Raw genomic sequence first — 461373 nt, forward strand, 5'->3', positions numbered from 1 at the left:
ATGGAAAATATTTTGGATCTGTGGAATAAAGCACTTCAAAAAATAGAGACAAAATTGAGCAAACCTAGTTTTGAAACATGGATGAAGTCCACTAAAGCCCATTCTCTTCAAGGAGATACGCTGACTATTACTGCACCTAATGAATTTGCGAGGGACTGGCTCGAGTCAAGATACCTTCACTTAATTGCAGATACCATCTATGAACTGACAGGCGAAGAGCTCAGCATCAAATTTATCATTCCTCAAAATCAGGACGAAGAGGTAGCCATGCCAAAATCTCCAATCAAAAAAATGTCGAAAGAAGAACCCGTTGAAATTCCACAAAATATGCTGAATCCAAAATATACATTTGATACTTTTGTTATTGGTTCAGGCAACCGTTTTGCTCATGCAGCTTCACTTGCAGTCGCAGAAGCACCAGCAAAAGCATATAACCCGCTTTTTATTTATGGGGGCGTTGGTTTAGGAAAGACTCACTTAATGCATGCGATCGGTCATTACGTCATCGACCATAATCCATCAGCCAAAGTGGTCTATCTATCATCTGAAAAATTTACAAATGAATTTATCAACTCAATCCGGGACAACAAAGCAGTCGATTTCCGTAATCGCTATCGGAATGTAGATGTGCTTTTGATAGATGATATTCAATTTTTAGCAGGAAAAGAACAAACACAAGAAGAGTTTTTCCATACATTCAACACACTTCACGAAGAAAGTAAGCAAATCGTCATTTCTAGTGACCGGCCGCCAAAGGAAATTCCGACACTTGAAGACAGATTACGCTCTCGATTCGAATGGGGCTTAATTACAGACATTACCCCACCAGATCTAGAAACGCGTATTGCGATCTTACGTAAAAAAGCAAAAGCAGAAGGTTTAGACATTCCGAATGAAGTCATGCTTTATATTGCCAATCAAATTGACAGCAACATTCGGGAACTGGAAGGTGCTTTGATTCGTGTTGTTGCTTACTCTTCTTTAATCAATAAAGACATCAATGCAGATCTAGCAGCTGAGGCGCTAAAGGACATCATTCCATCGTCGAAGCCAAGGGTCATTACAATTAAAGATATTCAAAGAATTGTAGGGCAGCAATTTAATATTCGTTTAGAGGATTTCAAAGCGAAGAAACGTACGAAGTCAGTTGCTTATCCAAGACAAATTGCCATGTATCTCTCTAGAGAAATGACCGACTCCTCTCTGCCTAAAATAGGAGAAGAATTTGGAGGTCGTGATCATACGACTGTCATTCATGCTCATGAGAAGATTTCGAAATTAATGGTTGAGGATGAACAGCTTCAGCAGCATGTCAAAGAAATAAAAGAACAATTAAAATAACCTAGCTGATATAATAAGTACGGGAAAATGTGAATAACTAGAGCATAGTCATACACAGTCTGTCCACATGTGGATAGGCTGTCTTTCCTTTCTTTCTACTGACTTATCCACATATTCACAAGCCCTACTAGTACTTCTACGATTTTTATTAAATAAATATATATACATGTCATTAAGAAAAATTAGGAGGACCACTATGAAATTCACGATTCAAAAAGATCGTCTTGTTGAAAGTGTCCAAGATGTATTAAAGGCCGTATCCTCTAGAACAACGATTCCTATTTTGACAGGGATTAAAATTGTTGCATCTGATGAAGGGGTTTCTCTCACAGGGAGCGATTCTGATATCTCAATCGAATCTTTTATTCCTCAAAGAGATGGAGACTTAGAAGTCATTACAATTGATCGACCAGGAAGTATTGTGCTGCAAGCCCGCTTCTTTAGCGAAATCGTTAAGAAACTGCCTATGTCTACAGTCGAAATTGAGGTAGAACAAAATCATCTGACCATCATCCGCTCTGGTTCAGCAGAATTTAATTTAAACGGCTTAGATGCTGAAGAATATCCGCATCTGCCACAAATTGAAGAGCATCATGCTTTTCAAATTCCAACAGATTTGCTTAAAAACCTTATCCGTCAAACGGTTTTCGCAGTGTCCACCTCAGAAACACGACCTATCTTGACAGGTGTAAACTGGAAGGTTGAAAAAGGTGAATTAATATGCACAGCAACGGATAGCCATCGTCTTGCTTTAAGAAAAGCGAAGTTGGATATTAACGAGGAAAGCTCGTACAATGTGGTCATTCCAGGAAAGAGTTTAACAGAGCTAAGTAAAATTCTTGATGATGGACAAGATCTTGTGAGCATCGTCATTACGGAGACACAGGTTCTCTTTAAAGCACAGAACGTGCTATTCTTCTCAAGGTTGCTGGATGGTAATTACCCAGATACAGCTCGCCTCATTCCGCAAGAAAGTAAAACAGATGTAGTGGTGAATACGAAAGAATTCCTTCAAGCGATTGATCGCGCATCACTTTTAGCAAGAGAAGGGCGTAACAACGTGGTGAAGCTTTCTGCTGATCCTGCGCAAAGCCTTGAAATCTCTTCTAACTCGCCTGAAATCGGTAAAGTAGTTGAAACGGTGCAAGCAGATGACATTAAAGGGGAGGATCTCAAAATCTCTTTCAGTCCGAAATATATGCTTGATGCTTTAAAAGTATTAGAGGGAACAGAGATTCATGTCAGTTTCACTGGCGCAATGAGACCATTCCTATTACGCACGCCAAATGATGATTCCATTTTGCAATTGATTCTTCCAGTTAGAACGTATTAATTTGGTCTAAAATGGCTGCTGTGTGAGCGCACAGCAGCTTTTTTCCTCGTTTCCTCAGCTTTCTTTCATCCCAGTTCGCTTTCCCCCTTTCCTTCTTGTCTTGTTTTTTAGTACAATTAGATATTAGTGATATTGAAAGAGGTCGATACAATGCCTAATCTGATAACGATTGAAACAGAAATGATTACATTAGGGCAGTTTTTGAAATTAGCGGAAGTCATTCAATCTGGTGGAATGGCGAAGTGGTTTTTAAGTGAACATGAGGTGTTCATCAATCAAGAGCCAGATAATAGACGGGGACGCAAATTATACCCAGGTGATGTTGTCGAGATAGAAGGTCACGGCACATTTCAAGTTGTGAATTAGAAACGGGTGACAATACATGTACATTCAAAGTCTGGCGTTAACTTCATACCGAAACTATGAACACACCGAGCTTCAATTCGACAATAAGGTGAATGTGATGATTGGTGAGAACGCCCAAGGTAAAACGAACCTGATGGAAGCGATCTATGTATTGTCGATGGCAAAGTCTCATCGTACGTCAAATGATAAAGAACTTATCCGATGGGACGAAGACTATGCTAAAATAGAAGGTAGAGTCATCAAAAAAAATGGTCCACTCCCCATGCAGCTCGTGATCTCAAAAAAAGGAAAAAAGGGCAAGGTCAATCACATTGAACAACAGAAACTCAGTCATTATGTTGGTGCCTTGAACACCATCATGTTTGCACCAGAGGATCTCAGCCTTGTGAAAGGTAGCCCGCAAATCCGCAGAAGATTCCTCGACATGGAGATTGGACAAGTGTCTGCTGTCTACTTGCATGATTTATCGCTCTATCAAAAAATCCTCACTCAGCGAAATCATTACTTGAAACAATTGCAAACAAGAAAGCAAACGGATCAAGCGATGCTAGAGATTTTAACAGAGCAGTTGATTGATGCGGCAGCGAAGGTTGTCAAAAGACGACTGACTTTTACGAAACAGCTCGAAAAATGGGCGCAGCCGCTGCATTTTGGGATTTCAAGAGAGCTGGAAACGCTCACGCTCCAATACCAGACGGCCATAGAGGTATCAGAAGCGTCAGACTTGTCGAAAATAAAAAATAGCTATGAAGAATCGTTTCAGAAACTAAGAGACAGAGAAATAGACCGAGGGGTGACGCTATGGGGGCCTCACAGAGATGATCTTCTTTTCTTTGTGAATGGTCGGGATGTTCAGACATATGGCTCTCAAGGGCAGCAAAGAACAACAGCTCTTTCACTAAAGCTGGCAGAAATTGATCTGATTCATGAAGAAATCGGTGAATACCCAATTCTTCTGCTCGATGATGTTTTATCTGAACTTGATGATTACAGACAGTCTCATTTGCTCCATACCATTCAGGGACGTGTACAGACCTTTGTCACCACTACGAGTGTTGAAGGCATCGACCACGCCACCCTGAAAGAAGCGGAAATTTTCAGAGTAGCCAGTGGAAAAGTAATTGACTGATAAATGAGGTGTGAGTCTTGTATATTCATTTAGGTGATGATTGTGTTGTTTCTACACGAGAGATTGTCGCAATTGTTGATTACAAAATGAGGTCATCTTCTGTTGTAGAGGAATTTCTTCAAAAACAAGAAGAACAAATCATTTCGTTGTCACAAGGGACACCCAAATCCATCGTCGTCACAACTGAATCCGTGTATTACTCTCCTCTTTCCTCAAGCACGCTCAAAAAACGTGCTTCATTTGTGATTGAAATTGAAGTCTAAAAGCTCAATTCATATAAATATATCGTTTAAGAAAAGTGTAGGTGAATGTACGTGGCAATGGAACAGCAACATAATAGTTATGATGAAAATCAGATACAGGTGCTCGAAGGACTAGAAGCGGTTAGAAAACGTCCAGGAATGTACATTGGGTCAACTAGTGCAAAAGGACTTCACCATCTTGTATGGGAAATTGTCGACAACAGTATTGATGAGGCTTTAGCTGGTTATTGTACAGACATTACAGTGCAAATTGAAAAAGATAATAGCATCACAGTGAAAGATAACGGCCGCGGAATTCCTGTTGGGATTCACGAAAAAATGGGACGTCCTGCTGTAGAAGTGATTATGACGGTTCTTCACGCTGGTGGTAAATTTGACGGCAGCGGTTATAAAGTATCTGGCGGTCTGCACGGTGTAGGGGCATCTGTTGTTAATGCGTTATCTACGACCTTAGACGTGACTGTATACCGTGATGGAAAAATTCATTATCAACAATTCAAACGCGGTGTTCCAGTTGGAGATTTAGAGATCATTGGTGAAACAGATGTAACAGGGACAACCACTCATTTTGTGCCAGATCCAGAAATTTTCACTGAAACCATTGAATTTGATTACGACACACTTGCTAACCGTGTACGTGAGTTAGCTTTCTTAACAAAAGGCGTCAACATCATCATTGAAGACTTACGTGATGGCAAAGAGCGAAGAAACGAATACTGCTATGAAGGCGGTATTAAGAGCTATGTAGAACATTTGAATCGCTCGAAGGAAGTCGTTCATGAAGAACCAGTTTACATCGAGGGTGAAAAAGACGGAATCACAGTTGAAGTTGCACTGCAATACAACGATTCCTATACAAGCAATATTTATTCTTTCGCCAACAACATCAACACATATGAAGGCGGATCACACGAAGCTGGCTTTAAAACCGGTCTGACGCGTGTCATCAATGATTATGCTCGTAAAAATGGCGTATTCAAAGATGGAGACTCGAATTTGAGCGGAGAAGATGTACGAGAAGGCTTGACAGCCATTATCTCTATCAAACATCCAGACCCTCAATTCGAAGGGCAAACGAAGACAAAGCTCGGTAACTCAGAAGCAAGAACCATTACCGACTCCCTCTTCTCCGAAGCACTTGAGAAATTCCTCTTAGAGAACCCTGATGCTGCAAAGAAAATTGTGGAGAAAGGTGTGATGGCAGCTCGTGCAAGAATGGCTGCCAAAAAGGCACGTGAGCTGACAAGACGTAAAAGTGCACTGGAAGTCTCTAGCTTGCCTGGGAAACTGGCAGACTGTTCTTCTAAAGATCCATCCATCTCTGAGCTTTATATCGTAGAGGGAGATTCTGCGGGCGGATCTGCTAAGCAAGGTCGTGATCGACATTTCCAAGCGATCTTACCGTTAAGAGGGAAGATCCTAAACGTTGAAAAAGCACGACTAGATAAAATTTTATCTAACAACGAGGTTCGTTCAATGATTACAGCGCTAGGGACCGGAATCGGAGAAGACTTCACTTTAGAGAAAGCACGTTATCACAAAATTGTGATCATGACTGATGCTGATGTTGATGGAGCGCATATTCGGACGCTACTCCTAACATTCTTCTATCGCTACATGCGTGAAATCATTGAAAACGGTTATGTGTATATTGCACAGCCGCCTTTATATAAAGTGCAGCAAGGAAAGCGTGTTGAATACGTGTATAACGATAAACAGCTAGATGAACTGTTAAAAACACTGCCTCAAACACCGAAACCTGGACTTCAGCGTTATAAAGGTCTTGGAGAGATGAATGCTACTCAGCTTTGGGAAACAACAATGGATCCTGATGCGAGAACACTTCTTCAAGTTACACTTGAGGATGCAATCGATGCTGATGAGACTTTTGAAATGCTAATGGGAGATAAAGTAGAGCCGAGACGTAACTTTATCGAAGAAAATGCACAATACGTAAAAAATCTTGATATTTAGATAGGTATCCCCCCTTGAGAGCAACCTTATTTCTTGTTTGGAATAAGGTTGTTTTTCAAGAAACAGGGGCGTGAAACGAATGTCCTGGTTTTCTGCGTTTCGTTGATTTTCTAGTAAATAAATGTGTATAAAGGCAAGATTATTGATATAATGGAGAATAGTCTTGTGAAGATAAATACATATTTACTCCCACATAATTTATTTCATGTGATACGTAAAGGGAGGTTCTTATAGTGAGTGAACAACATACACCAAATGTACGCGAAGTGAATATTAGCCATGAAATGCGTACGTCCTTTTTAGATTATGCAATGAGTGTTATTGTTTCGCGTGCATTACCAGATGTGCGAGACGGATTGAAGCCCGTGCATCGAAGAATTTTGTATGCGATGAATGACCTAGGTATGACAAGTGATAAACCATTTAAGAAATCTGCACGTATCGTTGGGGAAGTTATCGGTAAGTACCACCCTCACGGTGATAGCGCTGTATATGAAGCGATGGTTCGGATGGCGCAAGATTTCAACTATCGTAATATGCTGGTTGAAGGGCACGGGAACTTTGGTTCTGTCGATGGAGACGGTGCAGCAGCCATGCGTTATACCGAGGCACGTCTTTCTAAAATTTCGATGGAGATCCTGCGTGATATCACAAAGGACACCATTGATTATCAAGATAACTACGATGGCAGTGAAAGAGAGCCAGTCGTTATGCCTGCTAGGTTCCCAAACTTATTAGTGAACGGGGCAACTGGAATTGCTGTAGGGATGGCAACGAATATCCCGCCTCACCAACTAGGTGAAGTGATTGATGGGGTATTGGCAATTAGTCAAAATCCTGAAATGACGACACAGGAACTAATGGACATCATTCCAGGTCCAGACTTCCCAACTGCTGGACAAATCATTGGCCGAAGCGGTATTCGTAAAGCGTATGAAACAGGACGCGGCTCTATTACATTACGTGCAAAGTCAAATATCGAAGAAACATCTAGTGGTAAGCAGCGCATTATCATCAATGAGATTCCTTACCAGGTTAACAAAGCTCGTTTGATCGAAAAAATCGCTGATCTTGTCCGTGATAAAAAGATTGATGGCATTACAGATCTTCGTGATGAATCTGACCGTAATGGAATGAGAATTGTCATTGAACTACGAAGAGACGCAAACGTCCATGTTCTATTAAACAATCTTTATAAACAAACGACACTTCAAACGTCCTTCGGTATTAACTTGCTTGCACTTGTTGATGGACAGCCGAAAGTGTTGTCTCTCAAACAATGTCTTGAATATTACCTTGAGCATCAGAAAGTGATCATTCGTCGAAGAACGGCGTATGAATTGCGTAAAGCGGAAGCAAGAGCTCATATTTTAGAAGGCTTAAGAATTGCGCTTGATCACTTAGATGAGGTCATTGCCTTAATTAGAGGCTCTCAAACTGCTGAAATTGCAAGAAATGGTTTGATGGAAAACTATAGCTTGTCTGAAAAACAAGCACAGGCCATTCTCGATATGCGACTCCAGCGTTTGACTGGTTTAGAAAGAGAGAAAATAGAAGATGAATACAAAGGGCTTGTTGAATTGATTGCTGAATTGAAAGCCATTCTAGCAGACAATGAGAAAGTTCTAGAAATCATTAGAGAAGAATTAACAGAAATCAAAGAACGCTTCAATGATACGCGTCGCACAGAAATTGTGACAGCGGGTATAGAAACAATCGAAGACGAAGATTTGATTCCTGTTGAAAATATTGTGATCACACTGACTCATAATGGTTATATTAAGCGCCTGCCTGCATCAACATACCGCAGTCAAAAAAGAGGCGGTAAAGGTGTACAAGGAATGGGAACCAACGAAGATGATTTCGTTGAACAGCTGATCTCAACATCTACGCACGATACGATTCTCTTCTTCTCTAATAAAGGGAAGGTCTATCGAGCGAAGGGCTATGAGATCCCTGAATTCGGACGAACAGCGAAAGGGATTCCGATTATTAACCTTCTTGAAGTAGAAAAGGGAGAGTGGATAAACGCCATTATTCCAGTCAGCGAATTTGATGAAGATTCGTATCTCTTCTTTACAACAAGACACGGTGTATCAAAACGAACGTCATTGTCTCAATTTGCAAACATCCGTAACAACGGTTTGATTGCACTCAGCCTGCGTGATGAAGATGAATTGATGGCTGTTCGTTTAACCAATGGTGAAAAACAAATCATCATCGGAACGAAAAAAGGAATGCTCATTCGTTTCGACGAGACAGATGTTCGTGAAATGGGACGTACAGCAGCTGGAGTTAAAGGGATCACACTTTCTGAGGATGACATCGTCGTTGGAATGGAAATCCTTGAGCCAGATGCAAATGTATTGATCGTAACTGAAAAAGGTTATGGTAAATTAACGCCTGAAAAAGAATATCGTGTCCAAAGCCGTGGTGGTAAAGGTCTGAAAACGTGCAAGATCACTGACAACAACGGTCCGCTTGTTGCAGTGAAGGCGACTAACGCTGAAGCTGAAGAAGACTTGATGATTATCACAGGCAGTGGTGTCATCATTCGTATGGCCGTTTCAGATATCTCCACAACAGGCCGAGTCACTCAAGGTGTCCGTCTGATCCGTCTAGGTGATGATGAACATGTCGCTACAGTGGCATTAGTAGAACAATCACCAGAAGACGATGAAGAGAATAGTGAAGAAAACGTAGAAAATGTAGAGTCAGATCAAGAGCAATCTGAGTAAAAATAAAGCCGGTTTTTCACCGGCTTTATTTTTTTTTGAAAAAACATGATTTTTTTTGAAGTTTATAATGCTTTTTTCATAGATATGTGTTAATCTTTCAAAGGAGCAAAAAGAGGCTCTATTTTTTATCTCTTTCATAACAAAAACTTCTTAAAAAAATAAAATGTTTTTCAAGAAAAATGTTGACTATTGATAGAGATATATGATATATTTAAGTGGTCGCTTTGAGAGAGTGACAAACAAGTTCTTTGAAAACTAAACAAGACAAAACGTACCTGTTAATTCGAGTTTTTATAAAAAAATCCTATGATACATCATAGGTAGTCAGTCAAACTGGCGAAAAGCAAAACTTCGGTTTTGTACTTTTTCGGAGAGTTTGATCCTGGCTCAGGACGAACGCTGGCGGCGTGCCTAATACATGCAAGTCGAGCGGACAGAAGGGAGCTTGCTCCCGGATGTTAGCGGCGGACGGGTGAGTAACACGTGGGTAACCTGCCTGTAAGACTGGGATAACTCCGGGAAACCGGAGCTAATACCGGATAGTTCCTTGAACCGCATGGTTCAAGGATGAAAGACGGTTTCGGCTGTCACTTACAGATGGACCCGCGGCGCATTAGCTAGTTGGTGAGGTAACGGCTCACCAAGGCGACGATGCGTAGCCGACCTGAGAGGGTGATCGGCCACACTGGGACTGAGACACGGCCCAGACTCCTACGGGAGGCAGCAGTAGGGAATCTTCCGCAATGGACGAAAGTCTGACGGAGCAACGCCGCGTGAGTGATGAAGGTTTTCGGATCGTAAAGCTCTGTTGTTAGGGAAGAACAAGTGCAAGAGTAACTGCTTGCACCTTGACGGTACCTAACCAGAAAGCCACGGCTAACTACGTGCCAGCAGCCGCGGTAATACGTAGGTGGCAAGCGTTGTCCGGAATTATTGGGCGTAAAGGGCTCGCAGGCGGTTTCTTAAGTCTGATGTGAAAGCCCCCGGCTCAACCGGGGAGGGTCATTGGAAACTGGGAAACTTGAGTGCAGAAGAGGAGAGTGGAATTCCACGTGTAGCGGTGAAATGCGTAGAGATGTGGAGGAACACCAGTGGCGAAGGCGACTCTCTGGTCTGTAACTGACGCTGAGGAGCGAAAGCGTGGGGAGCGAACAGGATTAGATACCCTGGTAGTCCACGCCGTAAACGATGAGTGCTAAGTGTTAGGGGGTTTCCGCCCCTTAGTGCTGCAGCTAACGCATTAAGCACTCCGCCTGGGGAGTACGGTCGCAAGACTGAAACTCAAAGGAATTGACGGGGGCCCGCACAAGCGGTGGAGCATGTGGTTTAATTCGAAGCAACGCGAAGAACCTTACCAGGTCTTGACATCCTCTGACAACCCTAGAGATAGGGCTTTCCCTTCGGGGACAGAGTGACAGGTGGTGCATGGTTGTCGTCAGCTCGTGTCGTGAGATGTTGGGTTAAGTCCCGCAACGAGCGCAACCCTTGATCTTAGTTGCCAGCATTCAGTTGGGCACTCTAAGGTGACTGCCGGTGACAAACCGGAGGAAGGTGGGGATGACGTCAAATCATCATGCCCCTTATGACCTGGGCTACACACGTGCTACAATGGACAGAACAAAGGGCTGCGAGACCGCAAGGTTTAGCCAATCCCACAAATCTGTTCTCAGTTCGGATCGCAGTCTGCAACTCGACTGCGTGAAGCTGGAATCGCTAGTAATCGCGGATCAGCATGCCGCGGTGAATACGTTCCCGGGCCTTGTACACACCGCCCGTCACACCACGAGAGTTTGCAACACCCGAAGTCGGTGAGGTAACCTTTATGGAGCCAGCCGCCGAAGGTGGGGCAGATGATTGGGGTGAAGTCGTAACAAGGTAGCCGTATCGGAAGGTGCGGCTGGATCACCTCCTTTCTAAGGATATATGGAGCAGCGTACGTTTTTCGTCTTGTTTAGTTTTGAAGGAACTTGCAAAAGATCCTACAACATCATATCTTCGATATGAAAGATGGGCCTGTAGCTCAGCTGGTTAGAGCGCACGCCTGATAAGCGTGAGGTCGGTGGTTCGAGTCCACTCAGGCCCACCATCTTCTATTAAATCGGGGCCTTAGCTCAGCTGGGAGAGCGCCTGCCTTGCACGCAGGAGGTCAGCGGTTCGATCCCGCTAGGCTCCACCAACGTGTTCTTTGAAAACTAGATAACAATAAGTAATACATTCACATTGAATGCAATGCAAAGTTCATCACACATAGTGATTCTTTCTAAAGTAAGAAATGGTTAAGTTAGAAAGGGCGCACGGTGGATGCCTTGGCACTAGGAGCCGATGAAGGACGGGACGAACACCGATATGCTTCGGGGAGCTGTAAGCAAGCTTTGATCCGGAGATTTCCGAATGGGGAAACCCACTGCTCGTAATGGAGTAGTATCCATACTTGAATACATAGAGTATGAGAAGGCATACCCGGGGAACTGAAACATCTAAGTACCCGGAGGAAGAGAAAGCAAATGCGATTCCCTGAGTAGCGGCGAGCGAAACGGGAACAGCCCAAACCAAGAGGCTTGCCTCTTGGGGTTGTAGGACACTCTATACGGAGTTACAAAGGAACGATATAAGCGAAGAGGTCTGGAAAGGCCCGCCAAAGAAGGTAACAGCCCTGTAACTGAAATGTTGTTCTCTCCAGAGTGGATCCTGAGTACGGCGGAACACGTGAAATTCCGTCGGAATCCGGGAGGACCATCTCCCAAGGCTAAATACTCCCTAGTGACCGATAGTGAACCAGTACCGTGAGGGAAAGGTGAAAAGCACCCCGGAAGGGGAGTGAAATAGATCCTGAAACCGTGTGCCTACAAGTAGTCAGAGCCCGTTAACGGGTGATGGCGTGCCTTTTGTAGAATGAACCGGCGAGTTACGATCCCGTGCAAGGTTAAGCAGAAGATGCGGAGCCGCAGCGAAAGCGAGTCTGAATAGGGCGCATGAGTACGTGGTCGTAGACCCGAAACCAGGTGATCTACCCATGTCCAGGGTGAAGTTCAGGTAACACTGAATGGAGGCCCGAACCCACGCACGTTGAAAAGTGCGGGGATGAGGTGTGGGTAGGGGTGAAATGCCAATCGAACCTGGAGATAGCTGGTTCTCTCCGAAATAGCTTTAGGGCTAGCCTCAAGGTAAGAGTCTCGGAGGTAGAGCACTGATTGGACTAGGGGCCCCTACCGGGTTACCGAATTCAGTCAAACTCCGAATGCCGATGACTTATCCTTGGGAGTCAGACTGCGAGTGATAAGATCCGTAGTCGAAAGGGAAACAGCCCAGACCGCCAGCTAAGGTCCCAAAGTATACGTTAAGTGGAAAAGGATGTGGAGTTGCTTAGACAACCAGGATGTTGGCTTAGAAGCAGCCACCATTTAAAGAGTGCGTAATAGCTCACTGGTCGAGTGACTCTGCGCCGAAAATGTACCGGGGCTAAACGTATCACCGAAGCTGCGGACTGTTCTTACGAACAGTGGTAGGAGAGCGTTCTAAGTGCAGTGAAGTCAGACCGGAAGGACTGGTGGAGCGCTTAGAAGTGAGAATGCCGGTATGAGTAGCGAAAGACGGGTGAGAATCCCGTCCACCGAATGCCTAAGGTTTCCTGAGGAAGGCTCGTCCGCTCAGGGTTAGTCGGGACCTAAGCCGAGGCCGAAAGGCGTAGGCGATGGACAACAGGTTGATATTCCTGTACCACCTCCTCACCATTTGAGCAATGGGGGGACGCAGGAGGATAGGGTAAGCGCGGTATTGGATATCCGCGTCCAAGCAGTTAGGCTGGGAAATAGGCAAATCCGTTTCCCGTGAAGGCTGAGCTGTGATGGCGAGCGAAATTTAGTAGCGAAGTTCCTGATTCCACACTGCCAAGAAAAGCCTCTAGCGAGGTGAGAGGTGCCCGTACCGCAAACCGACACAGGTAGGCGAGGAGAGAATCCTAAGGTGATCGAGAGAACTCTCGTTAAGGAACTCGGCAAAATGACCCCGTAACTTCGGGAGAAGGGGTGCTTCTTAGGGTGTTAAAGCCCCGAGAAGCCGCAGTGAATAGGCCCAGGCGACTGTTTAGCAAAAACACAGGTCTCTGCGAAGCCGTAAGGCGAAGTATAGGGGCTGACGCCTGCCCGGTGCTGGAAGGTTAAGAGGAGCGCTTAGCGTAAGCGAAGGTGCGAATTGAAGCCCCAGTAAACGGCGGCCGTAACTATAACGGTCCTAAGGTAGCGAAATTCCTTGTCGGGTAAGTTCCGACCCGCACGAAAGGCGCAACGATCTGGGCACTGTCTCAACGAGAGACTCGGTGAAATTATAGTACCTGTGAAGATGCAGGTTACCCGCGACAGGACGGAAAGACCCCGTGGAGCTTTACTGCAGCCTGATATTGAATGTTGGTACAGCTTGTACAGGATAGGTAGGAGCCTTGGAAACCGGAGCGCTAGCTTCGGTGGAGGCATCGGTGGGATACTACCCTGGCTGTATTGACCTTCTAACCCGCTGCCCTTATCGGGCAGGGAGACAGTGTCAGGTGGGCAGTTTGACTGGGGCGGTCGCCTCCTAAAATGTAACGGAGGCGCCCAAAGGTTCCCTCAGAATGGTTGGAAATCATTCGCAGAGTGTAAAGGCACAAGGGAGCTTGACTGCGAGACCTACAAGTCGAGCAGGGACGAAAGTCGGGCTTAGTGATCCGGTGGTTCCGCATGGAAGGGCCATCGCTCAACGGATAAAAGCTACCCCGGGGATAACAGGCTTATCTCCCCCAAGAGTCCACATCGACGGGGAGGTTTGGCACCTCGATGTCGGCTCATCGCATCCTGGGGCTGTAGTCGGTCCCAAGGGTTGGGCTGTTCGCCCATTAAAGCGGTACGCGAGCTGGGTTCAGAACGTCGTGAGACAGTTCGGTCCCTATCCGTCGCGGGCGCAGGAAATTTGAGAGGAGCTGTCCTTAGTACGAGAGGACCGGGATGGACGCACCGCTGGTGTACCAGTTGTTCTGCCAAGGGCATCGCTGGGTAGCTATGTGCGGACGGGATAAGTGCTGAAAGCATCTAAGCATGAAGCCCCCCTCAAGATGAGATTTCCCATTCCGCAAGGAAGTAAGATCCCTGAAAGATGATCAGGTTGATAGGTCTGAGGTGGAAGCGTGGTGACACGTGGAGCTGACAGATACTAATAGATCGAGGACTTAACCTATATTCTAATGTGAAAAATGAACATTGTTATCTAGTTTTGAGAGAACATTCTCTCCATCAGGTTTGGTGGCGATAGCGAAGAGGTCACACCCGTTCCCATACCGAACACGGAAGTTAAGCTCTTCAGCGCCGATGGTAGTTGGGGGTTTCCCCCTGTGAGAGTAGGACGCCGCCAAGCTTTTCAAAGGATCAGTTCCAATCGGAACTGGTCTTTTTTGTGTTTTCTTCTAGCAGCATCATGATATAAGCCGGAAACTTGTCCTCGGCAATCTCCATATAACGTTCAATCATGACATAATCATCACTAATGTATTGAGATAAAAGCTCGTACCACCATTCTGTTTCGTAGCGGGCAATCATACTGAGATTATACATTAACAAGTAATGGCTGATGATCTCAGGAATCCCTAAAAAGGCATCTCGCGTTGATGGAATGAACCATTGATTCATTTCTAAATCATAATGAAGATGAGTAGCAAGAGCAGGGTTTTCTTCTGAAAATACATCAAATGTTAGTTTTTTAGCTTCTCGTTGCTTAAGCTTCCAAGTTGTATGGAACTCAAAATATTCAATAAAACGTTCGGCAGACATATTATAGAGCAAGGGAATATGATCTTGAATCAATATGCCATTTGCTTGCTCTACTTTCACTAAAGTCGCGGGCTGTTTTTGAAACTCCAGAATATGACCCATTTCAGGTATTTTTGAAAGGAGATTGATCATCGTAAATCGTTCATCTTCAAGACCATTTAAATGAAATAAGTGCTTTAATACATGCATACATAATCCGTTTCGCTGAATCTTGACTTCATCCTCACTAAAACGATAATGCTGCTTCTTTCTTTTTCTTGAGGTGACACCATGAGCTAAGACAGAGGTTTGAGAAGGATAGTCGGGATCCACTGTCAGCAAACATGCCTTTAACAGCTGTGCCATTCCATAAAACAATAAAATCGGTTTTAGTTCAAGTGGAGCTGATGCGGCTTGGTCATAAAATGTATGACCGTGCTTTAAAAAGTAAATAAATCGTTCACAGTTTTTATAGGCTTGTTGGTTTGCATCCTGAATATTCCGTTTCTCGTACTGTTGAAATAGAAACTTTTGGGAAGTTTCAAGTGAGTAAAAACGTTTTAAATCCTTCCATCCTGAACTTTTCATCTTCTTCCTCAACTCTCTTTATATTTTCTAAAAATTGCAACTGTTTGTTGCTTCCTTGACATGCTGTTTCCTAGTTGATAATCTACATATAATATTTTGCCGAAAAGAGGGGGATTTACTAATGTGGGAAAGTAAATTTTCAAAAGAAGGTTTGACGTTTGACGATGTGTTGCTTGTTCCAGCAAAGTCTGAGGTGCTTCCGCGTGATGTCAATTTATCAGTTGAGTTAACAAGCACTTTAAAGCTGAACATTCCAATTATTAGTGCAGGAATGGATACTGTGACGGAATCACAAATGGCGATTGCAATGGCACGTCAAGGTGGTCTTGGAATTATCCATAAGAACATGTCTATTGAGCAGCAAGCTGAACAAGTGGACAAAGTAAAACGTTCAGAGCGTGGTGTTATTACAAATCCATTTTTCTTAACACCGGATCATCAAGTATTCGATGCAGAACATTTAATGGGTAAATATCGTATTTCTGGTGTACCGATTGTTAATAACGAACAAGATCAAAAGCTTGTTGGGATTATTACGAACCGTGACCTTCGTTTTATTTCGGATTATTCAATGAAGATTAGCGACGTGATGACAAAAGAGGAACTTGTGACAGCTTCTGTTGGAACAACATTAGAAGAAGCTGAAAAAATCCTTCAGCAATATAAAATTGAAAAATTACCTCTTTTAGATGACGAAGGAACATTAAAAGGTCTCATCACCATCAAAGATATTGAAAAAGTGATTGAATTCCCTAACTCCTCTAAAGATGCACATGGCCGTTTAATTGTTGGTGCCGCTGTAGGTGTCACTGGCGATACAATGACTCGTGTGAAAAAATTAGTAGAAGCCAATGTTGATGTGATCGTCATTGATACAGCACACGGTCATTCTCAAGGTGTTCTAGACACTGTATCGAAAATCCGTGAAACGTATCCTTCTCTTAACATCATTGCTGGTAACGTTGCAACAGCTGAAGCAACAAAAGCATTGTTTGAAGCTGGAGCAGATATTGTAAAAGTGGGTATTGGACCAGGATCGATTTGTACAACACGTGTTGTTGCAGGGGTCGGTGTACCACAAATCACAGCGATTTATGACTGTGCAACAGAAGCAAGAAAGCATGGTAAATCTATTATTGCAGATGGTGGAATTAAATATTCAGGTGATATCGTGAAAGCATTAGCTTCTGGTGGACATGCTGTTATGCTAGGAAGCCTTCTTGCTGGTACATCTGAAAGCCCAGGAGAAACAGAAATTTTCCAAGGCAGACGTTTCAAAGTATATCGTGGTATGGGTTCTGTTGCTGCAATGGAAAAAGGAAGTAAAGATCGTTACTTCCAAGAAGATAATAAAAAATTCGTTCCAGAAGGTATCGAAGGACGTACACCGTATAAAGGACCAGTTGTTGACACTGTTTACCAACTTGTTGGCGGTATTCGCTCTGGTATGGGCTACTGTGGAACACAGGACTTACGTACTCTTAGAGAAGAAGCACAATTCATTCGCATGACAGGTGCAGGTCTTCGTGAGAGCCATCCACATGATGTACAAATTACAAAAGAATCACCAAACTACACAATTTCTTGATAAATTGTGACAATCAAATTACATTTGACAGGGTCTATGACTCTGTCTATTTTTTTTGTCTTTATTGTGATAAAATTTATACTGTTGTGTCGAAATAAGCCCTTGTGGATTAAATATATATGAAAAACGTCGAAAAAAGATGAATACGGAGGTATGACGATTGAACAGCAAGATGTTGAAACAGCTTATGGTCTCTATCCTTGCATTGGCATTGATTGTTACTGCATTTACCCCAATGTCCAAAGTAAAAGCGGCTGAAGATCCATTCAATGTGAATGCGAAAGCAGCCATCCTTATTGAAGCTTCTACAGGTAAAATTCTTTATAGTAAAAACGCAGAACAAAGACTGCCTATTGCAAGTATGGCAAAGATGATGACAGAGTATCTATTACTAGAGGCAATTGCTGAAGGCAAAGTGAAATGGGATCAAACATATACGCCAGATGATTACGTGTACGAAATTTCTCAGGACCGCAGTTTATCCAATGTTCCATTGAGAAAAGATGGTTCGTATACTGTCAAAGAACTTTATCAAGCAACGGCTATTTATTCAGCAAATGCAGCAGCAATTGGTCTAGCAGAGGTAATCGCTGGATCAGAATCAAAGTTTGTTGAAAAAATGAATGCAAAAGCAAAAGAACTTGGTTTAACCAATTACAAATTCGTGAATGCAACTGGATTAGAAAATAAAGACTTACATGGCAAACAGCCAAAAGGTACGGGACCTGATGAAGAAAGCGAAGTTTCCGCAAAGGATATGGCTTTGCTTGCACAGCATCTCATCAAAGATCATCCAGAAATTCTTGAAACAGCAAGCATCGCGAAAACAAAGTTCAGAGAAGGCACAGATGACGAAATGGACATGCCAAACTGGAACTTTATGCTTAAAGGACTTGTGAAAGAATATGAAGGCGTAGACGGTCTGAAAACGGGCTCTACTGATTCAGCTGGTTCTAGCTTCACAGGTACAGCAAAACGTGGTGACATGCGTGTGATCGCAGTTATCCTGAATGCTAAAGGGAATCTTCATACAGCTCGTTTTGATGTGGCGAAAAAATTGTTCGATTATGCCTTTAAAAACTTCACGATGAAAGAAATGTACAAAAAAGGCCAACAAATCAAGGGACATGAAAACATCGAAGTCGATAAAGGGAAAGATAAAGAAGTACCCGTCGTGACGAAAGAAGCTTTCTCTGTACCGGTTAAAAATGGTGACGAGAAGAGCTATAAAGCGAAAGTAAATATTGATAAAAAGAACCTAGAAGCTCCTATTAAAAAAGGAACAAAGGTTGGCATGCTGACGACTTCTTATTCTGGTGATGAGAAGGACTACGGCTATTTGAGTAAAGACCAATCAGGTGTTGAGCTTGTGACGAAAACAGGTGATGAAAAAGCAAACTGGTTCATCCTTGCAATGCGTGGTGTAGGTGGATTCTTCGCTGGCATTTGGGGCGGAATCGTCGACACAGTAAAAGGTTGGTTCTAATAAAAAAACTGCTCTCTATATATGAGAGCAGTTTTTTTATCGTTAAAAGAAAAGAGATTGTTTGTGGTTTTGAGGTGTAGACAAGGCCTGCTGAAAAATACCACATAACTTTTCCATACCTTCCGTCAGTGCCTTTTCATTCACATAAGAAAAACTGAGACGTATATAATTCTGCTTCGGCTCCCCAGGATAGCAGACAGAGCCAGGCAGGAAGGTGATTTGCTGCTTCCGTGCCTCATGTAATAGGGCACGTGTATCGACCCAGGAAGGAAAGCTAAGCCACAAATTGAGCCCGCCCTGTGGGATTTGCCACGTGACGTCCTTTGGCGCATGCTTTGTCAACACATCCATCATCAAATCGCGTCTCACCTTCAAGGCAGTTCTTAATTTTTTCGTATGATCGATCATTTTCTTGGAAGTGAGAAACGGTAAGATCGCCTTTTGGGTGAGAAGCGGGCTCCCTAAATCATTATTGGCTTTTGCAGCTAATAAACGGTTAAATATAGAGCCTGACGCTGTAATAATTCCAATTCTGCATCCTGGAGCCAGTGTCTTGCTTAATCCTCGTAAATAAATGACGTGTCCATCGTGATCTAGGCTTTTAATGGGTGCCGGCGGTTTCTTTTCAAAATAAAGCTCACGATAAGGATCATCCTCTACAATGAGACAATCAATGCTTTGTGCCAGTAAAAGCAGCTGTTTTCTTCGTTTCATCGACATACTGGCGCCTGTAGGACTGTGAAAAGTAGGAATGGTATAGATGAGCTTTGGTTTATATTTATCACAAATGCTTTGAAGCTGTTTCATGTTCATTCCTTCATGATCGACAGGAACCGTAATAATTCGTGCCCCTCTCCCCATAAAGACATCAATTGCGCCTGGATAAGTGGGCGCCTCCATGACAACTACATCATCCGGCCCGATAAATGTACGTGCCACTAAATCAAGTCCTTGCTGAGAACCGCTAGTGACAAGGATATTTTCAGGAGTAGAAGGAACATCTAATTTTTCTAGAAATGATTGAATGACCTGACGAAGCTGAAGGTCACCTTGTATTTCACCGTATTTTGACATGATTTGAGGATGCCGGGCTAGGACATGCTGCATTTCTTTTTCTAAATACCGGTTAGGTAAAAGACCAGGATCAATCATAGAGGAAGAAAGATTAATGGCTTCTTCGACATAGTGATACTGAGCGAATTGAGACCTTGGTAAATAATCTGGGATCGATAACTGCCAATCGAAAGAAGTAGATGATTGAACCGGGATGTCGGTTTGCTCATGCTGCTCATTCACAAACGTACCTTTCCCTTGTACAGTCGTTAAAAATCCGTCGTCTTTAAGCCGTGTATATGCTTTTGCTGCTGTGACAAGACTCACATTCAGCTGTTTCGCTAGATCACGTACAGTCGGCAGTTTATCGCCTTGCTGAAGCAGACCTGATTGAATGTGATCAACGATGGAAAAGTAAATCTGATTTGAAAGAGATGTATCTGAATGTCGATGGATATCAATATGCATGAAAATCCTCCAATGGGTGTGGAATTGTTATAGATGGTTTCGAATTGTTATAGATACATTATAACATGTTAATAACACTTAAAAGAGGAAATGATGCCTTTTTAACTATGAAACCTTGATATATAAGGGTTTCTTCTTTTTTATGAGCTAATTGAATTGTTATACTATTCTCTTTATTGTTATACTCTGTCGCTTGTATGATAAAGGTGTTGAATCAATCGAATAGACAAATGGGAGGAAACAATTGTGAGCAATAAGGGAACTGAACGAGTAAAACGTGGAATGGCAGAAATGCAAAAAGGTGGCGTCATTATGGATGTCGTCAATGCTGAGCAGGCAAAAATCGCAGAAGAAGCAGGCGCAGTGGCAGTAATGGCACTAGAACGGGTACCAGCTGATATCCGTGCAGCAGGCGGTGTTGCCCGTATGGCAGACCCAAGAATCGTGGAAGAAGTACAAAATGCAGTAACGATTCCAGTCATGGCAAAAGCACGTATCGGCCACATCGTGGAAGCTCGTGTTCTTGAAGCACTTGGTGTTGATTATATTGATGAGAGTGAAGTGCTGACGCCCGCAGATGAGGAATTCCATTTAAATAAAAATGAATACACAGTACCTTTCGTATGTGGCTGCCGTGATTTAGGTGAGGCGACTCGTCGTATTGCAGAAGGTGCATCTATGTTGCGTACAAAAGGTGAGCCGGGTACAGGAAATATTGTAGAAGCTGTTCGTCATATGAGAAAGGTCAATGCTCAAATTCGTAAAGTGGCGGCAATGAGTGAAGATGAATTGATGACAGAAGCCAAAAATTTAGGCGCACCTTATGAATTATTGCTTCAAATTAAAAAAGACGGCAAATTGCCGGTTGTAAACTTTGCTGCTGGAGGTGTTGCAACACCAGCAGATGCAGCATTAATGATGCAGCTTGGAGCAGATGGTGTATTTGTCGGCTCTGGTATCTTCAAATCAGACAATCCAGCTAAATTTGCAAAAGCGATTGTAGAAGCAACGACTCATTTCACAGATTACCGTCTAATTGCAGAGCTTTCTAAAGAGCTTGGAACAGCGATGAAAGGAATTGAAATTTCAAATCTATTGCCAGAAGAGCGTATGCAAGAGCGTGGCTGGTAATTAAGGGAGCGCAAACGAACATGCTAACAATTGGTGTACTAGGGCTTCAAGGAGCGGTGAGAGAGCATATTCAATCAATTGAAGCTTGTGGCGCAGCGGGAAAGATCATCAAGCGGGTAGAGGAGTTAGAAATTGTTGACGGTCTCATTATCCCTGGTGGTGAAAGTACGACGATGAGAAGACTCATGGATACGTACCAATTCATTGAACCGATTAAAGCGTTCGCTGCTCAAGGTAAACCGATATTTGGGACTTGTGCCGGTTTAATTATGCTGGCAAAGCATATAGAAGATCGAGAAGATGCTCATCTTGGACTGTTAAATGTATCTGTTGCACGTAATTCGTTTGGCAGACAGGTAGACAGCTTTGAAGCAGATGTAGAAGTGAAAGGACTGGATACGCCATTTACAGGAGTGTTCATCCGTGCGCCTCATATCATCAGCGCAGATGAGAGCGTAGAGGTCATGGCTGAGTATGACGGCAGGATTGTGATGGCGAAAGAAAACAATATCTTAGGTTGTTCTTTTCATCCAGAGCTGACAGACGACCATCGGTTAACACAGCTGTTTGTTGAGATGGTGGAGTCCTATAAAACGAAGCTTGCTGTATAAAACGGTTGAAAAGAGATAAAACTTATAGTACATTAAAATCACAATCAAAGATCGAAAAAGCGTTGACGGGAAATAGTAAGAAGCCCCTCTTTCTCAGAGAGCCGATGGTTGGTGAGAATCGGTGAAAGATGCATTCTGAATCCATCCTTGAGCGAAATGCCGAAACACGAAGTAAGCATTTACGGTGATGCCGTTACAGAGGAAAGAGGAAAGCATGCTTTTGGCGTGTTTTCAATCAGGGTGGCAACGCGAGAGCTCTCGTCCCTTTCATGGGATGAGGGCTCTTTTTATTTTTCGATAAAAAGGAGTGTTACACATGCTGGATATTAAACAACTGCGCACGGATTTTGATCAAATCAAAGAAAAATTAGCCCATCGAGGCGAAGATTTAGCGGATTTTGATAAGTTTGGTGAACTGGATCAAAAAAGAAGAGAATTAATCGGCAAAACAGAAGTATTAAAGAGCCGAAGAAATGAAGTATCACAGAAAGTGGCTGTTCTAAAAAGAGAAAAGAAAGACGCCGATCACATTATTCAAGAAATGCGTGAGGTAGGCGATGAGATTAAGAAGTTAGATGATGAATTAAGAACAGTAGAGGAAAGCCTGCAAACCATCCTATTCTCAATTCCAAACATCCCTCATGACTCTGTACCAGTCGGTGAAACAGAAGATGACAACATTGAAGTGAGAAAATGGGGCGAACAGCCAGCCTTCTCATTTGAACCAAAGCCGCATTGGGATGTAGCGGATGAGCTGAAAATTTTGGATTTTGAACGTGCAGGAAAAGTGACAGGAAGCCGTTTCGTTTTTTATAAAGGGCTAGGCGCACGGTTAGAGCGTGCACTTTATAACTTTATGCTGGATTTACACGTAGATGAATTTGGTTTTACTGAAGTACTACCACCTTATATGGTCAACAGAGCAAGCATGACAGGAACCGGACAGCTTCCAAAGTTTGAAGAGGATGCTTTTAAAATTCGAGAAGAAGATTATTTCCTCATTCCAACGGCTGAAGTGCCAATTACGAATATGCACCGTGACGAAATTCTTGAAGGAGAGCAACTGCCAATCAATTATGCAGCGTTTAGTGCTTGCTTTAGATCAGAAGCTGGTTCTGCTGGCAGAGATACGCGCGGACTCATCCGTCAGCACCAATTTAACAAAGTAGAGCTTGTGAAATTTGTCAGACCAGAAGATTCTTATGAAGAATTAGAAAAACTAACAAACCAAGCAGAAAAAGTTCTTCAATTATTGAACCTGCCATACCGTGTCATGAGCATGTGTACAGGAGATTTAGGCTTTACGGCTGCGAAGAAATACGATATCGAAGTATGGATTCCAAGCCAAAATACGTATCGTGAAATTTCTTCTTGCAGTAACTTTGAAGCGTTCCAAGCGAGACGAGCAAACATTCGTTTCCGCCCTGAGCCTAAAGCAAAGCCAGAACACGTCCACACATTAAATGGATCTGGTTTAGCAGTAGGAAGAACTGTTGCAGCCATTTTAGAAAACTATCAACAAGAGGATGGAACAGTGATTATTCCTGAGGTGTTACGTCCTTATATGGGAAATAAAGAAGTGATAAAATAAGATGCCGTCATGGCATCTTATTCTTTTTACCTAAACTTCTACAGCTTTTCTAAAATAAGCCGATAAAAGAACTAAAAGCATCTAGGAAAGAAGGAATAACCTTGAATAGGCTTGACTATTATGTTGAAATGGCTCAATTACTCAGAAAAGTTCTAGATGAAAGTGTTCTTTTCGGCATCACTGATACAGAAAAGGTACTTTGCTATTATCCATCGACCACAGTAGATTTTGGCATTAAAGTAGGGGACGCTTTAAACCCAGAGGACCAAAACGTGGCGACGACATTAAGAGGACAAGAATATGATGGGCATTTGCCAGAGTCTTTATATGGTTATGAAATTGCTGTAAAAGGTTATCCGATTTTTGATGAAGATAGAAAAGTGATTGGCTCTTTTTTAGTGGCTTTTTCACATCATCGTGAGAAGAAATTAAGCGGCTATATGGAACATATCAATAAAGTAGCGAAAGAGTTACAAGGTGGAATTGAGCAAATTGCTGCTCATTCTCAAGAACTGGCTGCGACAAGCTTAGAAATTAGCGAGCAGGCCGGAAGAGCAGAAGAGAAATCCGCAAACATTGAAGAAGTCGTCAAAACCATTGGCGGTATTGCGAGACAAACAAACCTGTTAGGACTCAATGCTGCAATTGAAGCGGCAAGAGCAGGTGAAAATGGAAAAGGCTTTGCTGTTGTTGCAGACGAGGTACGTAAGTTATCAGATGGATCAAAGGAAGCAGCTGAAACCATTAATGCATTTTTAAAAGAAATCCAAGACAGCATTGGTACTTTATCTGAAAATATCTCACAAATCAGCAGTTCAACAAACGAACAAGCTAAACAAGTGACAGACTTTACAAAGATAATTGAGTCATTAAATGATTTTAAAGAAGAGATGAATCTTTTTATAGAAGAAATTAGACAGGATACGTAATAGATGAAGAGCAGCCGATAATCGGCTGCTTTTTATAGGCTAAACATCATGCCAAAATCAAATGTTGAATTTTTTTTCGAAAAGATGTTGACTTAAAATAAGATGATATGATATATTAATTCTTGTCGATACGGAGGAATACCCAAGTCCGGCTGAAGGGATCGGTCTTGAAAACCGACAGGGGTGTCAAAGCCCGCGGGGGTTCGAATCCCTCTTCCTCCGCCATATTGATTTTACCTTAGTTGAATTGAAACGCATAAAAATTGGAAATTGTCAAACCGCTGCATTCGAGAAATGCAGCGGTTTTTTTTATTTTGTGTTAGAGCGATTTTTTTGAATAACAGAAGCAATTTCATGAAGAATTGGATCAAGTGAGCTTTCATCATGAAGTAAGTCATAATCTTCAATATTAATTTTAATCACAGGGCACAGATCAAATTGTTCAATCCATTCTGTATATCGAGTGTACATTTCTTCCCAATATGCTCGATCGGTTTGAGTTTCCATCTCTCTCCCGCGCTCTTCAATACGATGTAATATATGATCTAAATCCCCATGTAAGTAGATAAGGACATCTGGGTGAGGGAAGTAAGGTGTCATCACCATCGCCTCAAATAGACTCGTATACGTTTCATAGTCTACCTCTGACATGGTACCTTTGTCTGCGTGCATTTTAGCAAAAATACCAGTGTCCTCATAAATGGACCGATCTTGTACATAACCTCCACCAGACTCGAAGATTCGTTTCTGCTCCTTAAAACGTTCAGCTAGAAAATAGACCTGTAAATGAAAGCTCCATCTTTGGAAATCTGAATAAAAAGGCTCTAAGTATGGATTATCATCTACTTTTTCGAGAGAAGTTTGAAATCCTAGCTTGTCCGCTATTGTTTTCGTCATGGTCGATTTTCCGACACCAACTGTCCCTGCAATTGTAATGACAGCATCCTTTGGTATTTCAATATTTTTCATAGTACTTGCTCCTTTATGTTCTGTACAATTTGCTGGTAATCTTGCTGTGAGGAAACGAAGTCTGTATGATCGCCTTCAATTGTAATGATAGGAAGACCTGGGTCAGTTTGTTTTAAATGCTCGATGGCTAACTCATAATCTTCAATCAGGGTTTTTAAATAAGCTGGATCAATGTCTTCTTCAAAAGATCGGCCTCTCATCTTTATTCTATCAAGTAAGGTGGGAAGGCTGGCTTTTATATAGATCATGGCATTTGGTTTAGGAAGATCATCTGTCAGCAAGTGATAGATCTTTCTGTATTTATCCATGTGCTTTTTAGATAAGGTTCTTTCTGCAAAGATCATATTTTTATAGACATGATAATCAGTGACAATCGGCTGCTGTTTTTTGACATAGTTCTCTTCAATAGATTCTAACTGTTTAAACCGATTGCATAGAAAGAACATCTCAAGCTGAAAGCTCCATTGTTCCATATCTTCATAAAATTTATCTAAGAATGGATTTTCTTCTACAATTTCTTTTACTAAAGGAAATTGAAATTCCTTTGAAAGCATTGTAGCCAAGGTTGTTTTTCCGGCTCCAATTGGGCCTTCCACTGCAATAAAAGGGGCAGGATACATAGGCGTTCTCCTCTATCTATAAAGTTGTCAAACCAATGTATATTGTACCATACCCCTTCTGAGAGATAGAGCGTATGAATTACGATGTCGTTCTTTTTTCAATATTAAATTGATCTGATAACAATAACCAGTTTTGTGGGAAGGATAGACCTAATTTCCAGTAAGCAATTCCATTTAGGTTTAACTCTTTAATGAGATTAAATTTGGCTTGAATGGATCTTGCATCTTCAAACCAAACCTCATGTTCTTTGTTGTTAGCATCTGTATAACGGAAATAAGGTGCTTGTGCTGTTTCGTCATATAAAATGGATACATTATTCTCTCTAGCAATGGCGATCGCTTGTTGAGGGCTGACGGCTTTGGCGATAGGGCCTCCTTGAACATAAGGTAGTGTCCAATCATATCCATATAAATTCTGCCCCATCACAATTTTATTGGCAGGTATGACAGTCAGTGCATATTCAATGACTTGGCGGACAGGGCCGATCGGAGAGACGGCTTGTGCAGGCCCGCCGCTGTAGCCCCACTCATAAGTCATTAGCACAACATGATCAACAATCTTTCCAATTGCTTCATAGTCATGCGCCTCATACCATTTTCCTTTCTGTTCACTGCTTGTTTTAGGAGCGAGTGCCACAGAAATAGTCCAACCCTGTTGATGAAAACGAGTTGTTGCTTCTCTTAAAAATTGAAGGTAGGCTTCTTTATCAACAGGGCGTAAATATTCAAAGTCAAAATGGATTTCTTTTAATTGATACTTTTGAGCAACGCGGACGATTTCATTTAATAATGTCGTTTTGACAGATTGATTTGTTAAAAGGATTCGCCCGAGTTCATCACTAAATTTATCATTCTCTAGATTTGTGACTACCATGGATAAAACCGTTCTGCTTTGAGCGGCAATTTGAGGCAATTGATCTAATGGTGGCTCGCGAAGTGTTCCGTCTCTTTGCGCTTGAAAACTAAAAGCGCCGAGATGTGTTAAGTATGGAGATGCCTCTCTGGCTGCTTGCTTTAAATTTTCGCTGACTTGGTTTCCGCGTGGTTCTATATAAGCATTAGAATTAATATTTCTTTTCGGTCTTTGTGGAATATAAAGCAAGAAGCGAATAGGCAATATAGCTTCAGGTCGAATCCGATTCACACGTGCCAATTCTTCTACCGAAATTTGAAATCTTCTTCCAATTTGATAAAGTGTATCATTTTGTTTGACCTCATAAAATTGACCTCTAATAGGGATGACAATTGTTTGTCCAACGACTAGTTGATTTGGTGTTTCGATGTCGTTGGTCCGAATGATTTCATTTACCGTTGTTTTAAAACGCATGGCAATCTCATTTAACGTATCTCCTCTTTTGACAACATAAATTTGAATGGTCAACGCCCCCTTTGTTATTGCTAACAATTTATGAGGGTGATGGATAAATCATGTTTGATTTTCATCCGTGATCTCTTTAGTGGTTGTGATTTTGGCGAGAAGAACGTTCTCCATCATCGTTAAAGCGTACTCGTTGTCCCTATCATCATTTGAAGCAATACAATCTTTAGGTACAGTGAGGTTGTACTCTCGCATGTAAGCGTCATTTGCAGTGAACAGGACACAGATGTTTCCGGCAATTCCAGTTAAAATAAGTTCTTGCACACCTAATTCATTTAGGAGTGTCTCTAGTGCTGTTCCGTAAAAGGCAGAGTGCTTAGGTTTAATTAAGAAGTAATCATCTTTAGATGGTGCCATTTGCTCTAAAATAGGGGCACTTCTTTCGTTTTTACATGTTTCCATAACAGCTTTGATATCAGCCTTCCAGAGTCCATAGTGGTCGTTGATATAGATAATTGGCCAATTTTTCTTGAAAGCGTGTTGTTTAAGGGCTAAAATTTTATTGGTCATTTGCTCTGTTTTTTCAGCGAGCACATGTCCCATTTCGAAATCAAAATTATTGATCATGTCAATAATAAGCAGTGCCTTTTGTTGTTTTGGCAAATCAAGACCCCCTTTAAAAGATTGTGATAATATGTTAACCTCAATATCCTTTAAAAAAACATGAAAAGAGAGCCGTGCTATGACGAAAGATGAACAGTTTATGCAAGAAGCTATTTCTGAAGCTTTGAAAGCAAAACAAATAGGAGAAGTTCCAATCGGTGCCGTCATCGTTGTTGATGATCAAATTGTAAGCCGTGCTCACAATTTAAGGGAAAGTGAACAGCGATCAATTGCTCATGCGGAATTACTTGCTATTGATGAAGCGTGTAAAATGACTGGTAGCTGGCGTTTAGAAGATGCTGTACTTTATGTTACACTCGAACCGTGCCCAATGTGTGCAGGCGCTATTGTACTTTCAAGAGTGAAAAAGGTCGTTTTTGGTGCCTATGATCCTAAAGGTGGATGTGCTGGTACTTTAATGAATTTATTGGACGATGAGCGGTTCAATCATCAGTCTGAAGTCATTGGCGGTGTGCTTGAAAATGAGTGTGGTGAGCTGTTAAGTCAGTTCTTTCGAGACCTCCGTCAGCGTAAGAAGCAGGCGAAAAGTAAATGAATGGATGTCGTTTGCAATTTTATCACTTAGAAGGTATACTTATGTCTGCGTCACCAACAATTTAATATTCATTTTGCCGTGCTAAGCGGGGAGGTAGCGGTGCCCTGTACTCGCAATCCGCTCTAGCGAGGCCGAATCCCTTCTCAAGGTTCGTTTACTTCAAGGTCTGCCTTAAATAAGTGGTGTTGACGTCTGGGTCCTGCGCAATGGGAATTCATGAACCATGTCAGGTCCGGAAGGAAGCAGCATTAAGTGAAACCTCTCATGTGCCGCAGGGTTGCCTGGGCCGAGCTAACTGTTTAAGTAACGCTTGGGGTAGCGAATCGACAGAAGGTGCACGGTAAATCAATATTAAATGTAACTCATCTAGTTTATCTAGGTGAGTTTTTTGTTGCTATTGAAAGAATATATCAGTTGTTTTGTTTATACAAATAGTAAAAAAGCCATTTTCGGGTGAGGTATTTTTGGAGCAATTCATAAAGGGAACGAATGTTCTTGTTGATCTGACAGACATTTTCAGAAAGCAAGAAAACACGTTTTTAAATCAAGAAAAGTAAAAAGTCTTTAAAGGAAATGCTCTTTTTCGTTTATTAGAAAATAAAGGTGTACTTTTGAATTGATCGTTGCATCATGTATAATGAACATGATGATAAATGGAGGAGGGCGTATTTGTGAGTTATCAAGCTTTATACCGAGTGTTCAGACCTCAAGTTTTTGAGGATGTTGTTGGACAAGAACACATCACAAAAACGTTGCAAAATGCCCTTTTGCAGAAAAAGTTTTCTCATGCTTACTTATTTTCAGGTCCTAGAGGAACAGGTAAAACAAGTGCTGCCAAGATTTTTGCGAAAGCAGTGAACTGTGAAAAGTCACCTGTTAGTGAGCCGTGTAATGAGTGTGATGCCTGTAGAGGGATTACGACCGGTTCGATTTCAGACGTGATTGAAATAGATGCTGCCTCAAATAACGGGGTAGATGAAATTCGGGATATACGTGATAAAGTGAAATTTGCTCCTTCAGCGGTTACATATAAGGTTTATATTATAGATGAGGTACATATGCTCTCTATCGGGGCATTTAATGCACTTCTTAAAACGCTAGAGGAACCACCTGCTCATTGTATCTTTATTTTGGCTACCACAGAGCCTCATAAGATTCCTCTTACCATCATATCAAGATGTCAGAGATTTGATTTTAAACGGATCACGACAAAAGATATAGTTGGACGAATGGAGAAAATTGTAGATGCAGAAAGCCTAAATATACAAGAGGGTTCACTCGAGATTATTGCTAGTGCGGCAGATGGAGGCATGCGTGACGCACTCAGTCTCCTTGACCAAGCGATCTCATTTAGTGGTGAACAGCTCACAATTGATGATGCACTGCTCATTACAGGTGCTGTATCTCAGCATTTCATTAGTCAGCTTGCTGAAGCCATTTTTGAGCAAAATATTGCGATAGCGCTGGATACGTTAAATGAATTGCTTCAACAGGGGAAAGATGCCGCGAAATTAATAGAGGATATGATCTTCTACTTTAGAGATATGCTTCTTTACAAAACAGCACCGGATCTTGAAGGTGTCCTTGAAAAAGTCAAAGTCGACGATAAGTTTGTGGCTCTTTCAGAACGTGTGGCACCTCAGTTTCTTTATGAAACGATTGAAGTGCTGAATAAAAGCCATCAGGAAATGAAATGGACAAACCACCCTAGAATTTTCTTTGAAGTAGCTGTGGTTAAGCTCTGTCAGTCAACGGCTGGTGCTGTATCATCTCCGGCTGATTCCGACCTAACAGCGTTAACGAATAAAATAGACAGGCTGGAACAGGAGCTATCTAGGCTAAAAGCTGAGGGTGTTCCAATGACTCAGTCTCAGAGTCCTCAAGCAAAAACGGAAGCACCTCGACCTCAAACGAGTAATAAAAATGGTTATCGTGCACCTGTCGGTCGAATTCATGAGATTTTAAAAGAAGCGAAGCGACCGGAACTAGAAAAAATAAAAGGCAAATGGGGAGAGCTTCTTGCTCAATTAAAACAGCAAAATAAGGTATCTCACGCTGCGCTATTAACAGATAGTGAACCAGTTGCGGCGGCAACTCATGCCTTTGTTTTAAAATTCAAATTTGAAATACATTGTAAGATGGTGGCCGAAGATAAAAGTGGTGTTCGAACCAATCTTGAGCAACTGCTAGAATCTATGCTAGGAAAAAGAGTGGAATTAGTTGGCGTTCCTGACGCTCAATGGGGTAAAATAAGAGAAGAATTTTTAAGAGATCATCAGCCTGAAGAACAAGCAGATGGTCAGGCAGCTTCTGCTGAAGAAGATCCATTAATTGCAGAAGCAAAGAAGTTAGTAGGAACCGATTTAATTGAAATTAAAGATTAACAATTTGAAAGAGAGTGGTGTTCATATGCGCGGTGGAATGGGAAATATGCAAAAAATGATGAAACAAATGCAAAAAATGCAGAAGGATATGGCTAAGGCTCAAGAAGAGCTTGCAGAAAAAGTCCTTGAAGGTACGGCAGGTGGCGGCATGGTCACTGTAAAAGTAAATGGACAAAAAGAAGTCGTTGATGTGGCGATTAATGAAGAAGTTGTTGATCCTGAAGACATCGATATGCTTCAAGACCTTGTACTTGCAGCAACAAATGATGCATTGAAAAAAGTTGATGAACTAACGAATGAAACAATGGGTCAATTCACAAAAGGAATGAACATGCCAGGTTTATTCTAGGAGGAATAACTGAAGATGCAATATCCTGAACCAATATCAAAGCTGATTGATAGCTTTATGAAATTGCCAGGAATCGGACCTAAAACTGCGGTCCGTCTGGCTTTTTTTGTTCTTAGTATGCAAGAAGATGTCGTGCTGGATTTTGCGAAGGCACTTGTTAATGCAAAGCGTAATTTAACTTATTGTTCTGTTTGCGGACATATCACCGACCAGGATCCTTGCTATATTTGTGAAGATACAAGAAGAGATCAATCTGTGATCTGTGTCGTGCAGGATCCAAAAGATGTGATCGCAATGGAAAAAATGAAAGAATACAACGGCTTATATCATGTGCTTCATGGTGCTATTTCACCAATGGACGGAATTGGGCCAGAGGATATTAAAATTCCTGACCTATTAAAAAGATTGCAAGACGATCAAGTCACAGAGGTCATTCTTGCAACCAATCCAAACATTGAGGGAGAAGCGACAGCCATGTATATCTCTAGATTGTTGAAACCATCAGGAATTAAACTCTCTCGCATTGCTCACGGACTCCCAGTAGGTGGAGATTTAGAGTATGCGGATGAAGTCACACTTTCTAAGGCTCTAGAAGGCAGACGTGAGATGTAGGAAGGAGAAGTACGGTACATGGGTTTTCTTCGCAGAAAATCAATTCGAAAAGAATTCGATGAGATATTAATTCAACAGCTTTTTAAGCAAAAGGAAGAATGGAACAGACAAAAAAAGCTTGTCGCAAATAGCGTTGAGCCTTCACCGGACATTCTATTCGAATTAAAGCTTGCTCAAGCGAAGTACTTTTTCTATCTGAGAGAAGCGAAAAAGAGAAATTTACGTTTAAACAACTGGAGATAGCAGGTCTATTTTCCATAATCCTCTCATATGCTTGTACTATTCATATGAAGAGGAGATGAGAGGATTATGGAACCTGTTATTGTGATTGGTTCAATTTTGTTAGCTGTTTTATTGTTGTTTATGTCGGGTGTTCAAGCGAATCCATTCAAATGGTTAGGGCTTATCGGAATAAAATTTGTCGCAGGCGCTCTTTTTTTATTTTGTCTCAATTTATTCGGCGAGAGTTTAGGGCTTCATGTTTCCATTAACCCTGTAACGAGCGGAATTAGTGGTTTGTTGGGCATTCCAGGTGTAGCAGCTTTAGTCGTAATTGAAAAGTTTATTATTTAATGCAAAATATTGTTGACTTTGATTATATATGGTGGTAAATTAATATACGTCGCTGATGACGAAGAAACGAAAAAACATAATAACAAAAAAGTTGTTGACACTAACAACTTGGATGTGATAAGATGTTCTAGTCGCTTCTGAAGCGGTAAACAAGTTCTTTGAAAACTAAACAAGACAAAACGTACCTGTTAATTCGAGTTTTTATAAAAAAATCCTATGATATATCATAGGTAGTCAGTCAAACTGGCGAAAAGCAAAACTTCGGTTTTGTACTTTTTCGGAGAGTTTGATCCTGGCTCAGGACGAACGCTGGCGGCGTGCCTAATACATGCAAGTCGAGCGGACAGAAGGGAGCTTGCTCCCGGATGTTAGCGGCGGACGGGTGAGTAACACGTGGGTAACCTGCCTGTAAGACTGGGATAACTCCGGGAAACCGGAGCTAATACCGGATAGTTCCTTGAACCGCATGGTTCAAGGATGAAAGACGGTTTCGGCTGTCACTTACAGATGGACCCGCGGCGCATTAGCTAGTTGGTGAGGTAACGGCTCACCAAGGCGACGATGCGTAGCCGACCTGAGAGGGTGATCGGCCACACTGGGACTGAGACACGGCCCAGACTCCTACGGGAGGCAGCAGTAGGGAATCTTCCGCAATGGACGAAAGTCTGACGGAGCAACGCCGCGTGAGTGATGAAGGTTTTCGGATCGTAAAGCTCTGTTGTTAGGGAAGAACAAGTGCAAGAGTAACTGCTTGCACCTTGACGGTACCTAACCAGAAAGCCACGGCTAACTACGTGCCAGCAGCCGCGGTAATACGTAGGTGGCAAGCGTTGTCCGGAATTATTGGGCGTAAAGGGCTCGCAGGCGGTTTCTTAAGTCTGATGTGAAAGCCCCCGGCTCAACCGGGGAGGGTCATTGGAAACTGGGAAACTTGAGTGCAGAAGAGGAGAGTGGAATTCCACGTGTAGCGGTGAAATGCGTAGAGATGTGGAGGAACACCAGTGGCGAAGGCGACTCTCTGGTCTGTAACTGACGCTGAGGAGCGAAAGCGTGGGGAGCGAACAGGATTAGATACCCTGGTAGTCCACGCCGTAAACGATGAGTGCTAAGTGTTAGGGGGTTTCCGCCCCTTAGTGCTGCAGCTAACGCATTAAGCACTCCGCCTGGGGAGTACGGTCGCAAGACTGAAACTCAAAGGAATTGACGGGGGCCCGCACAAGCGGTGGAGCATGTGGTTTAATTCGAAGCAACGCGAAGAACCTTACCAGGTCTTGACATCCTCTGACAACCCTAGAGATAGGGCTTTCCCTTCGGGGACAGAGTGACAGGTGGTGCATGGTTGTCGTCAGCTCGTGTCGTGAGATGTTGGGTTAAGTCCCGCAACGAGCGCAACCCTTGATCTTAGTTGCCAGCATTCAGTTGGGCACTCTAAGGTGACTGCCGGTGACAAACCGGAGGAAGGTGGGGATGACGTCAAATCATCATGCCCCTTATGACCTGGGCTACACACGTGCTACAATGGACAGAACAAAGGGCTGCGAGACCGCAAGGTTTAGCCAATCCCACAAATCTGTTCTCAGTTCGGATCGCAGTCTGCAACTCGACTGCGTGAAGCTGGAATCGCTAGTAATCGCGGATCAGCATGCCGCGGTGAATACGTTCCCGGGCCTTGTACACACCGCCCGTCACACCACGAGAGTTTGCAACACCCGAAGTCGGTGAGGTAACCTTTATGGAGCCAGCCGCCGAAGGTGGGGCAGATGATTGGGGTGAAGTCGTAACAAGGTAGCCGTATCGGAAGGTGCGGCTGGATCACCTCCTTTCTAAGGATATATGGAGCAGCGTACGTTTTTCGTCTTGTTTAGTTTTGAAGGAACTTGCAAAAGATCCTACAACATCATATCTTCGATATGAAAGATGGGCCTGTAGCTCAGCTGGTTAGAGCGCACGCCTGATAAGCGTGAGGTCGGTGGTTCGAGTCCACTCAGGCCCACCATCTTCTATTAAATCGGGGCCTTAGCTCAGCTGGGAGAGCGCCTGCCTTGCACGCAGGAGGTCAGCGGTTCGATCCCGCTAGGCTCCACCAACGTGTTCTTTGAAAACTAGATAACAATAAGTAATACATTCACATTGAATGCAATGCAAAGTTCATCACACATAGTGATTCTTTCTAAAGTAAGAAATGGTTAAGTTAGAAAGGGCGCACGGTGGATGCCTTGGCACTAGGAGCCGATGAAGGACGGGACGAACACCGATATGCTTCGGGGAGCTGTAAGCAAGCTTTGATCCGGAGATTTCCGAATGGGGAAACCCACTGCTCGTAATGGAGTAGTATCCATACTTGAATACATAGAGTATGAGAAGGCATACCCGGGGAACTGAAACATCTAAGTACCCGGAGGAAGAGAAAGCAAATGCGATTCCCTGAGTAGCGGCGAGCGAAACGGGAACAGCCCAAACCAAGAGGCTTGCCTCTTGGGGTTGTAGGACACTCTATACGGAGTTACAAAGGAACGATATAAGCGAAGAGGTCTGGAAAGGCCCGCCAAAGAAGGTAACAGCCCTGTAACTGAAATGTTGTTCTCTCCAGAGTGGATCCTGAGTACGGCGGAACACGTGAAATTCCGTCGGAATCCGGGAGGACCATCTCCCAAGGCTAAATACTCCCTAGTGACCGATAGTGAACCAGTACCGTGAGGGAAAGGTGAAAAGCACCCCGGAAGGGGAGTGAAATAGATCCTGAAACCGTGTGCCTACAAGTAGTCAGAGCCCGTTAACGGGTGATGGCGTGCCTTTTGTAGAATGAACCGGCGAGTTACGATCCCGTGCAAGGTTAAGCAGAAGATGCGGAGCCGCAGCGAAAGCGAGTCTGAATAGGGCGCATGAGTACGTGGTCGTAGACCCGAAACCAGGTGATCTACCCATGTCCAGGGTGAAGTTCAGGTAACACTGAATGGAGGCCCGAACCCACGCACGTTGAAAAGTGCGGGGATGAGGTGTGGGTAGGGGTGAAATGCCAATCGAACCTGGAGATAGCTGGTTCTCTCCGAAATAGCTTTAGGGCTAGCCTCAAGGTAAGAGTCTCGGAGGTAGAGCACTGATTGGACTAGGGGCCCCTACCGGGTTACCGAATTCAGTCAAACTCCGAATGCCGATGACTTATCCTTGGGAGTCAGACTGCGAGTGATAAGATCCGTAGTCGAAAGGGAAACAGCCCAGACCGCCAGCTAAGGTCCCAAAGTATACGTTAAGTGGAAAAGGATGTGGAGTTGCTTAGACAACCAGGATGTTGGCTTAGAAGCAGCCACCATTTAAAGAGTGCGTAATAGCTCACTGGTCGAGTGACTCTGCGCCGAAAATGTACCGGGGCTAAACGTATCACCGAAGCTGCGGACTGTTCTTACGAACAGTGGTAGGAGAGCGTTCTAAGTGCAGTGAAGTCAGACCGGAAGGACTGGTGGAGCGCTTAGAAGTGAGAATGCCGGTATGAGTAGCGAAAGACGGGTGAGAATCCCGTCCACCGAATGCCTAAGGTTTCCTGAGGAAGGCTCGTCCGCTCAGGGTTAGTCGGGACCTAAGCCGAGGCCGAAAGGCGTAGGCGATGGACAACAGGTTGATATTCCTGTACCACCTCCTCACCATTTGAGCAATGGGGGGACGCAGGAGGATAGGGTAAGCGCGGTATTGGATATCCGCGTCCAAGCAGTTAGGCTGGGAAATAGGCAAATCCGTTTCCCGTGAAGGCTGAGCTGTGATGGCGAGCGAAATTTAGTAGCGAAGTTCCTGATTCCACACTGCCAAGAAAAGCCTCTAGCGAGGTGAGAGGTGCCCGTACCGCAAACCGACACAGGTAGGCGAGGAGAGAATCCTAAGGTGATCGAGAGAACTCTCGTTAAGGAACTCGGCAAAATGACCCCGTAACTTCGGGAGAAGGGGTGCTTCTTAGGGTGTTAAAGCCCCGAGAAGCCGCAGTGAATAGGCCCAGGCGACTGTTTAGCAAAAACACAGGTCTCTGCGAAGCCGTAAGGCGAAGTATAGGGGCTGACGCCTGCCCGGTGCTGGAAGGTTAAGAGGAGCGCTTAGCGTAAGCGAAGGTGCGAATTGAAGCCCCAGTAAACGGCGGCCGTAACTATAACGGTCCTAAGGTAGCGAAATTCCTTGTCGGGTAAGTTCCGACCCGCACGAAAGGCGCAACGATCTGGGCACTGTCTCAACGAGAGACTCGGTGAAATTATAGTACCTGTGAAGATGCAGGTTACCCGCGACAGGACGGAAAGACCCCGTGGAGCTTTACTGCAGCCTGATATTGAATGTTGGTACAGCTTGTACAGGATAGGTAGGAGCCTTGGAAACCGGAGCGCTAGCTTCGGTGGAGGCATCGGTGGGATACTACCCTGGCTGTATTGACCTTCTAACCCGCTGCCCTTATCGGGCAGGGAGACAGTGTCAGGTGGGCAGTTTGACTGGGGCGGTCGCCTCCTAAAATGTAACGGAGGCGCCCAAAGGTTCCCTCAGAATGGTTGGAAATCATTCGCAGAGTGTAAAGGCACAAGGGAGCTTGACTGCGAGACCTACAAGTCGAGCAGGGACGAAAGTCGGGCTTAGTGATCCGGTGGTTCCGCATGGAAGGGCCATCGCTCAACGGATAAAAGCTACCCCGGGGATAACAGGCTTATCTCCCCCAAGAGTCCACATCGACGGGGAGGTTTGGCACCTCGATGTCGGCTCATCGCATCCTGGGGCTGTAGTCGGTCCCAAGGGTTGGGCTGTTCGCCCATTAAAGCGGTACGCGAGCTGGGTTCAGAACGTCGTGAGACAGTTCGGTCCCTATCCGTCGCGGGCGCAGGAAATTTGAGAGGAGCTGTCCTTAGTACGAGAGGACCGGGATGGACGCACCGCTGGTGTACCAGTTGTTCTGCCAAGGGCATCGCTGGGTAGCTATGTGCGGACGGGATAAGTGCTGAAAGCATCTAAGCATGAAGCCCCCCTCAAGATGAGATTTCCCATTCCGCAAGGAAGTAAGATCCCTGAAAGATGATCAGGTTGATAGGTCTGAGGTGGAAGCGTGGTGACACGTGGAGCTGACAGATACTAATAGATCGAGGACTTAACCTATATTCTAATGTGAAAAATGAACATTGTTATCTAGTTTTGAGAGAACATTCTCTCCATCAGGTTTGGTGGCGATAGCGAAGAGGTCACACCCGTTCCCATACCGAACACGGAAGTTAAGCTCTTCAGCGCCGATGGTAGTTGGGGGTTTCCCCCTGTGAGAGTAGGACGCCGCCAAGCTTTTCAAAGGATCAGTTCCAGTCGGAACTGGTCTTTTTTGTGTTTTAAAAAAGGAACAAACACTCGATCTGGCATGGATACATATACTAAACTATCATCTAAAACATTCTTAATTTTGTATACAATTGAAAGCGCTAGGGCATACTGAAGCTATAAGTGGAGGTGTCACAATGAGCAAAAAAGAGCGAGAAGCAATTTGTTTGATTTGTGAAGAGAAAAAAACAAAGGGAATTTATTTATATCATCAGTTTTTATGCCGAGATTGTGAACGGAAGTTAATTTCTACATCAACCTCGGATCCTAGTTATGCTGATTATGTAAGAAAGCTTAAAAATCTTCATACGCCGCCTTTGTATTCATAGACCATTAGATGGTCTTTTTTTATGGGCAATCGGGGATTGGGCCTGTTTTTTGGAACTTAGTTTGGACATCAACCGTAATAAATAATAAGATAAACAGAGAGCCTGATTATTCATAGGAGTCGATGAACATGAAATCAATTTTTTACACATTTGCATGGGCCGTTCTCTCTACTCTTTTTTCGCTGGTGATTTTAACTGTCAGTATTGGTGTTTTCCATCATCATGTTGGATTATCGATACTGTATGCGATGATTGGGTGGGGTGTGATGTTTGCAGGAAGCCGATGGGCTGCCTTCCAGTTGTTTTTGAAGAAACACGGACTGTCTCGCAGTGATTATGTATATATTAAACAGCACTTAAAAGAAGCTGGGCAAAAGCTGGTTCGTTTGAAGAAAGCTTTATTTGCTGTGAAGAACGTACAGACGATCAAGCATAATTATGAAATTCTTCGGCTTGCACGACGCATCTATACGATAACAAAAAAGGAACCGAACCGGTTTTATGATGCACAGCGGTTTTATTTTGAGAGTTTGGATTCTGTTGTTGAATTAACTGAGAAATATGCACTGCTGTATAATCAGCCGAATCGTAGCCATGAGCTTGAAATGACATTAAGCCAAACTCGAGTCACGCTGACTGAACTGCAAAAGCAATTAACGAATGATTTACAGCAAGTTTTAGGAAGAGATATAGAAGCACTTCATATTGAACTGGAAGTGGCCGATAAAATGATTAAAAAATAGATATGAAAGGAGTCAAACTCGATGAAACCAGAAGATCCAGTCATACCACCAGCCCCATCTACTACAGATCTTCCGTTTCGGGTGTTTGATACCTTATCTGATGAGGAAAAGCAGGAGGCGCTACAACGAACTGAGAAGATCCCTGACCATCCACAAAAACTTCTTTTCTATGGCACACGTGTGCAGGAACGATTGTTAGAACAATCAAAACAAATGATGCAATATGTGGAGAAAAAAGATATTGACCAAATCGGAGACGTTCTAGAAGCTTTTTTACAGCAACTGCATTTAGTGGAGCCAGAGGATTTATTGCCAAAGAAGCGAGGCTTTTTTTTAAGGTTATTTCAGCGAGAAAAGCGTTCTACTCAGGAGATCATATCTCGTTTTAAACAAGCAGAAGCACAGATAGAGAGATTGTCAGCAAGGCTTCGTTACGCAAGAGGCGTGTTAATTTCGGACCATAAGTTATTGGAGCGTTTATTTGAAGAAAATCAATCATACTTTCAAGAGATGACGTTACAGGTTGCAGCAGTTGAAGCAAAATTGACGCTGTTAGAGCAACATGCCCTAACAGAATCACAGTCACATGATCGGACATTAGAGGAACAATTGATGAGTCGGGAAGTCGATGAAGAAGAATATATGGAGAGATTAAAAGAACGGAAGTATGATTTGTTGTTGAGCCGTCAAATCGCACTGCAATGTAATGCCCAAATTCGAATGATTCAGCATACAAACCATACATTAGCCAATCATATTCAATCAACTGTTTCCGCATCAATTCCTTTATGGATTAACCAAATGTCGATTGCGTTCAATCATATTCAGCAGCGAGCCAATTCAGCGCTTGAGCAGCGTATCCAGCAAACATATGAACAGGTATCGAAGCAGCAAGGACGGTTGCTTGAAGATGCATCCTTAACGCCTATAGATACGTTGAAAAAGGTTCAGCGCCAATTTGCCGAAACATTGCAGGAAACGTTGCAGGTAAAAGAACATGGGAGCCAAGAACGAGCTCATTTAAAAAGTAGCATTCATGAGGCAGAGCAGAAGCTGGTGAATCATAAACCAATAAAGGAATGAGAATCCATCTTTCAGTTCACTTGTTTGAACGTTATAATAGATATAAGATATCGTTTAAGTGAAAAGGGTCGATTTGTTTGAAAACACCTTTATATACAGCATTATCACAACATGCGGAAAAGAAGCCCTATTCTTTTCACGTTCCGGGACATCACAATGGAGATGTCTTTTTTGATGAGGCACGGTCCTATTATGCATCCATTCTTCAGCTCGATGTGACAGAACTTGAAGGTCTAGATGATCTTCACCATCCGACTGGGGTGATTCAAGAGGCAGAGGATTTATTGGCAAAGCTATATGGAGCTAAACAAAGTTTTTTCCTTGTGAATGGCACAACCGTTGGCAATTTGGCGATGGTGATGTCTGCGTGTCAGGCTGGGGAGGGCATTTTCGTTCAGCGAAATTGTCATAAGTCTGTGTTCCATGCGATTGAGCTTGCGGGAGCGACGCCTATTATGTTAGAAACTGAGAGTGATCCGCACTTGCACGTCCCAACTCATGTGACGGAGGAAACAGTCAAACAAGCTATGGCGACACATCCTAACTGCCGGGCAATCGTTTTGACATATCCGAACTACTACGGACATGCAGCTGATTTATCAGGGCTCATTCAAATGTGTCATGAAGCTGGCATCATTGTATTAGTTGATGAGGCACATGGTGCTCATTTTGTATTAGGCGGTGCCTTTCCTCCTTCTGCCCTTTCCTATGGAGCAGACGTGGTGGTACAATCAGCACATAAAACCCTTCCGGCAATGACGATGGGGTCTTATCTCCATCTTCAAGGAGACCGAATTGATGTGAAGCGGATGAAGACTTTATTAACGATGCTTCAAAGCAGTTCACCTTCCTATCCAATTATGGCTTCGTTAGATGTGGCGAGAGCTTATGTGGAGGAGTTGAAGGGAAAAGGGTTAATGGACGAAATCATGAGAGACTTGGCAAAGCTGAAAGCACAGTTCAATATGATCTCCAATCTCGAAGTGGTTGAGTCTGACTCTTTACCTATGGATCCATTAAAATGTATCATTCGTTCAACAAAAGGGCTGACAGGCTATGAACTCAAAAAGGTGCTTGAGTCGGTGGAGGTTCACCCAGAACTTGCGGATGAACATCAAGTCTTACTCGTTTTTGGTCTAAGGCAGACAAAGGACATTCCTTTTACAGCTATAGAGCAGGCTCTTCAGCAAAGTGATTCATTGCTTGTAAAAAAAGAGTCTCAAACGGGATCGCTCTTCTTAGAGGACGATCAGCAAAAGCGAGATGTAGAAGCTGTTCCATTCGAAAAAGCAGTTGGCCGGATTAGTGCAGAATCGGTCATTCCCTATCCGCCTGGCATTCCTTTGATGATTAAAGGAGAACCGATTGAATCAGATCAAATTGCGACGTTAAGCCGTTTACTTGGGCATCAAGTTCATGTGCAAGCAAGTCAGGTGATTCACCAGAGAAAATTATATGTTTATATAGAAGAGGAGACACTATGAGCGGTATGTTTATTACGTTTGAAGGGCCTGAGGGTGCTGGAAAAACGACAGTGATTCGAAAAGTGTACGAAGAAATGGAACGTCAAGGCTATGCAGTGATGGCGACACGTGAGCCGGGGGGTATCGACATTGCAGAGCAAATTCGTGAAGTCATTTTAAATGAAAAAAATAAAAAAATGGACGCAAAAACAGAGGCATTGCTTTATGCAGCAGCTAGAAGGCAGCATTTGGCTGAAAAAGTAGAACCGGCATTGAAGCGGGGGGAAACTGTTTTATGTGATCGTTTTGTCGACAGCTCCCTTGCTTATCAGGGCTATGCGAGAGGGCTTGGGATTGAAGAAGTCAAATCCATTAATGATTTTGCCATTGATGGCACGATGCCGCAAATGACCATTTACTTTTCCATTACACCAGAGGAAGGTCTAAAGCGAATTGATGCCAATCAAGGAAGAGAAAAAAATCGATTAGACATGGAAACACTGAATTTTCATCAAATGGTCAGAGAAGGATATGAGCTGCTGATTGCGCAATCACCAGAACGATTCCGTGTAGTAGATGCGTCTCAGCCTGTTCAGGATGTCTTTAATGAAGTGTTTCAGCTGATTCAGGACACATTAAAGAAAAATCAAATATGACCTCATTCCCAATCGTTGTTATAATATAGAGGAAGACATCGGCATGTCACCTGTGCCTAAAATGAAGGAGGCCAATCAAATGAAATTAATTGTTGCCGTTGTACAGGATCAAGATAGCAGCAAGTTATTGAAAATATTGACCGAACATCAATTCGGCGTGACAAAATTAGCTTCGACTGGTGGATTTCTAAAGTCTGGGAATACGACTTTTATCATTGGTTGTGATGATGTCCGAGTGGATAAAGCGTTACAGCTAATCAAGGAAAATTGCCGTAAACGTGATCAAATGATCGCGCCTGTATCACCAATGGGTGGAAATGCAGATTCATATGTACCATACCCTGTTGAGGTTGAAGTTGGTGGAGCTACCGTCTTTATTCTGCCAGTTGAACAATTTCATCAATTTTAAGGATGGGTTGCTGTGAAAATTAATCAAGATATGCGGCTGCTTTTAGAAAAGCGTGAACTTCAAGCGATGAAAGGAAGCCAAACTTCAGCATCGTTTAAATCATCGATGGAGACACAAAGCGGTAAAATGCGTTTAGAGCAGCTGACAGTCATGCTGAGCGATATCGAAGTCTTCGGCAAAAAACTGACAAAGTCACGAAACCTTAAAGATTTGGCTAGATTTAAAGGACTTGTGAAACGCTTTGTAAAAGAAACAGTCGATAATGGATTAAATATAGAGACATCAAGGAGCTTTGACATTTATGGCAACACACGAACACTCGCTTTAGTCAAAGCATTAGATGAAAAACTGATTGAGTTAACAGAGGATATGATGAATCAAGAGAAACCCTCGATTGATTTGCTTGAACGTATTGGAGAAATAAAAGGTTTATTGATTAACCTTTACACATAGAGAGTGATAACATGGCAATTAGCTGGGATGACATGAATGATCTACAGCCGCGCGTCATGCGGCTGATTTTTAATAGTATTGATAAAGACAGACTGGCTCATGCTTACTTATTTGAAGGAAAAAAAGGGACAGGAAAGCTAGATGCTGCGATGCTTTTAGCGAAGAGCTTTTTTTGTTTGGAAACAGGAGTGAAACCATGCGAGTCCTGTCAAAACTGCAAAAGAATTCAGTCTGGCAACCATCCAGATTTACATCTAGTGCAGCCTGACGGTCAATCAATTAAGAAGGCGCAAGTGCAGGCTTTGCAGGAGGAATTTACAAAAGCAGGCGTAGAATCGCATCGGAAAATGTATATCATTCTCCATGCGGACAAAATGACGGTCAATGCTGCGAACAGTTTATTAAAGTTCCTAGAGGAGCCCAACCGGGAAACGATGGCAGTTTTAATCACTGAACAATCGCATAAAATGCTGGATACGATTATTTCAAGATGTCAGATGCTTAGCTTTCAGCCGCTGCAGCCGCAATCTTTGGAGCAGCAGCTTTTACAAGAAGGCGTGTCTCAGGATCTCGCAAGGCTTTTGTCGAATTTAACCAATAATTTAGCAGAAGCACTCGAATTAAGTCGAAATGATCAGTTTGCAGAGTCTAGAGCGAAAGTGATAAAATTGTATGAAGTCTTACACCAGCGAAAAGAACATGCATTTTTTTATATACAAGATCAATGGATGCCTTTTTTCAAAGAGAAAGACCTTCAAGAAACTGGTCTTGATATGCTTTTATTTATATATCGTGATGTATTGTCGATTCAAATAGGAAATGAAGATAAAGTCATTTATCAAGACTTATTCCAGACAATGAAGCAGCACGCGCTGCATTCCACACAGCAAATGGTGACGAATCAGATCCTTGCTGTATTAGAAGCGAAAAAGAGACTTCAATCCAACGTGAATGCCCAAGGGCTAATGGAGCAATTGGTGTTGATGTTGCAGGAGGGATAAGCTTGTACAACGTAATTGGTGTTCGCTTTAAAAAAGCGGGCAAAATCTATTATTTCGATCCTAATGGATTTCATATAGAAAATGATAGTTGTGTCATTGTAGAAACGGTTAGAGGTGTTGAGTACGGGCAAGTGGTCATCGCCAATAAAAAAGTAGATGAACACGATGTGGTTCTCCCTTTGCGTAAGGTGATTCGCGTCGCAGACGAACGAGACCGGCTCATCGTTGAGGAGAACAAAGAAGCAGCGATGGCAGCCTTTGACACATGTCTTCAGAAAGTAAGTGAACACGGCCTGGAAATGAAACTGGTCGATGTCGAATTTACATTCGACCGCAACAAGGTCATCTTCTATTTTACAGCGGATGGCAGAGTAGATTTCCGTGAGCTGGTCAAGGATCTTGCATCTATCTTCAAGACGAGAATTGAACTTCGTCAAATCGGTGTAAGAGACGAGGCGAAAATGCTAGGCGGCATTGGTCCGTGTGGACGTATGCTTTGCTGTTCAACTTTCTTAGGAGATTTTGAACCTGTGTCCATTAAAATGGCAAAAGATCAAAACCTCTCGTTAAACCCTACCAAAATTTCAGGGCTTTGCGGCCGTTTAATGTGCTGCTTGAAATATGAGAATGATGAGTACGAAACAGCAAAAGAACAATTACCGGACATCGGTGAAACGATTCAGACGTCTAATGGCTCTGCAAAGGTAGTAGGGCTTAATATTTTAGAACGAATTTTGCAAGTTGAATTAACCGGGCAAGAAAAAGTGATAGAATATACTTGGGAAGAATTAATACAAGAAGGCGTTGTATCTGCACAAACAACTGAGTAACGAGGTGTGCCACCTTGGATAAAAAGGAACTATTTGATACGGTGATTAATTTAGAAGAACAAATCGGTTCTCTTTATCGCCAGCTAGGTGATTTGAAAAATCATATTGGTGAAGTGATTGAAGAAAATCATCAGCTGCAGATGGAGAATCAGCACTTGCGTGAACGTCTGGATCAATCCGATCGAGATAAATCGTCTGAGGCAGAGCATGATTCTGCCCAGAAGCCAAGTCATTCTGATATAGGAGAAGGTCATGATAACCTCGCTCGTTTATATCAGGAGGGCTTCCATATTTGTAATGTACATTATGGGAGCATTCGGAAAGAGGGAGACTGTTTGTTCTGTCTGTCATTTTTAAATAAAAAATGAGAAAAGGCTTCCGCTGAATCGGGAGCCTTTTTCACAGGAAAAGAAAGGATACATCATGGTTTCGTTAAGAGAAGATGAACGTTTAGACTACTTGCTTGCAGAAGATATGAAAATTATTCAAAGTAAAACGGTGTTCGCCTTTTCATTGGATGCAGTGTTATTAGCAAAATTTGCGTATGTGCCGATTCAAAAAGGGGAGATTATTGATCTTTGTACGGGAAATGGCATTGTTCCATTGCTGCTTTCGACGAGATCTAAAGCCTCTATTACAGGGGTTGAAATTCAAGAACGTCTGTTTGATATGGCAAAGAGAAGTGTGGCGCATAATCAACTGGAGCAGCAGATTGAGTTGATCCATGGTGATTTAAATGATATGCCTAAACGGTACGGAAACCACAAAGTAGACGTGATTACTTGTAATCCGCCATATTTTAAGACTCCTTCTAAGGATGAAATCAATGAAAATGAGTATTTGGCGATTGCACGTCATGAGATTCATTGTACATTAGAAGATGTCATTCGTGTTTCTTCCACTTTGCTAAAGCAAGGAGGCAAACTGGCAATGGTTCATCGCCCTGGACGGCTGCTTGAGATTGTTGAAATGATGAAGAAATACCGAATTGAGCCAAAACGAATTCAATTTGTATATCCGAAACAGGGAAAAGAAGCGAATACCATTTTAGTGGAAGGGATGAAAGATGGAAAGCCGGATTTGAAAATCCTCCCGCCGCTTTTTGTTTATGGAGAAGACCAAGAGTATACAAAAGAAATCAGGACGATACTGTATGGAGAAGCATAGTCATTATTTCTATGTATTGAAATGTGCAGATGGCAGTTTGTACGCTGGGTATACAAATGACTTACAAAAAAGGCTGACTGCCCATAATAGTGGGAAGGGTGCAAAGTATACGAGAGCTAGACGGCCGGTGGAACTCTATTACCACGAATGCTTTTTAACCAAAAGAGAAGCCATGCAACAGGAATATCGTTTCAAAACGTGGACACGTCGAAAAAAGGACATGTATATAGAAGAAAAGCGAATCAAAAAGGAGGCGGCACATGAAAAAGACACAGAAAAGCTTTGATGGTCAATCAGAAATGGGTATTCTTTATCTCGTACCAACCCCGATTGGAAACTTAGAAGATATGACGTTTCGAGCGATACAAACGTTAAAAGATGTAGACTATATTGCCGCAGAAGATACGAGACAAACGAAAAAGCTTTGTCATGTCTATGAAATTGATACCCCATTAACGAGTTATCATGAACATAACAAAGATAGCAGTGGTCATAAGTTAATCGAATGGTTAAAAGAAGGAAAGAACATTGCACTCGTGAGCGATGCCGGTTTACCGACGATCTCTGATCCAGGAGCCGAAGTGGTTCGCGACTTTACGAACATCGGAGGCTATGTCATTCCGTTACCTGGTGCAAATGCAGCACTTACGGCGCTCATTGCGTCAGGAATCGCACCTCAGCCATTTTTCTTTTACGGTTTTCTTGATCGTCAAAAAAAGGAAAAGAAAAAACAGCTGGAAGCATTGAAGAAACGCCAAGAAACAATTGTTTTCTATGAAGCGCCCCATCGGTTAAAAGAAACGCTGACTGTGATGAAAGAAGTGTGGGGGAACCGGAATATTGCCATTACGAGAGAACTGACAAAGAAATTTGAAGAGTTTATTCGTGGAGATTTAGAATACGCGCTGACCTGGGTGACAGAACAACAAATCCGTGGTGAGTTCTGTCTCGTTGTACAAGGAAATGATCAGGATGAAGAAGAACTGAATGAAGAAGCTTGGTGGAATTCTTTATCTGAAAAAGAGCACGTGATCCATTACATAGAGGAAGGGTTAACGTCAAAAGAGGCTATTAAACGTACTGCGGTTGAACGTGGTGTGCCAAAGCGGACGATCTATGATGCGTATCATATTGAACAATAAAGAAAGGTTCTTGCAAACGGTGCAAGAACCTTTTTATATAAAACTTATTTTTGTGATTGAAGTTGGTTTTGGATTTCGTTAATGATTTGCTCTGCACCTTCACGGCTAAGAACTAATTTACCATTAGCAAGTTTAAGGTTATCGTCTGATACTTCACCTGTTACTTGGCAAGTCATGTTTGGTTTATATTTTTTTAGGATAATTTTTTCATCATCAACATAAATTTCCAAAGCGTCTTTTTCTGCGATTCCTAACGTACGGCGAAGCTCGATTGGAATCACCACGCGTCCTAATTCGTCAACTTTACGTACAATACCTGTAGATTTCATCTTCATTCTCCTCCCAAAAAGTTCTTATTCTTAATATAATATTATCTTCGTCATTATTCGACAAATTCCTTACATTCCTAGCATAACAAGGTTTCCATAAATCGTCAATCATTTTGTTTACTATTGTTTGTAAAATATGACTCTTAAAGTCAAAGGACCTTGAAACTACCGGTGTATAAGGATTTTTCAGAATTTATCTATAAAAATATGAAAAATGACGATAACAGATTAACAAGACTTTTGCCCTAATTTAGCCAATTGTAAATCTGGAAATAGATTTCATACGACAATATTCGACAAAATGTCGAGCGGTTTGTCGTTTTTTTCGAAAAACTCATCTTTTTCGTTCATTTCAATCTGTTCTATGTATATATGCTTGATCTTAAAGGCTAAGATGGTATCATAGAGAAAGCACAAGTGCAAAACATAATGAAATGATCTGACACATTTTAATGAAGTATGATGACCGCTCTCGTCCATTGGGCGGGAGTTTTTGACATTTACACACAAGCAGGAGGTTCCGACATGCCGGAAAAGAAAAAAACGTTTTATCTGACTACACCAATTTACTATCCGAGCGGAAAATTACATATTGGACATGCTTATACAACAGTGGCAGGGGATGCCATGGCTCGATATAAACGTCTGCAAGGCTATGATGTGATGTATTTAACGGGTACTGATGAGCACGGACAAAAAATTCAGCAAAAAGCTGAAGAACAAAATATTACACCGATAGAGTATTTAGATCCGGTCGTTGCTGACATTAAATCATTATGGAAGAAACTCGACATTTCAAACGATGATTTCATTCGTACAACGGAAAAAAGACATACGAAAATCATTGAGCAAGTCTTCCAAAAGTTGCTTGATCAAGGAGATATTTATTTAGATCAATATGAGGGCTGGTACAGTATTCCTGATGAAACATTCTATACGGAAACACAGCTTGTTGATGTTGAGCGAAATGAGAAAGGGGAAGTCATTGGAGGGAAAAGCCCAGACAGTGGACACCCTGTTGAATTGATTAAAGAGGAATCATATTTCTTCCGTATGAGTAAGTATGCAGATCGCTTACTAGACTATTACGAAAAGAACCCGTCGTTCATTCAGCCTGAATCAAGAAAGAATGAAATGATTAATAACTTCATTAAACCGGGGTTAGAGGATTTAGCTGTATCAAGAACAACCTTTGATTGGGGCATTAAAGTACCTAATAATCCGAAGCACGTCATCTATGTATGGATTGATGCGTTATTCAACTACTTAACAGCGATTGGCTACGGAACCGATCAAGATGAAAAATATAAAAAATATTGGCCTGCCAACGTACACCTAGTCGGGAAAGAAATTGTACGATTCCATACAATTTACTGGCCAATTATGCTGATGGCACTTGATCTGCCGTTGCCAAAACAAATTTTTGCACATGGCTGGCTGCTCATGAAAGATGGCAAAATGTCTAAATCAAAAGGGAACGTAGTAGATCCTGTTACGTTAATTGATCGCTATGGTCTTGATGCTCTTCGTTATTACCTGCTACGCGAAGTACCATTTGGTGCAGACGGTGTGTTTACACCAGAAGGATTCGTGGAACGTGTAAACTATGACCTTGCCAATGATTTAGGGAACTTACTTAACCGTACAGTGGCGATGGTGCAAAAATACTTCGACGGTACATTAAGCAGCTATAAGGGACCAGTCAATGAGTTTGATGAGGAACTAAAAGCTGTAGCTGAACAAACAGTGAAAGCTTATGAAGAAGCGATGGAGAACCTCGAATTCTCGGTGGCTCTTTCAAATGTTTGGACATTAATCAGCAGAACGAATAAATATATTGATCAAACAGCTCCTTGGGTATTAGCGAAGGATGAAACAAAACGAAAAGAACTGCATTCTGTGATGTACCATTTAGCAGAATCACTTCGAATCACAGCTGTATTGTTAACACCATTCTTAACAAAAACACCTGAGAAAATCTTCTTCCAGCTTGGAATTGAAGAAGAGAAACTCAAAAGCTGGGAAAGCATTCTTTCTTTCGGTGCGATTCAAAAAGCGACGGTACAAAAAGGTGAGCCGTTGTTCCCTCGTTTAGAGGTTGAAGAAGAAGTGGCATACATTAAAGAGAAGATGCAAGAAAGTGCGCCTAAGGTAGAAGAAGAGTCAGTTCAAATAGAAGAAACTGAATTACCTGAACTGGGTGCCGAAATTGCCTTCGATGATTTTTCGAAAGTTGACCTTCGTGTAGCACAAGTATTGGAAGCAGCACCAGTGAAAAAAGCTGACCGTCTCTTAAAGCTTCAGCTTGATTTTGGATTTGAAAAGAGACAAATTGTCTCAGGGATTGCCAAGCATTATCAACCAGAAGAATTGGTAGGGAAGAAGCTCGTCTGCGTAGCGAATCTCACACCAGTTAAACTAAGAGGGGAAATTTCCCAGGGGATGATTTTAACTGGAGAAACTAGTGGTAAATTGCAGGTTCTTGAAGTAGATCAATCTCTAGCAAATGGAACGAAAATTTTATAATTTAACAAAGGTGTTCCACGTGTAACATTTCGTCGAACACCTTTTGTTTTTCAGAAGAATTGTCGAAAGGAGCAATCAACCATGTTATTTGACACACATGCCCACTTAAATGCTGAACAATATAATGAAGACTTAGAGCAGGTGATTGAAAGAGCCAAAAGTGAAAAGGTAGAGAAGATTGTGGTGGTCGGGTTTGATCGTCCAACCATTACGAGAGCGATGGAGCTAATTGAAGCATATGATTTTATGTATGCAGCCATCGGCTGGCATCCTGTTGATGCCATTGATATGACAGATGAAGATTTGGCTTGGATCAAAGAATTATCTCAGCATGAAAAGGTTGTTGCCATTGGAGAAATGGGTCTAGATTACTATTGGGACAAGTCGCCAAAAGATGTGCAAAAAGAAGTCTTTAGACGTCAAATTGCTCTTGCAAAAGAAGTGAATCTGCCAATTATCATTCATAACCGTGACGCTACGGAAGATGTAGTGACGATCTTAAAAGAAGAAGGAGCGGCAGAAGTCGGAGGAATTATGCACTGCTTTACTGGCAGCCTCGAAATTGCAAAAGCGTGTATGGAAATGAACTTTTATATCTCATTCGGTGGACCTGTGACATTTAAAAATGCGAAAAAACCGAAAGAAGTTGTAAAGGATATTCCAAGTGATCGTCTTCTGATTGAGACAGACTGCCCGTATTTAACTCCAGCGCCATTTAGAGGGAAACGAAATGAGCCGAGCTATGTGAAATATATCGCAGAACAAATTGCTGAATTGCGAGAAATAAGCTTTGAAGAGCTTGCTGCATTGACAACAGAAAATGCGAAAAAAGTTTTCCGTATAAACTGACAGTATATGATGTCAATCCTTGTTTAAGCTTGTCCAATTGTGAAACATAACGAAAAAGTTCTACACGTTTGCGCCTCCTCATAGGATAAGTTGTCGATAAGTCTTTCTTCCCTTCCTTCCAAAAATCTCCCATAATAGGTTTACAATCGAGCATTTTTGTACAGTGGGTGGAAGGGTTGACAGGTTTTGAGATACTCTATATAATCTCTCCGAGGAGAAGGAGGCGTTTTTCATCGTACAAAAAATGAAAAATCTGTTTTCTGTCAAGCTAGGAAAAGGCAAGGTTTTATTTCTAGTCGCTTGCTTGCTTTTAGCTGGAACTGGGACGGCTTACGGTGCGCATGAGCTCACTAAGCAGTCTATTACCATTTCAATCAATGGCAAAGAGAAGACAATTCGTACACATGAAGAGACAGTAGCACAGCTGCTTTCAGACCTTGGAATAAGGACCAGGGCGGAGGATCATATCTCTCCAAGTCTAAATACAAAGATTCAAGACAACATGAACATTGTGTATGATGCGGCTATACCGGTTCATCTCACCCTAGATGGGAAAGAGAAAACGATATGGACAACAGATCAGACGGTTGGAGCATTATTGAAGAATGAGAAGATAGATATTGGGAAGCACGATCAAGTCACTCCAGGAAAGAATGACAAGATTAAAAAGAATATGGATCTTGTGGTTCAGCAGGCCTTTCAGGTCAGCTTAAACGATGGAGGAAAGGATAAGAAAGTGTGGACCACTTCGACTACGGTCGCTGACTTTTTAAAGCAACAAGAGCTGAAGCTCAAGAAGCACGATAAGATCAAACCTGCGTTACATAGTCACCTTTCTAAAAAAAGCGCAGATGTGAAGATCACTCGGGTGGAAAAAGTCACCGATGTAGTGGAAGAGAAAATTGCTTTTGATACCAAACATAAAAAGGATCGATCTCTTGAAAAAGGAAAAGAGAAGGTGCTTGAAAAAGGTGAAGAAGGTAAATTGAAGAAGCACTATGCCATTGTGAAAGAAAACGGCAAAGTGGTGTCTAAAGAATTAATTAAAGAGGTTACTGCAAAAGACAGTAAGGATCGTTTAGTGGCCGTTGGTACACAAGTGTCCAAGAAAGAACCTAAAGCGTCCCCTGCGGTTTCAAGAAGTAATGAATCGTCAGGAAAAGAGTTCTATGTGACGTCCACAGCCTATACAGCGGGCTGTGCTGGATGTACGGGCAGAACGTCTACAGGCTTTAATTTAAAAGCAAATCCAGGTGCAAAGGTCATAGCAGTTGATCCGAGTGTCATTCCGCTGGGCTCTAAAGTGTATGTGGAAGGCTATGGGTATGCCGTTGCATCAGACACTGGATCTGCTATAAAAGGGAATAAAATTGATGTGTTCGTCCCAAGTAAGTCGGCAGCTTATCAATGGGGGAATAAACGAGTGAAAATTAGAGTGCTCAAATAAACACATCAAATCATTTATATGAACAGAGGGCTTTGCGCACCCTCTGTTTTTTTGGTTATAATAGAAGCACTGTTTTCTAATTAATTAGACGCAAAAACAGCATGGAAGGTTTCATTTTTTGACAAAAAAATGTAGATTGTTTTTGCAAGCGGAGGAATACATGAAAATCAAAGAAATCATTGTGGTGGAGGGTCGTGACGACACTGCTAGAGTAAAGATGGCAGTTGATGCAGATACGATTGAAACGAATGGATCTGCCATTGGCGATACAGTCATTCAACAAGTGCGTCTTGCTCAGGAGACGAGGGGGGTTATCATTTTAACTGATCCTGATTTCCCTGGGGAAAAGATCCGTAAAACCATCGCAGAGGCTGTCCCTGGCTGTAAGCACGCCTTTTTACCAAAACACCTTGCGAAAGCGAAGCGGGACAAAGGAATTGGTGTCGAGCATGCTTCCTTGGATAGTATTCGAGAATGCCTTGCACATGTCCATGAGGAAATGGAAGAATCAGAAAGCGAGATTACGTTAGACGATTTATTTGACGCAGGCCTTATCGGAGGCGAAGCATCAAAACGCCGCCGCGAACGATTAGGTGTGCTTTTAAATATAGGATATACAAATGCGAAGCAGCTGCAAAAGCGCCTTCACATGTTCCAAATAACGAAAGAGGATTTTATTGCGGCCTTAAAGACCGTCATGCAGGAGGAAGCCGATGAATAAAGATATTGCGACGCCCATCAGAACGAAGGAAATACTGAAGAAGTACGGTTTCTCTTTTAAAAAGAGCTTAGGGCAAAACTTTTTAATTGATACGAATATTTTAGATCGCATTGTCGATCATGCAGAGATTACGGATGAGACAGGTGTGATTGAAATTGGCCCTGGTATCGGTGCGTTGACTGAACAGCTCGCCAAACGGGCAAAGAAAGTCACGGCTTTTGAAATCGACCAGCGCTTATTGCCGATTTTAAACGATACGCTTTCTCCATATGATAATGTCACCATTATTCATCAAGACGTATTAAAAGCAGATGTAAGAAAGGTGATTGAAGAACAATTTGCTGACTGTAAAGAAGTAATGGTCGTAGCAAACCTTCCTTATTATGTGACGACACCAATTATTATGAAATTGCTTGAAGAAAACCTTCCATTGAAAGGAATCGTTGTCATGCTGCAAAAAGAAGTAGCAGATCGCATGGCCGCTGCTCCTTCATCAAAAGAATACAACTCTTTGTCGATTGCAGTGCAATTTTATACAGAAGCGAAGACGGTCATGGTTGTGCCGAAAACGGTTTTCGTCCCACAACCGAATGTGGATTCAGCGGTGATCAAACTAACTGTTCGTGAAACACCTGCAGTCTCAGTAGACAATGATACGTTTTTCTTTCAACTGATTCGTGCGAGTTTTGGCCAGCGCCGGAAGACATTGATGAATAACTTGATGAACAATCTGCCAGATGGCAAGAAACATAAAGCCATCATTGAAGAAGCCCTTGTAACAGCTGAGGTTGATGGGAAACGCCGCGGTGAATCATTGTCAATCGATGAATTTGCCCGTTTGTCCAATGTTTTACACAAAGCCCTCTCATAAGGGCTTTTCAGCGTGTAGACAAACCCTCGCATTCGGTGTCAGTCCTGCGCGCTGGTGCTCACAAATGTCAAATTCGCTCCGCGCCAGTACTCGTCCTTCCTAGACTGCAAAGGTTTTCTATCACGCTGAAAAGAAGACAAAGCCCTTTCATAAGGGCTTTTTTCTTTTGGTTTTCACCACTTCACCTGTTCAGGCATAGGCTAGAAAGAACAACACACCTGAAAGAAGAACAAGTGTAGCGTAAGACGATACCAACAGGATAAGAGCCTGATTGTGGAGTGAAAAGCATGCAATTTCAAATAGGAGATATGGTGACGAGGGCATCCTATCAGATGGATATTATGTTTCGTATCATTCGAATTGATGAGACAGACCAGCACGAAGCCACCGCCATTTTGCATGGGAATGAAGTGAGGCTGATCGCCGATGCGAAGATGTCAGATTTGGTCTTGATTCAAAAAGAGGAGCAGCTGACAAGAGAGAAGGACGATGAACGGAAAATTAACGAATCGCTCGACTTACTCAGGCAAGATTATCAGCTGCTTCGTGAAAAACAAGAGTATTATACGTCTGGACAATATCAGCATCAGGAGCAGTATTTTCATATGCCCGGAAAGGTTCTGCATTTAGATGGAGATGCTTCATACTTAAAGAAATGCTTAGATGTATATGAAAGAATCGGTGTACCTGTGTATGGTGTGCATTGCCACGAGAAGAAAATGCCAAGCATGATTGATTCATTAATTGATCAATACCGGCCTGATATTTTGGTCATCACAGGACATGATGCGTATTCTAAACAAAAGGGGGGTGTACACGATATCGGTGCATATCGTCATTCTCGTCATTTCGTTGAAACGGTTCAAAAGGCAAGAAGGAAGGTTCCGCATTTAGATCAGCTCGTGATCTTTGCAGGTGCCTGCCAATCTCATTTTGAATCATTAATTCAAGCAGGTGCTAATTTTGCAAGCTCACCCTCACGTGTCAACATTCATGCACTTGACCCCGTCTATATTGTTGCCAAGATCAGCTTCACTCCATTTGTAGATCGAATCAACGTGTGGGATGTGCTCCGAAATACGCTGACGAGAGAAAAAGGTCTCGGAGGGATTGAAACAAGGGGTGTTTTAAGGGTAGGTATGCCATATAAAAGAGACCATGAATCGACATAACCCGACTGATTTCAGTCTGGTTTTTTTTATGCTCAAAAAGAAATTTCATATGAATACATAATTCACCGGAATTTGAGAAAAATAGGGAGGAGAAAAGGTAGAAGTTTGTCAAAATTATTTTGTTGACAATGGCTCGTGTTGGTTGATATAATTTAATTTTTATTTGACAAAAATGGGCCGTTGTTGTATAATTATCTCAGTGAGGTGGATGCAATGGCGAAGACTTTGTCCGACATCAAAAGATCGCTTGATGGTAACTTAGGTAAACGTTTGACGTTAAAGGCTAACGGAGGCCGCCGAAAAACAATTGAGCGTTCGGGCATTTTAGCTGAAACGTACCCTTCTGTTTTTGTGATTCAATTAGATCAAGATGAGAATTCGTTTGAAAGAGTTTCTTACAGTTATGCAGATATACTGACTGAGACGGTCGAATTAACGTTCGATGATACCGCTAGCTCAGTCGCCTATTAATGGGCAGTGAACTTTTTGTTTACTGCTTTTTGTTTTGCCTTTTTTTCTGTATGGGAGGCTGTCCATTATTTGAAAGGGGTAAAAGGCAGGAATCGATGCAAAATAAGAAAGCCACAAATGAGTGGCGATGATTCGAATTCTCGACCAAAGGGGCTGTTTCGTTTGGGTAGACGCCGAGGCATTATGTCAGATGAGTTCAAATACGAGCTGGCGAAGGATCTTGGATTTTATGATACCGTCAAAAATGGAGGCTGGGGAGAGATTCGTGCGCGTGACGCAGGAAATATGGTCAAACGTGCCATTGAATTAGCTCAACAGCACATGGCTCAAGAAGAGAATCAACGATAAAGAAATGATCAGGGATACCTCGGGTGTCTCTGGTCTTTTTTGCTTGAAAAAGTGAGTGTGCTGGGGGCAAAAGCCAATATTCATCAGATCCATCAAATGTGATACAATATTGATACTTATGTTTAGATGGAGAAGTAGGTGAAATGTTTGCGTATTTTAGAAAAAGCACCGGCAAAAATTAATCTCTCACTTGATGTTCATGGAAAAAGACCGGATGGATATCACGAAGTGGAGATGGTGATGACAACAATAGATCTTGCAGATCGACTAGAGCTGACGGAGCTGGACAAAGACGAAATCCGTGTATCATCTCATAATCGTTTTGTGCCAGATGATCAACGGAATTTGGCTTATCAGGCAGCTAAATTATTAAAAACAAGATTCGGTATTCAAAAAGGCGTATCGATTGTCATCACAAAAGCAATTCCCGTCGCAGCAGGTTTAGCTGGAGGCAGCAGTGATGCCGCAGCAGCGCTTCGCGGCTTAAACCGTTTGTGGAAGTTAAATCTCACGTTAGATGAACTAGCTGAGCTTGGAGCGGAGATCGGCTCAGATGTCTCTTTTTGTGTACACGGAGGGACAGCGCTAGCGACAGGACGTGGAGAGAAACTAAAGCATATTGCGACACCGCCGCATTGCTGGGTGATTTTAGCGAAGCCGGTGATTGGGGTATCTACAGCTGAGGTCTACAGACAATATGACGCAAGCAAAGTAGAACACCCAAATGTACAGCGTATGATTGAAGCAATTGAAGCAAAAGATTATAAAGAGATGTGCGGCTCACTCGGTAACGTGTTGGAATCTGTGACATTAAAGATGTATCCGGAAGTCGATATGATTAAGAGACAGATGAAGCGTTTCGGAGCAGATGCTGTATTAATGAGCGGCAGCGGGCCAACTGTATTTGGCTTGATTCAATATGAATCGAAGGTACAAAGAATATATAACGGACTGAGAGGATTTTGTGATCAGGTTTACGCTGTCCGCATGATCGGCGAACAAAATACCCTTGATTAAATCCGTATATTAAGTTATATTATTCATAAATTATTCGGGTTCTGGGGGTAAGTTCATGAAGTTTCGTCGAAGCGGCAGATTGGTGGACTTAACAAATTATTTGTTAACCCACCCGCACGTACTAGTACCTTTAACTTTTTTTGCAGAGCGATATCAATCTGCGAAGTCCTCTATTAGTGAAGACTTAACGATTATCAAACAGACCTTCGAACAGCAGGGAATAGGGACTTTACTTACTGTACCTGGCGCTGCTGGCGGAGTGAAATATATTCCAAAGATTCATCTAAAAGAAGCAGACGAAGTCGTCAACGATATCGGAGAGGCATTATCAACTCCTGAACGTGTGCTTCCTGGCGGTTATTTATATTTAACTGATGTTTTAGGCAATCCATCGATTCTTGCGAAAATCGGTAAGCTTTTTGCGACCATTTTTTCGGATCGACCGATTGATGTTGTCATGACTGTTGCGACGAAAGGTATTCCGATTGCCTATTCTGTTGCAGGTTATTTAAATGTGCCTGTTGTGATCGTTAGAAAAGATAATAAGGTAACTGAAGGATCAACTGTGAGTATTAATTATGCATCAGGTTCTTCTAACCGAATTCAAACCATGTCACTTGCAAAGCGGAGCTTAGATAAAGGATCCAATGTGTTGATTATTGATGACTTTATGAAAGCAGGCGGAACCATTAATGGCATGATGAATTTGCTAGAGGAATTTAATGCAAATGTTGCAGGGATCGGTGTTTTATTAGAAGATGAAGGCGTAGATGAACGTCTTGTCGATGAATATGTATCACTTTTAAAGCTTTCAACCATTGATATGAAGCAGAAAATCATTGAGATTAATGAAGGTAATTTCCACGAGTTTTTTCATTCGAAAGCTTAAGCTTTGATCAAACATGTATTTGAATGGGAGAGATTGATATGACAAAAGTTGTTCAAACCAAAAACGCGCCAGCAGCCATTGGACCTTACTCTCAAGGGATTATCGTCAATAACATGTTTTACAGCTCAGGGCAGATTCCGTTAACGCCAGCTGGAGATTTTGTGAATGGAGATATTAAAGAACAAACACATCAAGTGTTTCATAATCTTAAAGCCGTCCTTGAAGCAGCGGGTGCTTCCTTTGAAACAGTCGTGAAAGCAACGGTTTTCATTAAAGATATGGAACAATTCGCTGAAGTGAATGAAGTGTACGGTGAATACTTCCATACACATAAGCCAGCTCGTTCATGTGTAGAAGTAGCCAGACTTCCAAAAGATGCACTTGTAGAAATTGAAGTTGTGGCATTAGTGAAATAAACAGGCCATCTCTTTGGAGACCGTTTGGTTTCATTATATGTATGAAAAGGCATCGTCATGATGTCTTTTTTCACGCAACCGATGTAAGCGTCGTCATTAAAATGACAAAAAATGTATAAATATCCCGATATTTCAAAAAAAGTTTAAAAAAAGAGCAGGAGAATCACCACAATCGTTGAATACCTAATTAATGCTTTTATATTGGGAAAAGGTGGTGAACTACTGTGGAAGTTACTGACGTAAGATTACGCCGCGTGAATACCGATGGTCGCATGAGGGCGATTGCATCCATCACGCTGGACCACGAATTTGTTGTTCATGATATTCGTGTGATTGATGGAAACAATGGCTTGTTTGTTGCAATGCCTAGCAAACGCACGCCTGATGGAGAGTTTCGCGACATTGCACATCCAATTAATTCAAGCACTCGGGGTAAAATCCAAGATGCTGTTTTAAATGAGTATCATCGCTTAGGCGAAGAGGAAGAGACAATTGAATATGAAGAAGCTGGAGCTTCTTAAAGATATGTGAACCTAAAAAGACAGCTTTAAGAGAAAATGAATGTTTTCTTTTAAATGCTGTCTTTTTTGCGTTTTTTCTCTTGTTCCTTATGTCTCCCGTTCATTAGAAAATTAATGCACTTCCTCTTGTATCCTTGAAATCAGTCCTTATTTAGGATATATTTTTCTATGGATAATAGGGATATTGGAGGCCAATCAATGGATAAGCGGTTCGCAGTGATTTTAGCAGCGGGAAAAGGAACAAGAATGAAGTCAAAGTTATACAAAGTACTTCATCCAGTTTGCGGAAAGCCAATGGTCGAGCATGTGGCAGATCAAGCGTTAAAGCTATCTTTAGCCAAGCTTGTGACGATTGTCGGTCATGGAGCAGAGGACGTCAAGAAGCAGCTTGGGGACAGAAGTGAATATGCACTTCAAGAAGAACAGCTGGGAACAGCACATGCCGTCAAACAAGCTAAATCGTTCCTCGCGCAGGAAAAGGGAACAACCATTGTCATTTGTGGAGATACACCATTATTGACAGCGGAAACAATGGAAGCCATGTTAAGCGAGCATCAAAAACAACAAGCGAAAGTCACGATTTTGACAGCACACGCGGATGATCCAACAGGTTATGGACGTATTCTTCGTGATGAAACAGGTGCTGTAGTAAAGATCGTCGAGCATAAAGATGCAAATGATGCTGAACGTCAAGTGAATGAAATTAATACTGGAACCTATTGCTTTTCAAATGAAGATCTCTTCCGTGTGATTGAGCAAGTGTCAAATGAAAATGCACAAGGTGAATACTATTTGCCGGATGTCATTGAAATTCTAAAGAATGAAGGACAGACGGTTGCAGCGTATCAAACACCTCATTTTGAAGAAACACTTGGAGTCAATGATCGTATCGCTCTATCACAAGCAGAGCAATTCATGAAGCGACGTATTAATCATCAGCATATGAAGAATGGTGTAACCTTGATTGATCCTGAGAACACGTATATCTCGCCAGATGCAGTCATCGGTGAAGATACAATGATTTATCCTGGGACGGTCATCAAAGGGAATGTAAAGATTGGTGCAGATGCCACAATCGGTCCGAACACTGAAATTGTTGATAGCGTAATTGGAGATCGGACAGTCATTAAGCAGTCTGTTGTCTGTGATAGTGAAGTTGGGGTAGATGTGACAATTGGACCGTTTGCTCATATTCGCCCGTTGTCGAAAATTGGCGATGAAGTGAAGATCGGAAATTTTGTCGAAATCAAGAAAACAGTTTTCGGTGACCGAAGCAAAGCGTCTCATCTTAGCTATATTGGAGATGCAGAGGTCGGAGCGGATGTAAACCTTGGTTGTGGATCCATTACAGTTAATTATGATGGGAAGAACAAATTCTTAACGAAGATTGAAGATGGCGCATTTATTGGCTGCAATTCAAATCTCGTTGCACCAGTCACTGTCGGAAAAGGGGCATATGTTGCAGCCGGTTCAACGGTTACAGAAGATGTACCGCAGGATGCATTGTCTATTGCTAGAGCAAGACAAGTCAATAAAGAAGATTATGTGAAAAATATTCATAAAAAATAATCCAAATACCCGGAGGTTTACCATGTCTAATCGTTATGCTGATGCGAATTTAAAGATATTCTCTTTGAATTCAAACCCTGAACTTGCCAAAGAAATTGCCGATCGTATCGGAGTTGATGTAGGAAAGAGCTCTGTTAAACGTTTTAGTGACGGTGAAGTCCAAATCAATATTGAAGAAAGTATCCGTGGCTGTGATTGTTATGTTATTCAATCTACTAGTGCGCCAGTAAATGAGCACATTATGGAGCTACTCATTATGGTAGATGCACTAAAACGCGCTTCTGCGAAAACGGTCAATATTGTCATCCCTTATTACGGATATGCACGTCAAGATCGTAAGGCGAAACCTCGTGAGCCAATCACGGCGAAGCTTTTTGCGAACTTACTTGAAACAGCAGGTGCTACTCGTGTCATTGCACTTGACCTTCATGCGCCGCAAATCCAAGGTTTCTTTGATATTCCAATCGATAACTTAATGGCTGTGCCAATCTTAACAAACTATTTTGAACAGAAAAACTTGAATGATATCGTTGTTGTGTCTCCTGACCACGGTGGTGTTACGCGTGCGCGAAAAATGGCGGACCGCCTGAAAGCACCAATCGCAATTATCGACAAACGTCGTCCGAAGCCGAACGTGGCTGAAGTGATGAACATCATTGGGAACATTGAAGGCAAAACGGCGATTCTCATCGATGATATCATTGATACAGCTGGTACGATTACACTTGCTGCAAATGCACTTGTGGAAAATGGAGCGGCTGAAGTCTATGCTTGTTGTACTCACCCAGTATTGTCTGGACCAGCAGTAGAACGTATTACAAACTCTAAAATTAAAGAATTAGTTGTGACAAACAGTATTCACTTAACAGATGACAAGAAAGTTGGAAAATTCATTCCGCTTTCAGTTGGGCCTTTGCTTGCAGAAGCCATCATCCGTGTACATGAAGAAGAATCTGTGAGCTACCTTTTCAGCTAATTTTCTGATTGGAAAAGGCCCTAGGCATCAGCTTGGGGTCTTTTTGCTGTGATAAATGAAAGGCAAACATGTTTAAAATGATTCAGTTATGGGTATTTATGAAAGTAGTGACAAAAAAGAAATAGGATGGTGCTGAATATGGCAACTTTAAAAGCAAATAAAAGAACTGATTTCAAACGTTCCACACTGCAAAAAATCCGTCATTCAGGACACGTTCCTGGTGTCATATACGGAAAAAATACAGACAACCTTGCTGTTTCATTAGACAGTATTGATTTATTAAAGACATTACGTGATGAAGGAAAAAACACAATCATCACATTAGACGTTGGCGGTGAAACAAAATCTGTGATGGTAACAGAACTGCAAACAGATCCGTTGAAAAATGAGCTTGTCCACGCTGATTTCCAAGTGGTCGACTTACAGCGAGAAATTGACGCAGATGTACCTGTACAACTCATTGGTGAATCCAAAGGTGTAAAGGATGGCGGTGTGCTTCAGCAGCCACTATTTGAGCTATCCATTACAGCAAAACCAAAGGATATCCCACAAAATATTGAAGCTGATATTACAAACTTAGAAGTAAATGACGTACTAACAGTTGGTGATCTGTCTGTTCAGTCTACGTATCAAATTAATAATGATCCAGAAGAAGTTGTTGCTTCGATCTTACCGCCTCAGCAATCAGAGGTTCCAGAGCCAGATAGTGAAGAGGAAACGCAAGAGCCTGAGGCCATTAAAGAAAAAGATGACAGCGAAGAATAACTGGTCAATTAGAGACGTAACCCTCCCGCGGTTACGTCTTTTGTGCTAGAATGAAAAGAATTCATACGTTTTGCATGAGGCAATCACATTGGCTCATTTTTTAGGCGTGTGCATGTGCGACAAAGGAGGTTATTGGTTTCATGATTGCGTTCGTTGGATTGGGTAATCCAGGAAAAGAATATGAAAAAACAAGACATAACGTCGGGTTTATGACAATAGATGAACTATCAAAAAAATGGGACATCCCATTAAATCAATCAAAATTCCATGGACAATATGGAACTGGGTTTGTTTCGGGGCAAAAGGTTCTACTTGTGAAGCCTCTTACATATATGAACTTATCAGGGGAATGTGTGCGTCCGCTGATGGATTACTATGATATTCCCCTTGAACATTTGAAGGTCATCTATGATGATCTTGATTTGCCAACGGGCCGGATTCGTTTGCGTACTAAAGGAAGTGCAGGCGGACATAACGGAATCAAATCGTTGATTCAGCATTTAGGTTCACCAGAGTTTGACCGATTTCGTATCGGCATTGGCCGTCCACAAAACGGCATGAAGATCGTCGATTACGTACTAGGACGCTTCTCAGAGGAAGAACAGCCTGATATCTCATCTGCTATTCAATCATCTGTTGAAGCTTGTGAAGCGGCTTTAACAAAGCCATTTTTAGAAGTGATGAATGATTTTAACAAGAAGGTATAAGAATGATAAGCAAAGCACATACTGATCATAAAATCTCAGCATGGGAGGATCACGTATGGCTTTGCACTATTACTGCCGGCACTGTGGTGTAAAGGTTGGCAGTCTAGATGAATCCGCTGTCCAAAGTGAAGCACTTGGATTTCATCACTTAACAAATGAGGAAAGAAACGATATGATTTCTTATAGGGAAAATGGTGATTTACATGTACAAACCATTTGTGAGGATTGCCAAGAGGCGCTCGAAAGAAATCCTGATTACCATCAGTATCATACCTTTATTCAATAAAAAGCTTTGGTGTAGATAATAGACCAAAGCGTTTTTCTGTTTTAAACAAGCAGGGAGGAGGAGCCAAATGAAAAATATACAATCATTTATCAAACAAAGTGATGATTTTCAGTCCATTTTTAATGGGCTAAAGGAAGGTTTAAAAGAACAACTGCTCGCCGGACTATCAGGCTCCGTCAGATCTTTATTTACAGCCGCCATATCAGACGAATTAAAGCGGCCGATGTTTATTGTGACACACAACTTATATCAAGCGCAGAAGGTCACAGATGATCTAGCAAGTGTGATGCCAGATCGCTCGGTCCTTCTTTATCCTGTCAATGAACTCATTGCATCTGAAATTGCTGTGGCAAGCCCGGAGCTTAGAGCGCAGCGTCTTGATGTATTGAATCGTCTCGCGAATGGAGAAAATCCGATTGTCGTGACCCCAGCAGCTGCAGTGCGTAGAATGCTTCCTCCTGTAGAGCTCTGGAAGGAGAGTCAGATCCATTTAAAGGTTGGTGAAGAAATTGATTTGGAGGCGTTTTCAAAACAACTCGTGCAAATCGGTTATGACCGGACGTCCATGGTCGCTGCGCCCGGAGACTTTAGTGTGCGCGGAGGAATCATTGACATTTATGCGTTAACGGAAGACCACCCGATCCGTATTGAGCTGTTTGATACAGAAGTGGATTCTATTCGGTCCTTCCACTCTGACACGCAGCGTTCATTGGAAACACTTCAAGAAATCAAGATTGGCCCGGCGAAAGAGCTGATTGTAAGAGGGCCTGAACGAGTGAGAGCGATTGAACAGCTTGACGAAGGTCTTGCCAGTAGCTTAAAGAAATTCAACTCGGATAAACAAAAAGAACTGCTCCATCAGAATATTTCTGCTGATCGTGAGAAGCTGCTAGAAGGTATTGTGACACAAGAAATGACGAAGTATCTGTCCTATTTCTATGAAAAGCCTGCTAGTTTGCTAGATTATACATCGCAGGATACGATTATCATTCTAGATGAAATCAGCAGAATTCAGGAGATGGAAGAACAGCTTGAACAGGAAGAAGCAGATTGGACAATTAGTCTGCTGGAAGAAGGGAATATCCTGCATGATCTAGCCCTTTCCTTCCCATTTCAAGAGCTATTCAATCAGCAATCGAGATCGATTCTGTACTATTCCTTATTTTTGAGACATGTTCAGCAGACCAATCCGCAAAATATCGTCAATGTATCTAGTAAGCAAATGCAGAATTTCCATGGGCAGATGAATGTGCTTGCAAGTGAAATTGAACGCTACAAAAAGCAGAATTATACGGTAGTCTTTTTAGGTGCGGATGAAGAGCGGACAGAGAAGCTGTCATCTGTCTTGCATGATTATGACATTGAAGCAGCTCTTGCTAAACCTGATGCTGAGCTTGTCAGCGGGCAAGTATATATTTTACAAGGTGAGCTGCAAACCGGTTTTGAACTGCCTTTATCCAAAATTGCTGTCATTACAGAGGGTGAACTTTTCAAGAAACGTGTGAAGAAGCAGGCACGTAAGCAAAAGCTGACGAACGCAGAGCGAATCAAAAGCTATTCAGAGCTGCAAGTGGGCGATTATGTGGTGCACATTAACCACGGGATCGGTAAGTATTTAGGAATTGAAACGCTTGAAATTGGCGGCATTCATAAAGATTATTTAAATATTCATTATCAAGGAAGCGACAAGCTTTATGTCCCTGTTGAACAAATTGATCAGGTGCAGAAGTATGTAGGGTCAGAAGGAAAAGAACCAAAGCTATACAAACTAGGCGGTAGCGACTGGAAACGCGTGAAGAAAAAAGTAGAATCATCTGTGCAGGACATTGCAGATGATCTGATTAAGCTGTACGCAGAACGTGAAGCAAGCAAAGGGTATGCCTTCTCGCCTGACCATGAGATGCAGCGCCAGTTTGAATCGGCATTCCCTTACCAAGAAACAGATGATCAAATTCGCTCGATTCATGAAATCAAGCAAGACATGGAGCGGGAGCGCCCGATGGATCGTCTGCTTTGTGGAGATGTGGGCTATGGAAAAACAGAGGTGGCGATTCGAGCGGCCTTCAAAGCCATTGCTGACGGGAAACAGGTGGCACTGCTTGTACCAACAACGATCTTAGCGCAGCAGCATTTTGACACGATTATGGACAGATTCCAAGACTATCCTGTTAAAATCGCTCAGCTTAGCCGCTTCCGTACACGAAAAGAAACAACAGAAACCTTAAAAGGGCTGAAAAACGGAACGATTGATATGGTCATTGGGACGCATCGTCTTCTTTCAAAAGACATTGTGTACAAGGATTTAGGACTGTTAATTATCGATGAAGAGCAGCGCTTCGGTGTGACGCATAAAGAGAAAATTAAACAAATGAAAGCCAATATTGATGTGCTGACGTTAACGGCAACGCCAATTCCTCGTACGCTTCATATGTCGATGCTTGGCGTACGTGACTTATCTGTTATTGAAACGCCACCTGAGAACCGTTTCCCAGTTCAAACCTATGTTGTCGAGTACAATGGTGCGTTAGTTAGAGAAGCCATTGAGCGAGAACTGGCAAGAGGCGGTCAAGTGTACTTCCTTTATAACCGAGTGGAGGATATTGAACGAAAAGCAGATGAAATCTCGATGCTTGTTCCAGACGCAAAAGTAAGCTACGCACATGGGAAAATGAGTGAGAACGAGCTGGAATCCGTGATGATTAATTTCCTAGAAGGTGAATCGGATGTACTCGTCAGTACAACCATTATTGAAACGGGCGTAGACATACCAAATGTGAACACGCTCATTGTTCACGATGCTGATAAAATGGGGCTTTCGCAACTGTACCAGTTAAGAGGACGAGTTGGGCGCTCGAATCGTGTGGCCTATGCTTATTTCACTTATCGAAAAGATAAAGTGCTTTCTGAAGTAGCAGAGAAAAGACTTCAAGCTATTAAAGAATTCACTGAGCTCGGATCAGGCTTTAAGATTGCGATGCGTGACTTAACGATTCGAGGAGCAGGAAATTTACTTGGTGCACAGCAGCATGGATTTATTGATTCTGTTGGATTCGACCTTTACTCTCAAATGCTGAAAGAAGCCATTGAAGAAAGAAGAGGCGATACGACTGCTCAAGAAAAATTTGAGCCGGAAATTGATCTCCAAATTGATGCCTACATTCCAGATAGCTATATTTCTGATGGCAAACAAAAGATCGAGATGTATAAACAGTTTAGAGCGATTGGATCAATAGAAGAGCGGAAAGAGCTTCAAGATGAAATGATTGACCGATTCGGAGAATATCCGCAAGAAGTGGCTGATTTGTTCACGATTGCGACGATGAAGGTGTACGCTGTGCAGGAACGTGTCGAGTTGATCAAGATGGAGAAAGGCATTGTCAGACTCACTCTCGATGAAAAAGCAAGCAGCGACATCGATGGTCAAAAATTATTTGAGCTTGGCAGTCAATATGGACGTGATATCGGTCTTGGCATGGAAGGCAGCAAGCTGATTATTTCTGTCCAAACAAAAGGTAAGAAAACGGAGGAGTGGCTTGAAGTCGTTCTTCGTATGCTTCGAGGTCTTCAAGATGTGAAAAAAGAAACCATTCCATCTTCATAAAATTTTGTTGGTCTCTCGTGTATATTACGTTTGATGTGACGGATACTAATCTCAGGGTCAAGTGGTGAATGTTGCATAAAGTGGACGCTTTTGTTCCATTCACCCAACACATCATCAAACGAAAGAGAGGCAGCAGTGAATGAAAGCAACTGGAATTGTACGCCGCATCGATGATCTAGGTAGAGTGGTTATACCAAAGGAGATTCGCAGAACATTGCGTATCCGGGAAGGAGATCCACTTGAGATTTTTGTCGACCGCGATGGAGAAGTCATTTTGAAGAAGTATTCACCGATTAGTGAGCTAGGAGACTTTGCGAAGGAATATGCTGATGCTTTATTCGACAGTTTGGGTCATTCTATCCTCATCTGTGATCGTGATACGTATATTGCTGTATCCGGCAGTTCAAAAAAAGAGTACTTAAACAAATCCATTAGTGATTTACTTGAACGAACAATGGATCAGCGTAATTCTGTATTAGAGGACAGCAAGAAAGAAATTCAGCTAGTGGATGGTATTGATGATGATGTATCAGCTTATACCATTGCACCTATTGTTGCAAACGGAGATCCAATTGGCGCCGTCGTTTTATTTTCTAAAGAGCGTTCAATGGGAGAAGTGGAGCATAAAGCGGCAGAAACGGCAGCTGGCTTCTTAGCCCGTCAAATGGAACATTAGGTCTAATAATTCTATATCATCTTGATAAAAAGAAAGAATGCCGATGAAATCATCTGATTTTGTCGGCGTTTTTTATATGGGATGAAACAAAATAATGAATGTATCGTCTACTCCTTAGAAAGAAACGGCTTGCCAGTCACTTATGATATAATGAGTGCGTTTAAATGCAGGTATATTTTTTGATTGAACATAAAGGAGTCATCCATGAAAAATGCTGTGAATCAGCCGCATTGGCTTTTCCAAGGTGCGGTGATTTTAACCATCGCAGGCTTGTTATCAAAGGTACTGAGTGCCGTATATCGTGTCCCTTTTCAAAATATCGTAGGAGACACAGGTTTTTATATTTATCAGCAGGTCTATCCCTTTCTTGGCATTGCGATCATGCTCGGCACCACTGGTTTTCCTGTGATGGTGTCCAAGCTCCTGAGCGAGCATGGTGCGGAGAATCGCCGAATCATTACAAAGGTATCCTTGGTGTATATCACTTTGCTGAGCTTGGTCTTATTTCTTTGTTTATATATAGGAGCAGGCACAATTGCGAATCTCATGGCAGACAGTCAATTAATGCTTCTCATCCAGATGAGTTCGTTTGTGTTTCTATTTCTGCCGCTTACCGTGATGCTGAGGGGTGTTTTTCAGAGTGATGGGCTGATGCTCCCCACTGCGGTCTCTCAATTGGCTGAGCAGCTCATCAGAGTAGGCGTCCTGCTTGTTTTATCTTTCTATTTTGTGAGACATGGCTATTCGCTTTATGAAACAGGAGCGGGTGCGGTGTTCTCTTCTATAGCTGGAAGTGCTGCTTCACTCCTTTTGCTTCTTTTCCTTTGGCTGACCTATCGGAAGCGGTTGTCAGCGAGCAAGACATTAAAACAGGCTACACTGCGGAAAAAAGATGTGCTGAAGAGTTTGGTGCTGTATACATTGACGATTTGTGTGAGTGGATTGCTGATCCTATGGATGCAAATGATCGATGCTTTTCACTTGTATGCGCTACTGCGCGGTGAGGGACTGAGTGAAGCAGCTGCAAAGGCGGCAAAAGGCGTATATGACCGAGGTCAGCCGTTCCTGCAGCTCGGGACGGTGTTTGCAATTAGTATCGGGACGTCTCTTGTTCCGTTTTTGTCGTCGGCCTTAAGAAAAGGTCAGCATGAAGTAATTCGTGAAAAAGTACGTACATCGTTTAAGGCAACATCGGTGCTGGGGATTGGTTCAGCTGTCGGGCTTATATGTATTTTATCGTCTGTGAACATTATGCTTTTTCGTAATGACTTAGGGACAGATGCGCTGCAAATATTTTGCATATCCATTGCCTTTACATCAATGGCGATTACGCAAACCGCTTTACTTCAGGGTCTGGGACATACCGTGTACCCGGCTGTTGTGGTCCTGATCAGTGTACTGGTGAAATGGGGGCTGACGCTGGCTCTTGTCCCGTTATTCGGCATTTATGGAGCTGCTTGGTCGACTGTTTGTGGGTTTCTCGCCGCCGCTGCGCTCAATGCGGTGTATTTGAAGCATAAAGGGTGGATTTCAATAAGAGAGCTATTCCCAGTGAAAATTCTTTTATCAGCAGCATTCATGGCCGTCGTTTTAATTGGATATCAGGCATTGTTTTCTTGGGTCATTCCCTTTGAGAAACGTCCGTTTTCTGTTTTAGAGAGCCTGACTTCAGTTTTTATTGGTGGTTTCGCCTTTTTATATAGTATTCTTAAGCTAGACGTATTTACGGAAGAGGAATGGAGACTCATTCCATTAGGAGAAAAGATTTTATATTTTAAACAGATGAGAGGGAATCGAAATGGCAGGTAAGATTACAGTCGTTGGTCTTGGGGCAGGCGACATGGATCAGCTGACGCTCGGTGTATATAAGCAGCTGAAGCAGGCGAAAGAAGTATACATGAGAACGCAGGATCATCCACTCACCGCAGAATTGATGCAGGAAGTCCCGTCTCTGACCTTTTTTGATGAGATATATGAAAAGCATGATCAGTTTGATGCAGTGTATGAGGAAATCACAGACATTCTCTTCCGAGAGGCTGAGGGGAAAGATATTGTTTATGCAGTACCAGGTCACCCGTTTGTAGCGGAAAAGACAGTGCAGCTTCTTGTTTCACAACAGAAGGAGCGCGGGGTTGAGGTGTACGTGGCTGGTGGACAAAGCTTTTTGGATGCGACGTTTAATTCCTTACAGATTGACCCAATTGAAGGGCTGCAATTCGTTGACGCAGGGGATATGAGAGCGGATGATCTAAAGTTGACCCAGCATGTGCTGATCTGTCAAGTATATGATCAGATGACAGCCTCGAATGTGAAGCTGACCCTCATGGAAAAGCTACCTGACGATTATGAAGTCTTTATCGTAACGGCAGCTGGAAGCAGTCAGGAACAGATTACAGGTGTTCCTTTATTTGAACTTGATCGAGATGTGTCGATAAATAACTTAACGAGTGTTTATGTGCCTCCAATCCAAGATGAAAAGCTACTCTATCAACAATTTGACACTTTCCGTGAAGTCATTCGTACATTAAGAGGTCCTGGCGGCTGTCCTTGGGATCAAAAACAAACGAATGAGTCGCTCAAACCATATTTAATTGAAGAATGTTATGAGTTGCTGGAAGCCATAGATGAAGACGATCCAGATCATATGGTTGAAGAACTCGGAGATGTACTGCTTCAAGTTTTACTCCATGCCCAAATTGGTGAAGATGATGGTTATTTCTCAATGGATGACGTCATCCAGCATGTCACAGAAAAAATGATTCGACGACATCCGCATGTGTTTGGTGATACGGATTTGTCTGAAGCATCAGATGTCGTCGCCAACTGGGAAAAAATCAAGCAGCAGGAAAAACCGGAGCGTGCAGCATCTATTTTGCAATCCATTCCAACGACACTTCCAGCTTTAACAAAAGCTTATAAGCTCCAAAAGAAAGCAGCGAAAGTGGGCTTCGATTGGACAGAAGTAGAGGATATTTGGAACAAATACGAAGAGGAAAAGCAGGAATTCCTTGTGGAAGTGGCAGAGAAAACGGATGAAGGTGCAACAAAGCAGATGAAGGATGAATTTGGGGATCTTTTGTTTGTTCTCGTCAACATCGGCAGATTTTATCACCTAGAGCCTGAAACCGCCCTCTCTTCTGCAAACACAAAATTTATGCGGCGCTTTCAGCATATCGAACAAAAGGCAAAGGACATGGGACGTTCACTAGAGGACTTGACCCTAGAAGAAATGGACGATCTGTGGAACGATGCTAAACGCATAGAAAGAGGTGAACATACATGAGACTAGATAAATTCTTAAAAGTGTCTCGTTTAATCAAAAGAAGAACATTGGCAAAAGAAGTAGCCGATCAAGGGAGAATTTCCATTAATGGCACTCAGGCGAAAGCCAGCTCTGACGTGAAAGAAGGAGACGAGCTTCAAATCCGCTTCGGCCAAAAGCTTGTGACCGTTCAAGTCAACGAGTTAAAAGACACAACGAAAAAAGAAGAAGCTGCTGGCATGTATACCGTGCTAAAAGAAGAGAAAACAGCAGAATAGGGCTTGTTCTAAATGTCCCGCTTGTCACATACAATGCAGTAACAATGCAAGTATGAGATATGGGGGATGTATAAATGAATCAATATTATAATCAACCTCAAGGCACGAAGTTGTCATCAGAAGCCGAGCATCATGTCACAATGCGCAACAGAAAGCATTTAGATATTACCGGGGTCAAACAAGTCGAGAGCTTTGATAATGAAGAATTTCTGCTTGAGACTGTCATGGGAGTCCTCGCCATTCGCGGAGAAAATCTGCAAATGAAAAACTTAGATGTAGAAAAGGGCGTTGTGTCCATTAAAGGGCGTGTCTTTGACTTAATCTATGTAGATGAGCAGCACGGGGAGAAAGCTAAAGGATTTTTTAGCAAGCTGTTTAAATGACACTGACGGTCCAGTTTTATACGATGCTTTCGATGGCGGCGATGGGCATCTGGCTGGGCGCATCGCTGGATACGTACAAGCTGTTTGTGAACCGGGAAAAAACAGCAAAATGGCTGCTGGTCATTCACGACCTCCTTTTTTGGGTGGTGCAGGGTCTCTTATTCTTTTATGTCCTGCTGCTGACCAATGAGGGAGAATTCAGGCTTTATATTTTTCTAGCTGTTGCTTTAGGTTTCTCGATGTACCAGGCATTGATGAAACAGCTGTATATGAACATCCTCAAGTTTGTGATGAGGTGTATTTATCAGACTGTTCTCGTCCTGAAAAGGCTGATCATGTCGATGGTTTTCCAGCCCATTCGCTGGATCGTTGGTTTGATCATAAGTGCTCTTCTGTTCTTGTTCCACTCGCTCTTACGCCTTGTTCGTTTTGCGTTTCGACTCGTGTGGAAGGTGCTGTATATTGTTTGTTATCCGCTTATTTGGTTACTTAATGTAACCATTATTCATCGAATTCCCGAAAAATGGCGAACATCAATGAGGTTGTTTTTCTCAAAAGGAGCAGGAATTTTACAAGGGATCAAGAAATTATCTCGTACCATGAAAACGAAATGGAAACAATTCTGGACAAAGTAAGAGAGGAGGCCTTCATCCTTGAACGAGAGAAAAAGAAATATCGCACAAATTCAAAATGATTATCAAAAACAAATGGAACAGCAAGCGCAGCGCCTAAAACGCAAACGCCGGGGACTCCTTAGAAGGCTTACCGTGTTTGGAGTCATTGTGCTCATGTTTGCTGTTTTGGTAACAAGTGCCCTCTGGTCGCAATCGTCTGCATTGAAAGAAAAAGAAGAGAAGAAGGTTGCGCTTGAAAAAGAATTGAAGCAATTACAAACAAAGCAGGAAGATATTTCTGATGAAATCAAAAAGCTGAAAAGCAAAGAATACGTACTCGAACTGGCACGACGGGACTATTATATGTCTAAAAAAGGCGAAAAAATCTTTGATGTGGGCAATAAGAGCGATTAGCCTTGTTGACACTTAAAATTCAGTTTATGTATAATTGAACAAATGAGATTTTTTTATAAGTCTAAGGAGGAGCACTTTTTTTATGTCGATTGAAGTTGGCAGCAAGTTACAAGGGAAAGTTACGGGCATTACAAATTTTGGAGCTTTTGTGGAGTTGCCAGGCGGTTCAACTGGTCTCGTTCATATCAGTGAGGTAGCCGATAACTATGTAAAAGATATTAATGAGCATTTAAAAGTCGGTGAACAAGTTGAAGTGAAAGTGATTAACGTTGAAAAAGACGGTAAAATCGGCTTGTCCATTAAAAAAGCAAAAGATCGTCCTCAACAACAACAATCAAGACCGAGCAGAAATGATTTCCGTCCGAAGGAATCGTTTGAGCAAAAAATGAACAAATTCTTAAAAGATAGTGAAGACCGCTTAACATCTTTAAAACGTAACACGGAATCAAAACGTGGGGGACGCGGAGCAAGAAGAGGTTAACTTGTTGCTGCTTTCTATATATCTTTCACAACAAAGCACCTGCTGTTTAGCGGGTGCTTTTTTTCAATACAAATTCAACGTTTTTGGTGATTTCGCCATTTAATTTAAAACTTTCTATTGACGGACAAGCGAATCCTTTGTATTATAGTTCTTGTGCTTCTTAGCGCATTTTATATTATGGCGGTGTAGCTCAGCTGGCTAGAGCGTACGGTTCATACCCGTGAGGTCGGGGGTTCGATCCCCTCCGCCGCTATCCTTTTAAAAAGAACAATAAGCAAGGCCCGTTGGTCAAGCGGTTAAGACACCGCCCTTTCACGGCGGTAACACGGGTTCGAATCCCGTACGGGTCATCTTCAAAACAGCTTTCTATAGGAAAGCTGTTTTTTTGTGCTTTCGTAAAATTCTGATGAAAGACATCGACTTTCAAGAAAGTATGCCTTTTTGGCAAATAAAGCGTCGAACGTTTTATGGAAACGACAACTTCTTTTGACAAAATTTCTTTTTCACCTTCGCTATAATGACAAGCAACGAATATCAGGTGGGGGATGAAAAGATGGAAAAACTAGAAAGAAGAACTGATTTAACGGGAGCCGGGTTTGAAAGAATCAGTGCAGGGTTAAAAAAGATGAAAAACCTGTTTCTTCATCATACGCATTCTCTTTTTTTCTATAAAGGGTTTATTTATGTTGTTCTGGGCTTTTTATTGGGACGAGCCTTTATCTTATCTGAAATTATGCCATTTGCATTGCCTTTCTTTGGGTCCATGCTGCTCATTAAAAGGGATAAAGCGATGCTTGCTTGTCTTGCTTTACTCGCTGGAGCGATGACGATATCACCACAAAATGCATTATTCGTGTTTGCGTCATTGATCGTGTTCCTCCTCATGTCAAAGGTCGTTTCATTCATCATCAAAGACCCAGTGAAAACATTACCGGTTGTGATTGTGCTCTCCATGCTGATAACCAGGGGAGCTTTTGTATACCTCGAGCAGGGTGCGGTTCAAAGCTATGACTATGTGATGGCGGGGGTTGAAGCTGGACTTGCCTTCATTTTGACACTGATTTTTCTTCAAAGTTTGCCGATTTTTACAGTCAGGAAAATCAAACACTCCTTAAAGGTTGAAGAAATTATTTGCTTTATGATATTAATTGCTTCAGTTTTAACAGGTCTGGCTGGGATCACATTTCAAGGAATGCAGGCAGAGCATATTTTGTCACGATATGTAGTGCTGAGCTTTGCCTTTATTGGAGGAGCGAGTATTGGTTGTACAGTGGGTGTTGTAACTGGATTAATTCTTGGTCTCGCCAACATCGGCAACCTTTATCAGATGAGTCTGCTTGCCTTTTCGGGCTTATTAGGCGGATTACTAAAAGAGGGGAAAAAAGCAGGAGCCGCCATCGGCTTGATTGTGGGTTCTTTACTAATCTCCCTCTACGGTGAAGGGTCAGCAGGGCTGATGACCACGCTATATGAATCACTCATCGCAGTTGCACTGTTTTTGCTCACGCCACAGTCAGTAACGTCCAAGGTGGCAAAATATATTCCTGGTACGGTAGAGCATGTACAGGAACAGCAGCAATATGCCAGAAAAGTACGAGACGTGACAGCAAAAAAGGTAGATCAATTCTCTAATGTATTTCATGCGCTGTCTGAGAGTTTTGCGACATTTTACGAATCCATTCCTGAGGAGAAGAAGCAGGAAGAGGATGTAGATCTTTTTTTAAGTACGATCACAGAACGTTCCTGTCAAACGTGCTATAAGAAAAATAAATGCTGGGTGCAGAACTTTGATACAACCTATGAACTCATGAAACAAGTTATGCATGAATCTGATGAAAAAACGTACGAGCATAACCGGAAGTTGAAAAAGAAATTCAGTCAGCACTGCTCAAAATCAAAGCATGTAGAAGAATTGATTGAAGAGGAGATAGCTTACTATAAAGCAAATCAGACCTTAAAGAAAAAGGTCCAAGACAGCAGGCGCCTTGTGGCCGAACAACTGATGGGTGTCTCACAAGTCATGGAGGATTTTTCCCGGGAAATAAAACGAGAAAGAGAGCAGCATTTTATTCAGGAAGAGCAGATGATAGAAGCACTTCAGAACTTTGGAATTGAAATTCAGCAAGTTGAAATTTATAGCTTAGAACAGGGAAATGTTGATATAGAGATGAGAATTCCTTATTGCCAAGGTCATGGGGAATGCGAAAAAATCATTGCTCCAATGCTCTCGGATATTTTAGAAGAACAAGTTTTAGTCAAAGCAGAGCAGTGTGCGGAGCATCCAACAGGTTATTGTCATGTTGTATTCGGTTCTGCAAAATCGTATCGAGTGTCTACAGGTGTAGCACATGCAGCGAAAGGCGGAGGATTAGTATCAGGAGACAGCTACAGCATGATGGAGCTGGGTGCAGGTAAATATGCCGCAGCTATTAGTGATGGGATGGGAAATGGAGCAAGAGCCCATTTTGAAAGCAACGAAACGATCAAGCTGTTAGAAAAAATCTTGGCGTCTGGTATTGATGAAAAAGTAGCGATTAAAACGATTAATAGCATTTTATCTTTACGGACAACAGATGAAGTCTATTCCACATTAGACTTATCCATCATTGATTTACAGGATGCGAGCTGTAAGTTCCTCAAGATTGGCTCCACCCCAAGTTTTATTAAACGTGGTGATCAAGTGATGAAGGTACAGGCCAGCAACTTGCCTATTGGTATTATTGATGAATTTGAAGTAGAAGTGGTGAGTGAACAGATGAAGGCAGGAGATCTCCTTATCATGATGAGCGACGGTATCTTTGAAGGACCAAAGCATATCGAAAATCATGATTTGTGGGTCAAACGAAAAATGAAGAGCTTTAAAACAGAAGATCCGCAAGAGATTGCTGATTTATTAATGGAGGAGGTCATTCGCACAAGAGCAGGTCAAATCGATGACGATATGACGGTTGTCGTTATTAGGCTCGACCACAATACACCAAAATGGGCATCCATTCCGACAGGTACATTCTACCTTCAGAAACAAGAGATTTCTTGAAATATCGTATAATATGAATTTCTTCTGGCGATGATGGGGATATAAGCATTCAGTTACAATCCCAGGAGGAATGAAGATGCGAAAAGGTCACGTAAACCAAATCTTACTGATTACAGATGGCTGCTCAAATCATGGGGAAGACCCACTTGCGATTGCCGCATTGGCAAAGGAGCAAGGGATCACAGTCAATGTCATTGGCATTATGGAAGAGAACAGACACGATCATGAAGCGATGAAAGAAGTAGAGGGGATTGCTCTAGCAGGCGGAGGCATTCATCAAGTTGTCTACGTTCAGCAATTGTCTCAAACCGTACAAATGGTTACAAAAAAGGCGATGACGCAAACGTTACAAGGTGTTGTGAATAAAGAATTGCAGCAAATTCTTGGCAAAGATACTGAAATTGAAGAACTTCCCCCAGATAAGCGTGGAGAAGTGATGGAAGTTGTGGATGAGCTCGGTGAGACTGTTCATCTTCAAGTGCTTGTGCTTGTGGATACGAGTGCAAGTATGAAACCGAAGTTGCCAACGGTCAAAGAAGCACTCATCGATCTCTCTATTAGTCTAAATTCGAGAATTGGTGAAAATCAGTTTGGGATGTGTGTATTTCCCGGGAAAAACTCAGATGCAGAAATTGTGTTGAACTGGACGCCACGGTTCGATTCGTTATCATCGATTTTCCCGAAGCTGACAACAGGAGGAATTACACCGACAGGACCAGCAATTCGAGAAGCACTCCAGCATTTCAAATCAGTTCGTTCACGAAAAGGGCTGCTTGAAGCGAAGGAAGAACATGATGAATTCGGCTTCTAACATCCCATTAGGTACAATGATAAAAGGAAAGTGGCATCATCAACATTACCGCATTGTAAAAGAGCTGGGAAAAGGGGCGAACGGTGTGGTTTATCTGGCCGAATCGCCAAAGGGACAAGTGGCCCTTAAAGTGAGTGATGACAGTATGCTCATTGCATCTGAAGTCAATGTATTAAAATCCTTTTCAAAGGCTCCTGTGAAAACCATGGGGCCTTCTTTTTATGATATGGATGATGCTCTTTATCCTGGAATGTCAGAGAAACGGTCGTTTTATGTCATGGAGTATGTCAGAGGGCCATTGCTGCTTGAATTTGTGAAGCAAAAAGGCGATGAATGGATCGTCGTTCTCATGATTCAACTGTTATCTAACCTTGCTCACTTACATAAGGAAGGCTGGATCTTCGGTGACTTGAAGCCTGATAATCTCATCGTTTCAGGCCCCCCAGCTACGATTCGATGTATTGATGTTGGAGGAACAACGAAGGCAGGAAGGGCTATTAAGGAATACACCGAGTTTTTTGACCGCGGCTACTGGGGCTTCGGTACAAGAAAAGCAGAACCTTCTTATGATCTATTTGCCTTAAGTATGGTCATGGTGAACTGTGCCTATAAAAAAGAATTTAAAAAAGGGGCAGAACCAGAAAAGCAGCTTTATCGAGCGATTGAAGGACATCCTTTATTAAAGCGATATGAGAGGGTGTTAAAAGCGGCTCTCCAAGGTAAATATCAATCAGCGGCAGACATGAAAAGCGCGATGCTGAAAGAAGGACAATTGCTTGCTTCAAGAAAATCACGACAGAAGAAGCCATCACAGCAAAATAGGCAAAAGCCAGCTGTTCCCCAACATCAACAGGCCGCACCTTCACGATCAAGAGTTGCTGCTGCGAAAAGAACATCAGTACGTAAAAAATCAGGCGGTCTTTTTGAAACCATTCTCATCTTATGCAGTGTGCTCGCTCTTTACTGTGCCTATGTGGTTTTATTCCTATTATAGAGCTGTAAAAAAGCAGGCTTCTTCTTTGCTTGGAGCTAATGAAAGTGATAGGATATGTATATCTTTAAATTACCTGCTCTTTGTGAGGAGGAAGTTGTGAATAGAATTGAATCTTTTTTGAAAAAACATGATGTTTTCCTTGAAAATACGACAGTCATTGTCGGGGTTTCTGGCGGACCAGATTCTATGCTCTTGCTGCATGAACTAAACAAACGTCGAAAAGGTTCCTTTCAGCTGATTGCAGCCCATGTAGATCACATGTTCAGAGGAGAAGAATCCTTTGCTGATTTGGCATTTGTTGAAGCGTACTGTAAAGAGCATGAGATCCTTTTTGAATCGGCTCGTATACAGGTCACCCAATATGCAAAAGAAAACCGCTTAAACAAACAGGCAGCTGCAAGAGAGTGCAGATATGCTTTCTTTCGTCAATTGATGGAACAGTACAGCGCTCAATTTATAGCGCTTGCACATCATGGAGACGATCAAGTAGAAACAATGGTGATGAGGCTGACAAGAGGGACTGTTGGAATAGGACTCGCAGGTATGCAAGCAAAGCGCCCTTTTCAAGAAGGGTGGCTGATTCGTCCGCTGATTGGATATTCTAAGGATGATGTACTCACTGCTTGCGAAAAAGAACAAGTTCCTTATGTCATTGATCAAAGCAATCACACCGATGACTACTTGAGAAACCGGATCAGAAGACACGTTCTTCCCGTGTTAAAAGAAGAGGCACCTTATGTGCATGAAAGCTTTCAGTTTGTAAGTGACATGCTGACTGAGGATGAGCAGTACTTGCAGGCATTAACAAAGGATCAAATGCATCAAGTCATTACGAATCAAATGCCTAAGCAAATTGAGATCAAAACGAAGCCTTTGCTTGACCTGCCTTTGCCTTTACAAAGAAGAGGCATTCAACTAATATTAAACTATCTTTATGAAAACACTCAATCAGCGTTTTCAAACCAGCATATTCTAGGGACTTTGGACTGGTTATCTCATACTGATCAACCGTCTGGATCATTAGATTTGCCAAAAGGTTTACAAGCTGTCAAATCTTATGATCACTGTATGTTTACCTTTGAACGATCGCTTGTCATAGATCAGTCATATACTCATCATTTAAAAGGTGAGCTTGGCGAGGAACTTTTTCTCCCGAATGGACAGTCTATCTTAGTATCAAATCATGTTCCGGAGGATGCACGGAACGGAAACCATTTTTTCTTGCTTCAAAAAGATCATGTTCGTCTTCCTTTGATCATTCGCTCACGAAAAAACGGTGATCGAATCAAACTTAAAGGGATGAATGGATCAAAAAAGGTGAAAGATATATTTATTGATAAAAAAGTGCCTCTTGCAGAAAGAGACAGCTGGCCGATCGTCACTGACTCGGATCATCAAATCATCTGGATCCCAGGTCTGAAAAAATCCGTTTTTGAAGAAATTGATATGACAAACAGCGATCTCATTGTATTACAATATAGACAGCACGAAAATTTGTAGGGGGCAAGCAAAAGCATGAAACAAGATATTGAAAAGATTTTGATCTCAGAAGAAGAGATCCAGCTAAAAGTGAAGGAACTGGGTGCAACATTAACCAGCGATTATGATGGTAAATTTCCCCTGGCTATTGGTGTTTTGAAAGGGGCTCTTCCATTCATGGCAGACCTGATCAAACACATTGATACATATTTAGAGCTTGATTTTATGGATGTATCTAGCTACGGAAAGTCTACCGTATCTTCTGGAGAAGTGAAGATCATCAAAGATCTAGATACTTCTGTTGAAGGAAGAGATATTCTAATTATGGAAGATATCATCGACAGTGGGTTAACTTTGAGTTATCTGGTAGAGCTTTTCCGATACCGTAAAGCAAACTCCATTAAAATTGTGACATTGCTTGATAAACCAAGCGGCCGCAAAGCAGACATCAAAGCAGATTATGTTGGGTTTGAAGTACCAGATGCATTTGTTGTTGGCTATGGATTGGATTTTGCCGAACGTTACCGAAACCTCCCGTATATTGGAGTGTTAAAACCATCTGTTTACGAAGGCTAATGAGCACACGTTTACATGAGGTTATTGGTTGTGTTGGAATGATTTTCTATGATACTATTGAACATAGTTGTGCTTACTGTGGGAGGAGGTAAGGAATGAATCGGGTTTTTCGTAATACGATTTTTTATATACTTATTTTATTACTTGTGATAGGGGTTGTCAGTTGGTTAGGATCCCCTAATCAAAAGCCTGAGAACATGTCTTACAGCAAATTTTCGCAAAATTTAAGTGCGGGAAAAGTGGAGAGTATCTCCATCCAGCCTGTAAGAGGGGTTTATGAAATTCGTGGTCAATTAGATGGCGCGAAGAAAGATGAATACTTCATTACCCATGTTCCAGATGGTCAAGGTGTTGACCAGATTTACAGTGCACTGAAGAATACAGATGTAAAAGTAGAACCAGCACCTGAAACAAATGGATGGCTGCAAGTTCTGACAACCATCATTCCATTCATCATCATCTTTATCCTGTTCTTCTTCTTATTGAACCAAGCTCAAGGCGGTGGAAGCCGTGTCATGAACTTTGGTAAGAGTAAGGCAAAGCTTTACACAGAAGAGAAGAAACGTGTGAAATTTAAAGATGTTGCCGGTGCGGATGAAGAAAAACAAGAGCTCGTAGAAGTGGTTGAATTCTTAAAAGATCCACGTAAATTTGCGGAGCTTGGCGCAAGAATCCCTAAAGGGGTTTTACTAGTAGGACCTCCAGGTACAGGTAAAACATTGCTTGCGAGAGCATCTGCAGGAGAAGCAGGCGTTCCTTTCTTCAGCATCAGTGGTTCTGACTTCGTCGAGATGTTCGTCGGTGTCGGTGCATCACGTGTACGTGATTTGTTTGAAAATGCGAAAAAGAATGCACCTTGCTTAATCTTTATTGATGAGATTGATGCAGTGGGTCGTCAGCGTGGAGCAGGTCTTGGCGGTGGTCATGATGAGCGTGAACAAACGCTTAACCAGCTTCTTGTTGAAATGGATGGTTTTAGTGCCAACGAAGGGATTATTATCATTGCTGCAACGAACCGTGCAGATATCCTAGATCCTGCATTGCTACGTCCGGGACGTTTTGACCGTCAAATTACGGTTGACCGCCCAGATGTCATTGGCCGTGAAGAAGTACTGAAGGTTCATGCGAAAAACAAACCGCTTGATGATACAGTCAACTTGAAAGCCATTGCAAGCAGAACACCAGGGTTCTCTGGGGCAGATCTTGAGAACTTACTAAACGAAGCAGCACTTGTTGCTGCCCGTCAAAACAAAAAGAAAATTGATATGCGTGATATCGACGAAGCGACTGACCGTGTCATTGCTGGACCGGCTAAGAAAAGCCGTGTCATTTCGAAGAAAGAACGTAATATCGTGGCGTACCATGAAGCAGGTCATACCGTCATTGGGCTTATCCTAGACGAAGCGGATATGGTGCATAAAGTAACGATCGTTCCTCGTGGTCAGGCAGGCGGATATGCGGTCATGCTTCCAAGAGAAGACCGTTATTTCCAAACGAAGCCAGAGCTTCTTGATAAAATCGTCGGCTTGCTCGGCGGCCGTGTTGCAGAGGAAATTACGTTTGGTGAAGTAAGTACAGGCGCACACAACGACTTCCAGCGTGCAACAGGTATTGCAAGAAGAATGGTCACAGAATTCGGTATGTCTGATAAACTTGGTCCTCTACAATTCGGTCAAGCACAAGGAGGTCAAGTATTCCTTGGCCGTGATTTTAACAACGAGCCGAATTATAGTGAAGCGATCGCTTATGAAATTGACCAAGAAGTTCAGCGCTTCATCAAAGAAAGCTACGAACGTGCGAAACAAATTCTCACTGAGAATAAAGATAAGCTAGAAATCATCGCACAGGCTCTTCTAGAAGTGGAAACATTAGATGCTGAACAAATTAAATCTCTTTACGAAACTGGAAAGCTTCCAGAGCGTGTATACGCAGATGACGAAGAGAAAAACGATGATGTGAAAGTGAACATCAAGAAAAAAGAAGAAGACGAGGAGATCTAATCTCCTTCTATAAAAAGCTGTCGGGCTCACCGGCAGCTTTTTTTATTTCGATTCATGAATGGATCGGTTTCGAATTGTTTACAAATGGAACTCAATTCGTGTATGGTATGATAGAAAGTCGAAAAATGCTCTTTTTGAGACACTATTCAAAGTGGTGATGAAGTTGTTACTCGTGATAGATGTAGGAAACACAAATACCGTTTTAGGTGTTTATCATAATGGCGATTTGAACTACCATTGGCGGATTGAAACAAGCCGTCATAAAACAGAAGATGAATTTGGTATGGCAATCCGATCCTTATTTGACTATGTAGGGCTGATGTTTGACCAGATAGAAGGGATTATCATTTCTTCTGTTGTCCCGCCAATGATGTTTGCTCTGGAAAGAATGTGCGAAAAGTATTTTCACATTACTCCTCAAATCGTTGGGCCTGGCATGAAGACTGGATTAAACATTATGTGTGATAATCCAAAGGAAGTCGGCGCTGATCGAATTGTGAACGCAGTGGCGGCCATTCACCTGTATGGGGCGCCTCTCATTGTGGTAGACTTTGGAACGGCCACAACCTACTGCTATATCAATGAACAAAAACAATACATGGGTGGCGCAATTGCACCGGGTATTACCATCTCAACAGAAGCTTTATATACAAGAGCGGCTAAGCTGCCGAGAATTGAAATTGTCCGTCCAGATCACATTGTTGGAAAAAATACCATCAGTGCGATGCAATCCGGCATCCTTTATGGATATGTTGGTCAAGTCGAGGGCATAGTGAAACGGATGAAGCAGCAAGCCAAACAAACACCGAAAGTCATTGCAACAGGCGGTTTGTCTACATTGATTGGAAATGAATCAGACTGTATTGATATTGTCGATCCGTTCCTCACATTAAAAGGACTTCAATTAATTTATGAACGCAATCGTGTCGGTGTATTATAGGAGGGTTTAATCAAAATGGATTATTTAGTTAAAGCGTTAGCATATGACGGGAAAGTCCGTGCGTATGCTGCGAACACAACAGATACAATCAACGAAGCGCAGAGAAGACACCATACGTGGCCAACTGCTTCAGCTGCAATCGGCAGAACCATGACAGCGACTGTCATGATGGGAGCCATGCTGAAAGGCGAGAATAAATTAACTGTCAAAATTGAAGGCGGTGGGCCGATCGGAGCCATCATTGCAGATGGAAACGCAAAAGGTCAGGTGCGCGGATATGTCTCAAACCCACAAGTTCACTTTGATTTAAATGAACATGGGAAGCTGGACGTTAGACGTGCTGTTGGAACATCTGGAACGTTAAGTGTTGTCAAAGATATCGGACTGAAAGACCACTTTACAGGGCAAACGGAAATTGTCTCAGGTGAAATTGGAGATGACTTTACTTATTACCTGGTCTCCTCTGAACAAGTGCCATCCTCTGTAGGTGTGGGTGTTCTTGTCAATCCAGACAACTCGATCCTTGCAGCAGGCGGTTTCATCATTCAATTGCTGCCTGGAACAGAAGATGCAGTCATCGAAAGACTCGAAAAGAGATTATCAACCATTGAACCGATCTCTAAACTGATTGAAAAAGGGATGACTCCTGAAGAAATTTTAGAAGAAGTGCTCGGTGAAAAACCTCAAATCTTAGAAACTGTACCTGTCGAATTTTCTTGTAACTGCTCAAAAGAACGGTTTGCCAACGGTATTATCAGCCTAGGGAAAGCCGAAATTGAGGATATGATTGAACAAGACGGACAAGCAGAAGCTCAATGCCATTTTTGTAACGAAACGTATGTATTTACAAAAGAAGAGCTAGAAGAGCTACGTGAAGAAATAACCCGCTAAGCTCTAAGCAGCGGGTTTTCTTTTTAGAATGGAAAGGAGACGAAAGATGAGACTGAAAGCAAGAGTGGTATGGACATTTATTCTCGTTCTGCTCATGATTAATGCCGTTGTCATTGCATATGTATTAACAAAGTCACAAATGTCGCAGGCTTCTTCAAATGGGAAGAGCGGTGAAGAAATTGCTTCTATTGGGAAAGAGAAAGTCACACGTCAAGAATGGTTAAAGAAAATGGAAGACCGCTACGGAAAGGCAACACTTGAACAAATGATTAATCAGAAGGTAGTCAATCAGCTTGCGAAAGAAAACAAGCTGGAGGTATCTTCAAAAGAGATCAATCGTGAGCTGCTGATGCTGAAAGCGGTATCTAATAATTTCTACGAAGACGGTCATACAAGTGAAAAGGAATGGAAAGAGCAGATTCGTTATCAAATTTTATTAGAACAGCTTCTAACGAGAGATGCGGTCGTTTCTGAAAAAGAAGCCAAATCCTTTTATGAAAAAAACAAAGACTTGTATCAATATGATGACTCATACCGAATTCGACACATTGTTGTGAAAACAAAAGACGAGGCACAAAGTGTATTAAAAGATTTAAAGGGCGGATCTAGTTTCGAAGCTGTAGCAGCTGAACGATCCACCGATCGATATACCTCTCCTTACGGCGGAGATCTTGGATTTGTCACAGAAGAGCAAGAAAGCATTCCAGCCCTATACATACAAGAAGCCCAAAAGCTTCAGCCAGATGAATGGACGAAAGAGCCGATCGAGATCAAAAATGGTTATGCCATCATACAATTAAAAGAAAAATTAAATGGCCGCTCCTTCTCTTATGAAGAAGTCAAAGATCAGATCAAAAGGCAGATCGCCATGGAAGATCTGGGTGAAAAGGCGAATGTCAAAACCCTGTGGAAAGAAGCAAAAGTCACATGGTTTTACGATGGAGAGCAGGACTAAAAGCATTGACAAAATTTTTCGAAATTGATAATTTAATATTAATACAATAAAATTACTCGGAGATAGAGGTGTTAGTGATGGCTCGTATTGCAAATTCAGTTTTTGAACTAATAGGAAATACACCAGTCGTTAAATTAAACCGTTTAGTAGATGAAGACAGTGCGGATGTCTACTTGAAACTTGAATATATGAACCCAGGCAGCAGTGTAAAAGATCGTATTGCGTTAGCGATGATCGAAGATGCTGAAGCAAAAGGTACATTAAAAGCTGGCGACACACTCATTGAGCCTACAAGTGGAAACACAGGAATCGGTCTTGCGATGGTCGCAGCTGCAAAAGGAATCAATGCGATTTTAGTTATGCCGGATACAATGAGTCAGGAGCGCCGCAACCTTTTACGCGCTTACGGTGCAGAGCTTGTCTTAACACCGGGTGCAGAAGGAATGAAAGGTGCCATCAAAAAAGCAGAAGAATTAGCAGAAGAGCACGGATACTTCATGCCTCAGCAGTTTAGCAATGAAGCCAACGCTGAGATTCACCGCCGCACAACAGGGAAAGAGATTCTTGAACAGTTTGACGGCGACCTTGATGCATTTATTGCAGGAGTTGGTACGGGTGGTACGATTACAGGTGCTGGTGAAGTCCTGAAAGAAGCCATTCCATCTATTCAGCTTTATGCGGTAGAACCAACAGATTCTCCTGTACTATCAGGCGGGAAACCAGGTCCGCATAAAATTCAAGGCATCGGAGCAGGGTTTGTTCCATCTATCTTGAACACAGAAGTATATGACGGCATTATCCAAGTGAAAAACGAAGATGCATTTGAACTTGCAAGAAAGGCAGCGAAAGAAGAAGGAATCCTTGGTGGTATATCTTCAGGAGCAGCCATTTATGCAGCGCTTCAAACAGCGAAGAAGCTTGGTAAAGGGAAAAAGGTTCTAGCGATTATTCCAAGTAACGGTGAACGTTACCTTAGTACGCCGCTTTATCAATTTGATTAAACAATACACCCCAGCATTTGCTGGGGTTTTTTCATGAATTCTGAAGATGGAAAGCAAATACTATTTTCTAAATAAATTGGATTGCATTACAATAAGATTAATGAAAATGAAAAAGGATGATAACATGACACAACGTAGGCCGATGGGCATCAAAATTCCTTTTACGAAAGAAGCATTCTTGAAACGATACGAACAATTAACGGCTCATGAATCACATCACGTCCTTCTTGAAAGTGCACGTGGCGGAGAATACAGTATTGCCGGCATTCATCCGATCGCTAAAGCGAAAGGGAAGGACGGGATGACCACCATCCATTATCAGAATGAGGTGTTGTTCAAAGAGGGAGATCCTTTTAGGGCATTTGCTGATTGGTTTCAAACCCTACAAACCGAAACGAACGACGAATATCCTGACTTCCAAGGTGGAGCGATTGGATTTTTAAGCTATGATTACGCAAGATATATCGAGCATTTTAAAATGCTGTCCATCGATGATTTGAAGACGCCTGATTTGTATTTCCTCGTATTCAATGATGTCGCTGTCTTTGATCATAATAAAGACGTCCTCTGGCTGATCACTCATACAGAAGGAGACGAACCTGTCAGTGAAGTTCATCAAAGACTCGAAGAATTAAAGCAAAGCTGGACAAGCACATCCGAAGAATCAACACATTCACCTGTTAACGTGTCTTCTTCGGAATGTGTACCTGCTGCACCTTTTACTGAAGAAGCTTTCGGGGAAGCTGTAGAAACGATTAAACAATATATCGCCAGCGGTGACGTGTTCCAAGTGAACCTATCCATTAGACAAGATGAACAGCTTCATACCCACCCATATCATTTATACAAAACATTACGTCACGTGAATCCATCTCCATATATGTCATATCTGCACACGCCAGATTTCCAAATTGTCTGTGGATCTCCAGAGCTGCTTATTAAGAAAAAAGGCATTCAGCTCGAAACAAGACCGATCGCTGGCACAAGATCAAGAGGCAAGGATGATGCGGAAGATCAAGCGCTGGCAAAAGAACTCATTGAAGATGAAAAAGAACGCGCAGAACATGTGATGCTCGTTGATCTTGAGCGGAATGATCTTGGACGAGTGTCTACTTATGGCTCAGTCAAGGTGAACGAGTTTATGGCCATTGAGAAATATTCACACGTGATGCACATTGTATCAAATGTCCAAGGGGAGCTGCGTGATGATTGTGATGCAGTAGATGTCATGAGAGCTGTATTCCCAGGCGGCACAATTACAGGTGCGCCAAAAGTGAGAACAATGGAAATCATAGAAGAGCTTGAGCCGACAAGGCGTGGGCTTTATACTGGATCTATAGGCTGGTTTGGATTCAATCAAGATATGCATTTTAATATCGTCATTCGCACGGCTTATTGTACAGGGGGCAGAGCCTTCATGCAGTCAGGTGCAGGCATTGTCATCGATTCTGTACCAAAGCACGAATACAAAGAATCGATTAAAAAAGCCTATGCAGTGAAAAAAGCATTACAGTTGAGCAAAGAAGAGACTATTTTGAGTTAGAGGTGAGCAGAGTATGATATTAATGATTGATAATTACGATTCATTTACGTACAACCTGGTCCAGTATTTAGGTGAGCTTGGGGAAGAACTGATTGTAAAACGAAACGATCAAGTCACTATTCAAGAAATCGAAGAGCTCAAGCCAGACTTTCTGATGATTTCTCCAGGACCTTGCAGTCCGGATGAAGCAGGAATTAGTATGGAAGCGATCAAACATTTTGCTGGGAAGATTCCGATCTTCGGTGTCTGTTTAGGTCATCAATCCATTGCACAAGTATTTGGTGGAGATGTCATTCGTGCGGAGCGGTTAATGCATGGGAAAACATCAGAGATTGAACATGACGGCAAAGGTGTCTTCACGGGACTCCAAAATCCGCTCGTCGCAACGAGATATCATTCATTAATTGTTAAAGACGAGACGCTGCCGGAGTGCTTTGTCAGAACAGCGAGCACAAAGGAAGGCGAACTCATGGCCATTCGCCATAAAGAACTTCCGATTGAAAGTGTTCAATTCCATCCAGAATCAATTATGACATCCTTCGGTAAGGAAATGCTCAGAAATTTCATTGAAACCTATCGTAAAAAGGGGAATGAAGTAAACGCATGATCATTTACCTGAACGGTCAGTATATAGAGGAGAAAGACGCGACTCTTTCTCCTTTTGATCATGGTTTTCTATATGGCATCGGTGTATTCGAAACATTTACCTCTCTAGCAGGACAAGTCTTCTTGTTAGACTGGCATCTTGAAAGGCTCAATCAATCATTGCGTGACCTTTGCATCGAATCCACAATAGAGAAACCATTTGTACTCGACATCATTCATACATTATTCAATCAAAACCAAATAACGGACGGTTATGCGAGGATCCGCTTCAATGTTTCTGCGGGCAGAGGTAATGGATTTTCTGCAGACCCTTATGAGGAGCCTGTTGTTTTTGTGATGATCTCCCCCTTCCGGCCTGAATCAATAGTAGATGAAAAACAGGGAATCATTCTTGATACAAGAAGAAACACACCAGAAGGTCCAAGACGGCTCAAGTCGCATCATTACATGAACAACCTGCTGGCGAAAAGAGAAGTAGGGAACGATCCGTCGGTAGAAGGGATCTTTTTAACAAAAGAAGACGATGTGGCAGAAGGAATTACGTCAAATCTATTTTGGCGAAAAAAAGATGTGATCTATACACCTTCACTTGATACCGGCATTTTAAACGGGGTTACCCGTCGATATTGTATCGAAACGCTGCAAGCTTCGGGGATCCCACTAATAGAAGGAAGATATCCACTCTCACACTTGCTCTCAGCTGATGAGGCGTGGATGACCAATTCGGTTCAGGGAATTGTGCCTTTTAAAAATATCGGAGACACCGTCCTGCAAAACCACAACCGAACGATTTCGACCAAGCTGAGAACAGAATATACAAAAGAACGTCTAGAACATAAAGAGTAGGTGGACACAATGACACAACAATTGATAAAACAGCCTAAAATCATACAAGCCAAGCACCATACCCTTAGTTATGAAGAAAAGACATTGGTCATGGGCATTTTAAATGTCACACCGGACTCTTTTTCAGATGGAGGAAAATTCAATCAAATTGATAAAGCGCTGGCTCATGCAACGCAGCTCATAGAAGATGGGGCGCATATTATTGATATTGGCGGTGAATCGACTCGGCCGGGGGCGGCACTTGTCTCAGAGCAAGAGGAGCTTTCAAGGGTCATTCCTGTCATTGAGAAGATCACAAAAGAATTGGACATACCTATTTCTATTGATACGTATAAAGCCCATGTCGCAGATGAGGCAGTGAAAGCGGGAGCCTCAATCATTAATGATGTATGGGGGGCGAAAGCTGATCCTCAAATGGCGCATGTGGCAGCGAAGCACAACGTGCCAATCATCTTAATGCACAATCGACCAGAGCGGAATTACACCCATCTGATTTCAGATATGATTGCAGATCTGAAAGAAAGTGTTCAAATTGTAAAACAAGCGGGTGTCCGTGATGACATGATTATATTAGACCCTGGTGTAGGATTTGCGAAAAATAAAACTGACAACCTCATGGTCATGAATGAACTTGAACATTTTTGCCACCTAGGGTATCCGCTGCTTCTAGCAACATCCCGCAAACGATTCATCGGTGCAGTTTTAGACCTGCCGCCTGAAGAACGTACTGAAGGAACGGGTGCAACGGTCTGTCTTGGGATTCAAAAGGGCAGCGCGATGGTCCGAGTGCACGATGTAAAAGAAATCGCAAGAATGGCAAAAATGATGGATGCCATGCTGAATAAAGGAGGCGCTTATCATCGATAAAGTATATGTAAACGGAATGGAATTTTACGGCTATCACGGTGTATTTGCAGAAGAGAATAAACTAGGCCAGCGCTTTCGTGTGGACCTAACAGCTTCACTTGATTTAAGTAAGGCAGGACAAACGGATGACCTAAATGAGACCATCAACTATGCTGAGCTCTACAACATCTGCAAAAATATTGTAGAAGGGGACCCAGTGAACCTCGTTGAAACGCTGACAGAAAGAATTGCAAACCAAGTGTTAAAGGACTTTCCGACAGTTCAAGAATGTACAGTAAAAGTAATCAAACCAGATCCGCCAATTCCAGGACACTATCAGTCCGTTGCCATTGAAATGACGAGATCACGCGCATGAACAATACAGCATATATCGCTTTAGGCTCAAACATAGGAAAAAAGGAAACCTACTTAAAAGAAGCTGTCAAAAAACTTCACGAACATCCAGGTGTTCAAGTTGAATCCATTTCATCTATATATGAGACAACACCTGTAGGCTACGAGAATCAGGATGACTTCTTGAACATGGCTGTGAAGATTTCCACCTCGCTTCGTCCCGAAGAACTTCTATCACTGACTCAGAACATTGAGCAGGAGTTAGGCAGAACAAGAGAAGTGAGGTGGGGTCCACGGACAGCTGACCTTGACATTTTACTTTATAATCGTGAAAATATTGAAACAGAACAACTTGTAGTACCGCATCCTAGAATGTACGAACGTTTATTCGTTCTTGTTCCGATGAGTGAGATTTGCCCAGAAATCGGCGAAGCCCAGATAAACGCCGTAACAGACCAAGAAGGTGTAAGCATATGGAAAAAGACATGTGGGGTAGAAGAATTCGTGCATACCGAAAGCTAAAAGGGTATACTCAGGAAGGGTTCGCCAAAAGACTGGGCATCTCTGTCTCTGTCTTAGGGGAAATTGAGCGAGGCAATCGATTACCAACAAACCAAATGGTTGGTCAAATAGCAGATGCTTTAAATATAACGGTGGAAGAACTTTCACCAATACTTGAAGAAGAAAGGAGGGGACATGATGTTTAAAATCGGAGATATCGAAATTAAAAACAAAGTAGTGCTCGCACCAATGGCTGGTGTGTGTAACTCTGCTTTCAGACTCACTGTGAAAGAGTTTGGAGCGGGCTTAGTCTGCGCTGAAATGGTCAGTGACAAAGCGATCTTGATTAATAATGCCAGAACGATGGGCATGCTGTACATTGATGAACGTGAAAAACCGTTGAGCCTTCAGATATTTGGGGGAGAAAAGGACACGCTCGTAGAAGCGGCCAAGTTTGTAGACCAGAATACAACGGCGGACATTATTGATATTAATATGGGATGTCCTGTACCAAAGATCACGAAATGTGACGCAGGAGCGAAATGGCTGCTGGATCCAAACAAGATTTACGAAATGGTATCCGCAGTCGTAGAAGCTGTAGATAAACCTGTTACGGTGAAAATGAGAATGGGCTGGGACGAAGACCATATCTTCGCTATCGAAAATGCCCGTGCTGTTGAACGAGCAGGCGGACAAGCGGTTGCGCTTCACGGACGGACACGTGTGCAGATGTACGAAGGAACAGCGAATTGGGATATTATAAAAGAGGTCAAACAATCTGTTTCCATTCCAGTCATCGGCAATGGAGATGTCAAAACCCCTCAAGATGCAAAACGTATGCTTGATGAAACGGGTGCAGATGCTGTCATGATCGGAAGAGCCGCACTAGGAAACCCGTGGATGATTTACCGGACGGTTCATTATTTAGAAACGGGTGAACTAAAAGAAGAGCCTAATGTGCGTGAGAAAATGTCTGTGTGCAAACTTCACTTAGACAGACTCATAGACCTGAAAGGTGAGCATGTGGCTGTCAGAGAAATGAGAAAACATGCAGCATGGTACTTAAAAGGTGTCCGAGGCAATGCAGATGTAAGAAACCAAATCAATCAAAGTGAAACGAGAGCGGAGCTTGTAAAAGTTCTAGATGACTTTACGATCGAAGCCGAGGCAAAAGAGCTTCAAAGAATAAAAGTAGGATAAGACTATCTTTCTTTTTGTAGCTCACTGCTAGTGCACGTACTGGCAGTTTTTCTGCTTTTCTCTGCAAAATACATTATTGGAGTGATATAAATGAGTAATGAAGGGCTTAATAACGAAGAATTAAATGATCAATTCCAAGTAAGACGTGACAAAATGAATAAAATGAGAGAAGAGGGTATCGATCCATTCGGTGAACGATATGACCGTTCTCATCAATCCGCACAAATTATTGCTGAATATGACGAGTTTTCAAAAGAAGACTTAGAAGAAAAAGCAGCTCAAGTAACAATTGCTGGCCGTATGATGACAAAACGCGGAAAAGGGAAAGCTGGCTTTGCGCACATTCAAGACTTAGAAGGACAAATTCAAATCTATGTACGTAAAGATAGTGTAGGAGAAGAAGCTTACGAATTATTCAAAAGCTCGGACCTAGGCGATATTATCGGTGTGACGGGAACCGTATTTAAAACGAATGTAGGAGAACTTTCAATTAAAGCGACTAGCTTTGAGGTTCTTACAAAAGCACTTCGCCCGCTCCCTGATAAATATCACGGACTAAAAGATGTAGAACAACGCTATCGTCAGCGTTACCTTGACCTGATTGTCAATCCAGAAAGTAAGCAGACGTTCATCATGCGAAGCAAAATCATTCAATCAATGAGAAGATACTTAGATTCAAAAGGATACCTAGAAGTTGAAACACCAACAATGCATAGCATCCCTGGTGGTGCATCAGCTCGTCCTTTCATTACTCATCACAATGCACTTGATATGCCACTTTATATGCGTATTGCGATCGAGCTGCATTTAAAACGTCTAATTGTCGGTGGTCTAGAGAAAGTATACGAGATTGGTCGCGTATTCCGTAATGAAGGAGTCTCAACTCGTCATAACCCGGAATTTACTATGATTGAGCTGTATGAAGCATATGCAGACTATAAAGACATCATGAACCTAACGGAAAACTTGATTGCTCATATTGCCCAAGAGGTGCTGGGAACAACAACAATTCAATATGGAGAAGATCAAATTGATCTAAAACCTGAATGGAAGAGACTCCATATGGTTGAAGCAGTCAAAGAAGCAACAGGTGTAGACTTCTGGCAGGAGATGTCTGTAGAAGAAGCAAAACAGCATGCTGCTGATCACGATGTTGAAATCACAAAAAACATGACAGTAGGTCATATTATCAATGAGTTCTTCGAGCAAAAAGTAGAAGAAACACTGGTTCAGCCTACTTTTATTTACGGGCACCCAGTTGAGATTTCTCCATTAGCTAAGAAAAATCCTGAAGACCCGCGCTTCACGGACCGCTTTGAACTATTCATCGTGCGTCGCGAGCATGCAAATGCATTCACTGAACTGAATGATCCAATCGACCAAAGAGAACGCTTTGAAGCTCAATTAAAAGAACGCGAAGAAGGAAATGACGAAGCGCATCTCATGGATGACGATTTTGTTGAAGCATTAGAATATGGCATGCCGCCAACAGGCGGACTAGGAATCGGTATCGACCGATTAATCATGCTGCTAACAAATTCTCCATCAATCAGAGATGTACTGCTTTTCCCGCAAATGAGAAACCGTTAATACATCAACAAAAGCGCCATTTGATCTGTGGCGCTTTTTATTTTTCATAAAATGAAACTTTTTTCAAAAAAACTATTGCAAGAAAAGAATTCAGATGGTATATTATTATTCGTTGCCGCAAAACAGCAACGAGGTTGAAAAAAGAAAATGAAAAAAGTTCTTGACTTCAATCGAAGCGAAATGTTAAGATATTAAAGTCGCTTACGAGCGATAACGAAAATGATCTTTGAAAACTAAACAAGACAAAACGTACCTGTTAATTCGAGTTTTTATAAAAAATCCTATGATACATCATAGGTAGTCAGTCAAACTGGCGAAAAGCAAAACTTCGGTTTTGTACTTTTTCGGAGAGTTTGATCCTGGCTCAGGACGAACGCTGGCGGCGTGCCTAATACATGCAAGTCGAGCGGACAGAAGGGAGCTTGCTCCCGGATGTTAGCGGCGGACGGGTGAGTAACACGTGGGTAACCTGCCTGTAAGACTGGGATAACTCCGGGAAACCGGAGCTAATACCGGATAGTTCCTTGAACCGCATGGTTCAAGGATGAAAGACGGTTTCGGCTGTCACTTACAGATGGACCCGCGGCGCATTAGCTAGTTGGTGAGGTAACGGCTCACCAAGGCGACGATGCGTAGCCGACCTGAGAGGGTGATCGGCCACACTGGGACTGAGACACGGCCCAGACTCCTACGGGAGGCAGCAGTAGGGAATCTTCCGCAATGGACGAAAGTCTGACGGAGCAACGCCGCGTGAGTGATGAAGGTTTTCGGATCGTAAAGCTCTGTTGTTAGGGAAGAACAAGTGCAAGAGTAACTGCTTGCACCTTGACGGTACCTAACCAGAAAGCCACGGCTAACTACGTGCCAGCAGCCGCGGTAATACGTAGGTGGCAAGCGTTGTCCGGAATTATTGGGCGTAAAGGGCTCGCAGGCGGTTTCTTAAGTCTGATGTGAAAGCCCCCGGCTCAACCGGGGAGGGTCATTGGAAACTGGGAAACTTGAGTGCAGAAGAGGAGAGTGGAATTCCACGTGTAGCGGTGAAATGCGTAGAGATGTGGAGGAACACCAGTGGCGAAGGCGACTCTCTGGTCTGTAACTGACGCTGAGGAGCGAAAGCGTGGGGAGCGAACAGGATTAGATACCCTGGTAGTCCACGCCGTAAACGATGAGTGCTAAGTGTTAGGGGGTTTCCGCCCCTTAGTGCTGCAGCTAACGCATTAAGCACTCCGCCTGGGGAGTACGGTCGCAAGACTGAAACTCAAAGGAATTGACGGGGGCCCGCACAAGCGGTGGAGCATGTGGTTTAATTCGAAGCAACGCGAAGAACCTTACCAGGTCTTGACATCCTCTGACAACCCTAGAGATAGGGCTTTCCCTTCGGGGACAGAGTGACAGGTGGTGCATGGTTGTCGTCAGCTCGTGTCGTGAGATGTTGGGTTAAGTCCCGCAACGAGCGCAACCCTTGATCTTAGTTGCCAGCATTCAGTTGGGCACTCTAAGGTGACTGCCGGTGACAAACCGGAGGAAGGTGGGGATGACGTCAAATCATCATGCCCCTTATGACCTGGGCTACACACGTGCTACAATGGACAGAACAAAGGGCTGCGAGACCGCAAGGTTTAGCCAATCCCACAAATCTGTTCTCAGTTCGGATCGCAGTCTGCAACTCGACTGCGTGAAGCTGGAATCGCTAGTAATCGCGGATCAGCATGCCGCGGTGAATACGTTCCCGGGCCTTGTACACACCGCCCGTCACACCACGAGAGTTTGCAACACCCGAAGTCGGTGAGGTAACCTTTATGGAGCCAGCCGCCGAAGGTGGGGCAGATGATTGGGGTGAAGTCGTAACAAGGTAGCCGTATCGGAAGGTGCGGCTGGATCACCTCCTTTCTAAGGATATATGGAGCAGTGTGCGTTTTCGTCTTGTTTAGTTTTGAAGGATCATTCCTTCAAACATGTCTCTAGCGAGACAGGATTGTTCTTTGAAAACTAGATAACAATAAGTAATACATTCACATTGAATGCAATGCAAAGTTCATCACACATAGTGATTCTTTCTAAAGTAAGAAATGGTTAAGTTAGAAAGGGCGCACGGTGGATGCCTTGGCACTAGGAGCCGATGAAGGACGGGACGAACACCGATATGCTTCGGGGAGCTGTAAGCAAGCTTTGATCCGGAGATTTCCGAATGGGGAAACCCACTGCTCGTAATGGAGTAGTATCCATACTTGAATACATAGAGTATGAGAAGGCATACCCGGGGAACTGAAACATCTAAGTACCCGGAGGAAGAGAAAGCAAATGCGATTCCCTGAGTAGCGGCGAGCGAAACGGGAACAGCCCAAACCAAGAGGCTTGCCTCTTGGGGTTGTAGGACACTCTATACGGAGTTACAAAGGAACGATATAAGCGAAGAGGTCTGGAAAGGCCCGCCAAAGAAGGTAACAGCCCTGTAACTGAAATGTTGTTCTCTCCAGAGTGGATCCTGAGTACGGCGGAACACGTGAAATTCCGTCGGAATCCGGGAGGACCATCTCCCAAGGCTAAATACTCCCTAGTGACCGATAGTGAACCAGTACCGTGAGGGAAAGGTGAAAAGCACCCCGGAAGGGGAGTGAAATAGATCCTGAAACCGTGTGCCTACAAGTAGTCAGAGCCCGTTAACGGGTGATGGCGTGCCTTTTGTAGAATGAACCGGCGAGTTACGATCCCGTGCAAGGTTAAGCAGAAGATGCGGAGCCGCAGCGAAAGCGAGTCTGAATAGGGCGCATGAGTACGTGGTCGTAGACCCGAAACCAGGTGATCTACCCATGTCCAGGGTGAAGTTCAGGTAACACTGAATGGAGGCCCGAACCCACGCACGTTGAAAAGTGCGGGGATGAGGTGTGGGTAGGGGTGAAATGCCAATCGAACCTGGAGATAGCTGGTTCTCTCCGAAATAGCTTTAGGGCTAGCCTCAAGGTAAGAGTCTCGGAGGTAGAGCACTGATTGGACTAGGGGCCCCTACCGGGTTACCGAATTCAGTCAAACTCCGAATGCCGATGACTTATCCTTGGGAGTCAGACTGCGAGTGATAAGATCCGTAGTCGAAAGGGAAACAGCCCAGACCGCCAGCTAAGGTCCCAAAGTATACGTTAAGTGGAAAAGGATGTGGAGTTGCTTAGACAACCAGGATGTTGGCTTAGAAGCAGCCACCATTTAAAGAGTGCGTAATAGCTCACTGGTCGAGTGACTCTGCGCCGAAAATGTACCGGGGCTAAACGTATCACCGAAGCTGCGGACTGTTCTTACGAACAGTGGTAGGAGAGCGTTCTAAGTGCAGTGAAGTCAGACCGGAAGGACTGGTGGAGCGCTTAGAAGTGAGAATGCCGGTATGAGTAGCGAAAGACGGGTGAGAATCCCGTCCACCGAATGCCTAAGGTTTCCTGAGGAAGGCTCGTCCGCTCAGGGTTAGTCGGGACCTAAGCCGAGGCCGAAAGGCGTAGGCGATGGACAACAGGTTGATATTCCTGTACCACCTCCTCACCATTTGAGCAATGGGGGGACGCAGGAGGATAGGGTAAGCGCGGTATTGGATATCCGCGTCCAAGCAGTTAGGCTGGGAAATAGGCAAATCCGTTTCCCGTGAAGGCTGAGCTGTGATGGCGAGCGAAATTTAGTAGCGAAGTTCCTGATTCCACACTGCCAAGAAAAGCCTCTAGCGAGGTGAGAGGTGCCCGTACCGCAAACCGACACAGGTAGGCGAGGAGAGAATCCTAAGGTGATCGAGAGAACTCTCGTTAAGGAACTCGGCAAAATGACCCCGTAACTTCGGGAGAAGGGGTGCTTCTTAGGGTGTTAAAGCCCCGAGAAGCCGCAGTGAATAGGCCCAGGCGACTGTTTAGCAAAAACACAGGTCTCTGCGAAGCCGTAAGGCGAAGTATAGGGGCTGACGCCTGCCCGGTGCTGGAAGGTTAAGAGGAGCGCTTAGCGTAAGCGAAGGTGCGAATTGAAGCCCCAGTAAACGGCGGCCGTAACTATAACGGTCCTAAGGTAGCGAAATTCCTTGTCGGGTAAGTTCCGACCCGCACGAAAGGCGCAACGATCTGGGCACTGTCTCAACGAGAGACTCGGTGAAATTATAGTACCTGTGAAGATGCAGGTTACCCGCGACAGGACGGAAAGACCCCGTGGAGCTTTACTGCAGCCTGATATTGAATGTTGGTACAGCTTGTACAGGATAGGTAGGAGCCTTGGAAACCGGAGCGCTAGCTTCGGTGGAGGCATCGGTGGGATACTACCCTGGCTGTATTGACCTTCTAACCCGCTGCCCTTATCGGGCAGGGAGACAGTGTCAGGTGGGCAGTTTGACTGGGGCGGTCGCCTCCTAAAATGTAACGGAGGCGCCCAAAGGTTCCCTCAGAATGGTTGGAAATCATTCGCAGAGTGTAAAGGCACAAGGGAGCTTGACTGCGAGACCTACAAGTCGAGCAGGGACGAAAGTCGGGCTTAGTGATCCGGTGGTTCCGCATGGAAGGGCCATCGCTCAACGGATAAAAGCTACCCCGGGGATAACAGGCTTATCTCCCCCAAGAGTCCACATCGACGGGGAGGTTTGGCACCTCGATGTCGGCTCATCGCATCCTGGGGCTGTAGTCGGTCCCAAGGGTTGGGCTGTTCGCCCATTAAAGCGGTACGCGAGCTGGGTTCAGAACGTCGTGAGACAGTTCGGTCCCTATCCGTCGCGGGCGCAGGAAATTTGAGAGGAGCTGTCCTTAGTACGAGAGGACCGGGATGGACGCACCGCTGGTGTACCAGTTGTTCTGCCAAGGGCATCGCTGGGTAGCTATGTGCGGACGGGATAAGTGCTGAAAGCATCTAAGCATGAAGCCCCCCTCAAGATGAGATTTCCCATTCCGCAAGGAAGTAAGATCCCTGAAAGATGATCAGGTTGATAGGTCTGAGGTGGAAGCGTGGTGACACGTGGAGCTGACAGATACTAATAGATCGAGGACTTAACCTATATTCTAATGTGAAAAATGAACATTGTTATCTAGTTTTGAGAGAACATTCTCTCCATCAGGTTTGGTGGCGATAGCGAAGAGGTCACACCCGTTCCCATACCGAACACGGAAGTTAAGCTCTTCAGCGCCGATGGTAGTTGGGGGTTTCCCCCTGTGAGAGTAGGACGCCGCCAAGCTTTTCAAAGGATCAGTTCCAATCGGAACTGGTCTTTTTTGTGTTTTAATAAATGATATATCTATTTATATTGAAAATCGTGGTCTTTCACTACATTCTCAATAACTCATTCATTTCATCCCCTTCACTGGAATTTTAGACATTCTATAATATTCTTATCATCCAATCTCGTCGCTCGCTCATCTTGCTAAGAGTTAACATCAAAAGAGTAAACATGTCTAAAAAGGATCTTCTCCTCTGGCAACCATATGTAGCGAACTGCGCTTGCTGCTAGATCATTGAAACCTACATAAGAGAGCAAAGGGCATCTTGTTTGCTAATGAGAGAGAGGAGGAAGATTTGAGTTAAGCACCACAATGTTTGATGAGGCAAGGGAACATTGAGACGAATTTTTGGAAAATGGCCAGAATCAATTTAATATAAAGCAAATATACAAAATGGTTTCTCGGAAAAATAAAATAATAAAAAAATTCGTTTCTATATGCACGTTATCTGAGGGTTTAAGGAATAAAACAAACATTTTTCAGCTTTAAAAGAGCTGTTTTTACATTGAAAAAGCGCTATTAATGCCCTTTTTAACAAAAAAACATAAAAAAATGAAAAAAAGACTTTTAAAATGAAGAGACAAGTGGTAAACTTCTTTAGGTGCCTTAACGAAAAGATGTGAAAAAATAGCTTTAAAATAAATTCAAAAATTATTTTAAAAAAGTCTTTACAAACAATATCTTATCGTTATATAATACTATTTGTCAGATCGAGAGACAATCGAAACGACATAATATGGAGGATTAGCTCAGCTGGGAGAGCATCTGCCTTACAAGCAGAGGGTCGGCGGTTCGAGCCCGTCATCCTCCACCATATTTATTCTTACATAATGTTAGGATAGATAAAGCCGGTGTAGCTCAACTGGTAGAGCAACTGACTTGTAATCAGTAGGTTGGGGGTTCAAGTCCTCTTGCCGGCACCACTTTCATATGGTAAGATAGACAAGTCGCTTTAAAAGCGAGCCATTAGCTCAGTTGGTAGAGCATCTGACTTTTAATCAGAGGGTCGAAGGTTCGAGTCCTTCATGGCTCACCATTTTCATGCGGGTGTGGCGGAATTGGCAGACGCGCTAGACTTAGGATCTAGTGTCTTTATGACGTGGGGGTTCAAGTCCCTTCACCCGCATTGCCAAACAACATAAAGAAATCCTGTAATGCGGAAGTAGTTCAGTGGTAGAACACCACCTTGCCAAGGTGGGGGTCGCGGGTTCGAATCCCGTCTTCCGCTTATACCATCCACGCCGGGGTGGTGGAATTGGCAGACACACAGGACTTAAAATCCTGCGGTAGGTGACTACCGTGCCGGTTCAAGTCCGGCCCTCGGCATTATAAAATAAGCGCCCGTAGCTCAATTGGATAGAGCGTTTGACTACGGATCAAAAGGTTAGGGGTTCGACTCCTCTCGGGCGCGCCATTAAGATCGGGAAGTAGCTCAGCTTGGTAGAGCACTTGGTTTGGGACCAAGGGGTCGCAGGTTCGAATCCTGTCTTCCCGACCATCTTTTATGGGGCCTTAGCTCAGCTGGGAGAGCGCCTGCCTTGCACGCAGGAGGTCAGCGGTTCGATCCCGCTAGGCTCCACCAATATGATCTTTGAAAACTAAACAAGACAAAACGTACCTGTTAATTCGAGTTTTTATAAAAAAATCCTATGATACATCATAGGTAGTCAGTCAAACGCTGACGAAAAACAAAACTTCGGTTTTGTACTTTTTCGGAGAGTTTGATCCTGGCTCAGGACGAACGCTGGCGGCGTGCCTAATACATGCAAGTCGAGCGGACAGAAGGGAGCTTGCTCCCGGATGTTAGCGGCGGACGGGTGAGTAACACGTGGGTAACCTGCCTGTAAGACTGGGATAACTCCGGGAAACCGGAGCTAATACCGGATAGTTCCTTGAACCGCATGGTTCAAGGATGAAAGACGGTTTCGGCTGTCACTTACAGATGGACCCGCGGCGCATTAGCTAGTTGGTGAGGTAACGGCTCACCAAGGCGACGATGCGTAGCCGACCTGAGAGGGTGATCGGCCACACTGGGACTGAGACACGGCCCAGACTCCTACGGGAGGCAGCAGTAGGGAATCTTCCGCAATGGACGAAAGTCTGACGGAGCAACGCCGCGTGAGTGATGAAGGTTTTCGGATCGTAAAGCTCTGTTGTTAGGGAAGAACAAGTGCAAGAGTAACTGCTTGCACCTTGACGGTACCTAACCAGAAAGCCACGGCTAACTACGTGCCAGCAGCCGCGGTAATACGTAGGTGGCAAGCGTTGTCCGGAATTATTGGGCGTAAAGGGCTCGCAGGCGGTTTCTTAAGTCTGATGTGAAAGCCCCCGGCTCAACCGGGGAGGGTCATTGGAAACTGGGAAACTTGAGTGCAGAAGAGGAGAGTGGAATTCCACGTGTAGCGGTGAAATGCGTAGAGATGTGGAGGAACACCAGTGGCGAAGGCGACTCTCTGGTCTGTAACTGACGCTGAGGAGCGAAAGCGTGGGGAGCGAACAGGATTAGATACCCTGGTAGTCCACGCCGTAAACGATGAGTGCTAAGTGTTAGGGGGTTTCCGCCCCTTAGTGCTGCAGCTAACGCATTAAGCACTCCGCCTGGGGAGTACGGTCGCAAGACTGAAACTCAAAGGAATTGACGGGGGCCCGCACAAGCGGTGGAGCATGTGGTTTAATTCGAAGCAACGCGAAGAACCTTACCAGGTCTTGACATCCTCTGACAACCCTAGAGATAGGGCTTTCCCTTCGGGGACAGAGTGACAGGTGGTGCATGGTTGTCGTCAGCTCGTGTCGTGAGATGTTGGGTTAAGTCCCGCAACGAGCGCAACCCTTGATCTTAGTTGCCAGCATTCAGTTGGGCACTCTAAGGTGACTGCCGGTGACAAACCGGAGGAAGGTGGGGATGACGTCAAATCATCATGCCCCTTATGACCTGGGCTACACACGTGCTACAATGGACAGAACAAAGGGCTGCGAGACCGCAAGGTTTAGCCAATCCCACAAATCTGTTCTCAGTTCGGATCGCAGTCTGCAACTCGACTGCGTGAAGCTGGAATCGCTAGTAATCGCGGATCAGCATGCCGCGGTGAATACGTTCCCGGGCCTTGTACACACCGCCCGTCACACCACGAGAGTTTGCAACACCCGAAGTCGGTGAGGTAACCTTTATGGAGCCAGCCGCCGAAGGTGGGGCAGATGATTGGGGTGAAGTCGTAACAAGGTAGCCGTATCGGAAGGTGCGGCTGGATCACCTCCTTTCTAAGGATATATGGAGCAGTGTGCGTTTTCGTCTTGTTTAGTTTTGAAGGATCATTCCTTCAAACATGTCTCTAGCGAGACAGGATTGTTCTTTGAAAACTAGATAACAATAAGTAATACATTCACATTGAATGCAATGCAAAGTTCATCACACATAGTGATTCTTTCTAAAGTAAGAAATGGTTAAGTTAGAAAGGGCGCACGGTGGATGCCTTGGCACTAGGAGCCGATGAAGGACGGGACGAACACCGATATGCTTCGGGGAGCTGTAAGCAAGCTTTGATCCGGAGATTTCCGAATGGGGAAACCCACTGCTCGTAATGGAGTAGTATCCATACTTGAATACATAGAGTATGAGAAGGCATACCCGGGGAACTGAAACATCTAAGTACCCGGAGGAAGAGAAAGCAAATGCGATTCCCTGAGTAGCGGCGAGCGAAACGGGAACAGCCCAAACCAAGAGGCTTGCCTCTTGGGGTTGTAGGACACTCTATACGGAGTTACAAAGGAACGATATAAGCGAAGAGGTCTGGAAAGGCCCGCCAAAGAAGGTAACAGCCCTGTAACTGAAATGTTGTTCTCTCCAGAGTGGATCCTGAGTACGGCGGAACACGTGAAATTCCGTCGGAATCCGGGAGGACCATCTCCCAAGGCTAAATACTCCCTAGTGACCGATAGTGAACCAGTACCGTGAGGGAAAGGTGAAAAGCACCCCGGAAGGGGAGTGAAATAGATCCTGAAACCGTGTGCCTACAAGTAGTCAGAGCCCGTTAACGGGTGATGGCGTGCCTTTTGTAGAATGAACCGGCGAGTTACGATCCCGTGCAAGGTTAAGCAGAAGATGCGGAGCCGCAGCGAAAGCGAGTCTGAATAGGGCGCATGAGTACGTGGTCGTAGACCCGAAACCAGGTGATCTACCCATGTCCAGGGTGAAGTTCAGGTAACACTGAATGGAGGCCCGAACCCACGCACGTTGAAAAGTGCGGGGATGAGGTGTGGGTAGGGGTGAAATGCCAATCGAACCTGGAGATAGCTGGTTCTCTCCGAAATAGCTTTAGGGCTAGCCTCAAGGTAAGAGTCTCGGAGGTAGAGCACTGATTGGACTAGGGGCCCCTACCGGGTTACCGAATTCAGTCAAACTCCGAATGCCGATGACTTATCCTTGGGAGTCAGACTGCGAGTGATAAGATCCGTAGTCGAAAGGGAAACAGCCCAGACCGCCAGCTAAGGTCCCAAAGTATACGTTAAGTGGAAAAGGATGTGGAGTTGCTTAGACAACCAGGATGTTGGCTTAGAAGCAGCCACCATTTAAAGAGTGCGTAATAGCTCACTGGTCGAGTGACTCTGCGCCGAAAATGTACCGGGGCTAAACGTATCACCGAAGCTGCGGACTGTTCTTACGAACAGTGGTAGGAGAGCGTTCTAAGTGCAGTGAAGTCAGACCGGAAGGACTGGTGGAGCGCTTAGAAGTGAGAATGCCGGTATGAGTAGCGAAAGACGGGTGAGAATCCCGTCCACCGAATGCCTAAGGTTTCCTGAGGAAGGCTCGTCCGCTCAGGGTTAGTCGGGACCTAAGCCGAGGCCGAAAGGCGTAGGCGATGGACAACAGGTTGATATTCCTGTACCACCTCCTCACCATTTGAGCAATGGGGGGACGCAGGAGGATAGGGTAAGCGCGGTATTGGATATCCGCGTCCAAGCAGTTAGGCTGGGAAATAGGCAAATCCGTTTCCCGTGAAGGCTGAGCTGTGATGGCGAGCGAAATTTAGTAGCGAAGTTCCTGATTCCACACTGCCAAGAAAAGCCTCTAGCGAGGTGAGAGGTGCCCGTACCGCAAACCGACACAGGTAGGCGAGGAGAGAATCCTAAGGTGATCGAGAGAACTCTCGTTAAGGAACTCGGCAAAATGACCCCGTAACTTCGGGAGAAGGGGTGCTTCTTAGGGTGTTAAAGCCCCGAGAAGCCGCAGTGAATAGGCCCAGGCGACTGTTTAGCAAAAACACAGGTCTCTGCGAAGCCGTAAGGCGAAGTATAGGGGCTGACGCCTGCCCGGTGCTGGAAGGTTAAGAGGAGCGCTTAGCGTAAGCGAAGGTGCGAATTGAAGCCCCAGTAAACGGCGGCCGTAACTATAACGGTCCTAAGGTAGCGAAATTCCTTGTCGGGTAAGTTCCGACCCGCACGAAAGGCGCAACGATCTGGGCACTGTCTCAACGAGAGACTCGGTGAAATTATAGTACCTGTGAAGATGCAGGTTACCCGCGACAGGACGGAAAGACCCCGTGGAGCTTTACTGCAGCCTGATATTGAATGTTGGTACAGCTTGTACAGGATAGGTAGGAGCCTTGGAAACCGGAGCGCTAGCTTCGGTGGAGGCATCGGTGGGATACTACCCTGGCTGTATTGACCTTCTAACCCGCTGCCCTTATCGGGCAGGGAGACAGTGTCAGGTGGGCAGTTTGACTGGGGCGGTCGCCTCCTAAAATGTAACGGAGGCGCCCAAAGGTTCCCTCAGAATGGTTGGAAATCATTCGCAGAGTGTAAAGGCACAAGGGAGCTTGACTGCGAGACCTACAAGTCGAGCAGGGACGAAAGTCGGGCTTAGTGATCCGGTGGTTCCGCATGGAAGGGCCATCGCTCAACGGATAAAAGCTACCCCGGGGATAACAGGCTTATCTCCCCCAAGAGTCCACATCGACGGGGAGGTTTGGCACCTCGATGTCGGCTCATCGCATCCTGGGGCTGTAGTCGGTCCCAAGGGTTGGGCTGTTCGCCCATTAAAGCGGTACGCGAGCTGGGTTCAGAACGTCGTGAGACAGTTCGGTCCCTATCCGTCGCGGGCGCAGGAAATTTGAGAGGAGCTGTCCTTAGTACGAGAGGACCGGGATGGACGCACCGCTGGTGTACCAGTTGTTCTGCCAAGGGCATCGCTGGGTAGCTATGTGCGGACGGGATAAGTGCTGAAAGCATCTAAGCATGAAGCCCCCCTCAAGATGAGATTTCCCATTCCGCAAGGAAGTAAGATCCCTGAAAGATGATCAGGTTGATAGGTCTGAGGTGGAAGCGTGGTGACACGTGGAGCTGACAGATACTAATAGATCGAGGACTTAACCTATATTCTAATGTGAAAAATGAACATTGTTATCTAGTTTTGAGAGAACATTCTCTCCATCAGGTTTGGTGGCGATAGCGAAGAGGTCACACCCGTTCCCATACCGAACACGGAAGTTAAGCTCTTCAGCGCCGATGGTAGTTGGGGGTTTCCCCCTGTGAGAGTAGGACGCCGCCAAGCTTTTCAAAGGATCAGTTCCAATCGGAACTGGTCTTTTTTGTGTTTTTGGGACGTTTGGCACCAGATAAATGTGGAAATAATATTGTTAGTTGAGCGATTATCTTGAAAAATCGATCGAAAAAATTTATAGTAAGATTAAAGTCAAATATAGTCAAAGTCAATGGAGGAGGAGGCGGAGTGGCACAAAATATTTCTGATATCATCGAGCAGTATTTGAAGGAAGTCTTGGATCAGAATGGTCGAGAAATATTAGAAATTAAACGCAATGAAATTGCAGATAAGTTTCAATGCGTACCTTCACAAATTAACTATGTTATCAATACACGCTTTACGAGCGAAAGAGGTTATATCGTTGAAAGTAAGCGTGGCGGCGGTGGCTATATCCGTATCATTAAAGTCAAAATGAATGATGAAGTCGATTTATTGAACAACATTATTTCCCAAATATATCATCGTTTATCACAGGCTGCATCTGATCATATCATTATGCGTCTTGTTGAGAACAACATTTTATCCGAAAGAGAAGCAAAGATGATGATTAGTGTCATGGACCGTTCTGTTTTACACATTGATTTACCTGAACGAGATGAACTGCGGGCTCGGATGATGAAAGCGATGTTAAATGCTTTGAAATTAAAGTAAAGCGGGTGAAAAGATTGATTTGTCAAGAATGCAATGAGAGACCAGCCACTTTTCACTTTACGAAAGTAATAAATGGAGAAAAACAAGAAATGCACATATGTGAACAATGTGCAAAAGAAAACAGTGATTCATATGCTATGAGTGGAAACCAAGGTTTCTCGATTCACAACTTATTATCAGGCTTATTGAATATTGATCCTAGCTTTACCACAAGTGCGAATAAAGGATCATCTATTTTTCAAGAGGCAAGAGAAGTGGATCAATGTCCTAAGTGTGGCTTAACTTTTCAGCAATTCAGGAAAACAGGCCGTTTTGGCTGTGCAGAATGTTATCGAACCTTTGATCAGTATTTAAATCCTGTTTTAAGGAAAGTCCATAGTGGAAATACAGTCCATAATGGAAAAGTCCCTAAACGGATTGCCGGCAGTCTGCATGTTCGCCGGAAACTTGAGTTAATGCAGCAAGAACTGAAGCAGCTGATTGAACAGGAAGAGTTTGAAAAAGCAGCGGAAGTTCGAGATCAAATTCGTGCATTAGAGCATGAGCAATCTCAGCAGAGGGAGGGAGATTAACGACATGTCGCTCCAGCATTTTATTCAAGACGCATTAAGTCAATGGATGAAACAGAAAGGACCAGAAAGTGACATTGTTCTAAGCAGTCGTATTCGGCTGGCACGCAATCTAGAGCATGTTCGTTTCCCAACTCAGTTTTCTCAAGAGGAGGCTGAAGCTGTTCTTCAGCAATTCGAGCAAAAGTTTGCGAGCCAGGAAGTGAAGGACATTGGAAACTTTGTTCTGATTCGAATGAATGAAACGCAGCCTTTGGCTAAAAGGGTACTTGTTGAAAAGCATTTGATTAGCCCCAATTTAGCAGAATCAAGATTTGGCGGCTGTTTGCTTTCAGAAAATGAAGAAATCAGTGTCATGCTGAATGAGGAAGACCATATTCGTATTCAATGCTTGTTCCCAGGATTTCAGCTGGCTAATGCACTAAAAGCAGCTAACCAAATAGATGACTGGATTGAAGAGCAAGTGGATTATGCGTTTTCTGAAAAGCGAGGATACTTAACGAGCTGTCCGACCAATGTAGGTACAGGTATTAGGGCTTCAGTCATGATGCACTTACCAGCATTAGCCCTGACAAGACAAATGAATCGCATTATTCCTGCAATTAATCAATTAGGTCTTGTGGTCAGAGGAATTTATGGTGAGGGTAGCGAAGCAATAGGGAACATCTTTCAAATTTCAAATCAAATGACACTGGGTCAATCAGAAGAAGATATTGTAGATGACTTGAATAGTGTGACGGCGCAGCTCATTGAACAAGAGCGATCTGCACGTAAGGCATTATATCAGACGTCTAAAATTGAACTTGAAGACAGAGTGTACCGTTCCTTGGGAATTTTGGCTAATTGTCGCATGATTGAATCTAAGGAAACGGCTAAGTGTTTGTCAGATGTGCGACTTGGAATTGATTTAGGTATCATTAAGGGGCTTTCAAGTAATATACTGAATGAACTCATGATTTTGACACAGCCTGGCTTCCTTCAGCAATATTCAGGAGGAGCCTTGGAACCAAATGAAAGAGATATAAAACGAGCAGCAATTATCAGAGAAAGGCTGCGCTTAGAAATGCATAGGAATGGACAGGAGGATGAAACGATATGATGTTTGGAAGATTCACTGAAAGAGCTCAAAAGGTATTAGCACTTGCACAAGAAGAAGCCATTCGCCTAGGCCATAAGAACATCGGTACAGAGCATATTTTACTTGGTCTTGTACGTGAAGGTGAGGGCATCGCCGCAAAAGCATTAGAAGCACTGGGCCTTGTTTCAGATAAAATCCAAAAAGAAGTCGAGAGCTTGATTGGAAGAGGGCAAGAGGTGTCTCAAGCTATTCCTCATTACACACCTAGAGCGAAGAAGGTTACGGAGCTTTCTATGGATGAAGCGAGAAAGCTTGGTCATTCCTATGTAGGGACAGAACATATTCTTTTAGGTCTTATTCGTGAGGGAGAGGGTGTAGCTGCCCGTGTCTTAAATAACCTCGGAGTGAGCTTAAATAAAGCACGCCAGCAAGTATTGCAGCTTCTAGGCAGCAATGAAACGGGTGCATCTGCGGCAGGATCTAATAGCAATGCCAATACACCAACTTTAGATAGCTTGGCAAGAGACTTAACGGCTATTGCGAAAGAGGACAGCTTGGACCCTGTGATTGGCCGCAGCAAAGAAATTCAGCGTGTCATTGAGGTCCTAAGTAGAAGAACAAAGAATAACCCTGTCTTGATTGGGGAGCCTGGTGTTGGTAAAACAGCGATCGCAGAAGGCCTCGCACAGCAAATTATTCACAACGAAGTGCCTGAAATTCTGCGTGATAAACGAGTCATGACACTTGATATGGGAACCGTTGTAGCGGGAACGAAATATCGTGGTGAATTCGAGGATCGTTTGAAAAAAGTCATGGACGAAATCCGTCAGGCTGGAAATATCATTCTCTTCATTGATGAGCTTCATACACTGATTGGTGCAGGAGGAGCAGAGGGTGCGATTGATGCCTCTAATATTCTAAAACCATCTTTAGCACGTGGTGAGCTTCAATGTATCGGGGCAACAACGTTAGATGAGTACCGTAAATATATTGAAAAAGATGCTGCACTTGAACGTCGATTCCAGCCAATTCAAGTGGACCAGCCATCTGTTGATGAAAGTATTCAAATTTTAAGAGGGCTTAGAGACCGTTATGAAGCACATCACCGTGTGTCTATTACAGATGAAGCCATTGAGGCGGCGGTAAAGCTTTCTGATCGTTATATCTCTGATCGTTTCCTTCCAGATAAGGCGATCGACTTAATTGATGAGGCGGGTTCAAAAGTTCGCTTACGTTCTTTCACAACACCGCCTAATCTAAAGGAACTTGAGCAAAAGCTGGATGAAGTACGCAAGGAAAAGGATGCAGCTGTTCAAAGTCAAGAATTTGAAAAAGCCGCTTCTCTTCGTGATACGGAGCAACGTTTGCGTGAAAAGGTAGAAGTGACGAAGAAATCTTGGAAAGAAAAGCAGGGACAAGAGAATTCAGAGGTTTCTGTGGATGATATCGCAATGGTTGTTTCTAGCTGGACGGGAGTACCTGTTTCAAAAATTGCTCAAACAGAAACAGATAAGCTTCTAAACATGGAACAATTGCTCCACTCTCGCGTCATTGGACAGGATGAAGCAGTTGTTGCTGTTGCAAAAGCTGTAAGACGTGCCCGTGCTGGACTAAAAGATCCGAAACGTCCGATTGGCTCCTTTATTTTCTTAGGGCCAACAGGTGTTGGTAAGACTGAGCTTGCAAGAGCACTCGCCGAGTCTATCTTCGGTGATGAAGAAGCGATGATTCGTATTGATATGTCTGAGTACATGGAAAAACACTCGACTTCAAGACTTGTTGGATCACCTCCAGGCTATGTGGGCTATGATGAGGGCGGTCAGCTGACTGAAAAAGTGAGAAGAAAGCCGTATTCTGTCGTGCTTCTAGATGAGATTGAAAAGGCGCACCCTGATGTGTTTAACATCTTACTTCAAGTGTTAGAAGATGGTCGTCTCACTGATTCTAAAGGTCGTACTGTTGACTTTAGAAATACGATTTTGATTATGACTTCAAACGTTGGAGCTAGTGAGCTGAAGCGCAATAAATATGTTGGCTTTAACGTGCAGGATGAAAGTCAAAATTACAAAGATATGAAAGGCAAAGTAATGGGTGAGCTGAAACGTGCGTTTAGACCAGAGTTCATCAACCGTATTGATGAAATCATTGTCTTCCACTCACTCGAAAAGAAACATCTAAAAGAGATTGTGTCTCTCATGTCTGATCAATTGACAAAACGACTAAAAGAGCAGGACCTTTCAATTGAATTGACGGAAGCAGCAAAAGCCAAGATTGCCGACGAAGGTGTAGATCTTGAGTATGGTGCTCGTCCGTTAAGAAGAGCGATTCAAAAGCACGTCGAGGATCGACTTTCTGAGGAATTGCTGAAAGGCAATATTGAAAAGGGCCAACATATCGTATTAGATGTAGAAGATGGAGAAATTGTCGTAAAAGCAACGGCTGCTACGAACTAATATAGTAAGAAAAAAGTGTGAGGCATACCAGAAAGTTGGATGCCTCCCTTTACTTATTTTCTGACCAGTATAAGGAGTTGTATTCTTCAATCTATGGCTAAGTCAAAATCAAAATTTATATGCCAATCGTGCGGTTATGAGTCAGCCAAATGGATGGGGAAATGTCCCGGCTGCGGCACATGGAACAGTATGACAGAAGAGGTCGTTCGTAAAGAGCCGGCAAATCGTCGAAGTGCGTTTAATCATTCTGTTCAAACCATTCAAAAACCTTCACCTATATCTGCAATTGAAACATCCGAAGAACCCCGAATTAAAACGAATTTAGAAGAATTTAACCGAGTGTTAGGAAGTGGAATTGTCAAAGGTTCACTCGTTCTTATTGGCGGTGATCCTGGGATTGGGAAGTCCACACTATTATTACAAGTTTCAGCACAGCTATCAGATCAAAATCAGAATGTGTTATACATATCTGGTGAGGAATCAATCAAACAAACGAAGCTTAGGGCGGACCGTCTCGGTATTGAAAGTGCCTCTTTACATGTTTTGGCTGAAACCGATATGGAGTATATAACGTCTGCTATACAAGAGATGAAACCCGCTTTTGTTGTGGTCGATTCAATTCAAACCGTTTATCAAAGCGATATCACGTCAGCTCCTGGATCTGTTTCTCAGGTGAGGGAATGCACTGCCCAGCTGATGAAAATTGCCAAGACGAATGGTATTCCTATTTTTATCGTTGGTCACGTGACGAAGGAGGGCTCGATTGCTGGGCCGCGCCTTTTAGAGCATATGGTAGATACAGTTCTTTATTTTGAAGGGGAGCGCCATCATACGTTTCGTATTTTACGGGCAGTGAAAAACCGTTTTGGTTCAACGAATGAATTAGGAATTTTTGAAATGAGAGAGGAAGGGCTCACAGAGGTATTAAACCCATCAGAAATCTTCTTAGAAGAGCGGTCAGCAGGTGTATCTGGATCGTGTGTTGTTGCCTCAATGGAAGGAACAAGACCTGTTCTAGTGGAGATACAAGCACTTATTTCACCGACGAGCTTTGGGAATCCACGGAGAATGGCTACTGGCCTTGATCATAACCGAGTGTCATTGCTTATGGCCGTTTTAGAAAAACGGGTAGGGCTGCTACTGCAAAACCAAGATGCCTATTTAAAGGTCGCAGGTGGTGTGAAACTTGATGAACCAGCGATTGACTTGGCTATTGCCGTTAGTATTGCATCAAGCTTTAAAGATGCAGCGCCGCATCAAGCAGATTGCTTTATAGGAGAAGTGGGTCTGACGGGAGAAGTCAGAAGAGTATCAAGAATTGAACAGCGTGTGCAGGAAGCTGCTAAACTAGGATTTAAGCGAATGTTTATTCCTCAGGCGAATATAGATGGATGGAAAAAACCGAGAGGGATTGAGTTAGTCGGTGTAGAAAATGTAGCAGAGGCACTTCGTATTTCACTAGGGGGATCATAGAAATGGAAAAAGAGAAAAAAGGAGCGAGAGAAGTCGATCTCTTAGATATTGTCCAGTTTGTGGCACCGGGGACACCCCTGCGGGCAGGGATTGAAAACGTCCTAAGAGCCAATACTGGAGGGCTCATTGTTGTTGGTTATAATGATAAAGTGAAAAGTGTGGTAGATGGAGGATTTCATATTAATTCTGCTTTCTCCCCAGCACATTTATATGAATTGGCGAAGATGGATGGGGCGATTATTTTAAGTGACTCGGGTCAAAAAATCTTGTATGCGAATACACAGCTCATGCCGGATGCAACCATTCATTCATCAGAAACAGGCATGAGACACCGAACGGCTGAACGTGTAGCAAAGCAGACAGGTTGCTTAATCATTGCCATTTCTGAACGTCGGAACGTCATTACCTTATACCAAGGGAATCGACGATATACGCTGAAAGATATTGGTTTTATTTTGACGAAGGCCAACCAAGCGATACAAACACTTGAGAAATATAAAACCATTTTAGATCATGCCATTTCTGCGTTAAGCGCCTTAGAATTTGAAGAGCTTGTGACCTTTGGTGATGTATTATCCGTGCTACATCGTTATGAAATGGTACTTAGAATCAAAAATGAAATCAATATGTATATCAAAGAGCTTGGGACAGAAGGACACTTGATCCGTCTGCAAGTCAATGAGCTGATTACAGATATGGAGCAGGAAGCGGCGTTATTTATTAAAGATTACGTGAAAGAAAAGATCAAAGATCCATATGTGCTGCTGAAACAGCTCCAAGATATGTCGAGCTTTGAACTTTTAGATGACTCCATTTTGTACAAGTTACTTGGCTATCCAGCATCTACAAATATTGACGAATATGTGTACACTAGAGGATACAGATTACTTCATAAAATCCCTAGACTGCCTATGCCAATCGTTGAAAACGTGGTCGAAGCATTTGGTGTGCTAGATCGAATTATGGAAGCAGATGTACAAGATTTGGATGAAGTAGAAGGAATTGGAGAAGTAAGAGCGAAAAAGATAAAAAAAGGATTAAAAAGACTGCAAGAAAAACATTATATCGACCGTCAGCTATAAAAAGAGAAATTTTTCTTAAATACGGTTAAAAATGGATGAATATGGGTATATTAATGATGGTTTTGTTTTCTGTTCATGATGATAGGAAACTTAAGCATATATCAATGTCAGATGAAGGTGGATTGACAGATGAAAAATAAAGGAGGTGAAGGTATGTTAAAAAGAATCGTTCAGGCGTTTTTTATCATTTTCGGTGCAGTTGTAGGGATTTTTATCATTCCAGAGTTATTTCTGCTGTTAAATTTGAAGGACATACCTTTCATAACAAATGCTTACTCTTCAGCACTAATAGGAGCCGCTGTGTTCTTTATCATTGGTAAATGGTGCACAGGCTATGTGGTTAATTGGGTGAAATGGATCGAGGATTCTCTATTGAAGGCGCCTCTTCCTGATCTTATATCTGGAAGTTTCGGTTTAGTATTTGGACTTATTCTAGCATATCTTATTGTAAACGTGATCCCGCTAAACAATATCCCATATCATATTTTTGGTACCATTATTCCGATTTTCCTGGCTTTCTTTTTAGGATACCTTGGATTTCAGGTAGGGTTTAAGAAGAAGGATGAAATGATGGGGCTGTTCTCCCGATCTGCAAAGGTCACAAAGAAAAAAGGAGCAGCTGATGATGAACCTGAAATAGAAGATAAAAAGCTGAAAATTTTAGACACAAGTGTTATCATTGATGGAAGAATCGCAGATATTTGTCAAACTGGATTCCTAGAAGGTGTGATGGTCATTCCTCAATTTGTACTCGAGGAATTACAGCATATTGCAGACTCTTCTGATGTATTAAAGAGAAATAGAGGCCGAAGAGGTCTTGATATTTTAAATCGTATCCAAAAAGAACTGGATATTAAAGTTGAAATTTACGAAGGTGACTTTGAAGATATTCAAGAGGTTGACAGCAAGCTTGTGAAACTCGCTAAGTTAACTTCAGGTGTTGTTGTGACAAATGATTTTAATTTAAATAAAGTATGCGAACTTCAAAAAGTAGCAGTGTTAAACATCAATGATCTAGCCAATGCAGTCAAACCGGTTGTACTGCCTGGGGAAGAAATGAAGGTACAGGTCATCAAAGATGGGAAAGAGCATAACCAAGGTGTTGCTTACTTAGATGACGGTACGATGATTGTGGTCGAAGAAGGACGCAATTATATTGGAAAAGACATTGATGTGCTCGTCACGAGTGTGCTGCAAACTGCTGCTGGAAGAATGATTTTTGCGAAGCCAAAACTTCTGGAGAAGGCGCTCTAAAGGGAGAACGAACATGTATTATGAAGTAGTTATTCCGGCTGCGGGGCAGGGGAAGCGAATGAAGGCCGGCCGCAATAAACTTTTTATTGAATTGAAAAGAATGCCGGTCATCATCCACACACTGAAGGTGTTTGACGCTCATTCACAATGCAGACGCATGATCTTAGCGATCAATGAAGAAGAGCGTCGTGACTTTGAAAGGCTACTGAAGGTACACGCTTTTCAAACGCCTGTTTCACTTGTCACTGGCGGTGAAGAACGGCAGCAAAGTGTATATGAAGGATTGAAGGCTGTGCAAGATGCGGACATCGTGCTTGTTCATGATGGCGCAAGGCCTTTTATTAAGCATACACAGATTGACTTGCTCGTTAAAGCAGCGATTGAAAAAGGCTCCGCAGTCGTAGCGGTACCAGTGAAAGACACAATCAAACGCGTTCAAGAAGGCAAAGTGGAACAAACCATTGAACGTCAGAGCTTGTGGGCAGTCCAGACCCCACAAGCTTTTCGTCATTCTATTTTAAAAGAAGCGCATGAACATGCGGAGCGGACAGGCTTTCTTGGAACAGATGACGCCAGTCTTGTGGAACAATTACACGGTGAGAGTGTGTATATTGTCCAAGGAGACTATACCAATATTAAACTGACAACACCGGATGATTTATTGGTTGCCAAGGCAATTATGGATGCGGAAAGAGGGTACTAGAACATGTTTAGAATAGGACAAGGTTTTGATGTGCATCAATTAACAGAGGGAAGACCTCTTATTATTGGCGGTGTGACGATCCCTTATGAAAAGGGTCTACTTGGGCATTCAGATGCGGATGTACTGCTTCATACTGTGGCGGATGCCTGCCTAGGTGCGATTGCAGAAGGAGATATCGGCAGACATTTCCCAGACACGGATCCTGAGTTTAAAGATGCAGACTCTTTTAAATTACTTCAGCACGTGTGGGCACTTGTAAAAGAAAAAGGCTATACACTGGTGAATATCGATTGCACGATCATGGCGCAAAAGCCAAAGATGGCACCATACATTCAGCCAATGTGTGAGAAAATCGCAGAAGCCCTTGAGGCAGATGTCACACAGGTGAATGTCAAAGCAACAACAACAGAGAAACTTGGATTTACAGGAAGAGGCGAAGGAATTGCCTCTCAAGCAACCGTACTTCTTCAGAAAAAGTAAAATCCGTTTTGATGAGAATGGGTTTTGATGATAAAATACGTTTATAAAAAATTGGTGTCAGACAACATGATGCAGATGAAAGGAAGTTAAACTCATGGGAAATGAAGTGCGTGTTCGTTATGCACCGAGTCCAACTGGTCATTTACATATTGGGAATGCTAGAACGGCTCTTTTCAACTATTTGTTCGCACGCAGTCAAGGCGGCAAATTTATTATTCGAATCGAGGATACGGATCAAAAGCGTAATGTAGAAGGCGGAGAAGAAAGCCAGCTTCGCCACCTGCAATGGCTCGGGATTGATTGGGACGAGAGCATTGATAAAGATGGCGGCTACGGTCCTTACAGACAATCAGAGCGTAATGATATTTACAAAAAATATTATGACGAGCTACTAGCGAAAGATTTGGCATATAAGTGCTATTGTACGGCTGAAGAACTAGAAGAAGAGCGAGAAGCACAAATTGCCCGCAGTGAAATGCCTCGATATTCTGGTAAATGCAGTCATTTATCAAAAGAAGAAGAGGACAAGCTGATTGCTGAAGGAAGAGAGCCAAGCATCCGCTTCCGAGTGCCTAAAGGAGAAATCATCAAATTTGACGATATGGTCAAAGGCGAGATTTCATTTGAAACAGACGGCATCGGTGACTTTGTTATTGTGAAGAAAGATGGTACGCCAACGTATAACTTCGCTGTAGCGGTGGATGATCATTTGATGAAAATGACTCACATTCTTCGTGGTGAGGATCACATTTCGAATACACCTAAACAAATTATGGTCTTCAATGCATTTGGCTGGGATGTTCCGCTGTTCGGACATATGACGCTGATTGTAAACGAGAACCGCAAGAAATTAAGCAAGCGTGATGAATCAATTATCCAGTTCATCGAGCAGTATAAGAACTTGGGCTATTTACCAGAAGCTTTGTTTAACTTCATTGCACTGCTTGGGTGGTCTCCAGTTGGTGAAGAGGAACTATTTACAAAAGAGCAGTTCATCGATATTTTCGATGTCAATCGACTTTCTAAGTCACCAGCTCTCTTCGATATGCATAAACTAAAATGGGTGAATAACCAATACGTGAAAGCACTTGATCTTGATCAAGTTGTGGCACTTACACTTCCACATCTTCAAAAGGCAGGCAAGGTAAGTGAGCAGCTGACAGAAGAAGAAAACACGTGGGTGCGCAAACTCATTTCTCTATACCACGAGCAATTGAGCTACGGAGCAGAAATTGTTGAGTTAACAGAGTTGTTCTTTAAGGAACAAATTGAGTATAATCAAGAGGCAAAGGAAGTTCTTGCAGAAGAGCAAGTACCAGAAGTGATGGCTTCGTTTGCAGGTCAGCTTGAACGTCTTGAGTCTTTCACACCTGATGAAATCAAAGCTGCCATTAAAGCGGTACAAAAAGAAACAGGGCATAAAGGTAAGAAACTATTCATGCCAATTCGTGTGGCTGTCACTGGACAAACGCATGGCCCAGAGCTTCCGCAAAGTATTGAACTACTAGGTAAAGAGACGGTATTAAACCGCATTAAACAAATATAAGGAAAATCGTTGCGAGGGAGAAGTACAATGTTATCGTCCATCACAGAAAGAGTCTTCACCGGCTGAAAGAGACTTATGGGCAGACGTTGGAAATGCACCCTCAAGACCCTTGAGGAACACGTATGTTAGTATGCAAGGGCGGTACCCTCCGTTATGGGATGAAGTTGAGAAGGCTGCGAAATGAGGGCTTTCTAAACAGAGTGGAACCGCGTTTTCAAAACGTCTCTGTCATATGGCAGAGGCGTTTTTTATTTGTCCAAAAAAGAGAGCAAGTCCTAAGAGAGATTGATGGGGAAGAACGGGGGGAGCATGTGTTTTTCAAAATGCTGAAAGAAGATATTGATACTGTGTTTGATCAAGATCCTGCTGCTAGAAGCTATCTTGAAGTAGTGCTAACCTATTCAGGGCTTCATGCGATTTGGGCTCATCGTGTTGCGCATGCATTTTACAAGCGTAAGCTGTATTTTCTTGCGCGGATCATTTCTCAGGTCAGCCGGTTTTTCACAGGGGTTGAGATTCACCCAGCAGCAACCATCGGCCGGCGGTTCTTTATTGATCACGGCATGGGCGTCGTGATTGGGGAAACATGTGAAATTGGCGATAACGTCACTGTTTTCCAAGGCGTGACATTAGGGGGAACAGGGAAAGAAAAGGGAAAGCGGCATCCAACTATTTTGGACGATGCCCTGATTGCGACTGGTGCTAAGGTGCTCGGTTCCATTACCGTAGGAAAAGGGTCCAAGATTGGTGCGGGGTCTGTTGTGTTAAAAGACGTACCAGACCATTCCACTGTTGTAGGTATACCTGGGCGAGTGGTCGTTCAAAATGGAAAGAAAATCAATCGTGATCTCAATCATCAAGATTTGCCAGATCCAGTTTCTGATCGTTTCAAAGAATTGGAGCGAGAAATGGAAAAGCTAAAACGTGAGCTGGCTTCATTGAGCAGAAAGGAAGAACAATCATGACAATCAATATTTATAATACATTGACACGTAAGAAGGAAGAGTTTGTCCCACTTGAACCAGGAAAGGTCAAAATGTATGTATGCGGACCAACCGTGTATAACTACATTCATATCGGGAATGCAAGACCGGCCATTGTATATGACACGGTACGTAAGTATTTAGAATATAGCGGCTATGATGTGAATTTCGTATCCAACTTTACTGATGTGGATGATAAACTCATCAAAGCAGCAAATGAATTAGGCGAAGATGTCCCAACGATTGCTGATCGATTTATCCAAGCATACTTTGAGGACGTCAGTGCATTAGGCTGCAAAAAAGCAGACCTTCACCCGCGAGTGACAGAAAATATGGATGATATCATTGCGTTTATCGCCACATTGATTGAAAAAGGCTACGCCTATGAAGCAGATGGTGACGTGTATTACAGCACACGCTCATTTGAAGGCTACGGAAAACTGTCTCACCAATCGATTGATGAACTAAAGACAGGTGCCCGTATTCGTGTAGGTGAGAAGAAACGAGATGCGCTGGACTTCGCTTTATGGAAGGCTGCAAAGGATCAGGAGATTTCTTGGGATAGCCCGTGGGGCGAAGGGCGTCCAGGCTGGCACATCGAGTGTTCTGCGATGGTCAAAAAGTATTTAGGCGATACGATTGACATTCATGCTGGCGGACAGGATTTAACGTTCCCTCATCACGAGAATGAGATCGCTCAATCTGAGGCTTTGACAGGCAAACCTTTTGCAAAGTATTGGATGCATAACGGATATATTAATATTGAGAATGAAAAAATGTCAAAATCACTAGGCAACTTTGTGCTCGTGCATGACATTGTGAAAGAACAAGATCCTGACGTCCTTCGATTCTTTATGTTGTCGGTTCACTACCGTCATCCAATTAACTACTCAATGGACTTACTAGAGAGTACAAAGAGTGCGTTTAACCGACTCAAAACGTCGTATGCTAATTTACATCATCGCCTTGAAAGCAGCACGAATATCACAGAAGATAACACTGAATGGTTGACAAAGATTGAAGAGCAGCGAGCGACATTTATTTCTGAAATGAATGATGACTTCAATACGGCAAATGCCATCTCTGTTTTATTTGAACTAGCGAAACAAGCGAATTACTATATGGAAAATGATCATACTTCCGAGGAAGTGATCAAGGCATTTATTGGCTTGTTCCAAGAAATCACATCCGTCCTCGGCTTCTCACTAGAAGAAAAGCACACGCTTGACGAAGAGGTAGAAGCATTAATTGAGAAGCGGAATGAAGCTAGAAGGAATCGTGACTTCGCATTGTCTGATCAAATTCGTGACCAGTTAAAGAGCATGAATATTGTATTGGAGGACACTCCTCAAGGTACGCGCTGGAAAAGAGGAGAATAGGTCATGTTGAATTTTGAAAAGCTGAAAGACGGAAAACAGTTGAACGGACTTGCACTTGCTTATATGGGTGATGCCATTTTTGAAGTATACGTGAGGCATCACCTCCTCCAAACGGGGGCGACCAAACCAAATGAGCTTCATAAACGTGCAAGTAAAATCGTTTCAGCTAAATCTCAGGCCGCTATTTTATTTGAGCTTCAGCAGAAGGGCTTTTTCACAGAAGCGGAAGAAGCGGTGCTGAAAAGAGGAAGAAATGCAAAATCAGGCACAGTGCCTAAAAACACAGACGTTCAAACGTATCGTTATAGTACAGCGTTTGAAGCGCTCATGGGTTATTTATTTATTGAGAAGCAGGACGAACGCTTAGAAGAGTTGATTAGTCAGGCGATTGAAATCGGAACGTCAGGGAGGAAGACAAATGAGTCAGCAACATGATTATGTGATTGGGAAAAATGCAGTGATTGAAACACTGAAGTCAGATCGGGAGTTATACAAGCTCTGGATGGCAGAAAACACTGTAAAAGGACAAGCCCAGCAGGTCATTGAACTCGCGAAAAAGCAAAATATCACCATTCAGTATGTTCCGAGGAAAAAGCTTGATCAGATGGTAACAGGTCAGCACCAGGGAATCGTTGCACAAGTAGCAGCATATGAATATGCAGAATTGGACGATCTGTATCAAATTGCTGAAAAGCGGAATGAACAACCATTTTTCATCATCTTAGATGAAATTGAAGATCCGCACAATTTAGGGTCGATCATGCGTACGGCCGATGCTGTTGGTGCACATGGAATCGTCATTCCAAAACGACGAGCGGTAGGCTTGACGACAACTGTTGCGAAAGCATCTACTGGAGCCATTGAACATATCCCGGTCGCAAAAGTAACCAATCTTTCCAGAGCTCTTGATGAAATGAAAGAAAGAGGAATCTGGGTCGCAGGAACAGATGCATCTGCGAAGCAGGACTACAGACAATTTGATGGCACGATGCCTCTCGCTCTTGTCATTGGCAGTGAAGGAAAAGGAATTGGCCGATTGATTAAGGAAAAATGTGATTTCTTGATTAAATTGCCAATGGCCGGGAAGGTCACTTCATTAAATGCATCAGTTGCCGCTAGTCTATTGATGTATGAAGTGTATCGAAAACGTTATCCGTTAGGAGAATAGAGATGGACATCCTCTTAGTCGATGGATACAACATGATAGGTGCATGGCCTCGTTTGCAGCACTTAAAAGAAAACAGCTTTGAAGAAGCCAGAGACGTGCTGATTCAACATTTAGCAGAATATCAAGCATATACAGGGTATCGAGTCATTGTCGTATTCGATGCCCATATGGTCAAAGGAATCGAAAAGAAGCGGACAAACCACCGAGTAGAGGTCATCTTTACAAGAGAAAATGAAACGGCTGATGAGCGGATTGAAAAACTGGCACAAGACTTAAATAACATTCGGACGCAAATTCATGTGGCGACCTCTGATTACACAGAACAATGGGCGATTTTTGGACAGGGTGCACTTCGTAAGTCAGCACGAGAGCTCTTAAGAGAGATAGAAGTGATTGAACGAAAGATTGAAACACGTGTCAAAAAGATTACTTCTGATAAACCAGCATCCAAAATTGAATTGTCAGAAGATGTATTGAAAACGTTTGAAAAATGGCGGCGGGGAAACTTGGAATAGCTTGACGATATTTCAACCATTATTGTATAATATTTCTATCTAGGTGCGGTCGGGGGGATCGAAGTGAATCTAAACAACAGCAAGGGTAAGTCCATCAGAGAGCAATTTTGCCAGTTGGAAGATGAACAAGTCATTGAAAGGGTTCATGTCGGAGATAGTGATGCGCTAGATTATTTAATAACGAAATACCGCAATTTTGTACGTGCGAAAGCAAGATCTTATTTCTTGATTGGAGCGGATCGAGAGGACATTGTCCAAGAGGGGATGATCGGACTTTATAAGTCTATCCGCGATTTCAGAGAGGACAAGCTTACTTCATTTAAGGCTTTTGCAGAATTATGTATTACCCGCCAAATTATCACCGCAATTAAAACAGCTACTCGCCAAAAACATATCCCGTTAAATTCCTATGTATCATTAGACAAGCCGATATACGATGAAGAATCGGACAGAACATTATTGGACGTCATTTCCGGTGCTAAAGCGCTTAACCCAGAAGATTTAATCATTAGCAAAGAAGAATTTGATGATATTGAAATGAAAATGGGTGAATTACTAAGCGAGCTGGAAAGAAAGGTACTTGTGCTTTATCTTGATGGCAGGTCCTATCAGGAGATTTCTGAAGATTTAAACCGTCATGTGAAATCAATTGATAACGCACTCCAAAGAGTAAAGAGAAAATTAGAGAAATATTTAGAGCTGCGCGAGATCAGTCTCTAATCAAACCTATATTGACAGCTTTTTCGACACTGTGATAAGGTACTAAGGAAATGATGTCGAGAAAATAGGTGTAAATATGAGGAAAAAGATTACTCTAGCCTGTAAAGACTGCGGAAGCCGCAATTATACGACAATGAAAAGTGTTGCTTCAGCAGCTGAAAGATTAGAAGTTAAGAAATATTGCAAGACTTGTAATTCACATAAAACACATTTAGAAACGAAGTAGGATTTGCGTTCTTTAATCTGTGGAGGTCTTTTACATGCGTATTATCAGTTTCTTAAAAAGTGTCGGGAAAGAAATGAAAAAGGTCAGCTGGCCAAAGAAAAACGAAATGGTCCGCTACACGATCACTGTTATTTTAACAGTCGTATTTTTTGCCATCTTTTTCTCTTTTCTTGATATAGGAATCTCACAATTAATCGAATTAATTCATTAATACTTGAATAATGGTCTGCTGAACGTGCTATAATAGATCATAATATGACTTGCCAAAAAACCCGTTTTACGGGTTTTTTCAATTGCTTGAAAATATTTACCGGTACTCGAGATTCGTCAAATAGACATTACGAAATGTGGGGAGGGAAGGACTAAATAGTCCTGAACGAAAATGGAAAAGAATTGGTATGTTGTGCATACGTACTCTGGCTATGAGAACAAAGTGAAAGCGAACTTGGAAAAGCGTGTTGAATCAATGGGCATGCAGGATAAAATTTTCCGCGTTGTTGTACCAGAAGAAGAAGAAACGGACATTAAAAATGGTAAGAAAAAAGTAGTGAAAAAGAAAGTATTCCCTGGATATGTGCTAGTAGAAATCGTCATGACTGACGATTCTTGGTATGTCGTTCGTAATACACCAGGTGTGACAGGATTCGTTGGATCAGCTGGATCAGGCTCTAAACCGACAGCGTTATTACCTGGCGAAGCGGAAACCATTCTGAAGAGAATGGGACTTGAAGAGCGCAAGACAGAAATCGACTTTGAACTAAAAGAAACAGTCAAGGTCATCGATGGACCATTTGCTAACTTCACAGGCTCTATCGAAGAGATTGATTATGATAAAAGCAAAGTCAAAGTATTCGTTAATATGTTTGGTAGAGAAACTCCTGTGGAACTTGAGTTCACACAGATCGATAAATTGTAATTTAAAAGAGCTTGAAATGAGTGTATAGAAGTGGTAATATAGCAAAGGTACGTCTTGAGTTCGCTCAAGATCGCTAGTTAGTTATTTCGTCATTCATATAAAGAATGAAGTTGTTGAGTGGGAGGGGGATTCCCCTATTACCACATCACGGACTTTAAGGAGGTGTGTCTCGTGGCTAAAAAAGTAGTAAAAGTTGTTAAATTGCAAATTCCTGCTGGAAAAGCTAACCCAGCTCCACCAGTTGGACCTGCACTAGGTCAAGCCGGTGTTAATATCATGGGATTCTGTAAGGAGTTTAACGCTCGTACAGCTGACCAAGCTGGTCTTATCATTCCTGTTGAAATTTCGGTTTTTGAAGACCGTTCATTTACATTTATTACTAAAACTCCACCTGCTGCAGTATTACTTAAAAAAGCAGCTGGTATTGAGTCTGGTTCTGGTGAACCTAACCGTAATAAAGTGGCAACTGTTAAGCGTGATAAAGTACGCGAAATCGCGGAAACAAAAATGCCTGACTTAAACGCTGCTAGCGTTGAATCAGCTATGCGCATGGTTGAAGGTACTGCACGCAGTATGGGTATTGTCATCGAAGATTAATTTTTTGTCTTGTTGGGTTGCGAGTTTGGTTTTGACAAGTTCGCAACCCTTATTCGTGGGAGGTTATTCCGCTAAAACCACATAAGGAGGATTTTTATAATGGCTAAAAAAGGTAAAAAGTATGTAGAAGCTGCTAAGCTGATCGATCGTACAAAAGCGTATGATGTTGCTGAAGCTGTTTCTCTTACAAAAAAAGCAAATACAGCGAAATTTGATGCGACTGTAGAAGTTGCTTTTCGTTTGGGCGTAGACCCTCGTAAAAACGATCAACAAATCCGCGGTGCAGTTGTACTTCCTAACGGAACTGGTAAAACTCAACGCGTTCTTGTGTTCGCTAAAGGCGAAAAAGCAAAAGAAGCAGAAGCTGCTGGAGCAGACTACGTTGGAGATTCTGATTACATCACTAAAATCCAACAAGGCTGGTTCGAATTCGATGTAATCGTTGCGACACCTGACATGATGGGTGAAGTTGGTAAGATCGGTCGTGTACTTGGACCAAAAGGTCTTATGCCAAACCCTAAAACAGGAACTGTAACTTTCGAAGTAGAAAAAGCAATCAATGAAATCAAAGCTGGTAAAGTAGAATACCGCGTTGATAAAGCTGGTAACATCCACGCGCCAATCGGAAAGGTTTCTTTCGAGGACGAAAAGCTTGTTGAGAACTTTGCAACAATCTATGACACAATCCTTAAAGCAAAACCTGCAGCGGCTAAAGGTGTATACGTGAAAAACGTTTCTGTTACATCAACTATGGGCCCTGGCGTGAAAGTGGACCCATCTTCTTTCTCTGCAAAATAAATCTTGACTTATCACAACCGTTTTGATAATATCAAAATGTTGTAAAATAGAATAATCATTTATACCGTAGACAGCAGGGGCCTTATGGCTTAATTAACCCGCCGAGGTGTATATGTCACAGTCTTACGTTAACGTATGCTTGTATATACAGCCTCCATGTCTTAATGGAGGCTTTTTATATGGAGAACCGTTCGTTAGGAACGTGATGGCCTGATCGGTATAAGTGTTACACAAAGAATGTACAGGAGGTGTAACCATGAGCAATGCAATCGATACTAAAAAAGTTGTCGTTGATGAAATTACTTCTAAATTTAAAGACAGTATGTCTACTGTAATCGTAGATTACCGCGGTCTTTCAGTTTCTGAAGTGACTGAACTTCGTAAACAGCTTCGTGATGCTGGTGTAGAATTCAAAGTTTACAAAAATACTTTGACTCGCCGTGCAGTTGAACAAGTTGAACTAACGGGTTTAAACGATTTCTTAACAGGTCCAAACGCTATCGCATTCAGTAACGAAGATGTTATCGCACCTGCGAAAATCATCAACGAATTTGCGAAAAGCCACGAAGCTTTAGAAATCAAAGCTGGTGTTATCGAAGGAAACGTAGCGACTGTAGAAGAAGTGAAGGCTCTTGCGGAACTTCCGTCTCGCGAAGGCTTACTTTCTATGTTGCTTAGCGTTCTTCAAGCTCCAGTTCGTAACCTTGCTCTTGCTACTAAAGCAGTTGCAGATCAAAAAGAAGAACAAGGCGCTTAATGCGTACTTGACGTAAAAAAACTTAAAATGGAGGAATTACAAATGGCTTTAAATATCGAAGAAATCATTGCTTCAGTTAAAGAAGCAACTGTACTTGAGTTAAACGACTTAGTAAAAGCAATCGAAGAAGAATTTGGCGTAACTGCTGCTGCTCCTGTAGCTGTAGCTGCTGGTGGCGGTGCTGCTGCTGAAGAAAAAACTGATTTTGATCTAGTACTTGCTGGTGCTGGAGACCAAAAAATCAAAGTTATCAAAGTGGTTCGTGAAATCACTGGTCTTGGCTTGAAAGAAGCTAAAGAACTTGTTGACAACACTCCAAAACCACTTAAAGAAGGTATTGCTAAAGAAGAAGCTGAAGAACTTAAAGCTAAGCTTGAAGAAGTTGGCGCTTCTGTAGAAGTTAAGTAATCTTCGCCTAATCTTTTGGGAAAGCTCGCTTTTACTGGCGGGCTTTTTCTTTTCTTATCTCCTGAAACGATTGAATCCAGAGGAGGTCCATTCACCATGAGTGACCACTATTATACGGAAAAGCCATCAGTGAAAAGCAATAAACAGACATGGGACTTCACCTTGAGAAACCGTAGCTTTACTTTTACAAGTGACAGTGGAGTGTTTTCTAAGAAAGAAGTCGACTATGGTTCGAGGCTTTTAATTGAAGCTTTTGAAGAACCTGACTTGGATGGCGACGTCTTAGATGTCGGTTGCGGTTATGGACCGATCGGCTTATCGTTAGCAAACGAAATGACAGGCCGCACCATTCATATGATTGATGTGAACGAAAGAGCAGTCGAACTTTCAAAGGAAAACGCTAAGCATAATCGCATTGATAATGTCCGCATCTATCAAAGTGATTTGTTCTCGAATGTTCATTCATCAGCTGCTTTTGCCTCTATACTGACCAATCCCCCAATACGGGCAGGGAAGAAAGTAGTACATGCGATCTTTGAAAAAAGTGCTGATCATTTATTGCCGGAAGGTGAGTTGTGGGTGGTTATTCAGAAAAAACAAGGTGGACCATCTGCGATTGAGAAATTAGAGCAGCTTTTTGGAGAAGTGACGGTCGTTATGAAAAAAAAGGGCTACTATATTATCAAAGCTAAAAAAGTTTGACGCAGTTTCCTAGCTGTGTTAACATTATAAAATGCCAATGTGTATATTTTGCTTGATAGGCTTAAAAAACAACTATTTTGTATAAATTATGCATACTTGGGAAAACTAATAAAATCGGTATTTGTTTTTGGATGTGGTTTTCTTATTTTAGAAACCCTTTTTTCTTTTGTCTTGTAAAAGTATTTCTTTACTGACATTTGAAAGACAGAAATACTTTTTACACATATAATACGCATGATTTGAGGGGTGAATCAGTTGACAGGTCAACTAGTTCAGTATGGACGACACCGCCAGCGCAGAAGCTACGCACGCATAAGCGAAGTGTTAGAATTACCAAATCTCATTGAAATTCAAACCTCTTCTTATCAGTGGTTTCTTGATGAGGGTCTTAGAGAGATGTTTCAAGATATATCCCCAATTGAGGATTTTACTGGTAACCTTTCTCTTGAATTCATTGATTACAGCCTAGGGGATCCTAAGTATCCTGTAGCAGAATCAAAAGAACGTGATGTAACTTACTCTGCTCCACTAAGAGTAAAAGTTCGTTTAATTAACAAAGAAACTGGAGAAGTAAAAGACCAAGATGTGTTTATGGGTGATTTCCCAATCATGACAGACACAGGTACTTTTATCATTAATGGTGCGGAACGTGTAATCGTTTCTCAGTTAGTACGTTCTCCAAGTGTATATTTCAGTGGTAAAGTAGACAAAAACGGTAAAAAAGGTTTTACTGCGACTGTCATTCCAAACCGTGGCGCATGGTTAGAATACGAAACTGATGCGAAGGATGTAGTCTATGTACGCATCGATCGCACACGTAAGTTGCCGGTTACGGTTCTTTTGCGTGCTCTCGGCTTCAGCTCTGATCAAGAGATTCTTGACCTCATTGGCGAGAATGAATACTTACGCAACACGTTGGAAAAGGACAATACAGAGAATGCCGATAAAGCACTTCTCGAAATCTACGAGCGTCTTCGTCCCGGAGAGCCGCCAACTGTTGAAAATGCGAAAAGCTTGCTAGACTCTCGCTTCTTTGATCCGAAGAGATATGACTTAGCAAATGTTGGACGCTACAAGATTAATAAGAAGCTTCATATTAAAAATAGACTATTCAATCAAAAATTGGCTGAAACGCTAGTTGATCCTGAAACAGGTGAAATCCTAGCAGAAAAAGGTCAAATTTTAGATAGAAGAGTGCTTGATAAAGTTCTTCCATACTTAGAAAACGGCATCGGATTTAGAAAGCTTTATCCAAATGGTGGCGTAGTAGAGGATGAAGTAGAACTTCAATCTATCAAGATTTATGCACCAACTGATCAAGAAGGCGAGCAAGTGATCAACGTGATTGGTAATGCATATGTAGAGGAAGCTGTGAAGAACATCACGCCTTCTGACATCATTGCTTCAATCAGTTACTTCTTTAACCTGCTTCATGGAGTAGGTGACACAGATGATATCGATCACCTTGGTAACCGTCGTCTGCGTTCTGTAGGTGAACTTCTGCAAAATCAATTCCGTATTGGTTTAAGCAGAATGGAGCGTGTTGTTCGTGAAAGAATGTCGATTCAAGACACGAACACGATCACACCTCAGCAGCTGATCAACATCCGTCCTGTGATCGCTTCTATCAAAGAGTTCTTTGGTAGCTCTCAGCTTTCTCAGTTCATGGATCAAACAAACCCGCTTGCTGAATTGACACACAAACGTCGTCTATCAGCGCTTGGACCGGGTGGTTTGACACGTGAGCGTGCAGGAATGGAAGTTCGTGACGTTCACTATTCTCACTATGGTCGTATGTGTCCGATTGAAACACCAGAGGGTCCAAACATTGGTTTGATCAACTCTCTATCTTCATTTGCGAAAGTGAACCGCTTCGGATTTATCGAAACACCTTACCGTCGGGTTGATCCTGAAACAGGTAAAGTGACGCCGAGAATCGATTACTTAACCGCTGATGAAGAGGATAACTACGTTGTAGCACAAGCGAACGCTCAGCTAGCTGATGATGGTTCGTTTATCGATGATAACATTATCGCTCGTTTCAGAGGGGAAAACACCGTTGTTCCTCGAAACCGCGTTGACTACATGGACGTTTCGCCGAAGCAGGTTGTTTCTGCAGCGACAGCATGTATCCCATTCTTAGAAAACGATGACTCTAACCGTGCTCTAATGGGAGCGAACATGCAACGTCAGGCTGTGCCTTTGATGCAGCCGGAATCACCGATTGTTGGTACAGGTATGGAGTATGTATCAGGTAAAGACTCTGGTGCTGCTGTGATCTGTCGTTACCCAGGTGTTGTAGAACGTGTTGAAGCGAAGAATATTTGGGTTCGCCGTTATGAAGACGTTGACGGACAACAAGTCAAAGGAAACCTAGACAAATACAGCTTGCTGAAATTTGTCCGCTCTAACCAAGGGACTTGCTACAACCAGCGCCCAATTGTAAGTGTTGGAGATGAAGTCGTCAAAGGAGAAATCCTTGCAGACGGTCCTTCTATGGAAAAAGGTGAATTGGCTCTAGGACGTAACGTCATGGTCGGCTTCATGACTTGGGACGGTTACAACTATGAGGATGCGATCATTATGAGTGAGCGCCTTGTAAAAGATGACGTCTACACTTCTATTCATATTGAAGAATATGAATCAGAAGCTCGTGATACAAAGCTTGGACCAGAAGAAATTACGCGTGATATTCCAAACGTTGGGGAAGATGCTTTACGCAACCTTGACGAGCGTGGAATCATCCGTATTGGTGCAGAAGTAAAAGACGGAGATCTTCTTGTCGGGAAAGTAACGCCTAAAGGTGTAACAGAACTAACAGCTGAAGAACGTCTATTACATGCAATCTTTGGTGAAAAGGCTCGTGAAGTACGTGATACGTCTCTACGTGTACCACACGGCGGCGGCGGAATCATCCACGATGTCAAAGTCTTTAACCGTGAAGATGGAGATGAATTACCACCAGGTGTTAACCAGTTAGTCCGTGTATACATCGTTCAGAAGCGTAAAATTTCTGAAGGTGACAAAATGGCCGGACGACATGGTAACAAAGGTGTTATCTCTAAAATCCTTCCAGAAGAAGATATGCCGTATCTTCCAGATGGAACACCGATTGATATCATGTTAAACCCTCTAGGGGTACCATCTCGTATGAATATCGGTCAGGTACTTGAGCTTCATATGGGTATGGCTGCACGTTACCTAGGCATCCACATTGCGTCACCAGTATTTGATGGTGCTCGTGAGGAAGATGTTTGGGAAACGCTTGAAGAAGCAGGTATGTCCCGTGATGCGAAAACAGTCCTTTATGACGGTCGAACTGGTGAACCATTCGATAACCGTGTATCAGTCGGAATCATGTACATGATCAAACTGGCTCACATGGTTGACGATAAACTTCACGCTCGTTCAACTGGACCATACTCACTTGTTACGCAGCAGCCACTGGGCGGTAAAGCACAGTTTGGTGGACAGCGTTTCGGAGAGATGGAAGTATGGGCACTTGAAGCTTACGGTGCAGCATATACACTTCAAGAAATCTTAACTGTAAAATCGGATGACGTTGTGGGTCGTGTGAAAACATACGAAGCGATCGTCAAAGGGGATAACGTACCTGAACCAGGTGTCCCTGAATCATTCAAAGTATTAATTAAAGAACTTCAAAGTTTAGGTATGGATGTGAAAATCCTATCTGGCGATGAAGAAGAGATAGAAATGAGAGATTTAGAAGACGATGAGGAAACGAAGAAAGCAGACGGATTAGCGTTATCTAATGACGAAGATGCTGCAGACCTCGCACCTGTCGATCTTGAACGTGACGCAGTCACAAAAGAATAGCAGAAACGATTAGAGCAAGTGACTAGGGTATAACCCGAAGATTAAAAGGGAGGTAGGCCCCTTGCTAGATGTGAACAATTTTGAGTATATGAACATCGGTCTCGCATCACCTGATAAAATCCGTTCTTGGTCTTTTGGTGAAGTGAAAAAGCCTGAAACGATTAACTATCGTACACTGAAACCGGAAAAAGATGGTCTCTTTTGTGAACGTATCTTCGGACCGCAAAAAGACTGGGAATGTCATTGTGGAAAGTATAAACGCGTTCGTTATAAGGGTGTTGTATGTGACCGTTGTGGTGTAGAAGTAACACGGGCAAAAGTCCGTCGTGAGAGAATGGGGCATATCGAACTGGCTGCCCCAGTTTCCCACATTTGGTATTTCAAAGGTATCCCAAGCCGTATGGGTCTTGTTCTAGATATGTCACCACGTGCGTTAGAAGAAGTGATTTACTTCGCTTCTTACGTCGTGACTGATCCGGGCAACACACCGCTTGAGAAGAAACAACTTCTTTCTGAGAAAGAATTCCGTGCTTATTTAGATAAATACGGTAACACCTTCCAAGCAGCTATGGGTGCAGAAGCAATTAACAAACTTCTTCAAGATATCGATCTTGTAAAAGAAGTAGATACACTCAAAGAAGAGCTAAAAACAGCTCAAGGACAGCGTCGTACACGTGCGATCAAACGCCTTGAAGTGTTGGAAGCTTTCCGTAACTCAGGAAACAAACCGTCTTGGATGATCCTTGATGTACTTCCGGTTATTCCACCAGAATTACGTCCAATGGTTCAGCTTGATGGCGGACGTTTTGCTACTTCTGACTTGAACGACCTTTATCGTCGTGTCATCAACCGTAACAATCGTCTGAAACGTTTATTAGATCTTGGCGCGCCAAGCATCATCGTTCAGAACGAGAAGCGTATGCTTCAAGAAGCTGTCGATGCCTTGATTGATAATGGACGTAGAGGCCGACCAGTAACAGGACCAGGAAATAGACCATTGAAATCTCTTTCTCACATGCTGAAAGGGAAACAAGGGCGTTTCCGTCAAAACTTGCTTGGTAAACGTGTTGACTATTCTGGACGTTCCGTTATCGTCGTTGGACCACATTTGAAAATGTATCAGTGTGGACTTCCGAAAGAAATGGCTCTTGAACTATTCAAACCATTCGTGATGAAGGAGCTTGTTGAAAAAGGATTAGCTCACAACATTAAGAGCGCGAAACGTAAGATTGAGCGCGTGCAGCCGGAAGTTTGGGATGTTTTAGAATCAGTGATTCGTGAGCATCCAGTCTTACTAAACCGTGCACCAACTCTTCACAGACTTGGTATTCAAGCGTTTGAACCTACACTTGTGGAAGGACGCGCAATTCGTCTGCATCCACTTGTATGTACTGCCTACAACGCTGACTTTGATGGTGACCAAATGGCGGTTCACGTACCATTATCTGCTGAAGCTCAAGCTGAAGCTCGTATCTTAATGCTTGCTGCTCAAAACATTTTGAACCCGAAAGATGGAAAACCTGTTGTTACGCCATCTCAGGATATGGTGCTAGGTAACTACTACCTTACACTTGAGCGTAAAGGTGCTATCGGAGAAGGTATGGTCTTCAAAGATACGAACGAAGCCCTTCTAGCTTATCAAAATGGGTATGTGCATCTTCATACACGTGTAGCTGTTGCAGCTAACTCGTTGAAGAATGTGACATTCACTGATGAACAGCGTTCTAAATTGTTGATTACAACAGTTGGAAAACTAATCTTTAACGAAATCTTACCGGAATCATTCCCTTACATGAATGAGCCGACAAAGAGCAATATTGAAGAAAAAACGCCTGACCGCTTCTTCCTTGAAAAAGGTGAAGATGTCAAAGCTGCGATCGAGAAACAAGAAATCAATGCGCCGTTCAAAAAAGGTATTTTAGGTAAAATCATTGCGGAAATCTTTAAGAGATTCCATATCACTGAGACATCTAAAATGCTTGACCGCATGAAAAATCTTGGTTTCAAATACTCTACTAAAGCGGGTATTACGGTTGGGGTGTCTGATATCGTCGTATTAGATGATAAACAGAAGATCCTCGAAGAAGCGCAAGCAAAAGTAGATAACGTCATGAAGCAATTCAGACGTGGTTTGATTACTGAAGAAGAGCGTTACGAGAGAGTCATTTCGATCTGGAGTTCTTCTAAAGATGTCATCCAAGGTAAACTGATGAAGTCCCTTGATGAAGTCAACCCTATCTACATGATGAGTGACTCTGGAGCGCGTGGTAACGCATCTAACTTCACTCAGCTGGCTGGTATGCGTGGTCTGATGGCCAACCCGGCTGGACGTATCATTGAACTTCCGATCAAATCTAGTTTCCGTGAAGGTTTAACCGTATTGGAATACTTTATTTCTACTCACGGAGCGCGTAAAGGTCTTGCCGATACAGCTCTTAAAACAGCTGACTCAGGTTACCTCACGCGTCGTCTCGTTGACGTTGCGCAGGATGTTATCATCCGCGAAACAGATTGCGGTACAGACCGTGGAATCTTGGCGAAGTCCATTAAAGAAGGAAATGAAATTATTGAGAAACTTGAAGAACGTCTGATCGGACGTTTTGCAAGAAAACCAATTGTTCACCCTGAAACGGGCGAAGTCATTGTTGGCGAAAACGAACTAATTGATGAAGATAAAGCACTTGAAGTAGTTGAAGCAGGAATCGAAGAAGTATGGATCCGTTCTGCATTTACATGTAACACGCCTCATGGTGTATGTAAACGATGCTACGGCCGTAACCTTGCAACTGGTACTGACGTTGAAGTCGGTGAAGCAGTTGGAATCATCGCTGCACAATCGATCGGTGAGCCAGGAACACAGCTTACAATGCGTACGTTCCATACCGGTGGGGTAGCAGGAGACGATATCACTCAAGGTTTACCTCGTATCCAAGAGTTATTTGAAGCGCGTAATCCGAAAGGGCAGGCAACCATTTCTGAAATTGATGGTGTCGTTGCTGAAATTAACGATGTTCGTGACAAGCAACAGGAAATTGTGGTTCAAGGCGAAGTTGAAACTCGCTCTTACACAGCTCCTTACAATGCACGTCTGAAAGTTGTTGAAGGTGACAAAGTCACTCGTGGTCAAGTACTGACAGAAGGTTCAATCGATCCGAAAGAACTTCTTAAAGTGACTGATATGACAGCTGTTCAAGAATATCTGCTTCATGAAGTACAAAAAGTATACCGTATGCAAGGGGTAGAAATCGGAGATAAGCACGTAGAAGTAATGGTTCGCCAAATGCTTCGTAAAGTGCGTGTCGCTGATGCAGGGGATACAGATGTATTACCAGGCACACTTCTTGATGTACACCAATTCACAGAAGCGAACAAAAAAGTACTATTCGAAGGCAAACGTCCTGCAACAGGTCGTCCAGTTCTTCTTGGTATTACAAAAGCATCGCTTGAAACAGACTCATTCTTGTCTGCAGCATCCTTCCAAGAAACGACTCGTGTCCTAACAGATGCGGCGATCAAAGGAAAACGTGATGAACTGCTTGGCTTGAAAGAGAATGTCATCATCGGTAAACTTGTTCCTGCTGGAACTGGAATGCCAAACTACCGTAAAGTTAAGCCGGTTTCACAAGTGCAGCCGTCTGACGATATGGTTCCTGTAGAGTAATCTTTCTCTTAAGATTTCTATAAAAATCATCAAAAAATGGTGAAGGATGTCAAGATAATCTGTCAAACGATATTGACATCCTTCTGCCATGATGATAATATAACCAAGGTGCTCAAAATAAAACCTGTTACTTTGGAGGATATTCGATGTCTTATGATAAAGTATCACAGGCTCAATCCATTATTATTGGTACGAAGCAAACAGTAAAAGCTCTGAAACGAGATTCAGTGAAGGAAATCGTCGTAGCGAAAGATGCTGATCCTGCTTTAACCGCTAGTGTAATGAAACTAGCGCAAGAGAAGGGTGTAGACATTTTAGTGGTAGATTCCATGAAAAAGCTCGGCAAGGCCTGCGGAATTGAAGTTGGGGCAGCAGCTGTTGCCATTATGTTATAGCGTACTTGTTTTGTTTTTGCATGCTTAAAATGCAAAAGCATTGTTTTTTGCCTTTTGATGAACCACCTGGGTATGTGGGTTATAAAAAAAGTAATGAAGGGAGGAATAACAACATGCCTACAATTAATCAGCTAATACGCAAAGGACGCGTGAGTAAAGTTGAAAACTCAAAGTCTCCTGCACTTAACAAAGGATACAACAGTTTCAAAAAAGAGCACACTAACGTAACATCTCCACAGAAGCGCGGGGTTTGTACTCGTGTCGGTACAATGACACCGAAAAAACCAAACTCAGCACTACGTAAATATGCTCGTGTACGTTTGTCTAACCTGATTGAGGTAACAGCTTACATTCCTGGTATCGGACATAACCTACAAGAGCACAGTGTAGTACTTATCCGTGGCGGACGTGTAAAAGACTTACCGGGTGTACGTTACCACATCGTTCGTGGTGCGCTTGATACTGCCGGAGTTGACGGTCGTATGCAAGGACGTTCTAAATACGGAACAAAACGCCCTAAACAAAGCAAATAATATAAACAAACATAAGGGTTTTTAGAAGTTGAGTTCAGATCAGTGGAGTCAGGCAGCTGACAATGAAATTGAGATGAAAGACAGATAGAAATCCTTTTAAAAGAGAAGGGAGGCTATTCAGATGCCACGTAAAGGTCCTGTAGCAAAAAGAGACGTTTTGCCAGATCCAATTTACAATTCTAAACTTGTATCTCGTTTGATCAACAAAATGATGATCGACGGTAAAAGAGGAAAGTCACAAACTATTCTCTACAAGTCATTTGATATCATCAAAGAACGTACTGGTAATGAAGCGATGGAGGTTTTCGAACAAGCCTTGAAAAACATCATGCCAGTTCTTGAAGTTAAAGCACGTCGTGTAGGTGGAGCTAACTACCAAGTTCCTGTAGAAGTTCGCCCAGATCGTCGTACGACTTTAGGTCTTCGCTGGTTAGTAAACTACGCTCGTCTTCGTGGAGAAAAAACGATGGAAGAGCGTCTTGCTAACGAAATCCTTGACGCAGCTAACAACACTGGTGCTGCTGTTAAGAAACGTGAAGATACACACAAAATGGCAGAAGCGAACAAAGCATTCGCTCACTACCGCTGGTAGGATTTATACCAAACTAAAAAAACTATTCCCTAATAAGGAAGGAGAAATTACCCAATGGCAAGAGAGTTCTCCTTAGACAAAACTCGTAATATTGGTATCATGGCTCACATCGATGCCGGTAAAACGACAACGACTGAGCGTATCTTGTACTACACTGGTCGTATCCATAAAATTGGTGAAACTCACGAAGGAGCTTCACAAATGGACTGGATGGAGCAGGAGCAAGAACGTGGTATTACAATCACTTCTGCTGCTACTACAGCACAATGGAAAGGTTACCGTGTAAACATCATTGATACACCAGGACACGTAGACTTCACTGTTGAAGTTGAACGTTCTTTGCGTGTACTTGATGGTGCGGTTGCTGTTCTTGATGCACAATCAGGTGTAGAGCCTCAAACTGAAACAGTTTGGCGCCAAGCAACAACTTACGGAGTACCTCGTATCGTATTCGTTAACAAAATGGATAAAACCGGTGCGGACTTCCTTTACTCTGTAAGCACATTAAGAGATCGTCTTCAAGCGAACGCTCATGCAATTCAATTGCCGATCGGCGCTGAAGATCAATTCGAAGGAATCATCGACCTTGTAGAAAACGTAGCATACTTCTACGAAGATGACCTTGGAACTCGCTCTGATGCACAAGAAATCCCTGCTGAGTATAAAGACAAAGCTGAAGAGCTTCGCAGTAGCTTAATTGAAGCTGTCGCTGAGCTTGATGAAGAGCTTATGGAAAAATACCTTGAGGGTGAAGAAATCACAATTCCTGAATTGAAAGCTGCAATCCGTAAAGGAACTTTGAATGTTGAATTCTACCCAGTTCTTGTTGGATCTGCTTTCAAAAACAAAGGTGTTCAGCTTGTACTTGACGCTGTGCTTGACTACCTTCCTGCACCAACTGATGTTGCTGCAATCAAAGGTACATTGCCAGATACAAATGAAGAGGTTGTACGTGAGTCTACTGATGACGCACCATTCGCAGCTCTTGCATTTAAAGTTATGACTGACCCTTATGTTGGGAAACTAACTTTCTTCCGCGTATACTCTGGAACACTTGATTCTGGTTCTTACGTGAAGAACTCTTCTAAGAACAAGCGTGAGCGTGTTGGACGTATCCTTCAAATGCACGCAAACAGCCGTGAAGAAATCTCTACTGTATATGCAGGGGATATCGCAGCAGCTGTTGGTCTTAAAGATACATCTACTGGTGATACTCTTTGTGACGAGAAAAATCTTGTTATCCTTGAGTCTATGGAATTCCCAGAGCCAGTTATCGATGTAGCTATCGAGCCAAAATCTAAGGCTGACCAAGATAAAATGGGTATCGCTTTAGCTAAACTAGCTGAAGAGGATCCAACATTCCGTACACAAACAAACACTGAAACTGGTCAAACGATCATCTCTGGTATGGGTGAGCTTCACCTTGATATCATTGTTGACCGTATGAAGCGTGAGTTCAAGGTTGAAGCTAACGTAGGTGCTCCTCAAGTTGCGTACCGTGAAACATTCCGTTCTAGTGCAAAAGTTGAAGGTAAATTCGTACGTCAGTCTGGTGGACGCGGTCAGTTCGGACACGTTTGGATCGAATTCGAACCAAACGAAGAAGGCGCAGGCTTCGAATTCACAAATGCAATCGTCGGTGGGGTTGTTCCACGTGAATACATTCCAGCAATTCAAGCAGGTCTTGAAGATTCACTAGAAAATGGTGTATTAGCTGGATTCCCATTAATCGACATCAAAGCAAAATTATTCGATGGATCTTACCACGATGTTGACTCTAACGAAATGGCGTTTAAAATTGCTGCATCTATGGCATTGAAAAATGCTGTCAGCAAATGTAACCCAGTTCTACTTGAGCCAATGATGAAAGTAGAAGTCGTTATCCCAGAAGAATACATGGGAGACATCATGGGTGATATCACATCTCGTCGTGGACGTGTAGAAGGTATGGAAGCTCGCGGTAACGCTCAAGTTGTTCGCGCTATGGTTCCACTTTCTGAAATGTTCGGATATGCAACTGCACTCCGTTCTAACACACAAGGACGCGGTACTTTCACTATGCACATGGATCACTACGAAGAAGTGCCTAAGAGCATCAGTGAAGAAATCATCAAAAAAAATAAAGGTGAATAATTGATTTTGCCTTTAAACTAAAGTATAACTACTATTGAAGATCAGAAAGTGGGAGGTAACTCTTCACTTTCTATCACTCATACCAAATACAATGAACCTTTAAGGAGGATTTTTAGAATGGCTAAAGAAAAATTCGACCGTTCCAAATCGCATGCTAACATTGGTACAATTGGACACGTTGACCATGGTAAAACAACTCTAACTGCTGCTATCTCAACAGTTCTTCATAAGAAATCTGGTAAAGGTACAGCTATGGCTTATGACCAAATCGATGGTGCTCCAGAAGAGCGCGAGCGTGGAATCACAATCTCAACTGCACACGTTGAGTATGAAACTGAAACTCGTCACTATGCACACGTAGACTGCCCAGGACACGCTGACTATGTTAAAAACATGATCACTGGTGCTGCTCAAATGGACGGCGCGATCTTAGTAGTATCTGCTGCTGATGGTCCAATGCCACAAACACGTGAGCACATCCTACTTTCTCGTAACGTAGGTGTTCCTTACATCGTAGTATTCCTTAACAAATGTGACATGGTTGACGATGAAGAGTTACTTGAACTTGTTGAAATGGAAGTTCGTGACCTTCTTTCTGACTATGACTTCCCTGGTGACGATGTACCAGTTATCAAAGGTTCTGCTCTTAAAGCTCTTGAAGGTGATGCTGATTACGAAGCAAAAATCTTCGAACTTATGGATGCGGTTGATGAGTACATCCCAACTCCAGAGCGTGACACTGAGAAGCCATTCATGATGCCAGTTGAGGACGTATTCTCAATCACTGGTCGTGGAACAGTTGCTACTGGTCGTGTTGAGCGTGGACAAGTTAAAGTCGGTGACGAAGTTGAAATCATCGGTCTTCAAGAAGAAAACGGTAAAACAACTGTTACAGGTGTTGAAATGTTCCGTAAACTTCTTGACTATGCTGAAGCTGGTGACAACATCGGTGCACTACTTCGTGGTGTATCTCGTGAAGATATCCAACGTGGTCAAGTACTTGCTAAACCAGGTACAATCACTCCACATAGCCGTTTCAAAGCTGAAGTTTATGTACTTTCTAAAGAAGAGGGTGGACGTCACACTCCATTCTTCACTAACTACCGTCCGCAGTTCTACTTCCGTACAACTGACGTAACTGGTATCGTACATCTTCCAGAAGGTACTGAAATGGTAATGCCTGGCGATAACACTGAGATGGAAGTTGAACTTATCTCTACTATCGCTATCGAAGAAGGAACTCGTTTCTCTATCCGTGAGGGTGGACGTACTGTAGGTTCTGGCGTCGTTTCTACTATCATTAAGTAATAACAGTTAAAAGAGACTCCTTGCAAAAGGGTCTCTTTTTTTGCTTTTCCAGTGCATAACGGCTACTATAAGCTATAGAATCTAAATGGAACCGAGAGGATCACTGGAATGGCGAAGACAATGTTGAAAAAGTGGCCGATTGGCGGGCTTGATCAATGGATTATGATAAAAGAAGATCAAGCAGAAAAAACAAAACCTGTTTTATTATTTTTACACGGTGGCCCAGGCTCAGCTCAAATGAGTTATATCGATTCCTTTCATAAGGAACTTGATCAAGACTTCACTGTTGTTCATTGGGACCAGCGCGGTGCAGGATTGTCTTATCAAAAAAACATTCCTGAGTCTTCTATGACCATTGGGCAATTCGTAGAGGATACGATTGAGCTTACAGAAAAACTGCTTTCTTATAATGATCAAACGAAAATATACATTGCGGGTTATTCATGGGGATCATTAATTGCGATACAAGCTGTACATAAACGACCAGATTTGTATCATGCCTATTATGGAATTAGTCAGGTGGTTGATGTATTAAAAGAGGATGTTGTATCGTACGAACTTCTTCTGCAAAAATATCAAGGAAAGCATTTCTTCACTAGATGCCTAAAATTGCTGACACCACCCCCTTGGAAACGCACCTCTGCTCATGCTTTGTTCTCTCTATACAAAGAGTTCGCAAAAGTAGGGCTCACGCATAGGTGGAAGCCACTTTTTCAAATGCTGTATGCATTTCTTGTTAGTAAGCATTATCAGCTAAAAGATAAGTGGAAATTCCTTATGGGACAGAAGTATAGCCAGGATATGCTGTGGGACGAGCTGATGAACGAAAGCATTCAATACCGAGTTTCTTCTATATTAATACCTTGCTACTTTATCATCGGGGAACATGACATGATTACACCAGCTGCTGTATCAAAACCATATGTTGATCAACTTACAGCACCAATAAAAGAGTGGTTTACTTTTAAAGAATCTGCGCATTCTCCGCATATTGAAGAGCCAGAAGAATTTATTCGTATCGTCAGGAAGACAGCTACACATCATCTTCAGGGAAAGCTTGATTTATAGGCTGAACCCCTGTATAATATGAAAAGTGTGCAAATCATAAATTTATCCGATTTATTATTGCAACACGCAGGCCAATTTGGTACAATAGTGCATGTTGGTCTTTGACTGCGATGAAGTGAGAGGTTGCTGACACACCCGGCCGCTTTGCCATGGCAAGGTGATCAGGTTTTTCTCACGGAGAACTGTCTAACGTAAGTAGGCGAAAAGGAGGGAAAATAATGGCAAAACAAAAAATTCGTATTCGTTTAAAAGCATATGATCATAGAATTCTTGATCAATCTGCTGAGAAGATTGTTGAAACGGCTAAGCGTTCTGGTGCTAGTGTATCTGGTCCAATTCCGCTTCCAACTGAAAAATCAGTTTACACAATCCTTCGTGCGGTGCATAAGTACAAAGATTCTCGTGAGCAATTTGAGATGCGTACTCACAAACGTCTAATCGACATCGTGAATCCAACTCCACAAACAGTTGATGCACTTATGCGTTTAGATTTACCATCCGGTGTAGATATCGAAATCAAACTTTAATTCAAATAGAAAACACATATTATAGGAGGTGTGACGAATGACCAAAGGAATCTTAGGTAGAAAAATTGGTATGACGCAAGTATTCGCAGAAAACGGTGATCTTATCCCTGTAACTGTTGTTGAGGCTGCTGCTAACGTTGTTCTTCAGAAGAAGACTACTGACACGGATGGCTATGAAGCAATCCAAATCGGTTTTGACGACAAACGTGAGAAGCTTTCTAACAAACCAGAGAAAGGCCACGTTGCTAAAGCGGAAACTGCTCCTAAGCGCTTCGTAAAAGAATTACGCGGTGTGGAGTTAGATGCGTATGAAGTTGGTCAGGAAGTCAAAGTTGATATTTTCGCAAATGGAGATATCGTAGATGTAACAGGAACATCAAAAGGTAAAGGATTCCAAGGGGCTATCAAACGCCACGGACAATCACGCGGACCAATGACTCACGGTTCACGTTACCACCGTCGTCCTGGTTCAATGGGACCTGTTGATCCAAACCGAGTATTCAAAGGTAAACTTCTTCCAGGACGTATGGGCGGAGAGCAAATCACTGTCCAAAATCTTGAGATCGTTAAAGTTGATGCAGAACGCAATCTTCTTTTGATCAAAGGAAACGTACCAGGAGCTAAAAAATCTCTAGTAACTGTAAAGAGTGCAGTTAAAACTAAATAACTCTCTTAGGAAAGGAGGAAACAAGTCATGCCAAAAGTAGCATTATTTAACCAAAACGGTTCTACTAACGGTGAAATCGAATTAAACGCGTCTGTGTTTGGAATTGAGCCAAACGAAAGCGTAGTATTCGATGCTATTCTTATGCAAAGAGCTTCCTTACGTCAAGGAACTCACAAAGTAAAAACTCGTTCTGAAGTACGTGGCGGAGGTCGTAAACCTTGGAGACAGAAGGGTACAGGTCGTGCTCGTCAAGGTTCTATCCGTTCACCACAATGGCGCGGAGGCGGTATCGTATTCGGTCCAACACCACGCAGCTATTCTTATAAATTACCTAAAAAAGTTCGCCGCTTGGCTATCAAGTCAGTATTGTCTTCTAAAGTAATCGACAACAACATCATCGTTCTTGAAGATCTTACTCTTGATGCAGTGAAAACGAAAGAATTCGCAGGCATCCTTAAAGGGTTATCTGTTGAGAAGAAAGCGTTGATCGTCACTGCGGATGCAAACGAAACAGTTGCTTTATCTGCTCGTAACATCCCTGGAGTAACAGTTGTTGAAGCTAACGGTATCAACGTTCTTGACGTTGTCAACCACGACAAACTTCTGATCACTAAAGCAGCGGTTGAAAAAGTAGAGGAGGGACTTGCATAATGAAAGATCCTCGTGATGTTCTAAAGCGCCCTATCATTACTGAACGTTCTGCTGATCTAATGACAGAGAAGAAGTACACGTTCGAAGTTGATGTCAGAGCTAACAAGACAGAAGTGAAAGACGCTGTTGAAGAAATCTTTGGAGTGAAAGTTGAGAAAGTCAACGTTCAAAACTACAAAGGTAAATCAAAACGCGTTGGACGCTACACTGGTATGACTAGCCGTCGCAGAAAAGCGATCGTGAAATTAACTGCTGACAGCAAAGAAATCGAAATTTTTGAAGCGTAAATCTTAAAAAGAAGGAGGGAAATTCAAAATGGCGATTAAAAAGTATAAACCAACCAGTAATGGTCGTCGTGGCATGACTACTTCAGATTTTGCTGAAATCACGACTGACAAACCAGAAAAATCGTTGCTTGCACCGCTTCACAGAAAAGGCGGACGTAACAACCAAGGTAGATTGACTGTTCGTCATCAAGGTGGCGGTCACAAACGTCAATACCGTATCATCGACTTTAAGCGTGATAAAGACGGTATACCTGGACGCGTTGCTACAATCGAGTATGATCCAAACCGTTCAGCGAACATCGCTCTTGTAAACTATGCAGATGGTGAGAAACGTTACATTCTTGCTCCGAAAGGAATCCAAGTTGGTACTGAAGTTACTTCTGGACCAGAAGCTGACATCAAACCAGGTAATGCTCTTCCACTTATCAACATCCCAGTTGGTACAGTTGTGCATAACATTGAATTAAAACCAGGTAAAGGTGGACAATTAGTTCGTTCTGCTGGTACTTCTGCTCAAGTTCTAGGTAAAGAAGGTAAATACGTTCTTGTACGTTTGAACTCTGGTGAAGTACGCATGATCCTTTCTGCTTGCCGTGCGACTATCGGTCAAGTTGGAAACGAACAACACGAACTAATCAACATCGGTAAAGCTGGACGTTCTCGCTGGAAAGGCGTACGCCCAACAGTTCGTGGTTCTGTAATGAACCCTAACGATCACCCACACGGCGGTGGTGAAGGACGCGCTCCAATCGGACGTAAATCACCAATGTCTCCATGGGGTAAACCGACTCTTGGATTCAAGACTCGTAAGAAAACCAACAAGTCTGATAAATTCATTGTACGTCGTCGTAAAAACAAGTAACGGGGTTGTCTACGGTTCATTTAGGACCGTAGTTCAATCACGAAGGGAGGTTCCACAATGGCTCGCAGCTTAAAAAAAGGACCATTTGTTGATGATCATTTGATGGCTAAAGTCGAGAAATTGAATGAAACTGACAAAAAGCAAGTCGTAAAAACTTGGTCTCGTCGTTCTACAATTTTCCCACAATTCATCGGTCACACAATCGCTGTCTATGACGGACGCAAACATGTACCTGTTTTCATTTCTGAAGATATGGTAGGTCACAAATTGGGCGAATTCGCACCAAGCCGTACTTACAAAGGTCATGCTAGTGACGATAAAAAAACAAGACGCTAATGAGAGGAGGCTTTTAAATGCAAGCTAAAGCTGTCGCAAGAACAGTCCGTATTGCTCCTCGTAAAGCACGTCTAGTAATGGACCTGATCCGAGGTAAGCAAGTAGGAGAAGCAGTTTCTATCTTAAACCTTACACCAAAGGCTGCTTCACCAATTATTGAAAAAGTATTAAAATCTGCTATCGCAAATGCTGAGCACAACTACGAGTTGGACGCTAACAGCCTAGTGATTACTCAAGCATTCGTTGACGAAGGTCCAACACTTAAGAGATTCCGTCCACGTGCTATGGGTCGTGCGAGCGCAATTAATAAACGTACTAGCCACATTACAATCGTTGTATCAGAAAAGAAGGAGGGATAATCCGTGGGTCAAAAGGTAAATCCAGTAGGTCTTCGTATTGGCGTCATTCGTGATTGGGAATCTAAATGGTTCGCAGGAAAAGATTACGCTGACTTCTTACATGAAGACTTGAAAATCCGTGAATTCATCAGCAAGCGTTTGTCTGACGCGTCTGTTTCTAAAGTAGAAATCGAACGTGCTGCAAACCGCGTAAATATCACAATCCACACGGCTAAACCAGGTATGGTAATTGGTAAAGGCGGATCTGAAGTTGAAGCACTTCGTAAAGCTCTTAACAGCCTAACTGGCAAACGTGTACACATCAACATTCTTGAAATCAAGAGAGCAGATCTTGATGCTCAGCTAGTTGCTGAAAACATCGCTCGTCAACTTGAAAATCGTATTTCATTCCGTCGTGCACAAAAACAAACAATCCAACGCACAATGCGTGCTGGAGCACAAGGAATCAAAACAATGGTTTCTGGTCGTCTTGGCGGTGCAGATATTGCTCGTTCTGAATATTACAGTGAAGGTACTGTTCCATTGCACACACTTCGTGCTGACATCGACTATGCTACTGCTGAAGCTGATACTACTTATGGTAAGCTTGGCGTAAAAGTATGGATCTATCGTGGAGAAGTCCTTCCAACTAAGAAGAATACTGCGGAAGGAGGAAAATAATATGTTATTGCCAAAACGCGTGAAGTATCGCAGAGAACATCGTGGAAAAATGCGTGGTCGTGCAAAAGGCGGCACTGAAGTACATTTCGGTGAGTTCGGTATCCAAGCTCTTGAAGCTTCTTGGATCACTAACCGTCAAATCGAAGCTGCTCGTATTGCTATGACTCGTTACATGAAACGTGGCGGTAAAGTTTGGATCAAAATTTTCCCTTCTAAGCCATACACAGCAAAACCTCTAGAGGTCCGCATGGGTTCCGGTAAAGGTGCTCCAGAAGGCTGGGTAGCTGTAGTAAAACCGGGCAAAGTTTTATTTGAAATTTCTGGTGTGTCTGAAGAAGTTGCTCGTGAAGCTCTTCGTCTTGCATCTCACAAATTGCCAATTAAAACGAAGTTCGTAAAACGTGAAGAAATTGGTGGTGAATCAAATGAAAGCTAATGAAATTCGTGACCTTACCACTGCTGAAATTGAACAAAAAGTAAAGTCTCTTAAAGAAGAACTTTTCAATCTTCGTTTCCAATTAGCGACTGGGCAGCTTGAAAACACTGCTCGCATTCGTGAAGTGCGTAAATCAATCGCACGCATGAAAACTGTGATTCGTCAAAGAGAAATCGCTGCTAATAAATAATAATTAGAGGGGAGGCCCCGCAAACATGAGCGAACGTAACCAACGTAAAGTGTATCAAGGTCGTGTTGTTTCTGACAAAATGGATAAAACCATCACTGTTGTAGTTGAAACATACAAAAAGCATTCACTTTATGGCAAACGTGTAAGATACTCTAAAAAGTTCAAAGCACATGATGAAAACAACCAAGCAAAAATCGGAGACATCGTAAAGGTCATGGAAACTCGTCCATTATCTGCGACTAAACGCTTTCGTCTAGTTGAAGTTGTCGAAGAAGCTGTTATTATCTAATAAAGTTCGGATTTCTTTTTCCGAAGGGAGGTAACATTAATGATTCAACAGGAGACTCGTTTAAAAGTAGCTGACAACTCTGGCGCACGCGAAGTACTAACGATTAAAGTTCTTGGTGGCTCTGGACGTAAGACGGCTAACATCGGTGATGTCATTGTTTGTACGGTTAAACAAGCAACACCAGGAGGCGTTGTCAAAAAAGGTGAAGTTGTGAAAGCAGTTATCGTTCGTACTAAGAGCGGAGCTCGCAGAAACGATGGATCTTACATCAGTTTTGATGAAAATGCATGTGTCATCATCCGTGACGACAAGAGCCCACGTGGAACTCGTATCTTCGGACCAGTAGCACGTGAACTTCGTGAAAACAACTATATGAAAATTGTTTCTTTAGCACCAGAAGTACTTTAATGAATACAATCCGCGACTCAAGGAGGTGCGATTAAATGCATGTTAAAAAGGGCGATAAAGTAGTGGTTATCTCTGGTAAAGATAAAGGTAAACAAGGTGTCATCCTTGCTGCTTTCCCTAAAAAGGACCGTGTTTTAGTAGAAGGTATTAACCTTGTGAAAAAACACTCTAAACCAACCCAAGCTAACCCTCAAGGCGGAATTTCTGAACAAGAAGCGCCGATCCACGTATCAAACGTAATGCCGCTTGATCCTAAAACGGGTGAAGTGACACGTATTGGATATAAAGTTGAGGACGGAAAGAAAGTCCGTGTAGCGAAAAAATCTGGGCAAGTTCTAGATAAATAGTAAATAAGGAAGGGAGGTCTTTCTCATGAACCGCCTTAAAGAAAAGTATGTAAAAGAAATTACACCTGCATTAGTTTCTAAGTTTGAATACAAATCAGTAATGCAAGTGCCAAAAATCGAAAAAATCGTGATCAACATGGGTGTTGGTGACGCCGTTCAAAACGCTAAAGCAATCGATACTGCTGTTGAAGAATTAACGTTTATCGCTGGTCAAAAACCTGTCGTTACTCGTGCGAAGAAGTCTATTGCTGGATTCCGTCTACGTGAAGGAATGCCAATCGGTGCGAAAGTAACACTTCGCGGAGAGCGCATGTACGATTTCCTTGATAAACTTATTTCTGTATCTTTACCACGTGTACGTGACTTCCGCGGGATTTCTAAGAAATCTTTCGACGGTCGTGGAAACTACACGCTTGGTATTAAAGAACAGTTAATCTTCCCAGAAATTGATTACGATAAAGTAACAAAAGTCCGCGGTATGGATATCGTTATCGTTACGACTGCCAACACGGATGAAGAAGCACGTGAGTTATTAACTCAAGTAGGTATGCCGTTCCAGAAATAATCAATGAAAGGGAGGCGAAATCGTGGCTAAAAAGTCTATGATTGCGAAACAACAACGCAAACAAAAGTTTAAAGTTCAAGAGTATACGCGCTGCGAACGTTGTGGACGTCCACATTCAGTAATTCGCAAGTTTAAACTTTGCCGTATTTGTTTCCGCGAACTTGCATATAAAGGACAAATTCCTGGCGTTAAAAAAGCCAGCTGGTAATCCCCATAAATGGGAAGGAGGTTATTAAATAATGGTTATGACAGATCCGATTGCAGATTTGCTGACTCGTATTCGCAATGCGAACATGGTACGTCATGAGAAGCTAGAAGTACCGGCTTCAAAAATCAAAAGAGAAATTGCTGAAATCTTAAAGCGTGAAGGTTTTATCCGTGACGTTGAGTACGTCGAAGACAGCAAACAAGGAATTATCCGTTTGTTCCTTAAATACGGCCAAAACAACGAACGTGTTATCACTGGTCTTAAAAGAATCAGTAAACCTGGTTTACGCGTATATGCGAAATCAAATGAAGTACCACGTGTACTTAACGGACTTGGAATCGCAATTATTTCTACATCACAAGGTGTTTTATCGGACAAAGAAGCCCGTGCTAAACAAGCTGGTGGAGAAGTACTTGCTTACGTATGGTAAAAAAAGTTTAAGATGAATGGAGGTGCTTGGTATGTCTCGTATAGGTAAAAAGCTAATCGAGATCCCTTCAGGAGTAACTGTGACAAACAACGATAACACAGTGACAGTAAAGGGACCAAAAGGTGAACTAACTCGTGCATTTCACCCTGATATGGAAATTAAAATTGAGGACAACGTCTTAACTGTAAGCCGTCCGTCTGAAAATAAAGAACACCGTGCATTACATGGTACAACACGTAGCTTAATTGCAAACATGGTTGAAGGTGTATCTAAAGGTTTCGAAAGAGGTTTAGAACTAATCGGTGTCGGTTACCGTGCAGCTAAATCTGGAAACAAACTTGTTCTTAACGTTGGATACTCTCACCCAGTTGAAATCGTTCCTGAGGCTGGAGTTGAAGTAGAAGTTCCATCTCAAACGAAAGTAATCGTTAAAGGTATCGATAAAGAGCGTGTAGGAGCTCTAGCTTCTAACATCCGCGCTGTCCGTGCTCCAGAGCCTTACAAAGGTAAAGGAATTCGTTACGAAGGTGAATTCGTTCGCCGTAAAGAAGGAAAAACTGGTAAGTAAGATCGCTTAATGTGAAGAAAGGAGTGACTCGGATGATTACGAAAACTAGCAAAAACGCTACTCGTCTTAAAAGACACGCTCGTGTTCGTGCGAAACTTTCAGGTACTGCTGAAAGACCTCGCCTTAACGTTTTCCGTTCTAACAAGAACATCTACGCTCAAGTAATTGATGATGTTAACGGTGTAACACTTGTAAGTGCTTCTACTCTTGATAAAGAGTTAAAGATCGAGAATAGTTCTGACGCTGCAGCTGCTACTAAAGTTGGCGAACTTGTTGCAAAACGTGCTGTTGAAAAAGGCATCTCTAACGTGGTATTTGACCGCGGAGGATACTTATATCATGGACGTGTAAAAGCTCTAGCTGAAGCTGCTCGTGAGGCTGGACTTAAATTTTAATAAAAGAAGGAGGGACACATCCGAATGAGTCGTATTGACCCAAGCAAATTAGAGTTAGAAGAACGCTTAGTTACGGTTAACCGGGTAGCGAAAGTTGTTAAAGGTGGACGTCGTTTCCGTTTTGCAGCTTTAGTTGTTGTCGGTGACAAAAACGGTCATGTAGGATTCGGTACTGGTAAAGCACAAGAAGTACCAGAAGCGATCCGCAAAGCTGTTGAAGACGCGAAAAAGAATTTAATTGAAGTACCAATGGTTGGAACTACAATTCCACATGAAATCATCGGTCGATTCGGTGCAGGAAACGTTCTATTGAAGCCTGCTTCAGAAGGTACAGGAGTTATCGCTGGAGGCCCAGTGCGTGCGGTACTTGAGCTTGCTGGTCTAGCTGATATCCTTTCTAAATCTCTAGGTTCTAATACACCGATCAACATGATCCGCGCAACACTTCAAGGTTTAAGTGAACTTAAACGTGCTGAAGATGTAGCGAAGCTTCGTGGAAAATCTGTAGAAGACCTGTTAGGATAAGGAGGGAACAATAATGGCAAATAAATTAGAAATTACCCTCAAACGCAGTGTAATCGGTCGCCCGGAAGATCAGCGTGTCACTGTTCGTACTCTTGGTCTAAAGAAAACAAACCAAACAGTCGTACATGAAGACAATGCAGCGATCCGCGGCATGGTTAACAAGGTGTCTCATTTAGTTTCTGTTAAAGAACAATAAAACATTTTTAATCGATAAGGAGGTGCCCAAATGAAACTTCATGAATTGAAGCCTTCAGAAGGTTCACGTAAAGTACGCAACCGTGTTGGTCGTGGTATTGGATCAGGTAACGGTAAAACTTCTGGTAAAGGTCATAAAGGTCAAAACGCTCGTTCTGGTGGCGGTGTACGCCCTGGATTCGAAGGTGGTCAAATGCCTTTATTCCAACGCCTTCCAAAACGTGGTTTTACAAACATCAACCGTAAAGATTACGCGGTAATCAACTTAGACAGATTAAACAGTTTTGACGAAGGAACGGAAGTCACTCCTGAACTTCTTCTAGAGACTGGTGCAATAAGCAAGTTAAAAGCAGGAGTAAAAATTCTTGGCAACGGTAAATTAGAAAAAAAATTAACTGTAAAAGCCAATAAATTCTCTGCTTCTGCTAAAGAAGCGATTGAAGCTGCTGGCGGTACAGCCGAGGTGATCTAACTTGTTTAAGACAATCTCCAATTTTATGCGCGTGAAAGATATACGGAATAAGATTATATTTACACTTTTAATGTTAGTCGTCTTTCGTATAGGTGCTTTCATCCCTGTGCCTAATGTGAACGCCGAAGTTCTCCAGGCACAGGATCAAATGAGTGTTTTCGGAATCCTCAACACGTTTGGGGGCGGGGCACTTTTCCAATTCTCCATTCTTGCAATGGGGATTATGCCGTATATCACTGCTTCGATCATCATCCAGCTCTTGCAGATGGATGTTGTACCGAAGTTTACTGAGTGGTCAAAGCAAGGAGAGGTTGGCCGCCGAAAATTAGCACAATTCACAAGGTATTTTACAATTGTTCTAGGATTTATCCAGGCGTTAGGAATGTCATATGGATTTAACAATATGGCAGGAGGCATGCTGATTGAAAACCCAGGTGTTTCAACGTATCTCTTAATTGCGGTCGTACTCACTGCGGGGACAGCATTTTTAATGTGGCTGGGAGAGCAGATTACTGCTCACGGTGTTGGTAACGGTATTTCGATTATTATCTTTGCCGGTATCATCGCAGGTATCCCTCAAACATTAAAGCAAGTGTACGCTCAGCAATTTGTAGGTGGAGATGGACAGCTGTTCATGCAAATCCTGAAAATTGCCCTTATTGTGATTGCTATTCTTGTCATTGTTATCGGTGTTATTTACATTCAAATGGCAGTGAGAAAGATTGCGATTCAGTATTCAAAGGGAACTGGCCGTGCACAAATGTCTGCTAGTCAAGCAACGCACCTTCCATTGAAAGTGAATCCAGCAGGGGTGATTCCAGTCATCTTTGCCGTTTCGTTCATTATTACTCCGCAGACGATCGCATCGTTCTTCGGAACAAATAATGTGACAACCTGGATAACTAACAACTTTGACTATACTAAGCCAATCGGTATGACGATTTATGTAGCACTGATTGTTGCTTTCACATATTTTTATGCCTTTGTCCAAGTAAACCCTGAACAAATGGCTGAAAATCTGCAAAAGCAGGGTGGCTATATCCCGGGAGTTCGTCCAGGGAAAATGACTCAAGATAGAATTACGAGCATTTTGTACCGACTCACGTTTGTGGGCGCCATTTTCTTAGCCGTGATTTCAATACTTCCTATCTTTTTCATTCAATTCGCTGGATTACCTTCCGCTGCACAAATTGGCGGCACAAGTCTTCTCATTGTTGTAGGTGTTGCACTTGAAACAATGAAACAGCTTGAAAGCCAATTAGTGAAACGAAACTACCGTGGATTTATGAAATAAAACAGAGGGCTGGGCTCCTGCCCAACCTCTCTAAGTAAGGAAGGGGAAATCCGAAATGAACTTAGTCTTAATGGGGCTTCCGGGTGCTGGTAAAGGCACTCAGGCAGAACGAATTGTTGATGATTATGGGATCCCTCATATCTCAACAGGAGATATGTTCCGTGCTGCTATGAAAGAGGAGACACAACTTGGACTCGAAGCAAAATCCTTTATCGATAAAGGAGAGCTTGTTCCTGATGAGGTCACAATCGGTATTGTTAGAGAAAGACTTGGCAAGAATGATTGTGAACAAGGTTTTCTTCTGGACGGATTTCCGCGAACAGTCGCTCAGGCTGAAGCTTTAGAAGACATTCTAAAGGACCTTGGCAGAACGATTGATTATGTCATTAATATTAAAGTCGATAAAGATGCTTTGATGGAGCGTCTGACTGGCCGAAGAATTTGCAAAGATTGCGGAGCAACATATCATTTAGTATTCAATCCACCTGCGAAAGAAAATGTTTGTGACAAGTGTGGAGGCGAGCTTTATCAACGTGCAGATGATAATGCAGAAACCGTTTCGACAAGACTTGAAGTGAACTTAAAGCAGACTGAACCTTTACTGAACTTCTATTCAGAAAAAGGATATCTTGCAAACATTGATGGTGCGAAGCACATTAACGATGTTTACGCTGATATCAAGGACCTGCTTGGGGGATTAAATAAATGATTATCTGTAAAACTCCTCGCGAGCTTGAGATTATGAGAGAAGCTGGACGCATTGTCGCACTGACTCATGAAGAGCTGAAGAAACACATAAAACCAGGTATTTCGACAAAAGAATTGGATCAAATTGCCGAACGTTTTATTACAAAGCAGGGTGCAATCCCATCTTTTAAAGGGTATAATGGTTTTCGCGGGAGCATTTGCGTTTCGGTGAATGAAGAACTCGTTCACGGTATTCCTGGTAAACGGGTTTTACGTGATGGAGACATCATTAGTATCGATATCGGCGCAAAGTTAAATGGCTATCATGGTGACTCTGCTTGGACTTATCCAGTTGGGGTAATCAGTGATGAGGACCGCAAACTACTGGAAGTCACAGAGGAATCTCTATATAAGGGCTTACAGGAAGCAAAGCCAGGTGAACGTCTGTCAAACATTTCCCATGCCATACAAACGTATGTTGAAGATGAGAATTTCTCAGTTGTTAGAGAATATGTTGGACATGGGGTCGGACAGGATCTTCATGAGGACCCTCAAATTCCTCATTATGGTCCACCGAACAAAGGCCCACGGCTCAAACCTGGAATGGTGTTGGCCATCGAACCGATGGTGAACGCAGGCAGCCGATATGTGAAAACACTGGCTGATAACTGGACGGTTGTAACGGTTGATGGGAAAAAGTGTGCTCACTTTGAGCATACGATTGCGATTACAGATACAGGTTTTGATATACTGACTAAGATTTAGGTCTTCACTGAAGCCTTTCAGGCCCAAATCGGGCAGGTTGTCTGTATAGTCCAAGGAAAGAACAAGATCAGTATACAGTTGTCATCGGCGTGTTCGATGGCTGCCATGTACTAATCGCAGACGGAGAAAAGCGTAAATTCATTCTCCTAAGAAAAAATATCAATCATTTAACCTTTTATGATTGCGTATCTCCGGAAGTTCAGAACAGTATATTCAAAACAGGTCGGGTGATAGATGGACAATTGAGAACATCTCATTTGGACATTTATCAGAGAGCAAGTTACTGATTTGAAGAAGGGAGAACACTTGAATGGCGAAAGACGATGTAATTGAAGTGGAAGGTACTGTAGCAGAAACTTTGCCAAATGCAATGTTCAAAGTTGAACTAGAGAATGGTCATACAGTTTTGGCTCATGTATCAGGAAAAATCCGTATGCACTTCATTCGCATTTTACCTGGAGACAAAGTTACGGTAGAATTATCTCCATATGACTTAACTCGTGGTAGAATTACGTACCGTTACAAATAAAGCAACTCCGGAAGAAGGAGGTTGGAAACACATGAAAGTGAGACCATCTGTTAAACCTATCTGTGAAAAATGTAAAGTGATTCGCAGAAAAGGAAAAGTAATGGTGATCTGTGAAAACCCAAAACATAAACAAAAACAAGGCTAATAACAAGGAGGTGCCCAAATCATGGCTCGTATTGCTGGTGTAGATATTCCACGTGATAAGCGTGTTGTCATTTCTTTAACATATGTTTTTGGAATTGGTCGTACGACGGCTCAACAAGTCCTTAAAGAAGCAGGTGTTTCTGAAGACACTCGCGTTCGCGATCTAACTGAAGACGAACTAGGTAAAATCCGTGATATCATTGACAAACTTAAAGTAGAAGGTGACCTTCGTCGTGAAGTTTCACTTAACATTAAGCGTCTAATTGAAATCGGAAGCTACCGCGGAATCCGTCATCGTAGAGGACTTCCTGTTCGTGGACAAAACACAAAAAACAACGCGCGTACTCGTAAAGGTCCGCGTCGTACTGTAGCTAACAAGAAAAAATAAGTAAAGGAGGTAGTTAAAGAATGGCTGCTGCTCGTAAACAAAATACGCGTAAACGTCGCGTGAAAAAGAATATTGAAGCTGGAATCGCTCATATCCGTTCCACTTTCAACAACACGATTGTAACGATTACTGATGTTCATGGAAACGCAATTTCTTGGTCAAGTGCTGGTGCATTAGGATTCAGAGGTTCTCGTAAATCTACTCCTTTCGCTGCACAAATGGCTGCTGAAACTGCTGCTAAAGGTTCTATCGAACATGGTCTTAAAACACTTGAAGTAACTGTTAAAGGTCCTGGTTCTGGTCGTGAAGCTGCAATTCGTGCGCTTCAAGCTGCAGGTCTTGAAGTTACTGCAATCAGAGACGTAACTCCAGTTCCTCATAACGGATGCCGTCCACCAAAACGTCGCCGCGTGTAATTTGTTTGTATAGATTTTGTGTCCCTGTCAATAATGGGTTATGATACAGTTATTTATGAGACGAATACACGACTCGTTGCCTGAGCACATACGGGACTAAACAATGAGGAATTTCGGATGGAATCTCATATGATTCTATTCGAGGTTTCGACGTTTTGAAGGAGGGTTTTATTAGATGATCGAAATTGAAAAACCAAAAATCGAAACGGTTGAAATCAGCGACGATGCCAAGTATGGCAAGTTTGTCGTAGAGCCACTTGAGCGTGGATATGGTACCACTTTAGGGAACTCCCTTCGTCGTATCCTTTTATCCTCACTTCCTGGTGCAGCTGTAACATCGATCCAGATAGATGGTGTCTTACACGAATTCTCAACGATCGAAGGCGTGGTTGAAGATGTTACAACGATTATCTTAAACATTAAAAAGCTTGCACTCAAAATCTACTCTGAAGAAGAGAAGACGCTTGAAATTGATGTACAAGATGAAGGAACTGTAACAGCTGCTGATATTACACACGACAGCGATATTGAAATCTTAAATCCAGATCTCCACATCGCAACTCTTGGCAAAAATGCGAGCTTCCGTGTTCGTTTAACTGCACAAAGAGGTCGCGGGTATAATCCTGCTGATGCAAACAAAAGAGACGATCAGCCTATCGGCGTGATTCCGATCGACTCAATCTATACACCTGTATCTCGTGTAACTTATCAAGTGGAGAACACCCGTGTTGGGCAAATCACAAACTATGATAAATTAACACTAGATGTATGGACTGATGGAAGCACAGGACCGAAAGAAGCGATCGCTCTAGGTTCTAAGATTTTAACTGAACACCTAAATATTTTCGTTGGGTTAACTGACGAAGCTCAGCATGCAGAAATCATGGTTGAAAAAGAAGAAGACCAAAAAGAAAAAGTGCTTGAAATGACAATTGAAGAGCTTGATCTTTCTGTTCGTTCTTACAACTGTTTGAAGCGTGCGGGTATTAACACTGTTCAAGAGCTTGCTAACAAGACAGAAGAGGATATGATGAAAGTTCGTAACCTTGGACGTAAATCTCTTGAAGAAGTGAAAGCGAAACTAGAAGAACTTGGACTGGGTCTTCGTAAAGACGATTGACTAGTTTCATTGTGAACTAGGATTTTCGTGTGTTTTTTATTCATACAGCATCTCTAATTAAGGAGGGGACATCACATGGCATACAGAAAGCTAGGACGCACTAGTGCACAACGTAAAGCAATGCTTCGTGACCTAACGACTGATTTGATCATCAACGAACGCATCGAAACAACTGAAACACGTGCGAAAGAACTTCGCTCTGTAGTTGAAAAAATGATCACTCTTGGCAAACGCGGAGATCTTCATGCTCGCCGTCAAGCTGCAGCTTACATTCGTAACGAAGTAGCTAACGCTGAAACAAACCAAGATGCACTTCAAAAATTATTCGCTGACGTTGCAACTCGCTACGAAGATCGCCAAGGTGGATACACTCGTATCATGAAGCTTGGACCTCGTCGCGGCGATGGCGCACCAATGGCTGTCATTGAATTAGTTTAATCACATATCGTGTATCTAAGAAAGGGCGGGACAGTTCATAACTGGATCTATGCCCTTTTTTAGATACTACGGCTTTTTAGCAATAGGCAAAGTAGAGGTTGAGCTGAGAGGAGGTCCGGTAGAGATGGAGAAGACATTAATTGACGTAAAAGACATTGTATTTCGTTATCACAAAGATGCGGACAAGCCCGCTTTAGACCAAGTGTCATTGCATGTGAATCAAAATGAATGGCTTGCCATTGTTGGCCACAACGGTTCAGGTAAATCCACACTTGCCCGTGTACTGAATGGGCTCATTTTACCGGATGCAGGAACGGTCAAGGTTGGTGAGATTGAGCTGAAAGAAGAAAGTGTTTGGGATATTCGCAAAAAGGTCGGCATGGTCTTTCAAAACCCAGACAACCAATTCGTTGGCTCAACGGTTCGTGATGATGTGGCTTTTGGTTTAGAAAATAACGGGGTTGAGCGGGAATTGATGATAGAGCGTGTAGATTGGGCTGTCAAACAGGTCAATATGCAGGAGTTTCTTGATCAAGAGCCGCACCATCTATCAGGCGGGCAAAAGCAGAGAGTAGCAATCGCAGGTGTACTTGCCGCAAGCCCTGACATCATGATCTTGGATGAAGCAACATCAATGCTTGATCCGATTGGCCGTGAAGAAGTGTTAGAAACCGTCAGACTGCTGAAGGAACAAGGAACGGTCACGGTCATTTCCATCACACATGATTTAGACGAGGCTGCGAAGGCAGACCGCGTTATTGTGATGAATGGTGGGAAGAAATTTGCCGAGGGAACACCAGAGGAAGTATTTGAACTAGATGAACAGCTGGTTCAGATTGGACTTGATCTGCCATTTTCCTACCGGTTGAGTAAGCAATTGAAGCAGCAAGGTGTGCCGCTTGCAAATGCCCATTTGACACAAGAAGGATTGGTGAAAGAGCTATGGACATTACGATCAAAGAATTAGAGCATCGTTATCAAATGAAAACGCCGTTTGAGCGTCTCGCTTTGTATGATGTCAATGCTTCCATCAAAGAAGGCAGCTATGTGGCTGTCATCGGTCATACGGGTTCTGGCAAGTCGACATTGCTGCAGCACTTAAATGGACTGCTCAAACCAACAAAAGGGAGCATTGCGCTTGGAGATACGGTCTTAAAAGCCAATAAAAAGCAGAAGGATATGAAACCCCTTCGAAAAAAGGTCGGCATCGTGTTTCAGTTTCCTGAACATCAGCTCTTTGAGGAGACCATTCTGAAGGATATCTGCTTTGGTCCGATGAATTTCGGTGTTCCAAAAGAAAAGGCAGAAGCCAAGGCTAAAGAAATGCTGAAGCTTGTAGGCCTTCCTGAATCCTTGTTATCTCGATCACCCTTTGAATTAAGCGGTGGTCAAATGAGACGTGTGGCGATTGCAGGTGTTCTAGCGATGGAGCCAGAAGTGCTTGTGCTTGATGAGCCGACTGCGGGATTAGATCCACGCGGACGTAAAGAAATCATGGACATGTTCTATGAGCTTCATCAAAAAGCCAACCTGACGACGATCCTTGTGACACACAGTATGGAAGATGCCGCTCATTATGCGGATCAAATGATTGTGATGCATAAAGGAACAGTAAAGGCGACAGGTACGCCGAGGGAGCTATTTGCCAATCGTACCGACATGTCTTCTTTCGGACTGGACCTCCCGGAAACGATCAAATTCCAGCAGGCTGTCGAAGAAAAGCTGGGGATGACGTTTCCAAGACCGCTTCTGACCATGGATGAAATGGCAGAAGCGTTAACAGCTTTATATCAGGAGGACACGACGTCATGATGGATAGTATGATTATCGGCAAATATGTGCCAGGTACATCCTTTGTCCATCGTCTTGATCCAAGGACAAAGCTGTTATCAATTTTCTTTTTTGTCTTTATTGTCTTTTTTGCGAATAACTATATCACTTACGGGCTTTTAGGGGTCTTTACGATCCTTGTGGTGATGGTGTCTCAGGTGCCGCTGTACTTTATTCTCAAAGGAATGAAACCCATCCTTTGGATTGTTCTGTTTACCTTTATTCTGCATATCTTCATGACAAAGGATGGCGCTTTGCTCTTTCACTTTGATTTTCTGAATATTTATGAAGAAGGTCTAAAACAGGGGATTTTCATTTCACTCCGTTTTGTCTATCTCATCATGATGACAACACTTCTGACGTTGACCACAACGCCTATTGAAGTAACAGACGGTATGGAGAAGCTGTTGCATCCTTTCCGTAAAATCAAGCTACCTGTTCATGAACTTGCTCTTATGATGTCAATTTCTCTTCGATTTATTCCTACTTTACTCGAAGAAACAGACAAAATCATGAAAGCCCAAATGGCAAGAGGTGTTGATTTTACAAGCGGACCCGTGAAAGATCGTTTAAAAGCGATTGTTCCGTTGCTTGTCCCGCTTTTCGTCAGTGCGTTTAAGCGTGCGGAGGAATTGGCGACCGCTATGGAAGCGAGAGGCTACCGCGGGGGAGAAGGGCGTACGAAATACCGTCAGCTTGTCTGGGGAATGAAAGACACGTTCACGCTGCTTCTATTCATCCTGTTAACAGCACTCCTTGTGCTGCTTAGAAATTAGGTGATGCCTAGATGAAAGTAAAATGTACCGTATCATACGATGGGACACATTTTAAAGGGTATCAAGTGCAACCAGGACAGCGTACTGTACAAACGGAGATTGAATCTGCTCTTGCTAGAATGCATAAACAAGATGAACTGATTCCGATTGTGGCTTCTGGCCGGACAGACAGTGGCGTTCACGCAAAGGGGCAGGTCATCCATTTTGACACCCCGCTTGCCATCCCGATGGAAAGATGGCCTTTTGCCCTCAATAGCCTCCTGCCTGATGACATCAGGGTTCTAAAGGCTGAGGAAGTGGATGAATCGTTTCATGCACGTTTTAGTGTCGTTTCGAAGGAGTACCGTTATAAGGTCTCAACGGAAACGCACCAAAATGTGTTCACGAGACAGTATGCCTGCCACTTTCCTTACCGGCTGGATGCAGACAAAATGAGAGAAGCTGCTGGACACCTCATTGGCATACACGATTTCACAAGCTTTTGTGCGGCCAATACAGAGGTTCAAGACAAGGTGAGGGAGATTTACACCCTTGAGTGGAAAAACGTCTCAGACGGGCTTGAAATGCGTGTGAGAGGGAATGGTTTTTTATATAACATGGTGCGAATTATAGCCGGCACGTTACTTGAAATTGGTTCTGGTAAATTTCACCCTGAGGAGATAAAAGCCATGCTTGCCGCCCGAAATCGCGAAGCGGCAGGCAAGACTGCGCCCAGTCACGGACTGTATTTATGGGAAGTTTTCTATGACAACTAAACCAGGTGTAACATGTTCTTGACACAGGAAGCAGAAAGTTATAAGATATCATATGGTATGTATTTCAACCCCACAAATAAGCCCCGGAAGACTTATCTGTGTTTTGAAATAGAACGTAGCATTTGATTCAGGAAAATTCATTGATTTATTTAGGAGGGAAACTCATGCGTACAACACCAATGGCGAACGCAAGCACAATTGAGCGCAAATGGCTAGTGGTTGATGCGGCAGGCAAGACTCTAGGTCGTCTTTCTACTGAAGTAGCATCACTTTTGCGCGGTAAGCACAAACCAACTTATACACCACACGTTGATACAGGTGATCACGTGATCATCATCAATGCTGAGAAAATCGAATTAACTGGTAAGAAATTGACGGACAAAATTTACTACCGTCATACGATGCACCCAGGTGGTTTGAAACAAAGAACTGCTCTTGAGATGCGTACAAACTACCCTGAAAAAATGTTGGAGCTTGCTATCAAAGGTATGCTTCCAAAGGGTCCACTAGGTCGTCAAATGTTCAAAAAATTAAATGTGTACCGTGGTTCTGAGCATCCACATCAAGCACAACAACCTGAAGTTTACGAACTTCGCGGTTAATTATAAGGGAGGTTAACAATTTGGCACAGGTTCAATATTACGGTACAGGTCGTCGTAAAAGTTCTGTAGCGCGCGTTCGCTTAGTTCCAGGTGAAGGCCGTATCGTCGTTAATAATCGTGAAATTACTGAATACATTCCATTCGCTGCTTTAATCGAAGACGTGAAACAGCCTTTGAACATCACAGAAACAGCTAACAGCTACGATGTTCTTGTAAATGTTCACGGTGGTGGATTCTCTGGTCAAGCTGGAGCAATTCGTCACGGTATCTCTCGTGCTCTTCTAGAAGTAGATCCTGAGTACCGTACACCACTTAAACGTGCTGGACTTCTTACTCGTGACTCTCGTATGAAAGAGCGTAAGAAATACGGTCTTAAAGGCGCACGTCGCGCACCTCAGTTCTCAAAACGTTAATCAATATTATATTGTATGGACGTTTTACAAGGGTTTGTACAGACAAACCCTATATGAAAAGCATCAGCATCCTGCTGGTGCTTTTTTATTTGTGTTTTTTTCTGTCTGGAAACATATAAAATAGGATCATAGTCAGGTTTCTGTTTAAAAAATGATGTTAAAGGGGGATGGCATTTATGAATCTAACAACAGAAAGATGTCTCATTCGACCGTTTAATGAGGATGATTGGCAGGATGTCTATGCATATACATCTGATCCGGTGGTGATGAGGTATATGCCAGAAGGTGTTTTTTCTAGAGAAGAGGCGCAGCAATTTGTCAAAGATAATCGTCTTGAGACGGGCAAGAATTTTGCTGTTCTATTAAAAGAAGATCATACATGCATCGGGCATATCGTGTTTCATCCTTACTTTGGTGAGCACACATATGAAATTGGCTGGGTCTTCAATTCTGCATATCAAAACAAAGGCTATGCATCAGAAGCGGCGTATGCTGTCCTGCATCATGGTTTTCACACAATGAATTTACATCGAATTATTGCCACTTGTCAGCCTGAAAATGTGCCGTCATGGAGAGTGATGGAGAAAATGGGGATGAGAAGAGAGGGATATTTTAAAAAATGTATACCACAAGGAAATGAGTGGTGGGATGAGTTTTATTATGCCATCTTACGAGAGGAATGGAAAACTTGATAAGTTTTCATGATATGAAGTAATTCGTCATTCCAAATATCCCTTGGCTTGCTCTATTGATATAATCAGGTCAAATAAGCAGAAGAGGGGCGCGGGCATGAGGATCTTTGATGCACATTTTCATATCATTGATTTTGATTTTCCTATTCAAGAAAACCAAGGATATACACCGCCGAGTTATGCGGTGAATGATTATAGGAGAGAGACGGCTGATTTAGGGATTGTAGGTGGAGCGATTGTATCAGGGTCATTTCAGGGCTTTGATCAAGGCTATTTGTTGAAATCACTAGATGAAATGGGACCAGCTTTTTGCGGTGTGACACAATTACCTTTTACAGCAACTGACGATGAGATTGTTCATTTGGATCAACAAGGGGTAAAGGCTTTACGTTTTAATGTGAAGCGGGGCGGTTCGGAGGATATTTCAAAGCTCGACTATTTTGCGAGAAGGGTGTATGAGCTGGCTGGGTGGCATAGTGAGATTTACATAGACGCTAAGCATCTCCCTGACATCTCATCAACGCTTGAACAGCTGCCGTCCGTTTCCATTGATCATCTAGGCTTATCTGAAGAAGGCTTGCCGCATTTGCTCAAGCTGGTTGATAAAGGGGTTCGTGTGAAAGCGACTGGCTTTGGACGTGTAGATTTACATGTTGAACAGGCATTGACGTCTATTTATCAAACGAATCCTGATGCACTGATGTTTGGTACAGACCTGCCCTCTACAAGGGCGAAACGGCCATTTGAATACGGTGATGTTAAATTGATTCAACAGATGTTTGATGAGGAAGCGGCGGATAAAATTTTATATGAGAACGCTATCAATTGGTATTTTGGCAAATGAATAAAGGCTTCCATTCCGTGATAGGAGGGGTGTTCATTGAATCTGAATCAATTGACATTTAGAGAAGCCGTCCAAGGAGACCTCGACAACATCGTTTTGATGCTTTCAGATGACAAATTAGGCCAAAAGAGAGAACGCTACACTCGTCCATTATTAGAAAGCTACCTCAATGCCTTTCATTCGATCGAAGCGGATCCCAATATTGAACTAATCGTCGCTTGTGATCGGGACGAGGTAGTCGGTGTTCTCCAATTAACAATGACCCCATTTCTAACGTATCAAGGAGGATGGAGAGCTTCAATAGAAGGAGTTCGTACAGCCTCGACTCATAGAGGAAGAGGAATTGGCACATTGTTGATCAAACGGGCTATTCAACGCGCAAGTGACCGCGGGTGTCATATGATTCAGCTGACAACAGACAAACAGAGGCCAGAAGCACGCCGTTTTTACGAAAAGTTGGGATTTGAAGCTACACATGATGGGATGAAACTGCATCTTCTTCGTAAATAAACACATCAAGAAGCAAAGGTATTCACAGCCCTTTGCTTTTTTGTGCCTTTGTTTCAAATATTTGTTATATTGGAGACGAGAATCTATAGTGGTTTGGAAAGGAGAAACATTTGAAGAAAACAAAAGAGGATCTTTTGGCATTTGTCACGAAAAACAAAAAGGACGTATCAGTAACAATTATTGAAAATGAAGATGTGGTATTAGATTGGAATGGTGATCAAAAAACACCACTTGCAAGTACGATGAAATTAATGGTTTTGTTTCATTTTGTTAAAGCTGTATCCAGCGATGACATCAAGCTAGATGAAAAAGTGACATTGTCTGATATAGAGCGGTTTTATATTGATAGAACCGATGGCGGTGCTCACACATACTGGCTGGAGGTCAACGATTTTTCTGAGCATGCAACTTTATTAGATGTTGCCAAAGGGATGATGCAATTCAGTTCGAATGCTTGTACTGATTATTTGATTGACCTGCTGGGCTTAGAGAAGATCAATAATCAGATGAAACAAGCAGGTCTTACAGAACATGATGAACTCATGCCGCTGACACCTATGGTGTTGTGGCCAGCCTATGTATCTGATCATGAGCAGGATGCATTAAAGAAAATAAGCGATGTAACTGATGAACAATACAAATCTCTGATGATTGAGATTTTTCATATCATGAAAAATGACACGGAGCATAAAAAGGCGTTAGAAGAAAAATTGATGAAAAAGAACTTGTTAAGCTTGCGTATTCAATCATTACTGACGAAAAAGATGACAAGGTCTACAACGAATCAATATGCACATTTTATGAAACGTCTACAGGATGAGCTGTTAACAACAGAAGAAAAGCGTCTTTTTAGCCAAATTGTGCTGGGAGAAACATTGAAGACGGAAACAGATCAATATATTTGGTATAAAGGTGGATCGACGTTGTTTGTTGTCACTGCTGCCTTATATCGAAAAACGGATACATCAACTATATCGATTTCTCTATTCATCAATGACCTGAAAGCGGAGAATTCTCACTGGATGGGGGAAGTGTTCAATGAATTTATACTTACCGTAGTAGCAGATCAAAACTTTCGACAACGATTGATTCAAGCTTTTACTACATAATTATCAAAAAACAGAGGGTGACGCCCCTCTGTTTTTATTATTTCTTGATGGGAAACGCTTTGTATACATCTTGACGTTTATCTTTTGACTTCACAACTCCATCAACCAGTTCCTTTTGCCAAAGCGCTGTATCGTCTTTGTACTCTTTAAAAGAGTGAGGCAGCTTTTTTTCTAGCTGTTTTCTTTTAAACGTGACGGATGGCTCGTCTTTAGCGTTCATCTTGAGTGTCACTTGCTCCACATTATCGATAAGAATAAAAAGTGCCAATGCATTATATAAGTAGTTTTTTTCAATGGTATCCTTCTTATCAAACCAAAATGAATCAAACTGTTCTTCTGTATCATTGGTATTTTCTTTCACGCCGTATGTCACTTTTAGCGCTTTTTCATCTACGATTTCATACTCGCGAATCACGTTACCTGGAAGATCTGATAAAATAGCGCCGACTGCTCCATTGTCTCCAATATAAGAATTTTTGTGTTTGGAGAGCTGTTTTAATGATATGTCTTCTATTCCTTTTATGTCGCTCTTCTGCTCGGTCGCTTGACTGCCGCATCCAGATAAGACGACTGTTAGTAGCAACAGGATATACATCCACTTCTTCATGAATTTTGCCCCTTTTCTATTCTTTCTATATATAAATGTTCATTTTATCACAATTTCCCAATCCGTTAGCGCATTGATTTCCATTTACTGAACTGCATGTTTTGTTCAAACCAACGAACAATACAAAGAAAAAAAGGAGTTCAGTCCATGGCAGAAGTTCTTTCATTTTATCAATTGAAAACAAAACGAGATGTCACGCTTGAAAAGAAGCTGTTGCGTACATTGTCTCTTCAACAGGTGACGGTCGCTTCCGAGAAATTCACGAGGAAGCTGTTCCCATTTGCAGATGATCCAGCTGGGATTATGAGTGATGGCTGTATCGATTTCGCCATTGAGGCTTTTTTAGCAGGTGGGAGATACGGTGAGTCGAGTAAGTATGGTGAATCCTTCGATGATATAAAAAAGCGGTCAGTTCATGAAGAAGATGAGCTGGTTGAGGAGCTAGCAGGGTGTTTGCAATCATGGGGGAATATGTTCCGAATGGAGCGTAAGATGTCGTGTCTGTATCCATTTGCGAAGGAATTTTTAAGTAAGTGGTGGCAGGAAGGCTTTCGGGAATCAGAAAAAAGGCATAAGCTTCGACTGCACTAAGCATATTTCCAGCCCTTGTCCCATATCTATAAAATAATGGTGTATGGGAGGGACAGGGATGAAAAGAAAGCTGAAATGGACAGGGTTTTTAATCGGGTTTATTGTCCTCTTATTCTTATTCAGATTTCAGTTTCTAAATGATGATTCGTGGAAATCGTGGAACTTGCCTTTGAGCGGCAAGATCATCTATTTAGATCCGGGTCACGGCGGTCCAGATGGCGGGGCCGTAGGAGGAGAGCTGCTCGAAAAAGAGATTGCACTGGATGTGTCCATGAAGATAAGAGACTATTTGCAGGAGCAGGGAGCGCTTGTTCTCATGACCCGGGAGGATGACACTGATTTATCATCAAAGAATACAAAGGGTTATGCCCGAAAGAAAGCGGAGGATTTGAGAAACCGTGTGAAAGTCATCAATGAATCTGAAGCGGATCTCTATTTAAGCATTCATTTAAATGCGATTCCATCGAACAAATGGAGCGGGGCACAGACGTTCTTTTACGGAAAGTATGAAGAGAATGAAAAAGCAGCGAAGTTCATTCAAGATGAATTGCGCAACAACCTTGAAAACACAGATCGCAAGGCGAAGCGAATCAATGGGATTTATTTAATGCAAAATGTCACGAAGCCAGGAGCGCTTGTCGAAATCGGATTTTTATCGAATCCAAAAGAGGCTGGTCAGCTGGCGACTCCTAAATATCAGGATCAAATTGCTGCTTCGATTTATAAAGGCATTTTAAGATATTTAACAGAGCAAAAAGAGCCGCCTGAATAAGGGGCTTTTTCCTGTTTATCGCAGGCAAAGAGGACAGACATTGTAAGGATATGTATGATATACTTGGATTGTAAACGAATTCAATAAAGGGTGAGGTTCTGCTATGATCGGACAAGATGATGTGAGAAAACTAGTTGGGAAGATGGACGAACCTTTCCTTCATATACCGCTTGGTGAGCTGGATGCCATCAAGGAAATCAGCCTAAAGCCTGAAAAAGAGCATGTGAGCTTAAAAGTGGCGATTGCCAAAACAGGCACTGCTGAGCAGATGAAGCTGCAGCAAGACATCGTACAAGCTTTAAAAGCAGCGGGCGCGAACACTGTAGGACTTCGTTTTGAAGAACTGCCTCAAGAAACGCTTGAAAAGTTTATGCCGTCACAGGATGAGGAAGAAAATTTGCTCAACTCTAAAAATCCACCTGTGTTCTTAGCGATTGCGAGTGGAAAAGGCGGAGTTGGGAAATCAACCGTTTCCGTTAACCTGGCTGTGGCACTGGCTCGTCTAGGGAAAAAAGTGGGACTGATCGATGCTGATATTTACGGCTTTAGCGTACCGGATATGATGGGAATCACCGTCAGACCGACAGTTAAAGGGGAAAAAATTATTCCTGTGGAACGCTTTGGCGTCAAAGTGATTTCAATGGGCTTTTTTGTTGAAGAAAACGCACCGGTCATTTGGAGAGGACCGATGCTTGGTAAAATGCTAAATAACTTCTTCCACGAAGTAGAGTGGGGAGAATTAGATTACTTACTATTAGACCTTCCGCCTGGAACAGGTGATGTGGCACTTGATATTCATACGATGCTTCCGAGCTGTAAAGAAATCATTGTGACGACACCGCATCCAACAGCGGCTTTCGTTGCTGCTAGAGCAGGCGCAATGGCACTGCAAACAGATCACGAGGTGCTAGGGGTCGTTGAGAATATGAGTTACTATGAAAGCAAAAAAACAGGTGAGAAGGAATATGTCTTTGGTAAGGGCGGCGGGGATAAGCTGGCGGAGGAACTGCGTGTATCAGTTCTTGGTCAAATCCCTTTAAGACAGCCTGATTGGAGTGAGGACGATTTTGCACCTTCTGTCTATGATGCGAGTCATCCGACAGGGGAAGTGTATCAACACATTGCCAATAAAGTCATTGAACAATTAACAGTGAAAGCATAATGAAAGCCCGAGTGGACCTTGTGCCACTCGGGTGATGTTTAACTGCCGCTTCCTTGTGAACCGGAATCATTGCTGCTTTCAGAGACTGCTTTTTTTAGCTCATCTTCGAATTTCTTCTTATAGAGAGGGCTGCTTAATGTTTCTGTAATAACTTTCTCTAAGTGCTTTCGGAACTCTTTGCTTTTGACCAGTTCACCGTATTTCTTTTCCATTTCAGGATCCTTGAGAATATCCATCATCATTTGTTGATAGTCAGGGTCCTTCATCAATTGTTTTAACATCTTTTCATGCTGTTGCTGCATGGATTTTGCGAAAGTCTCGGCAAATTTAGAATCCTCAAAGACCTTCTTCCAGAACTCTTTGCCTTTATCAGAAGTTAGTGTTTTCTCTATTGTTTTTTTCACAGTTTGTTCATCCATTACCAAAGCTTCATTCATTGCCTCGTCATTTAATAACTGTTGAATGGCCTTTTTACCGTCATCTGTTTTCAAAATATCGACGACCATTTTTTTCGTTTCGTCATAGTCCATATTAGATGAGGATTGGGTTTTGGGAGCACAAGCTGTTAGAGATAAAAGAAGAAAACAGCTCATTATACGCAAGATGCCTTTTGACATACTGTGGCTCCTTTCGTTACATGTCTTACTTTTAATATGAATGTTTCACATGAATTTATACATAACAAAAATAGGGGTTGGGTCATTTCAATGAAAAGTCGGGATTTAGTTCGTTTTTTCTTCTCTGTGCTGGCTGTTGGAGCGGTCATTACAAGCGTGGTAGGTTTTGCGCTGGAGTGGGGGAAATATCAGAAGCTGTTTGTATCGTTTGAGATTTTAGAGATTGCGTCTGTGTTATTTTGGTTTATTGGTGTGGGGATGATCTTTAGTGTAATCAGTCAGATGGGGTTTGTTGTCTTTTTGACAGTGCACCGGTTTGCGCTGGAGATTTTCAGGTCGCATTCTTTATGGAATACCATTCAGTTATTCCTTGTGATTTTCGTGCTGTTTGATTTAGCTTATTTGCGATTTTTGTTTTTCGGGGAGAATGAATCATTTCTTCCATACTTGTGGCTGCCTGTTTTTATCGGTGTGTTTGCATTGATCGTGTCTTATTTTAAACAGCAGCAGTCCTCTAAGAAAACATTTATTTCTGCAATGTTTCTCATGGTCGTGATCACGTCGTTAGAATGGTTTCCGGCGCTTAGAGTCAATGAAGAGGACTGGCTGTATTTAATGCTATTCCCGCTATTAGGTTGTAATGCGTTTCAGTTATTAGCTATGCCGCGGTTTTCAAAAGCAAAAGCTACTTAACCTCAGTTGACTTTGTTTTTGTATTAGAGATAAGCTCGCCAACCGTGACGTTTCTTAAATTTTGATCTTTTAAGTGTTTTAAAATAGCTGGTAAGGCTTGAGCGGTTTGGGTGGCTGAATCTGAGGCGTGAAGGAGAATGATGTCTCCGCTTTTCATTCGATCATTTACATTATGAACAATCTGGTCGACGCCCGGGTTCAGCCAATCTTGAGAATTGATGCTGTAATGGACAACTGTATAGCCATACTGTGTTGCAATTTTCAATACCGTTTCATTAAATTGCCCAGTTGGCGGTCTTAATAATTGAATGTCTTCCAGTCCAAGCTTTTGGAATGTATTTTGTGCACGGACAAGATCTCGCTTAATTTCGTTTTCTTCAAGCTGGCTATAATTTTTATATGCATAGCCAAGGCTGCCGATTTGATGGCCGTCCTCTTTAATCCTTTTCACAATATCCGGGTGACGCTCAGCCCAAGAAGCAGACAGAAAGAAAGTGGCGTTCTTTATATCGTACTCTCGGAGGACATTTAAAATAGGAACAGCCTTCTCGTCTCCCCAGCCAATATTAAACGTAAGGGATGCGTATTTTGATGAGGTCTCTCCTTTATAAATTGCTCGGGGTCCTTGTTCTGTTTTAAATACCGACAGCGGCGGTGCCTTTTGTACATAAAAAAAGGTTGCAGCTGCAAGGGCTGCTACAAGAATAATGACTACTTGCTTCAGCCGTTTAATAGGCAACACATATAATCGACTCAATTCAAACACTCCTGCCTTGTCCAAGATTGTTACTTGATTGTATGCAGGACAAGGGTTTAACATGCACGATAAAACTATTTTAAAAAAAGTTCTGAAAAGGCGTTGACCAACAGAATGTTTTCGTGATATATTATTAATCGTCGCTGACACACAGTGACAAACACAAACGCTTCGGGAAATAAACTTGAAAAAAGTTGTTGACATAAGATGAAGCGAAATGTTATATTATTAAAGCCGCTAAGAACGGCGAAGATGATCTTTGAAAACTAAACAAGACAAAACGTACCTGTTAATTCGAGTTTTTATAAAAAATCCTATGATACATCATAGGTAGTCAGTCAAACTGGCGAAAAGCAAAACTTCGGTTTTGTACTTTTTCGGAGAGTTTGATCCTGGCTCAGGACGAACGCTGGCGGCGTGCCTAATACATGCAAGTCGAGCGGACAGAAGGGAGCTTGCTCCCGGATGTTAGCGGCGGACGGGTGAGTAACACGTGGGTAACCTGCCTGTAAGACTGGGATAACTCCGGGAAACCGGAGCTAATACCGGATAGTTCCTTGAACCGCATGGTTCAAGGATGAAAGACGGTTTCGGCTGTCACTTACAGATGGACCCGCGGCGCATTAGCTAGTTGGTGAGGTAACGGCTCACCAAGGCGACGATGCGTAGCCGACCTGAGAGGGTGATCGGCCACACTGGGACTGAGACACGGCCCAGACTCCTACGGGAGGCAGCAGTAGGGAATCTTCCGCAATGGACGAAAGTCTGACGGAGCAACGCCGCGTGAGTGATGAAGGTTTTCGGATCGTAAAGCTCTGTTGTTAGGGAAGAACAAGTGCAAGAGTAACTGCTTGCACCTTGACGGTACCTAACCAGAAAGCCACGGCTAACTACGTGCCAGCAGCCGCGGTAATACGTAGGTGGCAAGCGTTGTCCGGAATTATTGGGCGTAAAGGGCTCGCAGGCGGTTTCTTAAGTCTGATGTGAAAGCCCCCGGCTCAACCGGGGAGGGTCATTGGAAACTGGGAAACTTGAGTGCAGAAGAGGAGAGTGGAATTCCACGTGTAGCGGTGAAATGCGTAGAGATGTGGAGGAACACCAGTGGCGAAGGCGACTCTCTGGTCTGTAACTGACGCTGAGGAGCGAAAGCGTGGGGAGCGAACAGGATTAGATACCCTGGTAGTCCACGCCGTAAACGATGAGTGCTAAGTGTTAGGGGGTTTCCGCCCCTTAGTGCTGCAGCTAACGCATTAAGCACTCCGCCTGGGGAGTACGGTCGCAAGACTGAAACTCAAAGGAATTGACGGGGGCCCGCACAAGCGGTGGAGCATGTGGTTTAATTCGAAGCAACGCGAAGAACCTTACCAGGTCTTGACATCCTCTGACAACCCTAGAGATAGGGCTTTCCCTTCGGGGACAGAGTGACAGGTGGTGCATGGTTGTCGTCAGCTCGTGTCGTGAGATGTTGGGTTAAGTCCCGCAACGAGCGCAACCCTTGATCTTAGTTGCCAGCATTCAGTTGGGCACTCTAAGGTGACTGCCGGTGACAAACCGGAGGAAGGTGGGGATGACGTCAAATCATCATGCCCCTTATGACCTGGGCTACACACGTGCTACAATGGACAGAACAAAGGGCTGCGAGACCGCAAGGTTTAGCCAATCCCACAAATCTGTTCTCAGTTCGGATCGCAGTCTGCAACTCGACTGCGTGAAGCTGGAATCGCTAGTAATCGCGGATCAGCATGCCGCGGTGAATACGTTCCCGGGCCTTGTACACACCGCCCGTCACACCACGAGAGTTTGCAACACCCGAAGTCGGTGAGGTAACCTTTATGGAGCCAGCCGCCGAAGGTGGGGCAGATGATTGGGGTGAAGTCGTAACAAGGTAGCCGTATCGGAAGGTGCGGCTGGATCACCTCCTTTCTAAGGATATATGGAGCAGCGTACGTTTTTCGTCTTGTTTAGTTTTGAAGGATCATTCCTTCAAACATGTCTCTAGCGAGACAGGATTGTTCTTTGAAAACTAGATAACAATAAGTAATACATTCACATTGAATGCAATGCAAAGTTCATCACACATAGTGATTCTTTCTAAAGTAAGAAATGGTTAAGTTAGAAAGGGCGCACGGTGGATGCCTTGGCACTAGGAGCCGATGAAGGACGGGACGAACACCGATATGCTTCGGGGAGCTGTAAGCAAGCTTTGATCCGGAGATTTCCGAATGGGGAAACCCACTGCTCGTAATGGAGTAGTATCCATACTTGAATACATAGAGTATGAGAAGGCATACCCGGGGAACTGAAACATCTAAGTACCCGGAGGAAGAGAAAGCAAATGCGATTCCCTGAGTAGCGGCGAGCGAAACGGGAACAGCCCAAACCAAGAGGCTTGCCTCTTGGGGTTGTAGGACACTCTATACGGAGTTACAAAGGAACGATATAAGCGAAGAGGTCTGGAAAGGCCCGCCAAAGAAGGTAACAGCCCTGTAACTGAAATGTTGTTCTCTCCAGAGTGGATCCTGAGTACGGCGGAACACGTGAAATTCCGTCGGAATCCGGGAGGACCATCTCCCAAGGCTAAATACTCCCTAGTGACCGATAGTGAACCAGTACCGTGAGGGAAAGGTGAAAAGCACCCCGGAAGGGGAGTGAAATAGATCCTGAAACCGTGTGCCTACAAGTAGTCAGAGCCCGTTAACGGGTGATGGCGTGCCTTTTGTAGAATGAACCGGCGAGTTACGATCCCGTGCAAGGTTAAGCAGAAGATGCGGAGCCGCAGCGAAAGCGAGTCTGAATAGGGCGCATGAGTACGTGGTCGTAGACCCGAAACCAGGTGATCTACCCATGTCCAGGGTGAAGTTCAGGTAACACTGAATGGAGGCCCGAACCCACGCACGTTGAAAAGTGCGGGGATGAGGTGTGGGTAGGGGTGAAATGCCAATCGAACCTGGAGATAGCTGGTTCTCTCCGAAATAGCTTTAGGGCTAGCCTCAAGGTAAGAGTCTCGGAGGTAGAGCACTGATTGGACTAGGGGCCCCTACCGGGTTACCGAATTCAGTCAAACTCCGAATGCCGATGACTTATCCTTGGGAGTCAGACTGCGAGTGATAAGATCCGTAGTCGAAAGGGAAACAGCCCAGACCGCCAGCTAAGGTCCCAAAGTATACGTTAAGTGGAAAAGGATGTGGAGTTGCTTAGACAACCAGGATGTTGGCTTAGAAGCAGCCACCATTTAAAGAGTGCGTAATAGCTCACTGGTCGAGTGACTCTGCGCCGAAAATGTACCGGGGCTAAACGTATCACCGAAGCTGCGGACTGTTCTTACGAACAGTGGTAGGAGAGCGTTCTAAGTGCAGTGAAGTCAGACCGGAAGGACTGGTGGAGCGCTTAGAAGTGAGAATGCCGGTATGAGTAGCGAAAGACGGGTGAGAATCCCGTCCACCGAATGCCTAAGGTTTCCTGAGGAAGGCTCGTCCGCTCAGGGTTAGTCGGGACCTAAGCCGAGGCCGAAAGGCGTAGGCGATGGACAACAGGTTGATATTCCTGTACCACCTCCTCACCATTTGAGCAATGGGGGGACGCAGGAGGATAGGGTAAGCGCGGTATTGGATATCCGCGTCCAAGCAGTTAGGCTGGGAAATAGGCAAATCCGTTTCCCGTGAAGGCTGAGCTGTGATGGCGAGCGAAATTTAGTAGCGAAGTTCCTGATTCCACACTGCCAAGAAAAGCCTCTAGCGAGGTGAGAGGTGCCCGTACCGCAAACCGACACAGGTAGGCGAGGAGAGAATCCTAAGGTGATCGAGAGAACTCTCGTTAAGGAACTCGGCAAAATGACCCCGTAACTTCGGGAGAAGGGGTGCTTCTTAGGGTGTTAAAGCCCCGAGAAGCCGCAGTGAATAGGCCCAGGCGACTGTTTAGCAAAAACACAGGTCTCTGCGAAGCCGTAAGGCGAAGTATAGGGGCTGACGCCTGCCCGGTGCTGGAAGGTTAAGAGGAGCGCTTAGCGTAAGCGAAGGTGCGAATTGAAGCCCCAGTAAACGGCGGCCGTAACTATAACGGTCCTAAGGTAGCGAAATTCCTTGTCGGGTAAGTTCCGACCCGCACGAAAGGCGCAACGATCTGGGCACTGTCTCAACGAGAGACTCGGTGAAATTATAGTACCTGTGAAGATGCAGGTTACCCGCGACAGGACGGAAAGACCCCGTGGAGCTTTACTGCAGCCTGATATTGAATGTTGGTACAGCTTGTACAGGATAGGTAGGAGCCTTGGAAACCGGAGCGCTAGCTTCGGTGGAGGCATCGGTGGGATACTACCCTGGCTGTATTGACCTTCTAACCCGCTGCCCTTATCGGGCAGGGAGACAGTGTCAGGTGGGCAGTTTGACTGGGGCGGTCGCCTCCTAAAATGTAACGGAGGCGCCCAAAGGTTCCCTCAGAATGGTTGGAAATCATTCGCAGAGTGTAAAGGCACAAGGGAGCTTGACTGCGAGACCTACAAGTCGAGCAGGGACGAAAGTCGGGCTTAGTGATCCGGTGGTTCCGCATGGAAGGGCCATCGCTCAACGGATAAAAGCTACCCCGGGGATAACAGGCTTATCTCCCCCAAGAGTCCACATCGACGGGGAGGTTTGGCACCTCGATGTCGGCTCATCGCATCCTGGGGCTGTAGTCGGTCCCAAGGGTTGGGCTGTTCGCCCATTAAAGCGGTACGCGAGCTGGGTTCAGAACGTCGTGAGACAGTTCGGTCCCTATCCGTCGCGGGCGCAGGAAATTTGAGAGGAGCTGTCCTTAGTACGAGAGGACCGGGATGGACGCACCGCTGGTGTACCAGTTGTTCTGCCAAGGGCATCGCTGGGTAGCTATGTGCGGACGGGATAAGTGCTGAAAGCATCTAAGCATGAAGCCCCCCTCAAGATGAGATTTCCCATTCCGCAAGGAAGTAAGATCCCTGAAAGATGATCAGGTTGATAGGTCTGAGGTGGAAGCGTGGTGACACGTGGAGCTGACAGATACTAATAGATCGAGGACTTAACCTATATTCTAATGTGAAAAATGAACATTGTTATCTAGTTTTGAGAGAACATTCTCTCCATCAGGTTTGGTGGCGATAGCGAAGAGGTCACACCCGTTCCCATACCGAACACGGAAGTTAAGCTCTTCAGCGCCGATGGTAGTTGGGGGTTTCCCCCTGTGAGAGTAGGACGCCGCCAAGCTTTTTGTTTATATCCTTCCAATGGAAGAAGTTACTTTATCCATTCCGCAGTAGCTCAGTGGTAGAGCTATCGGCTGTTAACCGATCGGTCGTAGGTTCGAGTCCTACCTGCGGAGCCATGCTTCCATAGCTCAGTAGGTAGAGCACTTCCATGGTAAGGAAGAGGTCAGCGGTTCGAGCCCGCTTGGAAGCTTTCCTCTATATGATAATGGTAAATGTTAAGGTTTCTCGTTGATGAGAAGGCTTTTTTTGTTTGTTTTAAAATAAATTGACGTTTATTGATCTTAGTCAGGCTCATGAAAATAGAAAATGACTCGAGCGATTTTGATGGAAGCTTTGCCTTAGCTTTCTATATACTCCTTCTATTTGTTCTTGATTCTTCGGCGTATTTCTTTTATCCTTACTAAAGTGATGACTACCTCTCTTACAAAAGACTCTGTACGTTCCTCTTTTTCCCCGAAAATGATTATTGTTTTTTCCTTTCTGTATCTCCGAGTTTTATTCGCCTTCTTTTTCCTTGTACGGTATGTATATAAAAAGGAGTAGATGGTTTGAAAGATTTATTTGTAAAGCAAGAATGGTTTGGACATGTGCGTCAGGATGTGCTGGCGGGTATTTTAGTGGCCTTGGCTTTGATTCCTGAGGCGATTGCGTTTTCGATTATTGCGGGCGTTGATCCTAAGGTCGGTTTGTATGCTTCGTTTTGTATTGCGATTGTGATTTCGTTTGTTGGTGGACGGCCAGGTATGATCTCTGCCGCTACTGGGGCTATGGCGCTGGTCATGGTCAATTTGATTGCAGATCATGGATTGCAGTATTTGTTCGCAGCTACGATTTTAACAGGCTTGATTCAAATTGTGTTTGGATTGTGCCGTGTTTCTCGTCTGATGAAATTTATTCCGAGGTCTGTGATGGTTGGTTTTGTCAATGCGTTGGCAATTATGATCTTCATGGCACAGCTGCCGCATTTCGTTGGGGAATCCATGGCTATGTATGTCATGACAGGTGGAGCATTGTTGATCATTTATGTATTGCCGATGGTCACAAAAGTTATTCCCTCTCCACTTATTGCAATTATTGTGATGACGATGATTGCTGTATTTGGGCATATTGATGTCAGAACGGTTGGGGACATGGGAGAGCTTCCTGGCTCTTTGCCAACTTTTCTTATTCCCAATGTACCGTTTAGCTGGGAAACACTTGCTATCATTTTTCCTTATTCCTTAGCACTTGCGATGGTTGGTTTACTTGAATCTTTATTAACAGCGCAGATTGTAGATGATATGACGGAAACGTCTAGTCGTAAAAATAAGGAAGCGAGAGGCCAAGGAATTGCCAATGTGGTGGCAGGATTTTTTGGCGGTATGGCTGGCTGTGCGATGATTGGTCAATCTGTGATTAATACAAAGGCAGGGGGACGAGGCAGACTTTCTACCTTTGTGGCTGGTGCATTTTTAATGGTATTGATTTTTGTGCTCGGTGATGTGGTTGTTCAAATTCCCATGGCTGCTCTTGTGGCTGTCATGATCATGGTTTCTATTGGTACCTTTGATTGGAGTTCATTCCAGCAGCTGAAAAAGAACCCAAAAACAGATTCTCTTGTGATGCTTGTCACGGTCGTGACGGTGGTGTTCACTCATGATTTATCCAAGGGTGTTTTTGCAGGAGTGCTGCTTAGTGCCGTATTCTTTGTGGCTAAAATATCAAAACTGCATATTACCTCTACAGAAAGCCAAGCTGGTACATGGGTTTACCGAATTAAGGGTCAAATTTTCTTTGCTTCCGTGACTGAATTGATTCAAGCCTTCCATCATGGAAACGACCTGAAAACGGTTGTGATTGATTTGTCTGAAGCGCGTATATGGGACGAATCAGGTGTGGCCGCAATTGAACGTGTGAAGGAAAAATATCGTACAGCTGGTGTAGAGGTGGACGTAGTTGGAATGGATACGTCTAGTCAAAAACTGATGAAACAAGTGATCGGATCTTAAGAAGACTTTTCTGTTTGTTACAATAGAACAAGGAAGAAAGTGAAGGATGGAGGTGGCCGGCATGCTTGTCCGTTTGAATCAGGTGCTCGGCCGGATGATGCCGCTCATTACGCCTGTCAGCGTGCTACTTGGTGTATTATTGGCGGCGTATTTAAAAGATTTCACCTTTTTGGTGCCTTGGGTGTTTGCTGTGATGACATTTTCAGGGAGCTTGTCATCTACTTTTTCAGCTTTAAAGCATACGGTGATGCATCCATTGCCTTTGATTTTATCGTTTATGATTTTGCATGTGCTGATGCCCCTTTATGCATGGTCAGCGGGGCATTTGATATTTGCGGGCGATTCTATGACGATCACCGGTTTGACGCTTGCGATGGTGATTCCGACAGGTGTGTCTAGTTTAATATGGGCGGCAATGTATAAAGGGAATGTGGGGTTAACGTTATCTATCATATTAATTGATACATTGCTTTCGCCATTGATTGTACCAGTAAGCTTGTCAATCTTCGTTGGTACACAGGTCCATATGGACATGGTGGCGATCATGAAAGGACTATTCGGTATGGTGGTGCTGCCCTCTATTTTAGGGATGCTCGTTCGTCAGTATGCAAAGCCATCGGTGACAAAAGCAATGAGTCAGACCTTGGCTCCTTTTTCAAAATTAGGCTTGTTTGTTGTCGTATCGATTAACAGTTCTGTTGTCGCCCCATATTTGCGTGAACTGGATGCTGCATTTTTTAGCAAAGCAGCGACTGTCTTTTTCATTGCGATGAGTGGGTATGCGTTTGCGTGGTTGATTGGAAAGGCGATGAAATGTACCCAAGGAGAAATTGTGGCGATTGTGTATACGGGCGGTATGCGGAACATTAGCGCGGGTGCTGTGCTTGCCATTAGCTTTTTCCCGCCTGCTGTTGCTGTTCCTGTTGTGATTGGCATGCTGTTTCAGCAAGTGCTTGCAGCCTTGTTTGGCTTTTTACTTCATCGTTTCGAGCTGAAAGTACCTGCTGTGACTAAGTCTTTATCATGAAAAAACCTCCATCCTTTAAGATGGAGGCTTTTTTGCGATTAATAGATGAGGTATTTCTTCCGTTTCTTTTCGAACGTTTTCAGGTCATGGTGGTATTGTTTCATGATGTGTTTGATGGAAGTGCCTTTATTGATTTCTTCTTTGATCCAGCTATTCCCGATGAGTTTATCAAAGCTGCCTGTTTGTAGGAATTGAAAGTCATTAGGATACAAGTCATGTATTGCTTTGATGATGGATAGACCTGTTTTGACTGCTTCGAATGATTTTCGGTCTGTGACATAAAGCTGTACCCCGTGAGACAAAGTCCCGGCATGTTTTGAAAAGGTAGGGGTAAATGAAACAGGTCTAAATTGAACGCCTTTTAGTTTTAACCCATTTAAATGATCTGCTAGCTCGTTGCTATTGATATATGGAGCGCCAATGAGTTCGAACGGTTTTGTCGTTCCTCTGCCTTCAGAAACGTTTGTGCCTTCGATTAATCCTGTTGCTGGGTAAACAAAGGTACTATCAACGGTCGGCATGTTAGGTGAAGGGAGGACGAACGGCAGCTTCGTGTCATCGAACGTCATGGATCGTTTCCAATGTTTCATTTTGATCACTTTTACATCAGCGTTGATATGAAACTCTTTATTAAACATGTATGCAAGTTCTCCAGTTGTCATCCCATGTCTTAATGGGATGGGATAGAGACCTACAAAAGAGGCGTGTTCTGGCTCTAATACGGGTCCTTCTACTTTTAGCCCGCCTATGGGGTTTGGACGATCTAAGACAACAAATGGAATGTTGTTTTCCTTAGCTGCTTCCATTGCATACGCCATCGTGTAAATATAGGTGTAATAACGAGTACCAACGTCTTGAATATCAAATAGCAGGACATCTACATTTTTGAGCATTTCAGGAGTTGGCTTTCTTGTTTTTCCATAAAGAGAGTAAACAGGCAGGCCCGTTTTTTCGTCGGTATACGATTCGACGCCTTCTCCTGCTTGTGCATCACCGCGGACGCCATGTTCAGGCCCATACAAGGCAGTCAGTTTAATATCGGGGTGTTCAAATAGCAGATCGACACTGCTTTTCATGTTTGCATCAATGCCTGTAGGATTCGTAATAAGCCCTACTTTTTTCCCTTTAAGCCAAGAGAGGTTACTTGAGAGTAATGTTTCGATACCTGTTTTGACTGTTGCTTTTTTTCCTTTTGTATCTGTTCGTTCTGAATCTGCGGGGGAGGCGGCGGTCAATGTGCTGATCATGAGAATGCTAGCGAGTATCAAGCTTGCTGTCTTTTTCAAGAGAATCCCTCCTATTTGATCTGTTTTCCTTTTAAATTGAGTCCATAGCCAAATGGGTAAAGGGTTTGATTAGGATGAGTGACTGATGGGATAGCGACGGGTAATTTCCCTTTAGGTGAGGTCGCTCCAAAAATCACTTCTAGTCCCGCAGGAATATTCGGTTGATTGAATTGTCCGTTTGAGTACCCTTTAAAACCGTACACAGCCAGTAAGGCATCGGCTTCCTCGAAATTTGCCGCATCATAAGGGTTTCTAAGACTCATGATGACCAATTTTTTGTTTTGTGCTGCTGCTTCTTTCATGACAGCACGAGGGAAGGCCGTTGCCCATTTTTTCGGATCCTGTACACCGTCATCAATGACGCCATCATTCACAGCCGGGTCATTTTGGACAACGTAAGAGCCGGTAATGACATAGTCAGCATCTTGAATGAGTTTGGCTGTTTCTTTGGAGAAGCTCTTATCTGCAAATGCGTATGATTGGATACGCACAGGTTTGATCTTTTTTTGCTTGATTAGTGATTCAATTGTGACGGACATTGCTTTTGTTTGATCTTCGTACGGTGCCATGAGTACGATTTTGTCATTCTTTTTAGGCCTAAAAGGCAAGGTTTTGTCGTTGTTTTTAAGGAGAGTGATTCCTTCGCGTGCCATTTTTTGTTCTGCTTTTCGGTGCGACTTTTGACCAACGAGCTGTGTGGCTTTTTTGATTTTCTTCTCAAGGCTTACTGGTTTATTGGTGGAAATGACGCCGCGTTTGATCTTTAATTGAAGGATTTTTTCGACAGATTGATTGATCTGGGACATTGGAATTTCGTTTGTGAGAACTGCTCTTTTTAAAGCATTGAACACATTCTCTAAGTTTTTTTCTGTCTTTAAGGACGTGACAGGTGCTGGCATGAGGGCAATGTCGACGCCTGCTTTAATAGCCATTACCACAGCTTCTTCCTGTCCGAAGTTATCTGCAATCGCTTTCATATTGAGGGCGTCTGTTACAACCACTCCTTGAAAGCCCATGTCTTCTTTTAATAAATTTGTGATGACTTTTTTTGATAAGGTTGCTGGAACCATAATGTCCTCGCCATCTTTTTTGCTTTTATACGTTGTGTCATCAATGGCTGGGAATTGAACATGAGCGGTCATGACCATATCTGCCCCTGCGTTGATTGCTTGTTGAAATGGATACAGCTCCACCTTTTTAAGACGATCTAGATTATGTTCTACAAGCGGAAGACCGTAGTGACTATCAACAGCTGTATCACCATGTCCCGGGAAATGCTTTAATGTGGAAATGGTCTTTTCCTTTTGAAGTCCTTTCATGGTTTGCAGACCGAGTCTCGTGACAAGTTCAGGGTCAGAGCTAAAGGAACGGACACCGATGACGGGGTTATTCGGGTTATTATTTACATCAAGAACAGGAGAGAAATTTGTATTGATACCTAGAGCGTTTAATTCTTTGCCGATGATTTTTCCAGTGTCATAAGCATTTTTCTTACTTCGAGAGGCACCAATCGACATATTTCCTGGGAAATGTGTTCCCTTTTGTAGTCTTGTGACGATTCCGCCTTCTTGATCAATGGAAATGAGTAAAGGAATGTTGGGTGATGCTTGTTGAAATTCATGTGTGAGTTTGACGGTTTGTTTCGTATCAACGACATTTTCTGCAAATAAGATGACACCGCCTAAATGATATTTCTCTACAAGGTGAGAAACTTCTTTATTCATTTTTGTGAAGCCTGTAGGAGCGGATTCACCTTCTGCTTGCCAATTGCGAAAGTCTGGCATGAGCATTTGGCCAATTTTTTCATCCAAGGACATGTCCTGAACCATTTGTTTGGCAGTTGGGAGAGGGGCGGAGCTCACCTTTTCCGTTGGAATGGAAGAGGTGAGCAGGGCCAAAACGAGTGCAGCGGGGAACAGAGCTTTTAACATCGAATTCCTCCTTTTACTTAAAAGATTCGTAGATTGCAGTCATGATGCTTTCATAAGTACCAGTTGGGAAAAGGTCACCTTCAAATTGATTTGGGTTGACTTCAGGTGAAACGACGGGTGAATGTTTTTTATTTGTCAGCAAGACGACGCCTAGATTGTGTTTTGGATCAATCAATGTCATCGTTCCGGTCCAGCCTGTGTGTCCATACGCTTCTTTACTTGCGTATTTCCCAAACATCCATTCCATGTCAGTATTGCCGTTTTTCCGCCAGCCTAGCCCGTAAGTTGGGTTCGTGTCTGATGATTCCGTAAAGAGATCGATAGAAGCTTGGTCAAAGATGGTTGTTTTCCCATAGCCTCCTTTATTGAGCATCAGCTGAAGCAGTACGGCCATATCTGATGTATTAGAGAAAAGTCCAGCATGTCCGGAGACACCTGCCATTGAGTAATAGGCTTTCTCATCGTGGACTTCACCTAGCAGGGTGTACCTGCGAATGTTTTCAAAATCAATGACACCATCGCGTGTATTGCCTAGACGCTCGGTTGCTGCAAAATGCTTTGGCTTGAATCCCTTTTTCAGCGGATTGAACATGGTATGTTTTAGACCAAGCGGTCGATAAATCGTCGACTCTACATATTGATCAAGTGGCATACCGGTTTTTTTCTCAATGATCATGCCTAACAGCATGTAATCAATATCACTATAAATATGCTGAGTGCCTGGCTTGTATTGCAGAGGCACCTTTGGTAGCCATTTCATGGTTGTTTGTCTATCTTGGGAGAAAAAAGAGCCCGCTTGCTCTTTGCTATAAAATAAAACACTGGAAGGCAGTCCGGCAGAATGGGTGAGAAGGTCTTTGACTCGAAGCTGATCTTTGCCGGTTACCTTTGCATCTGGTTCATCTTGAAAGTCAGGCAGGATGGTTTGTATTTTTTCATTTACATCTAGTTTTTGTTCATATACTAGCTTTTGCAGGGCATAGTTGGTGGCATACATTTTAGTATTGGATGCCAAATCGAACAGTGTGTTCTTTTTCATTTTCTTATAGAATTTGAGTTCTGTTGTCCCTTTATATTTTTGTCTGTAGCCATAGGCTTTTTGATGGACGATCTGACCATCCTTGATAATGATGAGTGCTGCCCCTGGAAACCCTGCTTTGATATCGTTTTGAATCATGTGATCAACCTTCCTAAGCTGCCTAGAAGAAAAACCTACTTGTTCCGGTCGTTTTGCTTTTTTTAAGACGGGATATTCTTCAGGTGCTGTTTTAGACAAAGACGATACAGGATGGGAGCTAGTTGCAAATGTTTGTACTGGTAACCCTAGGAGCATGAACAGAGTTGTGATGATGAGAAAATATTTCTTCAAGAGCTAGACCTCCTATTGCTTATTTTCCTCGAATTCAACAGCCATATCATCATGAAATCCAAATAAGTATGTGAAGATAAATCCAGCGACATATGCAATGAAGAGACCTATTAAGTAAAGCAGCATTTGATGTGTGTGAACGATAAAGGTTAATGGGAGACCTGATACCCCGATTGCTTTAGTGGCGATTTGGAAATAGGCTTGAAATGCTCCACCGATTCCAGCGCCGAGACAAGCAGTGAGGAAGGGTCTTCCGAGCGGGAGTGTGACACCGAAAATGAGCGGTTCTCCAATTCCAAGCAATCCTGAAGGAAGTCCGCCTGCAATGGCTCTTTTCAGCTTTTTCTTTTTTGTTTTCATATAAATGGCAAAGGCAGCACCGACCTGTCCTGCGCCTCCCATAGCGAGGATTGGCAGAAGCGGGTCATCTCCAATTGAATTAATCAGTTCCATATGAATAGGTGTTAGGCCTTGGTGAAGTCCAGTGACAACAAGGGGAAGGAAGGTCGCACCAAGGACAAATCCGGCAAAAATACCGCCAATGTTTAATAGATAAGTAAGTCCAGAGGTGATGGCATCAGATATAAATCCGCCGACTGGCATGAAGATAACGTACGTGAAAATGCCTGTAATGAGTAGTGTGATGGTTGGTGTGACGATGATATCGAGTGATTGCGGGACGAAGCGTCTGATCCGGGTCTCAACAAGTGCCATAAAAATAGCTGCAAGAAGAACACCGATAAGTCCGCCTCTACCTGGTAGAATATTAGTGCCAAATAACATAATATCAGCGGCAGCTGGGTTAATGATGAGAATACCTGCTAATGCGCCTAATGCAGGAGAGCCACCAAATTCTTTTGCGGCGTTTGTTCCTACTAATATACCGAGATAAGCAAACAAGCCTGAGCCTATAACGGTTAGGATAATCGCAGCTTGAGATTTTTCATCGAGCCAGCCTGCTTGCACGACCGCTTTTGTAATACCCGTTATAAGACCCGATGCAACGAGTGCTGGAATAATGGGAATGAAAATGCTGGCGATCCGCCGTAAGAACAGCTTGAATGGTGTGCGGTTCTTTTGTGAAATGGCTTGTTTGTTTTTCTGTGCTTCGTTGTTTAAGTCATATGAACCTGAGGCATTGAGTAGCTGTTCAAACGCACTTGATACTTGGTTGACAACACCTGTGCCTAAAATGATTTGCAGTGTTTCCGCTTCGACGACGCCAATGACGCCATCGAGTTCTTTGATCGCGGTGGTTTGCACTTTTTCACGATCAATGGGTGTAATTCGAAGACGTGTCATACAATGTGTGTGGGAAGAGATGTTTTCAGAACCACCACAGAGTGAAAGGATGTCTTTCGCCAACTGCTGATATTTCTTTTGATGACTCATGTTGAATCCCCCTTTGTTTTTCGTTTCATGGAGCGGATGGCATGCCTTGTTTTGTCAATATATTGTGCCGTCTGTTCATATTGACGAGAGGCTAAACTGAGGAACAAGACATCGATTAAATAGAGCTGTGCCATTCTAGAGGAAGTGGCAGCACTGCGAAAAGGTGCTTCATTGGAACCAGACGTCGATAGATGAACATCACACAATGCAGAAACGCTTGTATGCCCTGGATGTGTTAAAGCAATGGTTTTTACTTCATTTTCTTTGGCGAGCTGAAGGGCTTGGATGATGTCTAACGTTTCTCCAGAAAAGGATATACCGAACACAATGTCATTCTTTCCAGCATTTGCGATGACCGTAGATGCGATGTGCATGTCAGTAAAGGCTGTAGCTGCATAATTGATTCTGAGAAATTTCTGCTGGGCATCAGCTGCGACGATGCCAGATGCACCCACACCGATAAAATGGATTTGGTTTGCATTCAGCAGCAGTTGAACAGCTTTTTCTAAAGCTTCTACATTTAAAATAGAGGCTGTATCTTTGATCGATTGAATGGTGTTTCCTGCTGTCTTTTGAATAATGGATTGAAGTGGTTCATCTTGTTCGATATCCCGGTAGCCTTGTTTATCAGTGTGCATTAAATCTCCAGCGATCCGCATTTTCAAATCGTGATAGCCATCCAGCCCGAGAGACTTACAGAGGCGGATGACGGCAGAGCTGCTTGCACCGGCAGCCTGACTGATTTCATGCACTGTGCTTTTAATGACTTTGTCAGGATGGGCAAGGATATAGTCTGCAATGATTTTTTCAGATTGGGGAAGCTTTGATTTCATTGTGTGTAGTAGGGTGAGTCCGCCTGCTGACATGAGTTTCCTCCTTTAAGATTGATGACGTAAGATGGCTTTGTCGATGTGACCATCTGCTTTGTTGAGCAGGTCTTTGGCTGTCTTTTTATCTGTTTTGGTTTGGAGCATGACGATGGCTGTTTTAACTTCTAAATCGGCTGCTTCAAGGGCTTTTACGGCTTGTTCGTAGGAAGCATTGGTCACATGCTGAATGATGGTGATGGCGCGTTCTTTCAGTTTATGATTGCTTACTTTTACATCTACCATCAGGTTTTCATATACTTTGCCTTGTCTGATCATGACAGAGGTGGAAAGCATATTTAAAATCATTTTATGAGCGGATGCGGCTTTCATTCGTGTTGACCCAGTGATGGCTTCTGCTCCTACGACGACTTCAATGGCGCAGTCTGCTAGTTCGCTAATCTCTGCTTGTTCATTGCAGCTGAGGGCTACTGTTTTTGCTCCAATGGTTCTAGCATAGTTTAAAGCGCCAATGATATAGGGTGTTCTACCGCTCGCCGCGATGCCGACAACCGCATCTTTTGATGTCAGGTGAATGTGTTCTAAATCTTTTTGACCAGCTTCTTCACTGTCTTCCACATCTTCTGCTGCATGTGAAAAGGCAGAGTCTCCACCGGCCATGATGCCTACGATGACATCAGGTGAAATGCTATAGGTAGGTGGACATTCGACCGCATCCATTACCCCAATTCTGCCGCTTGTTCCAGCGCCTAGATAAATGAGTCTGCCCCCATTCGAGATGGATTCAAAGGCCAAGTCACTTGCTGTCTTTACGTCTGGAAGGACACGGTTGACGGCTTGAGCGACCTTCATATCTTCCGCATTTATCATTTGGAGTATTTCTAGCGGGCTTGCTTGTGAAATTCTCATGGTGTTAGGGTTTCTTGATTCTGTTGTCAAAGAACGCAGTTGAGATGGCTGCATGTGACATACCTCCTTATTTCTTCATTTTCAGTATATTGAGTATGACATGAAATTTCAATATTATATTTAAATACTGAAATTATATTTCAGTCGAAATGTTGTGCTGATGAGGGTTGAATAGTTAGAAAATAAAAAAAATAAAAATCCCCTTTACAAAAGGGGGACAACCTGTATATAATAACTTTTGTCAGCTTCACGGAAACAGTAAACTTGACAAACTGGCCCGTTGGTCAAGCGGTTAAGACACCGCCCTTTCACGGCGGTAACACGGGTTCGAATCCCGTACGGGTCACCATCATGTGGAGGATTAGCTCAGCTGGGAGAGCATCTGCCTTACAAGCAGAGGGTCGGCGGTTCGAGCCCGTCATCCTCCACCATATGCCGGTGTAGCTCAACTGGTAGAGCAACTGACTTGTAATCAGTAGGTTGGGGGTTCAAGTCCTCTTGCCGGCACTGTTTTTCTTTTATCAATTCCATATGTGGAGGGGTAGCGAAGTGGCTAAACGCGGCGGACTGTAAATCCGCTCCCTCCGGGTTCGGCGGTTCGAATCCGCCCCCCTCCACCATTTTTGGGCTATAGCCAAGCGGTAAGGCAACGGACTTTGACTCCGTCATGCGTTGGTTCGAATCCAGCTAGCCCAGTTAAGACACCTTTTTAAAAAAGGTGTCTTTTTTTATTTTGACGATTGGAATGTATAACTATTCAAAATATTGTTGAGTTGAGTCAGAAGGCACCGAGAAAGTAAAATATAAGCATGAACGGAAAGGGGATGTACATATGGGAGATCAAAAGAAGGTCACGATTGTTGGGGTGCCGATGGATCTCGGTCAAATGAGAAGGGGCGTCGATATGGGGCCGAGTGCCATTCGCTGTGCTGGTGTAAAAGAAAAATTGGAATCGCTTTCATTTGATGTCGAGGATTTAGGGGATATTCCCGTTGAGCAAAGAGATGATGAGAAAGGTCTCTATACAAGTGAAAAACTGAAAAACTTAACGGAGAATGCTGGCGCAAACCAGCTTCTTGCTGAAAAGGTTAGCAGTATTGTGCAGTCAGGTTCGTTTCCGCTGATTTTAGGCGGGGATCATAGCATTGCAATTGGTACACTAGCCGGTGTAGCCAAACATTATGAAAATTTGGGTGTCATTTGGTATGATGCGCACGGTGATTTAAATACAGAGGAAACTTCTCCTTCTGGAAATATTCATGGGATGCCGCTCGCTGTCAGTCTCGGCTTTGGGCATGCTGATTTAATCAATATTGGCGGTTATACACCTAAAGTAAAGCCTGAGAATGTGATCTTGATCGGTGCTCGTTCTTTAGATGAAGGAGAGCGGGCATTGATTAGAGAAAAAGGCATTAAAGTGTATACGATGCATGAAATCGATCGATTAGGGATGACGAGAGTGATGGAGGAAGCCATTGCGTATTTAAAAGAAAGAACAGATGGTGTTCATTTGTCACTTGATTTAGACGGCCTTGATCCAGCGGAGTGCCCTGGCGTGGGAACGCCGGTTGCTGGCGGCATCAGTTATAGGGAGAGTCATTTAGCAATGGAGCTTTTAGAGGAAGCAGGTATTTTGACTTCTGCTGAGTTTGTTGAGGTGAATCCGGTATTAGATGAGAAAAATAAAACAGCAGAAGCGGCAGTTGCATTAATTGGTTCTTTAATGGGTGAAAAGCTATTATAGAGCGGGACTTGTTCCCGTTCTTTTTTTAATTTTGGGGAAATTTAAGGATATGTTAAGGTTTTTACCGGCTGATAAGCGTAACATGCTGTCAAAAATTTGTTACACTATTTTTTAGAGGAGAATGAAACCTTTTGGAACGAGGTTCGTATACATAAAGACCGGTGAAGGCAGAGGTTGAATATACTATGGAAACAATGATTAAAAAGAGAATTAAGCAAGTGAAAAAAGGCGACCAGAACGCATTTGCAGACATCGTAGACCTGTATAAAGACAAAATTTATCAGCTGTGCTATCGTATGCTTGGGAATGCACATGAAGCAGAAGATATTGCGCAGGAGGCGTTTATTCGTGCCTATGTGAATATTGAGAGCTTTGATGTGAATCGTAAGTTTTCCACGTGGCTGTACCGCATTGCAACCAACCTGACCATCGACCGTATTCGTAAAAAAAAGCCGGATTATTATTTAGATGCAGAGGTGGCAGGGACAGAAGGACTGAATATGTATTCTCAAATTGCGGCTGACGGCATTTTGCCAGAGGACGAGGTGGTGTCGCTTGAATTATCGAGCACCATTCAGCAAAAAATTTTAAGATTACCCGATAAATATCGCTCGGTCATCGTATTAAAGTATATTGATGAACTCTCGTTAAAAGAAATTAGTGAGATTCTGAATATACCAGTTGGTACGGTGAAAACGAGAATACACAGGGGTAGAGAGGCTCTCCGGAAACAGTTGAGAGACCTTTGAGTGAGGTGATTTTGATGAGCTGTCAGGAAAAAATCGTCCTGCTTATGCATCAGTATTTAGACGGGGATATAGAGCCCGAAGATGAAAAAGAATTAAAGAGCCATCTGCAATCGTGTGAGGAATGCCGTACTCATTTTCAACAAATTGAGAAATCCATCGCGCTCGTGCAGAGTACATCTCATATAGAAGCACCATCTGATTTTACTGCAAAGGTGATGGCAGGTCTTCCAAAGGAGAAAAAGCGTGTGTCGATTCAAAGATGGATCAAAGCTCATCCGCTAATGGTCGCCGCTGCCCTCTTTGTCATATTGATGGGAGGCAGTCTGTTTACTAGCTGGAATACGGATCATAATTTCAGTGTGTCAAAGCAGCCGAATCTCGTGGTTGAAAATGATACAGTGACGGTCCCTAAAGGGGAAACCGTCAAAGGTGATGTCACTGTGAAAAATGGCAAGCTGATTGTAGAAGGCAAGGTTGATGGAAACGTAACAGTCGTCAATGGAGAACAGCTGACTGCTTCTGCCGGACAAGTCACTGGTCAAATCAATGAAATTAATGAAGTGTTTGATTGGGTTTGGTACAAAATGAAGTCTACAGCACAAGACGTGATGCGGGTCATTGGGCCAGAGGAACAAAAGTAAATCAAACAGTGTGAGAGCAGTCTCTAAGGGACTGCTCTTTTTCTATTGATGGACAGACTTGAATGCCAGCCAGATATGGCAACTATTTTCCTTGCTGAAACAAAATGTGGTATAATAGCCACGCTATGTACTTACACATAGGCTTCTTTTTTTATAAAAAATGAATCGAACGAAGAATAACTGAAAATTCTGGAGGACGAGGAAATGGCTTTAGGGGATATTCCTTTTTTGCAGTACCTCGGTAATGCTGTTGATATTCTCGTTGTTTGGTATGTGATATATAAATTAATGATGGTCATCCGCGGAACAAAAGCGGTTCAGCTTTTAAAGGGAATTGTCGTCATTGTTCTCGTCAGGATGGGAAGTGCGTATCTCGGTCTTAACACACTTCAATGGCTGATGGATCAAGCGATTACGTGGGGGTTCCTTGCGATCATTATTATTTTTCAGCCAGAGCTAAGGAGAGCGCTTGAGCAGCTTGGGCGCGGCCGTTTCTTCTCTAGAAGCGGAACACCTGTAGAGGAACAGCAGCAGAAAACGATCGAGGCAATTACAAAAGCAATTAACTATATGGCAAAACGAAGAATAGGCGCGCTATTAACGATTGAGCGCGATACTGGGATGAATGATTACATAGAGACCGGAATTCCTTTAAATGCAAAGGTGAGTTCTGAGCTGCTGATTAATATTTTCATTCCGAATACACCGCTTCATGACGGCGCTGTGATTATGAAGCGTGATGAGATTGCAGCTGCGGCGTGTTATTTACCGCTGTCTGAAAGTCCTTTTATTTCTAAGGAGCTCGGTACACGTCACCGCGCGGCAGTTGGTATTAGTGAAGTAACGGACAGTTTAACCGTCATCGTCTCCGAGGAGACAGGCGGCATTAGTGTCGCAAGAAATGGTGATCTCCATCGAGAATTGACAGAAGAAGCGCTTGAAGAAATGCTGATTGCTGAGTTTAGTAAGAACAGCAAAGATGCTTCCTCGACCAAATGGTATTGGAGGGGCAAGAAAAATGGATAAGATTTTGAATAATCGCTGGGCCGTTAAGTTTCTTGCATTGGTCTTCGCTTTATTGCTGTATGGTGCAGTCAATTCAGCGCAAGCGCCCACGCCGAAAAAAATCGGTGAATCCTTTTTCCCAACATCGACAACAGACGAAGCAACCTTAACGGACATTCCTGTTAAAGCATATTATGACGACGAAAAGTATGTAGTCACTGGTGTGCCGCAGACAGTCAATGTCACGATTAAAGGATCAACTAGTGCTGTGAAAACAGCAAGACAAACGAAAAATTTTGAAATTTACGCAGATATGCAAAACCTGACGACAGGTACACATAAAGTCGAATTGAAGGCAAGAGATGTATCGAAAGGAATCACGTTAACGATTAATCCGTCTGTGACGACTGTGACGATACAAGAAAAAACGACAGCTGAATTCCCTGTTGAAACTGAATTTTATAATCAAAATAAAATCAAAGACGGCTATTCACCAGAGCAGCCTATTGTGAATCCGAAAAATGTCACGGTTACTGGCTCAAAAGACGTGATCGACAAAATTTCTGTCATTAAAGCATTTGTGAACTTAGAGGATGTCGATCAGCAAATTGAGAAAGAAGCGAAACTCACTGTGTATGATAGCAGTGGGAATGAGCTGCCGGTCGAAGTGAGTCCGTCTGTGGTAGATATTACGGTCCCGATTACGAGTCCGAGCAAGAAAGTTCCGTTTAAGATTGAGCGGACGGGCAGCTTGCCAGATGGGATCAGTATCTCAAGCATCGAGACAAGCCCAAGTGAGGTTACAGTCTATGGTTCTCAAAAGGTGCTGGATGCACTTGATTTTATTGACGGCGTTAAGCTCGACCTAAGCAAGATTAAAGATGATACAGAGATTGATGCCGACATTCCACTGCCAGATGGTGTGAAAAAGGTATCGCCTGAAACTATTAAAATCAAAGTGAAGGTTGCAACAGCTGAAGAAAAAAAGATCGATAATGTCCCAATTTCTGTCGTGGGTCTGAGCAAGGATCTTAGCTCTGCATTTGTGAGTCCGTCTTCTGGGCGTCTCACACTAACAGCAAAAGGATCAAAGAGTGCAATTGATAAACTAAAGGCTTCAGATATTGAAGCCTATATCAATGTCGGGGACTTAAACGAAGGAACACATGAGGTCAAAGTACAAGTGAATGGCCCTCAAAATGTGACGTGGACATTATCTAGATCGAAGGTCAAAGTGAAACTGACTTCTACTGATACAGAAGATCAGCCGGCTTCTACGAATGATCGAAAAGATCAATCATCCGATGATGATCAGGAAGAGAAGAGTCAAAAGGAATCAACACAAGATAAAGCAAAAAAAGAATCAAGTCAAAGACAGCGGGTTAAAGAAGATAACAAAGAGGACGCAGCGTCCTCTTGAATGGTAAAAAAGGAGCGATTGAAACATGGGCAAGTACTTTGGAACTGATGGTGTAAGGGGTGTGGCTAATAGCGAATTAACGCCAGAGCTCGCATTTAAAATTGGGAGATTTGGCGGCTATGTGCTCACGAAGGATAAAGAACGTCCAAAGGTACTCGTTGGACGAGACACGCGTGTATCTGGTCATATGTTAGAAGGAGCACTCGTAGCAGGCTTACTTTCAATTGGGGCTGAAGTCATGCGTTTAGGTGTGATCTCAACACCTGGTGTGTCTTATTTAACGAAAGCAATGGATGCAGAAGCAGGTGTCATGATTTCAGCTTCGCATAACCCAGTTCAAGACAACGGAATTAAATTTTTCGGCGGTGATGGTTTTAAACTGTCAGATGAACAGGAGAATGAAATCGAGCAGCTGATGGATCAGCCGGTCGATCAATTGCCACGCCCAGTTGGAGCGGATCTTGGAACAGTAAATGACTACTTTGAAGGCGGTCAGAAGTACTTGCAATTCTTGAAGCAGACAGCGGACGAGGATTTCACAGGCATTCACGTAGCGCTTGACTGTGCACATGGTGCAACATCTTCTCTTGCAACACATTTATTTGCAGATTTAGATGCAGATGTGTCAACAATGGGAACATCACCAAACGGATTGAATATCAACGATGGCGTAGGTTCTACTCATCCAGAGGCACTTTCTGCTTTTGTGAAAGAAAAAGGAGCGGATATTGGTCTTGCGTTTGATGGCGACGGCGACCGCTTAATTGCAGTCGATGAAAAAGGTGATATTGTAGACGGCGATCAAATTATGTACATATGTGCACGTTATCTAAAGGGTGAAGGCCGATTGAAGGATGACACGGTCGTGTCAACGGTCATGAGTAACCTTGGTTTCTATAAAGCGCTTGAGAAGCAAGGCATTAAGAGCATTCAAACCGCTGTTGGTGACCGCTATGTGGTCGAAGCGATGAAAAAGGATGGCTATAATGTCGGAGGCGAGCAGTCAGGCCACTTGATTTTCCTTGATTATAATACGACAGGTGACGGCATGCTTTCAGCGATCATGCTGGTGAATACACTAAAAGCAACAGGAAAAACATTATCAGAGCTTGCAGCTGAAATGGAGAAATTCCCGCAACTTCTAGTGAATGTAAAGGTATCTGATAAGTATAAAGTGGAAGAAAATGAAAAAGTAAAAGCTGTGATCCAAGAGGTTGAAAAAGAGATGAACGGTGACGGACGTATCCTTGTGCGTCCATCAGGAACAGAGCCGCTTGTACGTGTCATGGCAGAGGCGAAAACAAAAGAGCTGTGTGATGAATACGTGGCTCGCATTACGGCTGTTGTCAAAGAAGAAATGGGTATTGAGTAATTGATGTAAAGCAAATCGCTAAGCAGCGGTTTGCTTTTTTTCGAATAAACGTCATAAGAGGAAAGTTCTATACGAATGATATAAGCGAGGGCAATTTGCTGCTTGCTTTCATACATAAGAGAGCACATCAAAGGTAGAACGTGACAAGCCTCATCGCATATAGTGTAGGGAGGTCTCACTTTCTAACATGAAAGGGATCACCCGCTAAATTGTGATTGACGGAGGTCAGACCTTATAGTACAATCATCCTTGTGTTACTGGATTTTTATTCTAGCAGGAAAGGCAGGGTAGATGTTCAGCCACTCTTATAATTATAGCGCCCGAACTAAGCGATCGAACGACAGATGCTTAGTTGACGAGGATGGAGGTTATCGAATTTTTCGGCGGATGCCTCCCGGCTGATCAAATATAGAGATCACAGCCGTAAGTGTTTCTTTAAAGCAAAGAGGTGACTCTTTGTACAAAGGGAATACACATGATCTCCCAAAATAAACATGTAGAGAGGGACGAAGAAATGTCCCTTCTATTTTAGTAGGCTTTCTTTGTCCCTTTCACATGATCGGGAGGAAGAATATTTATGTGTGGAATCGTAGGTTATATTGGTCAGAATGATGCGAAGGAAATCTTATTAAAAGGTTTAGAGAAGCTTGAGTACCGTGGGTATGACTCAGCAGGTATCGCTGTGGCAAACGAAGAAGGCGTGCATGTGTTCAAAGAAAAAGGACGTATCGCTGAGCTTCGTGAAGTCGTTGATGCAAACGTGGCATCTTCAGCAGGAATTGGACATACACGCTGGGCAACACACGGTGTACCAAGCCATCTAAATGCGCATCCGCATCAAAGTGCTTCTGGCCGTTTTACGCTTGTTCATAACGGTGTCATCGAGAACTATGTACAATTGACACGCGAATATTTACAAGACGTCACACTAAAAAGCGACACAGATACAGAGGTTGTTGTTCAAGTCATCGAACAATTTGTGAACAGAGGTCTTGATACAGAGGAAGCTTTCCGTCAAACGCTTCTTCAACTAAAAGGCTCTTACGCAATTGCTCTTTTCGATAACGAAAACAAAGAAACAATCTATGTGGCGAAAAACAAAAGCCCATTATTGGTTGGTTTCGGCGAAGATTTCAACGTTGTGGCTTCTGACGCAATGGCGATGCTTCAAGTAACAAACGAATATGCGGAATTAATGGATAAAGAAATGGTCATTGTCACAAAAGACGAGGTCATCATTAAAAACCTTGACGGTGATATCATGACACGTCCTTCTTATATCGCTGAGCTTGATGCAAGCGACATTGAGAAAGGCACATATCCTCACTACATGTTAAAAGAAACGGATGAACAGCCGCTTGTTATGCGCAAAATCATCCAAGAATATCAAGATGAAAACGGCAAGTTGTCAGTCGCTGGCGATATCGCAAGCGCAGTAGCAGAAGCAGACCGCATTTACATCGTGGCTTGCGGAACGAGCTACCATGCTGGACTTGTCGGTAAACAATACATTGAAGACTGGGCAAAAGTACCTGTAGAAGTCCATGTAGCAAGTGAATTCTCTTACAACATGCCGCTTCTATCGAAAAAACCGTTGTTCATCTTCCTTTCTCAATCTGGAGAGACTGCGGACAGCCGTGCTGTACTTGTTCAAGTCAAAGAGCTTGGTCATAAAGCATTAACGATCACAAACGTACCAGGATCTACACTTTCTCGTGAAGCGGACTTCACATTGCTTCTCCATGCAGGACCAGAAATCGCAGTGGCTTCAACAAAAGCTTACACAGCGCAAATCGCTGTTCTTGCGATCCTTGCATCCGTTGCAGCTGAATTAAATGGTCAATCTCTTGACTTCGACCTTGTGAAAGAGCTTGGAATTGTAGCAAACGCAATGGAAGCCCTTGTCGATCAAAAGGATGAAATGGAACAAATCGCTCGTGACTTCTTCACAGTGACACGTAACGCATTCTTTATCGGAAGAGGACTTGATTACTATGTGTGCCTTGAAGGTTCACTCAAACTAAAAGAGATCTCTTACATCCAAGCAGAAGGATTTGCTGGCGGAGAACTCAAACACGGCACCATTGCTTTAATTGAAGAAGGCACACCGGTCATTGCCCTTGCAACGCAAGAGCACGTGAACCTCAGCATTCGCGGTAACGTCAAAGAAGTCGTTGCACGCGGCGCAAACCCATGTGTCATCTCACTAAAAGGCCTAGAAGACGAAGGCGACCGTTTCGTCCTTCCAGCTGTACATCCAGCACTTGCACCACTTGCATCTGTTGTGCCATTACAGCTAATCGCTTACTACGCAGCCCTTCATCGCGGGTGTGATGTGGATAAACCACGTAACCTTGCGAAGAGTGTGACGGTGGAGTAGGTTTCAATAAAATCGGATTTTTGATACCCCTTTTAGATATAATTGTCTAAAGGGGTATTTTTGTGTCAATAGAACTAGCAGTTGAAAGATCTAAGCTGAACTTTGATTGATAGATACTATTTCCATGATGCTATTATGATAAATATTCTTAGGGGAAATATTATTTTTATTCGATACGTAAAAAAAGAAAAATGGGGAATTGTTTTTTTCATAATTGGTTATATTGCATTGTTTATCATTTCTTATTGTTTAATTGGCGGTCCTGTCTCAAGCGGAGGACCAATTGGTGTATTCCTTGGATTTTGCATCGTTCAATTTCTTAAATATAGAGCTTTCAAAAAAGATGAAAGGAATGATAAAGGCATATATTATCGTTTATAAGTTGTATTTCTAACACATTATACTAAGTGCATAATGAGAGAGCGTCCCCTTGAGAAAGCGTGACAGTTTAAATATTTAACGAAGAAAGAGAGCAGATACATGACCAAACCTAAAATCTACACAATGAGCTTCGCAAAAGTCTATCCTCTCTATATCGCAAAGGCAGAGAGAAAGGGTCGAACGAAGGCTGAGGTTGATACGATTATTTGTTGGTTGACGGGGTACAGTCCAGCAGAGTTACAGGAGCAGTTGGACAAGCAGATAGACGTTGAAGCCTTTTTTGCTGTGGCTCCTGAGCTCCATCCTTCCCGCAGCTTAATCAAAGGAGTCATCTGTGGTGTTAGAGTAGAGGACATTGAGGAAGAAACGATGAAAAATATTCGGTATCTAGATAAGTTGATTGATGAGTTAGCCAAGGGAAAGAAAATGGAAAAGATTTTGCGAGATTCGTCATGATCATCACAAGCAAGCCCAGTGAATAACCTTCACTGGGCTTTTTTATATTTATAGACCATTCGACCAATAAAAATAAAATACATTTGAACGAAGTCGCTCTTCATGTCGTCAAAAGAAGTAATACCAAAACAAATTGACGTTTGAAAAGGGAGTGGTGTGGATGGATATGAAGTTGATTTTCCCTCTTATTTTGCTGCAAGCGATTTTGATGGTGATTGGTTTGTTTGATTTGTTGAAAAGAGATCCATCGAGTATTAGGGGAGAAGTGAAGTGGGTTTGGGCTTTGGTGATTGTGTTTGTGGCGAGTGCTGGTCCTATTGCGTATTTCATTTTTGGTCGTAAACAATCTTAGTAGGGGGGATTCGCTTGAATATGTTGGAGTGTCACGGGCTGACGAAATCGTATGGACGGCATGAAGTGTTAAAAGATGTTTCGTTTTCTGTTGGGGAGGTTGGATGTGTTGGTTTTTTAGGAGCCAATGGAGCGGGGAAGACAACGGCGATCCGAATTTTGACGGGGCTTGCTCGTCCTACTTCTGGCGTTGTGAAGGTGGCAGGTTTTGATGTCGAAAAGGACATGGATCAAATCAGTCAGGTGATTGGGTACTGTCCGCAGCATCCTGCATTTTATCAGGATATGACGGGGCAGGAATGGATGCATTGGGTTGGCGGGTTATTTCATTTAGAGAAACACACCATTCGTTCCAAAACAGATGAATTGTTGAAGCTTTGCCGCATATACGAGGCGAAGGATCGTGCCATTGGCAGCTACAGCGGAGGGATGAAGCAGAGACTTGCCATTGCGCAGGCGCTGATCAACAGCCCGAAGGTCCTCATACTAGATGAACCTGTGTCGGCACTTGATCCTATGGGGAGAAAAGACGTCCTGACTTTGATTGAGCGTCTAAAGCATGAGATGCTGATCTTTATGTCGACCCATATTTTAGATGACATTGAAAGGGTGGCCGATCATATTATCATGATCAACAGCGGCAAAATTGAGATGTCCTCTTCGATGAAACAGCTCAAAGAAGACTATATCCAGCCCGTGATTGAATTTCAGTTAGAACAACAGAATACGAAACTAATGGCTTTGTTAAAGGAGCGGGATTGGGTGGAGGAATGCATGGAGACAGGAGACGCTTATCAGGTGCGAGTGAGCAATCAACAGAGGGCATTGATTGAGCTGCCGGCTCTCATCACTGAAACTGGCGGTGTTCTTCTCCATTATCGAGTATCTAAGCTGACGCTTGAAGATATTTTCATGAAGGTTGTGACGGCATGATGATGTTGAAAAAGGAATTTAGGGAGTTATTCACTAGTTATAAAATCTTATTTGTGCCAATCATTTTTACGATTTTAATGATCACACAGCCTATTACGCTCAAAATGCTGCCAGATCTTTTGTCGAAATCAGCGAATTTACCTGAAGGGTCTACATTTTATATACCAGAGCCTAGTGCTGGAGAAGCTTTAGCCAGTGCTTTGAGTAAATTTGATTCGCTCGGCGTGTTTATCCTGATTATGATTGTGATGGGGACGATTGCTGGAGAGCGTGCCTCTGGGGTGACAGCGATGATTATGGTGAAACCGATCAGTCGAATGAGTTATTATGTCTCAAAAATATGTGCTTATGCCTGTTTAACCCTGTTTAGTTTGGTAGTGTCGGTGTTAGCTTCCGTTTATTATGTGGACATTCAATTTGGGCATGTGGATTGGGGTAATGTGTTAAAAGGAACGCTTTTGTATTATCCGAACCTATTGCTCATTGTAGTGTCGACCATTTGTGCATCGGCGTTCTTTAAGCGTTCAGTGACTGCGGGCGGCGTTTCCCTTTTGTTCAACCTCATCCTGTTTACCGTTCCTTCGTTTTATGAGGATACATTAGGGAAGTTTGCACCTAAAGGTGTCACAAGTGCGGCTGAGGAGATGATTCATAGAGGGACTTATTCGGATCAGGCACTTACAAGCTTTCTAGGTGTATCGGTATTGATTGGTTTCTTTTTTCTCATCGGATGGTTTCTTTTTAGAAAACAAGAATTATAGCATGATGTACCCTTTGGATATGAAAATCTAAAGGGTTTTTTATATATTTAGTAAGTAATAAATAAGATGTAAATACATATTATCATGATTTAAATGTTGAAATAATATATACTTAGTATATAATTACTTCGTAAAGGGATGGGAGGAGTTTGCAGATGATTCAGATCAAGAATGTGAAGAAGGAATTCTTTCAAGGCCAGGAGCGGACTGAGGTGCTGAGGGGCGTTGATTTGACGGTAGAAGAAGGGGAGTTTGTAGCGGTGATGGGACCGAGTGGTTCTGGAAAAAGTACATTACTTCAGCTGTTAGGCGGGCTTGATCTGCCTACTGATGGAGAGATTTTGATAGATGAGCATCAGTTAAGTGAGATGAATGAGAAAGAGAGAACGATTTTTCGCAGAAAACAGATTGGGTTTGTGTTTCAAAATTATCAGCTGCTGCCTACATTAACTGTCGAAGAAAATGTGGCGTTTCCGCTGCATGCAGATGGACGTTTAACAAAGGAGAATCAACAGACGGTTGTAGAGCTGTTAGAGGCTGTTGGCTTGAATGGGCTTGGGCAGAAACGGGCTAGTTTGTTGAGCGGCGGGCAGCAGCAGCGTGTAGCGATTGCAAGAGCTCTAGTCAATCAGCCGTCAGTGCTGTTAGCAGATGAGCCGACGGGGAACTTGGACCGACATAGAGCGGAGGATATTTTGGCGTTAATGTGCAAGTTCAATCGAGAAAGCAAGCAGACGATTATTATGGTGACGCATGATATTTTCGCAGCGGGGTTTGCGGATCGAATCATCCTTTTTAAAGACGGTGTTATTGATCAAGTGATTTCTAGAAAGGATGATGATTATGCTCAGTATGTGGCGAATTTCATGGCGTAACATGCTTCAGCATAAAAAGCGGTTCGCCATTTCTGTCTTAGGCATCATGGTGGGGATCGCTTTTGTCACGTCGATGCTCATTGCCGATCGAACGACAAATGATGTGTTTCATTACTATGAGCAAATGTATGTCGCTGATGCAGATTATTGGGTGTTGAGTGATGATCATACGTATGATGAGGAACAGATCTCCTCCATTTTAAAACATCCTGATGTGACAGGATCATTATTAGCGCTGGATAAACAGACGTTTTTTGAGGTAGAAGGTGATCACTCTCTTAACCAACGGGCGGTGCGCATTACCGGGGTGCAAGATCAAACGAGCTCTTTACTGAAGCTGCCTGTGATTGAAGGGCGTTTGGATAATCAGGGGTTGGTCATTCCAGATGTTGTGGCGAAGCTACTGAATAAAAAAGTGGGAGATACCATTCGTTTTTCTGATTTGGGCGAAGCGAAGGTATCTGCCATTGTGGAATATACACAGCTACTTTCAAGTCCAAGTGACTGGGAGGGTGCAGAATCATCGAGCTTTCGTGTGATGGCGCCGCTTGATTTATTGAGAGACTGGACGGGAATGGATGATCAGCTTTCTTATATGAGATTTCAGACAAATGAAGGCGGGGAACAGCTCTTTCAATCTTTACAGAAAGAGTTCAAGGATGCCGATGTTTTTGTCCAGCCTGTGGTGGCGGATGACCGGCAAAGTAATGACATTGGCGGGTTGTACACGTTCTTTTACCTCATCGCAGGGCTGTCGATGTTTATGAGCGGTTTTATCGTGTTTAATATGATTTATACGAGTGTGATGGAACGAAAAAAAGAATTTGCGATTATGAAGAGCTTCGGTTATACACAGGGTTCTGTTTCTAAGCTGATGTTGATTGAGGTTTTGATCTTGGCTTGTATTGGAACCGTCATTGGGGTGCCGATTGGCGTTTGGCTTGGGGATGTGTTCATGCAAACACTGCTTGGTGTGTTTGCTTTTGATATGGTGTATTCGTTAGATTGGCAAGTGCCTGTTGTAATAGCAGTGATCGTTGGTATTGTGTTCCCTGTGCTGTTTTCGTTATTTCCGATCTATCATGCAGGGAAAACGTCTGTGCTGCTGACTTTAAAATCCACCACCCAACCTTCTGCACCGAAGAAACAATCGGTCATTAGAGCGGCGATAGGGATAGGCTTGCTTTCATTTGTATGGGTGGATCATCCGGCTGCTTATCTTGCCATTTTAGCCAGCATGGTTCTGTTATTCCCATTTTTCCTGCTCTTTTTGAACCGTTTGTTGGCGCCCCTTTTGAAGCTTGTTTTTGGCTATCCAGGTCATCTATCAGCGCAGCATGTCACGCAGCAACTGAATCGAAATGCCAATACGGCGGCGATTCTAGCTGTTGGGATTGCTGTGATCTTGCTTTTAAGTGCGGTCATTGAAGCGGCTCCAGATGGCTACGAAAAAGAGATTCGTCAAACGTATGGAGGCGATCTCAGGGTTACTTCTGAAGCCCCATGGACGAAAGCGGATCAAGAAAAGCTGTCATCCTATGAGGCTGTTGAGCGGGTGGAACCGATGATGGAAGCGGCTCCTTTGACATGGGAAACGGCTGATGGAGAGAAAAGACAATTTTCTCTGATCGGCGTAGAGGAAAAGGGACCGTCTTTTATAGAAGATGACAATAAAGGCGATTTGTATCAACATTTAGCAGAAAAGCCCTCTATCGTGTTAGGAGAGCGTGCGTTTGATGAATGGGGTGGGCGTATTGGAGAGAGTGTGTATCTCAATGCACCTTCTGGCCGGCAGCAGTTACAAGTCATTGATGTGGTCAAGACTTCTCATCATTCGGGTTATGTGGCATTTGTCGATCAGACATTTTTACAAGAGGATTTAGGGTGGACGCAGCCCCTTGATATCCTGCTTACGTTAAAAGACAAAGGTGCCGGTGAGTCTTTACGAGATCAGCTATGGGAAGACTTTGGGCAGCGGCTTTCAAAGGTGAAAACAGTAGAGGATGAGATTGAATCAACGACATCGGCTTTAACTGGTATGAACGAGTTAATTTCTATGATGCTCATTTTCATTATGGGGCTCGCGAGCATTGGAACAGCCAATACACTGCTGATGAATACGCTTGAACGTACATCTGAGATTGGCACCATGCGTGCGCTTGGACTGACAAAGCAGCAGGTGAGAAAAATGATCGTCGGAGAAGGTGTGCTCATTGGGTTATCAGGTGTGATTGGCGGCATTTTATTTGGTGTGATTCTTCTATATGTCTCAAGCCAATCTGATTGGCTCGGTGGATTTGTTTCATTTCAGCTGCCATTTTTGCATCTACTGCTGGCAGTGATTGCAGGAATTGCACTCAGTTTAGCGGCTTCGTGGATTTCTAGTGCGACAGCGAGTAAAATAGAGATGATATCATCTCTCAAAGAAGGTTAAATCATATGTCAGTGAAATACGGAATTTTAACATCGCTCTGTCAGCAGCAACATCATGGATATGAATTAAAGCTAGAGCTGGAGTCATTGCTCGGAATAAAAGGAAAAATCAACCCGGGTCAAATCTACACGACGCTTGATCGGTTAATTCGTGATCAATTGGTGACAGCAGTGGGAATAGATGACCAAGATCGAAAGCTGTACGACGTGACGGAAGAAGGCAGACTAGAGCTGGAATCATGGCTGTTGGCGCCTGTTCCGTATCATGCTGTAAAGGATGATTTTCACTTTAAATGGGGCTGTGCACGGAAAATCAGATTTCATCAAGAAAAAGAAATGCTTCAGCAGCAGAAAGCCGTCATCATGAAAGATGTGATGGAACTCACGAAGCTGAAAACGGAATGTCTTGTGCAAGGTGATGAGAGTCGGTACTTATTGATTTCTGGCACGCTGCTTCATTTAGAGGCGGATTTGAATTGGATTCATCAAATTGAGCATCGGAGCGGAGCATCATTTTAGAGAGGTCTTTCTTTTGAAGAAAGGTCTTTTTTTGGCTTCGTTCGGAGCATACGCAGATAGGATGGGAAGAAAGTTTGGTATGATAGGTGTAAATTGATTGTATTTTCAGAAAAGGGGTTAGATCAATGAAAACATCACGTAATCCTGAGACCATTCACGCGCCAGTTGCACCGTACATTCATCAAATAGAGACAACAGGGCCGCAGCGGTGGTTAACCTTATCGGGGCAAGTGGGGATGGAAGTCGATGGGACCATCCCAGCGAGCCCGATGGAACAGCTCGAGCTAGCGTTAGAGAATGTAAAACGCAATGTAGAAGCGGCAGATATGAAAGTAGAAGATATAACAAAGCTTGTGTTTTATTTGGTAGGTGAGTTTAATGCTGAGAGTAGAAAACGAGTCATGGGTCAGTTTTTAGGAGACCACCTGCCTTGTATGACGATGATTTATGTGGTGGCTTTGGCTTCACCTGCTTTAAAGGTCGAGGTGGATGCTTGGGCTTGTCGGGATATGGATTCGGTTTGAATTGGTTTATTTAATAGATAAAAGGTTGGGATGATTGATGCCCAATCTTTTTTGTTTTGTTATCTTTTAGTATTTTAAATGATTATAATTCTCTTACCCTTTTATACCTCATATGGTAATATTGTGGTAAATGATAAGTGGGTCTAATTACATTTACATTCCACCGTAAAAACACCATAGATCAGCATACATCACTCTAATAAAAGGGAGAGATTTGATGCCATTCATGGAGGTTCAGAATGTAAGCAAACGATATAGCAATGGTGATGGGATAGAGGGTCTTTCATTTTCCATTGAAGCAGGGGAGGTTGTGGCGCTGCTTGGGCCTAATGGTGCGGGGAAGACGACAACCATTCGATGTTTAACAGGTCTCTATCAACCTGATCAAGGGGAAATACTCATAGAGGGATTTCCTCCTGGTCATTCCCATGTCCAAAAACAAGTAGCTCTTATTCCAGATCAGCCATATTTGTACCCAGATTTAACGGTTGCTGAACATGTTCAATTCCGTGCGAGGGGCTATCATAAAGGTTTAAAACAGATCAAAGAAAAGGTATTTGAGGCGTTGAAAGAAGTACATATCGAAATGAAGATGAACGAATTGTGCGGAAGGCTTTCAAGAGGTCAAAAACAGCGTGTCGTCTTAGCAGGGGCCATTGTGCAAGATGCCTCCCTTTTTATTTTAGATGAGCCGACTGTTGGGTTAGACATCCCTTCGAAACAATGGCTGTCAGATTGGCTGATACAGAAGAGCCTTCAAGGTGGTTCGGTTCTTGTGTCCACTCATAGTCTAGAGTTTGTTCTTGATACGGCTAGTAGGGTGATATTGATTCGAGACGGTGCCATCATGAAAAGTATCGCTGTTCCTAAGCAGCAGGAAGAACAAATGAAGTGGCGGACAGAAGTCATTCAACTTCTAGGGGAGTGGTCTAGTGAATAACACGCTTTCCCTTTTATGGATGAAATCCCAAAGGCGCTTGATCAGTAAAAATCAAGAAAAGAAAATGCCCTTTCTGATCTTGCTACTTATGATGGCTGCCATCGGTTTTCAGCTGAGCGCAGTCTCAAGTATGGGCGATTGGAATGCAAGTACAGCTGGATGGATCATTGTCGTTTTATTTGTTCTTTATACTGGCTTTGGCTTGTTTTCGAATAGGCTGCCTAGTCAGATGAACGATATTATGTGGTTGTATGGAAGTGGTGCTTCCTTATGGACAGTTGTGATGAGTGTATGGGTATATCACATTTTTTGGCGATGTGCTCTTCTCATTGTTTCTGCTGTGATGGCTGATATCCTCCTTCTTTGTTTAACGCAGCAGTACTTTTTTCTACTTGGTAAATCACTCCTGTTAACAGCGCTGTTATGTATGATCGAAACATGGATGATTGCGGTATCTTGTGCAAGAACCATTCAAGTATATAAGCGAGTGCTCTTCATTGGTTTTATACTGATGTTTGGTTGTCTTTCATTGCTCACTTTGAATCAATTGATATTGAAACAGTCGTCAATAATGGAGATATCTGCTTCTTTGATGTATCAAGTCGGACGCATGATAGAGGAGTTTTCATTCATTTCTGTATTGATATTACTTGGAGTGATAATTCTATCTTTCATGATGATGTACAGGTCGAGTCATCGTATAGAGATGATGGAGTCGTTAGTCAAAGAGGCGGCATTTTGGGAGGAATTTGAGGGAAAACAGGTTCATGCAAATCCAATAAGTCCAAAGAAAAGCAAGACGTGGTGGGGGCTTTCATCATTAACGGGCATCTGGGCTTTCCTTTGGCTAGAAATATTGATGATCAAAAAGTATGCTACCTTCCACCTGTTATCTACCATGCTGTTGATCGGTACTTACTATGTCGTCAGTTCTTATTTTTCAGATTGGTTGACTCTATTCTTTCTGGTCATTGGTGCATCTGTCCTGCTCAGTTCATATTACGCTGGGATTGTAAGACACGGACAAACGGGAGTACTGTATCTTTTTCCGGGTGCTTTATATCAAAAAATTCTTCTATTGGAAGTGTTTCAAACCTTTTGGTTGTATGGTGTCTACTTGATTTCTCTTATCTTGTTAGAGATTCATGATGTATTGTATTGGGCCATTTATGGGGTAGGGGTTTATATTTGGTTTTTGACCATACGGCTCTTTGCCTTTACGCAGCCTCTGAGACGAGAAGCGAGTCTTTCTTTGGGCATCTATTATCGATCATTGCTCATCGGATCTGTCATAAGTGCTGCGGTCATCATTGGGATTCATCTGTTCACTAATGGCTGGTTTACAACGATGACATGTGTATTTGCTGGATGTGTATGTTATGTGATGTGTTATCGATGCCGTGGGACTCATTAAAAAGAGGAGTTGATTGTCATGAAACCAGAAGATAAGCTATCCCAATCGGTTCAACGTTTAGTCAATACCAATGAAGTAACGATCGTTCAAGCCATGGGGGAGTTAAGGAAATCAGGAAAAGAGGCAGTGCCAGTGCTTGTTGAAGCCTTAAAAGAAGAGGGTTCTTTGCGGAATATTGCAGCAGCGGTTCTTGGTGAATTTGGAGCAGATGCAGGGGACGCAGCAGAAGCTCTTGCCAAACTGTTAGAAAGTGAAGAAGAGGAGACAAGAATGGCGGCTGCGATCTCACTCATGAGAATTGGTCAGCCTAGTTTGCCATTTCTTCTGCCTTTGGCAAAACGCTATAAGGGTCCTACTTGTTTTTGGGCGTCGTGGTGTATCTCTTGGATTGACCCATCAAAAATCGAAAAAAATATGTACGAGTGCCTAAAACAGGAACAAGAGAATCCATCAGGAAATGTGGCACCTTTTGCTGCAGAAGAGGCACTAGGAAAAATCATCGCCTTTCAATTAAAAGAAAAGGGGGATGAGTAGTGGAAACGCAAATACATAAATGGCCTGAGCACCTTCCTTGGATTCATTCTTCACATCAGCGGTGTTTACCTGAAGGGCATACTCACCTTCTTTATTTTTGGTCAGTTAACTGTCCGCATTGTGAAGAATTAACCGACCACATTCTACATAGTGTGGATCAGTTGAGTATCCATTTAACCTGTGTCCATGTTCCATATACGGAAGAAGAAAAATCGATAGAGGTTGTTTCGAAATATGCGGAGGAAAAGAATCTCATTGCTCCCATTGTGTTGGATCAAGATTATGAGATTGTCACAAAATATAAAATTCAAGGATTGCCAAGTTTTTGCCTCATAGATAAAGAGGGGCAATTAATTGATCGGAAAATGGGAGATACCGGCTGGGAAAAAATATTAAAAAAACTAGAAAAACGATCATAATTAGGGTTATGGAGGAGAGCGTTTTGTTTCAATCAAACCAAGAATTTAAAAAAACAGTGGTCTTTTATGCAGGTGTGGGAGCTGTTTTGTTGATTCTCATGCTGTTGAAATGGCTGCCGATTTCTGCAGACTGGGAGTTGCCGTTGATTTTGTTTGGATTGGGGATTTTGTTTTATGTGAAGCGTGTGCTTTTTAAAGAAGAAAAAGATCATAAGGCATAAGTTTTCTACCGAGGTGATCTAGAAAGGTACAGTTGATGAAAGGTAAGTAATAAAAGGTTGGATGTTGAATCCAACCTTTTATTACTTCCTGTATTGAGTTTAAAAACAAGGGAATGCTTTTATATTCTCAGAGCAGTGTTTGAATCAAATTTTAAAAATCCAATGTCCTCCATGTATTTGAAATAGCGTTTGATTAAATGATCGTCCATAGGGGGATAGGTCATTCCATGTGCTTGGAGAACCGTTTGAGTATTTGTTGAGTCAAAGTGCGCCATGTTTTCGTATAGTTCCCAGACTGTTTTGTCTCGTTCTACCTTTTCAGTGAGCATTGGAAGAAATGGCGTAAGAGCGTTGTCTGCGTGTTGACCGCTTGCTTGAATGAGAGCTTCTACCCAATCGTTATATGCTTTCTTTTCTAATGGATAGCCTATTTCTTCTGTGATTTTTTGAAAAAATTCACCTAATTCCATGCTTTCTTCTTGAGGTGGAACGAGGTGATAGGCTTTGCCGAAGTTGGCTGGATCCTTGCATATGGTTGTAATGGCTTTTGAAACAAAGTCGACGGGTACGAATTCTTTTCGTTGATTCGGTAGCTCACCGTAAGCCTTTAATTGGATGCATCCTTTGATTAGTCTCGCCATGTAATCCTCTGTATTATGAACGCCTGTTTGACTGTCGCCCATGATGAAGCCTGGGCGAAGGACTGTGATCGGCACGCCACGTTTTTTTGCTTCCCACATGATTTTTTCTGCCACCCATTTACTTTGAGAGTACCCAATGTCCTTTTCTACAATAGGAAGATAAGCATCGATGGATGTATCTTCAAAAAGAACGGTCGTGCCATCTAGATACCCGGCAGGTCCGAATATGGCAATGGTCGATAAGAAATGAACAGGCTTTACCTGTTCTGTGCAGGCGAGTTTGATGATATTTTCTGTGCCGGTGACATTTGTATCCTTGTGCATGTGATAGGGCTGAACGTAATTGACTTTTGCTCCATTATGATAGATGGCATCAATGGTTTGGGCGAGTTGTTGAAATTCCTCTGTTGAGAGTCCTAGTTGAGGCTTGTCCAAGTAACCTACTATCGGTTTTAGTTGTTTCAGATAATGTTCGTCCCATAGGTGATACTTCTCCATATTTACTTGTATTCTCTGTCTTGCGTGCTGTTTGTCCCTTGCTCTGATGACACAATAGATTTGGATGGAGGGATTCATTCGAACAAGCTCTTTAATGAGATAAGCGCCTAGAAAGCCGGTGGCTCCTGTTAATAACACGGCATTCTGCTTAAAGGATTTAGAATCGAATAGGTGCTTTGGCTGAATCTTTTCATCTAAAAATCCCTCTGATGTGAGCTGTTGTTTCGGCTCAGGTGTTTGATTTTGTAGCATAAGATGAACTTGTTGAATCGTAGGATGTTCATAAAGGGTGCTGGCAGGTAGTTCAACGTGTAATGTTTCCTGCATACGCATTAAGGTTTTGGCGGCAAGGATGGAGTTTCCTCCTAAGTCGAAGAAGTGATCGTTTGTGCCAATGGGCTCTACCTTTAATAGGTCTGTCCATATTTCACAGAGTGCTTCTTCGGTTTGATTAGTTGGTGCGACATATTCAGTTTGCAGTTTGGGTCTGTCGAAATGATGTCTTGGTAGTGCTTTTCGATCGACTTTTCCATTTGTGGTCGTAGGGAAGTTTGTCAATAGAACATAATGTGCAGGGCGCATGAAATCAGGGAATGTTTTCTTTGCATAAGTTTGAATGGTATATAGATCCCATGTCTTTTTGTTGGACGGAATGATGTATGCAATGATGCGTTTATCCCCAGGTATCACTTCTGTGGCAGTCACCAAACAGGATTTAACACTTGGGTGCTGAATCAACACATGCTCAATCTCGCTAAGCTCAATACGAAAGCCTCTAATTTTGACTTGGTCATCCTTTCTACCAATATATTCAATCAGCCCATCAGGTTGTTGTCGAACAAGATCCCCTGTTTTGTAATAGGTTCTTCCATTCCGTTCGATGAAACGTTCCTTTGTTAGGTTTTCTCTTCGCCAGTAGCCTAATGCTAGTCCATCTCCCGAAGTGATGAGTTCCCCTATTTGTCCTTGAGAGACAGATTCACCTTGTTCATTTGTGATGTCAATGATGGTTCCTGCTACAGGTCTGCCAATTGGTATACTGACGAGATCATCCCAGGTGTCTGGCAGTTGAAAAGTTGTTGTGAAGATTGTATTTTCTGTCGGGCCATAGCCATTAATGATGGTCGTATGTGGGAGCTCCTTTAATGCTTGATGAACGACTTGAGGAGACATGACATCTCCGCCAGAGACGATGTATTTAACTGATTTGATATCGTTCAGGTGTGACTCCATCATCAAGTTGAACAATCCAGTAGTTAAAAAAAGAATCGATACATCATAGTCTTTAATGGTTTGACTGACGAGTTCAGGAGTCAGTTTTCCAGAAGGAGGAATAGCGAGTGTCGCTCCATTTAATAAAGCGGACCATATTTCAAATGTAGAGGAATCAAAAGAGATGGTAGATAATAATGCTAAGGTATCAGAAGAATTAACGGGCAGAAAGGAAGGGTTATGTGTTAGGTGCATGATACATCTATGTGTAATGACAACACCTTTTGGTTTTCCTGTTGTGCCAGAGGTATACATGATATAAGCGGCATCAGAAGGTTTTGCATCAAAAGACGGGTTTGACGTTGATTGTGTAAGGATGAGATGTTTTTCTTTATCTAAGTAGATAGTAGGAATAGGCAAGGAGGTTAGGCTTTGAGTGACATGTGATGTTGTGAGTAAAAACGATAGTTCGGCATCTTTAATCATAAATTGAATACGTTCACTAGGGTAATTTATATCTATAGGCACATAAACGGCTCCTATTTTGGTGATAGCGAGAATAGAGACAATCAATTGTGGTGATCTTTCTAAGGCTAGGCCAATATGAGAAGCTTTCGTTACGCCCATTTTGATAAGGTAATTGGCGAACTGGTTACTTTGTTTCTCAAGTTCAGCATATGTGATGTTCTGATGGTTGCACGCTAAAGCTGGATGATGCGGCGTGTGAGTGGCGTGATGTCTCATGATATCACATAAATTTTGATCATTCATGATGATATTCCCCCTCTAGAATTTGATAGATTAGGAATGTTATTCCTAAATCCACCCAAAGTGTATATGAAGAAATATTCATTGTCAATGAAGGTTATATTAACAATGGAATGTAAAATTTATATAATAATTGAAATAATATGCAGATATATTGTCCTATTTAGAGATAAAATGTATGGGACCCTCGGCTTTTTCCTTGAATGAGCGTTTTGATGATCAAGATGAGATGAAAATAGGGGGAAATTGAATCATAAGATAGGCTGGATTCATTGATAGGATGAAAGATCACTTTTTTATTAGAAATATATATACTATTTCGAAAAATATTTGGTAAAATATACAGGTATATCTTAAATTTGTTATATATTGTTTAAGGAGCTGTCGTGTTGAAGGGATCTAGGGTTGAGTTTATTGATAGTTTACGTGGTTTTAGTTTATTAGGTATTTTGATTGTGAATATGCTTAATTTTCAATATGATTATGATTTTGAGAAGATGTTTGATCCGAGCATATGGGGGCAGGAGTTTGGGGTATATGTGACGGAGATCTTGTTTCAGGGGTCATTTTATCCGATTTTCTCCTTTTTGTTTGGGTATTCTTTTATCAAGTTGATTGAATCCACGAAGGCAAAGGGGCTGAATACGAATGCCATCGTCGTTCGCCGCGGCTTTGGTCTTATTGTGCTTGGGATGCTGCATTACATCTTTATTTGGAATGGTGATATTCTCTTATATTATGGAGCATGTACGTTTTTCTTGATGATGTTTTTAAGCAGCCGGATCAAAACAATGCTGATTTGGTCAGGTGTGTTAGGTGCTTTGTCATTAGTGGTTTTACCATATCTGATGACCTTTGTTTATGGAAATGATGATTTATTAACTGATGTGTATGCGAAGGGTGCATACGGTGATATTTTATTGAGCCGGGTGACGATTGAAGACGATATGATGATTGTGACCATTATTATGGCGATCGTGACCATTACGATGATGCCGATCTTGGGTTTTCTATTCGGTACGATCATGGTGGGGCCATTTGCACTGCTTGGCATGGCGATTGGGAAAAAAGGTCATTTGACAGAAGAAGATCGAGGCATGGCTTATCGTAAAGGCTGGGTTTGGATGATTATCATCGGGCTCGCTTTAAAATGTGCGACGTTCAGTGATGCTCCTTGGAGTGAAATGGTGTTGACGTTAGGAGCCTATGTCCTGACGATCGGTTATATTCAAGCTTTTATTGTCTTCTACTATTCAAAGGCTGCACAAGGGTTGAAACGCCTGCTTGCAGGACTGGGCCGATTGTCTTTATCAAACTATTTGGCTCAATCTATTATTTGTACAACGATTTTCTATTCTTACGGACTTGGGTTATTCGGACAAATGGGCTCAATGTTTGGACTGCTACTTGCTGTTGGACTTTACACAGCTCAGCTGTTCATCAGCTATCTCTATTTGAAAAAGTGGAGAAGAGGGCCTGTGGAATGGCTTATGGGAAAATGGGTATATTGGAGATAAATTGATTTGTTGAGGAACCGCATGGCTGAAGAGCTGTGCGGTTTTTTAGTTGGATCGCATTCAAAAAAGTTAATAAAAGGAGTTGAATATTTTTTCAGTGTGTATATAATGTATATATAGTATATATACAATATTTCATTGCGAATACCAGTACAGAAAAAAGAGGTTTTTTATATGCAAATTACGATTTCTAACCATTCTAAGGAGCCTATCTATGAGCAAATTACGACACAAATCAAATCGTTGATCTTAACGGGTGAGCTTGCAGAAGGTGCGGGACTGCCGTCTATCCGAAAGCTGGCGAAGGATTTACAAATCAGCGTCATCACAACAAAACGTGCATATGAAGAGTTAGAGAAGGCAGGATTTATTTATTCGATTGTCGGTAAGGGATCATTTGTTGCCGAGCAAAACCTAGAGGTCATGAGAGAGAAAAAATTGAAGGTGATTGAGGAACAGCTTGGAGCGGTTGTTACAAACGGCAAGGAATTAGGCTTATCTTTTGATGAATTGCAGCAGTTATTAAAGTTCTTGTATGAGGAGTGAGATGAGTGGAGCATGTGATTGAATTCAAAGGAGTATCAAAACGGTTCAAAGGCTTTTCTGTGCAGAATCTCGATTTACAGGTCAAAAAGGGCTTTGTTACTGGGTTTATTGGAGAAAATGGAGCCGGTAAGTCGACCACGATTAAAATGATCATGAATTTGTTAAAACCAGATTCTGGTGAGGTTAAAATTTTTGGATTAGATTATCGCACCCATGAAAAAGAGATTAAGGAACGAATTGGCTTTGTTTACGATGCTAACGTTTTTTTTCCAGGATTGAATTTAAAAGACATCAAACGAATTGTGGCACCTGCCTATAAACGCTGGGATGATAGACTATTTTATCAATATATTGAACAGTTTGGTCTGCCGCTGAATAAAGCGATTAAAACATTTTCAAAAGGGATGCAGATGAAGGCATCGCTTGCGATTGCGCTGTCGCACCATGCAGAGCTGATTATCATGGATGAACCAACTGCTGGTTTAGATCCGGTCTTTAGAAGAGAGCTGCTCGGCACGTTACAAGAATTGATGATTGATGGAAATCGAACGATTTTTTTCTCAACGCATATGACGACTGATTTAGATCGCATCGCGGATTATATTGCGTTTATACAAAATGGAAGATTGGTCTTTCAACAGTCGATTCATGAGGTGGCGGAGAATTATGCGCTGGTGAAGGGGAGCCTGGATTTGCTGGATCGAGACACAGAAAAGGCGTTTATCCATATTCAGCGTACGGCAGCCGGATTTGAAGCATTAACAGATCGGATTGATGAGGTGAAACTTATTTTTGGGGACGCTGTTGTGATTGAACCGGCGTCGCTTGAGGATATCATGTTTTATTTGAAAGGCGGGGTTGCGCATGTTTCATTTAATTAAGCGTGATGTGATTTTGCAAAAGAAGCAGTTACTTATTTTTATTCCGTTTATCTTATTTTTCATTTTCATGGATGTCCATCCAGTATTAACGTTTCTAGTCGCTAGTGTCTTTATTCCATTTAACACATATGCTTATGATGAGAAGGCAGAAACGAATATTCTATTAAATTCCTTGCCCTATACACGTAAAGAAATTATCGCATCACGTTATCTTGGCGCCATTTTTTATATGAGTATTGCGATCGTGCTGACAAGTGCTGCATTATTTGTGTTTGGGAAGCTGTTTTCGCTGTCAGATATTGCGATTGGCAGCGGGTTGTTTTTATTGTTTGCAGCATGTACGTTTCCATTGTTTTATATCTTAAAGCCTGGTTATATCACAACGGCAGTGATCATTGGCTTTATTGTATTATCTGCTATGGGACCGCCTGTTGTTTTCTATTTAGCAGAGCAATTCAGTGGGATCACTGATTTTATCATGAATTTATCGATCCCTATTGTCTATACGGGGTCAACTGTACTGATTATGCTCATCTACTTGCTGTCTTGGGGACTTTCTACTGCGATTTACCAGAGGAAAGTGTTTTAAATCAGATGATCACATCATTTATAGAGAATCATTCATTTTGAGGTAGGCCTTTCAAAATGGATGATTCTTTTTTGTATCCAGTGAAATTGACATACAGAAGAAAAGAGGTTATTGTTAATTAACATAATGTTAATTATTTTTAACATATTGTTAAATAAATCATCCTTTAAGAAAGGAATTTGAAATGGAGATTAAAAATAGAATTAAGGTATTACGGGCAGAAAGAGACTGGACACAAAAGGATTTGGCGGAGAAGTTAGGTGTGACTCGTCAAACTGTGGCAGCGATTGAAAATGGTAAATATTCTTTGTCTTTAAAATTAGCATTTCAAATTGCTAGGACATTTGAAGTTGATTTGTATGACGTATTTCAAGAGGTCGACAAGGAGGAACAACAATGATAACGACGATCATACTTTATTCTCTCATTACCCTTTCTATTTTAAGCACGGCCTTTCAATTTAAGAAAAACCGTGAATATAAACATGATGAACGAGGTCAATTTATTTTAGCGAAAGCCGGAAGTTTTTCCATTATAGGTGTGGCTTTAGCCTATATATTGGTTGCTGTCGTTCAATCTTTGGTCCATCAATTCTCATCTCCAACAGAGTGGTTTTATATAGCAATTACGTTTATGTATGTATCAAGTGTTTGCGCAAATACAATCGGCATCATCTATTGTGAAAGAAAATATTAATTTTCATCGATGGATGTAAGCTAGAGTTCTTCATCATGAAGGGAAGAGAAAACCAATGAAAAAAATATTGAGAATCATGTTGATCTCCATAGGCACCATTATCACGGTCATGGTTGTTTTTCTAGCTACTGTTTATTTTGTAAACCTCATTAGTAATGAACGGGAGAAAGGGAAAATAGAAGATTATGGGCAAAAGGTCTTGGTGGATGGGAAGCAGATGAATGTGCTCATTCAAGGCGATGGGAAAGAAACGATTGTCCTTCTACCAGGCTATGGAACTGCTTCACCCGTGCTGGATTTTGAACCGTTAGTCAAGGAGTTATCGCCAGATTATAGAGTCGTTGTGATTGAACCGTTTGGTTATGGTTTAAGTGACGACACAGATAAAGTAAGGACAAGTCAAAACATTGTGGATGAGATTCATGAATGTTTGCAGAAACTCAACATTAAAAAATATACGCTGATGGGTCATTCGATTTCTGGCATCTACGGATTAGAATATGTGAATCAATACGAAAAAGAAGTCCAAGCCTTTGTTGGAATTGATAGTAGTTTTCCTAAGCAGGAGGATGCAGATGAATTGCCAGTCTCCAGCTTACAGCTGCTTCATCAATCCGGCTTTTACAGATTGATAGTGAAAATGAATCCAGATCAACTGGTGATGCCTAAAGTAGATGATCAAACGAAAGCTCAGATTAAAATGCTGACTTTCCGAAATTTCTTGGATGAAAGCCAAGCTAGTGAGGCAGAAAACTTTAGAAACAATTTTAAAAACGCTCAACGCCTACATTTTCCTAAGAAGCTCCCTGTTGCTTTCTATCTAGCGGATCAAACGGAGAAAGAAACACCAAACTGGAAACCAATGCATGAAGAGCTGCTGAAAAATGTAGACAACGGAAAAGTCGTTACTTTCAAAGGCGGCCATTATTTGCATCATACGAAATCAAAAGAAATCGCAGATGATGTGAGGAAGTTTCTACCGAACAACGAGCGCTCACGTTAGCGTTTTTCCTCCTCAGCTGGACAGATGAAACATCGCAATTTTGATCAAAACGAGTGAACTGATTTGTTTTATGATCAAGAAGAGGTGAGGGAGATGATGTATAGTCGGGTGACGCAAGAGGTGATTTCTTATTTGGAGTCGCATTTGATGGATGAGCTGTCGCTGAGACAGGTGCATGAGAAAGTAGGATATTCACATTTTCATTTGCTGCGTTTGTTTAAACGAGAAACCGGGCTGTCGATGGGGGAATATGTGCGGAAACGAAGATTAGCTACGGCTGCACAGCTTCTTTTGTATACGAATCAGGGGATTTTAGACATCGCTTTTTCGTTACAATTCCAATCGCAGGAAGCCTTTACGCGTGCTTTTAAGCATCTTTATTCTTTACCTCCCGGAATGTACAGGTCCATGATGAGAGACATGCAAATGAAAAAGGAGGAAGATTCGATGACAATACATGAAGCAGTACCTGGCTGGGGTTTGAGTGGTTCACATCCGCATATGTATGAGATGGGTGTTGATACAGCAGAGTTTCATACGGGAAAGCAATCAGGTGTTTTATCATCTAAAGAAGGCGTACAAGAAGGACAGTTTGCGACGATGATGCAGGGGTTTCAAGCAAAAGAGTATGTAGGCAAGCGATTGAAGCTCTCTGCTTTCTTGAAAACAGAGAATGTATCTTCAGCAGGAATTTGGATGCGGGTAGATGACGGAAAGGGTGATACGGTGCAGTTTGATAATATGCAGAATCGACCTGTGACAGATTCTACGGAATGGAATCAATATGCGATCGTATTAGATGTTCCTACGCGCAGTGAATCCATTCATTTTGGAGTGCTACTCAGCGGTCATGGAACAGTCTGGGCTGACGGTTTTCGATTTGAGGAAGTGGATGAGAAAACACCTACAACGAATATGGTGGAGGCTTCGGCTCTGCCAGATGTGCCGATGAATTTGCATTTTGAGCTTGAGAAGACCGTGTGAGCGGTCTTTTTTTGTTGTATACAAATCTGCATGAACCGTTTATAATGAAAAATGTAATTAAACATACCGACGGTCGGTATGTAAAAGGAGGCGTTTGAACTGGCGCGAAATAAGTATCCAGAAAAGACGATGCAGCAAATTTTGGACGTGTCGACAAAGTTGTTTCAGGAAAAGGGATTTGAAAAGACAAGTTTGCAAGATATTATCCATGAATTGAATATGTCTAAAGGGGCTATTTATCATCATTTTAAATCGAAGGATGAAATATTACGCGGCGTGATGGATCGGCAGTTTCGTTATGCAACCGAGAAGCTTGAGGAGTTAATTGAGCATACGGAGGCAGCTCATGCGAAAGAGAAGCTGCAGCTTATTCTGGAGCAGCTTGTGGCAGACCCGCAGTCTCATTCGATTGATGGGATCTTGGTTGATCAGATGAAAAATCCGCAATTTGTGATTGAAGGCATGAAGACAGGTGTCAATCAGGATGCTTTGAGAATCAAACAGTTAATCATTGAAGGGATTGAGGATGGTTCGATGGAAACTGCGTTTCCTGGTGAAGTGGCAGAAGTATTTTTGCTTCTTGTGAATATATGGTTGAATCCAACATTGTTTGTCCGCAATCATGAAGAAACTGTCCAGCGTTTGTGTTTTTTAAAGCAGATGATGAAGGGGCTTGGCGTGGATATTGTGAGTGATCTATTTATTCAAAAGGTGACAGCGCACTATGCTGAAATTGGCGGGTATGATCTGCCCGAAAGATAAAGAATGCCAACTGATAGGAGGATGACGTATGATTCATTTTATGAAGGTTGAGCTAAGAAAAGGCCACATGAAGCAGTATATTCAAGCTAGTTTCATCGCGAGTATTGTGCTGCTAGTATTCATCTATTTTATTGCGTTTGCTGCAAAAATTGAACGCGAACCGGGTTTTCAGCAGTATACGAATATTTATTTGTTAACGAGTACAGTATGGATGATCTTTTTTTCTATCATCACAGCTATGCTGTATTGGCGTGTAGGCAAGACTGTTTATCAGGAACGCACATCCAATTCAGTGAGATTCCTTTCTCATATGATATGGATGGTGTGCCTTTCAACGTTTGCGATGATGTGCAGTATCATTCCTTCGTTTGTTGTGTTTAGTGTGACTGAATTGTTTTTCCCTATTGTTCACGATACGCTGACGGCAGGTTCTCTGTTTCAATTGATGAAAACATTCTTTATGTTGATTGTTTGTGTTCAAGCGATTGGCATGATGGCGATGAGAATAGGGTTGAGCAAGAAATCTGTTTTGATGACCGTCCTGACTGCCATTGTTTTATGTGCTGTTTTAGGAAATGTATCGCTCGCCATTTATGGCAATGATCAAATGAACCTCATCCTGTCAGGAGTGATGATTGCAGCAGTCCTCATTGTGATCTTGGAATTGTGGAGCCGCATCGGCCGGCTGCAAACGAGGTAATTCATGATGGGAAAAGGATGGAGACATGTGAAGCATACGGTTCAAATTGAAGAAGCAATAACGGAACTTTCGTTAAACTGGCTGGTGGGAGATGTTCGCCTTTATCACCATGATCATCCTTATTTATTGATGAAGCAGACCACCAATCACGTATTCCCCCATCGGTATTTACTGCATCATCAAGTGCAGGAAGGCAGGCTAGTCATTCAAGATAAAAGAAAACGAGCGATCAGCTTGGGGCTTCATCTTCATCAAACGAATTTGGAGATTTACCTCCCTCAGGCACAGTTACAGTCCTTGTCTATTCATTGTAAAGGAGCAAATCTATTCTTGGATGGACTGAAGGTGAAGGCGGCTGACTGCCAATTGATTTCTGGAAAGTCCATGTTCACGGGAGAAATCAAGCATCTGCGCTTGCAGACAGTGGGTGGACTTATCTCTAGTCAACAGCTCAACACGCAGACATTGAGCCTGCGTACTACTTCGTCAAAAGTGGAGATGGTAGGTGCTTTTTCAGATATTGATCTGAATTTAATAGGCAGAAGGGTACAGATACATTCAAAGGCCATGCTGCATTCGCTCAAATCGACGTCAACTGGATCATCTGTCAAAGTGGCAATTCCGGAAAATGATGGATTTATTTGTTATGTGAAGAAAAGATCAGGTACTTTTCACAATGACTTTCCTTGTGTTGATGATCAGGATAGAATGGTTTATAAAAATGGAGGGAAAAGCTTTGAGGTCGATATAAGGGGAGGTTCTTTTCTATTAAGTGATGGTCATTGAAGCGATGATGATCCTCTGATTCGATATATCAATATAAAATAATTTGAATATCTTTTTATGTCAGAATATTTTGTTAATAGTGTTTTCCTCAAAAAAACAATTGTTTTTTAAGGGTAGATTTATTATGATAATATACATCGAAAGATTGAAGATTTTGAATCAGAATGAAAATTCTGATTTTTTATTTTTTATGTTGTTTGTTGATGAGGGGGAATAGAAGTGGCTCAAAAGGAATTAAAGAGAGGGTTAAGTGCTCGTCATATTCAAATGATTGCGCTTGGCGGCACAATTGGTGTTGGCTTATTTATGGGGTCAGCTAAAGCCATTCAATGGACAGGTCCATCGGTTCTTCTAGCGTACGCAGTGTGTGGTATTTTTATCTTTTTTATTATGCGTGCGATGGGAGAAATGTTGTATCTTGAACCGAGTACGGGATCGTTTGCTACATTTGGGCATCAATATATTCATCCGCTTGCGGGGTATATGACAGCTTGGAGTAACTGGTTCCAGTGGGTCATTGTTGGAATGTCTGAGATTATCGCCGTAGGTGCTTATATGAAATATTGGTTCCCGGAGTTACCGGCGTGGATTCCCGGATTAATCGCCATGATCATTTTAGGTGCGGCCAACTTGATTTCGGTGAAGTCATTCGGTGAGTTTGAATTCTGGTTTGCGATGATCAAGATTGTGACGATTATTTTAATGATCATTGCAGGTTTAGGCATTATTTTCTTTGGGTTTGGCAATGGTGGAACAGCGATTGGTTTGTCTAACCTTTGGGCGCACGGCGGGTTCTTTACAGGTGGATTTAGCGGTTTCTTGTTTGCATTGTCCCTAGTGATTGCTGCCTATCAAGGGGTAGAGCTCATTGGGATTACTGCAGGTGAGGCGCAAAATCCGCAAAAGACGCTGACAAATGCCATCAAAAGCATCATCTGGCGTATTTTGATTTTCTATATCGGTGCGATCTTTGTCATCGTAACGGTGTATCCGTGGGATCAGCTGAATACGCTCGGCAGTCCATTTGTGGCGACGTTTGCGAAAATTGGAATTACGGCAGCAGCAGGTATTATTAACTTTGTTGTCATTACAGCAGCGATGTCCGGCTGTAATAGTGGAATCTTCAGTGCGGGGCGTATGCTTTATACATTAGGTGTGAATGGACAGGCACCTGCTTTCTTTACAAAAATTTCGAAGAATGGTGTACCGTATTTTGGGACATTTGCTGTGCTGATTGGTTTAGCGGTTGGGGTGGTCTTAAATTACGTTTCTCCGCCAAACATTTTCGTTTATGTGTATAGTGCGAGTGTCCTTCCTGGTATGGTGCCTTGGTTTGTGATTTTAATTAGTCACATTGGCTTCAGAAAGGCGAAGGGGGCAGCGCTTGATCAGCATCCGTTTAAGCTGCCGCTTGCGCCATTTTCTAACTATTTGACAATCGGATTCTTGCTGATGGTGCTTGTGTTTATGCTGATTAATCAGGATACACGAATTTCTCTCATTGTGGCAATTGGGTTCTTGATTTTAGTGGCGCTTAGCTTTTTTGTATTTGGAATTGGTAAACGAAAACCGATTGAAACAGCTTCTTCTGATCAAACGGTGAAATAATCAAAAGCCTTGCGGAGTGGACCCGCAAGGCTTTTGTCGTTTACAGAGAAGCTTTGACACGCTGAAAGACATCTGGAAAGTTTGTGAAAAGACCGGTGACGCCGTATTGCAGAAGACGTGTCATGTCTGCTTCGCTGTTTACCGTATATGGATGAAGGAGGAGTCCATGGCTTCTGACCTGCTGTACATTTTCAAGTGTCAAAGCTCTAAAATTCGGTCCGACCCCCACTGCATACGATTTGATGAAGTCGAGCTGATCATCTGTAATAGACGTCATTTGTGCTCTATCTAATAGCTGTACTTTTGGAAGCCGAGGGGCGAGTTTCTGCAATTTTAATAGACTTTCTTGGCTGAAAGATTGGATAATGACCTGCCCTTTTCTCGTATGTTTTCCAAGAAGATGATGTTTCTTTAAGACGGCCAATAGTTTTTCTTCCATTTGCGGATAGATGTCTGGTTTTTTGGTTTCAATATAATAATTTTCTCGTTTACCGAAGTAGCGTAATACCTCATCTAATGTGAGGACTTGCTGTCCAATAAAGTGGGCATTTTGTTTGTCGGGGTTGGCTTCGTTAAACCATGCACCGGCATCGAGCTGTTTGATTTCGGCGAGTGTGAGGTCTTTGACCCAGCCGGTTCCGTTTGTCGTCCGGTCAACCGTTTCATCGTGCATGACGATGAGGTGTCCATCCTTTGTCATTTGAAGGTCGAGTTCGAGGTAATCTGCATTCATCTTTGTGGAGAGCTTGTAGGAAGCTAGGGTATGCTCTGGGGCATACCCTGATGCTCCGCGGTGTGCAACGGTTAAAATGCGATCTGGAGATAAAAGATGTTCATGTGCCGATATGGTGGTCGGCACCCAACCAAAAGACAGTAAAGCAAAAGAGAGTAACACGAAAGCAAGTAATCTACTTTTCTTCATATTTTATCCTCCTTTTACGGTAACTGCCTCCATCATAAGAAATAGATGTAAAGGGCATGTTGGGCGGAGATGAATCTTTTATGTGATTTTCATTAAGCTTGCTCTACGCGCTTTCCTGTATTCCATGTCATGGCGAGGAACACAATTGCAAGGATACAAGAACCAACTAGTAAAATGAAACCTCCTGTCCAGTCATAGTGATCGACGACGACACCCATCATGGCATTAGCAAAAGCAGAGCCGCCAATATATCCAAAGAATCCTGTCAACCCGGCAGCAGTGCCAGCGGCTTTTTTCGGAGCGAGATCAATGGCTTGCAGTCCAATGAGCATGACGGGTCCGTAAATTAAAAACCCGATGCTGATGAGGGCAATGTTATCAACCATTGGATTGCCAGCAGGGTTTAACCAGTACACAAGAACCGCAATTAATACGCCAATCATAAAGAGGACGCCAGCAGGTGCGCGGCGGCTTCTAAAGAAGCGGTCACTAATCCACCCGCACAATAATGTACCAGGGATGCCTGCATATTCATAAAGGAAATAAGACCAGCGTGAATGCTCTGGTGAGAATCCTTTTGCTTCTGTTAAATAGGTAGGTGCCCAGTCTACGACCCCGTAACGGACAAAGTACACAAAGACGTTGGCAATGGCGATATACCAAAGGAATTTATTGTTGAGTACATATTTAAACAAAATCTCTTTTACGGTTAATTCTTTTTCTTGATCTTCATATTGTTGTGCCGGATAGTCATTTCGGTATTCTTCAATTGGCGGAAGACCAGCGGATTGCGGGGTGTCCCGAACGAGAAGAATGATGACGAAGGAGACGATAATGGCGATGATGGCAGGGAAGAAAAAGATACTTTTCCACGTCGCAAACAAAACAATTCCTAATGTAATAAGCGGTGCAAGAATCCCCCCGCCGATATTGTGAGCGACGTTCCAAATGGACATTTTCGTACCACGTTCACTCACCGAAAACCAATGCGCCATCGTTCGTCCGCATGGCGGCCACCCCATTCCTTGAAACCAGCCGTTTAAGAACATGAATAAAAACATGATCCATACACTGGATGTCACCCATGGAAATGAGACAAATAGAATATTGATAAGAGCTGATAGAAAGAGTCCAGCGGCTAAAAAGTATCTTGGGTTACACCGGTCTGAGATCATCCCCATAATGAATTTACTAAAGCCATAAGCGATTGAAACAGCCGCCAGTACAAAGCCTAATTCACTTTTTGTGAACCCCTCTTCCTGTAAATAAGGGATGGCAAATGCGAAATTTTTGCGCAGCAAATAGTAGCCCGCATATCCGATAAAGATTCCCAAAAAGACTTGCAGCCGCAACCGTTTATAGGTTTCGTCTGTTTTGGCATCATCGAGCCTGTCGATATGCGGAGCTGGTTTAAACCATTTGAACATAAACATCCTCCTCTTGTAGATATGACTGAAACAAAAGTACGAGGTCTGTCTTTGATCTTGTACTTTTTCAGAGACAAAAGAATTGATAACGCTTTCTTTTGTACTCCCATCATATCGGATGGAGAAGATGTTTATGATGAGGCTTTTGTCATTATTTTGGAAAAACAGTTCGTGAAGTGATGAAAAAAATCCGCACAATGGCGGATTTTTAATAGTGGTTAAATTGATACATCAATTTTTGCAGATTTCTTTAGTTGATCAATTTCTTTTTGTACTTCTTTTTGCTTTTCTTGAGATTCTAACTGCTTCTTGATTTGTGATTTGACGTCTTTGAAATCAGGTGCTTTTTGTTTTTGCTTTTTCATTTGTTCGGCGTATTGGTCATAGTACGCTTTGACGTCTTTTTCAGACACAGAGGCTGATTTAATTTCTTTGTCGACATATTGGCTGTATTTGATGCTGTCGGCAATATCACTTTTCAGCTGATCCATTGTCAGTCCGCTCTTTTTGAGTGCTTCTTCAAATTGAGCATTGTCTTTAAATTGTTTCTTTTCTTCTTTTAGCTGCTTATCGACTTGCTTGTCAGAGGCTTTATAGCCCTTCTTCTCAGCATCTTGCAGGATGAGCTCTTGACCTACGAGCGCATCAATGGTTTGCTTCTTGACAGCTTTAGCGCCTTCTTTAGATGTTGGGTCTTGTCCTGACTGCTGAAGTTGACCTTGAATGGTCGATAGAGCGCTATTGTATTCACTGCCTGTGATTTTATCTTTGTTGACGGTCGCAACGACCTTTTGATCATCAATTTTTTGTGCGTCTAATTTCTTTTGCATCTCTTCCATTTGCTTTTGCTGCTCTTTTTGGTCAGCCTGTGTTGTTTCCTTGCTTTTGGCTGAATCGTTTTGCTTATCCTGTTTCGCATCGTTTGATGAGCAGGCTGCAAGCCCCACTGATAACAGACAAGCAATGAGTGTATATGATACTTTTTTCAATTATTTTCTCTCCCTTCGGTATGAGAACATCTAGTGCGCATTCTATCCGTTTTAGAGGAAAAATAAAACCGTATAGACGAATTGTTAGCGGATTGACATTTTTTTTATCTGTTTGTCCTCATTTTGTCTTCTCATAGTCATCATATGACAGCTCAAGTTTGGAATAATTGTTCCATCGCTTCGTCGAGATTGGTGATCGGCTGGCGGCAGCTGTAGTTTTCACAAATATAGACCGTCGTGCTGTCGTTGATCGTTTTGTAATCTTTTGCAAAAGGTGCGAGCCTTGCTAATTCTTGCCCTGTTTCGGCAGTTAAAATGAGATCAAATGGCATGAATCGTTTTTGCAATGCTTGTAGAAGCTGTTCTTTTTGCGGATCGCCCTTTTTCCCGAGAATAATGATTTCTCGTTTTACGGCATATTGGCTTAATAGTCCTTGTAAAAAGGCGGTATGTCCGCTTGGATAGGAAGAGACATCGACGTAAAAGGCGCTGAACATCTTCTCTAGTGTTTCGATCCAGTCTTGACGTCCGATCATTCTGCTTAGTTTCAGAAGCTGTTGGAGTGCAGTACTGTTACCAGACGGCATGGCCCCGTCGTATACTTCTTTTTCACGAACGATAAGCGCTTCTGCATCTGAGCCTGAGAAGAAAAAGCCCCCGATTTGCTCATCCCAAAACAGTTCAAACATATTTTCAGCAACGGCTCTTGCTTTTGTCAGCCAATCTAGGTCAAAGGTCGCTTCGTATAAAGACATATACGCTGTGAGCATGTGCGCATAATCCTCGATAAAGCCTAGATGCTTTACGTCCCCTTCTCTGAAGCGGACCATGAGGCGTCCCTGTTGGATGAGGTGTGTTTCGAGAAAAGACATCGCCTGTTTTGCCATGCGTATGGCCTCTTTTTCATGAAAGACACTCCCTGCTTTGGCAAGTGCGGAAATCATCAGCGCATTCCACGAGGTGAGTACCTTGTCATCGATTAGCGGTGCAGGCCGCTGCTGTCTTACAGTGAGTAAGATGTGTCGAGCGGATTGCAGTTTGGAATGAAGGGTTTTGTCGTCGATTGAAAAAGCTGCTTTGATGTCATCAAATGAGGTGGAAATAGTATGAGGGATGTTCTGTCCTTCAAAGTTCCCTTCCTCTGTGATGTGGTAGACCGCACAAAATAAAGTGCCGAGATCATCGCCTAAATGGGTCATGATCTCCTTTTTTGTCCAAACGTAATATTGCCCTTCCTTTCCTTCTGAATCGGCATCGATTGCCGAATAAAAAGAGCCATCACGATTCATCATGTCTCGTTTGATAAATTGAATGAGGTCTTGGACAAGCTTTTCGTACTCAGGGTGTTGAGTGATTTGATAGGCTTCGGTGTAGGCATTTATTAGCAAGGCGTTATCATACAGCATCTTTTCAAAATGCGGCACAAGCCATTTTTCATCGGTTGAATACCGAGTAAATCCAGAACCAATATGATCATAAATACCGCCGTTTGCCATACCGTTTAACGTTTTTGTGACAGCATATAACGCATTTTCTTGCCCTGTCCATTCAAAATAGCGCATGAGAAACGTGAGCATATGAGGCGCAGGAAATTTAGGCGCAGAACCGAAGCCGCCATACAGCGTATCAAAGCTGCTCATGAGCTGATAATAGGCTTTGTGAATCGACTCCTGAGTGAGCGTATTTTCTGTCTGCCCTGCTGCCTTGATCCGCAAATTATTTGTTGCCTTTTCTGCCAATGATTCAATATGATCTCGGTCGTTGTGATACGCATCCAGCAATTGCGTCAGTGCATCAATGAAGCCAGGACGGCCGTAAGCACTTCTTTTTGGAAAATAAGTCCCCGCATAAAACGGCTTTTGATCAGGCGTGACAAACACGTTGAGCGGCCAGCCGCCTTGCCCAGTCATCATCTGACAAACGGACATATACATCGAGTCAATGTCTGGACGCTCCTCACGATCGACTTTGATTGAAATGAAATGCTCGTTTAGGATGTCGGCGACTTGTTGATCTTCAAAGCTTTCGTGTGCCATGACGTGGCACCAGTGGCATGTTCCTTTGGCTAACCATACCCAATCGATACGAAAACAGGTTTGTTTTCGCGTTTCGCTTTTTCGAAAGCTTCGTCTGACCAGGTGTACCAGTTGACCGGGTTATAGGCGTGTTGAAGAAGGTATGGCGACTTTTCAGCGATTAATCGGTTGGGTATTTTTTTGTTTGGCATGGGATCACCTACCTTTAGTTTATTTTATTAGTAACGTCTAGCTTAGCATTAAAATTGAATACCTCCAAAAACTTTAATTATCAGTGCATGGAGACCTAATAAGTGATATTCATAGTATGATAATTGATGATTTAAAAATATCTAAGTGCTATTATGTATAAACAATATTCTTTCTTCCAAGTTAAAAATTGTTTTTATGAAAAAACCTGGACTTTTCAAATGATTTATAAGATAATAGTACATGTAATTTAATTAAGGAGGTTTTGTTATGAAGCCTATAGCTATTGACCTTTTTTGTGGAGCTGGTGGTATGAGTGAGGGTATTCTTCAAGCTGGGTTTCATATTGTATTCTCCTCTGATATAAGTGTGGATGTTGAGAAAACATATACCTTTAGACATAAACAATTAGGGTTGATTCATGGAGAAAACACTTATTTCAAGAGAGCTGATATAAGAACTTTAAGTTCAGAAGAAATCTTATCATCAATTAGAAATTTAAATATTTTTAAAGATAAAGATAACTTACCACAAATAGATGCTATTTTTGGTGGTCCACCATGTCAAGGTTTTAGCAGAGCAGGACTTCGCAAAAAAGATGACCCTAGAAATATGTTATTCAGAGAATATTTAAGGATTGTAAAAGACATACATCCCAGATACGTTATTATGGAAAATGTTGAGGGGTTTATGGATACTAAAATGGATGGATATACTGGCATTACAGGTGAAACATACGAAGACGGAAGTTTAATGCCAGAGATATTGGTAAATGAATTTAATAAAATTGGTTATTTAACCTTAGAGCCTATGCTGTTAGATGCTTCAAATTACGGTGTCCCTCAAAGAAGAAAAAGAGCAATATTTATAGCTTATTTGGAAGGAGAAGAAATCCCAGCTTATCCAGAACCCATAACACCGAGTGAAAATGAAAAAGTATCTGTTGATGAGGCTATAAGTGATCTAATAATAGATAGTAAGAAGAAGGAAAAGTACTTTAATAAGTACTCCGAGTACCAACTTTCCTCGATAAATGGAAGAACAAAATCAGTTTCAGGTACTACTATATATTCAAAGGAAAATATCTATAATCATGATTTTTCAAATCATAGTGCGCTTATTCAAGAAAGATTTTCTCTATTTCGTGAAGGTGAAAGTTCTTCAATGTTAAAAAGAAGAATTAGAGAGGAAGGAATTAATTTAACTGAATATCCATCTCTCTTAAAAGAATGTGTGAACAAACTTGAAGAGAAATATGAACCAGAACAAGTTATTTCATTTTTTAATAGGCCACCAGTTGATGAAGAGTTGATTAACGCTTTGCTAACTAAAAAGAATAATAGATATAGATATAAGAAGGATAGTGTATCTCCTACAGTTGTAACATTGCCTGATGATTATCTAACTCCATATGAGAACAGGATACCTACTGTGAGAGAAATGGCAAGATTACAATCCTTTGATGATAGTTTCATCTTTTTAGGTAAAAGAACCACCGGAGGGCAACGTAGAAAAGTAGAAGTACCTCAGTATACACAAGTTGGAAATGCTGTCCCGCCATTATTAGCAAAAGCAATCGGTATAAAGATAATTCAAGCTATAAAAACATCAAATGAAAGACGCCTAAAAATTCAAGTATAGGCGTCTTTCATTCGAGTTAATATAACTTAAAGTATGAATAAGTTGATGATATGAATTGTAACTCTGAGTTTAGTCTTCTTAACATTCCATTTGTTGAAGATGAAAAATTTCTGCCAAAGATATCTTTAACAGAATTAGCTACTGAGGGCATAGAAGGGTGACCCCAATAGTTACCTCCAGAAAGATTTTGAACTCGTTTTACACAGGTGCTGCTAGGTTTAATTTTTGATAGCTGAACTGTCGGTACTGTAACAAACGAATATGTGAATTTTTTCAAATCGTTGATTGAATATGCAGAAGTTCCGACTGTGATAGAGTGCCTCATAAATCCCCTAGAGGAATAAATCATATCCCATAACATTGGAATTTGTGCATTGTCATTCCAATTAGTCTTGCATTGTATCACTCCAACTTCACAAGACGAAAAATCTCTTTCTAGCAATGCATTGATAATAGGTTTGTAATTATATCCTCGCCCACGTCGTTTTACAGCAGGAACAACTCTTCCGCTGTTATCTCTAATAGTTATATTTAGTTTGTCTACCTCAGTATAGTCGCCTTTTTTAGGAAACGTAATTGCAATTAAATCAGACTCAGTTCCTGAAGGGAATGTACCGTAACTAACTCTTAATGCATCACTAATAGGAGTTGGTATCAAGTTTTTCTTCTGTTTAACTACTACTGTACGTGTTCCAATCAAACATATATTTAAATACCAGCACACAAGAGCTTCCCATGCGTGTCCGGCTGCGGATATATCAGATTGAGAACGTCCAGAAACACCTGTTAATTTAAAAATAGTTGAAAGTTTATCTCCTAAATCAATAACATTTGAAGCATTCAATGGAGTTGAATGCTTGTGAATAAGGTCTTTCCAAACCTGAAAGGACCGTTCGAATGTTTCCATTTCAAATAAATCGTTAATTGCTTCTTCTCTTAAGTATTCCACGATGCTTTGTTCCACATCTAGCTCTCCTAACAATTTAAACTTTAGTGACATTATACTATAGGAATTGTTCTTTTGGAAAAGTTTAACGAATCTATTAACAAACTTATGAGTTTCAATTATTAGCAGTGTCACCAGTGGCAAGTGGCATAGCCAATGCTGACAAGCAACGGTTTATTTTCACGTTTCGCTTTGTCGAAGGCTTCTTGCCCCCACGGATACCAGTGAACTGGGTTGTGAGCGTGCTGAAGGAGATAAGGTGATTTTTCCGTGATGAGTGGGTTGGGTGTTTGGTTGTTTGGCATGGGTCACCTTCTTTCTAAATGTTTTTTAGTATTTTCTTTTCTCCATTTAATATATCAGATTGCTGAGGCTCGTCATATTTTGTCTGTGAGGTATTCCCATCATGAAAAAACAAGGGCTATAAACCCTTGTTTTGTCATTATTTCACCTTTTCATCACTTCAATCGTAATGTTTTAACAAGATGGCTGAATTATGTCCTCCAAAACCAAAAGAATTGGATAGCCCATATTTCAATGGAAGCTGTCTCGCTTCTAATACAACATCTAAATTGCAATCTGGATCTTGTTTCTCTACATTAATAGTTGGCGGAATCATTCCTCGTCTCAAACTTTCCACTAAAGCAATCGCTTCTACTCCGCCTGCAGCACCAAACATGTGCCCAGTCATTGACTTGTTCGCAGTTGTTGGAATTTCACCTGAACGATCACCAAATAATTTCTTAATGGCTAGAACTTCTGAACGATCACCTACTTGTGTACTTGTTGCATGAGCACTAATAACATCGATTTCACTTGTTGATATATCTGCACTTCTCAATGCTTTCTTCATGGCTAAGTAGGCACCCTTACCTTCTGGGTGTGAAGCGACCATATGATGTGCATCTGAACTAGCCCCGTATCCCACTACTTCACATAATATCGGCGCATCTCTAAGAATTGCGTTGTCTAATGATTCTAATACTAAGATACCTGCGCCTTCACTCATAACAAAGCCATCTCTATCTGTATCGAATGGACGGCTAGCTCGACTTGGGTCTTGGTTTCTAGTAGATAGTGCATGTGCGTTTCCAAAACTAGCCAAAGATATCTGGTTGACGGCAGCTTCTGCTCCACCGGCAAATATAATATCTGCTTCATCATTTCGGATCGCATTGAAAGCTTCACCAATAGAGGTGTTCCCAATAGAACAAGCTGTGACTGGTGACAATGATGGCCCTTGTGCGCCTAATTTGATGCTGATTTGGGCCGCAGCTGCATTTGAAATCATCATGGGGACAAGGCTGGGGCTTACTCTCGATGGACCTCGTTTATCTAATACATTCACCTGATCAACAAGTGATTGTATGCCCCCGATTCCTGAACCAACATATACGCCTAAACGTTCAAGATCTACTTGATCTAACTGTAATTGTGAATGTTCTAATGCTTGTTCGGCTGCTGCTAAGGCAAACTGACTAAAACGATCTAATCGTTTTGCTTCTTTTCTCCCTAATATTTCATCTGCATCGAAATCACGAACGATTCCAGCTATTTTTGTTTTATAATCAGTCGTATCAAAAGAATCAATGAGAGATATTCCCGATTGTCCTTGAACTAGTTGATTCCAAAAGCTATCTATATCATTTCCTAGTGGAGAAATAACTCCCATTCCAGTAATGACAACTCTTTTCATGATCATTCCCTCCTTGTTTTTATTAACTTTAGCCATTGTGTTATCCTATTACAAGTTGTTGTTTATCATAGTATAATGAATAATATTTTAAAAGGAGACCTTAATGAAACCTGAAACAAGACTTCAAGCATTATCAGAATTTCTAAAAAACCAACGTTCAAAAATCACGCCTCAAATGGTTGGTTTACCTGTAGGAACCCGCCGAAGAACACCAGGACTCAGAAGAGAAGAAGTGGCTCAACTAGCCGGTGTGAGTCTTACTTGGTATACATGGTTAGAGCAAGGCAGAGATATAAAAGTATCTACTTCGGTATTAGATGCGATTTCTAGTGCATTACAATTAAATAACGATGAAAGGAGATATTTGTACGCTTTAGCGTTAGAGGAAGGTGTGAAACAATCCTATATCATTGAGAATGAGAAGGAAATCAGTCCGGCTTTAGTGAAAATTCTGCAGGAACTTCGTTATTGCCCAACGATTATATCTGATAGAAGAAGTCAGATTGTTGGGTGGAATCAAGCAGCAGCTAATGTATTTTTGGACTTTGAACAAATCATCCCGGCAGAAAGAAATATCATACGCTTACTATTCGCAAGAAAGGAATTTAAAAGTTTAGCCGTGAATTGGGAGCATTTTGTAAGAGGATATATCGCCATATTTAGAACGTATTATGGACAGTATGTGGCGGATGACTGGTATGAGCAATTTATAGAAGAAATGGAGCAGGCATATCCTGAGTTTCGTAAAATTTGGAATGAAAATGAGATCAGTTATGCACCTGAAGTATTAATTGAATTTCGTCATGCCAAGGTAGGGAAAATGTTGTTTAATCTCACTTCATTACAAGTGTACGGGGATACTGATTTAAGATGCAGTGTCTATACTCCAGTTGAGGATACTGAAACGGAGCTTAAGTTAAAACGTTTAATTGAAGGGTAGGTATCGTTTGGATGAAGTTATTGAGTGCATTAATATAAAATAGATCCTATGCAAATCAGTGACAAGTGGCATAACCGATGCTGACAAGCACCGGTTTAGTTTCACGTTGAGGCTTCTTGCCCCCAAGCCTATATCTTTTCTGGTAAATGGTGTTTATACATCTCAATAGCATCTGTATGTTCTTTTAAAATACTCATTGTTTTTGGGTGAGGTGAGTTTAGAGAATGGTTTATAGGTAGGATTTTGACCAATGGTACCAAGCGGCAGTTCTTTGTTTGATCCAATATAATGCTGTAAAGTCATGGGTTGCCCTCTTTCCTTGAAATATTCCTTATAGCGTTGATTATTTCCTTTTTACCAATTTAGAGGTGAATATGCAATGGCTTGACATATCGGTATTTCTAGATATACAATGTCTGCCATGGAACCTATTGATGTGTTTAAGGCATTATCGAATGAAACAAGGTTGAATATTTTAAAGTGGCTTAAGGAACCTGAGAAGCATTTTCCTAAGCAAGGCGCTCATTTACCGAAGGAGGTTAGTTATAAGGGGGGCGTTTGTGTTGGGGATATTCAAGAAAAGGCGCAAATTTCTCAATCAACGGTCTCTAGCTACTTACATTTGATGCAAAAGGCTGGTCTGCTTGAATCGGTACGGCATGGACAATGGACATACTATAGACGAAATGAAGAATTTATCCAACAGATCGGACAATATATGAAAACAGAGATCTAAAGGATGTGTGATTTCTGTTTTTTTCTATTCTATATATCTATTTATCTAGATATATAAATATATGAATCAAAGGAGATTTGATGATGCGTTTAATTTTTTATGTGCTTGCACTATTAGCGGGTGCGGCACTTAGTTTTGAAGGAGCCATCTATGCGGAGCTTGGGAAGTCGATCGGACAGTTAGAAACGAGTTTTTATAACTTTTTTGTCGGTTCAATTATTATGGGGCTATTGTGGCTCTTTTTTGGCAAAGGTGACCTTTCCTATACGTTGAAGGCACCAAAATGGTCGCTACTTGGCGGAGCGATGGGGGTTGTGTATTTAACGTCTATTGTGGTGAGTGTTCCATTCGTTGGTGTGGGGGTAACGATGGTCGCTGTCATTATTGGTCAGCTGTTGATGAGTATGGTGATTGAGCATTTTGGCTGGCTTGGGAGTCAGAGAACGAGAGTAAACAAAGAGAAGGTATTTGCGGTCATTTCGATGATCATTGCCCTTATTCTTATTCATTAGGAGGAAAGTCGATATGGCATTATTGTTAATTTTATTTACTTTAATCGGAGGCATTACGTTAAGTGCGCAATCTTCCATAAACGGTACGTTTAGCAGGAGAGCGGGTACGATTGAAACGACCTTTTTGACCTTTTTAACGGGTACGATGTTTTTGACCATTCTGATTTTATTCTTTGGGAGCGGCCATCTGTTGAATCTCTTGCATGCGCCGAAGTGGCAGTTGAGTGCGGCTTTTCTTGGAACGGCTTATTTAATTCTGACAGTGATCGCTGTTCCGAAAATCGGTGTCATTGCTGCGAATATTGCGGGGATTGCTGGGCAGCTTGTCATTGGAATGGTCATTGATCATTTTGGCTGGTTCCATAGCTTGGTGATTTCACTTGATCTCAAACGCATATTGGCATTGTTCTTTATGCTGATCGCTCTTTATTTTATTTACAAAGGAAATAAGCGCTCTCGAGAGGAAGCGAGTGCTTAAAGAGAAAGGGCTGCTGCGACATTTGCTCTCAGCAGCTCTTTTATACTGATTCATCATGTTTGACTAAATACCTATCAGGGTATACTATCTGATCATAGGGAAAAGAGAAAGGAGTGTTAAACGTGGAGTATAATCAGCAGATGAAGAATCGTCTTCGCAGGATTGAAGGGCAGATTAAAGGAGTTCTTGCGATGATGGAGCAGGGAAAGGATTGCCGCGAGGTGGTGACGCAGCTATCTGCATCTCGTAATGCGATTGATCGGGCGATGGGTGTGATTGTGAGTACAAACCTTGAACAATGTGTCCGTGAAAGTCTTGAGCAAGGCAAGGATACAGAGGGGCTTGTCAAAGAAGCGGTTGAGCTCTTGGTGAAAAGCCGGTAAGAAATTCCTCAGCCTTTGGAGGTTGACGAATTTTTTTACTTGTTATAATATACCCTTACCGGTATGTGTATATATTTTTTGTCTTCTATATACCCCCACGGGTAATTAAGATAAGGAGGATCATGATGGAGGAACAGAAAAAACGAACGACGATTGTTTTATTTAGTGGAGATTATGATAAAGCGATGGCCGCTTATATTATTGCAAATGGCGCAGCAGCTTATGATCACGAGGTGACTATTTTTCATACTTTTTGGGGGCTGAATGCCTTGCGTAAGGAAGAGATGGTGCCACTGAAGAAGGGATTTTTAGAAAAAATGTTTGGCAAAATGATGCCGCGCGGCGCTGATCGAATGGGGCTGTCAAAGATGAATTTTGCAGGAATGGGACCGAAGATGATCAAGCATGTGATCAATAAACACAATGCCATGACCCTGCCGCAGCTCATTGATATGGCAAAGGAACAAGAGATCAATCTCGTGGCATGTACGATGACGATGGATCTTTTAGGGCTACAGGAGAATGAATTATTAGCAGACATTCAATATGCCGGTGTGGCAGCGTATTTAGCAGAGGCGGAAATCGGGAATGTGAACTTATTTATCTAGGGGGGTGTCCATACATGATTCAAATGCTTTTGCTCATTATTGTGATCGCTTTGCTTGTGAGCCGTTTTCTTCCCGTACGGGGTGTGAAACAAATGGACGCAGCTCATCTGAAACCTAAATTGCATAGTCGGCATCAACAGCTGATAGACGTGCGATCACCTTTAGAGTTTCAAACAAATCATATAAAAGGATTTCAAAATATCCCCTTATTCCAGTTAAAGGAACGAGCGCATGAGCTTGAGAAAGACAAAGAAGTGTATGTGATCTGCCAGAGCGGGATGAGAAGTATGCAGGCGGCTAAATTGTTAAAAAAACAGGGATTTACCCACATTACGAATATCAAGGGTGGCATGAATGCTTGGCGATTATAGGTATAAATAGGCTTTAAAATATACCCCCACCCCTATAAAAGGAGGAAAAACAATGCAGCAACCAACAGCAATTCTAGATGCAAAAGGATTGGCATGCCCAATGCCCATTGTCAAAACGAAAAAACAAATGAATGAGCTCTTGCCAGGAGATGTGCTTGAAGTGCAAGCAACCGATAAAGGGTCTACAGCGGATTTAGCAGCTTGGTCAAAAAGCGCCGGTCATGAATTTTTAGGAACAAAAGTAGAAGGACAGGTGCTTCATCATTTGATTCGTAAAGGCGGAGCGAAACAGGAGGAGGAGCAGTCAATGATTTCGGAAATGTCGTTGAACATGTTTCAACAGAAGGTAAAAGAAGATCAGTCATTGTTTATTTTAGATGTACGAGAGCCGGATGAATATGAAGCGGGCCATATTCCAGGAGCTGTTCACATCCCTCTTGGCGAGGTGGAACAACGTGCTGATGAATTGAACCGAGAAACGCTCATTTACCTCATCTGTCATTCAGGCAGAAGAAGTGAATTAGCCGCACAAAAGTTAAAAGAAAAAGGATTTCATCAATTGATCAATGTAGTGCCAGGCATGAACAGCTGGACAGGAGAGATTGAAAAATAGGAGCTGAATGAACCAATGACTGTAAAAGCAATGACAGCAGAACAGTTAACAAAAAAGATCATCAACAAAGAGCCGATCTTTTTGTTGGATGTACGAAACGAATCAGATGTGCAGGACTGGAAAATTGAAGGGAAAGCCGTTGAATATTTAAATGTGCCTTACTTTGAGCTTCTTGATGGCGTAGAGGATATGGTGGAGAACATACCGGATGACCTAGATGTACTGGTCGTTTGTGCGAAAGAAGGCTCTTCTATTATGGTGGCAGAGATGCTGTCAGAGGCAGGCAGAACGGTCCATTATTTGCAAGGCGGCATGAAGGCATGGAGTGAGCATTTAGAGCCAGTGAAGATCGGTGATTTAACTGGCGGTGGAGAGTTGTACCAATTTGTGCGAATGGGCAAGGGGTGCTTGTCCTATATGATCATGTCGAATGGGGAAGCTGCGATTATTGATGCGGCTAGAATGACGGAGGTCTATACGCAATTTGCTAAAAAACATCAAGTCACGGTGACGCATGTGTTTGATACGCACCTTCATGCGGACCATATATCTGGCGGGAAAAAGCTGTCTGAACAGACTGGTGCTATCTATTGGCTACCGCCAAAAGACGCCGAAGAGGTGACATTTGATTACAATCACCTTGAAGAAGGACAGCGTGTGACGATTGGAGCGACGGAGATTGAGATTCATGCCCTTTATTCACCGGGCCATACGATTGGTTCAACCTCTTTTATCGTAGACGGCCGTTATCTCCTTTCAGGTGATATTTTGTTCATTGATTCGATCGGAAGACCTGACCTAGCCGGTATGGCGGAGGACTGGGTAGGTGATTTGAGAGAAACCCTTTATACACGATATACGGCGCTTTCGGCAGAATTGATTGTGCTGCCTGCACATTTTATGATCGTGGATGAGCTGAATGAAGACGGAAGCGTTTGGAAGGCGCTAGGCGCTTTGTTTGAAGAAAATCACGGGCTGAACATTGAAGATGAAGACGTATTTAGACAAATGGTCACGCAGCATCTACCTGCACAGCCAAACGCTTATCAAGACATTCGGTCTACCAATATGGGGAAGCTGCATCCAGACGAGGAAGCGCAGCGAGACATGGAAATTGGTCCAAACCGTTGTGCGATTCGATAATGTTCAATAAAATAAAGAAGCGAGGGATGATTAGATGACATCAGATCACATTTTAGACGTAACCGGGCTTGCATGCCCAATGCCGATTATTCGGACGAAGAAAAAAATGAACGACTTGGCAGAAGGCCAAGTATTAGAAATACATGCAACAGATAAAGGGGCCAAAACTGATTTGGCTGCATGGGCTAAGTCAAGCGGACATGAATTGATCACGCAGACAGATGAAGGGCATGTGCTGAAGTTCTGGGTGAGAAAAGGGTCCTAAAGGGGAGAGGGGTATCTATGAGGGAGCCCCTTTTCCTTTTGCAAAGGAGGAGACCAGCGTGGATTTTGCATTTTTCATTACTTTATTTATCATCGGATTTATTGGTTCCTTCTTATCAGGAATGGTCGGAATAGGAGGATCGGTGATCAACTATCCCATGCTGCTTTATATCCCGCCTCTTGTCGGAGTGATGGCATTATCGGCTCACGAGGTTTCAGGGATTGGTGCCATTCAAGTACTATTTTCGACACTCGGCGGTGTGCTGGCGTATCGAAAAAGCGGATTTTTACATCGACCATTGATTTTATATATGGGGAGCAGTATATTGGCAGGGAGTTTATTAGGCAGCTATTTATCACATTTCCTTCCAGAGAAAGGCATCAATGTAGTCTATGGTCTGCTTGCCATTGTCGCTGTCATTTTAATGCTTGTTCCGAAAAAAGGTCAGCGGGCAGAAGCAGATGGAGAGGTGACCTTTCATAAAGGACTGGCGGCTGGTATTGCCTTTGTGATCGGAAGTGTATCGGGTGTATTAGGTGCAGGCGGTGCCTTTATTTTAGTGCCGGTGATGCTATCAATTCTCAAAATCCCTGTGCGGATGACGATTGCGTCGTCTCTGGCGATTACGTTTCTCTCCGCGATCGGCGCATCGGCTGGGAAAGTGCTGACTGGTCAAGTCATGTTCTTGCCTGCTCTTGTCTTAATGGTAGCCAGTTTGATGGCCGCGCCGATTGGGGCGAAAATTGGTCAGAAAATCAATGCCGTTTATTTGCAATGGGCGCTTGCCGTGATGATTACAGCCACAGCGATCAAAATCTGGGTGGATTTATTATAAGAAAAAGACCAACAACTGAGAGCAAGGGCTCTTTTCCATGTGTTGGTCTTTTTTATTTCATGTCATCGTGCTCGATATACGTTTCAAGTGCAGGGTGGTACTCTTTTTGATAATGAAGATTGGGGCATGTTTTCACGACTTTGCCTTGCAAGGCATTGGACTTCGAGACATCTAATGCTGTTTTACATTTTGGACAACGTTCGTTAAATATTGAGAGCCAGCGCTTCATAGATCACCACTCCAGTTAAAGTCTTAAAAACCGATTATATTAATATGAATTATAGGGGATTGTGTGAAGGAGGTCAATGGATATTTGGCTCTTTTTAACAAAAAAGAAGCATCGTATAAGATGCTTCAGCGTGTAGACAAATCCTTGCATTCTTTGTCAATAATTTGAAGTATGATTAGTAGGCTTTTGCCCAGAACACCATATCAGAAGCAGGTTTCCCGCAGCAGACACATGTGTCAGAAACGGATTCTTGTTCAAACGGGATACAGCGTGATGTTGCTCCTGTTCTCTCTTTGATGTCGTTTTCGCAGTCTTCATCACCGCACCACATGGCTTTGATCAACCTGTTTTCTTCGGCAAGAAGCTGCTCGATGTCATCGATTGTGTGGGCGTTTGATGTTTTTTCATGTAATCGTTCTTTTGCTTTTTCGTACATCGTCTGCTGAATGTCTTCAAGCGTGGACGTGATGGTTTGTTCAAGTGCATCTAACGTGACGGCTTGCTTTTCACCTGTGTCTCGTCTTGCGAGCATGACCTGGCCTTTTTCCATATCCTTTGGTCCTACTTCTACGCGTAATGGGATGCCCTGCATTTCGCATTCGTTGAATTTCCAGCCAGGCTGTTTATCACTTGCATCGATGTCAGCGCGTGCGATGCGGGCGAGTCGATCCTTTAATTCATAGGCATGATCGAGGACACCTTCTTTATGGGAAGCAATTGGCACAACACGTACTTGGGTTGGCGCAATGTTTGGCGGCAGGACAAGTCCTCTGTCATCGCCATGCACCATGATCATAGCGCCAATGATTCTTGTGGTGAAGCCCCATGATGTTTGCTGGACATGCTCTAATTTTCCTTCTCGATTTAAAAATTCAATGCCAAACGCCTTGGCAAATCCGTTGCCGAAGAAGTGAGAAGTGGCGGTTTGCAGGGCTTTTCCGTCATGCATCAAGCTTTCAACCGTATAGGTGAAGCGGGCGCCAGCGAATTTTTCTTTCTCTGTTTTTCTTCCTTTAATGACAGGGATCGCTAGAAGCTCTTCACAAATAGACGCATAGATATGGAGCATTTTTTCTGTTTCTTCAATCGCTTCTTGCTCAGTCTCGTGACAAGTGTGCCCTTCCTGCCAGAGGAATTCAAGGGTTCTAAGGAATGGACGTGTTGTCTTTTCCCAGCGGACGACATTGGCCCATTGGTTATATAGCTTCGGTAAATCACGATAGGAGTGAATGATGTTTTTATAATGCTCGGCGAACAGCACTTCAGAGGTTGGTCTGACGCAGAGTCTTTCTTGTAATTCCGAATCACCGCCATGTGTCACCCACGCCACTTCAGGAGCAAAGCCTTCGATATGATCCTTTTCTTGCTGGAGAAGGCTTTCTGGGATAAAGAGCGGCATATAGACATTCTCGTGACCCGTTTCTTTGATTTGACGATCAAGTTCGTCGCGAATATTCTCCCAAATTTTAAAACCGTATGGCTGAATAATCATACTGCCTCTAACGCTTGAATAATCGACGAGACGCGCCTTTGTGACAACATCTGTATACCACTGGGCAAAGTCGTCTTCCATGCTTGTAATTTTCTCAACAAATTGTTTCTTTGACATTGTCTTTTTCCTCCTTTTAAAAAAACAAAAAAGCTGTGCTTTAAGTTAGGGACCATTCCTGGTGGTACCACCCTAATTTAAAGCACAGCTTTACACTCGATCATGATAACGGTATGAACCGCTGTATGAAACAGAACTAAATCGGCAGGTTCACTTGAAGATGTCAGTAGGAACTTCTCAGCACCGTTCCCTCTCTGTTAAAGGTCAATTCAAGCTACTATTCCAGATCTACGTTGATCCTTGTTCGTTGATTTTTCATCAGTTTACCTGTAAATGGGGGAGAAAGCAAGTTGGTCCGCAAGTTCATTTCATGCCTTTCTGAGGTCGTTTATGTCGAAGAGCCATTGGCAAACATTTTCTATTTTTGCAGCTTGCACGTTATGGAAGGCTATGCTAATATATTTGAAGAAAAAAATAGACTTGTATAACCTCAATAATATGGTTTGAGGGTTTCTACCAGGATCCGATAAATCCTGATTACAAAAGCGCGCTTTCCTTTTTTGTAATCAGGGTTTTTTTGTTTGTCTGCACCCTGTATCAAAAGTGAAAGCCATGATATAGAGAAGGGATGTTAGACATGAACTGGAGAGTTTATTTATTAGCTGTTTCTACTTTTGCGGTTGGATTAGTTGAGCTTGTGGTCGGGGGCATTTTGCCAAGTTTAGCAGAGGATCTCAATGTGTCTCTTGCGACAGCTGGGCAGCTGATCACGGTATTTGCGATTGTGTATGCTATTTCAGCACCGGTGCTACTGACCGTCACAGCCAAAATCGAACGAAAGCGTCTGTATTTAATCGCATTATTGGTCTTTACATTAGGCAATGTATTCACATATTTTAGTTCTACCTTTGCCCTTGTCATGATCTCAAGGGTCTTGATTGCCATGAGTACAGCGCTTGTTGTGGTGCTATCATTGACGATTACCGCCAAGCTGGTGGAACCGGCGCATCGAGCGAAAGCATTAGGTCTGATTTTTATTGGGATTAGCTCATCACTTGTTCTCGGTGTACCGATCGGTATTTTTATTACAGAGAGCTTTGGCTGGAGAGTGATGTTTTTAGGAATCAGTATTCTGTCAGCGATATCGATGGTGCTCATTTATTTTCTATTGGAGAAAATGCCTGTTGAAAAAGTCACACCGCTTAAAGAACAAATTCGTTCTTTAGGGCATCCGAAAATTTTCAGTGCGCATTTGATTAGCTTGTTCATGCTTGCTGGTCATTATATGCTGTATTCTTATTTCACGCCATTTCTGATGGAAGTTCTGCATATGACTCCGTTTTGGATTAGTATTTGTTATTTGGTCTTCGGGCTTGCGTCGATTGGCGGGAATGGGTTTGGCGGCTGGCTGAGTGACAAACTAGGATCAGGAAAAGCCATTTTGCTGGTGACAATCGCGTTTGCCATTGTGATGTTTATCCTTCCTTATACAGCAGGAGTGTTTATGCTCTTTATGGTGATGGTTGTCCTATGGGGTGCTCTTAGCTGGGCACTGACACCTGCTTTGCAGAGCTATTTGATTCAAACAGACCCTGTGACGTCTGATATTCAGCAGAGTTTGAATACATCCGCTTTGCAAATTGGGATTTCCATTGGATCAGCCGTGGGTGGCGTCATGTTTACAATGACCGGTTCATCCGTTGACTTGGCTAAATTCGGCGCTATTTTTGTGCTGATTGCCTTTAGCTGTGCAGTGATTTCATTAAAGAGACCGCCGCTTTATATGGATCGAGGGCATCACGCTGAATAGAAGAGAATAAGAACGTTTTCGTGTTAGTTAGCTGCCTCATCATAGGCAGCTTTTTATTTTTTGAAAACCACACCTTCGCTTTTACCAGTAATGACTTCTTCTCCATGCTGATTGATATAACGGGAAAAAAGGTGGACACGATGGTATTTTTCAAGGGGTTCTACCTTGGTGACGGCCATCTGACAGGTAATCGTGTCACCTGTATAAACAGGGCGTATGAAGGTACATGTCATCTCTTGACCGATAAAATGAAACTGACCGCCAAGTTTCGTGGCTAGACTTGCTGTGAGAAAACCGTGTACCATGAGCCTTCCTTGATCATCTAGCTCGGTATGATGTTTGCCAAGATCACCTGTCATGTTTCCAAATTGAATCACATCTTCATGCGTATAGGTTTTGCTTGTTTGAAATTGATCGCCTGGTCGAACCATCTGTTTTTTCAGCTCCTTTTTTTAAATGTACCAAAGGAGTGAATGAATGTACATTCATTTTTGTGGTGAGATGTTGGAAGCAAAGAAGAGACAGGATGCCTTTCTTTGCCCTTGATAAGTCAGGAAAAATGTCATCGTCTATTCAAAAACTACCATTTCTCCAATTGGTTGAAATCCGGCACGCTGATAGATATGTTTGCCGTCATTTGAGGCTTGTAACATCACACACTTTTGTTTGTTATCTGTCTGGGTCAGAAGGTAATGAAACATGTCACTGCCAAGTCCTCTTCCGCGGTGTTCTGCCTTTGTGATGACATCATAAATACCGTAGCTGTCTGCTGTTTCGATCAATAAGCCCGTTGTGACCGGTTTGTTGTGTTCATATCCAACGAACATGCGGGTACTCGGGTGTAATCGTTCAATCGAAAAGCGCTGGAAATAGCTGTTTAAAGAGATTGCCTCAGGTGATCCTTCGAAAAGTTCGGTAAATAAATGTTGATAATCGAGAAAAGTTTGATCGTCAGTCACTTCCTTGATCGTAAGCGATTGAGAGGTCCTTTGATCGATGTCGTTTGTATGTTCAAGCATCATGATGGTATTGCGTTCCACTTCTTGAAGCCCATATTTCTGCATGATATTCGACCAATCGGGGTGGAGCAGGCTTTGAGTGATCCATGTGCTGAATGTTAGTTGCTGTTGCTGCATTTGTTCGATGGCAGCTTCCACTTTTTGTTGATCTTGTATGTGCGCTGAAATGGGTAATAACAAATTGAACGTGTCAGTTGATATATGCGTGTTTGATAGAACGAAATCTTCCGTTGATAGGAACGATCCGTTTACAACAGAAGAAAACAAATTTATTTTTTCTTCTAACTGGCGAATGGCCATTTGCTGCTCTGTTTTCATTCTCTCACCTTCTTTTTTTGATTGAGGGTTACCTATCATAAATAATAGCAAAGAAAAGGAAATTGTGCGGTCTCTTGTAATCTAGTAAAAAAGGTCTCTTATTTATCAGGTCTGATGACCCATTCTTTTCCTCATCCCCACATTTCTTTTGACTCCTTTATTGATTATTAGTACCATTTTATTAACCAGTTAAGAGTGGAGGTTCAGATGGAAACAAACGAGCAGATTGTCTTAAAAGCGATTCAAGATTTGATTATGCATAGGGAAAAGAAACGGAACGATCCAACAGATCCACTGATTACCACGACTGATACACTCAAGCAAGATTGGACACTTACACAGCTTCATATTTTATCTATGATTCAAGCAAACCCTAATGAATCCAATAATACATTTCTTTCACAACAACTAAAACTATCAAAACCAGCTATTACAAAGGCTGTGAAAAAGCTCATCGAAAAAGGCATGGTCGACTATTGCCACCGGCAAGGTGACAAGAAATCCGTCTATTATTCACTGACAGAGGAAGGCACACAGCTTGCGGCACTGCATGATGAGCTTCATGAACAGGCAGTCTCCTCCTATTTAGAATTCCTCCATGAATTTAATGAAGACGAACTACAGGTTATTGAGCGCTTCTTAAAGGCTTGGAAGGAAAAGATATAAATAACGGGCCGAAAGCTTTCTATAAACTAGATGCTTTCGGTTTTTTATGGTAAAATTAACATATATTGACGTTATTCGTGATGATGATTGAGGGAGGGAACCGTGTTGGTGGAAGAGATGATGGAAAATTTCAAAAAATCTATTTTTATCATGCCGTTCGTCGGATTGTTTGTCAGCTTGCTATTATTTGTTTATTTTTTTGGAGTGACAGGAGTTGAAGGGTCCATGTGGGCGGCTGTTTTGTATTGTGCTCTGCCCTTTCTGATGTACACGATACTCTGTTTGCCTTTATGGATTTATTTTAAAGTCAGCAAAAAACGTTCAATACATAGAAATGAGGAACATACATGATCGTTATTAGCGCTTGTCTTGCGGGATTAAAGGTCCGTTATAATGGCAGCCATCAATTAGATCAACGTATCGAGGAGCTTGTGCAGGAAGGAAAGGCGGTAACAGTTTGCCCTGAGCTGCTTGGCGGTTTCTCTACACCAAGACCTCCCGCTGAAATTATTGGTGGAGATGGTCATGATGTCTTACGGGGACAGGCTGCTGTTGTTGATGTTCATGGAACAGATGTGACAGAGATGTATGTAAATGGTGCACAAGACACGCTTAAGCAGGCTCAGACTCTTGGCGCAACATCCGTCGTGTTAAAAGAGTACAGCCCTTCTTGCGGAAGCCGGATGATCTATCGGGGAGAGTTTAACGGGAAGACAAAGGCTGGGGACGGTGTGACGTCTGCCTTGCTGAAACAGCATGGGATTCAAGTATTCTCTGAGGAGGATGATTGGACCTCGCTGTTTGTATAGGGATAAGTAGAAATCTATTTAATTAAAAAACAAATATATTTACATAAAAATTTTGTGTTGTTAGTATGTGAAAAATGAAATTAGATCATAGTAGCCCTTGCATGGTCTATCTTCATGCATGATCTTTCGCACATTCGGGTATAGTGCATGGTAAGCAAAAATGAAGCGGAGGTTTGTTTGATGAGTGGATTAACAGATACAGTCACATTAGCAAACGGAGTGAAAATGCCGAAGCTAGGCTTTGGTGTATGGCAAGTAAAAGATGGGGATGAGGCTGTAAATGCAGTCAAAGACGCACTAGAAGCGGGCTATCGCAGTATAGATACAGCAGCGGCCTATCAAAATGAAGAAGGTGTTGGCAAAGCCATTCAGCAATCAGGCATCTCTCGCGATGATCTGTTCATTACGACAAAAGTGTGGAATAGTGATCAAGGATATGAGTCAACGCTTGAAGCCTTTGAAACAAGTATGAATAAACTTGGTTTGGATGTATTGGATCTTTATTTAATCCATTGGCCGGTTGAAGGCAAATATAAAGAAACGTGGAAGGCGCTAGAAAAGCTTTATAAGGATGGCCGCGTGAAAGCCATTGGCGTATGTAACTTCCATCAGCACCATTTAGAAGATTTATTAGAAGAGGCAGAAGTGGTACCAATGGTCAATCAAATTGAGCTGCATCCGAAGCTGACGCAGGAGCCTTTACGTGACTACTGCAAGGCAAAAGGCATTCATGTAGAAGCATGGTCGCCATTAGGCAGCGGAAAACTTCTTAACCATCCGGTGCTTCAAGATATTGCGAAAAAACATGAGAAGTCAGTGGCGCAAGTCATTCTTCGCTGGGACTTGCAGCATGGCATTATCACCATTCCGAAATCTGTGACGAAGAGCCGAATCATCGAAAACACAAACGTATTTGATTTCGAGTTGTCCGCCCATGAAATGAGTGTCATTGATCAGCTCAATGAAGATGAGCGCACGGGTCCAGACCCAGATAACTTCGATTTTTAATATAAGAAAAGGGTAAGGTAATATGATTCCCTATAGTAGAAAGAGAAAGTACACGAAACGCAAACTGCAGCTGCAAGAGCTGATGATACTAACCAGTTCTCACATAAAGCTGGGCTTTATACAGTTTCAATAACCCTTACACTATATGCAAAGAAAGATAAGATGTATGCAAGATGAAATTACAACTAAGCTAAAAACCCGTAAGCTAACTGTTTAGTTGGCTTACGGGTTTTTCTAAACTTATCATTTATTTTTTATTGTTCAATTGTTCTTTTAACAGTTCTATGATGGTGTCGTTTTGTTGCTCCATGTTTTTTATTCTTTTCTCGATCATAGACCCAGAAATACACACCACAATTAAAATGGCCATACCCACAAATAACAATCAAATTCCCTCCTATCACAATATGTTGAATTGTCTTGTGTCTTATTAAACTGAAATCATTCGAATCTTTTCAATATCGTACCATTATTTGAAAATACTTACTATTAATAAAGCGCGTCCACGATTTCAAAAGACATTAAACAACCTAAGCCCATATAAATATATAGGACTTAGGCTGCTAAGGGTCTTTTTAATTCTGTCTAGTTGAAATGGATTACTTCGAGATGCCTGTGCTTTTTATTTGCCGGTATGTTCAGACCGTTTTTTGAGGCTGATAGGTCTCAATGATTTGAATGGCGTCGACAATTTGCTCTTTCGTATAGTCTCCAATCAAACAAAAGGTTTCATCTTTACTTGCAGCATGGTTTGCCACTGTATGTGCTGCTTCCTCTAGATGAGCTGTGATGCCAAGCTCACGCATCGTTCTAGGTAATCCGAGTGTTTGATAAAGCTCAAGTAATTCTTCTACTTCCGTCATACGGTTTTCTGCAGCAAGTTGAACGAGAATGCCATAGGCCACTTTTTGTCCATGTAACACATGATGTGTTTCATCAATAAATGTTAATCCATTATGAACGGCATGGGCTCCTGCCATTCTGCCATAACGTCCTCCGTAGCCGCCGACTGTTCCGGCTAACGTAATGATCGTATCTGTTACATCTGCAAAGGCTTGAGAAAGCTGACCTGTTTTTAAACTGCTAACGGCTTCTTCACTATGAGTCAGAAGAATGTCACGAACGTACACTGCCTGCTTTAATGCAGCATGTACCATGAGCGGCAAGGTGCCTTTTGTGTTGCGAATAATGGCTTCCGCTTCATACCATTTTGCGAGCGTATCCCCAATTCCGCTTTGGAGATAGGAAAAAGGAGATGAAAGCAAAAAAGTATGATCAATTAACGTGAGATAGCTGGACCGCTTATGATAGTCGACCCTCATGAAATTCCCCTTGTCATCATAAATGACGCTGAGCGGTGTAGAAGCCGCACATGTCCCAGGAATCGTCGGCACCATGATCACTTCAATTTGGAGAGCGTCGGCAACAGACTTCGCTGTATCTAAAATCGTGCCGCCACCGATCCCGATGATCACGTCTGAACTCTTGAGTTCTTCCGCAATTCGTGTGATCGCATTTGGTGAACTGTAACCTTTGTGCTGAACAACAGGCCACTCGGATGGAAGCTTTGTGTACTGTGAAAAGGCTTGATATGAGTCATATCCTGTCACTATAGCTGGTGACTGAAAGGGAGTAACAAATGACTCGATTTCATGATAAATCCCCTTTTGAGAAATAAACTGGTTAGGACCGCTTCTGACGATCTCTTCTGGCTGGATCATTGACTTATGCTCCTTTACGAAATCATATAGTACTTAAATCATCTCATTTTACAGAAAGTTCTGTCAAATAAACGGACAATATGAGACCATAGACTCTTCCGTTTTATGGAATTGAACTGCTGACATTGCCTTAAGGTATGTATTTCCTGTATGATATAAAATGGTATGTTTTGATTAAATTTAAGAGGTGTTTATATATATGGAAAAACAATATCGTGTATTACTTTACTATCAATATGTCCCCATTGAGGATCCAGAAACGTTTACAGCAGAGCATCTAGCATTCTGTAAGGAACTTGGTTTGTTAGGTCGTATTCTTGTTTCATCTGAAGGCATAAACGGAACCGTTTCTGGTACCATTGAGCAGACGGACAAGTACATGCAAGCATTGAAAGAAGATCCACGCTTTGCGTCCATGCCAATTAAAATTGACGAAGCAGATGGTCATGCGTTTAAGAAAATGCACGTCCGCCACCGAAATGAATTGGTGAATTTAAGTCTTGAAGATGATGTGAATCCGTTAGAATTAACGGGGAAACATCTCAGCCCAGTTGAATTTTACGAGCAAATGCAATCACCTGATACGGTCGTGATTGATGCACGTAATGATTATGAGTTTGATGTCGGTCACTTCAGAGGTGCTGTGCGCCCTGACATTGAGACATTCCGTGAATTACCTGAGTGGATTCGTGACAACAAAGAGATTCTTGAAGGGAAAAAAATTCTGACGTATTGCACAGGCGGCGTACGCTGTGAGAAATTCTCAGGGTGGTTAAAGCGTGAAGGCTTTGAAGATGTATCCCAGCTTGACGGTGGAATTGTCACGTACGGAAAAGACCCAGAAGTTCAAGGAAAGCTATGGGACGGTCAATGTTATGTGTTTGATAACCGCCTAACGGTTCCGGTCAATCAAACAGAGCACGTCGTAGTAGGAAAAGATTTCTTCACTGGCGAACCTTGCGAGCGTTATGTGAACTGTGCGAACCCTGCATGTAACCGCAAAATGATTGCAACAGAAGAAAGCGAGCATAAATATATGCGCAGCTGCAGCCATGAATGCCGCACAAGCGAACGTAACCTTTATGTGAAACAGCACAATTTATCTGAAGAAGAAGTTCAAGAAAGACTAGCTGTCATTGAAAAAGAACAAGCAATCTCACAAGGATAAGAGGGTTTCCCTTTTATCCTTTTTTCTTTGAATGATACGTGTTCAGAGGGAAGAGGAAGTCATTTCCTCTTTCTTTTTTGTTTTGTTTTTTTCAAAATAAGGGTAAAGGTAGTTAATCAGTCTAATAGATTGAACAGTTGAAAAAGCGCTTTCTTTTGAAATAAGCATGTTCGACTATTTCAGAAAATGGAGAATTGAGAGATAATATAACAGGCAAAAAAATGAACAAAGATAAAAGTTCAGATCAGAAAGTATTTGCCAATGGAATGAAAGGTGAGCTGCTATAAAAGAAAGGCGCTTGCTCGACACATGCTCTGTATTTTAATCGAAAGGTGTTATGAACATGAATCATTTGCATCGTAGGATGGGAACTTTCGCTTTAATGATGGTAGGTCTTGGCTCAATCATTGGTTCAGGATGGCTCTTTGGTGCGTGGCGGGCTGCTCAAATCGCCGGCCCTGCTGCTATTTTGTCATGGTTGATCGGGATGGTTGTTATTTTATTTATCGCATTGTCTTATAGTGAACTCGGGTCGATGTTTCCAGAGGCAGGCGGAATGGTCAAATATACGCAATATTCACACGGCTCTTTTATTGGATTTATCGCCGCTTGGGCAAACTGGATTGCGATTGTCTCTGTGATTCCTGTTGAGGCAGTGGCCTCCGTTCAATACATGAGCTCATGGCCTTGGGAGTGGGCAAAGTGGACAAGCCATTTGGTCACAAAAGGGGTTTTGACGACCGAGGGGCTCATGGTGGCAAGTGTGCTGCTGGTGATTTATTTTCTGCTCAATTATTGGACAGTTGGGTTGTTTTCAAAGGCGAATACATTCATTACGGTTTTTAAAATCGTCATTCCAGGATTAACAATTGGTGCGCTCTTATTCCTAGGTTTTCATAGTGAGAATTTTACTTCTGGAACAAGTATTGCGCCGAACGGCTGGGCGAGTGTGCTCACAGCTGTCGCAACATCAGGGATTGTGTTTGCTTTTAATGGCTTCCAAAGCCCGATTAATATGGCAGGCGAAGCGAAAAATCCAGGGCGTTCGATTCCAATCGCCATTGTTGGATCGATTTTGATTGCAACGGTCATTTATGTGCTGCTGCAAATCGCTTTTATTGGGGCTGTCGATCCATCAATGATAGTGAATGGCTGGGGGCATTTGAATTTCAACTCGCCATTTGCTGACCTTGCCATTGCGCTAGGGATCAACTGGCTTGTCCTTATTTTATATGCAGATGCGTTCGTTTCTCCTTCTGGAACAGGGATTACGTATACGGCGACGACGTCTCGTATGATTTATGGGATGGAAAAAAACAAGTACATGCCGAGTGTACTTGGTCGTCTGCACCCAATTTATGGTGTGCCTCGTCCAGCGATGTTTTTTAACTTAGGCGTATCGTTTATCTTTCTGTTTTTGTTTAGAGGATGGGGGGTTCTCGCTGAAATTATCTCTGTGGCGACCCTGATTTCCTATTTGACAGGACCTGTGACAGTGATGACGCTGAGAAAGACGGGCACAGATTTATATCGTCCATTGCGAATTAAAGGACTCAGCATCATTGCCCCGCTCGGTTTTGTCTTTGCATCATTGACACTGTACTGGGCGAGATGGCCGCTGACGGGTCAGGTGCTGTTCATTATTCTCATCGGTCTGCCAATCTATTTTTACTATCAAGCAAAAGCGAAGTGGAAGGGCTTTGGTCGTCACTTTAAAGCAGGTGCTTGGATGGTTGTGTATTTGCTTGTGATGATGACGATTTCTTGTCTCGGTAGTGATAAATTTGGCGGGTATAACGTCATTCATTATGGCTGGGATATGGCACTCATTGCAGTTGTGGCGTTGTTATTTTATATGTGGGCACTCAAAAGTGGATTTGAAACAGAGTTTTTAGAAGATGCGAAAAAAATCAATGATGAACTGCGTGCTTCTCAGAAAGAAGCCGCCTCATCTAAGGAATAACGGAAGGGCTGCCTGAATACTGAGGGCAGCCTTTTATTTGGATGAGTGATGCATGACATGCTGCTTTAGCCAAGTGGTAACGCCGTGTAGAACGGTGGCTGTCACAAGACAGATAAGCGCATATCTCCATAGCTGCTCTAAGCCTTGTCCACTAAGCCAAAAAACAATACCTAGAATAAAGAGAGTCAGAATGAACATGAATAAAAAAGATGCTGACCAGAAAAAAGCCTTCATCGAAGGTCACCTCCTCGGGGTATTGTATGCAGGCCGAGGGAGGATCAGACCAGCAAGAAAGAAGTGAAAATATCGTTAAATCTATTTCAAAAGTCAGATAAAAACGCCAAGTGATTTGACAGTTGTGTTAAGATGAGAGCATATTTTGAGTGTAGATGGCTGGTTATAGACGGAGGTGTTTGGAGATGCAGATTCAAAAGGTTCTAAACAATAATGTCATTAGTGTGATAGATGAACAAGGAAAAGAAATCGTCGTCATGGGCAGAGGCATCGCTTTTCAAAGACGTCCCGGCGACCCGGTGGACGAGGCGTTAATTGATAAAGTGTTCCGCCTAGAAGATCATTCCGTACATGAGCGGATGAAAATGTTGCTTCAAGAGGTTCCATATGATGTCGTCAAGGTGACCGAGGAAATGATCCAATACGCACATACAAAGCTGAACCGAAGATTAAACGAAAGTCTGCATGTATCGCTGGCAGACCATATTCATTACGCCATCGAACGATTAAAGAAAAACCACTTGATTGAGAATTCGCTGATTTGGGAGATTAAACGTTTATACAAAGATGAGTTTCTCGTGGCGAAGGAATGCCTTGAGATGATTGAAGATCGTCTTCATATTGAACTGCCTGAAGATGAAGCGGGCTTTATTGCCATGCATATCATTAATGCAGAGCTCAATGAAGACATGAATACAACGGTCAATATCACAAAAGAAGTGAATGCCATACTGACCATTGTGAAATATCATCTGAACATGGAATTTGATGAAGACTCGCTCAACTTTTATCGTTTTCTCACACATTTACGCTTTTTCGTACAGCGTCTCATCAACGAAACGCTACTCGTCAGTGAAGATCAAGATTTATATCAGCTGATTAAAGTGAAATATCCGAAGGCGTACGAATGCGCAAAGAAAATCGCAGAATATGTGTATCAAACGTATCATCGCGACCTGACATCAGAGGAGATGCTCTATCTATCGATTCATTTGAATCGACTCATCAAACGAGAAAAATAAAGATAAAATTTTAAAAGAAAGCGTTGACATCATAAAAAGTGAGTGGTACTATTTGCTCATAAACATAAAAGAATACGGTTTCACAATGATCGTCTTAGAGGATTGTGACTGTTCGGCAGGCAAAACCTAAACGTTCACTGAAAAAGCGCAATAGCAAGTTGCGACTATTTTTGGTGCCCGTTTAGGTTTTTATTTTGCCTAAAAACGTATTTTTTTGAAAAAAAGGGGGTTTTTGTATGAGTCATCGTCAATTAGCAGAAGACATTATCAAACATATCGGGACAGAGAAAAACGTTCATTCATTGGTTCACTGTGCCACAAGACTTCGCTTCACATTAAATGACAGATCAAAAGCAGATAAATCGGCCATTGAAAAATTAAATGGTGTGGTGACTGTCATGGAAAGCGGCGGCCAGTTTCAGGTGGTCATTGGCAACACGGTACCAGAGGTATATCGAGAGATTGGGGAGTTTACGAATCTATTAGAGGATTCCACTTCTTCATCTGCTAGATCAAGTGAAGAAAGTACAAGTCTTTTCGGAAAATTCGTCGACATTGTTTCTGGAATTTTCACACCGCTTCTAGGTGTCATGGCGGGTGCCGGTATTTTAAAAGGACTTCTAGGCATCTGTATCAATGCAAAATGGTTATCTCCTGAAGATACGTCGTATCAAATTTTATTTGCCGCATCAGACAGCTTGTTCTACTTCCTGCCGCTGCTGCTCGCATTCACTTCTGCTAGGAAGTTTAAAGCGAATCCATTTGTTGCTGTGACGATTGCAGGTGCACTGATCTACCCGACTATTCAAGAGCTCACAAAAGGCGGCGGAGATGTGTCGTTCTTCGGCATTCCGGTTGTCTTAATGTCTTATACATCAACGGTTATCCCGATTATTTTGGCAGTGTTTGTGATGGGATATATCGAACGTTTCTTTAACAAAGTTATTCATGAAAGTGTGAAAAACTTTATTACACCACTGATTTTACTGGTCACGGTCGTTCCACTGACACTGATCGTATTTGGACCATTTGGTGTGTATGCAGGGAACGGAATTGCAGCCGTCCTGCTGAAAGTATTCTCCTTTAGCCCTACACTTGCCGGTGCTTTAATTGCGATGGCATGGCAGGTTCTTGTCATCTTCGGTATCCATTGGGGGCTTGTGCCAGTCATTTTAAATAATATTGCGGTTCATGGAAAAGATCATATTAAGCCGGCCACTGCGCCAGCTGTATTTTCACAAGCCGGTGCTTCCATCGGTGTTATGCTGAAAACAAAGAACAAAAAGCTGAAATCATTAGCTGGATCGACAGCGGTTTCTGCTGTATTTGGAATTACAGAACCTGCTGTATACGGCGTCACACTTCGTTTGAAAAAACCATTTATTGCAGCGGTTATCTCTGCCGGTGTCGGTGGTGCCATTATCGGTTATTCACAAAGTATTGCGATCGCATCAGGTCTTCCGAGTTTACTGACACTTCCGATCTTCTATGGTCAAGGATTTACAGGATTCTTAATCGGAATTTCCGTTTCATTTGTCCTTTCAATCGTCTTAACCTATTTGATTGGATTCAAAGACCCTGTGGATGAAGAAGATGCTCCTGCAGCTAGTTCTGCACCAGCATCTGAAAATGAACATGGTGTCAAAGCAGCTCATGTGAAAAGTCCTTTATCTGGCGAAGTCATCAAGCTAGAAGAGGTGCAAGATAAAGCCTTCTCATCTGGCGCATTAGGTAAGGGCGCAGCCATTATTCCATCAGAAGGCAAGTTGTTTGCACCAGTAACTGGAGTCGTGACAACGGTATTCCCAACAGGACATGCATACGGTCTCACCTCTGAAAGCGGAGCAGAAGTACTCATTCATATTGGACTGGATACTGTACAACTTGGGGGCCGTCATTTTACGCCGAAGGTTGAGCAGGGCCAAACCATTACAGAAGGTGAACTGCTTGCGGAGTTTGATATTGAGGCCATTCAAGCAGCAGGTCTTTCTGTCACAACACCTGTGATTATTACCAATTCCGGTGAATTTAGCGATATCATTGAGACAGAAGAAAAACAAGTGACACCAGGACAATCATTTTTACACTTAGTTTAAGAAAGGGAGGATATAATCATGAGATATTCAACACTAGCACCATTTCCAAAAGACTTTTTCTGGGGCGGATCGACTTCCGCCTATCAAGTAGAAGGTGCATGGAACGAGGATGGCAAGGGACCTTCAGTCATTGATATGAGAGAAAGCTATCCTGAAGGAACAACTGATTTTAAGGTAGCCAGCGATCACTATCATCGATATAAAGAGGACGTGAAGATGTTTGCAGAAATGGGCTTGAAGGCTTATCGTTTCTCCATTGCATGGACACGTATCATTCCAGATGGAGATGGGGAGATCAATCAAAAGGGAATTGACTTCTACCATTCTCTCATTGATGAATTGCGCCGCTATGACATTGAACCAATTGTGACGATGTATCACTTTGATTTACCCCATGCGCTTCAAGTGAAAGGCGGCTGGTCAAATCGTTCGACAGTCGATGCGTTTGAACGTTATGCGGAGGTTTTGTTCCAGGAGTATGGCGAGAAGATAAAATATTGGCTGACGATTAATGAACAAAACATGATGATTTTACATGGATCAGCTCTAGGTACACTGGATCCAAATTTAGAAAATCCGAAAAAAGAACTATATCAGCAGAACCACCATATGCTTGTGGCACAGGCGAAAGCCATGACGCTTTGTCATCGTTTGCTGCCTGAGGCGAAAATCGGACCAGCGCCAAACATTGCCCTAATTTACCCGGCATCTCCAAAACCTGAGGATGTCATTGCTGCGGCTAATTACAATGCGATCCGCAACTGGCTATATCTTGATATGGCGGTATTCGGTCGTTATAACAACCTTGCATGGGCATACATGAAGGAAAAAGACATTCTTCCTGTGATTGAAGAGGGAGATATGGATATTTTGAAAAGTGCAAAACCAGACTTCATTGCCTTTAACTACTACACATCTCAAACGGTTGAAGCGAGTAAAGGAGATGGCAATGATGAATTTGCCCGCGGCGGAGATCAGCATTTAAAATCTGGTGAAGATGGCGTCTACAAAGGCGGCAACAACCCGTTCTTAAGTAAAAATGCATTTGGCTGGGAGATTGACCCTATCGGTTTCCGATCAACGATGCGTGAGATTTACGACCGCTATCAGCTGCCTCTTATTATTACGGAAAACGGGTTAGGCGCTTTTGACAAGTTAGAAGCGGATGGATCGATTCAGGATGATTATCGAATTGATTATCTAGAAAAACATATTGAACAAATCAAATGGGCGATCACTGACGGTGTTGAGGTATTCGGGTACTGCCCGTGGTCAGCCATCGACTTAATCAGTACACACCAAGGCTGCTCAAAACGTTATGGTTTTATCTACGTCAACCGTGATGAATTTGACCTGAAAGACCTGAAGAGAATTCGGAAAAAGAGCTCTTATTGGTATGAAACATTGATCGAGCAAAATGGAGAGAACATCGGGAAGTAACAATATCACACTAAAAAACCCCTAATTTTTAGGGGTTTTTTTCTCTTCATGACTTGTAACTATATCAACTGGATGTATCAAGTTTTCATCATCATTATCCTCATCAGTGTAAGGCATAATAAGTGAATCCAACTCTTCTTTATCATTGACTAAAGCAACGTAAGTTGTATAATCCTCTAAATCTGATGGAAACAATTCAGCTTGACCAACATTACTTTTCAATGCTTGGTCAATAGCACTCTTTAATTCAATTAAACCCTCACGATTACCAATAATATAAGAATCCATATGCCAACTTTTTTGAGCATATATATGACAAATCTTATCTCTATCTTTCATTCTCTCATTACATCCTTCCTGAAGAATTTAATTGATTATGTGCCAACACGCCAACCACATAAAACGTCAAACGTCTCTTTGGCTTTTATGGCGTCTAACAGCTTTTTATCTCTTTCAAGAAGACTGCTTTGTATGTATTCTTGCTGTTATTTTAACTTACTGGAGTTTATAAATCACATCGTACTCTCTACTATCATTATACCCCGAATTTCATCTCATTTATAGACTGTTTTCCGCCCGCATCAGCCCGTATACTGTTATACGCAAGTCAAAAACGATAAGGGATGTGGCTGTATGAATGACAAGAAAGATGTTTTAGATCCTGGGCCGTTTTTTCATGGGACGAAAGCGGAATTGAAGATTGGGGACCTGCTTGAACCGTTGCATTTATCCAATTATCAGGATAAACAATCGAACCACATCTATTTTACTGGAACATTAAACGCAGCCAAATGGGGAGCTGAATTAGCCCGGTCTGATGCAAAAGAGAGAATTTATGTTGTAGAACCGACAGGCGAGTTTGAAGACGATCCGAATTTGACTGACAAAAAATTTCCCGGTAACCCGACCCGTTCCTATCGATCGAAATCCCCTTTGAAAATTGTCGCAGAATTAGGCGCTTGGGAAAGACATTCCGATGAAGAAATCAACCATATGCTGACGTCGTTGAAAAAGTTAAGGGAAGAAGGAAAAAATGTCATATACGATTGATTCGTATGTGAGGAATAGATGAATAAAAGGCCGCCCGATTTCACTTGGGCGGCCTTATGTGCTATTGAAACAGGACATGCATCAGCTCATCAAATGTCCTTGCATGTGTCAAGGAGTGAAGGCGGTCAGGACTGTCTAACAAATCGACAGCTTGTTCAAAAAATTGATTCATGTAGGCAGCGTCATCTTTCTGAATGGCTAACAAGAAAATCAGAGATACTTGATCGCCCTGCCAATCAATTGGCTGTTTCAATCGTGCAATTGCCACGCAGGAGGTGCCTTCATTTGTGATGAGCGGGTGAGGCATCGCAATCCCCTTGCCAAGATAAGTAGATGACATTTGCTCCCGCTCCAGCACGGAGGAACGAAAAGAAGATGAAACAAGCTGATGCGCCTCCAGCCGGCTGCAAAGCGTATCTAATACCTCTTCCTTGCTTGAAAGGTCCACATCCAACAAGGTCAATCGTTCTTGGAAAAAAGCCATCAGCTCCTGCGAAGGGGCACCGTGTCCGTTTAACAGGTGAATGACCTCACTCACACGCTGGACATCATGATGTTCAAAAAAAGCATTCACTTGAATGATTGGTTTCCCCTTTGGTGCGAGAGGTACGGTTGTAATAATCACATCACATGGCAAAGTGGTGCTAAAAGCGTAATCCTGATAAGAATAAAGCTCAACAATCTCAAGCTCATGTTGAAAGGCCGCCTTCAATTTAATTTCAAGCAGACGTGCCGTTCCTAGTCCAGACCCGCATACAATAATGGCCCTCTTTTTTTGTGAGGTGTCAAGATGACTTCTTTCAAATGAAGCAGCAATATGTAAGGCAACATATGCCGCTTCATCTTCATTTGGCGTCCGCACCAGCTGTAAGGCATTGAGTCCGCTGACGGCCAAATCAAACGGATAAGGGTAAGATGTTTTGATCTCATGCAAAAGCGGATTTTGTAAAGACACGCCGTATTGAATTCGATTTAATAATGGCTTCATATGCAGCATCAAATCTTGACGCAGGATATCGTCATCTACAAAACGATGACCGCTTGTTTTTTCAATGTGCTGGAGAAATCGTGTCACCGCCTGACGTACTTCTTCTGTCGTTTGGTGCTCATCAATTTCTTTCCACGTTTGATTCGCTAAGAGATGCATCACCAAGTAATCTGTTTCATCCTCTGATAAGGTGACATGAAACGTGTCGCTTATTTGATGCGTGATCTTTTGAGCGATTCTTGTTAACACTGGCGGTCTTTGTGTGTGAGTAGTACTGGCGGGTATCCGCTGTTTTTTTTGCGTTTGTTGAATGGCAATCGCTAAGTGAATCACTAAATTCTTTAGGGCAATATCTTTAATGAGCAGTGATTCTTGATATAGATTTGTCAGCACAATGGATCGAATGGTTTCAAGTGAAATGTCAGGGAAATGAAGCTGTTCCCGCTCAGTTATATGAGATAGGGCGGGTTCTTCTTCAAGCAGTAAGTCTGCGTAGCACGTCCTTTTTTGCAATTCGTCTCCGTCTACTTTTAAGCCAAATCCAGGCTTTGAGACAAGGGTCATACCGTAACGGGCTAACAGCTCCCGTCCTTTTTTTAAATCACTGCTGACCGTCATACGGCTGATGAACAATTCTTCTGCTAATTGATCAATTTTTAAGTAGTCTGATTGAAGCAATAGTTTTCTCATCATAAATCGTATGCGCTCTTCTGGCATGATGGGTACGAGAGAGCGGGCAGGAAGCTTTTGCTGATGAAGCCAAAGCAGGAAAGCGTCTTGGTCACTTGTTAAGAGCGTATACCCTTTCCCGCGGATGGTCTTGATCATGGCTCCAGCTTGCGTTAACAGCTCGTTTGCTTCTTTGATTAAATTGCGGATGGAGCGGTCAGATAAGCGAAAAGAGGCAGTGAGCTCCTCCAGCTTCACGAACCCTTTCGTTTCAAATAGCCGCTGAATGAGCTGGTAGGTTCGAGTATCTGCCGTCATCATCATTGCGCCGCTCCTTGTTCCTTTAAGGCATCAGCTCCAAGGGCGATGGCTCCCATTAAACCAGATAATCCGTCAAAGGAAGGCTTTGTGACGATTTCATTTAATGGCTTTGGTAGTTGTAAGTAACCATGAAGCCGCTCGTCTGTTTCTTCAAGGATGAGCGGCAGCAAGGCCGGCTGTTTCATGACACCTCCACCCAAAATAATGCGTTCTGGTGAAAGGGTGAGTAATAAATTTGCGGTCATTTGCCCAAGATAATAAGCTTGAAGTGACCAGGCAGGGTGCTCCTCTGGCAGCATTTGTGCCAATGTATGATAGCGGCCTTCTATGGCAGGTCCAGATGCTAGTCCCTCTAAACAATCATGGTGGATCGGGCAGCAGCCCCCATAGGTGTCATGAGGGTGGCGCTGAACGGTGATATGTCCCATTTCTGGATGAAGCAGTCCGTGAATGAGGCGGTTTTCAATAAAGGCACCGCCGCCGATTCCCGTCCCAACCGTGATATAGATCAAGGAATTTGGTCTGTCTGTTTCCGTTGAAAAACGAGCTTCACCGAGCGCCGCACAGTTCACATCCGTATCAAGCTTCATAGGGAGACCGAGTGCTTGTTTTAAGGTTGAGAGTAATGGAAATTGGCGCCAAGCTGTTTTGGGTGTTTCGAGAATCGTTCCATAGCTGGGGCTGTGTTCTTTTACATCGACAGGTCCGAATGCGCCTATGCCAATCGCATCAACTGGATGCTCTGTAAAGTATTCGATCACTTGCCGGCATGTTTCTTCTGGGTTCCCTGTTGCAAAGGAAGTCATATGTTCAATCGTTCCGTCTGTTGTTCCGTAGCCGCAGACAAATTTTGTACCGCCTGCTTCGATGCCTCCAATTCGCATGATCAATGCCCTCCATTAAAGAGGGGCGGAATCCAAATGGATCCCGCCCCTACATGTTCATTTTTTCTTTACAATGTAGGTTTGTACCTGACAAGGTGTGAGCGGTTCAATGTGTAATGATCCATGTTGTGCTTTCAGTATATGTCCTTCAGGTGTTTCGCCTAAATTCGCTGTTTCTCCATGTTGTAGAGATGAACTATTGATTGAAGCGGCTGTTTGACGTGTTAAATATGGATTGAAGAGACGAATGACAATGCCTGTTCCATGCTCTTCCTTTTTCAAAGCGCTTAGAACGGCCCCGTCTGTTTCAATGTCAAGCAGGCTATAAGTAGATTGTAAGTCTTCTTTTTCATCTCGGAAAGAGAAAATTAAACGACCGTTTAAAAAGTCTGCCCGCTCGTAGCACTGAACCGGGGTGGTGTAACGTTTAGCAAGCTGAGCCAAGTGTCCTTCACTCACCGCTTCTTGGCTATAGTGCATGCCAAAGGAGAATGATAGCGATCCTTGAAGCTGGGCATCAGGTGTTTCCACGATTTTTTCTCCAGAAGCCCGGCCGGGACGGTAAAGAAGGTTTTCTTTCCCCATTTTTCCGAAACAGCGGAAGAGTGTGTAAGCAATGGTTGTGTAGCCCGCGCCTGTGATTTGGTATTCTCTGACGCAGTCCGTCAAAAGAGAGACACCATATGCTTCATCGCGAAGTGCAACAAATGATTGCATGGGTTCAATGGTAATCGGTTTTTCTTCCCAATGTTCATTGTTCCACCATTCTAGCTCTTGCGTCAGCTCCGTTGGACGTTCGATGGTGCCAAACTGTTGATCGCTGAGTGATACGTTTGATGCGATACCTGTATCAAAGAGTACCCGTAGACGGTGGTCTAGCGCATGGTTGTCAACATTCACATGAAAACGGATGACCGCTTCATCTTTATTTAAAGCCACCTTCGCTGTGATCGGGAGGGAAGTCGTCCCCTTTTGCTCCGAGCGTTCCTCTAAATCATATGGGACAGTCAATTGAAGCTTGATGGTGAGCTCTTCCTGTAAACTGCTTTTAGATACGGTGATGTCTGCTGATGAGATATCTTTAGATGATACATAAAGATCCTCACGCGGTGGTGAATAGTTATAAGAATCCCCATCATCTCCGTTGTCTTCAAAGATCATTTGCTCAGAGAACGTTCGTCCAGTCTGTTTATCCGTAATTTCTAATGACCCATTGTCATTTGCTGTAATGCGGTAAAACGTATTTTCAATGACTCGGCCTTCTGTTTTTTCCATAATGGATTCACTAGATTCATCGAAAACCATGCTAACTTGTGTATAACCAACGGATGGTAAGTCGACTGCTTCAATGAGTAAAACAGCTTTCCATACTTGCTTTGGCATGTACACTTCTTTGCTTGGGTTAAGTGAAATCTGCTGTGCTAAGACATAATCTGTCACATCGGTTTTGCTTTTGACTGTGTAGTGAAGAGTTCGTCCATCAGCGTCTTTTAGTGTAAATGGACGTTCTGTGATAAAGGTTTCGACTTCAATGACTTCAGAGCGCTTTGAAGGCAGTGTGTTAAATAAAGTGAACGTGATTTCTTGCTCAGTTTGAAGCCGGATGGCGATGAGACGCATGTGTAAGTCCACAAGATTCTCGGCGATTTCCTTTGCCTGTTTATAGCGGAAGAAGACATCTTGATTCGTCGTATCACTGTTACAGCCACCAATGCTGTCATGCGCTGCATTTTCAAACATGAGGTACCAAATATCACGCACCGTGTCATGCGGATAGTCATGTCCGAGTGAATAGCTGATTGTAAGGATCGGCTCCATCACATTGACAAGATAGTTTTCAATTTGGTTGTTTAAGATTTTCAAATCTGCTCTTGTTGAAAAAATAGACTTATGAATTCGCATATGCTTGGCATGAATGAGCTCGCCTTCTAATGTCTCAAAAGAAGTCCGCTCTTTTTTCACTGCTGCAATGTAGTCTTCTAAACTGCTAATTTGATAGTGGTGCTCGTCTATTTCATTGGCTTTTTCTAATAAGTCAGGCAGGTTTTTACGAATAGGCGCTTGGTCAAAGCCATTTGGGAAATAGACATTCTTGGTCGTAGCTTTTGCTTGCAGCGCCCCGATTTTTTCAGAAAGAAAGGCTTGCAGGTCTTCATCCTTCTCAGGAATATTTCCTCCGTAGTAGTAGCCAAATGGCAGATTCACTGCAAACACTTCACTGCCATCCGCCCCGCGCCAATTAAATTCTGTGTGATTCGTCATATGATCAGAAACGCCGCGCCAAAAGGCTGTATCGACAATTCCAAAGCCTTGATAAATTTGAGGCATTTGTGCAGATTGACCGAAGGAATCAGGGACATAACCGACCTTCATGACATGTCCAAACTGCTGACAGCGCTCAATCCCATATTGCAGATTCCGTACAATCGATTCCCCAGAAATAACGAGCTGATCCGTTTGTGTATACCACGGACCGATGATGAGGCGTTTTGCTGTGACGAGCTGTTTGATTCGATTTTCATCCTCTGGGCGCCATTTCAAGTAATCATCTAGCAAGGATGCTTGTGCATCGAGCATGAAGTAATGGAACCGTTCATCTGTTTCGAGGGTGTCCAATATGTCCATTACGCTTTTCATTAAGTAGATACGGGAGCGGGAGGTGGTAAAATACCATTCCCGGTCCCAGTGAGTATGTGGAATCACATGTACATTGACAGTCATTGTGTAACGACACCTTTCTTTGTTCAAATTATCCTTCTAGCACAAGGTCAAAATCATCTTCTTCTTTCTGCTTCTGATCATGTTCTGGCTTTTGGGGTTCTTTTTTCTCAGAGAAGTTCACAAGTAGGTTGGCGCCAATTCCAATAACAAGTGCGCCAGTTAGTGCGCCGATTAAATACGCCCACCAGTTTCCTACTGAGAAGAATCCGTATAGTCCACCAATTGGCGGCATGATGTCATGGACACCTAATAAGGCAGCAACCCCGCTTCCTGCAGCACAAGCGACGACATTCAGCGGAATCAATTTCAAAGGATTGACGAGTGTAAAGGGAATGGCTCCTTCTGTAATCCCGATAATCCCCATCACAAGGCCGCCTCGTCCGGCTTCTCTGAAGGTAGGAGAGAAGTTGCGTTTTCGAATCAATGTCGCAAGCCCGTATCCTAGCGGCGGAATGACAATCGCGATATTGACGAGAATGGCAGGAAGATAGACACCTGATAGGAAGAGCGCGTTACCAGCCATCCAAGCTGATTTATTCACTGGGCCGCCAAGGTCAAAGCCAATCATTGCACCTAGAATGAGAGCAAGTGCGAGTGTGCTCGTTCCATCTGCGACCATGCCTTTGATCCATTCAATTAATGCGGTGTTCAAAGCCCCTAATGGCCCGCCTAGCAGAACGGACATGAGAAGTCCGGTTAAGCCAACAGTAATGAGCGGTAAGATGAGCAGAGGGACGAGTCCAGCTGCAGAGCCTTGAATTTGAATTTTTCTTTTCACAAAGAGAGCGACATATCCGGCAAAGAAACCTGCAATGACGGCGCCGATAAAACCAGCATTTGTTGAGCTGGCAAGAGCTCCGCCGATAAAGCCGGCCGCAAGACCAGATTTATCCGCAATCGAATAGGCAATAAAGCCAGCGAGCAGTACGTTCATTAAGCCAATGCCTGTCCAGCCAACCTGTTCCATCAAATAGGCACCATGTAAAATGCCGCCTGCATCTTTATAGGCGTTTAAATCTGACACACCAAAACCTAACCCGACTAGTTTGGCTAAACCAACGATAAGTGAAGCTCCGATGATCACCGGAAGAATATAAGAAATACCGGTCATGAGGTGGCCTTCAATGACTTTTAATTTTGCTTTCATTCTGCTTTGCTCCTTTCTATATGGCATTGCTCTTGTTTATTGGGATTCAGATTTTTTCTTTTCAACCAGCGCAACGGCTTTTGTGATGATTTGCTCGGCATTTTTTAGGGCGCGTCCGATTTCGACACGAACAGTAGGAATACCTGAGAAGCGTTCAGCGTCGTTAATATGCTGATTGGAGGCGATAATGCAAAGGTCTGCCTGCTTGGCTTCCTCTGCTGTAATGCCATTCACCTGTCCCATAATTCCTTGTTGTTCGATTTTAATCTCGTGTCCAAGCTGTTTACCCGCATTCTCTAATGCTTTTGCTGCCATTGGTGTATGAGCTAACCCTGCTGGGCATGAAGTGACACCGACAATTTTCATTGTGTAATCCCCTCTTTCAATTGTTGTTCAATGACTTCGTAATAATAGTCTGCTGTTTGACCGGGTTGAATCTTTTCGATGAAAGCAGACTCCATTAAACTTGTGGCAATGCCAGACAGTAATTTGAGGTGTGTGACATTGGCCTCTTCAAGTGGAACGAGCAGTGTAAATAAATAGCTTGTTGGCAAATCGTCGAAGCTTCCCCATTCAATGGGTTGTTCAAGTTCTAAAAAGAGAAGTGAAGCCGTTTGAACAGCAGAGCTTTTTGTATGAGGAATCGCAAAACCTTGCTGAAGTCCTGTTGAGACTTCGTCTTCGCGTTTCAACAAATCTGTTAATAACCCTGACTGATCGTTTGTAATGTGAAGGTCTTCAGCTTTCTCGGAAATGTATTGTAAAATCTCATTCTTTGATCGACCGTTTACTTGTGTAAAAACATGATCTTTTTGGAACAAGCTGATCCCTTCTCTCTTGTTTGTTAAGCGCTTACAATTTGATTGTAATGTACTTTTCGACATGGTTAAATAGCATCATTTTCCGTTTGAAATGGCAAAAAGTTTATGAAGCGATCAGACTAGCCATCTGAATATCTCAAATCCTAGCTTAAAACGAGTTTAATTATGTCAAAAATAGATTCTACTAAAAGGGATTCTGTGATATTCTTCCAAGGTATTGTAAAAGATAAGGGGGTCTTTTCATGTTTAAAAAGCAGGTCAAATCCTGTGTGGTTGTACTCATGGCCATCATTCTATGTATGGCTGCATTACCTGGGTACGAGGCATCAGCAGTTAGTAAAGGCACAAGTGTCAATGAAGCCATTGGGTTGAAAGATGATGAAGTCATCTCAGGTACATTACAGAATGAAAAAGAAGAGTCATGGTACCAAATTACGCCATCTGCAGATGATGTGGCAAAACATACACATATGCAAATTTCTGTCAAAAGCAAACAAGTGTTATCTGTATCGGTCTACCCAAGTAAGGATAGAGCGATAAAGGATGACACTTATTCGAGATATCGTGTGGACACAGCAAGTGGAGAGACAGAAATCAACTTCCCGCATGCATGGTCAGGTCCTTACTATGTCAAAGTGCTGTATTTAGGTTCAGAGGAAGATAGCCGTGATGAGGAAGAGGATGCAGCATATACAATCGGGTATAAAGGTGCGAATCTTCCGCCATCTGAACCGATTTTCCCTGAAGAAGAAGAGCCAACGATCATCATTATTGAGAAAAAGCATGGACGTGAAATTCTTCAATCCATTCGTACGATCGAAGACAAACGATTCAATGAAACAGCCGATGGTCAGAAGCTGACACGTCTGCTACAAAAAACAAAGCCGTTTCTCAAATCTAAACTCATCAACAATCAAAAAAAGCAGCAAACGGTGTACAATCATTTGCTTACATTAAAATCATTGCTGAATGACGTAGAGAAAAATGGTGCATTCAGCGGTCATATCGTCACAGAGAAAGAGCAACAGGCGATCCGTTCCCTTTTTGATATGCTCAAAGAGGCAAGTCCAGCCTATTTAAAAAAGGAATTAGAAGCAGTGGGGCAAAAAGTAGGAATCGATCAGCTTGAAGGAAAATCGATCGGTTATGTATTAGAGAAACAAAAGCTTGTTCCAGAAGAAAAGGTCAACACAAACAAAATCATCTTTAAATTAAAGGATGGACAAACGCTTCAATCCGCAAAAAAGAAGATGAAAAGCTACGGAATTCAAGAAAACCGTGTGACATCTCAGTCAGTAAATCCTTTATTTAAAGGAATGTATGTTTATGATGTACCGGCAGGGAAAGAATCAGCAGGCAAAACGCTTAAAGCAGGCAAAGCTGTGATCAAAAGCACGGCGAGAAAGCTTTCTAGTATGCCGAATGTTGAATTTGCAGAGCCTGTACAAACGTATCGTGCGCTCAGCAATGACGCGCAGTATGGTTATCAGTGGCCGCTGAAAAATAGTGCCCAAAACAGTGGGAAAAAAGGCGCTGATGTGAAGTTTGAACAAATGAATACATTGATTGGTACAAGCAAAATGAAGCAAACGTTAATCGCTGTTGTGGATACAGGTGTCGACAGCCGTTTGTCTGATTTAAGCGGAACGGTTCGTACAGACTTAGGTGCCAATCTGATTGGCCGTAATAAAGATGCAATTGATGACAATGGCCACGGTACCCATGTGGCAGGTATCATTGCAGCAAAAGCCGATAATCATTACTCCATGGCAGGGCTGAATCAACATACAGGAATCATCCCAGTCAAAGTGCTGGATGCGTATGGATATGGAGATACAGAGCATATTGCTCTTGGCATTAAACATGCAGTGGACAAAGGTGCAAAGGTCATTAACATGAGCCTTGGCGGCTACTACAGCAAGGTCATTGAATATGCGATGAACTATGCTGCACAAAAAAACGTATTAGTGGTAGTGGCGAGCGGAAACGATGGCATTCCAGAAATGGGTTATCCTGCGACTTCCAAGTACGCCATGGCAGTTGGTGCAAGCAATCGCATGGATATTGCCGCTGAATTCTCAAGCTATGGGAAAGGGTTAAGCATGTCTGCACCAGGATCTGATATCCCAAGCTTAATGCCTGATGGGAATGTTTCATACCTGAGCGGGACATCAATGGCTACACCGTACGTTGCAGCAGCAGCAGGATTACTGCTTTCTAAAAATCCAACCCTGAAACCAAATCAAGTGAGAAATATTTTACAAAATACAGCGGATGATATTTCATTTAAAGCTGTTGATGGAACAGATGACATTTTCTATGATGAATATGACGAGCCTGTTGTTGATCCGAAAATTCCGGGTATCGATTGGATGACAGGACATGGCAGACTCAATGCTTTTGCCGCGTTAAGCGCTGTTGAATTAAACGCATCAGTTAACAAAGTAGAAGATCAGCATCAAAAGGTGACAGGAAAGGCGAAAGCCGGCGCTGCCATTTCTGTGTATAGAGGCAAAACCCTGCTTGGAAAAGGCACGGCAAGCAAAAAAGGAACCTTTAGTGTGAAGATCAAGCATCAAAACAAAAATAAAGTGCTTCACATCAAGATGTCAAAAGGAAAGGCTGCGACTTCGCTCAAAACGGTCGTGAAAAAGGGCAAAGCGCCAGCTAAGCCAAAGGTGAATCGAGTAACAGTGAAAAGTAAAACGGTCAAAGGAACTGCGGGTGCAGGCTTGACGATCAAGGTGAAGAACAAATCAAAGAAAGTCATTCAAACGGTCAAAACCAATAGCAAAGGCGCATTTACGGCTAAAATCAAGCCGCAAAAAGCCAAAACCGTCTTGTATGTGACAGCTTCAGATGTGAGAAAAAGAGAAAGTAAAGCAGTGAAAGTTGTTGTGAAAAAATAGTCTTGTAGCTTCCCTTTTGAATAAAAAGGGGAGTTTTTTGTTTTTTACTGGAAAAATGACAATAACTGTCGATAGTAATATAGTAGGAAAAAAAAGGAGGATTTATCGATGAAAAAAATCATGTTTGCTTTCTTTCTATCATTGCTTCTCGTTTTCCCAAGCTTTGCACATGCAGAGGAAACAGGAGCAGTACCAGCATCCGTACAAGTAACAGGCGTCACAGCAGCAGACGGTGGTATGGTCAATTACGGTTCTGGCAGTAAATATCGTGTAGGTTCATATTATCCAGCTACTTTTAAAGGAACATTAAAGGACACAAGTGGTCAACTCATGGCGAATCAGCCAATTCAGCTTTATTTTGAAGCAGCAATCAAATCATATGCTCAAACAGCGACAGGTACAACAGACGAGAATGGACAATTTTCACTAACGATTCAAGTTCCTGCAGGTGCAGGCTACCGTACATACAATAATGCAGGCTGGTCTACACATTACTACGATATCGTTCCAGTGACTTTCACTTCAAACGACATCACGCTATCTTCAAATGTGACAAGTGTGTATCATTTGGCATATACATCACGTTACTAATCTGCTAGAAGAGGCGACTTGGCGCAAGCCCTGTCGTTTTCATAGAAAAAAAGGATGTCAGCTAGTGACATCCTTTTCTTTTTGTTAGCAAACCTGCTGGGCGGCAACCGAAAGAGTCGATAAACAAACACTCATGAGCCGTTTCTCCCAGATTCGATCGAGCATTGAGCTTTACATCTTGAGCTTTGATGGATAAGAACTTTGAATACTTGAGCTTTCAGCTTTGAACGTTCAGCTTTGAGCTTTTATCATGGATCATCCTAAGATGATCATCAGATGAGGAGGGAATGACCTTTCCCTCGGAGGTGTTTAGTCCTATCGATTTTCGGCTCACTAACAAAATCGACTAGTCGATCTGTATTTTTGTCAAGGTATTGCTTTCTGATAAGGAGAAATCCACTTCCATTTGGAAATCTTCAATCTCTTTCGAAAGCTGTTCAATCTTCACTCGAAGACGAAGAGGGTCAATGATCGCCGCCTCATTTTCAGCTAGGAATGACTTGACGATCTCTTGGTTGGCAGCGGCTTGTGTTTTTCCGTCTTTCCCAAATAGTGTTTCTAAATGTTGATCCAGTCTCTTTTTCACATCTTCATTGATTTGTTCTGACCGGTCAACCAGCTCTGTGTAGACCTTTTTTAATTTTCGTAAATAACGAATATCGTAATCTATGGATGTCTTGCGTTCAATGGCTTCTGCTACGGTCATGCTAACACCCGCCACCTCAATCGTTGTCGTAGCATTCGACACAACGATGGCTGATTTAATGGCATTTCGGCGTTTGATTAATGCTTGAATCGATTGGTCATCTGCTTTTGCCTTTTTTTCTACTTCTTCTTGATTTTGAAATCCGTTCTGTATATGTTTCCCGATGACCAAGCCACCGAGTACAGCTTCATCAATTGTTCGGTTGATTCTTTTATCTAACATTTTCAGTTCACTTAATGCTCTTGTAATGGTCATTTCCATATTAAAAACAGCTCCCTTGATTCGTCCTGAAAATCATAGATTCCTATCATATACCAAAATGTCTTTGTTTTGCTAGTGATATCCTTTTTTGGGACAAACAAAAAACCCTGATGCTATACACCAGGGTTTTCTCGTTTTTTCTGAATCCATGTTGTCACGTAATAGGCAGCATAGCAGAGTGCGATAAAAGGGATACCGCAGATAAGAGCAATACGCTGATTTGGATCAAAAGCAATGCCGATCACAGATGCAAGGCATAGGAGGAAGGCAGCAATCGGAACCACCGGATAGAGCGGGGTTCGGAAAGATAAATCATGAAGCTGTCCGCCATCCTGTAAGAATTTTTTGCGAAACATGAACTGTGAAGCTGCAATTCCCATCCATACAACAACAACGGCGAGTCCAGAGATTGACACAAGAACCAGATACACCGTTTCAGGTGCGATGACACTCGATAGCAAAGAGAGAATGCCTCCAATCATACTCAAAATGAGTGCATTCAAAGGAATTCCCTTTGACGTCAATTTTGCCAGCTTTTTAGGTAATGTTCGTTCTTCAGAAAGGGACCATAGCATGCGAGATGAGGCGTATAGCCCTGAGTTTGCAGCAGATAAGATCGCCGTCAGAATGACAAAATTCATGAAATCTGCCGCATAAGGAATACCGATGCGGTCAAAGACCACAACGAAAGGACTTTTGATCACCCCGGCTTCTTCTACTGGAATTAAGCCGGCTAAGACCACGATCGTTCCGACGAAAAACAGGACAAGACGTAGCACAGTCGTGCGAATCGCCCGGGGAATGGTCTCATCTGGATTGACACTTTCGCCCGCAGCAATCCCAATTAGCTCAGTACCCGAAAAAGCAAAATTAACAGCCAGCATGGTCATTAAAATCGGTAAAAAGCCGTTTGGGAAGAGACCCCCATCTCCAGTGAAGTTAGAGAAGAACGGAGCGGCCTCACCGCCTTTTAGTGGAATCAATCCAAACATCGCCGCTCCGCCAAGAATAATAAAGAGAATAATAGCCATGACTTTAATGCTAGAAAACCAAAATTCCGATTCTGCAAAAAACTTAACTGTAAAAGCATTGAGTAAAAAGATGAGAAGCGCAAAAACACCGCTCCACATCCAAACCGATGTGTCCGGGAACCAGCGCTGCATTAAAAGACCTGCCGCTGTAAATTCTGAACCAAGTGCCACGGTCCATGTCAGCCAATAAAGCCAAGCCACTGTATAGCCAGTGCCGGGCCCAATGTATTTTGTTGCATATGTGTGAAAAGCGCCTGTAACCGGCATTGCGACAGACAGTTCACCTAAACAGAGCATCACGAGGTACACAATTAATGCCCCAACCAGATAAGCCAAAATCGTTCCCGCAGGTCCGGCCTGATTGATCGTATATCCTGAACTTAAAAAGAGTCCTGTGCCAATCACGCCACCTAAAGAAAGCATGAACAGGTGACGGCTTGTCATTTTTCGTTGATATTGTTGTGACTGATCTTTTTCTTGTTCCATGTCTTCCCGCCCTTTTGCTTATAAGTATGTGTGTTGAGTCATGATGCTACGATGTTGCTTGTTTTAAGATATCTGTAATATCTTCTGGTGTCGTCCGGCAGCAGCCGCCGATGATTTGTGCACCGTCTTTATACCATTGCTGCGCACATTCACCAAATGTATGGTGAGACGTATCTCCGCTCCAAACCTTTTCTTCAGGATCATATAATTCCCCTGAGTTCGGATACACGACAATCGGTTTGCTCGTCCCTTTTTTCATCTCCTGAATAAGAGAAGACATATATTGCGGCGGTGTACAGTTTACGCCAACAGCAGCGATCTGCTCATATGGCTCAAGTGCTTGTACACAGTCTCTCAGCAGATCCCCTTCACTAATATGCTTGCCATCCTTTGCGCTAAACGTGATCCACGCATACACACCGCTGAATTCATCCTCCAGCAGTTTAGCGATGGCGATTGCTTCAATGAGACAAGGGATGGTTTCACAAGCGAGAATATCTGCACCAGCCTCTACCAATGCTTGAATTCTTGGTCTGTGAAAATCAATGAGCGCCTGTTCTGTGAGTCCGTAATTTCCCTTATATTCTGAACCATCAGACAAATAAGCGCCGAAGGGCCCCACAGATCCAGCGACAAATGGTTTCGTCCGCTCTTTACGATGTGTCTCATCCTGCCAAAACTGCTCACATGCTTCTTTTGCTAACGTGACAGATCGTTTCATTAATTCGATGGCTTCTCCTTTTGTATAGCCTTTTTCAGCAAAGCCATCAATTGTCGTTTGGTAGCTGGCTGTTGTTGCACAGTCAGCACCTGCTTGGAAGTAGTCCAAGTGTACTTGCTGAATCAATTCTGGCTGTTCAATGAGGATTTTGGCTGACCATAAACTGTCGTTTAAATCACAGCCCTTTCGTTCAAGCTCTGTTGCAAGTGCACCATCTAAAATCAAAGGTGTGTGAGCCTGTAAACGGCTTTGAATAGGATTCATATAAATCAAACAGCCTCCTTTGTCGATCGGAAATAATGGATATGATATGAGGCAGTAGTTTAAATGACTAAAGTGTTTTTGTCAAGGAGAGGAATAAGCATCATACGACGGAAAAACCCTGAAAACATGCGGGTTTGAGTGCATAAACATACAGTTGAAATAATAGAAAACCAAGTCATTGACAGCCTCTAAAAAGAGATATATATTATGGAAAGGTTCATTTCAGAAAGCTTCATCAAAAGGCGCCGTCTTTTGATTTTTATTTTGTCCAACGACTGTCTTCTTTCGTGCAGAAAGAGGGTTTTTTATATGCTTAGAAAAGGAGGAAAGAAGAAATTGAAAAAATGTGTAAAAGATATTGCAATGATTCTAGTTGGTTCTTTTTTATTTGCTGCAGCTGTGAACATGTTTGTCATTCCACTTGAGTTTGGTGAAGGCGGCGTAACGGGGCTGTCCATCATTTTCTACTATATGTTTGAGATTGCGCCGTGGCTGACAAACCTTGTGTTGAATGCGATTTTATTACTTGTGGGGTATAAATACTTGGACAAGAAGACCACGATCTACACAGTGGTAGCTGTCGCAAGTAACTCTCTATTTTTACATTTGACCACTACATGGGTGGTGAATGTCCATGAATTGATCATTGGTTCTATTTTCGCAGGGATCATCATTGGTATTGGCATTGGTCTTGTTTTAAGAGCGGGCGGTACAACAGCGGGATCTGCCATTCTTGGGCGAATTGCGAATAAGTATCTAGACTGGAACGTGAGCTACGCCATCTTGTTCTTTGATCTAATCGTTGTTTTTGCTTCTTACTTTATTATTGGTGCGGAAAAATTAATGTTTACGATTGTGATGCTGTATGTGGCGACTAAGGTGATGGATTTCGTCATAGAAGGGCTTAACACGAAAAAAGCAGTGACGATTATTTCTTCATGCAAAGATGATATTGCAGAAGAAATCAATCACACCTTGGATCGAGGCGTGACCATTTTAAACGGTCGCGGTCATTATTCGAAGGAATCGAAGGAAATTCTCTATGCAGTCATTCAAAAACAGGAGCTGATGCGTTTAAAGAAAATCATTAAGAAAATTGATCGAGACGCATTCGTTGTTGTCCATGACGTGCGTGATGTGTTTGGAGAAGGATTTGTGAATATATAAAAAGTGAAAAAAGACACCTCCACTATAAAGTGGGGGTGTCTTTTCATATGTTGAGTGATTTTATGTTTAAGGGACTATTTTTTCAAGGTATCATCTTTTTTCTCGTTACTTTTCAGAAAGAAAAAACGTATACACTCAGCAATGGCGGCTCCCACCACAAACAGGATGATGGGTGTAATGGTAAAAGGTTGTTTGAAGATGAACAAATACACGATATAACACAAAGTTAGTGTAATGACTAAAGTGAGATAATTACTCCACATTTTTTTCAAGGTCATCAGCTCCTCGTTTTTTAAGGTCTACCATTATTCGGTATTGGTTGGGTTGAAAAGAACTAGCCACTTTCAGCCGTTCTCATCACTTTAATTCGAGTTGAGTGTTTGTAAAACTTAGTATGAAGTTCATAAGGATACGCCATTGTGAATGAACTTCTTAATTCCATAAAATTCAGCTTATCCCTTTAAAATAAAGAGATTAAATGAGTTGTTTTCTATGATATTCGTTCCTGTGTATGTTTGTTGTCTACAATAGACACACGCTAGATTTATCTTGATCAGGTGAAGCCTTGAAGAAAGAGAAACTTCCTGTATGAAAATTTATAGGGACGTTGAGAGTGAAAAGTTGCAAAAGATACCTCTTGTCACATCATACTATGTATTGTATAGTATAAATAGTTAGGAGTTGTAAACATGAATGCACAACTAAAAAAAGGATTACTGGAATTCTGTGTACTGGCGGTATTAAAGAAAGGCGATTCCTATGGTTATCAAATGATTAAAGATATGTCCCATTGTATTGAGATTTCAGAATCGACATTATATCCGATATTAAAGCGGTTAGAGCAAAACAATTATGTGGAGACCTATTCACAGGAACATAACAGTCGATTAAGAAAATACTACCGGATGACAAAGAACGGACGGGAGCATATCGCGCAATTTTTAGCGGAATGGGATCAAGTGATGGCGATTTACGACTTTATTTCTGGAGGACAGAGCAATGAATAAAAAAGAATTTTTAGCCAGCTTAGAGAAGCACCTGCATCGTCTAGGCGAAAAAGAAAGTGATCGGTTCATCGAGTATTACGATGAAATGATCGAGGATTATCAGGAAGATGGCTACAGTGAACAGGAGGCAGTTCATCAAGTCGGTCAGCCTGCCATTATTGCTGAAGGGATTTTAAAGGAACAAGGAATCAAAACCATTCAGGTGCCGACGTTTGGAGAAAAAGCCACAAGGCTCTCCATCCTCATTTTAGGCTTTCCGTTATGGGGCAGCATTCTAGCAACAGTCTTCCTGCTGATTCTTTCTGTGTATATGGTGATTTGGTGCGTTCCACTCGTGACAGGTACAATGACGCTAGTTGGTTTGCTCGGTGGTTTTTGGAGTATCATTGGTTCTCCATTTATTTCTCAGGATGGTTTGCATGTGGTGGTGACGCAGATCGGAGTTGGGATTCTTCTATTAGGTGTCGGATTATTAAGCGGCATAGCCACGGCGTATTTAACAAAGCTATTTGTGCAAGTGACTGTTCAAACCACTAAGGCATTCATGGGAATGTTTAAAAAGAAGGTCGTGAGAGTATGAACGTGAATGATTTAAAAAAGCAATGCATCAAATGGGGGATCATCTTCACCGTTGCCGGAGGAATTGTCATGGCAATTGGTTTTGGACTTTCAGGCTTTGACCTAGATGCATATCAAAACAATGACCAGAACAATGTGTTCCGCACGATCAATTGGAGCAAGCCATAAATGAAAGACCCGCTTATGCGGGTCTCAGCGTGTAGACAAACCCTCGCATTCGGTGTCAGTCCTGCGCTTCGGTGCTCACGAATGTCAAATTCGCTCCGCGCCGATGCTCGTCCTTCCTAGGGCTGCAAAGGTTTTCTATCACGCTGAAAAGAAGACAAAGAGCCAAAATAAAGTTCATTTTAGCCCTTTGTCAACAATCTGCGACCCGCTTATGCGGGTCTTTTTTTCGCTCTGGCAACAAAGAAAAAATAACAGCAAAGTGCGCCAAGGTCACAGAGCATAATAATCAGTCCCATGGGAAAGGCAGTCTGGCTTCCAGCTAAGCCGACAAGGGGTGTCATGCATGCGCCAAGAAGCATTTGTGCCACACCGATGAGGGCAGCGGCACTTCCAGCATGCGCACCGTGATGCTGCATCGCAAGAGAAGGAGCAGACGTGCCGACAATCCCAACGCTAGAGACCACAAAAAAGAGCGGAATGAGGATGCCATAAAGCCCTGCATCAATAGAGATCATCACACATAAGGTGACGCCTCCTAAAGCAGCTGTCAGCAGCCCAATGCGAAGGACTTTCTCCTCACCAATTTTCGCAGCAACGCGGGCAAATACTTGTCCGGCTGTGATGATGCCAAGACTATTCACCGCAAAGGCAGCACTGAAGCCCTGCGGAGAAAGGTTGAAAATCTCCTGCAATACAAACGGTGATCCAGAGATATACGCAAACATGGCGGCGAAGACAAGTCCTTGTGAGAGAGCATATCCGACAAAGAGTCGATCGCTCGCTAGAATTTTCATCGCACCTAGGATCTGTTTGAAGCCTCCAGTCTGTCTACGTTCCACAGGTAAGCTTTCTTTCAATGAAAACATCGATCTTAGAAGCATGAGCGCCCCGAGGATTCCTAGCAGAACAAACACACCCTGCCACGTCGTGAACCGTAACATTTGTCCGCCCACGATCGGTGCCGCTGCTGGAGCGACTCCGTTGACTAACATGAGCAAAGCAAAGAATTTCGTCATTTCTGAGCCTTCATAATGATCTCGTACGATGGCTCGTGCAATGACAATGCCTGCTGATCCAGCAAGTCCTTGAATCAGCCTTAAAAGAATGAATGTCCAAATTGATGTGACCACTGTGCATAAAAGAGAGGCCGCAATAAAAATGATTAATCCAACCATCAGCGGCTTTCTTCTGCCGACTGTATCACTGATTGGACCTGCAATCAGCTGTCCAAGCGCAAGTCCAATCAAACAAGCCATGAGACTTAACTGAGACAGCGCCGTGCTTGCTTCAAAGTCACGGGCGATATTAGGTAAAGCAGGTAAATACATATCCATTGCCAGCGGTGCAAGGGCTGTTAAAGAGCCAAGAAGCGCGGCAAGGAGGAATCGATTTTTTTTCGATTCTTGGGGATAAGATAAAGAATTCATATGATGACACTCCTCGTATACGTCCTCAAATCAGCATAATGAATCAAGCTTTCCATTTCAATCAAAATTTTCAAAGAAAATTTCGTGCAAAATAATTGATCTTTAAAAGAAGACTCTTTACATTGAATGAGTAGAGAAAAGAATCAGATCATCGGCATGCAGTGATTGCATGATACGTATATCCATTCATAGACAAACAGGAGGTGCTGGCATGGAGCAGCAAGAGTTGATCATTCGTCAAGCAGTGAGTGAAGATCATGAGGCGATCACACATGTGCTGATCAAATCATACGCACAGTATGAGCCTCAATTTACAGAGGAAGGCTGGCAAAATTATTCTACAGCCTTGCGAGCGGCTGTAGATAACCCAAACATGGAGTTGATGCTTGTGGCCGAGCTTGAGGGCAAGGTCGTGGGGACCCTTCAAATGTTCCGATCATCAGAACAGGCATATGACAAGCCGGAGATGGGCATTACTTCAGCGATTGTCCGGTTTTTAGGGGTAGATCCTGATGTGAGAGGAAAAGGTATTGCAGAGTCCTTGTTGCGTAAAAGTATAGAACTGACGCAATCGTGGGGCGAGAACGTCCTGTACCTTCATACGTCGGATAAAATGCAGGCCGCCATTCGTTTATATGAAAGAATGGGCTTTGAACGGGCACTTGATAAAGAATTTGTGAATCAAAATGGGACGCATGTGAAGAGCTATCAGTATGTGATCAAAAAAGAACAGCCGGCTGGCTCATAACACGCTGTATAAGAAGAGGAAGAGCATGTCCTGCATGGACGGGGCTCTTCCTCTTTCTCATGATACCCATACGTTCAGTGCCATATATGAAAAGCACCATGAGATTAATCCGAACATGACAAAGAATTTCAACGCATGTTCATAAGGGGTCAGCTTTCGATCTCTTTTCGTTTTCACAAGCCGCCAGTAAAGGGCATAGCCACAAAAAACCAAGATGATTTGTCCGAGTTCTGCTACGGTTTCGATGATTGTGATTCCGTTCATTTGTTTTCACCTCACCATATGTCTTCCATAGGCAGCAGCAGTGAACCTTTATTTCTTCAAAAGAAAGCAGTGTATACTAGAATAAGAAGTAGATGCAGAAGGGGTTGTGACCGATTGTTTCCGCTATATGCAAATTCTTGGGATGACGTCATTGAGAGAAAAATCAAATACGATGATCAGGTTGTGGAACATATGTGTCAGCTGTTAGACGCACAGGAGCAGCAAGTCGTGTTGTTTCATAAAATTCAAGAAACATTTACAATGGTTGCTGGTGATGGCACTGTCACGATTCCAAAAGGGAGTTATACGACCGCCTATTATTGGACGGACCGGCCTTACAATGTCTATTTTTGGCGGGATGATCAAGGCAATGAACTTGGCTCTTATGTGAATATCGTCAGACATACATGGTTTGAAGAACGGGCGGTTGTTTTTGAAGATTTATTGATTGATCTACTCGTTCTGCCGAATGGTGATTTCTTTGTTTTGGATGAAGATGAACTGCCGGAGAGTTTAGCTTCCTTTGAACACGGCTCGGTTCATCGAGCACTCCGTGATGTCATCCATTCGTTAGCGCACATCCTCGATCAAGTGAGGCTGGATGCGAAAGGGAAATATCATCACACCCTGTTTCAGAAGATGTTGAAATAGAAAAAACGATTCCTTGCTGAAAGGAATCGTTTTTTTATCAAACCTTGATCCGGTTTAGTCGTTTTTGTAAAGCAGTTTTTGTTTTAGATGCTTTTAGTTGTTTGACCGCACTTTGGGCGGTTGCTTTTGTTTTCTTTGTTCGTTTGGCTTCGGCTTTTTTGACTTTTTGTTTGGCATCTGTCACTTTTTTTTGATAGGCGACTTGTTTTTTGACTTTGTCGAGCCGGTTTTGCAGGCTTGTTTTTTCTTTGCCTTTGGATAGCTTTTTAATAGCCGTTTGGGCACTTTTAATCGAGCCTTGGGTTTTACTTTTTTCAGCTGATTTGACCTTCGCTCGTGCGTCACGAATATCAATGGCTGTTTGGACTTTTTTGACTCGGTCAGTGAGTGCGGTTTTTTGTTTACTAGCAGTCAGTCTGCCAATTTTCGTTTTGGCTTGATCAACATCTGTCTGTTTTTTAGATGTTTCGGCTGTTTTGACTGCGCTTGTCGCAGTCTTTAAAAAGGTTGACTGCGGCACATATTGCACGCGGCCATAGCCGAATTGTGGATCTTTTCCTTTTGCACCAAGATCCACTGTATAGCTGCGCAATAAAGTACGGAGCTGAACATTTGTTTTCTTAGGATGTAGCTGTTTTAACAGCGCAAGCATTCCTGTGACATGTGGTGCCGCTTGTGATGTACCCGTTGCATACCAATATTCATTTTTCAAATAGGTACTGATGACGTTCTCGCCGGGAGCGGAAAATTCAATTCCTTTCCCCGTATTAGAGATGGAGGCGAGTTTGTCTTTGTCAGTCGTTGCGGAAACAGCAATGACGCTATTGTATGCGGCAGGATAACTAATCCCATTCTTCTTTCCATCATTTCCACTTGCAGCAACGACCAGCAGTCCTTTTTTGTATGCTTCATCAACTGCTGAACGTAAAATCGGAATGTTATCTTCAAAAGCTAGACTTAGGTTGATGATATCCATCTTATTGCTAATTGCCCAATCAATGCCTCGGAGCAGACTGTATAAGTCGCCTTCTCCTTTTTTATCTAATACTTTTACAGCATACAGCTTCACACCAGAAGCGACACCGACCGTACCGTAATCATTATTGAGCGCCCCAATTGTACCGGCGACATGTGTTCCATGTCCTTCATCATCTTTGTAAGAAGACGTGTAATTGACGAATGATTTACCGCCGGCTACCTTTAAATCTTCATGTGGGAAAATACCAGTATCGAGAACGGCTACTTTCACATTTTTCCCTGTCACGCCTTCTTTGATTGCTTGCTTTACATTGAGCTTCTGCAAGTTATAAGATTTTTGTACCAAAGCATCCTGACCAGTAGCAGCAGCTGTTTTTTTCACGGTAGAAGCTGCGAGTTTGACCCTAACGTTTTTTGAAACATAAGCGATGTTTGGGTCTTTTTTAAGTGAGGTGACAGCTTGCTCATCTGCTGTCACTGCTACAGCTGGAAGATGTATGTATTGAGCGTTCACTTTTTCACTTTCTTGAATAGCCGTTTGTTTTCCTTTTTGATTTTTATAGACGATGATGACATCTGTTTCTTTTGGTGGTGCAGCTGCCTGCGAATGGAAGGGCAAAGCAGTTGTCAAAGCAAGAAGAAACGCGATGACCACGACGATTTTCTTTTTCAAGGCAATGGCTCCTTGCATATGAGGTGACCTCCGTCTTTTTTTCTTTATTATATCGGAGAAATAAGATAGATGGTTAGAAGAATCATAGTCTAGAAAGAAAGTTTTTTTCACACGTATCCCGAAATTGAATTTCATAGAATTCTAGTAGACAATAGAGAGATCATAATATGAGAAAGAAGGACATGCCGATGAATGTAAAAGAGTATATGACGTATGATGCGACGGGACTGGCGTCACTTGTGCAGAAAAAGCAGGTAACGCCCGAAGAGCTTGTACAAGCTGCATTTACTAGATTGGAAGAAGTGAATCCAGTACTAAATGCGGTGATTCATACTAGACGAGATCAAGTGTTCAAAGACATGAAGTCACTAGATGCGGATCAGCCGTTTGCTGGTGTTCCGTTTGTGTTGAAAAATATATCGCAGGGGCTGGAGCATGAACCTTTGACGGCGGGTGCTTTGCTGTTAAAGGATGTAAAGGCGCAAACAGATTCCCACTTTGTCCGTCGATTGAAGCAGGCTGGACTCCTCATGATCGGTCATACGAACACACCTGAATTCGGATTGAGAAATGTGACAGAACCCTTTTTATATGGTCCGACGAGAAACCCTTGGAATGCTGACTATTCTCCGGGCGGTTCAAGCGGCGGGACGGCAGCAGCTGTGGCAAGCGGCATCGTACCTGCGGGTGGAGCGAGTGATGGCGGAGGGTCTATTCGGATTCCGGCATCCTTTACTGGTTTATTTGGACTCAAGCCAACAAGGGGGAGAACACCGGTCGGCCCGGGTGCAGGAAGGCAGTGGCAAGGAGCTTCCATTGACTTTACGCTCACAAAAACAGTTCGAGACAGTGCTGCCCTTCTTGATTTGCTTCAAGTCATTCAGCCAGAGGCTGCGTTCCAAACGCCATTATATGACGGCAGCTATCAGGAGGATTTGGTGAAACGAACCTCTTCTATGCGAATTGCTTACAGTGTAGACTCTCCAGTAGGCACGAAGGTGAGTGAGGAAGCAAAGCAGGCAGTCTTGAACACTGTGAAATGGCTGAGTGAACAAGGGCATCAAATAGAAGAAGTGAAGCCGGACATTGATGGTGTCCATCTGATGCAGCAATATTACGTCATGAACAGCGGTGAAATGTCTGCCTTATTTACCTCTCTGGCTCGTTCATTCGGGCGTCCGGTGAAGCCGGAGGAGACAGATATTGTGGCATGGGTACTGGCGGAAGCAGGAAAAAATGTGACGGCTGCTGCTTATACAGAAAGTCTTGATGCATGGGATATGGCCGCTGCAAAAATGGCCGCATTTCATCAAACCTACGATCTATATGTGACCCCAGCTACTGCCTATTCGGCTCCAAAGGTTGGCGAGCTGATGCATAACGATCAAGAAATGTCTGCATTGTTACGTGTGTCATCCCTTTCAATGCAAGCACAGCAGGATCTGATTTATGAAATGTTCCTCAAGAGTTTGACCTACACACCATTTACACAGCTGGCTAACCTAACCGGCCAGCCATCTATGAGTGTGCCAGTTCATCTCACAGAAGCAGGCATGCCTTTAGGCGTACAGGTGACAGCACCGAAAGGAAAAGAGGACTGGCTGCTCAGACTGGCGTCAGAAATAGAATCATCCTCATTATGGAAAGGAACGCATCCATTACTGAATCAATAATACAATGGCATTGACGTTGGTCTATGGAGGAAAGGAGTGTCACACGTGAGTACGAAGGACAAAATCATTCAAACGGCCGCACTTCTTTTACGTAAACAGGGGTATCATGCGACAGGGTTGAATCAAATCATTAGAGAGAGCGGCACGCCGAAAGGGTCTCTTTATTATTACTTTCCAAATGGAAAAGAAGAGCTAGCCATAGCAGCCGTTGAATATATTAGTCAAAGGGTCATCGATCAAATTGAAGAAAGTTTTGCCTATTCTGATGACCCATATGTCGCCGTCGATCATTTTATGACAAATATCATTCGGGGTTTTATGGAGCAAGAAAGTGAAAGAGGGATACCGATTGTCTTACTGGCGGCAGAGTCAAAACCTGAACATACAAAACTTCATGCTGCATGTAAACAAGAAATGATTCGCTGGCAAGAGCTTGTCAAAGAAAAGTTGATGAATAGCGGATATGATGAAACAAAAGCGGATGAGCGGGCATCTCTCCTTCATTCAATGGTCATCGGCGGATTATCAATGACTACTGCATTAAAGCAAACGACACCTTTAGAGCACGTAAAATGTTACCTTAGACACTTATTTATGCGAGAAGAGTAAAATCTCTCGCATATTGCCTATCTATTATATCAATTGGTCTATATAATAAAGATAGTCAATTAGTCATGAGGAGTGATGGGATGTCGGAGCAACCACAATCGATCAAGCAATCCGAAGATACCTCTTTTTATACCGTGTCAGGTTCGGGGGAGCTGTATGGTTTGGAAAATCAGCTTGTACATGTGCTGGCAGAAGCAAATCAAACAAATCAACTGTTTGAGCTTGTCTTAATCACAGGTGGGAAAGGTGCTTACTTTCCGCTGCATTGTCATGAGACGCTATTTGAAACCATCTTTGTGCTGGAAGGGAAGCTGGAAGTGATACTGGACGGTAAAAAGTATATGATGACGGCCTGTGATTATATTCATATTCCGCCCAAAACAATTCATGGCTATAGAATGCATAGTCACAAAACAAGGTTTATTTCTTATACACTGGGCGGGCAAATGACAGATGTCTATCTGCAAATCGGAAAGAGGCTGTTGCAGAATGAATGGCCGATGACTGATCACCCATTTGATGCAGACAGCTTTCATCAGGCTGAAAAAGAAAGCGATATCATGTTGATGCACGGCATTAGGGAGCTATCCAATACAACCAAGCCAGCTGTTTTGTTTCATAGTCAGCTCCCGCGCGCAGTGCAGCCATATGTGCTGGAGGCTGGTGAAGGAAAGCAATACATGGTCGAAGGTCAGCTTCATGAGCTGATTGCGACAACAGAAACAACAGGAGGCGGATTCAGTTATTTTGTGATTGAAGGGACAAAGGGAAAAGGCTTACGTCCGCATTATCATGAAGTGCATACAGAAGCACTTTATTGTGTTGAAGGCAGAATGAATCTTCAGTTAAACGGAGAAAATATTTGCTTGATGCCGGGGGATTTTGCTTATATTCCTCCGAATACCGTTCACTCGTATGAATTCGTATCTCATTCAAATAAAATGTTGGTTTTGCTGCTGCCTGGCTATATTGAGCAAGTGTTTGAACAATTTGAAGAAGCACAAAGTCCAGGTATGTGCCCTTATTTTATACAGGAAGGGAACATGATGGAGGGTGGGGAGACCTCTGCTCAGTATGATTTGGTGTTTGTCGAAGAAAAATAGCTGTGTAACGCGTAAACACATATTGAAGTAAACAACCTGCTGAATAAATCGGCGGGTTATTTTGTTTTCCCTTGTGGAACAGCATCCCTATTCATATGTATGAACCATCCATTCAAGGTGAAGCTATAGACATGATGACCTTAGCTAAAGGAGGAAATGCAGATGAGAGCTGTCACCTATCAAGGGAAAAGCCGCATTGCGGTGAAGGAAGTAGCTGCACCATCTATTCAAGATCGTGAAGATGTCATCGTTCGAATTACATCTACAGCTATTTGTGGGTCAGATTTACATTTATATCAAGGGAATTTCCCGCTTCCTATCGGCTATGTGATTGGGCATGAACCGATGGGGGTGGTAGAGGAAGTCGGGCCGGATGTCACTGCGGTGAAAAAGGGAGATCGTGTCATCATTCCATTTACCGTTGCGTGTGGTCAATGCCAGTATTGCCATCACCATTTAGAAAGTCAATGCGATCACTCAAATCCTCATTATGATTCAGGCGGACTTTTTGGATACAGTGAGAAATATGGGAATTACCCCGGAGGACAGGCTGAATATTTACGTGTGCCCTTTGGAAACTATACACCATTTAAGGTGCCGGATGATTGTGAGTTAGAGGATGAACAATTGCTGTTTTTATCAGATGTTCTGCCAACTGCTTATTGGAGTGTAGAACACGCAGGTGTAAAAAAGGGGGATACGGTCATTGTGCTAGGATGTGGACCTGTTGGGTTAATGGCACAGCAATTTGCTTGGCAAAAGGGCGCAGAGCGGGTCATTGCTGTTGATTACATAGACTATCGCCTTCACCATGCAAAACGAATGAGCGGCGTAGAAGTATTTGATTTTACAGAAGACCCTGACATGGGAGAAACCCTAAAAGAGCTCACAAAAGGTGGGGCGGATGTTGTCATTGATTGTGTGGGGATGGATGGGAAAAAGTCACCGCTTGAAAAGGTTGAACAGAAGCTCAAGCTGCAAGGCGGAACGATAGGGCCCATTCAAATTGCCACAAAAGCCGTGAGGAAATGCGGGACTGTTCAGCTGACGGGTGTGTATGGAGGTCTTTACAATATGTTCCCATTGGGTGCTTTTTTCGCAAGAAACGTCACGCTGAAAATGGGACAGGCGCCAGCGAGAGGGTACATGTCAAAGCTTTATCAAAAAGTGACAACCGGGGAAATTGATCCTAGAGCGATCATCACACATCAAATACCGCTAGATGACGCAGCTCATGCGTATCACATATTCAATGAAAAACAAGATGATTGTATAAAAGTCATCTTAAAGCCATAAAAAGAAGGCTTAGGATATTTCCTAAGCCTTTAATGTATACTCGTCCATCATTTTTTCGATTAATTCAAAAAATGTTTTTTTATCTTCTTCTGATAGGTGATTGAACAGTTGATTGACAAGTAGCTGACGATTGTCGATCATTTGTCTGGCGATTTGTTCACCTGATTCAGAGAGTGTAATCCATACCGTACGGCGGTCATTGTTATTTCTAGAGCGGATAATCAGCCCTTCATCTTCTAAGTGATTGAGAGCGGTTGTTGTTGCGGAGGGAGATAATGAAACTTCCTGCAGAATATTTTTCACAGTACATGATTGATGGCGGTAGATGATGCGTAAAATAAACCCTTTTACATTCGTGACGTTTTTCGGGATATTCTCTTCATCTATTCGTTTCGTCGCCTTTAAATACTTTGTCAGTGCATGGTCTAACAAACTTGCCTCTAGCTCGAAATGTTGCATTCTCCATACCTCTTTTCCTATTGCATTCGCATTTTCCGATCAATTACTAGGTCTATCTTATCATAATAAGCATCATCATTTAAACCAAAATGGAAGACGGCTATAAAATTACCTATATTATCAATTAATAAAAGGAACAATTCCAAAATGAAATGATTTTACTTTCACCTTTTTTTATTTTAGAATGTGAATGAGATAAAATCTGCCAATCCAATTCTCTGGAAATTGGCTATTGGACATCAAACGTTTGGAGATGAAGATATTGAATACTTTACAGGCATTACTAAACGACAGAATGGAACGCTCTTCACAAATTGAAGCGGTAACTGGCGGAGGTGTGTCTTATACATTTGAAGAATATGCAAAACGCATTGATCAGCTGGCACATTACTTACACCGTAAAGGAATTCGAAAAGGTGACCGGGTGTGCTTTATTTGTCAAAACCATCATCACTTTTCTACGATTATGCTGGCAGCCATTAAAGCAGGTGCAGTCGCCGTACCGCTTAGCTGGCAGCTTACCTCTTTTGAGCTAGAAGGTATCTTGAAAAAAGCAGAGCCAAAGGCTTTATTTTTTGACCGTGAATTCCGTGACATCATTGCGGCAGTGAATGTGTCTTTAGAAGATTGTCTCATGGTGGAATCTGGTGTCAATGCGAAAACAACACAGTTGTTTGAAGACATATTGGCGTCTAATGATGGAAGTGATCTTGCTGAAGAGGTATCAGAAGAAGATTTGGCCATGATTTTATTCACCTCAGGTACAACAGGCAATCCAAAAGGCTGTATGGTCGGACATGGACGAATCTATCAATTTTTAACACGACGTGGGAATCGAGGATTTGATCTGAAAGGAAAACGGTACTTGGCAAGTCATCCGCTGTATCATATGAGTTCTATTAATCACTTGATTGCAGCTGCAATTGAAGGGTATACGTTAGTCTTCTTACATGATGCAACACCGAAACGCATTTTAGAAACGATTGAGAAAGAAAGAATTACGTTTATGATGGCTTTCCCATCAGCTTATACGTACATGCTAGAAGAAATGAAGCGCGGTTCGTACGATCTCTCATCTTTTGAAATTGCGATTTCTGGTGGTACGAAGGTACCGGTACGCTTAATTAAAGATTACAAAGAAGTAGGCATTCAGATGATGCATGGCTATGGAAGTACAGAAGCGTGGGTTGTGAGTGCGTGGCATCCAGCGATGGGCGAGGATAAGATGGGCTCTGCTGGTAAAGTGGATCCGGATGTAGAAGTCAAAATCGTGCATCCTGAGACAGAAGAGGCGCTCCCAGCTGGAGAAATTGGCGAGGTCGTCATGAGAAGCCCATTTTATTTCTTAGGCTACTATCATCAACCTGAAGCGACAGAGAAAGTGCTCAAGGATGGCTGGTTCCATATGGGGGATGCAGGCTATCTGGATGAAGACGGTTTTCTTTACATCACAGGGAGATACAAAGATGTGATTCTATACGGTGGGGATAATATTTATCCTGACCAAGTGGAAGAGGTCATTGATCAAATTCCAGGTGTAATTGAATCTGCTGTCATTGGGGTACCAGATGACTTATATGGTGAAGTACCAAGTGCGTATATCGTAAAAGACGAATCTGTCGATTTCTGCGAAGAAGATGTGGTGAATTACTGCAAGGAACGTTTAGCAGATTACAAAGTGCCATCCATTCATTTCACGCAGGATCTGCCAAAAAATAAACTTGGTAAAATCATGAAGAAAGATTTACGTGAATTGGTTGTGAATGCGTAGGACCTATTCTGCTATAATGAAATTTGAATGATTTTTTTGTTTTTCTAACGTTTTGGAGGGAAAGGGTTTGCGACATATACTTCGTAAGAAACACATTCACGATTTGTTAGAACAGAGCAGACAGCAAAAGGTAAAGAAAACACTGGGCGGGCTCGATCTCACGCTCCTTGGCATAGGGGCTGTGATTGGGACGGGGGTCATGGTGTTAACCGGAATTACAGCAGCTAAGGATGCAGGACCGGCTGTTATTTTCTCCTTTGCGATCGCAGCGATTGTGTGCAGTTTAGCAGCACTTTGTTATGCAGAAATGGCTTCCGCGCTGCCTGTGTTCGGCAGTGCGTACATTTATTCATATACCACAATGGGTGAACTCGTAGGTCATCTCATGGGATGGACGTTATTATCTGTTTATATGCTGACTGCTTCAGCTGTAGCGAGTGGCTGGTCGAGTTATTTTAACAGCCTGCTGGAGGGGTTTGGAATCTCAATTCCACATCAATTTTTAGCTGGTCCAGAACAAGGCGGATATATGAATTTGCCAGCAATTATCATTGCTTTACTCATTGCGTGGATCCTATCTAAAGGAACGAAAGAAAGTAAAAAATTCAATAATATCATGGTGTTTGTGAAACTTGGCATTATTGTTCTTTTCATTGTAGTAGGTGGTTTTTACGTAGAGCCAGCCAATTGGCAGCCGTTCATGCCGTTTGGTACGGAAGGGATTATTGCTGGAGCCGCTGCTGTGTTTTTTGCCTTTTTAGGATTCGATGCCATTTCAGCTTCTGCAGAAGAGGTGAAAAATCCACAGCGGAACCTGCCAATTGGTATCATTGGTTCATTGCTCATTTGTACGATCATTTATATTGTCGTTTGTTTGGTCATGACAGGCATGGTGCACTATACGAAGTTGAATGTGACAGAGGCAATGTCTTATGTATTGCAAAGTGTCCATCAACATAGCGTGGCTGGTATTATTTCTGTCGGTGCTGTGATTGGATTGATGGCTGTGATTTTCGCCAATAATTATGCGGCAACTCGAATTGCTTTTGCGATGGGGCGGGACGGGCTCTTGCCTAAAGTGTTTTCAAAAACAAACAAAAGTGATACACCTGTTGCAAGTATATGGGTGATTGGCGGGATGACAGCTGTTATTTCAGGGTTTATTGATTTGAAGGATCTGTCCAACCTAGCCAATATCGGTGCATTATTAACGTTTGCGATGGTGAGCTTATCCGTACTCATTTTGAGAAAGACACATAAACAGCTGGAAAGGGGATTCCGGGTTCCGTTTGTACCGGTTTTGCCAATTATCTCAATGGGCTGTTGTGTGTTTCTGATGCTCAATTTACCAGGCCGGACATGGCTGTACTTCGGGGTTTGGCTGATGATCGGTGTCGTCATGTACGCAGCGTATTCTAACAAACACAGTGAATTAGCGAAATCTGCTTGAGAAAAAGGTGCAAATCCGTTGACGATTTGTGCCTTTTTTCATACGATTTGGGATAAGCTATATAAGAGATAATGAACGGAACAAGAGGAGGATGAGGGAAATGATCAGCGTTAGTCCTTATATTGTTGTAGAAGACGTCAAAGAATCTCTTCAATATTATCAAGGAATTTTTGGCGGAGATATTCGTATCTTAAATGAACATCAAGACCGTGTATTGCATGCTGAGCTGCACCTTGGAGAATCACTGCTCCACTTTTCAGATACATTTGGCCGCACACCAAAACCGGAGAATCTTCGATTGATCATGCAGTTTGACAATGAGGAAGAGTTAAAGGCTGTATACGAGGCGCTTGAAGCTGACGGAGATGTCCTTGTGGAATTACAGGATACGTTTTTTGGCGCACTTCATGGACAAGTACAAGATCGGAAGAATGGGCTGATATGGGTGCTGAATTATATGAAATAAAGACGTTTTGCGTGAAGACAAACCCTCGTATTCGTTGTCAGTAATCTGAGACCTTCACCCTTGTGAAGGTTTTTTTGTGAGTGTTTTTATTTTCTGAAAAATGGAAAATATGCTATGTTGGAAGAATGATAAGACATGGGGAAAGGGTGGAAAAGGAATGGATCAAGTTGAGTTTCAATATATTCAAACAAACGGCATAAAGCTCCATACAGCAATGGCTGGTCCTGAAGATGGCCCACTGCTGGTTCTGCTGCATGGATTTCCTGAGTTTTGGTATGGTTGGAAAAATCAAATCCTCCCCCTGGCTGAGGCGGGGTATCGTGTCGTTGTTCCTGATCAAAGGGGATACCATCTGAGTGACAAACCAGAAGGAGTCGAATCATACGTCTTAGACAAATTAAGAGATGATATCGTGGGATTAATTAAGGCGCTGAGCCCAAATCAAAAGGCTATTGTCGGCGGACATGATTGGGGCGGAGCGGTTGCTTGGCACCTTGCTTCAACCCGTTCTCAATATGTAGAGAAATTAATCATCGTCAACATGCCGCATCCTCGTGTGATGATGAAGGTCCTTCCGTTTTATCCGCCGCAGTGGAAGAAGAGCTCTTATATCGCGTTCTTTCAGCTTCCAAATGTACCAGAGGCAGCCCTTCAAGAAAATCACTTTCAAAGACTGGATGAAGCCATTGGACTGTCTGCTAGACCTCATTTGTTCACGAAGGAAGATGTCTCAAGCTATAAGCTGGCATGGACGCAGCCGGGAGCCATTACGTCCATGTTGAATTGGTATCGAGCGATTAAAAAAGGCGGCTTTGAAAAACCGATTTCCAAACGAATTCTCGTGCCTGTCCGCATGATCTGGGGAATGGAGGACAAGTTTCTAAGCAGAAAGCTCGCAAAAGAAACGATCAAGATTTGCCCAAATGGACAGCTGATTTTTGTCGATGATGCGACTCATTGGATCAATCATGAAAAACCAGATGTCGTGAACAAGCTCATTCTCGAATTTTTAGCATAAAGGAAAAAGCTCTGATCATATGACCAGAGCTTATTTGTTTTATCCGATTTGATTCTTTTTCAAGGAAACAGGTTCGTCGTCCCAGCATTCAATCTCTTCATTGTTTGGAACGGCATTTTTATAGAAAACAGGATCTTTGCCTTCTTTTTTCTGTCGCATGTAATCCTTCAGTGCTGCAAAGGCGACTTTGGACAACATGGTAATGGCAATGAGGTTGACGATGACCATGAGACCCATGAATAAGTCGGCTAGACCCCAAACGAGAGGAACAGTGGCAACAGCTCCGAAAAGAACCATGCCAATGACAGCAACACGATAGATGTTGAGCCAAATTTTATTCGCTCCCAAGAACTCAATGTTCGTTTCACCATAGTAATAGTTACCAATTAACGTACTAAAAGCGAATAAGAAAATCATGATCGCCAGGAATCCAGAAGCCCAAGGCCCAATGTGCTGGCTTAATGAAGCCTGAGTTAGCTCAATTCCTTCCAGATTGGTTGTTTTATACGCATCAGAGAACAGAACAAGAAAGGCTGTACTTGTACAAATAATTAACGTATCTGTTAACACACCAAATGCTTGGATTAATCCTTGTTTGACTGGGTGGCTCGTGACAGCAGTTGCTGCTGCGTTAGGGGCACTACCCATACCGGCTTCGTTTGAGAAGAGACCGCGTTTAATCCCTTGTAACAATGCTCCACCTAATGTACCGCCGGCAAACTGTTCAAATCCGAAAGCATGCTTCACAATCGTACTGATGACACCTGGTAGTTCAGTGATATTTGTGATAATGACAAAGAAAGCAATCCCGATGTAAGCAACGGCAAGAAAAACGACAATATATTCAGATGCTTTTGCAATCGCTTTGATTCCTTTGAAAATAATGAACGCAAAAATAACAGCCATAACGATTCCGACAGTTAAACGATCTAGGCCAAAAGAGTTTTTAAAAGCGACGGTGATTGTATTTGATTGCACTGCGTTAAAGACAATCCCAAAAGAGATCGTGATCAGGATGGCAAATAAAATCCCCATCCAGCGCTTATTTAACCCTTTTTCCATGTAATAAGCAGGTCCACCGCGGAATCCTGTTTTATCTTTTACTTTATACACCTGAGCTAGTGTACTTTCAACAAAGCTTGAAGCAGAACCGATAATCGCTACGATCCACATCCAGAAGATTGCGCCAGGTCCACCGATCGCAATAGCGATGGCAATCCCTGTGATATTCCCTGTTCCTACACGTGCTGCCATACTGATGGCAAAAGCTTGGAACGGTGAGATTCCCTCTTTTTCTTTTCTTCCTTCTTTTAGAACACGCAGCATTTCTTTCAGCATTCTGACTTGCAGGAAGCGTGATCTATATGTGAAGTAGACCCCTACTCCAAGTAACAGAGCAATGATTAGATAAGTCCAAATAAAATCATTTGTAGTTGTTAAATAAGATAGCAAAGCTTTTTCGTTCATAACATCACCTCTTCGAATTCATCACTGTTCTTTTTAAAAAATACTGAGATCCCACTCTTTGGCGAGTTTCTTCAGCATCATGACACCGGTAATACTATTTCCACAATCGTCAATGGCAGGACCATAAATGCCGATACCGCAGCCTGTCTGAAATGGGAATTCTCTTCTTGCGCTTGGCGGAACGCAAGCCATGATTCCTCCAGACACACCACTTTTGGCTGGAACGCCTACGAAAGCGGCAAAATTACCAGACGCATTGTACATGCCGCATGTCAGCATCAATGCCTTTGTTAGTCTTGCGATATCTTTTGGGATGACTTGGACTTGTTTAAAGGGATGGTAGCCATCACTTGAAATAATCAGTCCAATCAAGGCGATGTCCTCTGTTGTGACCTCAATGGAACATTGCTTTAAATACACTTCTAACGTGTCCTCGACATCTGATTCTAAGTAATTGGTTTCTTTTAAATAATAAGCAAGTGCCCGGTTGCGGTGTGCAGTTGCCCATTCTGATTGATAAACCTCTTCATTAACAGAAGGACGCTTCCCTATTAAGTTTTCGATTAAATCGAAAATATATGCTAGCTTTTCTGTAGAAGTCTTTCCAGGAAGGATGGAGGATACGGTAATAGCTCCAGCATTAATCATTGGATTAAAGGGCTTCCCTGGTTTATGCATCTCAAGGCGGTAGATGGAATTAAATGCATCACCAGTTGGCTCTACATCTACCCGATCCAAGACGTACGGAACGCCTCTTCCTAAACAGGCAGCTATAAAGCTGATGACTTTTGAGATACTTTGCAGGGTAAAGGGAACGTCCCAATCACCATAACGTACAGATGATCCATCTGGGCCTATCACGCTGATACCAAGTTGAGAGGAATTTACTTTTCCGAGTGCTGGAATGTAGCCAGCGTTCTGCCCGTTTTTGTAATACGGACGTATTTCTTCTGCCCATTGATCAACAGAAGACTGGCATGCGTGTTGTGTATTATTAGAAATTGCTGTTTTCATACGATTCCTCCAATCAAAAATCAAAAAGTACCCTATTGAATTGGCGGATGACAAAAAATGCGATCAAATAGGCACGAAAACATGTTACACATCTTCAAAGAACTTGTCATGCGCTGCTTGTACCACTCCTTTACACCTAAATATATGTTCAAATGAAGGCTTTGGCGGCGAAACAACAAAAAGGGTTTTTAGTGAAAATTCAGAAAACGCTTACATATAGTTTCACTAAAATTGTTCATTCAATTTATCTTGGAAACTACACAATCTGACGAAAATCTACAGAAAAACTTACAAATAAAAATCAGTCTGCATGCAATTGTCTAAACAATTCCCATTATTGTAGACAATCTCCAAATCGTAGAATAGCTGAAAGGTCACCATGCCTTCTCGGAGAATAGTCATAAAAAATGATTTTGAAGAGAGAAGTAGCCGTGAAAATAATTTTTTTGCTCATTGTGAAGCAAAGAGTCTCCTTGTATACTGTGGCTATGTAAACAGGGGAAGGGATGTCAGTCATTTGAGTTTAAACCAGCTTGTCAAAAAAGACGCATTTATTTTGATTTTTATGATCGTCATTGTGCCGCTTGCGGGAGAGCTGAAGTTTTATCCTGTGAATGAAACATTTCGTATTAGTTTTGGGGCACCTGCGTTTTTCTTTTGCTTATTACTTTTAAGAAAATCAAGACCATTGCTGCCAGGGTTTTTAACAGGCGTAGCCATTGTCCTATTTCGGGTAGGTTTAGATCTTATTCAGCAAAAAGCTGATCTGGCTCTGTCATTTTATCAGCAGTTTCCGAGCTTCTTTTTTTACTTTACTTATGCTTTTCTTTTCTTTGTTGTCCGTACAGGCCGTTTCAAGCAACGTTCCATTTTTATTGGGCTGATCGGACTGATGATTGAACTGCTTGCTGATTTTGTTGAGCTGTTTGTACAATTTTTAGTGTTTGATACAACCATGACTTTCTCAAAGCTGAGTGATATGATCCTCATTGCATTTGCTCACAGCTTCGTGGTCATCAGCTTTTTTAATATGATGAGGCTGTATGAGGCACAATCAAGAGAGAAACAAATCATGAAGCAAAATGAGCATATGATGATGGTCATTTCAAATTTATATGAGGAAACAGTTCATTTAAAGAAAACGTTAAATCATACAGAGCACATAACGCAAGAATCCTATCGGCTCTATCGTCTGCTGAATGAACATGAGGCAGGAAAGAAAGTGAGTCAGGAGCTGCTGAAGCTTGCAGGGGAAATACATGAAGTTAAAAAGGACAATCAGCGTATATACGCTGGGCTTTCAAAGCTGATTTCAAAGGAAAACATGCAAGATTATATGAGGGCAGAGGATCTTGTTCAAATCGTGATTCGCATTCAAGAGAAATATGCGCTATCTCTCGGGAAGAACATTTCCTTTACATCTGATATAAAAGGCATTCACTTGCATGAGTATCATGTGTTCATTTTCTTATCGCTGATTAATAATTTAATGGCAAATGCAGTTGAAGCAATCAAGGATGATGGAGCCATCTCACTCGTATTAAAAGGGAGTCATGATAAAATAGAGATTCGGGTTGAGGATGATGGACCGGGTATTCCTGAGAAATTGAGAGAGATTGTATTTGATCCGGGATATACCTCAAAATTTGATGCATATGGAACACCGTCAACTGGGATTGGCTTATCCTATGTGAGAGAGCTGGTTCAAGAGCTGGACGGTCAAATCCAGATTGAGCAGAAAGAAACGAAAGGAACAGCTTTTCAGCTTGTCCTTCCGATAAAAAATTTAATACAGAGAGGGTGAGTGTATGCGATTTTTCATTGCAGATGATGATCGTGCAATACGCTCGATTTTAGGTCAGATCATTGAGGATGAGGATCTAGGAGAGGTCGTGGATGAAGCTGATGACGGCATTGGATTAGAAGCGAATTCATTGAACTTGAAAAAAGTAGACATCCTTCTGATTGATCTTTTAATGCCAGCTAGAGACGGCATTCAAACCATACGTCATATTCACCCTGAATTCAAAGGAAAGGTCATCATGATATCTCAAGTAGAAGCAAAAGAGATGATGGCAGAAGCCTATGAACTTGGAATTGAATATTATATTCATAAACCCGTCAATCGAATTGAGATTGTCAGTGTCATTCGAAAGGTCATGGAGCGGATCAAGCTCGAAAAATCAATTTACGATATTCAAGCTTCTCTTCGGCATGTGCTGCCATTAGAGCCAGTGATTTCTCATGAGATAGGTACTGGATCAAAGCGAAGAACGATGAAAGAGGCAGGGGAATTCCTCCTATCTGAATTAGGAATTGTCGGAGAGAGTGGCTCTAAGGATTTACTAGAGATATTGATCTACTTACATGAAACGCAGACAGCCAATTCTCATGAGGTGAATTTTCCGCCATTAAAGCAGCTATTTATCAAAACGGCGGAACGAAAGCTTGGTCGTGGTGCGGCGGATGTGGAAGTGATGCGGGAAGTGAAAGCAGCAGAGCAGCGAATTAGACGAGCCATCCATCATTCCTTAAATCATTTCGCATCACTTGGGCTCACAGATTTTTCAAATCCTAAATTTGAGCACTATGCGTCGAAGTTTTTTGATTTCACTGATGTCAGCCAAAGAATGAAAGAAATGCAGAAGACTTCTTCGCCCGCAGGGTCAACAGGCAGAGTCAATACGAAAAAGTTCGTGCAAATCTTTTATTTTGAAGCAAAGCAGCTATTCGAAGGGATGAGCTGAGGGAAATCTATTGGAATGATTGGAGAAAATAAACAGAGACAGAGTGCTTTTGACTATGAGCCGCCTTGCTCTTTTAGACGTCTTTGTTATTTATCTGATCATTCTGATTTTTCTTTTTTCTTGAAAATAAAACTCTCCTGTGCAATCGTTTGTTAAAATAGTGAGGTTAGACTAGAATGTCGGAGGTTTTATTTTGGGAAAAATTAAACGAAATGCGCTCTGCCCATGCGGAAGCGGAAAAAAATATAAACATTGCTGTGGTCAAAAGTCAGGCGGAGAACAAACGTCTGAGCTTGTGTTTAAGGAAGCTGTACAAGTTCAAAAGGATTTAATGAATTATGCGTTCTCTAAGCATCAGAGAGCGATCAATCAATTCATTAATGAGTTTTCTTTCCTAGCAGATATGGATAAAGAAACGCAACAAATCTCAGTCTTTCATTTGAGTGTATGGGGCATTTTCTTCCGCCCATTAACAGATAAGAAAGAGACTATCTTCCAAGAATTCCTGACAAAAAAAGCAGAAGATATTACCCGTCCTAAAACAAGACAAGTGGTTGAATCTTGGACAGACATGGAGCCATCTTTGCTTTTATTAAATGAAAAAACGGACGAGTCTCTTTACTTTGAGAATATGGTGACAGCTGAGAAGGTTGAAGTTGATGTGAAGCCGGATCAAACCGTGCTGCCAGAGAAAGGTAGTCTTGTTCTAGGTTTCCCTGTTCAGTTTGAAGAAAAAGCAGAGTTTTTCATTCAATATACGATGTTCGCGAAAGAGTTTACTGATACGCTTCTTCTTCAGGTTCGCCAGCTCGTTGAAGCACATGAGGCAAACGGAGGAGCACGTAGCACATTTATGAGAGAAGCCTTCCCTGAAGTGCTGAAGTGTATGTTTGCGAAGCAAGAAGTTGAAGAAATAGAAGCGCCTGCTCAAACAGAAGGAAGTACAGTAGGACTATCAGCAGATCGGATGGACTGGGCTAGTGACGTTCAGCTGGAAACAGCCAAGCTGATTGAAGACGGGATGAAAGAGCACGGTGACCAAAGCCTGACAGATGGCGCTTTAACGGTTTGGAAAGCTTACTGTGATCAGAAAGCACCTGTGATCCGTAAAGCGGCGTCATTTGCTGCTGGAATCGAATATTATATTCATTCACTTGCAAGCGATGCCCCGCTTTCTCAAGCACAAGTTGCTAAAAAGTATGGCATTAGTGCGTCCACTGTATCGAGCCGATTTAAAGACATAGAAAAAGCGGTGAAAGAAGAGCAAGAGACGACTGTATCATAGCATGAAAAAAGACGCGGCACCTTTCAAGGAGCCAGCGTCTTTTTTTCATCATCTTGTTTTAATAAAACCACTCATGTATTGCTCTGTATTATAATCATTGAGGTCAATTTTCCACTGACCATCTCCGTTACGTTTCATTTTCACTTCATACTCAGCAGGGCTTGAGACTGGAGGAAGCTTTTCAAACTCAGATGCGTACATATTCAAGCTTTTCTTATACAATTCTTCTTTCGAACGGATTTTGCCGTTGTAAAACTCATCTCTTTGTTTGTCTAGTTTGTCTTTTAAGTTAGAAGCATCAATACCGGTTACTTGAGCGACAACCTTCGCTTCGTCATCTGAGATGGTTTTCACACTTGTTTCCACTTTCGCTTTATCCTTCATTGTATTTTGCATGCGTTTGTACATGGATAAAATATCGCGGTCACTGACTTCGTTTCCATATATGCCTGCACTTCTCTTGAAGTCTTTTACAAACATTTCGTGATATTTATTAACGACATCTGATTGATTGTCACCTGTTAATTCTGAGAATTGATCATTCTTTTTGTCAAAAACAATGAGATCTGTATAAGCAGATAGTGCTTTTGCTGGGTTATCTAGCTTTTTCGCTGAATCCAGTATCTTTTCGCCATCTAGTTCCATTTCGATCGAATCGCTGTTTTTCTTGATGCTATCTTGGTACACGAACTGATATTTTTTGCCTTTATCTACTAGGAAATAAAGAGCTCCTGATAGTGATTTCCCTTTGTTCAATGACCCAAGATCAAGGCGGTCTTTACTGCCGTAGAATTTTAAATCAGAGACTTTGGCATCGTCCTGATAAAGGGTGAAATCAGAGTTATATAGTGAAAGGGCTTTGTCACCTTTGTTGGTGATCGTCAGGTTAACTTTTAACACCAATTCATTGTCTCGCAAGGTAGTGGTTGAGTCTTCTGGTAACGTATATTCGTAGCTATTCACTTTTACCTCTGCTGTTTTTGTTGATTTTTGGTCAGCCTTTGTTGATTTTGCTGAGCTCTGGCAGGCTGCAGAGATGATCATCACGAATGAAATCATGAGGAGTGCACTTATTTTTTTAAGATTCACAGTTGATGCTCCTTTGCTTTTCTTTCGTCATTTTCTTCCCGCTATCTGACTGAGAAAAAAGAAACAGATAGAATGGTATATTCGGGTGTTAAAGGGGAAAATCTCCTAATGACGATTTGCACTATTCATTCTATCGAATTTCATTCGTGAAGAGGAATAGGTTGTATTCCCTATCTTTGATAGATTTTTACACAAATACCTATAAAAAACGGAATTTAATAAGTAAAATATACTAGTTAATAAGAATTAATTTATCTATTTATCATGGGTTTTAAATGTTTTTTTGTATAAAATTCTTGAAGTGGAGGTATTTTTCATTTCACAAGGCGATGACGAATAGCGAAGACGACAGCTTGTGTCCGATCTTGTGCATTTAATTTCTGCAAAATGCGATGGACATGCGTTTTTACCGTACTTACACTAATAAATAACTGATCAGCAATGTCTTCATTCTTTAAGCCGTAAGCCATTTGCTGCAGAACGTCACGTTCCCGTTCTGTAAAAGATTCTTGAAGAAAATGAGTGTGGTGCCGATCATTTGCCTGTTGAAGGGCCTGGGCCATCATATGCTCGGAGGCTGCCGTTTTAAACACAGATTCGCCAGCAAAAGCCGTTCGAATGGCCTCAATTAATTCCTCCGGCGATGTGTCCTTTAGTAAATAACCGACTGCTCCTGCACGGATTCCGTCAAAGACATATTCTTCTGTATCAAAGGTCGTCAGAATGACAACTTTGATATCAGGCTGCTGACTTAAAATGTGCTCTGTTGCTGTGATACCATCCATTTTAGGCATTTGGACATCCATCAGCAGGACATCTGGTTTGCGGCTAGCGCAAAGGTCTACTGCTTCCTGACCGTCTGCCGCTTCCCATATAACCTCAATATCCTCTTGAGCACTTGCAATATAACGAAATCCTTGGCGAATCAGCGGTTGATCATCAATTATGCCAATTGAAATAGGTTTTTTCATGATAGGGTATCCTCCTTGATTGGGATTTGAACAAGTATAGAGAAGCCATGTGGATCACGAATGGAGGTCTTGAGAGTTCCCCCTGCTGCCTCACAGCGGGCTTTCATACCTGACAGGCCAAACCCGTATGATATGCTGCCGCCGTTTACATATCCATCATCTTCAATGTGCATGATGAGCTCTTTATCATCATTACATAATGTAATACTCATCGTGGTCGCTTGCGCATGCCGAATTGTATTGGTGATCGCTTCTTGCAAAACACGATAGAACAGTTCAGATATAGTGAGCGGCCATTTTTTATATGTGAGCTGATTGGTATAAAAGTGAAGCTCAAGCTCTCCAGTCATTTCTCCTTGTTTCACTAAGCTGCGGAGTCCTGCAAGACCAAGTCCTGCATCATCTGACGCCATATGATGAACAACGGAACGGACCTCTGTGAGACAGTTTTTAGAAATGGAGATCAGTTCATCAAATGTTTGAGCCATCTGTTCAGGTTTTTCTTGTTTTAAGCGGTAGGGCAGAGATTGAAGCTGCACAATCATAGACGTTAATTGGTGGCCGATGCTGTCATGCAAATCCCGTGCAATTCTGCTTCGCTCTTCCAGCACAGCAAATTGCAATGACTGAACCGTCGCTTCTTCCAGTTCGATATGAGCCTGTTTCAATTTCTCATGTGCGTCTGACAATTCACGGTGAACCAGCTGAAGTTCTCCGAAGTGTTCTTCCTTTAATTCTTGTTCCCGCCGTCGCATTCTAGAGATCAAGACAATGGTATACACAAGCAGCTGGAATAATGGAAGGGTGATGACCATGCTCCAAGAAAGGCCATTCACGTAGTAACTTACACCACTGGTGAGAAAGATCAGTCCGAATAAATAGGGATGATGTGCCTCTGAAAAACGAAAAGCAATAAAACCAATCATAAAAAAGGTGAGCCCGATACTGTCTTGCAGATGTCCTGTGACGATCCAAAGGAGATGTGTCAGTATCCACATCAAGAAAAGCATGGAAAATTGCTTTTTAGGTGCCAGCTTGTTTTTTGGAAAAAGACAAAGAAGAAACACCAAATAGGCGAAGGTGCGAAACACCAATTCGCCTATAGAAAGTGGCTCGTACATTTGAATATACATATACGTCAACACAAGACCTAACACTACTTTTCGTCTCATTTGACCTAAAAGCTCGAGTGGCTTCTGAAGATTCATGTGTAAAACTCCTGTCTGTCAGTTAAATGGCTGCAGATGCTTTGAGGGCCATATATTTTTTAAAAAGGATGAACCGCAATCCAATCATGCTTCCGACTGGCAGTAATGTCAGGCCATTTGCGAAGATCATCAGCGAATGACCGCCGTCTTGAACAAATGAGCCAACTGCCATACGTATCAGGATAACCCCAATGAAAAAAAGGGTTCCAGAGAGAGAGCTTGCGGCAGTAATACGCCCTGACTGACGATCAAATGTTACTTTATATAGTGTACCTCTCCATAGCCCGATTGCAAAACCTACAAGTACAAAGACTGCCATTACGAGCAGGCCCGTAGCAGTGATTTGCACATGCTGCATGAATGAATAAGAAAGAACGGCTAATAAAATCATCGGACCTATCAGAAGTTTGATTGGACGAACTTCTTTTTCCTTGCCTGACCTTAAAAGTAGAATGACGATGATGATCACAATTTGAATGGTCATGTGAAGAACCTCTTTTCGTTTAAGTATATCTTCATCATACGAATCTTTTTCTTTCAAAGCGTCCACCTCCAGATTGATTTTCAGAGAGCAGAATACTTGAATGTTGAAAATGATTCATGGGAAAATAAGGATGATTAAGCAGATAAGGGAGATGAGCTTTTGAAAAAAGTAACGCTTGGACGAACTGATTTACAGGTGAATCCGATAGGGCTTGGAACAAATGCAGTAGGTGGCCATAATTTATTCCCGAATCTGAGTGAAGATGCAGGGCGGGAGCTAGTAGAAACTGCTCTTGATCATGGTGTCAATTTCTTAGATTCTGCTTTTATTTATGGGCTGGGCCGTTCAGAAGAATTGATTGGCGAGATCATTGCCAAAAGAGGCGGCAGAAAAGAACTGGTTCTTGCGACAAAAGGGGCTCATAAAGAAGTAAACGGGCAAATCGAACTGGACAATAGCCGTGATTTCTTAAGACAGCAGGTCGAAGACAGCCTGAAGAGGTTGCAAACCGATTATATTGATTTGTACTATATGCATTTCCCAGACGGCCGCACGCCGCTGGATGAAGTGGCCGGTACTTTAAAGGAATTGAAGGATGAGGGGAAAATCCGGGCAATTGGGGCATCAAACCTTGATTTTGAACAGCTTCAAACCTTTAATCGAGATGGATACCTAGACGTGCTTCAATCAGAGTATTCTCTGCTGAAACGTCAGGCCGAGCAAGACCTTCTCCCATACTGCGTGGAGCATGGGATTTCCTTTATCCCTTATTTTCCATTGGCGTCAGGCCTATTGACTGGGAAGTTTACAAAGGATGCGACATTTGATGATATTCGAGCAAAGGACCCGCTTTTCCAAGGTGATGCTTTCCTTCAAAACCTCGAAAAAGTAGACAAACTGAAGGCCATTGCGCAATCAAAACACGCCGAAACAGCCCATGTAGCGCTGGCGTGGCTGTTGGCGCAGGATGGCATTGATGCCATTATTCCTGGTGCAAAACGAGCCGAGCAAGTCTTACAAAACTTGAAAACAAACGATGTTCAATTAACAAAAGAAGAAATCAACGAAATCGATCAGATCTTTTCATAATATAAAAAATAAGGTGCCAAGTAGCACCTTATTTTTTATGCCATTGTGAGAGGAATCTTGATCACGAGCCTCAGGTTTGGAGAACGATACGTAAAATCAAGCGTGCCGTCTGCCTTTTCAACAAGCTGATGAATGATATAAGTACCCATACCTTGATGATCACCGCCTTTTGTCGAGCGGCCAAACGTCTTGAACAGATGATCTAATACGTGTTTTTCCATTCCCTTAGTACTGTTTTCACAATGAATCAAAAAGAGCCCGCTCCGGATGGAAGTCGTGATCGAGATGCTTCCCTCGTTCCCAGCTTGCTTCGCTTCAATGGCGGCATCTAATGCGTTATCAAGCAGGTTGCCAGTAAAACTCACCTGATCCGCCTTAGAAAAAGGAAGAGAAGAAAAGGGTGCTTGAAGATCTAGTGAAAGGGCAATGTCCTCTTTTTCAGCCCGCTGGAAAAAGGAATGAAGGATGGAGGCCAAATAAGCATTTTCCCCTTTGATCCAAGGGAAATGTTTCACGTATTGCTGAATCAAATCTTTAATTTCATGCTCGTCATTCGATGCGGAAAAGGCATTTAAATGTCTAGCTGTTTCATGGTGTTTACTTCGCAGCTCAAGCAGCAAGTCATTGGTCCTCGACTCAGCATGAATCAGCTCTTGAAGCCGTCCATTTAATCGTTGCTCCGTTTGCATCACCTTGAAGGAAAGGAGATCGGCTGTCAAAATGATGATGACAGTTAAAAGATGGCTTAGTCCATTTCCGTGCGTGAGAAAAAGTGAAATGCCTGAACAGGTGATGAGCACAAAAGCGCCTAATATCATGTAACCATTCATACCTAGCCAAAACCTTTTGTAAATGAAAAAGGTGTAAAGGCACAAGATGCAAAAGGTCAGAAGCCACACCATGCTTGATGACAAAGGCAGAACAGCTTTAGCAGCAGCTTGAACTGCAAGACCGAGCCAGATGAGCGTATATATGCGAAATCCAAGATAGAAAGCGTTCACGTTCGTTCTCCTTAAAAGTAGTATTTCTTAAAGTATTCTAATTGCTGCTTGGTCATCATGGCTTTTTTATCAGTCCCTTCAAAAGACACGATAAATGAATTTTTGGCATACGCCGAAAAGTTCTTAATGTAATGAATATTGATGATAAACGAGCGGTGGGAGCGGATAAAGTCTTTCTCAGCTAAATCACCTTTTAACTCGTTGAGAGTTTGGTATGTTTGAATATCTCCTGTTGTTGTGACAATGGTCGTCGACCTGCCAGTACGTTCAACAAAGATGACATCCTTTTTTTGCAGTACATGGATATCTGATTGCTGCTTGATGAGAAGCCGTCCGTGAATGCTTTTCTCCTGCTTGGTGGACATGTAGCGCTCTAAGGATTTGGCGATTCGATCAGCTTGATAAGGCTTCATAATATAATCATGGACATTCAAATCAAAGGCATGGACAGCATACCCACTGTTTCCCGTCACAAATACAACATCCACATTCAGTGCATGGGAGTGAATAAGGTCTGCTAATTCATAGCCAGACATGCCAGGCATCTCAATGTCTGCAAACAATAGATCAATGTCGCCCTGTTTGACCTTCTCATATGCCTCCTCCGCTGACTGCGTCACAAAAACGATGTCAACGGCATCCATTCTGCCGACAATGGCATGCAGCTTTTCTAAATCCACTCGGTAATCATCGACAAGACCTACTTTTATCATAAAAATCACCTATGACTCTTCTTATTATTTGTCTATTTTACCATTTGTTTTTTAAAATGGATCATTTCAAGACAGAAAAAGGACGTTTCGCGACATTTTTATGTCAGACAGGCGGTATTTTTTCTATCATAGACGTAGATAGTCGAAAGGGGCGAACCAAATGATTACTCTCAGCGATTGTAGTTGCTGGTTTACAGATAAGAAAAAAGTCGTAAAGGCGATGAAACATATGACATTCTCAGTGAAGGAAGGAGAAGTCGTCGGCATCTTAGGAGAAAATGGAGCGGGGAAAACCACATTATTACGCGCCGTTGCGACATTATTGGAGCCTACTCATGGAACAGTCAATGTTGCAGGCTTTGATACAGTCAAAGAAGCAACTGAAGTGAAGAAGCGAATTGGGGTCTTATTTGGCGGCGAGACGGGACTTTATGACCGTTTGACGGCTCGTGAAAACCTTGAATACTTTGGGAAATTATATGGCTTAGATCAGCATGAAATCAAAGCAAGAATTGAGGATTTGGCAAAGCGATTCGGGATGAGGCAGTACATGGATCGCAAGGTAAAAGGATTTTCAAGAGGGATGAAGCAAAAGGTGGCGATTGCCAGAACATTGATTCATGACCCTGACATTATTTTGTTTGACGAACCGACAACAGGTTTAGATATCACATCGAGTAATATTTTCAGAGAGTTTATTCATCAGTTGAAACAGCAAAATAAAACGATTCTATTTTCAAGCCACATCATGGAAGAAGTCAGCCTGCTTTGTGACAGTGTCATGATGATACATCAAGGGGAGCTCGTGTACAAAGGAACGCTTCCAGAATTATATGCACAGGAACAAAGTGAAGACTTGAATTACATCTTTATGTCGAAGCTCGCAAGGGGGAATGCATAATGTGGAAAACCGTCTTTTTAAAAGAAATGACAGATTCGCTCAGAGACAGGAAAACGTTGCTCTTAACAGTGTTGATCCCTCTTTTGACGATGCTCGGACTCGTGTTTTTCTACGAAAGCATGATCGCTGATCCAGGCGATAAAACGTATACAGTCGCAATCAATGAAAAGCTTCCATCCGATATGAATGACATGATCAAAGAAGTGAAAAACCTGAAACTTGAAACATTTGATGACCCGCAGCAAGCCGTTAAAGACGGTGAGGCAAATGCTTATCTAGAAATACCAAAAGATGCAGGTGATATGCTTCAGCATCAAACATCGTTTGCCATTAAAGTCCATGGGTATCCAACAGATGATGATTCCGTGATTGCGGTTCAAATGCTGCAATCATTGCTGGAGCAATATCAAAATCAAGTCGTAGAAAAGCGTTTGGCACAGGATCAGATCAAATCGTCAGTGATTCATCCGTTTGAGGTGCAATCGGTTGATGTGCAAGAAGGAGAGGACGGAGATGGTGAAAACGGGGTGACCACCATGCTGCTGTCGATTCTTCTTCCTATGATTTTAGTGACCTCTGTGATCTCAGGTGCTTTGCCAGCTGCGCTTGATATCGTAGCAGGTGAAAAGGATAGAAAGTCAATTGAAGCTTTATTCCTGACACCGGCCAGCAGACTTCAGCTTTTAATTGGAAAATGGCTAGCTGTTTCTATGTTTGGTATATTAAGTGGCATTGTGGCGATTGGCATGCTGCTGCTCTCTACATTGCTCTTTACAGAAAAACTGAAACAAGCGCTGAACTTCGGGGATCAAGTGTGGAGCATCATCGGCGTTATGTTAGCGGCATTAATTATTTTCTCATTTATGGTATCCATGATTGAACTGCTGCTCAGTGTCGTTTCAAGCTCAGTGAAAGAAGCACAATCGTACATGTCCATGATCATTACACTAGGTGTGATTCCGATGTTTTTCACCATGAGAGCAGGCGCTACGCAGCTAGATACGTATTACTTTGCGATCCCATTCCTTAATATTCACGCACTATGCAAGCAATTGATGTTTGGCATCGTTGACCCGATGTCAATTGCCCTGACGCTCGGCTCCTCGGCGCTGACAGTGATGATTTTGTTTGTCATCGTGAGAAGTTTGTTTATGAAAGAGAAATGGATGCTTGCGAAATAGAAAGAACATTTCATTGATAGAAATGAAGAACTTGTAGATTTTTTCTACAAGTTTTTTGTTTTGTATGTTTAAGTGAGTGATAAAAAAGGGCTGATAGAATTGAGAAATGCAATTGATAGAGCTTTAGGTTCTGTTGCACATTTATTCCAATCTGACTATGAAGGCGATGAAACTTATATTGCTTTAGTAGACGATGAGCAAAGGTTCGAGAAATTAATCACTCCTTATGTAGAGGAATACATACAAGAAGATGATGCAGTTGATCCGATTGACATCATAAAAGGATATGATGCTGAAAAGGGGAATTCATCTTCATAGTATGTTGTATCCTTTTGTCAGTATACGCCTTACAATAAGGAGGTGCGAAAATTGCACGCAGCTTTCAGTTATGGAATCACCTGTTTCATCGCTTTTCTACTAATCATTTTTGTTCTCACCCATAAAAAACTAGAAAAAAAACTAGATCTCACAATTTTGATCGTAGTAGCCACCACATTATTGATGGTGAATGTCTTGTGGGTGTGGGTCACCATTTTCTTCCTTACTTGTTTGTATGTCGGAATCAAATATAGACATCAATCAAAAAAAGACTAAAGAAAACCCCCGGAAACCGGGGGTTTTTCTTTAGTTCTTGATGAACTTTTCAACCAACGAGCTTGTTTTGTAGTCGTTCAAATCAAGTTTCCATTGGTCGATATCGTTTTTCTTCATGTTCACTTCTACAGTTTCTTCAGAAGATGATGGTCCTAATTTTTTAAATTCATCTGGATAGATAGAAAGTAGATATTTCTGTGCATCATCATAAGATGCTGTACGGTTTTTGCTGTAGAATTCAGTTGCTTTTTCTTTTAAACGATCGACAAGCGGGCTTGCATCAATTGGTGTAAGTGTCACAGTCACGACAGCTTTATCACCGCTGATTGATTTTGTTTTCGTTGATACTTTTGATTTTTCAGCTAATGTTTCTTTTACAGATTTTAGAAGCTTATCAAGGTTTTCGTCTTTTGCTGAGCTAGATGAAATACCAGAAGAAGAAATGTAGCCTTGTTTGAATGATTTATCAAATTCGTTTACGACAGTTGATTTGTTATCACCTGTTAGTTTTTCGAAATCGTCATTTTTCTTGCCAAAAATCATGACATCAATATAAGAAGAAAGGGCTTTTGCAGACGCTTGAAGTGTATCTGCCTTTTTCATCAAGTCTTTTCCTTTAATATCGAATTCTAGTGTTTTGTCATCTTTTTTCGATCCAGTACCAGGCTCTGTGTAGACAAGTTGATAGTCTTTTTCTTTATCAACTACATAGAAAAGACCACCTTTTGATACTTTACCTGCATTTAGAGAGCTTGAAGATAATACTTCGTTGTAGTCATCAGGAGAGATGGTAGACACCTGAGCGTCATCTTGGTAAAGCGTAAAGTTGCTTTTATCCACATTCAATGGTTCTTTGCTGATGTTTTTTACAGATACATTCACTTTTAGGACATATTGATCATCCTGAACAGATGTATCGTATTGAGGTGGTAAAGTGTACTCAGCACTTTCTACTTTTACTTCAGCTGCATCAAGGGATTTTTTTGTATCGCTTTCTTTCGCAGCAGTTTTGTCTTTTCCACCACTACAAGCAGCAGCGACAACAGTTACACACAAAATCAGAAGAAACAGGGATAATTTCTTTTTAAACATGAGATGTTTTCCTCCTCGGGTTTTATGGTGAATTTCATTGGAAAGCTTTAGTTCATATCGTTCTTTTTGCACAAAAAGAAAAATACTGTATGTTTTTTACTGTAGAATGAAGCGAAAGTACTGTCAATACCTCAGTGCGTTCGAAAGGTTCATCCACTTCAAGTAGTAAAAATGACACTATGTTGAGAGGAGAAATGTGTATTTTATTGTTTGAAATCTCCTGTAAAAACTCAACATTTTATATTTTAAGGTTTTGAGTCGGATTATTGAATAGGTTCAAATGACTGTTTTTGAAGAAGATGTAGCAAATAGAAGGATTTTTATGACTTGTAAATGAGTCGTTAGTAATGAATATTTTTTCCTGTGATGTGTATGATCACTAGGTTTGTGTGTTGTTGACATAGAGACACTTGTCCAGCGAAATGTTGAGGTATTTAGACAGGCTCTCGACACGGAATGTGTCTTTTCCCTTCAAAATGGCAGTCATCTACACAGAAACCCTACATAAAATAAAAGAGAAATGAATGGGAGGTGGATGTATGGCAGTGGTAAGAGCGACAAGCTCTGATATTGATTTAATGGCCAGACTGCTGAGAGCCGAAGCGGAAGGTGAAGGGAAACAAGGGATGCTGCTTGTAGGAAATGTAGGCATCAATCGTTTGCGTGCCAACTGTTCTGACTTTAAAGGGCTGCGTACGATTCCACAAATGATTTATCAGGAGCATGCGTTTGAGGCAGTCACGCATGGCTATTTTTATCAGCGAGCACGAGAAAGTGAAAAGACACTTGCACGGAGGAACATTAATGGTGAACGATTTTGGCCTGCGAAATTCAGTCTTTGGTATTTCAAACCGCCTGGAAATTGTCCATCCACTTGGTACAATCAGCCGTTTGTGGCAAGGTATAAGTCACATTGCTTTTACCAGCCCACAGCTGAAACATGTGAGAATGTTTATAACACCTTTTAGCTTGATGAACAGCACAATCCTTTGTATTCAAGAGGATTGTGTTTTTCTTTTTTTCAAAATGGGTAACCATTGTGTATCAACAAGATGAAGCACGTGATTGGAGGAAATGAAGATGTATCAAGATTTAAAAGGGAAAACAGCCATTGTGACAGGTTCTTCTAAAGGGATTGGACAAGCCATCGCCTTGAGGTTTGGACAAGAACAAATGAACGTGGTTGTGAATTATAAAGGTGATGAAGAGGGTGCTGAAGAAACAGTACAAGCCATTCAACAGCATGGAGGTAGGGCGGTGAAAGTACACGCAGATGTCTCCAAAGAGGAAGGGATTCAGGCGTTAATGGATGCCGCGCTGGAGAATTTTAACGCACTAGATGTGTTCGTCAATAATTCGGGATTTAATGGTGAAGAAGCAATGCCGCATGAAATGACGTTGGAACAATGGCAAAAGGTCATTGATGTGAATATCACAGGCTCATTTTTAGGAGCAAAGGCAGCAATCGCCTATATGATGGAGCATGATGTGAAAGGATCAATCTTGAATATATCCAGTGTCCATCAAGAGATCCCGCGTCCGTTCAATGTTCATTACTCTACTTCTAAAGGAGGAATGAATATGATGACGAAGACGCTGGCTCTTGATTATGCCGAAGCGGGTATTCGGGTCAATGCGATTGCACCAGGTACAATGGCAACGGAATCAAATGACGACCTTCAAGATGAACAGAAAAAACAAAAGCAGCTTGAGAAAATTCCAATGAGAACGTTTGGCGATCCAAAGGAGATTGGATCCGCCGCTGCATTTCTCGTATCGAAAGAAGCGGCCTATATTACAGGTACTACATTATTTGTTGATGGAGGAATGACACTTTATCCATCTCAATTAAATGATGAATAATAGAAAAACATCCGCCCCATTAGCCGGCGGATGTTTTTTCTTTGTAGCGGTGTGCTGACTTTGCTGGTTTGCCGAGCAGCATAGGATACTTGCTCAAGAAAGAGATACATGGCACCATGAGCAGCAATGTACCGATCGTATAAAAGAGCGTCCAAGAAAGCTGCGTTGTATCAGAGATATTGATGCCTAGTCCGTAATAAACAAATGCCTTCATGATATCGATACCGGCAAATTGCAGGACGAGAATCACAATGGAATGACGTCCGAGATACGTCAATATCGTGGACGTTTTCAATTTGAAGCTTAAATAAATAACAGCAGCTGAACCGAGCAGTGCACAAGCATAAAAAATGAATAGATCCCCATAGTCATTGACCCGCATATCAATTCGTGAATTAAAGCTTTGCATATATGCAGTCAGTACAAGCAGACCTGTACATAACAGAAGGGTAGGATCTGTTTTTAATTCCACAAACCATTGTTTTGCTAAAAATCCGATTGAATAAAACACAACAGCCGTTAACGCAACGTTGGCATTCCAAGGGAGACTCTGGTTTAACAATAGCGTGGAAGCATATCCGGCTCCGCCGCAAAGGACGGTCAGTAAAATCAATACAGCTGGTTTTCCTTTTGTCAGACGATGCATTAAGAAAAACAACATTTCCACTAAAAAGAGCGTCGTTAAAAACCAGATGGCTGGGTTATGCGTCAGTCTTGCTTCATCGGCATTTGAAATGAAAATTCCCGTAAATGGAACGAAGGGATCAATATCTGTTTGCCCCTTAAAGGCGAAAAATCGGGTCACCGTGAACCAGAAAACGTACGTAATAATGGAGAAATAGAGATAAGGTAAGAGCAAGCTTTTTGCTTTTTTCTGTATAAATGACATAGCAGGTTGTGAGGATGATCGAAACATCATACCTGATAGTAAAAAGAAGAGTGGCATATGAAAAGAATATATAAATTGCTTGAATGAATCAGGAATGGGTACATGTGCCATAACGACGAGCAGAATGCCGATTCCTTTAGCCGCATCCACCCAGTCGAGTCGCTTATTCAAGGCCAGTCATCTCCTTCCTTCTCAGCATTGTAAACCGTTACTTCATATGTACCTCTACTATATAAAAGGTACACCTACCATGCGTTTACAGTTCGCTAACGATTAGAAGACACATTTGCGATCAGATGACAGAAGGAAGCTTTTTGACATCTCGATGTTACATTTCCCATTTTTTATGACAATGTAAAAAAGAAGCCAATGAAAGATTGGCTTCAAAATAGTTCTGCGATTCGTTCAAAGGAACGCTGTTTTTCCATTGGATCAAATGAATTGTTTAATATCATCATCTCGTCCGTTTGATAGCGGTCCATTAAGATTTGCAGCTGTTCTTTCACTGTTTGCTTTGAGCCAACAATCATTCGCTGGCGGTTTTGTAACACTTTTTTCTTTTCTTGCTCAGTGTAATGATAGTTCTCTGCTTCTTCTATAGAAGGAACGCGGCTGTCCAGCCCTTTTTCAACCCGAAGTAGCCATAAATCTGTACTGGTGGCAATGCGGCTTGCTTCCTCGTCTGTGTCTGCGCAGATCACAAAGACAGCAAACATAGACTGAGGCTGACGTGAGAAAACGGATGGAGAAAAGTGTGACCGATACGCTTCAAAAGCTTGCCGGCCTCGTGCAGGATGAATAAAATGTCCGAAAATATAGTTGATTCCAAGTGATGCCGCCTGGATGGCACTGTTTTCCCCGAGTCCAAGCAGCCAGACTGGCGGATAAGAATCAACGAGCGGAGCCGCTTTCACTCCTGCATGCCGATGACCAGAAGGCAGGCTGTCAGATAAGTAAAAAAGAAGGTCCTCCAGCTGGCGGTCAAATTGAGATAGTTCTTTCTTCACGCCGTCTGTCAAAGCGAGTCTCGTCCGTTCAATTCCGCCTGGGGATTTACCAACCCCGATCTCAATCCGCCCAGGGTAAAGGGCTTCAAGCTGGCGGGTGACTTCTGCTACTTTAAAAGGGCTGTACTGCGGGAGTAAAATCCCCCCAGAGCCTGTGCGCAAAGTCGATGTGTGTGAAGCAATATGTGCCATTAATATTTCAGGCGCTGTACTCGCGAGTCCTCTCGTGCTGTGGTGTTCAGCAAACCAATATCGCTCATACCCCAGTGTTTCCGCAAGCTTGGCCAGCTCTGTCGTATGAACCAATGTTTCTTGTGCGGATTGGCCTTTAGGGATGGCGACTTGATCTAATATATGAAGTGATGGCATCATCAACACCCTTTCATCAATACGTTGAATTCTATTCATAAGTATAAAGAAAGTCATGAACGGAAGGAAATGAAAGGGTTTATCACAGCTATGTACATGAATTTTCTATATCAACATATGAAGTGGATGCGCGCCCTGTTTTTAAGCGAGAGGCTGTGTAACGGGAACATTCGACAATGTTTCACATGAAACACTTCTTTTACGACATGAATCATTTTTGTCATGGATCTTTCTTTAAAAAAATATCATCATATTGAAACCTCTTTTATACATAGATCGTATATACTAGTAAATAGAAAAAAGAGTAAGAGGCTCCAATGTCATTTCATGAATTTTGTCGAATTTTCATGTATGATGATTTTAATAGGGTCCATCGCTTAATAAATAGATTTTTATTATGCTGGAGGAGTGATTGATTTGGCGATTACATTAGAAAAAGGTCAACGTATTGATTTAACAAAAGGAAAAGCAGGACTAACCAATATTCTAGTTGGACTTGGCTGGGACCCTGTGTCACAAGGCGGCGGTTTTTTTGGAAAGCTGTTTGGCGGCGGAGGCGGCGCTGATATTGATTGTGACGCTTCAGTGCTGATGCTGAAAAATGATAAGTTTGTTGAAAATAAAGATTTGATTTACTTTGGTAACTTGAAAAGCAAATGCGGAAGTGTTGAGCATACAGGTGACAACCTGACAGGTGAAGGAGACGGAGATGATGAACAAGTCCTCGTCAACTTAAGCAAGGTGCCAGGCAATGTGAATAAATTGGTGTTCGTTGTGAACATTTATGATGCACTTAGAAGAAACCAACACTTTGGTATGATTCAAAATGCTTACATCCGAATTGTTGACCGTTCAAACAATCAAGAATTAGTGAAATATAATTTGAAAGATGAATATGCAGGTAAAACATCATTAATCGTTGGAGAGCTTTATCGCCACGAGAATGAGTGGAAGTTTGTAGCTGTAGGAAATGGTACAAACGATGCGAAGCTTGCCGATATTACGAGAAACTACATTTAATTAGAAGGGAGAGGTTCCTAGTGGGAATTTCTTTAGCGAAAGGTCAAAAAATTGATTTAACAAAAACGAATCCAGGTTTAACAAAAGTAGTCGTAGGTCTTGGCTGGGATGTAAACAAGTATGATGGCGGACATGACTTTGATCTAGACGCAAGCGTATTCCTTTTAGATGCAGCAGGGAAAGCAAACTCTCCATCTGACTTTGTCTTCTACAATCAAACAACTGGCGGTGGCGGAAGTATCGTACATACAGGCGATAACCGTACAGGTGAAGGAGACGGAGATGACGAGCAGGTCAATGTTGATCTTTCAACTGTACCAGCAAGTATTGAGAAAATCTCCTTCGTCATTACAATCCATGATGCAGAAGCACGCAGCCAAAACTTTGGACAGGTGTCTAACGCTTACGTCCGCATTTTAAATGCGGCATCAAATGAAGAGCTCATTCGCTATGATTTGGCAGAAGACTTTTCAATTGAAACAGCGATTATTGTAGGTGAATTATACCGTCATGGCGGAGAGTGGAAATTCTCAGCTGTTGGATCAGGCTATCAAGGCGGACTTGCCCGCATTGCAACAGACTTCGGCTTAGATATCGGGTAACGCCCGTTTTCATATTTTCAGAAGATAGGAGAGATACGAATATGGCGATTCAGCTTTCAAAAGGACAACGTGTCGATTTAACGAAAACCAACCCAGGGCTGACAAAAGTGATGATCGGACTTGGCTGGGATACGAATAAATATTCAGGCGGAGCCGAATTTGATTTGGACGCTTCGGCTTTCTTAGTAGATGCAAACAATCGTTGTCAACAAGATACAGACTTTGTGTTCTATAATAATCTGCAGCATCCAAGCGGCAGTGTCACTCACACCGGTGATAACCGTACGGGTGAAGGAGATGGTGATGACGAGCAAATTCTCGTTGATTTCTCGAAAATTCCTGCTAACATTGATCGTATCGGAATTACAGTTACGATTCATGATGCAGAGGCACGCAGCCAGAATTTTGGACAAGTCTCTAATGCATTTGTTCGTGTTGTAAATGAAGAGGGCGGGGAAGAATTGATTCGTTTTGATTTAGGGGAAGACTTCTCAATTGAAACAGCTGTCGTTGTATGCGAACTATACAGACACGGCAGCGATTGGAAGTTTAACGCAATCGGAAGCGGATTCTCTGGCGGACTTGCAGCTCTTTGTCAAAATTATGGGTTAGAAGTGTAAAGAGAAGAAACAACTTCATTCAAGAGGCGCTGCCAATGACTCATATGAGGGTATTTTCCAAAGTGAGAAAGAAACAGCGATCAAGAATAACAGCAGGCGAAAGCCTGCTGATGCTTCTACACTTATAGGAGGAAAACCAGTTGGACATTTTGAAACATATGTTGGACACGTATGCCTCGTTTTTTGATTGGCATATGTGGGCAGAGGTATTAACAAACCCTGTCTCTTGGGGGCTTATTGGGACCCTTGTCGTGCTTGAAGGTTTGTTGTCAGCGGATAATGCACTTGTATTAGCTGTTATGGTGAAACATTTACCTGAAAAGCAGCGTAAAAAGGCATTAACCTACGGATTAATTGGCGCTTATTTCTTCCGTTTTCTATTTATTGGCGTAGGGATGCTGCTTATTAAGTTTTGGTGGATTAAGGTACTAGGCGCTGCATACTTAGCTTGGTTGGTCATTAAGCACTTCTGGTTAGGTGACGGAGATGACGAAGCGAAGGAATTGAAAAAAGAAGGCTGGATGATTCGTGTATTTGGCGTCTTCTGGGCAACTGTTATTTCTGTAGAAATTATGGACCTTGCCTTCTCGGTAGACAGTATTCTTGCTGCATTCGCTGTATCTGAGGAAGTATGGATTCTTCTTTTAGGTGGAATGCTTGGAATTCTCATGATGCGTACAGTGGCACAATTATTCCTTGTGCTCATCGACCGTATACCAGAGCTTGAGAATACGGCATTTATTCTCATTGGAATTATTGCCATCAAAATGGGCTTAAGTGCTGCTCATATTGAAATCCCGCATCTTGCATTCTTTGCGATTATTATCCTAGCGTTTATCGGAACGTTTATTGTTCATAAAATCAATAAGAAGAAGCATCAAGGTGTAACAAACGAAGCTGCGGCTTCAAAAGAAGAATAGGACGATCAAAAAGGAATGGAGTTGACTAGCGGCTCCATCCTTTTTTGAATCATCAAGTCATTACAACAGGAGGTGGCACTGCATGCGATATTTTCGTTTTTTATCAGAGACGAGGCAGCACGATATTTTTTTAAAGCGGCCGGCGGCAGTTCATTCATTGACGCCAAGGCATGTACTTGCGCATGCATTAGGTGCTACTTTGTATATGCCTGCGACAAGACAGGATGTAGCAGACATGCTGCTTTCGCAGAAATATGAAGCGCTTTGCTCTGTTGTGTTTTGCTTGGAGGACGCCATTGGTGATCAGGAAGTGGACATGGCTGAACAGAATATAGTGGCACAATTGACCTGCCTTTCTGAGACAATTCATCACTCTCCAGAAATGGCTGAGCATTTGCCGCTTTTATTTATTCGGGTTCGTTCGCCCAAACAGCTGCTCAAAATGGCAGATTTGCTCGGTCCCTCTCTTCATTTACTGACTGGTTTTGTGTTTCCAAAGTGCTCCGTTCACAATGCAAAGGAATATGTGAACAGTTTGAAACAGGCTTCAGCACAAACTCAGAAAACACTATACGGAATGCCCATTTTAGAAACACCAGATTTACTAGAAAAAGAAACGAGATATCAGGTGTTGTCTGAGTTAAAGCAGATCATGCTGAATGATGAGGAATATATTTTGAATATTCGCATTGGGGCAACGGATCTGTGTGGATTATACGGCATTCGCCGTGATCGCGAGACCACTATTTATGAGATCAGAGTCATTGCTGAGTTGATCACAGATATCATCAATTATTTTGGTCGTTCTTTTGTGATATCAGGAGCTGTATGGGAGCATTTTGGACCGGCACGAAAAGAACAAAATCTATTCATCCGTGCAATTTCTAAGAGCGGTGAGTCTTCCTCATCTGAACTCGATCATATGCAAGGTCTGCTCAAAGAGACAAGGCTGGATGTGGTAAACGGTATTCATGGCAAGACAGTCATCCATCCAACGCATCTCAAGCCAGTTCAAAGCATGTACGTTGTCACAAAGGAAGAGTACATGGATGCATTAAGTATTTTAGAGCATGCAGATGGTACAGTCGGCGTGATGAAGAGTACCTTCTCTAATAAAATGAACGAAACGAAGCCGCACTATCGCTGGGCGGAAAACATTTTAATGAAGTCAGACATTTACGGGGTGTTTCATGAAAATAGAAGCTATATCGACATACTCACAGAATCAGAAGCCGCATACGCTGAACATCTTGGAACATATGGAGGTGGAGCTTAACCTCAAAGAGGGTACGCTTCAGCTTGAAAAAGAACATCTTTTTGACATGGCGGCACGGGTGAACAAAAAGAGAGCCTTTTTATTTGTTAGTAAGGTGCTCGGGAAACATATGCCTGTTCACCCGTTGAAGCCACTCCTCGTCTCAGGTCTTTTGGCAATGGCTTATGCAAAAGAACAAACAGGCAAGACGCCCCCGCATCAAGACGATATAGTAGAAGCACTAAAAACGAATGATCATGTTAAGTTAACTGAAGCCTATGCTGCGCTCAAAAAAGAGAAGCTTTCGGCGGTAAACGAGCCGATTGTGATCGGCTTTGCTGAAACGGCAACTGCGCTTGGTCACGGTGTGTATGACGTCATAGAAGGAGCATCTTACATTCATACGACACGTGAACAGCTGTTGGATCTTGATCCTTCACTCGTATTTGAAGAGGAACATTCTCATGCGACAGATCAGCTTTGCTACGCAGACGACGCCTTACTTCGGACGGATCGCCCGATTGTGCTAGTAGATGATGAGGTCACGACAGGTCGGACAAATATGAACATCATTCGGGATCTGCACGCAAAGCACCCTAGATCCTCTTATACGATTCTATCCATTTTAGATTGGAGAACAGAGGAGCACGAGGAAGCGATGCTTCAGCTTCAAGAGGAGCTAGGGGTAAATATCACATCATTATCTTTATTAAAAGGGCAGATGATGTTTCGGGGGACAACGCTGGATGAGCCTGCTTATTCGTATGAAATTGCTGCGCAAGTGAAAAGACCTGAACTCTCTTTTCATTCTCTTCAATCCTTCTTTAAGCAAGTGCCATATTCACTTTCAAATGCAGTCAATCCGGCGGGGCATTCGCCGTATATCCATGAAACAGGTCGTTTCGGTTTAAGCGCAGCGGACACGGACGCCATTGATCAAGCAGCTGCTGAGGCTGGGCTGAAGCTTCAGCGAGAACGAAAAGGAAAACAGACACTCTGCTTAGGAACAGGAGAATTGATGTATGTGCCGATGAGACTTGCAGCTCATATGGGCGAAGGTGTCCTTTTTCATTCGACGACAAGAAGTCCGATTCATCCGGTTGAAAAGGAAGGGTACGCCGTTCAAAACGGATTCGCATTTTTGAGTCCAGAGGATGCCCGCATTCAGCACTACGTTTACAATATCCCTAAAGATCAGTACGATGATGTCTTTTTGTTTTTTGAGAAAAAGGTGTCTCAAGAAGCTTTGATGCCGCTGATCCACTTATTTGCTGAGCGGCATGTGAAGCATGTGCATATTGTGACTTTATCAGATGAGGTGAAGGTGAATGGCTAACGTGTATACAAAGATGGGAAGCTATCCAGAGCAGGACGTAACCTTCTTACTCAAGGATTTATCGTCGATTGAGATGGAGAAAAGTACAGAAGAGCGGGAGCGCTCTATTCAGAGCGGTGCCCATTACTCAGAAATGCTGCCAATTGAATATAAGCCGACGGCATCTTATATGGACTTATTCTATCAATCTCTTGAAGAAAGTAAGCAAAAGGTAGCGGAAGCCGTAGCGGTTGTCGCAGAACAAATTGTGAAAAAGCGAGGATTTCAAACCGTTCTTTGCAGCTTGGCACGGGCTGGGACACCAATCGGGGTGCTCATTAAACGGTATATCAGAAAGACGTATGGTCTCGATTTGCCGCATTATAGCATCTCTATTATTCGTGACCGTGGAATAGATGAAAATGCGCTACATTATATCCTCAAAGAACATCCAGGTTTTGAGATTGCCTTTATTGACGGCTGGACTGGAAAGGGTGCTATTTCTAAAGAGCTTCAAAAAGCGGTGCTTGATTTTGAACAGAAATATGGAATTCGTCTTTCGAGTGAGCTAGCTGTGCTTGCTGATCCTGGTTATTGTACGAGTGTTTACGGAACGAGAGAGGATTTCCTCATTCCAAGTGCCTGCTTGAATTCAACGGTCTCTGGCCTAGTTAGTCGAACGGTGCTAAACAACCGCTGGATCCATGCCGATGATTTCCATGGGGCCAAGTATTATGAAGAGCTCATTGATGAGGATGTCTCTAATCTGTATGTCAATACAATTGAAGAAGCATTTTCTGAACTTAAGGCAAATGTACAAGAGAAAGCAGAGACTCTGCTCGCACAAGGAACGCCTCCTGACTGGCGGGGGATGACATCCATTGAAGCAATTGGTCAGGAGTTCAAAATAGACAATACACATTTAATTAAGCCGGGCGTCGGTGAGACGACCCGTGTGCTGCTCAGAAGAGTCCCTTGGAAAATACTCATTCAGCCTGGATCTCGGGAAAAGCTCAAGCACATTTTACTACTCGCAGAGGACAGAGGCGTGCCCGTCATTGAATATGCCAACATGTCCTACACATGCTGCGGACTCATCCGCCCGTTGGAGCAATCATCATGAAGAATATCGCATTTGCCAGTGATTTAGACCGGACACTGATATACTCACATCGAATGCTGGAGCAGTATGCATACAAGGGAGCATACGAATTAATTGAGGTGCTGGACGACCGGCCGCTTTCCTACATGTCTATTGAAACGAAAGCATCCTTACAGGCAATTCATCAAGCAGGCTGGTTTATCCCAGTGACGACAAGAACGACAGCACAATTTGAACGAATCACTCTCTTTCAGCAAGAGATCAAACCAGAGTATGCCGTCACGACAAACGGCGGCTGTATTCTTCATCACGGTAAACCGCTTGAGGAGTGGCAGGCGATTGTAGATGAGAGACTGCAAGAGTGTATGCCGGTGAGAGATATGCTGCGGGCGATCTCTGAACTTCCGGTTGCCGCTTGGGTGAAACGTACTCGAACAGCTGAGGGAAGATTTCTTTATTTAATTATGAAAGACGAGTTTCTTTCTCATATTCCGCTCGCTGAATTAAGGCTGTGGGGTGAGGAGAGAGGCTGGCAAGTTTCCCTTCAAGGCCGGAAACTGTATTTTATTCCAAAGCCGCTCAATAAGTGGGCTGCTGTTGCTTTTCTAAAAGAAAGGCTACAACTTGAATATGTATATGGTGCGGGCGACTCCTTGTTAGATGCTGATCTCATACGTCAAGCGGATAAAGGCTTCGCTCCGAGTCATGGGGAAGTCTTAGATGTTGATCTATCGCTTGAACCGACGACAGCCTCTGGCATGGCGGCGGCAGACGAAATCGCCGCTTCTGTCGCAAAGAAGATGAACACAGCAAAAAAGCCTTCGATTCGATAGCAGAAGTAGAAGGCTGAATGATATGATAGTAGTAGCTTTCGAGAAAATATAGGAGAAAGGAAGGAGCGGCGTGAGCTATAAAGAAATCAACGTAACCCAGACACGGGCGAAACAGGAAGCCTGGAAAAACCTGCTGAAAAAGCCGCTCCCTGAACGAGACGGCTACGTCAAGGACGAGCACACCTTATCCTTGCCGCGTCTCGCTGCCCGCGTCCTTGGAACTCCGCATGATGAAACCGATTATTTTATTTATTTACATGAATTATACGAAACTGACGGCATGCATATTTTAAGTGAAACCCTCAACCGGCATATTGAGCCGGAGCACTTTCAAGCGCTCCAGCGGATTCATATGATCAATCAGGAAGAAAAGGGATTGTCCGTGAATCGATTTGTGGCTTTCTTAGACGGTGAACAGCTCATTGTCCGTCATCCAAACCCAGTGATGAACCGGCATATTCGCCTTTCGTTAATCCAGGTGTTTGAACATTTCAAGCAGCTGCATGAAGGGGGATTCCAGCATCCTGATTTCCGCCGCGTGCTGCTAGATGTAGTGAAGTTTTCAAATAATCATCTAGGACCATGGCTGAAGGAAGTCAATATGGAAGAAAAAATGCCAGCTGTCATTTGGTATGGAGAGGCGAATAAAAGTCAGCTTTATTTTCTTTACTATGTCATGCTGATTGGCTGTGATGTGGTGCTGTTTCATCCAGAGGGCAAGGATCAATTTCGTGAATTAGATCCAGAAGAAAAGCTGACTTTTATTGATCAATACCCAGGGACGTCAAAGCTTGAACCGTTCCCTACTGAAAAGCCTGAGAGGAAATCAACGGTGGCGTATCGTTCGACAAGAGAGCTTGAAGAGGTACTTCACACAGAAGATTCCATGCTGTATAAGCCATGGCAATTTAGAGATCATACCCCTCATTCTATTACGCTAAAGACAACGTATGATGAGCTGTTTTTAATTGCAAAGGAACGGTCGTTTATCCGCCCGAATTTCAAAGCAGACCGTGACACCATACAGATTCCGAATCTTTTTGCGAAGATGATGGGGGTGACGAGAGACAAGCGAGAATATTGGGACCGTATCCATACGCTAATGGAGGGGAAAGAAACGAAAACGATCCGTCATTTCCCTTTCACACAAGAAGTGTCTTCGAATTATCAATTTCATTATCAGCATGCACTTTCTAAAGCAGGAGAGGTTGACCCTGGTTTGTTAATGAAAAGCAATGTGTGGCAGTTCTCGCATTTGTATGAGGGCACGCAGCGTGCGATCGCAGAGGCCATTTCTCGCATATGTCAGCATCCGAAGCTGTTAAAAGAAGGCCATGAGACCGAATTAGATGTGCGTATTTATTTATTCAAGCAACTTTTGCATATGAACCAAGATGTAATTGAACTCATTCAAACCTTTGATTATGCCCAGACTGTACCGAAAGTGATTTTATACCATACGGAATATAATGGTGAGCTGACTCGTTCTGATGCGGCTGCCCTGATTTTCCTAAATGAAATGGGTGTGGATCTCTTCGTCTATCATCCCGCCGGCTATCAGTGTATAGAGCGGTATATAGACGATCAATTATTTGATACACATTGGCTTGATGAAATGGTCATGAACCAAGAGTTTAAAGAGCCGTCCATTGTGAGAAAGTTATTTCAATCCATTAAAAACCGATAAGGAGATCAAAGCTTATGACAAATACAAACGGAAATGACATCATTTCAATTGATAAAGAGGAAATCACGATTGAAAAGGCAGACGATATTCGCGTTCAGCTGCGCAATGAACCAGAAGTCCAAAACATTGCGAGACAGATTGATGCCAAAAATCAGCTTGAACTGCTTGAATACGGAAAACAGCCGGCTGTTGAAATCTCTAAGTTTTCTGACCGTATCCTCTCTATGATGCGTTCAACAAGTGTCACAGACTCTGGAACGATGCTTACACAGCTTGGAAAGATCATGGATCGTTTTGATAAAAATGATTTTGACGAGCCTAAGGGCGGTTTGTTATCAAAAATCTTTAAACGCGGTGGCAGCATGATCGAGAAGATTTTCAGCAAATATCAAACGCTCGGTGCAGAAATTGAAAAAATCAATGTGGAAATCAGTAAATACAAAGATGAAATGACCAAATCGACGGTTACGCTTGAAGAAATGTATGAACATAACATTCAATACTATATGGAGCTTGAAAAGTATGTCGTCGCAGGGCAAATGAAGATCGAAGAATTAAAACAATTGGTTCCTTCTTATGAAGAAAAAGCGGCGGGGGGAAACCAGCTGGCACAAATGGAGCTGGATACGCTTCGTAATGGGATTCAAGCGCTTGAAGAACGTGTATATGATCTTGATATGGCACGGATGGTGGCACTTCAAACGGCACCGCAAATCCGTTTGCTGCAGCGTGGTAATACGAAATTAATCGGGAAAATTAACTCTGCCTTCATCATTACGATTCCAATTTTCAAAAATGGAATCATTCAAGCGGTAACAGCGAAGAGACAAAAGCTTGTGGCTGATTCCATGAGTGAGCTGGACAGAAGAACGAATGAAATGCTGAAACGAAATGCTGAAAATATCTCAAGTCAAAGTGTTGAGATTGCTAAATTATCAGGTCGTCCAAGCATCGACATTGAAACGATCGAATCATCCTTTAATACGATTGTACAAGGGATGAAAGAGACGAAGCAGATTGAAGAAGAAAACAAACGATTACGTGAGGACGGAACAAAACGTATGCTTGAACTTCAAGATAATATTAAGAGAGCTGCCCTAGAGTCCTAAAAAAACAGGCTGTCTGTAACGAAAGTTGCAGGCAGTTTTTTCATGAATTTGATTAAAATTTGAGAAAAAAGGTTTTTATGTGACCTTTTTCGGGTAAATCCTGTTCAGGGGCATGGTTCACCCATGAAAGAAAAAGCCCGCTACCACAAGGATTCGACTTATTTTTTAGCACAATAAGGGATTTTCAGTAAAATATTGTCTGGTGAGAGGAAATACCCCGTAAAATATGTAGTTTATGAAGCATTCTATAGGATTTACGAGTAATACGGCGTATAAACTGTAATCACCAGACCTCTATATGGAATTCATACATATTGTACGGAAATAAGCGAATTCTAAAGATTGTTCGCATCATAACGCTTATGTTACGGTTATAAAGATGCTAATTTGGAGGGAAAAAATGAATTCTGAAGAGAGAAAGATCAAAATCAAGATAAATAATGTATCTAAAATTTTCGGTAAAAATGCTAAAAAAGCATCTCAAATGCTTGAAAAAGGGAAGACAAAAAGAGAAATCCTAAAAGAGACCGGCGCAACAGTTGGTGTCAATCGAGCAAATTTTGATGTGTATGACGGCGAGATATTTGTCATCATGGGGCTATCAGGGAGCGGAAAGTCCACACTTGTGCGGCTGCTGAATAGGTTAATCGAACCAACCTCCGGCGAAATTTATATTGATGGGGATATGATAACAAATATGTCAAAGGATCAATTGCGTGAAGTCAGACGGAAAAAGATCAGCATGGTCTTCCAAAACTTCGCATTGTTCCCGCATCGTACCATTCTGGAGAATACAGAATACGGGCTTGAATTGCAAGGTGTAGAGAAGGATCAGCGCCGCTCTAAAGCGCTTGAATCTTTAAAGCTTGTTGGACTTGAAGGTTTTGAAGAGCAGTACCCAAATCAATTAAGTGGCGGTATGCAGCAGCGTGTTGGATTGGCACGTGCACTAGCTAATGATCCTGATATTTTGTTAATGGATGAAGCGTTCAGCGCACTAGATCCATTAATTCGTAAAGACATGCAGGATGAATTGCTTGAACTTCATACGTCTGTAGGAAAAACAATTATTTTCATCACGCATGATTTAGATGAAGCGCTTCGTATTGGCGACCGCATTGTCCTCATGAAAGACGGGAATATCGTTCAAATCGGAACACCAGAAGAAATTCTGATGAACCCATCGAACGAGTATGTTGAACGTTTCGTTGAAGATGTAGACCTTTCTAAAGTATTAACCGCTGGTCATATTATGAAACGTGCAGAAACAGTTCAGATTGATAAAGGGGCACGTGTTGCGCTCACACTCATGAAGAACCTTGGTATTTCGTCTATCTATGCAGTAGATAAGAAAAAGCATTTATTAGGTGTTATTTCTGCACAAGCAGCGAAAAAAGCGGCAGAAACGGGTGCGTCGCTAGAAACTGTTCTTGATAAAGAATTTACGACAGTATTGGAATCAACGTATTTAACAGAGATCTTTGATGCAGTATCTGATGCGGCAAATATTCCAATTGCCGTTGTAGATGAGAAAAACAGAATGAAGGGTATTGTGGTCAGAGGTGCATTGATTGGTGCATTATCAGGAAATGATGAATATATCAACATGTCTTCTAACAAGCTAGAGGAAATTAAAGCACAAGAGCCTTCTGCACAGGAGGTAGAATAAGATGTTTAGTATGAGTGATTTACCTAGAATTCCGTTCGCGGATTATATCGATCAATTTGTTGACTGGTTAACATTAACCTTTGGTGGTTTCTTTGATGGCATCACAAATGGATTAGCTGGAACAGTAAATGGAATTGTGGCTGCACTTGGCGTCATTCCATCTATTATTTTAACGCTTATCTTTGCCGGCATTGCTTGGTGGATCAGTACAAGAGGAGTTGCTCTTTTCACACTTATTGGATTCTTACTGATCGACTATTTAGGCTATTGGCAGCCAATGCTGCAAACACTTGCGCTCGTTCTGACAGCTGTGGTCATTTCTATCGTGATCGGGGTTCCGATCGGTATTTGGGCATCACAGAAGGAAACGGTGCGTAAAATTGTCACACCTATTTTAGACTTAATGCAGACAATGCCTGCATTCGTTTATCTTTTACCAGCAATCTTCTTCTTTAACATCGGAGTAGTACCTGGCGTTGTGGCATCGGTTATTTTCTCTATGCCGCCAACGATTCGTATGACCATTCTCGGTATTAAACAAGTACCATCTGATTTAATTGAAGCAACAGAAGCTTTTGGTTCTACGACATTCCAGCGTTTGTTCAAAGTTCAGCTTCCACTTGCTACAAAAACCATCTTAGCTGGGATTAACCAAAGTATCATGCTTGCTCTATCCATGGTCGTCATTGCGGCAATGGTAGGTGCACCAGGACTTGGTTCGGAAGTATATAGTGCAGTAACGCAGCTGAAAACAGGGATTGGTTTTGAAGCTGGTATTGCCATTGTTATCGTAGCGATTACACTGGATCGTATTACACAAAACATTAAAACGAAAAAAACCAGGGGGAATGCTTAATGTGGAAAAAGTCTCTCTACATTGGGATGACCGCCCTGCTTGTCTTTTTACTAGCCGCTTGTGGTGCAAAGTCGGACTCAAATGCAAGTGCAGCACAGCAAGTGAATAAAACCATTATCGGGATTGATCCGGGTTCAGGTATTATGGCGCTGACGGATCAAGCGAAAAAGGATTACGGTTTAGAGGATTGGACGGTTGTATCTGCCTCAAGTGCAGCGATGACAGCGACATTGAAAAAATCGTATGACCGTAAAAAACCGATTATCATCACTGGCTGGAATCCTCACTGGATGTTTTCCCGCTACGATTTAAAATATTTAGATGATCCGAAAAAATCATATGGTGAGGAAGAAGAAATTCACACCATTTCACGTAAAGGATTTGCGAAGGATCAGCCGGAAGCAGCCAAAATGCTCAGTCAATTTAAATGGTCTCAAGATGATATGGGCGAAGTGATGCTTGATATTCAAGATGGCGTCAAACCGACGGATGCTGCTGTTAAATATGTGAAAAAGCATAAAGATCAAGTAGCGAAATGGACAAAAGGCGTGAAAAAGTCAAACGGTGACAAAATCAATCTTGCCTACGTTGCGTGGGATAGTGAAATTGCAAGTACCAATGTGGCCGCAGAGGTATTGCGTGAGCTTGGTTTTAAAGTCACCTTGACTCAGGTTGAAGCAGGCCCAATGTGGACAGCAATTGCAACCGGAAGTGCTGATGCATCATTATCTGCATGGCTTCCAAATACGCATAAAACGTATGCAGCGAAGTTTAAAGGAAAATATGATGACCTCGGTACAAGTATGAAGGGTCTTCGCATGGGTCTCGTTGTTCCAACTTATATGAAAAACGTCAACTCGATCGAGGATTTGAAAAAATAGCCAATTGTATAACAGTTCCCTTATAATAGAAGGGAGCATATGGAAAAAGCAGTCTGCTCAAAAAGCGACTGCTTTTTCTTATATATAAGGATGGTGGATGAGTTGTCGATGGTGGAAAAACCAATGATGATTTTCCTGCACGGTGGAGGCGTAAGCAGCTGGATGTGGCAGGAGCATATGGAAATATTCAAGGAAACGTATGAATGCTATACCCCTGATTTTATCGGTCACGGGACAAGAGCAAATGAAACGTCGTTTTCCATGCGAGAAAGTGCTTTTGAAATCATTTCATGGATAAAGGAGCATGCACATGGTCGTACAGTCATTCTAATTGGCTTCTCTCTAGGTGCACAGGTAACCGTTGATGTGTTATCGAGAGAGCCAGACATCGCAGACATTGCCATTATCAATAGCGCCCTTGTGTTGCCATTACCATGGCTCTATTTGATGGTAAGGCCCATTTTACCTCTTACATATCCGTTATTAAAGAAAGATTGGTTCATCCAGCTGCAAGCAGAAAAGATGGGACTTCCAAACGATGTACTGGATCATTATGCAGCGGATTCCAAACAATTGCAGAAGAAGACGCTGCTTACGATGTTTCAAGAAAATCTTCATTACAAGCTCCCTGAGACGTTTCAACAAGCGAAGGCACGGATTCTTGTGACAGTGGGAGAAAAGGAAAAGAGCATTATGACTAGGTCAGCAGAGAAAATCACGAATGCACACCCGAATGCAGCCGGGTTCATCGTTCCTGACATTGGACATACGTTTACTTTTGAAAAGAAAGAACTTTTTGTCAACATGATCAAAAGCTTTATAGAAGAGCGTGCGTTACCAGCGGAATTAAAGGAAATAAGGAAGCTAGGCCATTTAGAAAGTGAAGATGAGCATAAAAGGGGCAGGCATGTATAAGACATTGTATGATATAGGTATAAAACGTTTACAGATGAATGGGTGTATGGATGGAAGCTCGTAATTGAGCCATGAAGGAGGAAGCATGAGTAAAAACTATATCATATTTGGTGCGAGTCAAGGATTAGGGGATGCCTTTGTAAAAGGTCTTCCTTCAAGTGGAGATACAGTATGGATTGTGTCACGAAGTGAACCAAGTAGTTTGAACATAGACGATGGGGTGCGTAGAATTTGGCTGAAGATCGATTTATCAAGCCAAACCCATATCCCTTTTATGCTCGAAGCATTGAAGGATCAGACAATTGATGTACTCATTTATAACGTAGGTTTATGGGAAAAACGCGGCTTTGAAGATGATTATTCTTTCGATCATGATCAACCGGAGGATATCGCTCATTTAATCAATGTGAACGTTACCTCAACGATTACCTACATCCAAGCTCTGCTTCCGCACGTAAGGACATCTGAGAATGGAAAGATCATCGTCATTGGTTCTACTGCGGGACTTGACCATACGAATTTGCCTCAGGTTTCTTTTGTTGCTTCTAAATTTGGGCTTCGTGGTATTGTGAACGCACTAAGAGAGCACGTGAGGAAAGATAAAATATCCGTTACCTGTATCAATCCAGGAGAGTTGGCGGCAGAAGTTCCGTACGAAGATGGCGCTGAAAAAGCCATTGCTCTGTATGATGAAACGAGAATACCTGTACAAGATATTGTCGAGCTGGCAAGGTGTGTCATTCATCTATCCAGGGTGTCCTGTGTCAAAGAAATCAATGTACCGGCAATGACAGATGTGAATGCGTAAAATAAAGGAGACCACCCGCTTAAAGAAAAGACGGGTGGTTTTTTTATTTTACGATGAATGCTGCTGAAGTGTTTCGTATACAGCTTCCGTCAAAATCTCAATGCCGGTCAAAATGGCGGAGCGATCGAATGTCATATAAGGGTGATGAAGCCCAGGTTTTAAATCACAGCCTAAACCGAGCATCGTCGATTTAATATGAGGAAGCTTTGCTGCATAAAAATGAAAGTCCTCTCCGCCTGTCGTCACGATCGGTGGATCGAGCTGTTCTTTACCTAGCACTTGCTCTATAGCATGTGACATGATCTCCACAGCTTCTTCATTTAATGTCGCAGCTGGAAGACGATGATCAGTTGAAAGTGTGATAGAGGCGCCAAAAGCATCCGCTACAGAATGGCATGCTCTTTCAATTTCCTTTTCTAATTCATCCATCACTTCGTTTGTCTGTGCCCGAACGTCGAGTGTAAAAGAGGCCTTGCCAGGTATGATGTTGGAGCTGCCGCCGCCTGCATTTAAATTGGTCATTTTCACAGAATGGGCGACTCGTGGATCGACATGGATATGTGCCAGTCTCTGCACAAGCGTAGACGCAACTTCGATGACGTTGACCCCAAGGTGCGGGCGTGCACCGTGTGCTTCCTCCCCTAGAATGGTCCCGACGTAATGATTACTTGATCCGTGCAAAATGGCAGGAGCGCAGCGTCCGTTTAAGGTTTCTTGAATTGGGCGCACATGCACCCCGTATAAATAATCGACGTCAGCTAACACACCTTTTTCGATCATCTTTAAAGCGCCGCCGCCTCTTTCTTCGGCAGGCTGAAAAATGAATCGGATCGTGCCACTTGGAAGTTCTTTTTCTTTCAATGCCATGAATGTCCCAAGTGCCATCGTCATATGTGCATCGTGTCCGCATGAATGGTTGGCTTGAAATACGCCATCTACTTCCTGCCACAGTGCGTCAATATCGGCTCTCACAGCAACCACTGGTGCGCCTTCCCCAATTTCACCGATTACCCCTGTACAGTCTTCAAATGTTCTCGTTTTACAGCCTAATTTCTTTAATAGAGCTTCAATATAAGCTGTTGTATTTGTCTCTTCCCAGCTGATTTCTGGATGGGCGTGCAGATGTTCAAAGATGTCTGTCACGGTTTGTTTCATCTCGTTTGTCAAAGTTGTCATGAGAAGCCTCCTTGCTGACAGATAATCTGCCAAAACATTCTTTTAGTGAAATAATATTGATCTTAAATATCATCAGTGTTTATAATATAACACATCATTTGATTATTCAGAAAATTAAGTGAAATTCCGATCGGGACAAAGGGGTTTTGACAGATGAAAACAGCGACAGTATCAGCACCTGAGAAACAAAAAAGAAAACTTCAGATGCCGGATGCGTATGTACTCTTATTTATGATTGCTTTAATTTGTACGATCGCAACGTATTTTGTACCAGCCGGTGAATTTGATCGGAAAACGTCAGGAGAGATCACAACAGCTGTTCCTGGCAGTTATCACCGTATTGATCAATCACCAGTTAGTCCGGTTGGTTTTTTTACAGCGATTCAAGAAGGGATGGTTGGTTCATCCTCTATTATTTTTCTGATTCTTTTTACTGGCGGAACCATTGCAATTTTGGAAAAGACAGGTGCCATTAACGGGATGATTCACAATGTCATCAGCCGGTTCCAAACGAAACAGCTATTGTTTATTTGTATTGTTGGCGGATTGTTTTCTGTACTTGGGACGACCGGAATTGTGGTGAACTCAGTCATTGGCTTTATTCCTATTGGGATCATTGTGGCACGTTCTTTAAAGTGGGATGCAGTGGCGGGAGCGGCGGTTATTTACATCGGCTGTTATGCAGGTTTTAACGCAACTATTTTGTCTCCATCTCCTTTAGGTTTATCACAAACGATTGCAGAACTGCCGATTTTTTCTGGTATTGGGCTGCGTGTCATCATTTATCTTTGTTTTCTCCTATCTAGTATTGTGTACATCTATTTATATACAAAACGCTTGAAAAATAAAGAAAAGGGGAGCCTGCTTGGTGACGAGTGGTTTCCAGCTAAAGGGCTAGGAGGAGCTGATGCGGAATCTGTGGACAAGCCTGAATTCACAGGCAGACATAAGCTGATTTTAGCGGTGTGCGGTTTGTCGCTTGGGGGTTTTTTATATGGTGCGCTTCAGCTTGGCTGGACCGATAAGGAAATGGCTGGTGTGTTCATTTTCATGGCAATTGCTGCTGGACTGCTTGGGGGATTAGCTGCCAATGATATTGCAAAAACGTTTATTGTCGGCTGTCAAAGCCTTGTATACGGCGCACTCATTGTCGGCATGGCACGCTGCATTTCAGTCATTTTGGAAAACGGCAAGCTGCTTGATACTGTGGTGAATGGGCTTGCGAGTATGCTGACAGGGTTTAGTCCAATCGCTGGTGCGATCGGCATGTATATCGCCAGTGCGCTCCTTCACTTTTTGATTTCATCAGGATCAGGAGAAGCGGTTGTCTTTATACCGATTCTTGCGCCGCTTGCTGATTTAATGGGTATCACGAGACAAGTAGCGGTAGAAGCAGTGATGCTCGGTGAAGGGGTGGTCAACTGCGTGAATCCGACTTCAGGTGTGTTGATGGCTGTCTTGGCTGCAAGTGGGATTCCTTACGTGAAATGGCTGCGTTTTATGGTGCCGCTTGCGCTCATTTGGTTCGTCATCGGCCTTGTCTTTATTTGTATCGGTGTCATGATCAATTGGGGACCTTATTAAATAAGAGAGAAGCTGCCAAAGAGTGTTTGGCGGCTTTTTTCTTATGAGAAAATGTATGGGGACAGCGGTTTAAAACCACAATAAGAGTGTTCACAAAATGGCTACATTATTTTTTTGAGCAATCCCCTTGCAAAAGTTTGTGAAGTATTGCACAATAAGAATGTGAAATACTTCACATATGAAAAACAACCTAGTTTTACTCAGGAGGATGAGATAAATGACAAACGAAAAAGTAAACAAAGTAGCACTTATTGGAGCAGGTTTTGTCGGCAGCAGTTATGCCTTTACATTAATAAATCAAGCAATCACAGATGAATTGGTAGTCATCGATTTGAATCAAGACAAAGCAATGGGTGACGTCATGGATTTAAACCACGGGAAAGCATTCGCCCCGCATCCTGTGAATACTTGGTATGGAGATTATGAGGATTGTCAGGATGCTGACATTGTATGTATCTGCGCTGGTGCAAACCAAAAGCCAGGTGAAACGAGACTTGATCTTGTTGAGAAAAATTTAAATATATTTAAAGGCATTGTAGACAATGTGATGAAAAGCGGATTCGATGGTATTTTCTTAGTTGCTACGAACCCAGTTGATATTTTGACATATGCGACTTGGAAATTCAGCGGACTGCCAAAAGAACGAGTGATTGGTAGTGGAACAACGCTTGATACGGCAAGATTCAGATACATGCTTAGTGAGTACTTTGAAGCAGCGGCGCACAATGTGCATGCGTACATCATTGGAGAGCATGGGGATACAGAGCTTGCTGTTTGGAGCCATGCGAATATCGGAAGTGTACCGATCACAGAATTAATGAAGAGAAATGACCAATACAAACAAGAAGATTTAGACGACATCATGGAAAATGTCCGTCATGCTGCTTACCAAATCATTGAGAAAAAAGGCGCGACTTATTACGGCGTAGCGATGAGTTTAGCCCGTATTACTAGAGCCATTTTACACAATGAAAACAGCATTTTGACTGTCAGCACTTATTTAGATGGAGAATACGGAGCAGAAGATGTCTACATTGGTGTACCTGCCCTTGTGAACCGAAATGGTGCAACAGAAATTATGGAGCTCGCACTGAACGATACAGAAAAAGAAAAATTCGCACACAGTGTGAATGTGTTAAAAGAAATTTTAGCTCCTCATTTTTAATCAATCAAAGGCAACCTATCTGAGCAGAAAAGGATGAATCACTATGTGGCAGCAAATATATGATCCGTTTGGTAATGAGTTCGTCAGTGCATTGGTGGCCATGCTTCCAATCTTGTTTTTCCTACTAGCATTAACTGTATTTAAGTTAAAAGGGGTATTAGCCGCTTGTTTTACCTTGATCGTCAGTTTTGTAACAGCTGTTTTCTTCTTTCATATGCCAATTGAAAAAGCATTATCTGCTGTGGTGCTCGGTGTATCTAATGGGCTGTGGCCGATTGGATATATCGTCATCATGGCCGTATGGCTCTATAAAATTGCTGTGAAGTCTGGAAAGTTTGATGTCATTCGTTCTAGTATTGCAGGAATTTCTCAAGATCAACGGTTACAGCTCTTATTAATTGGTTTTAGTTTTAACGCATTTTTAGAGGGAGCCGCTGGATTCGGTGTACCGATTGCGATTAGTGCCGCTCTTTTAACAGAGCTTGGGTTTAAACCACTGAAAGCCGCCATGCTCTGCTTGATTGCAAATGCTGCGTCTGGCGCTTTTGGTGCAGTAGGTATTCCAGTTATTACTGGAGCACAAATGGGAAATATGACGCCGCTTGAGCTGTCTCAAACCCTTGTGTACACCATTCCGTTTATTTCTTTCTGTATCCCGTTTCTGCTTATTCTCATTGTAGACGGCTTTAAAGGGATCAAAGAAACACTTCCAGCCTTGCTTGTTGTAAGTGGAAGCTATGCGATTCTACAGGCTGTTACAATGGTCACGATGGGCCCTGAGCTTGCCAATATTATTTCAGCTTTAGCGAGTATGGGAATTTTGGCTTTATTTCTACGAAAATGGCAGCCGAAACATATTTATCGTGAAGAAGGGGCACCAGCCATTGAGAAGAAACAAACGTATAGCGGGGTTGAGGTGCTGAAAGCATGGTCTCCGTTTTATATTTTAACTGCCGTCATTACTGTATGGAGCCTACCAGCTTTTAAAGCATTATTTGCTGAAGGAGGACCGCTCAACTGGACAACCATTTTAGTGAAAATGCCGTTTCTACATCAGCAAATTGTGAAATTACCACCTATTGCTCAAACAGAAACACCGATTGATGCGATCTTTAAAATTGATGTTATTAGTGCAACAGGTACCGCCATTCTAATTGCAGTGATGCTGACAGGATTGTTCAGCAGACATATTACATTAAAAGAAGGGGCTGCCTGCTTAAATGCAGCGGTCAAAGAGCTTTGGGTCCCTGTTCTTACGATTTGTTTTGTCATGGGCTTTGCCAACTTGGCGAACTTTGCAGGTCTAAGTTCTGCTATCGGACTAGCGCTTGCTAAAACAGGCGATTTATTCCCGCTTGTCAGCCCAGTGCTTGGCTGGATCGGCGTGTTTATTACGGGATCTGTTGTGAGTAACAATGCCTTATTCGGTAACCTTCAAGCGGTCACCGCTTCTCAAATCGGCTCTCAGGCAGGTTTGTTAATCGGGGCAAATACGACCGGTGGTGTGATGGCGAAATTAATTTCTCCACAATCCATTGCCATTGCAACAGCAGCTGTTGGAGAAACAGGTAAAGAATCTGAGCTCTTCCAAAAAACAGTGAAGTACAGCTTCATTTTGCTCGGCATCGTATGTGTATGGACATTTATTCTTGCTCAATTTGTATAGGTTGATCGATTGATTGAAAAATGGAAGACTGAGAGATTTCTCAGTCTTTTTTTATGTGGATTCTCGTGTGACAAGCCGAGTAGGTAGCTGAATATGTTCACGTTGTAATGGTTTTTGATCTTGTAGCAGCTGAATCATTTGTTTTACAGACTGCTGGCCAAGCTCGACGATGGGGATGTCGATGGTCGTGATCGTTGGTGCTGTCACCTCGCAAATGTCTTGATTGTCATAACCGATCACCGCTAAATCCTTAGGAATGTGATATCCATATGAAATGGCTTGTTTAATGAGGCCTGCTGCCACTTGATCATTGCCGGTGAAAATCGCATCCGGCGCATCCGGCATCCGGTGGATTAAGTCCATCAAACGAAAGCCGTCTTCAATGGTAAAAGCCTCGCCGAATAGCCAATCTTCTTTAAGCGACAAACCGTGATCAGAAAGCGCATCAAGATAGCCTTGCTTTCTTTGTTTTTGCGCTTCGCTGCTTTCTGTATCAAAGCAAAATCCAATGGATGTACGCCCTGATTGAATCAAGTAGTCAACCGCTTTATAAGCAGCTTCCCGCTCATCATATCCAATAATCGGAATGTCTGCTGTTTGATGAAATTCATTTGCCATGACGATCGGGCCGTTTGCTAAAAATGGCTCGATTGTTTCCCACTTATTTTCTAACGCCCCCAATATGACACCATCTACTTCTTTTCTTTTTAATAATTGAAGCCCTTCAAGTTCTGCTGATTCTTGATAAAACGTCTGGAGCACGATGGCTTTATACCCTTGATCCAGTGCTTCCTTTGAAATGCCTTTAATCAATTGTGCAAAAAAAGGATGGTCCACAGCTGGAACAGACACAGCAATGGTTTTGGTCTGATGTGACCGAAGGGTGCGGGCTGCTGAGCTTGGTGTATACTCCATTTCCTTCATCACCTGTAAAATGTGCTGGCGCTTTTCTTCGGATACATATGGATGGTTGTTCAGCACCCGAGAAACAGTGGTCGTTGAAACCCCGCAGCGTTTGGCAATTTCATAAATTGTACACATATTAACAAATCCTTTACACAAAGTTATTGTTCTGAAATCGATAACATCATTTACAATGTGAAACAAGTTAAATATTAACAAATGGAATTGATTAATTGGAGGGAATGGAATGCAAATATTGACGAAGATATCAGGTAAAAGCAAGGATTATCTACCGTTGCTGGATATGATCAATCAAGGTGTTCAAGTAAAGGCTGATTCAGTTGAAAAGAATCTAGCGAATGATAAGCTTGCTGCGTTCCTTGAGCAAGATATTGCGCGTACAGGTTTGGAAAAAATTCTCTTCCATTATAAACAAAATAAGGAAAAAAAGATACCGTTCCTGCCGGTCGATAAACTGATTTCAGAGGATGAGATTGATGATATTATGCAGGTGCTGAAAGAAGTATTAAGTTCAGGCCGTTTTACATCAGGCCCTTATATTCCAAAGTTTGAAAAGATGCTTGCAGCGTACTTAGGGAAAAAATATGTCATTGCCACATCAAGTGGAACAGATGCCTTGATGATCAGTTTAATATCAGCAGGCGTCCATCCTGGAGATGAGGTCATCCTACCTGCCAACAGCTTTGCTGCAACAGAAAATGCAGTGCTTGCGATTGGTGCGGTTCCAGTCTATGCCGATATTGATCCAGACACCTACTGCCTAGCGCCGAATGAAATAGAAAAGCATATCACAGATAAGACAGTATGTATTCTCCCGGTTCATTTGTATGGAAAGCAGGCGGATATGAAGGCCATTTCGACAATTGCGAAACGGCATGGTCTATCGATCATTGAGGATGGCTGTCAGGCGATTGGCAGTAGCGAGCTTGGGGCATTTGGGGATGGACTTGTTCTCAGCTTTAATCCTTACAAAAACCTTGGAGTTTGCGGAAAGGCTGGAGCCATCGCGACAAATGATGAAGCCCTAGCCGAAAAGTGCATGGAAATCAGCTATCACGGTTTTGAACCAGGAAAGAAAAACGTGAAGCGCAGTGACTATGGCTTTAATTCTAAGATTGATAACTTACAGGCCGCAATCGGGCTAGAACGAATGAAATATTTAGGTTTACAAAACTTTAAACGCTTTTACTTGGCAAAGAGATACATAGATCAGCTGCAAAAGCTGGAGGACGAGGGCTATATAAAGCTTCCGAAGCTGACAGAGGATCATGTATGGCATCTATTCCCGATCAGAGTGGTGAAGGGAAGCCGAGATGAGCTGGCAGAGAAATTACTGGAATTGGGCATAGAAACAGACGTCTATTACCCAATTTTATCGCATCAGCATCAAACGAATCTTGTTTCTCAAAAGTATAAACAAACGGCACTTCCACATACGGAAAAAGCCGTACAGCAATTACTCCATTTGCCGCTTTATCCAGGTATGCCGCTGCAAGATCAGGAGAAAGTCATCGAGGGGGTCCATCATGTTATCAAATCTTCCATTCAATAAAAAGCTTTTGCATCAACCGCAACATCCGCAGTGGATCGTCTTCTGTGATTTCGATGAGACCTACTATTCTCACGGAATGACCGAGGAACAGAGAGAGGATGTAAAACGGCTGGAAGCTTTTGTGGCAGAAAAGAGCGAAGCCGGACAGCTCATGCTGGGCTGGGTGACGGGAAGCAGCCTCGATTCTGTTACGAGCAAAATGGAGAAAGGCGGTTTCTATCAATTCCCGCATTTTATTGCGTCGAATTTAGGAACTGAAATCGTGTATACATCAGATGGGAAATTTGGACAGCCGGATGCAGAATGGATGAAACGGCTTGATGCACAGGGCTTTTCAGACGAAAAAATTGAAGATATTCTGCAAGCCGTGCGTGAAAAGGGGATCACCCTTAGGCCGCAAACGCAGCTAGGCAGCTCTGGGTATAAAAAGAATTTCTATTATCAGGAGCAGGATGAACGAACAGATCTCCATCATCTATCGTTCATCCAAACACTTGCGAAGGAGCGGGGAGTGGCGGTGAACATCAACAAATGCAACCCACTTGCGGGTGACCCTGCGGATTGTTATGACGTTGATTTTTTACCAGTGGGAACAGGGAAGGATGAAATCGTTCGGTTTATGCTGAATCAATATAACCTGTCAAAAGATAAGGGCTTTGCTTTTGGTGATAGTGGGAATGATCTGCGGATGCTTCAATCCGTCACGCACGGCTTTCTTGTCCAAAATGCAACAGATGAAGCCAAACGGCACCATCATCAAATTTGTCATCATGGGTATGCAAAAGGAATCTATGAAACATTGAAAACAGTGATGTATAAACATGAGGAGGCACATTCATGAAGAAAATTGGAATTGTTGGAGCAGGGAATATTGCAAAAGCACATGCTAGAGCATTATCAACGATCAAAGGTGCAGAATTATCTGGGGTCTATGACTTGCACGAATCCGTGGCACAAGGGTTTATTAAACAGTACGGCGGACGGGTGTATGCCAGTATCGAAACACTAGCGGATGCATCAGATGGATTGATCATTGCTTCCCCTAACTTCTGTCACAAGGACCATGCCCTTCAGGCGCTTAGAGCAGGACAGCCGATTTTATGTGAAAAACCGATGGCTGTATCGTTAAAAGAAGCGAAGGAAATGGTGGAGACAGCCAAACAGTTCCAGGTTCAAGCCAGTATGGGCTTTAACTATCGCTATTTATCCTTTGTGAATATTTTGAAGAACTTGATCGCCAATGGTGAATTAGGACGCGTTTTGACAGTACGGACACATTTTAAGAAAAATAGTGCCCTTAGAAGAAAGACATTTTCGTGGAGAGACAGCGGCGAAAGTCTGCGTACAAGCGGTGCATTAGGAGATTTAGGGATTCATTTGATTGATATGCTGTGGTACTTATTTGGCAGTGAAATGAAAAAAGAATCCCTTAATACGAAGATGCTGACACATGTAAAGGAAAAAGAAGAGAAAAAGGTACAGGTTGATGACCATACCGAAATTTTTGGGCAAATGGAGAATCAAGTGTTCTTTCATTTGGTGACGTCCAAAAGTACGCAGCCGGAGGAATGTGGATTTAGTGTAGAAGTAGTGGGGCATGACAAGGTTTTTAAATACCATACAAACATGAAAAACGAATATGAGATCAGTGATGGTTTGTGTGTAGAGCGTCATCAAATGCCGCAAACATTGCTGACAGATCCACCAAATGAATTTTATGGATGGTCTGATACATTCCGTGATCAGCTGATGCATTGGGTAAATACAAACTCGTATCCATCTCATATGAAGGTAGCTGATTTTGAAGATGGTTATCGCGCGCAGGCTGCGCTGAATACGTGCTTCGAGAGGGAAGAGGCTGTCGTCTCTGCCCGCGCATATTAATGAAGAGGTGGAGCGGAGGATATCATGACTCCGCTCCTTTTTAGAGGAAGTGAAAAGATGAAAAAGGTGTTTTATTTTGGCTGTATCTTTTATTTTTTTATTGGGACCATTCATGTGTTTTTTGGCAGTTTAACGCCTTATTTGCTGTCTAGTTATGAGAAGGGTCCTGGGGAATTATCTTCTTTAATCTTCTTTCAGTTTATTGGCTTTTTGACAGGCGTTCTTTTGTCGCCCATTCTTGTGAGGAAAAAAGGCTATGGCGCTGTTCTGACGATGGGATTGCTGCTGATGATTGGAGCGCTTCTTCTTGGCCTTTTGGTGCCAGGCTGGACGATTCTTGTGGTGGCAGGTTTTTTCCTTGGGAGCGGTGCAGGCAGTCTTGAGACGACGGCCGGGGCGTATGTCATTTCAATGGCAAACAGTGCAAAGCGAATCAGCATCATGGAGGTCTTTTTTGGATTAGGTGCGCTATTATTTCCTCTATTGATTCTGCTGACTGTGACAGAGGAAACGTGGCATTATGTGTTTTTATTTCAAGTCGGTGCACTGACTTTTTTCCTTATGCTCTGGCTTACCTTTATGAATAAACTCCCTCGTGGGCAGATGGCGGCTCCTATTCAAGACATGAAGAAACCGTCCTTGCTGTTTGATCGAGGGAATCGAATGATTGTGGTGCTGATGATCTGTTTTGCGTTTTTCTACGCAGGAATTGAAACGAACTTTGCGAACTTTTTACCGTCGATCATGCTAGAAAAAGGGGGAGACAACTGGGGTCTTTTTGCGGTCTCTACTTTTTGGACAGCGATCGTCATTGGCAGAACTGTCATTGCGAGAAAAGCCGATCAGCTGCATCCGTTGCGTTTTTTAAAGTTAAGCGCAGCGCTGATGATTGTGCTGCTCGCCGTATTTGCTCTAGCCACCCACATCGCCGCGCAGCTGATTCTTATCTTTTTCATCGGTCTGTGCGCAGCTGGCATGTTCCCCATTGCCTTGACGGCTTCTGCATTAATGATTGAAAATGCCATCGACGAGGCCACGAGTTATTTTATTGCCGCCGCTAGTTTAGGTGGAGCTTGTTTGTCCTTTTTGATTGGGTTTAGCCTTGAGTGGGCAGGTGCGGCAAGCGCCGTCTTTGTTTTCGCCTTTTTAGCTGTTCTCCTTTTTGCGGCTGCCATTCAAATGAATCGATCTCGGAAAAAAGAAACCATACCCACACAGCCGCCGGCGATGAAAGCCGATCGATAAGCAGCTGATCTGGTGGCTTCTCCTTTTGTATAGCTTATCTTCAGAAAAGGTGACGAAGGACTTGTACTAAAACAACGAAAGCGTGAATAACATGTACAAGTCAGCATCAAAAGGAGGACGTCTATGTGGCGGTGTTTTTTGGTTATATCTTTTTAGGGTTGTCACTTTCAGCGCCTGTTGGGCCAGTCAATGCAGCCCAAATCGACAGAGGGATTAAAAGTGGATTTTGGCACGCTTGGATTTTTGGTGTGGGGGCTATGGCTGCGGATATTGTCTATATGCTCCTCATCTATTTTGGTGTCGCCCAGCTTTTGACTGCACCTCTTGTGAAAACCTTTTTGTGGCTGTTCGGCTTTTTCGTTCTGACCTATACCGGTATTGAAAGCCTTCGTAAAATCAATTTGCAGGAAAGCCCAAAGAAGGATGGAGGAAACACGTCGATCGGGCATTCGTTCATGACGGGATTTTTTATTTCTCTTTCCAATCCGCTTAGTATTTTATTTTGGCTTGGAATTTATGGAAGTATTTTGGCCAATACGATTGAAAAGTATGGAGCATCTCAAATGCTGATGTACAGCATCGCTATTTTCATCGGCATGCTCATATGGGATTTCTGTATGGCGCTGCTTGCCAGTACGTTTAGACGGTATTTAAATGAACGAATTTTGCACGGCTTATCCGTTCTGGCAGGTCTCTCTTTACTTGGCTTCGGTGCCTATTTTGGATATCAAGGGATCATGGCGCTCATTGGATAGAATGGTTGATAAGAAAAAGGGCTAAAATCTAAAGCATTTTAGCCCTTTTTCATATTTGACAGAAATAGGACACTCTTCAATAATGATGGAAGATACATAAAATTGAAGGAGTTTTTGCCATGCGTATGTTCCTGCCAGCATTCAACTATGTGTGTATGCTGATTTTGTCTGTGATCACAGCGACATTTGTTTATACCATGTTGTTTGCCCCACCTGATACGAGATTCAGTTATGTGGAGGTCACCAGTCTTTTCATTTTGATCGCTTATGTCCTATTTGCTGCACCTATCCAAATGGTTTTACACCGTCATCCTGAGAAGTTTCGACGCCGTGATTTATTGGTTTATTTTATCGGGGCGTGGGTGGTTTGTACGGCGCTCGCATTATGGATTGATTATGGTGTTGTCGTCTTTATTAGCTACAAAGTTTATCTATTTAGCTTTTGCGCGGCCTTTATTTATTGGCTGCTTGATTCCGTCTTTTTAAAGAAGAAACAATCATAAAGGCTTTTCCCGTTTTTTCTCTTGAACATGAACGTGTATGACCTTCGAGAGTCCGCTTGATACAAAAGCAAGAGCCGTCATCAGAAGGACCCAATATAGATTGCTAAGGTCAAATCCAGTATAAGCGAAGATGAAAATCATCGAAATCACGGACGTTAATATGAGGACAGGCCATATCCGTTTAAATAGCAGATAACCAACAAATCCCCAAAGGAAAGCCATCACTGGTAGTGTAAATAAGATCAGATACATCGGATGGAGAAAAAGAAGACGCATGTCATTCACCCATTTCTTTTATAATGACCAACTCTATTAGATAGAGGCGGCTAAATGATGATATGCAGAAGCATACTCATACATGATTAGATAAATGGAAGTGAATTCCTGCTTCATCTGGCAAATCAACCACCTTGTGAATGTCCAGTGAAAGTCGTTGAAGGACAGTCACCACAGCTTTTTCCTCCTCATAGGCTATGGAGAAGACGCTAAAACGAGGTGGAAGAAAATGGCCCAGCTGTATGCAAAAAGTTGCCTTGATCAAAATCTACGATCACTCGAAGAATGGAAGCAGGATGCCTTCACACAGTTTGGAGAGATGGTAGGGGATGAGGCAGATACATTTCCGTGTGTACCAGGCAGACAAGGATTTTTTCTCGATCATTTACGCTATGGATTTGTCGGTGATCTGCGGGGAGACGGGGCAGTAAATGAGTTAGCAGAGCTGCTAAAAGAATATCAAGGCTGCGCTAAACAAACTGGTCAATACGCTTCATTTATCTGCTTTTTTGAAACTCCGAAGGATTTAAAAGAAAGCTCAATTGAAGAATTTGAGCAGCAGTTCTGGTCATTGCTTCAACGGTTACATCAAAAAGATGAAGTGCCATGGCCAGCGGAGATTCCACTGGACCCTCATCACCATGAATGGGAGTACTGTTTTCATGGCGAGGCTTATTTTATTCTGTGTTCGACACCAGCTCATAAGCTCAGAAAGAGCCGCCACTTTCCATATGCCATGATGGCATTTCAGCCTAGATGGGTGTTCGAAAAATTGAATGGATCGACCAAGTTTGGACAAAAAATGAGCCAGCTCGTTCGCAAGCGGCTCAAAGCATATGATCAAGTTGACGTCCATCCATCATTAAAATGGTACGGGGATCCAACAAATCATGAATGGAAACAATATTTTCTCTCAGATGATGAGGCGGAGAAACCAGCCTCCGCCAAATGTCCATTTACTGCTTTAAAAAACATGATGAAATTATGATGCGGCCTGATCCTGTTTCCACTTTTTTCTCATAAAGAGTACCATGATGCCAATCACGGCGATGATCCCAAGGCTTATAAAAAAGCCGGGTCGTCCGCTTGCCTCTGTCAGAGTGCCTGTAACGGCCGCACCGATTAAGAGCAGGGCAAGAACCGTTTCACACGTTTGACGAGTAGATGGTTTTGACAGCTTTTTACTTGATAGCAGAATAAACACCCATGTGTATAAAAGAGTTAAACCGGCTGCTGTTGTGAGATGCTCATATATGTGTTTGGACAAAAAGAGTGCCAGCAAAATCGAGACAATCAATCCAGCAGCAGTTAACAAGATCGAAGACCATCTGACATGAGATGGTTCTTTTTGTTTAAAACAAGCAGGTGCATCGTGATGTTCCGACATCGTGCCAAGCAGCGTCGTGACTGCATAGAGCGAGGCAACCAATGTAGAAAACCCGGCAATAATGAAAATGCCATTAAAGATATGAAGAAAAATCGATAAATGAAATGGTTCTAGTGATGTAATGAATGGACTGCTATTCTCGTTAAAGGCTGTCACTGGCACAAGCAAAAGCGCAAGTCCGATGGAGACGATATAAATGATAGCAAGAATGATCAGCATCACACGTCCAGATTTTGCGGCGTCTTTCGGGTCTTTTAAATGAACCGCCATCAGCCCCATGACTTCAATTCCCCCGAAAGCATAAAACGCATAAATCAGCCCATTCCATAAACCGAGCGGACCGAGCGGCATCCATTCATGGTCTTTATTTGGCAGGTGGAGGGTGGGCCTATGCTCTGTGAGAATGCCGCATAAAACAAGAACGGCAAGGACGACAAACAATAGGATCGCCCCGGTTTTCAGCACGGCAAGGACATTTTCCGTCTTTTGAAAAGAAGAAAGCCCAATGATAATCACAAGCAGGGCAAGAGCGGAATAAATCGCTGAAAACACCCATAGTGGAATGGATGGAAACCAGTGACGAGTAAAAAGAGAAATCGCCGTCAGCTGACTCCCTGTGATCAGCATTTCTGAAAACCAATACACCCAGCCATTACTAAAACCCGCCCAACGCCCATAGGCTTTTCGGGCATAGGAACAAAATGATCCCTTATCTGGGTTCTCGGCTGTCATCGCAGCCAGGTGTTTAAAGACGAGATATGTGCCGACTGCCGCAAGCAAAAATGAAATGCAGACGGAATAACCGGATTTTGTAATAGCGATGCTGGAACCAAGGAAGAAACCAGTGCCGATTGTACAGCCGACTCCGATAAGTGAAAGCTGCCACCAAGATAAAGATTGTTCTTCTTTCAATGCATGTGCAACACCTTTCCGATTCAATAGCATTAGCTTGTGACCGCCTCTTTTTTTTATACATGATCAAGAGGACGTTTTGGGCATACTGTCAACATGGAAAGGAGTGCATGTGATGAACGGAGAATACGTGATTTTACCAAAGGATGGGCTTGGTTTTCGGTTAGGAAAAGGACAATGTATGCGAGTGGTTGATGTCGAAGGGCAGCAAGTAGCAGACGTGATGGCCTATCATGAAAAGGATTTTTATGAAAAATTTGATCAAGGCGCTACAATGGATAGCCTGTTCTCTTCCAAGGTGAAAAAGGGAGATCAGCTTTATTCTAATTTATATAAACCAATGTTTACGGTCATTGAAGATACAGTCGAATGTCATGATTTATATATGCCTGCGTGCCGGCAAGAAATGTATCAGCTCTTATACGGCAGGACGCACCTAGAGGTCATGCATACATGCTACGATAATCTCAGGACAGCTTTTGAGCCATTCGGTATTCTGAAGGAGGATATGTATTATCCTTTTAATGCGTTTATGAATACAGTCATTGATGAAAAAGGAAAGCTGTCTGTCGAGCTGCCAAAATCGCTCCCTGGTGATTACATTCGTCTGCGTGCAGAAATGGACCTTATCGTCGCGGTGTCTGCATGTCCTGCCGACATTGGAAAATGCAATGGCTCAAGCTGTACATCCATCCGGGTGGAGATTGATTGAAAAGGAAAGACCAGTCAAAGAGACTTGGTCTATTTCGTTTGTGAATGTTTGATCATTTATGAAAAAGGGGAACGTCTAAAAAATATCTTTTTTCAAAACATGATATAATAAAGTGGCTAAAATCGTAGGTAAATCAATTGAAATGGAAGTAAAACCTGTTCTCTTCATGTAGAGGATGCTTAGGAGGAAAAGTGTATGAGTTTGCAGAAAAAAATCAGCCAAGAGTTGCATGTGCAGCCCTCAATTGACCCAAAGCAGGAGATCGAAAAACGGGTTGGATTTCTAAAGGCTTACTTGAAAAAGACCGGTGCAAAAGGATTCGTTCTCGGTATTAGCGGCGGACAGGATTCAACGCTTGCCGGCCGTCTCGCTCAGCTCGCTGTAAGTGAGCTTCGTCAAGAAGGAAAAGAGGATGCTGTCTTTATTGCAGTCCGTCTACCGCATGGCACGCAGCAAGATGAAGACGATGCGCAGCTGGCGCTATCATTTATTCAGCCGGACAAGTCTTGGAAATATGATATCGCACCTGCCGTGACGGCATTCAGTGAACAATATCAAAAGGAAACAGGCGGTGCGCTGTCTGATTTTAATAAAGGGAACGTCAAAGCACGCATGAGAATGATCGCACAGTATGCCGTCGGTGGACAGGAAGGCTTACTTGTCATTGGAACGGATCATGCAGCTGAAGCTGTCACTGGGTTCTTCACGAAGTATGGTGACGGCGGTGCAGACGTTCTCCCGCTCACAGGTCTGACGAAACGCCAAGGACGGACGCTACTAGAAGCGCTGCAAGCACCAGAGCGTCTATACTTAAAGAAACCAACAGCCGATCTGCTTGATGACAAGCCTCAGCAAACGGATGAAACAGAACTTGGTATTACGTACAATGAAATTGATGATTACTTAGAAGGAAAACCAGTTTCAGATCAAGCAGCAGAAGCGATTGAAAAACGTTATGTTCAATCAGAACATAAACGTCAAGTACCCGCTTCTATGTTTGATGACTGGTGGAAATAAAATAAGTGACCTCTCCAGAAGATGGAGAGGTTTCAGGCTGTCGAGAAAATCTCGACAGCTTTATTTTTTCCTTAAAGTTTCCATCTCCAAATTTTATAATAGAGATAAGTCCACTAAAGGAGGTGTTTTTTCTTATGTTCCACACTAGAAATACTTCTCAGCACGAAGCCGAATTTGTATTACTAGATCAACTGATCGAAGGATCACCTGCTTCGTAAAATTGATCAGTACATTGATTTTTCATTTATCATAGACAAAGTCAAACCTTATTATAGTGACAATAATGGTCGTCCTTCTCTTGATCAACTTATTTTGTTTAAAATGAAATTTATCGCATACCTGTACGGTATCCGTTCCGTATCTTGATCGATTGGATCACCAAATCACCCGATTTGATTTTCAAGTAGAAGCGGTTACCATTAATTCTGGTTATTTGACAACATCAATCTGTAAAGGATTTATCCGATCGCCGCATTTTTGGTGTCATCGCACATAGACGCTTTCATCGAACAAGAGGAAATTCCAGTATCATTTTGAACATGATCATTACATATGCCCAAATGGTGAAAAGCTATCATATACGACAACTGACCGAAAAGGTTATAGGTACTATAAATCAGACCCTAAAAAATGCGTTTCTTGTCCTTTCCTTGAAAGCTGTACAAGATCGAAAAATTATCAAAAAGTGATCTCAAGACATGTATGGGAGGAACAAAAAGAAAAGATTAGACAAAATCGTCTGTCTATCTCTGGAAAAAATTATATAAAAAGAGAAAAGAAAAAATAGAGCGAAGCTTTGCAGATTCAAAACAACTGCATGGGCTTCGCTACTGTTGGTTGAGGGGAAAACAGAATGTGAGTGTGCAAGTTCTCCTCACAGCTACGTGCCAGAACATGAAAAAGATTGCCACAGACCTAGCCAAGCTAGGCTAGGTCTGTGGGAGGCCTTTTTTATTTATTGTTGCTTAACAGTAATTTTTAAGGTATTTTTACAGTATATGCTAAATTAACAAACATAATATTTACGCCTACATCAACTTTCTTATATTTGTTTTTAACTGCCCATGCAACAGCACCAGAAGTTCCAGCAGTAATAGCCGCAGCTGCTCCAGCACCCCATGGTCCAGCAGCAGCAATTCGACTTGTGTACCAACCGATATATCCGGCTGCAAATCCACCTGCTACTATGGCATTCATGCTTCTAACTTTCGGTCCTAATTTGAGGTGTAAACCTACAAAACCTAATGTCTGCATGTCACCTTTTTTCTCATTCTCTTCAAAGCTAAATTCTTCTGATTTCATTGAAGTCATTAGTAGACTGTCGTGTTCTGAAATTCCCATTTCCATAAGGGTTTCTTTATCAGCTGTAAAATGAATATTTCCATCCGCATCTAATTCGAAGTAATTAGATAGTTTTTCTGCTAATTCCAATTGTTTTTTATCTACACTGATTGGGGGGGTCTCATTATTACCTTGACTGGCATGACTAATCATTGGAGAAGAGAAACCAAATGTAATAGTAAGCACACATAACACTACTAGAAATTTTTTAAACATACGTACCACTCCTATTTGTTTTTTGGGGTAACGCATCCATGATATTTCCTTCTATTGGGGTGGAATACTTAGAGGTTAAGGAGAGTAATAAAATGTATTTATTCTTATTTACTTTGATTTATTGTGTAATCACACAAATGTTGAGTTTTTCCTTTGAGATGTCTTTTGGTGTGTACTTGATAGGGTTAGCTTTAATCAAAGGACTTTCCAGTGGGGAAATTAAAGACATCTTTAATTTCAAAAAGACAAGGGACGTGTTCAAAGAAAACAGATTTATAGATTCTTTGATGGAATTGTTTTCTTTGGTAATAGTGTTTATTAATGCATACATAATTGATTATGAACCATTCTCTCCCTTTGAGTTTGTTTATACTTTTTTCTTGCTTGTAGTTCTGTACAGGTTCCTATTTTGGGGGATCATAAGAGAGTCTAAAAAATGGTTGCATAAAGAGTCATAAGAGACATGGGCTTATAAAAATCACTCACTTTCTTTGATACATTCCAATGCTACCATTTATTTCTTTATAATTGGTAATATGGTGGGAATTTTATTTTTCAGTTGCGGTGTCCGCAATTATGGTTCTTTTAATTGGGAGGAGAAATTTCGAATAGAGAAGAATTAGATTGTCAATTATCGCTAATGAACAGGCTGGAGAGCCTGTTTTTTTTTTAAAAATATTATGTTTTTGTTGAAAAATCCCATTTTGCTTGCGGTGTCCGCAAGCATTTTTTTTATTTTTCAGTGCTTCATTTTGACGGATTTTTTTTGTGATAAAATCCAGTCACTGCGGAGGTGAATCATGTGAAGATAGAAGTAGGAATAAACCTGTTTGAGATAGGATTTCTCATTCTAGGTGTTTCAGTTTTGTTTTTAATCAAAGCTAATGAGGAACGAAAACGAAAAAGAAAGAGCTAGGCTGCTTCTTGAAAGGTGCTTGACGGAAATCAAGAGATTTTAACACTTACATAGAGGTTTACTTAAAAATTTCAGTTGAGATCGCTCAGATTTGATTCTGATCGCTTTTTTGTTTAGGTATTAAAAGTAGGGGTGGTGTGTCAAAAACGCTTATAAGGGCTTTAAATGTGTTTTTTCGTTTTGGCTACTGAAATCAGTTTGAAAATCTGTTTGCGAGATACCGAAAATTTTCAAAATTGGAACTAAAATGGGTTTTGGGCGTATTTCATGTGCTAGGATTTAACATAAAACGGCAAAAATTGAGGGGGATGAATGAATGGCAGCTGTATCTTCAGCGAAAATCGGTCAGAAGATTAATGAATGGTATCAGAATATCAAGAGGCTGAATGTAACAGATGCGGAAATGCTTCGGAGTGAGATCAGAAGGGATTTAGACATCATGGAGGAAGATGAGCAAGCTGTTCTTTATTTTCAGCTTATGGAATTCCGCCACGAACAAATGCTTGAATACATGAATCTAGGAGCTCGGAAATTAAACAAAGCGGAGTACCTGCGATCAGTTGAAGGGCAAGGGCGGAAGCTTACTGGAATCCTGGAATACTATTTTAATTTTTTCAAAGGGATGTATGAGTTTTCGCAAGGTGATTACATTACTGCGATTACTTTTTATCGACAGGCAGAAAAACGGTTGGATCGAGTGGCGGATGAAGTTGAAAGAGCAGAGTTTTACTTCAAGATGGCAGAGATTTTCTATCACATGAAGCAAACTCAAATGTCTATGTATTACATCATGCTAGCCCTTGATACATATAAGGCGCACCCGACATATCTTGTCCGAGAAATTCAGTCTCGTTTTGTTGTTTCAGGAAATTATATTGATCTTAACAGTTCTGAAAAGTCTCTCCCGCATTTAGACAAAGCATTAGAAAAATCACATGCGATTAAGGATGAATTAATGATTGGTATAAGTTTGATGAACTTGGGTCACTGTTATTCTAGTTTGGAAAAATATCAGTTGGCATTAGATCATTTGGAGGAAGCTGAAATTTATTTGAAACGTCATTCTCACATACGAGCAATCCTTTATCAGCAGGCTCTGATCCATTTTAAATTGGGTAACGATGAATTGGCCAAGGAATATTTGCAGCGTGGCATAGATTATCTAAAATCAAACCCTGATCAATTATTCGAATCTTTGTACGATTTTCTTGTAAACCTATATATAAAGCCACTTAATCTTGATGATCTCAAGGATATTTTGAAACGATTTGATAACATTAGGGGTTATCCATATTTAGAAGAACTGGCATTAGAGTCCGCAGAATTTTATACTAAATGTGAGCGTATGGAGGAATCTGTATATTTGTATCAGCAAATGGTGTACGCTCAAAAACAAATTCGAAGGGGCGACTGTTTGTATGAACATTAGAAAAAGCTTTGTTTTAGCTGGTCTTGCGATCATGATGTTGGTTGGTGGTTCATATCTGAATCATACCGAGACTGCTATGGAGTTGGCTATTCGATTAGGTACATGAAAAATGGCAGACCTTTTGGGTCTGTCTATTTGGAAATTCTTCTGGAACAACACCAATGCACTAACAGACACTCAGAAAAAATCCCTTCCAATTGGATAGGGATTTTTTGAGTAAGCTGTGATCTAATTCAAAGTTGCATAACCCTAATCAACAACAAACAGTACTGCCGTTCCATCTTCGTATTCATTTAGTTGATGGGACACCCAATATCCCGCACCTCGATTGTCTGAAGGAGATATTTATTCTATATCGGCTCCTGCACCGCCTTCTTCACACATAGCCATAGGGAATTCATCTCGATCATATTCCCTTTTTGTTGGTATGTTTTTCAATGATTCTTCTCCATTTTTATCGGCACCTTCTTTATCAATCGTGCAGACGGCAGAAGCGCCCTTTTTTATAGCATTTTTTATGTCTCGTGCTGTTTCTGGATACTTATCAAACGGAAACTTCAATTTCACATCATACTGAGACCTCTCCAGAAGAAGGAGAGGTTTTTTTATGTCGAAGTGGGTTTGACAAAACAACCAAAAATTCATTAAATTAGTAGAACGATCTACTTAAGTCCATTTAACTAAATATCAATTTTTTTGATTAAAAAAGAAAACATAATTAGTTCGATTCACTTAATTTCGCTTCTATTGACAGTATTTTCAGAAAAAATGATTGACGATAAAAACGAATGCGCTTACAATGAAAACACATTCCAAAAAGTGAAATTGAATTCCACTAGACGGAATAAAAGGAGTCGTTCATCTCCAAATAAGTGGCTAAAGGAATGATTCACACAATGAAAAATCGAAGTGCACTGGAAATATACAAAGAAGGAGGCGCTTGGTGGGAGACTGAGATTAGTCATATTCAAAAAAATTCAATTGAACTTCGGGGCTATCCAATTGAAGAGCTTATTGGTCAATTATCGTATCCACAGATGCTTTATCTACTGCTTGTTGGTGAATTACTAGATGATTCGAAGGCAGCTCTTTTTGAAAGTGTTCTTGTCGCAGGTGCGGATCATGGGCCAAGAGCACCGTCTATTGCAGCGGCAAGAATGGCGGTTACGTGCGGCATTTCGTTTAATTCTTCTGTTGCAACAGGGGTGAATCTATTAGGTGATATTCATGGCGGAGCTGGTGAAAAGGCGATGCGTATGTTATACGAAGCCAAAGCAGCCTACGATGAACACAAGGATATCAAGTCTGCTGCGAAGCAAGTATGTCAGACATGGTTAGCCCGCAAGGAAAAAATTCCGGGAATCGGTCATCAGCTGCATGATGATGATCCGAGAGTGAGACGGCTGTATGAGCTGAGTCAAACATATGTGCAGCAAGGTGATATCAGCGGAACGTACTTACGGTTAGCTGAGGCGATTAGACATGAACTTGAACAATTAAAAGGGAAAAAAATCACGATGAACATAGATGGTGTATCTGCTGCGATCCAATGTGAATTAAACATTCCAGCTGAAGCGGCAAAAGGCATCTTTTCCTTATCCAGAGGAATGGGCATCGTGGCGCATGCATATGAAGAGCTGACAAAAGGTGCCCTAGTGAAAGGTCCTTGTCCGAATGAAGAAAGACTTGTTCGTTATGCGGGGGTCGGGACGCGTCACTTGAAGGAGGGTGAGAGAATTTGAGTGAATTGAAAGCGTTGTCATATATAAACGGCGAATGGCTGGATGCAAACCATGTCAAAGAAGACATTATCAATCCATACTCTGGGGAAATGATCGGTACATCCTATCTTGCCTCCTCAGAAGATATAGAACAGGCGCTTTCTATTGCGCAGCAAGCTAAAAAACAATTAGCGGCAATATCAGCATTAGAACGCTCAACGCTTCTAACAAAGGCAGCTGCCTTATTGGAAGAACAAAAAGAGCATTTTGCAAAACTCATTTCTTTAGAATTAGGCAAACCGCTTAAAAATACAAGAGATGAAGTCTCACGATCAATTGAAACGCTGGCGCAGTCAGCCGAAGAAGCCAATCGACTAATCGGTGAGACCATTCCTGGCAATGTATCTTCCCGTGGACAGAGAGCAATGGCGATGACATTTAAAGTGCCGGTTGGGGTTGTGCTGGCGATTACGCCTTTTAATGCGCCTCTCAACTTAATTTGTCACAAAATCGGTCCAGCTTTTGCAGCAGGGAATGCCATTATTTTAAAACCAGCACCGCAAACATCAGCTGTTGCCACAGCGTTTGTTAAGCTCCTGCTTGAAGCAGGGTTTCCTGAAAAGAGCCTGCAGCTTGTGATTGGAGGAGTAGACGCCGGCAGACAGTTAGTCACTGATGAAAGAACCAATCTTGTTTCTTTTACTGGCGGTGCGGTGGGCGGAGAACATATTTCAAACTCTGCTGGATTAAAAAAGGTACTACTGGAACTCGGAGGAAATGGAGCGACGATTGTTCATCATGATGCAGATATCGAGCAAGCCGCATCTCTTTGTGCCAAAACGGGCTTTAGCAACTCTGGTCAAAGCTGTATTTCTGTTCAAAGAATTTATGTTCACAAGCAAATTTTGTCGACATTTACTGAGACACTTAAACAAAAAGTAGAACAGCTCGTCGTTGGAGATCCGCTGTCTAGTGAAAGTGATATCGGCTGTATGGTTGATGTACAGGCAGCAAAACGTGTGGAGGCTTGGATACAAGAGGCAGAGAAAATGGGTGCCGAGCTTCTATCTGGAGGACAACGAAATGGCGCAAGCATCACACCGGCTATTTTGCTAAACCCGCCAAAACAAGCCAAGGTCGTCTGTGAAGAAGTGTTCGGTCCAGTTGTCAGCATTCTCCCATATGAGGAGCTGGATGAGGCAATCAAAGAAGCAAACGATAGTCGATATGGTTTGCAGGCAGGTGTCTTTACGAATCAGCTAGATATTGCGTTACACGCAGCAAAAGAGCTTGAAACTGGCGGCGTAGTCATCAATGGGACATCGAATTTCAGACTAGATCACTGGCCATATGGCGGGATTAAACGAAGCGGTATTGGAAGGGAAGGCCCACGTTTCGCCATCGAGGAGATGACCGAAACCAAAATGGTTGTGCTGCCAAATGGTCTATAAAGGGGGCAGATGGTTGTGAATGTCTTTCAGCAAAAGTTAAAGAGTGCGCAGACAGGCGGTCAGCCGATGATTTGTACGCCGCTCATTGGACAAACAAAGGAAGAATTGTTTCTTGAAGTTGAGGTGTTAGCTGAGAAGAAGCCTGATGTGATAGAGTGGCGAGCGGATTTTTTCAATCACCTCAATGACAAGGAACAAGTCATCGCCACCCTGAAAGGGATGATCGAAAAGGCAGATAGCATCCCATTTTTATTCACCATTCGTTCTGAAAAAGAGGGCGGCGAACGCATCTCGCTCTCAGAGGATGAAAAGGTTTCCCTGCTTGTCGAGCTTTGTGCCACTCAGCTTGTAGCTGCCGTTGATTTTGAATTAATGCATGATGTCTCGCATATCCAGCAAGTCAGTCAGGCGGCTAAGAGAAACGGGGTCATCTTGATTGTGTCGTACCACGATTTCCAGCGTACCCCTGCGGCGGATCGGCTTGTGGAGCTATTCACCCATGCAGAATCGGTTGGCGCCGATATCGCAAAGATCGCCGTCATGCCGCATTCCTATGAGGATGCATTGACACTGCTTTCTGCGACGGGCAAGGCGAACAAGCATCTGTCCATCCCCGTTATTTCGATGGCGATGGGGGAATATGGCGCCTTCACAAGAATGGTAGGTGGACTCTTTGGGTCTATCATGACCTTTGCTGTAGGGAAAGAAAGCTCAGCACCTGGACAAGTTGCGATACAGGATTTGAATACCGTTCTATCGATTGTGTTTTCAAAGAATCAGTGAGTAGCAGATTCATAGCTGCACCGTGAGAGGAGAGAAACATGAAGAAGAATATATCTACACAGGTCATTCAGTATTTAGAAAATCGAGGAGTTGAGCATATCTTCGGTCTGTGCGGTCATACGAATATTGCTTTTTTATCAGCGCTAGAAAAAAGCCGTATTCAATTTGTGAATGTCAGACATGAACAGATAGCTGCGCATGCAGCAGACGGTTATGCACGAGCGAAAAAACAGACGGCTGTTGTGCTCAGTCACTTAGGTCCTGGACTCACCAATGCGGCAACAGGCGTAGCGAATGCTGCACTCGATTCCATTCCAATGGTTGTTATTGCAGGAGATGTTCCAAGTCATTACTACGGAAAGCACCCACACCAAGAAATCAATCTTCATTCCGATGCTTCTCAATACGAAATTTATCGCCCGTTTGTGAAAAGAGCATGGCGAGTCGACATTCCAGAATTATTTCCAGAAATTTTATCAAAAGCGTTTCAGTTAGCTGAAAGCGGCCGCCCTGGGCCAGTCCTGATTTCAGTTCCGATGGATGTGTTCTCAAAAGACTTAGATGTGTCGTTATTTGAACAAATCGCTCATCATACACACACCGTTGAAAAACCATCTATTGATGATCAAACAGCGAATCGGATATTAGATCGATTGCTGCAGGCAGACAAACCGCTTTTATATGTAGGGGGAGGCATTTTACTAGCCGATGCAGCAGAAGAGTTAAAGGCATTTTCTGACCATTTGAGTATCCCTGTTGCCCATTCTTTGATGGGGAAAGGGGCGATGCCAGATGATCATCCAATGACCCTTGGTATGACAGGGTTTTGGGGGACGAAATTTATCAATGATCAGTGTAAAGCAGCGGACTATATATTGGCTTTAGGCACCCGTTTTGCTGAAGCAGATGCGAGTTCGTGGGAATCGGAGTATACGTTCAATTTCCAATCAACCAAGCTCATTCATATTGATATTGATCCGAATGAAATTGGCCGAAATTATCCTGTGGAAATTGGAGCGGTAGCAGATCTCAAACAGGCACTGACCGTACTCAATCGTGTGGCGAAAGAGAGGCTGCCAGAAGGTCTGGATCGCCCTCAATTGAAAAAGGACATTGCGGTATATCGTGAGGAATTTCAGAAGAGCAATTTGACGAATATTCAAGACGAGTCTTTCCCAATGAAACCACAACGTATTTTGCAGGAAGTGCGGGAAGTATTGCCGCCTGATGCCTTCATTACAACCGATGTTGGCTGGAATAAAAATGGGGTCGGACAGCAATTTCCTGTATACACGCCAGGCACTATTTTAACCCCAGGTGGTTTTGCGACGATGGGATTTGGCGCTCCTGCTGCACTTGGAGCAAAGATTGCCCAGCCTGACCGTGTCGTTGTATCACTTGTCGGGGACGGCGGATTCGGTCAAAATCCATCTGTTCTTGCAACAGCTATGGAAGAAAACATTCCTGTCGTGTGGATTGTGATGAACAACAGTGCGTTTGGGACGATCGCCGGCTTGCAAATGGCACACTATGAAACGACATACGGCACTGTTTTTAGAAAAGATGGAGAAAGCTATTCGCCTGATTTTGCAGCCATTGCAAGAGGTTATGGGATGAAGGGGATCAAAATTACGGCGGCTTCTGAATTCAAAGAAGCTTTGGCTGAAGCGATCGCTTCTCAGGAACCGTGTGTCATTGATGTAGCGATGAAAAATGATCCTGTGCCTACTGATGGACATTGGAACATTAATGATATTTATTCACCAAATACAAAACGTTCACATGTCAGTGTGAACTAAACATGACTAGGGAGGAATCAACAATGAAAATTAAAGTATTAAATCCATTTCAAGACGGTCATCCATTATGGTTAGGTTTAGATCATCCAGAAGAGAACATGATTCGGAAGGTGTTTCAAACGATCACACCAGATACCGTTGGATCAGAGCATATGATGGCAGGTCTCACTATTTTTGAGCCGGGAGAAGCAAGCTCAGTACACAATCACCCGGGTTCAGAGGAATTTGATTATGTGATTAAAGGGTCTGGCGAAGTCATTTGCGATGGAGAAAGACAATCATTTAAACAAAATGACTTTATGTTTATTCCAGACGGTGTCTCGCATCAGCATGTGAACACAGGGGACGAACCTTTATGGCTGATTTGGCTCTATACACCGCAAGGGCAGCTGCCGAAGGACTAAAGAAACCTTGCACGAGAGAAAGAAGAAAAGGGGCTAAAATAGAAAGCATTTTAGCCCTTTATCAATTGAACGAAAGGGAGTCAAGCAATGAATAAGAATACACCACTTGAAGGAATCAAAATATTAGATGTTTCAACGATGATTGCTGCACCATACGGCGCGGTGCTTCTAGGAGATTTCGGTGCAGAGGTCATTAAAGTCGAGATTCCTGGAAAAGGGGATACACTGCGGCATGTTGGCCCTTTTGCAGATGGTGAACCTTTGAGATGGTCAGGGCTTTCAAGGAATAAGAAATCTCTTACACTCGATCTACACAAAGAAGAAGCAAAAGACATTTTTAAAAAGCTTGCAGCGCAGGTTGATGTGATCATTGAAAATTTTCGTCCGGGCACACTTGAAAAATGGGACGTTGGGTACGATGTATTAAAAGAAATCAACCCTCGTTTAATTATGATTCGTGTTTCCGGTTATGGGCAAACCGGTCCATTTAAGGACAAGGCGGGGTTTGGTACACCTGCGACGGCATTTAGCGGCTTTACATATATTCAAGGGTTTCCAGATCGGCATCCAGTCAGCCCGTCCTTTTCCCTTACGGATTATATCGCAGGAATCTATGTGGCGTTTGCCACTGTGACAGCGATGTATTACCGTGACACACATCCAGAAGGAACAGGGCAAATGGTAGATTTGGCCCTCTATGAATCTGTGTTCCGCATGTTAGAATTTTTGGTTGCTGAGTATGACAAGCTAGGGAAGGTGCGTGAGCGTTCACCAGGGTTAAGCGGTCATTCAAGCCCTGCCGGCACCTATGAGACAAAGGATGGGCATTATTTGGTTCTTGTGACGAGTACAGATTCGACCTTTAATCGATTGGCAGAGGCGATGAATCGCTTAGATTTACTAGAGAACGAGAAATTCTCTGTGAATGCAGCCAGGCTGAAGCATAACGATGAAATGGATGCGATCGTCTCGCAGTGGATTGCGTCCAAAACAAGAGATGACGTCCTAGACATTCTAGATACACATGGTGTGCCTGTGAGTCCGATTCTAAGCATTCGGGATATCTTTGAGCATCCGCAATTTAAAGCACGAGAAAATATTGTCGAGGTGCATCATCCACGTCTTGGAAAAGTGAAGGTGCCTGGAATCATTCCGAAGTTTGAAAAAACCCCCGGCCGTATTCGCCATATTGCGCCTGATTTAGGTGAACATAATTATGACATTTTAACGAAAATGCTTGGCTTCACAGAAGAAGAGTGTAAACAGTTAGAAGAAAAAGGGGTCATTTAAGACACTCAACCGATCCGCACGCTGCGGAAACAAAGGAGGATGGTTATGAAAGTGCATTCAGAACTGAAGGGGAACGACTTGCGGCCTGCTTATGCGAAACCAACAAAAGCTCGTTTCGGCATCTTGATTCTGTTGTTTTTTATTACCGCTATTAACTATATTGATCGAGCCAGTGTATCCATTGTTGCACCTGCGATTCAGTCTTCATTGCAATTAAACCCTGCCTTATTAGGCCTCATCTTTTCAGCATTTAGCTGGACCTATACAGCCATGCAGATCCCTGGCGGCTTTATTCTTGATAAGTTTGGATCAAAGGTAACGTATGGAATATCACTCATTACTTGGTCTATTTTCACCGGTTTACAGGCGTTTGCGAACAGCTTTGCCTTCTTATTTGGCTGCCGTTTGTTTATCGGAATTACAGAATCTCCCGCATTTCCTGCGAATAATCGCATTGTGACCACATGGTTTCCAAGGCGGGAACGCGCATTTGCAACAGGGGTTTATACCGCTGGAGAGTATGTGGGGCTTGCATTTGCGACACCTCTTCTTTTTTGGATTATGACAACTTTCGATTGGAGAACCGTCTTTATCACTGCTGGTGCGCTCGGTATTATATTTGCTTTCTTTTGGTACAAGTATTATCACGAACCAAAAGAGCATCCAAAGATCAATGAAGATGAGCTAGAATTGATCCGTCAAGGCGAAGGACTGACTGTGGCATCACAGGAGAAACTGAAATGGGCAGATTTTGCCGCACTTTTAAAATATCGTAAATTGATTGGACTCTATATTGGTCAATTTTCTGTTGCGTCTACCCTCTTTTTCTTTTTAACATGGTTTCCAACCTATTTAGCAGAGGCGAAAAATATGGCCTTTCTCAAAGTGGGTTTTGCGGCATCCCTGCCATACATCGCTGCATTCTTTGGAGTGCTGTTTGGAGGCTATGTGTCTGACTGGCTGCTTAAAAAGGGTGTATCGGTCAATGTAGCGAGAAAGCTGCCGGTTGTGGTCGGTCTGCTTCTGACAAGTACCATTGTTTTAGCGAATTTTACAACGAATATCCCGCTTGTGCTCACTATTTTATCCATCGCGTCCTTTGCGCAAGGACTGTCTAATATCTCCTGGACCATGCTGTCTGAGGTAGCACCAAGAGAAATGGTCGGGCTGGCTGGCGGCGTATTTAACTTCTTTGCTAACTTATCCGGCATCATCACCCCGCTGATCATCGGATTCATTGTATCGGCGACAGGCTCTTACAACGGCGGTATTTTATTCGTCAGCCTAGTGGCATTAGGCGGAGCGTTGTCGTATATCTTTATTGTAGGTAAGATTGAACGGATTCAATTAAAATAATAGAGAGTAAGAAAAAGAGAACTCATTGGGTTCTCTTTCAGCGTGTAGACAAACCCTCGCATTCGGTGTCAGTCCTGCGTGCCGGTGCTCACGAATGTCAAATTCGCTCCGCGCCGGTACTCGTCCTTCCTAGGGCTGCAAAGGTTTTCTATCACACTGAAAAAAAGACAAAGGGCTAAAATCAAGTCCATTTTAGCCCTTTGTCAACAATCTTGAAAGAGAACTCATTGGGTTCTCTTTTTCTATGAATAAAAGATGACGGTGATGATTGTTGCACATGCGATCCCCATGCTGATATAAAAACCAGCAAACCAGATATTCCATCGAGTGATTCGGTAAGGGTTGACCTTCATCAAATCGGCTAATAGGGAGACAGATACATTATATGGGCTAAACATGACCGTTGAGGTTCCAGCGATAATGAGCATGATTGCGATGGGAAGGGCAGGCAATTCATGAATGACAGGTGCCATCAAGCTCACTAAGAGAGCAAGCGAAACGAGCGGGTGGAAACCGCAAAGAGCGGTGATGAGAAAATACAGCCCGATGACCCCATAAACCCAAATGGCATGATCTGATATACTGACGATAAATGCTTGAATCGGCTGCAAGCTGTTTGTGACAAGCAGCATATCGACAAAGAAGCCCGCGCTTAAAAATAGACACATATAATTGGAGAGCTGGCGGGTCCGTTCTTTCCAATGGGGAATAGAGACGGCTACATATTGTTTTCGTTTTTTGATGATAGACGAGAATAATAGAGCGAAAGGAATAATCGTCAGCACAACAGCGAACAGATAACCTTTCCCGATCCAGGCGTCAACAAGCGAAACGACTGTCATAAAACTGAGCAGCATGAAAGCAAGCTGAAGGGTTTTTCTCTTGATGCGATGAGGGTTGGAGTGAGCTTCTGCCGGCTGGATGATATGCGGCAATCGTTTGCTTTGACGAGAAAACAGCAACCAATCCGTCAACAGCACAAGCACCATTAAACAAAAGGTAACGGGTGCAATCTGATAATATTTCAATTTGGTTGCATCAATGGTGACACTCACCAGTACCTCGACAGGACTCCAGCTAAGACATAGCGCATATGACCTTAAAAGATTGCGCGTATAAAGGTGCTGTTTGACTTGTTCCTGAAGGGCGTTCAGCGACGGTTTCAAGGATGTATATAATAAGGGAATCGTTGCGATATTTAAAAACATGCCAAGAACATGAGTGACAAAAGAACTCTTGCGATAAAGCTGATTTGTACTCGTTGTATGTAAGGTAAGCAGTTTATTTAATTGAGTATCGAAATGTCCAACATGTATGAGAGAATGAATAAATGGCAACATGAAAAATAAAGAGAGTAAGCCTAGCATGGAATGAAAATGAAGAAAAAGCGTATGCAAAGGCTGTTCTGACCAGAAAAATAACACCAATCCAATCAAGAGAAACATAGCACCCGTTTTCAAATAAAGCCCATTGGCCTTCTTAAAGGAAATGGTGAGCGAAGCAGCCGCCAGCAGACCAACCAAATAGGAGAGAATGGGAGCAGGGAATAGTTGATGAACGATGTATAAGCTAATAAGAAGTGTGAAAATGAGCAGGTAGATCATGATATCTCCTCCATCAAAACATCTATCGGTTTTATTCCGTACAGTGGAATTTGTTTTCTTTTAATGGAACATTTAAAATGGATTATAGCAAAATTGGTTAATCATGTCGATAAGAAATCAAAGGGGAAAAGGAGAAAGTGAACATGGCTGATAAAAAGTCAAAAGAAGAATCAGGATTGCGTACCGTTCAGCGCGCTTTGGATATTCTTTCTTGCTTTAGCGAAGAACGTCAAGAGCTGACGCTAACGGACATTTCAAAAGAGATGAACTTAGCAATGTCTACCACAACGAGACTGCTTAAGGCACTTGAAATGAATCATTTTGTAGAAAAGAACCAAGAGACAATGAAGTACCGGCTCGGTCAAAGACTTTATCTTCTCGGTTATATTGCTGGGAAGTCCATCAAATTGAGGGAACTGGCAAAACCGCTCATGTACACACTTCGTGATGAAACAAAGGAAACCGTCAACCTGTATGTGCTCGATCACAAAAGCAGGGTATGTATTGAACAAGCCGAAGGGCTGCAATCGATTCGGCATCTTGTGAAAATCGGTGAGAAGCTGCCGTTATACGCTGGCGCTGGTGGAAAGGTGCTGCTTGCTTTCCAAAGCGAAGAGTTTCAACAGCAAGTTTTCGCGTCTGAGGCCGATCACATGACGATGGAGGAATGGCAAAAAGAATGTCGTCATATTCTTGAAACGCATACCGCTTGCAGTATTGATGAACGGGAAGTCGGATCGGCGGCAGTGGCGGCACCGATCTTTAACATTCATGGGGAAGTGCAGGCATGTTTATCCATATCTGGACCGACCCAACGATTTACTGAAGATGTCATCCCTCAATTGCAGCAAAAAGTGAAAGAGCATGCCGAGAAGCTCTCCGAACAGCTCGGTTACGTCGTCAAACACAATTTTTAAGAATGCCTATCTTTTCTCAGTCCATTTATCATATAATAGAAACATTATGTAGCATTCCTTGTCGTAAGGAGGACGTGTCACGAACATGAAAAACAATAGAGAGATTCCTGTGAGACAGCGAAATATTGTCCTCATTGGCTTTATGGGCGTTGGGAAAACAACCATTGGGCAGCTCGTTGCCAAAAAGTTATATAGAGATTTTATTGATGTTGATCAGGAGATTGAGAAAAAGTACAACATGACGATTCCAGAAATGTTTCAGCAAAAAGGAGAAGATTTCTTCAGACAGGCTGAAAAGGACTATATCGTCGATTTATGTGAACATACTCAGCTAAAGATCGTATCTCTTGGAGGCGGTGCGTTTAAACAGGAAGAAATCAAACGATCTTGCTTAAAGCATTGTACGGTTCTTTTCCTTGACCTATCTTGGGAGAATTGGAAACAGCGGCTGGATATTTTAATTGAAAACCGTCCTGTTCTTCATAACCGCACGCTTGACGAGATGAAAGAGTTGTTTGAAGAGCGCCGGGAAATTTATTCCCTTCATAACTCAAGAGTGGAAACAGATCATCTAGAAGCTGAAGAAGTCGCCAATTATATTGTCGACACACTCAAGCTTGGCTGGGATCTATATTCGAAATAAAAAAGTCTATCCTAAGGGGGTAGACTTTTTCTATTAGATCAGGAGTAGTCAAAGAAATCACAGTCTGATGGATGAAAAAAAGAAGAAAAGATGTTTTTTCCTTCGTCATTATATCAAAATGTATGCATTCTTTATGTGGTGTGTCTAGCCGTTTGAAAAAAGTGGTGATCAGACTACAACTAGGTCAAGATGATGAGGTTTTTTGATTGATGTGGGAAACGAAATATATCTCTCATTTTCTTTTTTTGAAAAAATAAAATAGTATCTAAATTCTAATAATCGTTTTTTGAATTATTATAATTTTTAAAAATATTGTTGACACCTTCGGTTAGATCATTCTATGATTATTAACGTAAACGCTTACCGTAAACGTTTACTATAACGGATGGGGAGGAATTTGTTGATGAAAAATAAAGAAAAATGGAGCGGTGTATTCCCGGCAATCTTAATTCCTTTTAAAGATGACTATTCAATTGATGAACCTGCTTTTCGTAAGCTTGTTCGCTGGGTGGCGGAGCACGAAGGGATTAATGGGATCGTTGTCAATGGACATACTGGCGAGATTATGACTTTGCTGCCACATGAACGAGCTGAAGCTGTGCGTATTGCAGCCGACGAATTAAAGGGAGAAATTCCTGTCATTTCTGGGGTTTCTGCTGAAGGGACAATTGAAGCGATCCAGCATGCAAAAGCAGTGGAGGAAGCTGGTGGAGAAGGTATTCTTCTTATGCCGCCACATTCATGGCTGAGATTCGGTATGCAGCCTGAGTCACCTGTCCAATTCTTTAAAGATGTTGCAGAAGCAATTGATATTTCAATCATCGTCCATCAATATCCAACATGGACAAAAACCTCTTATACAACCAGTCAATTATTAGAAATGTCGGAGATTCCAAACGTTGTCTCATTTAAAATCGGTCAAAGAGACATGGCGCAATATGAAGTCGATGTGCGCGCACTGAAAAAGCATGCACCAGATGTATCATTGCTCACATGTCACGATGAATATTTATTGCCAACATTAGTTCAAGGAATTGATGGGGCGCTTGTAGGTTTCGGCTGTTTTGTACCAGATTTGATTGCTGAGCTTGTGAAATGTGTGGAAGAACAAGACCTTGTAGCGGCTAATAAAGTGTACGATAGAATCTTTGAATTAAAGCATGCTGTGTATAAAATGGATGAACCTTCCTCTACCTCTCATCTGCGAATGAAGGAAGCGATGTTCCAGCGAGGTTTGATCAGCAGTTCGCTTGCGAGGAAGCCAGTATTACCTTTAACTCAAAAGGAAAAAGAAGAGATTCGTCAGGGCCTTCAAAGTGTTGGTTTACTTAAGGAAAACGTTAGTAAATAACAGACCATTGATTTCATGATGAAGGTGAGTCGGGTTATAATAGAGTATAAAACAACAGACTCCCGGAGGTATGAAATGTGTCAGTAAGTATTAAAGATGTCGCATTGAAAGCTGGAGTATCTATCGCCTCTGTTTCCCGAGTATTAAGTGGCAAACCAGGAGTAGGTGCTCAAACGGCTGAAAGAATCAAACAAGTGATTGATGAATTAGGCTATCGTCCTAATTTAGGAGCTAGAGGGCTCGTTAAAAGAAAGACTGGCAATATTGCTGTCGTGGTTCCTCGTGGTTCATATATTTTGAATAATCCATTTTTTTCGACGATTTTAGATGGGATAGCGAAGGAATTAGATGAGACTGAATTCAATATGTTGATGTCATTTACATCTGTACAGCAGCAGCGATTACTTGAAACGCAGGCTGTAGATGGTGCCATTTTATTTTCTCCAAGAAATGAAGAATTGAGCATGGATTGGTTAAAAAGTTTAGCTATTCCCATTATCGTTGTCGGAAGTTACTTAGAGGATTCTCCATTTCCATGTGTCAGGCCAGATGATGAGGAAGGTGTGTGTCAATCTGTCACGGCCTTATTTGATAAAGGTCATCGAACCATTGGACTGGTCAATGGTCCAATGAGTTCGATGCATAGTGTGAGGTATTACAAGGGGTATGAGCGTACACTGAAAAGTTTAGGATTAACAATGAACAAAGAGCTTGTGTTTGAGTTAGATGAATTTGATGGGGGAAAAGTAGTAGAAGTGGTTTCTCAATTTCTCCAAGGAAACCAGCACATGACTGGAGTTGTTTGCTCTTCAGATTTTTTGGCGATAGGGGTCATGAAAGCGGCAGATATCGCAAATGTGTCAATACCTCATGATTTGTCTGTCATTGGTGCTGATGATGTGCCCATTGCAAGTTTTCTAACCCCTTCTTTATCTTCTGTTCATGTTGATTTAGTTGGAATGGGAAGAAAAGCGGTTTCTTTACTAACGCAGTTAGTAGAAGGAGAACAGTTAGAGAAGATGGAACACATCTTCCCGATGTACTATGTAGATCGTGGCACCACGGGAACGCCAAAAAAGAAATGATAGATGCTGAAAACTCATATGATCGCTTTAGAATGTCTCTTCATTTAAAATGTAAGCGATTTCTTTTGTGCTCATCAGCATGTACTTTTGCATCATTTCCTCTATTAAGGAGGAGATATCATGACGTTAGAACTCAGCGGAAATTCAAATTCTCATGATGAGCAAGTTGTTGATAGAGCTTCACAACTATTGACTAGGATGGAAAGTGTACCTTTTTCGAGATGGCATTTAAAACCTCGTATCATTATGGGATCTGCTACCTTTTTTGATGCTTTTGATGCACTATCTTTAGCGTTTGTTCTCCCAGTTCTCATCGGCATGTGGAATTTATCACCTGCTCAAATTGGTCTTCTTATTGGGTCTGGTTATATCGGACAAGCGATTGGCGCTATTTTCTTTGGGTGGTTAGCAGAAAGACGTGGCCGAGTATTTAGTGCAAAGTGGACTGTATTTCTCATGTCTATTATGAGTATCGCATGTGTATTTTCAGGTAACTTTATGGCCCTTTTTATTTTTCGTTTTATACAGGGGATTGGAGTAGGAGGAGAAGTGCCAGTAGCGGCCTCATATATCAATGAGTTGTCCCGGGCCCAAGGCAGAGGGAGATTTTTTATGCTCTATGAGATGATTTTTCCATTAGGATTAATGATCTCAGCTCAAATTGGTGCATTTGTTGTACCTAGCTTTGGGTGGAAATGGATGTTCTTGATTGGTGGAATTGGCGGTTTAATCGTCTTTGTCTTCTTTTTCATGTTGCGTGAATCTCCAAGATGGCTTATTTCAAAAGGCAGGTTAGATGAAGCCGAAAGAATCATTGAAGAGATTGAAGCTAGTACGGACAAACGAATGCCTGTTGCAAAGCAAGTGTCCAGCAGCACTGAAAAAGGCGACTGGAAAGAGCTGTTTTCTACTTTTTATCGTAAAAGAACATTGATCGTATGGGGACTATGGTTTTCTGCCTACTTTGTATCGAATGGATTAAATAACTGGTTACCGAGTCTTTATAATACGGTTTACAATTTGCCAGTTGGAGATTCATTAAGGGCAGCCTCTCTCACAAATATTTTACAGACCATAGGGGTATTCGCTTGTGCATTTTTAATCGATAAAGTAGGACGGAAGCGCTGGGCAACCATTGCATTTATCGTAACAGGTGCTTTATTAACGGCTTTATGGATCAGCGGAGCAAATTCTCCAGAAAGCGTTATTTATTTAGGGTCCGCTGCCTACGGAATGATGGGAACAATTACAGTTCTTCTCTATTTATATACACCTGAAATCTATCCAACCCGTATGAGGGTAATTGGTACGGCATTTGCTACAGCGTGGCTTAGGCTGGCCTCAGCGATTGCTCCTATTATGATAGGTTTTATTTTAGAGGTGAGCGGTGTTTCAACTATTTTTATTCTTTTTGCAAGTGTGACTGTAGTGGGAGCAATTCTTGCTTTTAAAATGATCGAAACGAGAGAGAAAGTATTAGAGGATATTGCACCGTAAGTGATGCATGCAGTGAAGAACTTATTCTAAAGAGGGTAGGTTCTTTTTTTATTCAGAGGATTTACGTACACTTTTGAAAAAGCCTAACCTACCTCAGTTCAATTATCTTATAATAGAAACATTATCAGCACTCCTTGTCATGAACATGAAAAGTATATCTATCAGATAGTGGAAATGTAGAATCATAATATAAAAGTCTACCGGCTAGGGTAGACTTTTTCGATCAGTTTAATGTTTGATCCCTTGAAGCAGTGCGGCTTTTAGGCAAAAGGATATTGGCTGACGATGTTCGTCGAATTGCAGTTGAAACAGCTGTTTCGTTTCATCGTCTGCAGCATGAAGGTGGGCAACGATTTCCTTTTGAACATTTTCTGGTGTACGTCCTCGTATGATCCAGTCCTGATAATCAATATGCAGATCCCAGTAACGGATATCTTCTTTCGTCAGATGGTTGTCAGCGAAAAGCTCTTTCCATTCTGATAACGAGCTTTCTCGCACATGGGAGGGATCTCTCAGTCTATTTAAATGATTAATAAAGTCATCCTGTGCTTGGTTTTCAGGTGCATAATGATCGACAAGTAGAAATTTGCCGCCTTTCTTTAAGACTCGGCTGATTTCAGACATGGCTGCCGGGAGATGTGGGAAGTGATGGGCAGCAAATCGGCATGTGACGAGATCAAATGATGCATCAGAAAAGGGCAATGCGTCTGCGGATGCCTGCTCAAACGTAATGTGGTTCAGCTGTCGCTCTTCCGCAAGTGCTGTAGCAACCTCGATCATTTTGGGTGTGACATCAATCCCGATTCCTTTAGAGATGACGTCTGAAAAGGAAAAAACGGTATGACCTGCCGCGCAGCCGATATCAAGTAGATGCTCATCGCCCTTTGCCTTCGCCGCCGTTTTCATCCATTCAAGTTCTTTTCCAGCTGCAAAGATGGGTGAATCTCGGTAGTTCTCTGCATTTTGTGAGAATTGTTTCTCGGCTTTTGAATATGGATTCATTCCTTTACCCCCTTTTTGTTGTTTCTTTATCGTAGGGTTCTTCCCGTGATTTGTCTAAGACATAAAAGATATGATATGAATAGTTAAAACCTATGAGGTGAGAGAAGTGGATATACGAATGATGGAATATGTCATGGAAGTGTACCGGCAGCAAAGCTTTACAAAAGCAGCGGAAAAACTTCACATTGCACAGCCCTCGTTAAGTCAGCAAATTAAAAAACTTGAGGAGGAATTAGATACTCCTCTGTTTATTCGGAAGTATGGACAAGTCACTCCTACACCTCAAGGAAACCGATTGATCAAAAGAGCAGAAACCATTTTGAAGGAACGAGATGATTTATTGCGTGAGATGGGGGAAGCTGCTTATGAGGTAGGGAAAGAACTGATGATCGGTGCGCCAGCTGTCACAGGGGGATATGTCCTGCCAAGTTTATTAAAAACCTATTGTCAAACGTATCCGCACGTTCACGTTCATTTGATAGAAGAATCGCCTCGTGAGCTAGAAAGACGTTTACTCGCTGGGAAACTGGATCTGGCGATTCTTTCTCTGCCTGTCGAGCATGAATCATTGAAAACAAAACAAATGCTGACAGAGCCGCTTCTCCTCGCCATTCCGCAAACGGCTCAACCGTGGTTGACGGATGAACTGAATGAAATCATCAATCAAGCGGAACAAGAAGGGTCTGTCCCGTTTCATCTTCTGGAAGATGCCCCATTTATTATGCTGAAAGAGGGATATGGCTTTCGGCAAGTGGTCACGGAACTGTGCCGTCATCATGGCTTTCGGCCGAGGATTGCATTTGAAACAAGTCATATTCAAACAGCTCAGGCATTGGTTGAAAATGAGCTAGGTGTGACGGTGGTGCCGAAAATGGTGGCACAAGAGGAAAGGAAAGCAGTCACTTATTTACACATTGATTCATGCCCAACCCGTACTCTTGTGTTTGCATATGTGGAAGAAAGATATTTAACGAAAGCCGCTCAAGCCTTCATGGACCTTCAACAGAATCAAGGAAAAGCTTAAACAAACGTTTAATTAAACGTAAAAAGCAGGGGAGTCCCCTGCTTTTACCTTTTTTCAGCGTGATAGAAAACCTTTGCAGTTTAGGAAGGACGAGTACCGACGCGGAGCGAATTTGACATTCGTGAGCACCGGCACGCAGGACTGACACCGAATGCGAGGGTTTGTCTACACGCTGAAAGCAGGGGGCCCCTGCTTTCTAATATAAATCCAGCCGCTGATCTGTCATGACGGGGATTTGTTGTCTCACTTCATCTACGAGCTGAAGATCAATGTTTGCATAATAAATGTCTTCTTCATCATTTGTCTCAAGTAGAATGCGTCCGAGCGGGTCAATCACCATGGAGTGACCAGGGAATTCAGTGTCTCTGCTTGTGCCCGTCCGGTTCACCGCAATCACAAATGACTGATTCTCAATGGCTCTTGCGATGAGCAGACTGCGCCAATGGTCCACTCTTGCTGACGGCCATTGAGCGGTATTAACAAGCACCTTCGCCCCTTTGTTCACGAGCGTCCTAGAAAGCTGAGGGAAGCGGAGGTCATAGCAGATCATCGCACCAATCTTGACATCTTCACCATAGTCAAATAAACCAAGCTGATCACCAGCGGTTAAATAGTTATGCTCATCCATTAAGCGGAATAAATGAATTTTATCATAATCTAACAAAAGCTCACCTTGGCGGTTAAAGACATACATTGTATTGGTGATGTTTTCATCTTCTGTCCTCTTATTTAAAACACTGCCTGCGATGAGATACACTTGGTGCTTGCGGGCAAAGGAAGAGAAGAGTTGTTTTGTTCGCTCGCCATCTGCATCGGCAAGCTCATCCGCTTGCTCTAACGCATAGCCGGTATTCCACATTTCAGGTAGAATAATCAAATCAGGCTGTTGGCGGATGGCTTCTTCTAAACATGCTTCTGCTTTCTGAAAGTTTACATCAGGTTCTCCTATTTGTACGTCCATTTGAATCAGGGCGATGTTCATGTCGGTCTGCCTCCTTTATTCGTTTCATGCAATGAATGGTTCGGTGATATTGCCTGAAGCATCTAGTCTTCAAGCCAGTTTCTTTATCATAAAGCTTTCCGCCATCTTTGCCAATAGAAATGTCAGAAGGTTTTGTTAAATGACTTTCTCAATCAAGAAATGAGTGGTATGATACTCATAACTAATAAAACAAAGGGGAATAGTATGATATGCAATTGTTCGATTTATCACTAGAAGAGCTAAAAAAATATAAACCAAAGAAAACAGCACGTCCTGATTTCTCAGACTTTTGGAAGAAATCGCTCGAAGAACTGCGCCAAGTGAAGGCAGAGCCAACACTTGAATCTTATGACTATCCAGTGAAAGGCGTCAAGGTGTACCGCCTGACGTATCAAAGCTTTGGACATTCTAAAATTGAAGGCTTTTATGCTGTGCCTGATCAAACTGGTCCGCATCCAGCGCTCGTTCGTTTTCATGGCTATAATGCCAGCTATGACGACGGCATTCATGACATCGTCAACTGGGCGCTGCACGGCTATGCAACATTTGGTATGCTCGTCCGCGGTCAAGGTGGCAGTGAAGACACATCAGTGACGCCAGGCGGGCATGCATTAGGATGGATGACAAAAGGCATTTTATCGAAGGATACGTACTATTATCGAGGCGTTTATCTAGATGCTGTTCGTGCACTTGAAGTCATTCAGTCTTTCCCCGAAGTAGATGAACACCGGATCGGCGTAATTGGTGGGAGCCAGGGAGGTGCATTAGCGGTTGCAGCTGCAGCCCTATCAGACATTCCGAAAGTCGTCGTGGCAGATTACCCTTATTTATCAAACTTCGAGCGTGCAGTGGACGTTGCCTTGGAGCAGCCTTATTTAGAAATCAATTCATACTTTCGCAGAAACAGTGATCCGAAAGTGGAGGAAAAGGCATTTGAGACATTAAGCTATTTTGATTTAATCAATTTAGCTGGATGGGTGAAACAGCCAACATTGATGGCGATCGGTCTGATTGACAAAATAACCCCACCATCTACTGTGTTTGCGGCATACAACCATTTAGAAACAGATAAAGACCTGAAAGTATATCGCTATTTTGGACACGAGTTTATCCCTGCTTTTCAAACAGAGAAGCTGTCCTTTTTACAAAAGCATTTGCTTCTATCAACATAAGAGCATGACAAAGAGCTAAAATGACATTCATTTTAGCTCTTTGTCTTTTTCAGCTATTGGAGCGATCAGCTTAATAACTGGTGTTCTGTCTTGTTTTTTCATCAGGCACTAATGCTGTAACGATCAGTGCAAGGGCTGTGATGATGTGAAGGATGAATCCGAGAATCGGAATCCATGCAAGGCAGGATGTGACAATTCCAATGATACTTCCAATCATTGGTCCCTGGTCTCGCTTCGATAAGACGAGTGTGATAATATGCAGAATAAGCATGACCATGAGCGGTGAATAGCCATTGCTGATAACGAATAGACCTCCGATCACAGGGATAGCAAGGCAAGCTTCAAAAATCCCAGTGATCCATTTCATAATGCGAGATATAGACATCAGATCCAACTCCTTTTTCATATATGTCTTATTCGTATTTTCCCAAAAGGTGAAGAAGTCATGCAGAATTCTATAGAAAGAGTTGATGGACACTTGAGAGAGAGAATTAAGGAAGAGCTGAAAATCATCGAAGAAACGTATGACGTCAAGATTTGTCTTGCCGTCGAATCAGGCAGCAGGGCATGGGGTTTTCCCTCGACCGATAGTGATTATGATGTTCGCTTTTTATATGTTCCCCGGAAAGAATGGTATTGGGCGATGGAAGAGCATCGTGATGTCATAGAACGACCGATTGATGACATGCTTGATATCAGCGGCTGGGAGCTTAGAAAGGCACTGCGACTATTCAATAAATCAAATCCGTCCATTATGGAATGGCTGTCTTCTGATATCATCTATGCTGAATCTTTCTCTTTGGCAAAGCAGCTAAGAGAATTAAAGGATCGAGCGTTTTATCCTGCGGCTTTGATGTATCATTACCTCAATATGGCGAAGCGGAATGAAAGCCGGCATTTACGAGGAGAGCAGGTGCGAATCAAGAAGTATTTCTATGTGCTTCGTCCGCTGCTTGCCTGTCAGTGGATTGAACGTTACCGAACAGTTCCACCAATGGACTTTCATGAATTACTCAAGGAGCTAGTGGAGGAAGGTCCGCTGTTAGCAGAAATTCACGAACTGCTCAAACGTAAAATGGACGGAGAAGAAATGGATGTAGAGAACCGTCTCGCTCATGTCCATCCATTTATTGATCAAGAGCTGGCGCGTTTTGATGAATTGGTGAAAAGCTACAATCAGCCGAAAGACAATCTGATGCAAGAATTAAATGAGCTTTTGCAGTCTACCCTTGATGAGGTGTGGGCGTAGGAGGGGAGAGTCAGCCGGATAGCGGCAGACTCTTTTTTTATCTCTTATTGTGATAAAACCACAAAAAAAGTCAGAATTTTTGTCATCTTCAAATATTGTAGCGGACAGCTCATGAGCCTTACAATAAAGACATAGCTTACAAAGAGTGGGAGGTGCCCTTTATGGAGTCGGTCACAAGAAATTTCTTCTTGTTTTTGTCAAAGAGCAGTCTCTTGAACCATATTGCTCGTAATTGGGGAAGTGCTGTTGCATCAAAGAAAATCATCGGTGGGAAGGATTTTGAGAGCGCTATCCCTGTCATCAAACGATTAAACGATCAAGGTATGGCCGTAACGGTTGATCATCTCGGTGAGTTTGTCACAAAGGCAGAGATTGCAAATGAGCGGACGAATGAGTGTATTCAAACCATTCAGCGAATTGCAGAGGCGGGACTCAATTCCCACGTGTCACTTAAAATGACATCGCTTGGCTTAGATATTGACGATGATCTCGTGTATCGCAATATGAAAAGCATTTTAGATACGGCAGAGAAACACCGTATTATGGTGACAATTGATATGGAGGATGAACAGCGCTGTCAAAAAACGCTGGACATTTTTAAAGAAATGAAATCTCAATATGAGTATGTCAGTACGGTGTTGCAGGCGTATTTGTACAGAACAGAACAAGATCTTGATGACCTAAATGAGTTGCAACCATTTTTAAGACTTGTAAAGGGTGCCTATAAGGAATCCGCCGAAGTGGCGTATCCAAACAAAAAAGACGTCGATCAGAATTACAAGAAGCTGATCGAAAAGCAATTACTCTCAGGGAACTATACAGCCATTGCGACACATGACGATCAAATGATCGAATTTACGAAACATATTGTGAAAAAACACAATATACAGACAAGTCAGTTCGAATTTCAAATGCTGTATGGCATGAGATCAGAAACGCAGCAAGCACTCGTGAAGGAAGGCTATCAAATGAGGGTCTACACCCCGTATGGACGAGAGTGGTATGGCTACTACATGAGACGTCTTGCGGAAAGACCAGCAAACATTGCATTTGCTTTAAAAGGGATGACGAGAAAATAATTTGAAACGGGAGCGTGACAAAGATGACAACACCTTACAAGCATGAACCATTCACGGATTTTAGCCAGGAAGAAAATCGCCAAGCGTTTGAACAAGCATTAGCCAAAGTAACAGAATCACTTGGGCAAACCTATCCGCTTGTGATTAATGGAGAAAGAATCGAAACAACAGACAAGATTGTCTCGATCAATCCGGCGAAGAAGGAAGAAGTCGTGGGTACCGTATCAAAAGCTGGGAAAGAAGAGGCAGAGCAAGCGATTCAAGCTGCGGCAAAAGCGTTTGAAACATGGCGCTACACGTCTCCAGAAGAAAGAGCCGGCGTCTTATTCCGCGCTGCGGCAAGCATTCGCCGTAAAAAGCATGAGTATTCAGCCCTTCTCGTAAAAGAAGCAGGGAAGCCTTGGAATGAAGCAGATGCAGATACAGCAGAAGCCATTGACTTCCTAGAGTATTATGCCCGTCAAATGCTAGAGCTTGCGAAAGGCAAACCGGTGAACAGTCGCGATGGGGAACGCAATCAATATGTGTACACACCAACTGGCGTGACGCTTGTCATTCCACCATGGAACTTCTTGTTTGCAATCATGGCAGGAACAACCGTTGCACCAATCGTCACAGGGAATACAGTCGTATTAAAGCCAGCAAGTGCGACGCCTGTCATTGCTGCCCGCTTTGTAGAAGAACTGGAGCAAGCAGGTCTTCCGAAAGGTGTTGTCAACTTCGTGCCAGGTAGCGGAGCAGAAGTTGGAGATTACTTAGTAGATCATCCAAAAACAAGCCTCATTACATTCACTGGATCAAGAGAAGTGGGCACACGTATTTTTGAACGTGCGGCAAAAGTACAGCCAGGACAACAGCATTTAAAGCGTGTCATTGCTGAAATGGGCGGTAAAGATACCGTGGTTGTAGATGAGGATGCAGATGTTGAATTAGCCGCTAACGCCATTTTCACATCAGCCTTCGGGTTCTCAGGTCAAAAATGTTCAGCTGGATCTCGTGCTGTCGTCCACGAGAAGCTGTATGACCAAGTCGTTGAGCGAGTGAAAGAAATCACAGAAACGAAAACAACAGCGAATCCGTTATCAGCTGATGTGTACATGGGACCTGTCATTGATCAAGCTTCCTTTGACAAGATCACGGAATATATCGAAATTGGCAAGCAAGAAGGCCGTCTAGTCACTGGCGGAACAAGTGATGATTCAGAAGGGTACTTCATTCATCCAACCGTGTTTGCAGATCTAGAGCCAACATCTCGTTTAATGCAAGAAGAAATCTTTGGACCTGTCCTAGCTTTCTCAAAAGTCTCAAGCTTTGATGAGGCGCTTGAAGTAGCCAACAACACAGAATACGGGTTAACCGGTGCGGTCATTACAAATAATCGTGATCACATCAACCGTGCGAAGCAGGAGTTCCATGTCGGGAACCTTTACTTTAACCGTAACTGTACGGGAGCGATTGTGGGATACCACCCATTTGGTGGCTTTAAAATGTCAGGAACTGATTCAAAAGCAGGCGGACCAGATTATCTTGCTCTGCACATGCAGGCCAAAACGATCAGCGAAATGTTTTAATATGGAAAAGCATGAACTCGTGCAGGCGAGTTCATGCTTTTTTTACCTGTCTACGACTTGTTTCTATACAAATATGACTGGAAAGAAGTATGATAAATGTATCACTTATTCAGGGAGCAATCGGGATGGAAGAGATATTAGAAAAGCTTCATACATTTTTTGATGTCGATAAATTAATTGCATTTATTAGTGGTTATTTAAAAAAACCAGTCATTTTAGAAAGTACTGAATGTCAGCTGCTTGCTTATAATTCTTACAGCATCCAGCAGTTCGACCCAGTCAATCAGCAAACCATTTTCTCAAAGGAATGTCCGGGAGCTGTGGTGGATTGGTTAAAAAAAACAGGGGTCATTGAGCAGCTATATACAGATTCAAATCCTTTTTATGTGAATGGTCATGAGGAGCTCGGGTTTAATCGACGAGTGGCTGTGAGCGCCAAGCACAAACAAGAGGTTGTCGGCTTTATTTGGGTGCAGGACATTGAAGATTCTCTCTCTCAAGAGGAGCTGCAATTTTTACACGAGGCATCGTTTCAGGTTGGAAAAGTTATTTATAAAAATAAGAAACAGTTGGAGAAAAAGGAAGGCAAGATTGAAGAGTTCTTCAAAAAGGTCATGGATGATCATTTTTATACAGAAGAAGAGCTGAAATGGGAAGCTGAGAATTTAAGCATTCCACTGCCAGCTGTCTTTACTGTGATGGTTGTTCATGCCGCCGATAACAAAAGTGAGACCGCAGAAGATGTGAAGGATATGATTAGAACCTATTTACAGCTAGAAGACAAGGTCAATCACGTCTACTCTGTGCAAGCAGACATCGTCGTGATATTAGGCAGTTTGTCAGATCGCCACTCACCAAAAGCGACCGCTGCGGATGTCGTCGCCCATCTTCAATCGAAAACGCATACACACCCATCTCCTTTATATATTGGGATGGGAAGAGAATATCGAGATGTCATGAAAATGAGCACAAGTCGATTTGAAGCGATAGAAGTCGTGAAAGCAGTGAAGATTGTCGGCGGACAGGAATTGATTCCATACGATTACGAGCATTTGGGGGTCTTCCGGTTCTTAGACTCGATTTACAGTCACCAAAAAAAGAAAAACGACTTTAATCCAGATTTGTTGCGCCTAAAGGAAAAAGACCGTGACAGCCAAACATCATTTTTAAAAACCTTAGAGGTCTACTTATTGAATAATTGCAAGCTAAAACCAGCTGCAGAGCAGTTGTTTATTCATCAAAATACATTAAACTATCGAATGAAACAAATTTTTGAAATGACGTCTATTGATTTAAGTCATTTTAGCCAGCGATGTGAGTTATTTATTGAATTGATGCTGATGAAAAAAGATCAATAGACGTGGACTCCGCAGGTGCAAAGGATGACCTGCGGATTTTTATGCGAGATCATAAAATGGCATACAATTGCCTTATTTCGTTGTATGATAGATAAAGATTTTATGAGGAAAGTGAAAGGAGGGCCACCTTTGGGATCAGTCACCTTGGCCATTTTAATTTTCATCATGACCCTCGTCCTTGTCATTTGGCAGCCAGGACGTTTAACCATTGGATGGTCAGCGTGCGGGGGAGCGATTCTTGCTCTTGCTTTTGGGGTCGTTCATTTGGGCGATGTATGGGAAGTTACCCAAATTGTCTGGAACGCCACCTTTGCATTTATTGGAATTATCATCATTTCATTGATTTTAGATGAGATTGGTTTTTTTGAATGGGCGGCACTTCATATGGCAAAAGCCGCAAGAGGGAACGGGGTCCGCATGTTTATTTATTTAACATTGCTCGGCGCTGTGGTAGCAGCTTTTTTTGCCAACGATGGAGCGGCACTTATCTTAACCCCGATCGTTTTATCTGTGGTCAGAGCGTTGAAGCTGGATGAGCGTATGATTCTGCCATTTGTCATGGCAAGCGGCTTTATTGCAGATACGACGTCTTTGCCATTTGTCATTAGTAACTTGGTCAATATCGTATCAGCCGATTATTTTCATATTGGCTTTCTTGAATATACAGCAAACATGTTCGTCCCAAACCTTGTATCGCTTGGCGCTAGTATGCTTGTGCTGTATGTGTTTTATCGGAAACTCATCCCGAAAACGTACGATGTTTCGCAGGCGAAGGAACCAGCTTCGGCCATTCGTGATCTGCGCATGTTCCGGTTATCTTGGTATGTGTTAGGGTGCTTGCTTGTTGGATATTTTGCTGGGGAATTGGCAGGCATTCCGGTGTCAATCATTGTAGGAGGCATTGCCATTGCTTTCTTATGGCTGGCAAAACGGAGTCCACAAGTAGCGACAAAACGAGTCGTCAAAGAAGCACCGTGGTCGATTGTGTTTTTCTCTATCGGCATGTATGTCGTGGTGTATGGGCTGAAAAATGTCGGCCTGACAGAAATTTTAGCGGCGTGGATTGAACAGGGGGCGTCACACGGTTTACTTGCGGGAACGATGTTTATGGGGGTTCTGGCAGCAGTACTATCTTCAGTCATGAACAACCTCCCAACCGTTTTAATTGATGCGATTGCCATCGGTCACACAGATACAGCAGGTGTGATGAGAGATGCACTGATTTATGCCAACGTCATCGGCTCAAACCTTGGTCCGAAAATGACCCCAATCGGTTCATTGGCGACATTGCTGTGGCTTCATGTCTTGAAGAAAAAAGGTGTGCATATTTCTTGGGGGGCATACATGAAAGCTGGAATCATTCTAACCATACCGACGCTGATCATCACGTTATTGGGGTTGTATGTGTGGTTATGGTTGATACATTAAAAAGCAGATCCAATGGATCTGCTCAGCGTGAAGACAAACCCTCGCATTCGGTGTCAGTCCTGCGCGCTGGTGCTCACGAATGTCAAATTCGCTCTGCTCCAGTGCTCGTCCTTCCTAGACTGCAAAGGTTTTCTTTCACGCTGAAAAGGAAACAAAGGGCTAAAATCAAGTTCATTTTAGCCCTTTGTCAACAATCTGAGCAGATCCAATGGATCTGCTTTTTGTTGTTATAGATATTTTGCATAGCGTTTTTCCAAAAAGTCTTGGAGCAATGAGACCACACTGCATATGCCCCAGTAAATCAAGGCAACCAATATATACATGGTCATATAATCGAATTCTCGTCCACCCACAATTTTTGCTTGCTGGAAGAGTTCGGGCACAGTAATCATTGCCGCTAGTGAGGAAGCTTTGATTAAATCAAGCATGACGTTGGTCAGGGGCGGCAGTGCAATGCGCACGGATTGAGGCAAAATGACTCCGCGCATCGTTTGCCAATAGCTGAGACCAAGAGATTTGGCGGCTTCCACTTGACCACTTGGAACAGAGGAGAGAGCCGCCCGGTTAATTTCGGCAATGTATGCAGCACTATTGAAGCTGAATCCAATAATAGCAGCAGTGACAGCTGTAAATTCAATGCCGATGTAAGGGAATCCGAAATAAAGGATAAACAAAATGACCAGAATGGGAACCCCTCGCATGAATGAAATATACAGCCGTGCAGGCAGCCGAAGGAACCACGTATTTGCCATTCTAGCAAGGGCAATAAAAAAACCTAGAATCGTACCAAAAAACATGCTCACAAAAGAAATGAGCAGCGTCAGCCAGATGCCTTTCATCACAAACGGAAATGACGCTTTTGCCAGTGCAGGATTAAAGATATATTCTAAATGAATATCTCCCACGTCTGCGGCTCCTTATTTAGAAATGTCGACATCTTCGACATCAACATCAATTTTCTTTGAGACGTCAGCATGATTAAAGAATTTCTCTGAAATCTTTTTCATGGTTCCATCTTTTTTCATCTCTTTTAATACACGATTTAATTCTTTTTGAAGCTCTGTATTGTCTTTTTTCATCACAAACCCTTGTTCATTCGGCATGTATTTTAAGTCTGGATGGATCGTAATATTTAGCTTAGGGAATGCAGCAAGCGCCAGTGTTTGCAAGTAGTAGTCATTTAGAATGACATCTGTACGGCCGTTTGCGACATCCTTTAAATATTGCTCGTTTGTGGCATTATCATAAATGACTTCTTTTGCACCATACTTACGGGCAACATCCATATAAATGGTCGTTGCAGCACCTGCTGCTTTCTTTCCTTTTAAATCCTTTAGCGTTTTAATACCTGACAGATCATCTTTTCTGACGATAGCGGTTCCATAGGAGTATTTATAAGGTGTTGAAAAGGCGAACTTATCTTTCCTGTCATCTGTGATGTCGATATCGTTTGCAGCGGCATCCACCTGACCTGAATTAATGGCACTGAGCATACCGTCATAACCCATTTCTTTAAATTCTACTTTGACGTCAAGGCGCTTAAATGCTTCTTTGACGACTTCCACTTCATAGCCAGTCAATTGATCCTTGCCGTTCGATGTATCATGGTAAGACGTAGGATACAAAGTGCCTGAAGTAGCGACCACAATTTTCCCTTTCTTTTGAATCTGATCCCACTTTGATTCTCCAGACTGAGATGAGCCTGATTGATTGCAAGCAGACATGACAAGCATGAGAGCAGACACAACAAGCAGCACCCATATAGGTTTTCTATGATAAAAACGACTCATTTAAGAATCCTCCTCTATTTTTTATACAAAACAAAACATAGCACGCTTTTTCAGTTAGGACAACGTTTTCAGATGAAAAGCGAAAAAGTAAGAATATTATGTGCAATTTGATGCTGTGAATAATGTATAAAAAAGGAAAGAGTGTGCAAATTAAAATCGAATAAAGGAGGGTCAGAGATGAAAAAAACAAGTGGTTTGATCTTACTAACGATGGTGCTATTATTTGGTTTTCAGGTGAATACGGCTCATGGAGAAACACCCCAAATGGAAAAGCGCCCCGTCACGCATCAAGTAAAATTAACGACAGAGCAACAAAAACAAATTGAAGTTCTTGAACAGCAAATTTTGTCTAAACGAAAAGAAGTGATTGAAAAATACGTTCAGTATGGTGTGTTAACGAAGGAACAAGGTGCGCACATCACAAAACGAATGGATGAACATTACAATCATTTGAAAAATAACGGGTTTGTTCCATTACTAAAAAAACCACAGCACCATCGACCATAAGTTCAAGAAAACCGGCAGCAAGGTGCCGGTTTTTATTGTTTAAGTGTTAAAAGGTCAGCGTTTCACCATCTTGAGGGACAAAAATGGCCTGATCTGCATGATTCTCTTGAATGTAAGATGTTAATGCCGCTCTTGTTAATAAACAATGATTCACGGCTTCAAGGTGACAGGCGATGATTTGAGCTTGTGGTTGAGTATGGTGAATGTCTACAATCTCTTCCTTGGTCATCGTAATTGGGTCTCCCTCTAAAAATTGGGCAGCTCCACTATTGACCACAATAATATCTGGCTGGCATGTATTCACAACCTCTTTCGGCTCATCACACCAAATGGTATCTCCTGCAATATAAAGAGTAGGCTCATCAGGATGAGAGAAAACAAAACCGCTCACTTGTCCCATCCGTTTAGCGGTTTCTCCTGTCCCGTGCTGCCCGCCAGTTCGTTTCATATGAACACCGCAAACATCCATTTCATCTTCAATGCATGTAACATGCTGAAATCCAGCTTCTTTCACTATCGTGCGATCTTTCTCTGATTGAGTATAGATCGGCAAAGTTTGCGCTAACCTCTTTTTTGCCTCGTCGTCAAAGTGATCTACATGTAAATGAGTGAGCAGGACAGCATCCGGCTGTAATATCTTGTCCAAATCAATGTTTGCAGGCAGATCCACAATTGGATTGTTTACATGTTGATTGGCAGTATTCGGGAACGGTGGATAGGTTCCTTTTGCTGCTAAAAAGGGATCGATTAAAAATGTTGACGGACCATATTGAAGGTATAAAGTAGCATTACGAATGAGTGTTATTTTCATTAGAAGGCCTCCTTTTTTTCTCATTAAGTTTACAGTATATTAAAAGAGCTTCATGTGACAGAGGATCATGAAAGTCTTTCAGCGGAACGACTTGATTTTTGAAAGAGGTGAGCCAATGCTAGACAAAACAGATATGGATATATTAAAAGAACTCTCAAAGAATAGCCGATTGACGATGAAAGCACTTGGTGAAAAAGTCCATTTAACCGGTCAAGCTGCTAAAAATAGAGTTTTAAAGCTTGAAGAAGAGGGGGTTATTGAAACCTATACCATTTCAATTAACTGGCGGACACAGCAGAACATCCAAACATTTTTACAGCTCTTTACCCGAAGTCATGATCATAAACCGCTTTTATCGTTTCTCCATCAAAAGGAAGAAATCAAAAACCTGTTTAAAATAAGTGGAGAGGGCTGTTATATGGCTGAAGGACATTTCTCCAGTCATGATGAGCTTGATCAATTTTTAACGGAGCTAACAAAGCATGCAAATTATAAATTGTCTATCGCTGTGAAACGTCTCACTCATCAAGAATAGATGAGGCGCAGGAGGAAATAGCCGATGAAAAGATTAATTGAACATCAGGCTGAACCGATCACAAAGGAAAGAATCAAAGCGGATTTGGTTCAACTTGGTGTAAGGAAGGGCATGATCTTATGTGTCCACTCATCCTTGTCATCTATTGGCTGGGTGAATGGAGGAGCTATAGCCGTTATACAAGCTATGATGGATATTTTAACAGATGAAGGAACACTGATTATGCCGGCACAAACATTAGAGCTGTCGGATCCTGCTGATTGGATCAATCCGCCTGTTCCTTATTCTTGGTGGAAACCGATCAAAGACACGATGCCTGCATTTGATCCGGCTTACACAGCTCCAACAGCAATGGGAAAGGTAGCGGAGACCTTTTGGAAATACCCAGGCGTAGAAAGAAGCAATCATCCTCATTTCTCATTCACCGCCTGGGGGAAAAGGAAAGATGAAGTGTTGAAACACCATGCGCTTCCTTATGGTTTAGGAGAAAATTCACCTCTTGGACGTATGTACGATCTTGATGCAAAAGTGCTGCTAATTGGCACGTCATTCGAGAGTGTGACAGCTTTTCACTTAGCTGAATATCGAATCTCACAGCAAGACCTCATGACACGAGGGGCCCCCATTTTAGAGAATGGTTGGAGGGTGTGGAAAGAGTATCAAGATATCATCACAAGAGAAGAATTATTTGAACAGATTGGTCGTGACTTTTTACAATCAGAATCTAGTTATAACCACAGTCGAATTGGGCTAGCCAATTCGTATTTATTGCCGATGAGAGAATCGGTCGATTTTGCGGAAAAATGGCTTGAACAGTACGACCAGGCGTGATCTAAGCAGTCTGAAAATCAAAATAATAGAGATCTTGATTAGGGTGCTCAGATATATAGCAGGTGAGCTGATAGTCTCCTTTTGGAATGGAGAAAGACAGTACCTGTGCCATGACGCTTGTCAGATAAACATGATCACTTGAATGAGTAAATGGCACTGTGATGACTCTATCAACGGATGATGGAGGCTCATGGCTGTTTAATGTCACGATAATAGAAGCCTTTCCGTTATTGATGCCTTCAAAAGAAATACCTCGATCCCCGGTTGCGAATCCTTGAAGAATATCGTCATCTGTCCAATCAATCACAGGTGGCGTTGTGCTTCCAGTGTATACGGTGATTTGGTGATAGGAGATAGATAGGGGATACGTTTGATTTAAATCATTCATAATAGATAACTCCTTTATTCATAAAATTTGTCCAGCTTGGAATCATGTTGAAAAGTGAATGTTTGAAAGTAAGATAATTGAAGAGAATGTTAGGCAGCAAGACGATTGTCGCCGTCTTGCGCTACTGTATGAGGGATCTAGATGTGAAATTGCGAAACCATTTCTTTTAGGTCTCCTGCTAAATGGGCGAGAGCCTCTGATGAAGCTGTTACTTCTTCCATTGCTGCGAATTGTTCTTCTGTTAAACCTGCTACTTGTTGTGAATGTTCACTCGTCAGTTTAACGCCTTCTGTGATAGAGGCAAAGGTTTGCTTCGCATCATTTGTATAAGCTGCGATTTTTTGGGATGCATCTGATAAATGTTTAATGCCATCTGCCATTTCCTTCATTGACTGCTGAATGTCGATAAATGATTCCTCTGTATGAGAAATAAGAACAGCCCCTTGAGCCGCTTCCTCTCGTACTCGTTTAATGGCACTCGTCGAATGATTCATCTCTTTTTGTATTTCGGAAATGAGATGTGAAATCATGTTGGATGATGTTTGCGATTCTTCTGCGAGCTTCCTCACTTCGTCTGCCACAACGGCAAAACCTTTTCCATGTTCACCTGCGCGTGCTGCCTCAATGGCCGCATTAAGAGCAAGTAGATTTGTTTGGTTAGCGATATCTGTAATCACTTTGGAAATCTGATCAATCTCGGCTGAACGTGTTTCTAGCGCTTGAATTGCTGTGCCGTTCTCTTCAATTGATTTTGCAATAGATGTCATTTGTGAATTGACTTCACCGATATTTTGTACACCTTTTTGGGCCATTTCTTGTGCGGATTGGCTTCTTGTTGCCATTTGTCCCGCATTTTCAGTGATGTTTACCAGCTCGTTAGATACTTGTCTCATCGTGTGCTCACTAGCTGTCATTTGGGCTGATTGCTGTTCAGACGATTGAGCGACTTCTTGAATGGTATGGGTAATTTTTTCTGATGCTGCACTCGTTTCTTCTGCGCTAGCTGACAGCTCCTCAGAAGAGGTGGCTACTAATTCAGATGTTTTGATCACATTTAAAATGGTTTGATTTAATTTCTCACGCATCTTATTAAAATGACCTGCCAACTCAGAAAGTTCATCGCCTGTGTGATCTGTCACGTTGATGGTTAAATTTCCTTCGCCCGCACTCTTAATAGCAGATGCCATATGTTTGAGACGTGTCTGAATCCGCTTTGTGAAAATAGAAATAATGATAACAGAAATAATTAAACTTAACAGTAGGACCGTGACAAATTGAATAAAGAAAGACTGAAGCATTTGTGAAATCATGCTTTGATTTGCACCGGTATAGAAAATACCAATCGTTTCCCCTGTATCATTTTTGATGGGCATATAAGCCGTTTGGTAGTCTTTCCCGGCAACATTGGCTGTTCCGTAATAATTCTCGCCTTTATCCAAAACAGCGGCCTTTACTTCAGGTGAGACTTCGGTTCCTACAGCTCGTTTCCCGTTTAACATGACATTTGTGGCAACACGGGTATTTCCTTGGAAGATCGTGATTGTATCACCAGTATATTCGGCTAATTGATCAACCAATGTGTCATGGTTATTGATTTGAGTCTTTCCTTTGTAAAGCTTGCCATCTTTTATCTGCCACGAGCCAGCAACCTTTTCAGTTAGGTAAGCGTATCCTAGCTTTAGATCGCCTTTTGCTTTTTCGGTGGCCATTTGCTTAATGTTCTCTGTCATTTCGCGGTTCACTACATAACCAACCACTGCTGAAAATACGATGAGGACACTTAAAAAGATCAGCATTATTTTGGCGCCAAGCCTCAGTTTTCCTTTTTTCTTCATGCTTTTTACTCCTTTAGGTATAAGGTAGGGTATCCCTCCTTAAAGATTATCGGCATGAAAAAAATGTTTGATATACGTGAATACACTTACACAGAAATTTTTGTTATGAAAAAAGGAAAGATCGTGCTACTCGATAATAAATTGGATTCTTGTGCCATCAGGATCATCTGATAATTGATGACTTACCCAAGAGCCTGCCCCCCTATTATCCGAAGGACGTACATATTTGACAGAAGCCCCTGCTCCACCTTCTTTACACATCGCCATTGGCCATTCATCACGATCATAACCACGCTTTGTTGGAATGCCATGAAGTGATTTGTCTCTTTGCTCATCACTATTTTTCCGATCAATGGTGCAAATGGAAGAATGACCTTCGTCAATAGCTTCTTCTATGTGCTTCGCAGTTTCTGGATAACGATCTGATGGAAAGTGAATGGTTTTGTCATAAGAAGAGTTTGTCGTCTCTTGTTTATGTTGCCCTAGTTGGACATAGCCTGTCGCTATACCAATGACAATCAATAAAAGCAAGAGAATGGTTTTAAGAAGTTTCATAGATGCTAGCTCTCTTTCTCTTTAGCGTATTTTGTAAACAGAAGTATAGCAGAATTACTTACCAATTTCTCCTCGTTTTGAAAAAACGTCTTTTAAAGTTCGAAAAACGTTTTTTACCTGTTTATGCTCTTTTCCTATTTGAACAAAAATCACAAAAATTTTAATTTTGCTGCTCATATTACAATTCTGCTTATGTAAAATGGCTTTATCACAGGTTTTTAGGCTAATTTCAAGATTTTAACACACAGAAATTTCAAAAAAATAAAATTGACTAGACCGATATGCTTTAATAATATGGAGTCAAATATCAAAAAATGTCGTAATTTATCAAAATATGATTCCATTTACATGACAGGAGGGAAGTACAAATGGCGGATGTCTCTTATCGGCTCGGAATAGACATAGGTGGAACATTTACTGATTTATCGCTGATGAATGAAGCAACAGGGGAGCTGACTGAACTCAAGACACCTACAGTGACAGATGACCCAGCTCAAGGAATTATCAATGGGCTAAAACTTCTAAAAGAAAGAGGTGTCGATTTATCCAAAATCCAATATCTCGTACACGGCATGACAATCGGCCTTAATACATTATTGCAGAGAAAGGGAGCAGATTTAGCCCTTTTTGTAACGGAAGGTTTTCAAGACATTTTGTCATTACAGCGTTTACGTCTACCCATTCCTTATGACTTCAATTCTCAATTGCCAGAACCATTGATACCACGAAAACATGTATATCCAATCTCTGAAAGGCTCATACACGATGGTTCGATCAAAAAACCTCTCCAACTGCAGCAATTAGATGATGCTGTCCGGCAGGTCATCTCTAAAAAACTAGCAGGCATTGTCATTTCTTTTTTACATAGTTATCAAAATCCAGTTCATGAATTACAGGCAAAAGCCTATATTCATCATCATTACCCACAGTTAGAAGTCCTGACATCATCAGAATTATGGCCACAAATGAGAGAATATGAGCGGACAGTGATGTCTGTTGTCAATTTGTACATTCAACCAAAGGTGAAACAATATTTACAAACGTTGAAAAACCGCTTGAAAGAAGAAGGTGTACCAATTTCTCCATACATTACCCAATCAAATGGTGGTTTAATGGATGCAGAAAGCGCAGCCACTTCACCCGTTAAAACACTTTTTTCTGGCCCGGCAGCTGGTGTAATTGGTGCGGCAAGAATTGCAACATCTGCAAATGAACCCAATTTAATTACATTTGATGTTGGTGGCACAAGTGCAGATATCTCGATCATTCAAAATGGGCAGCCTACAATGGCTCAGTCGAATCAGCTTTCAGGATTTCCGATCATTCTTCCATCTGTTGCAATGTATTCGATAGGGGCTGGCGGAGGTTCTGTCGCATGGCTTGATCAAGGCGGGCTTCTTAAAGCAGGACCGGAATCAGTTGGCTCGCAGCCTGGGCCTGCTTCGTATGGAAAGGGAAAAAAAGCTGCTTTAACCGATGCATTTCTCATATGCGGTTACCTCAATCAAGAACGGTTTGCCGGAGGACATTTACAATTGCAGCGGTCTGCAGCGGAAATAGCCTTTCAGCCAATTGCTGATCAGCTTCATAAAACGGTCGAACAGGCGGCTGACCAGTTGATTCAAGTGGCTGTTGCCAATATGTACACAGAACTAAGCAATGTCATGGAGCAGCAAGGGTTTGATCCTAGAGATTTTAGTTTGCTGGCATTTGGCGGGGCAGGGCCTGTTGTTGCGAATTTCCTTGCGAGAGAAATTCATGCGAAAAATGTGGTCGTCCCTCCAAGTCCAGGAACCTTATGTGCGCTAGGTGCACTTACAGCCGATTTTATCCATGATGCTGTGTTGTCTAAGAAAATCTGCTTACAAGACTATACGATGGACGAATTAAAACAAGATTATGAAATGCTTTCTCGCAAAGCAACGGATTGGTTCAGCCAGCAAAACATTCAACATATCAAACAAACGTCCATTTTGTTATTAGCAGATGCCCGCTATCAAGGACAGGCATTTGAGATTGAATTGCCATTATCGGTGGATTGGCTAAAGCAGGAACAAGACGTCTATCATCTGATTGAAGCTTTCCACAGCCTGCATGAGCGTCAATATGGCCATAGAGATGATCAGGCGAACATTGAATTTACTCATTTGCGAGTTCGGGTTATAGGTGAAACGCCTCCACTGCCTTTCTCTCCTGTTGATGAAAGAAGCGGACAGCCTCTAATACCACAATCATACAGACGAATCTTTATAGAAGAAAAAGAGTACGAAGCATCTGTTTACAATCGGAGTACTTTGTCATTAGGTGCTGTTGTGAATGGACCTGCCATCATTGAGCAAGATGATACGACAACATTGATTTTGCCAAACTGGGCAGGCAGCATAGACCATTCAGGAAACTTGGTGATTTCAAGGGAGGCGGGTTTACATGGGAACTGATCCAGCAAAGCTTGAGATGATGAGGAGTTATTTTAATGCGATTGCATCAGGCATGGGACATGTCATTGAGCGGACATCCTTTACAACATTCGTAAAAGAATCGGCGGATTTTGCCACAGCATTATCCACGCCTTCTGGAGATTTCTTTGTTTACCCAAAAACAGTCGGTGTCACGATCTTTTTAGGGCTGAGTCTCAAAAAAGCGATTGAAGAAAGCGGACCGATGCAGCCGGGTGACATTATCATCACAAATGATCCTTATACGACAGATGGTTTAGCGACTCATTTGCCAGATGTTCATATCATCAAACCCATTTTTATAGAAGATGAAATTGTCAGCTATGCCTGGTCTTTTGTTCATGTAAGTGATGTGGGAGGTCTTGTCCCTTCAAGCATTTCTCCAACTGCAACAGATGTTCATCAGGAAGGATTAAGAATTCCGCCAGTGAAAATCTATGAAGGTGGAAAAGAGAATCAGGTTGTTCGTACCTTTTTAAGAGCTAATAGCCGGGCGAGTCATTTAAATGATGGCGATATTAATGCGATGATTGCCGCTGTTAATACAGCAGAAATCAGACTAAAAGAAATGATCGAGAAATTTGGAAAAAACGAAGTGAAGCAAGGAATGATTGATCTGCTGAAGCAAGCAGAGGATCGCGCCGGAAAAGTAATTGAAGCCATCCCTGATGGAACGAGTGAATTCGCTGATTACTTGGATGATGATATGATTTCGGACGTGCCGATCCGATTAAAGATCAAGCTGACGGTCAAAGGGAAACAGCTGACACTGGACTTCTCTGAGTGTGACCCGCAAGTTAAGACTGCTTTTAATCTTGTCACCAATGGTCAAAAGCACTCCTTCTTATATCAAGGGTTGATTAATTACATCATTAGTAAAGATCCTTTTATTCCGATTAATGGTGGGATTACGTATCCGATAGACGTGATTTCACCTAAAGGAACGCTTGTCCATCCAGAATATCCGGCTTCTGTCGGTATTCGGCATTCCATTACAATGAGACTGTATAATGTCGTGCTAGGTGCTATTGGTAAGCTGTTGCCTGAAGCAGTGCCGGCGGCAGGTGCAGGTCAATCCGCTATCGTCGTTCTCTCTGTTCCTGATGATCAAACAGGAGGCAGAAAAATGTCTGTGGTTGAACCGTTAGGCGGAGGCGGCGGTGCTCAAAAAGGGACTGATGGAGTAGATGGAATTGATCATTCGTCAGGCTTTTTAAAAAATACACCCATTGAGAGCTTGGAACAGCATATTGATATTCATGTACACCGATATGAACTGCTGCCGAACACAGGTGGAGCAGGGGAACATAGAGGGGGACATGCGATTGGCTTGGAATTTGAAATGATCAAGCCAGAATCGATGGTGACGGCACGAGGAATGGAACGAATGAAGTTTCAACCTTGGGGGTTAATGGGTGGCCGAGCAGGAGCAATTGGTGAGGTGAAATTGACCAAACCAAATGGGGAGACACAAAACCAGCCGAAAATTGATGTCATGCGTCTTGAAAAAGGCGATATTGTTCAATTGGTTTCACCAAGTGGGGGAGGATGGGGGAATCCATTTGCTAGAAAGAAAGAAAAAGTCCTTCATGAAGTGGAAGCAGGGCTATTAAGTGAAGAAAGAGCACTTCAGCAATATGGCGTCAAAGTCTATCGAGATCATAATGAATGGAAAATTGATGACGAACAGACGAGCAGGCTTCGTGAAAAGATGAATGATGCTGATGCTGTCGCTTGGGATTTTGGAGAGCAAAGAGCAGCTTATGAGAAAGTGTGGACGGACGAAGCCAGCAGTGAGCTTGCTGTGCGGCTTCGTTCATACCCAGCAAATGAGCGTACGCACTATAAACATGCGGTTCATTCTCATTTTGGTCATAGACAGGAACCGTTAACAAAGATGGATATTATTCAAGCACTTCATCACTTGAATCAACAAAAAGGGGGAAATGAATCATGAAAAGAAGAGTAATCGCCATATTTGCAGGTATCCTATCCGTCATGTTACTGCTGTCTGCATGCGGTGGAAATGGGCAGGACCAAAGTAAACAGCAGCAGACTGTGATCGTTGGTGTCTACGGAGGAGATTGGGAAAAGAATATTAAGCCAATCCTCGAAAAGTTTGAAAAGGATACAGGCATTAAAGTACAAACGGTCTCTGGGGCAGATTCTGAATGGTTTACAAAATTAAAAGCATCTAATGGTAAAAATCCACCGTATGATTTGCTTATTTTACAGCCTGATACGATTCAAAGAGGTATTGCGGCAAACGTTCTTGCGCCTATTGATGAAGATCAAGCACCAAATGTGAAAAAGCTTTATCGTTCTGTTCAAAAGAAACTCACTGTTGATGGAAAACAATATGCAGCAGGCTTTAGTATGGGACAGCTTGGAATTGCTTATAGAAAAGATCTTGTCAAACAGGAGCCAAACAGCTGGACAGATATATGGAGCGATCAGCTGAAAGGGAAAGTGGCGATTTCTTCCCCAACTTATTCAGCGGGCTTGCAATTTTTCTCTGCACTTGTCCATGCTCAAGGAGGGACAGAATCAAATCCTAAGGATATTGATAAAGCATTTAAAAGCCTCGCACAATTAAAAGGGCGTGTAGCAGCTTTTCCTGATAACCCAGGGTCTATTCAAACGCTGTTAGAACGTGGTGACGTGACGGCAGTTCCATATTGGGATGGCCGATCATTTGCACTTGAAGAAGAAGGGATGGATATTGGATTCTCATATCCGAAAGAAGGCGCTGTGGCAGCAGTTGCGAGCTGGGCGTTAACAAAGGGAAGTCAGCATGAGGAAGCGGCTTATAAGCTATTAAACTACCTTAGCGGGAAAGAAGCTCAAGAAGCCTTCTCAGAAAAATCTTACTATGGCATGTCGAATTCTGATGTGAAATACGGAGACAAAATTAAGGGGAAAGTGAAGGTTGGCGAAAATTATTATAGCAAGCTGACTTGGGTAGATTACGAAACAGCGACTTCAGAGCTCGGTCAATGGACGAATCGATGGAATGAAGTATTAGGCGGAGGAAAATAGGTGATCGCATGAGTGGAATCAATTTAGAACATATCAGCCAGCATTTCGGCGAACAAATTGCTCTTGATGATGTCAGTCTTACGGTAAAAGAGGGAGAGTTTTTCTCCCTTCTTGGCCCTAGTGGCTGCGGAAAATCAACTTTACTCAATATCATTGGTGGTTTTTTAGAACCAACAAAAGGAGTCGTCTATATTGGTGATCAGGATGTGACGACTTTACCTCCTTATCAAAGAAAAACGGGGATGGTCTTTCAAAGCTATGCACTTTTCCCACATCTCACCGTATTTGATAATGTTGCATATGGGTTGAAGGTTCAAAAGAAAAAGAAGGCGGAAATCAAGCAAAAGGTGATGGAGAGCTTGTCTCTTGTTCAATTAGAGTCATTTGCCAAACGTATGCCGCACCAATTAAGTGGTGGTCAGCAGCAACGGGTCGCAATTGCAAGGGCACTTGCTATCCAGCCCGCTGTTCTCCTTCTGGATGAACCACTCAGTAACCTAGATGCAAAGCTAAGAAAAAATATGCAGACGGAGCTGCGAAATATTCAACGGAATGTCGGAATTACGACTATTCTTGTGACGCATGATCAGGAGGAAGCCTTAAGCCTTTCCGACCGAATTGGGATATTAGGTGAGGGGAAAATTCAGCAGATTGGGACACCTTTAGAAGTATATCGTCAGCCAAATAATCGTTTTGTTGCTGAATTTATCGGACAGGTCAATCTATTTGAAGTGGAGTATGATGAAGTTACTTCCACATACACTGTTCCACATTTCACTCAATCAAATGGGAAGCAAGTTCAGCTAAAAGCTGCCGCATTTAAAGAGAAGAGCGAGAAGCATTTACTCATGCTGCGTCCTGAGAGAATCAAGTTATCTTCTGGCGGGGAGGAAGTTCAGCCAAATCATGTCACAGGAATGTTGGCAGATGTCAGTTATATTGGGCACTCTTTACGTTTGGTCGTTGGGCTTGATCAAGGTGAAATCATTGTCCATGCATCAGACGCAGCATTTCCCGAGCTGCCTCGAGTTGGAGAAACTGTGCATATTCATTGGCAGCCTGAAGATATTGTTTTCTTAGATTCGAAGGTGCATGCGTGATGCGAATCAAAAAAAAGAATCAGCGCTTTCATTGGTTTATGCTGCTGCCAGCTTGTTTGTTTCTAGTTGTATTCCTTCTTGCTCCGCTTGTGATGATGTTTGTCCTCAGTTTTCGTGATGTGGATTCGATGATGAATACGTTACAATCCTATAGTTTGTCTCAATATTTACATGTATTTACGACAGATGCATATGTGAAAGCAATTGGAAGTACTGTGTGGGTGGCCTTACAGACAACGGTCATTTGTTTATTGATGGCATATCCTGCAGCTTATGTGCTAGTGAAAGCACCTCATCCAAGATTGCGGGCTTTTTTCTATATCTTACTTGTATCGCCGCTTTTGACGAGTGTCGTCATTCGGACATTTGCATGGATCGTTCTTCTTTCGCAAAATGGCTTGATCAATGGCATGCTGATCGATTTACATCTGATTGAGAAACCGCTATCGATGCTGTGGAATATGAATGCGGTCATTATTGCTTATGTTCAAGTGATGCTGCCTTTTGCAGTGCTGCCTATTGCAACGAGCTTAACTGATATGGACCGTCACTTAAGACCGGCTTCTATGAGTCTTGGTGCTGGGCGTATACGGACATTTTTTCATGTGACCTTGCCGCTTACGATTCCAGGCATGATCACCGGAGCAATTATTGTCTTCTCACTTGCAGCAGGAAGTTATATTACTCCTCTGCTAGTCGGCGGACGGATGCAGCCGCTCTTGCCACTGTCCATTTATCAGCAGGTCATGCAGGTGTATAATTTGCCTCTTGCCGCTGCGATGTCCTTTACTTTATTGATTTGTGTGCTAGCGGTCGTCAGTCTATTAAGCTATCTATTGAAGCGATGGGAGGCGAGGATGCATGCGTAAAAAATCAATAAGTGACCGTTTGCTTTCGGTTCTGATATGGACCGCAGGTTCACTCGTTTATCTCTTTTTAACCGTACCTGTTCTTGTCATTGTTCTTTCTGCTTTTAGTCCGAATGCCTTTCCTGAATTCCCGCCGACTTCATTTTCCGTTCGTTGGTTTCATGAGGTCGTGTCGAATCCAGAATGGATGGAATCTTTGCGTATCAGCGTGATTCTGTTATTGATTGTGACGCCGCTTACTGTTCTTTTAGGAACGATGGCTTCTTATGCTTTAGCAAGGCTTTCCTTTAAGGGAAAGGAAGCTGTTCAAGCCTTTATTTTGTCACCTCTTATGATTCCTCAGGTGGTATTAGGGATTGCGATGCTGTATTTGTTTACGGCTATGGGTTTTACAGGGTCTTTGTGGGCATTAGTCATTGGGCATGTCATCATTGGTTTTCCTTATGTGGTACGAACCGTGGGTGTCAGTGTTTCAAATCTTGATCCACGTCTTGAGCTAGCTTCCATGAATCTTGGTGCAGGGCCCATACGTACTTTCTTTCGTGTGACACTGCCATTGATCAAGCCGGGCATTATCGCAGGTGGCGTGTTTTCTGCTGTGACATCATTTGGTGAAATCTCGATTAGTTTGTTCGTTTCTTCACCTCAAACCATTACGATTCCCGTGAGGACGTTTAATTACATTGAGCAAACTTTTGATCCGAGTGTCAATGCGATATCTGTCATATTTATTATCATTTCTATCATTGCGTTGCTCATTATTGAGAAAACGATTGGTCTGTCTAAGGTGATGTAAATATAATGAAGAAACAAGGAGCTGTCATTTGAAATGACAGCTCTTTTTGTATTGTTTTTTATGGTAAAAATATTCAAAGTTTTAGGGAATATAGTTCTTAAGATTTAAGAAAATGCGAGGCGTGATAGGAGACCTCTCTCCTACATTTTCGGTCATATTTGCAAAATTTAAGGAAAAACATGAAATTTTTGCGGTAATTGGTCATTTATTTTCGGTGAAACGCAACTATTATTAGTTATTTTCGGTAAATATCGTAAATTATGATGTGATCCCTTCGGCATAACGCATGAATCTTTACACCCATTTTTCGGTGAAAAAAACAATAATTTCATATAAAGTGGACGTAAATAGAAAATATCTAAAAGAAAAGAAGAAAAAGGCAAATCTATGGAAACATAGAGACGCAAAGCCATGTCCTAAGGTAAAAGTTTCTTTTTTTACTATGGTCGGCAGGTTACCGAATCAAAATGGGAGTCCCTCCGTTTTATTCGGGGTGGGCTCCTTTTCTGTTATTCCGTCTATTTTAATGAAATAGACTTGGTTCTTTTGATATAGAGGGTGCAGGGTATCACATTTGGTGGAGAAAACATAGAAGAGCGGAGGATAAGAATGAGTACAGTTTATTACCCCTTAACACATGCGCAAAAGCGAGTATTCTACACGGAAAGATTTTATCCAGGCACAAGTATTTCTAATTTGGGTGGGTTTGCCAAGTTAAGATCGGTATCAGGTCTAAATCCTTCTTTGATCGTTGATGTGCTTCAAGCGTACATTCGTGAAACTGATTCTCTTCGTTTAAGGCTGGTGTATCAACATGAGCAGGAGGAGCCCGTTCAATATATCAAGCCATATGAAAAACAGCCGATTCGTTTGGTGAAAGGATGGAGTGAAAAGGAAGTCAGGGCGTGGGCGAACGAGGAGATTCGTGAGCCGATGGAACTGATTGACCGTTCCTTAATCGAATTTACGGTCTTTCAAATCAGTGATCAAGAGTGCTGGCTGTTCTGTAAAGCGCATCATATTGTGGCTGATGGTATTTCAATTATCTTGATGGGAAACCGAATCATTGATCTATACCATGACATGCTTGAGGGGACAGACATCTCCCCAATTGAAGACATTTCCTTCGTTGATCACATCATGAGTGAGCAAACGTATGAATCTTCTAAACGTTTTCAGAAAGACCAAGCTTTTTGGAACGAGCAATTTGCCAATATTCCAGATTTCGCTTCTTTAACACCGCATAAAGGTTACGAGATGAGTTTACATGCGGAGAGATTTTCAGGGGATATTCCAGATGCTTTAAAGGAGAAGCTTCGAGTTTTTTGTGAAGAAGAGAAAGTCAGTATGCTTTCTATGTTTATGTCCGCTGTCTATATTTACTTGCACCGATTTAGCGGCATGGAGGATGTGGTCCTTGGAACCTTTATGGGCAATCGGACAAATGCAAAGGAAAAAAAGATGATTGGGATGTTTGTGTCGACCATTCCGATGCGCGCATCTGTGCAAGGATCCCTCACGTTTCTTGATTTCGTGAAGAAGGTCATGGCGGATCAGATGAAGATCTTGCGTCATCAAAAATATCCTTACAATGTGCTCATGAATGATTTAAGGGAAAGAGATGGATTTACAGGACGCCTGTTTGATATTTCTTTAGAGTATCAGGTCATGCAGTGGCAGAAAAAAGAGAATCTTTCGTTCATTACGGAGCCGATTTTTAGTGGAAGCGGAATGAATGATATATCGATTCATGTGAAAGACCGCTGGGATACAGATACATTGACCATTGATTTGGATTACCGTACAGATCTATTTAGTGAAGACGATATGAGTAAGCTGTTTGATCGATTGATGATTTTGCTGGAGGCGGCAGTCTCTCAGCCAGATCAGCTGATTGGGGCTCTCTCTTTACTGCCAGCAGATGAACAAAAGCAGCTGCTTCAATTATCTAAGGGAGAAGCATTTGATTTACCAGGAGCGAAACCAGTTCACCACTTCTTTGATGAGGTAGCTAAAAAGTATTCAGAACGAGCAGCTGTGGTAGCGGAAAATGGAACGTTCACTTATGGAGAGCTGTATCAAAAAGCGGACAAACTGGCACGATTTTTACAGATGAAAGGTGTCTCGCGTGATGTACCAGTTGCCGTTTTAATGGAACGGACGGCAGATGCGATGGTTGCCATTTTTGGGATATTAAAAGCTGGCGGTGCATATGTACCGATCGATCCGGCATTACCTGAGGAACGCATTCAATTTATTGTAGAAGATTCTGGTGCTTCTATCGTTTTAACAGAAGAATCGTTTGTTCAGCAATATTCATCCATTGCCGAAAAAATGGTTGTCCAGCAGCATATGGAATTAGAAGATCGTCCGCTGCCTGAGCTGATCGATCAGACGACATCACAGGATTTGGCTTATCTCATTTATACATCGGGTACGACTGGAAAGCCGAAGGGAGTGATGATCGAGCATCTTCAGCTGCATCATTTGGTTCATGCCCTGCATCACGAAGTGTATGAGGGGGCAAATCAGCTTCAAGTGGCGCTTCTTGCACCATTCCATTTCGATGCATCTGTTAAACAAATCTTTGCTGCTCTTTTATTTGGACATACGCTTCATATTGTGCCAAGAGAAATGACACGAAACGGTGTACAGCTAGCGGCTTATTACAAAGAACAACAAATTGAAGCAACAGATGGAACGCCAGCACATGTGCAGCTTTTACTTGCAGCGGATTTGGATGGGCTTGCACTGACTCACATGCTGATTGGGGGAGAAGCACTCCCTGCGAAAGCAGCGCAGGCGCTGATTGAAGCTGTGCGTGTCAGCCAGCCCGATTTTGCCTTGTGGAATGTGTATGGTCCGACAGAAACGTGTGTGGATGCGGCGGTTCACCGTCTAGATCTCAGTGAGCTGCAGAAGTCACCAGAACAGCGCTATGTGTCAATTGGAAAGCCACTGGGTCATCATCGGATTTATATTTTAAATGAACATGAACAACTACAGGTGCAGGGAGCTGTGGGAGAACTATGCATTGCGGGAATAGGAGTGGGACGGGGCTATGTGAATCAGCCTGAATTAACGGAGAAGGCATTCAGACCAGATCCATTTTTCTCTGAAGACCGGATGTATCGCACAGGTGATGTAGTGAGATGGCTTCCAGACGGCACAATTGATTACCTTGGAAGAATAGATGACCAAGTAAAAATAAGAGGTTACCGCATCGAAACAGGTGAAATTGAGGCAGTCATGGAGCAGGTAGACGGAGTCGATCGGGCTGTCGTGCTTGTCGTGGATGAACCGGACGGTGGAAAGGCTTTAAGTGCTTACTATCAAGCACGACAAGAATTTCTTTCCGTGGACACCCTGCAAGCCGCTATCAAACATCAGCTGCCAGCTTATATGATGCCGCTTTATTTCAAGCAGCTTGAGGCATTTCCACTGACAGTTAGCGGGAAAGTCGACCGGCGTGCGCTTGCTGCATTAAAAGGAGACAAGGCTGTCAGTGCTGTTTATGTAGCGCCTAGAAACGATGTAGAAACGAAGCTTGTTCGTTTGTGGGAAGACGTCCTTCATCAAGAGAACATAGGTGTGTACGACTCATTCTTTGACATAGGCGGACATTCACTCAAAGCGATGAAAGTTCTTACACTCGTTCAGCGGGCTTTTCAAGTGGAGGTCCCTTTATCGGTTTTATTTGAACAGCAAACAATTGCAGCACTTGCTGTTTATATTGAACAAGCGGAAAAGTCTTCACAAGTGGTCATACCGAAAGCACCGACTGCCGCCGATTATCCATTGTCACCAGCGCAGCAGCGTGTTTATATGGTGACTCAGTTGGAGCAGAGCATCGCCTATCATATGCCTGCCGTTGTGAAATTAAGAGGAACGCTGCAACGAGAGAAGTTGGAGGGAGCTTTTGAAAAACTGATCGCACGTCATGATATGCTGCGCACTTCTTTTCATACAGTCAAAGGAGTCCCTCGTCAGCGGGTAGCTTCATCCGTTCCATTTCAAATAGAACAGGTGACAGGCAGCACGATGGAAGAGAACATGCGTCAATTTGTCCGACCTTTTTATCTTGAGCAGGCTCCGCTTTTGCGTGTTGGGCTACAGTCTTTACATGATCAGGAGCATCTTCTCTATTTCGATATGCATCATCTGATTTCAGATGGTCTTTCAATTGATTTGATGCTGCGTGAGTTGTCTGACGCATATGAGGGATTAGTGAAAGCGCCATTGAAGCTTCAATATCATGATTATGCTGTTTGGCAAGAACAACAGGCAGAGCAAGGCGGTCAAATAGATGAAGCATTCTGGCTGAAAGAATTTTCAGGAGATATACCTGCTTTGCAGCTGCTAACGGATTATCAGCGTCCCGCTGTCCAGTCTTTCGCTGGAGACCGCGTTCTCAGAAACATCGATGAGACGTTAACAGGCCGTTTGCAGGAGCTTGCAGCGAATCATCATACGACGCTGTATACCGTGTTGCTTTCTGCTTACTATACATTGCTTGCGAAATACACAGGTCAAAAGGAGTTTGTGGTGGGGACGCCAACAGCAGGCAGGGTGCATGCAGATTTGAATGACATGATCGGCATGTTTGTCCAAACACTTGCTTTACGTTCAGAGGTAGATCCTAACGGTTCAATGACACAGTTGATTGAGCAAGTAAAGGAAAAGACGATGAGGGCGTTTGAGCATCAGCAATATCCATTCGAGCGGTTGCTTGAAAAGCTAAATGTGCAAAGAGATTTTAGCCGCCATCCATTATTTGATACGGTCTTTACTCTAACGCCAGATCATTCAACAGCCCAGCATATTGGAGAGATGAAAGTCGAAGTCGAGGAAACCAATTTCCATATTGCGAAGTTTGATCTCACACTTCAAGCGACGGAGTCAAATCATGGTCTTTCCTTTGTTCTCGATTACAGTACGGCGTTATTTAAACGAAGTACTGCCGAGCAGATGCTCAAGCATTATGTTTATCTTCTGGAGCAGATGGTTGAAGTGCCGGAGCAAGCGATTCAATCATACCGCTTACTGTCTGAACAAGAGGCAGCGGCTCAATTGAAGATGTGGAACCCGTTACCTACGCCTTATCCTGCGGAAGAAACCATTGTGACGCAATTTGAATCACAAGTACAGCAGCATGGTCATCAGCCTGCTTTGCAATGTAAAGATGTGGTTCTTTCTTATCAAGAGCTGAATCGCAGAGTGAACCAGCTGGCTCATTATTTACACGAACATGGTTTTGAAAAAGGGATGAAAGCGGCTTTATTCTTTGAACGTTCCAATGAGATGGTGCTGTCGGTTTTAGCTGTGCTAAAGGCTGGCGGTGTCTATGTGCCAATTGATCCTGACTTCCCTGATGAACGTATCAAGCACTTTTTGACAGATAGTGGTGCACAGTTTGTCCTGACCCATCAGGTGCTGCGTCATCGTTCTGTGCTTACTGCATTTGAAGGGAAAATCATAGAAACAGAAGATCAAGCCGTTGATCAGCAGTCAGAGAGCAATCCAGTTGTATGTGTTTCGCCTTTGGACTTGGCGAATTTGACCTACACATCTGGTACGACAGGCAAACCTAAAGGGAACATGGTGACGCACCGGAACATTTTGAGAACAGTGAAGCAGTCGAATTATCTCACCATTCATCATGAAGACACGGTGATGAGCCTTTCAAACTATGTATTTGATGCATTTATGTTTGATGTGTTTGGTGCTTTATTGAACGGAGCGAAACTCATTGTTTTGCCAAAGGATCACATTTTAAATATGAATGAGCTTTCTGGCGCGATTGAGAAGGAAAAAGTCAGTATTTTAATGATCACGACCGCTCTATTTCACTTACTGATTGATATGAAAAAAGGCAGCCTGAAAAACGTCAGAAAAGTGCTGTTTGGCGGGGAACGTGCTTCTGTGCCGCATGTTGTGGCAGCGCTTGAAACGGTTGGAGAAGACAAACTCATTCATATGTATGGACCTTCTGAAAGCACGATTTTCACAACGTATTATCCGGTGAATCACATTGAAGAACAAGCACTGTCGATTCCGATCGGAAAGCCGGTGAGTCAAACGGCTGTTTATATTGTCGATGAGTTTGGACATGTGCAGCCGCCGGGAGTAGCTGGAGAGCTTTGTGTCGCAGGTGACGGACTGGTCAAGGGGTATTATCACCAGCCAGAACTAACGAGCGAAAAGTTTGTTGAAAATCCTTTCCGATCTGGTGAAGTCATGTACAAAACGGGCGATCTCGCACGATGGCTGTCAAATGGAGATATTGAATTCATTGGGCGAATAGATCACCAAGTCAAGATTCGAGGTCAGCGTATCGAGCTTGGCGAAATTGAACACCAGCTATTGCAGCATCCGCAAGTGAAGGAAGCCGTTGTCATTGCGATATCAAATGATACATTGTGTGCATATTTCACAGCAGAAGGTGCTGTTCCGCTGTCGGATTTACGTGAGCAAGCAGGACGAGAACTCCCTGTTTATATGATGCCAGCTTTCTTCATGCAATTAGACGAGCTGCCACTAACGGGGAATGGCAAGGTAGACAGACGGGCATTACCGGTACCTGATGTAAGTGAGCAGGCGGCAAATGAATACGTCCCTCCTCAATCAGATACAGAGCGTATATTGGCACACATTTGGGAGGAAGTTCTTGAGGTGCCGAAAATCGGCAGACATGATCATTTCTTTGAATGCGGTGGTCATTCACTGCGCGGTATGAAAATGCTGAACAGGCTCTATGAAGAGATGCATGTGGAATGTACTTTGAAAACATTATTTGAATCACCCACTTTAGAGGCGTTTGCCCTTGCGGTGGATCAAACAGATCGAACTGAAATCAGGCGAGTGGAAAAAGCGGAAGAAGCGGCTTTTTATCCTGTGACATCTGCTCAGAAAAGATTGTTTGTTCTGCAAAAAATGACAGATGCCGAGCAGAGCTATCATATGCCAGCTGCTTTAAAGCTTGAAGGTGTATTTGATGAAAAACGATTTAAAAAAGCCATTGACCAGCTTGTTCATCGTCATGAAGCATTCCGTACGAGCTTTGACTTCGTTCAGGGTGAACCTGTTCAGCGAATTGAAACGAATGTTTCTGTGAACATTGAAAACATCGAAGGGGAAGGCCGAGACATTCAGCAATTAATGAATGATTTTATCCGTCCATTTGATATAGAAAAAGCGCCGCTGCTTAGAGTGGGGCTTGTGTCTGAATCGGAGAGTGTTCATTATTTGTTGATTGATATGCACCACATCATTTCAGATGGTGCGTCTGTCGGTATTTTAATTGATGAGCTATCGATCTTGTATCGAGGAGACGAACTTGATGAATTGCCTATTCAATATAAGGACTATGCGGTTTGGTCAAACAGTGAAGAATCTCTTGTGAAAAAAGCGGAAGAAGCGGCGTTTTGGTTGGCACAATTACAAGGAGAACTGCCTGTTTTGGCGCTGCCTGAGGATCTTCCGAGACCAAAGGTTCAGACGTTTGAAGGGGACCGCGTCGAATTCTCTATAGACGGTGCGCTTAAAGCGCAATTGGATGAGTTGGTTAGATCACTCAACAGTACAACGTATACAGTGCTGCTTGCTTGCTACAGTACGCTTTTAAGCAAGCTTTCGAGACAAGAAGACATCATGATCGGTTCTCCAGTGGTGGGCAGAACCCATCCTGATATTCAATCAGTCATCGGCATGTTTGTGAATACGCTGGCACTCAGAACAAAACCAGTAGGACATCAGACATTTTCTCAATTTGCGTCAACAGTTCATGAGCTTGTGTTAGCGGCAAATGAACATCAACTTTACCCATTTGAAGAATTGGTGGACCAAGTGCAAACGGTTCGTGACACAAGCCGCCATCCAATCTTTGATGTGGTGTTCTCGATGGAAAATGCAGATATTCTTGACCTGTCGATGGATGGACTTGATATCATTCCCCAGCCGTTCAATGAGAACATAGCAAAATTTGACTTAACCTTAACTGGAAACGAAACTGACGAGCAAATCGAGCTTGTGTTTGATTTTAATTCTTCTATCTTTGAACGGTCGTCGATTGAGAAGTGGAAGGAGTATTTCCTTTACTTGATCGAACAAATGGTGTCAGCACCAGATCAATTATTAGATCAGATGCAATTATTATCACCAGCGCAACAGCAAAAACTGCTTGATGAATGGTCCGGACCTATCCTAGATGTCCCGACAGATCAAACGGTTCATGCATTGATTGAGGCGAAGTCACAGGAAGTACCTGATCAAAAAGCCGCATCCTTCTGCGGCACAAGCTGGACGTATGAAGAACTGAACAACCGGGCGAATACAGTCGCCGCAAGACTCATTTCCAGCGGCACAAAACTGGGAGACCGCATCGGCATTCTCACACGTCCATCGCTCGAGATGACAGCCGCTGTTCTCGGAGTTCTCAAGGCAGGTGCGGCATTTGTGCCGATTGATGCCGATTATCCAGCGCAGCGCATTGCCTACATGCTGGAAGATTGCGGGGCAGAGGTCCTTCTGATTCAGAAAGGGCTCACTGCACCACCTTCTTTCACAGGTCATACCCTCTTCATAGAAGAGGCAGTAGAAGGAGAAGCACACGAGATTCATGTTCCTGTCAAACCAACGGATCTCGCCTATATGATTTACACATCTGGAACGACTGGACAGCCGAAGGGTGTCATGGTCGAGCACCAGTCCCTTGTCAATCTTGCTTTTTGGCACAATGATGCTTTCCAGGTGACGAAACAAGACCGAACCGCCAAATATGCAGGCTTTGGCTTTGATGCCTCCATTTGGGAGATGTTCCCGACATGGATCGCCGGCGCAGAGCTCCATATCATCGACGAAGCGATTCGCCTCGATATGATCAAGCTCAATTCGTATTTTAATCACGAAGGCATCACCATTGCGTTCCTGCCAACACAGCTATGTGAGCAGTTTATGTCGATGGACAATCATTCTCTCCGTTACTTACTGACAGGCGGGGACAAGCTAAAACAGGTGAAGCCCGTTCCATACAAACTCGTCAATAACTACGGCCCAACAGAAAATACGGTTGTGGCGACAAGCGGGATCATTGATCCAGATCAAGGCACGCTTCCTATCGGAACAGCGATTGCCAATACTCGTTTTTACATTATGGGTTCGTTATATGACCTCTCGCCGCAAGGCGTACCGGGTGAGCTCGTGATTGCGGGGAAAGGACTGGCAAGAGGCTACTGGAATCTACCAGAGGGAACGAACAAACGGTTTGTCCCAGATCCGTTTTATCCAGGAGAGCGTATGTACCGTACAGGTGATTTGGTGAAGTGGACAGAGGATGGCGAACTGATCTATCTCGGTAGAAAAGACCATCAAGTGAACATCCGCGGATTCCGGATTGAGCTATCAGAAATTGAAGCGCAGCTCCTTGCGCTGGATTCAGTCCAAGAAGCCGTCGTGACAACGGTCAAAGACGCAAGTGATCAAGACGCTCTTGTCGCTTACGCCATCACAGATAAAGAAACGGATACGTTGAAAGATAGCTTAAAGCGCACCTTGCCTGAATATATGGTGCCATCATGGATCATCAAGCTAGACCAACTGCCGATGACGGCAAATGGCAAAGTGGATCTCAAAGCACTGCCAGCACCTGATATGGAAGCGAATCAAACAGCATACGAAGCCCCAAGAGATGAGGTGGAAGCACTGCTTTGCGGCATTTGGGAAGATGTGCTTGGCGTCAGCCAAGTTGGTATTCACGACCACTTCTTCTTCCTTGGCGGAGATTCGATTAAAGGCATCCAAATGGCAAGCAGGCTCACACAAGAAGGCTGGAAGCTCGATATGAAACTGCTTTTCCAATATCCAACGATTGCGGAGCTCCGCCCATATATCGAAGAAGCGGACCTTCTCACAGCCGATCAATCACCTGTCGAAGGGGAAGTCATTTTAACACCAATTCAGCGCTGGTTCTTTGAACGGAACTTCAGCAGCCAACATCATTGGAATCAGTCCGTTATGCTCCATGCGGCAAATGGTTTGGATGAAGTGCTTGTCAAACAAGTGCTCGAGCAGATGATGACCCATCATGATGCTTTGCGATTGGTTTATCCGATAGAAGAAGGACGCATCATCCAGCGTCATCGTGGAGTAGATGAAAATGATGTAGCGGTGAACGTGATAGAAGTACAAGGAGAACGATCACAGCAAATCCAGCAGGTAGAAAAGCTAGCAAATGAAGTGCAGGCGAGTATTTCTTTAACAGAGGGACCATTAGTCAAACCTGCGATTTTCCGTACGGATCATGGAGATCACTTATTGCTCGTTGTACATCACCTTATCATTGATGGTGTGTCATGGCGTATTTTCCTTGAAGACTTCATGGCTCTTTATGAGCAGGCGAAGCGCGGGGAGGAGCTGACACTTCCTGAAAAAACACATTCATTCCAAGCATATGCCCAGAAGTTGACGGAATACGCAGTGTCAGATGAGCTGCTGGCAGAAAGGGACTATTGGAAAAAGGTACTTGGGCATTTAACTGCACCTCTGCAAAAGGATCATGTCACAGAGGATCAAAGAATGCTGCATACAAAAACCATTCGCTTTACGCTGTCTGAGGAAGAAACACGCAGCCTACTGACAGAAGTACATGAGGCGTACCACACGGAAATCAACGACATTTTGCTAACCGCTTTAGGATTGACCCTGAAAGAGTGGACAGAAGAAGACAGACACTTTATTCACCTTGAAGGACATGGAAGGGAAGACATCCTTCCGGCGGTCAATGTGTCGCGGACCATCGGCTGGTTTACGAGCATGTATCCTGTGCTGCTTGATTTGTCGCATGCGGAGGATCTTTCGTATCAAATCAAGCTTTTGAAAGAAGAGCTCAGACACATTCCGAACAAGGGAATCGGCTATGGCGTTTTAAAATACTTAACGCCTGACAAAATGAAGGACGGTCTCGCATTTGATGTCACGCCAGATATCAGCTTTAACTATCTTGGTCAGTTTGATGAACAGATTGGCGGGGGTGAACTAAGTCGATCCAGATGGCAGGCAGGTCAATCATTAAGTCCAGAATCAGAGAAACCTCATGCATTAGATATTGTTGGTTTCGTAGAACAGGGCATGTTCCATATGACGATATCCTATCACCAGCTTGAATTTGAAGAGCAAACGATGGAACAGTTCAAGGACCTTTTAGAAAAGAACGTGAAGGCACTCATCTCACATTGTGTATCACAAGATGAAGCGCAAATTACGCCTAGTGATGTAGGAGACGATGACCTGACCATGGATGAACTTGAAAAGCTAATGGATATATTTTAAGCAAACGAAGAGGTGGACTATGAGCAAACAGAAGATTCAAAAGGTATATCCTTTAACACCAATGCAAGAAGGCATGTTATATCATGCCATGCTAGACCCTAATTCTTCCTCTTATTTCACACAGCTGGAGCTTGGAATAAGAGGGGAGTTTGATCTCGATCTTTTTGAAAAAAGTCTCAATGAGCTCATCGGCACATATGACATTCTCCGTACAGCCTTTGTCTATCAGCAATTACAGAAGCCGCGACAGGTTGTACTGGCAGAGCGCAATCTAGATGTGTATAGAGAGAATCTATCTCACCTGAACCATCAGGAACAGCAAAAGGTACTAGATCAATATAAAAAGCAAGTGAGAAAGCAAGGCTTCCATTTAACGAATGATTTGTTATTGAAGGTCGCTGTTTTTCAACTGAATGAAACAAACTGGCATCTCATTTGGAGCAACCATCACATCATCATGGATGGTTGGTCCATGGGAGTTTTGATGAAAAAATTGTTTCATTACTACGAATCTTATCGGAACGGCAAAACGCCGGATCGCTCACAAGGAAAACCTTATGCAGATTATATTCAGTGGCTTGGCAAGCAAAATCAACAAGCAGCGGAAGGCTATTGGAAGGATCGCTTAGACGGTGCGGTTCAGCATCAAGGGCTTTTGCAGCAAAAAGAAGCGAACGGACAATATGACCATCAGGAATGGACGTTCACATGGGATGCTGAAATGGTCAGCACCATTCAAGAGATCGCAAGGAATTGCCAAGTGACAGCACCAAATCTATTCCAGGCTGTTTGGTCGGTTCTTTTAGGCACTTACCATGCGGCACATGATGTCACTTTCGGAACAGTCGTATCTGGCAGGCCGCCAAGTGTGGCTGGTATAGAACAGATGGCAGGACTTTTTATCAATACAATACCGGTCAGGGTAGAAATGGATCAGGAAGACACCTTCAAACAGCTGTTTCAAAGAGTTCAGCAGCATGCGCTGGAAGCGGAAAACTATGATTTTATGCCGCTTTATGATATTCAGCAACAGACAGCTGCAGGAGGACAACTCTTCGATCACTTGGTCGGGTTTGAGAACTATCCTTTAGATCAAGAGCTATCTGGTGACACCATGTCGGAACGTCTAGGGTTTTCCATTGATGTAAAAGACGGATTTGAACAAACGAATTTCGATCTAAATGTCCTCGTATATCCAGGTGAAACATGGACATTGAAAATCAAATACAATGCGGTGGCTTTTGAAGAAGAGGTCATTGAAAAAATATCGAAACACCTGACCAACCTCATGAAGCAGATCATCGAGAATCCGGAAGTTCGCCTTCATGACGTGACGTGTATCACCGAAGAAGAAAAACAGCAGATTGAAGCATGGAACAAGACAGAACGAGATTATCCAAAGCATCTATCTATTCCTGAGCTTCTTAAAGAACGCATTCAAACGCAGCCAGACCATCTAGCGTTAGTCGAAGGAGAGCGGGCATTCACCTATGAAGAACTCGGCCAAGAAATCCATCGTGTTGCGGGATATTTGATTGATAGCGGAGTGAAACAAGAAGATGCCGTCGCAGTGTATATGAATCGATCTGCTGAAGCGGTGATCGCCATTTTAGCGATTCTTCAAGCAGGGGCTGCTTATGTACCAATTGATCCAGCCCAGCCAGAGGAGAGAATCCGCTTTATGCTTGAAGACAGCGGCGCATCCGTTTTGCTCTATGCGGACAGCCAGCCGCCAGTTCATGAAAGTATCCAAGCCGTTCGTGTGTCGGACATATCGAATCATTCCAACGGACCATTCGAAGTCGAGACCTCTCCTTCGCAATTGGCGTATATCATGTACACGTCGGGGTCAACCGGCCAGCCAAAAGGTGTTCAAATTGAGCATCAGCATATTGTCAGATTGGCATGTTCTCAGGAGACACTGGGCTTGAACAAGTCGGATTGTATGGCACATACAGGAGCAGTCAGCTTTGATGCCATTACTTTTGAAATTTTCACCACACTGCTGAACGGTGCAACGCTTTATCCTGTTGACCGTGACACGTTATTGGACATCAACCGGTTTGAACGCTTTATCCAAACGAATCAAATCTCGGCGCTCTTTTTAACAACTGGTTTGTTTAATCAACTCGCTCAGCAGCGGCCGCATATATTTAAAGGACTGTCCAAATTGATCACAGGCGGTGATGTGATCAATGTGAAAAGTGCAGAGCTTGTGAAGAAAAAACATCCATCACTTGTTTTACTGAATGCGTATGGTCCCACAGAAAACACCACCATCTCGACCATTTATGAGGTGAGAGGGGATGAAACGGGCACGATTCCAATTGGTCAGCCGATCAATCATTCGTCCGCTTACATTTTAGATGACAATCAAAGACTTCAGCCAATTGGCGCGCCAGGAGAGCTGTATGTTGGCGGAGACGGTGTCTCAAGAGGATATCTCCATCGTCCAGAATTAACAAAGCAAGCATTTATCGCTGATCCTTTCAAGGCAGAAGGGCGTTTGTATCGAACAGGAGATTTGGCTAGGTACGGTTCAAATGGTCAAATCGAATTCCTCGGACGGACAGATGATCAAGTGAAAATTCGTGGTTTCCGTATTGAGCTCGGTGAAATTGAAACGATTCTTCAACAAGAGACGGGGATCGATGATGCGGTTGTGCTCATCCATGAGTCTCCTTCAGATGAAAAAGAAATGACTGCTTACTATACGGGAACGATCACGGAAGAAGAAGTGCGGGCTCTATTTAATCAAGCACTGCCAGCATATATGGTACCTCATCACGTCATGAAGCTAGATGCTTTTCCGCTTACCGCAAACGGAAAGGTCGATCGAAAAGCTTTACCAACACCTGACGAAGCTGATCGTGAAAAAATCAGGATCATTCCACCTGAAACCGAGACGGAAAAGGCGCTTGCTCAAATTTGGGAGGAACTGCTTGGGAAAGCGGTGGGAATAGATGAGCATTTCTTCATGACTGGCGGACATTCACTCAAAGCAATGATGATGTCAGCCAAAATCCAAGAAGTGTTCCAAAAGGAAGTTCCGATTCAAGTGATATTCGAAAAGCCAACGGTTCGATCACTTGCGTCATACATTGACCAGGACGGTCAAGAAGAACAAGGACATCCGATCTTACCCGCAGTGAAGGCGGAAGACTACCCAGTGTCACCAGCTCAGCGGCGCTTATACATTTTACAAACACTTGAACCTAAGAGTACGAACTATCATATTCCGATCGTCTTAACGCTTGAAGGTACGCTCGATCATCAGAGGCTCACCTCAGCATTTGATGAATTGATTCAAACGCATGAAATCTTAAGAACGAGTTTTCATATGAAAGGCGAGAACATCGTCCAAAGGGTACATGAACGAGCGGCATTTGACCTCCCCATCCATGATGTAAAGGAAGAAGAGGCCGAGGCATTTCTTGCTGAACGTCAGGCGCCGTTTGATTTGACATCCGCTCCCCTCCTGCGGGCACAGCTGCTCAAAGTGAGTGACGACCGTCATCTTTTAGTTCTGGAAGCACATCACCTGATTACCGATGGCAGCTCCATGAAGACGTTCATTCAGGATTTGGCGAAAGCCTATGATGGAGAGGTACTTGCAGAAAGAGCCATTCATTATAAAGATTACGCTGTCTGGCAGTTAAGTGAAGAAGAATCAGAGAAACAGCGTGTGCATGAAGCGTATTGGCTGAAGCAATTCGAAGGAGATGTACCGGTTTTAGATTTGCCGACAGACTACCCGCGTCCAGTGGAACGTGATTTTTCTGGAGAACGAGTGATGTTTGGCTGTGATCAAGCGACAACTCAGCGTATTCATGAGCTGCTCAAGAAAACAGATACGACACTGTACATGTTCTTGTTATCTGCATTTCAAGTGCTGCTCGCATCCTACAGCGGACAGGAAGATATCATTGTCGGATCTCCTGTTGCGGGGCGAACACATCCAGATATTCAGGACATGCCAGGGATGTTCATCAATACCATTGCGATGCGCGGAAAACCGGAACAAACAAAGTCATTTTTACAGCTGCTTGAAGAAATAAAAGAAACGAGTGTAGATGCTTTTGCACATCAAAGCTATCCGCTCGAAGAGTTAATCGCGCGTCTACCGCTTGATCGTGATACAACCCGAAGCCCGCTCTTTAGTGTTTCGTTTAATATGCAGAACATGGATGTTCCTGCACTAAAGCTCGGCGATCTGAACATTTCGCCTTATGCGATGCAGCACCGATCCGTCAAATTTGATCTGTCTCTAGAAGCATTTGAACGTGAGGGAGAAATAAAACTAAGCCTAGACTATGCAACGGCATTATTTAAAGAGGAAACCATCCGCCGGTTCGGAACACATCTTCTTGCGATTATTCGTGAGGCGGTCCAGCATCCGAATGAACAAATTGGCTTGTTCAACCTCTTGGATCAGCATGAGCAAATGGAGCGGCTGGAGAAAAGGGATGGAGAACAAACAGGTCAACATGAGCCGTACCATGTGCAATTTTCACGTCAAGCCATGGAAACGCCTGATGCCATTGCGGTGATGGATGGTGAAAGGAAGCTGACCTACCGTGAACTAGATCACATGTCCAATGCTCTTTGCAGTGAGCTGAAGATGCAAGGCGTAGAGAAAGAAAGCACAGTCGCACTTATTCTTGATCGCTCTGTCTATGTCATTGTCTCCATGCTAGGTGTAATGAAAGCAGGCGGTGCATTTGTACCAATTGATCCAGCTTTTCCTGCGGAACGTATTCGTTACACATTAAAAGATTCAGGGGCAAAAGTCATCGTGGCAAATGAGTCTCTTGGCGATTCGTATCAGCATCTCAAGTCGATTCAGGTCGTACATGTGGAGAAAGCCGTCCAACGAAACGATTCTCTAGACCTGCCAGACGTATCGGTTGATCAACTGGCTTATGTGATTTACACATCTGGAACAACAGGGAAGCCTAAGGGTGTACAGCTCACGCATCGTAATCTATCACACTACGTCAATTGGTTGACACATGAAGTGACTTTACAAGAATGCGATCGAACGGCACTCCTGTCTTCTTATGCATACGACCTTGGTTACACAAGCATTTTCCCGGTTCTAAAAGCAGGCGGGACACTCTATATTCCTCGTGAAGACGTGTATACAGACCCTGTACGTCTCATGCGTTTTATTGATGAACAAGAGCTGACTTATATCAAAATGACACCATCCTTATTTCATATGATGGCAGATTCGAAGGGTCATACATTTGACGCTTTACGGCTTGTGGTATTAGGAGGAGAACCGATTGTCTCTGAAGATGTTGAGACATTTATGAAGCAGCATCCATGCGTGGCAGTGATGAACCATTACGGTCCGACAGAAACAACGATTGGTACAGTGAGCAAGCTAATGACACCGCATGAGCTGGACGCTTTAAAGGAGCGTTCTATCATCGGAAAGCCTATTGCTCATACAAGAGCGCTCGTATGCAATCGCGAGCAGCGTCTTGTTCCTTATGGCGCACCGGGTGAGCTCTACATTTCAGGTGATGGTGTTTCAAAAGGTTATTTGAATCAGCCTGAATTAACAGCGGAGCGTTTTCTTGAAAATCCTTATTTCCCTCAAGAACGGATGTATCGAACGGGAGATTTGGTTAGACAGCATGCTAATGGGGAGATTGAATTCCTTGGAAGAGTAGACGATCAAGTGAAAATTCGCGGTTATCGAATTGAGAAACAAGAAATTGAGCATGCCGCACGTGCCCTTCCAACCATTCAAAAAGTGTATGTCAAGGTGATCAACACGTCTCGTTTACCGGAGCTGGCGTTATATTATACAGCACCTGATCACATTGGAACGCTGACATTTAGAGAAAAGCTTTCAGAGACACTACCGGATTACATGATTCCTACTTATTTTGTCAAAGTGGATCATATGCCGCTGACACAAAACGGAAAAGTAGATGCAAAATCTCTGCCGCTTCCTCATGAGGCACATATGAACCGCACAGCACATGCAGCACCAGAAACGGCGCTTGAGCAGACGCTTTGTGATATTTGGTCAGATGTTCTTGAGATTGAAAAAGTCGGCATTGATGACCATTTCTTTGAATTAGGCGGGCATTCTTTGAAAGGCATGGTGCTCATTTCGAAAATGCAAGCCAAACTGAATCAGCATGTTCCACTCAAGGTTCTTTTTGAAAAGCCAACGATACGGGCGATAGCTGCCTATTTGGAAGAAGCTGATGCTTCGCTCGTCACATCCATTCAGCCAGCGGAAAAGCAAGATTTCTATCCAGTCTCTTCCGCACAAAAGCGAATGTACGTATTACAGCAGCTGCATCCAGAATCCGTCACCTACCATATGCCAGCCGTTTTCATGATGGAAGGAAACCTTGATCTGAAGCAGCTAGAAGGAGCGATTCAAGCTTTAATTGATAGACATGAGTCATTGCGGACAGCCTTTGTTGAAATTGATGGCAGTCCCGTCCAAAAAATCTATCGCCGTGTGCCGTTTACGTTACAGATGGTTGAAGTAGAAAGCGATCAGGTACAATCCGTCGTAGACAACTTCATGACACCATTCTCATTACATCAAGCACCTCTAATGAGAGCTAAAGTGGCAAAGCTGTCTGATGACAAATATGTGTTCATGATGGATATGCACCATATCATCGCAGACGGAGTGACACGCAGTCTGCTTATTCAAGAATTAGGCGAGTTGTATGAGCATAAGACGTTACCGCCAGTTCAGTTGCACTACAAGGATTATGCGGTATGGCAGCAAGAGGAAGAGCAGCAAGCAGCACTTGAAAAACAGCGGCAGTATTGGCTGGAGCAATATGCACAGCCGCCAGAAGACTTAGCACTTCCGCTTGATTTCCCGCGGCCTAGCGTGCAGTCATTTGCAGGAGACCGGGTTGATAGATGGCTGTCTGCTGAAAAGACGCAGCATATCAAAGCGCTCATGGCTGAAAAAAATGTGAGTTTGAACATGGTGATGCAAACGGCCTTTGCCATTCTCCTTCATAAATTGACTGGACAGCATGACATCGTCATAGGGGCTGTAACGGCTGGACGTACACATGCGTCAATCGAACGGATTCCGGGCATGTTTGTGAATACACTGGCCCTTCGACATGACGTTCAGTTAGAAGAAACTGCAGAGCATCTGCTAGAAAAAATAAGAGATCACAATCTATCAGCTTATGAACATCAAGGATTCCCATTTGAGGATTTGGTCGCGCAGTTAGACCTTCCGAAAGACACGAGCCGCAACCCGTTGTTTAGTGTCATGATGACAACGGATGAGCGTGATCTGACGTTACCGGAATTGAATGGACTTACGCTTTCGCACAAACAGCAAGAAGCCGTTCAGGCAAAATTTGATTTAACGCTCGGTGTCTTTGAGGAACAAGATCAAGTGGGCTTGCGCTTTGAATATGCAGCGGCATTATTTAAAAAGAGTACCATTCAGCGATGGAGTCAATATTTTGAGCGAATCATAGACGAAATGCTTGCGAAATTGAATCAGTCGATCTCGACCATCTCCATCTTAACAAAAGAAGAAGAGCGACATCTGCTTGATGATTGGTCAGGACCTGTCCTAAATGTCCCGACAGATCAAACGGTTCATGCATTGATTGAGGCGAAGTCACAGGAAGTACCTGATCAAAAAGCCGCCGCCTTCTGCGGCACAAGCTGGACGTATGAAGAACTGAACAACCGGGCGAATACAGTCGCCGCAAGACTCATTTCCAGCGGCACAAAACCGGGAGACCGCATCGGCATTCTCACACGTCCATCGCTTGAGATGACAGCCGCTGTTCTCGGAGTTCTCAAGGCAGGTGCGGCATTTGTGCCGATTGATGCCGATTATCCAGCGCAGCGCATTGCTTATATGCTGGAAGATTGCGGGGCAGAGGTCCTTCTGATTCAGAATGGGCTCACTGCACCACCTTTATTCACAGGTCATACCCTCTTCATAGAAGAGGCAGTAGAAGGAGAAGCACACGAGATTCATGTTCCTATCAAACCAATGGATCTCGCTTATATGATTTACACATCTGGAACGACTGGACAGCCGAAGGGTGTCATGGTCGAGCATCAGTCTCTTGTCAATCTTGCTTTTTGGCACAATGATGCTTTCCAGGTGACGAAACAAGACCGAACCGCCAAATATGCCGGCTTTGGCTTTGATGCCTCCATTTGGGAGATGTTCCCGACGTGGATGGCGGGCGCAGAGCTCCATATCATCGACGAAGCGATTCGCCTCGATATGATCAAGCTCAATACGTATTTCAATGACGAAGGCATCACCATTGCGTTCCTGCCAACACAGCTATGTGAGCAGTTTATGTCGATGGACAATCATTCTCTCCGTTACTTACTGACAGGCGGGGACAAGCTAAAACAGGTGAAGCCTGTTCCATACAAACTCGTCAATAACTACGGCCCAACAGAAAATACGGTCGTGGCGACAAGCGGGATCATTGATCCAGATCAAGGCACGCTTCCTATCGGAACAGCGATTGCCAATACTCGTTTTTACATTATGGGTTCGTTATATGACCTCTCGCCGCAAGGCGTACCGGGTGAGCTCGTAATTGCGGGGAAAGGACTGGCAAGAGGCTACTGGAATCTCCCAGAGGAAACGGACAAACGATTTGTCCCAGATCCGTTTTATCCTGGAGAGCGCATGTACCGTACAGGCGACTTGGTGAAATGGACAGAGGATGGCGAGCTGATCTACCTCGGTAGAAAAGACCATCAAGTGAACATCCGCGGATTCCGGATTGAGCTATCAGAAATTGAAGCACAGCTCCTTGCGCTAAATGAAGTGAAAGAAGCCGTCGTGACAACGGTCAAAGACGCAAGTGATCAAGACGCTCTTGTCGCTTACGTCATCACAGATGAAGAAGCGGCCACTTTGAAAGAAAGCTTAAAGCGCACCTTGCCTGAATATATGGTGCCATCATGGATCATCAAGCTAGACCAACTGCCGATGACGGCAAATGGCAAAGTGGATCTCAAAGCACTGCCAGCACCTGATGTGGAAGCGAATCAAATAGCATACGAAGCCCCAAGAGATGAGGTGGAAGCACTGCTTTGCGGCATTTGGGAAGATGTGCTTGGCGTCAGCCAAGTTGGTATTCACGACCATTTCTTCTTCCTTGGCGGAGATTCGATTAAAGGCATCCAAATGGCAAGCAGACTCACGCAAGAAGGCTGGAAGCTCGATATGAAACTGCTTTTCCAATATCCAACGATTGCGGAGCTTCGCCCATATATCGAAGAAGCGGATCTTCTCACAGCCGATCAGTCAGCTGTCGAAGGAGAGGTCATTTTAACACCGATTCAGCGCTGGTTCTTTGAACGTAACTTTGATCACCAGCACCACTGGAATCTCTCAATGATGCTTCATGCGCCAAAAGGGTTTGACTTGGCTGTCACAGAACAAGTTCTGCAAAGACTGCTCTCACATCATGATGCACTGCGCATGGTGTTCAGACAGGAGCATGATGACATTCTGCAATACAATCAGCGGGAGCTGACAGAACCATTTTCAATTATTTCTTGTGATGTTTCAAAAGCGCAAGATGTGAAACAGGCGATTTCCACATACGCCAATGAGTATCAGCGTCAACTGAATCTTGAAAAAGGTCCATTGATGAAAGTGATTTGTTTCCATACAGAAAACGGTGATCACTTACTCATCATCACCCATCATCTTGTGATTGACGGCGTTTCTTGCCGGATTTTACTAGAAGACTTTATGTCTCTTTATCATCAGGCAGAAAAAGGAGAAACGATGGTTCTGCCGCCAAAAACGCACTCTTTCAAAGAATGGGCAGAAGCGGTTGAACGATACGCGCAGTCGCAGCTGCTAAAAAACCAGAAGGAGTATTGGGCGGAGATTGAAAATAGACCGTTTACGACTTTACCTGTTGACCATGAAGTAAAAGAAAGAAAAGTCGCGGATACGAAAGCGGTCAAAATGCAGCTGACAGAAGCAGAAACCGAGCATCTGTTAACGAATATCCATCTTCCGTACACAACAGAAATGAATGATATTCTTCTATGTGCGCTCGGGCTGGCCGTTCAGGAATGGACAGGACAATCTCATGTACATGTACAGCTTGAAGGTCATGGAAGAGAGGATATTTTATCAGGATTAGATATATCCCGCACAGTTGGCTGGTTTACGAGCATGTATCCAGTCGTTCTTGAAGCGAAACCGAATCAGACCATTGCAGACGCTATCAAAGGAACGAAAGAGATGCTGCGGCGTGTACCGAATAAAGGGATTGGTTACGGTATTTTAAGATACATGACACCATCCGAACCGTCAGTCAAACACGTGCAGCCTGAAATCAGCTTGAACTATCTCGGGCAGATTGATCAGGAAGTGACGACAGAACTCTTTGGGCCCTCAACCTATGATATGGGCCGTCAAGCAAGCTCTGAATCAGAAGCTGTTTATAAGCTGAACCTCAGCGGTCTTGTTCAGCACAATCAATTCATTCTGTCGTGCTCATATTGTGCAAGTGAATATGAAGAACAAACGATACAGCAGTTCATCGCATTGTTGAAGGAGAAAATCAGATCCATCATCACTCATTGCTTAGCGCATCAAGAGCGAGAATTTACGCCAAGTGACTTCTCAGCTGCAGACCTTGAAATGGATGAAATGGACGATATCTTTGACATGCTCGAGGAGAAATTGACGTAACACCACTAGATCAGTCATGAAAAAGGAAAGGAGGAATGAAATAGATGAGTCAATTTAAAAGGGATCAAGTTCAAGATATGTACTATCTGTCACCGATGCAAGAAGGAATGCTGTTTCATACCCTCCATCATCAAGAAAAAGGCTTTTATGTAGAACAAATGGATATGAACGTGAAGGGGACACTTCGGTCTGATCTGCTTGAGAAAAGCATGAATATCATCGTGGAACGGTACGATATTTTTCGTACCGTATTCCTCCACGAAAAAGTGAAGCGTCCTGTCCAAGTTGTATTAAAGAATCGACCTTTCCAGCTTGATATTGTGGACATACAGGATCTTTCTGAAAGTGAACAGCTTGAACGTATCGATCGTTTTAAACAAAAGGATCAGCTGAGAGGATTTGATCTCTCGAAGGATCTGCTCATGCGGGCCTCTGTTTTTCAAACGGGTCCTTCAAGCTATCGCTGGATATGGAGCTATCACCATATCCTTCTAGATGGCTGGTGTTTTGGTCTAGTTGTGCAGGAATTGTTTGCGATTTATCATGCACTTTTGCATGACATCCCTTACAGGCTGGAGCCAGTCAAGCCATATAAAGAATATATTCAATGGCTGGAAAAACAAGATAAACAAGCCTCACTTGAATATTGGACGCAATCTTTGGCTGGCTTTGAGGGGCAATCGACTTTTAAAGAACAGCGAAAGCAAACAAATGAGCATGAATTAGGCGAAATCGAATGGGCCATGAGTAAAGAAGAAACAGCTGCTTTATCAGAGTTAGCCTTGCAGCAGAATGCCACGTTAAGCAGTGCGCTTCAATCGGTTTGGTCTATCTTACTAAGCAGGTATCAGCGCTCAAACGATGTGTTGTTTGGAACGGTTGTGTCAGGACGTCCGGCAGATTTGGCTGGTGTAGACCGGATGGTGGGATTGTTCATCAATGTCATTCCAAGACGAATTCAGCTGACAGACCAAATGACGTTCCGTTCTCTATTATCAGAGACGCAGCAGCAGTCTTTAGCGGCTGAACCGCACCAATATATCCCGATTTATGATATTCAGGCTAAGGCAGGTCAGCAGCAGCTCATTGATCATATTGTGGTGTTTGAGAATGTCCCTGCTGCAAAGAAAGACGAGCAGGAGTCACTGCTTGGCTTTACAGTAGAAGACATGAATGTCTATGAAAAATCGAACTATGATCTCAATTTACTTGCATCACCTGGGGAACAATTGCAGCTGAAGCTGGCCTTTAATCAGCGTGCATTTGATCCTGCATTTGTCCATAAATTAAAGGATCAGCTGACCCTTTTGATCAGAGGGACCATCAAACATCCAGATCAGTCAGTTCATACACTGACACTTGTGACAAAGCAGGAAAAGCAGCGAATGTTAGAGGAATGGAATGCACCTGAGCTGGAGCATGATCAGCTTTATTTGACAAAGTGGTTTGAACATAATGTCCGAAAACAGCCGAATGCAGTGGCATTATCAGCAGGTGATCACACGATGACATATGCGGAGCTGAACGAACAAGCCAATCGACTGGCAAGGCATTTGCAAAAAAATGGGGTCGAACATCAAACGGTGACCGCCATTTTAGCAGAAAGGACACCTGAACTCATTGTCAGCTTACTCGCTGTCTTAAAAGCAGGTGCCACCTATGTGCCGATTGATCCAGATTATCCAGAAAGCCGTATCCAATATATGCTGAAAGACAGTGGAGCGACGCATCTTCTGACTCATTCATCCTTTATCAGTCAGACGAGGTCACTCGCATTTGATGGCACGTATCTTTTTGCAGATGATCAAGAAATTTTACTGATGAGCTCAGAGAATCTGCCACTTGAAGCTGGTTTAGATGATACGGCATACATCATGTATACATCAGGAACAACCGGACAGCCGAAAGGCATCATGACGACCCATTCCAATATTGCCCGGGTGGTCAAAAATACGAATTATTTAACCATTTTAGAAACAGATACATTGCTGTCGTTATCAAATAGCGTATTTGATGGCTTTACATTTGATGTATATGGTGCGCTTTTAAACGGAGCAAAGCTTGTCCTGCCGCAAAAAGAAACCATTTTAGATATGGGGAAGCTCACTGAGCTGATAAAAGGAGAGCATATTTCTGTCATGTTTGTTCCAACCGCTTTATTCCATCTTCTCGTTGATGAAGGAACAGACTGGATGCGCGGTGTGCGTAAGGTGCTGTTTGGGGGAGAGAGGGCATCGGTTCAGCATGTGAGAAAAGCCTTTGATGTGATGGGAAAAGGCAGATTGTTGAATGTATACGGACCAACCGAATCAACGGTTTTTGCCACATATTATCCGATAGATGAAGCGATCCCTTTAGAGGCACATTCTATTCCAATTGGGAAGCCGCTCAACCAGACGGGCGCTTATATATTGAGTGAGCACAGGCAGCTTCAGCCGATTGGAATGGTTGGAGAGCTTTGTCTGAGCGGCAAAGGACTGGCAAAAGGATATTTGAATCGTCCTGATCTGACAAAACAAGTGTTTATTCCTCATCCTTTTGCTTCGGGTGAGCGCCTGTATCGCACAGGGGATTTAGCTTACTTTCGAGAAAACGGTCTGATTGAGTATGCAGGCAGAGTTGATGATCAGGTAAAAATTCGAGGACACCGTATTGAACTGACAGAAATTGAAGCCAACCTTCTCATGCACCCAGGTGTAAAACAAGCTGTACTCCTAGCGGATCATGATGAAACCAATCATACAAGGCTGCTTGCCTACATCACGTGTGATGATGCATGGAAAGGCAAACTCGATGATATCAAATCAAGGCTGAAAGAGCGTCTTCCAGCTTATATGCTGCCTCATGAGCTGATTGAACTGGAGAACCTCCCACTTACGCCAAATGGGAAGGTTGATAAACGCCAGCTACCAAAACCAGAGGCACCGCAAGGAAACCGCCGTGTGAAACTGCCCGCAAATGAAGTGGAACAAAAGCTGTTGGTGATGTGGCGGGAAGTACTTGAACGAGAAGATATTAGCACAGATGACCATTTCTTTGAGCTTGGCGGACATTCTTTAAAAGCGATGTCTCTTTTGTCCAAAGTATCAAAAGAGTTTGAGGTTCAGGTGCCGATCCATTTGTTGTTTGAGACCCCGACGATTGAAGCGCTTAGTCATTATATTCAGCATCAGGACGGGGAAACCGCTGGCTATCTTGTATTCAATGAATCTCAAACATCAACAGTCTTTGCTCTTCCGCCGTTACCAGGCTACGGCTTTATCTATCAGGAAGCAGCAAAAACGCTTGATGATGTCCGGTTGATCGCCTTTGATTTTATTGAAACGAATAACCGAATGGCGCAGTACGTTCAGCATATTCAGCACCTTCAGCCAAAAGGGCCGCTGACGTTGATGGGGTACTCAGGCGGGTGTTTCCTCGCCTTTGAGCTTGTTCAAGCGCTTGAACAAGGAGGACGGACAGTCGAGAAGGTCATCATGATCGATTCCTATAAGAAAATTGGAGAAAGTGATTTAGAAGGGCGATCCATTGATGATGATATTGAAGCGATTGTTCATCAAACGAAACAAAGCGAACTTGCTCAAGGGGAGATCGTTCAAGAAGCGCTTGCCCAAAAGACGCGCGCCTACTATGAAACGTTTGTTAAGGGAGTGAATCAAGGCAAAATACAGGCAGATATTACGTTCATCCAATCTGAAGAACAAATAGCGATCCCGGACTGGATGGAAGAGTGGACACAGGCAACGACCGGATCTTTTACCCAATACCAAGGCTATGGCCGGCATGCTGATATGTTTAAACATAAAGAATGTGCAGCTCAAAATGCAAAGCTGATCAAACATATTGTCAATCAAACAAATAGAGAACGAGTCTTGTAAACTTTAGATTAGGCAGGATGCAGCCTTGCAGTCCTGCCTAACAAAAAAGGAAAGGAACTCATATGAAACCATCAACCATTAACCAAACGAGTATACATGAATCAATGGATGCGATTTTACAAGATTTAAAGACAACCATTTTACAAACCAACGAAATCGAACGCTTCGCTGTTTTTTCACGTGAAAAAACCATTCGACCGCGGCCGTATCACCTCTCTCATTTATTTCTCGACAAGCACATTGAGCAGGAGGCCGCAGCGGAAGCGATACAGGCGCAAACGGCTGTACCTGCTTTGGTCGACATGCCGCCCGCTCTTTCCTATGGAGGGGATCTCGACGTCACACAAGGCGCACAGACCTTACAGGAAGTCTTAACAGAGGCTGCAAAAACGACAAATGGGCTTACGTATATCGTGAATAGCAAGAACGAACTCACACAATCTTATGCGCAGTTACAAGGAGACGCCGAGAGGGTTCTGACTGGTTTAAGGGCACTGGGGCTGAAGGCAGGCGATCCTGTTTTCTTTCAATTCTCATCGAATCATGCCATGGTCACTGCCTTTTGGGCATGTGTATTAGGCGGATTTGTTCCAACGCTTGTGTCAGCTGCCCCAACCTATCGGGAGATGAATGCTGCAGTGAAGAAGCTTCATCATGCTTGGAAGCTGCTCGAGCATCCGCTCATCCTAACAGATGACTCACTGATCGAGGAGGTGCAAGGGTTAGCCTTACTGTGGCATACAGACCAATTACGTGTCGCAGCAGTTGAGCCGATGCTGACATTAGAAAGAGATACAGCCGCTCACCCTGCCGCGCCGGATGATTCCGTCTTCTTTATCTTAACGTCTGGAAGTACAGGGATGCCAAAGTGTGTAGAGCATTCCCATAGAAGTGTGCTGGCGAACGTCAAAGGAACAGTGGTAGCGAATCAATTTACACAAGAGGATGTCTCGTTAGACTGGATGCCTTTAGATCATATTGGTGGCATCGTGATGTTCCACCTTGTCAATGTGTACACAGGCTGCGAGCAGATTCGGGCAAGAACAGATGACTTTATCGCTCAGCCGCTGCGGTGGCTTGACTGGATGGACCGCTACCGTGCAACGAAGACGTGGGCACCTAACTTTGCATTTGCGATGATCAACGATTATGAGAAAGAGATTTCATCAGGGTCTTGGGATCTGTCGGCGATGGCCTGCATGATCAATGGGGCAGAGGCGGTCGTTCCAAAAACCATCCACCGATTTCTAAACTTGCTTGCTCCGCACGGCTTAAAGGGAGATGTGATTAGACCGGCTTTCGGCATGTCTGAAATCTCATCAGCGGTTGTGTTTTCCTTTGCGATTGAGCGTGGAGATGAAAACAGCGGGGTTCTGACCTTTGAGGAAACATCGCTGACAGAGCAGCTAAGACCAGCAGAAGCACGTGAGACAGGAACCGTCAGCTTTACAGAGCTGGGCAAACCGATTCCAGGTATCACGATACGCATCGTCAATCATCAGCATGAGCTTCTTCCAGAAGATCATATTGGCCGTGTGCAAATAAAAGGTCCAACCACCATGAAGGGCTATTACCGGAATGACGAAGCGAATCAAGAAGTATTTCAAGCGGATGGCTGGTTTCACACGGGTGATTTAGGTTTCCTGCACGAAGGAAGGCTGACACTAACCGGTAGAGAAAAAGACATGATTATCATCAACGGGAAAAACTATCACAACTATGAAATTGAAGCCATAGCAGAGGAAGTACCGGGAGTAGAAACGAGCTTTGTGGCTGCTTGTTCCGTCCGAATGGAGGCTTCTGCATCCGATGAACTGATTCTCTTTTTTACACCGAAGCTGTATGAGCCGACTTATATTATGAGGGCAAGTCAGCACATCAAATCCCATATTGCAACAAAAATGGGCTTGTCTGCATCTCGCATCATTCCTGTCCAGAAGCATGCATTTCCCAAAACAAGCTCTGGAAAAATAGAAAGGGCACAGCTCAAGACAAGATGGCAAGAAGGCGAATTTGATGAAATGATCATGGAAATGGACATGAGACTTGAAAATGAACATACCTTGCCTGATTGGAGTTATCAAAAGAAGTGGATACCTGCTCCACTTGATGCAGCTGACAAGCAGATCGTAGGGGACGTTGTGATCTTTGCAGATCCATTAGGACTGGCAGATCAATTGAAATCTTTTGCAAACAGTGAACAAACATACATTACGGTTGAACCGGGTCAAGCGTTCAAACAACTCACACACACTCACTTCATCATCCACCCGAATCGGCCGTCTGACTACGAACAACTCTTTGAGACGCTCCGTTCGTATGGCGTTTCGGTGAAACACATCATTCACCTTTGGAACTATACAAACCAAGAAGACAAGCTTTATGTGGCCAAGGCGAAACAAGCGCAGAAAACGGGCAGCATGAGTGCATTATTTTTAACAAAAGCCATTTCCGTCTATGAGGAGCAGGTGGCCATCACTTTTGTCTCAGCCCATGCGATGAATGTGCCGGAGGATCATATCCACGATGTAGAAAAAGCAACGACAGCCGGACTGATGACAGCAGTTCAGCATGAATGGCCGTTTATCAAGGTGCAATGTCTTGATTTTTCTCTAGCAGAATCGGTATCTAGTCATTCCCATGCAATGGCGATTATGGCAGAACTCACGCATGACCAAGACCGTCATGTCGCTGCTTATCGTCAAGGTGTTCGTTATATTCCCTTTTTAGCACCTCTTCATTTGGAAAAGGAACAGAAAAGGAAAGAGCCGCCATTTGAATCATCTGGGCTTTATGTCATAACAGGCGGGCTAGGCGGAATTGGACGTTTAGTCAGTGAACACCTACTGACATCTTATCAAGCACATCTTGTGTTGCTTGGAAGGAAAGAGAGAAAGGCACTTTCTAGTGACCAGCAAGAGACATTGTCTTTGCTAGAAAAGCAGGCAAAAGTGCATGGTGGCAAGGTTCTGTATGAGAAAGCAGACATCACGGCTGAAAAAGAGGTGGAAGCGATCATCTCTAGACATGAGGTCGCTGGAAATCAAAGGCTGGATGGCATCATTCATTTCGCAGGTATCATTCAAGAAGAACTACTTGCTGATATGACATCTGTGTCTCTGAATGACATGTACGAAGCGAAGGTATATGGAACGATTGCGCTTCATGAAGCTGCCTCCAAACGCAGGAATGTTTTATTTCTTTCCAGCTCGTCAGCCCGAACGCTAAAGGGCGGTATGACTGTCGGCGCCTATTGCGCTGCCAATGAGTTCGTGGAACAATTTGCTCATTATCAGAAGCTGACATCTACAGTGAAGCCATATTGCTTTAGTTTCAGCATGTGGGACGAGATTGGCATGAGTGAAGGCTCCATGATAAAAGGCATTTTAAAAGAAAGAGGTTATCTACCAATTTCAAAGCAGGCAGGCTTCCAAACGATGCTCGCATGTCTGATGACAGATGCTCCGCTCATTTATGCGGGATTGGATCGATCGAAGAAAGAGATTCACGAGATGATCCATGGGGATGCGGAGATGCAAACAGAGCAGACCTTTTACGTCTTTTTCAAAACGGATCAAACAAAGGCGGCGGAGGAGCGGCTTTATCAATCGATTCATACATGTTTACAGTCCCGTCTATCTGGTGAATATGCCGTACATTTGTTTCCTGAGGAATATTGGAAAGAAACAGAAGATGGATCGCCAGACGAGGCATATTTTCATGAATTAATAGAGGAAAGCGGAATGGATGCAGACAACAGAGCACCTCACACAGAAACGGAGAAACTGCTCGCACACATTTGGTCAGAGCTGCTCGGTGTCTCAGATGTCAACTGCGGCGATCATTTCTTTTTACTAGGAGGTCATTCGCTGAAGGCGACGCAAATGCTGTCTGCGGTTAGGCAAAAAACAGGGTTTGACGTGCCGCTTGCTGTGTTGTTTGAACATACGAGACTCGGAGAATTAGCAGACTGGATCGATTCAAATGCCAAAGCAGATGAAGTGATTCCGATGAGAAAAATGGAGAAGGGTCAGGACATTCCGATGTCTTATGCCCAGCAAAGACAGTGGTTCCTCTATCAATTAGAGCCGGATCTGCCATTTTACAATAATACGATTTCGTTTCGGATGAATGGGCCTTTAGATATCAAGGTGCTTCAGGAAAGTCTGCATCATATGGTGGAAAGACATGAATCGCTCAGAACGTCCTTTACGATGAGCGGGGATGAACCGGTACAGGTCATTCATGAACAGATGGCCCTGCCAGAGCTTGAGGTGATGGACCTTTCAGGCATAGCGTCACAGGAAGAGAAAGAACAAAAAGCGGCTGAATGGGCGAAAGAAGAGGCATCCACACCTTTTCAATTAGAACACGGAGCGCTCTTTCGAGTGAAGCTGATTCGTCTTTCATCCGCAGAGCATATCTTGCTTATGTCCATTCACCACATCGTGTCAGATGGCTGGTCGATTGGCATTGTTGCAAGAGAATTATCTGAGTGGTATACAGCGGCGATCGAAGGGCGGGAGCCTCACTTGCCGGCATTGCCTATTCAATATGCGGATTACGCACTGTGGCAGAAGGAGTATTTGACAGGAGAGCCATTGCATAAGCAGCTTGCCTATTGGAAGGAGCAATTTGCGGCACCTGTTGAAGATTTGGTATTGCCGTATGATCATCCGCGGCCGGCCGTTCAATCCTACAAAGGGAAGACGAAAACATATCAACTGTCGAAGTCACTGTCTGAAAAGATTGATGAGCTATCTAAGAAAACAGACAGCACACTGTATATGACCTTGCTGTCGGCTTTCTCTACGCTTTTACATCGATTGTCTTCACAGGATGAGTTTGTCATTGGCTCGGTCATTGCTGGGAGAAATCGAACGGAAATGGAGCATTTAATCGGATTTTTCGTGAATACATTGGCGCTTCGGATCGACCATAGCGGGAATCCAGCCTTTACGGAATTATTAGAGCGAGTGAAGGAGACAACTGTCGGTGCTTATGCACATCAGGATGTGCCGTTTGAGATGGTGGTCGATGAATTGAATATTGTGCGTGATGCCAGTAAGCAGCCGCTGTTTCAGGTCATGTTTGTTCTGCAAAACCTACCGCTTGAAGCTTCTCCAATGGGAGAGGCGACGTCGGTTTTAACCATTGAAGATAATGATACAGCGAAATTTGATCTCTCCCTGTTTGTGTTTGAAGGAGCTGAAGGCCTTCAGTTAAAACTGGAGTATCATGCGGATTTATTTTCTGATGACACAATGGAGCGATTCCTCGCATACTACGAGCACCTGCTTGAAAGCATTTGTGAAAATCCAGCGCAGCCGATCAGACAAGTGAATTTCCTGCCAGAGAAAGAAAAGCATCAATTGCTCTATGAATGGAGCGGAAAGACTGATCAACCAAAAGGTCCGCTGCTTATGACGGAACGATTTGAAGCGCAAGTGAAAAAGACACCTCATGCAGTGGCGCTCGTATTCCAAGGAGATGAGTGGACGTACCAGGAGTTACATGAAAAAGTCGATCGACTAGCAGCCTATTTGCAGCAGCGAGGCGTGACGCCGCATGAACCAGTTGGACTGCTCATCGACAGATCGCCTGAAATGATTCTTGGGGTGCTGGCCATTGTGAAAGCAGGAGGGGCTTATGTGCCAATTGATCCTGAATATCCAGATGCCCGCATTGACTATATGCTGAGAGATACAGGGATTCAGCTTTTACTGACAAAAAATGAATGGCTGAAAAAAGTATCCATCCATCAAACGGAACTCATTTGTCTTGATCAAGGGTATGAAGAATTTTTACCAGAAGCAGAGGTCATGCCCGCTGCACTAAGACCTGATGGACTTGCTTATATCAATTACACATCGGGGTCAACTGGACAGCCAAAAGGAGTACTGATCCCGCATCAAGCGGTCGTCCGGCTTGTGTGTGAAACAGACTATGTCACCCTTAATGAACAAACGCGCATTTTACAAATCGCCAGCTTCTCTTTTGATGCTTTTACGTATGAAATATGGGGTGCCCTTTTAAACGGGGGAAGGCTCATACTGACGGATCGAAATACCATTTTATCAATGGATACATTAGCGGAAGCACTAAAAACTCATCAGATTACAACAGGGTTCCTGACTGTGCCGCTGTTCAACCGTTTAACAGAAGAACATCCAGAAGCTTTATCTGGACTTCATGCATTATTGGTCGGCGGAGATGCCTTATCAGCCGCTCATATCCGAAAAGCACTACCGTATTTGCCTGAAGGGCTTTTAAATGGTTATGGACCAACAGAGAATACAACATTCTCCTGTGTGCATCACATTCGGGCACTGGAAGAAGATCAGGCGACGGTCCCGATTGGACAGCCTATTGCTTATTCACAAGCTTATGTATTAGATGACCAAATGCAGCCAGTTCCGCAAGGCGTCATCGGCGAAATTTATGTTGGCGGCACAGGGCTAGCACTTGGTTACCTTGGAGATGAAGAAAAAACAGCATCATCATTTATCCCGCATCCTTTCCAAGAAGGAGCGCGTTTATATAAAACAGGCGATATGGGCCGTTGGCTGTCAAATGGCATCATTGACTGTCTTGGAAGAATCGATCATCAAGTGAAAATTCGTGGACACCGCGTGGAATGCGGAGAAATTGAAGCCGCTATGCTGACATTTGATGACATCAAAGAATGTGCCGTTATCCCGTATCAGCATGAGAGTGGTCATAAGCGATTGATCGGTTATTTTGTCCAAAAAGGCGGCATGACCACGCAAGACATTCGCCATAACTTAAAAGACATTCTGCCAGATTATATGGTACCAAGCCTATTAATAGAGCTGGATGAATTACCGCTCACGCCAAATGGCAAGGTAGACCAAAAGCGTCTTCCGCCGCCAGAGTGGAGACAAGAAGAAGTAGAAGCAGCCATTGACAAAGCAGCTACTGAGGAAGAACGTGTGTTAGAAAAAGTGTGGTCTCAGCTGCTAGGCGTTCCTTCTATTGGCGTCCATGATAACTACTTTGAGCTTGGCGGAGATTCCATTATTGTCATACAAATGGTGGCACGCTTAGCACAGGAAGGCTACGTCATCCAGCCGAGAGATGTATTTGAAAAACAGACCATCTCACAACTCGCACAAGCGATGAGAAAGTCAGAGGTCTCTAAGGTCTATGATCAATCACCTGTGACAGGAGAGGTTCGTCTTCTCCCGATTCAATCTTGGTTCTTTGAGCAATCGATGACCAATCAAGATTATTGGAATCTATCGGCGCATATTGAAATGAAGCGATCTGTTCCACATGAACAGTTAACACAGGTTCTTTCAAAACTGGTCGATCATCACGATATGCTGAGAGCTATCTATACAAAAGAGGCAGATGGCACATGGATTCAAACCATTCGTGAGCCTGGTGTCACACCATGTGTCACATTCTTTGATGTGACGGATGTATCTCAGGAGGAAGCACGGGAACAAATCCGCTTGGAGACAAGTGCCTGTCAAGGAACATTGTCATTAGAGCGCGGAGAAGTGATCAAAGCGATTCTTTTTCATACAGGTGAAGACACGTCTGAGCTCTTTATTGCTGCACACCATCTCGTCATGGATGGCATATCATGGCGCATGATACAAGAAGATATACTAAATGGATTGAAACAGCTTGCTACGGGGCAGGACATCATATTTGCGAAAAAAACCGCCTCCTATAAGCAGTGGGCAGATGCCTTATATGAATATGCACAAACAGATCAATTACAAGCGCAGGCCTCTTTTTGGCAAAAAATCAAGGATCAAGAGGAAGAAGGTTCTCCTTTCCAACTGCCTGCGCTTTCTAATATAGAAGAACATGCAGAGATCCTGTCGGTTCAGCTCACAAAGGAACAAACAGATATGTTACTTAGACAGGCCTCACAAGCATACCGAACAGAGATTAACGATTTACTGTTATCAGGACTCACGCAAGCCATTGGGAAGCCAATGCTCATCACGTTAGAAGGGCATGGACGCGAGGATTTATTTGAACAGATGGATTTGTCACGGACAGTCGGCTGGTTTACAAGCTCTTATCCTATTTTTATTCCTTTTATACAAACCGATGTTGCAAGACAAATCAAAGACGTCAAAGAAACCTTACGAGCTGTGCCGCAAAAGGGAATCGGCTATGGTTTGCTTCAATACATGACAGAATCTCGTTTACTCAAAACGGTAACGCCGCAGATGAGTTTCAATTACCTCGGTCAGTTAGATCAGGCAGATGGCGAAGCCAAGTTTTATATAGCAGACGAACGAAATGGACATGTTCACGATCCGAAAGCAGAAAGACAGCATTTGATCGATGTGTATGGATATGTGACAGATGGTCAGTTGCAGATGAACTTTATGATCAATCGGGAACTGCTGCAAGATCAAGAGGTGCGGTTGTTACCTGAACGTTTTAAAGAAAAAATGGAGATCATCTTGGCGCATTGTGTTGAAACGAGCGGCGGCTTTACACCATCTGATTTTCCGATGGTTCAGCTTACGCAAAAGCAAATAGATGAACTTCCAGACAATGTAGTCGATGTGTATCCGCTGTCTCCAATGCAGCAAGGAATGCTGTTTCATGCACTGCTAGATCAAGCCTCACAAGCTTATTTTGGTCAGGTGCATATGACGCTCCAAGGCTTAACAAACGGTGATGCCTATGAACAAGCTTGGAACCTTCTTGTAGAACGTCATTCGATTTTGAGAACAAAATTCGCTTGGGAAGGGCTGAAGGAGCCTGTTCAGTTCATTCAATCAGAAGGAAGCATCCACCTCACTCAGCACGATGTGCGCCACCTGAGTGATGCGGAGCAAGAAGAGACAATCGAACAATTTTTAGTATCTGATCGTTCAAAGGATTTCAATTTAGACCATATAGATGAACCGCTGATTCGGATTGCTTTATTCCGTTGTGATGAGGAAAGATGCACGTTTGTCTTTAGTTTTCATCACATTTTAATCGATGGCTGGAGTTTGTTCAGTTTTATTCAGGAATCTTTTGCGCTGTATCGCTCTCTTGTGGATGAACGAGAGATCAGTCTTTCTACAGTCCGTCCATATAAAGATTTTATCGAATGGCTGCAAAAGCAGGATCAAGAGAAGGCGCAAGAATTCTGGCAGCGTTATATGTCAGGCGTAGAGGAAGCGACACCGCTTCCAGGAGACGGCGAAGAACATGCTTCAGACCAAGAAGCAAGCATGGCGCAGTCCAGCGTCAAACTGACGCCAGAGATGCAGCAGAGGCTGGAGAAGATGACTGGCAAGCAGAAGGTCACGATGAGCACACTGATTCAATCAGCGTGGGGATTGCTTTTGCACCTTCATTCGGGCGCAGAGGATGTCATATTTGGGGTGACCGTATCTGGCCGCCCAGCCGACTTACCAGAAGTGGAAAGCATGACAGGGCTCTTTATTAACACATTGCCGCTTCGTCTACCGATCCATTCGGACTGGACGATTGCGCGATTGCTCGCCTATACACAGGAAACCGTTTTTCAGATGAGAGAATACGAGTATACCGTATTGCCAGATATTCAGCAGATGACGGAAATTCCAAATGGAGAGGCATTGTTTCACAGCATTGTCGTGTTTGAAAACTATCCGATTGAGTCCATTGAGCCGTATGGCGTACGCATTTTAGACATCGCCAGTCATGAAGAAACAAATTATGACTTAACCCTTGTCGCAGTGCCGGGAGATACGCTGGAGCTTCGGATCACATACAACTTAAATCAATATACAGAAAAGCAAATACAAACGCTGATGCAGCAGCTGATTCACACCCTTGAAGCCATGACAGAACAAGTGGATACGCCGCTAACTTCCTTCACCATTGTGACAAGTGAGGAAAAAGAGCGGATGATCAGTGATTGGGCGAAAAACGCACATGTCAGCGTGCTATACCCAGACCAAGAAGAAGTTTATGCAGGCGTACATGATCCTGCCTATGAAACGGAAATATATGTCCTGAATGAAGAACATCAGCTCATGCCGATTGGATTTCCTGGAGATATTTTTATCGGTGCCAAAGAGATCAAAGCACTTTTTGGAGAGCTAGCCGATTGGATGGAGGCGCATAAAATTCCGCATCCATTCAAACATCAAACAGACGAATATCTTTATCCGACAGGGGATGTCGGCGTTTGGACGAAAGAAAGCAAGATTCAGATTTTGGATTGGATGTAGGAGGAGAAGAAGAATGCTAGTTAGTAGACGAAAAGGAAATGCAGCAAATCATATTGTCAGGATCAATGGAAAACGAATCGATCTCAAAGCATTAGAGAAAGTCTTCATGCTTCACTTTCCACTAAAGGAATGTGCGCTCATCCCGAAGAAAAATCAAGAAGGAGGCCTATCGCTTGTGCTGTTTGCACAGGCGAAGGACCCTTCGCTGACAAGAGAGGATATGATGAAAGGCCCGCTTCATCCTGATGAAGTGCCAGCCGCACTCGTCCTCGTCCCTTCCTTGCCGCGAAAAGAAAATGGAGCGGTCGATACCGAGGCGCTGCTTGCCATTGACGTACTAGATGAAGAGGAACGAAGAAAGATAGAAGAGCGCACGAAAGCCATAGATGGAGTAGAGGAAGCAGCCGTTTTGATAGAGAGTCAGACAGAAAAACAAACACCCTATCATTTAGATGACCTCTTCCCAGATAGACAGCGTACAAATGGAAACGAATCATTTTCAAAAGATGAAGTCAGCCAAACCATACAATCCTCCGTACAAGAAAAACCACCAGCTCTTGTTTATGGAGGTGATGTGATCAGAAAACCAGGTACACCAGTCACATTGACAGAGGTATTGATCCGAGCCGCCTTTATGTCACCAAATCGCGGAGTCACGTATCTCAAAGAAGGCGGTCATGAGGTGATCCAGACTTACCCGGAATTACTCACAGGAGCGGAACGTGTCCTATCTGGATTAAGGGCAGCCGGACTTTCAAACGGCGATCAAGTGCTGCTTCAATTGAAGGACCATCAAGATTTTATCACGGTATTCTGGGGCTGTATTCTCGGTGGAATCATTCCAACCCCAGTCTCTGTACCGCCTGTGTATGATGAAATGAATCAAGGTGTGAACAAGCTCAAGGGCGTATTTCAGCTTCAAAATGAGCCATTCATTATTACAAATGAAGCGAGTGCTGAGGACATTGCAGGGCTACGTAAAACGTTTGAATCAAAAGCGATTCCGATTTTAACAATCGAAACATTACTTGCCTGTGACCCAGATGAACAGCATTATGAACCAGAGCCGGATGAGCCTGTGCTTCAGCTGCTGTCCTCAGGAAGTACGGGTGTGCCAAAGTGTATCCGGCACAACCATCAAAGCATTTTATCTAGAATCATTTCCTTTGAGCAGGCAAATGGTTTCACGCATGAGGATGTATCAATGAACTGGATGCCGCTTGATCATGTAGGGGGCATTGTCATGTTTCATGTCCATGATGTCTACCTCGGCTGCCAGCAAATTAGTCCATCCATTGATCAATTTATCGAACGGCCGATGGTGTGGCTGGATTGGGTAGAAAGATACGGTGTCACAAGGACGTGGGCGCCAAACTTTGCCTTTGCGATGATGAATGAATATGAAGACGACATTCGCAAAGGGAGCTGGGATCTCTCCACCTTGACCTATATCATGAACGCCGCCGAAGCAGTTGTTCCTAAAGTGACGCAGCGTTTCATGCACATCATGGGTGAGAACGGATTAAGCCGCCATGCGATGGTGCCGGCTTATGGCATGTCAGAAACATCATCAGCCATTGTCCAGTCAAAAGAATTCATGCGTCATGATGATCAGGGTGGACAACTGACCATTGATCAGACCACATTAACAAGTGAGATTCAGTATGTGACGCACGATCATCCGCACAAGATGACTTTTACAGAAGTCGGTGCACCAATCCCTTCTGTATGGATTCGGATTGTAGACGAGCATCACCAAGTGCTGCCAGAAGATCAAGTCGGCCGCTTGCAGGTGAAGAGTCCAACGATTATGATGGGCTACTATCAAAATGAGGAAGCCAATGAAGAAGTATTTGCGGAAAACGGCTGGTTTCATACAGGAGATTTAGGATTTATTCATGAAGGGCGCCTAGCCCTCACAGGACGAGAAAAGGATATCATCGTCATCAACGGAGCGAACTATTTGAATTACGAAATTGAAGCCGTTGTGGAAGAAGTTGAGGGGGTTGAAGTCACCTTTGCCGCTGCGTACGGCATTTACAATCCCGAATCAAGTAATGACACACTCGCCGTCTTTTTTGTCACGCAGAAGGATTCGATAGAGGATCAAATCACAATGATTCAGCAGATTAGAGAGAGCATCATTCGCAAAATGGGAATCGAACCTGACCATATCATTCCGGTGAAAAAAGACCAATTTCCGAAAACAGAAAGCGGAAAAATCCAACGTGCCCAACTAGGTGCGGCACTGAAAGATGGGGTATTTCATGACATTGAACGTGCACTTGATCTTGCTTCGGAAAATGAACAAACCCTCCCAGATTGGTTCTTTAAACGTATTTGGGTAAAAGAGAATATCGGTCCATCCCAGCCAGTATCCACTGATCATGTACTCGTATTTGAGGATGAAAAAGGGCTTTATCAATCGCTTTATACACAATTTGAACAAATGAACCTGCCTTATGTTTCTGTGAAAAAGGGTTATGAATTTTTACGCCTGTCAAAAGGGATGTATCAGATGAACCCTCGAATCAAGGGGGATTACGTCAGGCTTGTGGCGGCGCTTGAAGCCGATGAATTAAAAATTGACCGTATGCTCCACTTGTGGAATGTATCAGACAAGGAGATGATTGCGAGCCCTGCGCAGTTCAAAGAACTGAATGCAAGCACTAGCCAATCCATTTTGTATTTGTATCAAGCATTGAGACAAGCAAATAAAGAGCCGATGCGTCTCGTTGTTGTCACAAAAGGTGGTCAATTTGTAAAACTGCAAGATGAGCTTCATGTGGAGAAAACGTCTCTTGCCGGATTATTAAAAACCATCCCGCAAGAATGGGAAGGGGCAGAAGTGTCTCACCTTGATATTGAAGCGGAGAATGTGGAACAGGATGCCAAGCATATTACGGATGAACTAGGTGCGATTCATTTGAAAGCAGAAGTGTCTTACCGGCATGGCCAGCGCCTCGTACCAAAGCTGGAAAAAGTGAATATGATGACGGCACCTCAGACAGAAGGGTTTTTAGAATATGAAGGCTTGTACTTGCTGACTGGCGGGCTTGGCGGTATTGGATTTGAACTGTCTAAGCAAATGCTCCAATTTGGCTTGAAGCTCGTGTTAATTGGACGGACATCCCTTGAAGAAGACAGAGAAAAAGAGGCGTCATTCTCACAACTGAAAGATCTGGGAGACGTCCTTTATGTACGAGCCGATGTGACGAATTTATGTGACGTCGAGCGGGCGATATATGAAGCAGAAAAGCATTTCGGACAGTCGATCCGAGGAGCGCTTCATTTAGCCGGTGCTGGCAATGTATCTGAGCATTTTCAGCATGTGGATACGTACACACTGGCTCATACAACAGAAGAAGATTTCGTCAAAGAACTTTCAGGGAAGGCAGATGGTGCTTGGGTGCTGCAAGAAGCCTTCAAGCATGATCCGTCAGTTCCACTCGTCTTTTTTGGATCAGTAAATGGCTTTTTTGGCGGCACCACATTTGGCGCATATTCTGCGGCGAACAGCTTTTTAGATGGATTCGCACATGCCCTTACCTATCATGAGGGAAGAAGAGCGATTTCGTTGAATTTCAGCATGTGGGATAATCTTGGTTTGTCTAAGGGACATACTGGGGCTGCGCTAACCGTTCGCAAGGGCTTTCAATTGATTGGAAAAAAACAAGGACTCCATTCATTATGTCTAGGTGTTCGGCTGAATGAAGCGCATCTATTTATTGGCCTAGATGGGGCGAATCAAGAAATCGCTGAACATCTTCAACCAGCACCAATCCCGCATTTTGAAAAGAAACTGTACTATACGGTGCAATCAGGCAAAGAAGTGGATGTTGACAAGATCACAGGAATCATAGAGGGGAAATGGGACATCAGGCAAGTGGAAGATATACCGAAAAAACAAGATGGCTCTATTGATCATGAAGCCCTCAAACAGTTCCATCACAAACACGCACAGCCGTTTGAAAAGCAATTGCCAGAAACGAAGACAGAGCAGGTGCTTGCGGCCATATGGGAGGATATTTTAGAAGTCGATCGTGTGTACAAAGAGGATCAATTCTTTGACCTTGGTGGACATTCATTAAAGGCCACTCAAACGATTTCTCGTATTAATCATGAGTTTTCAATAAAGGCACCGCTAAAAATATTATTTGAAAGCAAGAATCTGGCACACTTGGCACAAATGGTCGATGACATTAATGGAGCACCAGCCATTCAGGAAGCCAGCATTCCAAAGCTGGAAAAACGAACAAGCTATGAGCTGTCACACGCTCAAAAGCGAATTTGGTTCTTATCTACATTAGAAAAGAGTCATCATTACAATATATTAGGTGCTTGGAAACTGATGGGCCAATTACACATCCAAACGTTAACAAAGGCGATCGGTCTCTTAACAAAACGTCATGAAGCACTGCGCGCAACATTTCAAACCATTGGCGGCAAGCCGGTTCAAGTCATCCGTGAAGATCTTCCGCCATCAGTAACCGTTGCGAATTTCTCATTATTTAATGAAAAAACAAGAGCGAGAAGATTGGAACAGCTGATTCAGCAAGAGGCGAACCGCATCTATGACTTAGAACGGGGACCGCTTGCACAATGGACAATTGTTGATATGGGGAAAGAGGAATATTACTTGCTTTGTGCGCAGCATCATATCATTTCCGATGCATGGTCGCTCAGCCTGCTTATTCAAGAATTAGAAGTCGTGTATGGTGCGCTATTATCAGAGAAAACGCCTGAGTTACCTGCACTTGAGATTGAATGGACCGATTATGTTCATTGGGAGAATGAGCAATTAAAGAACCACCATGAGGCTCAGAGCTATTGGCTAGAAACGTTACAAGGAGAGTTGCCGGTATTAGAGCTCCCGTTTGACCGTCCTCGTCTGCCGGTTCAAACATTTAATGGGGCTACAGAGCAAATCGTGATAGATGAACCGCTTGTTCGGCGTTTACATGCCTTGTCGAGGCAGCAGGGGACAACACTATTTATGACAATGTTGTCAGCCTATTATGTCCTGCTTCACAAGTTGTCTGGACAAACAGATGTCATTGTTGGATCGCCGATCGCTGGCCGTGATGTCGAACAATCAGAGAAGCTCGTCGGCATGTTTGTCAATACATTGGCGCTGAGACAGGACGTTTCAAAAGCCGATACCTTTGCCGATTTACTGGCAAAGGTGAAAGAAATGACGTTAAAAGCCTTTGAGCATCAGCATTATCCATTCGACAAGCTTGTGGATGACCTTTCAATGGATAGAGACCTAAGTCGTTCACCAATTTTCCAAGTCGCCATGGGGTATGTCACTGATTCGCTGGATATCAACCTAAAAGGACTGACATCGGAACAAGTGATGGTCCATCATACCGTCTCTAAATTTGATCTCACCTTGCATGTATTTGAGCAGGAGGACAAGCTGTCTATCCATGTGGAATATAATACGGATTTATTTGAGCAAGAAACGATCCACCGTATGATGAATTATTATCTCAATCTGTTAGATGGCATGACGGCTCAGCCTGAACGGACATTTGCTGACTTTTGCGTCATGGACAAAACAGAACAGAATGCCATGATCATAGGGAAAAATCAAACTGACACGCCTTATCCAAAGCGTACGCTGCAAGAATTATTTGAAGAACAAGTGCAGCGTGACCCGCACCGGATTGCTGTATCTTATATGGAAGAGCATATGACGTATCAAGATTTAGACGAGAGGGCGACAAAACTGGCTGCCTATTTACAGTCAAAAGGCGTTGGACCCGGTTCACTTGTCCCGATGCTGTTTGATCGTTCGTTTGACATGATGGTCTCAGTTCTAGGGATCGTCAAGTCGGGTGCTGCTTATGTACCGATGTCACCTGAGTATCCAGATGCCCGCATCGGTCTGATCGTTCGCGATACACAAAGCGATATCATCTTAACCCAGTCGCATCTGATCAATCGTTTAGACGATCTGAGCGGCACAAAGATTGAAATGGACAAGCCGTTACCAGAAACAGGCGCAGTGTATCAAAGGGAAAAATCGATTGTAGGAGAAGACCAGCTTGCCTATGTTAACTACACTTCAGGCTCAACAGGCACACCAAAAGGCGTGATGCTTCCTCATGCAGGAGTGGTCCGCTTAGTGAAAGAAACAAACTATATTGAGCTTGGTTCAGAAGATAAAATGCTTCAGCTGTCTAACTATGCATTTGACGCCTTTACCTTTGAATTATGGGGGATGCTGCTCAATGGCGGTCAGCTGGTTCTGATCCCGAAATATGCTGCTCTGAATATGGACGAATTAACCCGTTTAATCAAAACGCATCAAGTCACAGCCAACTGTTTGCCAACTGCATTATTCAACCGGTTGATTGAGCATGATCCAAAAAGTGTAGCTGGATACCGTACATTACTTGTTGGCGGAGAAGCCATGTCTAGTGAGCATGCACGAAAGGCATTGCCGCATATGAAGGGTGTGCTGATCAATGCTTACGGTCCAACAGAAAACACAACATTAGCGACCACTTATCAAGTCACACACGTACCGGAGGATGCAAGATCAGTACCAATCGGTGTGCCAGTCGCCAACTCAACGGTTGTCATACTAGATGATCATCTCAATCCAGTACCAACAGGCGTCAAAGGAGAAATCTATATCGGCGGAACAGGGCTGGCAAAAGGATATCTGCATGACCCAGAGCGCACGCAGGAGCGGTTTATTGACAATCCATTCCCGGCATTAAAAGGGGACAAACTGTATCGTTCCGGTGACCTAGGGAAATGGCGGTCTGATGGCAGTATTGAATACCTTGGCCGAAAAGACAACTTGGTCAAAATTAGAGGCTACCGAATTGAATGTGGAGAAATTGAGACAGCCCTGCTCAAACATCCACAAGTAAAAGAGTGTACCGTCATTGCTAAAACGTACGGCAGCTCAAAACGGCTGGCAGCCTACCTTGTCACAGATGGGGGAGAGCCTGTTCCCGGATGGAAAGCATTTTTACAGGAAAGCCTGCCAGGCTATATGATTCCAAGTTACTTTATCGTACTTGACGCAATTCCTGTCACAACAAATGGGAAGGTCGATCAAAAAGCATTGCCGGAGCCGACAGACGCAGTCTCTTCCTCACATGAAGACGATCAACCGGCAACAGAAACCCAGCAGCTGATTGTGAAAGCTTTCAGTGAAGTGCTTGGTGTCAAACGAGTAGGAATTCATGATTCATTCTTTGATTTAGGCGGAGATTCGATTATGAGTATTCAAGCCGTTGCCAAATTAAAAGAAAAAGGTGTCCGTGTTGATCCGAAATGGATTTTCATGCACCCAGCGCCAGCGCAGTTAGCGGCATATTTGGACACAGTGCCAGAAACAGGCGAGCCTGTCGAAAGAGCGCCGAAAGACTATGTGATCGAGTTGAAAAAAGGGGATCCGGCTGAACCGAGAATTTTCTTTGCACCGCCTGCTGGTGGAACGGTGATGGGGTATATTGATGTGGCCAAGCTCATGACACATGAAGGAGCTGTTTACGCCTTGCAGTCTCCAGGCTTGTATGAGGATGAAGAACCACAATTCCTTCATTATACAGAGCTTGTCACCATTTTTATTGAAGCCATTGAAACATTCTATCGACCAGGCATTGATTATTTGGCAGGGCATTCCATGGGCGGACATCTTGCTTACGGAATGAATCAGAGACTCTGTCATGCAGGAAAAGCGCCAAAAGGATTGATCATTTTAGATACGGTTCCGGTATTAAGAGATGAGGCAGATCAAGCGCTTCATGCCGATATGAACGAAGAAGAAGTGAAAATGCTGGCCCTCGTCCTAGGTATGGGGAACCTCGTCGGCATCAAACCAGAAGCATTACAAGGGCTCAGCTTCCAAGAAGTGAAGCAGAAAATCCTCAAAGAAGCAGAAAAGGATGAAGTCGTTCATCAATTTATGAATGATCACTATTTAGATAAATACTTGCAAATGCAGACTCATAACACCATCATGTCACAAGCCATTGAATTAGAAAAAGACCCATTCTCTGTGCCGTTTTATATTATACAAAGCAGCGATCACGCCACAGATTTCCAGAAAAAATTTGCCGATTGGGAAGCTTACACGAGAGAAACGTGCTCGTATTATCAAATAAAAGGCGACCATGTGACCATGATGAAAAGACCGCAGGCAGACCAACTTGCGCAGATTCTTGAAACGATCGTAAAGGGGTAAGGACGTATGAACCAATTATTTAAAACCTTTGAAAAAAAATCAGATCTCATTCAGCTTATTTGTTTTCCTTTTGCAGGCGGATATTCCGCCTCTTACCGTCCGCTCTTTGAACAGCTGAAGGACATGGCCGAAGTGACAGCAGCAGAACCTCCGGGTCATGGAACGAACCTCATGCCGCTTGAAACAAGCATTGACCGGCTGGCTGAATTGTATAAAGAAGGACTGACAGGAAAATTAAACCGTCCATTTATTTTGTTCGGACATTCCATGGGCGGACTTGTGGTGTACAGGCTGACTCAGCTGCTAGAAAAGGAAGGCATCGATCCGGCAGCAGTTGTCATTTCTGCCATTCAGCCGCCGCAAACAAAAAGACAAATATTGACCCATTTATCGAATGAAGCATTTGTTCAGCAAATCGCTGAAATGGGCGGGATTCCAAAGGAATTGTTAGAGAACAAGCCAATGATGGATTACTTTACACCATCCTTACGTGCCGACTATCAAGCATTAGAATCCTTCCAGCACACAGACAAAACAATCATTGAATCACCCGTTTATTTATTGAACGGAAAGCAAGATAAGAAATGCATGGAAGACGCAGACGGCTGGCTAACATGGGCAAACGCCATCGAACGCACTGATTTCGAAGGAGGCCACATGTATATCAACACACACCTCGAGCAGTTCGCAGAACATATGAGGCATGTCATTGAGCAGACAACAAAAAAGCAATTCATCAGCCAATAAAAGAAAACAACGGCCCCGTCAAACGAGGGCCGTTGTTTTCTATAGCACTGAATATCATTTTAAACGCAGAGAAACTGCTATTTAGGATAACGTTTCAAAGAATCTTTTTTCAAGCTGACCTTCATCAAATATTTCTTCGGAAGGTCTTTTTTCTGAATGAACGATTTGTCCTTCATTTATAAAAAGGATCTCGTCACATAAGTTAGCGGCAAATTGCAGGATGTGTGTAGAAAGAATGATCGTTTTATTTTGAGCCTTAAATTCTCTTAGATGTCTTTTCATAAGTGTCATATTTGCTGGGTCTAGACCGGTAAATGGTTCATCTAATAAGATAATAGCTGGATTGTGTAAGGTGGTTAATATAAAAGAAATTCTCTGCCTCATCCCTCGGGATAGAGAAGAAGAGCGAATATGGGCTTGTTTTTCAAGCCCATATTTTTCTAATAAATGTTGAATCTGTTTTTTATTTAACGGTTGTTCAACTAGCATGGATTGATATTTAATCAATTCGAAGCATGTTAAGTTTTCAAAAAGTGTTGGATCATCTTCCATGTAACCGACAGTTGAAAAACCATTTGCTATATCCTTTTGTATGATCAATTCACCTTTATCTGGTGTGATCAACCCCGCGATTATTTCAAGAATGGTTGTTTTTCCAGCACCATTTTTGCCTAATAATCCAACAATTGAGCCTTTATGAAAATGTAATTCATGAATTGATATTTTGAAGTTGGACTCTGTATATTCCTTGATTAGATCATGAATTGAAAGCATACAATCCCTCACTCGAATAATGTTTTAACTGATTTGCAGTTTTTGTTAATCGTTTTATCCCAAAATAAAAACATGATGACGATGATGATCACTGTACAAACAATCATGATCGTATTTGCCGCAATAAAAGAGGCTAGGTTATATGAGGACATAACGGATAAGCCTAAAATGAAACTGAAGCAAAGGTTTAATGTTAATTTGCTCAGTGTGCTAGGAACTTGATACACATACTCCCATTTAAAATAAGGAAATAGAACAGTAGAACCAACTGTGCATACGCCTATTAAAACGCTACTAACTAACAAAGTAAATATCACATAAAAGGGGTGATCTACATTTATTGTAAAAGTAGAAAAGATAGCATATACAATACAAAAAAACATATGTAATAAAACGGATAATATCAACTTAGAGTTTATTTTGTTCTTTATAAAGTGAGGTAACCTATGTTTTAAAGGAATAATGGGACCATCAACATCAAAAGAGACATAAGATTGAAGGGCGTTAGAAATAAAAATCATAGGGAATATCACACTAAAGATAAACAAAAAATCATTTTCTATATTCAGTGTTTCGATTTGGTTTGTATGAACACCATACAGAATGAGAGTAAATAGACCACCAGATATTGTTAATATAAATAGTAAAACCGACCATTGTATTGGAGGGTTTCTCAAAAGAAGGGTGATTTCAAAAAATAAAATATGATCGAAAGATCTTGATGTTGTGTTTTGATGATTTCTATCCTTCTCATCTGAATGGAAGATAGGCGTATATCTAAGGTTCTTTTTCCAATTGATTAACAAAATAAGACTAGTAAGAAAGATCAAAGCAGCAAGCGTAAGCACCAATTGGTTAGAAAAAGGAATAGAAAATAATTCGAATTTAAAAACAAAAAACATCCAAGAAGCAATGATCCCAGTGGTGATGTGTTGAATCATGGGTGTGATTGAAAAGAATCTAGGTCTAGTAAGAAGTAATAATAAGTTCAATCTAAGTAAATATCCGAATAATAACGAGCTAATGCCTAAGGCCCCAAGAATAAAAGAATGATACAAAGCATGTGTGTTTAAAATCATGCAGAAAGAACCTAAAAAAAAGCATATAAAACCAATCATGACACCGAAAAATTTACTCATATCTTTCCCAAAAATATATTGATCCATATTCAATTTTAGGATGGCCATTTGTTTTTTATCTGAAGAAAATAAGATTCGCATAAGACTTTTATCAAGGTGAATCGTTGTTAAAAAAATGAAAAAAGAGATGTAGATGATTGATACGTTTTTGACAAAAAACGCAAGCAGTCCACCTAGGAAGAGTGGTGCTAGTATGTAGTTCATCGCAAATAACACATATAAATAAGGTCTGTTACGTTGATAGCCTCTTAACTCGTTGAGGATCAATATCTTTGTAAATACTATAAATATATGCACTCATAACACGTCCATTTTAGTTTGTATAATAAGGAAAGGTTCTCTCTCCTTATTATACAAAAAAATACAAGACAATAAATGGTTTTGTTGTTAGTTTTGTCTAGTTCTTCTGTGTTGAATTCCCCTTCCTCACCACATTCCCGCCAATCACTCCGCCAATGACGAGCACAGCCCCGATGAGGTGAACCATATCAATCGTTTCATGTAAAATAAGGACGCCAGCGGCAATGGTAATGAAAGCAGAAAGATTGTTAAAGATACTCACTTTTGCTGCTTCAAGGTGGGAAAGAGCATAGTTTGATAAATACGCTGTGAGCAGTGATGAGAGAATGCCTAAAAAGAGCATAGACCATACAAAGGATGGCTGCGTAAACGGACTAAAAAACTGCGGTAGTGTAGCATTTACCGAGTGCCGAATGAGAGCAGCAGCATTAAAGAAGACAAATCCAAAGAATGTCATCACGAAAGTCAGTTCAATGACATGGAATCGCCGTGTCATCACCCTGGCAAATACGCTATAGGCACTGGATGATAAGGCTGAAAGTAAGATCAGCACATAACCAATGAGATGGGAATGTTTCACATCAATTCCCTTCACCACAAAGAGGAGCATCACCCCGGACACAGAAAGAATGGTAAACAGCACCTGAATCGAGGTAGGGCGTTCCTTTAAACACCATGCTGCAAGCACCATTGTCAAAATAGGGATGGTCGCCTGAATAATGCCGGCCTCTGATGAAGAGGTGAACATTAGCCCCCACACTTGAAATGCAAAAAACAACACAGGATAAAGCAAGGAAAATGGCACAATGTAAATGAGATCACGCCATTGAATGGAAAAACGGTACTTTTTTCGTAAAAATGGAAATAGCAAAAGAGCCGCTGCGAAAGAAACAGTAAATCGGTGTGCCAATACATCAATCGGATTCGCTGATGCTAAGGCTACTTTGACAAACAAGAATGAAAAACCAATAATGCAGGCGTATGCGATCGAAGCAGCATACGCTTTTTGTTTTGACATATCCATCAGAATTCTCCTTACAAGAGCATGCATGCTTCAGTTGAATTGACCGGTTCTGTCTTTTTATCGTAAACGGATCAAGTAAAGTGTACAATAAGAGTTATTGATATCTGTACCGGTACAAGGAGGGTAGTACTGTGAGGAAATATGATCAGCTTGTGTTGAATATAAAAAACAAAATCGAGAGCGGTGAATACAATGCTGGAATGAAAATTCCATCCATTCGTCACTTAGCGGCTCAATATGCTGTGAGCAAAAGCACTGTCATAAAAGCACTAGACACATTAGAGCGTGAACACTTGTTGTACTCTGTAGAAAGAAGTGGCTATTTTGTTGTGAAAACCAATCAGTCAGCCGTTAAGAAGGGAGGCACATGGATTGATTTTGCTTCCTCTGCGCCTGATCCCATTGTATTTCCATATGTCGATTTTCAGCACTGCATCAATCAAGCGATTGATCTGTATCAAAATGATTTATTTATCTATGGCACCACCAATGGATTACCATCTTTACTGCCAATTATTTCAAAGCGTTTAACGGATTATCAAGTGTTTGCCTCTCCAGAACAGATCGTCATGACTTCTGGTATTCAGCTGGCTTTATCGATTTTAAGCACCATCCCGTTTCCAAATGGAAAACAGACCATATTGGTCGAACAGCCAGGCTATCACCTATTCCTCCAATACTTAGAGAAAAACCAGCTGCCTGTCCGGGGGATTCAGCGGACGGAAAAAGGACTCGATCTTCAGGAATTGGAGCGTATCTTCCGAGAGGAGGATATTCGCTTTTTCTATACGATGCCAAGGTTTCAAAACCCGCTTGGAACGAGTCTGTCGAAACAAGAAAAAATAGCGATTGCAGCCCTTGCCGAAGCATATGATGTCTACATCGTTGAAGACGATTATTTGGCTGATTTAGAATTCGATACAAAAAGAGACCCGATCTATTCATATGATCAGGCGGGGAAGGTCATTTATTTAAAAAGCTTCTCAAAAATCATTTTTCCGGGGCTTAGAACAGGTGCTGTCGTCTTACCAAACGAGCTGATTGGCCCCTTTAGTGAACATAAACGGCTTATTGATATAGACAGCTCGATGCTCTCGCAGGCTGCTTTAGAAATTTATTTGAAAAGCGGGATGTTTGAGCGTCATAGAGAAAGGATGCAGGCGACCTATAGAGCTCGATCCAAACAACTTGTGGCCTGTTTGAAAAATGATCAAGGCGCTTATGAGCTGGGAGAAGAGGAGCCAGCTACCCATACCCACGTTCGTGTCGACCGGTCCATTCCGATGAATCAGCTCATTCAGCAGCTAAAAAAGGCTTCTGTGATGGTTCAGCCGATCGACCGCCATTTCATTTCTACTTATCAAAAGGAGCCTATACTTCAACTGAACATTTGGCATGTAAAAGAAGAGGAAATCGCACTAGGCGTCGATTTGCTAAAGTCATCACTTCAACAAATCACACGTTATTAAGGCGAGATAGCATGTTCTCACAAGTGAGTATCTCGACGTGCTCAGCCGCAGCGGGTTTTCTTGTACAAACCGCCATTTGGTAGGCAGGATCAAGTGAATATGTTTGGACAACGCAAGGGGCTTCGTGATCAGGTAATCTCAAAGTAGCCTGTCCATCCTCTGACAAGCGAGCGGTAAAGGATGAGAGACCATAGGATATTCCCTTCCCTGTCAGCTTGATAAAAGCCTCCTTCATGGACCATAAATGAAAGAAATAGGCTTCCTGCCGTTCTGCCGGCTGTGAGAGTAAATCTTGATATTCGTCAGCTGAAAAAAATCGTTTGGCAATGGCTAAATCAATCGGTTTAATCTCTTCAATATCAATGCCAACAGGCGCATCATCTACTGCGCCCACGACCCAATCACCAGAGTGAGAAAGATTAAAATGAAAAGAAGGAATTTGCCGGACAACAGGCTTTCCATTCCCTTCTGTTTCAAAAATGATCTGTTCCATAGGCAGTGCGTACATCTCATGAATGATGTGACGAATCAGTACCTCACCTAAAAGCGTTCTTCTTGCATCGATCAAAAAACGAAAGCGCTCAGCGGCGGCGCGTTTTTCAAGTGATACAAAAGGCTTCAGCTGTTCTATTTGTTTTCGTGCATTTTTATCATCTAAAGGTTGTAATTGAATAGCGAAAATCTTCATAATGGACCTCAATTTTTTACATTTATTGTACCATTGGATGAACCTCTGCAAAAGAGAAACAGACATCCTGTTCAATGAAAGCACAAAATGACAGGAAGGTGCGGGCGGTTCTCGATATAGTTGAAAAGGAAGGAGAGGGAAAAATGATTCACTTGATCATGGATAGTATCAATTATATGGAAGAGAGGCTGGATCAGCCTTTGCAGATCGAAGAAGTGGCAGAGGCCGCCTGTATGTCTAAATTTCATTATCAGCGGCTATTCCATATGCTGACAGGAATTGCAGTAGCAGAATATATTCGCAAAAGACGATTAACCCTTGCGGCAGAAGAATTCATGACCAAGCAAGTGAAAGTTATTGATGCGGCGGTGAAGTATGGCTATGAAACCCCAGAGTCGTTTGCGAAAGCCTTCAAGCGGCATCACGGATATACACCGGCAGCAGTGAAAACAGGCGAGTATACAGTGAAAGCCTACCCCCGTCTCTCCTTCGAACTTCAAATAAAAGGAGTCGAACCGATGCATTATCGAATTGTGGAAAAGGATTCATTTTCAATCATGGGCAGAAGACTAAAGACAACAACAAAGAATAGCCAAAACAAACAGGATATTCCCGCCTTTTGGAAGCGTGTCAATCAAGAAGGATGGACGGATTCACTGGCTCATGCAGCTGGAGAACTCGGATATATCGGTGTATGTGCGCATTTTGATGAAACGCTTGAAACATTTGACTATATCATTGGGATTGAGCAAGGTGAGGAAGAACCAGATTCGACCATGACAGTCGAGCAGATTCCGGCCAGTACATGGGCTGTATTTCAGGCAAAGGGGCCTGTCGAAATCGCTGTGCATTCAACATGGACACGTATTTTCACAGAATGGTTTCCTGCCTCAGGATATGAGCATGCTGGGGGAATGGAGATGGAAACGTATCCTTTAGATGGAGAGATACATTCTCCAGATCATGTGACATTGATTTGGATTCCAATCCGTAAACAATCATAAAAAAGGCAGCGTATCTCGCTGCTTTTTATCCTTGTTTGAGGACGTGAACACCGTTTGGATCGGTCGTATTCATCCCATGAGAATCCATCATCTTCACTTCAAGTAAAGAGAGACGTTCTCCCTTTTTCCAATGAATAGGTTGTGTCAAACCGTCCAGCAACTGATCGACCGCAGGTGTATGAGTCAAATCAGGTACTGCGATCGTCATCTCGGCAATTGCTTCTTCACCAGTTTCAATCACATCTGTCCGCCGTTGCAATTCAAGCCTTAAGCGCATTGGTGTAGAAAGAAACGTTCTTCGCTCCCCGGTCTGGATTGCCCAGGTTCTCTTTTGCGCTTGTACCAGCAACTGATCATATTCATCATCAGTCACTAGAAAGCCGATGTGATCAAAAAGGACTTTTTTACTATAACCAAATGTGATATTGATCTGTCCCTTTCTCATCTCAATGATTCGGAAAGAGGGCTTCTTCTCTCTAAAATCATCCCATGTCTGCGGAGGAGGAAAGGAACCTTCCTTTGCGAAACGCCCCTTTACTTCAAAGCCTAATGAGGTGTACGCCTTCTCCGTCTCCTCAACAAATGGTGTCCAGTAATGATAATGGAAAAGCTGCATCAGAGGATCATCTCCTGTTTTGAGAATATTTCGTCTATTTAGTTTAGCACAAAACAAGCCATTCTTTTAGTAGAATGGCTTGTTCTTATCGGGTAAGGGTTTGAACAGGTTTCTCCGCTGTTTTTGTAATGAGCAGCTGCAAGAGCCGTGTCGATTGTGGCAATGAAAAGCGAAGGACGAGTCCAGTAAAGATGGCCGTCAGAATCGTTCCAATGCCAATCGGGCCGCCGAGCATCCATGCAAATAGGAGCACGGTTAACTCAATACCATTTCGAACCCACTGTACGTTCAGCCCTGTTTTTGCTGAGATGAGCAGCATTAATGAATCTCTTGGCCCAGCGCCAAGATTAGCTGAGACATAAATGCCAACGCCATACCCAGACACAATCACGCCCGTAATAAATACATATAAAGCAGGTAAATACCCATGTGGTGCAGGTAATACTGCATTAAAGAAATCAATAAACACGCCAATCAGCACCATATTGAGAAGGGCGCCGATCTTTGGAAAAGATTTCGTGAAAACAGATGTCAGTGTCACAATGAGTGCACCAATAATGATCGACCATTGTCCAATGGTTAAACCAAAATGCTGAAACAGTCCATAATGAAAAGCGTCCCACGGACCAATGCCAAGGATCTTTCCCTTCACTGTCAGCGATAGTCCAAAAGCAAGTACAATCAATCCAACAAAATAAAAAAACCAACGTAAAAGATGTTCCCGCTTCAAAAGCTTTCCCTTCTTTCTTAAACACTCGATTTCAATCGTAACATACTCGCACGCCCCTTTAAATGGCTTTGCTCAATTGTAATCGCTTACTCAATAAAAAGAATTTTTTCCATAAAAAGAGCAGAAAACATCAAATTTTGGAGCAAGACTTTTGCCTTGTTTTTTTTAACAAAGTGAACCAATAATTAACAATTTTTAAGAAAATAAGAAAAAAATTCAATATAAAATGACAAAAAAACAACCTTTATCCAATTAAAGAATATTCAAGATAAATTAGAATAGATTGTATGTAAATTGCGCCGTTAGGCCTGTTTTTATTGATAGATAAAATATTTTAATACACGATAAAAAAACTTGTTTTATTGGAAAAAACATAGATGGATCAGATGTCGAAAGCTGTATATGACAAAAGGGCTATTTTTGTCGAAAATAGTCTTTTAGTCATGTTGAGGGTTCTGAAATGTTACTGATATTCTTTACCAAAGTGTGGGAGGTGAACTGGTACATACCATTATGATTTAGAGCAGGGAAAAGGGGATGTCAAAAAATGAACATATTAAAAAGAACGAGTCAATTATTTCTAATATTGGTGCTGATTGCTGGAAATTTATTAACAGTTTCGCCACCTGTTACGAAAGCCGCTGGGACGGTGGTTGTCAATAACGCAGATTCCTACATGATTGGAAATGGGAAGTTAGTTCTTTATCAGCTTGATGGGCAAAATCCAACAAACGTAAAGGCTAGTGTACAGGTGAAGGGAATTAATTCGACTGTAGTGAACGGTGTTGCTGTGAATGATCAAGAAAACACTGTGTATGCAACTACGACAGCAAGTGGAGAGCCAGTTCTTTATAAAATAAATGCGACCACTGGACAAGCAGAGCGTGTAGGTGTTTTAGGCGGAAGAGCGCCTAATGCCGTTGTTTATAACGGTAAATATATTCATTCGTATGCGGTTGATGGAGAACCCTACCTTGCAACGTACGACTTAGCAACTGGTCAAAAAACGTCTAAGAAAATTGTCGGTTATGACGTTGGTCCTGGCATTGGCGGAGACATTGGCGGAGACCTTGTCGTCGATAAGGATGGCTATCTTTGGTTCGCATCTAATACCAGTGGATCCATTGCGCAAATGAATCCTGAAACAGCTGAAGTCATTCGAGTGATTCCAATCACAAATGCAGATGGTAAACCGATTGAGGGAGGAGTACGAGGAATTAGCTTTTTGCCAAATGGACAAATGCTATTACAATCAGGAAAAGATGACTCTATTGGTCATTCTACTCTTTTTACACTTGATGCGAAAACATTAAGTACAACATATATGGGCACTGTAGGTGATTCATTATCTTACGACTTAGCTTCAAGGGTGAAGCCTGAATTCGATCCATATCCCCCTAACCTTGAATCAGAAAAATCTGTTGCTTTACAGAAAAAAGCAGAAGGCAACACAGATGAAAAGCATCCAGAAGTAGGCGACACTTTGCTTTATACAATTAGAGCAAAAAATACGGTGCAATTCGGCATTCTTAAAAATCTGATCATATCAGATAATCTTCCGAGCAGCTTAACCTATGTTTCTGGATCTCTTAAGGTAGATGGCACAAGCGTAACAGATGCAAAGGATCAAGACAAAGGTGATTTTACAAACGGTACTGTGACAGGTCAAATAGGTGATGTGAAAGACACCGATTGGCACACTGTGACATTTGAAGCGAAAGTAGCAAAAGGGCAAGCTGGCAAGGATATTCAAAATACAGCGAATGTCAAAGGGGAAAACACACCGCCAGACAATCCAACAACAAACATAGAAATTTATCCTCGTGATCCGAAGCTTGAATCAGAAAAATCAGCGGTCTTACAGAAAAAAGCAGATGGGAATACAGATGAGAAGCACCCAGAAGTAGGGGACACATTGCTGTATACCATTCAAGCCCGTAACGCTGTTGAAGATAGTGTAATAGAAGACCTTGTGATTTCTGACAAGTTACCTCAAGGATTATCTTATGTACCAAATTCACTTCAGGTAGATGGAAATCCAGTCACAGATACAAAAGATGACGACAACGGTGATATGACAGACGGAACTGTCACTGGAACGTTCGGTGAAGTGAAAGATACGAAATGGCATACCGTGACGTTTGAAGTCACAGTTGAAAAAGGCCAGGCAGGCAAAGATATTCAAAATACAGCGAGTGTCACAACCGGCAACACACCACCAGACGAGCCGACAACGAATGTAGAGATCTATCCTCGTGACCCAAAGCTGACTTCTGAAAAATCAGCGGTCTTGCAGAAAAAAGCAGATGGCAATACAGATGAGAAGCATCCAGAGGTCGGTGATACACTTCTTTATACGATTAAAACAAAGAATACGATAGAAGACAGTCTTGTTGAAAATTTAGTGATCTCAGACGAACTGCCGGAAGGATTAGCGTATGTGCCGGATTCACTTGAAGTGGATGGAGAGGCAGTCACTGACGCAAAGGATGACGATAACGGAGACTTCACAGATGGTACCATATCAGGACAATTTGGTGACATTCAAGATACAGATTGGCATACCGTGACATTTGAAGTGACGGTTGAAAAAGGACAATCTGGCAAAGACATTCAAAATACAGCGAGTGTCACAGGTGAAAACACACCACCAGACGATCCGACAACAAAAACAGAAATCTATCCTCGTGATCCAAAGCTGGAATCAGAAAAATCAGCGGTCTTGCAGAAAAAAGCTGAAGGTAACAAAGATGAGAAGCATCCAGAAGTAGGAGATACCCTGCTTTATACAATTAAAACAAAGAACACGATAGAAGACAGCCTTGTGGAAAATCTAGTGATCTCAGATCAATTACCAAAAGGGCTGACGTATGTCGCTGGGTCTCTTGAAATTGATGGAGAATCTGTCACAGATGTGAAAGACGACGATAGCGGAGACTACACAGATGGAAAGGTCACCGGTTATTTTGGTAATGTGAAGGACACAGATTGGCATACCGTGACGTTTGAAGTGACAGTTGAAAAGGGACAGGCTGGTCAAGACATTCAAAACACTGCCGAAGTAACAGGTGAAAACACACCGCCAGATGATCCAACAACGAAAACAGAAATTTATCCTCGTGAACCAAAACTAGCATCAGAAAAGACAGCGAGCATTCAGAAAAAAGCAGAAGGGAACACAGATGAAAAAACACCACAGGTAGGCGATACCCTTCTTTATACGATCAAAACAAAGAATCTTGAAGAGGACAGCATCGTCGAAAATCTCGTGATTTCAGATCAACTGCCAGAAGGTCTTGAATACGTCGAAGGGTCATTAAAAGTAGATGACCAAGCCGTCACAGATGCAAAAGATGACGATAACGGAGATTACACAAAAGGCACAGTCACCGGACAATTTGGTGATATCAAAGACACGGACTGGCATACTGTGACGTTTGAGGCGAAAGTAGCCAAAGGACAAGCAGGTAAGACCATTCAAAATACAGCAAAAGTAACAGGCGAAAACACGCCGCCAGATGAGCCGACAACCGAAACAAACATTGATCCAAGAGATCCAAAGCTTGAATCAGAAAAAACATCTGAGATCTCTCAAAAAGCAGAAGGCAATACAAATGAAAAACAAGTTCAGGTAGGCGACACCCTTCTTTACACCATCAAAACAAAAAATAGTGTAGAAGACAGTGTCATCAAAGATCTAGTCATCACAGATCAACTGCCAGAAGGTCTTGAATATGTCGAAGGGTCATTAAAAGTAGATGACCAAGCCGTCACAGATGCAAAAGATGACGACAACGGAGACTACACAAAAGGCACAGTGACCGGTCAATTTGGCGATATCAAAGATACAGACTGGCATACCGTGACGTTTGAAGCGAAAGTAGCAAAAGGCCAAGCGGATAAAACCATTCAAAACACAGCGAAAGTAACAGGCGAAAACACACCGCCAGATGAGCCGACAACCGAAACGAACATTGATCCAAGAGATCCAAAGCTTGAATCAGAAAAAACATCTGAGATCTCTCAAAAAGCAGAAGGCAATACAAATGAAAAAGAAGTACAAGTAGGCGACATTCTCCTTTACACCATCAAAACAAAAAATAGTGTAGAAGACAGTATCATCAAAGATTTAGTGATCGCAGATCAACTGCCAGAAGGTCTTGAATATGTCGAAGGATCATTAAAAGTAGATGACCAAGCCGTCACAGATGCAAAAGATGGTGACAACGGAGACTACACAGAAGGCACAGTAGCCGGACAATTTGGCGATATCAAAGACACGGACTGGCATACGGTGACTTTTGAAGCGAAGGTCGCGAAAGGAACTGAAGGTAAAACCATTCAAAATATCGCAGTTGTGAAGGGTGATAATGTTGACGAACCAGACAAACCTGAAAACTCAACAACGGTAGTACCGCCGCATGTGCCAGAGGTGCCAGCAAATCCAGAGCAGCCTTCTCATTCAGAACCGGATACACCTGGTCATCATCTTCCGAACACTGCAACAGAGATGTACAACCTTTTACTAGCAGGATTTGCACTTGTACTAATAGGTGCATCCCTTATTGTATGGAAAAGAAGAAAAAGAAACGGATAATCGTCCATGTTTCAAAAAATCATCTCAGCTCTATTGATTACAGCAGGTATTTGTCTTGTGATTGTAGGATATATGAAAATCGTTGATGGACAAAGACAAGTAGATCAATCATTCCAGTCAGCGCAAGCAGCCATCCAGCAAAAGGGGAAAATGGATTCCTCTTTTGTGCCGGAGGCTGGTGAAACCATTGGGCTCTTGCACATTCCAAAGTTAAACGCTGAGTTACCAATTGTAGAAGGAACAGCGGCGGAGGATTTGGCAAAGGGAGTGGGTCATTATCACGAGAGCTATTTTCCTAACGAACAGGGACAAATCGTTTTATCTGGGCATCGTGATACTGTGTTTAGACGAACAGGAGAACTTGTGAAAGGGGATCAACTTGTCATAGAGCTTTCATACGGTCGGTTTACCTATGAAATTGAGAAAACAAAGATTGTGAAAAAAGATGATCAAAGTATTATTACACTACAACAGGAAAAGGAAGAACTTGTCCTCACCACATGTTATCCTTTTTCTTTCATTGGGCCTGCGCCAAACAGATATATTATATATGGGAAGCGTGTTTAGCCACTGGAGCAGCCTGCAGCTCATTCTTTTCATTAACCGATTAGAGCGCTTAATCCCTTGATAAACAGGGAATCTTCTATATCATATCTAGAGATGCAGGGGGGGTCAATTTGTTAAATAAAGAAGATGTAAAGTATATAGATAACGTTGGAAGAATTGTCCTGCCGACAGATATAAGAAAACGGTTGAAAATTCATCCACAAGATTTTATTGAAATCTATCAAGAAGAAAGTCACATTGTGATAAAGCCTTATTGGCAGGATAAACCTTGTATCGTTACAGGGCAAGTCACCTGTTCCAATAAGGCGCTGTCAGGCGGTGTAGTTGTCAGCCCAGAGGGAGCGAGACTGCTCCTGCAAGATTTACTAGCGCTGCGGCTGCAAAAAGAGATATAAAAAAAGGCTGTCGAGAAAATCTTGACAGCCTTTTTCTTAAATTTTCCATGTTCTCATTTATAATAGGAAAAAGTCTAGTACAGGAAGGTGATTTTCTCATGTTCCACATTAGAAATTATCCTCAGCACGAAGCAGAATTTGTATTGTTAGATCAATTGGATCAAAGAGGATCACCTGATTCGTAAAATTGATCAGTACATTGATTTATTGTTTACTTAAATGATAAGGTTATCTTTGGTGTCTACCGATTTTCCGTTTTTTAAATCATTTGAATATTTTTATAAGTAATAGGATCTTTATAACCAGCCTCTTTAAAACCTTTTAACCTTAATGTGCAACTGTCACATTCACCACAGGCATACTCTTCTCCGTTGTAGCAGGAGGTAGTAAGCTCGTAAGGCACATTCAACTTAAGTCCCAGCGTTATTGTATCCGCTTTACTTAAATTGATAAGAGGAGTATAAATGTTTGTTTTTTCCCCTTCGATATTTCTTTTGGTCGCAAGACGGACCGTATTGTTTAAGCTTTCAATAAACTCTGGACGGCAATCTGGATACCCACTGTAGTCGACTCTACTTACTCCAGTGAAAATAGCTTCTGCTTTAATCACTTCCGCATAAGCTGATGCACAGGAGAGAAAAATTAAATTCCTAGCCGGTACATATGTTATCGGGATGTTATTTTGATTCACTTTTTTCGGTACATCTATATTTTCATCGGTTAATGCGCTGCCTCCTAAATTTTTTAAAAAATCAATATTTACAATTTTATGCTCTTGTACTTGATAATGCTCTGCAATTTTTTTAGCTTGTTCCACTTCTCTGGAATGTCTCTGCCCATAGTAAAACGTGAGGGCATGCAACTTGTATCCTTCATTCTCTGCAATTCCCATGCAGGTGGCACTGTCTAATCCACCGCTTAAAACAACGACTGCTTTCTTATCATTCTTTTTAATATTAAACACCCCTTTCTTTCGGATCCCAAATGATTTTGTGAATCTGAAGATTAACTTGAATATCTTTCCGCCGGCTGTTTAGAACTTTTTTGACTAGATTCGCTGGCTTCATCGTCTCCCAAACCGGACTCATTAATAGCCGGCCCTTTTTATGATGCTTGTCAATAACATCCATGGCGATTTGAAAATCGTTTTCAGATCCTATAACAAATTTGATTTCATCATTTTCATCTAATAAATCAAAGTTTTCATAGATCATTTTTTCCATTTCTCCACTTTCTGGTAGTTTAAAATCCATTATAAATCGAACTTTATTGGACATTTTAGGGGATTGACGCCTCATGTTTATAAAAGTCTTTAAATGAATAGCACCATTTGTTTCAATATGAATATCTTTAATTACATCGATTTTAGCCAGCCTCTGAATTAAAGCTAAAGATTTTTCCCCATGGATTAAGGGCTCTCCCCCGGTTAAACAAACATAATGGTTTGCCAAACGGGACACCTTCTGTGCGATCTCTTCTATTGTAGCTTCAAACTCGGGTTTGCTGGGGGCATAGCTGTATTTTGTATCGCACCACACACAACGCAGATTACAATGAAACAGCCTTATAAATGTCGTCTGTTTTCCCACAGCAGATCCTTCACCCTCTATTGTTTCGAAAATTTCGACCATTGGTAATACTGTTGTATCTGCATTCATTTTACGCTCATCACCCTCCCGCGCTCTGATAATGTTTCAGAGAGAATTTCCAAAATATCGCGCTACATACTAGAAAACCAATAACATATAAGAAATACTGATAAACGTTTGTTTCATTAGACACATCAAGAAGGCGTTCCACCGGTACATTTGCGACGATCACTATAGGAAAAATAAAAACAAAAATTATTCTGCCAATCCCTTTAAAAAAAGACGTCGGATATCTAAATAGCGTCATTGCCCCTAAAAACAATTCGTGCAGACCGTCAACTTTCGTAATCCAAATCGATAATGTCATAGTGATAAACCAGAGTGCGTAAGCCAGCACTACTCCGGTTAAAATAAGGAACAAATATTCAAATATTTGGTTTATTTGTAAGGCGACATGTAGATTGATCAATGCATATATAACAAGCAAAATTGCTGGAATTAAATTCCCGAAATTCCCCATATCTAATTTCCGCAAAGAAATAATAAACTGGCTGTTTACGGGCTTTAATAAAAGAAGATCCAAGGTTCCTTTATTAACCAATGATGGGATATAGGGAAGGTTATTGATAAACAATACAAAAATTAAAGATTTTAATATCTCGCTTGTTCCGATTAGTAAATAAATGTCATATATACTCCATCCATTGACGTTTTCCACATAACCAAAGAGTGTATTGAAAAAAATTAGTGTAATGACAAACCATATGAGACTGTCAATAATATTCATAAAGAAGTTGGTTCTGTACATCATTAAATTAATGCTATTGATTTTAACAATGTGGAGAAAAAGAGTGATGTATCTCATTTCATGCACCAACCGATTCATATTTTGACATCGCACGTTTCCACGCATACTTCGAAAAAGCAGAAAGTATGCCGATCCATATAAGTTGAATAAATAAGCCGTAAAAGATTTCTCCCATTCCCAAACGGCCAAGATATATGTTTACAGGAAAATCAATCAAATAGGCAAATGGGAGATTTTTAACGATATGAAAAAATGGGTCCGGCAAAAGCTTTAATGGAAATAGCGTACCTGATAGCAGTTCAAGCAAAATATCTACTGTAAAAAAGAACGAAGCTATCTCAACAAAATAAAAAGAAAATAGAGAAACAAGAAAATACAAATTATAATACAAAATCATCGCCAAGATGGCAGCTGCAATCAGACCTGCTAAATCATGAAAATCAGGAAATAAAAAATATTCTCTATTGCAAAAAGAAATAATTCCTATTGGAATAATAACAAGCGTTAATTGGACCAGCTTATTTCCGGTATTTTTTGAAAACCAGAATCCCCAGTATGAAATAGGTTTTGTTAAATATTTTGAAAGTTCACCGCTGCTCACCTCATCTTGAATTGACCAGTGGAAAGAAGGAAGCAATAAGATCTCGAGAATCTTTGCTATAATTAAATATGTAATCATTGATTCAATTGTGTAGCCTTCAATGATTTGTTTTTGATCGTAGACATTCTGCCATAAATAAATGACTGCAATAAGTGGAAGCAGGCTAAATGCCATATACAGCAGGGTGTTGAGTCGATACTGAAAAGCCGTCTGTATGGCCATGAGCCCCGGCTTAATATATTTTCTCAATTTTTTTCAACTCCGACATGCTCTGATTGTTTATAAATCTCCTCTAATAAAGATTGGATTTCTGTATGCTTCTCCTCAAAATGAATAATATCGTAATTATTGATAATATCCCTCAAAGCCTGACTGAATGTATTTCTACTAATTTTCAAAAGAACAGTATGATCCAGTTCTTCGATGATTTCACCATATTGCTTCAAAAGCGAAAGGTTTTCCATTTCTGATAGGGTGATCGACAACAACTTGTATTCATCATCGTTTAAACCTGGCAAACCTTTAAAGCTCCCATTATAATAAAGCGCTCCATCTCGCAAAATCATAATTTGCTCACAAAGCTCCTCGATATCCTGTAAATAATGGCTCGTTAAGATAACTGTCACTTCCCGTTCCCGGCAGTATGACTTCAAGAATCGTCTAATATTTTTTTGAGCAATAAAATCTAAGCCAATTGTTGGCTCATCCAAAAATAAAATCTCAGGAGAGTGAAGTAGCGCGGCTACCAATTCACATTTCATTCTTTCGCCAAGAGAAAGATTTCGAACGGGAGATCTCACAACATGCTTCACATGCAAAGCGGTTGTCAGTCGCTCTATATGATCCTCAAACTCAGCTTGGGCAATCTGATATATTTCTTTATGGAGCAAAAATGTTTCGTATGGTGTAAGATCCCACCACAATTGATTTTTTTGTCCTAATACAACCCCTATTTTCTTTAAAAACGCCGGTTCTTTTTTATGCGGCGTAAATGAATCGACCGTTATCCTCCCTGAAGTCGGTGTAATCAAACCCGTCATCAGCTTAATTAAAGTTGACTTGCCTGCCCCATTTGCACCGATAAGACCAATAATTTTTCCTTTTGGAATTGAAAAAGAAACATTGTTTATAGCATGAATGACTTCTTTTTCTCTATGAAATAGACTCTTAACGGAATTCCAAAATCCTTCATCCATTGAAGCTCTGCTGAATGAACGTGATACATTTTCGACCTGTATGAACATAACCAAATCCTTCCGTTGATAAGTTTTAAAATTTGAAAATTTCTGCGAACTCAGTGCCGACCTGCATACCTCTATATGCATTTAACCCTTTAACCCCATTTTCCAATTGGAGGATGGCTCCTTGAGATTTATATGCGCTTAAAGCCTCCATTTTTTGGTCTATCACACTACTGATATCACTGACTAATTGATAAGTGGTTAACGGAGTCCAAATCTCATACTGCAAACATCTTTTGATCTTGTTTTTGTTTCGCAGAAAATTAGAGCGGTTTAAAAATAATGCCTCACTGGTAATTTCATGAACAATTCGATGGTCACGGTCAGCTTCTTCCGAGTGAGGATAGTATACATAATCAGGCCGATAATCATCTATATGCATCAGCACTCTTTCAACAAGATCTCTTCTATAGGTGAGCGCCCGGTCTTTTTCTTTTAAAAAATGAATATCTTGTGTGCCGATGATTGCGCAAGCTCTTTTGCATTCGTTTTCACGTATTTGAATATTTTGTTCAATGCTGCCATCGATTCCGGAAAGTTCGCCCTTTGTGACGATAATAATTCTCGCCTGATCCCCGCGTTTAATCGCTTTGGCAATTGTTCCCCCGCATCCGATCATTTCATCGTCATGATGTGGCGCGATGACTAAATGTTTTCTGTTATTTGTGTGCATTCACTTTCTCCTTTCTTTAAGAAAGCTTTGTGATGTAGATCATAAACTCGCTGCCTCGCTTGAAAGGTTCTCTATTGTAATCCCCATAAAAGTCTAAAACAGTAAAACCTCTGGATTTTAGAAGATAAAACAGTTCTGTCGGTAGTGAATATCTAGTTAAAAACTTGAATTCGTATTTCTCCGTTGCTTTATCACCTTGATGTATTTCAAATAAACAATAAGTTGATACAATTTGTTTATAATGGTCTATTCGAAATATACTTTGGGATTTAATATATTGATGATCTTTGGAGGGATTAGCTGTGTTTCCAAAATCTTTTTGCCTCTTGTCGTAAGGACAGACTTGCGGCGGCGATATGATGTCAAAAATAAACTTGCCTTCAGGTTTTAGCAGTTGCTTAATTTTTTTTAGCGCTTCGACCTGATCTTTTGGGGTCAAAAGATACTCAAAAACACCACCGCTCATAAAAATATAATCAAATTGGCTATCACAATGGAAATTTTTTATATCGGCCTTCTCAAAATGTATACGTTCTAATGTTTTCTGGTCAGATGTAGCAAGTTTCCTTTTTGCATTTTCAACCATCCCTGCGGAAATATCGATAGCATGAACGGTTGCACCGTTTTGGGCTAATTGAAAGGCCAGTCGGCCAGATCCGCATCCGATGTCAAGAATTGTGATACCTTCCTTTACAAAGCTGCTGTAGAAATCAAATAGTCCGTCCGGTTCAGGAATTAATTTATCATAAACGCTAGAGATATTGTCATACTGTTGTATTTGCTGAACCACTCTTTTTTACACCTCTTTCAAATGATTTGCTTTCCTTTTTAAACCCCATGAAAAATGCAATCTGCCATAAAGAAAGATAAATAGCTACACCCGTACCAAACCTATTTTTCAAAGGAGTCCAACTTTTTAGCATGCTTTTCAACAGGTTGCTAGGAGGAGAATACCATTCTTTATTCGATTTAACCCCTCTTGCTTGTCCCCTTCCATAGTTGTAAGAGCTTTTCAAATCGCCTAACAGCGTCAAGGCAGGATGTATGACTTGGGCACTATCATCGTATCCGATGCTGAGATCAGCCCTCCTCACTCTTGCATCAAAATCATAATCTTCTGTCCAGTTTATTTGATCGTCAAAATAATAGTTGTCTATTTGATCTAAAATATTCTTTCTAAATGCTAAAGGGGGGGAATACGCATTTTTTTTAGTAGTATGAATATGTCTGGAAGTTGCAATTATTTTTTCTGTTTTTGACCGGTAGGCAAAAAGAACCCTTCCTTTAGCTAACGGATGTTTATACAACATGTTGTATAACTTATCTATACAGCCTTTTCTAAAAATACAATCTGAATCCATTAGCAGAACATTATTTTTGCTTGAAGACTTGATTCCTTCGTTATAAGCCTTTGCAAGATTTGGAAAGGGAAGATAGACCATTATTGCATTGTGTTTTTTGGCGATATTTTCAACTTGTTTGGTTGCGCCGTTGAGTACGACTATAATTTCTGCCTCTATGTCTATGCTTTTTAAACAATCGTCAAGTCTAGGGTCATTATAAGCTGGTATTACGATTGACAGATCTATCAATGCTACTCACCTTTTTTAAAGTATTTTCCAAATCATTCAACACAGGATCTAAAATATAAAACTCTCCCCAATCCTTTAAGTTAGTCAAGACGCCTTTTGAACTTCTGAATGTCTCCAAACCAGGTGTATGAAAATATGTGAGGTCTATTGTTTTGCAAAAATCATGAATGTCAGTCACAATTGAATCCTTTATTGGCATGCAATAGTGTACAACTGCTTTATAATGTTGCTGCTTGGAGGTTAAATAATTCTTTATTCGATTTAAAAGTGAATCTTGATATAATTTTTTCATTCTTAAAGCTTCTTCTTCGGATATATCCTCTGTTTGTATCCAATCGTATGCGCAAAATGCCGGATTCATTTGATATTCATAAGGGATAACGCCTGCATTAGACAATATGATGGGGTGTATCCTTTCAAATTTATTTGTTATCTTTCTTATTTTTTTTCCAATATAAGAAAAGTCATATGGTTTTGCCCATGTGCAGACTTGGAATAAAATGATGTCTTTTCCGGCTGGCGGAAGGTACTCATCACTACAAAAGAATTTTTGCCATTGTTCAAATTCTTCGTGAAAGATATGGTCGCTGGTCGCCCCTCTCTTAAAGAAGGTTTCCCCCTTATAGATGTTTTTCAGTTTGTATTCCGGAAAGTTTGGATAGGTAGAACTCATGAACACTCACCTCATCTTATTTTTTGATTAAAAAATGATTTAAGAATAGAAAATCTAGCTCAGAACAAAAAAATGAACGAATTGCATCCTTCGGTGAACAAACGATCGGCTCATTTCCAATATTAAAAGACGTATTTAAAACAGCTGGTATTCCGGTTTCTTCATAAAAACATTGAATAAGCTCCCAATAAGGTGAATTCACCTCTCTATCTACGATTTGAGGCCTTGTGGAACCATCGATATGAGTTACTGCCTGAAGCAACTCTAGCGAGGATTTATGTATTGTTGCGTTTAAAAGCATATAAGGAGATGCCGTTACCTCGTTTATCGCCATCGTCTGATTCTCTGCATTAATGCTAGGTGCAAGTGGGCGCCATTGTTCCCTTTCTTTTATATAATTTACCCTTTGAAGCATTGTTTTGCTTTGCGGATTGGCCAGAATGCTTCGGTTTCCTAAAGCTCTTGGTCCGAATTCCATTCTTCCGGAAAATCTAGCTCCGACACTTCCTTTTTTTAAAAGCTCGACTGCAGCTTCGTTTATGCCATTCTCAAAAAACTCATATTTAATTTTGTATTGTTCTAGCAAATCTTTAATTTCTCTATCACTAAAGGCCGGTCCTGAATAGACATGGTCTTTCGAAAGCTTTACATCAAAACCCAGTTCTTTAGACAGCATTGCTCCTGCCCCTAATGATACTCCTGCATCAGATGCAGCGGGCTGTATAAAAATATCTTTAACTTCTTCTAAGTCAAGCAGTTTCCTATTGCTTACACAGTTAAGCCCGACGCCGCCGGAGATGCATAATCGAGAGCAACCGGTAATCTCTATCGCCCTCTTGGCAAGGTAGATCAAATTCTCTTCCAATGCTTTTTGTCCAAAAGCTGCCACATGATTATAAGATAATGCATCAAGTTGATCGTATAGTTTAGCCCCTTTGTGGTCGTAGACATAATGTGCTGAATTTCTCTTTTCACCGAATTTTTTATAAAAGTAACGTACCCAATCTGTTAAAATTTGATTATAAGTTCTTCTATATCCATCATGTTTGTTGACAATTAACGGGACGTTCCCTTCCCATACTCCATAAGATGACAAGCCCATTGTTTTTCCTTCTCTAAATCTGCCCAGACCAATATATTTTGATAACCCCTCATAAAAGATTCCCAAGGAACATTCCAAAGGGTAAACTTCAAGATAATCGATATGCCCTTTTTCTCCTTTAGCGATTGTGATGGACTCTTCCTCGCCCGAACCGTCTACTACAAGTATTGCTGCGTCATCAAATCCGGAACTATAGTATGCGCCAGCAGCGTGGGCTTGATGGTGGGGATACATTTGTAGTGTTGGGTCTTTTTTTCTCGGAAACATATTTTTAGGGAAAACACAATGCAAGATATCTTTAGTTGTCAGCCTTTGTTTGTCGCCATACTCAATTTCAAGTTTTTCCACATCCCAGCCTAATGCTATATAGTCGACTTCATCTGCTGTAATACCTGCTTCGTGCAAGCAATAAGAAATAGAATGAACGGGCACTGTGTCAAAAGCTTTTTTTCTTCTTATAAATCGTTCTTCTTCAGCGGCAGCGAGCAATTTTCCTTGATAAAATAAACTTGCACTCGTATCGTGCACACCTTTATCCCAACCATTTATACCTAGCACGTACATTAAAACACCTCATCATATTTTTCTTCTAATCTCCAAAAATTCTTGCGGAAGAAAAATTGATCTAACCGCTTTTCTGATGAAAACATATAGATCTGTATGAATATATAAATCTTTTATTGCGCTGTACTCAAGGTTTAATTTTCCTATTTCATCATTTAATTTTTCCTTATTTAAAAAAGGTTCTTCTTCCACTTGATAGCTACTAAAATTTTTATGTTTTTCCTCCAAGTAAAAGCCCATCTCGTGGAGATGCTTGAATAGAAGATACTCTCTTTGTCCGAGACGATCCGCACTAATATTCAGATAAATCAAATCCCCTGGTTCGCCTTTCAATACTTCTTGTGCCCTCTGTAACCATAAATCTATGCCTTGCCCATGATCGAGGGGATCACAATGGAATACGTCGTATTTCTTTTTAAGCCTGTCAGGGGCTTCATATGTGACATCAAATTCAAATGTTTCAATTTGCAACCCTTCCCGTCTGTTGATGGATTCTATAAAAGACACGAGATCGCTGTCTATATCACCTACAGATATGTTAAATGCGTTGCCACTGATTTGGGCAAGAGCAAGGCTTGTTAAATCATCATCGCCGCAAAAAAATACATCTTTCCACGGAGGCACTTTCTCAAAAATTATATTTGCACGCTTAACCGAAGTGGTCCATGTTGCTTGAAACTGCCCATGTTCTTTTTTGTTTCTTATCCGTTCCGGAAAAACCGCAGTTGCGAGATCACCAGCAACCTCAAAGTTCATCAGATCATTTGAAAATTCGATTTCGCCAATTTTGCTTATTTTACATAGTTGGTGATTCCTTAAAACGTAGAGGAGATTTATGGCAATGTGCATCGTTCCGGTTATATTGATGACGTCTTGAATTTTTTTTGCCTTATTTATGCATTGCCACACATACTTTTCAAACTGTGTGAAGCTGATACCGCTCCATAAGTTCCATATGCCAATTATTTTTTCAGCTTGCTTATGTTTAAGAAGATGTCCGATTTCTGTTTCCATATCTATCTTTAAAAAATCTTCATAGCATTTTTTTAAAATGTCTATAAGATCACACCCTATCATTATCAGGATCTACAAAACGATTTGTTTTGTAGATCCTATTTTTTGTTATATCGTCTTAGCGTTGGTTAAAAAAAGTTCTTTTTCTTCAAGCTCCAATTCGTCAGTCAAGAGCAAATCTTCAGAAATTTGATCTTCCTCTTTTTTCACGATTTCTTTTTCCACAAGATCACCTCCTTTCAAGTTTTTCGTATCTCGCACTGGCTTCATTGGTTTCTTGAACTTCAATCCATTTAATATGCGGCTGATTCCTCTTTGCGTTGCATAATGATTCTATTATCTCGAAAAAAACCTGAGCGACCCTTTCGGTGCTCGGCTCATATCCTCCTTTTATTTTGTTAAATTCGTCAAAATCATTTAGCACATAATGATCATACTTTTTCTCTAAATGGTGCTTCACTTCACGAAAATCTATTAACATATCTTTTTCGTCTAATGCTGAACCGGTAATGCAAAAGGTAACCTTGTAGTTATGGCCATGAAGCCTTGCGCATTTTCCCGCACCTGTGACTTTATGGGCGCAAGAAATCCAGAAATGTTTAGTTAATGTATAGATATATTGATTACTCATGGATTTAACCCCTTTTTTATACTATGTTTATACAATTTAATTTTCGGATTAAGAAGCAATTTAAATTTTCCATTTATGCATATAAGTATTGCAAAATTCGGATAATTAATTATAGGTTTCACGTAAGATATTTGTTAAGGAAACAATAAGGTGTTTATCATGATGAAAAATAACTGTGCATTTCAAAGAGGATAGAATTTATTGGTTTAGTTTAAATTCTAGGCTTGAAGGATTAAGTTAAGCGCCGTTTGAATGACAAATACATGTGTTAGAATGTTCTTTTAAAAACTGGCTTTGCTACATGAATTGTAAATATAGATATATATTTGTTTGCTGGCGTTTCATTTAGTTTTAAACGAATTAACATTTGTTTAAAACGAGGTATATCAAAATTGTCATTTTTACTCTTTAATTCAACTAATTATCCATTGATGTAATAAAATGTATCTAAATGCAATATAACACCGTCGTTTTGTCGAAGTAAGGTGAAAATTGTCGTTTTTCCTTAAAAATTAATGAATTTGAAATATTGCTGCTTTTAAGAGTAATTCTACTCATAAAAAATGTGTTCCTTAGATTTTGATACTGAAAGGAAAGATTCAATATTTAAGGGCTGTACCTATTAAAATTTATAAAATATAAAATATACAGTAAGAAATAAACTATCGTTTTATCAAGTTTTAAGGGAAATCAATCAGTAATTTTTTAATTTGAAAATACTTTTACAGTTTTTTTTTAGTTAATAAAAATTGTATGGGAGAGAAGTCATCCAATTTTTTAGATGAAATGGTTAATAAAAAATTATCGTAAGATTGAATAATTATTTTGGCCATGATAACTTTATGGGTCCATGCAGATTTGCTAGCTTGATGCGTAAAATCAAAAAAACTGTTCTCACATGATGAGAACAGTCAGACCGTAGACAAACCCCACCTTTACTTCAAGTAAAAGTGGGGTTTTCACTTATTTCGATAAAATCTATCTGATGTCTTACGCTGGACATGGTTCTTTCCATGTCCAGTTTGCTAATTTTTTAAGATTCATGGTAGCGAAAGTAAGCATCGCTTGCATTCAAATTTTTTTTAGTCCATGAAGTTTCGTCCAACGCATACCATGCTTTTCTTTTGCATCCGCAAAGGCGCCTTCTATTGTTTCTTTCCGTTTTGCATAGATGTCCATATTCATTTGTGTGAGTCTCAGATGGTCTGCTTCATCTAGATAGTCCTGCCAAATATGCTGATGAATTTGTTTGGTATGATTTTGACTTTGTGTACAGTTCTCTAGAAATGAGCAGGATTTACATACCTCTGAATCGGACGTATATTGCTTATAGCCTTCTCTAGTTGTTGTACGATAAGAAAGAATTTGCCCGTTTGGGCAAATGTAACAATCAAAATGTGCATCATACACATATTCATTCTTTTTCAAGTAACCAGCTTTTGTTCTCGGACGAGTGTAAGGCATGACAGGTCTTATCTCTTATCCATTAAAAACTTGGCGATGTAAGGATGTTTTATATCCAGCATCTACTGCAACTACATTTGGTTTTCCGACTTTCTTTGTCACCTTTGATACGAGTGAATCTAACATACGACTATCATGAACATTTCCACCAGTGACCAGTGATCCTAAAATAAATCCTTTTGAATCACAAGCTGTATGAAATGAATAAGCAAATAACTTTTCACGTTCATCCTTTACATAGTAGCCACTCTCTGGTTCAGTTGTACTGACCTTGATTTCTTTTTCCTTTTCTTTATTCTGTAGGGGAAGGGCTTTTTTCCATGTTCTTCACAATCAATATTGATCTCCTCATGAAGCTGATTTTGATAACTTCGTGTTTCTACTCGAACGATTTTCTTTTCAAGTTTTTTCTTATTAGCGTTCGCTTTTACATGGGTTGAGCAATGAAGGCGATAGAAGGGTCAACGAGACATTTTTTCATCGCTTCTCTTAAGATTCGGTAAAAAATTTGTTCAAATAAATCTGTATCGTGGAAGCGTTTCACGTAGCTCTTAGCGAAGGTAGAAAAGTGCGGAATTTTCTCCGAAAATCCATATCCAATAAACCAACGATAAGCCACATTGGTTTCAATTTCTTTAATGGTTTGACGCATGGAGCGAATGCCGAATAGATATTGAATCAAAACCATTTTAATGAGAACAAAGGGATCCACACTTGGTTTACCGTTAACAGAACTATAATGATCTTTGACGAGATCATAAATTAAATCAAAATCGATCGCTTGATCAATTTTTCGTACAAGATGATCTTTAGGTACTAATTCATCTAAAGCCACTACTTCTAGTTGATTTCTTCTTTCTTCTTCATGTTTCCATAACATGTTCATCCCCCACAGAATTGTGTTATTACCCTTATTATATAAAAAAGCTTGTAGACTTTGTCTACAAGCTGACTGTTCTCACATGATGAGAACAGCCTTTTTTCATCATACTGGATTCAAAATCCGGTTTAAGAATTGTTTTGTTCGTTCTTCCTTTGGTCGTTTGAAAATTTCCTCTGGAGGACCTTGTTCGACGATGACGCCGCCATCAATAAAAATCACTTCGTCCGCCACTTCTTGGGCAAACTTGATTTCATGTGTGACAACCGCCATCGTCCAGCCTTCTTTCGCTAGATCCTTCATGACCTTTAAGACTTCTCCGACAAGCTCAGGATCTAGCGCAGAGGTTGGTTCATCAAAAAGCATAAGCTCTGGCTGAATGGCAAGTGCACGGGCAATGCCGACACGCTGCTTTTGACCGCCTGACAGCTGGAAGGGATACAAATCTTTTTTATCCTCAAGTCCTACCTTTTGCAGGAGCTGAATCGCTTCTTTTCGCACCGCTTCTTTCGGACGGCGCTGGACTTGGACTGGACCTTCCATCACATTCTCAAGAACAGTGCGATGTGGGAACAGATGATAATCTTGAAACACCATGCCTGACTTCCGGCGAAGCTTGAGCAAATCAGCTTGTTTATTTTTTTTAGAAAAATCAATCGAGAAATCATCGAAGGTAAAGGAGCCGGCATTTGGAATTTCAAGTGCATTTAAACAGCGAAGCATCGTTGTTTTTCCTGAACCTGATGGACCAAGGATCGCCACAACCTGCCCTTTGTTGATCGTAAAATCAATCGACTTTAAAATCTCATTTTCACCAAAGGATTTGTTTAAGCCTTTGACTGTTAGCATGTCGTTCCCTCCTTACCTTGCGACATATCGATCAAGTCGTTTTTCAATTTGGTGTTGAACGAGCGATAGAATGAAGCAGAATACCCAATAAATCAGGGCTGCTTCCATATAAATAAATAAAATTTGATCCAAGTTCGCCGCAGCAATTTCTTGTGATTTACGGAACATCTCTGCCACGAGGATTTGGGAGGCAAGCGATGTATCTTTCACCAAACTAATGAATGAATTAGACAGCGGCGGAATCGATACACGCACTGCCTGCGGTAAAATCACGCGGACGAGCGTTTTGCGATGGGTCATCCCAATCGAATACCCCGCTTCCCATTGTCCTTTTGGAACAGAGAGGACGGATGCACGAATAATTTCCGAAGCATACGCACCTACGTTTAAAGAAAAAGCGATGATAGCACTTGGATAGGGATCAAGTGTGATATTAAATGTCGGAAAGAAATAGAAAATAATAAACAATTGCACAAAAAGCGGCGTTCCGCGAACAGCCGACACATAGATAGAAAAAATCCATCTGAGCGCTTTGATTTTAGACATTCTAGCAAGAGCTGTCACAAGCGCGATAAAAAGACCAATGATAAAGGCAATGATGGCGAGGGGAATTGTATAATAAATTCCCTGCATCACCATTGGCCAAAAAGATTGCTGAAGAAGATCCCACGGAATGACGACTCCGAGGATATTATTTTGTAACATCTTCACCAAACCATTTCTTAGAAATCTTAGCGAGTGTACCGTCTTTCTTCATTTCTTTTAGTGCGCCATTCACTTTGTCAACGACTTCGCCGCTGCCTTTTCTGAAGGCAAAATACGTTTCTTGTGGATCTCCTGTTTCAAATGCAACTTTTAGGTTTTTGTTACCGCTTGTTTTCAAGTAATTCAAGACAGCCAATTTATCATTGAACGTCAAATCAGCACGCCCTTGCTGTATCAATTGAATGGATTGTGCAAGACCTTCAACCCCTTCAATTTTAGCGCCAGCATCTGTAGCTAATTTGTTGTAGTTACTTGTTAATGATTGTGCTGCTTTTTTGCCTTTCACATCAGAAAGTTTCTTGATGTCATTGTTATCTGATTTTGTCACAACAATGGCTTGAGATGTTGTGTATTTATCAGAGAAATCATATTGATTTTCACGTCCAGTTTTACCAACTTGGTTCGCTACCACATCAAAACGTTTTGAATTCAGACCAGCAAACATGCTGTCCCATTGTGTTTCTTTGAATTCTGGTTTTAAGTCAAGACGTTTTGCGACTTCTGTGATGACCTCGACATCATAGCCAGTTAATTTATCTGTCTTTTTGTCATGGAAGGTGAAAGGAGCATATGTACCTTCTGTACCGATGGTTAATACGCCTTTATCCTGAATGGACTTCCAAAGGTCACCTGATTCCTTAGACCCAGATTGTTTATTTGCGCTGTCGTTTGCAGATGATCCACATGCTGTGATCAATGCAACACAAGCGCCTAAAATAATGGCAAAGAACATTTTTTTCATTTTATTCCCCACTTTTCTTGTTGGTATTTACAACATATGATCTTACAGAGAAGCAACCTAAAAGTAAAGCATTTGAAACTAGCTTGAGCGAATCTCACCAACTTTATGCCCTGAACCCAATTCTTTCAAACCTCCATTCTCTACAATGTCTATTTGCTCTTAGTTGTGCGAACATTACTAAAATAAAGACTTTGTAACAGTGACGATAGAAGGAAGCATATTTATTATAAAAGATGTATAATTAGTAGGTTGTTTTGAAAATGGAATAATCACATGGAGACATGTTTTGATAACAGAACATCTTAGAAGAAGGAGGGCATCATTGTGGATGTTGGACAAAATCAGCCCGAACAATTGAAAAGGGCGATGACCTCCCGCCATTTATTTATGATTTCTCTTGGCGGTGTCATTGGGACAGGCTTTTTCCTTGGAACAGGCTATACGATTGGACAAGCAGGGCCAGTTGGAGCTGTTCTTTCCTATATAGTGGGCGGATTGATTATGTATTTAACCATGCTGTGTCTTGGAGAGCTGTCAGTCGCGCTTCCTGTGTCGGGGTCGTTTCATACGTATGCGACGAAATTTGTGAGTCCTGCAGCAGGATTTGCTGTTGGCTGGATTTATTGGCTTGGCTGGGCAGCCACCGTGGCGCTGGAATTTTTATCAGCAGGGCAGCTGATGAGACGCTGGCTTCCACAAGTGGATGTGTGGATTTGGTGTCTCATATTTGGGCTGTGTTTGTTCTTATTAAATGCCAGGTCAGCGAAAGCGTTCGGGGAGTCGGAGTTTTTCTTTTCAACCATTAAGATTGTTGCCATCTTACTATTTATTGGCGTAGGCGGAGCGGCGATGTTTGGTTTTATTCAAACGACGAGCGGGGAACCAGCTCCTTACTTTAGTCATTTTGTGAGTGACGGTCTGTTTCCGAATGGCTTGCTGGCCGTTGTCGTCACGATGATCACGGTGAATTTTTCGTTTCAAGGGACGGAGCTGATCGGGATTGCGGCAGGAGAAAGTGAAAATCCGGAGAAAACCGTACCTCGCTCGATTCATCAGACGGTTTGGCGCACCCTTGTCTTTTTCGTTTTATCTATTTTTGTCTTAGCGGGTATGGTGCCTTGGAAAGAAGCGAGTGTGCTGCAAAGCCCATTTGTCACTGTGTTTGAGAGAACAGGCATTCCTTATGCGGCAGATATCATGAACTTTGTCATTATCATTGCTTTATTATCTGTGGCGAACTCTGGCCTATATGCCTCTACGAGAATGCTGTACTCTTTGTCGAAGGAAGGAATGGCAGGGAAGGCGTTTAGACGAGTCAATCAGCGGGGCATCCCGATGAATGCCTTACTGCTCACTTTCCTGTTTACAGGTATTTCGTTATTATCAGGATTTTTTGCAGAGAAAACCGTTTTTGCTTGGATCGTGTCTATTGCGGGCATGAGTGCCCAAACCGGCTGGATTACGATTACATTATCACAGCTGCTTTTCCGCAGAAGATATTTGAAAGCAGGCGGAAAGCTGGAAAACCTAAAATTTAAAACCCCTCTTTATCCGGTACTGCCGATCATTGCGATCACGCTGAATTCGATTGTGCTAATCAGTCTTGCCTTTGATGCGGAGCAGCGGATTGGGCTGTATGTCGGCGTACCGCTCATGATCATTGGATATGTTGTCTATCACCGCTATGTGAAAAAACATCAGGTGAAAAGTGAACCGCTCCAGTTGCAAATCCACGGAGATGATGAAATTCGGTTTTAATTCGAAAAAAGAAGCCTTCCCATTCGGGAGGCTTCTTTTTCAATTTAATGCACGCCTTTCATCGCTTTCTTAATCACCGGTGTAAGCAGGAGCATGACACCACATAAAATGATGGCGAGCATGCCGATGATCCCGAAATAGACGGTTTCTGGCACTTTATCAAATAGCTTGACCACTTGCGCATTGATGGCCTGTGCCATTGCATTTGAAAGGAACCAAAGGCTCATCGTTTGCGCTGAGAAGGCAGCAGGTGCCAGTTTTGTTGTGGCTGACAGCCCAACTGGTGATAAGCAAAGCTCTCCGATGACGACAAGGAAGAAGCTTAGAACGAGCCATAGTGGGCTTACAAGTGTATGTGGTCCAGACATGTAGGCAGGAATGATCATGATGATAAAGGATAATCCTGCGAACAGAAGGCCAAGTGAGAATTTAATCGGGGTAGACGGCTGTTTCTTACCGAGTCTGACCCATAACCAAGCAAATACTGGTGACAGGAGCACAATAAAGATTGGGTTCAATGATTGGAACCAAGAAGAGGCTAATGTCATGCCAAGGAAATTCAAGTTTGTTCGCTGATCTGCATATGTGGCTAAAATATTTGAGCCTTGTTCTTGAATGGCCCAGAACATCACCGCAGCTAGGAACAATGGAATATAAGCGAGTACCCTCGACTGCTCCACTGCACTCGTTTTTTTACTAAAATACATCACAATAAAATAAACAATTGGAATCAGCACACCAAGGACACTGACAAACCAAGTGAATAGATTAATCGTGAGCGCTCCTGTTTGAATACCGATGACAGCAAAAACAGCAAGTACAATCATGATCAATGTACCGAAAATTTTGAAGTTCTTGCGTTCAGCAGCTGATAGTGGATTTGTGACATAAGTGCCGGCAAGTCCAAGATTCGGCTTTTTCGTGATGACAAACGTAATAAGTCCAACAAGCATACCAACGGCAGCGAGTGAGAAACCAAGGTGGAAATTCACTTTTTGACCGAGTGTTCCGACAATTAATGGGGCGATAAAACCACCCATGTTGATCCCCATATAGAAAATACTGAATCCAGAATCCCTGCGAGGGTCTGTTTTTGTATACAGGTCACCGACTATGTTTGAGACGTTCGGCTTTAGGAGACCTGTCCCAATAATAATCAGCCCCATACTAATAAAGAGCGCTGTTGCACCGCTAGGTAGTGCCAAAATGACATGACCAAGCATAATGAATACCCCGCCATAAAAGACCGTACTGGATGAACCAAATACCCGGTCGGCAAGCCATCCGCCAATAATGCCTGACATATAGACAAGCGCACCATAGACAGACATGATCGAATTAGCGGTTGTCTGGTCGAAGCCAAGACCGCCTTTTGTCACCTCTGTGTACATATAATAAATAAGCAGTGCACGCATGCCATAATAAGAAAAACGCTCCCAAAATTCAGTGAAAAACAGTGTGTAAAGTCCTTTAGGATGTCCAAAAAAACCTTTTTGAGGAACACTTTTAACAATTTTATCGTGGTCAATTGTAGACATGGCATAGATCCTTTCTTAAAAAAAGAGATATGAGAAAAATGATATTCTTGTATAGTTCTTGTGTCAATATAAAACTATTCTAAAACAGGAAAATGTTAGTTCAATAGGCGTAAATACTCAAAAAGATGAAAAATTCGCTCAAGTATAAATCATCGGAAAGTTATTCCAGAAGAATTTATATAAAATTTGAAATATCGTACAAGCAAACCTTTCCCACATGCATAGGATGACAAGAGGACATGTGTAAAAAGGAGGGGTTTTCATTGGGGGATGTAAATGAATCTGATCTGAAGAAACCCATTGTCAATGTATTAGACTTTGGCGTGATTGCTGACGGGAAAACGGACTGTACAGCGAAACTGAACGAATGCCTGGAATGGACAAAAGCACAGGGCTACTCCCACGTCTGGCTGCCGAGTGGAACGTATGTCATAGATGCGGTGTACAGGGGGGATCAATTTTTTCCTTTTCGTCATGCCGGCATACGAGTGCCAAGTCATATTTGTATTGAGATGGCATCAGATGCCGTCATCAAAGTGAAACCAAATGATTCGTGGGGATATGCAGTCTTTTATATAGGAGAGGTAGAGCATGTGACCATTCGGGGCGGGCGGATTGAAGGCGACCGTGATGAGCATGTGTACAAGGCACTCCCGCCAGAAAGAAAAACACATGAATGGGGCTTCGGGGTGTGTATTGAAGGTGCTTCCCATGTGAATATTGATCGTGTTCAAATCAACAATTGTACGGGAGACGGTATCATTGTCAGTCCGCACGGTTTATTGACCCATATCGAATCGTACTCGCCTGCTTCGTCAATTCATATTTCTGGCTGTACCATCACTGATTCAAGGCGAAACAATATTTCTATTACAGGCTGTGATGGTGTCATTGTGGAAGACTGTTTGCTTGAAAGGGCAGGGGTAAACGGGGTCGAGCCAAAAATGGGCATTGATATTGAAGGATACGGAGAAAATGCGACCAACTTGGAGGAACCGCTGAATATTCAAATTCGAAACAACATAGTCAGAGGCGGCGCAGCCAGCTCTATCTATAATTTCAACGGCTATGGTGTGATCATTGAAGGCAATCAAACGGACAGCAGTATCTCCTATGGCTTCGCCACTGAAATGATCATTGCGAATAATTTGATTCGTGCAGTGGGAGGGGGCGTGACAAAAGCAGGGATTACGAGTTTAGGAGTGCCGCTTGATCAATCGGAAAACAATGTGATCATTATTGGCAATATGATTGAAGGATTTGAAAAGGGTATTGATGTGAGGGGAGACAGCGTGCACATCACAGGTAATAAAATCAGTCTTTTTGAAGATGCGGCTGTGTCTGTCTATATGGCCAATCGTATTTTAATAGAAGGAAACCATATTGAGTCAGGGACAAACACACGGCTTAGAAGTACATCGCTGCGTATTTATCAATCAGACAGCATTGTTTTTTCAAACAATACCGTCTACTCTGTCATCGATGCGGCGATGGTCAGAGGAACGAATATCTTAATTCAGCATAATCAATTCAAGGAATTCAGCCGAGGGATATGGGTGCAGGAGGGAGAAGCGGGGATCAACGGCAATCACTTTATTCAAGAAGGACATTCACAGCTCGCATCTTCGTATACAATCAGCGTGACAGGAAATGCAAAGGCTTTCATATGGCAGAATCGTTTTAAGCACTATCAAAACTATGCCGTCTACAGCAATACGACCGCTCCTTTAGAGATTAAAGACAATTCCTTTGAAGAAACGTCCTTATATGTGGTGATGTACATTAAAAATGGCTCACCTCAAATTGGAGATAACCGCTTTTATTTAAATCGTTCGATCGGACAGCCGACAGCCGTTTTTCTTGATGAGGTTGTCTCAGCACGTGTGCTGCGGAATAACATCATTAATCTCTCTCCTCAAAAAGCGATTGCCGTCCGCACCACATCTTCCACTCATTCGGTGATTGCCCATAACGTACTAGAGCGCAGTCAATTGATGACGCACTCCACGGACCGGCTCATCGGAAATATTGAAATTGATCCACCGTAAACGCCTGTAAATCCCTTTTTTTGGAGGTTTAGAAGGCGGTTGACAATCATGTAAAAAGGGCATATAGTAATAATTATTTTTCATTTTTCACAACATTTGCCCTTTTTTTATGGATAAAACCGATTAATTCAATCAGAAAAATGTATCTTGTAAAATAATCACTTGATACAAGGAAGATATAGAAAGGATGAAGAACAAGTGTCACAGCCGAAACGGAAGCTCAAGCTAGGCGTATTCATCGCGGGAACTGGACATCATGTCGCCTCTTGGAGACATCCGAAAGCAGTACCAGACGCAGCCATGAATCTTGATTACTTTAAACAATTAGCGAAAAAGGCCGAGGAAGGGAAGCTGGATTTGCTCTTTTTAGCCGACAGCTTATCAATTAATCATACATCTCATCCAAATGTATTAACGAGATTTGAACCGCTCACCCTGCTTTCTTCGATTGCAGAGTCTACCTCAACAATTGGTTTAGCAGCAACAGCATCAACTAC

General features: G+C 42.6%; 397 protein-coding genes, 23 tRNA genes, 15 rRNA genes, 1 other RNA gene, 5 pseudogenes, 2 riboswitches and 3 other annotated features (1 of these 446 only partly in view). Of the genes and pseudogenes, 344 read left to right on the forward strand and 97 right to left on the reverse strand.

Features of this window, described 5'->3' with window-relative positions; all coding sequences use genetic code 11:
- From dnaA to rrf (NSQ52_RS00060), 12 genes are all read left to right on the forward strand, one after another.
- The gene (dnaA, locus tag NSQ52_RS00005; RefSeq protein ID WP_342473793.1) at positions 1–1341 is read left to right on the forward strand and encodes a chromosomal replication initiator protein DnaA; all 1341 of its coding nucleotides are present in this window, start codon (positions 1–3) and stop codon (positions 1339–1341) included.
- A gap of 196 nt (positions 1342–1537) precedes the next feature.
- A complete protein-coding gene (gene dnaN, locus NSQ52_RS00010; protein WP_008347596.1) occupies positions 1538–2674 on the forward strand; it encodes a DNA polymerase III subunit beta in 1137 nt (378 codons plus the stop codon).
- A 150-nt stretch (positions 2675–2824) separates the two neighbouring features.
- Positions 2825–3040, forward strand: a complete 216-nt coding sequence (gene yaaA, locus NSQ52_RS00015; RefSeq protein ID WP_008347598.1) for a S4 domain-containing protein YaaA — start codon at positions 2825–2827, stop codon at positions 3038–3040.
- Between the two features lie 16 nt (positions 3041–3056).
- Positions 3057–4169: a DNA replication/repair protein RecF gene (gene recF, locus NSQ52_RS00020; protein WP_007497487.1), complete on the forward strand. Its 1113-nt coding sequence runs from the start codon at positions 3057–3059 to the stop codon at positions 4167–4169.
- A gap of 17 nt (positions 4170–4186) precedes the next feature.
- Positions 4187–4432, forward strand: coding sequence for an extracellular matrix/biofilm biosynthesis regulator RemA family protein (locus tag NSQ52_RS00025; protein WP_008360920.1), 246 nt, complete (start codon positions 4187–4189; stop codon positions 4430–4432).
- A gap of 57 nt (positions 4433–4489) precedes the next feature.
- Positions 4490–6406, forward strand: a complete 1917-nt coding sequence (gene gyrB / locus NSQ52_RS00030; protein ID WP_342474122.1) for a DNA topoisomerase (ATP-hydrolyzing) subunit B — start codon at positions 4490–4492, stop codon at positions 6404–6406.
- Between the two features lie 233 nt (positions 6407–6639).
- The gene (gene gyrA / locus NSQ52_RS00035; protein WP_017359864.1) at positions 6640–9144 is read left to right on the forward strand and encodes a DNA gyrase subunit A; all 2505 of its coding nucleotides are present in this window, start codon (positions 6640–6642) and stop codon (positions 9142–9144) included.
- Positions 9145–9508: 364 nt separating this feature from the next.
- Positions 9509–11057 (forward strand): 16S ribosomal RNA (locus tag NSQ52_RS00040).
- Positions 11058–11153: 96 nt separating this feature from the next.
- Positions 11154–11230, forward strand: a tRNA-Ile gene (locus tag NSQ52_RS00045).
- A gap of 14 nt (positions 11231–11244) precedes the next feature.
- Positions 11245–11320: transfer RNA gene (locus tag NSQ52_RS00050), tRNA-Ala, on the forward strand.
- Positions 11321–11418: 98 nt separating this feature from the next.
- Positions 11419–14349, forward strand: a 23S ribosomal RNA gene (locus tag NSQ52_RS00055).
- Between the two features lie 61 nt (positions 14350–14410).
- A 5S ribosomal RNA gene (gene rrf / locus NSQ52_RS00060) occupies positions 14411–14526 on the forward strand.
- Together the 16S, 23S and 5S rRNA genes with 2 tRNA genes alongside form the textbook arrangement of a ribosomal RNA operon.
- 11 nt (positions 14527–14537) lie before the next feature.
- On the opposite strand, the gene NSQ52_RS00065 is transcribed toward rrf (NSQ52_RS00060), so the two are convergent.
- Complete coding sequence (locus NSQ52_RS00065; protein ID WP_073416007.1) at positions 14538–15506, reverse strand: YaaC family protein; 969 nt, start codon at positions 15504–15506, stop codon at positions 14538–14540.
- A 121-nt stretch (positions 15507–15627) separates the two neighbouring features.
- Here NSQ52_RS00065 and guaB point away from each other — a divergent pair, with 121 nt between their 5' ends.
- Together guaB and NSQ52_RS00075 are read left to right on the forward strand one after the other, a co-directional pair.
- Positions 15628–17094, forward strand: a complete 1467-nt coding sequence (gene guaB, locus NSQ52_RS00070; protein WP_008342039.1) for an IMP dehydrogenase — start codon at positions 15628–15630, stop codon at positions 17092–17094.
- A gap of 160 nt (positions 17095–17254) precedes the next feature.
- Positions 17255–18580, forward strand: coding sequence for a D-alanyl-D-alanine carboxypeptidase family protein (locus NSQ52_RS00075; protein ID WP_342473794.1), 1326 nt, complete (start codon positions 17255–17257; stop codon positions 18578–18580).
- Between the two features lie 42 nt (positions 18581–18622).
- On the opposite strand, the gene NSQ52_RS00080 is transcribed toward NSQ52_RS00075, so the two are convergent.
- Positions 18623–20101: a PLP-dependent aminotransferase family protein gene (locus NSQ52_RS00080; protein WP_008342034.1), complete on the reverse strand. Its 1479-nt coding sequence runs from the start codon at positions 20099–20101 to the stop codon at positions 18623–18625.
- Positions 20102–20347: 246 nt separating this feature from the next.
- Between NSQ52_RS00080 and pdxS the strand changes: the two genes are divergently transcribed.
- From pdxS to NSQ52_RS00105, 5 genes are all read left to right on the forward strand, one after another.
- Positions 20348–21232 carry a pyridoxal 5'-phosphate synthase lyase subunit PdxS gene (gene pdxS / locus NSQ52_RS00085; RefSeq protein ID WP_034666107.1) on the forward strand — a complete coding sequence of 295 codons (885 nt, stop codon included), beginning with the start codon at positions 20348–20350 and terminating at the stop codon, positions 21230–21232.
- Positions 21233–21252: 20 nt separating this feature from the next.
- Positions 21253–21843 carry a pyridoxal 5'-phosphate synthase glutaminase subunit PdxT gene (gene pdxT / locus NSQ52_RS00090; protein WP_065461496.1) on the forward strand — a complete coding sequence of 197 codons (591 nt, stop codon included), beginning with the start codon at positions 21253–21255 and terminating at the stop codon, positions 21841–21843.
- Between the two features lie 53 nt (positions 21844–21896).
- Positions 21897–22112 (forward strand) — a binding site (T-box leader).
- 47 nt (positions 22113–22159) lie between these two features.
- Entirely contained in the window at positions 22160–23434 is a 1275-nt protein-coding gene (serS, locus tag NSQ52_RS00095) for a serine--tRNA ligase (protein ID WP_342473795.1), read from the forward strand.
- A gap of 101 nt (positions 23435–23535) precedes the next feature.
- A complete protein-coding gene (locus NSQ52_RS00100; RefSeq protein WP_008342025.1) occupies positions 23536–24363 on the forward strand; it encodes a methyl-accepting chemotaxis protein in 828 nt (275 codons plus the stop codon).
- Positions 24364–24495: 132 nt separating this feature from the next.
- A tRNA-Ser gene (locus NSQ52_RS00105) sits at positions 24496–24588 on the forward strand.
- An 84-nt stretch (positions 24589–24672) separates the two neighbouring features.
- Here the strand turns inward: NSQ52_RS00105 and NSQ52_RS00110 are convergent.
- The 4 genes from NSQ52_RS00110 to NSQ52_RS00125 form a co-directional block, all read right to left on the reverse strand.
- The gene (locus NSQ52_RS00110) at positions 24673–25332 is read right to left on the reverse strand and encodes a deoxynucleoside kinase (RefSeq protein ID WP_024719578.1); all 660 of its coding nucleotides are present in this window, start codon (positions 25330–25332) and stop codon (positions 24673–24675) included.
- Positions 25329–25952 carry a deoxynucleoside kinase gene (locus NSQ52_RS00115; protein WP_017366700.1) on the reverse strand — a complete coding sequence of 208 codons (624 nt, stop codon included), beginning with the start codon at positions 25950–25952 and terminating at the stop codon, positions 25329–25331. The genes NSQ52_RS00110 and NSQ52_RS00115 overlap by 4 nt, the downstream gene beginning before the upstream one ends.
- Before the next feature lie 79 nt (positions 25953–26031).
- Complete coding sequence (locus NSQ52_RS00120) at positions 26032–27333, reverse strand: glycoside hydrolase family 18 protein (RefSeq protein ID WP_035391604.1); 1302 nt, start codon at positions 27331–27333, stop codon at positions 26032–26034.
- A 45-nt stretch (positions 27334–27378) separates the two neighbouring features.
- Positions 27379–27933: an isochorismatase family cysteine hydrolase gene (locus NSQ52_RS00125; RefSeq protein ID WP_041091587.1), complete on the reverse strand. Its 555-nt coding sequence runs from the start codon at positions 27931–27933 to the stop codon at positions 27379–27381.
- 79 nt (positions 27934–28012) lie between these two features.
- Here NSQ52_RS00125 and tadA point away from each other — a divergent pair, with 79 nt between their 5' ends.
- From tadA to rsmI, 25 genes are all read left to right on the forward strand, one after another.
- On the forward strand, positions 28013–28489 hold the full coding sequence (gene tadA / locus NSQ52_RS00130) for a tRNA adenosine(34) deaminase TadA (protein WP_008342015.1): 477 nt from the start codon (positions 28013–28015) through the stop codon (positions 28487–28489).
- Between the two features lie 76 nt (positions 28490–28565).
- Positions 28566–28830, forward strand: an RNA gene (gene ffs, locus NSQ52_RS00135) — signal recognition particle sRNA large type.
- A 330-nt stretch (positions 28831–29160) separates the two neighbouring features.
- Positions 29161–30873 (forward strand): DNA polymerase III subunit gamma/tau, encoded by a 1713-nt coding sequence (gene dnaX, locus NSQ52_RS00140; RefSeq protein WP_008342013.1) that lies wholly within the window; start codon positions 29161–29163, stop codon positions 30871–30873.
- Positions 30874–30898: 25 nt separating this feature from the next.
- The gene (locus NSQ52_RS00145) at positions 30899–31222 is read left to right on the forward strand and encodes a YbaB/EbfC family nucleoid-associated protein (protein WP_008342011.1); all 324 of its coding nucleotides are present in this window, start codon (positions 30899–30901) and stop codon (positions 31220–31222) included.
- A 15-nt stretch (positions 31223–31237) separates the two neighbouring features.
- On the forward strand, positions 31238–31834 hold the full coding sequence (gene recR, locus NSQ52_RS00150) for a recombination protein RecR (protein ID WP_003218094.1): 597 nt from the start codon (positions 31238–31240) through the stop codon (positions 31832–31834).
- Between the two features lie 18 nt (positions 31835–31852).
- The gene (locus NSQ52_RS00155; protein WP_008342008.1) at positions 31853–32077 is read left to right on the forward strand and encodes a YaaL family protein; all 225 of its coding nucleotides are present in this window, start codon (positions 31853–31855) and stop codon (positions 32075–32077) included.
- 66 nt (positions 32078–32143) lie between these two features.
- The gene (locus tag NSQ52_RS00160) at positions 32144–32407 is read left to right on the forward strand and encodes a pro-sigmaK processing inhibitor BofA family protein (RefSeq protein WP_012009068.1); all 264 of its coding nucleotides are present in this window, start codon (positions 32144–32146) and stop codon (positions 32405–32407) included.
- Positions 32408–32681: 274 nt separating this feature from the next.
- A 16S ribosomal RNA gene (locus NSQ52_RS00165) occupies positions 32682–34230 on the forward strand.
- A gap of 96 nt (positions 34231–34326) precedes the next feature.
- Positions 34327–34403 (forward strand) — tRNA-Ile (locus tag NSQ52_RS00170).
- A gap of 14 nt (positions 34404–34417) precedes the next feature.
- Positions 34418–34493: transfer RNA gene (locus NSQ52_RS00175), tRNA-Ala, on the forward strand.
- Between the two features lie 98 nt (positions 34494–34591).
- Positions 34592–37522 (forward strand): 23S ribosomal RNA (locus NSQ52_RS00180).
- Between the two features lie 61 nt (positions 37523–37583).
- Positions 37584–37699, forward strand: a 5S ribosomal RNA gene (gene rrf / locus NSQ52_RS00185).
- Between the two features lie 170 nt (positions 37700–37869).
- Positions 37870–38061 carry a sigma factor G inhibitor Gin gene (locus NSQ52_RS00190; protein WP_017359334.1) on the forward strand — a complete coding sequence of 64 codons (192 nt, stop codon included), beginning with the start codon at positions 37870–37872 and terminating at the stop codon, positions 38059–38061.
- A gap of 128 nt (positions 38062–38189) precedes the next feature.
- A complete protein-coding gene (locus tag NSQ52_RS00195) occupies positions 38190–38804 on the forward strand; it encodes a 5-bromo-4-chloroindolyl phosphate hydrolysis family protein (protein WP_025206595.1) in 615 nt (204 codons plus the stop codon).
- A gap of 21 nt (positions 38805–38825) precedes the next feature.
- Positions 38826–39887, forward strand: a complete 1062-nt coding sequence (locus NSQ52_RS00200) for a toxic anion resistance protein (protein ID WP_342473796.1) — start codon at positions 38826–38828, stop codon at positions 39885–39887.
- Positions 39888–39964: 77 nt separating this feature from the next.
- Positions 39965–41371, forward strand: coding sequence for an aminotransferase class I/II-fold pyridoxal phosphate-dependent enzyme (locus NSQ52_RS00205; protein WP_342473797.1), 1407 nt, complete (start codon positions 39965–39967; stop codon positions 41369–41371).
- Positions 41368–42006 (forward strand): dTMP kinase, encoded by a 639-nt coding sequence (gene tmk / locus NSQ52_RS00210; protein WP_342473798.1) that lies wholly within the window; start codon positions 41368–41370, stop codon positions 42004–42006. The genes NSQ52_RS00205 and tmk overlap by 4 nt, the downstream gene beginning before the upstream one ends.
- A gap of 79 nt (positions 42007–42085) precedes the next feature.
- The gene (locus NSQ52_RS00215; RefSeq protein WP_012008640.1) at positions 42086–42415 is read left to right on the forward strand and encodes a cyclic-di-AMP receptor; all 330 of its coding nucleotides are present in this window, start codon (positions 42086–42088) and stop codon (positions 42413–42415) included.
- Positions 42416–42427: 12 nt separating this feature from the next.
- Complete coding sequence (locus tag NSQ52_RS00220) at positions 42428–42868, forward strand: YaaR family protein (RefSeq protein ID WP_008341898.1); 441 nt, start codon at positions 42428–42430, stop codon at positions 42866–42868.
- A gap of 11 nt (positions 42869–42879) precedes the next feature.
- On the forward strand, positions 42880–43869 hold the full coding sequence (gene holB / locus NSQ52_RS00225; protein WP_342473799.1) for a DNA polymerase III subunit delta': 990 nt from the start codon (positions 42880–42882) through the stop codon (positions 43867–43869).
- A 2-nt stretch (positions 43870–43871) separates the two neighbouring features.
- A complete protein-coding gene (locus tag NSQ52_RS00230) occupies positions 43872–44699 on the forward strand; it encodes a stage 0 sporulation family protein (protein ID WP_024719352.1) in 828 nt (275 codons plus the stop codon).
- A 14-nt stretch (positions 44700–44713) separates the two neighbouring features.
- A complete protein-coding gene (gene yabA / locus NSQ52_RS00235) occupies positions 44714–45067 on the forward strand; it encodes a DNA replication initiation control protein YabA (RefSeq protein WP_007496228.1) in 354 nt (117 codons plus the stop codon).
- 55 nt (positions 45068–45122) lie between these two features.
- Positions 45123–45866 carry a tRNA1(Val) (adenine(37)-N6)-methyltransferase gene (locus NSQ52_RS00240; protein WP_017359328.1) on the forward strand — a complete coding sequence of 248 codons (744 nt, stop codon included), beginning with the start codon at positions 45123–45125 and terminating at the stop codon, positions 45864–45866.
- Positions 45853–46152 (forward strand): GIY-YIG nuclease family protein, encoded by a 300-nt coding sequence (locus NSQ52_RS00245; RefSeq protein ID WP_019744059.1) that lies wholly within the window; start codon positions 45853–45855, stop codon positions 46150–46152. The genes NSQ52_RS00240 and NSQ52_RS00245 overlap by 14 nt, the downstream gene beginning before the upstream one ends.
- Complete coding sequence (gene rsmI / locus NSQ52_RS00250) at positions 46127–47008, forward strand: 16S rRNA (cytidine(1402)-2'-O)-methyltransferase (RefSeq protein WP_039170319.1); 882 nt, start codon at positions 46127–46129, stop codon at positions 47006–47008. Before NSQ52_RS00245 ends, rsmI begins: the two co-directional genes overlap by 26 nt.
- Before the next feature lie 44 nt (positions 47009–47052).
- Here rsmI and NSQ52_RS00255 read toward each other — a convergent pair whose 3' ends face one another.
- Positions 47053–47343, reverse strand: coding sequence for an AbrB/MazE/SpoVT family DNA-binding domain-containing protein (locus tag NSQ52_RS00255; RefSeq protein ID WP_087975202.1), 291 nt, complete (start codon positions 47341–47343; stop codon positions 47053–47055).
- 519 nt (positions 47344–47862) lie between these two features.
- On the opposite strand from NSQ52_RS00255, the gene metG reads away from it, so the two are divergent.
- The 134 genes from metG (at position 47863) to NSQ52_RS00925 (ending at position 161201) form a co-directional block, all read left to right on the forward strand.
- Positions 47863–49863 carry a methionine--tRNA ligase gene (metG, locus tag NSQ52_RS00260; protein WP_342473800.1) on the forward strand — a complete coding sequence of 667 codons (2001 nt, stop codon included), beginning with the start codon at positions 47863–47865 and terminating at the stop codon, positions 49861–49863.
- 81 nt (positions 49864–49944) lie between these two features.
- Positions 49945–50712, forward strand: a complete 768-nt coding sequence (locus NSQ52_RS00265; RefSeq protein WP_017359325.1) for a TatD family hydrolase — start codon at positions 49945–49947, stop codon at positions 50710–50712.
- Between the two features lie 244 nt (positions 50713–50956).
- Positions 50957–52159 (forward strand): G5 and 3D domain-containing protein, encoded by a 1203-nt coding sequence (locus NSQ52_RS00270; RefSeq protein WP_007496219.1) that lies wholly within the window; start codon positions 50957–50959, stop codon positions 52157–52159.
- Positions 52160–52319: 160 nt separating this feature from the next.
- A complete protein-coding gene (gene rnmV, locus NSQ52_RS00275) occupies positions 52320–52880 on the forward strand; it encodes a ribonuclease M5 (protein WP_008341876.1) in 561 nt (186 codons plus the stop codon).
- Positions 52873–53751 (forward strand): 16S rRNA (adenine(1518)-N(6)/adenine(1519)-N(6))-dimethyltransferase RsmA, encoded by an 879-nt coding sequence (gene rsmA / locus NSQ52_RS00280; RefSeq protein WP_024719357.1) that lies wholly within the window; start codon positions 52873–52875, stop codon positions 53749–53751. Before rnmV ends, rsmA begins: the two co-directional genes overlap by 8 nt.
- Positions 53752–54038: 287 nt before the next feature.
- Entirely contained in the window at positions 54039–54923 is an 885-nt protein-coding gene (gene yabG, locus NSQ52_RS00285) for a sporulation peptidase YabG (protein WP_007496216.1), read from the forward strand.
- 213 nt (positions 54924–55136) lie between these two features.
- Positions 55137–55394 carry a Veg family protein gene (locus tag NSQ52_RS00290; protein ID WP_003217979.1) on the forward strand — a complete coding sequence of 86 codons (258 nt, stop codon included), beginning with the start codon at positions 55137–55139 and terminating at the stop codon, positions 55392–55394.
- A gap of 162 nt (positions 55395–55556) precedes the next feature.
- Complete coding sequence (locus NSQ52_RS00295) at positions 55557–55742, forward strand: small, acid-soluble spore protein, alpha/beta type (RefSeq protein WP_017366434.1); 186 nt, start codon at positions 55557–55559, stop codon at positions 55740–55742.
- 147 nt (positions 55743–55889) lie between these two features.
- Positions 55890–56759: a 4-(cytidine 5'-diphospho)-2-C-methyl-D-erythritol kinase gene (gene ispE / locus NSQ52_RS00300; protein WP_017359321.1), complete on the forward strand. Its 870-nt coding sequence runs from the start codon at positions 55890–55892 to the stop codon at positions 56757–56759.
- 55 nt (positions 56760–56814) lie between these two features.
- Positions 56815–57648 carry a pur operon repressor gene (purR, locus tag NSQ52_RS00305; protein WP_007496210.1) on the forward strand — a complete coding sequence of 278 codons (834 nt, stop codon included), beginning with the start codon at positions 56815–56817 and terminating at the stop codon, positions 57646–57648.
- A 38-nt stretch (positions 57649–57686) separates the two neighbouring features.
- Positions 57687–58064, forward strand: coding sequence for a 2-iminobutanoate/2-iminopropanoate deaminase (gene ridA / locus NSQ52_RS00310; RefSeq protein WP_008341860.1), 378 nt, complete (start codon positions 57687–57689; stop codon positions 58062–58064).
- Positions 58065–58288: 224 nt separating this feature from the next.
- The gene (spoVG, locus tag NSQ52_RS00315) at positions 58289–58585 is read left to right on the forward strand and encodes a septation regulator SpoVG (RefSeq protein WP_008357439.1); all 297 of its coding nucleotides are present in this window, start codon (positions 58289–58291) and stop codon (positions 58583–58585) included.
- Between the two features lie 198 nt (positions 58586–58783).
- Positions 58784–60154 (forward strand): bifunctional UDP-N-acetylglucosamine diphosphorylase/glucosamine-1-phosphate N-acetyltransferase GlmU, encoded by a 1371-nt coding sequence (gene glmU / locus NSQ52_RS00320; protein WP_041506539.1) that lies wholly within the window; start codon positions 58784–58786, stop codon positions 60152–60154.
- Positions 60155–60176: 22 nt separating this feature from the next.
- A complete protein-coding gene (locus tag NSQ52_RS00325) occupies positions 60177–61130 on the forward strand; it encodes a ribose-phosphate diphosphokinase (RefSeq protein WP_003217907.1) in 954 nt (317 codons plus the stop codon).
- A 138-nt stretch (positions 61131–61268) separates the two neighbouring features.
- Positions 61269–61895 (forward strand): 50S ribosomal protein L25/general stress protein Ctc, encoded by a 627-nt coding sequence (locus NSQ52_RS00330; RefSeq protein ID WP_008341853.1) that lies wholly within the window; start codon positions 61269–61271, stop codon positions 61893–61895.
- A gap of 140 nt (positions 61896–62035) precedes the next feature.
- Entirely contained in the window at positions 62036–62602 is a 567-nt protein-coding gene (pth, locus tag NSQ52_RS00335; RefSeq protein ID WP_342473801.1) for an aminoacyl-tRNA hydrolase, read from the forward strand.
- Positions 62603–62657: 55 nt separating this feature from the next.
- Positions 62658–62888, forward strand: coding sequence for an anti-sigma-F factor Fin family protein (locus tag NSQ52_RS00340; protein WP_003217967.1), 231 nt, complete (start codon positions 62658–62660; stop codon positions 62886–62888).
- A gap of 67 nt (positions 62889–62955) precedes the next feature.
- Entirely contained in the window at positions 62956–66489 is a 3534-nt protein-coding gene (gene mfd / locus NSQ52_RS00345; RefSeq protein ID WP_019743557.1) for a transcription-repair coupling factor, read from the forward strand.
- A 139-nt stretch (positions 66490–66628) separates the two neighbouring features.
- Entirely contained in the window at positions 66629–67165 is a 537-nt protein-coding gene (spoVT, locus tag NSQ52_RS00350; RefSeq protein ID WP_007496196.1) for a stage V sporulation protein T, read from the forward strand.
- Between the two features lie 204 nt (positions 67166–67369).
- Positions 67370–68974 (forward strand): polysaccharide biosynthesis protein, encoded by a 1605-nt coding sequence (locus NSQ52_RS00355; RefSeq protein ID WP_342473802.1) that lies wholly within the window; start codon positions 67370–67372, stop codon positions 68972–68974.
- Positions 68964–70448: a nucleoside triphosphate pyrophosphohydrolase gene (mazG, locus tag NSQ52_RS00360; RefSeq protein WP_342473803.1), complete on the forward strand. Its 1485-nt coding sequence runs from the start codon at positions 68964–68966 to the stop codon at positions 70446–70448. The genes NSQ52_RS00355 and mazG overlap by 11 nt, the downstream gene beginning before the upstream one ends.
- Positions 70445–70705: an RNA-binding S4 domain-containing protein gene (locus tag NSQ52_RS00365; protein WP_008341839.1), complete on the forward strand. Its 261-nt coding sequence runs from the start codon at positions 70445–70447 to the stop codon at positions 70703–70705. The genes mazG and NSQ52_RS00365 overlap by 4 nt, the downstream gene beginning before the upstream one ends.
- 74 nt (positions 70706–70779) lie before the next feature.
- Positions 70780–71088 (forward strand): sporulation protein YabP, encoded by a 309-nt coding sequence (gene yabP, locus NSQ52_RS00370; protein WP_007496190.1) that lies wholly within the window; start codon positions 70780–70782, stop codon positions 71086–71088.
- A complete protein-coding gene (yabQ, locus tag NSQ52_RS00375) occupies positions 71085–71723 on the forward strand; it encodes a spore cortex biosynthesis protein YabQ (RefSeq protein ID WP_017359315.1) in 639 nt (212 codons plus the stop codon). Before yabP ends, yabQ begins: the two co-directional genes overlap by 4 nt.
- Positions 71724–71741: 18 nt before the next feature.
- Complete coding sequence (locus tag NSQ52_RS00380; protein ID WP_007496186.1) at positions 71742–72116, forward strand: septum formation initiator family protein; 375 nt, start codon at positions 71742–71744, stop codon at positions 72114–72116.
- 82 nt (positions 72117–72198) lie between these two features.
- Positions 72199–72597: a S1 domain-containing RNA-binding protein gene (locus NSQ52_RS00385; RefSeq protein WP_003217901.1), complete on the forward strand. Its 399-nt coding sequence runs from the start codon at positions 72199–72201 to the stop codon at positions 72595–72597.
- 179 nt (positions 72598–72776) lie between these two features.
- Positions 72777–72850, forward strand: a tRNA-Met gene (locus NSQ52_RS00390).
- A 25-nt stretch (positions 72851–72875) separates the two neighbouring features.
- Positions 72876–72947, forward strand: a tRNA-Glu gene (locus NSQ52_RS00395).
- A gap of 203 nt (positions 72948–73150) precedes the next feature.
- Positions 73151–75634 (forward strand): stage II sporulation protein E, encoded by a 2484-nt coding sequence (gene spoIIE / locus NSQ52_RS00400; protein ID WP_035391551.1) that lies wholly within the window; start codon positions 73151–73153, stop codon positions 75632–75634.
- 76 nt (positions 75635–75710) lie between these two features.
- Entirely contained in the window at positions 75711–76445 is a 735-nt protein-coding gene (locus NSQ52_RS00405) for a VWA domain-containing protein (RefSeq protein ID WP_008341829.1), read from the forward strand.
- A complete protein-coding gene (locus NSQ52_RS00410) occupies positions 76429–77439 on the forward strand; it encodes a protein kinase (RefSeq protein WP_082136076.1) in 1011 nt (336 codons plus the stop codon). The genes NSQ52_RS00405 and NSQ52_RS00410 overlap by 17 nt, the downstream gene beginning before the upstream one ends.
- Positions 77440–77535: 96 nt before the next feature.
- Entirely contained in the window at positions 77536–78939 is a 1404-nt protein-coding gene (gene tilS, locus NSQ52_RS00415) for a tRNA lysidine(34) synthetase TilS (protein WP_342473804.1), read from the forward strand.
- A 15-nt stretch (positions 78940–78954) separates the two neighbouring features.
- Positions 78955–79494, forward strand: a complete 540-nt coding sequence (gene hpt, locus NSQ52_RS00420; RefSeq protein ID WP_007496175.1) for a hypoxanthine phosphoribosyltransferase — start codon at positions 78955–78957, stop codon at positions 79492–79494.
- A gap of 95 nt (positions 79495–79589) precedes the next feature.
- On the forward strand, positions 79590–81494 hold the full coding sequence (ftsH, locus tag NSQ52_RS00425; protein ID WP_024719367.1) for an ATP-dependent zinc metalloprotease FtsH: 1905 nt from the start codon (positions 79590–79592) through the stop codon (positions 81492–81494).
- A gap of 163 nt (positions 81495–81657) precedes the next feature.
- Positions 81658–82434 carry a type III pantothenate kinase gene (locus tag NSQ52_RS00430; protein WP_008341820.1) on the forward strand — a complete coding sequence of 259 codons (777 nt, stop codon included), beginning with the start codon at positions 81658–81660 and terminating at the stop codon, positions 82432–82434.
- 15 nt (positions 82435–82449) lie between these two features.
- Positions 82450–83325 carry an Hsp33 family molecular chaperone HslO gene (gene hslO, locus NSQ52_RS00435; RefSeq protein WP_007496169.1) on the forward strand — a complete coding sequence of 292 codons (876 nt, stop codon included), beginning with the start codon at positions 82450–82452 and terminating at the stop codon, positions 83323–83325.
- A 52-nt stretch (positions 83326–83377) separates the two neighbouring features.
- Positions 83378–84280, forward strand: coding sequence for a peptidyl-prolyl cis-trans isomerase (locus tag NSQ52_RS00440; protein ID WP_025206605.1), 903 nt, complete (start codon positions 83378–83380; stop codon positions 84278–84280).
- A gap of 77 nt (positions 84281–84357) precedes the next feature.
- Complete coding sequence (cysK, locus tag NSQ52_RS00445; protein WP_008341814.1) at positions 84358–85281, forward strand: cysteine synthase A; 924 nt, start codon at positions 84358–84360, stop codon at positions 85279–85281.
- 124 nt (positions 85282–85405) lie between these two features.
- Entirely contained in the window at positions 85406–86824 is a 1419-nt protein-coding gene (locus tag NSQ52_RS00450) for an anthranilate synthase component I family protein (RefSeq protein ID WP_342473805.1), read from the forward strand.
- A 13-nt stretch (positions 86825–86837) separates the two neighbouring features.
- On the forward strand, positions 86838–87431 hold the full coding sequence (gene pabA / locus NSQ52_RS00455; protein WP_008341810.1) for an aminodeoxychorismate/anthranilate synthase component II: 594 nt from the start codon (positions 86838–86840) through the stop codon (positions 87429–87431).
- Complete coding sequence (pabC, locus tag NSQ52_RS00460; RefSeq protein WP_024719370.1) at positions 87428–88276, forward strand: aminodeoxychorismate lyase; 849 nt, start codon at positions 87428–87430, stop codon at positions 88274–88276. The genes pabA and pabC overlap by 4 nt, the downstream gene beginning before the upstream one ends.
- Before the next feature lie 9 nt (positions 88277–88285).
- On the forward strand, positions 88286–89143 hold the full coding sequence (gene folP / locus NSQ52_RS00465; RefSeq protein ID WP_024719371.1) for a dihydropteroate synthase: 858 nt from the start codon (positions 88286–88288) through the stop codon (positions 89141–89143).
- Positions 89136–89498: a dihydroneopterin aldolase gene (gene folB / locus NSQ52_RS00470; RefSeq protein ID WP_024719372.1), complete on the forward strand. Its 363-nt coding sequence runs from the start codon at positions 89136–89138 to the stop codon at positions 89496–89498. Before folP ends, folB begins: the two co-directional genes overlap by 8 nt.
- Positions 89495–89998 (forward strand): 2-amino-4-hydroxy-6-hydroxymethyldihydropteridine diphosphokinase, encoded by a 504-nt coding sequence (folK, locus tag NSQ52_RS00475; protein ID WP_007496156.1) that lies wholly within the window; start codon positions 89495–89497, stop codon positions 89996–89998. The genes folB and folK overlap by 4 nt, the downstream gene beginning before the upstream one ends.
- Positions 89950–90183 (forward strand): helix-turn-helix transcriptional regulator, encoded by a 234-nt coding sequence (locus NSQ52_RS00480; protein ID WP_008341798.1) that lies wholly within the window; start codon positions 89950–89952, stop codon positions 90181–90183. Before folK ends, NSQ52_RS00480 begins: the two co-directional genes overlap by 49 nt.
- A complete protein-coding gene (dusB, locus tag NSQ52_RS00485) occupies positions 90176–91177 on the forward strand; it encodes a tRNA dihydrouridine synthase DusB (RefSeq protein ID WP_035704043.1) in 1002 nt (333 codons plus the stop codon). The genes NSQ52_RS00480 and dusB overlap by 8 nt, the downstream gene beginning before the upstream one ends.
- Positions 91178–91267: 90 nt before the next feature.
- Positions 91268–92767: a lysine--tRNA ligase gene (lysS, locus tag NSQ52_RS00490; protein ID WP_024719373.1), complete on the forward strand. Its 1500-nt coding sequence runs from the start codon at positions 91268–91270 to the stop codon at positions 92765–92767.
- Positions 92768–93108: 341 nt separating this feature from the next.
- Positions 93109–94657 (forward strand): 16S ribosomal RNA (locus NSQ52_RS00495).
- Between the two features lie 181 nt (positions 94658–94838).
- Positions 94839–97769, forward strand: a 23S ribosomal RNA gene (locus NSQ52_RS00500).
- A gap of 61 nt (positions 97770–97830) precedes the next feature.
- Positions 97831–97946: ribosomal RNA gene (gene rrf, locus NSQ52_RS00505) — 5S ribosomal RNA — on the forward strand.
- 781 nt (positions 97947–98727) lie between these two features.
- Positions 98728–98803, forward strand: a tRNA-Val gene (locus NSQ52_RS00510).
- A gap of 33 nt (positions 98804–98836) precedes the next feature.
- Positions 98837–98912, forward strand: a tRNA-Thr gene (locus tag NSQ52_RS00515).
- Between the two features lie 37 nt (positions 98913–98949).
- Positions 98950–99025 (forward strand) — tRNA-Lys (locus tag NSQ52_RS00520).
- 7 nt (positions 99026–99032) lie between these two features.
- Positions 99033–99115, forward strand: a tRNA-Leu gene (locus NSQ52_RS00525).
- Positions 99116–99145: 30 nt separating this feature from the next.
- Positions 99146–99217, forward strand: a tRNA-Gly gene (locus NSQ52_RS00530).
- 12 nt (positions 99218–99229) lie between these two features.
- A tRNA-Leu gene (locus tag NSQ52_RS00535) sits at positions 99230–99315 on the forward strand.
- Between the two features lie 11 nt (positions 99316–99326).
- Positions 99327–99403, forward strand: a tRNA-Arg gene (locus NSQ52_RS00540).
- A gap of 7 nt (positions 99404–99410) precedes the next feature.
- Positions 99411–99487, forward strand: a tRNA-Pro gene (locus NSQ52_RS00545).
- A gap of 8 nt (positions 99488–99495) precedes the next feature.
- A tRNA-Ala gene (locus NSQ52_RS00550) sits at positions 99496–99571 on the forward strand.
- Positions 99572–99698: 127 nt separating this feature from the next.
- Positions 99699–101247, forward strand: a 16S ribosomal RNA gene (locus tag NSQ52_RS00555).
- 181 nt (positions 101248–101428) lie between these two features.
- Positions 101429–104359 (forward strand): 23S ribosomal RNA (locus NSQ52_RS00560).
- A 61-nt stretch (positions 104360–104420) separates the two neighbouring features.
- Positions 104421–104536: ribosomal RNA gene (gene rrf, locus NSQ52_RS00565) — 5S ribosomal RNA — on the forward strand.
- A gap of 177 nt (positions 104537–104713) precedes the next feature.
- Positions 104714–105178, forward strand: coding sequence for a CtsR family transcriptional regulator (locus NSQ52_RS00570; protein WP_003217184.1), 465 nt, complete (start codon positions 104714–104716; stop codon positions 105176–105178).
- 14 nt (positions 105179–105192) lie between these two features.
- A complete protein-coding gene (locus NSQ52_RS00575; RefSeq protein ID WP_007496258.1) occupies positions 105193–105750 on the forward strand; it encodes a UvrB/UvrC motif-containing protein in 558 nt (185 codons plus the stop codon).
- 4 nt (positions 105751–105754) lie between these two features.
- Positions 105755–106846 (forward strand): protein arginine kinase, encoded by a 1092-nt coding sequence (locus NSQ52_RS00580; RefSeq protein WP_024718295.1) that lies wholly within the window; start codon positions 105755–105757, stop codon positions 106844–106846.
- On the forward strand, positions 106843–109278 hold the full coding sequence (gene clpC / locus NSQ52_RS00585) for an ATP-dependent protease ATP-binding subunit ClpC (RefSeq protein ID WP_007496263.1): 2436 nt from the start codon (positions 106843–106845) through the stop codon (positions 109276–109278). Before NSQ52_RS00580 ends, clpC begins: the two co-directional genes overlap by 4 nt.
- A 93-nt stretch (positions 109279–109371) precedes the next feature.
- Positions 109372–110751, forward strand: a complete 1380-nt coding sequence (gene radA / locus NSQ52_RS00590; protein WP_017359160.1) for a DNA repair protein RadA — start codon at positions 109372–109374, stop codon at positions 110749–110751.
- Positions 110752–110753: 2 nt separating this feature from the next.
- The gene (gene disA / locus NSQ52_RS00595) at positions 110754–111833 is read left to right on the forward strand and encodes a DNA integrity scanning diadenylate cyclase DisA (protein WP_007496267.1); all 1080 of its coding nucleotides are present in this window, start codon (positions 110754–110756) and stop codon (positions 111831–111833) included.
- Positions 111834–111986: 153 nt separating this feature from the next.
- Positions 111987–113087: a PIN/TRAM domain-containing protein gene (locus NSQ52_RS00600; protein WP_047946821.1), complete on the forward strand. Its 1101-nt coding sequence runs from the start codon at positions 111987–111989 to the stop codon at positions 113085–113087.
- Positions 113088–113100: 13 nt separating this feature from the next.
- On the forward strand, positions 113101–113790 hold the full coding sequence (gene ispD / locus NSQ52_RS00605) for a 2-C-methyl-D-erythritol 4-phosphate cytidylyltransferase (protein ID WP_008345432.1): 690 nt from the start codon (positions 113101–113103) through the stop codon (positions 113788–113790).
- Positions 113791–113793: 3 nt separating this feature from the next.
- The gene (gene ispF, locus NSQ52_RS00610; protein ID WP_007496273.1) at positions 113794–114270 is read left to right on the forward strand and encodes a 2-C-methyl-D-erythritol 2,4-cyclodiphosphate synthase; all 477 of its coding nucleotides are present in this window, start codon (positions 113794–113796) and stop codon (positions 114268–114270) included.
- A 94-nt stretch (positions 114271–114364) separates the two neighbouring features.
- Positions 114365–115816 (forward strand): glutamate--tRNA ligase, encoded by a 1452-nt coding sequence (gltX, locus tag NSQ52_RS00615; protein WP_039169429.1) that lies wholly within the window; start codon positions 114365–114367, stop codon positions 115814–115816.
- Positions 115817–116046 (forward strand) — a binding site (T-box leader). It abuts the gene before it with no gap.
- Positions 116047–116127: 81 nt separating this feature from the next.
- Positions 116128–116781, forward strand: a complete 654-nt coding sequence (gene cysE, locus NSQ52_RS00620) for a serine O-acetyltransferase (protein ID WP_017366453.1) — start codon at positions 116128–116130, stop codon at positions 116779–116781.
- Entirely contained in the window at positions 116778–118178 is a 1401-nt protein-coding gene (gene cysS / locus NSQ52_RS00625) for a cysteine--tRNA ligase (RefSeq protein WP_024718297.1), read from the forward strand. The genes cysE and cysS overlap by 4 nt, the downstream gene beginning before the upstream one ends.
- A gap of 3 nt (positions 118179–118181) precedes the next feature.
- On the forward strand, positions 118182–118613 hold the full coding sequence (locus NSQ52_RS00630; RefSeq protein ID WP_008345428.1) for a Mini-ribonuclease 3: 432 nt from the start codon (positions 118182–118184) through the stop codon (positions 118611–118613).
- Positions 118597–119346 carry a 23S rRNA (guanosine(2251)-2'-O)-methyltransferase RlmB gene (rlmB, locus tag NSQ52_RS00635; protein WP_017359163.1) on the forward strand — a complete coding sequence of 250 codons (750 nt, stop codon included), beginning with the start codon at positions 118597–118599 and terminating at the stop codon, positions 119344–119346. The genes NSQ52_RS00630 and rlmB overlap by 17 nt, the downstream gene beginning before the upstream one ends.
- A 2-nt stretch (positions 119347–119348) precedes the next feature.
- Positions 119349–119861: a ribosome-dependent mRNA decay endonuclease Rae1/YacP gene (gene rae1, locus NSQ52_RS00640; protein ID WP_007496285.1), complete on the forward strand. Its 513-nt coding sequence runs from the start codon at positions 119349–119351 to the stop codon at positions 119859–119861.
- A gap of 63 nt (positions 119862–119924) precedes the next feature.
- Positions 119925–120581, forward strand: a complete 657-nt coding sequence (sigH, locus tag NSQ52_RS00645; RefSeq protein ID WP_008345424.1) for an RNA polymerase sporulation sigma factor SigH — start codon at positions 119925–119927, stop codon at positions 120579–120581.
- Between the two features lie 76 nt (positions 120582–120657).
- Positions 120658–120807 carry a 50S ribosomal protein L33 gene (rpmG, locus tag NSQ52_RS00650; protein WP_008356502.1) on the forward strand — a complete coding sequence of 50 codons (150 nt, stop codon included), beginning with the start codon at positions 120658–120660 and terminating at the stop codon, positions 120805–120807.
- A gap of 34 nt (positions 120808–120841) precedes the next feature.
- Positions 120842–121018, forward strand: a complete 177-nt coding sequence (secE, locus tag NSQ52_RS00655) for a preprotein translocase subunit SecE (RefSeq protein WP_008345422.1) — start codon at positions 120842–120844, stop codon at positions 121016–121018.
- Between the two features lie 171 nt (positions 121019–121189).
- On the forward strand, positions 121190–121723 hold the full coding sequence (nusG, locus tag NSQ52_RS00660) for a transcription termination/antitermination protein NusG (RefSeq protein ID WP_003217197.1): 534 nt from the start codon (positions 121190–121192) through the stop codon (positions 121721–121723).
- A 171-nt stretch (positions 121724–121894) separates the two neighbouring features.
- On the forward strand, positions 121895–122320 hold the full coding sequence (gene rplK / locus NSQ52_RS00665) for a 50S ribosomal protein L11 (protein ID WP_003216956.1): 426 nt from the start codon (positions 121895–121897) through the stop codon (positions 122318–122320).
- Positions 122321–122419: 99 nt separating this feature from the next.
- On the forward strand, positions 122420–123118 hold the full coding sequence (gene rplA, locus NSQ52_RS00670; protein ID WP_017359164.1) for a 50S ribosomal protein L1: 699 nt from the start codon (positions 122420–122422) through the stop codon (positions 123116–123118).
- A gap of 46 nt (positions 123119–123164) precedes the next feature.
- Positions 123165–123305: a sequence feature (ribosomal protein L10 leader region), on the forward strand.
- A gap of 69 nt (positions 123306–123374) precedes the next feature.
- Entirely contained in the window at positions 123375–123875 is a 501-nt protein-coding gene (rplJ, locus tag NSQ52_RS00675) for a 50S ribosomal protein L10 (protein ID WP_003217048.1), read from the forward strand.
- Between the two features lie 42 nt (positions 123876–123917).
- Positions 123918–124283 (forward strand): 50S ribosomal protein L7/L12, encoded by a 366-nt coding sequence (rplL, locus tag NSQ52_RS00680; RefSeq protein WP_008345418.1) that lies wholly within the window; start codon positions 123918–123920, stop codon positions 124281–124283.
- Between the two features lie 96 nt (positions 124284–124379).
- Positions 124380–124985, forward strand: coding sequence for a class I SAM-dependent methyltransferase (locus NSQ52_RS00685; RefSeq protein ID WP_007496296.1), 606 nt, complete (start codon positions 124380–124382; stop codon positions 124983–124985).
- 255 nt (positions 124986–125240) lie between these two features.
- Entirely contained in the window at positions 125241–128822 is a 3582-nt protein-coding gene (rpoB, locus tag NSQ52_RS00690) for a DNA-directed RNA polymerase subunit beta (RefSeq protein ID WP_024425866.1), read from the forward strand.
- Between the two features lie 61 nt (positions 128823–128883).
- Positions 128884–132483 carry a DNA-directed RNA polymerase subunit beta' gene (gene rpoC / locus NSQ52_RS00695; protein ID WP_007496298.1) on the forward strand — a complete coding sequence of 1200 codons (3600 nt, stop codon included), beginning with the start codon at positions 128884–128886 and terminating at the stop codon, positions 132481–132483.
- Positions 132484–132629: 146 nt separating this feature from the next.
- Entirely contained in the window at positions 132630–132878 is a 249-nt protein-coding gene (locus NSQ52_RS00700; RefSeq protein WP_008345416.1) for a 50S ribosomal protein L7ae-like protein, read from the forward strand.
- Between the two features lie 113 nt (positions 132879–132991).
- A complete protein-coding gene (rpsL, locus tag NSQ52_RS00705; RefSeq protein ID WP_003216962.1) occupies positions 132992–133411 on the forward strand; it encodes a 30S ribosomal protein S12 in 420 nt (139 codons plus the stop codon).
- 121 nt (positions 133412–133532) lie between these two features.
- Positions 133533–134003 (forward strand): 30S ribosomal protein S7, encoded by a 471-nt coding sequence (rpsG, locus tag NSQ52_RS00710; protein WP_003216884.1) that lies wholly within the window; start codon positions 133533–133535, stop codon positions 134001–134003.
- Between the two features lie 54 nt (positions 134004–134057).
- Positions 134058–136136, forward strand: coding sequence for an elongation factor G (gene fusA / locus NSQ52_RS00715; RefSeq protein WP_007496301.1), 2079 nt, complete (start codon positions 134058–134060; stop codon positions 136134–136136).
- A gap of 117 nt (positions 136137–136253) precedes the next feature.
- Positions 136254–137444, forward strand: a complete 1191-nt coding sequence (gene tuf / locus NSQ52_RS00720) for an elongation factor Tu (protein WP_007496302.1) — start codon at positions 136254–136256, stop codon at positions 137442–137444.
- A gap of 108 nt (positions 137445–137552) precedes the next feature.
- Positions 137553–138512 carry an alpha/beta hydrolase gene (locus tag NSQ52_RS00725; RefSeq protein WP_268383250.1) on the forward strand — a complete coding sequence of 320 codons (960 nt, stop codon included), beginning with the start codon at positions 137553–137555 and terminating at the stop codon, positions 138510–138512.
- Positions 138513–138730: 218 nt separating this feature from the next.
- Positions 138731–139039 carry a 30S ribosomal protein S10 gene (rpsJ, locus tag NSQ52_RS00730; protein ID WP_003156464.1) on the forward strand — a complete coding sequence of 103 codons (309 nt, stop codon included), beginning with the start codon at positions 138731–138733 and terminating at the stop codon, positions 139037–139039.
- Positions 139040–139076: 37 nt separating this feature from the next.
- On the forward strand, positions 139077–139706 hold the full coding sequence (gene rplC / locus NSQ52_RS00735) for a 50S ribosomal protein L3 (RefSeq protein WP_007496311.1): 630 nt from the start codon (positions 139077–139079) through the stop codon (positions 139704–139706).
- A gap of 27 nt (positions 139707–139733) precedes the next feature.
- On the forward strand, positions 139734–140357 hold the full coding sequence (gene rplD, locus NSQ52_RS00740; RefSeq protein WP_007496312.1) for a 50S ribosomal protein L4: 624 nt from the start codon (positions 139734–139736) through the stop codon (positions 140355–140357).
- Positions 140357–140644, forward strand: a complete 288-nt coding sequence (gene rplW, locus NSQ52_RS00745; RefSeq protein ID WP_003217016.1) for a 50S ribosomal protein L23 — start codon at positions 140357–140359, stop codon at positions 140642–140644. Before rplD ends, rplW begins: the two co-directional genes overlap by 1 nt.
- A gap of 28 nt (positions 140645–140672) precedes the next feature.
- Positions 140673–141506, forward strand: a complete 834-nt coding sequence (gene rplB, locus NSQ52_RS00750; RefSeq protein WP_007496314.1) for a 50S ribosomal protein L2 — start codon at positions 140673–140675, stop codon at positions 141504–141506.
- Positions 141507–141563: 57 nt separating this feature from the next.
- Entirely contained in the window at positions 141564–141842 is a 279-nt protein-coding gene (gene rpsS, locus NSQ52_RS00755; protein WP_003216920.1) for a 30S ribosomal protein S19, read from the forward strand.
- A gap of 17 nt (positions 141843–141859) precedes the next feature.
- Positions 141860–142201 (forward strand): 50S ribosomal protein L22, encoded by a 342-nt coding sequence (gene rplV, locus NSQ52_RS00760; protein ID WP_007496316.1) that lies wholly within the window; start codon positions 141860–141862, stop codon positions 142199–142201.
- Positions 142202–142204: 3 nt separating this feature from the next.
- Entirely contained in the window at positions 142205–142861 is a 657-nt protein-coding gene (rpsC, locus tag NSQ52_RS00765; RefSeq protein ID WP_003217241.1) for a 30S ribosomal protein S3, read from the forward strand.
- A gap of 1 nt (position 142862) precedes the next feature.
- The gene (gene rplP / locus NSQ52_RS00770) at positions 142863–143297 is read left to right on the forward strand and encodes a 50S ribosomal protein L16 (RefSeq protein ID WP_003225801.1); all 435 of its coding nucleotides are present in this window, start codon (positions 142863–142865) and stop codon (positions 143295–143297) included.
- Positions 143287–143487, forward strand: coding sequence for a 50S ribosomal protein L29 (gene rpmC / locus NSQ52_RS00775; protein ID WP_003217155.1), 201 nt, complete (start codon positions 143287–143289; stop codon positions 143485–143487). The genes rplP and rpmC overlap by 11 nt, the downstream gene beginning before the upstream one ends.
- Positions 143488–143512: 25 nt before the next feature.
- Positions 143513–143776: a 30S ribosomal protein S17 gene (gene rpsQ, locus NSQ52_RS00780; RefSeq protein ID WP_003216906.1), complete on the forward strand. Its 264-nt coding sequence runs from the start codon at positions 143513–143515 to the stop codon at positions 143774–143776.
- Positions 143777–143815: 39 nt separating this feature from the next.
- The gene (gene rplN / locus NSQ52_RS00785; protein ID WP_003216882.1) at positions 143816–144184 is read left to right on the forward strand and encodes a 50S ribosomal protein L14; all 369 of its coding nucleotides are present in this window, start codon (positions 143816–143818) and stop codon (positions 144182–144184) included.
- Between the two features lie 35 nt (positions 144185–144219).
- The gene (rplX, locus tag NSQ52_RS00790) at positions 144220–144531 is read left to right on the forward strand and encodes a 50S ribosomal protein L24 (RefSeq protein WP_007496325.1); all 312 of its coding nucleotides are present in this window, start codon (positions 144220–144222) and stop codon (positions 144529–144531) included.
- Between the two features lie 25 nt (positions 144532–144556).
- The gene (rplE, locus tag NSQ52_RS00795) at positions 144557–145096 is read left to right on the forward strand and encodes a 50S ribosomal protein L5 (RefSeq protein ID WP_003217159.1); all 540 of its coding nucleotides are present in this window, start codon (positions 144557–144559) and stop codon (positions 145094–145096) included.
- A 22-nt stretch (positions 145097–145118) separates the two neighbouring features.
- A complete protein-coding gene (gene rpsN / locus NSQ52_RS00800; RefSeq protein WP_008356542.1) occupies positions 145119–145304 on the forward strand; it encodes a 30S ribosomal protein S14 in 186 nt (61 codons plus the stop codon).
- Between the two features lie 31 nt (positions 145305–145335).
- A complete protein-coding gene (gene rpsH, locus NSQ52_RS00805; protein ID WP_007496327.1) occupies positions 145336–145734 on the forward strand; it encodes a 30S ribosomal protein S8 in 399 nt (132 codons plus the stop codon).
- Positions 145735–145765: 31 nt separating this feature from the next.
- On the forward strand, positions 145766–146302 hold the full coding sequence (gene rplF, locus NSQ52_RS00810; protein WP_008345395.1) for a 50S ribosomal protein L6: 537 nt from the start codon (positions 145766–145768) through the stop codon (positions 146300–146302).
- Positions 146303–146334: 32 nt separating this feature from the next.
- Positions 146335–146697, forward strand: coding sequence for a 50S ribosomal protein L18 (gene rplR, locus NSQ52_RS00815; protein WP_003216951.1), 363 nt, complete (start codon positions 146335–146337; stop codon positions 146695–146697).
- A 24-nt stretch (positions 146698–146721) separates the two neighbouring features.
- Positions 146722–147222, forward strand: coding sequence for a 30S ribosomal protein S5 (rpsE, locus tag NSQ52_RS00820; RefSeq protein ID WP_007496332.1), 501 nt, complete (start codon positions 146722–146724; stop codon positions 147220–147222).
- Between the two features lie 13 nt (positions 147223–147235).
- Complete coding sequence (gene rpmD / locus NSQ52_RS00825; protein WP_342473806.1) at positions 147236–147418, forward strand: 50S ribosomal protein L30; 183 nt, start codon at positions 147236–147238, stop codon at positions 147416–147418.
- Positions 147419–147448: 30 nt separating this feature from the next.
- Positions 147449–147889 (forward strand): 50S ribosomal protein L15, encoded by a 441-nt coding sequence (rplO, locus tag NSQ52_RS00830; protein ID WP_003216888.1) that lies wholly within the window; start codon positions 147449–147451, stop codon positions 147887–147889.
- Between the two features lies 1 nt (position 147890).
- Positions 147891–149183, forward strand: a complete 1293-nt coding sequence (gene secY, locus NSQ52_RS00835; RefSeq protein ID WP_007496334.1) for a preprotein translocase subunit SecY — start codon at positions 147891–147893, stop codon at positions 149181–149183.
- Between the two features lie 55 nt (positions 149184–149238).
- The gene (locus NSQ52_RS00840) at positions 149239–149892 is read left to right on the forward strand and encodes an adenylate kinase (RefSeq protein ID WP_007496336.1); all 654 of its coding nucleotides are present in this window, start codon (positions 149239–149241) and stop codon (positions 149890–149892) included.
- Entirely contained in the window at positions 149889–150635 is a 747-nt protein-coding gene (gene map, locus NSQ52_RS00845) for a type I methionyl aminopeptidase (protein WP_017359166.1), read from the forward strand. The genes NSQ52_RS00840 and map overlap by 4 nt, the downstream gene beginning before the upstream one ends.
- Before the next feature lie 310 nt (positions 150636–150945).
- Positions 150946–151164, forward strand: a complete 219-nt coding sequence (gene infA, locus NSQ52_RS00850) for a translation initiation factor IF-1 (protein ID WP_003217190.1) — start codon at positions 150946–150948, stop codon at positions 151162–151164.
- 31 nt (positions 151165–151195) lie between these two features.
- Entirely contained in the window at positions 151196–151309 is a 114-nt protein-coding gene (gene rpmJ, locus NSQ52_RS00855; RefSeq protein ID WP_003156543.1) for a 50S ribosomal protein L36, read from the forward strand.
- Between the two features lie 21 nt (positions 151310–151330).
- Positions 151331–151696: a 30S ribosomal protein S13 gene (gene rpsM / locus NSQ52_RS00860; protein ID WP_003217023.1), complete on the forward strand. Its 366-nt coding sequence runs from the start codon at positions 151331–151333 to the stop codon at positions 151694–151696.
- A gap of 20 nt (positions 151697–151716) precedes the next feature.
- Positions 151717–152112: a 30S ribosomal protein S11 gene (gene rpsK, locus NSQ52_RS00865; RefSeq protein ID WP_003217231.1), complete on the forward strand. Its 396-nt coding sequence runs from the start codon at positions 151717–151719 to the stop codon at positions 152110–152112.
- A gap of 175 nt (positions 152113–152287) precedes the next feature.
- Complete coding sequence (locus NSQ52_RS00870) at positions 152288–153232, forward strand: DNA-directed RNA polymerase subunit alpha (RefSeq protein WP_003217009.1); 945 nt, start codon at positions 152288–152290, stop codon at positions 153230–153232.
- A gap of 75 nt (positions 153233–153307) precedes the next feature.
- Positions 153308–153670 (forward strand): 50S ribosomal protein L17, encoded by a 363-nt coding sequence (gene rplQ / locus NSQ52_RS00875; protein WP_003216944.1) that lies wholly within the window; start codon positions 153308–153310, stop codon positions 153668–153670.
- A gap of 124 nt (positions 153671–153794) precedes the next feature.
- Entirely contained in the window at positions 153795–154637 is an 843-nt protein-coding gene (locus tag NSQ52_RS00880; RefSeq protein ID WP_008345218.1) for an energy-coupling factor ABC transporter ATP-binding protein, read from the forward strand.
- On the forward strand, positions 154613–155482 hold the full coding sequence (locus NSQ52_RS00885; protein WP_342473807.1) for an energy-coupling factor ABC transporter ATP-binding protein: 870 nt from the start codon (positions 154613–154615) through the stop codon (positions 155480–155482). Before NSQ52_RS00880 ends, NSQ52_RS00885 begins: the two co-directional genes overlap by 25 nt.
- Entirely contained in the window at positions 155479–156276 is a 798-nt protein-coding gene (locus NSQ52_RS00890; protein ID WP_342473808.1) for an energy-coupling factor transporter transmembrane protein EcfT, read from the forward strand. Before NSQ52_RS00885 ends, NSQ52_RS00890 begins: the two co-directional genes overlap by 4 nt.
- A gap of 11 nt (positions 156277–156287) precedes the next feature.
- Entirely contained in the window at positions 156288–157031 is a 744-nt protein-coding gene (gene truA / locus NSQ52_RS00895; RefSeq protein WP_039169596.1) for a tRNA pseudouridine(38-40) synthase TruA, read from the forward strand.
- A 164-nt stretch (positions 157032–157195) separates the two neighbouring features.
- Complete coding sequence (rplM, locus tag NSQ52_RS00900) at positions 157196–157633, forward strand: 50S ribosomal protein L13 (RefSeq protein ID WP_003217042.1); 438 nt, start codon at positions 157196–157198, stop codon at positions 157631–157633.
- A gap of 20 nt (positions 157634–157653) precedes the next feature.
- Positions 157654–158046: a 30S ribosomal protein S9 gene (rpsI, locus tag NSQ52_RS00905; RefSeq protein ID WP_007496354.1), complete on the forward strand. Its 393-nt coding sequence runs from the start codon at positions 157654–157656 to the stop codon at positions 158044–158046.
- Positions 158047–158222: 176 nt separating this feature from the next.
- Entirely contained in the window at positions 158223–158738 is a 516-nt protein-coding gene (locus NSQ52_RS00910) for a GNAT family N-acetyltransferase (RefSeq protein ID WP_342473809.1), read from the forward strand.
- Positions 158739–158835: 97 nt separating this feature from the next.
- Positions 158836–159582, forward strand: coding sequence for an amidohydrolase family protein (locus NSQ52_RS00915; RefSeq protein WP_342473810.1), 747 nt, complete (start codon positions 158836–158838; stop codon positions 159580–159582).
- A gap of 36 nt (positions 159583–159618) precedes the next feature.
- Positions 159619–160092 carry a GNAT family N-acetyltransferase gene (locus NSQ52_RS00920; RefSeq protein ID WP_342473811.1) on the forward strand — a complete coding sequence of 158 codons (474 nt, stop codon included), beginning with the start codon at positions 159619–159621 and terminating at the stop codon, positions 160090–160092.
- Positions 160093–160202: 110 nt separating this feature from the next.
- Entirely contained in the window at positions 160203–161201 is a 999-nt protein-coding gene (locus NSQ52_RS00925; RefSeq protein WP_342473812.1) for a serine hydrolase, read from the forward strand.
- Positions 161202–161238: 37 nt separating this feature from the next.
- Here the strand turns inward: NSQ52_RS00925 and NSQ52_RS00930 are convergent, their stop codons facing one another.
- Positions 161239–161808 (reverse strand): DUF4825 domain-containing protein, encoded by a 570-nt coding sequence (locus NSQ52_RS00930; RefSeq protein WP_058337236.1) that lies wholly within the window; start codon positions 161806–161808, stop codon positions 161239–161241.
- A gap of 147 nt (positions 161809–161955) precedes the next feature.
- On the opposite strand from NSQ52_RS00930, the gene NSQ52_RS00935 reads away from it, so the two are divergent.
- The 3 genes from NSQ52_RS00935 to NSQ52_RS00945 all read left to right on the forward strand — a co-directional run bounded on the left by NSQ52_RS00935 (position 161956) and on the right by NSQ52_RS00945 (position 164333).
- Positions 161956–162399 (forward strand): YbaK family protein, encoded by a 444-nt coding sequence (locus tag NSQ52_RS00935; protein ID WP_035389125.1) that lies wholly within the window; start codon positions 161956–161958, stop codon positions 162397–162399.
- A gap of 58 nt (positions 162400–162457) precedes the next feature.
- Complete coding sequence (cwlD, locus tag NSQ52_RS00940) at positions 162458–163171, forward strand: N-acetylmuramoyl-L-alanine amidase CwlD (RefSeq protein ID WP_058337237.1); 714 nt, start codon at positions 162458–162460, stop codon at positions 163169–163171.
- A gap of 103 nt (positions 163172–163274) precedes the next feature.
- Positions 163275–164333: a P-loop NTPase gene (locus NSQ52_RS00945; protein WP_342473813.1), complete on the forward strand. Its 1059-nt coding sequence runs from the start codon at positions 163275–163277 to the stop codon at positions 164331–164333.
- 38 nt (positions 164334–164371) lie between these two features.
- Here the strand turns inward: NSQ52_RS00945 and gerD are convergent, their stop codons facing one another.
- Positions 164372–164950: a spore germination lipoprotein GerD gene (gene gerD / locus NSQ52_RS00950; protein WP_007496366.1), complete on the reverse strand. Its 579-nt coding sequence runs from the start codon at positions 164948–164950 to the stop codon at positions 164372–164374.
- Between the two features lie 90 nt (positions 164951–165040).
- Between gerD and NSQ52_RS00955 the strand changes: the two genes are divergently transcribed.
- Positions 165041–165643, forward strand: a complete 603-nt coding sequence (locus NSQ52_RS00955; RefSeq protein ID WP_008345196.1) for a KinB-signaling pathway activation protein — start codon at positions 165041–165043, stop codon at positions 165641–165643.
- On the opposite strand, the gene pdaB is transcribed toward NSQ52_RS00955, so the two are convergent.
- The gene (pdaB, locus tag NSQ52_RS00960; protein ID WP_342473814.1) at positions 165636–166400 is read right to left on the reverse strand and encodes a polysaccharide deacetylase family sporulation protein PdaB; all 765 of its coding nucleotides are present in this window, start codon (positions 166398–166400) and stop codon (positions 165636–165638) included. The genes NSQ52_RS00955 and pdaB overlap by 8 nt on opposite strands.
- Positions 166401–166774: 374 nt before the next feature.
- Between pdaB and NSQ52_RS00965 the strand changes: the two genes are divergently transcribed.
- The 7 genes from NSQ52_RS00965 to NSQ52_RS00995 all read left to right on the forward strand — a co-directional run bounded on the left by NSQ52_RS00965 (position 166775) and on the right by NSQ52_RS00995 (position 174630).
- Positions 166775–168323 (forward strand): 16S ribosomal RNA (locus NSQ52_RS00965).
- Between the two features lie 182 nt (positions 168324–168505).
- Positions 168506–171436, forward strand: a 23S ribosomal RNA gene (locus tag NSQ52_RS00970).
- Between the two features lie 61 nt (positions 171437–171497).
- A 5S ribosomal RNA gene (gene rrf, locus NSQ52_RS00975) occupies positions 171498–171613 on the forward strand.
- A 43-nt stretch (positions 171614–171656) separates the two neighbouring features.
- Positions 171657–171731: transfer RNA gene (locus NSQ52_RS00980), tRNA-Asn, on the forward strand.
- Position 171732: 1 nt separating this feature from the next.
- Positions 171733–171805 (forward strand) — tRNA-Thr (locus NSQ52_RS00985).
- 358 nt (positions 171806–172163) lie between these two features.
- On the forward strand, positions 172164–173603 hold the full coding sequence (locus tag NSQ52_RS00990) for a SulP family inorganic anion transporter (RefSeq protein ID WP_327872048.1): 1440 nt from the start codon (positions 172164–172166) through the stop codon (positions 173601–173603).
- 61 nt (positions 173604–173664) lie between these two features.
- Positions 173665–174630: a bile acid:sodium symporter family protein gene (locus NSQ52_RS00995; RefSeq protein ID WP_035390705.1), complete on the forward strand. Its 966-nt coding sequence runs from the start codon at positions 173665–173667 to the stop codon at positions 174628–174630.
- 38 nt (positions 174631–174668) lie between these two features.
- Here the strand turns inward: NSQ52_RS00995 and NSQ52_RS01000 are convergent, their stop codons facing one another.
- The 6 genes from NSQ52_RS01000 to murQ are packed head-to-tail and all read right to left on the reverse strand — an operon-like array spanning position 174669 to position 182398.
- On the reverse strand, positions 174669–175916 hold the full coding sequence (locus tag NSQ52_RS01000) for a DUF1343 domain-containing protein (RefSeq protein WP_007498566.1): 1248 nt from the start codon (positions 175914–175916) through the stop codon (positions 174669–174671).
- 11 nt (positions 175917–175927) lie between these two features.
- Positions 175928–177847, reverse strand: a complete 1920-nt coding sequence (locus tag NSQ52_RS01005; RefSeq protein ID WP_342473815.1) for a glycoside hydrolase family 3 protein — start codon at positions 177845–177847, stop codon at positions 175928–175930.
- A 13-nt stretch (positions 177848–177860) separates the two neighbouring features.
- Complete coding sequence (pbp4b, locus tag NSQ52_RS01010) at positions 177861–179216, reverse strand: penicillin binding protein PBP4B (protein ID WP_342473816.1); 1356 nt, start codon at positions 179214–179216, stop codon at positions 177861–177863.
- A gap of 12 nt (positions 179217–179228) precedes the next feature.
- Positions 179229–180608 carry a PTS transporter subunit EIIC gene (locus NSQ52_RS01015; RefSeq protein WP_342473817.1) on the reverse strand — a complete coding sequence of 460 codons (1380 nt, stop codon included), beginning with the start codon at positions 180606–180608 and terminating at the stop codon, positions 179229–179231.
- Entirely contained in the window at positions 180605–181474 is an 870-nt protein-coding gene (locus NSQ52_RS01020) for a MurR/RpiR family transcriptional regulator (RefSeq protein WP_007498558.1), read from the reverse strand. The genes NSQ52_RS01015 and NSQ52_RS01020 overlap by 4 nt, the downstream gene beginning before the upstream one ends.
- Positions 181475–181486: 12 nt before the next feature.
- Complete coding sequence (gene murQ, locus NSQ52_RS01025) at positions 181487–182398, reverse strand: N-acetylmuramic acid 6-phosphate etherase (protein ID WP_342473818.1); 912 nt, start codon at positions 182396–182398, stop codon at positions 181487–181489.
- A 220-nt stretch (positions 182399–182618) separates the two neighbouring features.
- Between murQ and NSQ52_RS01030 the strand changes: the two genes are divergently transcribed.
- From NSQ52_RS01030 to NSQ52_RS01150, 25 genes are all read left to right on the forward strand, one after another.
- Positions 182619–182693 (forward strand) — tRNA-Glu (locus NSQ52_RS01030).
- A gap of 6 nt (positions 182694–182699) precedes the next feature.
- A tRNA-Val gene (locus NSQ52_RS01035) sits at positions 182700–182775 on the forward strand.
- Between the two features lie 3 nt (positions 182776–182778).
- A tRNA-Thr gene (locus NSQ52_RS01040) sits at positions 182779–182851 on the forward strand.
- Positions 182852–182879: 28 nt separating this feature from the next.
- Positions 182880–182964, forward strand: a tRNA-Tyr gene (locus NSQ52_RS01045).
- Between the two features lie 4 nt (positions 182965–182968).
- A tRNA-Gln gene (locus tag NSQ52_RS01050) sits at positions 182969–183040 on the forward strand.
- Positions 183041–183176: 136 nt separating this feature from the next.
- On the forward strand, positions 183177–184088 hold the full coding sequence (gene rocF / locus NSQ52_RS01055; RefSeq protein ID WP_039170230.1) for an arginase: 912 nt from the start codon (positions 183177–183179) through the stop codon (positions 184086–184088).
- Between the two features lie 185 nt (positions 184089–184273).
- A complete protein-coding gene (gene sigW, locus NSQ52_RS01060; protein WP_007498553.1) occupies positions 184274–184837 on the forward strand; it encodes an RNA polymerase sigma factor SigW in 564 nt (187 codons plus the stop codon).
- 14 nt (positions 184838–184851) lie between these two features.
- On the forward strand, positions 184852–185478 hold the full coding sequence (gene rsiW, locus NSQ52_RS01065; RefSeq protein ID WP_008344028.1) for an anti-sigma-W factor RsiW: 627 nt from the start codon (positions 184852–184854) through the stop codon (positions 185476–185478).
- A 204-nt stretch (positions 185479–185682) separates the two neighbouring features.
- Entirely contained in the window at positions 185683–186504 is an 822-nt protein-coding gene (gene cdaA / locus NSQ52_RS01070) for a diadenylate cyclase CdaA (protein ID WP_008344027.1), read from the forward strand.
- Positions 186497–187903, forward strand: a complete 1407-nt coding sequence (locus tag NSQ52_RS01075) for a YbbR-like domain-containing protein (RefSeq protein ID WP_326378355.1) — start codon at positions 186497–186499, stop codon at positions 187901–187903. Before cdaA ends, NSQ52_RS01075 begins: the two co-directional genes overlap by 8 nt.
- A gap of 25 nt (positions 187904–187928) precedes the next feature.
- Positions 187929–189275, forward strand: coding sequence for a phosphoglucosamine mutase (glmM, locus tag NSQ52_RS01080; RefSeq protein ID WP_008360584.1), 1347 nt, complete (start codon positions 187929–187931; stop codon positions 189273–189275).
- A gap of 577 nt (positions 189276–189852) precedes the next feature.
- Positions 189853–191655, forward strand: coding sequence for a glutamine--fructose-6-phosphate transaminase (isomerizing) (glmS, locus tag NSQ52_RS01085; RefSeq protein ID WP_008360582.1), 1803 nt, complete (start codon positions 189853–189855; stop codon positions 191653–191655).
- A 480-nt stretch (positions 191656–192135) separates the two neighbouring features.
- Positions 192136–192492: a DUF2200 domain-containing protein gene (locus tag NSQ52_RS01090; protein ID WP_173407685.1), complete on the forward strand. Its 357-nt coding sequence runs from the start codon at positions 192136–192138 to the stop codon at positions 192490–192492.
- A 160-nt stretch (positions 192493–192652) separates the two neighbouring features.
- Positions 192653–192844, forward strand: a complete 192-nt coding sequence (locus tag NSQ52_RS01095; protein WP_144668365.1) for a PLD nuclease N-terminal domain-containing protein — start codon at positions 192653–192655, stop codon at positions 192842–192844.
- Positions 192845–192858: 14 nt separating this feature from the next.
- Positions 192859–193776, forward strand: a complete 918-nt coding sequence (locus tag NSQ52_RS01100) for an ABC transporter ATP-binding protein (RefSeq protein WP_342473819.1) — start codon at positions 192859–192861, stop codon at positions 193774–193776.
- On the forward strand, positions 193773–194537 hold the full coding sequence (locus NSQ52_RS01105) for an ABC transporter permease (RefSeq protein ID WP_160758213.1): 765 nt from the start codon (positions 193773–193775) through the stop codon (positions 194535–194537). The genes NSQ52_RS01100 and NSQ52_RS01105 overlap by 4 nt, the downstream gene beginning before the upstream one ends.
- 155 nt (positions 194538–194692) lie before the next feature.
- The gene (locus NSQ52_RS01110) at positions 194693–195412 is read left to right on the forward strand and encodes an ABC transporter ATP-binding protein (protein ID WP_039169400.1); all 720 of its coding nucleotides are present in this window, start codon (positions 194693–194695) and stop codon (positions 195410–195412) included.
- Positions 195381–197846: an FtsX-like permease family protein gene (locus tag NSQ52_RS01115; protein WP_160758214.1), complete on the forward strand. Its 2466-nt coding sequence runs from the start codon at positions 195381–195383 to the stop codon at positions 197844–197846. The genes NSQ52_RS01110 and NSQ52_RS01115 overlap by 32 nt, the downstream gene beginning before the upstream one ends.
- A gap of 5 nt (positions 197847–197851) precedes the next feature.
- The gene (locus NSQ52_RS01120; RefSeq protein ID WP_039169395.1) at positions 197852–198364 is read left to right on the forward strand and encodes a PadR family transcriptional regulator; all 513 of its coding nucleotides are present in this window, start codon (positions 197852–197854) and stop codon (positions 198362–198364) included.
- A gap of 125 nt (positions 198365–198489) precedes the next feature.
- Positions 198490–198888 (forward strand): RidA family protein, encoded by a 399-nt coding sequence (locus tag NSQ52_RS01125; RefSeq protein WP_342473820.1) that lies wholly within the window; start codon positions 198490–198492, stop codon positions 198886–198888.
- Between the two features lie 217 nt (positions 198889–199105).
- The gene (locus tag NSQ52_RS01130; protein WP_144668355.1) at positions 199106–199828 is read left to right on the forward strand and encodes an ABC transporter ATP-binding protein; all 723 of its coding nucleotides are present in this window, start codon (positions 199106–199108) and stop codon (positions 199826–199828) included.
- Complete coding sequence (gene skfF / locus NSQ52_RS01135; RefSeq protein WP_342473821.1) at positions 199821–201242, forward strand: sporulation killing factor system integral membrane protein; 1422 nt, start codon at positions 199821–199823, stop codon at positions 201240–201242. Before NSQ52_RS01130 ends, skfF begins: the two co-directional genes overlap by 8 nt.
- Positions 201243–201260: 18 nt before the next feature.
- Positions 201261–201776, forward strand: coding sequence for a HEAT repeat domain-containing protein (locus NSQ52_RS01140; RefSeq protein ID WP_024719127.1), 516 nt, complete (start codon positions 201261–201263; stop codon positions 201774–201776).
- Positions 201776–202195, forward strand: a complete 420-nt coding sequence (locus NSQ52_RS01145) for a TlpA disulfide reductase family protein (protein ID WP_259254123.1) — start codon at positions 201776–201778, stop codon at positions 202193–202195. Before NSQ52_RS01140 ends, NSQ52_RS01145 begins: the two co-directional genes overlap by 1 nt.
- Positions 202196–202218: 23 nt before the next feature.
- Entirely contained in the window at positions 202219–202416 is a 198-nt protein-coding gene (locus tag NSQ52_RS01150) for a hypothetical protein (RefSeq protein ID WP_073415172.1), read from the forward strand.
- 119 nt (positions 202417–202535) lie between these two features.
- Here NSQ52_RS01150 and NSQ52_RS01155 read toward each other — a convergent pair whose 3' ends face one another.
- Positions 202536–205538 (reverse strand): amino acid adenylation domain-containing protein, encoded by a 3003-nt coding sequence (locus NSQ52_RS01155; RefSeq protein WP_342473822.1) that lies wholly within the window; start codon positions 205536–205538, stop codon positions 202536–202538.
- A 386-nt stretch (positions 205539–205924) separates the two neighbouring features.
- Between NSQ52_RS01155 and NSQ52_RS01160 the strand changes: the two genes are divergently transcribed.
- The 12 genes from NSQ52_RS01160 (at position 205925) to NSQ52_RS01215 (ending at position 215607) form a co-directional block, all read left to right on the forward strand.
- On the forward strand, positions 205925–207052 hold the full coding sequence (locus NSQ52_RS01160; protein WP_061417701.1) for a DUF418 domain-containing protein: 1128 nt from the start codon (positions 205925–205927) through the stop codon (positions 207050–207052).
- A 174-nt stretch (positions 207053–207226) separates the two neighbouring features.
- Positions 207227–207598 (forward strand): GntR family transcriptional regulator, encoded by a 372-nt coding sequence (locus NSQ52_RS01165; RefSeq protein ID WP_008343911.1) that lies wholly within the window; start codon positions 207227–207229, stop codon positions 207596–207598.
- Positions 207599–207603: 5 nt separating this feature from the next.
- The gene (locus NSQ52_RS01170; RefSeq protein ID WP_159145337.1) at positions 207604–208479 is read left to right on the forward strand and encodes an ABC transporter ATP-binding protein; all 876 of its coding nucleotides are present in this window, start codon (positions 207604–207606) and stop codon (positions 208477–208479) included.
- The gene (locus NSQ52_RS01175; protein ID WP_035390634.1) at positions 208463–209068 is read left to right on the forward strand and encodes an ABC-2 transporter permease; all 606 of its coding nucleotides are present in this window, start codon (positions 208463–208465) and stop codon (positions 209066–209068) included. Before NSQ52_RS01170 ends, NSQ52_RS01175 begins: the two co-directional genes overlap by 17 nt.
- A gap of 184 nt (positions 209069–209252) precedes the next feature.
- Positions 209253–209468, forward strand: coding sequence for a helix-turn-helix transcriptional regulator (locus NSQ52_RS01180; protein ID WP_012008754.1), 216 nt, complete (start codon positions 209253–209255; stop codon positions 209466–209468).
- Positions 209465–209764, forward strand: coding sequence for a hypothetical protein (locus NSQ52_RS01185; protein ID WP_008343907.1), 300 nt, complete (start codon positions 209465–209467; stop codon positions 209762–209764). Before NSQ52_RS01180 ends, NSQ52_RS01185 begins: the two co-directional genes overlap by 4 nt.
- A gap of 55 nt (positions 209765–209819) precedes the next feature.
- Positions 209820–210767, forward strand: coding sequence for an alpha/beta hydrolase (locus NSQ52_RS01190; protein ID WP_342473823.1), 948 nt, complete (start codon positions 209820–209822; stop codon positions 210765–210767).
- 93 nt (positions 210768–210860) lie between these two features.
- Entirely contained in the window at positions 210861–211751 is an 891-nt protein-coding gene (locus NSQ52_RS01195; RefSeq protein WP_342473824.1) for an AraC family transcriptional regulator, read from the forward strand.
- A gap of 129 nt (positions 211752–211880) precedes the next feature.
- Positions 211881–212513, forward strand: coding sequence for a TetR/AcrR family transcriptional regulator (locus NSQ52_RS01200; protein ID WP_008343904.1), 633 nt, complete (start codon positions 211881–211883; stop codon positions 212511–212513).
- Between the two features lie 28 nt (positions 212514–212541).
- Positions 212542–213213, forward strand: coding sequence for a hypothetical protein (locus tag NSQ52_RS01205; RefSeq protein WP_045034667.1), 672 nt, complete (start codon positions 212542–212544; stop codon positions 213211–213213).
- Between the two features lie 27 nt (positions 213214–213240).
- A complete protein-coding gene (locus NSQ52_RS01210; RefSeq protein ID WP_342473825.1) occupies positions 213241–213999 on the forward strand; it encodes a DUF4097 family beta strand repeat-containing protein in 759 nt (252 codons plus the stop codon).
- A gap of 219 nt (positions 214000–214218) precedes the next feature.
- On the forward strand, positions 214219–215607 hold the full coding sequence (locus NSQ52_RS01215) for an amino acid permease (protein ID WP_008343901.1): 1389 nt from the start codon (positions 214219–214221) through the stop codon (positions 215605–215607).
- A gap of 40 nt (positions 215608–215647) precedes the next feature.
- Here the strand turns inward: NSQ52_RS01215 and NSQ52_RS01220 are convergent, their stop codons facing one another.
- The 5 genes and pseudogenes from NSQ52_RS01220 to NSQ52_RS01240 all read right to left on the reverse strand — a co-directional run.
- A complete protein-coding gene (locus NSQ52_RS01220; RefSeq protein ID WP_342473826.1) occupies positions 215648–216529 on the reverse strand; it encodes a glycerophosphodiester phosphodiesterase in 882 nt (293 codons plus the stop codon).
- A gap of 92 nt (positions 216530–216621) precedes the next feature.
- Entirely contained in the window at positions 216622–217956 is a 1335-nt protein-coding gene (gene glpT, locus NSQ52_RS01225) for a glycerol-3-phosphate transporter (RefSeq protein WP_008343899.1), read from the reverse strand.
- A 218-nt stretch (positions 217957–218174) separates the two neighbouring features.
- Entirely contained in the window at positions 218175–218945 is a 771-nt protein-coding gene (locus tag NSQ52_RS01230) for a SurA N-terminal domain-containing protein (RefSeq protein WP_008359353.1), read from the reverse strand.
- 152 nt (positions 218946–219097) lie between these two features.
- The gene (locus NSQ52_RS01235; protein ID WP_342473827.1) at positions 219098–220981 is read right to left on the reverse strand and encodes a thioredoxin domain-containing protein; all 1884 of its coding nucleotides are present in this window, start codon (positions 220979–220981) and stop codon (positions 219098–219100) included.
- A gap of 35 nt (positions 220982–221016) precedes the next feature.
- Positions 221017–221172, reverse strand: a pseudogene (locus NSQ52_RS01240) (DUF255 domain-containing protein); the annotation flags it as partial.
- A 268-nt stretch (positions 221173–221440) separates the two neighbouring features.
- Here NSQ52_RS01240 and NSQ52_RS01245 point away from each other — a divergent pair.
- Positions 221441–222811 (forward strand): DNA cytosine methyltransferase, encoded by a 1371-nt coding sequence (locus NSQ52_RS01245; protein WP_268356555.1) that lies wholly within the window; start codon positions 221441–221443, stop codon positions 222809–222811.
- A gap of 16 nt (positions 222812–222827) precedes the next feature.
- Here the strand turns inward: NSQ52_RS01245 and NSQ52_RS01250 are convergent, their stop codons facing one another.
- The 3 genes and pseudogenes from NSQ52_RS01250 to fabF all read right to left on the reverse strand — a co-directional run bounded on the left by NSQ52_RS01250 (position 222828) and on the right by fabF (position 225453).
- Positions 222828–223775 carry a hypothetical protein gene (locus NSQ52_RS01250; RefSeq protein WP_268356554.1) on the reverse strand — a complete coding sequence of 316 codons (948 nt, stop codon included), beginning with the start codon at positions 223773–223775 and terminating at the stop codon, positions 222828–222830.
- Between the two features lie 116 nt (positions 223776–223891).
- A pseudogene (locus NSQ52_RS01255) lies at positions 223892–224062 on the reverse strand (DUF255 domain-containing protein); the annotation flags it as partial.
- 158 nt (positions 224063–224220) lie between these two features.
- Entirely contained in the window at positions 224221–225453 is a 1233-nt protein-coding gene (gene fabF / locus NSQ52_RS01260) for a beta-ketoacyl-ACP synthase II (protein WP_342473828.1), read from the reverse strand.
- Between the two features lie 103 nt (positions 225454–225556).
- Between fabF and NSQ52_RS01265 the strand changes: the two genes are divergently transcribed.
- Positions 225557–226393 (forward strand): helix-turn-helix transcriptional regulator, encoded by an 837-nt coding sequence (locus NSQ52_RS01265; protein ID WP_008359338.1) that lies wholly within the window; start codon positions 225557–225559, stop codon positions 226391–226393.
- A gap of 162 nt (positions 226394–226555) precedes the next feature.
- Here NSQ52_RS01265 and NSQ52_RS01270 read toward each other — a convergent pair whose 3' ends face one another.
- Entirely contained in the window at positions 226556–226696 is a 141-nt protein-coding gene (locus NSQ52_RS01270; RefSeq protein ID WP_167493191.1) for a hypothetical protein, read from the reverse strand.
- A gap of 118 nt (positions 226697–226814) precedes the next feature.
- On the opposite strand from NSQ52_RS01270, the gene NSQ52_RS01275 reads away from it, so the two are divergent.
- The 10 genes from NSQ52_RS01275 to NSQ52_RS01320 all read left to right on the forward strand — a co-directional run bounded on the left by NSQ52_RS01275 (position 226815) and on the right by NSQ52_RS01320 (position 232337).
- Positions 226815–227129 (forward strand): metalloregulator ArsR/SmtB family transcription factor, encoded by a 315-nt coding sequence (locus NSQ52_RS01275; protein ID WP_008343888.1) that lies wholly within the window; start codon positions 226815–226817, stop codon positions 227127–227129.
- Positions 227130–227212: 83 nt separating this feature from the next.
- On the forward strand, positions 227213–227641 hold the full coding sequence (locus tag NSQ52_RS01280) for a DMT family transporter (RefSeq protein WP_008343887.1): 429 nt from the start codon (positions 227213–227215) through the stop codon (positions 227639–227641).
- 13 nt (positions 227642–227654) lie between these two features.
- Complete coding sequence (locus NSQ52_RS01285; protein WP_138278038.1) at positions 227655–228119, forward strand: DMT family transporter; 465 nt, start codon at positions 227655–227657, stop codon at positions 228117–228119.
- A 122-nt stretch (positions 228120–228241) separates the two neighbouring features.
- Entirely contained in the window at positions 228242–228502 is a 261-nt protein-coding gene (locus NSQ52_RS01290) for a metal-sensitive transcriptional regulator (protein WP_003217059.1), read from the forward strand.
- Between the two features lie 125 nt (positions 228503–228627).
- A complete protein-coding gene (locus NSQ52_RS01295) occupies positions 228628–229110 on the forward strand; it encodes a DsrE/DsrF/DrsH-like family protein (protein WP_008343885.1) in 483 nt (160 codons plus the stop codon).
- Positions 229111–229124: 14 nt separating this feature from the next.
- Entirely contained in the window at positions 229125–229481 is a 357-nt protein-coding gene (locus tag NSQ52_RS01300; protein WP_041508159.1) for a rhodanese-like domain-containing protein, read from the forward strand.
- A 52-nt stretch (positions 229482–229533) separates the two neighbouring features.
- Complete coding sequence (locus NSQ52_RS01305; RefSeq protein ID WP_047946119.1) at positions 229534–230094, forward strand: sulfurtransferase TusA family protein; 561 nt, start codon at positions 229534–229536, stop codon at positions 230092–230094.
- A 15-nt stretch (positions 230095–230109) separates the two neighbouring features.
- A complete protein-coding gene (locus NSQ52_RS01310; RefSeq protein WP_024719147.1) occupies positions 230110–231237 on the forward strand; it encodes an MBL fold metallo-hydrolase in 1128 nt (375 codons plus the stop codon).
- Positions 231238–231271: 34 nt separating this feature from the next.
- A complete protein-coding gene (locus tag NSQ52_RS01315) occupies positions 231272–231502 on the forward strand; it encodes a sulfurtransferase TusA family protein (RefSeq protein WP_342473829.1) in 231 nt (76 codons plus the stop codon).
- A 58-nt stretch (positions 231503–231560) separates the two neighbouring features.
- Positions 231561–232337: a sulfite exporter TauE/SafE family protein gene (locus NSQ52_RS01320; RefSeq protein ID WP_327855592.1), complete on the forward strand. Its 777-nt coding sequence runs from the start codon at positions 231561–231563 to the stop codon at positions 232335–232337.
- A 52-nt stretch (positions 232338–232389) separates the two neighbouring features.
- Here the strand turns inward: NSQ52_RS01320 and NSQ52_RS01325 are convergent, their stop codons facing one another.
- On the reverse strand, positions 232390–232566 hold the full coding sequence (locus tag NSQ52_RS01325) for a hypothetical protein (protein ID WP_017358723.1): 177 nt from the start codon (positions 232564–232566) through the stop codon (positions 232390–232392).
- Positions 232567–232741: 175 nt separating this feature from the next.
- Positions 232742–234175, reverse strand: a complete 1434-nt coding sequence (gene proS / locus NSQ52_RS01330; RefSeq protein ID WP_342473830.1) for a proline--tRNA ligase — start codon at positions 234173–234175, stop codon at positions 232742–232744.
- A gap of 400 nt (positions 234176–234575) precedes the next feature.
- Positions 234576–234675, forward strand: a riboswitch (purine riboswitch).
- A gap of 77 nt (positions 234676–234752) precedes the next feature.
- Here proS and NSQ52_RS01335 point away from each other — a divergent pair.
- Positions 234753–235925 carry an MFS transporter gene (locus tag NSQ52_RS01335; RefSeq protein ID WP_045034654.1) on the forward strand — a complete coding sequence of 391 codons (1173 nt, stop codon included), beginning with the start codon at positions 234753–234755 and terminating at the stop codon, positions 235923–235925.
- A gap of 53 nt (positions 235926–235978) precedes the next feature.
- On the opposite strand, the gene NSQ52_RS01340 is transcribed toward NSQ52_RS01335, so the two are convergent.
- Together NSQ52_RS01340 and NSQ52_RS01345 are read right to left on the reverse strand one after the other, a co-directional pair.
- On the reverse strand, positions 235979–236356 hold the full coding sequence (locus NSQ52_RS01340) for a hotdog domain-containing protein (RefSeq protein ID WP_045034653.1): 378 nt from the start codon (positions 236354–236356) through the stop codon (positions 235979–235981).
- A gap of 138 nt (positions 236357–236494) precedes the next feature.
- Positions 236495–237262, reverse strand: a complete 768-nt coding sequence (locus tag NSQ52_RS01345; protein WP_342473831.1) for a GNAT family N-acetyltransferase — start codon at positions 237260–237262, stop codon at positions 236495–236497.
- A gap of 207 nt (positions 237263–237469) precedes the next feature.
- On the opposite strand from NSQ52_RS01345, the gene NSQ52_RS01350 reads away from it, so the two are divergent.
- The 3 genes from NSQ52_RS01350 to NSQ52_RS01360 all read left to right on the forward strand — a co-directional run bounded on the left by NSQ52_RS01350 (position 237470) and on the right by NSQ52_RS01360 (position 239745).
- Complete coding sequence (locus NSQ52_RS01350; RefSeq protein ID WP_024719151.1) at positions 237470–237928, forward strand: MarR family transcriptional regulator; 459 nt, start codon at positions 237470–237472, stop codon at positions 237926–237928.
- 347 nt (positions 237929–238275) lie between these two features.
- Positions 238276–238737 carry a DUF523 domain-containing protein gene (locus tag NSQ52_RS01355; protein ID WP_342473832.1) on the forward strand — a complete coding sequence of 154 codons (462 nt, stop codon included), beginning with the start codon at positions 238276–238278 and terminating at the stop codon, positions 238735–238737.
- A gap of 180 nt (positions 238738–238917) precedes the next feature.
- Positions 238918–239745, forward strand: coding sequence for an aldo/keto reductase (locus tag NSQ52_RS01360; protein WP_008343867.1), 828 nt, complete (start codon positions 238918–238920; stop codon positions 239743–239745).
- 247 nt (positions 239746–239992) lie between these two features.
- Here NSQ52_RS01360 and NSQ52_RS01365 read toward each other — a convergent pair whose 3' ends face one another.
- Entirely contained in the window at positions 239993–240130 is a 138-nt protein-coding gene (locus NSQ52_RS01365; protein WP_156409652.1) for a hypothetical protein, read from the reverse strand.
- 253 nt (positions 240131–240383) lie between these two features.
- On the reverse strand, positions 240384–241466 hold the full coding sequence (locus NSQ52_RS01370) for an iron-containing alcohol dehydrogenase family protein (protein ID WP_342473833.1): 1083 nt from the start codon (positions 241464–241466) through the stop codon (positions 240384–240386).
- A 199-nt stretch (positions 241467–241665) separates the two neighbouring features.
- On the opposite strand from NSQ52_RS01370, the gene NSQ52_RS01375 reads away from it, so the two are divergent.
- Positions 241666–242634, forward strand: coding sequence for a rhodanese-related sulfurtransferase (locus tag NSQ52_RS01375; RefSeq protein WP_007498459.1), 969 nt, complete (start codon positions 241666–241668; stop codon positions 242632–242634).
- Between the two features lie 343 nt (positions 242635–242977).
- The gene (locus NSQ52_RS01380; RefSeq protein WP_284724753.1) at positions 242978–244597 is read left to right on the forward strand and encodes an APC family permease; all 1620 of its coding nucleotides are present in this window, start codon (positions 242978–242980) and stop codon (positions 244595–244597) included.
- Positions 244598–244630: 33 nt separating this feature from the next.
- Here NSQ52_RS01380 and NSQ52_RS01385 read toward each other — a convergent pair whose 3' ends face one another.
- Positions 244631–244831 (reverse strand): hypothetical protein, encoded by a 201-nt coding sequence (locus tag NSQ52_RS01385; protein WP_259254100.1) that lies wholly within the window; start codon positions 244829–244831, stop codon positions 244631–244633.
- Positions 244832–245016: 185 nt separating this feature from the next.
- Here NSQ52_RS01385 and NSQ52_RS01390 point away from each other — a divergent pair, with 185 nt between their 5' ends.
- The 3 genes from NSQ52_RS01390 (at position 245017) to NSQ52_RS01400 (ending at position 249389) form a co-directional block, all read left to right on the forward strand.
- Positions 245017–245853, forward strand: a complete 837-nt coding sequence (locus NSQ52_RS01390; RefSeq protein WP_008343858.1) for a PRD domain-containing protein — start codon at positions 245017–245019, stop codon at positions 245851–245853.
- 236 nt (positions 245854–246089) lie between these two features.
- Positions 246090–247949: a beta-glucoside-specific PTS transporter subunit IIABC gene (locus tag NSQ52_RS01395; RefSeq protein ID WP_342473834.1), complete on the forward strand. Its 1860-nt coding sequence runs from the start codon at positions 246090–246092 to the stop codon at positions 247947–247949.
- Positions 247950–247967: 18 nt separating this feature from the next.
- Positions 247968–249389, forward strand: coding sequence for a glycoside hydrolase family 1 protein (locus NSQ52_RS01400; RefSeq protein ID WP_096880932.1), 1422 nt, complete (start codon positions 247968–247970; stop codon positions 249387–249389).
- A 21-nt stretch (positions 249390–249410) separates the two neighbouring features.
- Here the strand turns inward: NSQ52_RS01400 and NSQ52_RS01405 are convergent, their stop codons facing one another.
- A complete protein-coding gene (locus tag NSQ52_RS01405; RefSeq protein WP_052320704.1) occupies positions 249411–249728 on the reverse strand; it encodes a hypothetical protein in 318 nt (105 codons plus the stop codon).
- 294 nt (positions 249729–250022) lie between these two features.
- Here NSQ52_RS01405 and arr point away from each other — a divergent pair, with 294 nt between their 5' ends.
- Positions 250023–250439: an NAD(+)--rifampin ADP-ribosyltransferase gene (gene arr, locus NSQ52_RS01410; protein WP_041508172.1), complete on the forward strand. Its 417-nt coding sequence runs from the start codon at positions 250023–250025 to the stop codon at positions 250437–250439.
- Between the two features lie 61 nt (positions 250440–250500).
- Here the strand turns inward: arr and NSQ52_RS01415 are convergent, their stop codons facing one another.
- Genes NSQ52_RS01415 through NSQ52_RS01440 form a run of 6 tightly spaced genes read right to left on the reverse strand, consistent with a single transcriptional unit; the run spans position 250501 to position 257990 of the window.
- The gene (locus tag NSQ52_RS01415) at positions 250501–252420 is read right to left on the reverse strand and encodes a BglG family transcription antiterminator (RefSeq protein ID WP_342473835.1); all 1920 of its coding nucleotides are present in this window, start codon (positions 252418–252420) and stop codon (positions 250501–250503) included.
- Positions 252417–253301 carry an ROK family protein gene (locus NSQ52_RS01420; protein WP_342473836.1) on the reverse strand — a complete coding sequence of 295 codons (885 nt, stop codon included), beginning with the start codon at positions 253299–253301 and terminating at the stop codon, positions 252417–252419. Before NSQ52_RS01420 ends, NSQ52_RS01415 begins: the two co-directional genes overlap by 4 nt.
- Before the next feature lie 57 nt (positions 253302–253358).
- Positions 253359–256022 carry a mannosylglycerate hydrolase gene (gene mngB / locus NSQ52_RS01425; protein ID WP_342473837.1) on the reverse strand — a complete coding sequence of 888 codons (2664 nt, stop codon included), beginning with the start codon at positions 256020–256022 and terminating at the stop codon, positions 253359–253361.
- A gap of 28 nt (positions 256023–256050) precedes the next feature.
- Positions 256051–257169, reverse strand: coding sequence for a PTS fructose transporter subunit IIC (locus NSQ52_RS01430; protein WP_017358746.1), 1119 nt, complete (start codon positions 257167–257169; stop codon positions 256051–256053).
- Positions 257170–257205: 36 nt separating this feature from the next.
- Positions 257206–257535 (reverse strand): fructose PTS transporter subunit IIB, encoded by a 330-nt coding sequence (locus tag NSQ52_RS01435; RefSeq protein WP_007498438.1) that lies wholly within the window; start codon positions 257533–257535, stop codon positions 257206–257208.
- Positions 257532–257990, reverse strand: coding sequence for a PTS sugar transporter subunit IIA (locus NSQ52_RS01440; protein ID WP_342473838.1), 459 nt, complete (start codon positions 257988–257990; stop codon positions 257532–257534). Before NSQ52_RS01440 ends, NSQ52_RS01435 begins: the two co-directional genes overlap by 4 nt.
- Positions 257991–258232: 242 nt before the next feature.
- Between NSQ52_RS01440 and NSQ52_RS01445 the strand changes: the two genes are divergently transcribed.
- On the forward strand, positions 258233–260899 hold the full coding sequence (locus tag NSQ52_RS01445) for a S8 family serine peptidase (protein WP_342473839.1): 2667 nt from the start codon (positions 258233–258235) through the stop codon (positions 260897–260899).
- A gap of 108 nt (positions 260900–261007) precedes the next feature.
- Complete coding sequence (locus tag NSQ52_RS01450) at positions 261008–261490, forward strand: hypothetical protein (protein ID WP_007498435.1); 483 nt, start codon at positions 261008–261010, stop codon at positions 261488–261490.
- A 346-nt stretch (positions 261491–261836) separates the two neighbouring features.
- On the opposite strand, the gene NSQ52_RS01455 is transcribed toward NSQ52_RS01450, so the two are convergent.
- The 3 genes from NSQ52_RS01455 to mmuM form a co-directional block, all read right to left on the reverse strand.
- Positions 261837–262457, reverse strand: a complete 621-nt coding sequence (locus tag NSQ52_RS01455) for a hypothetical protein (protein WP_017360397.1) — start codon at positions 262455–262457, stop codon at positions 261837–261839.
- A 113-nt stretch (positions 262458–262570) separates the two neighbouring features.
- Entirely contained in the window at positions 262571–263974 is a 1404-nt protein-coding gene (mmuP, locus tag NSQ52_RS01460; protein ID WP_073415794.1) for an S-methylmethionine permease, read from the reverse strand.
- A 46-nt stretch (positions 263975–264020) separates the two neighbouring features.
- Positions 264021–264959: a homocysteine S-methyltransferase gene (gene mmuM, locus NSQ52_RS01465; RefSeq protein WP_259254092.1), complete on the reverse strand. Its 939-nt coding sequence runs from the start codon at positions 264957–264959 to the stop codon at positions 264021–264023.
- A gap of 336 nt (positions 264960–265295) precedes the next feature.
- Here mmuM and NSQ52_RS01470 point away from each other — a divergent pair, with 336 nt between their 5' ends.
- The 4 genes from NSQ52_RS01470 (at position 265296) to NSQ52_RS01485 (ending at position 267880) form a co-directional block, all read left to right on the forward strand.
- On the forward strand, positions 265296–266126 hold the full coding sequence (locus NSQ52_RS01470) for a YitT family protein (RefSeq protein ID WP_025206673.1): 831 nt from the start codon (positions 265296–265298) through the stop codon (positions 266124–266126).
- A gap of 689 nt (positions 266127–266815) precedes the next feature.
- Positions 266816–267133: a PadR family transcriptional regulator gene (locus NSQ52_RS01475; RefSeq protein WP_025206674.1), complete on the forward strand. Its 318-nt coding sequence runs from the start codon at positions 266816–266818 to the stop codon at positions 267131–267133.
- Positions 267126–267713, forward strand: coding sequence for a DUF1700 domain-containing protein (locus tag NSQ52_RS01480; protein WP_144679718.1), 588 nt, complete (start codon positions 267126–267128; stop codon positions 267711–267713). The genes NSQ52_RS01475 and NSQ52_RS01480 overlap by 8 nt, the downstream gene beginning before the upstream one ends.
- Positions 267710–267880 (forward strand): hypothetical protein, encoded by a 171-nt coding sequence (locus NSQ52_RS01485; RefSeq protein WP_162835678.1) that lies wholly within the window; start codon positions 267710–267712, stop codon positions 267878–267880. The genes NSQ52_RS01480 and NSQ52_RS01485 overlap by 4 nt, the downstream gene beginning before the upstream one ends.
- 209 nt (positions 267881–268089) lie before the next feature.
- Here NSQ52_RS01485 and NSQ52_RS01490 read toward each other — a convergent pair whose 3' ends face one another.
- On the reverse strand, positions 268090–269307 hold the full coding sequence (locus NSQ52_RS01490; RefSeq protein WP_024719029.1) for a multidrug effflux MFS transporter: 1218 nt from the start codon (positions 269305–269307) through the stop codon (positions 268090–268092).
- A gap of 211 nt (positions 269308–269518) precedes the next feature.
- Here NSQ52_RS01490 and NSQ52_RS01495 point away from each other — a divergent pair, with 211 nt between their 5' ends.
- A complete protein-coding gene (locus NSQ52_RS01495; protein WP_058336302.1) occupies positions 269519–270055 on the forward strand; it encodes a GNAT family N-acetyltransferase in 537 nt (178 codons plus the stop codon).
- Between the two features lie 57 nt (positions 270056–270112).
- On the opposite strand, the gene NSQ52_RS01500 is transcribed toward NSQ52_RS01495, so the two are convergent.
- Positions 270113–270319: a hypothetical protein gene (locus tag NSQ52_RS01500; RefSeq protein ID WP_024719027.1), complete on the reverse strand. Its 207-nt coding sequence runs from the start codon at positions 270317–270319 to the stop codon at positions 270113–270115.
- A gap of 114 nt (positions 270320–270433) precedes the next feature.
- Here NSQ52_RS01500 and NSQ52_RS01505 point away from each other — a divergent pair, with 114 nt between their 5' ends.
- The gene (locus NSQ52_RS01505) at positions 270434–270970 is read left to right on the forward strand and encodes a DUF402 domain-containing protein (RefSeq protein ID WP_335364655.1); all 537 of its coding nucleotides are present in this window, start codon (positions 270434–270436) and stop codon (positions 270968–270970) included.
- A gap of 37 nt (positions 270971–271007) precedes the next feature.
- On the opposite strand, the gene NSQ52_RS01510 is transcribed toward NSQ52_RS01505, so the two are convergent.
- Positions 271008–272621, reverse strand: a complete 1614-nt coding sequence (locus NSQ52_RS01510) for a S8 family serine peptidase (RefSeq protein ID WP_342473840.1) — start codon at positions 272619–272621, stop codon at positions 271008–271010.
- Positions 272622–272809: 188 nt separating this feature from the next.
- On the opposite strand from NSQ52_RS01510, the gene NSQ52_RS01515 reads away from it, so the two are divergent.
- From NSQ52_RS01515 to NSQ52_RS01530, 4 genes are all read left to right on the forward strand, one after another.
- The gene (locus NSQ52_RS01515) at positions 272810–274294 is read left to right on the forward strand and encodes an amidase (RefSeq protein ID WP_048003133.1); all 1485 of its coding nucleotides are present in this window, start codon (positions 272810–272812) and stop codon (positions 274292–274294) included.
- A 45-nt stretch (positions 274295–274339) separates the two neighbouring features.
- A complete protein-coding gene (locus tag NSQ52_RS01520) occupies positions 274340–274903 on the forward strand; it encodes a TetR/AcrR family transcriptional regulator (RefSeq protein ID WP_024719023.1) in 564 nt (187 codons plus the stop codon).
- A gap of 80 nt (positions 274904–274983) precedes the next feature.
- Positions 274984–276006: a quercetin 2,3-dioxygenase gene (locus tag NSQ52_RS01525; protein WP_342473841.1), complete on the forward strand. Its 1023-nt coding sequence runs from the start codon at positions 274984–274986 to the stop codon at positions 276004–276006.
- Positions 276007–276168: 162 nt separating this feature from the next.
- A complete protein-coding gene (locus tag NSQ52_RS01530; RefSeq protein ID WP_342473842.1) occupies positions 276169–277302 on the forward strand; it encodes a zinc-dependent alcohol dehydrogenase in 1134 nt (377 codons plus the stop codon).
- A 21-nt stretch (positions 277303–277323) separates the two neighbouring features.
- Here the strand turns inward: NSQ52_RS01530 and NSQ52_RS01535 are convergent, their stop codons facing one another.
- On the reverse strand, positions 277324–277761 hold the full coding sequence (locus tag NSQ52_RS01535) for a MarR family transcriptional regulator (RefSeq protein WP_024719020.1): 438 nt from the start codon (positions 277759–277761) through the stop codon (positions 277324–277326).
- A gap of 262 nt (positions 277762–278023) precedes the next feature.
- Here NSQ52_RS01535 and NSQ52_RS01540 point away from each other — a divergent pair, with 262 nt between their 5' ends.
- The 4 genes from NSQ52_RS01540 (at position 278024) to NSQ52_RS01555 (ending at position 282466) form a co-directional block, all read left to right on the forward strand.
- Entirely contained in the window at positions 278024–279532 is a 1509-nt protein-coding gene (locus NSQ52_RS01540) for an AMP-binding protein (protein WP_061417791.1), read from the forward strand.
- Between the two features lie 67 nt (positions 279533–279599).
- On the forward strand, positions 279600–280982 hold the full coding sequence (locus tag NSQ52_RS01545; protein WP_277519301.1) for an amino acid permease: 1383 nt from the start codon (positions 279600–279602) through the stop codon (positions 280980–280982).
- A gap of 100 nt (positions 280983–281082) precedes the next feature.
- Positions 281083–281448, forward strand: a complete 366-nt coding sequence (locus tag NSQ52_RS01550) for a VOC family protein (RefSeq protein WP_008342155.1) — start codon at positions 281083–281085, stop codon at positions 281446–281448.
- 157 nt (positions 281449–281605) lie between these two features.
- The gene (locus NSQ52_RS01555) at positions 281606–282466 is read left to right on the forward strand and encodes an alpha/beta hydrolase (protein ID WP_144679705.1); all 861 of its coding nucleotides are present in this window, start codon (positions 281606–281608) and stop codon (positions 282464–282466) included.
- A 39-nt stretch (positions 282467–282505) separates the two neighbouring features.
- Here NSQ52_RS01555 and NSQ52_RS01560 read toward each other — a convergent pair whose 3' ends face one another.
- Entirely contained in the window at positions 282506–283933 is a 1428-nt protein-coding gene (locus NSQ52_RS01560; RefSeq protein ID WP_017358609.1) for an alanine/glycine:cation symporter family protein, read from the reverse strand.
- Between the two features lie 33 nt (positions 283934–283966).
- Complete coding sequence (locus NSQ52_RS01565; RefSeq protein WP_008342152.1) at positions 283967–284947, reverse strand: glutaminase; 981 nt, start codon at positions 284945–284947, stop codon at positions 283967–283969.
- A gap of 517 nt (positions 284948–285464) precedes the next feature.
- On the opposite strand from NSQ52_RS01565, the gene NSQ52_RS01570 reads away from it, so the two are divergent.
- From NSQ52_RS01570 to NSQ52_RS01580, 3 genes are all read left to right on the forward strand, one after another.
- Entirely contained in the window at positions 285465–286751 is a 1287-nt protein-coding gene (locus tag NSQ52_RS01570; RefSeq protein ID WP_058336310.1) for a sensor histidine kinase, read from the forward strand.
- A 4-nt stretch (positions 286752–286755) separates the two neighbouring features.
- Positions 286756–287694 carry a response regulator gene (locus tag NSQ52_RS01575; protein ID WP_058336311.1) on the forward strand — a complete coding sequence of 313 codons (939 nt, stop codon included), beginning with the start codon at positions 286756–286758 and terminating at the stop codon, positions 287692–287694.
- Between the two features lie 193 nt (positions 287695–287887).
- Complete coding sequence (locus NSQ52_RS01580; protein WP_342467772.1) at positions 287888–288979, forward strand: SEC-C metal-binding domain-containing protein; 1092 nt, start codon at positions 287888–287890, stop codon at positions 288977–288979.
- A 48-nt stretch (positions 288980–289027) separates the two neighbouring features.
- On the opposite strand, the gene NSQ52_RS01585 is transcribed toward NSQ52_RS01580, so the two are convergent.
- The 4 genes from NSQ52_RS01585 to NSQ52_RS01600 all read right to left on the reverse strand — a co-directional run bounded on the left by NSQ52_RS01585 (position 289028) and on the right by NSQ52_RS01600 (position 292797).
- Positions 289028–290068 (reverse strand): DUF4352 domain-containing protein, encoded by a 1041-nt coding sequence (locus NSQ52_RS01585; RefSeq protein ID WP_035703073.1) that lies wholly within the window; start codon positions 290066–290068, stop codon positions 289028–289030.
- 314 nt (positions 290069–290382) lie between these two features.
- On the reverse strand, positions 290383–291039 hold the full coding sequence (locus NSQ52_RS01590) for a response regulator transcription factor (protein WP_342473843.1): 657 nt from the start codon (positions 291037–291039) through the stop codon (positions 290383–290385).
- Entirely contained in the window at positions 291036–292247 is a 1212-nt protein-coding gene (locus NSQ52_RS01595; protein WP_035390558.1) for a sensor histidine kinase, read from the reverse strand. The genes NSQ52_RS01590 and NSQ52_RS01595 overlap by 4 nt, the downstream gene beginning before the upstream one ends.
- A 22-nt stretch (positions 292248–292269) precedes the next feature.
- A complete protein-coding gene (locus NSQ52_RS01600) occupies positions 292270–292797 on the reverse strand; it encodes a DUF1453 domain-containing protein (protein ID WP_308807524.1) in 528 nt (175 codons plus the stop codon).
- A 93-nt stretch (positions 292798–292890) separates the two neighbouring features.
- On the opposite strand from NSQ52_RS01600, the gene NSQ52_RS01605 reads away from it, so the two are divergent.
- Entirely contained in the window at positions 292891–293820 is a 930-nt protein-coding gene (locus NSQ52_RS01605; protein ID WP_008342143.1) for an aldo/keto reductase, read from the forward strand.
- A 35-nt stretch (positions 293821–293855) separates the two neighbouring features.
- Here the strand turns inward: NSQ52_RS01605 and NSQ52_RS01610 are convergent, their stop codons facing one another.
- On the reverse strand, positions 293856–294821 hold the full coding sequence (locus tag NSQ52_RS01610) for a GHKL domain-containing protein (protein WP_342473844.1): 966 nt from the start codon (positions 294819–294821) through the stop codon (positions 293856–293858).
- A gap of 11 nt (positions 294822–294832) precedes the next feature.
- Entirely contained in the window at positions 294833–295534 is a 702-nt protein-coding gene (locus NSQ52_RS01615; protein ID WP_017358602.1) for a LytTR family DNA-binding domain-containing protein, read from the reverse strand.
- Positions 295535–295694: 160 nt separating this feature from the next.
- Between NSQ52_RS01615 and NSQ52_RS01620 the strand changes: the two genes are divergently transcribed.
- From NSQ52_RS01620 to NSQ52_RS01630, 3 genes are all read left to right on the forward strand, one after another.
- On the forward strand, positions 295695–296435 hold the full coding sequence (locus NSQ52_RS01620; protein ID WP_007498365.1) for an ATP-binding cassette domain-containing protein: 741 nt from the start codon (positions 295695–295697) through the stop codon (positions 296433–296435).
- The gene (locus NSQ52_RS01625) at positions 296435–297616 is read left to right on the forward strand and encodes an ABC transporter permease (RefSeq protein WP_259254084.1); all 1182 of its coding nucleotides are present in this window, start codon (positions 296435–296437) and stop codon (positions 297614–297616) included. Before NSQ52_RS01620 ends, NSQ52_RS01625 begins: the two co-directional genes overlap by 1 nt.
- 99 nt (positions 297617–297715) lie before the next feature.
- Positions 297716–297934 carry a hypothetical protein gene (locus tag NSQ52_RS01630; protein ID WP_017358599.1) on the forward strand — a complete coding sequence of 73 codons (219 nt, stop codon included), beginning with the start codon at positions 297716–297718 and terminating at the stop codon, positions 297932–297934.
- A 306-nt stretch (positions 297935–298240) separates the two neighbouring features.
- Here NSQ52_RS01630 and NSQ52_RS01635 read toward each other — a convergent pair whose 3' ends face one another.
- Positions 298241–299302, reverse strand: coding sequence for a DUF5105 domain-containing protein (locus NSQ52_RS01635; RefSeq protein ID WP_342473845.1), 1062 nt, complete (start codon positions 299300–299302; stop codon positions 298241–298243).
- Positions 299303–299841: 539 nt separating this feature from the next.
- On the opposite strand from NSQ52_RS01635, the gene NSQ52_RS01640 reads away from it, so the two are divergent.
- Both NSQ52_RS01640 and NSQ52_RS01645 read left to right on the forward strand, forming a co-directional pair.
- Positions 299842–300270, forward strand: coding sequence for a cell wall hydrolase (locus tag NSQ52_RS01640; protein WP_008342138.1), 429 nt, complete (start codon positions 299842–299844; stop codon positions 300268–300270).
- Positions 300271–300382: 112 nt separating this feature from the next.
- Complete coding sequence (locus tag NSQ52_RS01645; RefSeq protein ID WP_017366553.1) at positions 300383–301165, forward strand: glucose 1-dehydrogenase; 783 nt, start codon at positions 300383–300385, stop codon at positions 301163–301165.
- A gap of 19 nt (positions 301166–301184) precedes the next feature.
- On the opposite strand, the gene NSQ52_RS01650 is transcribed toward NSQ52_RS01645, so the two are convergent.
- Together NSQ52_RS01650 and NSQ52_RS01655 are read right to left on the reverse strand one after the other, a co-directional pair.
- Positions 301185–302225, reverse strand: a complete 1041-nt coding sequence (locus NSQ52_RS01650) for an acyltransferase family protein (RefSeq protein ID WP_017366554.1) — start codon at positions 302223–302225, stop codon at positions 301185–301187.
- Positions 302226–302437: 212 nt separating this feature from the next.
- Complete coding sequence (locus NSQ52_RS01655) at positions 302438–303430, reverse strand: LLM class flavin-dependent oxidoreductase (RefSeq protein WP_045034624.1); 993 nt, start codon at positions 303428–303430, stop codon at positions 302438–302440.
- 417 nt (positions 303431–303847) lie between these two features.
- Here NSQ52_RS01655 and NSQ52_RS01660 point away from each other — a divergent pair, with 417 nt between their 5' ends.
- The 15 genes from NSQ52_RS01660 to NSQ52_RS01730 all read left to right on the forward strand — a co-directional run bounded on the left by NSQ52_RS01660 (position 303848) and on the right by NSQ52_RS01730 (position 319022).
- A complete protein-coding gene (locus NSQ52_RS01660) occupies positions 303848–304450 on the forward strand; it encodes a TerD family protein (protein WP_039166394.1) in 603 nt (200 codons plus the stop codon).
- A gap of 20 nt (positions 304451–304470) precedes the next feature.
- Positions 304471–305052, forward strand: a complete 582-nt coding sequence (locus NSQ52_RS01665; RefSeq protein ID WP_008342133.1) for a TerD family protein — start codon at positions 304471–304473, stop codon at positions 305050–305052.
- A gap of 41 nt (positions 305053–305093) precedes the next feature.
- A complete protein-coding gene (locus NSQ52_RS01670) occupies positions 305094–305672 on the forward strand; it encodes a TerD family protein (RefSeq protein ID WP_007498343.1) in 579 nt (192 codons plus the stop codon).
- A gap of 140 nt (positions 305673–305812) precedes the next feature.
- A complete protein-coding gene (locus NSQ52_RS01675; RefSeq protein ID WP_007498342.1) occupies positions 305813–306592 on the forward strand; it encodes a TerC family protein in 780 nt (259 codons plus the stop codon).
- Between the two features lie 82 nt (positions 306593–306674).
- Positions 306675–307868, forward strand: a complete 1194-nt coding sequence (locus NSQ52_RS01680) for an HpcH/HpaI aldolase/citrate lyase family protein (RefSeq protein WP_342473846.1) — start codon at positions 306675–306677, stop codon at positions 307866–307868.
- Complete coding sequence (locus tag NSQ52_RS01685) at positions 307852–309183, forward strand: phosphoribosyltransferase family protein (protein ID WP_342474101.1); 1332 nt, start codon at positions 307852–307854, stop codon at positions 309181–309183. Before NSQ52_RS01680 ends, NSQ52_RS01685 begins: the two co-directional genes overlap by 17 nt.
- A complete protein-coding gene (locus NSQ52_RS01690) occupies positions 309176–310285 on the forward strand; it encodes a cysteine protease StiP family protein (protein ID WP_163116265.1) in 1110 nt (369 codons plus the stop codon). The genes NSQ52_RS01685 and NSQ52_RS01690 overlap by 8 nt, the downstream gene beginning before the upstream one ends.
- Positions 310282–311097 (forward strand): HAD family hydrolase, encoded by an 816-nt coding sequence (locus NSQ52_RS01695; protein ID WP_050826903.1) that lies wholly within the window; start codon positions 310282–310284, stop codon positions 311095–311097. The genes NSQ52_RS01690 and NSQ52_RS01695 overlap by 4 nt, the downstream gene beginning before the upstream one ends.
- A 70-nt stretch (positions 311098–311167) precedes the next feature.
- Entirely contained in the window at positions 311168–312784 is a 1617-nt protein-coding gene (locus NSQ52_RS01700) for a YceG family protein (protein ID WP_342473847.1), read from the forward strand.
- Positions 312785–312798: 14 nt separating this feature from the next.
- Complete coding sequence (locus NSQ52_RS01705) at positions 312799–313893, forward strand: toxic anion resistance protein (RefSeq protein WP_024719000.1); 1095 nt, start codon at positions 312799–312801, stop codon at positions 313891–313893.
- Positions 313894–314293: 400 nt separating this feature from the next.
- On the forward strand, positions 314294–315562 hold the full coding sequence (gene opuAA / locus NSQ52_RS01710) for a glycine/proline betaine ABC transporter ATP-binding protein OpuAA (RefSeq protein WP_096880961.1): 1269 nt from the start codon (positions 314294–314296) through the stop codon (positions 315560–315562).
- Between the two features lie 10 nt (positions 315563–315572).
- The gene (gene opuAB, locus NSQ52_RS01715) at positions 315573–316418 is read left to right on the forward strand and encodes a glycine/proline betaine ABC transporter permease subunit OpuAB (RefSeq protein ID WP_024718999.1); all 846 of its coding nucleotides are present in this window, start codon (positions 315573–315575) and stop codon (positions 316416–316418) included.
- Entirely contained in the window at positions 316418–317299 is an 882-nt protein-coding gene (locus NSQ52_RS01720; protein WP_024718998.1) for a glycine betaine ABC transporter substrate-binding protein, read from the forward strand. The genes opuAB and NSQ52_RS01720 overlap by 1 nt, the downstream gene beginning before the upstream one ends.
- Positions 317300–317338: 39 nt before the next feature.
- Complete coding sequence (locus NSQ52_RS01725; RefSeq protein ID WP_342473848.1) at positions 317339–318214, forward strand: alpha/beta hydrolase; 876 nt, start codon at positions 317339–317341, stop codon at positions 318212–318214.
- Positions 318215–318299: 85 nt separating this feature from the next.
- Complete coding sequence (locus NSQ52_RS01730) at positions 318300–319022, forward strand: SDR family oxidoreductase (protein ID WP_007498314.1); 723 nt, start codon at positions 318300–318302, stop codon at positions 319020–319022.
- 48 nt (positions 319023–319070) lie between these two features.
- Here the strand turns inward: NSQ52_RS01730 and NSQ52_RS01735 are convergent, their stop codons facing one another.
- The gene (locus NSQ52_RS01735) at positions 319071–320198 is read right to left on the reverse strand and encodes a M20 peptidase aminoacylase family protein (RefSeq protein WP_135010187.1); all 1128 of its coding nucleotides are present in this window, start codon (positions 320196–320198) and stop codon (positions 319071–319073) included.
- A gap of 153 nt (positions 320199–320351) precedes the next feature.
- Here NSQ52_RS01735 and NSQ52_RS01740 point away from each other — a divergent pair, with 153 nt between their 5' ends.
- From NSQ52_RS01740 to NSQ52_RS01750, 3 genes are all read left to right on the forward strand, one after another.
- Positions 320352–321782 carry a YfcC family protein gene (locus tag NSQ52_RS01740; RefSeq protein WP_007498311.1) on the forward strand — a complete coding sequence of 477 codons (1431 nt, stop codon included), beginning with the start codon at positions 320352–320354 and terminating at the stop codon, positions 321780–321782.
- A 217-nt stretch (positions 321783–321999) separates the two neighbouring features.
- Positions 322000–322947, forward strand: coding sequence for an L-lactate dehydrogenase (locus NSQ52_RS01745; RefSeq protein WP_025206699.1), 948 nt, complete (start codon positions 322000–322002; stop codon positions 322945–322947).
- Positions 322948–322990: 43 nt separating this feature from the next.
- The gene (locus tag NSQ52_RS01750; protein ID WP_159160203.1) at positions 322991–324613 is read left to right on the forward strand and encodes an L-lactate permease; all 1623 of its coding nucleotides are present in this window, start codon (positions 322991–322993) and stop codon (positions 324611–324613) included.
- A gap of 51 nt (positions 324614–324664) precedes the next feature.
- Here NSQ52_RS01750 and NSQ52_RS01755 read toward each other — a convergent pair whose 3' ends face one another.
- Positions 324665–325654 carry a LacI family DNA-binding transcriptional regulator gene (locus NSQ52_RS01755; RefSeq protein WP_041508206.1) on the reverse strand — a complete coding sequence of 330 codons (990 nt, stop codon included), beginning with the start codon at positions 325652–325654 and terminating at the stop codon, positions 324665–324667.
- Positions 325655–325763: 109 nt separating this feature from the next.
- Here NSQ52_RS01755 and NSQ52_RS01760 point away from each other — a divergent pair, with 109 nt between their 5' ends.
- From NSQ52_RS01760 to NSQ52_RS01785, 6 genes are all read left to right on the forward strand, one after another.
- On the forward strand, positions 325764–327089 hold the full coding sequence (locus NSQ52_RS01760; protein ID WP_342473849.1) for a DegT/DnrJ/EryC1/StrS family aminotransferase: 1326 nt from the start codon (positions 325764–325766) through the stop codon (positions 327087–327089).
- Complete coding sequence (locus NSQ52_RS01765) at positions 327064–327930, forward strand: HAD-IIB family hydrolase (RefSeq protein ID WP_047945855.1); 867 nt, start codon at positions 327064–327066, stop codon at positions 327928–327930. Before NSQ52_RS01760 ends, NSQ52_RS01765 begins: the two co-directional genes overlap by 26 nt.
- Positions 327927–328973, forward strand: coding sequence for a Gfo/Idh/MocA family oxidoreductase (locus NSQ52_RS01770; protein ID WP_007498302.1), 1047 nt, complete (start codon positions 327927–327929; stop codon positions 328971–328973). Before NSQ52_RS01765 ends, NSQ52_RS01770 begins: the two co-directional genes overlap by 4 nt.
- 57 nt (positions 328974–329030) lie before the next feature.
- Complete coding sequence (locus NSQ52_RS01775) at positions 329031–330218, forward strand: MFS transporter (RefSeq protein ID WP_041508209.1); 1188 nt, start codon at positions 329031–329033, stop codon at positions 330216–330218.
- Positions 330219–330343: 125 nt separating this feature from the next.
- Positions 330344–330973: a LysE family translocator gene (locus NSQ52_RS01780; RefSeq protein ID WP_202734010.1), complete on the forward strand. Its 630-nt coding sequence runs from the start codon at positions 330344–330346 to the stop codon at positions 330971–330973.
- A 119-nt stretch (positions 330974–331092) separates the two neighbouring features.
- Positions 331093–331476, forward strand: coding sequence for a UPF0715 family protein (locus NSQ52_RS01785; RefSeq protein ID WP_041508211.1), 384 nt, complete (start codon positions 331093–331095; stop codon positions 331474–331476).
- On the opposite strand, the gene NSQ52_RS01790 is transcribed toward NSQ52_RS01785, so the two are convergent.
- Positions 331471–331752 (reverse strand): DUF2651 family protein, encoded by a 282-nt coding sequence (locus NSQ52_RS01790; protein ID WP_024718984.1) that lies wholly within the window; start codon positions 331750–331752, stop codon positions 331471–331473. The genes NSQ52_RS01785 and NSQ52_RS01790 overlap by 6 nt on opposite strands.
- Positions 331753–331981: 229 nt before the next feature.
- On the opposite strand from NSQ52_RS01790, the gene NSQ52_RS01795 reads away from it, so the two are divergent.
- Positions 331982–332740, forward strand: coding sequence for a YqcI/YcgG family protein (locus NSQ52_RS01795; protein WP_342473850.1), 759 nt, complete (start codon positions 331982–331984; stop codon positions 332738–332740).
- On the opposite strand, the gene NSQ52_RS01800 is transcribed toward NSQ52_RS01795, so the two are convergent.
- Positions 332735–334084 (reverse strand): amino acid permease, encoded by a 1350-nt coding sequence (locus tag NSQ52_RS01800; protein WP_342473851.1) that lies wholly within the window; start codon positions 334082–334084, stop codon positions 332735–332737. The two genes, NSQ52_RS01795 and NSQ52_RS01800, sit on opposite strands and share 6 nt — an antisense overlap.
- Before the next feature lie 82 nt (positions 334085–334166).
- Here NSQ52_RS01800 and NSQ52_RS01805 point away from each other — a divergent pair, with 82 nt between their 5' ends.
- The 3 genes and pseudogenes from NSQ52_RS01805 to NSQ52_RS01815 all read left to right on the forward strand — a co-directional run bounded on the left by NSQ52_RS01805 (position 334167) and on the right by NSQ52_RS01815 (position 336713).
- Positions 334167–334763: an urea carboxylase-associated family protein gene (locus NSQ52_RS01805; RefSeq protein WP_335352491.1), complete on the forward strand. Its 597-nt coding sequence runs from the start codon at positions 334167–334169 to the stop codon at positions 334761–334763.
- 195 nt (positions 334764–334958) lie between these two features.
- Complete coding sequence (nadE, locus tag NSQ52_RS01810) at positions 334959–335780, forward strand: ammonia-dependent NAD(+) synthetase (protein WP_024718980.1); 822 nt, start codon at positions 334959–334961, stop codon at positions 335778–335780.
- A gap of 134 nt (positions 335781–335914) precedes the next feature.
- Positions 335915–336713, forward strand: a pseudogene (locus tag NSQ52_RS01815) (transposase).
- 45 nt (positions 336714–336758) lie between these two features.
- Here the strand turns inward: NSQ52_RS01815 and NSQ52_RS01820 are convergent.
- On the reverse strand, positions 336759–337337 hold the full coding sequence (locus tag NSQ52_RS01820) for a hypothetical protein (protein WP_342473852.1): 579 nt from the start codon (positions 337335–337337) through the stop codon (positions 336759–336761).
- A gap of 1232 nt (positions 337338–338569) precedes the next feature.
- Between NSQ52_RS01820 and NSQ52_RS01825 the strand changes: the two genes are divergently transcribed.
- Positions 338570–339682, forward strand: a complete 1113-nt coding sequence (locus NSQ52_RS01825; RefSeq protein ID WP_041106640.1) for a Rap family tetratricopeptide repeat protein — start codon at positions 338570–338572, stop codon at positions 339680–339682.
- A 249-nt stretch (positions 339683–339931) separates the two neighbouring features.
- On the opposite strand, the pseudogene NSQ52_RS01830 reads toward NSQ52_RS01825, so the two are convergent.
- Positions 339932–340255, reverse strand: a pseudogene (locus tag NSQ52_RS01830) (NucA/NucB deoxyribonuclease domain-containing protein); the annotation flags it as partial.
- A 311-nt stretch (positions 340256–340566) separates the two neighbouring features.
- Between NSQ52_RS01830 and NSQ52_RS01835 the strand changes: the two are divergent.
- The 7 genes from NSQ52_RS01835 to NSQ52_RS01865 all read left to right on the forward strand — a co-directional run bounded on the left by NSQ52_RS01835 (position 340567) and on the right by NSQ52_RS01865 (position 348486).
- Positions 340567–341424 carry a citryl-CoA lyase gene (locus NSQ52_RS01835; RefSeq protein ID WP_025206709.1) on the forward strand — a complete coding sequence of 286 codons (858 nt, stop codon included), beginning with the start codon at positions 340567–340569 and terminating at the stop codon, positions 341422–341424.
- Positions 341421–342854, forward strand: coding sequence for an aldehyde dehydrogenase family protein (locus tag NSQ52_RS01840; RefSeq protein WP_340940448.1), 1434 nt, complete (start codon positions 341421–341423; stop codon positions 342852–342854). Before NSQ52_RS01835 ends, NSQ52_RS01840 begins: the two co-directional genes overlap by 4 nt.
- Before the next feature lie 9 nt (positions 342855–342863).
- On the forward strand, positions 342864–343637 hold the full coding sequence (aroD, locus tag NSQ52_RS01845; protein ID WP_342473853.1) for a type I 3-dehydroquinate dehydratase: 774 nt from the start codon (positions 342864–342866) through the stop codon (positions 343635–343637).
- 38 nt (positions 343638–343675) lie between these two features.
- Positions 343676–345436, forward strand: coding sequence for a thiamine pyrophosphate-binding protein (locus NSQ52_RS01850; protein ID WP_045034610.1), 1761 nt, complete (start codon positions 343676–343678; stop codon positions 345434–345436).
- 23 nt (positions 345437–345459) lie between these two features.
- Entirely contained in the window at positions 345460–345840 is a 381-nt protein-coding gene (locus NSQ52_RS01855) for a cupin domain-containing protein (protein ID WP_024718975.1), read from the forward strand.
- Positions 345841–345927: 87 nt separating this feature from the next.
- Entirely contained in the window at positions 345928–347130 is a 1203-nt protein-coding gene (locus NSQ52_RS01860; protein WP_017366576.1) for a CoA transferase, read from the forward strand.
- 45 nt (positions 347131–347175) lie between these two features.
- Positions 347176–348486, forward strand: coding sequence for an MFS transporter (locus tag NSQ52_RS01865; protein ID WP_008342087.1), 1311 nt, complete (start codon positions 347176–347178; stop codon positions 348484–348486).
- Positions 348487–348728: 242 nt separating this feature from the next.
- Here the strand turns inward: NSQ52_RS01865 and NSQ52_RS01870 are convergent, their stop codons facing one another.
- Positions 348729–350090, reverse strand: a complete 1362-nt coding sequence (locus tag NSQ52_RS01870) for a hypothetical protein (protein WP_017358565.1) — start codon at positions 350088–350090, stop codon at positions 348729–348731.
- 143 nt (positions 350091–350233) lie between these two features.
- On the opposite strand from NSQ52_RS01870, the gene NSQ52_RS01875 reads away from it, so the two are divergent.
- The 5 genes from NSQ52_RS01875 (at position 350234) to NSQ52_RS01895 (ending at position 355583) form a co-directional block, all read left to right on the forward strand.
- Complete coding sequence (locus tag NSQ52_RS01875; RefSeq protein WP_017366579.1) at positions 350234–351007, forward strand: IclR family transcriptional regulator; 774 nt, start codon at positions 350234–350236, stop codon at positions 351005–351007.
- An 85-nt stretch (positions 351008–351092) separates the two neighbouring features.
- Positions 351093–351650, forward strand: a complete 558-nt coding sequence (locus tag NSQ52_RS01880; RefSeq protein ID WP_025206715.1) for a shikimate kinase — start codon at positions 351093–351095, stop codon at positions 351648–351650.
- A 403-nt stretch (positions 351651–352053) separates the two neighbouring features.
- A complete protein-coding gene (locus NSQ52_RS01885) occupies positions 352054–353001 on the forward strand; it encodes a dihydrodipicolinate synthase family protein (RefSeq protein ID WP_342473854.1) in 948 nt (315 codons plus the stop codon).
- Between the two features lie 77 nt (positions 353002–353078).
- Positions 353079–354086, forward strand: coding sequence for a LacI family DNA-binding transcriptional regulator (locus NSQ52_RS01890; protein WP_039166332.1), 1008 nt, complete (start codon positions 353079–353081; stop codon positions 354084–354086).
- 120 nt (positions 354087–354206) lie between these two features.
- Complete coding sequence (locus tag NSQ52_RS01895) at positions 354207–355583, forward strand: MFS transporter (RefSeq protein WP_024718969.1); 1377 nt, start codon at positions 354207–354209, stop codon at positions 355581–355583.
- A gap of 228 nt (positions 355584–355811) precedes the next feature.
- Here NSQ52_RS01895 and NSQ52_RS01900 read toward each other — a convergent pair whose 3' ends face one another.
- Complete coding sequence (locus NSQ52_RS01900; protein ID WP_268383536.1) at positions 355812–356585, reverse strand: class I SAM-dependent methyltransferase; 774 nt, start codon at positions 356583–356585, stop codon at positions 355812–355814.
- A 118-nt stretch (positions 356586–356703) separates the two neighbouring features.
- Between NSQ52_RS01900 and NSQ52_RS01905 the strand changes: the two genes are divergently transcribed.
- Positions 356704–357609, forward strand: coding sequence for a LysR substrate-binding domain-containing protein (locus NSQ52_RS01905; RefSeq protein ID WP_039166324.1), 906 nt, complete (start codon positions 356704–356706; stop codon positions 357607–357609).
- Positions 357610–357805: 196 nt separating this feature from the next.
- On the opposite strand, the gene NSQ52_RS01910 is transcribed toward NSQ52_RS01905, so the two are convergent.
- The gene (locus NSQ52_RS01910; protein ID WP_046527178.1) at positions 357806–358591 is read right to left on the reverse strand and encodes a carbon-nitrogen family hydrolase; all 786 of its coding nucleotides are present in this window, start codon (positions 358589–358591) and stop codon (positions 357806–357808) included.
- 209 nt (positions 358592–358800) lie between these two features.
- On the opposite strand from NSQ52_RS01910, the gene NSQ52_RS01915 reads away from it, so the two are divergent.
- Positions 358801–359763: an acetylxylan esterase gene (locus tag NSQ52_RS01915; protein ID WP_342473855.1), complete on the forward strand. Its 963-nt coding sequence runs from the start codon at positions 358801–358803 to the stop codon at positions 359761–359763.
- Positions 359764–359833: 70 nt separating this feature from the next.
- Here the strand turns inward: NSQ52_RS01915 and NSQ52_RS01920 are convergent, their stop codons facing one another.
- Positions 359834–360148 (reverse strand): hypothetical protein, encoded by a 315-nt coding sequence (locus NSQ52_RS01920; protein ID WP_008342068.1) that lies wholly within the window; start codon positions 360146–360148, stop codon positions 359834–359836.
- 60 nt (positions 360149–360208) lie between these two features.
- On the opposite strand from NSQ52_RS01920, the gene NSQ52_RS01925 reads away from it, so the two are divergent.
- From NSQ52_RS01925 to NSQ52_RS01945, 5 genes are all read left to right on the forward strand, one after another.
- Positions 360209–361012 carry a nucleotidyltransferase domain-containing protein gene (locus tag NSQ52_RS01925; RefSeq protein ID WP_017358557.1) on the forward strand — a complete coding sequence of 268 codons (804 nt, stop codon included), beginning with the start codon at positions 360209–360211 and terminating at the stop codon, positions 361010–361012.
- Between the two features lie 161 nt (positions 361013–361173).
- Positions 361174–362091 (forward strand): proline dehydrogenase, encoded by a 918-nt coding sequence (locus NSQ52_RS01930; RefSeq protein ID WP_024718963.1) that lies wholly within the window; start codon positions 361174–361176, stop codon positions 362089–362091.
- Between the two features lie 23 nt (positions 362092–362114).
- Complete coding sequence (pruA, locus tag NSQ52_RS01935; protein WP_058336343.1) at positions 362115–363662, forward strand: L-glutamate gamma-semialdehyde dehydrogenase; 1548 nt, start codon at positions 362115–362117, stop codon at positions 363660–363662.
- Positions 363663–363787: 125 nt separating this feature from the next.
- The gene (locus NSQ52_RS01940; protein ID WP_008342058.1) at positions 363788–365020 is read left to right on the forward strand and encodes a helix-turn-helix domain-containing protein; all 1233 of its coding nucleotides are present in this window, start codon (positions 363788–363790) and stop codon (positions 365018–365020) included.
- Positions 365021–365149: 129 nt separating this feature from the next.
- Positions 365150–366448, forward strand: coding sequence for an arsenic transporter (locus NSQ52_RS01945; RefSeq protein ID WP_008342056.1), 1299 nt, complete (start codon positions 365150–365152; stop codon positions 366446–366448).
- Positions 366449–366675: 227 nt separating this feature from the next.
- On the opposite strand, the gene NSQ52_RS01950 is transcribed toward NSQ52_RS01945, so the two are convergent.
- Together NSQ52_RS01950 and NSQ52_RS01955 are read right to left on the reverse strand one after the other, a co-directional pair.
- On the reverse strand, positions 366676–367353 hold the full coding sequence (locus tag NSQ52_RS01950; protein ID WP_008347854.1) for an amino acid ABC transporter permease: 678 nt from the start codon (positions 367351–367353) through the stop codon (positions 366676–366678).
- 12 nt (positions 367354–367365) lie between these two features.
- Positions 367366–368238: a transporter substrate-binding domain-containing protein gene (locus NSQ52_RS01955; protein ID WP_008347852.1), complete on the reverse strand. Its 873-nt coding sequence runs from the start codon at positions 368236–368238 to the stop codon at positions 367366–367368.
- A 177-nt stretch (positions 368239–368415) separates the two neighbouring features.
- Between NSQ52_RS01955 and NSQ52_RS01960 the strand changes: the two genes are divergently transcribed.
- Entirely contained in the window at positions 368416–368745 is a 330-nt protein-coding gene (locus NSQ52_RS01960; RefSeq protein WP_335350803.1) for a YckD family protein, read from the forward strand.
- Between the two features lie 46 nt (positions 368746–368791).
- Here NSQ52_RS01960 and NSQ52_RS01965 read toward each other — a convergent pair whose 3' ends face one another.
- Positions 368792–369556 carry an MBL fold metallo-hydrolase gene (locus tag NSQ52_RS01965; RefSeq protein WP_342473856.1) on the reverse strand — a complete coding sequence of 255 codons (765 nt, stop codon included), beginning with the start codon at positions 369554–369556 and terminating at the stop codon, positions 368792–368794.
- A 115-nt stretch (positions 369557–369671) separates the two neighbouring features.
- Here NSQ52_RS01965 and NSQ52_RS01970 point away from each other — a divergent pair, with 115 nt between their 5' ends.
- Complete coding sequence (locus NSQ52_RS01970) at positions 369672–370091, forward strand: Lrp/AsnC family transcriptional regulator (protein ID WP_342473857.1); 420 nt, start codon at positions 369672–369674, stop codon at positions 370089–370091.
- Between the two features lie 24 nt (positions 370092–370115).
- The gene (locus NSQ52_RS01975) at positions 370116–370922 is read left to right on the forward strand and encodes an AAC(3) family N-acetyltransferase (RefSeq protein WP_342473858.1); all 807 of its coding nucleotides are present in this window, start codon (positions 370116–370118) and stop codon (positions 370920–370922) included.
- A 1-nt stretch (position 370923) separates the two neighbouring features.
- Here the strand turns inward: NSQ52_RS01975 and comJ are convergent, their stop codons facing one another.
- The 3 genes from comJ to NSQ52_RS01990 all read right to left on the reverse strand — a co-directional run bounded on the left by comJ (position 370924) and on the right by NSQ52_RS01990 (position 373700).
- Positions 370924–371310 (reverse strand): competence protein ComJ, encoded by a 387-nt coding sequence (gene comJ / locus NSQ52_RS01980; RefSeq protein ID WP_342473859.1) that lies wholly within the window; start codon positions 371308–371310, stop codon positions 370924–370926.
- Positions 371311–371447: 137 nt separating this feature from the next.
- Complete coding sequence (locus NSQ52_RS01985) at positions 371448–373145, reverse strand: methyl-accepting chemotaxis protein (RefSeq protein WP_342473860.1); 1698 nt, start codon at positions 373143–373145, stop codon at positions 371448–371450.
- 126 nt (positions 373146–373271) lie between these two features.
- Positions 373272–373700: a NucA/NucB deoxyribonuclease domain-containing protein gene (locus NSQ52_RS01990; protein ID WP_007498233.1), complete on the reverse strand. Its 429-nt coding sequence runs from the start codon at positions 373698–373700 to the stop codon at positions 373272–373274.
- A 368-nt stretch (positions 373701–374068) separates the two neighbouring features.
- On the opposite strand from NSQ52_RS01990, the gene NSQ52_RS01995 reads away from it, so the two are divergent.
- The 12 genes from NSQ52_RS01995 (at position 374069) to NSQ52_RS02050 (ending at position 427041) form a co-directional block, all read left to right on the forward strand.
- A complete protein-coding gene (locus NSQ52_RS01995; RefSeq protein WP_342473861.1) occupies positions 374069–376138 on the forward strand; it encodes a hydantoinase/oxoprolinase family protein in 2070 nt (689 codons plus the stop codon).
- Positions 376128–378113: a hydantoinase B/oxoprolinase family protein gene (locus NSQ52_RS02000; RefSeq protein WP_342473862.1), complete on the forward strand. Its 1986-nt coding sequence runs from the start codon at positions 376128–376130 to the stop codon at positions 378111–378113. The genes NSQ52_RS01995 and NSQ52_RS02000 overlap by 11 nt, the downstream gene beginning before the upstream one ends.
- Entirely contained in the window at positions 378110–379195 is a 1086-nt protein-coding gene (locus NSQ52_RS02005) for an ABC transporter substrate-binding protein (RefSeq protein ID WP_342473863.1), read from the forward strand. The genes NSQ52_RS02000 and NSQ52_RS02005 overlap by 4 nt, the downstream gene beginning before the upstream one ends.
- 8 nt (positions 379196–379203) lie before the next feature.
- Complete coding sequence (locus NSQ52_RS02010; RefSeq protein WP_144668201.1) at positions 379204–380295, forward strand: ABC transporter ATP-binding protein; 1092 nt, start codon at positions 379204–379206, stop codon at positions 380293–380295.
- Complete coding sequence (locus tag NSQ52_RS02015) at positions 380295–381164, forward strand: ABC transporter permease (protein ID WP_008347830.1); 870 nt, start codon at positions 380295–380297, stop codon at positions 381162–381164. The genes NSQ52_RS02010 and NSQ52_RS02015 overlap by 1 nt, the downstream gene beginning before the upstream one ends.
- Complete coding sequence (locus tag NSQ52_RS02020; protein ID WP_008347828.1) at positions 381157–381960, forward strand: ABC transporter permease; 804 nt, start codon at positions 381157–381159, stop codon at positions 381958–381960. Before NSQ52_RS02015 ends, NSQ52_RS02020 begins: the two co-directional genes overlap by 8 nt.
- A 368-nt stretch (positions 381961–382328) precedes the next feature.
- A riboswitch (cyclic di-GMP riboswitch) is annotated at positions 382329–382422 on the forward strand.
- Between the two features lie 147 nt (positions 382423–382569).
- On the forward strand, positions 382570–393285 hold the full coding sequence (locus NSQ52_RS02025; protein ID WP_342473864.1) for an amino acid adenylation domain-containing protein: 10716 nt from the start codon (positions 382570–382572) through the stop codon (positions 393283–393285).
- Between the two features lie 19 nt (positions 393286–393304).
- Positions 393305–403999 carry an amino acid adenylation domain-containing protein gene (locus NSQ52_RS02030; protein ID WP_342473865.1) on the forward strand — a complete coding sequence of 3565 codons (10695 nt, stop codon included), beginning with the start codon at positions 393305–393307 and terminating at the stop codon, positions 403997–403999.
- Between the two features lie 44 nt (positions 404000–404043).
- On the forward strand, positions 404044–407877 hold the full coding sequence (locus NSQ52_RS02035; RefSeq protein ID WP_342473866.1) for an amino acid adenylation domain-containing protein: 3834 nt from the start codon (positions 404044–404046) through the stop codon (positions 407875–407877).
- Positions 407878–407939: 62 nt separating this feature from the next.
- The gene (locus NSQ52_RS02040; RefSeq protein WP_342473867.1) at positions 407940–418082 is read left to right on the forward strand and encodes an amino acid adenylation domain-containing protein; all 10143 of its coding nucleotides are present in this window, start codon (positions 407940–407942) and stop codon (positions 418080–418082) included.
- 13 nt (positions 418083–418095) lie between these two features.
- Positions 418096–426294: an amino acid adenylation domain-containing protein gene (locus tag NSQ52_RS02045; RefSeq protein WP_342473868.1), complete on the forward strand. Its 8199-nt coding sequence runs from the start codon at positions 418096–418098 to the stop codon at positions 426292–426294.
- Positions 426295–426300: 6 nt separating this feature from the next.
- Entirely contained in the window at positions 426301–427041 is a 741-nt protein-coding gene (locus tag NSQ52_RS02050) for an alpha/beta fold hydrolase (protein WP_178929450.1), read from the forward strand.
- 81 nt (positions 427042–427122) lie between these two features.
- Here the strand turns inward: NSQ52_RS02050 and NSQ52_RS02055 are convergent, their stop codons facing one another.
- The 3 genes from NSQ52_RS02055 to NSQ52_RS02065 all read right to left on the reverse strand — a co-directional run bounded on the left by NSQ52_RS02055 (position 427123) and on the right by NSQ52_RS02065 (position 430278).
- Complete coding sequence (locus tag NSQ52_RS02055; RefSeq protein ID WP_342473869.1) at positions 427123–427815, reverse strand: ABC transporter ATP-binding protein; 693 nt, start codon at positions 427813–427815, stop codon at positions 427123–427125.
- Between the two features lie 8 nt (positions 427816–427823).
- On the reverse strand, positions 427824–429158 hold the full coding sequence (locus NSQ52_RS02060; protein WP_342473870.1) for a hypothetical protein: 1335 nt from the start codon (positions 429156–429158) through the stop codon (positions 427824–427826).
- 193 nt (positions 429159–429351) lie between these two features.
- Positions 429352–430278, reverse strand: coding sequence for a DMT family transporter (locus NSQ52_RS02065; protein ID WP_060811887.1), 927 nt, complete (start codon positions 430276–430278; stop codon positions 429352–429354).
- A 131-nt stretch (positions 430279–430409) separates the two neighbouring features.
- Here NSQ52_RS02065 and NSQ52_RS02070 point away from each other — a divergent pair, with 131 nt between their 5' ends.
- On the forward strand, positions 430410–431747 hold the full coding sequence (locus NSQ52_RS02070) for a PLP-dependent aminotransferase family protein (RefSeq protein ID WP_274660779.1): 1338 nt from the start codon (positions 430410–430412) through the stop codon (positions 431745–431747).
- On the opposite strand, the gene NSQ52_RS02075 is transcribed toward NSQ52_RS02070, so the two are convergent.
- Positions 431734–432435, reverse strand: a complete 702-nt coding sequence (locus NSQ52_RS02075) for a 4'-phosphopantetheinyl transferase superfamily protein (protein ID WP_024720180.1) — start codon at positions 432433–432435, stop codon at positions 431734–431736. The two genes, NSQ52_RS02070 and NSQ52_RS02075, sit on opposite strands and share 14 nt — an antisense overlap.
- A 143-nt stretch (positions 432436–432578) precedes the next feature.
- Between NSQ52_RS02075 and NSQ52_RS02080 the strand changes: the two genes are divergently transcribed.
- Positions 432579–433439, forward strand: coding sequence for an effector binding domain-containing protein (locus NSQ52_RS02080; protein ID WP_178929453.1), 861 nt, complete (start codon positions 432579–432581; stop codon positions 433437–433439).
- A gap of 25 nt (positions 433440–433464) precedes the next feature.
- On the opposite strand, the gene NSQ52_RS02085 is transcribed toward NSQ52_RS02080, so the two are convergent.
- Both NSQ52_RS02085 and NSQ52_RS02090 read right to left on the reverse strand, forming a co-directional pair.
- The gene (locus NSQ52_RS02085) at positions 433465–434055 is read right to left on the reverse strand and encodes a hypothetical protein (RefSeq protein ID WP_342473871.1); all 591 of its coding nucleotides are present in this window, start codon (positions 434053–434055) and stop codon (positions 433465–433467) included.
- Positions 434056–434140: 85 nt separating this feature from the next.
- Positions 434141–434785, reverse strand: a complete 645-nt coding sequence (locus tag NSQ52_RS02090) for a YitT family protein (RefSeq protein WP_007498187.1) — start codon at positions 434783–434785, stop codon at positions 434141–434143.
- A 547-nt stretch (positions 434786–435332) separates the two neighbouring features.
- On the opposite strand from NSQ52_RS02090, the gene NSQ52_RS02095 reads away from it, so the two are divergent.
- The 3 genes from NSQ52_RS02095 (at position 435333) to NSQ52_RS02105 (ending at position 440344) form a co-directional block, all read left to right on the forward strand.
- Positions 435333–439382, forward strand: a complete 4050-nt coding sequence (locus NSQ52_RS02095; RefSeq protein ID WP_342473872.1) for an isopeptide-forming domain-containing fimbrial protein — start codon at positions 435333–435335, stop codon at positions 439380–439382.
- A 6-nt stretch (positions 439383–439388) separates the two neighbouring features.
- Positions 439389–439949: a class D sortase gene (locus NSQ52_RS02100; protein ID WP_039166256.1), complete on the forward strand. Its 561-nt coding sequence runs from the start codon at positions 439389–439391 to the stop codon at positions 439947–439949.
- A 110-nt stretch (positions 439950–440059) separates the two neighbouring features.
- Positions 440060–440344 carry an AbrB/MazE/SpoVT family DNA-binding domain-containing protein gene (locus tag NSQ52_RS02105; protein WP_041508244.1) on the forward strand — a complete coding sequence of 95 codons (285 nt, stop codon included), beginning with the start codon at positions 440060–440062 and terminating at the stop codon, positions 440342–440344.
- Between the two features lie 259 nt (positions 440345–440603).
- Here the strand turns inward: NSQ52_RS02105 and queC are convergent, their stop codons facing one another.
- The 16 genes and pseudogenes from queC to tcyA all read right to left on the reverse strand — a co-directional run bounded on the left by queC (position 440604) and on the right by tcyA (position 455532).
- Positions 440604–441299: a 7-cyano-7-deazaguanine synthase QueC gene (queC, locus tag NSQ52_RS02110; RefSeq protein WP_082515459.1), complete on the reverse strand. Its 696-nt coding sequence runs from the start codon at positions 441297–441299 to the stop codon at positions 440604–440606.
- A 1-nt stretch (position 441300) separates the two neighbouring features.
- A complete protein-coding gene (locus NSQ52_RS02115; protein WP_251185572.1) occupies positions 441301–442002 on the reverse strand; it encodes a radical SAM protein in 702 nt (233 codons plus the stop codon).
- 10 nt (positions 442003–442012) lie between these two features.
- Positions 442013–442798 (reverse strand): ABC-2 family transporter protein, encoded by a 786-nt coding sequence (locus tag NSQ52_RS02120; protein ID WP_056703580.1) that lies wholly within the window; start codon positions 442796–442798, stop codon positions 442013–442015.
- Between the two features lies 1 nt (position 442799).
- On the reverse strand, positions 442800–443591 hold the full coding sequence (locus tag NSQ52_RS02125; RefSeq protein WP_056703577.1) for an ABC-2 family transporter protein: 792 nt from the start codon (positions 443589–443591) through the stop codon (positions 442800–442802).
- Positions 443588–444538 (reverse strand): ATP-binding cassette domain-containing protein, encoded by a 951-nt coding sequence (locus tag NSQ52_RS02130; protein WP_162242778.1) that lies wholly within the window; start codon positions 444536–444538, stop codon positions 443588–443590. Before NSQ52_RS02130 ends, NSQ52_RS02125 begins: the two co-directional genes overlap by 4 nt.
- A 73-nt stretch (positions 444539–444611) precedes the next feature.
- The gene (locus NSQ52_RS02135) at positions 444612–445256 is read right to left on the reverse strand and encodes a PIG-L domain-containing protein (RefSeq protein ID WP_056703571.1); all 645 of its coding nucleotides are present in this window, start codon (positions 445254–445256) and stop codon (positions 444612–444614) included.
- Between the two features lie 16 nt (positions 445257–445272).
- Positions 445273–446046, reverse strand: coding sequence for a class I SAM-dependent methyltransferase (locus NSQ52_RS02140; RefSeq protein WP_056703568.1), 774 nt, complete (start codon positions 446044–446046; stop codon positions 445273–445275).
- Positions 446021–446848 (reverse strand): glycosyltransferase, encoded by an 828-nt coding sequence (locus tag NSQ52_RS02145; RefSeq protein WP_056703565.1) that lies wholly within the window; start codon positions 446846–446848, stop codon positions 446021–446023. Before NSQ52_RS02145 ends, NSQ52_RS02140 begins: the two co-directional genes overlap by 26 nt.
- Positions 446814–447521, reverse strand: coding sequence for a DUF5591 domain-containing protein (locus NSQ52_RS02150; protein WP_056703563.1), 708 nt, complete (start codon positions 447519–447521; stop codon positions 446814–446816). The genes NSQ52_RS02145 and NSQ52_RS02150 overlap by 35 nt, the downstream gene beginning before the upstream one ends.
- A 16-nt stretch (positions 447522–447537) precedes the next feature.
- A complete protein-coding gene (locus NSQ52_RS02155; RefSeq protein WP_056703558.1) occupies positions 447538–449187 on the reverse strand; it encodes a carbamoyltransferase C-terminal domain-containing protein in 1650 nt (549 codons plus the stop codon).
- Positions 449188–449199: 12 nt separating this feature from the next.
- The gene (locus tag NSQ52_RS02160; protein ID WP_162242777.1) at positions 449200–450201 is read right to left on the reverse strand and encodes a bis-aminopropyl spermidine synthase family protein; all 1002 of its coding nucleotides are present in this window, start codon (positions 450199–450201) and stop codon (positions 449200–449202) included.
- 229 nt (positions 450202–450430) lie between these two features.
- Positions 450431–450832, reverse strand: coding sequence for a 6-carboxytetrahydropterin synthase (locus tag NSQ52_RS02165; RefSeq protein WP_056703552.1), 402 nt, complete (start codon positions 450830–450832; stop codon positions 450431–450433).
- A gap of 990 nt (positions 450833–451822) precedes the next feature.
- Positions 451823–453176, reverse strand: a pseudogene (locus NSQ52_RS02170) (IS1182 family transposase).
- A 105-nt stretch (positions 453177–453281) separates the two neighbouring features.
- Complete coding sequence (locus NSQ52_RS02175; protein ID WP_007498183.1) at positions 453282–454025, reverse strand: amino acid ABC transporter ATP-binding protein; 744 nt, start codon at positions 454023–454025, stop codon at positions 453282–453284.
- Positions 454026–454037: 12 nt separating this feature from the next.
- On the reverse strand, positions 454038–454730 hold the full coding sequence (locus NSQ52_RS02180) for an amino acid ABC transporter permease (RefSeq protein WP_008347286.1): 693 nt from the start codon (positions 454728–454730) through the stop codon (positions 454038–454040).
- Entirely contained in the window at positions 454717–455532 is an 816-nt protein-coding gene (tcyA, locus tag NSQ52_RS02185) for a cystine ABC transporter substrate-binding lipoprotein TcyA (protein WP_342473873.1), read from the reverse strand. The genes NSQ52_RS02180 and tcyA overlap by 14 nt, the downstream gene beginning before the upstream one ends.
- A 366-nt stretch (positions 455533–455898) precedes the next feature.
- Between tcyA and NSQ52_RS02190 the strand changes: the two genes are divergently transcribed.
- Complete coding sequence (locus tag NSQ52_RS02190) at positions 455899–457290, forward strand: amino acid permease (protein WP_046527513.1); 1392 nt, start codon at positions 455899–455901, stop codon at positions 457288–457290.
- 44 nt (positions 457291–457334) lie between these two features.
- On the opposite strand, the gene NSQ52_RS02195 is transcribed toward NSQ52_RS02190, so the two are convergent.
- The gene (locus NSQ52_RS02195; RefSeq protein WP_342473874.1) at positions 457335–458828 is read right to left on the reverse strand and encodes a peptide MFS transporter; all 1494 of its coding nucleotides are present in this window, start codon (positions 458826–458828) and stop codon (positions 457335–457337) included.
- Between the two features lie 263 nt (positions 458829–459091).
- Here NSQ52_RS02195 and NSQ52_RS02200 point away from each other — a divergent pair, with 263 nt between their 5' ends.
- A complete protein-coding gene (locus NSQ52_RS02200; protein ID WP_135010133.1) occupies positions 459092–460876 on the forward strand; it encodes a right-handed parallel beta-helix repeat-containing protein in 1785 nt (594 codons plus the stop codon).
- A 198-nt stretch (positions 460877–461074) separates the two neighbouring features.
- Positions 461075–461373, forward strand: partial view of an LLM class flavin-dependent oxidoreductase gene (locus tag NSQ52_RS02205; RefSeq protein ID WP_017358528.1) — the 5' end (the start) only. 1027 nt of this gene lie beyond the right edge of the window; 299 of the gene's 1326 nt are visible here — the first part of the coding sequence; the start codon lies at positions 461075–461077; its stop codon lies beyond the right edge, outside the window.

This window comes from Bacillus sp. FSL W8-1141 (assembly GCF_038593205.1).
Classification (GTDB): Bacteria; Bacillota; Bacilli; order Bacillales; family Bacillaceae; genus Bacillus; species Bacillus altitudinis.

Coding starts and splice junctions, on each gene's coding strand:
- dnaA (WP_342473793.1), top strand. CDS start 1: ATGGAAAATATTTTGGATCTGTGGAATAAAGCACTTCAAAAAATAGAG.
- dnaN (WP_008347596.1), top strand. CDS start 1,538: ATGAAATTCACGATTCAAAAAGATCGTCTTGTTGAAAGTGTCCAAGAT.
- yaaA (WP_008347598.1), top strand. CDS start 2,825: ATGCCTAATCTGATAACGATTGAAACAGAAATGATTACATTAGGGCAG.
- recF (WP_007497487.1), top strand. CDS start 3,057: ATGTACATTCAAAGTCTGGCGTTAACTTCATACCGAAACTATGAACAC.
- gyrB (WP_342474122.1), top strand. CDS start 4,490: ATGGAACAGCAACATAATAGTTATGATGAAAATCAGATACAGGTGCTC.
- NSQ52_RS00065 (WP_073416007.1), bottom strand. CDS start 15,506: ATGAAAAGTTCAGGATGGAAGGATTTAAAACGTTTTTACTCACTTGAA.
- guaB (WP_008342039.1), top strand. CDS start 15,628: ATGTGGGAAAGTAAATTTTCAAAAGAAGGTTTGACGTTTGACGATGTG.
- NSQ52_RS00080 (WP_008342034.1), bottom strand. CDS start 20,101: ATGCATATTGATATCCATCGACATTCAGATACATCTCTTTCAAATCAG.
- pdxT (WP_065461496.1), top strand. CDS start 21,253: ATGCTAACAATTGGTGTACTAGGGCTTCAAGGAGCGGTGAGAGAGCAT.
- serS (WP_342473795.1), top strand. CDS start 22,160: ATGCTGGATATTAAACAACTGCGCACGGATTTTGATCAAATCAAAGAA.
- NSQ52_RS00110 (WP_024719578.1), bottom strand. CDS start 25,332: ATGAAAAATATTGAAATACCAAAGGATGCTGTCATTACAATTGCAGGG.
- NSQ52_RS00115 (WP_017366700.1), bottom strand. CDS start 25,952: ATGTATCCTGCCCCTTTTATTGCAGTGGAAGGCCCAATTGGAGCCGGA.
- tadA (WP_008342015.1), top strand. CDS start 28,013: ATGACGAAAGATGAACAGTTTATGCAAGAAGCTATTTCTGAAGCTTTG.
- NSQ52_RS00145 (WP_008342011.1), top strand. CDS start 30,899: ATGCGCGGTGGAATGGGAAATATGCAAAAAATGATGAAACAAATGCAA.
- recR (WP_003218094.1), top strand. CDS start 31,238: ATGCAATATCCTGAACCAATATCAAAGCTGATTGATAGCTTTATGAAA.
- NSQ52_RS00155 (WP_008342008.1), top strand. CDS start 31,853: ATGGGTTTTCTTCGCAGAAAATCAATTCGAAAAGAATTCGATGAGATA.
- NSQ52_RS00160 (WP_012009068.1), top strand. CDS start 32,144: ATGGAACCTGTTATTGTGATTGGTTCAATTTTGTTAGCTGTTTTATTG.
- NSQ52_RS00190 (WP_017359334.1), top strand. CDS start 37,870: ATGAGCAAAAAAGAGCGAGAAGCAATTTGTTTGATTTGTGAAGAGAAA.
- NSQ52_RS00195 (WP_025206595.1), top strand. CDS start 38,190: ATGAAATCAATTTTTTACACATTTGCATGGGCCGTTCTCTCTACTCTT.
- NSQ52_RS00200 (WP_342473796.1), top strand. CDS start 38,826: ATGAAACCAGAAGATCCAGTCATACCACCAGCCCCATCTACTACAGAT.
- tmk (WP_342473798.1), top strand. CDS start 41,368: ATGAGCGGTATGTTTATTACGTTTGAAGGGCCTGAGGGTGCTGGAAAA.
- NSQ52_RS00215 (WP_012008640.1), top strand. CDS start 42,086: ATGAAATTAATTGTTGCCGTTGTACAGGATCAAGATAGCAGCAAGTTA.
- holB (WP_342473799.1), top strand. CDS start 42,880: ATGGCAATTAGCTGGGATGACATGAATGATCTACAGCCGCGCGTCATG.
- NSQ52_RS00240 (WP_017359328.1), top strand. CDS start 45,123: ATGGTTTCGTTAAGAGAAGATGAACGTTTAGACTACTTGCTTGCAGAA.
- NSQ52_RS00245 (WP_019744059.1), top strand. CDS start 45,853: ATGGAGAAGCATAGTCATTATTTCTATGTATTGAAATGTGCAGATGGC.
- rsmI (WP_039170319.1), top strand. CDS start 46,127: ATGAAAAAGACACAGAAAAGCTTTGATGGTCAATCAGAAATGGGTATT.
- NSQ52_RS00255 (WP_087975202.1), bottom strand. CDS start 47,343: ATGAAGATGAAATCTACAGGTATTGTACGTAAAGTTGACGAATTAGGA.
- metG (WP_342473800.1), top strand. CDS start 47,863: ATGCCGGAAAAGAAAAAAACGTTTTATCTGACTACACCAATTTACTAT.
- NSQ52_RS00265 (WP_017359325.1), top strand. CDS start 49,945: ATGTTATTTGACACACATGCCCACTTAAATGCTGAACAATATAATGAA.
- NSQ52_RS00270 (WP_007496219.1), top strand. CDS start 50,957: ATGAAAAATCTGTTTTCTGTCAAGCTAGGAAAAGGCAAGGTTTTATTT.
- rnmV (WP_008341876.1), top strand. CDS start 52,320: ATGAAAATCAAAGAAATCATTGTGGTGGAGGGTCGTGACGACACTGCT.
- rsmA (WP_024719357.1), top strand. CDS start 52,873: ATGAATAAAGATATTGCGACGCCCATCAGAACGAAGGAAATACTGAAG.
- yabG (WP_007496216.1), top strand. CDS start 54,039: ATGCAATTTCAAATAGGAGATATGGTGACGAGGGCATCCTATCAGATG.
- NSQ52_RS00290 (WP_003217979.1), top strand. CDS start 55,137: ATGGCGAAGACTTTGTCCGACATCAAAAGATCGCTTGATGGTAACTTA.
- purR (WP_007496210.1), top strand. CDS start 56,815: ATGAAGTTTCGTCGAAGCGGCAGATTGGTGGACTTAACAAATTATTTG.
- ridA (WP_008341860.1), top strand. CDS start 57,687: ATGACAAAAGTTGTTCAAACCAAAAACGCGCCAGCAGCCATTGGACCT.
- glmU (WP_041506539.1), top strand. CDS start 58,784: ATGGATAAGCGGTTCGCAGTGATTTTAGCAGCGGGAAAAGGAACAAGA.
- NSQ52_RS00325 (WP_003217907.1), top strand. CDS start 60,177: ATGTCTAATCGTTATGCTGATGCGAATTTAAAGATATTCTCTTTGAAT.
- NSQ52_RS00330 (WP_008341853.1), top strand. CDS start 61,269: ATGGCAACTTTAAAAGCAAATAAAAGAACTGATTTCAAACGTTCCACA.
- pth (WP_342473801.1), top strand. CDS start 62,036: ATGATTGCGTTCGTTGGATTGGGTAATCCAGGAAAAGAATATGAAAAA.
- NSQ52_RS00340 (WP_003217967.1), top strand. CDS start 62,658: ATGGCTTTGCACTATTACTGCCGGCACTGTGGTGTAAAGGTTGGCAGT.
- mfd (WP_019743557.1), top strand. CDS start 62,956: ATGAAAAATATACAATCATTTATCAAACAAAGTGATGATTTTCAGTCC.
- spoVT (WP_007496196.1), top strand. CDS start 66,629: ATGAAAGCAACTGGAATTGTACGCCGCATCGATGATCTAGGTAGAGTG.
- NSQ52_RS00355 (WP_342473802.1), top strand. CDS start 67,370: ATGAAAAATGCTGTGAATCAGCCGCATTGGCTTTTCCAAGGTGCGGTG.
- mazG (WP_342473803.1), top strand. CDS start 68,964: ATGGCAGGTAAGATTACAGTCGTTGGTCTTGGGGCAGGCGACATGGAT.
- NSQ52_RS00365 (WP_008341839.1), top strand. CDS start 70,445: ATGAGACTAGATAAATTCTTAAAAGTGTCTCGTTTAATCAAAAGAAGA.
- yabP (WP_007496190.1), top strand. CDS start 70,780: ATGAATCAATATTATAATCAACCTCAAGGCACGAAGTTGTCATCAGAA.
- yabQ (WP_017359315.1), top strand. CDS start 71,085: ATGACACTGACGGTCCAGTTTTATACGATGCTTTCGATGGCGGCGATG.
- NSQ52_RS00385 (WP_003217901.1), top strand. CDS start 72,199: ATGTCGATTGAAGTTGGCAGCAAGTTACAAGGGAAAGTTACGGGCATT.
- spoIIE (WP_035391551.1), top strand. CDS start 73,151: ATGGAAAAACTAGAAAGAAGAACTGATTTAACGGGAGCCGGGTTTGAA.
- NSQ52_RS00405 (WP_008341829.1), top strand. CDS start 75,711: ATGCGAAAAGGTCACGTAAACCAAATCTTACTGATTACAGATGGCTGC.
- NSQ52_RS00410 (WP_082136076.1), top strand. CDS start 76,429: ATGAATTCGGCTTCTAACATCCCATTAGGTACAATGATAAAAGGAAAG.
- hpt (WP_007496175.1), top strand. CDS start 78,955: ATGAAACAAGATATTGAAAAGATTTTGATCTCAGAAGAAGAGATCCAG.
- ftsH (WP_024719367.1), top strand. CDS start 79,590: ATGAATCGGGTTTTTCGTAATACGATTTTTTATATACTTATTTTATTA.
- hslO (WP_007496169.1), top strand. CDS start 82,450: ATGGATTATTTAGTTAAAGCGTTAGCATATGACGGGAAAGTCCGTGCG.
- cysK (WP_008341814.1), top strand. CDS start 84,358: ATGGCTCGTATTGCAAATTCAGTTTTTGAACTAATAGGAAATACACCA.
- NSQ52_RS00450 (WP_342473805.1), top strand. CDS start 85,406: ATGACACAACGTAGGCCGATGGGCATCAAAATTCCTTTTACGAAAGAA.
- pabA (WP_008341810.1), top strand. CDS start 86,838: ATGATATTAATGATTGATAATTACGATTCATTTACGTACAACCTGGTC.
- pabC (WP_024719370.1), top strand. CDS start 87,428: ATGATCATTTACCTGAACGGTCAGTATATAGAGGAGAAAGACGCGACT.
- folP (WP_024719371.1), top strand. CDS start 88,286: ATGACACAACAATTGATAAAACAGCCTAAAATCATACAAGCCAAGCAC.
- folK (WP_007496156.1), top strand. CDS start 89,495: ATGAACAATACAGCATATATCGCTTTAGGCTCAAACATAGGAAAAAAG.
- NSQ52_RS00480 (WP_008341798.1), top strand. CDS start 89,950: ATGGAAAAAGACATGTGGGGTAGAAGAATTCGTGCATACCGAAAGCTA.
- dusB (WP_035704043.1), top strand. CDS start 90,176: ATGTTTAAAATCGGAGATATCGAAATTAAAAACAAAGTAGTGCTCGCA.
- lysS (WP_024719373.1), top strand. CDS start 91,268: ATGAGTAATGAAGGGCTTAATAACGAAGAATTAAATGATCAATTCCAA.
- NSQ52_RS00580 (WP_024718295.1), top strand. CDS start 105,755: ATGTCGCTCCAGCATTTTATTCAAGACGCATTAAGTCAATGGATGAAA.
- clpC (WP_007496263.1), top strand. CDS start 106,843: ATGATGTTTGGAAGATTCACTGAAAGAGCTCAAAAGGTATTAGCACTT.
- radA (WP_017359160.1), top strand. CDS start 109,372: ATGGCTAAGTCAAAATCAAAATTTATATGCCAATCGTGCGGTTATGAG.
- disA (WP_007496267.1), top strand. CDS start 110,754: ATGGAAAAAGAGAAAAAAGGAGCGAGAGAAGTCGATCTCTTAGATATT.
- NSQ52_RS00600 (WP_047946821.1), top strand. CDS start 111,987: ATGTTAAAAAGAATCGTTCAGGCGTTTTTTATCATTTTCGGTGCAGTT.
- ispD (WP_008345432.1), top strand. CDS start 113,101: ATGTATTATGAAGTAGTTATTCCGGCTGCGGGGCAGGGGAAGCGAATG.
- ispF (WP_007496273.1), top strand. CDS start 113,794: ATGTTTAGAATAGGACAAGGTTTTGATGTGCATCAATTAACAGAGGGA.
- gltX (WP_039169429.1), top strand. CDS start 114,365: ATGGGAAATGAAGTGCGTGTTCGTTATGCACCGAGTCCAACTGGTCAT.
- cysS (WP_024718297.1), top strand. CDS start 116,778: ATGACAATCAATATTTATAATACATTGACACGTAAGAAGGAAGAGTTT.
- NSQ52_RS00630 (WP_008345428.1), top strand. CDS start 118,182: ATGTTGAATTTTGAAAAGCTGAAAGACGGAAAACAGTTGAACGGACTT.
- rlmB (WP_017359163.1), top strand. CDS start 118,597: ATGAGTCAGCAACATGATTATGTGATTGGGAAAAATGCAGTGATTGAA.
- rae1 (WP_007496285.1), top strand. CDS start 119,349: ATGGACATCCTCTTAGTCGATGGATACAACATGATAGGTGCATGGCCT.
- rpmG (WP_008356502.1), top strand. CDS start 120,658: ATGAGGAAAAAGATTACTCTAGCCTGTAAAGACTGCGGAAGCCGCAAT.
- secE (WP_008345422.1), top strand. CDS start 120,842: ATGCGTATTATCAGTTTCTTAAAAAGTGTCGGGAAAGAAATGAAAAAG.
- nusG (WP_003217197.1), top strand. CDS start 121,190: ATGGAAAAGAATTGGTATGTTGTGCATACGTACTCTGGCTATGAGAAC.
- rplA (WP_017359164.1), top strand. CDS start 122,420: ATGGCTAAAAAAGGTAAAAAGTATGTAGAAGCTGCTAAGCTGATCGAT.
- rplJ (WP_003217048.1), top strand. CDS start 123,375: ATGAGCAATGCAATCGATACTAAAAAAGTTGTCGTTGATGAAATTACT.
- rplL (WP_008345418.1), top strand. CDS start 123,918: ATGGCTTTAAATATCGAAGAAATCATTGCTTCAGTTAAAGAAGCAACT.
- NSQ52_RS00685 (WP_007496296.1), top strand. CDS start 124,380: ATGAGTGACCACTATTATACGGAAAAGCCATCAGTGAAAAGCAATAAA.
- NSQ52_RS00700 (WP_008345416.1), top strand. CDS start 132,630: ATGTCTTATGATAAAGTATCACAGGCTCAATCCATTATTATTGGTACG.
- rpsL (WP_003216962.1), top strand. CDS start 132,992: ATGCCTACAATTAATCAGCTAATACGCAAAGGACGCGTGAGTAAAGTT.
- rpsG (WP_003216884.1), top strand. CDS start 133,533: ATGCCACGTAAAGGTCCTGTAGCAAAAAGAGACGTTTTGCCAGATCCA.
- fusA (WP_007496301.1), top strand. CDS start 134,058: ATGGCAAGAGAGTTCTCCTTAGACAAAACTCGTAATATTGGTATCATG.
- tuf (WP_007496302.1), top strand. CDS start 136,254: ATGGCTAAAGAAAAATTCGACCGTTCCAAATCGCATGCTAACATTGGT.
- NSQ52_RS00725 (WP_268383250.1), top strand. CDS start 137,553: ATGGCGAAGACAATGTTGAAAAAGTGGCCGATTGGCGGGCTTGATCAA.
- rpsJ (WP_003156464.1), top strand. CDS start 138,731: ATGGCAAAACAAAAAATTCGTATTCGTTTAAAAGCATATGATCATAGA.
- rplC (WP_007496311.1), top strand. CDS start 139,077: ATGACCAAAGGAATCTTAGGTAGAAAAATTGGTATGACGCAAGTATTC.
- rplD (WP_007496312.1), top strand. CDS start 139,734: ATGCCAAAAGTAGCATTATTTAACCAAAACGGTTCTACTAACGGTGAA.
- rplW (WP_003217016.1), top strand. CDS start 140,357: ATGAAAGATCCTCGTGATGTTCTAAAGCGCCCTATCATTACTGAACGT.
- rplB (WP_007496314.1), top strand. CDS start 140,673: ATGGCGATTAAAAAGTATAAACCAACCAGTAATGGTCGTCGTGGCATG.
- rpsS (WP_003216920.1), top strand. CDS start 141,564: ATGGCTCGCAGCTTAAAAAAAGGACCATTTGTTGATGATCATTTGATG.
- rplV (WP_007496316.1), top strand. CDS start 141,860: ATGCAAGCTAAAGCTGTCGCAAGAACAGTCCGTATTGCTCCTCGTAAA.
- rplP (WP_003225801.1), top strand. CDS start 142,863: ATGTTATTGCCAAAACGCGTGAAGTATCGCAGAGAACATCGTGGAAAA.
- rpmC (WP_003217155.1), top strand. CDS start 143,287: ATGAAAGCTAATGAAATTCGTGACCTTACCACTGCTGAAATTGAACAA.
- rpsQ (WP_003216906.1), top strand. CDS start 143,513: ATGAGCGAACGTAACCAACGTAAAGTGTATCAAGGTCGTGTTGTTTCT.
- rplN (WP_003216882.1), top strand. CDS start 143,816: ATGATTCAACAGGAGACTCGTTTAAAAGTAGCTGACAACTCTGGCGCA.
- rplX (WP_007496325.1), top strand. CDS start 144,220: ATGCATGTTAAAAAGGGCGATAAAGTAGTGGTTATCTCTGGTAAAGAT.
- rplE (WP_003217159.1), top strand. CDS start 144,557: ATGAACCGCCTTAAAGAAAAGTATGTAAAAGAAATTACACCTGCATTA.
- rpsH (WP_007496327.1), top strand. CDS start 145,336: ATGGTTATGACAGATCCGATTGCAGATTTGCTGACTCGTATTCGCAAT.
- rplF (WP_008345395.1), top strand. CDS start 145,766: ATGTCTCGTATAGGTAAAAAGCTAATCGAGATCCCTTCAGGAGTAACT.
- rplR (WP_003216951.1), top strand. CDS start 146,335: ATGATTACGAAAACTAGCAAAAACGCTACTCGTCTTAAAAGACACGCT.
- rpsE (WP_007496332.1), top strand. CDS start 146,722: ATGAGTCGTATTGACCCAAGCAAATTAGAGTTAGAAGAACGCTTAGTT.
- rpmD (WP_342473806.1), top strand. CDS start 147,236: ATGGCAAATAAATTAGAAATTACCCTCAAACGCAGTGTAATCGGTCGC.
- rplO (WP_003216888.1), top strand. CDS start 147,449: ATGAAACTTCATGAATTGAAGCCTTCAGAAGGTTCACGTAAAGTACGC.
- NSQ52_RS00840 (WP_007496336.1), top strand. CDS start 149,239: ATGAACTTAGTCTTAATGGGGCTTCCGGGTGCTGGTAAAGGCACTCAG.
- map (WP_017359166.1), top strand. CDS start 149,889: ATGATTATCTGTAAAACTCCTCGCGAGCTTGAGATTATGAGAGAAGCT.
- infA (WP_003217190.1), top strand. CDS start 150,946: ATGGCGAAAGACGATGTAATTGAAGTGGAAGGTACTGTAGCAGAAACT.
- rpmJ (WP_003156543.1), top strand. CDS start 151,196: ATGAAAGTGAGACCATCTGTTAAACCTATCTGTGAAAAATGTAAAGTG.
- rpsM (WP_003217023.1), top strand. CDS start 151,331: ATGGCTCGTATTGCTGGTGTAGATATTCCACGTGATAAGCGTGTTGTC.
- rpsK (WP_003217231.1), top strand. CDS start 151,717: ATGGCTGCTGCTCGTAAACAAAATACGCGTAAACGTCGCGTGAAAAAG.
- NSQ52_RS00870 (WP_003217009.1), top strand. CDS start 152,288: ATGATCGAAATTGAAAAACCAAAAATCGAAACGGTTGAAATCAGCGAC.
- rplQ (WP_003216944.1), top strand. CDS start 153,308: ATGGCATACAGAAAGCTAGGACGCACTAGTGCACAACGTAAAGCAATG.
- NSQ52_RS00880 (WP_008345218.1), top strand. CDS start 153,795: ATGGAGAAGACATTAATTGACGTAAAAGACATTGTATTTCGTTATCAC.
- NSQ52_RS00885 (WP_342473807.1), top strand. CDS start 154,613: ATGGACATTACGATCAAAGAATTAGAGCATCGTTATCAAATGAAAACG.
- NSQ52_RS00890 (WP_342473808.1), top strand. CDS start 155,479: ATGATGGATAGTATGATTATCGGCAAATATGTGCCAGGTACATCCTTT.
- truA (WP_039169596.1), top strand. CDS start 156,288: ATGAAAGTAAAATGTACCGTATCATACGATGGGACACATTTTAAAGGG.
- rplM (WP_003217042.1), top strand. CDS start 157,196: ATGCGTACAACACCAATGGCGAACGCAAGCACAATTGAGCGCAAATGG.
- NSQ52_RS00910 (WP_342473809.1), top strand. CDS start 158,223: ATGAATCTAACAACAGAAAGATGTCTCATTCGACCGTTTAATGAGGAT.
- NSQ52_RS00915 (WP_342473810.1), top strand. CDS start 158,836: ATGAGGATCTTTGATGCACATTTTCATATCATTGATTTTGATTTTCCT.
- NSQ52_RS00930 (WP_058337236.1), bottom strand. CDS start 161,808: ATGAAGAAGTGGATGTATATCCTGTTGCTACTAACAGTCGTCTTATCT.
- NSQ52_RS00935 (WP_035389125.1), top strand. CDS start 161,956: ATGGCAGAAGTTCTTTCATTTTATCAATTGAAAACAAAACGAGATGTC.
- cwlD (WP_058337237.1), top strand. CDS start 162,458: ATGAAAAGAAAGCTGAAATGGACAGGGTTTTTAATCGGGTTTATTGTC.
- NSQ52_RS00945 (WP_342473813.1), top strand. CDS start 163,275: ATGATCGGACAAGATGATGTGAGAAAACTAGTTGGGAAGATGGACGAA.
- gerD (WP_007496366.1), bottom strand. CDS start 164,950: ATGTCAAAAGGCATCTTGCGTATAATGAGCTGTTTTCTTCTTTTATCT.
- NSQ52_RS00955 (WP_008345196.1), top strand. CDS start 165,041: ATGAAAAGTCGGGATTTAGTTCGTTTTTTCTTCTCTGTGCTGGCTGTT.
- NSQ52_RS00995 (WP_035390705.1), top strand. CDS start 173,665: ATGCTTGTCCGTTTGAATCAGGTGCTCGGCCGGATGATGCCGCTCATT.
- NSQ52_RS01005 (WP_342473815.1), bottom strand. CDS start 177,847: ATGTTAAAAGCTCTGTTCCCCGCTGCACTCGTTTTGGCCCTGCTCACC.
- NSQ52_RS01015 (WP_342473817.1), bottom strand. CDS start 180,608: ATGAGTCATCAAAAGAAATATCAGCAGTTGGCGAAAGACATCCTTTCA.
- NSQ52_RS01020 (WP_007498558.1), bottom strand. CDS start 181,474: ATGTCAGCAGGCGGACTCACCCTACTACACACAATGAAATCAAAGCTT.
- murQ (WP_342473818.1), bottom strand. CDS start 182,398: ATGCAGCCATCTCAACTGCGTTCTTTGACAACAGAATCAAGAAACCCT.
- rocF (WP_039170230.1), top strand. CDS start 183,177: ATGGGAGATCAAAAGAAGGTCACGATTGTTGGGGTGCCGATGGATCTC.
- sigW (WP_007498553.1), top strand. CDS start 184,274: ATGGAAACAATGATTAAAAAGAGAATTAAGCAAGTGAAAAAAGGCGAC.
- rsiW (WP_008344028.1), top strand. CDS start 184,852: ATGAGCTGTCAGGAAAAAATCGTCCTGCTTATGCATCAGTATTTAGAC.
- cdaA (WP_008344027.1), top strand. CDS start 185,683: ATGGCTTTAGGGGATATTCCTTTTTTGCAGTACCTCGGTAATGCTGTT.
- NSQ52_RS01075 (WP_326378355.1), top strand. CDS start 186,497: ATGGATAAGATTTTGAATAATCGCTGGGCCGTTAAGTTTCTTGCATTG.
- glmM (WP_008360584.1), top strand. CDS start 187,929: ATGGGCAAGTACTTTGGAACTGATGGTGTAAGGGGTGTGGCTAATAGC.
- glmS (WP_008360582.1), top strand. CDS start 189,853: ATGTGTGGAATCGTAGGTTATATTGGTCAGAATGATGCGAAGGAAATC.
- NSQ52_RS01090 (WP_173407685.1), top strand. CDS start 192,136: ATGACCAAACCTAAAATCTACACAATGAGCTTCGCAAAAGTCTATCCT.
- NSQ52_RS01095 (WP_144668365.1), top strand. CDS start 192,653: ATGGATATGAAGTTGATTTTCCCTCTTATTTTGCTGCAAGCGATTTTG.
- NSQ52_RS01105 (WP_160758213.1), top strand. CDS start 193,773: ATGATGATGTTGAAAAAGGAATTTAGGGAGTTATTCACTAGTTATAAA.
- NSQ52_RS01110 (WP_039169400.1), top strand. CDS start 194,693: ATGATTCAGATCAAGAATGTGAAGAAGGAATTCTTTCAAGGCCAGGAG.
- NSQ52_RS01115 (WP_160758214.1), top strand. CDS start 195,381: ATGCTCAGTATGTGGCGAATTTCATGGCGTAACATGCTTCAGCATAAA.
- NSQ52_RS01120 (WP_039169395.1), top strand. CDS start 197,852: ATGTCAGTGAAATACGGAATTTTAACATCGCTCTGTCAGCAGCAACAT.
- NSQ52_RS01125 (WP_342473820.1), top strand. CDS start 198,490: ATGAAAACATCACGTAATCCTGAGACCATTCACGCGCCAGTTGCACCG.
- NSQ52_RS01130 (WP_144668355.1), top strand. CDS start 199,106: ATGCCATTCATGGAGGTTCAGAATGTAAGCAAACGATATAGCAATGGT.
- NSQ52_RS01140 (WP_024719127.1), top strand. CDS start 201,261: ATGAAACCAGAAGATAAGCTATCCCAATCGGTTCAACGTTTAGTCAAT.
- NSQ52_RS01155 (WP_342473822.1), bottom strand. CDS start 205,538: ATGAATGATCAAAATTTATGTGATATCATGAGACATCACGCCACTCAC.
- NSQ52_RS01165 (WP_008343911.1), top strand. CDS start 207,227: ATGCAAATTACGATTTCTAACCATTCTAAGGAGCCTATCTATGAGCAA.
- NSQ52_RS01175 (WP_035390634.1), top strand. CDS start 208,463: ATGTTTCATTTAATTAAGCGTGATGTGATTTTGCAAAAGAAGCAGTTA.
- NSQ52_RS01180 (WP_012008754.1), top strand. CDS start 209,253: ATGGAGATTAAAAATAGAATTAAGGTATTACGGGCAGAAAGAGACTGG.
- NSQ52_RS01185 (WP_008343907.1), top strand. CDS start 209,465: ATGATAACGACGATCATACTTTATTCTCTCATTACCCTTTCTATTTTA.
- NSQ52_RS01190 (WP_342473823.1), top strand. CDS start 209,820: ATGAAAAAAATATTGAGAATCATGTTGATCTCCATAGGCACCATTATC.
- NSQ52_RS01195 (WP_342473824.1), top strand. CDS start 210,861: ATGATGTATAGTCGGGTGACGCAAGAGGTGATTTCTTATTTGGAGTCG.
- NSQ52_RS01200 (WP_008343904.1), top strand. CDS start 211,881: ATGCAGCAAATTTTGGACGTGTCGACAAAGTTGTTTCAGGAAAAGGGA.
- NSQ52_RS01205 (WP_045034667.1), top strand. CDS start 212,542: ATGATTCATTTTATGAAGGTTGAGCTAAGAAAAGGCCACATGAAGCAG.
- NSQ52_RS01220 (WP_342473826.1), bottom strand. CDS start 216,529: ATGAAGAAAAGTAGATTACTTGCTTTCGTGTTACTCTCTTTTGCTTTA.
- glpT (WP_008343899.1), bottom strand. CDS start 217,956: ATGTTCAAATGGTTTAAACCAGCTCCGCATATCGACAGGCTCGATGAT.
- NSQ52_RS01235 (WP_342473827.1), bottom strand. CDS start 220,981: ATGGCACACGAAAGCTTTGAAGATCAACAAGTCGCCGACATCCTAAAC.
- NSQ52_RS01245 (WP_268356555.1), top strand. CDS start 221,441: ATGAAGCCTATAGCTATTGACCTTTTTTGTGGAGCTGGTGGTATGAGT.
- fabF (WP_342473828.1), bottom strand. CDS start 225,453: ATGAAAAGAGTTGTCATTACTGGAATGGGAGTTATTTCTCCACTAGGA.
- NSQ52_RS01265 (WP_008359338.1), top strand. CDS start 225,557: ATGAAACCTGAAACAAGACTTCAAGCATTATCAGAATTTCTAAAAAAC.
- NSQ52_RS01270 (WP_167493191.1), bottom strand. CDS start 226,696: ATGACTTTACAGCATTATATTGGATCAAACAAAGAACTGCCGCTTGGT.
- NSQ52_RS01275 (WP_008343888.1), top strand. CDS start 226,815: ATGGAACCTATTGATGTGTTTAAGGCATTATCGAATGAAACAAGGTTG.
- NSQ52_RS01280 (WP_008343887.1), top strand. CDS start 227,213: ATGCGTTTAATTTTTTATGTGCTTGCACTATTAGCGGGTGCGGCACTT.
- NSQ52_RS01285 (WP_138278038.1), top strand. CDS start 227,655: ATGGCATTATTGTTAATTTTATTTACTTTAATCGGAGGCATTACGTTA.
- NSQ52_RS01295 (WP_008343885.1), top strand. CDS start 228,628: ATGGAGGAACAGAAAAAACGAACGACGATTGTTTTATTTAGTGGAGAT.
- NSQ52_RS01300 (WP_041508159.1), top strand. CDS start 229,125: ATGATTCAAATGCTTTTGCTCATTATTGTGATCGCTTTGCTTGTGAGC.
- NSQ52_RS01305 (WP_047946119.1), top strand. CDS start 229,534: ATGCAGCAACCAACAGCAATTCTAGATGCAAAAGGATTGGCATGCCCA.
- NSQ52_RS01310 (WP_024719147.1), top strand. CDS start 230,110: ATGACTGTAAAAGCAATGACAGCAGAACAGTTAACAAAAAAGATCATC.
- NSQ52_RS01315 (WP_342473829.1), top strand. CDS start 231,272: ATGACATCAGATCACATTTTAGACGTAACCGGGCTTGCATGCCCAATG.
- NSQ52_RS01325 (WP_017358723.1), bottom strand. CDS start 232,566: ATGAAGCGCTGGCTCTCAATATTTAACGAACGTTGTCCAAAATGTAAA.
- proS (WP_342473830.1), bottom strand. CDS start 234,175: ATGTCAAAGAAACAATTTGTTGAGAAAATTACAAGCATGGAAGACGAC.
- NSQ52_RS01335 (WP_045034654.1), top strand. CDS start 234,753: ATGAACTGGAGAGTTTATTTATTAGCTGTTTCTACTTTTGCGGTTGGA.
- NSQ52_RS01340 (WP_045034653.1), bottom strand. CDS start 236,356: ATGGTTCGACCAGGCGATCAATTTCAAACAAGCAAAACCTATACGCAT.
- NSQ52_RS01345 (WP_342473831.1), bottom strand. CDS start 237,262: ATGAAAACAGAGCAGCAAATGGCCATTCGCCAGTTAGAAGAAAAAATA.
- NSQ52_RS01350 (WP_024719151.1), top strand. CDS start 237,470: ATGGAAACAAACGAGCAGATTGTCTTAAAAGCGATTCAAGATTTGATT.
- NSQ52_RS01355 (WP_342473832.1), top strand. CDS start 238,276: ATGATCGTTATTAGCGCTTGTCTTGCGGGATTAAAGGTCCGTTATAAT.
- NSQ52_RS01360 (WP_008343867.1), top strand. CDS start 238,918: ATGAGTGGATTAACAGATACAGTCACATTAGCAAACGGAGTGAAAATG.
- NSQ52_RS01370 (WP_342473833.1), bottom strand. CDS start 241,466: ATGATCCAGCCAGAAGAGATCGTCAGAAGCGGTCCTAACCAGTTTATT.
- NSQ52_RS01375 (WP_007498459.1), top strand. CDS start 241,666: ATGGAAAAACAATATCGTGTATTACTTTACTATCAATATGTCCCCATT.
- NSQ52_RS01380 (WP_284724753.1), top strand. CDS start 242,978: ATGAATCATTTGCATCGTAGGATGGGAACTTTCGCTTTAATGATGGTA.
- NSQ52_RS01385 (WP_259254100.1), bottom strand. CDS start 244,831: ATGAAGGCTTTTTTCTGGTCAGCATCTTTTTTATTCATGTTCATTCTG.
- NSQ52_RS01390 (WP_008343858.1), top strand. CDS start 245,017: ATGCAGATTCAAAAGGTTCTAAACAATAATGTCATTAGTGTGATAGAT.
- NSQ52_RS01395 (WP_342473834.1), top strand. CDS start 246,090: ATGAGTCATCGTCAATTAGCAGAAGACATTATCAAACATATCGGGACA.
- NSQ52_RS01400 (WP_096880932.1), top strand. CDS start 247,968: ATGAGATATTCAACACTAGCACCATTTCCAAAAGACTTTTTCTGGGGC.
- NSQ52_RS01405 (WP_052320704.1), bottom strand. CDS start 249,728: ATGAAAGATAGAGATAAGATTTGTCATATATATGCTCAAAAAAGTTGG.
- arr (WP_041508172.1), top strand. CDS start 250,023: ATGAATGACAAGAAAGATGTTTTAGATCCTGGGCCGTTTTTTCATGGG.
- NSQ52_RS01415 (WP_342473835.1), bottom strand. CDS start 252,420: ATGATGATGACGGCAGATACTCGAACCTACCAGCTCATTCAGCGGCTA.
- NSQ52_RS01420 (WP_342473836.1), bottom strand. CDS start 253,301: ATGCGAATTGGAGGCATCGAAGCAGGCGGTACAAAATTTGTCTGCGGC.
- mngB (WP_342473837.1), bottom strand. CDS start 256,022: ATGACTGTCAATGTACATGTGATTCCACATACTCACTGGGACCGGGAA.
- NSQ52_RS01430 (WP_017358746.1), bottom strand. CDS start 257,169: ATGAAAGCAAAATTAAAAGTCATTGAAGGCCACCTCATGACCGGTATT.
- NSQ52_RS01435 (WP_007498438.1), bottom strand. CDS start 257,535: ATGAAAATTGTCGGTGTCACTTCATGCCCAGCAGGGTTAGCTCATACA.
- NSQ52_RS01445 (WP_342473839.1), top strand. CDS start 258,233: ATGTTTAAAAAGCAGGTCAAATCCTGTGTGGTTGTACTCATGGCCATC.
- NSQ52_RS01450 (WP_007498435.1), top strand. CDS start 261,008: ATGAAAAAAATCATGTTTGCTTTCTTTCTATCATTGCTTCTCGTTTTC.
- NSQ52_RS01455 (WP_017360397.1), bottom strand. CDS start 262,457: ATGGAAATGACCATTACAAGAGCATTAAGTGAACTGAAAATGTTAGAT.
- mmuP (WP_073415794.1), bottom strand. CDS start 263,974: ATGGAACAAGAAAAAGATCAGTCACAACAATATCAACGAAAAATGACA.
- mmuM (WP_259254092.1), bottom strand. CDS start 264,959: ATGAATCCTATTCAAAGCCGTTTACAGGCTCACACACCTTTGATTTTA.
- NSQ52_RS01475 (WP_025206674.1), top strand. CDS start 266,816: ATGAATGCACAACTAAAAAAAGGATTACTGGAATTCTGTGTACTGGCG.
- NSQ52_RS01480 (WP_144679718.1), top strand. CDS start 267,126: ATGAATAAAAAAGAATTTTTAGCCAGCTTAGAGAAGCACCTGCATCGT.
- NSQ52_RS01485 (WP_162835678.1), top strand. CDS start 267,710: ATGAACGTGAATGATTTAAAAAAGCAATGCATCAAATGGGGGATCATC.
- NSQ52_RS01490 (WP_024719029.1), bottom strand. CDS start 269,307: ATGAATTCTTTATCTTATCCCCAAGAATCGAAAAAAAATCGATTCCTC.
- NSQ52_RS01495 (WP_058336302.1), top strand. CDS start 269,519: ATGGAGCAGCAAGAGTTGATCATTCGTCAAGCAGTGAGTGAAGATCAT.
- NSQ52_RS01500 (WP_024719027.1), bottom strand. CDS start 270,319: ATGAACGGAATCACAATCATCGAAACCGTAGCAGAACTCGGACAAATC.
- NSQ52_RS01515 (WP_048003133.1), top strand. CDS start 272,810: ATGAATGTAAAAGAGTATATGACGTATGATGCGACGGGACTGGCGTCA.
- NSQ52_RS01525 (WP_342473841.1), top strand. CDS start 274,984: ATGTCGGAGCAACCACAATCGATCAAGCAATCCGAAGATACCTCTTTT.
- NSQ52_RS01530 (WP_342473842.1), top strand. CDS start 276,169: ATGAGAGCTGTCACCTATCAAGGGAAAAGCCGCATTGCGGTGAAGGAA.
- NSQ52_RS01535 (WP_024719020.1), bottom strand. CDS start 277,761: ATGCAACATTTCGAGCTAGAGGCAAGTTTGTTAGACCATGCACTGACA.
- NSQ52_RS01550 (WP_008342155.1), top strand. CDS start 281,083: ATGATCAGCGTTAGTCCTTATATTGTTGTAGAAGACGTCAAAGAATCT.
- NSQ52_RS01555 (WP_144679705.1), top strand. CDS start 281,606: ATGGATCAAGTTGAGTTTCAATATATTCAAACAAACGGCATAAAGCTC.
- NSQ52_RS01560 (WP_017358609.1), bottom strand. CDS start 283,933: ATGAACGAAAAAGCTTTGCTATCTTATTTAACAACTACAAATGATTTT.
- NSQ52_RS01565 (WP_008342152.1), bottom strand. CDS start 284,947: ATGAAAACAGCAATTTCTAATAATACACAACACGCATGCCAGTCTTCT.
- NSQ52_RS01575 (WP_058336311.1), top strand. CDS start 286,756: ATGCGATTTTTCATTGCAGATGATGATCGTGCAATACGCTCGATTTTA.
- NSQ52_RS01590 (WP_342473843.1), bottom strand. CDS start 291,039: ATGAAAAAACCTATTTCAATTGGCATAATTGATGATCAACCGCTGATT.
- NSQ52_RS01595 (WP_035390558.1), bottom strand. CDS start 292,247: ATGAATCTTCAGAAGCCACTCGAGCTTTTAGGTCAAATGAGACGAAAA.
- NSQ52_RS01615 (WP_017358602.1), bottom strand. CDS start 295,534: ATGATAAAAGTAGGTCTTGTCGATGATTACCGAGTGGATTTAGAAAAG.
- NSQ52_RS01620 (WP_007498365.1), top strand. CDS start 295,695: ATGATTACTCTCAGCGATTGTAGTTGCTGGTTTACAGATAAGAAAAAA.
- NSQ52_RS01625 (WP_259254084.1), top strand. CDS start 296,435: ATGTGGAAAACCGTCTTTTTAAAAGAAATGACAGATTCGCTCAGAGAC.
- NSQ52_RS01635 (WP_342473845.1), bottom strand. CDS start 299,302: ATGTTTAAAAAGAAATTATCCCTGTTTCTTCTGATTTTGTGTGTAACT.
- NSQ52_RS01640 (WP_008342138.1), top strand. CDS start 299,842: ATGGCAGTGGTAAGAGCGACAAGCTCTGATATTGATTTAATGGCCAGA.
- NSQ52_RS01645 (WP_017366553.1), top strand. CDS start 300,383: ATGTATCAAGATTTAAAAGGGAAAACAGCCATTGTGACAGGTTCTTCT.
- NSQ52_RS01655 (WP_045034624.1), bottom strand. CDS start 303,430: ATGCCATCACTTCATATATTAGATCAAGTCGCCATCCCTAAAGGCCAA.
- NSQ52_RS01670 (WP_007498343.1), top strand. CDS start 305,094: ATGGCGATTCAGCTTTCAAAAGGACAACGTGTCGATTTAACGAAAACC.
- NSQ52_RS01680 (WP_342473846.1), top strand. CDS start 306,675: ATGCGATATTTTCGTTTTTTATCAGAGACGAGGCAGCACGATATTTTT.
- NSQ52_RS01685 (WP_342474101.1), top strand. CDS start 307,852: ATGGAGGTGGAGCTTAACCTCAAAGAGGGTACGCTTCAGCTTGAAAAA.
- NSQ52_RS01690 (WP_163116265.1), top strand. CDS start 309,176: ATGGCTAACGTGTATACAAAGATGGGAAGCTATCCAGAGCAGGACGTA.
- NSQ52_RS01695 (WP_050826903.1), top strand. CDS start 310,282: ATGAAGAATATCGCATTTGCCAGTGATTTAGACCGGACACTGATATAC.
- NSQ52_RS01705 (WP_024719000.1), top strand. CDS start 312,799: ATGACAAATACAAACGGAAATGACATCATTTCAATTGATAAAGAGGAA.
- opuAA (WP_096880961.1), top strand. CDS start 314,294: ATGAATTCTGAAGAGAGAAAGATCAAAATCAAGATAAATAATGTATCT.
- opuAB (WP_024718999.1), top strand. CDS start 315,573: ATGAGTGATTTACCTAGAATTCCGTTCGCGGATTATATCGATCAATTT.
- NSQ52_RS01720 (WP_024718998.1), top strand. CDS start 316,418: ATGTGGAAAAAGTCTCTCTACATTGGGATGACCGCCCTGCTTGTCTTT.
- NSQ52_RS01725 (WP_342473848.1), top strand. CDS start 317,339: ATGGAAAAAGCAGTCTGCTCAAAAAGCGACTGCTTTTTCTTATATATA.
- NSQ52_RS01730 (WP_007498314.1), top strand. CDS start 318,300: ATGAGTAAAAACTATATCATATTTGGTGCGAGTCAAGGATTAGGGGAT.
- NSQ52_RS01735 (WP_135010187.1), bottom strand. CDS start 320,198: ATGACAACTTTGACAAACGAGATGAAACAAACCGTGACAGACATCTTT.
- NSQ52_RS01740 (WP_007498311.1), top strand. CDS start 320,352: ATGAAAACAGCGACAGTATCAGCACCTGAGAAACAAAAAAGAAAACTT.
- NSQ52_RS01745 (WP_025206699.1), top strand. CDS start 322,000: ATGACAAACGAAAAAGTAAACAAAGTAGCACTTATTGGAGCAGGTTTT.
- NSQ52_RS01750 (WP_159160203.1), top strand. CDS start 322,991: ATGTGGCAGCAAATATATGATCCGTTTGGTAATGAGTTCGTCAGTGCA.
- NSQ52_RS01755 (WP_041508206.1), bottom strand. CDS start 325,654: ATGTGTACAATTTATGAAATTGCCAAACGCTGCGGGGTTTCAACGACC.
- NSQ52_RS01760 (WP_342473849.1), top strand. CDS start 325,764: ATGCAAATATTGACGAAGATATCAGGTAAAAGCAAGGATTATCTACCG.
- NSQ52_RS01765 (WP_047945855.1), top strand. CDS start 327,064: ATGTTATCAAATCTTCCATTCAATAAAAAGCTTTTGCATCAACCGCAA.
- NSQ52_RS01770 (WP_007498302.1), top strand. CDS start 327,927: ATGAAGAAAATTGGAATTGTTGGAGCAGGGAATATTGCAAAAGCACAT.
- NSQ52_RS01775 (WP_041508209.1), top strand. CDS start 329,031: ATGAAAAAGGTGTTTTATTTTGGCTGTATCTTTTATTTTTTTATTGGG.
- NSQ52_RS01785 (WP_041508211.1), top strand. CDS start 331,093: ATGCGTATGTTCCTGCCAGCATTCAACTATGTGTGTATGCTGATTTTG.
- NSQ52_RS01790 (WP_024718984.1), bottom strand. CDS start 331,752: ATGCGTCTTCTTTTTCTCCATCCGATGTATCTGATCTTATTTACACTA.
- NSQ52_RS01795 (WP_342473850.1), top strand. CDS start 331,982: ATGGCCCAGCTGTATGCAAAAAGTTGCCTTGATCAAAATCTACGATCA.
- NSQ52_RS01800 (WP_342473851.1), bottom strand. CDS start 334,084: ATGCTATTGAATCGGAAAGGTGTTGCACATGCATTGAAAGAAGAACAA.
- NSQ52_RS01805 (WP_335352491.1), top strand. CDS start 334,167: ATGAACGGAGAATACGTGATTTTACCAAAGGATGGGCTTGGTTTTCGG.
- nadE (WP_024718980.1), top strand. CDS start 334,959: ATGAGTTTGCAGAAAAAAATCAGCCAAGAGTTGCATGTGCAGCCCTCA.
- NSQ52_RS01820 (WP_342473852.1), bottom strand. CDS start 337,337: ATGTTTAAAAAATTTCTAGTAGTGTTATGTGTGCTTACTATTACATTT.
- NSQ52_RS01825 (WP_041106640.1), top strand. CDS start 338,570: ATGGCAGCTGTATCTTCAGCGAAAATCGGTCAGAAGATTAATGAATGG.
- NSQ52_RS01835 (WP_025206709.1), top strand. CDS start 340,567: ATGATTCACACAATGAAAAATCGAAGTGCACTGGAAATATACAAAGAA.
- aroD (WP_342473853.1), top strand. CDS start 342,864: ATGGTTGTGAATGTCTTTCAGCAAAAGTTAAAGAGTGCGCAGACAGGC.
- NSQ52_RS01850 (WP_045034610.1), top strand. CDS start 343,676: ATGAAGAAGAATATATCTACACAGGTCATTCAGTATTTAGAAAATCGA.
- NSQ52_RS01855 (WP_024718975.1), top strand. CDS start 345,460: ATGAAAATTAAAGTATTAAATCCATTTCAAGACGGTCATCCATTATGG.
- NSQ52_RS01860 (WP_017366576.1), top strand. CDS start 345,928: ATGAATAAGAATACACCACTTGAAGGAATCAAAATATTAGATGTTTCA.
- NSQ52_RS01865 (WP_008342087.1), top strand. CDS start 347,176: ATGAAAGTGCATTCAGAACTGAAGGGGAACGACTTGCGGCCTGCTTAT.
- NSQ52_RS01870 (WP_017358565.1), bottom strand. CDS start 350,090: ATGATCTACCTGCTCATTTTCACACTTCTTATTAGCTTATACATCGTT.
- NSQ52_RS01875 (WP_017366579.1), top strand. CDS start 350,234: ATGGCTGATAAAAAGTCAAAAGAAGAATCAGGATTGCGTACCGTTCAG.
- NSQ52_RS01880 (WP_025206715.1), top strand. CDS start 351,093: ATGAAAAACAATAGAGAGATTCCTGTGAGACAGCGAAATATTGTCCTC.
- NSQ52_RS01885 (WP_342473854.1), top strand. CDS start 352,054: ATGAAAAATAAAGAAAAATGGAGCGGTGTATTCCCGGCAATCTTAATT.
- NSQ52_RS01895 (WP_024718969.1), top strand. CDS start 354,207: ATGACGTTAGAACTCAGCGGAAATTCAAATTCTCATGATGAGCAAGTT.
- NSQ52_RS01900 (WP_268383536.1), bottom strand. CDS start 356,585: ATGAATCCATATTCAAAAGCCGAGAAACAATTCTCACAAAATGCAGAG.
- NSQ52_RS01905 (WP_039166324.1), top strand. CDS start 356,704: ATGATGGAATATGTCATGGAAGTGTACCGGCAGCAAAGCTTTACAAAA.
- NSQ52_RS01910 (WP_046527178.1), bottom strand. CDS start 358,591: ATGAACATCGCCCTGATTCAAATGGACGTACAAATAGGAGAACCTGAT.
- NSQ52_RS01915 (WP_342473855.1), top strand. CDS start 358,801: ATGCAATTGTTCGATTTATCACTAGAAGAGCTAAAAAAATATAAACCA.
- NSQ52_RS01920 (WP_008342068.1), bottom strand. CDS start 360,148: ATGTCTATATCTCGCATTATGAAATGGATCACTGGGATTTTTGAAGCT.
- NSQ52_RS01925 (WP_017358557.1), top strand. CDS start 360,209: ATGCAGAATTCTATAGAAAGAGTTGATGGACACTTGAGAGAGAGAATT.
- NSQ52_RS01930 (WP_024718963.1), top strand. CDS start 361,174: ATGGAGTCGGTCACAAGAAATTTCTTCTTGTTTTTGTCAAAGAGCAGT.
- pruA (WP_058336343.1), top strand. CDS start 362,115: ATGACAACACCTTACAAGCATGAACCATTCACGGATTTTAGCCAGGAA.
- NSQ52_RS01940 (WP_008342058.1), top strand. CDS start 363,788: ATGGAAGAGATATTAGAAAAGCTTCATACATTTTTTGATGTCGATAAA.
- NSQ52_RS01955 (WP_008347852.1), bottom strand. CDS start 368,238: ATGAGTCGTTTTTATCATAGAAAACCTATATGGGTGCTGCTTGTTGTG.
- NSQ52_RS01960 (WP_335350803.1), top strand. CDS start 368,416: ATGAAAAAAACAAGTGGTTTGATCTTACTAACGATGGTGCTATTATTT.
- NSQ52_RS01965 (WP_342473856.1), bottom strand. CDS start 369,556: ATGAAAATAACACTCATTCGTAATGCTACTTTATACCTTCAATATGGT.
- NSQ52_RS01970 (WP_342473857.1), top strand. CDS start 369,672: ATGCTAGACAAAACAGATATGGATATATTAAAAGAACTCTCAAAGAAT.
- NSQ52_RS01975 (WP_342473858.1), top strand. CDS start 370,116: ATGAAAAGATTAATTGAACATCAGGCTGAACCGATCACAAAGGAAAGA.
- comJ (WP_342473859.1), bottom strand. CDS start 371,310: ATGAATGATTTAAATCAAACGTATCCCCTATCTATCTCCTATCACCAA.
- NSQ52_RS01985 (WP_342473860.1), bottom strand. CDS start 373,145: ATGAAGAAAAAAGGAAAACTGAGGCTTGGCGCCAAAATAATGCTGATC.
- NSQ52_RS01990 (WP_007498233.1), bottom strand. CDS start 373,700: ATGAAACTTCTTAAAACCATTCTCTTGCTTTTATTGATTGTCATTGGT.
- NSQ52_RS01995 (WP_342473861.1), top strand. CDS start 374,069: ATGGCGGATGTCTCTTATCGGCTCGGAATAGACATAGGTGGAACATTT.
- NSQ52_RS02000 (WP_342473862.1), top strand. CDS start 376,128: ATGGGAACTGATCCAGCAAAGCTTGAGATGATGAGGAGTTATTTTAAT.
- NSQ52_RS02005 (WP_342473863.1), top strand. CDS start 378,110: ATGAAAAGAAGAGTAATCGCCATATTTGCAGGTATCCTATCCGTCATG.
- NSQ52_RS02010 (WP_144668201.1), top strand. CDS start 379,204: ATGAGTGGAATCAATTTAGAACATATCAGCCAGCATTTCGGCGAACAA.
- NSQ52_RS02015 (WP_008347830.1), top strand. CDS start 380,295: ATGCGAATCAAAAAAAAGAATCAGCGCTTTCATTGGTTTATGCTGCTG.
- NSQ52_RS02020 (WP_008347828.1), top strand. CDS start 381,157: ATGCGTAAAAAATCAATAAGTGACCGTTTGCTTTCGGTTCTGATATGG.
- NSQ52_RS02025 (WP_342473864.1), top strand. CDS start 382,570: ATGAGTACAGTTTATTACCCCTTAACACATGCGCAAAAGCGAGTATTC.
- NSQ52_RS02030 (WP_342473865.1), top strand. CDS start 393,305: ATGAGCAAACAGAAGATTCAAAAGGTATATCCTTTAACACCAATGCAA.
- NSQ52_RS02035 (WP_342473866.1), top strand. CDS start 404,044: ATGAGTCAATTTAAAAGGGATCAAGTTCAAGATATGTACTATCTGTCA.
- NSQ52_RS02040 (WP_342473867.1), top strand. CDS start 407,940: ATGAAACCATCAACCATTAACCAAACGAGTATACATGAATCAATGGAT.
- NSQ52_RS02045 (WP_342473868.1), top strand. CDS start 418,096: ATGCTAGTTAGTAGACGAAAAGGAAATGCAGCAAATCATATTGTCAGG.
- NSQ52_RS02050 (WP_178929450.1), top strand. CDS start 426,301: ATGAACCAATTATTTAAAACCTTTGAAAAAAAATCAGATCTCATTCAG.
- NSQ52_RS02055 (WP_342473869.1), bottom strand. CDS start 427,815: ATGCTTTCAATTCATGATCTAATCAAGGAATATACAGAGTCCAACTTC.
- NSQ52_RS02060 (WP_342473870.1), bottom strand. CDS start 429,158: ATGAACTACATACTAGCACCACTCTTCCTAGGTGGACTGCTTGCGTTT.
- NSQ52_RS02065 (WP_060811887.1), bottom strand. CDS start 430,278: ATGGATATGTCAAAACAAAAAGCGTATGCTGCTTCGATCGCATACGCC.
- NSQ52_RS02075 (WP_024720180.1), bottom strand. CDS start 432,435: ATGAAGATTTTCGCTATTCAATTACAACCTTTAGATGATAAAAATGCA.
- NSQ52_RS02080 (WP_178929453.1), top strand. CDS start 432,579: ATGATTCACTTGATCATGGATAGTATCAATTATATGGAAGAGAGGCTG.
- NSQ52_RS02085 (WP_342473871.1), bottom strand. CDS start 434,055: ATGCAGCTTTTCCATTATCATTACTGGACACCATTTGTTGAGGAGACG.
- NSQ52_RS02095 (WP_342473872.1), top strand. CDS start 435,333: ATGAACATATTAAAAAGAACGAGTCAATTATTTCTAATATTGGTGCTG.
- NSQ52_RS02100 (WP_039166256.1), top strand. CDS start 439,389: ATGTTTCAAAAAATCATCTCAGCTCTATTGATTACAGCAGGTATTTGT.
- NSQ52_RS02115 (WP_251185572.1), bottom strand. CDS start 442,002: ATGAATGCAGATACAACAGTATTACCAATGGTCGAAATTTTCGAAACA.
- NSQ52_RS02120 (WP_056703580.1), bottom strand. CDS start 442,798: ATGAGATACATCACTCTTTTTCTCCACATTGTTAAAATCAATAGCATT.
- NSQ52_RS02130 (WP_162242778.1), bottom strand. CDS start 444,538: ATGGATGAAGGATTTTGGAATTCCGTTAAGAGTCTATTTCATAGAGAA.
- NSQ52_RS02135 (WP_056703571.1), bottom strand. CDS start 445,256: ATGCACACAAATAACAGAAAACATTTAGTCATCGCGCCACATCATGAC.
- NSQ52_RS02150 (WP_056703563.1), bottom strand. CDS start 447,521: ATGAGTTCTACCTATCCAAACTTTCCGGAATACAAACTGAAAAACATC.
- NSQ52_RS02155 (WP_056703558.1), bottom strand. CDS start 449,187: ATGTACGTGCTAGGTATAAATGGTTGGGATAAAGGTGTGCACGATACG.
- NSQ52_RS02160 (WP_162242777.1), bottom strand. CDS start 450,201: ATGGAAACAGAAATCGGACATCTTCTTAAACATAAGCAAGCTGAAAAA.
- NSQ52_RS02165 (WP_056703552.1), bottom strand. CDS start 450,832: ATGAGTAATCAATATATCTATACATTAACTAAACATTTCTGGATTTCT.
- NSQ52_RS02175 (WP_007498183.1), bottom strand. CDS start 454,025: ATGCTAACAGTCAAAGGCTTAAACAAATCCTTTGGTGAAAATGAGATT.
- NSQ52_RS02180 (WP_008347286.1), bottom strand. CDS start 454,730: ATGTTACAAAATAATATCCTCGGAGTCGTCATTCCGTGGGATCTTCTT.
- tcyA (WP_342473873.1), bottom strand. CDS start 455,532: ATGAAAAAAATGTTCTTTGCCATTATTTTAGGCGCTTGTGTTGCATTG.
- NSQ52_RS02190 (WP_046527513.1), top strand. CDS start 455,899: ATGACCTCCCGCCATTTATTTATGATTTCTCTTGGCGGTGTCATTGGG.
- NSQ52_RS02195 (WP_342473874.1), bottom strand. CDS start 458,828: ATGTCTACAATTGACCACGATAAAATTGTTAAAAGTGTTCCTCAAAAA.